Annotated in this window: 430 protein-coding genes, 9 tRNA genes and 1 riboswitch (2 of these 440 only partly in view); of the genes, 169 read left to right on the forward strand and 270 right to left on the reverse strand. The window is 53.0% G+C overall.

The window, feature by feature from the left end:
* Nucleotides 1-292 carry the start of a LutB/LldF family L-lactate oxidation iron-sulfur protein gene (locus tag MT343_RS10665; RefSeq protein ID WP_243989385.1) on the reverse strand. It extends 1,316 nt beyond the left edge of the window, so 292 of the gene's 1,608 nt are visible here — the first part of the coding sequence; the start codon lies at nucleotides 290-292; its stop codon lies off the left edge, out of view.
* On the reverse strand, nucleotides 289-1,170 hold the full coding sequence (locus MT343_RS10670; protein WP_145468333.1) for a (Fe-S)-binding protein: 882 nt from the start codon (nucleotides 1,168-1,170) through the stop codon (nucleotides 289-291). Before MT343_RS10670 ends, MT343_RS10665 begins: the two co-directional genes overlap by 4 nt.
* Before the next feature lie 277 nt (nucleotides 1,171-1,447).
* On the opposite strand from MT343_RS10670, the gene MT343_RS10675 reads away from it, so the two are divergent.
* Nucleotides 1,448-2,212, forward strand: coding sequence for a GntR family transcriptional regulator (locus tag MT343_RS10675; RefSeq protein ID WP_145468331.1), 765 nt, complete (start codon nucleotides 1,448-1,450; stop codon nucleotides 2,210-2,212).
* Here the strand turns inward: MT343_RS10675 and MT343_RS10680 are convergent.
* Nucleotides 2,209-3,087: a LysR family transcriptional regulator gene (locus tag MT343_RS10680; RefSeq protein ID WP_145468330.1), complete on the reverse strand. Its 879-nt coding sequence runs from the start codon at nucleotides 3,085-3,087 to the stop codon at nucleotides 2,209-2,211. The genes MT343_RS10675 and MT343_RS10680 overlap by 4 nt on opposite strands.
* A 171-nt stretch (nucleotides 3,088-3,258) precedes the next feature.
* On the opposite strand from MT343_RS10680, the gene MT343_RS10685 reads away from it, so the two are divergent.
* Genes MT343_RS10685 through MT343_RS10695 form a run of 3 tightly spaced genes read left to right on the forward strand, consistent with a single transcriptional unit; the run spans nucleotide 3,259 to nucleotide 4,524 of the window.
* Nucleotides 3,259-3,885 carry a glutathione S-transferase family protein gene (locus tag MT343_RS10685; RefSeq protein WP_145468328.1) on the forward strand — a complete coding sequence of 209 codons (627 nt, stop codon included), beginning with the start codon at nucleotides 3,259-3,261 and terminating at the stop codon, nucleotides 3,883-3,885.
* A gap of 45 nt (nucleotides 3,886-3,930) precedes the next feature.
* Nucleotides 3,931-4,302: a nuclear transport factor 2 family protein gene (locus MT343_RS10690; RefSeq protein WP_222428535.1), complete on the forward strand. Its 372-nt coding sequence runs from the start codon at nucleotides 3,931-3,933 to the stop codon at nucleotides 4,300-4,302.
* 12 nt (nucleotides 4,303-4,314) lie between these two features.
* Nucleotides 4,315-4,524, forward strand: a complete 210-nt coding sequence (locus MT343_RS10695; RefSeq protein ID WP_145468326.1) for a tautomerase family protein — start codon at nucleotides 4,315-4,317, stop codon at nucleotides 4,522-4,524.
* 51 nt (nucleotides 4,525-4,575) lie between these two features.
* Here the strand turns inward: MT343_RS10695 and rlmF are convergent, their stop codons facing one another.
* Nucleotides 4,576-5,925 carry a 23S rRNA (adenine(1618)-N(6))-methyltransferase RlmF gene (rlmF, locus tag MT343_RS19625; protein WP_368666036.1) on the reverse strand — a complete coding sequence of 450 codons (1,350 nt, stop codon included), beginning with the start codon at nucleotides 5,923-5,925 and terminating at the stop codon, nucleotides 4,576-4,578.
* 176 nt (nucleotides 5,926-6,101) lie between these two features.
* Here rlmF and MT343_RS10705 point away from each other — a divergent pair, with 176 nt between their 5' ends.
* Nucleotides 6,102-6,710, forward strand: a complete 609-nt coding sequence (locus MT343_RS10705; protein WP_145468324.1) for a MarC family protein — start codon at nucleotides 6,102-6,104, stop codon at nucleotides 6,708-6,710.
* Between the two features lie 146 nt (nucleotides 6,711-6,856).
* The gene (locus MT343_RS10710; protein ID WP_186435856.1) at nucleotides 6,857-7,726 is read left to right on the forward strand and encodes a CPBP family intramembrane glutamic endopeptidase; all 870 of its coding nucleotides are present in this window, start codon (nucleotides 6,857-6,859) and stop codon (nucleotides 7,724-7,726) included.
* A 122-nt stretch (nucleotides 7,727-7,848) separates the two neighbouring features.
* Here MT343_RS10710 and aceF read toward each other — a convergent pair whose 3' ends face one another.
* From aceF to MT343_RS10730, 4 genes are all read right to left on the reverse strand, one after another.
* Nucleotides 7,849-9,519 carry a dihydrolipoyllysine-residue acetyltransferase gene (gene aceF / locus MT343_RS10715; RefSeq protein WP_145468322.1) on the reverse strand — a complete coding sequence of 557 codons (1,671 nt, stop codon included), beginning with the start codon at nucleotides 9,517-9,519 and terminating at the stop codon, nucleotides 7,849-7,851.
* A 13-nt stretch (nucleotides 9,520-9,532) separates the two neighbouring features.
* Nucleotides 9,533-12,211, reverse strand: coding sequence for a pyruvate dehydrogenase (acetyl-transferring), homodimeric type (gene aceE / locus MT343_RS10720; RefSeq protein ID WP_145468320.1), 2,679 nt, complete (start codon nucleotides 12,209-12,211; stop codon nucleotides 9,533-9,535).
* A 372-nt stretch (nucleotides 12,212-12,583) separates the two neighbouring features.
* A complete protein-coding gene (locus tag MT343_RS10725) occupies nucleotides 12,584-13,621 on the reverse strand; it encodes an outer membrane beta-barrel protein (RefSeq protein WP_145468318.1) in 1,038 nt (345 codons plus the stop codon).
* A gap of 98 nt (nucleotides 13,622-13,719) precedes the next feature.
* Nucleotides 13,720-14,706, reverse strand: a complete 987-nt coding sequence (locus MT343_RS10730) for a GlxA family transcriptional regulator (protein ID WP_222428534.1) — start codon at nucleotides 14,704-14,706, stop codon at nucleotides 13,720-13,722.
* A 225-nt stretch (nucleotides 14,707-14,931) separates the two neighbouring features.
* Here MT343_RS10730 and MT343_RS10735 point away from each other — a divergent pair, with 225 nt between their 5' ends.
* A complete protein-coding gene (locus tag MT343_RS10735) occupies nucleotides 14,932-16,647 on the forward strand; it encodes a beta-ketoacyl synthase (RefSeq protein WP_145468316.1) in 1,716 nt (571 codons plus the stop codon).
* A 56-nt stretch (nucleotides 16,648-16,703) separates the two neighbouring features.
* On the opposite strand, the gene MT343_RS10740 is transcribed toward MT343_RS10735, so the two are convergent.
* Nucleotides 16,704-17,681: an NAD(P)/FAD-dependent oxidoreductase gene (locus MT343_RS10740; protein WP_186435855.1), complete on the reverse strand. Its 978-nt coding sequence runs from the start codon at nucleotides 17,679-17,681 to the stop codon at nucleotides 16,704-16,706.
* A gap of 144 nt (nucleotides 17,682-17,825) precedes the next feature.
* Here MT343_RS10740 and MT343_RS10745 point away from each other — a divergent pair, with 144 nt between their 5' ends.
* Nucleotides 17,826-18,308 carry an RrF2 family transcriptional regulator gene (locus MT343_RS10745; RefSeq protein ID WP_145468314.1) on the forward strand — a complete coding sequence of 161 codons (483 nt, stop codon included), beginning with the start codon at nucleotides 17,826-17,828 and terminating at the stop codon, nucleotides 18,306-18,308.
* 15 nt (nucleotides 18,309-18,323) lie between these two features.
* Here MT343_RS10745 and MT343_RS10750 read toward each other — a convergent pair whose 3' ends face one another.
* The 12 genes from MT343_RS10750 to MT343_RS10805 form a co-directional block, all read right to left on the reverse strand.
* Nucleotides 18,324-19,160, reverse strand: coding sequence for a glutathione S-transferase N-terminal domain-containing protein (locus MT343_RS10750; protein ID WP_145468312.1), 837 nt, complete (start codon nucleotides 19,158-19,160; stop codon nucleotides 18,324-18,326).
* Nucleotides 19,161-19,380: 220 nt separating this feature from the next.
* Nucleotides 19,381-19,770: a DUF3127 domain-containing protein gene (locus MT343_RS10755; RefSeq protein ID WP_145468309.1), complete on the reverse strand. Its 390-nt coding sequence runs from the start codon at nucleotides 19,768-19,770 to the stop codon at nucleotides 19,381-19,383.
* A gap of 319 nt (nucleotides 19,771-20,089) precedes the next feature.
* Nucleotides 20,090-23,350: a type I restriction endonuclease subunit R gene (locus MT343_RS10760; RefSeq protein WP_145468307.1), complete on the reverse strand. Its 3,261-nt coding sequence runs from the start codon at nucleotides 23,348-23,350 to the stop codon at nucleotides 20,090-20,092.
* Nucleotides 23,347-25,839 (reverse strand): glycosyltransferase family 2 protein, encoded by a 2,493-nt coding sequence (locus tag MT343_RS10765; protein WP_145468305.1) that lies wholly within the window; start codon nucleotides 25,837-25,839, stop codon nucleotides 23,347-23,349. The genes MT343_RS10760 and MT343_RS10765 overlap by 4 nt, the downstream gene beginning before the upstream one ends.
* Complete coding sequence (locus tag MT343_RS10770; protein WP_145468304.1) at nucleotides 25,836-26,567, reverse strand: arylamine N-acetyltransferase; 732 nt, start codon at nucleotides 26,565-26,567, stop codon at nucleotides 25,836-25,838. The genes MT343_RS10765 and MT343_RS10770 overlap by 4 nt, the downstream gene beginning before the upstream one ends.
* Nucleotides 26,564-28,057 carry an asparagine synthetase B family protein gene (locus tag MT343_RS10775; RefSeq protein ID WP_145468302.1) on the reverse strand — a complete coding sequence of 498 codons (1,494 nt, stop codon included), beginning with the start codon at nucleotides 28,055-28,057 and terminating at the stop codon, nucleotides 26,564-26,566. Before MT343_RS10775 ends, MT343_RS10770 begins: the two co-directional genes overlap by 4 nt.
* Entirely contained in the window at nucleotides 28,045-28,959 is a 915-nt protein-coding gene (locus MT343_RS10780) for a M20/M25/M40 family metallo-hydrolase (RefSeq protein ID WP_145468299.1), read from the reverse strand. Before MT343_RS10780 ends, MT343_RS10775 begins: the two co-directional genes overlap by 13 nt.
* Nucleotides 28,946-30,202 carry a TIGR00725 family protein gene (locus tag MT343_RS10785; RefSeq protein WP_145468297.1) on the reverse strand — a complete coding sequence of 419 codons (1,257 nt, stop codon included), beginning with the start codon at nucleotides 30,200-30,202 and terminating at the stop codon, nucleotides 28,946-28,948. Before MT343_RS10785 ends, MT343_RS10780 begins: the two co-directional genes overlap by 14 nt.
* Nucleotides 30,203-30,234: 32 nt before the next feature.
* Nucleotides 30,235-31,701: a restriction endonuclease subunit S gene (locus MT343_RS10790; protein ID WP_145468295.1), complete on the reverse strand. Its 1,467-nt coding sequence runs from the start codon at nucleotides 31,699-31,701 to the stop codon at nucleotides 30,235-30,237.
* Nucleotides 31,691-33,340, reverse strand: coding sequence for a type I restriction-modification system subunit M (locus tag MT343_RS10795; RefSeq protein ID WP_145468293.1), 1,650 nt, complete (start codon nucleotides 33,338-33,340; stop codon nucleotides 31,691-31,693). The genes MT343_RS10790 and MT343_RS10795 overlap by 11 nt, the downstream gene beginning before the upstream one ends.
* 131 nt (nucleotides 33,341-33,471) lie before the next feature.
* Nucleotides 33,472-34,392, reverse strand: coding sequence for a restriction endonuclease (locus MT343_RS10800; protein WP_145468291.1), 921 nt, complete (start codon nucleotides 34,390-34,392; stop codon nucleotides 33,472-33,474).
* 83 nt (nucleotides 34,393-34,475) lie between these two features.
* Entirely contained in the window at nucleotides 34,476-35,201 is a 726-nt protein-coding gene (locus MT343_RS10805) for an SDR family NAD(P)-dependent oxidoreductase (protein ID WP_145468289.1), read from the reverse strand.
* Nucleotides 35,202-35,313: 112 nt separating this feature from the next.
* Here MT343_RS10805 and MT343_RS10810 point away from each other — a divergent pair, with 112 nt between their 5' ends.
* Together MT343_RS10810 and MT343_RS10815 are read left to right on the forward strand one after the other, a co-directional pair.
* Entirely contained in the window at nucleotides 35,314-35,595 is a 282-nt protein-coding gene (locus MT343_RS10810; RefSeq protein ID WP_145468287.1) for an antibiotic biosynthesis monooxygenase family protein, read from the forward strand.
* Nucleotides 35,596-36,263: 668 nt separating this feature from the next.
* Nucleotides 36,264-36,731 (forward strand): REP-associated tyrosine transposase, encoded by a 468-nt coding sequence (locus tag MT343_RS10815; RefSeq protein ID WP_145468285.1) that lies wholly within the window; start codon nucleotides 36,264-36,266, stop codon nucleotides 36,729-36,731.
* Between the two features lie 184 nt (nucleotides 36,732-36,915).
* On the opposite strand, the gene MT343_RS10820 is transcribed toward MT343_RS10815, so the two are convergent.
* From MT343_RS10820 to MT343_RS10845, 6 genes are all read right to left on the reverse strand, one after another.
* Nucleotides 36,916-38,298, reverse strand: coding sequence for a sulfite reductase subunit alpha (locus tag MT343_RS10820; protein ID WP_145468283.1), 1,383 nt, complete (start codon nucleotides 38,296-38,298; stop codon nucleotides 36,916-36,918).
* A 2-nt stretch (nucleotides 38,299-38,300) separates the two neighbouring features.
* Nucleotides 38,301-39,128 carry a DUF4198 domain-containing protein gene (locus MT343_RS10825; protein WP_145468281.1) on the reverse strand — a complete coding sequence of 276 codons (828 nt, stop codon included), beginning with the start codon at nucleotides 39,126-39,128 and terminating at the stop codon, nucleotides 38,301-38,303.
* A 13-nt stretch (nucleotides 39,129-39,141) separates the two neighbouring features.
* Complete coding sequence (locus MT343_RS10830) at nucleotides 39,142-39,681, reverse strand: DUF2271 domain-containing protein (RefSeq protein ID WP_145468279.1); 540 nt, start codon at nucleotides 39,679-39,681, stop codon at nucleotides 39,142-39,144.
* A gap of 10 nt (nucleotides 39,682-39,691) precedes the next feature.
* Nucleotides 39,692-40,315, reverse strand: coding sequence for a PepSY-associated TM helix domain-containing protein (locus MT343_RS10835; protein ID WP_145468277.1), 624 nt, complete (start codon nucleotides 40,313-40,315; stop codon nucleotides 39,692-39,694).
* 233 nt (nucleotides 40,316-40,548) lie between these two features.
* A complete protein-coding gene (locus MT343_RS10840; RefSeq protein ID WP_222428532.1) occupies nucleotides 40,549-42,912 on the reverse strand; it encodes a TonB-dependent receptor domain-containing protein in 2,364 nt (787 codons plus the stop codon).
* Nucleotides 42,913-43,063: 151 nt separating this feature from the next.
* Entirely contained in the window at nucleotides 43,064-43,699 is a 636-nt protein-coding gene (locus MT343_RS10845) for an alpha/beta fold hydrolase (protein WP_145468275.1), read from the reverse strand.
* Between the two features lie 371 nt (nucleotides 43,700-44,070).
* Here MT343_RS10845 and ccoN point away from each other — a divergent pair, with 371 nt between their 5' ends.
* From ccoN to ttcA, 12 genes are all read left to right on the forward strand, one after another.
* The gene (ccoN, locus tag MT343_RS10850; RefSeq protein WP_145468273.1) at nucleotides 44,071-45,504 is read left to right on the forward strand and encodes a cytochrome-c oxidase, cbb3-type subunit I; all 1,434 of its coding nucleotides are present in this window, start codon (nucleotides 44,071-44,073) and stop codon (nucleotides 45,502-45,504) included.
* A gap of 16 nt (nucleotides 45,505-45,520) precedes the next feature.
* Entirely contained in the window at nucleotides 45,521-46,126 is a 606-nt protein-coding gene (gene ccoO, locus MT343_RS10855) for a cytochrome-c oxidase, cbb3-type subunit II (protein WP_222428554.1), read from the forward strand.
* A 5-nt stretch (nucleotides 46,127-46,131) separates the two neighbouring features.
* A complete protein-coding gene (locus tag MT343_RS10860; protein ID WP_145468270.1) occupies nucleotides 46,132-46,308 on the forward strand; it encodes a cbb3-type cytochrome oxidase subunit 3 in 177 nt (58 codons plus the stop codon).
* Between the two features lie 2 nt (nucleotides 46,309-46,310).
* Nucleotides 46,311-47,234 carry a cytochrome-c oxidase, cbb3-type subunit III gene (ccoP, locus tag MT343_RS10865; RefSeq protein WP_145468268.1) on the forward strand — a complete coding sequence of 308 codons (924 nt, stop codon included), beginning with the start codon at nucleotides 46,311-46,313 and terminating at the stop codon, nucleotides 47,232-47,234.
* 209 nt (nucleotides 47,235-47,443) lie between these two features.
* A complete protein-coding gene (gene ccoG, locus MT343_RS10870) occupies nucleotides 47,444-48,850 on the forward strand; it encodes a cytochrome c oxidase accessory protein CcoG (RefSeq protein WP_145468266.1) in 1,407 nt (468 codons plus the stop codon).
* A 136-nt stretch (nucleotides 48,851-48,986) separates the two neighbouring features.
* Nucleotides 48,987-49,487, forward strand: a complete 501-nt coding sequence (locus tag MT343_RS10875; protein WP_186435854.1) for a FixH family protein — start codon at nucleotides 48,987-48,989, stop codon at nucleotides 49,485-49,487.
* Entirely contained in the window at nucleotides 49,484-51,928 is a 2,445-nt protein-coding gene (locus tag MT343_RS10880; RefSeq protein ID WP_145468262.1) for a heavy metal translocating P-type ATPase, read from the forward strand. The genes MT343_RS10875 and MT343_RS10880 overlap by 4 nt, the downstream gene beginning before the upstream one ends.
* A gap of 3 nt (nucleotides 51,929-51,931) precedes the next feature.
* Nucleotides 51,932-52,126, forward strand: coding sequence for a cbb3-type cytochrome oxidase assembly protein CcoS (ccoS, locus tag MT343_RS10885; RefSeq protein WP_145468260.1), 195 nt, complete (start codon nucleotides 51,932-51,934; stop codon nucleotides 52,124-52,126).
* Entirely contained in the window at nucleotides 52,123-52,785 is a 663-nt protein-coding gene (locus MT343_RS10890; RefSeq protein WP_145468258.1) for a sulfite exporter TauE/SafE family protein, read from the forward strand. The genes ccoS and MT343_RS10890 overlap by 4 nt, the downstream gene beginning before the upstream one ends.
* An 85-nt stretch (nucleotides 52,786-52,870) precedes the next feature.
* Nucleotides 52,871-53,638, forward strand: a complete 768-nt coding sequence (gene fnr / locus MT343_RS10895) for a fumarate/nitrate reduction transcriptional regulator Fnr (protein ID WP_145468256.1) — start codon at nucleotides 52,871-52,873, stop codon at nucleotides 53,636-53,638.
* 272 nt (nucleotides 53,639-53,910) lie between these two features.
* Nucleotides 53,911-54,405, forward strand: a complete 495-nt coding sequence (locus MT343_RS10900) for a hypothetical protein (RefSeq protein WP_145468254.1) — start codon at nucleotides 53,911-53,913, stop codon at nucleotides 54,403-54,405.
* Nucleotides 54,406-54,528: 123 nt separating this feature from the next.
* Nucleotides 54,529-55,380: a tRNA 2-thiocytidine(32) synthetase TtcA gene (gene ttcA / locus MT343_RS10905; RefSeq protein ID WP_145468252.1), complete on the forward strand. Its 852-nt coding sequence runs from the start codon at nucleotides 54,529-54,531 to the stop codon at nucleotides 55,378-55,380.
* 37 nt (nucleotides 55,381-55,417) lie between these two features.
* Here ttcA and MT343_RS10910 read toward each other — a convergent pair whose 3' ends face one another.
* Both MT343_RS10910 and greB read right to left on the reverse strand, forming a co-directional pair.
* A complete protein-coding gene (locus MT343_RS10910; RefSeq protein ID WP_145468250.1) occupies nucleotides 55,418-55,912 on the reverse strand; it encodes a hypothetical protein in 495 nt (164 codons plus the stop codon).
* Nucleotides 55,913-55,977: 65 nt separating this feature from the next.
* A complete protein-coding gene (greB, locus tag MT343_RS10915; RefSeq protein WP_145468248.1) occupies nucleotides 55,978-56,526 on the reverse strand; it encodes a transcription elongation factor GreB in 549 nt (182 codons plus the stop codon).
* Between the two features lie 142 nt (nucleotides 56,527-56,668).
* Here greB and MT343_RS10920 point away from each other — a divergent pair, with 142 nt between their 5' ends.
* From MT343_RS10920 to MT343_RS10930, 3 genes are read left to right on the forward strand one after another with little or no spacing between them, the layout of a single operon-like run.
* On the forward strand, nucleotides 56,669-56,935 hold the full coding sequence (locus tag MT343_RS10920; protein WP_145468247.1) for a PGPGW domain-containing protein: 267 nt from the start codon (nucleotides 56,669-56,671) through the stop codon (nucleotides 56,933-56,935).
* Nucleotides 56,936-56,973: 38 nt separating this feature from the next.
* Entirely contained in the window at nucleotides 56,974-57,594 is a 621-nt protein-coding gene (locus MT343_RS10925; RefSeq protein ID WP_145468245.1) for a DNA-J related domain-containing protein, read from the forward strand.
* Complete coding sequence (locus tag MT343_RS10930; RefSeq protein ID WP_145468243.1) at nucleotides 57,591-58,634, forward strand: polysaccharide deacetylase family protein; 1,044 nt, start codon at nucleotides 57,591-57,593, stop codon at nucleotides 58,632-58,634. Before MT343_RS10925 ends, MT343_RS10930 begins: the two co-directional genes overlap by 4 nt.
* Nucleotides 58,635-58,644: 10 nt before the next feature.
* Here the strand turns inward: MT343_RS10930 and MT343_RS10935 are convergent, their stop codons facing one another.
* Nucleotides 58,645-59,343, reverse strand: coding sequence for a M48 family metallopeptidase (locus MT343_RS10935; protein ID WP_145468241.1), 699 nt, complete (start codon nucleotides 59,341-59,343; stop codon nucleotides 58,645-58,647).
* A gap of 44 nt (nucleotides 59,344-59,387) precedes the next feature.
* Between MT343_RS10935 and MT343_RS10940 the strand changes: the two genes are divergently transcribed.
* Nucleotides 59,388-59,963, forward strand: a complete 576-nt coding sequence (locus tag MT343_RS10940; protein ID WP_145468239.1) for a YecA/YgfB family protein — start codon at nucleotides 59,388-59,390, stop codon at nucleotides 59,961-59,963.
* Nucleotides 59,964-60,037: 74 nt separating this feature from the next.
* On the opposite strand, the gene MT343_RS10945 is transcribed toward MT343_RS10940, so the two are convergent.
* The 3 genes from MT343_RS10945 to MT343_RS10955 form a co-directional block, all read right to left on the reverse strand.
* Nucleotides 60,038-61,402 (reverse strand): substrate-binding domain-containing protein, encoded by a 1,365-nt coding sequence (locus MT343_RS10945; protein ID WP_145468237.1) that lies wholly within the window; start codon nucleotides 61,400-61,402, stop codon nucleotides 60,038-60,040.
* A 118-nt stretch (nucleotides 61,403-61,520) separates the two neighbouring features.
* On the reverse strand, nucleotides 61,521-62,180 hold the full coding sequence (locus MT343_RS10950; RefSeq protein ID WP_145468235.1) for an START domain-containing protein: 660 nt from the start codon (nucleotides 62,178-62,180) through the stop codon (nucleotides 61,521-61,523).
* Nucleotides 62,181-62,343: 163 nt separating this feature from the next.
* A complete protein-coding gene (locus MT343_RS10955) occupies nucleotides 62,344-62,640 on the reverse strand; it encodes a BolA family protein (protein WP_145468233.1) in 297 nt (98 codons plus the stop codon).
* Nucleotides 62,641-62,762: 122 nt separating this feature from the next.
* Between MT343_RS10955 and MT343_RS10960 the strand changes: the two genes are divergently transcribed.
* Nucleotides 62,763-63,395 (forward strand): hypothetical protein, encoded by a 633-nt coding sequence (locus MT343_RS10960; protein WP_145468231.1) that lies wholly within the window; start codon nucleotides 62,763-62,765, stop codon nucleotides 63,393-63,395.
* Between the two features lie 92 nt (nucleotides 63,396-63,487).
* Here MT343_RS10960 and MT343_RS10965 read toward each other — a convergent pair whose 3' ends face one another.
* Nucleotides 63,488-63,736 carry a hypothetical protein gene (locus tag MT343_RS10965; RefSeq protein ID WP_145468229.1) on the reverse strand — a complete coding sequence of 83 codons (249 nt, stop codon included), beginning with the start codon at nucleotides 63,734-63,736 and terminating at the stop codon, nucleotides 63,488-63,490.
* Nucleotides 63,737-63,885: 149 nt separating this feature from the next.
* Between MT343_RS10965 and ylqF the strand changes: the two genes are divergently transcribed.
* Nucleotides 63,886-64,797: a ribosome biogenesis GTPase YlqF gene (ylqF, locus tag MT343_RS10970; RefSeq protein ID WP_145468227.1), complete on the forward strand. Its 912-nt coding sequence runs from the start codon at nucleotides 63,886-63,888 to the stop codon at nucleotides 64,795-64,797.
* Here ylqF and MT343_RS10975 read toward each other — a convergent pair.
* Nucleotides 64,760-65,197, reverse strand: coding sequence for a DUF695 domain-containing protein (locus MT343_RS10975; protein WP_145468226.1), 438 nt, complete (start codon nucleotides 65,195-65,197; stop codon nucleotides 64,760-64,762). The two genes, ylqF and MT343_RS10975, sit on opposite strands and share 38 nt — an antisense overlap.
* Nucleotides 65,198-65,279: 82 nt before the next feature.
* Complete coding sequence (locus MT343_RS10980) at nucleotides 65,280-66,167, reverse strand: MBL fold metallo-hydrolase (RefSeq protein ID WP_145468224.1); 888 nt, start codon at nucleotides 66,165-66,167, stop codon at nucleotides 65,280-65,282.
* Between the two features lie 100 nt (nucleotides 66,168-66,267).
* Here MT343_RS10980 and MT343_RS10985 point away from each other — a divergent pair, with 100 nt between their 5' ends.
* The 5 genes from MT343_RS10985 to MT343_RS11005 all read left to right on the forward strand — a co-directional run bounded on the left by MT343_RS10985 (nucleotide 66,268) and on the right by MT343_RS11005 (nucleotide 69,697).
* Nucleotides 66,268-66,624 carry an ArsR/SmtB family transcription factor gene (locus tag MT343_RS10985; RefSeq protein ID WP_145468222.1) on the forward strand — a complete coding sequence of 119 codons (357 nt, stop codon included), beginning with the start codon at nucleotides 66,268-66,270 and terminating at the stop codon, nucleotides 66,622-66,624.
* A complete protein-coding gene (locus MT343_RS10990; protein WP_145468221.1) occupies nucleotides 66,611-68,317 on the forward strand; it encodes a SulP family inorganic anion transporter in 1,707 nt (568 codons plus the stop codon). The genes MT343_RS10985 and MT343_RS10990 overlap by 14 nt, the downstream gene beginning before the upstream one ends.
* A gap of 17 nt (nucleotides 68,318-68,334) precedes the next feature.
* Nucleotides 68,335-68,520: a hypothetical protein gene (locus MT343_RS10995; protein ID WP_145468220.1), complete on the forward strand. Its 186-nt coding sequence runs from the start codon at nucleotides 68,335-68,337 to the stop codon at nucleotides 68,518-68,520.
* A 76-nt stretch (nucleotides 68,521-68,596) separates the two neighbouring features.
* Nucleotides 68,597-69,079 carry a DUF2489 domain-containing protein gene (locus MT343_RS11000; RefSeq protein WP_145468218.1) on the forward strand — a complete coding sequence of 161 codons (483 nt, stop codon included), beginning with the start codon at nucleotides 68,597-68,599 and terminating at the stop codon, nucleotides 69,077-69,079.
* A gap of 45 nt (nucleotides 69,080-69,124) precedes the next feature.
* A complete protein-coding gene (locus MT343_RS11005; RefSeq protein ID WP_145468216.1) occupies nucleotides 69,125-69,697 on the forward strand; it encodes a YceI family protein in 573 nt (190 codons plus the stop codon).
* Nucleotides 69,698-69,736: 39 nt separating this feature from the next.
* Here the strand turns inward: MT343_RS11005 and MT343_RS11010 are convergent, their stop codons facing one another.
* The 3 genes from MT343_RS11010 to MT343_RS11020 all read right to left on the reverse strand — a co-directional run bounded on the left by MT343_RS11010 (nucleotide 69,737) and on the right by MT343_RS11020 (nucleotide 72,218).
* Nucleotides 69,737-69,958 (reverse strand): phosphatase, encoded by a 222-nt coding sequence (locus MT343_RS11010; protein ID WP_145468215.1) that lies wholly within the window; start codon nucleotides 69,956-69,958, stop codon nucleotides 69,737-69,739.
* Between the two features lie 340 nt (nucleotides 69,959-70,298).
* The gene (gene ppk2 / locus MT343_RS11015) at nucleotides 70,299-71,159 is read right to left on the reverse strand and encodes a polyphosphate kinase 2 (protein WP_145468213.1); all 861 of its coding nucleotides are present in this window, start codon (nucleotides 71,157-71,159) and stop codon (nucleotides 70,299-70,301) included.
* A 63-nt stretch (nucleotides 71,160-71,222) separates the two neighbouring features.
* Complete coding sequence (locus tag MT343_RS11020; protein ID WP_145468212.1) at nucleotides 71,223-72,218, reverse strand: GGDEF domain-containing protein; 996 nt, start codon at nucleotides 72,216-72,218, stop codon at nucleotides 71,223-71,225.
* A gap of 129 nt (nucleotides 72,219-72,347) precedes the next feature.
* Between MT343_RS11020 and murI the strand changes: the two genes are divergently transcribed.
* The 4 genes from murI to MT343_RS11040 all read left to right on the forward strand — a co-directional run bounded on the left by murI (nucleotide 72,348) and on the right by MT343_RS11040 (nucleotide 75,999).
* Entirely contained in the window at nucleotides 72,348-73,202 is an 855-nt protein-coding gene (murI, locus tag MT343_RS11025; RefSeq protein ID WP_145468211.1) for a glutamate racemase, read from the forward strand.
* A 54-nt stretch (nucleotides 73,203-73,256) separates the two neighbouring features.
* Nucleotides 73,257-73,808, forward strand: a complete 552-nt coding sequence (gene folE / locus MT343_RS11030) for a GTP cyclohydrolase I FolE (RefSeq protein ID WP_145468209.1) — start codon at nucleotides 73,257-73,259, stop codon at nucleotides 73,806-73,808.
* A gap of 41 nt (nucleotides 73,809-73,849) precedes the next feature.
* Nucleotides 73,850-75,247 (forward strand): cardiolipin synthase, encoded by a 1,398-nt coding sequence (cls, locus tag MT343_RS11035; RefSeq protein ID WP_145468208.1) that lies wholly within the window; start codon nucleotides 73,850-73,852, stop codon nucleotides 75,245-75,247.
* Between the two features lie 101 nt (nucleotides 75,248-75,348).
* Entirely contained in the window at nucleotides 75,349-75,999 is a 651-nt protein-coding gene (locus MT343_RS11040; protein ID WP_145468206.1) for a chalcone isomerase family protein, read from the forward strand.
* A 90-nt stretch (nucleotides 76,000-76,089) separates the two neighbouring features.
* Here the strand turns inward: MT343_RS11040 and MT343_RS11045 are convergent, their stop codons facing one another.
* A complete protein-coding gene (locus MT343_RS11045; protein ID WP_145468205.1) occupies nucleotides 76,090-76,662 on the reverse strand; it encodes an OmpW/AlkL family protein in 573 nt (190 codons plus the stop codon).
* 328 nt (nucleotides 76,663-76,990) lie between these two features.
* On the opposite strand from MT343_RS11045, the gene MT343_RS11050 reads away from it, so the two are divergent.
* Nucleotides 76,991-78,769 (forward strand): HAMP domain-containing protein, encoded by a 1,779-nt coding sequence (locus tag MT343_RS11050; RefSeq protein ID WP_145468204.1) that lies wholly within the window; start codon nucleotides 76,991-76,993, stop codon nucleotides 78,767-78,769.
* A gap of 72 nt (nucleotides 78,770-78,841) precedes the next feature.
* On the opposite strand, the gene MT343_RS11055 is transcribed toward MT343_RS11050, so the two are convergent.
* Nucleotides 78,842-80,647: an acyl-CoA dehydrogenase C-terminal domain-containing protein gene (locus MT343_RS11055; RefSeq protein ID WP_145468202.1), complete on the reverse strand. Its 1,806-nt coding sequence runs from the start codon at nucleotides 80,645-80,647 to the stop codon at nucleotides 78,842-78,844.
* Between the two features lie 226 nt (nucleotides 80,648-80,873).
* Entirely contained in the window at nucleotides 80,874-82,595 is a 1,722-nt protein-coding gene (locus MT343_RS11060; RefSeq protein WP_145468201.1) for an AMP-binding protein, read from the reverse strand.
* Between the two features lie 132 nt (nucleotides 82,596-82,727).
* On the opposite strand from MT343_RS11060, the gene MT343_RS11065 reads away from it, so the two are divergent.
* The 7 genes from MT343_RS11065 (at nucleotide 82,728) to MT343_RS11095 (ending at nucleotide 89,495) form a co-directional block, all read left to right on the forward strand.
* Nucleotides 82,728-83,777, forward strand: a complete 1,050-nt coding sequence (locus MT343_RS11065) for an AraC family transcriptional regulator (RefSeq protein WP_145468200.1) — start codon at nucleotides 82,728-82,730, stop codon at nucleotides 83,775-83,777.
* Between the two features lie 93 nt (nucleotides 83,778-83,870).
* Nucleotides 83,871-84,938, forward strand: a complete 1,068-nt coding sequence (locus tag MT343_RS11070) for a fatty acid desaturase family protein (protein ID WP_145468198.1) — start codon at nucleotides 83,871-83,873, stop codon at nucleotides 84,936-84,938.
* Between the two features lie 111 nt (nucleotides 84,939-85,049).
* A complete protein-coding gene (locus MT343_RS11075) occupies nucleotides 85,050-85,304 on the forward strand; it encodes a DUF2789 family protein (protein WP_145468197.1) in 255 nt (84 codons plus the stop codon).
* A 7-nt stretch (nucleotides 85,305-85,311) separates the two neighbouring features.
* Nucleotides 85,312-86,454 (forward strand): FIST signal transduction protein, encoded by a 1,143-nt coding sequence (locus MT343_RS11080; RefSeq protein ID WP_145468196.1) that lies wholly within the window; start codon nucleotides 85,312-85,314, stop codon nucleotides 86,452-86,454.
* Nucleotides 86,439-88,388, forward strand: a complete 1,950-nt coding sequence (locus MT343_RS11085; protein WP_145468194.1) for a putative bifunctional diguanylate cyclase/phosphodiesterase — start codon at nucleotides 86,439-86,441, stop codon at nucleotides 88,386-88,388. The genes MT343_RS11080 and MT343_RS11085 overlap by 16 nt, the downstream gene beginning before the upstream one ends.
* Before the next feature lie 33 nt (nucleotides 88,389-88,421).
* Complete coding sequence (locus MT343_RS11090; RefSeq protein WP_145468192.1) at nucleotides 88,422-88,886, forward strand: hypothetical protein; 465 nt, start codon at nucleotides 88,422-88,424, stop codon at nucleotides 88,884-88,886.
* Between the two features lie 120 nt (nucleotides 88,887-89,006).
* Nucleotides 89,007-89,495, forward strand: a complete 489-nt coding sequence (locus tag MT343_RS11095) for an AAA family ATPase (RefSeq protein WP_145468190.1) — start codon at nucleotides 89,007-89,009, stop codon at nucleotides 89,493-89,495.
* A 7-nt stretch (nucleotides 89,496-89,502) separates the two neighbouring features.
* Here the strand turns inward: MT343_RS11095 and MT343_RS11100 are convergent, their stop codons facing one another.
* The 3 genes from MT343_RS11100 to pdhA are packed head-to-tail and all read right to left on the reverse strand — an operon-like array spanning nucleotide 89,503 to nucleotide 92,821.
* Nucleotides 89,503-90,660: a dihydrolipoamide acetyltransferase family protein gene (locus MT343_RS11100; RefSeq protein ID WP_145468188.1), complete on the reverse strand. Its 1,158-nt coding sequence runs from the start codon at nucleotides 90,658-90,660 to the stop codon at nucleotides 89,503-89,505.
* 42 nt (nucleotides 90,661-90,702) lie between these two features.
* Nucleotides 90,703-91,740 (reverse strand): alpha-ketoacid dehydrogenase subunit beta, encoded by a 1,038-nt coding sequence (locus tag MT343_RS11105; RefSeq protein WP_145468186.1) that lies wholly within the window; start codon nucleotides 91,738-91,740, stop codon nucleotides 90,703-90,705.
* Nucleotide 91,741: 1 nt separating this feature from the next.
* Nucleotides 91,742-92,821: a pyruvate dehydrogenase (acetyl-transferring) E1 component subunit alpha gene (gene pdhA / locus MT343_RS11110; protein WP_230330891.1), complete on the reverse strand. Its 1,080-nt coding sequence runs from the start codon at nucleotides 92,819-92,821 to the stop codon at nucleotides 91,742-91,744.
* 484 nt (nucleotides 92,822-93,305) lie between these two features.
* On the opposite strand from pdhA, the gene MT343_RS11115 reads away from it, so the two are divergent.
* The gene (locus MT343_RS11115; protein ID WP_145468184.1) at nucleotides 93,306-93,854 is read left to right on the forward strand and encodes a YaeQ family protein; all 549 of its coding nucleotides are present in this window, start codon (nucleotides 93,306-93,308) and stop codon (nucleotides 93,852-93,854) included.
* On the opposite strand, the gene MT343_RS11120 is transcribed toward MT343_RS11115, so the two are convergent.
* The 5 genes from MT343_RS11120 to MT343_RS11140 are packed head-to-tail and all read right to left on the reverse strand — an operon-like array spanning nucleotide 93,855 to nucleotide 97,370.
* Complete coding sequence (locus MT343_RS11120) at nucleotides 93,855-94,574, reverse strand: substrate-binding periplasmic protein (RefSeq protein WP_145468182.1); 720 nt, start codon at nucleotides 94,572-94,574, stop codon at nucleotides 93,855-93,857.
* 15 nt (nucleotides 94,575-94,589) lie between these two features.
* Nucleotides 94,590-95,330: a substrate-binding periplasmic protein gene (locus MT343_RS11125; protein WP_145468180.1), complete on the reverse strand. Its 741-nt coding sequence runs from the start codon at nucleotides 95,328-95,330 to the stop codon at nucleotides 94,590-94,592.
* Between the two features lie 55 nt (nucleotides 95,331-95,385).
* Nucleotides 95,386-96,228 (reverse strand): M90 family metallopeptidase, encoded by an 843-nt coding sequence (locus MT343_RS11130; protein ID WP_145468178.1) that lies wholly within the window; start codon nucleotides 96,226-96,228, stop codon nucleotides 95,386-95,388.
* 20 nt (nucleotides 96,229-96,248) lie between these two features.
* A complete protein-coding gene (locus MT343_RS11135) occupies nucleotides 96,249-96,884 on the reverse strand; it encodes a hypothetical protein (protein ID WP_145468176.1) in 636 nt (211 codons plus the stop codon).
* A 6-nt stretch (nucleotides 96,885-96,890) separates the two neighbouring features.
* A complete protein-coding gene (locus tag MT343_RS11140; protein ID WP_145468174.1) occupies nucleotides 96,891-97,370 on the reverse strand; it encodes an FKBP-type peptidyl-prolyl cis-trans isomerase in 480 nt (159 codons plus the stop codon).
* A gap of 101 nt (nucleotides 97,371-97,471) precedes the next feature.
* Here MT343_RS11140 and MT343_RS11145 point away from each other — a divergent pair, with 101 nt between their 5' ends.
* A complete protein-coding gene (locus tag MT343_RS11145) occupies nucleotides 97,472-98,269 on the forward strand; it encodes an alpha/beta hydrolase (protein ID WP_186435853.1) in 798 nt (265 codons plus the stop codon).
* A 40-nt stretch (nucleotides 98,270-98,309) separates the two neighbouring features.
* Here the strand turns inward: MT343_RS11145 and MT343_RS11150 are convergent, their stop codons facing one another.
* Nucleotides 98,310-99,095: a DUF599 domain-containing protein gene (locus MT343_RS11150; protein ID WP_222428527.1), complete on the reverse strand. Its 786-nt coding sequence runs from the start codon at nucleotides 99,093-99,095 to the stop codon at nucleotides 98,310-98,312.
* A gap of 560 nt (nucleotides 99,096-99,655) precedes the next feature.
* On the opposite strand from MT343_RS11150, the gene MT343_RS11155 reads away from it, so the two are divergent.
* Nucleotides 99,656-99,859, forward strand: coding sequence for a hypothetical protein (locus MT343_RS11155; RefSeq protein WP_145468170.1), 204 nt, complete (start codon nucleotides 99,656-99,658; stop codon nucleotides 99,857-99,859).
* A gap of 72 nt (nucleotides 99,860-99,931) precedes the next feature.
* Here MT343_RS11155 and MT343_RS11160 read toward each other — a convergent pair whose 3' ends face one another.
* From MT343_RS11160 to MT343_RS11180, 5 genes are read right to left on the reverse strand one after another with little or no spacing between them, the layout of a single operon-like run.
* A complete protein-coding gene (locus MT343_RS11160) occupies nucleotides 99,932-100,471 on the reverse strand; it encodes a DUF6942 family protein (RefSeq protein ID WP_145468168.1) in 540 nt (179 codons plus the stop codon).
* Nucleotides 100,468-101,178 (reverse strand): arsenical resistance protein ArsH, encoded by a 711-nt coding sequence (gene arsH, locus MT343_RS11165; RefSeq protein ID WP_145468165.1) that lies wholly within the window; start codon nucleotides 101,176-101,178, stop codon nucleotides 100,468-100,470. Before arsH ends, MT343_RS11160 begins: the two co-directional genes overlap by 4 nt.
* A 25-nt stretch (nucleotides 101,179-101,203) precedes the next feature.
* Nucleotides 101,204-102,235: an ACR3 family arsenite efflux transporter gene (arsB, locus tag MT343_RS11170; protein ID WP_145468163.1), complete on the reverse strand. Its 1,032-nt coding sequence runs from the start codon at nucleotides 102,233-102,235 to the stop codon at nucleotides 101,204-101,206.
* A 3-nt stretch (nucleotides 102,236-102,238) separates the two neighbouring features.
* Nucleotides 102,239-102,703: an arsenate reductase ArsC gene (locus MT343_RS11175; RefSeq protein ID WP_145468161.1), complete on the reverse strand. Its 465-nt coding sequence runs from the start codon at nucleotides 102,701-102,703 to the stop codon at nucleotides 102,239-102,241.
* 18 nt (nucleotides 102,704-102,721) lie between these two features.
* Nucleotides 102,722-103,060 (reverse strand): metalloregulator ArsR/SmtB family transcription factor, encoded by a 339-nt coding sequence (locus MT343_RS11180; protein WP_444875576.1) that lies wholly within the window; start codon nucleotides 103,058-103,060, stop codon nucleotides 102,722-102,724.
* A 227-nt stretch (nucleotides 103,061-103,287) separates the two neighbouring features.
* Here MT343_RS11180 and MT343_RS11185 point away from each other — a divergent pair, with 227 nt between their 5' ends.
* Nucleotides 103,288-104,568 (forward strand): saccharopine dehydrogenase family protein, encoded by a 1,281-nt coding sequence (locus tag MT343_RS11185; RefSeq protein ID WP_145468159.1) that lies wholly within the window; start codon nucleotides 103,288-103,290, stop codon nucleotides 104,566-104,568.
* Nucleotides 104,569-104,665: 97 nt separating this feature from the next.
* The gene (locus tag MT343_RS11190; protein ID WP_145468157.1) at nucleotides 104,666-105,526 is read left to right on the forward strand and encodes a PA4780 family RIO1-like protein kinase; all 861 of its coding nucleotides are present in this window, start codon (nucleotides 104,666-104,668) and stop codon (nucleotides 105,524-105,526) included.
* Between the two features lie 117 nt (nucleotides 105,527-105,643).
* Here MT343_RS11190 and MT343_RS11195 read toward each other — a convergent pair whose 3' ends face one another.
* The 3 genes from MT343_RS11195 to MT343_RS11205 form a co-directional block, all read right to left on the reverse strand.
* Nucleotides 105,644-105,853, reverse strand: coding sequence for a cold-shock protein (locus MT343_RS11195; protein ID WP_145468155.1), 210 nt, complete (start codon nucleotides 105,851-105,853; stop codon nucleotides 105,644-105,646).
* Between the two features lie 231 nt (nucleotides 105,854-106,084).
* A complete protein-coding gene (locus MT343_RS11200; protein WP_145468153.1) occupies nucleotides 106,085-107,038 on the reverse strand; it encodes a glutathione S-transferase family protein in 954 nt (317 codons plus the stop codon).
* Between the two features lie 702 nt (nucleotides 107,039-107,740).
* On the reverse strand, nucleotides 107,741-108,187 hold the full coding sequence (locus tag MT343_RS11205; protein WP_145470538.1) for a DoxX family protein: 447 nt from the start codon (nucleotides 108,185-108,187) through the stop codon (nucleotides 107,741-107,743).
* Nucleotides 108,188-108,316: 129 nt separating this feature from the next.
* On the opposite strand from MT343_RS11205, the gene MT343_RS11210 reads away from it, so the two are divergent.
* On the forward strand, nucleotides 108,317-109,216 hold the full coding sequence (locus MT343_RS11210) for a LysR family transcriptional regulator (RefSeq protein ID WP_145470536.1): 900 nt from the start codon (nucleotides 108,317-108,319) through the stop codon (nucleotides 109,214-109,216).
* 64 nt (nucleotides 109,217-109,280) lie between these two features.
* On the opposite strand, the gene MT343_RS11215 is transcribed toward MT343_RS11210, so the two are convergent.
* The 3 genes from MT343_RS11215 to MT343_RS11225 all read right to left on the reverse strand — a co-directional run bounded on the left by MT343_RS11215 (nucleotide 109,281) and on the right by MT343_RS11225 (nucleotide 113,397).
* Entirely contained in the window at nucleotides 109,281-111,314 is a 2,034-nt protein-coding gene (locus MT343_RS11215; protein ID WP_145470534.1) for a bifunctional 2',3'-cyclic-nucleotide 2'-phosphodiesterase/3'-nucleotidase, read from the reverse strand.
* 271 nt (nucleotides 111,315-111,585) lie between these two features.
* Entirely contained in the window at nucleotides 111,586-112,533 is a 948-nt protein-coding gene (locus tag MT343_RS11220) for an MBL fold metallo-hydrolase (RefSeq protein WP_145470532.1), read from the reverse strand.
* Nucleotides 112,534-112,800: 267 nt separating this feature from the next.
* On the reverse strand, nucleotides 112,801-113,397 hold the full coding sequence (locus tag MT343_RS11225; protein ID WP_145470530.1) for a TetR/AcrR family transcriptional regulator: 597 nt from the start codon (nucleotides 113,395-113,397) through the stop codon (nucleotides 112,801-112,803).
* 85 nt (nucleotides 113,398-113,482) lie between these two features.
* Between MT343_RS11225 and MT343_RS11230 the strand changes: the two genes are divergently transcribed.
* The 3 genes from MT343_RS11230 to MT343_RS11240 all read left to right on the forward strand — a co-directional run bounded on the left by MT343_RS11230 (nucleotide 113,483) and on the right by MT343_RS11240 (nucleotide 115,910).
* The gene (locus MT343_RS11230) at nucleotides 113,483-114,274 is read left to right on the forward strand and encodes a crotonase/enoyl-CoA hydratase family protein (RefSeq protein WP_145470528.1); all 792 of its coding nucleotides are present in this window, start codon (nucleotides 113,483-113,485) and stop codon (nucleotides 114,272-114,274) included.
* Between the two features lie 699 nt (nucleotides 114,275-114,973).
* Nucleotides 114,974-115,258 carry a hypothetical protein gene (locus MT343_RS11235; RefSeq protein WP_186436019.1) on the forward strand — a complete coding sequence of 95 codons (285 nt, stop codon included), beginning with the start codon at nucleotides 114,974-114,976 and terminating at the stop codon, nucleotides 115,256-115,258.
* Entirely contained in the window at nucleotides 115,242-115,910 is a 669-nt protein-coding gene (locus MT343_RS11240) for a DUF4334 domain-containing protein (RefSeq protein ID WP_186436018.1), read from the forward strand. The genes MT343_RS11235 and MT343_RS11240 overlap by 17 nt, the downstream gene beginning before the upstream one ends.
* Before the next feature lie 109 nt (nucleotides 115,911-116,019).
* On the opposite strand, the gene MT343_RS11245 is transcribed toward MT343_RS11240, so the two are convergent.
* The 8 genes from MT343_RS11245 to MT343_RS11280 form a co-directional block, all read right to left on the reverse strand.
* Entirely contained in the window at nucleotides 116,020-116,274 is a 255-nt protein-coding gene (locus MT343_RS11245) for a DUF5676 family membrane protein (RefSeq protein ID WP_145470524.1), read from the reverse strand.
* Nucleotides 116,275-116,373: 99 nt separating this feature from the next.
* Nucleotides 116,374-116,742, reverse strand: a complete 369-nt coding sequence (locus MT343_RS11250; protein ID WP_145470522.1) for a cation transporter — start codon at nucleotides 116,740-116,742, stop codon at nucleotides 116,374-116,376.
* A gap of 189 nt (nucleotides 116,743-116,931) precedes the next feature.
* On the reverse strand, nucleotides 116,932-117,288 hold the full coding sequence (locus MT343_RS11255; protein ID WP_243989387.1) for a cupredoxin domain-containing protein: 357 nt from the start codon (nucleotides 117,286-117,288) through the stop codon (nucleotides 116,932-116,934).
* Nucleotides 117,289-117,299: 11 nt separating this feature from the next.
* Nucleotides 117,300-119,531 (reverse strand): heavy metal translocating P-type ATPase, encoded by a 2,232-nt coding sequence (locus tag MT343_RS11260; RefSeq protein WP_145470587.1) that lies wholly within the window; start codon nucleotides 119,529-119,531, stop codon nucleotides 117,300-117,302.
* A 167-nt stretch (nucleotides 119,532-119,698) separates the two neighbouring features.
* Nucleotides 119,699-120,253, reverse strand: a complete 555-nt coding sequence (locus MT343_RS11265; protein WP_145470520.1) for a c-type cytochrome — start codon at nucleotides 120,251-120,253, stop codon at nucleotides 119,699-119,701.
* Nucleotides 120,254-120,313: 60 nt separating this feature from the next.
* The gene (locus MT343_RS11270; protein WP_145470518.1) at nucleotides 120,314-120,631 is read right to left on the reverse strand and encodes a hypothetical protein; all 318 of its coding nucleotides are present in this window, start codon (nucleotides 120,629-120,631) and stop codon (nucleotides 120,314-120,316) included.
* 36 nt (nucleotides 120,632-120,667) lie between these two features.
* On the reverse strand, nucleotides 120,668-121,579 hold the full coding sequence (locus MT343_RS11275) for a copper resistance protein B (protein WP_243989388.1): 912 nt from the start codon (nucleotides 121,577-121,579) through the stop codon (nucleotides 120,668-120,670).
* Nucleotides 121,576-123,522: a copper resistance system multicopper oxidase gene (locus tag MT343_RS11280; RefSeq protein ID WP_243989389.1), complete on the reverse strand. Its 1,947-nt coding sequence runs from the start codon at nucleotides 123,520-123,522 to the stop codon at nucleotides 121,576-121,578. Before MT343_RS11280 ends, MT343_RS11275 begins: the two co-directional genes overlap by 4 nt.
* A gap of 166 nt (nucleotides 123,523-123,688) precedes the next feature.
* On the opposite strand from MT343_RS11280, the gene MT343_RS11285 reads away from it, so the two are divergent.
* From MT343_RS11285 to MT343_RS11295, 3 genes are all read left to right on the forward strand, one after another.
* Nucleotides 123,689-124,372: a heavy metal response regulator transcription factor gene (locus MT343_RS11285; RefSeq protein ID WP_145470515.1), complete on the forward strand. Its 684-nt coding sequence runs from the start codon at nucleotides 123,689-123,691 to the stop codon at nucleotides 124,370-124,372.
* Nucleotides 124,362-125,777 carry a heavy metal sensor histidine kinase gene (locus tag MT343_RS11290; protein WP_145470513.1) on the forward strand — a complete coding sequence of 472 codons (1,416 nt, stop codon included), beginning with the start codon at nucleotides 124,362-124,364 and terminating at the stop codon, nucleotides 125,775-125,777. Before MT343_RS11285 ends, MT343_RS11290 begins: the two co-directional genes overlap by 11 nt.
* Nucleotides 125,778-125,903: 126 nt before the next feature.
* Nucleotides 125,904-126,212, forward strand: a complete 309-nt coding sequence (locus MT343_RS11295; RefSeq protein WP_145470511.1) for a hypothetical protein — start codon at nucleotides 125,904-125,906, stop codon at nucleotides 126,210-126,212.
* On the opposite strand, the gene MT343_RS11300 is transcribed toward MT343_RS11295, so the two are convergent.
* Nucleotides 126,209-126,757: a PadR family transcriptional regulator gene (locus tag MT343_RS11300; protein ID WP_145470509.1), complete on the reverse strand. Its 549-nt coding sequence runs from the start codon at nucleotides 126,755-126,757 to the stop codon at nucleotides 126,209-126,211. The genes MT343_RS11295 and MT343_RS11300 overlap by 4 nt on opposite strands.
* A 113-nt stretch (nucleotides 126,758-126,870) precedes the next feature.
* Between MT343_RS11300 and MT343_RS11305 the strand changes: the two genes are divergently transcribed.
* Nucleotides 126,871-128,895, forward strand: a complete 2,025-nt coding sequence (locus tag MT343_RS11305; RefSeq protein WP_145470508.1) for an NADPH-dependent 2,4-dienoyl-CoA reductase — start codon at nucleotides 126,871-126,873, stop codon at nucleotides 128,893-128,895.
* 564 nt (nucleotides 128,896-129,459) lie between these two features.
* The gene (locus MT343_RS11310; RefSeq protein ID WP_145470506.1) at nucleotides 129,460-129,837 is read left to right on the forward strand and encodes a hypothetical protein; all 378 of its coding nucleotides are present in this window, start codon (nucleotides 129,460-129,462) and stop codon (nucleotides 129,835-129,837) included.
* A 718-nt stretch (nucleotides 129,838-130,555) separates the two neighbouring features.
* On the opposite strand, the gene guaA is transcribed toward MT343_RS11310, so the two are convergent.
* The 5 genes from guaA to MT343_RS11335 form a co-directional block, all read right to left on the reverse strand.
* Nucleotides 130,556-132,136 carry a glutamine-hydrolyzing GMP synthase gene (gene guaA, locus MT343_RS11315; protein WP_145470504.1) on the reverse strand — a complete coding sequence of 527 codons (1,581 nt, stop codon included), beginning with the start codon at nucleotides 132,134-132,136 and terminating at the stop codon, nucleotides 130,556-130,558.
* A gap of 66 nt (nucleotides 132,137-132,202) precedes the next feature.
* Nucleotides 132,203-133,687, reverse strand: coding sequence for an IMP dehydrogenase (gene guaB, locus MT343_RS11320; RefSeq protein ID WP_145470502.1), 1,485 nt, complete (start codon nucleotides 133,685-133,687; stop codon nucleotides 132,203-132,205).
* Nucleotides 133,688-133,740: 53 nt separating this feature from the next.
* On the reverse strand, nucleotides 133,741-134,649 hold the full coding sequence (locus MT343_RS11325; protein WP_145470500.1) for an alpha/beta hydrolase: 909 nt from the start codon (nucleotides 134,647-134,649) through the stop codon (nucleotides 133,741-133,743).
* Complete coding sequence (locus MT343_RS11330) at nucleotides 134,649-136,502, reverse strand: Lnb N-terminal periplasmic domain-containing protein (RefSeq protein WP_186436016.1); 1,854 nt, start codon at nucleotides 136,500-136,502, stop codon at nucleotides 134,649-134,651. Before MT343_RS11330 ends, MT343_RS11325 begins: the two co-directional genes overlap by 1 nt.
* A gap of 155 nt (nucleotides 136,503-136,657) precedes the next feature.
* On the reverse strand, nucleotides 136,658-137,131 hold the full coding sequence (locus tag MT343_RS11335) for a DUF3015 family protein (RefSeq protein WP_145470496.1): 474 nt from the start codon (nucleotides 137,129-137,131) through the stop codon (nucleotides 136,658-136,660).
* A gap of 205 nt (nucleotides 137,132-137,336) precedes the next feature.
* Between MT343_RS11335 and xseA the strand changes: the two genes are divergently transcribed.
* From xseA to MT343_RS11355, 4 genes are all read left to right on the forward strand, one after another.
* A complete protein-coding gene (gene xseA / locus MT343_RS11340; RefSeq protein WP_371736696.1) occupies nucleotides 137,337-138,746 on the forward strand; it encodes an exodeoxyribonuclease VII large subunit in 1,410 nt (469 codons plus the stop codon).
* A gap of 276 nt (nucleotides 138,747-139,022) precedes the next feature.
* On the forward strand, nucleotides 139,023-139,913 hold the full coding sequence (locus tag MT343_RS11345) for a M23 family metallopeptidase (RefSeq protein ID WP_222428605.1): 891 nt from the start codon (nucleotides 139,023-139,025) through the stop codon (nucleotides 139,911-139,913).
* The gene (locus MT343_RS11350; protein WP_145470493.1) at nucleotides 139,906-140,115 is read left to right on the forward strand and encodes a hypothetical protein; all 210 of its coding nucleotides are present in this window, start codon (nucleotides 139,906-139,908) and stop codon (nucleotides 140,113-140,115) included. The genes MT343_RS11345 and MT343_RS11350 overlap by 8 nt, the downstream gene beginning before the upstream one ends.
* 82 nt (nucleotides 140,116-140,197) lie before the next feature.
* Nucleotides 140,198-141,409, forward strand: a complete 1,212-nt coding sequence (locus MT343_RS11355) for an HD-GYP domain-containing protein (protein WP_145470491.1) — start codon at nucleotides 140,198-140,200, stop codon at nucleotides 141,407-141,409.
* A gap of 18 nt (nucleotides 141,410-141,427) precedes the next feature.
* Here MT343_RS11355 and MT343_RS11360 read toward each other — a convergent pair whose 3' ends face one another.
* Together MT343_RS11360 and MT343_RS11365 are read right to left on the reverse strand one after the other, a co-directional pair.
* Entirely contained in the window at nucleotides 141,428-141,988 is a 561-nt protein-coding gene (locus MT343_RS11360) for an acyl-CoA thioesterase (protein WP_145470489.1), read from the reverse strand.
* Nucleotides 141,985-142,878 carry an acyl-CoA thioesterase gene (locus MT343_RS11365; protein ID WP_145470487.1) on the reverse strand — a complete coding sequence of 298 codons (894 nt, stop codon included), beginning with the start codon at nucleotides 142,876-142,878 and terminating at the stop codon, nucleotides 141,985-141,987. Before MT343_RS11365 ends, MT343_RS11360 begins: the two co-directional genes overlap by 4 nt.
* Before the next feature lie 552 nt (nucleotides 142,879-143,430).
* Here MT343_RS11365 and trmA point away from each other — a divergent pair.
* From trmA to MT343_RS11380, 3 genes are all read left to right on the forward strand, one after another.
* A complete protein-coding gene (gene trmA, locus MT343_RS11370; RefSeq protein ID WP_145470485.1) occupies nucleotides 143,431-144,570 on the forward strand; it encodes a tRNA (uridine(54)-C5)-methyltransferase TrmA in 1,140 nt (379 codons plus the stop codon).
* A complete protein-coding gene (dbpA, locus tag MT343_RS11375; RefSeq protein ID WP_145470483.1) occupies nucleotides 144,567-145,955 on the forward strand; it encodes an ATP-dependent RNA helicase DbpA in 1,389 nt (462 codons plus the stop codon). The genes trmA and dbpA overlap by 4 nt, the downstream gene beginning before the upstream one ends.
* A 371-nt stretch (nucleotides 145,956-146,326) precedes the next feature.
* On the forward strand, nucleotides 146,327-146,941 hold the full coding sequence (locus tag MT343_RS11380; protein ID WP_145470481.1) for a GNAT family N-acetyltransferase: 615 nt from the start codon (nucleotides 146,327-146,329) through the stop codon (nucleotides 146,939-146,941).
* A 30-nt stretch (nucleotides 146,942-146,971) separates the two neighbouring features.
* Here the strand turns inward: MT343_RS11380 and MT343_RS11385 are convergent, their stop codons facing one another.
* From MT343_RS11385 to MT343_RS11400, 4 genes are all read right to left on the reverse strand, one after another.
* Nucleotides 146,972-148,801, reverse strand: a complete 1,830-nt coding sequence (locus MT343_RS11385; RefSeq protein ID WP_186436015.1) for a sensor histidine kinase — start codon at nucleotides 148,799-148,801, stop codon at nucleotides 146,972-146,974.
* 101 nt (nucleotides 148,802-148,902) lie between these two features.
* Nucleotides 148,903-151,113: an EAL domain-containing protein gene (locus tag MT343_RS11390; RefSeq protein ID WP_145470478.1), complete on the reverse strand. Its 2,211-nt coding sequence runs from the start codon at nucleotides 151,111-151,113 to the stop codon at nucleotides 148,903-148,905.
* A gap of 385 nt (nucleotides 151,114-151,498) precedes the next feature.
* Nucleotides 151,499-152,977 (reverse strand): hypothetical protein, encoded by a 1,479-nt coding sequence (locus MT343_RS11395; protein WP_145470476.1) that lies wholly within the window; start codon nucleotides 152,975-152,977, stop codon nucleotides 151,499-151,501.
* A gap of 162 nt (nucleotides 152,978-153,139) precedes the next feature.
* Nucleotides 153,140-153,898 carry a TSUP family transporter gene (locus MT343_RS11400; protein WP_145470474.1) on the reverse strand — a complete coding sequence of 253 codons (759 nt, stop codon included), beginning with the start codon at nucleotides 153,896-153,898 and terminating at the stop codon, nucleotides 153,140-153,142.
* 103 nt (nucleotides 153,899-154,001) lie between these two features.
* Between MT343_RS11400 and MT343_RS11405 the strand changes: the two genes are divergently transcribed.
* Nucleotides 154,002-154,583: a hypothetical protein gene (locus tag MT343_RS11405; protein ID WP_145470472.1), complete on the forward strand. Its 582-nt coding sequence runs from the start codon at nucleotides 154,002-154,004 to the stop codon at nucleotides 154,581-154,583.
* Between the two features lie 110 nt (nucleotides 154,584-154,693).
* Here MT343_RS11405 and MT343_RS11410 read toward each other — a convergent pair whose 3' ends face one another.
* The 3 genes from MT343_RS11410 to MT343_RS11420 form a co-directional block, all read right to left on the reverse strand.
* Nucleotides 154,694-156,091, reverse strand: a complete 1,398-nt coding sequence (locus MT343_RS11410) for a solute carrier family 23 protein (RefSeq protein WP_145470470.1) — start codon at nucleotides 156,089-156,091, stop codon at nucleotides 154,694-154,696.
* Between the two features lie 310 nt (nucleotides 156,092-156,401).
* Complete coding sequence (sbcB, locus tag MT343_RS11415; RefSeq protein ID WP_145470468.1) at nucleotides 156,402-157,844, reverse strand: exodeoxyribonuclease I; 1,443 nt, start codon at nucleotides 157,842-157,844, stop codon at nucleotides 156,402-156,404.
* A gap of 356 nt (nucleotides 157,845-158,200) precedes the next feature.
* Nucleotides 158,201-159,172: an alpha/beta fold hydrolase gene (locus MT343_RS11420; RefSeq protein ID WP_145470467.1), complete on the reverse strand. Its 972-nt coding sequence runs from the start codon at nucleotides 159,170-159,172 to the stop codon at nucleotides 158,201-158,203.
* 254 nt (nucleotides 159,173-159,426) lie between these two features.
* On the opposite strand from MT343_RS11420, the gene MT343_RS11425 reads away from it, so the two are divergent.
* Complete coding sequence (locus MT343_RS11425; RefSeq protein WP_186436014.1) at nucleotides 159,427-162,153, forward strand: DUF349 domain-containing protein; 2,727 nt, start codon at nucleotides 159,427-159,429, stop codon at nucleotides 162,151-162,153.
* Between the two features lie 217 nt (nucleotides 162,154-162,370).
* The gene (locus tag MT343_RS11430) at nucleotides 162,371-163,033 is read left to right on the forward strand and encodes a nitroreductase family protein (protein ID WP_145470463.1); all 663 of its coding nucleotides are present in this window, start codon (nucleotides 162,371-162,373) and stop codon (nucleotides 163,031-163,033) included.
* A gap of 41 nt (nucleotides 163,034-163,074) precedes the next feature.
* On the opposite strand, the gene MT343_RS11435 is transcribed toward MT343_RS11430, so the two are convergent.
* The 14 genes from MT343_RS11435 to MT343_RS11500 form a co-directional block, all read right to left on the reverse strand.
* The gene (locus MT343_RS11435; protein WP_186436013.1) at nucleotides 163,075-163,665 is read right to left on the reverse strand and encodes a DUF4349 domain-containing protein; all 591 of its coding nucleotides are present in this window, start codon (nucleotides 163,663-163,665) and stop codon (nucleotides 163,075-163,077) included.
* A 106-nt stretch (nucleotides 163,666-163,771) separates the two neighbouring features.
* Nucleotides 163,772-164,455, reverse strand: a complete 684-nt coding sequence (locus MT343_RS11440; protein WP_145470460.1) for a hypothetical protein — start codon at nucleotides 164,453-164,455, stop codon at nucleotides 163,772-163,774.
* Nucleotides 164,456-164,473: 18 nt separating this feature from the next.
* A complete protein-coding gene (locus tag MT343_RS11445; protein WP_145470459.1) occupies nucleotides 164,474-164,836 on the reverse strand; it encodes a hypothetical protein in 363 nt (120 codons plus the stop codon).
* A 69-nt stretch (nucleotides 164,837-164,905) separates the two neighbouring features.
* Complete coding sequence (locus MT343_RS11450) at nucleotides 164,906-165,577, reverse strand: SDR family oxidoreductase (protein WP_145470457.1); 672 nt, start codon at nucleotides 165,575-165,577, stop codon at nucleotides 164,906-164,908.
* Nucleotides 165,578-165,761: 184 nt separating this feature from the next.
* A complete protein-coding gene (locus MT343_RS11455; protein WP_145470455.1) occupies nucleotides 165,762-167,015 on the reverse strand; it encodes an oxygenase MpaB family protein in 1,254 nt (417 codons plus the stop codon).
* A gap of 110 nt (nucleotides 167,016-167,125) precedes the next feature.
* Nucleotides 167,126-167,851 carry a hypothetical protein gene (locus tag MT343_RS11460; RefSeq protein ID WP_145470454.1) on the reverse strand — a complete coding sequence of 242 codons (726 nt, stop codon included), beginning with the start codon at nucleotides 167,849-167,851 and terminating at the stop codon, nucleotides 167,126-167,128.
* 147 nt (nucleotides 167,852-167,998) lie between these two features.
* Entirely contained in the window at nucleotides 167,999-169,138 is a 1,140-nt protein-coding gene (locus MT343_RS11465) for an acyl-CoA desaturase (RefSeq protein WP_145470452.1), read from the reverse strand.
* A gap of 332 nt (nucleotides 169,139-169,470) precedes the next feature.
* A complete protein-coding gene (nqrF, locus tag MT343_RS11470) occupies nucleotides 169,471-170,694 on the reverse strand; it encodes an NADH:ubiquinone reductase (Na(+)-transporting) subunit F (RefSeq protein WP_145470451.1) in 1,224 nt (407 codons plus the stop codon).
* A 12-nt stretch (nucleotides 170,695-170,706) separates the two neighbouring features.
* Nucleotides 170,707-171,321 (reverse strand): NADH:ubiquinone reductase (Na(+)-transporting) subunit E, encoded by a 615-nt coding sequence (gene nqrE / locus MT343_RS11475; RefSeq protein WP_145470449.1) that lies wholly within the window; start codon nucleotides 171,319-171,321, stop codon nucleotides 170,707-170,709.
* Complete coding sequence (locus MT343_RS11480) at nucleotides 171,321-171,983, reverse strand: NADH:ubiquinone reductase (Na(+)-transporting) subunit D (RefSeq protein ID WP_145470448.1); 663 nt, start codon at nucleotides 171,981-171,983, stop codon at nucleotides 171,321-171,323. The genes nqrE and MT343_RS11480 overlap by 1 nt, the downstream gene beginning before the upstream one ends.
* Nucleotide 171,984: 1 nt before the next feature.
* Complete coding sequence (locus tag MT343_RS11485; RefSeq protein ID WP_145470446.1) at nucleotides 171,985-172,782, reverse strand: Na(+)-translocating NADH-quinone reductase subunit C; 798 nt, start codon at nucleotides 172,780-172,782, stop codon at nucleotides 171,985-171,987.
* Entirely contained in the window at nucleotides 172,769-173,983 is a 1,215-nt protein-coding gene (locus tag MT343_RS11490; protein ID WP_145470445.1) for an NADH:ubiquinone reductase (Na(+)-transporting) subunit B, read from the reverse strand. The genes MT343_RS11485 and MT343_RS11490 overlap by 14 nt, the downstream gene beginning before the upstream one ends.
* 2 nt (nucleotides 173,984-173,985) lie before the next feature.
* Nucleotides 173,986-175,320, reverse strand: a complete 1,335-nt coding sequence (locus MT343_RS11495) for a Na(+)-translocating NADH-quinone reductase subunit A (protein ID WP_145470443.1) — start codon at nucleotides 175,318-175,320, stop codon at nucleotides 173,986-173,988.
* Nucleotides 175,321-175,654: 334 nt separating this feature from the next.
* The gene (locus MT343_RS11500; RefSeq protein WP_222428604.1) at nucleotides 175,655-177,103 is read right to left on the reverse strand and encodes a glyceraldehyde-3-phosphate dehydrogenase; all 1,449 of its coding nucleotides are present in this window, start codon (nucleotides 177,101-177,103) and stop codon (nucleotides 175,655-175,657) included.
* Nucleotides 177,104-177,283: 180 nt separating this feature from the next.
* On the opposite strand from MT343_RS11500, the gene mfd reads away from it, so the two are divergent.
* Genes mfd through MT343_RS11515 form a run of 3 tightly spaced genes read left to right on the forward strand, consistent with a single transcriptional unit; the run spans nucleotide 177,284 to nucleotide 182,098 of the window.
* Nucleotides 177,284-180,748, forward strand: coding sequence for a transcription-repair coupling factor (gene mfd / locus MT343_RS11505; RefSeq protein WP_145470442.1), 3,465 nt, complete (start codon nucleotides 177,284-177,286; stop codon nucleotides 180,746-180,748).
* Nucleotides 180,745-181,557, forward strand: a complete 813-nt coding sequence (locus tag MT343_RS11510) for a CsiV family protein (protein ID WP_145470440.1) — start codon at nucleotides 180,745-180,747, stop codon at nucleotides 181,555-181,557. The genes mfd and MT343_RS11510 overlap by 4 nt, the downstream gene beginning before the upstream one ends.
* A gap of 7 nt (nucleotides 181,558-181,564) precedes the next feature.
* Nucleotides 181,565-182,098, forward strand: coding sequence for a dihydrofolate reductase family protein (locus MT343_RS11515; protein ID WP_145470439.1), 534 nt, complete (start codon nucleotides 181,565-181,567; stop codon nucleotides 182,096-182,098).
* Nucleotides 182,099-182,181: 83 nt separating this feature from the next.
* Here the strand turns inward: MT343_RS11515 and MT343_RS11520 are convergent, their stop codons facing one another.
* The 4 genes from MT343_RS11520 to MT343_RS11535 are packed head-to-tail and all read right to left on the reverse strand — an operon-like array spanning nucleotide 182,182 to nucleotide 185,270.
* Nucleotides 182,182-182,928 (reverse strand): S-methyl-5'-thioinosine phosphorylase, encoded by a 747-nt coding sequence (locus MT343_RS11520; protein WP_222428603.1) that lies wholly within the window; start codon nucleotides 182,926-182,928, stop codon nucleotides 182,182-182,184.
* A 51-nt stretch (nucleotides 182,929-182,979) separates the two neighbouring features.
* Entirely contained in the window at nucleotides 182,980-184,050 is a 1,071-nt protein-coding gene (gene nagZ, locus MT343_RS11525; RefSeq protein ID WP_145470438.1) for a beta-N-acetylhexosaminidase, read from the reverse strand.
* Nucleotides 184,035-184,577: a L,D-transpeptidase gene (locus MT343_RS11530; protein ID WP_145470436.1), complete on the reverse strand. Its 543-nt coding sequence runs from the start codon at nucleotides 184,575-184,577 to the stop codon at nucleotides 184,035-184,037. The genes nagZ and MT343_RS11530 overlap by 16 nt, the downstream gene beginning before the upstream one ends.
* 48 nt (nucleotides 184,578-184,625) lie before the next feature.
* The gene (locus MT343_RS11535; protein WP_145470433.1) at nucleotides 184,626-185,270 is read right to left on the reverse strand and encodes a TetR/AcrR family transcriptional regulator; all 645 of its coding nucleotides are present in this window, start codon (nucleotides 185,268-185,270) and stop codon (nucleotides 184,626-184,628) included.
* 266 nt (nucleotides 185,271-185,536) lie between these two features.
* Here MT343_RS11535 and lexA point away from each other — a divergent pair, with 266 nt between their 5' ends.
* Nucleotides 185,537-186,136, forward strand: coding sequence for a transcriptional repressor LexA (lexA, locus tag MT343_RS11540; protein ID WP_145470431.1), 600 nt, complete (start codon nucleotides 185,537-185,539; stop codon nucleotides 186,134-186,136).
* 32 nt (nucleotides 186,137-186,168) lie between these two features.
* Nucleotides 186,169-186,615 carry a cell division inhibitor SulA gene (locus MT343_RS11545; RefSeq protein ID WP_145470429.1) on the forward strand — a complete coding sequence of 149 codons (447 nt, stop codon included), beginning with the start codon at nucleotides 186,169-186,171 and terminating at the stop codon, nucleotides 186,613-186,615.
* Between the two features lie 113 nt (nucleotides 186,616-186,728).
* Here the strand turns inward: MT343_RS11545 and MT343_RS11550 are convergent, their stop codons facing one another.
* The 11 genes from MT343_RS11550 to MT343_RS11600 form a co-directional block, all read right to left on the reverse strand.
* Nucleotides 186,729-186,980 carry a hypothetical protein gene (locus MT343_RS11550; RefSeq protein ID WP_145470427.1) on the reverse strand — a complete coding sequence of 84 codons (252 nt, stop codon included), beginning with the start codon at nucleotides 186,978-186,980 and terminating at the stop codon, nucleotides 186,729-186,731.
* Between the two features lie 121 nt (nucleotides 186,981-187,101).
* Nucleotides 187,102-187,581, reverse strand: a complete 480-nt coding sequence (locus tag MT343_RS11555; protein ID WP_145470425.1) for a DUF6586 family protein — start codon at nucleotides 187,579-187,581, stop codon at nucleotides 187,102-187,104.
* 25 nt (nucleotides 187,582-187,606) lie between these two features.
* Complete coding sequence (locus tag MT343_RS11560) at nucleotides 187,607-188,179, reverse strand: YfaZ family outer membrane protein (RefSeq protein ID WP_145470423.1); 573 nt, start codon at nucleotides 188,177-188,179, stop codon at nucleotides 187,607-187,609.
* 203 nt (nucleotides 188,180-188,382) lie between these two features.
* Entirely contained in the window at nucleotides 188,383-190,284 is a 1,902-nt protein-coding gene (gene htpG / locus MT343_RS11565) for a molecular chaperone HtpG (protein WP_145470421.1), read from the reverse strand.
* A gap of 40 nt (nucleotides 190,285-190,324) precedes the next feature.
* Nucleotides 190,325-191,947, reverse strand: a complete 1,623-nt coding sequence (locus tag MT343_RS11570) for a bifunctional hydroxymethylpyrimidine kinase/phosphomethylpyrimidine kinase (protein ID WP_145470419.1) — start codon at nucleotides 191,945-191,947, stop codon at nucleotides 190,325-190,327.
* Nucleotides 191,944-192,801 (reverse strand): thiazole synthase, encoded by an 858-nt coding sequence (locus MT343_RS11575; protein WP_145470417.1) that lies wholly within the window; start codon nucleotides 192,799-192,801, stop codon nucleotides 191,944-191,946. Before MT343_RS11575 ends, MT343_RS11570 begins: the two co-directional genes overlap by 4 nt.
* 20 nt (nucleotides 192,802-192,821) lie before the next feature.
* Complete coding sequence (gene thiS / locus MT343_RS11580; RefSeq protein WP_145470415.1) at nucleotides 192,822-193,055, reverse strand: sulfur carrier protein ThiS; 234 nt, start codon at nucleotides 193,053-193,055, stop codon at nucleotides 192,822-192,824.
* A complete protein-coding gene (locus tag MT343_RS11585) occupies nucleotides 193,046-194,188 on the reverse strand; it encodes an FAD-dependent oxidoreductase (RefSeq protein WP_145470413.1) in 1,143 nt (380 codons plus the stop codon). The genes thiS and MT343_RS11585 overlap by 10 nt, the downstream gene beginning before the upstream one ends.
* Nucleotides 194,185-196,107 carry a phosphomethylpyrimidine synthase ThiC gene (thiC, locus tag MT343_RS11590; protein WP_304650347.1) on the reverse strand — a complete coding sequence of 641 codons (1,923 nt, stop codon included), beginning with the start codon at nucleotides 196,105-196,107 and terminating at the stop codon, nucleotides 194,185-194,187. Before thiC ends, MT343_RS11585 begins: the two co-directional genes overlap by 4 nt.
* 155 nt (nucleotides 196,108-196,262) lie before the next feature.
* Nucleotides 196,263-196,394, reverse strand: a riboswitch (TPP riboswitch).
* A 125-nt stretch (nucleotides 196,395-196,519) separates the two neighbouring features.
* The gene (locus MT343_RS11595; RefSeq protein WP_145470412.1) at nucleotides 196,520-196,954 is read right to left on the reverse strand and encodes a PaaI family thioesterase; all 435 of its coding nucleotides are present in this window, start codon (nucleotides 196,952-196,954) and stop codon (nucleotides 196,520-196,522) included.
* Nucleotides 196,951-197,445, reverse strand: a complete 495-nt coding sequence (locus MT343_RS11600) for a PaaI family thioesterase (RefSeq protein WP_145470410.1) — start codon at nucleotides 197,443-197,445, stop codon at nucleotides 196,951-196,953. Before MT343_RS11600 ends, MT343_RS11595 begins: the two co-directional genes overlap by 4 nt.
* Before the next feature lie 305 nt (nucleotides 197,446-197,750).
* Here MT343_RS11600 and MT343_RS11605 point away from each other — a divergent pair, with 305 nt between their 5' ends.
* The 7 genes from MT343_RS11605 (at nucleotide 197,751) to MT343_RS11635 (ending at nucleotide 206,273) form a co-directional block, all read left to right on the forward strand.
* Complete coding sequence (locus MT343_RS11605) at nucleotides 197,751-198,554, forward strand: acyl-CoA thioesterase (RefSeq protein WP_145470408.1); 804 nt, start codon at nucleotides 197,751-197,753, stop codon at nucleotides 198,552-198,554.
* 142 nt (nucleotides 198,555-198,696) lie between these two features.
* On the forward strand, nucleotides 198,697-199,071 hold the full coding sequence (locus MT343_RS11610) for a response regulator (protein WP_186436012.1): 375 nt from the start codon (nucleotides 198,697-198,699) through the stop codon (nucleotides 199,069-199,071).
* A 1-nt stretch (nucleotide 199,072) separates the two neighbouring features.
* Complete coding sequence (locus MT343_RS11615; protein ID WP_186436011.1) at nucleotides 199,073-199,693, forward strand: histidine kinase; 621 nt, start codon at nucleotides 199,073-199,075, stop codon at nucleotides 199,691-199,693.
* Between the two features lie 3 nt (nucleotides 199,694-199,696).
* Nucleotides 199,697-200,665: a GGDEF domain-containing protein gene (locus tag MT343_RS11620; protein WP_145470405.1), complete on the forward strand. Its 969-nt coding sequence runs from the start codon at nucleotides 199,697-199,699 to the stop codon at nucleotides 200,663-200,665.
* Between the two features lie 111 nt (nucleotides 200,666-200,776).
* On the forward strand, nucleotides 200,777-201,790 hold the full coding sequence (locus MT343_RS11625; protein ID WP_145470403.1) for an AraC family transcriptional regulator: 1,014 nt from the start codon (nucleotides 200,777-200,779) through the stop codon (nucleotides 201,788-201,790).
* Nucleotides 201,753-204,524, forward strand: a complete 2,772-nt coding sequence (locus MT343_RS11630; protein ID WP_145470401.1) for a hybrid sensor histidine kinase/response regulator — start codon at nucleotides 201,753-201,755, stop codon at nucleotides 204,522-204,524. Before MT343_RS11625 ends, MT343_RS11630 begins: the two co-directional genes overlap by 38 nt.
* A 93-nt stretch (nucleotides 204,525-204,617) precedes the next feature.
* Nucleotides 204,618-206,273 (forward strand): alpha-amylase family glycosyl hydrolase, encoded by a 1,656-nt coding sequence (locus tag MT343_RS11635; RefSeq protein ID WP_145470399.1) that lies wholly within the window; start codon nucleotides 204,618-204,620, stop codon nucleotides 206,271-206,273.
* 9 nt (nucleotides 206,274-206,282) lie between these two features.
* Here the strand turns inward: MT343_RS11635 and MT343_RS11640 are convergent, their stop codons facing one another.
* Nucleotides 206,283-207,119, reverse strand: coding sequence for a prephenate dehydratase (locus MT343_RS11640; RefSeq protein WP_145470397.1), 837 nt, complete (start codon nucleotides 207,117-207,119; stop codon nucleotides 206,283-206,285).
* A gap of 15 nt (nucleotides 207,120-207,134) precedes the next feature.
* Entirely contained in the window at nucleotides 207,135-207,284 is a 150-nt protein-coding gene (locus MT343_RS11645) for a hypothetical protein (protein ID WP_186436010.1), read from the reverse strand.
* A 222-nt stretch (nucleotides 207,285-207,506) separates the two neighbouring features.
* On the opposite strand from MT343_RS11645, the gene MT343_RS11650 reads away from it, so the two are divergent.
* From MT343_RS11650 to MT343_RS11660, 3 genes are read left to right on the forward strand one after another with little or no spacing between them, the layout of a single operon-like run.
* Nucleotides 207,507-208,502 (forward strand): hypothetical protein, encoded by a 996-nt coding sequence (locus MT343_RS11650; RefSeq protein ID WP_222428602.1) that lies wholly within the window; start codon nucleotides 207,507-207,509, stop codon nucleotides 208,500-208,502.
* A complete protein-coding gene (locus MT343_RS11655) occupies nucleotides 208,499-209,332 on the forward strand; it encodes an HAD-IIB family hydrolase (RefSeq protein ID WP_145470395.1) in 834 nt (277 codons plus the stop codon). Before MT343_RS11650 ends, MT343_RS11655 begins: the two co-directional genes overlap by 4 nt.
* Nucleotides 209,325-210,536: a glycosyl transferase gene (locus MT343_RS11660; protein WP_145470393.1), complete on the forward strand. Its 1,212-nt coding sequence runs from the start codon at nucleotides 209,325-209,327 to the stop codon at nucleotides 210,534-210,536. The genes MT343_RS11655 and MT343_RS11660 overlap by 8 nt, the downstream gene beginning before the upstream one ends.
* A gap of 37 nt (nucleotides 210,537-210,573) precedes the next feature.
* Here MT343_RS11660 and MT343_RS11665 read toward each other — a convergent pair whose 3' ends face one another.
* Nucleotides 210,574-210,861 carry a DUF6482 family protein gene (locus MT343_RS11665; RefSeq protein ID WP_145470392.1) on the reverse strand — a complete coding sequence of 96 codons (288 nt, stop codon included), beginning with the start codon at nucleotides 210,859-210,861 and terminating at the stop codon, nucleotides 210,574-210,576.
* A gap of 206 nt (nucleotides 210,862-211,067) precedes the next feature.
* Here MT343_RS11665 and MT343_RS11670 point away from each other — a divergent pair, with 206 nt between their 5' ends.
* A complete protein-coding gene (locus tag MT343_RS11670; RefSeq protein WP_186436009.1) occupies nucleotides 211,068-211,679 on the forward strand; it encodes a TetR/AcrR family transcriptional regulator in 612 nt (203 codons plus the stop codon).
* A 10-nt stretch (nucleotides 211,680-211,689) separates the two neighbouring features.
* On the opposite strand, the gene MT343_RS11675 is transcribed toward MT343_RS11670, so the two are convergent.
* From MT343_RS11675 to zwf, 5 genes are read right to left on the reverse strand one after another with little or no spacing between them, the layout of a single operon-like run.
* Nucleotides 211,690-213,429, reverse strand: coding sequence for a sugar phosphorylase (locus tag MT343_RS11675; protein ID WP_145470388.1), 1,740 nt, complete (start codon nucleotides 213,427-213,429; stop codon nucleotides 211,690-211,692).
* 10 nt (nucleotides 213,430-213,439) lie between these two features.
* Entirely contained in the window at nucleotides 213,440-214,048 is a 609-nt protein-coding gene (gene eda, locus MT343_RS11680) for a bifunctional 4-hydroxy-2-oxoglutarate aldolase/2-dehydro-3-deoxy-phosphogluconate aldolase (RefSeq protein ID WP_145470386.1), read from the reverse strand.
* Nucleotides 214,049-214,096: 48 nt separating this feature from the next.
* On the reverse strand, nucleotides 214,097-215,908 hold the full coding sequence (edd, locus tag MT343_RS11685) for a phosphogluconate dehydratase (RefSeq protein WP_145470384.1): 1,812 nt from the start codon (nucleotides 215,906-215,908) through the stop codon (nucleotides 214,097-214,099).
* Nucleotides 215,889-216,638, reverse strand: a complete 750-nt coding sequence (pgl, locus tag MT343_RS11690; protein WP_186436008.1) for a 6-phosphogluconolactonase — start codon at nucleotides 216,636-216,638, stop codon at nucleotides 215,889-215,891. The genes edd and pgl overlap by 20 nt, the downstream gene beginning before the upstream one ends.
* A gap of 9 nt (nucleotides 216,639-216,647) precedes the next feature.
* Nucleotides 216,648-218,105, reverse strand: a complete 1,458-nt coding sequence (zwf, locus tag MT343_RS11695; RefSeq protein ID WP_145470380.1) for a glucose-6-phosphate dehydrogenase — start codon at nucleotides 218,103-218,105, stop codon at nucleotides 216,648-216,650.
* Between the two features lie 353 nt (nucleotides 218,106-218,458).
* Between zwf and MT343_RS11700 the strand changes: the two genes are divergently transcribed.
* Nucleotides 218,459-218,534 (forward strand) — tRNA-Asn (locus tag MT343_RS11700).
* Nucleotides 218,535-218,543: 9 nt separating this feature from the next.
* Nucleotides 218,544-218,620: transfer RNA gene (locus tag MT343_RS11705), tRNA-Pro, on the forward strand.
* Between the two features lie 421 nt (nucleotides 218,621-219,041).
* Here MT343_RS11705 and MT343_RS11710 read toward each other — a convergent pair.
* Nucleotides 219,042-219,734, reverse strand: coding sequence for an FKBP-type peptidyl-prolyl cis-trans isomerase (locus MT343_RS11710; RefSeq protein WP_145470378.1), 693 nt, complete (start codon nucleotides 219,732-219,734; stop codon nucleotides 219,042-219,044).
* A 484-nt stretch (nucleotides 219,735-220,218) separates the two neighbouring features.
* On the opposite strand from MT343_RS11710, the gene MT343_RS11715 reads away from it, so the two are divergent.
* Nucleotides 220,219-221,061 carry a hypothetical protein gene (locus MT343_RS11715; protein ID WP_145470376.1) on the forward strand — a complete coding sequence of 281 codons (843 nt, stop codon included), beginning with the start codon at nucleotides 220,219-220,221 and terminating at the stop codon, nucleotides 221,059-221,061.
* Between the two features lie 80 nt (nucleotides 221,062-221,141).
* On the opposite strand, the gene MT343_RS11720 is transcribed toward MT343_RS11715, so the two are convergent.
* The 7 genes from MT343_RS11720 to MT343_RS11750 all read right to left on the reverse strand — a co-directional run bounded on the left by MT343_RS11720 (nucleotide 221,142) and on the right by MT343_RS11750 (nucleotide 226,596).
* Nucleotides 221,142-221,894: a TIGR04219 family outer membrane beta-barrel protein gene (locus MT343_RS11720; protein WP_145470374.1), complete on the reverse strand. Its 753-nt coding sequence runs from the start codon at nucleotides 221,892-221,894 to the stop codon at nucleotides 221,142-221,144.
* A gap of 243 nt (nucleotides 221,895-222,137) precedes the next feature.
* A complete protein-coding gene (gene purC, locus MT343_RS11725) occupies nucleotides 222,138-222,848 on the reverse strand; it encodes a phosphoribosylaminoimidazolesuccinocarboxamide synthase (protein ID WP_145470372.1) in 711 nt (236 codons plus the stop codon).
* A gap of 48 nt (nucleotides 222,849-222,896) precedes the next feature.
* A complete protein-coding gene (locus MT343_RS11730; protein ID WP_145470370.1) occupies nucleotides 222,897-223,658 on the reverse strand; it encodes an MBL fold metallo-hydrolase in 762 nt (253 codons plus the stop codon).
* Nucleotides 223,655-224,305: an outer membrane protein assembly factor BamC gene (gene bamC / locus MT343_RS11735; RefSeq protein WP_186436007.1), complete on the reverse strand. Its 651-nt coding sequence runs from the start codon at nucleotides 224,303-224,305 to the stop codon at nucleotides 223,655-223,657. The genes MT343_RS11730 and bamC overlap by 4 nt, the downstream gene beginning before the upstream one ends.
* Nucleotides 224,306-224,318: 13 nt before the next feature.
* Nucleotides 224,319-225,194: a 4-hydroxy-tetrahydrodipicolinate synthase gene (dapA, locus tag MT343_RS11740; RefSeq protein ID WP_145470366.1), complete on the reverse strand. Its 876-nt coding sequence runs from the start codon at nucleotides 225,192-225,194 to the stop codon at nucleotides 224,319-224,321.
* A gap of 84 nt (nucleotides 225,195-225,278) precedes the next feature.
* Entirely contained in the window at nucleotides 225,279-226,349 is a 1,071-nt protein-coding gene (locus MT343_RS11745) for an AI-2E family transporter (RefSeq protein ID WP_145470364.1), read from the reverse strand.
* A 4-nt stretch (nucleotides 226,350-226,353) separates the two neighbouring features.
* Nucleotides 226,354-226,596 (reverse strand): sulfurtransferase TusA family protein, encoded by a 243-nt coding sequence (locus tag MT343_RS11750; RefSeq protein WP_145470362.1) that lies wholly within the window; start codon nucleotides 226,594-226,596, stop codon nucleotides 226,354-226,356.
* 157 nt (nucleotides 226,597-226,753) lie between these two features.
* Here MT343_RS11750 and MT343_RS11755 point away from each other — a divergent pair, with 157 nt between their 5' ends.
* Nucleotides 226,754-228,214: a M48 family metalloprotease gene (locus MT343_RS11755; RefSeq protein ID WP_186436006.1), complete on the forward strand. Its 1,461-nt coding sequence runs from the start codon at nucleotides 226,754-226,756 to the stop codon at nucleotides 228,212-228,214.
* Between the two features lie 101 nt (nucleotides 228,215-228,315).
* Here the strand turns inward: MT343_RS11755 and nadA are convergent, their stop codons facing one another.
* From nadA to clpB, 15 genes are all read right to left on the reverse strand, one after another.
* Complete coding sequence (gene nadA / locus MT343_RS11760; protein WP_145470358.1) at nucleotides 228,316-229,350, reverse strand: quinolinate synthase NadA; 1,035 nt, start codon at nucleotides 229,348-229,350, stop codon at nucleotides 228,316-228,318.
* Nucleotides 229,351-229,512: 162 nt separating this feature from the next.
* A tRNA-Lys gene (locus tag MT343_RS11765) sits at nucleotides 229,513-229,588 on the reverse strand.
* Between the two features lie 73 nt (nucleotides 229,589-229,661).
* Nucleotides 229,662-229,737, reverse strand: a tRNA-Lys gene (locus MT343_RS11770).
* A gap of 185 nt (nucleotides 229,738-229,922) precedes the next feature.
* Nucleotides 229,923-230,699 (reverse strand): tol-pal system protein YbgF, encoded by a 777-nt coding sequence (gene ybgF / locus MT343_RS11775; protein ID WP_145470356.1) that lies wholly within the window; start codon nucleotides 230,697-230,699, stop codon nucleotides 229,923-229,925.
* Complete coding sequence (pal, locus tag MT343_RS11780; RefSeq protein WP_145470354.1) at nucleotides 230,699-231,250, reverse strand: peptidoglycan-associated lipoprotein Pal; 552 nt, start codon at nucleotides 231,248-231,250, stop codon at nucleotides 230,699-230,701. Before pal ends, ybgF begins: the two co-directional genes overlap by 1 nt.
* A 31-nt stretch (nucleotides 231,251-231,281) precedes the next feature.
* Complete coding sequence (tolB, locus tag MT343_RS11785; RefSeq protein WP_145470352.1) at nucleotides 231,282-232,562, reverse strand: Tol-Pal system beta propeller repeat protein TolB; 1,281 nt, start codon at nucleotides 232,560-232,562, stop codon at nucleotides 231,282-231,284.
* Nucleotides 232,556-233,377: a cell envelope integrity protein TolA gene (gene tolA / locus MT343_RS11790; RefSeq protein WP_145470350.1), complete on the reverse strand. Its 822-nt coding sequence runs from the start codon at nucleotides 233,375-233,377 to the stop codon at nucleotides 232,556-232,558. The genes tolB and tolA overlap by 7 nt, the downstream gene beginning before the upstream one ends.
* A 1-nt stretch (nucleotide 233,378) precedes the next feature.
* Complete coding sequence (tolR, locus tag MT343_RS11795) at nucleotides 233,379-233,828, reverse strand: protein TolR (protein WP_145470348.1); 450 nt, start codon at nucleotides 233,826-233,828, stop codon at nucleotides 233,379-233,381.
* A complete protein-coding gene (tolQ, locus tag MT343_RS11800; RefSeq protein ID WP_222428601.1) occupies nucleotides 233,828-234,547 on the reverse strand; it encodes a protein TolQ in 720 nt (239 codons plus the stop codon). Before tolQ ends, tolR begins: the two co-directional genes overlap by 1 nt.
* The gene (gene ybgC, locus MT343_RS11805) at nucleotides 234,544-235,014 is read right to left on the reverse strand and encodes a tol-pal system-associated acyl-CoA thioesterase (RefSeq protein WP_222428600.1); all 471 of its coding nucleotides are present in this window, start codon (nucleotides 235,012-235,014) and stop codon (nucleotides 234,544-234,546) included. The genes tolQ and ybgC overlap by 4 nt, the downstream gene beginning before the upstream one ends.
* A gap of 1 nt (nucleotide 235,015) precedes the next feature.
* A complete protein-coding gene (gene ruvB / locus MT343_RS11810; RefSeq protein WP_145470342.1) occupies nucleotides 235,016-236,041 on the reverse strand; it encodes a Holliday junction branch migration DNA helicase RuvB in 1,026 nt (341 codons plus the stop codon).
* Between the two features lie 8 nt (nucleotides 236,042-236,049).
* Entirely contained in the window at nucleotides 236,050-236,661 is a 612-nt protein-coding gene (gene ruvA, locus MT343_RS11815; protein WP_145470340.1) for a Holliday junction branch migration protein RuvA, read from the reverse strand.
* 85 nt (nucleotides 236,662-236,746) lie between these two features.
* Complete coding sequence (gene ruvC, locus MT343_RS11820; protein WP_145470338.1) at nucleotides 236,747-237,262, reverse strand: crossover junction endodeoxyribonuclease RuvC; 516 nt, start codon at nucleotides 237,260-237,262, stop codon at nucleotides 236,747-236,749.
* A complete protein-coding gene (locus tag MT343_RS11825) occupies nucleotides 237,259-237,696 on the reverse strand; it encodes a protease complex subunit PrcB family protein (protein ID WP_145470336.1) in 438 nt (145 codons plus the stop codon). The genes ruvC and MT343_RS11825 overlap by 4 nt, the downstream gene beginning before the upstream one ends.
* 123 nt (nucleotides 237,697-237,819) lie before the next feature.
* A complete protein-coding gene (clpB, locus tag MT343_RS11830; protein ID WP_145470334.1) occupies nucleotides 237,820-240,405 on the reverse strand; it encodes an ATP-dependent chaperone ClpB in 2,586 nt (861 codons plus the stop codon).
* A 271-nt stretch (nucleotides 240,406-240,676) separates the two neighbouring features.
* On the opposite strand from clpB, the gene MT343_RS11835 reads away from it, so the two are divergent.
* Together MT343_RS11835 and MT343_RS11840 are read left to right on the forward strand one after the other, a co-directional pair.
* Nucleotides 240,677-241,579 carry a DMT family transporter gene (locus MT343_RS11835; protein ID WP_243989390.1) on the forward strand — a complete coding sequence of 301 codons (903 nt, stop codon included), beginning with the start codon at nucleotides 240,677-240,679 and terminating at the stop codon, nucleotides 241,577-241,579.
* 216 nt (nucleotides 241,580-241,795) lie between these two features.
* Nucleotides 241,796-242,704, forward strand: coding sequence for a LysR family transcriptional regulator (locus MT343_RS11840; protein ID WP_145470332.1), 909 nt, complete (start codon nucleotides 241,796-241,798; stop codon nucleotides 242,702-242,704).
* Between the two features lie 70 nt (nucleotides 242,705-242,774).
* On the opposite strand, the gene MT343_RS11845 is transcribed toward MT343_RS11840, so the two are convergent.
* Nucleotides 242,775-243,218 carry an acyl-CoA thioesterase gene (locus MT343_RS11845; protein WP_145470330.1) on the reverse strand — a complete coding sequence of 148 codons (444 nt, stop codon included), beginning with the start codon at nucleotides 243,216-243,218 and terminating at the stop codon, nucleotides 242,775-242,777.
* 319 nt (nucleotides 243,219-243,537) lie between these two features.
* Here MT343_RS11845 and MT343_RS11850 point away from each other — a divergent pair, with 319 nt between their 5' ends.
* Nucleotides 243,538-245,655 carry a carboxy terminal-processing peptidase gene (locus MT343_RS11850; RefSeq protein WP_145470328.1) on the forward strand — a complete coding sequence of 706 codons (2,118 nt, stop codon included), beginning with the start codon at nucleotides 243,538-243,540 and terminating at the stop codon, nucleotides 245,653-245,655.
* A 78-nt stretch (nucleotides 245,656-245,733) separates the two neighbouring features.
* On the opposite strand, the gene MT343_RS11855 is transcribed toward MT343_RS11850, so the two are convergent.
* Nucleotides 245,734-246,330: a YajG family lipoprotein gene (locus MT343_RS11855; RefSeq protein WP_186436005.1), complete on the reverse strand. Its 597-nt coding sequence runs from the start codon at nucleotides 246,328-246,330 to the stop codon at nucleotides 245,734-245,736.
* A complete protein-coding gene (yaaA, locus tag MT343_RS11860; RefSeq protein ID WP_145470324.1) occupies nucleotides 246,323-247,111 on the reverse strand; it encodes a peroxide stress protein YaaA in 789 nt (262 codons plus the stop codon). Before yaaA ends, MT343_RS11855 begins: the two co-directional genes overlap by 8 nt.
* Nucleotides 247,112-247,183: 72 nt before the next feature.
* Between yaaA and MT343_RS11865 the strand changes: the two genes are divergently transcribed.
* From MT343_RS11865 to MT343_RS11880, 4 genes are all read left to right on the forward strand, one after another.
* Nucleotides 247,184-247,879: an adenosylcobinamide amidohydrolase gene (locus MT343_RS11865; protein WP_145470322.1), complete on the forward strand. Its 696-nt coding sequence runs from the start codon at nucleotides 247,184-247,186 to the stop codon at nucleotides 247,877-247,879.
* A 254-nt stretch (nucleotides 247,880-248,133) separates the two neighbouring features.
* A complete protein-coding gene (locus MT343_RS11870; protein WP_145470320.1) occupies nucleotides 248,134-249,444 on the forward strand; it encodes an acyl-CoA dehydrogenase family protein in 1,311 nt (436 codons plus the stop codon).
* 15 nt (nucleotides 249,445-249,459) lie between these two features.
* The gene (locus tag MT343_RS11875) at nucleotides 249,460-250,665 is read left to right on the forward strand and encodes an acyl-CoA dehydrogenase family protein (RefSeq protein WP_145470572.1); all 1,206 of its coding nucleotides are present in this window, start codon (nucleotides 249,460-249,462) and stop codon (nucleotides 250,663-250,665) included.
* A gap of 117 nt (nucleotides 250,666-250,782) precedes the next feature.
* Nucleotides 250,783-252,657 (forward strand): long-chain-acyl-CoA synthetase, encoded by a 1,875-nt coding sequence (locus MT343_RS11880; RefSeq protein WP_145470318.1) that lies wholly within the window; start codon nucleotides 250,783-250,785, stop codon nucleotides 252,655-252,657.
* A gap of 28 nt (nucleotides 252,658-252,685) precedes the next feature.
* Here MT343_RS11880 and MT343_RS11885 read toward each other — a convergent pair whose 3' ends face one another.
* Nucleotides 252,686-255,037 (reverse strand): PAS domain S-box protein, encoded by a 2,352-nt coding sequence (locus MT343_RS11885; protein WP_145470316.1) that lies wholly within the window; start codon nucleotides 255,035-255,037, stop codon nucleotides 252,686-252,688.
* A 613-nt stretch (nucleotides 255,038-255,650) separates the two neighbouring features.
* Between MT343_RS11885 and purE the strand changes: the two genes are divergently transcribed.
* The 3 genes from purE to MT343_RS11900 all read left to right on the forward strand — a co-directional run bounded on the left by purE (nucleotide 255,651) and on the right by MT343_RS11900 (nucleotide 257,841).
* A complete protein-coding gene (gene purE / locus MT343_RS11890) occupies nucleotides 255,651-256,145 on the forward strand; it encodes a 5-(carboxyamino)imidazole ribonucleotide mutase (protein ID WP_145470314.1) in 495 nt (164 codons plus the stop codon).
* A 61-nt stretch (nucleotides 256,146-256,206) separates the two neighbouring features.
* Complete coding sequence (locus MT343_RS11895) at nucleotides 256,207-257,277, forward strand: 5-(carboxyamino)imidazole ribonucleotide synthase (RefSeq protein ID WP_145470312.1); 1,071 nt, start codon at nucleotides 256,207-256,209, stop codon at nucleotides 257,275-257,277.
* Nucleotides 257,278-257,286: 9 nt separating this feature from the next.
* The gene (locus tag MT343_RS11900; protein ID WP_145470310.1) at nucleotides 257,287-257,841 is read left to right on the forward strand and encodes a DUF2058 domain-containing protein; all 555 of its coding nucleotides are present in this window, start codon (nucleotides 257,287-257,289) and stop codon (nucleotides 257,839-257,841) included.
* A 456-nt stretch (nucleotides 257,842-258,297) separates the two neighbouring features.
* On the opposite strand, the gene MT343_RS11905 is transcribed toward MT343_RS11900, so the two are convergent.
* The 5 genes from MT343_RS11905 to MT343_RS11925 form a co-directional block, all read right to left on the reverse strand.
* Entirely contained in the window at nucleotides 258,298-258,819 is a 522-nt protein-coding gene (locus MT343_RS11905; protein WP_145470308.1) for a hypothetical protein, read from the reverse strand.
* Between the two features lie 53 nt (nucleotides 258,820-258,872).
* Entirely contained in the window at nucleotides 258,873-259,337 is a 465-nt protein-coding gene (locus MT343_RS11910) for a hypothetical protein (protein WP_145470306.1), read from the reverse strand.
* 17 nt (nucleotides 259,338-259,354) lie between these two features.
* Nucleotides 259,355-259,654: a hypothetical protein gene (locus tag MT343_RS11915; protein WP_145470304.1), complete on the reverse strand. Its 300-nt coding sequence runs from the start codon at nucleotides 259,652-259,654 to the stop codon at nucleotides 259,355-259,357.
* Nucleotides 259,655-259,767: 113 nt separating this feature from the next.
* Nucleotides 259,768-260,274 carry a hypothetical protein gene (locus MT343_RS11920; RefSeq protein ID WP_145470302.1) on the reverse strand — a complete coding sequence of 169 codons (507 nt, stop codon included), beginning with the start codon at nucleotides 260,272-260,274 and terminating at the stop codon, nucleotides 259,768-259,770.
* The gene (locus MT343_RS11925; RefSeq protein ID WP_145470300.1) at nucleotides 260,271-261,647 is read right to left on the reverse strand and encodes an APC family permease; all 1,377 of its coding nucleotides are present in this window, start codon (nucleotides 261,645-261,647) and stop codon (nucleotides 260,271-260,273) included. The genes MT343_RS11920 and MT343_RS11925 overlap by 4 nt, the downstream gene beginning before the upstream one ends.
* 204 nt (nucleotides 261,648-261,851) lie before the next feature.
* Between MT343_RS11925 and MT343_RS11930 the strand changes: the two genes are divergently transcribed.
* Genes MT343_RS11930 through MT343_RS11945 form a run of 4 tightly spaced genes read left to right on the forward strand, consistent with a single transcriptional unit; the run spans nucleotide 261,852 to nucleotide 266,207 of the window.
* Nucleotides 261,852-263,021, forward strand: a complete 1,170-nt coding sequence (locus tag MT343_RS11930) for an efflux RND transporter periplasmic adaptor subunit (RefSeq protein ID WP_145470298.1) — start codon at nucleotides 261,852-261,854, stop codon at nucleotides 263,019-263,021.
* On the forward strand, nucleotides 263,018-263,788 hold the full coding sequence (locus MT343_RS11935) for an ABC transporter ATP-binding protein (RefSeq protein ID WP_230331457.1): 771 nt from the start codon (nucleotides 263,018-263,020) through the stop codon (nucleotides 263,786-263,788). The genes MT343_RS11930 and MT343_RS11935 overlap by 4 nt, the downstream gene beginning before the upstream one ends.
* On the forward strand, nucleotides 263,785-265,002 hold the full coding sequence (locus MT343_RS11940) for an ABC transporter permease (protein WP_222428599.1): 1,218 nt from the start codon (nucleotides 263,785-263,787) through the stop codon (nucleotides 265,000-265,002). Before MT343_RS11935 ends, MT343_RS11940 begins: the two co-directional genes overlap by 4 nt.
* Nucleotides 265,003-265,010: 8 nt before the next feature.
* Nucleotides 265,011-266,207 carry an ABC transporter permease gene (locus tag MT343_RS11945; RefSeq protein ID WP_145470296.1) on the forward strand — a complete coding sequence of 399 codons (1,197 nt, stop codon included), beginning with the start codon at nucleotides 265,011-265,013 and terminating at the stop codon, nucleotides 266,205-266,207.
* 101 nt (nucleotides 266,208-266,308) lie between these two features.
* Here the strand turns inward: MT343_RS11945 and MT343_RS11950 are convergent.
* The 10 genes from MT343_RS11950 to MT343_RS11995 form a co-directional block, all read right to left on the reverse strand.
* Nucleotides 266,309-266,385, reverse strand: a tRNA-Pro gene (locus MT343_RS11950).
* 107 nt (nucleotides 266,386-266,492) lie between these two features.
* A complete protein-coding gene (locus MT343_RS11955) occupies nucleotides 266,493-266,861 on the reverse strand; it encodes a MerR family transcriptional regulator (RefSeq protein ID WP_145470294.1) in 369 nt (122 codons plus the stop codon).
* Nucleotides 266,839-267,144 carry an integration host factor subunit alpha gene (gene ihfA / locus MT343_RS11960; protein WP_015487305.1) on the reverse strand — a complete coding sequence of 102 codons (306 nt, stop codon included), beginning with the start codon at nucleotides 267,142-267,144 and terminating at the stop codon, nucleotides 266,839-266,841. Before ihfA ends, MT343_RS11955 begins: the two co-directional genes overlap by 23 nt.
* 1 nt (nucleotide 267,145) lies before the next feature.
* Nucleotides 267,146-269,554 carry a phenylalanine--tRNA ligase subunit beta gene (gene pheT / locus MT343_RS11965; RefSeq protein ID WP_145470292.1) on the reverse strand — a complete coding sequence of 803 codons (2,409 nt, stop codon included), beginning with the start codon at nucleotides 269,552-269,554 and terminating at the stop codon, nucleotides 267,146-267,148.
* Nucleotides 269,555-269,580: 26 nt separating this feature from the next.
* Entirely contained in the window at nucleotides 269,581-270,585 is a 1,005-nt protein-coding gene (gene pheS, locus MT343_RS11970) for a phenylalanine--tRNA ligase subunit alpha (protein ID WP_145470290.1), read from the reverse strand.
* Between the two features lie 139 nt (nucleotides 270,586-270,724).
* On the reverse strand, nucleotides 270,725-271,078 hold the full coding sequence (rplT, locus tag MT343_RS11975) for a 50S ribosomal protein L20 (protein WP_145470288.1): 354 nt from the start codon (nucleotides 271,076-271,078) through the stop codon (nucleotides 270,725-270,727).
* Between the two features lie 21 nt (nucleotides 271,079-271,099).
* Nucleotides 271,100-271,294, reverse strand: a complete 195-nt coding sequence (gene rpmI, locus MT343_RS11980; RefSeq protein WP_145470287.1) for a 50S ribosomal protein L35 — start codon at nucleotides 271,292-271,294, stop codon at nucleotides 271,100-271,102.
* A gap of 130 nt (nucleotides 271,295-271,424) precedes the next feature.
* Nucleotides 271,425-271,973 carry a translation initiation factor IF-3 gene (gene infC, locus MT343_RS11985; RefSeq protein WP_145470286.1) on the reverse strand — a complete coding sequence of 183 codons (549 nt, stop codon included), beginning with the start codon at nucleotides 271,971-271,973 and terminating at the stop codon, nucleotides 271,425-271,427.
* On the reverse strand, nucleotides 271,970-273,901 hold the full coding sequence (thrS, locus tag MT343_RS11990) for a threonine--tRNA ligase (RefSeq protein ID WP_145470285.1): 1,932 nt from the start codon (nucleotides 273,899-273,901) through the stop codon (nucleotides 271,970-271,972). The genes infC and thrS overlap by 4 nt, the downstream gene beginning before the upstream one ends.
* Nucleotides 273,902-274,016: 115 nt before the next feature.
* A complete protein-coding gene (locus MT343_RS11995; protein WP_145470284.1) occupies nucleotides 274,017-275,012 on the reverse strand; it encodes an AraC family transcriptional regulator in 996 nt (331 codons plus the stop codon).
* A 175-nt stretch (nucleotides 275,013-275,187) separates the two neighbouring features.
* On the opposite strand from MT343_RS11995, the gene MT343_RS12000 reads away from it, so the two are divergent.
* The 3 genes from MT343_RS12000 to MT343_RS12010 all read left to right on the forward strand — a co-directional run bounded on the left by MT343_RS12000 (nucleotide 275,188) and on the right by MT343_RS12010 (nucleotide 277,481).
* Nucleotides 275,188-276,057 (forward strand): sterol desaturase family protein, encoded by an 870-nt coding sequence (locus tag MT343_RS12000; RefSeq protein WP_145470283.1) that lies wholly within the window; start codon nucleotides 275,188-275,190, stop codon nucleotides 276,055-276,057.
* A 232-nt stretch (nucleotides 276,058-276,289) separates the two neighbouring features.
* Entirely contained in the window at nucleotides 276,290-277,252 is a 963-nt protein-coding gene (locus tag MT343_RS12005; RefSeq protein ID WP_145470282.1) for a GGDEF domain-containing protein, read from the forward strand.
* A gap of 152 nt (nucleotides 277,253-277,404) precedes the next feature.
* Nucleotides 277,405-277,481 (forward strand) — tRNA-Val (locus MT343_RS12010).
* Nucleotides 277,482-277,584: 103 nt separating this feature from the next.
* Here MT343_RS12010 and uvrB read toward each other — a convergent pair.
* On the reverse strand, nucleotides 277,585-279,615 hold the full coding sequence (gene uvrB, locus MT343_RS12015) for an excinuclease ABC subunit UvrB (protein WP_145470281.1): 2,031 nt from the start codon (nucleotides 279,613-279,615) through the stop codon (nucleotides 277,585-277,587).
* Nucleotides 279,616-279,728: 113 nt separating this feature from the next.
* On the opposite strand from uvrB, the gene MT343_RS12020 reads away from it, so the two are divergent.
* On the forward strand, nucleotides 279,729-280,913 hold the full coding sequence (locus tag MT343_RS12020; RefSeq protein ID WP_304650350.1) for a pyridoxal phosphate-dependent aminotransferase: 1,185 nt from the start codon (nucleotides 279,729-279,731) through the stop codon (nucleotides 280,911-280,913).
* Between the two features lie 150 nt (nucleotides 280,914-281,063).
* Here the strand turns inward: MT343_RS12020 and hda are convergent, their stop codons facing one another.
* Complete coding sequence (gene hda, locus MT343_RS12025; protein WP_145470279.1) at nucleotides 281,064-281,771, reverse strand: DnaA regulatory inactivator Hda; 708 nt, start codon at nucleotides 281,769-281,771, stop codon at nucleotides 281,064-281,066.
* Complete coding sequence (locus MT343_RS12030) at nucleotides 281,772-282,782, reverse strand: DUF2066 domain-containing protein (protein WP_186436003.1); 1,011 nt, start codon at nucleotides 282,780-282,782, stop codon at nucleotides 281,772-281,774.
* A gap of 264 nt (nucleotides 282,783-283,046) precedes the next feature.
* On the opposite strand from MT343_RS12030, the gene purM reads away from it, so the two are divergent.
* The 4 genes from purM (at nucleotide 283,047) to dcd (ending at nucleotide 286,267) form a co-directional block, all read left to right on the forward strand.
* Nucleotides 283,047-284,099 carry a phosphoribosylformylglycinamidine cyclo-ligase gene (gene purM, locus MT343_RS12035; protein ID WP_145470276.1) on the forward strand — a complete coding sequence of 351 codons (1,053 nt, stop codon included), beginning with the start codon at nucleotides 283,047-283,049 and terminating at the stop codon, nucleotides 284,097-284,099.
* Nucleotides 284,096-284,770 carry a phosphoribosylglycinamide formyltransferase gene (purN, locus tag MT343_RS12040; RefSeq protein ID WP_145470274.1) on the forward strand — a complete coding sequence of 225 codons (675 nt, stop codon included), beginning with the start codon at nucleotides 284,096-284,098 and terminating at the stop codon, nucleotides 284,768-284,770. Before purM ends, purN begins: the two co-directional genes overlap by 4 nt.
* Before the next feature lie 18 nt (nucleotides 284,771-284,788).
* On the forward strand, nucleotides 284,789-285,610 hold the full coding sequence (locus tag MT343_RS12045) for a DUF3108 domain-containing protein (protein WP_145470273.1): 822 nt from the start codon (nucleotides 284,789-284,791) through the stop codon (nucleotides 285,608-285,610).
* A gap of 75 nt (nucleotides 285,611-285,685) precedes the next feature.
* A complete protein-coding gene (dcd, locus tag MT343_RS12050) occupies nucleotides 285,686-286,267 on the forward strand; it encodes a dCTP deaminase (protein ID WP_145470271.1) in 582 nt (193 codons plus the stop codon).
* A gap of 77 nt (nucleotides 286,268-286,344) precedes the next feature.
* Here the strand turns inward: dcd and MT343_RS12055 are convergent, their stop codons facing one another.
* A complete protein-coding gene (locus MT343_RS12055; RefSeq protein WP_145470270.1) occupies nucleotides 286,345-287,838 on the reverse strand; it encodes a hypothetical protein in 1,494 nt (497 codons plus the stop codon).
* Between the two features lie 199 nt (nucleotides 287,839-288,037).
* On the opposite strand from MT343_RS12055, the gene MT343_RS12060 reads away from it, so the two are divergent.
* Together MT343_RS12060 and MT343_RS12065 are read left to right on the forward strand one after the other, a co-directional pair.
* A tRNA-Asn gene (locus MT343_RS12060) sits at nucleotides 288,038-288,113 on the forward strand.
* Between the two features lie 32 nt (nucleotides 288,114-288,145).
* Entirely contained in the window at nucleotides 288,146-289,432 is a 1,287-nt protein-coding gene (locus tag MT343_RS12065) for a sugar transferase (RefSeq protein WP_145470268.1), read from the forward strand.
* A 122-nt stretch (nucleotides 289,433-289,554) separates the two neighbouring features.
* Here MT343_RS12065 and pgm read toward each other — a convergent pair whose 3' ends face one another.
* From pgm to MT343_RS12145, 16 genes are all read right to left on the reverse strand, one after another.
* Nucleotides 289,555-291,150 (reverse strand): phosphoglucomutase (alpha-D-glucose-1,6-bisphosphate-dependent), encoded by a 1,596-nt coding sequence (gene pgm / locus MT343_RS12070; protein WP_255449059.1) that lies wholly within the window; start codon nucleotides 291,148-291,150, stop codon nucleotides 289,555-289,557.
* Nucleotides 291,151-291,354: 204 nt separating this feature from the next.
* Nucleotides 291,355-291,855 (reverse strand): RNA methyltransferase, encoded by a 501-nt coding sequence (locus MT343_RS12075; RefSeq protein WP_145470266.1) that lies wholly within the window; start codon nucleotides 291,853-291,855, stop codon nucleotides 291,355-291,357.
* A gap of 319 nt (nucleotides 291,856-292,174) precedes the next feature.
* Complete coding sequence (gene galE / locus MT343_RS12080; RefSeq protein WP_145470264.1) at nucleotides 292,175-293,209, reverse strand: UDP-glucose 4-epimerase GalE; 1,035 nt, start codon at nucleotides 293,207-293,209, stop codon at nucleotides 292,175-292,177.
* Nucleotide 293,210: 1 nt separating this feature from the next.
* Complete coding sequence (locus tag MT343_RS12085) at nucleotides 293,211-293,987, reverse strand: glycosyltransferase family 2 protein (protein WP_145470263.1); 777 nt, start codon at nucleotides 293,985-293,987, stop codon at nucleotides 293,211-293,213.
* Entirely contained in the window at nucleotides 293,984-294,490 is a 507-nt protein-coding gene (locus MT343_RS12090) for an acyltransferase (protein ID WP_222428598.1), read from the reverse strand. The genes MT343_RS12085 and MT343_RS12090 overlap by 4 nt, the downstream gene beginning before the upstream one ends.
* Nucleotides 294,480-295,652 carry a glycosyltransferase family 4 protein gene (locus MT343_RS12095; RefSeq protein ID WP_145470260.1) on the reverse strand — a complete coding sequence of 391 codons (1,173 nt, stop codon included), beginning with the start codon at nucleotides 295,650-295,652 and terminating at the stop codon, nucleotides 294,480-294,482. The genes MT343_RS12090 and MT343_RS12095 overlap by 11 nt, the downstream gene beginning before the upstream one ends.
* 1 nt (nucleotide 295,653) lies before the next feature.
* Nucleotides 295,654-296,775, reverse strand: a complete 1,122-nt coding sequence (locus tag MT343_RS12100) for a hypothetical protein (protein WP_145470259.1) — start codon at nucleotides 296,773-296,775, stop codon at nucleotides 295,654-295,656.
* Nucleotides 296,772-297,710, reverse strand: coding sequence for a glycosyltransferase family 2 protein (locus MT343_RS12105; RefSeq protein WP_145470257.1), 939 nt, complete (start codon nucleotides 297,708-297,710; stop codon nucleotides 296,772-296,774). The genes MT343_RS12100 and MT343_RS12105 overlap by 4 nt, the downstream gene beginning before the upstream one ends.
* Nucleotides 297,707-299,212 (reverse strand): oligosaccharide flippase family protein, encoded by a 1,506-nt coding sequence (locus MT343_RS12110; protein WP_145470256.1) that lies wholly within the window; start codon nucleotides 299,210-299,212, stop codon nucleotides 297,707-297,709. The genes MT343_RS12105 and MT343_RS12110 overlap by 4 nt, the downstream gene beginning before the upstream one ends.
* Nucleotides 299,205-299,741, reverse strand: coding sequence for a GNAT family N-acetyltransferase (locus MT343_RS12115; protein ID WP_222428597.1), 537 nt, complete (start codon nucleotides 299,739-299,741; stop codon nucleotides 299,205-299,207). Before MT343_RS12115 ends, MT343_RS12110 begins: the two co-directional genes overlap by 8 nt.
* Nucleotides 299,734-300,705 (reverse strand): hypothetical protein, encoded by a 972-nt coding sequence (locus MT343_RS12120; RefSeq protein WP_145470254.1) that lies wholly within the window; start codon nucleotides 300,703-300,705, stop codon nucleotides 299,734-299,736. Before MT343_RS12120 ends, MT343_RS12115 begins: the two co-directional genes overlap by 8 nt.
* Nucleotides 300,702-301,376 carry a WbqC family protein gene (locus MT343_RS12125; RefSeq protein WP_145470564.1) on the reverse strand — a complete coding sequence of 225 codons (675 nt, stop codon included), beginning with the start codon at nucleotides 301,374-301,376 and terminating at the stop codon, nucleotides 300,702-300,704. The genes MT343_RS12120 and MT343_RS12125 overlap by 4 nt, the downstream gene beginning before the upstream one ends.
* Nucleotides 301,377-301,384: 8 nt before the next feature.
* A complete protein-coding gene (locus MT343_RS12130) occupies nucleotides 301,385-302,500 on the reverse strand; it encodes a DegT/DnrJ/EryC1/StrS family aminotransferase (RefSeq protein WP_145470253.1) in 1,116 nt (371 codons plus the stop codon).
* Nucleotides 302,497-303,378 carry a glucose-1-phosphate thymidylyltransferase RfbA gene (gene rfbA / locus MT343_RS12135; RefSeq protein WP_145470251.1) on the reverse strand — a complete coding sequence of 294 codons (882 nt, stop codon included), beginning with the start codon at nucleotides 303,376-303,378 and terminating at the stop codon, nucleotides 302,497-302,499. Before rfbA ends, MT343_RS12130 begins: the two co-directional genes overlap by 4 nt.
* On the reverse strand, nucleotides 303,378-304,496 hold the full coding sequence (gene rfbB, locus MT343_RS12140; protein WP_145470250.1) for a dTDP-glucose 4,6-dehydratase: 1,119 nt from the start codon (nucleotides 304,494-304,496) through the stop codon (nucleotides 303,378-303,380). The genes rfbA and rfbB (MT343_RS12140) overlap by 1 nt, the downstream gene beginning before the upstream one ends.
* A gap of 172 nt (nucleotides 304,497-304,668) precedes the next feature.
* Nucleotides 304,669-305,835, reverse strand: coding sequence for a nucleotide sugar dehydrogenase (locus MT343_RS12145; RefSeq protein ID WP_145470248.1), 1,167 nt, complete (start codon nucleotides 305,833-305,835; stop codon nucleotides 304,669-304,671).
* Between the two features lie 11 nt (nucleotides 305,836-305,846).
* Here MT343_RS12145 and MT343_RS12150 point away from each other — a divergent pair, with 11 nt between their 5' ends.
* Nucleotides 305,847-306,263, forward strand: a complete 417-nt coding sequence (locus MT343_RS12150) for a hypothetical protein (protein WP_243989392.1) — start codon at nucleotides 305,847-305,849, stop codon at nucleotides 306,261-306,263.
* Here the strand turns inward: MT343_RS12150 and galU are convergent.
* The 14 genes from galU to gyrA form a co-directional block, all read right to left on the reverse strand.
* The gene (gene galU, locus MT343_RS12155; protein WP_145470243.1) at nucleotides 306,250-307,137 is read right to left on the reverse strand and encodes a UTP--glucose-1-phosphate uridylyltransferase GalU; all 888 of its coding nucleotides are present in this window, start codon (nucleotides 307,135-307,137) and stop codon (nucleotides 306,250-306,252) included. The two genes, MT343_RS12150 and galU, sit on opposite strands and share 14 nt — an antisense overlap.
* Nucleotides 307,138-307,312: 175 nt before the next feature.
* Nucleotides 307,313-307,807, reverse strand: coding sequence for a transcription/translation regulatory transformer protein RfaH (gene rfaH, locus MT343_RS12160; RefSeq protein ID WP_145470241.1), 495 nt, complete (start codon nucleotides 307,805-307,807; stop codon nucleotides 307,313-307,315).
* Between the two features lie 15 nt (nucleotides 307,808-307,822).
* Nucleotides 307,823-308,560, reverse strand: coding sequence for an orotidine-5'-phosphate decarboxylase (gene pyrF, locus MT343_RS12165; RefSeq protein WP_145470239.1), 738 nt, complete (start codon nucleotides 308,558-308,560; stop codon nucleotides 307,823-307,825).
* Nucleotides 308,557-309,735, reverse strand: coding sequence for a hypothetical protein (locus MT343_RS12170; protein WP_145470237.1), 1,179 nt, complete (start codon nucleotides 309,733-309,735; stop codon nucleotides 308,557-308,559). Before MT343_RS12170 ends, pyrF begins: the two co-directional genes overlap by 4 nt.
* 6 nt (nucleotides 309,736-309,741) lie before the next feature.
* Nucleotides 309,742-310,023 (reverse strand): lipopolysaccharide assembly protein LapA domain-containing protein, encoded by a 282-nt coding sequence (locus MT343_RS12175; protein WP_145470235.1) that lies wholly within the window; start codon nucleotides 310,021-310,023, stop codon nucleotides 309,742-309,744.
* 26 nt (nucleotides 310,024-310,049) lie between these two features.
* Nucleotides 310,050-310,343: an integration host factor subunit beta gene (gene ihfB / locus MT343_RS12180; RefSeq protein ID WP_145470233.1), complete on the reverse strand. Its 294-nt coding sequence runs from the start codon at nucleotides 310,341-310,343 to the stop codon at nucleotides 310,050-310,052.
* Between the two features lie 342 nt (nucleotides 310,344-310,685).
* Nucleotides 310,686-312,368, reverse strand: a complete 1,683-nt coding sequence (gene rpsA / locus MT343_RS12185; RefSeq protein WP_145470562.1) for a 30S ribosomal protein S1 — start codon at nucleotides 312,366-312,368, stop codon at nucleotides 310,686-310,688.
* Nucleotides 312,369-312,536: 168 nt separating this feature from the next.
* Nucleotides 312,537-313,220, reverse strand: coding sequence for a (d)CMP kinase (gene cmk / locus MT343_RS12190; protein ID WP_145470231.1), 684 nt, complete (start codon nucleotides 313,218-313,220; stop codon nucleotides 312,537-312,539).
* Between the two features lie 10 nt (nucleotides 313,221-313,230).
* On the reverse strand, nucleotides 313,231-315,480 hold the full coding sequence (locus MT343_RS12195) for a bifunctional prephenate dehydrogenase/3-phosphoshikimate 1-carboxyvinyltransferase (RefSeq protein WP_145470229.1): 2,250 nt from the start codon (nucleotides 315,478-315,480) through the stop codon (nucleotides 313,231-313,233).
* The gene (gene hisC, locus MT343_RS12200) at nucleotides 315,477-316,604 is read right to left on the reverse strand and encodes a histidinol-phosphate transaminase (RefSeq protein ID WP_145470227.1); all 1,128 of its coding nucleotides are present in this window, start codon (nucleotides 316,602-316,604) and stop codon (nucleotides 315,477-315,479) included. The genes MT343_RS12195 and hisC overlap by 4 nt, the downstream gene beginning before the upstream one ends.
* Before the next feature lie 42 nt (nucleotides 316,605-316,646).
* Nucleotides 316,647-317,738: a prephenate dehydratase gene (gene pheA, locus MT343_RS12205; RefSeq protein ID WP_145470225.1), complete on the reverse strand. Its 1,092-nt coding sequence runs from the start codon at nucleotides 317,736-317,738 to the stop codon at nucleotides 316,647-316,649.
* 52 nt (nucleotides 317,739-317,790) lie between these two features.
* Nucleotides 317,791-318,873 (reverse strand): 3-phosphoserine/phosphohydroxythreonine transaminase, encoded by a 1,083-nt coding sequence (serC, locus tag MT343_RS12210; RefSeq protein WP_145470223.1) that lies wholly within the window; start codon nucleotides 318,871-318,873, stop codon nucleotides 317,791-317,793.
* Nucleotides 318,874-318,974: 101 nt separating this feature from the next.
* Nucleotides 318,975-320,063 carry a Wzz/FepE/Etk N-terminal domain-containing protein gene (locus MT343_RS12215; RefSeq protein ID WP_186436002.1) on the reverse strand — a complete coding sequence of 363 codons (1,089 nt, stop codon included), beginning with the start codon at nucleotides 320,061-320,063 and terminating at the stop codon, nucleotides 318,975-318,977.
* A gap of 11 nt (nucleotides 320,064-320,074) precedes the next feature.
* Nucleotides 320,075-322,717, reverse strand: coding sequence for a DNA gyrase subunit A (gene gyrA / locus MT343_RS12220; protein ID WP_145470219.1), 2,643 nt, complete (start codon nucleotides 322,715-322,717; stop codon nucleotides 320,075-320,077).
* 255 nt (nucleotides 322,718-322,972) lie between these two features.
* Here gyrA and MT343_RS12225 point away from each other — a divergent pair, with 255 nt between their 5' ends.
* The 6 genes from MT343_RS12225 to MT343_RS12250 all read left to right on the forward strand — a co-directional run bounded on the left by MT343_RS12225 (nucleotide 322,973) and on the right by MT343_RS12250 (nucleotide 329,185).
* A complete protein-coding gene (locus MT343_RS12225) occupies nucleotides 322,973-324,307 on the forward strand; it encodes a TRZ/ATZ family hydrolase (RefSeq protein WP_145470217.1) in 1,335 nt (444 codons plus the stop codon).
* 31 nt (nucleotides 324,308-324,338) lie between these two features.
* Complete coding sequence (gene ubiG / locus MT343_RS12230; protein WP_145470215.1) at nucleotides 324,339-325,058, forward strand: bifunctional 2-polyprenyl-6-hydroxyphenol methylase/3-demethylubiquinol 3-O-methyltransferase UbiG; 720 nt, start codon at nucleotides 324,339-324,341, stop codon at nucleotides 325,056-325,058.
* Complete coding sequence (locus tag MT343_RS12235) at nucleotides 325,055-325,747, forward strand: HAD-IA family hydrolase (protein ID WP_145470213.1); 693 nt, start codon at nucleotides 325,055-325,057, stop codon at nucleotides 325,745-325,747. Before ubiG ends, MT343_RS12235 begins: the two co-directional genes overlap by 4 nt.
* Before the next feature lie 64 nt (nucleotides 325,748-325,811).
* The gene (locus MT343_RS12240) at nucleotides 325,812-326,555 is read left to right on the forward strand and encodes a YciK family oxidoreductase (RefSeq protein WP_145470211.1); all 744 of its coding nucleotides are present in this window, start codon (nucleotides 325,812-325,814) and stop codon (nucleotides 326,553-326,555) included.
* Between the two features lie 191 nt (nucleotides 326,556-326,746).
* Complete coding sequence (locus MT343_RS12245; protein WP_145470209.1) at nucleotides 326,747-327,877, forward strand: aminotransferase class V-fold PLP-dependent enzyme; 1,131 nt, start codon at nucleotides 326,747-326,749, stop codon at nucleotides 327,875-327,877.
* A gap of 351 nt (nucleotides 327,878-328,228) precedes the next feature.
* Nucleotides 328,229-329,185, forward strand: a complete 957-nt coding sequence (locus MT343_RS12250; RefSeq protein WP_145470207.1) for a GGDEF domain-containing protein — start codon at nucleotides 328,229-328,231, stop codon at nucleotides 329,183-329,185.
* A 72-nt stretch (nucleotides 329,186-329,257) separates the two neighbouring features.
* Here the strand turns inward: MT343_RS12250 and rluB are convergent, their stop codons facing one another.
* From rluB to MT343_RS12285, 7 genes are all read right to left on the reverse strand, one after another.
* Nucleotides 329,258-330,127, reverse strand: a complete 870-nt coding sequence (gene rluB / locus MT343_RS12255; protein ID WP_186436001.1) for a 23S rRNA pseudouridine(2605) synthase RluB — start codon at nucleotides 330,125-330,127, stop codon at nucleotides 329,258-329,260.
* A 3-nt stretch (nucleotides 330,128-330,130) separates the two neighbouring features.
* Nucleotides 330,131-331,351, reverse strand: a complete 1,221-nt coding sequence (gene scpB, locus MT343_RS19665) for an SMC-Scp complex subunit ScpB (RefSeq protein ID WP_444875577.1) — start codon at nucleotides 331,349-331,351, stop codon at nucleotides 330,131-330,133.
* The gene (locus MT343_RS12265; protein ID WP_145470201.1) at nucleotides 331,348-332,283 is read right to left on the reverse strand and encodes a segregation and condensation protein A; all 936 of its coding nucleotides are present in this window, start codon (nucleotides 332,281-332,283) and stop codon (nucleotides 331,348-331,350) included. The genes scpB and MT343_RS12265 overlap by 4 nt, the downstream gene beginning before the upstream one ends.
* Nucleotides 332,280-333,494 carry a tryptophan--tRNA ligase gene (locus MT343_RS12270; protein WP_145470199.1) on the reverse strand — a complete coding sequence of 405 codons (1,215 nt, stop codon included), beginning with the start codon at nucleotides 333,492-333,494 and terminating at the stop codon, nucleotides 332,280-332,282. Before MT343_RS12270 ends, MT343_RS12265 begins: the two co-directional genes overlap by 4 nt.
* 34 nt (nucleotides 333,495-333,528) lie before the next feature.
* Nucleotides 333,529-334,545 carry a tryptophan--tRNA ligase gene (gene trpS / locus MT343_RS12275; RefSeq protein WP_145470197.1) on the reverse strand — a complete coding sequence of 339 codons (1,017 nt, stop codon included), beginning with the start codon at nucleotides 334,543-334,545 and terminating at the stop codon, nucleotides 333,529-333,531.
* Nucleotides 334,546-334,653: 108 nt separating this feature from the next.
* Nucleotides 334,654-335,274, reverse strand: coding sequence for an L-threonylcarbamoyladenylate synthase (locus MT343_RS12280; protein ID WP_145470195.1), 621 nt, complete (start codon nucleotides 335,272-335,274; stop codon nucleotides 334,654-334,656).
* Nucleotides 335,275-335,332: 58 nt separating this feature from the next.
* Nucleotides 335,333-336,169 carry a PHP domain-containing protein gene (locus MT343_RS12285; protein WP_243989393.1) on the reverse strand — a complete coding sequence of 279 codons (837 nt, stop codon included), beginning with the start codon at nucleotides 336,167-336,169 and terminating at the stop codon, nucleotides 335,333-335,335.
* A 65-nt stretch (nucleotides 336,170-336,234) separates the two neighbouring features.
* Here MT343_RS12285 and MT343_RS12290 point away from each other — a divergent pair, with 65 nt between their 5' ends.
* Genes MT343_RS12290 through MT343_RS12300 form a run of 3 tightly spaced genes read left to right on the forward strand, consistent with a single transcriptional unit; the run spans nucleotide 336,235 to nucleotide 337,828 of the window.
* The gene (locus MT343_RS12290) at nucleotides 336,235-336,837 is read left to right on the forward strand and encodes a septation protein A (RefSeq protein ID WP_145470193.1); all 603 of its coding nucleotides are present in this window, start codon (nucleotides 336,235-336,237) and stop codon (nucleotides 336,835-336,837) included.
* 2 nt (nucleotides 336,838-336,839) lie between these two features.
* On the forward strand, nucleotides 336,840-337,139 hold the full coding sequence (locus MT343_RS12295; RefSeq protein ID WP_145470192.1) for a YciI family protein: 300 nt from the start codon (nucleotides 336,840-336,842) through the stop codon (nucleotides 337,137-337,139).
* 26 nt (nucleotides 337,140-337,165) lie between these two features.
* Nucleotides 337,166-337,828, forward strand: a complete 663-nt coding sequence (locus MT343_RS12300) for a TIGR04211 family SH3 domain-containing protein (RefSeq protein WP_186436000.1) — start codon at nucleotides 337,166-337,168, stop codon at nucleotides 337,826-337,828.
* Between the two features lie 88 nt (nucleotides 337,829-337,916).
* Here MT343_RS12300 and MT343_RS12305 read toward each other — a convergent pair whose 3' ends face one another.
* Nucleotides 337,917-338,207, reverse strand: a complete 291-nt coding sequence (locus tag MT343_RS12305; RefSeq protein WP_145470188.1) for a SelT/SelW/SelH family protein — start codon at nucleotides 338,205-338,207, stop codon at nucleotides 337,917-337,919.
* A gap of 72 nt (nucleotides 338,208-338,279) precedes the next feature.
* Between MT343_RS12305 and MT343_RS12310 the strand changes: the two genes are divergently transcribed.
* Entirely contained in the window at nucleotides 338,280-338,888 is a 609-nt protein-coding gene (locus MT343_RS12310) for a peptidylprolyl isomerase (RefSeq protein ID WP_145470186.1), read from the forward strand.
* 7 nt (nucleotides 338,889-338,895) lie between these two features.
* Here MT343_RS12310 and MT343_RS12315 read toward each other — a convergent pair whose 3' ends face one another.
* Entirely contained in the window at nucleotides 338,896-339,777 is an 882-nt protein-coding gene (locus MT343_RS12315; RefSeq protein ID WP_145470185.1) for an AEC family transporter, read from the reverse strand.
* Between the two features lie 91 nt (nucleotides 339,778-339,868).
* Between MT343_RS12315 and mnmC the strand changes: the two genes are divergently transcribed.
* Nucleotides 339,869-341,971, forward strand: coding sequence for a bifunctional tRNA (5-methylaminomethyl-2-thiouridine)(34)-methyltransferase MnmD/FAD-dependent 5-carboxymethylaminomethyl-2-thiouridine(34) oxidoreductase MnmC (gene mnmC, locus MT343_RS12320; RefSeq protein ID WP_186435999.1), 2,103 nt, complete (start codon nucleotides 339,869-339,871; stop codon nucleotides 341,969-341,971).
* 10 nt (nucleotides 341,972-341,981) lie between these two features.
* Here mnmC and MT343_RS12325 read toward each other — a convergent pair whose 3' ends face one another.
* From MT343_RS12325 to MT343_RS12375, 11 genes are all read right to left on the reverse strand, one after another.
* Nucleotides 341,982-342,179, reverse strand: a complete 198-nt coding sequence (locus MT343_RS12325) for a hypothetical protein (RefSeq protein ID WP_145470181.1) — start codon at nucleotides 342,177-342,179, stop codon at nucleotides 341,982-341,984.
* Nucleotides 342,172-342,516, reverse strand: coding sequence for a YheU family protein (locus tag MT343_RS12330; protein WP_243989394.1), 345 nt, complete (start codon nucleotides 342,514-342,516; stop codon nucleotides 342,172-342,174). Before MT343_RS12330 ends, MT343_RS12325 begins: the two co-directional genes overlap by 8 nt.
* Nucleotides 342,506-342,949, reverse strand: a complete 444-nt coding sequence (locus MT343_RS12335; protein ID WP_145470179.1) for a hypothetical protein — start codon at nucleotides 342,947-342,949, stop codon at nucleotides 342,506-342,508. The genes MT343_RS12330 and MT343_RS12335 overlap by 11 nt, the downstream gene beginning before the upstream one ends.
* A gap of 102 nt (nucleotides 342,950-343,051) precedes the next feature.
* On the reverse strand, nucleotides 343,052-344,863 hold the full coding sequence (gene phaC / locus MT343_RS12340) for a class I poly(R)-hydroxyalkanoic acid synthase (RefSeq protein WP_145470177.1): 1,812 nt from the start codon (nucleotides 344,861-344,863) through the stop codon (nucleotides 343,052-343,054).
* Nucleotides 344,864-344,933: 70 nt separating this feature from the next.
* Nucleotides 344,934-345,326: a phasin family protein gene (locus MT343_RS12345; protein ID WP_145470175.1), complete on the reverse strand. Its 393-nt coding sequence runs from the start codon at nucleotides 345,324-345,326 to the stop codon at nucleotides 344,934-344,936.
* Between the two features lie 198 nt (nucleotides 345,327-345,524).
* Nucleotides 345,525-345,779 carry a DUF6489 family protein gene (locus MT343_RS12350; RefSeq protein ID WP_145470173.1) on the reverse strand — a complete coding sequence of 85 codons (255 nt, stop codon included), beginning with the start codon at nucleotides 345,777-345,779 and terminating at the stop codon, nucleotides 345,525-345,527.
* A gap of 60 nt (nucleotides 345,780-345,839) precedes the next feature.
* Nucleotides 345,840-346,994 carry an MFS transporter gene (locus MT343_RS12355; protein WP_145470171.1) on the reverse strand — a complete coding sequence of 385 codons (1,155 nt, stop codon included), beginning with the start codon at nucleotides 346,992-346,994 and terminating at the stop codon, nucleotides 345,840-345,842.
* Between the two features lie 71 nt (nucleotides 346,995-347,065).
* Entirely contained in the window at nucleotides 347,066-348,166 is a 1,101-nt protein-coding gene (gene aroC, locus MT343_RS12360) for a chorismate synthase (RefSeq protein WP_145470169.1), read from the reverse strand.
* A gap of 54 nt (nucleotides 348,167-348,220) precedes the next feature.
* A complete protein-coding gene (gene prmB, locus MT343_RS12365; RefSeq protein WP_145470168.1) occupies nucleotides 348,221-349,150 on the reverse strand; it encodes a 50S ribosomal protein L3 N(5)-glutamine methyltransferase in 930 nt (309 codons plus the stop codon).
* A 108-nt stretch (nucleotides 349,151-349,258) separates the two neighbouring features.
* Nucleotides 349,259-350,179 (reverse strand): patatin-like phospholipase family protein, encoded by a 921-nt coding sequence (locus MT343_RS12370; protein ID WP_145470166.1) that lies wholly within the window; start codon nucleotides 350,177-350,179, stop codon nucleotides 349,259-349,261.
* A gap of 2 nt (nucleotides 350,180-350,181) precedes the next feature.
* Nucleotides 350,182-351,042, reverse strand: a complete 861-nt coding sequence (locus tag MT343_RS12375; protein ID WP_145470165.1) for a DUF4892 domain-containing protein — start codon at nucleotides 351,040-351,042, stop codon at nucleotides 350,182-350,184.
* A 232-nt stretch (nucleotides 351,043-351,274) separates the two neighbouring features.
* Here MT343_RS12375 and MT343_RS12380 point away from each other — a divergent pair, with 232 nt between their 5' ends.
* Nucleotides 351,275-353,146, forward strand: a complete 1,872-nt coding sequence (locus tag MT343_RS12380; RefSeq protein WP_145470163.1) for a DUF885 domain-containing protein — start codon at nucleotides 351,275-351,277, stop codon at nucleotides 353,144-353,146.
* Between the two features lie 239 nt (nucleotides 353,147-353,385).
* Nucleotides 353,386-353,817, forward strand: a complete 432-nt coding sequence (locus MT343_RS12385) for a hypothetical protein (protein WP_145470161.1) — start codon at nucleotides 353,386-353,388, stop codon at nucleotides 353,815-353,817.
* Nucleotides 353,818-353,887: 70 nt separating this feature from the next.
* On the opposite strand, the gene MT343_RS12390 is transcribed toward MT343_RS12385, so the two are convergent.
* The 5 genes from MT343_RS12390 to MT343_RS12410 form a co-directional block, all read right to left on the reverse strand.
* Nucleotides 353,888-354,634, reverse strand: a complete 747-nt coding sequence (locus tag MT343_RS12390; protein ID WP_145470159.1) for a hypothetical protein — start codon at nucleotides 354,632-354,634, stop codon at nucleotides 353,888-353,890.
* Nucleotides 354,635-354,888: 254 nt separating this feature from the next.
* Nucleotides 354,889-355,746 carry a hypothetical protein gene (locus MT343_RS12395; protein WP_145470157.1) on the reverse strand — a complete coding sequence of 286 codons (858 nt, stop codon included), beginning with the start codon at nucleotides 355,744-355,746 and terminating at the stop codon, nucleotides 354,889-354,891.
* Complete coding sequence (locus tag MT343_RS12400; RefSeq protein ID WP_145470155.1) at nucleotides 355,721-356,431, reverse strand: hypothetical protein; 711 nt, start codon at nucleotides 356,429-356,431, stop codon at nucleotides 355,721-355,723. The genes MT343_RS12395 and MT343_RS12400 overlap by 26 nt, the downstream gene beginning before the upstream one ends.
* A gap of 128 nt (nucleotides 356,432-356,559) precedes the next feature.
* Nucleotides 356,560-357,936: a DUF3422 family protein gene (locus MT343_RS12405; protein WP_145470154.1), complete on the reverse strand. Its 1,377-nt coding sequence runs from the start codon at nucleotides 357,934-357,936 to the stop codon at nucleotides 356,560-356,562.
* A gap of 68 nt (nucleotides 357,937-358,004) precedes the next feature.
* Nucleotides 358,005-359,300: a YihY family inner membrane protein gene (locus MT343_RS12410; protein ID WP_145470152.1), complete on the reverse strand. Its 1,296-nt coding sequence runs from the start codon at nucleotides 359,298-359,300 to the stop codon at nucleotides 358,005-358,007.
* A 199-nt stretch (nucleotides 359,301-359,499) separates the two neighbouring features.
* Between MT343_RS12410 and arsC the strand changes: the two genes are divergently transcribed.
* The 4 genes from arsC to MT343_RS12430 are packed head-to-tail and all read left to right on the forward strand — an operon-like array spanning nucleotide 359,500 to nucleotide 361,290.
* Entirely contained in the window at nucleotides 359,500-359,850 is a 351-nt protein-coding gene (gene arsC, locus MT343_RS12415) for an arsenate reductase (glutaredoxin) (RefSeq protein ID WP_145470150.1), read from the forward strand.
* Nucleotides 359,850-360,455 carry an NAD(P)H:quinone oxidoreductase gene (wrbA, locus tag MT343_RS12420; RefSeq protein ID WP_145470148.1) on the forward strand — a complete coding sequence of 202 codons (606 nt, stop codon included), beginning with the start codon at nucleotides 359,850-359,852 and terminating at the stop codon, nucleotides 360,453-360,455. The genes arsC and wrbA overlap by 1 nt, the downstream gene beginning before the upstream one ends.
* The gene (locus tag MT343_RS12425) at nucleotides 360,455-360,829 is read left to right on the forward strand and encodes a DUF2069 domain-containing protein (RefSeq protein WP_145470146.1); all 375 of its coding nucleotides are present in this window, start codon (nucleotides 360,455-360,457) and stop codon (nucleotides 360,827-360,829) included. Before wrbA ends, MT343_RS12425 begins: the two co-directional genes overlap by 1 nt.
* Nucleotides 360,830-360,843: 14 nt before the next feature.
* On the forward strand, nucleotides 360,844-361,290 hold the full coding sequence (locus tag MT343_RS12430; RefSeq protein WP_145470144.1) for a YtoQ family protein: 447 nt from the start codon (nucleotides 360,844-360,846) through the stop codon (nucleotides 361,288-361,290).
* A 74-nt stretch (nucleotides 361,291-361,364) separates the two neighbouring features.
* Here MT343_RS12430 and MT343_RS12435 read toward each other — a convergent pair whose 3' ends face one another.
* The gene (locus MT343_RS12435) at nucleotides 361,365-361,595 is read right to left on the reverse strand and encodes a hypothetical protein (protein ID WP_145470142.1); all 231 of its coding nucleotides are present in this window, start codon (nucleotides 361,593-361,595) and stop codon (nucleotides 361,365-361,367) included.
* Nucleotides 361,596-361,717: 122 nt separating this feature from the next.
* Here MT343_RS12435 and MT343_RS12440 point away from each other — a divergent pair, with 122 nt between their 5' ends.
* From MT343_RS12440 to MT343_RS12450, 3 genes are all read left to right on the forward strand, one after another.
* Nucleotides 361,718-364,033, forward strand: a complete 2,316-nt coding sequence (locus MT343_RS12440) for a methyl-accepting chemotaxis protein (protein ID WP_145470140.1) — start codon at nucleotides 361,718-361,720, stop codon at nucleotides 364,031-364,033.
* Between the two features lie 444 nt (nucleotides 364,034-364,477).
* Nucleotides 364,478-365,146 (forward strand): glutathione S-transferase, encoded by a 669-nt coding sequence (locus MT343_RS12445; RefSeq protein WP_145470138.1) that lies wholly within the window; start codon nucleotides 364,478-364,480, stop codon nucleotides 365,144-365,146.
* 102 nt (nucleotides 365,147-365,248) lie between these two features.
* Nucleotides 365,249-367,708, forward strand: coding sequence for a fatty acid cis/trans isomerase (locus tag MT343_RS12450; protein WP_145470136.1), 2,460 nt, complete (start codon nucleotides 365,249-365,251; stop codon nucleotides 367,706-367,708).
* A 19-nt stretch (nucleotides 367,709-367,727) separates the two neighbouring features.
* Here MT343_RS12450 and MT343_RS12455 read toward each other — a convergent pair whose 3' ends face one another.
* Together MT343_RS12455 and MT343_RS12460 are read right to left on the reverse strand one after the other, a co-directional pair.
* Nucleotides 367,728-368,768, reverse strand: coding sequence for an AraC family transcriptional regulator (locus tag MT343_RS12455; protein WP_145470134.1), 1,041 nt, complete (start codon nucleotides 368,766-368,768; stop codon nucleotides 367,728-367,730).
* On the reverse strand, nucleotides 368,765-369,676 hold the full coding sequence (locus MT343_RS12460) for a GGDEF domain-containing protein (protein WP_145470132.1): 912 nt from the start codon (nucleotides 369,674-369,676) through the stop codon (nucleotides 368,765-368,767). Before MT343_RS12460 ends, MT343_RS12455 begins: the two co-directional genes overlap by 4 nt.
* A 487-nt stretch (nucleotides 369,677-370,163) precedes the next feature.
* On the opposite strand from MT343_RS12460, the gene MT343_RS12465 reads away from it, so the two are divergent.
* Nucleotides 370,164-372,905, forward strand: coding sequence for a TonB-dependent receptor (locus tag MT343_RS12465; protein WP_145470130.1), 2,742 nt, complete (start codon nucleotides 370,164-370,166; stop codon nucleotides 372,903-372,905).
* Nucleotides 372,906-373,015: 110 nt separating this feature from the next.
* Nucleotides 373,016-374,980, forward strand: a complete 1,965-nt coding sequence (locus tag MT343_RS12470; RefSeq protein ID WP_145470128.1) for a phytase — start codon at nucleotides 373,016-373,018, stop codon at nucleotides 374,978-374,980.
* A gap of 45 nt (nucleotides 374,981-375,025) precedes the next feature.
* On the opposite strand, the gene MT343_RS12475 is transcribed toward MT343_RS12470, so the two are convergent.
* The 3 genes from MT343_RS12475 to MT343_RS12485 all read right to left on the reverse strand — a co-directional run bounded on the left by MT343_RS12475 (nucleotide 375,026) and on the right by MT343_RS12485 (nucleotide 380,283).
* On the reverse strand, nucleotides 375,026-378,097 hold the full coding sequence (locus MT343_RS12475; protein ID WP_222428595.1) for an InlB B-repeat-containing protein: 3,072 nt from the start codon (nucleotides 378,095-378,097) through the stop codon (nucleotides 375,026-375,028).
* 227 nt (nucleotides 378,098-378,324) lie between these two features.
* Nucleotides 378,325-379,704 carry a molecular chaperone gene (gene yegD / locus MT343_RS12480; RefSeq protein ID WP_145470124.1) on the reverse strand — a complete coding sequence of 460 codons (1,380 nt, stop codon included), beginning with the start codon at nucleotides 379,702-379,704 and terminating at the stop codon, nucleotides 378,325-378,327.
* Between the two features lie 99 nt (nucleotides 379,705-379,803).
* Nucleotides 379,804-380,283, reverse strand: coding sequence for an MgtC/SapB family protein (locus MT343_RS12485; protein ID WP_145470122.1), 480 nt, complete (start codon nucleotides 380,281-380,283; stop codon nucleotides 379,804-379,806).
* A gap of 165 nt (nucleotides 380,284-380,448) precedes the next feature.
* Here MT343_RS12485 and MT343_RS12490 point away from each other — a divergent pair, with 165 nt between their 5' ends.
* Nucleotides 380,449-381,045 carry a VF530 family protein gene (locus MT343_RS12490; protein WP_145470120.1) on the forward strand — a complete coding sequence of 199 codons (597 nt, stop codon included), beginning with the start codon at nucleotides 380,449-380,451 and terminating at the stop codon, nucleotides 381,043-381,045.
* On the opposite strand, the gene MT343_RS12495 is transcribed toward MT343_RS12490, so the two are convergent.
* The gene (locus MT343_RS12495) at nucleotides 381,034-381,507 is read right to left on the reverse strand and encodes a hypothetical protein (protein ID WP_145470118.1); all 474 of its coding nucleotides are present in this window, start codon (nucleotides 381,505-381,507) and stop codon (nucleotides 381,034-381,036) included. The two genes, MT343_RS12490 and MT343_RS12495, sit on opposite strands and share 12 nt — an antisense overlap.
* Before the next feature lie 31 nt (nucleotides 381,508-381,538).
* Nucleotides 381,539-382,495 carry a carbon-nitrogen hydrolase family protein gene (locus MT343_RS12500; RefSeq protein ID WP_222428594.1) on the reverse strand — a complete coding sequence of 319 codons (957 nt, stop codon included), beginning with the start codon at nucleotides 382,493-382,495 and terminating at the stop codon, nucleotides 381,539-381,541.
* Nucleotides 382,496-382,608: 113 nt separating this feature from the next.
* Between MT343_RS12500 and MT343_RS12505 the strand changes: the two genes are divergently transcribed.
* Complete coding sequence (locus MT343_RS12505) at nucleotides 382,609-383,343, forward strand: helix-turn-helix transcriptional regulator (protein WP_145470116.1); 735 nt, start codon at nucleotides 382,609-382,611, stop codon at nucleotides 383,341-383,343.
* A 355-nt stretch (nucleotides 383,344-383,698) separates the two neighbouring features.
* Here the strand turns inward: MT343_RS12505 and MT343_RS12510 are convergent, their stop codons facing one another.
* The 3 genes from MT343_RS12510 to MT343_RS12520 form a co-directional block, all read right to left on the reverse strand.
* Nucleotides 383,699-384,286: a glutathione peroxidase gene (locus MT343_RS12510; protein WP_145470114.1), complete on the reverse strand. Its 588-nt coding sequence runs from the start codon at nucleotides 384,284-384,286 to the stop codon at nucleotides 383,699-383,701.
* An 89-nt stretch (nucleotides 384,287-384,375) separates the two neighbouring features.
* On the reverse strand, nucleotides 384,376-384,759 hold the full coding sequence (locus tag MT343_RS12515; RefSeq protein ID WP_145470112.1) for a DUF2750 domain-containing protein: 384 nt from the start codon (nucleotides 384,757-384,759) through the stop codon (nucleotides 384,376-384,378).
* Between the two features lie 61 nt (nucleotides 384,760-384,820).
* On the reverse strand, nucleotides 384,821-385,732 hold the full coding sequence (locus MT343_RS12520) for a LysR substrate-binding domain-containing protein (RefSeq protein WP_304650346.1): 912 nt from the start codon (nucleotides 385,730-385,732) through the stop codon (nucleotides 384,821-384,823).
* A 129-nt stretch (nucleotides 385,733-385,861) separates the two neighbouring features.
* Here MT343_RS12520 and MT343_RS12525 point away from each other — a divergent pair, with 129 nt between their 5' ends.
* Together MT343_RS12525 and fghA are read left to right on the forward strand one after the other, a co-directional pair.
* Nucleotides 385,862-386,992 carry an S-(hydroxymethyl)glutathione dehydrogenase/class III alcohol dehydrogenase gene (locus MT343_RS12525; RefSeq protein WP_145470110.1) on the forward strand — a complete coding sequence of 377 codons (1,131 nt, stop codon included), beginning with the start codon at nucleotides 385,862-385,864 and terminating at the stop codon, nucleotides 386,990-386,992.
* 9 nt (nucleotides 386,993-387,001) lie between these two features.
* Complete coding sequence (gene fghA / locus MT343_RS12530) at nucleotides 387,002-387,868, forward strand: S-formylglutathione hydrolase (protein WP_145470108.1); 867 nt, start codon at nucleotides 387,002-387,004, stop codon at nucleotides 387,866-387,868.
* A 91-nt stretch (nucleotides 387,869-387,959) separates the two neighbouring features.
* Here fghA and MT343_RS12535 read toward each other — a convergent pair whose 3' ends face one another.
* Complete coding sequence (locus MT343_RS12535; protein ID WP_145470107.1) at nucleotides 387,960-389,252, reverse strand: NCS2 family permease; 1,293 nt, start codon at nucleotides 389,250-389,252, stop codon at nucleotides 387,960-387,962.
* Nucleotides 389,253-389,515: 263 nt separating this feature from the next.
* Here MT343_RS12535 and MT343_RS12540 point away from each other — a divergent pair, with 263 nt between their 5' ends.
* Together MT343_RS12540 and MT343_RS12545 are read left to right on the forward strand one after the other, a co-directional pair.
* On the forward strand, nucleotides 389,516-390,058 hold the full coding sequence (locus tag MT343_RS12540; RefSeq protein ID WP_145470106.1) for an adenine phosphoribosyltransferase: 543 nt from the start codon (nucleotides 389,516-389,518) through the stop codon (nucleotides 390,056-390,058).
* A 290-nt stretch (nucleotides 390,059-390,348) separates the two neighbouring features.
* Nucleotides 390,349-391,449 (forward strand): nucleoid-associated protein, encoded by a 1,101-nt coding sequence (locus MT343_RS12545; RefSeq protein ID WP_145470105.1) that lies wholly within the window; start codon nucleotides 390,349-390,351, stop codon nucleotides 391,447-391,449.
* Between the two features lie 73 nt (nucleotides 391,450-391,522).
* On the opposite strand, the gene MT343_RS12550 is transcribed toward MT343_RS12545, so the two are convergent.
* Nucleotides 391,523-392,290: a hypothetical protein gene (locus MT343_RS12550; protein ID WP_145470104.1), complete on the reverse strand. Its 768-nt coding sequence runs from the start codon at nucleotides 392,288-392,290 to the stop codon at nucleotides 391,523-391,525.
* 272 nt (nucleotides 392,291-392,562) lie between these two features.
* Between MT343_RS12550 and dmeF the strand changes: the two genes are divergently transcribed.
* The 3 genes from dmeF to MT343_RS12565 all read left to right on the forward strand — a co-directional run bounded on the left by dmeF (nucleotide 392,563) and on the right by MT343_RS12565 (nucleotide 394,889).
* Nucleotides 392,563-393,537, forward strand: a complete 975-nt coding sequence (dmeF, locus tag MT343_RS12555) for a CDF family Co(II)/Ni(II) efflux transporter DmeF (protein WP_145470103.1) — start codon at nucleotides 392,563-392,565, stop codon at nucleotides 393,535-393,537.
* A gap of 294 nt (nucleotides 393,538-393,831) precedes the next feature.
* The gene (locus MT343_RS12560; protein ID WP_145470102.1) at nucleotides 393,832-394,539 is read left to right on the forward strand and encodes a DUF4336 domain-containing protein; all 708 of its coding nucleotides are present in this window, start codon (nucleotides 393,832-393,834) and stop codon (nucleotides 394,537-394,539) included.
* A complete protein-coding gene (locus tag MT343_RS12565; RefSeq protein WP_145470101.1) occupies nucleotides 394,536-394,889 on the forward strand; it encodes a GFA family protein in 354 nt (117 codons plus the stop codon). The genes MT343_RS12560 and MT343_RS12565 overlap by 4 nt, the downstream gene beginning before the upstream one ends.
* Nucleotides 394,890-394,916: 27 nt before the next feature.
* Here the strand turns inward: MT343_RS12565 and tcdA are convergent, their stop codons facing one another.
* The 4 genes from tcdA to MT343_RS12585 form a co-directional block, all read right to left on the reverse strand.
* Nucleotides 394,917-395,711: a tRNA cyclic N6-threonylcarbamoyladenosine(37) synthase TcdA gene (gene tcdA, locus MT343_RS12570; protein WP_145470100.1), complete on the reverse strand. Its 795-nt coding sequence runs from the start codon at nucleotides 395,709-395,711 to the stop codon at nucleotides 394,917-394,919.
* Nucleotides 395,712-395,800: 89 nt separating this feature from the next.
* Nucleotides 395,801-396,475: a hypothetical protein gene (locus tag MT343_RS12575; protein WP_145470099.1), complete on the reverse strand. Its 675-nt coding sequence runs from the start codon at nucleotides 396,473-396,475 to the stop codon at nucleotides 395,801-395,803.
* Nucleotides 396,476-396,632: 157 nt separating this feature from the next.
* The gene (locus tag MT343_RS12580; RefSeq protein ID WP_145470098.1) at nucleotides 396,633-397,808 is read right to left on the reverse strand and encodes a TonB family protein; all 1,176 of its coding nucleotides are present in this window, start codon (nucleotides 397,806-397,808) and stop codon (nucleotides 396,633-396,635) included.
* Between the two features lie 76 nt (nucleotides 397,809-397,884).
* Nucleotides 397,885-398,355, reverse strand: a complete 471-nt coding sequence (locus MT343_RS12585) for an SUF system Fe-S cluster assembly regulator (protein WP_145470097.1) — start codon at nucleotides 398,353-398,355, stop codon at nucleotides 397,885-397,887.
* A gap of 324 nt (nucleotides 398,356-398,679) precedes the next feature.
* On the opposite strand from MT343_RS12585, the gene sufB reads away from it, so the two are divergent.
* From sufB to sufT, 6 genes are all read left to right on the forward strand, one after another.
* Entirely contained in the window at nucleotides 398,680-400,122 is a 1,443-nt protein-coding gene (sufB, locus tag MT343_RS12590; protein WP_145470096.1) for a Fe-S cluster assembly protein SufB, read from the forward strand.
* Nucleotides 400,123-400,207: 85 nt separating this feature from the next.
* Nucleotides 400,208-400,966, forward strand: coding sequence for a Fe-S cluster assembly ATPase SufC (sufC, locus tag MT343_RS12595; RefSeq protein ID WP_145470095.1), 759 nt, complete (start codon nucleotides 400,208-400,210; stop codon nucleotides 400,964-400,966).
* A 1-nt stretch (nucleotide 400,967) separates the two neighbouring features.
* Entirely contained in the window at nucleotides 400,968-402,338 is a 1,371-nt protein-coding gene (sufD, locus tag MT343_RS12600; RefSeq protein WP_145470094.1) for a Fe-S cluster assembly protein SufD, read from the forward strand.
* On the forward strand, nucleotides 402,335-403,567 hold the full coding sequence (locus MT343_RS12605) for an aminotransferase class V-fold PLP-dependent enzyme (protein WP_145470093.1): 1,233 nt from the start codon (nucleotides 402,335-402,337) through the stop codon (nucleotides 403,565-403,567). Before sufD ends, MT343_RS12605 begins: the two co-directional genes overlap by 4 nt.
* Before the next feature lie 13 nt (nucleotides 403,568-403,580).
* Entirely contained in the window at nucleotides 403,581-403,967 is a 387-nt protein-coding gene (locus tag MT343_RS12610) for a HesB/IscA family protein (RefSeq protein WP_145470092.1), read from the forward strand.
* Nucleotides 403,968-404,057: 90 nt separating this feature from the next.
* The gene (gene sufT, locus MT343_RS12615; protein WP_225690884.1) at nucleotides 404,058-404,585 is read left to right on the forward strand and encodes a putative Fe-S cluster assembly protein SufT; all 528 of its coding nucleotides are present in this window, start codon (nucleotides 404,058-404,060) and stop codon (nucleotides 404,583-404,585) included.
* Between the two features lie 46 nt (nucleotides 404,586-404,631).
* Here the strand turns inward: sufT and MT343_RS12620 are convergent, their stop codons facing one another.
* The 4 genes from MT343_RS12620 to MT343_RS12635 form a co-directional block, all read right to left on the reverse strand.
* Nucleotides 404,632-404,949, reverse strand: a complete 318-nt coding sequence (locus MT343_RS12620; RefSeq protein ID WP_145470091.1) for a hypothetical protein — start codon at nucleotides 404,947-404,949, stop codon at nucleotides 404,632-404,634.
* 12 nt (nucleotides 404,950-404,961) lie between these two features.
* Nucleotides 404,962-406,845 carry a TIGR03545 family protein gene (locus MT343_RS12625; RefSeq protein WP_145470090.1) on the reverse strand — a complete coding sequence of 628 codons (1,884 nt, stop codon included), beginning with the start codon at nucleotides 406,843-406,845 and terminating at the stop codon, nucleotides 404,962-404,964.
* Between the two features lie 4 nt (nucleotides 406,846-406,849).
* Entirely contained in the window at nucleotides 406,850-407,356 is a 507-nt protein-coding gene (locus tag MT343_RS12630; RefSeq protein ID WP_145470089.1) for a TIGR03546 family protein, read from the reverse strand.
* A gap of 132 nt (nucleotides 407,357-407,488) precedes the next feature.
* The gene (locus tag MT343_RS12635) at nucleotides 407,489-408,343 is read right to left on the reverse strand and encodes a DMT family transporter (RefSeq protein WP_145470088.1); all 855 of its coding nucleotides are present in this window, start codon (nucleotides 408,341-408,343) and stop codon (nucleotides 407,489-407,491) included.
* A 596-nt stretch (nucleotides 408,344-408,939) separates the two neighbouring features.
* On the opposite strand from MT343_RS12635, the gene MT343_RS12640 reads away from it, so the two are divergent.
* The 3 genes from MT343_RS12640 (at nucleotide 408,940) to MT343_RS12650 (ending at nucleotide 413,951) form a co-directional block, all read left to right on the forward strand.
* Nucleotides 408,940-410,085: an efflux RND transporter periplasmic adaptor subunit gene (locus MT343_RS12640; protein ID WP_145470087.1), complete on the forward strand. Its 1,146-nt coding sequence runs from the start codon at nucleotides 408,940-408,942 to the stop codon at nucleotides 410,083-410,085.
* Nucleotides 410,086-410,100: 15 nt separating this feature from the next.
* Nucleotides 410,101-413,214, forward strand: coding sequence for an efflux RND transporter permease subunit (locus MT343_RS12645; protein WP_145470086.1), 3,114 nt, complete (start codon nucleotides 410,101-410,103; stop codon nucleotides 413,212-413,214).
* A gap of 155 nt (nucleotides 413,215-413,369) precedes the next feature.
* Nucleotides 413,370-413,951 carry a chalcone isomerase family protein gene (locus MT343_RS12650; RefSeq protein WP_145470085.1) on the forward strand — a complete coding sequence of 194 codons (582 nt, stop codon included), beginning with the start codon at nucleotides 413,370-413,372 and terminating at the stop codon, nucleotides 413,949-413,951.
* 7 nt (nucleotides 413,952-413,958) lie between these two features.
* Here the strand turns inward: MT343_RS12650 and MT343_RS12655 are convergent, their stop codons facing one another.
* The 3 genes from MT343_RS12655 to MT343_RS12665 form a co-directional block, all read right to left on the reverse strand.
* The gene (locus MT343_RS12655) at nucleotides 413,959-414,399 is read right to left on the reverse strand and encodes a DUF4124 domain-containing protein (protein WP_186435998.1); all 441 of its coding nucleotides are present in this window, start codon (nucleotides 414,397-414,399) and stop codon (nucleotides 413,959-413,961) included.
* A gap of 22 nt (nucleotides 414,400-414,421) precedes the next feature.
* Nucleotides 414,422-416,134 (reverse strand): single-stranded-DNA-specific exonuclease RecJ, encoded by a 1,713-nt coding sequence (gene recJ, locus MT343_RS12660; RefSeq protein ID WP_145470083.1) that lies wholly within the window; start codon nucleotides 416,132-416,134, stop codon nucleotides 414,422-414,424.
* Between the two features lie 118 nt (nucleotides 416,135-416,252).
* Complete coding sequence (locus tag MT343_RS12665) at nucleotides 416,253-417,101, reverse strand: DNA ligase (protein ID WP_145470082.1); 849 nt, start codon at nucleotides 417,099-417,101, stop codon at nucleotides 416,253-416,255.
* A gap of 201 nt (nucleotides 417,102-417,302) precedes the next feature.
* Here MT343_RS12665 and folK point away from each other — a divergent pair, with 201 nt between their 5' ends.
* A complete protein-coding gene (gene folK / locus MT343_RS12670; RefSeq protein WP_186435997.1) occupies nucleotides 417,303-417,698 on the forward strand; it encodes a 2-amino-4-hydroxy-6-hydroxymethyldihydropteridine diphosphokinase in 396 nt (131 codons plus the stop codon).
* Here the strand turns inward: folK and MT343_RS12675 are convergent.
* The 4 genes from MT343_RS12675 to MT343_RS12690 form a co-directional block, all read right to left on the reverse strand.
* Entirely contained in the window at nucleotides 417,680-418,393 is a 714-nt protein-coding gene (locus MT343_RS12675; RefSeq protein ID WP_145470080.1) for an SDR family oxidoreductase, read from the reverse strand. The genes folK and MT343_RS12675 overlap by 19 nt on opposite strands.
* Before the next feature lie 74 nt (nucleotides 418,394-418,467).
* Nucleotides 418,468-421,053: a penicillin acylase family protein gene (locus tag MT343_RS12680; protein ID WP_186435996.1), complete on the reverse strand. Its 2,586-nt coding sequence runs from the start codon at nucleotides 421,051-421,053 to the stop codon at nucleotides 418,468-418,470.
* A 162-nt stretch (nucleotides 421,054-421,215) separates the two neighbouring features.
* Nucleotides 421,216-421,292 (reverse strand) — tRNA-Met (locus MT343_RS12685).
* Between the two features lie 45 nt (nucleotides 421,293-421,337).
* Nucleotides 421,338-421,414: transfer RNA gene (locus MT343_RS12690), tRNA-Met, on the reverse strand.
* Between the two features lie 179 nt (nucleotides 421,415-421,593).
* Here MT343_RS12690 and MT343_RS12695 point away from each other — a divergent pair.
* Nucleotides 421,594-422,646, forward strand: coding sequence for an AraC family transcriptional regulator (locus MT343_RS12695; protein WP_186435995.1), 1,053 nt, complete (start codon nucleotides 421,594-421,596; stop codon nucleotides 422,644-422,646).
* 58 nt (nucleotides 422,647-422,704) lie between these two features.
* Here the strand turns inward: MT343_RS12695 and MT343_RS12700 are convergent, their stop codons facing one another.
* The 7 genes from MT343_RS12700 to MT343_RS12730 form a co-directional block, all read right to left on the reverse strand.
* Nucleotides 422,705-423,160, reverse strand: a complete 456-nt coding sequence (locus MT343_RS12700; protein WP_145470077.1) for a hypothetical protein — start codon at nucleotides 423,158-423,160, stop codon at nucleotides 422,705-422,707.
* 169 nt (nucleotides 423,161-423,329) lie between these two features.
* Nucleotides 423,330-423,887, reverse strand: a complete 558-nt coding sequence (locus tag MT343_RS12705) for a hypothetical protein (RefSeq protein WP_145470076.1) — start codon at nucleotides 423,885-423,887, stop codon at nucleotides 423,330-423,332.
* A 49-nt stretch (nucleotides 423,888-423,936) separates the two neighbouring features.
* Nucleotides 423,937-424,602, reverse strand: a complete 666-nt coding sequence (locus MT343_RS12710; protein WP_145470075.1) for a class I SAM-dependent methyltransferase — start codon at nucleotides 424,600-424,602, stop codon at nucleotides 423,937-423,939.
* Nucleotides 424,578-425,657, reverse strand: coding sequence for a murein transglycosylase domain-containing protein (locus MT343_RS12715; RefSeq protein ID WP_186435994.1), 1,080 nt, complete (start codon nucleotides 425,655-425,657; stop codon nucleotides 424,578-424,580). Before MT343_RS12715 ends, MT343_RS12710 begins: the two co-directional genes overlap by 25 nt.
* Nucleotides 425,658-425,832: 175 nt before the next feature.
* The gene (locus tag MT343_RS12720) at nucleotides 425,833-427,176 is read right to left on the reverse strand and encodes a DUF1329 domain-containing protein (protein ID WP_243989395.1); all 1,344 of its coding nucleotides are present in this window, start codon (nucleotides 427,174-427,176) and stop codon (nucleotides 425,833-425,835) included.
* A gap of 150 nt (nucleotides 427,177-427,326) precedes the next feature.
* The gene (locus tag MT343_RS12725) at nucleotides 427,327-427,929 is read right to left on the reverse strand and encodes a Yip1 family protein (protein WP_145470073.1); all 603 of its coding nucleotides are present in this window, start codon (nucleotides 427,927-427,929) and stop codon (nucleotides 427,327-427,329) included.
* A 151-nt stretch (nucleotides 427,930-428,080) separates the two neighbouring features.
* A complete protein-coding gene (locus MT343_RS12730; protein WP_186435993.1) occupies nucleotides 428,081-428,890 on the reverse strand; it encodes a TatD family hydrolase in 810 nt (269 codons plus the stop codon).
* 109 nt (nucleotides 428,891-428,999) lie between these two features.
* On the opposite strand from MT343_RS12730, the gene MT343_RS12735 reads away from it, so the two are divergent.
* Nucleotides 429,000-429,437, forward strand: a complete 438-nt coding sequence (locus MT343_RS12735; protein WP_145470071.1) for a hypothetical protein — start codon at nucleotides 429,000-429,002, stop codon at nucleotides 429,435-429,437.
* Here MT343_RS12735 and MT343_RS12740 read toward each other — a convergent pair.
* Nucleotides 429,424-430,161, reverse strand: a complete 738-nt coding sequence (locus MT343_RS12740) for a ParA family protein (protein ID WP_145470070.1) — start codon at nucleotides 430,159-430,161, stop codon at nucleotides 429,424-429,426. The genes MT343_RS12735 and MT343_RS12740 overlap by 14 nt on opposite strands.
* Nucleotides 430,162-430,199: 38 nt before the next feature.
* Nucleotides 430,200-430,814 carry a peptide-methionine (S)-S-oxide reductase MsrA gene (gene msrA / locus MT343_RS12745; protein ID WP_243989396.1) on the reverse strand — a complete coding sequence of 205 codons (615 nt, stop codon included), beginning with the start codon at nucleotides 430,812-430,814 and terminating at the stop codon, nucleotides 430,200-430,202.
* A gap of 54 nt (nucleotides 430,815-430,868) precedes the next feature.
* Here msrA and MT343_RS12750 point away from each other — a divergent pair, with 54 nt between their 5' ends.
* Entirely contained in the window at nucleotides 430,869-431,621 is a 753-nt protein-coding gene (locus MT343_RS12750) for an MBL fold metallo-hydrolase (RefSeq protein ID WP_186435992.1), read from the forward strand.
* On the forward strand, nucleotides 431,618-432,298 hold the full coding sequence (locus MT343_RS12755) for a class I SAM-dependent methyltransferase (RefSeq protein ID WP_145470067.1): 681 nt from the start codon (nucleotides 431,618-431,620) through the stop codon (nucleotides 432,296-432,298). The genes MT343_RS12750 and MT343_RS12755 overlap by 4 nt, the downstream gene beginning before the upstream one ends.
* Before the next feature lie 49 nt (nucleotides 432,299-432,347).
* Here MT343_RS12755 and MT343_RS12760 read toward each other — a convergent pair whose 3' ends face one another.
* Nucleotides 432,348-434,162 carry an alkaline phosphatase D family protein gene (locus tag MT343_RS12760; RefSeq protein WP_145470066.1) on the reverse strand — a complete coding sequence of 605 codons (1,815 nt, stop codon included), beginning with the start codon at nucleotides 434,160-434,162 and terminating at the stop codon, nucleotides 432,348-432,350.
* Between the two features lie 270 nt (nucleotides 434,163-434,432).
* Here MT343_RS12760 and MT343_RS12765 point away from each other — a divergent pair, with 270 nt between their 5' ends.
* Nucleotides 434,433-436,361, forward strand: a complete 1,929-nt coding sequence (locus tag MT343_RS12765) for a VacB/RNase II family 3'-5' exoribonuclease (protein ID WP_145470065.1) — start codon at nucleotides 434,433-434,435, stop codon at nucleotides 436,359-436,361.
* 67 nt (nucleotides 436,362-436,428) lie between these two features.
* Here the strand turns inward: MT343_RS12765 and MT343_RS12770 are convergent, their stop codons facing one another.
* Nucleotides 436,429-436,896 (reverse strand): hypothetical protein, encoded by a 468-nt coding sequence (locus tag MT343_RS12770; RefSeq protein ID WP_145470064.1) that lies wholly within the window; start codon nucleotides 436,894-436,896, stop codon nucleotides 436,429-436,431.
* A gap of 368 nt (nucleotides 436,897-437,264) precedes the next feature.
* On the opposite strand from MT343_RS12770, the gene MT343_RS12775 reads away from it, so the two are divergent.
* The 7 genes from MT343_RS12775 (at nucleotide 437,265) to MT343_RS12805 (ending at nucleotide 445,527) form a co-directional block, all read left to right on the forward strand.
* Nucleotides 437,265-437,504, forward strand: coding sequence for a FeoA family protein (locus tag MT343_RS12775; protein ID WP_145470063.1), 240 nt, complete (start codon nucleotides 437,265-437,267; stop codon nucleotides 437,502-437,504).
* The gene (feoB, locus tag MT343_RS12780) at nucleotides 437,501-439,795 is read left to right on the forward strand and encodes a Fe(2+) transporter permease subunit FeoB (RefSeq protein WP_145470062.1); all 2,295 of its coding nucleotides are present in this window, start codon (nucleotides 437,501-437,503) and stop codon (nucleotides 439,793-439,795) included. The genes MT343_RS12775 and feoB overlap by 4 nt, the downstream gene beginning before the upstream one ends.
* Before the next feature lie 143 nt (nucleotides 439,796-439,938).
* A complete protein-coding gene (locus MT343_RS12785; protein WP_145470061.1) occupies nucleotides 439,939-441,204 on the forward strand; it encodes an inorganic phosphate transporter in 1,266 nt (421 codons plus the stop codon).
* Nucleotides 441,205-441,460: 256 nt separating this feature from the next.
* Nucleotides 441,461-442,723, forward strand: coding sequence for a DSD1 family PLP-dependent enzyme (locus MT343_RS12790; protein WP_145470060.1), 1,263 nt, complete (start codon nucleotides 441,461-441,463; stop codon nucleotides 442,721-442,723).
* A 40-nt stretch (nucleotides 442,724-442,763) separates the two neighbouring features.
* Nucleotides 442,764-443,954, forward strand: coding sequence for a DUF819 family protein (locus MT343_RS12795; protein ID WP_186435990.1), 1,191 nt, complete (start codon nucleotides 442,764-442,766; stop codon nucleotides 443,952-443,954).
* A 1-nt stretch (nucleotide 443,955) separates the two neighbouring features.
* Complete coding sequence (locus MT343_RS12800; protein ID WP_145470058.1) at nucleotides 443,956-444,753, forward strand: SDR family NAD(P)-dependent oxidoreductase; 798 nt, start codon at nucleotides 443,956-443,958, stop codon at nucleotides 444,751-444,753.
* A gap of 75 nt (nucleotides 444,754-444,828) precedes the next feature.
* Nucleotides 444,829-445,527, forward strand: a complete 699-nt coding sequence (locus tag MT343_RS12805) for an alpha/beta hydrolase (protein ID WP_145470057.1) — start codon at nucleotides 444,829-444,831, stop codon at nucleotides 445,525-445,527.
* Between the two features lie 17 nt (nucleotides 445,528-445,544).
* Here the strand turns inward: MT343_RS12805 and MT343_RS12810 are convergent, their stop codons facing one another.
* The 3 genes from MT343_RS12810 to MT343_RS12820 all read right to left on the reverse strand — a co-directional run bounded on the left by MT343_RS12810 (nucleotide 445,545) and on the right by MT343_RS12820 (nucleotide 453,529).
* Nucleotides 445,545-447,539 carry a methyl-accepting chemotaxis protein gene (locus MT343_RS12810; RefSeq protein WP_186435988.1) on the reverse strand — a complete coding sequence of 665 codons (1,995 nt, stop codon included), beginning with the start codon at nucleotides 447,537-447,539 and terminating at the stop codon, nucleotides 445,545-445,547.
* A 159-nt stretch (nucleotides 447,540-447,698) separates the two neighbouring features.
* Nucleotides 447,699-448,649 (reverse strand): diguanylate cyclase domain-containing protein, encoded by a 951-nt coding sequence (locus MT343_RS12815; protein ID WP_145470055.1) that lies wholly within the window; start codon nucleotides 448,647-448,649, stop codon nucleotides 447,699-447,701.
* A complete protein-coding gene (locus tag MT343_RS12820; RefSeq protein WP_145470054.1) occupies nucleotides 448,646-453,529 on the reverse strand; it encodes a PAS domain S-box protein in 4,884 nt (1,627 codons plus the stop codon). The genes MT343_RS12815 and MT343_RS12820 overlap by 4 nt, the downstream gene beginning before the upstream one ends.
* A 202-nt stretch (nucleotides 453,530-453,731) precedes the next feature.
* Here MT343_RS12820 and MT343_RS12825 point away from each other — a divergent pair, with 202 nt between their 5' ends.
* Both MT343_RS12825 and dapD read left to right on the forward strand, forming a co-directional pair.
* Nucleotides 453,732-454,067 (forward strand): ArsC family reductase, encoded by a 336-nt coding sequence (locus tag MT343_RS12825; RefSeq protein WP_255605610.1) that lies wholly within the window; start codon nucleotides 453,732-453,734, stop codon nucleotides 454,065-454,067.
* Nucleotides 454,068-454,118: 51 nt separating this feature from the next.
* Nucleotides 454,119-455,150 carry a 2,3,4,5-tetrahydropyridine-2,6-dicarboxylate N-succinyltransferase gene (dapD, locus tag MT343_RS12830; protein ID WP_145470052.1) on the forward strand — a complete coding sequence of 344 codons (1,032 nt, stop codon included), beginning with the start codon at nucleotides 454,119-454,121 and terminating at the stop codon, nucleotides 455,148-455,150.
* 41 nt (nucleotides 455,151-455,191) lie between these two features.
* On the opposite strand, the gene rfbB (MT343_RS12835) is transcribed toward dapD, so the two are convergent.
* The 5 genes from rfbB (MT343_RS12835) to MT343_RS12855 all read right to left on the reverse strand — a co-directional run.
* Complete coding sequence (gene rfbB, locus MT343_RS12835) at nucleotides 455,192-456,262, reverse strand: dTDP-glucose 4,6-dehydratase (protein WP_145470051.1); 1,071 nt, start codon at nucleotides 456,260-456,262, stop codon at nucleotides 455,192-455,194.
* Nucleotides 456,262-457,149, reverse strand: a complete 888-nt coding sequence (gene rfbD / locus MT343_RS12840; protein WP_145470050.1) for a dTDP-4-dehydrorhamnose reductase — start codon at nucleotides 457,147-457,149, stop codon at nucleotides 456,262-456,264. The genes rfbB (MT343_RS12835) and rfbD overlap by 1 nt, the downstream gene beginning before the upstream one ends.
* On the reverse strand, nucleotides 457,146-457,688 hold the full coding sequence (gene rfbC / locus MT343_RS12845; RefSeq protein WP_145470049.1) for a dTDP-4-dehydrorhamnose 3,5-epimerase: 543 nt from the start codon (nucleotides 457,686-457,688) through the stop codon (nucleotides 457,146-457,148). The genes rfbD and rfbC overlap by 4 nt, the downstream gene beginning before the upstream one ends.
* Nucleotides 457,689-457,803: 115 nt before the next feature.
* On the reverse strand, nucleotides 457,804-460,221 hold the full coding sequence (gene pbpC / locus MT343_RS12850; RefSeq protein ID WP_145470048.1) for a penicillin-binding protein 1C: 2,418 nt from the start codon (nucleotides 460,219-460,221) through the stop codon (nucleotides 457,804-457,806).
* Between the two features lie 39 nt (nucleotides 460,222-460,260).
* Nucleotides 460,261-461,373 carry the 3' end of an alpha-2-macroglobulin family protein gene (locus MT343_RS12855; RefSeq protein ID WP_186435987.1) on the reverse strand. 3,918 nt of this gene lie beyond the right edge of the window, so 1,113 of the gene's 5,031 nt are visible here — the last part of the coding sequence; its start codon lies off the right edge, out of view — the gene reads right to left on this strand; its stop codon occupies nucleotides 460,261-460,263.

Here is a 461,373-nt window from a genome sequence, read left to right on the forward strand (position 1 = left end):
GCTCCAGCAATTCCGGCAAATTGGCCAGACTGTGCTGACGAATGGCTTCGCCACGGTCACGTAACGCAGACAACGCACTCTCATCGGGAAACACGGCTTTGCGTTTGCCCATTAAAAAATCGGAAGCACCACGAAAGCTTTTACGTAAGGCTTCGTTTTCCAGTGCCATTTTGGCACGCACTTTAAAATGACGTTGCTGCAGCTCGTTAAATTCGCGCTGCTCGACGTTCAGCTCCTGCTGTAACTGTTCGATATTGATATGCATGCTGTCGGAGGCAATTTTCTGGCTCATGCTTTATCTCCGCTTTTCTTGTTGTATTGCTGGCTGCGCTTCTGACTGATCTGGGAGCCATCACCACCGTTAAGACGCGTATACAACAGCGAGGCCAGATGCTGAACCGGAATTGCAGGCCCCTGCTTCTCCCCCTGCAGTTTGTTTAAGGTGCCACCAATATTCATCAGGCAGCCACAGTCACCACTGACCAGCCGCTGACAACCGGTGGCGGCAATCGCACTGGCTTTATCCGCCGCCATCGCCGCAGAAATATCCCCCTGCTTCACCGCAAAGGTGCCACCGAAGCCGCAACATTCGGCAACCCGTTCAGGCTCAACGACCTGTACTCCGGGCAGGTTTTCCACCAGCGCTTTATGCTCCGCCGCCACCCCCATGCCACGACGGGCCGAACAGGAGGTATGCAGCGCCACGGTTAGCGGCGACTGATCTTCTGCCTGCGCCAGCTGTTGCTCCAGCTGCAGTACGTTCACCATAAATTCACTGAACTCATAACTGCGTGCCGCCAGCGCAATGGCAGCCGCCTCTTCCGGCTGACCAGCAAACAGCTTCGGATATTCTTTGTGCACCATGCCAGCACAGGAGCCCATCATCACCACTACCGGTATGTCGGCGGCAAAGGCCTGCAGCTGAGTGCGCGCTACGGCACGCGCCTGCTCGTCATAGCCGGAGTTATACGCCGGCTGACCACAGCAGCTCTGGTTTTGCGGAAAAATCACCTCGATACCTGCATGCTGCAGCAGCGCGATCGCATCCATTCCGGCTTCGGGATAAAAGCTGTCAACCAGGCAGGTGCCCAGCAAATAAACCGCTTCTGGTTTGGGCGGATAAACCCGCGGCTGGCGGCTGGCTGCCGCTGTTGTGTTCTGTTCTGTCATTGCGCTATCACCGCTGTCGGCTGTGAGGTGGGCTGACGGGCATTATCAATTTTGTAAATTGGTATTACCAATTACCCACTCTTGATTTGTTGCAATAAATTACCGCCGCCTCCCTTCAGGGTCAAACCCTTTATGCCTTATATAGCGCTTTGTAATATCGACATTGGTCGCATAAAAAAACAGACCAATCGCTCTTTTAAGGCCTGACAAGTAACGCAACGTTCAGATAGAATTGGCTTTACCTTTTAACAAGACATAAAGCCGCAGCAGGAACCCCATGAGTGACGATCCGATCCGTGCCAGCAAGATTTCCGACATCATCGCCAAACGACTGGAAGCCATGATTCTGGAAGGCAGCCTTGCACCCGGCCAGAAAATGCCACCGGAGCGCGAGCTGGCACAGCAGTTTGAAGTGTCACGGCCATCACTGCGCGAAGCACTGCATAAGCTCGAAGCGAAGGGTCTGGTTACCCGTAAACAGGGCGGCGGCACCTTTGTCTCGGCCGAAATCGGCTTGTCCTTTGTTGATCCGCTGATGCAGTTATTTCAGACCCACAGCGAATTTAATTACGACCTGCTGGAATTCCGCCACGCGCTGGAAGAAGTGGCGGCCCACTACGCCGCCCTGCGCGCCACGGAGACTGACCGGGAAATTATTGAACGGCGCTATAACGAATGGCTCGACGGCCATGTGCAGCGCATTGGCCACAAAGAAGAGGCAGAGCTCGACTGGCGTTTTCACCTTGCCATTGCCGAAGCATCACATAACGCAGTACTGCTGCACTCCATGCGCGCCCTGTTCAACTTATTCAAGATGACCATCGCCACTAACCTGGAATACCTGTACACCAAAGAAGACCGGCGTGATGAAATCCTGCGCCAGCACAGCGCGATTAAAGACGCGGTATTAAGCCGTGATCCGAAAGCCGCGCAACAGGCGGTGAATGATCATCTGGCCTTTGTTGAAGAAACCCTGCAGCAAAGCAGCCGCTTTGAAAGCCACTCCAAGCGCTCCCTGCGCAGAATAGGCCTGATGCGCTAACGCTGGCGCAGAAACCAGGCCTCCAGAAAGTCGATACATTGCAGCACTCTGGCCGGCACAAAGTGCCTGGCCGGGTACAGCGCATACAGCGTCAGCTCTGGCTTGCGCGCATCCGGTAAAACCTCGACCAGCTCACCACTGGCAAGCGCCTCGCGGCATAAAAACTCAGGCACCAGCCCAAGCCCCAGACCGGATTTAATCGCCGTCAGCATAAAGATCACACTGTTGACCCTTAGCGTACCGCCAATGCGTACACCGTCATCCAGCGGCCAGACATTCTTACCCTTGAAATAACTGTATTCAAAGCAGTTATGGCTGCGCAGATCATCAACCGACACAATCGGTTCATGCTGCTGCAGGTACTGCGGCGCAGCGCAGACGTGATACCCAAAGCGTGTCAGTGGCCGGCCGACATAGGCCAGATCCAGCGGCTGACTGGAGGCACGAAACCCCAGATCGAAGCCCTGCGCCACCAGATCCACATCTTCATCACCCAGATGAATATCCAGCTCAATATCCGGATAGGCGCGCATAAAATCGGCAAACATGCGCGACAACTCGGTAATCCCCAACGCCATCGGCGCATTGATTTTCAGCCGGCCACGCGGCGCCTGCTGCAGATCCTGCACAAAGCTGTCGGCTGCCTCCAGCTGCGCCAGAATCTCCCGCGCCCGCTGCAGATAGCCTTCCCCGGCATGGGTTAACTGCACATTGCGCGTAGTGCGGTGCAACAGCCGGACTCCCAGATCCTCTTCCAGGCGGCTGACTTCCTTACTGATAACCGATTTCGATGTGTTCAGCTGCTCCGCCACCCGGGTAAAGCTGCCCAGCTCTGCCAGCCTGACAAACAGCTGTATTGCCCGAAGTTTATTCACTGCTCCCCCGCCCAAAACTGTTTCCAATTTGAAAACAACTGGTTCGCATTGTAGCTATATATCCAACAACGCCAACCCCCTAATCTGCCCATAAGGCTGTGAAGCACAGTGCTCACGGCCCACACCAAGACTCCCAAACAACACTCAAACCCGAATACACCGGAGAAGACTATGTACACACTGTATTTTCTGCCTGACGCCTGCTCACTCGCCACCCAGGTGGTACTGCGCGAACTGGGCCAGGAAGTGAGCCTGATTCACAAACAACAGGTCAGCGACTTCAGCAGCATCAACCCGGTCGGCACCGTCCCTGTTCTGCTCGATCCGGATAACGGCCAGACTCTGCGTGAAGGTGCTGCCATCATGATCCACCTGCTGGAAAAGCACCCTAACCCGATGCTCCCGCACAATGATGCCAACGCGCGCCTGCAGGCCATCCGCAACATCATGTTCGCCAACGCCACCATGCACCCGGCATACAGCCGCTTATTTTTTGCCAGCTCAGCCATTCATGATGCCGACGCCCGCCAGGCCTTCTTTGCGACCGCCGCCGACGCCATCAGTGCCTTGTGGCAAGTGGTGGAGAATCAGCTGCAGGAGCAGCCATTTCTGGGCGGTGAACAACCTTCTGCCGCCGACATTATGCTCAGCGTCTATTCACGCTGGGGCGCGGCATTTCCGGTCAATATTCAGATTGGTGAAAAAACCAGCGCCATGATCGACCGCGTCTTGGCAATGGACAGCTTTAAGCAGGCATTAAAAGCTGAACAACAAACAGCCGATGCCCTGCGCCAATAAAAACGGATAAGAGCAGCGGATAACAGAAGCGCAAGATGGAGACCTATGATGAATACGGATGCAATAACCACTCAGGATTTCGATCAGATCTGTGCCCTGGTACAGGACTATTTCGACGGCCTGCATCAGGGCGATACACAAAAACTACGGCATATTTTTCATGCCGATGCGGTGCTCAAAGCGCCGGGTCTACGCTGCAATCTGGAAGATTGGCTGAGCCTTGTAACTCAGCGCGAAGTGCCGGCCCGGCGTGGTGACGCCTTCGGCTACCGGCTTCTGGCAGTTGATCTGCTCGGTGAGCAGGCCATGGTCAAAGTGTTGTGTCCATTACTGGGGCACACCTATATCGATTTTCTCGGACTGTTAAAAGAAAACAATCAATGGCTCATCGTTAACAAAATGTACGCCGATGCCTGAGCGGAGATAACTATGCCTTACATTAATATCCGGATTACCGACGAGAACGTCAGTAACGAACAGAAACAGGCACTGATACGCGGTGCCACACAACTGATGGCCGATGTTCTGAATAAGCCACCGCATGTCACCTTTGTGGTGATTGATGAAGTCCCGACGGATAACTGGGGGATTGGTTTTGATCAGGTAACGGAGATCAGAAAAGCGCAGTCTCAACAGTAAACACAGCGGCTGGTAAATCATGATTTACCAGCCGCTGTTGCAGCACAGAATTTATGCCTGAAACGTCCAGGCAATAAAGCGGCTGACCTTCTGCCCCTGCGCCATCGGCACGGTTTTAATATCCGTCGCGCCCAGTTTACGCAGCAACTGCTTCAGTGCCGGAAGATGGTCATGGGCTGACACCAGACTGCTGAACCAGCCAACCTGAGCTGAAAACTCCACACTTTCATGGATCATGCGTTTAATAAACGCCAGCTCCCCACCTTCGCACCAGAGCTCATTTCCCTGCCCGCCAAAGTTGCGTTTTACCGAGGCTTTATCGCCTTTTAAATTGCGCCACTTGCGTCGTGCCTGCGCTTCGGCTTCTTTTTGTGAGGCAAAAAACGGCGGATTGCACAGGGTTAAATCAAAATAATCATCTGGGCGGATCATACCGCCAAATAATTTCTCACTGTTTCGCTGCATCAGAATATTAATACTCTGCAGCGCCGGATTAGCAGAAATAATCGCATGGGCATTGCGGATCGCAGTGGCATCCACATCGGTCGCGGTAAATTGCCAGCCATAGACGCTACTGCCAATAATCGGATAAATCAGATTCGCGCCGGTACCGATATCCAGCACCCGTGGTGTTGCATTAACGGAAGGTTTAGCCGACTCCGTCAGCAGATCCGCCAGATAGTGAATATAATCGGCGCGCCCCGGAATCGGCGGGCATAAAAACCCGGCCGGAATACTCCACTGCTGCACGCCATAATGGTGTTTCAGCAAGGCTTTATTCAGACAGACAACGGCATTGTTATCGCTGAAGTCGATGGTCTGCTCACCGCGCGGATTCGCCTGCAGAAAATATTCAAGCTCCGGCACCGCTGCCACCAGCGCTGCCATATCGTAACGGCCCTGATGCACATTACGCGGATGCAGCCCCTCGGGCTTTACTTCGCCATAGAGCGCTGAGGTTGTTTTTTCATCATCGCGGCGGGCGGCCGGTTTTTTGCTCTTCTGACCATAGGGCGCCTTAGCTGCAGCGTCTTTTCCTGAGGAAGGCTTGCGACTGCCGGATCTGTCAGAAGCGGACGCGCCGGATTCAGCATTACGGCCTTTATAGGGCGCTTTTTCCGGTTTACGGCCCTGATCACGCGCTTGCTTGCCTCCCTCCGGCTTATCGTCCGTGCGTGCACGGCTCGCGGCGGGACGATCATCGCGTTCACGCTTTGGTGCTGAGGATGTGCCCGGGCGGCTTTTGCCCGTTCCATCAGCGGTGGAGGCATCCGGACGGGTTTTCCCCGTTCCATTAGCGGAGGATGCATCCGGGCGGGCTTTGCCCGTACCATAAAGAGAAGCGCCGGATACTTTTTTCGGCGCAGAGTCAGATGCAGCAGAATCAACAGGTTTGGTCACAGGAATCATCACAGAAATAGCAACAGATAGCCGTGCATATTAGCACGGAGCGCTGCATTCAGCGGCAAACTCCATTATCCTGCTACCTTCTGTGCCATATCACCACATCAGCAACCGGCCTGCCTCTTCTGACCGGAACCGGTCCGGCAGCCAGGCCCATACAGTTCCGGAGCCTTATGAGCGAACTGATCGCCACTTTTATCTTCTTTTTTGCTGTGATCGACCCTATCGGTACCATTCCGGTGTTTATTGCGGTCACCGCTCTGCATAACGAAGCGACACGGCGAAAAATTGCCCTGCAGGCGACGTTATTCTCCGGCGCAATTCTGCTGTTTTTTGTGGTGGCCGGCGAAATCATTCTGACCGCCATCAATATTCCGCTGTCGGCGTTTCAGATTGCCGGCGGTATCGTGCTGTTCCTATTTGCCCTGACCATGATCTTTGGCGAAGGCAAACCGGCTGAAGAAAAACGCATCGCCCGCGACGGCAGAGAAACCGCTATTTTTCCGCTGGCAGTGCCGTCTATTGCCAGCCCCGGCGCCATGCTTGGCGCGGTACTGATGACCGAGAACAACCGTTACAGCCTGCTCGAACAATCGCAGACCACGCTGGTTATGCTGTCGGTTCTGGCGGTGGTTTTTGTCCTGTTACTGCTGGCCAGCCGGGTTCACCGGCTTATCGGTGATGGTGGCGCCAGTATTATCAGCCGGGTGATGGGGCTGATTCTGGCATCGGTGGCGGTGAATAATATTCTGTCCGGCATCAAGACTTACTTTTTGCTTTAACATGGCGCTGGCAGCATAGGCATTTATAAAATGCTGCCGACTCCTGCATTAACCAAGTGCCAGCGGCACCTGCATTAACCAAGCGCCGGCGGCACCTGCATTGACCAAGCGCCGCAGGGCGCTCTGAATTAACAAACAGGATGTTTATGTCGTCTCAATCCAGAACCCTGCATAACCCGCTGTACTGGCTGCACCCGAAACAGATCTGGTCCCACGTCAGCGCTATTGATGAGCAGGCCGAAAAAGAGCGGCAGAATGTCAGCCCGGCAACCTTAAAAAACCGCGCCTGGATTGTGATTGCCGTTGCCTGTGTCTGTCTGCTCATGCTGCATTACCTGAAATACTCGAGCAACCTGCGTACTGCAATCCCGCTACTGGAAAATCTGCTTGCCATTGACAACCACCAATGGCTGATCAGCTATCAGCGCAGCCAGTACCGCGAATTACTGGGTTATGTCTGGTGGGGAGGCTGGCACTTGCTGACCTTTATTATTATTCCGATGCTCACCATCCGATACGTGCTGAAGCAATCCGTCCGCGATTACGGCTGGCAATGGGGCGAGGTGCATAAGCACTGGTTAGGTTATTGCCTGCTGGCTACACCGATTGTGTTCTTTGCCATTCTGGCCAGCTTCCGCGACGACTTCGCCAACCACTACCCCTTTTATAATCTGGCCCATAAAAGCTGGCTTGGCCTGTTGCTCTGGGAGTGTATTTACATCACCCAGTTTATTGCCGTGGAGTTTTTCTTCCGCGGATTTATTGTGAATGGCCTGCGGCCTCAGTTTGGCAGTTTATCGGTCGCGGTGATGTGCCTGCCCTATCTGATGCTGCATTTCCCAAAGCTGTGGCTGGAGTCGACCGGCGCAATTTTATTCGGCTTTTTTCTTGGCATTCTGGCGTTAAAGTCACGCTCAATCTGGGGTGGTGTTGCCGTGCATGTGGCAATTGCGCTGGCCATGGATTTTGCCGCGATGATTCAGACCAAAGGTCTGCCAGAGCAGTGGCTGCGCTGAGAGGAATATATCCTTAAGACTACAGGTATTCGCGGGCATGGCCCGCCCCTACGAAAAATCGGCGTCTTTAAAAAGGAGCAGATTTGGGTAGGAGCGGGCCATGCCCGCGATAACACGCTTGGTTATAAAATCAGACGGCGCACATCCGACAACAACGCCACCAGCGTGGTGAAGAAGCGGCCACAGTCAGCACCGTTAATCGCCCGGTGGTCGTAAGATACCGCCAGCGGCAGCATATTACGCGGCACAAACTCTTTGCCGTTCCACTGTGGTTTTATCTGCGCCCTGGATACCCCCATAATCGCCACTTCCGGTGCATTCACAATCGGCGTAAAACCGGTACCGCCCATCGCGCCCAGACTGGAAATGGTAAAGCAGCCGCCCTGCATTTCGTTAGGTTTGAGCTTACCATTACGGGCTTTTTCAATCAGCTCGCTGGCTTCACGGGCGATCTGGTAAATGCCTTTTTTATCGGCATCACGCAACACCGGCACCATCAGGCCGTTCGGTGTATCGCAGGCAATACCGATGTGCACATAGTGTTTCTGCACCATATGTTCGCCATCGTGGTGCAGCGATACATTAAAGCTGGGCTCCAGTGTCAGGGCACTGGCTGCTGCCTTAATTAAAAACGGCAGCGGAGTCAGTTTAACGCCCTGTTTTTCTGCTTCCGCTTTCATCGAAGCGCGGAAAGCATCCAGGTCGGTAATATCGGCTTCATCAAACTGCGTGACGTGCGGCACATTCAGCCAGTTACGGCTCATATTAGCCGCCGTGATCTTTTTAATTTTGCTCATCGGCTGCAGTTCAATCTCACCGAATTGTGCAAAATCAACTGCCGGAACCGCAGGAATACCACTGCCAGAAGTCACCGCAGCAACGCCACTTTCAGCCTGTTTTACCAGCGCTTTAACGTAGTCGCGGATATCGTCTTTGGTAATACGGCTGCGGTCACCCGTGCCTTTTACTTTGGTTAAATCGACACCCAGCTGTCGCGCCAGGCGACGGGAAGACGGACCGGCGTAGACATTATGAATATCAGTTTTTTCTGCACTGCTCGTCGTTTCAGACACGGCAGCTACAGGCACCGCAGAAACAGCCGCCGCTGTTGGCGCTGGTGCATTCTCCACCGCTTTATTTGACGCTGGCTGAGCCGATGTCTGTTGAGCTGATGCTGCAGAGCCCGGCTGCGCCTGTGTCAGCAGCCTGCCATACACCTGGCCCTCTTTCACTTTGTCGCCAATATTAATCAGCAACTCTTTTAAGGTGCCGCCCTGTGGTGCCGGTATATCCATACTGGCTTTATCGCTTTCCAGTACGATCAGCGAATCGTCAGCACTGAGGGTATCGCCGGGCTGCGCACAGAGTTCAATCACGGTGACTTCACTGGCACCGCCCAGATCAGGCACCACCAGATCAATCAGACTTTCCACACTATCTGCTGCTGAACCGGCGTTTATTTCTGCCGCAGGAGCCGCCGGAGCAGGCTCTTGCGCAGCGGCCGCTGGTTCTGCACTGATCTGCTCTGCATTGTTCTGCTCAGTGTCAGCAGAATCTGCTGATTCCAGCTCCAGAATGGCCGAGCCTTCAGAGACTTTATCGCCAACCTTAACCAGCAACGCCAGAACTTTACCGGCCTGCGGGCACGGAATTTCCATCGTTGCTTTATCGGTTTCCAGTACCAGTAAATCCTGATCGGCGTTTACGCTGTCGCCCACCGCGACATTAATTTCAATAATTTCCACATTCTCTGCACCACCGATATCGGGCACAGTCACAGTCAGTTTACTCATGATGGCCTCCTTCTCAGCACAGGGTCGGGTCGTTTTTGTCAGCCGCAATGCCTAAGGCTTTGCGCGCTTTCAACAGATCATCTTTCGTGAAGTGTTTACCTTCTTCGGCCAGGCTGCTGAGTGCAGCCAGTACGATAAACTCACGGCTGACTTCAAAGAAATGACGTAACTTTTTACGTGTATCACTGCGGCCAAAACCATCGGTTCCCAGCACCTTAAAGCCTGCGGCACCACCACAGTTTTGCGGAATAAAGGCACGCAACTGCTCGCCATACGACTTGATATAATCGGTCGCCAGCACCGCCGGGCCTTTTTTATCGGCCAGTACCTGAGTGAGATACGGCACCTGCGTTTCAGCATCCGGTTTAAGCAGATTTTCACGCTGACAACGCTGACCATCACGCGCCAGTTCGTTCACCGAGGTTACGCTCCAGATATCCGACTCAACGCCGTAATCGTTGCGCAGAATATCCGCCGCAGCTTCCACTTCACGCAAAATAGAACCAGCCCCCATCAGCTGTACCCGGGGTTCGGTCGCCTTGGTTTTCTTACCACCTTTCAGCAGATAAATACCTTTGATAATGCCTTCTTCGGCACCCTGTGGCATATCCGGATGGGCGTAGTTTTCATTCATGGTGGTGATGTAGTAGAAGCAGTTTTCCTGCTGCTCGTACATGCGCTTTAAACCATCCTGAATAATGACCGCCAGCTCAAAACCGTAGGTCGGGTCGTAGGATTTACAGTTAGGAATTGTGTGTGCCATTAAATGACTGTGGCCATCCTGATGCTGCAAACCTTCACCATTTAAGGTGGTACGGCCGGAAGTCGCGCCGATTAAAAAGCCACGCGCCTGAATATCACCAGCGGCCCAGGCCAGATCACCGATACGCTGAAAACCGAACATGGAATAAAACACATAAAACGGAATCATCGGGCAATGGCTGTTGCTGTACGCCGTCGCCGCCGCAATCCAGGCCGACATCGCACCGGCTTCGTTGATGCCTTCTTCCAGTATCTGGCCTTTTTTATCTTCCTTGTAATACATGATCTGATTGGAATCATGCGGGGTATATTTCTGCCCGGCAGAGGAATAAATACCCAACTGGCGGAACATACCTTCCATACCAAAGGTACGGGCTTCATCCGGCACAATAGGCACGACCCGCTGACCAATGTTTTTATCTTTAACCAGTTGCGATAACACCCGCACAAAACTCATGGTCGACGATAATTCACGTTCGCCACTGCCGCTGAGCTGACTCTGGAAGGCCTCCAGTGCCGGGACATTTAAAGGCTCAAAATCCGGACGGCGTGACGGTACAAAACCGTGCAGCTGTTCGCGGCGTTCGCGCATGTATTTCATTTCCGGGCTGTCCGGCGCCGGACGGTAATACGGCACGTCATCCAGTTGGTCATCGGTCAGCGGAATGGCAAAGCGGTCACGGAATTGCTTCAGCGCTTCTTTATCGAGTTTTTTCACCGAGTGGGTAATATTGGCCGATTCGCCGGCATCACCCAGACCATAGCCTTTTACTGTCTGCGCCAGCACCACAGTTGGCTGGCCTTTATGGGCAACGGCTTCCGCATAGGCGGCATAGACTTTAAACGGATCATGACCACCGCGGTTCAGTTTGCGGATATCGTCATCGGTCAGTTCGTCAGCCAGTTCTTTTAATTCCGGATAAGCGCCAAAGAAATGTTCACGGGTATAGGCCGGACCATTGGCTTTGTAGTTCTGCAGATCACCGTCACAGACTTCGTCCATGCGTTTCTGCAGCATGCCGGATTTATCTTTTTCCAGCAGAATATCCCAGTGCCGTCCCCACACCACTTTAATCACATTCCAGCCGGCGCCACGGAATACGCCTTCGAGTTCCTGCATGATTTTGCCGTTACCCCGTACCGGCCCATCCAGACGCTGCAGGTTGCAGTTAACGACAAAAATCAGGTTTTCCAGTTGCTCGCGTCCGGCCAGAGAAATAGCGCCCAGAGTTTCCGGCTCGTCACATTCACCGTCACCCAGAAAGGCCCAGACTTTACGGTCGCCACGGGCAACCAGATCACGGGCGGATAAATAACGCATCACGTGCGCCTGATAAATTGCCTGAATTGGCCCCAGCCCCATGGATACCGTCGGGAACTGCCAGTAATCGGGCATCAGCCATGGGTGCGGATAAGACGACAGACCATTGCCATCGACTTCGCGGCGGAAACTGTCGAGCTGTTGCTCGTCAAAGCGCCCTTCGAGATAAGAGCGCGCATAAATACCCGGTGCCGAATGGCCCTGAAAATAAATCAGGTCACCCAGGTGACCATCATCGTTGCCACGGAAAAAATAATTAAAAGCAACGTCATATAAGGTCGCGGCCGACGAGAAAGAAGCAATATGGCCACCCAGACCTTCGTCGTTATCGTTGGCGCGCATCACCATCGCCAGCGCGTTCCAGCGGATTAACGAGCGGATACGGCGCTCCATAAATAAATCGCCGGGCATGCGCTTTTCTTTTTCCGGGGCAATGGTATTGCGGTATGGCGTGGTAATGGCGGGCGGCAAAGCAACGCCTTTGGCCATGGCATGGTCGAAGAGTTTTTTCAGTAAGAAGGCAGCCCGCTCAGGGCCAGCGTGACGAATGGTGGCATGCAGTGAATCCAGCCATTCCTGGGTTTCGTAAACATCGACATCGTGTGTCATCTGAACTCCGGTCTCCTGATTGTACGTGCCGCAACCGATAAGTCCGGCACTGAGTCCGTTACAGCCTTATGAGCTGCAACCCCATCTAAATTGGTCTTACCTATTATCCTTTTCTTTAAAAATGATCATAGATAAGACCCTTTAGGTAGTTTTACCAAGGTATTTTCGTAGTACTTTTACAGAACAAAAGCCCATAAAACCTTGACAAAACCCAGTCTGCACTGAACAAACGGCGTTGACAATGGATTCCTGTAGTTTTTTTACAGAATGACCAATTTTTACCACCAAGGTCGTAGAGAGGAATTCAGGAGGCGCAAAAACGGAGAGCGACGCCCGACCAGTAACACTGCCCAGGCGTCCCGCTGATAGTGGTTAATTGAAGTGATAAACGAGCGCCAGCGACAAACTGCTACCAGACACCGAGACGCCCGACTGGGTTTCCAGCTCCAGCAAGGTTGCTGACAATTCAGAGCTCCAGGAACGGCCGAGGTGATAACCCGCTCCCAGGCGCAAGCCATAACTGGTGTCATACTTCACCGCTGCATTGCCCTGATAATCAATCCAGGGAGCAATCTGGCTGCGGTTAAACTCCGCCCGCAGTCCGGCACTGATATTCCAGTTTTGTGTTGGCCGGTAACCGGCGCCGAGATACAGCATCTGACCTTTTTGCTGCTGATCGTTGACCGTGGTAAAGCGCGCGCCCAGGGTGGCGCGGAGAAAGGACGTAGGATTTAAAGGCACATCAGCGCCGAGATGAAAGTTCACGCTGGGTGGGGTTTTAAAGTCCGGATTGTCGCTGCTGCGCAAAAAATCCTTACCATTACTTTCCAGCTCAGAAGACCAGAAAAAGCGCGTTCGTTCATTCCATACCTTGTCTATTTCCAGACTGGACTTCCCTTCCGGCTCATATGCGGAATAAACCGAAGAGGGATAGAAGATTGGCAAAGGTAATATAGGCAGCAACTGCCACGCGAAACAAATATCCCATTCTTTTCTGTTTCCCCGATGCCCTGGTTTTATCACCAGATAACGGGCTTCGCTATTGAGTACAACATAATGATCCAGATCGTCATCGCAGGCATCAATATCCACATAGGAGCTGGTTAATTGAATAACGCGAAAATGTTCATCCAGCACAACAATATCCGGCGCATAAAGTTTTCCGGCTACGGCTTCCACCCTGAAACTGATCTCTTTTTGATAGGGAGTGTCATCAAGGCTGATAGCCACAACCAGATCGTCATCACCCAACCCGGTGAGCGACTGATAAGCAGCGTCCGGAAAGGTATTATTGCTGCTCAGCGAATAATAGGTCAGATCTGAATAGTCTTTATTTTTACCTGCCTGCGCAGGAGTAATAATTAACGCCAGCTGAACAAAAAGCAGTATTTTTAATAAGTTTCCGTACATTTTTTATCCATAAAGTAATTTCCCTGACGGGCTCAAGATTACAATAAAAATGGAAAGGATGACCGTATTATTAAAGTCGTTATCCCAAACAGCCTGTTTCAGCTGCTGAACAACTTGGCCCGCACTTTTTTGCGGTATTCTGCCGGCGTCTGCCCGGCCAGCCGGCGGAAAATCCGGGTAAAATAACCACCGTCGTTATACCCCACGGCGGCGGCGATATCGGCCACACTCAGATTGGAGTTCTGCAATAAATCGCGGGCATTGTCACAGCGTAATTTCTGCAGATATTGCGTCGGTGTGGTACCGGTAACTGCACGAAAGCGCCGGTCAAACTGGCGCTCACTTAAACCGGCATCAGCCGCCAGCTGACTTAACAATAAGGGTTTCTGCACATTTTGCTGCAGCCAGGTTTGCGCTAAGGCGATGACTTCATCGGGGTGCTGATGCACCTGATCGGCGTAAAAGACTTTTTTCTCAAACGGGTTACGCACCTCCGGTGAGAACTGCTGCTCCACCTGTAAGGCCAGCTCCCGGCCATATTGCAGACCAATAAAATGCACCATTAAATCGGCACCGGAATTCACACTGGCCGCGCAATACAGCCGGCCATCCTGTGTCAGCAGATGCTGGCGCTGCAATTTTACTTTGGGGTAATCGCGCGCGAACTGATCCAGATAATGCCAGTGTGTGGTGGCCGGCTTGCCATCCAGCAGTCCGGCCTCTGCCAGCAAACAAACGCCGGTACCAATGGCAATAATGCTGGCACCGGCGCGGTACTGACGCGCCAGCCAGGCAATGGTATCGGCCTGCTGCGCCAGTTGCGGTTTTGGGTTACGCCACAGTGCCGGCACCACAATTAAATCGGTATGTTCAACTTCATCCAGAATTTTGCTCGGGCGGATCTGAAAGCCACCCAGCATGGTCAGCGGCTGTAATTGCTGTGCCACCACGTCTACCTGAAACACCGCACGCGGATCGCGCGCCAGACGTAATCTCGCCCGTGTGGCCTCAAGCATTTCCAGCGGAATAGCGACACTGGAACTGAGCATCTGGCCCATGGCCAGCAGGGTGACATGGCGGATCATTCCGGCTCCTTAAACGGCTCCTTAAACAGCAACAGCAACGTTCACTTAACAGGCTGCGCAACACAGCTGTGAACCCGCCTCTGTAATGGCGTCTTTTTTGTCACCATATTTGTCCAGAGTATCCTAATAGCTAAGCAGAATGCACTCCTACAATGGCCTTATTCCCCATTTGTCCGCCCGGCAGACGTTTTACCCTGCCGGGCCTGCGTTATCAGGAGAGCAATCATGAGAAAACTGGCCGTTATTACCGCCTTTGGTGGCATTAACGCTGCGGGCCGCAGTTCAGCACATCATGCTTACCAGCGTCTGGTTCTGGATGAGCTGGGCAGCCAGCAGCAACAGGCCACCCTGAATGCTCTGGCACAAAGCATGAACCTGCCACTGAACGGCGATGCTGTTTGGCGTGAACAGATCATCAACGGCACTCTGGTACGCGGCTGGGACAATATGGACTGGGATGCCAGTGCCGTACCTTTTCACCAGCCATTTACCGACAGCGATGGCACTCCCTGCTGGCGTTTAAGCCATAAGCGTCTGGCGGTACAGAGTGCAGGACAAACACCCAAAGGCTTTGACCCGGCCGCGCTGTACCCATCACACCATCATCCCCGCGGACTGCAGATGGCGGTGTATGCCGCCTCCGACGCTCTGGGCCAGCTGGGTATGAACTGGGATGCTATCCGCCAGCGTTTACAGCCTGACGAAATCGCCGTTTATGCCGGCTCTGCCATGGGTCAGCTCGACGGCAATGGCCACGGTGGCATGCTGCAATCTTCCCTGCTGGGCAAGCGCACCAGTTCCAAACAATGTGCGCTGGGCCTGAGCGAAATGCCCGCTGATTTTATTAATGCCTATGTACTGGGTAATGTCGGCGCCACCGGCAGTATGGTCGGTGCCTGCGCTACCTTTTTATACAATTTAAAAGTCGCACTGGATGATATTCAGAGTGGCCGCCGCCGGCTGGTGATTGTCGGTAACAGCGAAGCGCCACTCACGCCGGAAATTGTCGAAGGTTACAGCGCCATGACGGCGTTAATTACCGAACAGAAATTACGCGACCTAGACGGTTTAAATACCGGACAAACTCCTGATTTCCGCCGGGCGAGCCGGCCGTTTGGCCATAACGGTGGTTTTACCATCGCCGAATCTGCGCAGTTTTTTGTGCTCTGTGATGATGAATTAGCACTGGAATTAGGCCTGACCATTCATGCCGCGGTAGGTGATGTATTTGTAAATGCCGACGGTTATAAAAAATCCATATCCAACCCCGGTGTCGGCAACTACCTGACCATGGGCAAAGCCATGGCCGAAGCCCGCCGCTGGCTGGGTGAAGATGCCCTTCGTCATGGCTCTTTTGTTCAGGCCCACGGCAGCAGTACGCCAGCGAACCGTACAACAGAGTCGCATATTTTCAGCGAACTGGCCGGCGCCTTTAATATCCAGAACTGGCCGGTAACCGCCGTTAAAGCACACCTCGGCCACTCCATTGCCGCCGCCTCCGCCGACCAGTTATTGATGAGCCTCGGCAGCTGGGCTAACCATATGATTCCCGGTATTACCACGACCACCGAAATTGCCGACGATGTACACCAGAAGGGGCTGAATATTCTGCTGCAGCACCAGCCGATTAATGCCGAAAAAATGCCGTTAGCCTTTATTAATGCCAAAGGTTTTGGCGGTAATAACGCCTCCGGATTTTTTGTCAGCCCGCAGCAAACGCATAAATTACTGGCACATAAATACGGCCCGCAGCGCTGGAAAGACTATCTGTCACGCAATGAATTTATTCAGCAGCAGGCGCAGGATTACGATCAGAATATGACCGCCGGGAAGATTAAACCGCGCTACTGCTTTGGTGAAAATGTACTGGAACCGCAAGATCTTCAGATTTCCGACAGCGAAATCCGTATTAAAGGTTGGGAGCAGGCCGTCAGTCTCTGACGGCTGCTCTGTTTTTGATCGTGCGGTATAAACTTTATTTAAATAACGGTGCGCCGTTACTGGTTAAAAATTAAGTAACGATGCGCCGCTACTCCGGCCATCACACCGGATGCCGACGCCAGCGTGGCATTATGCATTGGCATTGCCGTATCACCGGCGGCAAACACACCCGGCACGCTGGTCTGGCGCATGGCATCGGCGCTGATCATCAGCCCGGTGGGTGCCTCTTCGGTAGCGAGCCCCAATTGCTCAACCAGTGCCTGCGCAATCTGAGTTTGCGGAGCAACATAAACGGCGCCGACCGCAATACGGCGACCATCGGCCAGACGTACGGCTGACACCGCATCGCCCTCGCCCTCGCCTTCCCCTTCACCCTCAACCGCAACAATCGGTGTGCGCTCAATGGTTACGCCACGCCGTGTCAGAACCGGCAGAAGGTCGTCGTCCGGCTCGAAATCGCCCTGCGTGAAATACGTAGTCGGCCCCCAGTCCGGCAACATCGCGGCCTGCATCGCCGAATGCGCTGAACCGGCCAGAACGGCTATCGGCTGACCACGCAGTTCATAACCGTGGCAGTAGGGGCAGTGAATTACGCTTTTACCCCAGCGCTCTTTCAGGCCGGGAATATCCGGCAGCTGATCGGCCACACCCGTCGCCAGAATTAAGGTTCGCCCTTTTACCTCCTGGCCATCGTCACTTTGCAGCACAAAGCCCTCTTCGCTCTTGCGTGCCGCCGTGACGCGGGTCTGACGCAGGCTGACCGTTGGGTAGGCCAGCAAGGGTTCAAGCGCGCGCTGACGTACCTCGGCCGGAGAGACACCATCGAGGGTGAAAAAGCCGTGGGATGCTTCGGCAAAACGGTTGCGTGTTTCCCCGGCATCAAGAATCAGCACCTGACGCTGGCCGCGGGCCAGTTGCAGCGCCGCCGATAAACCGGCAAAGCTGCCGCCGATGATCAGGCAGTCGTAGATGTCCGGCGTACGGGTCTGAATGTTAAAGGTATGGCTGTTTTGTGGGTGAGTTGCGTGCGTCATGACATTTCCTCCGTCTCATTCACTCACGAAACAATATAAGTTACTTAAGATGAGAAAATCAACTCATGATACTTTTAATGTGTCATGATAAAACCGCGTAGAATATGCGCCATCAGCCATCGCCACCCACATCACGGATACATCATGAGAAAAGACAGCCGCCTGTCACGCATGCTGCACGTACTGGTTCATATGCATTACCAGACCGCTCCGCTGACATCGGATCAGATTGCGCAGATGCTGCACACCAACCCGGTGGTGGTAAGGCGCACCATGGCGATTCTGAAAGCCGAAGGCTATGTAAGCTCGGGCAAAGGCCACGGTGGTGGCTGGCAACTGGCCACACCGCTGGCCGACATTACGCTGCAGGATATTCACCGCGCACTGAAAGAAAGCTCGTTATTTACCATCGGTCTGACCGATGAACACACCGCCTGCCCGATAGAACAGGCGGTAAACGGCGCTATTACCGATGTATTGCAGGAAGCCGAAGCGCTGGTGCTGGAGCGCTTCAGCCAGGTGACACTGGATCAGCTGGCCGTGGGTTACTCACCCGACGGCCGCTTGCCCGCAGCTACTGACAAAGCCACAGACAAAACGGCCGGCAAAGCAGCCAACCCAGAGTGACAGAAACAGTAAAACTTAAGCAGCCTTAGCCGGCAATTTTGCCCAGACCTTACCGCGGTGTTCTGCATAGATATCACGCACCCACTGCAGCGCCGGACTGTCAGCCCATTGCTGCGCCGGCCCGGCCATTTTGGCGCGGAATTCTGCTTCACCGTAAATAGGATGTTCGCGCGGACACGCCAGCGGTGCCAGAATGGAGGCTGCGGCAATATCGGCAAACGAAAACGCATCGCCCACCAGATAACGGCACTTCTTGCTCTGCCTTCCCTGCTTTTCCTTTTGCCCTTTTTCCTGTTCCCCTTGCTCCAGCTGCTGCAGCCGCTGCTCCAGCCAGCGGATTTCAGCATCAATCAACTGCTCTGCCTGCGTCACCGCACGCGGATAAATACGCAATTTAATTCTGAATGCCGGTTTAATCAGTGGGTACGCCAGCGTAATAAAACGCCGTTCCCAGGGTTTTGCAAACTGCGTCCAGATGGTGCGGATTAAGGCATCATGGGCAAAACCCGGCAGATATAAATAACGCGCAATGGGCTTACCAATGGCATCAAAACGCTGCTGGATGGCCAGTATTTCCTGATGTTTTTCGCTGGGCATACTGTCCAGAGGGCTGTGATGCCCGGCCAGCCAGTTCACAATGCGCGGGCTGTCCTGAATGCAGGTTTTACCGCTTTGCAGTAACGGCACCGTGGTTTGCGCGCGCCGCCCTTTCAGCCACATCGGCAGGGTATGCAGCGCCGGCGTCAGCGCAATTTCCTGATAGGGAATCTCTTCATAGTCGAGCAGCCAGCGGATTTTCTCGCTGTAATGCGACATATTAATGGTGAATAACGTCAGCGCCCTGTTTGCCATACAACCACTCCGGCAGAAAAGCGGCTATTGTGCGCACACCCGTACACCGGGGTAAGGTTCAAACCGGAGAGAATAAAGGCCGGAAAACCCCTGCCGGTGGCGTAGTTGGCAAAAAACTGAAGGCTGACAGGCAATACACTGCCAACAGCAAGAGGTTAAAAAAAGCGCAGCCAAATGGCTGCGCTTTTTCAGATTCGTTTATTCAGCGGGAAGCCGATACTCAGAACGGCACATCATCATCGTAGTTCGGCATGGTCTGCGCGAACTGATCATAATCTGCCCCAGCCGACGGAGCAGAACCTTCCGCACCGGCACGCTCAATACGCCAGGCCTGCAGGCTGGTAAAGCATTTTTCCGGGTTACCCGGCTTGGCCCACAGACGACCGGACAGATTAAAATGCACCACCACCTCTTCGCCAACGCGGTAAGCATCCATCAGCGCACACTTATCTTTCAGAAGCTCCAGCGCGACGTAATTAGGGTACTCCGGCTTCTCGCCATCGCCGGTCAGCTTGATCACAAACTCACGCTTGGTAAAACCATTGGCACCGTAAGAACGGGTTTCGTCGATGGAATGGATGATTCCCTGAGCTTCGAAGTTTTTGGACATGTTACCTTCCTTAATCAATTTGACGCCCATTGTAGGGATGCCGGCAAGCGGTAACAACCTGTCTTAATCCAGACTTTCCAACAGCTTCAGCATCGCCCGATCCGGCCAGAGCATGCCCTTGCCTTTGATATTACGCGGCGTATCCGACAGCCAGGCACCAGCGCTGTAGCCCGCGAACTCGGCAAATTAGGCTTCATATGGGGTTACCACTCCATAAACATAAAATCGTTCAGTGGGAGGAAATATTGTTGAAAACTCAAACTTCACCCCTTCACTGTCTTGTCTGGTCACATCAGTTCGGGCATCGGAGTAACAAATCTTATGCCCTGAACTTCTTAAAATTCTCTGCCTGTTCAAAAATCTCTTTATACACTTCGTCTTTATCCACCGGCGGGTAGCCGTGTTTGGCTAACAGCAGGATCAGCCCGACTTTCAGCTCTGCTTTGATGTCTTCGCGCTGGTCCCAGTCGGTAAACTGAGCTTTGTCGTCTACCAGTTCTTTTACTGCTTTGGCGAGGGTCAGCAGCTTGTCTTCGGGGTAGGTGAAGTCATATTTTCGGGCAAGCTTGAGCAAGATGTCATAGAAAGCTTTTTCTTCCAGGTCGATGCCAAGATCGGCGAAAGATTCTTTCTCTTTCTTCAGCGCTTGCAGCAGGTCGACCAGCTCTTCAGAGAAATCTTCCAGTACATTGCTGACCAATATGCTGTCTTCGTTACGCTCGTTGTAATTTTCCACCAGTTTGCGGAATTTCTCGCTGAAGTTCATGCCCTGGGTTTTGTTGACCTTTTTAAAGTCTTCAATGGCACGTGCGAGCAACTGCTGCAGCAGTTTGATGCGGGTATTGGGCAGTTTGATTTTCTCGATCTTGGCAAGATAGTCATCATCGAAAATATCGACTTCCTTTCCCTGATCCTCGCCCAGCTTGAATATCTCTTCTACGCCGTCGGCTTTCAGTGCTTCTGCGATCATCTCGCGCACCCGGGCATTCATCTGGGCAGTATCCGGCGCATGACCTTTGGTGAGTTTAAATACGATGGAACGCACAGCCAGATAGAAGTGAATCCGATCGCGTTCATCCTGAGTAATGGATTCGGAGCCACTGCAGATATCGAAAGCGGCTTTTAAACGTTTTACCAGCGCCATAAAACGCTTTTCGATCTTGTCGGTAATCTGCACAAACTCCGCCGCCATATTCAGGCAATTAAGCTGCTCCAGCGGAGTTCCGTTAAAGTAGGGTTTGGTATCGAATTTGTGGAAGATTTTACCCAGTAAATCGAGGTGATCTTTCACCACAATCACCGACTGAGCAATTTCTTCAAAATTCTGCTGGTCGGCTTTGTTGTAGTGTGCCAGCGCCATATTCATCTGTTTTTTGATGCCGATGTAATCCACTACCAGACCTTTTTCTTTGCCTTCAAACTTGCGGTTTACCCTCGAGATGGTCTGGATCAGGTTATGGCGCTGAATCGGTTTATCGACATAAATGGTATCGAGGAAGGGTACATCAAAGCCGGTGAGCCACATATCCACCACAATGGCGATTTTAAAGTTGGATTTGGCATTCTTAAACTGACGGTCCAGTTCTTTACGGTATTCTTTGGTGCCGAGCATCTCATAGAGCTCTTTTGGGTCATCTTTACCGCGGGTCATGATCATCTTGATCCGTTCCATCGGCTTGATCTCTTTGCGTTCCTGCTCACTCAGTTCGCTGCCTTCTTCAGCAATCAGAACCTCATTCCACTGCGGGCGCAGCGCGATTACTTCCTGCCAGAAGCGGTAAGCAATCTCGCGACTGCTGCACACAAACATGGCTTTGCCCTTCAGGGTTGCCGCTTCTTCGATACGTATTTCATAATGCTCTACAAAATCCTTCGCCAGAGCTTTAATGCGATCCGGGTCACCCAGAATCGCGTTCATATTGGCCGTGGCTTTTTTACTCTCTTCAATCTGGTAATCGCTACTGCCCTGCTCGGCGCATTCGCTGTAGTAGTTTTCAATTTCCTGCAGTTTGTCATTATCCAGCACCACTTTAGCTGCGCGACCTTCGTACACAATACGCACGGTAATGTCGTCTTTTACCGATTCGGTCATGGTATAGCTGTCGACAACTTCACCGAATACATCCAGCGTGGCGTCAATCGGCGTGCCGGTGAAGCCCACAAAGGTGGCGTTGGGCAGCGAATCGTGCAGGTATTTAGCAAAGCCATAAGTGCGTTTTACGCCCTTTTCCGTTACCCGTACTTTCTGCTCCAGATTGATCTGACTGCGGTGGGCTTCGTCAGAAATACAGATCACGTTACTGCGGTCGGTCAGCAACTCGGTATCTTCGGTGAACTTATGAATCGTGGTCAGGAAGACACCGCCACTGTTGCGGCCTTTTAACAGCTCGCGCAAGTGCATACGGCTTTCGACACTGATGACATGCTGATCGCCGATATAACCCTTAGCACCAGTAAACTGGCCCGAAAGCTGATCATCCAGATCGGTACGGTCAGTAATCAGCACAATGGTCGGGCTTTCAAACTCGACGCTTTTCATCAGCAGCCGGGTTAAAAACATCATGGTGTAGCTTTTACCGCAACCGGTAGCCCCAAAGTAGGTGCCTCCTTTACCGTCACCCTCGGGTTTACGGTGGCGCAGAATATTCTGGTACAGCTTATTGGCCGCATAAAACTGCGGATAACGGCAGACGATTTTTTCCTGCCGTTTTGAAGTGTCCGGGAAGTAAATAAAGTGGCGGATCACCTCGCGCAGGCGGGTGTGATCAAACAGTCCCTCTATCATGGTATGCAGGGCGTTAATGCCATCCTGACCAATGGTTTCGTTACCATTGACCTTGCGCCAGGTGTAGAAAAACTCATAAGGCGCAAACAGCGACCCCATACGCGAATTCACACCGTCGCTGATCACACACAGAGCGTTGTACTTCATCAGTTCGGGAATATCGCGGGCATAACGGGTGGTTAACTGCAGGTATGCATCATGAATGGTGGCTTGCTGGCGAATAGCACTTTTAAATTCGAAAACAACCAGCGGCAGGCCGTTGATATACAGAATGGCATCGGGAATGCGCTTTTCTTTACCTTCAATCTCAAGCTGATTTACCACTTTGTAGATATTACCGTCACCATAACCGGCAGCAGAATCTGCGACAGCTGCCAGTTCATAATCACGTTCGCCTGTCTGCAGGATGCGCTGCCCCGGTAAGCCGGCGGAGCCTTCAGCCGGCGACGTGTCGCCAGTAGGTGGAGGGTCAATCAACTGCACATAGAGGTCTTTCTTGCTGCGGTCTTCGCGCTTCAGTAAAAAGCCATCAGCCACCAGCTTATGAATGCTGCGGTTCGAGTCGTACAGGTCAGCAGAAGGCAGGCGATCAAGGCGGTTGATCACAGAAACGATTTCCGCCTCGGTAATGCCGTCGGCCTGATAGCGTTTGTTCAGGTAGGCACGCAGATCCTCTTTGATCAGCACCTCATGCGGGGCGCGGTCGAGGGTATTTCCAGCAACGTGCGAATACCCCTGCTGCCCTAATAACTCGATGATGGCTTGTTCTAATGCGGCTTCGTTGAAGTTGCTCAAGTTCCAGTCCCTGTAAAGCTTTTATCCTGCAATCTCATCAAGTCATCGTTTACGCACAGCTGCGACAAAGCCCCAGCCTGGTTACACAGGCGCCACATCTGTGGTGACTGATGGTTGAAAACCCCATAGATTCTGACAACTTGCTCAAAAACGTCAAATGATTCGATGAACTTCCTGATTTCGCCTACCTGACTGGAGAATTTCTCGGTCAGATGTTCGCTTCTGAATTGTGCCATATCCAACCGAGCGCGCCTGATCTGGCCAGCAACCACCGGATCTGAACCCTCATGCGATAAATGTGCGCAAACAAGCAAATCTTCAATCAGCATAACCAACTGCTCAGCCCGCAAATTATTCACACGCATCGACACGAGATATTGCTCCACAAGCCCAGAGAAACTGGCTCTCAAACCATCCTCAGCAATATCAGGGTTACGACAGAACTCCCTGAACACCCGGTAGAAGCACAAACCGATAATATCGTTTGCCAGCTTCATTGCACTCAGGTCACAAGGCTTGTTCTGCTGACGCCGGTGATGACGCAAAGGCAGCGATACCAGCTCAACAGATTTGCCTGCTATTTCTGTCATATAAATCGCAGATATAAAATCACTGCGCCGGGAGTGACCTCCACTGCCCGTTATCGACATAAGTGGCGCAAGATTCGGCACCTCTACCAACAGACCAAGATTCCGGTACAGAGCGATGCCGCCTCTGCGGAACGATGGTTGACCATTTAGCTCTGCCCACTGCTGATGAGTTGCCAGCAGCGGTCGCGTGATATTGGCTTCGTTGTTCAGGTGCGCAATATCTGCCAGAAGATCACCAAGGGAAACAGCATGCCCAGGTGTATTGGCGTTCTGCCAGAGCACCGGAGATTCAAGATGATCACTGCGGGAGGAAGACAGGTCGTAGTAATAATCATCACGGGTGCTCAGCACAGAAAGCTGATAACAATGACTATTTCCCGTCGAGACAGCAGCATTGCAACCGAGAAACTCATGCAATGAATAATAGGTGTCGAGTAGCTGCGTACGTATGGAGCTATAAAAAGGCAATGCAGGTGCATCAGAGTAAGCAGACACCAGCATGTCAGCCGTTGATTCGCGGCCTAACTTCGCAATCTTGCCAAGAAAATCCAGTTTTTGGGTAATCAGCTGACCATCCTGCAAGGCCAGCGTCTCAAACAGAAGGTCATCATCCAGAATTAAAACGTATTCGGGGCCATCTTCACGCTGAGTCATTTCCCAGCAGAAAAACTGAAGCAGTGTTCTGGAGTGTGCTATCGACTTTTTATGCAGTTCTTCACTGGCATAGATATCCCGGTAAGGAAAACGGAAACGACTATGCCCCTGCTCCTGCAAGGTAATAACTCGAGTACAAAACAAATCACAAGTAAGCTCACTCACAGCCTGCTGGATTTCGTCCTCATTAACGCCATTAGTAAGCACCACATAATGACAATAACCAGAAAACTGAGGCTCAGCATTAATCTGCGCCGTCAGAGATAACATCTGCTCCCGAACGTTACGCGCACAGGATGATGTCACACCGATCAGCAGTCGGACCGGAGCCTCATTACGAAAAGAGCGCCACTGAATATCCATACAAGGCTCTCTGCTTACTGGCTCGTATAGATAGCCAAACAACCGCGACGCCCGCTCCAGCGACTGTTCGAATACCTGAGAGCTCATACGCGCTGAATACTTACGATAAAACTGATCCAACCCCTGCCGCTTACTCGCAGAACACAAGGTAACGCGATCACGACCATCCGTATGATGGCACCAGAGAGGCTGCTGATTAACCACAACCGCCAGATCGCGTAACTCACAGCACTCCAATACCCGTACAGCCAGATCTCTGTCCAGAGTACTGCGCATGGATTCATCAAACCCACCCGCCTGCCAGAACACCGTTATATCAATAAAGGTATTGCTTCCCTGCCAACCCGGATTACCGATAAGAAAGCTATCAATCGTTAAATCATCTGCGCTCACACGGGCCAGCTCAGCTTTATCAACCGTTTTACGGTGAAAACTGGTCACGACAGCCGCAGCTGGCTTTTTACCTTGCTGGCTCAGCCGATAACAGGCCGACAGGTACGATGGATACCACTCATCATCGTCATCCAGAATTGCCAGATACTTCGCAGAAGATCCATTATGCGCCCGGAAGGCCGCCTCAGCCCCTGTATTCCAGGCACCCGAGCCTGAGTGCCCCTGTGTACGGTGATTACGGATCACCCGAACACGAAACCAGTCATCCGGAATCCCCTGCGGAAACATTTCCGCGAAACAAACCTCACGTACCTTCTCAGCACCGCGTACGATCGCTTCATATTCACGCTCGCAGTTATTGTCATCAACGATGTAAATGCATTCAGGATTTACCGCCTGCTGTCTGAACACTGACGGCAGCGCGCGTTCCAGCAGCAGACGCGTGCGTCGCTTAGAGGTCGCAATGATGACAACCACCGGAATGTTCATAACTGACACCCCTGCACAAGACTCTCAGCAAAGGCTGGTTCCGCAACATTCACATCCGATAAGGTGATCCCGAAGCGGGTCTCAAGAGCCGTAATCTGATCGCGCCAATCCGGTAAAGCGACTGTCTCTACGACCCTGTCCGCCCGGAAAATCCTGAGCCTGTCCCGTTTCAGAAAAACAAAGGTATCGCCAAGCACCTGCGCACAACGGATACCATCTTTAAAGGGATATGCTGTCGAACCATCAAAGCGATTCTGAACCTGCTGCTCAACCTGCGTTTCATCCATCAGCGCCAGCGGAATACGGACAGACAAACTGCAACGCCCTTCTTTTCGCTGATAGATATCCAACCAGTCGCCGTTACGGTAAGACAAAAACTCAATGCCATAAGCCAAATAAGACGAATCGCGCTCAGCAGGAAATAAGCGCACACTCGGCCAGCCATTACCGACGTCCGCAAAATAGCGCTCCCCATCCAGATCAAGCACCAGCACCCGATGGCAGTTCTGCCCACTGATAAACGCACTGTGTAGCCGGGCCTTAATTCTCTGCGCAGTCAAACGATCACGGAAAGCCAGCACCTTATCGGAACAGGTGCCACCAGTTGGGGAATCAGCCCCACCGGCATTGCACAAGCCAAGATAAAACAGATTGTGGAAAGGCACCGTTCTGAACTCATCCAGCATAAGTTGATGTACCTTATCTACCAGAGACGAATAGCCACTCATCGGTGTGCAGCCCCTCGCCGGTCAATCAGATCATCAAATACCGGATAGGCCGAAAAATACGGATGCGCCTCCTGCAATGGATAGCGGCCAGCAAACTGCTCCTGCCAGATAGCCTTCAACGCCGCCCGCTCAGAGTCGTACTCTTTACGCAGGTGACCGACCACCCGCTGGCGCATACCGCTGCCCACATCACACGAGACTTTGTTGCGCCATACAATTTCGTCGGGCAGACAGGCTTCCATCGCCTCGCGCAGAATCAGCTTATTCCGTTTTTCAGTCGCAGAGCGTCGATACAGATCGCCATACGAAAGCCCCATCGCCCAGGTCACAAGATCACGATCCATAAATGGGCAGCGGGTTTCTATGCCATGGGCCATGGAGGTTAAATCGACACGGCGCAGTTCTGTATTACGCAGATCAGCGAGCAGTTGCGCACGGGTTTCACACCAGGGGTCGTCCGCTGAAAAATAGTGATACCCACCAAACAGCTCGTCAGCCCCCTCGCCGGAGAGTACGACCTTAAGGCCATCCCTTTCCGCAGCCTGAGCCAACAGATAAGTACACAACCCATTACTGATGACCGATGGGTTAAAGCTTTCCGTGGTGTAAACGAGAGAGCGGATAAGCGCATCCAACTCATCCGCTGCCGGCAGAGGAACAACGCGCAACGCAGGTAAGCCCAGCTTGTTGGCCAATAACCGAACGTAATATTCATCCGCAGCATCGCCCGATGACAGGGTGTAATACACCACATTCTGGCGCTGCGCGTGCACCAGCGCCGCCACAACCGAACTGTCCAGCCCGCCACTGAGAAACACACCAAACGGCTCCTGCGCCACAGGCAAGCGCTTATTCACCGCATTCGTTAACAAGTGGCGCAAGTGACTCAGCTTCTCTGCTGGCGGCATTGTTATTCCAGCCTGAGCAGCCAGCGTATTCATCACCACAGGGGTTAACTCCCCGGTAAGCAGGTTAAATTGGCAAACGCCAGAGGGCACTTGCTGAAACTCATCAACCCGATCCAGCGCTTTCAGCTCACTGCTGATAAATAGTTCACTGCCCGAGCGCCCGACAAACAGGGGCTTTTTCCCCAGCGGGTCACGCAGGCAATACACTTGTTGGTTTTTCTGGTCATAAATTACACCGGCAAAAAAACCATCCAATTCAGTAACGGCGTTAAGACCCTGTTGCAGCAACAGCGCCGGAATCACATGGCAATCACTATCTGACGACAATTCCAGTGTGTAGCGGCTGCGCAACGGCACCGAATTAAATATTTCGCCATTCACGGCGCCGACAAAATCGCCATAAATAAACGGCTGCCCACCCGCCGGGGATGGATCATTGATCGCTAACCGGGCAAAGCCCATCGCCAGCTCACCGTTATGCCATGTGTCACACGCATCCGGCCCGCGATGCCTCAGGCGCTGCAGGCACCCAGGCAAACGCTCAGCAGCGGCAGGCCCAGCCAGCAGAATTACGCCACACATTCGTTGCCAGTGCCGGAGCTGATTCCAGTGTGAGTAATTGTGTTGATCGTCCAGTCCAGAAAAACGTCGAACACAGAAAAGTACTGCTGCAATAACGCCTGGCTCATTGACTCGTTATCACGGTGAATGCGGGCCTGATAATCATTAGGGCCAAACCCCAGATAGAACGCCCCCGCTGGCAGATTGCTGACCATGGGGCATGGCCCGAATTTGCTCAGGGTGCGGTTTTCATAGCGCCCGGCACCGGCATACAGTGCGGAATTTAACGACGAGAGCAACTCATCAGCGGCCAGGCCAGATCCGGCCGCGTTTGTTGGTGCGCGATAAAAAATCAGCGGTACGCCGTCGCGCACATAGCCCGTTTCTTCAAGACAGATAAACGCATTCAGCGACCCCAGAATATCGGGCATTAATTCATGAGCGACAGGCGAACCGACTTCTTCTTCACCCTGAATCAGCCACACCAGATCCGGTAGCGGCTCGCCCTGCTGAATACGTGCCTCAAGCACCGCTAACCGCGCCAGCAGCACCGCCTTATTATCGGCAATGCCACGCGCCCATAAACGCTCCTCGCGCGCGGTCAGGGTAAAAGGCTCTGACAACCACTGCTCAGACTCAGCAATGGCTTCAACATCGTAGTGGTTATACATCACCAGCACCGGGCCTGAGTCTTTCACTCTTTTGGCGATCATCAGCGGCTGGTCTGTCTGTGCTGCGCCATGTATTTCTACCTCAAACCCGATGGCCGCCAATCGCTGCTGTAAAAATGCCACCACGTCAGCGTTGCCTTGTGCGTGTCCGCTGACCGACTCCATAGCAATCAAAGCGGCAAGGTCCTTCAGGTAAGCACTGAAATCCAACGGATCAATGCCATGACTAATGCCAGACTCATTCACAACCACGACGTACCTCCTGATAAAACCCGCCGAATAAATTCATAACCTGCTCTGCGCTCAGATCATTGCCATCATGATCAGTCACTGGCATAAAACCCTCGTGATCATTGGTGTAACTGCACATAGTTTTAAACGCAGGGTGCTGACTGAAATGCACGGTCAGAAAAGCCCGCTTACACATACTCAGAAACATCACATCGCTGAACGGCATAAGATCGCGGCCAATATCAATAAACACCAGGTTGCCGTTGGCATCGGTGCGGAAATTATCGGCTTTCACATTACTCAGGCAGACACCGGCCCGATGCATAGCGCGCAAAAAATTAACCATGCACGGCTGCTCACCACCGAGATAAGACACAGACTCAAAACGCGGATAGCTCACAACCAGATACTCGCCTTTATGCACATCGAAACACGGCACCGGCGAATAATCATCGACACCTGCCGAATGCAGACGCTGCGAAATTTGGCTCAGATGGGTAAACAGCAACATGGTGAAATCGCTGCGATAAAAGACTTTGAAAATCGTCGGGCCGCAAGCAAACACCGCCCCCTCAGAGCCCTGCCCCAGCAACTCAAACGTATGACGCCGATCCCAGCCTTGCTCAGAAAAGGTCTGCTCAGAAAAACTCTGCTGAAGATAGTGCTCCAGTGCGCGCAGCGATTCAGCTGGCTTACGGCCAGCACCGCTGAGCTGTATACCCTGATAGGACGTGCTTTCGCCATCGTACAACTGCAAAAGAAATTGCTGTAAATCAGCCAATGAATCGAGCACAGAGATCGTATCGTCCCGGCGCTGATCCAGCGTCAGCGAATTAAGCCGCTGATGCCAGCCATGATCACCAATGCAGGCAATCGGCTTCTGCATCTGCCAGGCCAAAGCAATCTCAGACAAGGTGCCAGAGCCACCATCCAGTGCGATTACCGCATCACAGGCCGCCATCAGCACCGCATTACGGGCCACACCCAACCCGGTGGGCAGGGCAATATCAATGAAAGGGTTCGCCTCGGTTTTTTGGTATGACGGCAACACACCAATCACATCGCCGGGGCAATAATAAGCCGACCGATGCGCGCCCTGAGCGGCATACATCATCACACCGCCCATACCACCGCAAATCAGCCGGCAGCCGGTATCAATCACCTGCTGGCCAACCTCAAGCGCCAGCTCTTTCTGGCGTTCAGGCAGTGAATTGCTGGCCGAGCCAACAACGGCAATCAATAAACGTTGAGAAGGTACGGTCATGCGAACATCTCGTCCCTGAGATTCATCATGGCTTACAACACCTCAGCCAGTTGCTGCTCGGCGTCCGGAATAGTGATCTGGCCGGACAGGAGTTTGGGGAGAAGGGAGTCGCGGAGTTGAACGAGGGAGTTAATATTCTCCGTACTCAATTCAATCTTTCGATCTAATTTAGACGCATACATCTCGAAGTATTCAAGCAAACTCTCCGGGACTTTTAATGAAGGTAAAGCTTTAAAATCCTTCTGGTTAATACTACCAAACACAGTCCCTTCACCTTCATACACTTTAAAGTGCTCGCGGAGTTGCAGCATTGCGTAATAAGTATACGAACTTGCTCCTGAACTATGGCGTACAGCAGCTACCCCCCGACCTATACAACAATCTACTGAAGCCATGTTTATATCACCAACAGGCGCTCGGACGCTTACCAAGGTATCTGCCGGTTTTGCAAATCTCTTTGGGGAAGTACAGTAAACACGATTAGTAGGATATCTGAATCCAAAATCCGCTCGCCCCTGAAAGAAAGGCATACCGATCCCGTCTTCGTTATAGGTATCCCCAGGTGGAGACTGCCCCATGGTCACATCAAACCCAGCCCCCACAGAACCAACCTCCCACCCCTCCGGCACCCAGCCCATCTCTTCGGTCAATACAAACCGGTCCGGGAAGAGTTGTTGTATCTCGGTCGGCAGGTGCTGGTCTGATAAACCAGTTTCAGGCAGGGCCTGTTCTGAGCTGGCGGCATCGGTGGCCTCTGTGGTTTTGTTGGTCTGCTGGCGCAGCGCTTCGCGTCTGGCTACGCGGGCGACGGCTCTTTTTTGCAAGGCGTCCGGGATTTCGTTACCGGCGGCTAGGGCGTTGTCGATCACCGGGTCAAAATCCACAAACCAGCTTTTAAATAGCGCCTGCGCCATGGATTCGAGGGTGGTATTGATCTGGCGGTTAAGGGCGATTTTGTTGTCGAGGGTGCCAAGAACATCAGCAATAAATAGCTGTGTACGCATATCAGGCAAAGCTACAGGAAATTTGAGCTGGCCAGTTATGCCTAAGTAAGCTCTAGTTGACCCACCTCCAGCCCACTGATTAAACAGGTTCTGAAACTCTAATGAATCAAAATAATAACGGAGATATTTGTTGTTTAATCGCTCAGGGTCTTTGATTCGGTAGTAGGTTACCTGTGGTGTCAACATGATGAACTCGCTTTCGATTTCACCAACTATTGCCGTTCTCCCAATGGTAGCCTTATGCGAAAGAAGAACATCTCCAGTCTTGGAGAATCCTTTCTTCAGGCAAGCGGCTTGCTCAGCTGAAATGAATTTACACCCTCTTGTATCAACTTCTCCATTCACCAAATCTGAAGCCATTACAAAGGGAATGCCAACCGGTACATAATCGCTGCTTTTAGGGTGGATACCACCGTGATTTCCATCCATCGGCCGCTCTAGAATACCGGCTTTGACCAGCTCTTCTACGGTAAAAATGGTAGATTCACTCCCCATAGCCCAGCCCCTTTAGGTTCTGTTTAATTACGGCATCCAGCTCCTGTGCTTCCGCCATCTGCTGAAACAGTGTTTGGGTGAGTTGCTGCATTTTTTCTTCGAACAGTTCGCCGTCGTCTTCGATTTCGGCAGCGCCAACGTAGCGACCCGGCGTTAATACATAATCGTTGGCTTTGATGTCGTTTAATGAGGCACTGCGGCAAAAGCCGGGTACATCCTCATAACCTTGCTCCCCATCGTCTGCAACAACAGGCTCACCCCGCCACGCATGGTAGGTATTGGCGATTTCATCAATATCGTCAGCGGTCAGTTCTTTATGAATACGGCTGATCATGCTGCCCATATTGCGGGCGTCGATAAACAGGGTTTCGCCTTCACGGTTACGGTGCTGTTTGCGCCCGTCGCTGAAGGTCTGCGCCTTTTTATTTTTGGTTAAAAACCACAGGCACACAGGAATCTGGGTGGTGTAGAACAGCTGCCCCGGCAGGGCGATCATGCAATCGACGAGGTCGTTTTCGATGATCTGTTTGCGGATTTCCCCCTCGCCTTTGGTGTTGGTGCTCATGGAGCCATTGGCCAGTACAAAGCCCGCGACGCCGTTGTCGCTGAGCTTGCTGATCATGTGCAGTATCCAGCCGTAGTTCGCGTTGCCGGTAGGCGGAGTTTCATAGCCGGCCCAGCGTGGGTCGTTGGTGAGTTCATCCGGGCCGCGCCATTCTTTTAAGTTGAACGGTGGGTTGGCGATGATGAAGTCGGCTTTTAAGTCCGGGTGCTGGTCTTTAAAAAAGGTGTCGGCGGGCACGTCGCCGAGATTGGCGCTGATGCCGCGAATCGCCAGGTTCATCTTGGCCAGCTTGTAGGTGGTGCTGGTCTGTTCCTGACCGTAGATGGAGATGTCTTTTTTGTTGCCCTGATGATTTTCAACAAATTTGACCGACTGCACGAACATACCGCCGGAGCCGCAACACGGATCGTAGATTTTGCCATGATAGGGTTCGATCATTTCGGCCAGCAGGTTGACCACGCACTTGGGCGTGTAGAACTCGCCACCGCCTTTGCCTTCGGTGGCGGCAAAGTTGCCGAGGAAGTATTCGTATACACGCCCGACGATATCGGTCTCACTCTCTGAACCCTCACTCTCAACAATGGTGTCGATGTTGTTGATGGCGTCGATCAGGGCGGCTAGCTTGCTGGCATCCAGCCCTAAGCGAGAGAAGTAGTTATCTGGCAGTGCACCGCGCAGGGCTTTGTTGTTTTTCTCGACGGTGTGCAGGGCGGTGTCGATTTTAACGGCGATGTCGCCCTGCTTGGCGTTTTTGGCGATGAAATCCCAACGGGCATCTTCGGGCAGGTAGAAGGTGTTGGTCATAGTGTAAAACTCGACCATATCAACGTAATCGCCCTGCCCTTCGCCGATCATCTGCTGTTTGCGCTGTTCGAATTTATCGCTGATAAATTTCAGGAAGATCAGCGACAGCACCACGTGCTTGTATTCGGACGACTCCACCGAGCCGCGCAGTTTGTCGGCGGTGGCCCACAGAGTTTGCTCGAAGCTTTGTTTTTTGGCGTCTTTTTTTGCTGCTGGTTTGCGGCTGGCTTTCTGTTTGACGTCGTTCTGGTCCGCAGGCGTGCGTGCCATGAGTGATTCCTTAGTGATTGCAGGGGCACTGCGAAAACAGCGGTTGCTTAAACGGATGTTTCAGTAACGCTGGCTAATGCCCATATGTTTTATATTTGGTTGCGTCAGGGGGGCTGATTAATTCCCAGCGCTCAATCCTCGGCAAAGTAATCCGAGTCTATCGCTTTCACCTGATACGTTTCTTTTACGCTGACGCCCAGGTTGTGTTTGATCATCAGTTCGGCGAGTTGCTTGCCGTCAATCAGTACCACCTTTTTCTCGATCAGTGATACGTAATCCAGTGCATCGCGGCTGAAGCGACTGGTGGTAATAAACACGCCTTTACGCGCGCGTTTCATTTCCAGTGCGCCAACAAAAGCCTGTATATCCGGGCGGCCTACCGCAGCATCGGTGTAGCGTTTGGCCTGCAGGTAGATGGTTTCCAGCCCGAGCGGATCTTCGTTGATAATGCCGTCGATACCGCCGTCGCCAGTATACTGGGTTGCACTACCGGAGTCCTTACTCCAGCCGCCATAGCCCATGGCCTGCATCATCTGCACGACCAGCACTTCAAAGAATTGCGGGGTTTGCTTTTTGACCAGTTCGATCAGGTCTTCAGCCAGAGCGCTGTTAAGGGTTTGCCAGGCGGATTTGATCTGTTCATCCGGCGTGGTGTCATCTTCATGCGTTGTTTTGGCTGTATCCGCTGATGCATCGGTTGCATCTTTTACCGGGCGGATAAATTCCAGAAACTCCGGAAACTGCTTCAGGTAGGCATTATTGATGTGCTGACCAGACTGCAGTGCCTGCAGACCACGCTCGGTTATCTGCACAAACCCAGGCTTGGGAATACTGAGTAAACCGGCTTTATGCAGATACGTTCTGGCCCAGCCCAGCCTATTAGAAACTACCGTGCGATTGCCTGAACTGGCGATGGTTTCTGCCCGTTGTTCTTCATCTATCTGCAATGCATTGCAGAGCGGGGTTTTTAACTCTGCCAGTGAGTGCACCCGGCCATCGGCAATCTGGGAGACTAATGGCTGCATAAAGGCTTGGTAGTTCGGGATCGGCATTCCGTGTCCTTACAGGCGTTACTGCTTTTGGGCTGTGATTATACTGAGTGTTTCGTCAATGCCTATCCCTGATTTGAGGCGGGTTAGTACGGCAGCGCACTGCCATCCCAGTGCAGCAGGTGGCCGTGTTGCTCTGGTTGTAAATTGAGCAATACGTCGCTGATGCGCTGCGCGGTTTGTTGCGGGGTGTAGAGTTTGCCGGCGGCGATATTCTGCTGAAACGGTGCCGACAGGCTGGTGTTGGTGGTGCCGGGGTGTACGGCGGCAACCAGGCAGTTCGGCGCTTTGCGCTGCCATTCTATGCTGAGGTTTTTTATAAACATATTGAGCGCGGCTTTGCTCATGCGGTAGCTGTACCAGCCGCCCAGCTGGTTGTCGCTGATGCTGCCGACCATGGCCGATAACGATAACCAGCGCAGCTGGCTGTCGCGTTTAATAAAGGGAGCCAGTGCCTGAGCGGTGTGAATATGGCTTATCACGTTGCTTTGCAGACTGTGCTGCAGCCAGTCGGCACTGAGATCACGCAGGGATTTTTCCGGGCCGTTTTGCGGATTATGGAGTATGCCGTTGCAGACGATCACAGCATCGGGGGTGCCTTCACGGCGGATAAAGGCCTGCAGCTCGGCCACGCTGTGCGGTTCGCGTGTGTCAGTCTGGCAGTGGGCGCTGGCGGCGGAGTCTGGCCCGCGGCCACTGCTGATTACGCGCACGGTCTGCCCTTGCACCTGTCCCTGATTCTGGCTCTGGCAGTGCTCAATTAAGGCTTTGGCAATTTCGCTGCCGCTACCGGCAATCCACAATGTGCGCATGTTATGTCCTTTTTTATTTCTTTTTGCGGTTTAAAGCGGGCTGCTGCATTGCATTCAACCGGCAGCGACTCTACCTTATTGGAAACAGACACACAGAGTAAGGAACATCCGCATGATTAAGGTGATTATCGAGCGCAATATTGCCGAGGGTATGGAATCCACCTATGAGCAGATTATGAAAACCATGCTGCGCACGATGGTTGAAGCACCGGGCTATACCTCCGGTGTTAACTATATCGATATGAAAAACAGTGCCCACCGGGTGATTATTACCACCTGGCAGAGCGAACAGGCGTGGGATATGTGGAAGCATACCGAGCAGCGCGCGGCTTTGCTGGCGGCAATTAAACCGATTCTGGTGGATGAAGAGAAAATTACCCTGCTGACGGTGTGATGAACGATCTGTTTTTGTTCTGACGTGCCCGGCCTGACAGCCAGCAGTGACACAGAGAGTAACCAGCAATGCCCGCCCTGTTTTCAGGGCGGGCATTGTTGTTTTAGGCGTTGTTGTTTTAAAAGCCGCACTCTGCGAAAGCGAGAATTTTTGAGGAATGAAGCGAGTGAGATGACGCGGCGAATGACCTTTGTGGAATAACACCTGTGGGAACGACTTTCAGTCGTGATGTTAGTTATCACGGCAAAAATGCCGTTCCCGCTGCAGTAATTTCGCGGGCAAGGCCCGCTCCTGCGGGAATGGCGACATTTTCAGATATGAGCGGTGTTTCATTTCGCGGGCATGGCCCGCTCCTACGGAATATTTACACCGTTGCGGATCATGGTCGTGGCCGCTCCTGCGGGATATTTACACCATTGCGGATCATGGGCGTGGCCGCTCCTGTGGGATATTTACACCATTGCGAATCATGGGCGTGGCCGCTCCTGCGGGATATTTACACCGTTGCGGATCGCAGGCATGGCCCGCTCCTGCGGGGTATATCGGTATATGCGTAGATTATTCTTTGGTTAATCGGAGCATATTCGTAGGAGCGGGCCATGCCCGCGAATTACGCCGGAGGTTATGTTATAGGTAGGTTGTTTAAGCTCAGCCACAAGGAGTGTGGTATGCCGCAATTCCATCCATTCACAGGCCATAAACAACTGCGTATCGGACGTTTTTCCGAGACAGGTCGTGTGTATCTGATCACCACCAGTACGTTTGATCGGGAACGTATTTTTTCTGAATGGCGTTATGCAAGAGCTGCTATTCAGGCATTTCTGCAGCCATCATTGTTGAAAACATCCCGGGTAATGACCTGGGTATTAATGCCGGATCATGTTCATTGGTTACTACAGCCAGGTGATGATGCCGAGCTGTCCCGACTGGTAGGAGCGATGAAATCATCTTCGGCACGGGCAGTAAGGCAAGCCGGTTGTAAGCGGCGTGTCTGGGCACCGGCATTTCATGACCATGCTGTGCGCAGTGAAGACGATATTCTGCCACTGGCTCGATACGTTGTGGCAAATCCTCTGCGTGCAGGATTGGTACGCAGAGTTGGGGAGTATCCATTCTGGGATGCAATCTGGATGTGAATCACAGGCCGGGATTTTATTGCGGATTTTGCCCGAATCGCGGCATATGCATGATCGCGGGCATGGCCCGTTCCTACGGGAATGGCGACATTTTCAGATATGTGCGGCGTTTCATTTCGCGGGCATGGCCCGCTCCTACGAATATTTATCCGACCGCACCTGCATTTGCTGGTTTTAGTCTTTATCAATAGACGTCTTTACGGTAACGCCCCTGCTGTTGCAGGCGCTCTATTGCGCGTTTACCGAGCCATTGTTGCAGCAGCTGGTCGATATCGCTGGCCATGCCATCGCGACTGCCGCAGATATAAATCGCTGCGCCTTGTTTCAGCCATTGTCGCAGGCGTTTTTGTTCACGCTGCAGCGCATGTTGCACATAGCCGCGGTGGCTTCGTCCGCACAGCGCGGGCAGTTCTGCAGCGCCGGATGCGCGTGAGTAACAGCGGTCGAGCTCAGTAAGTACGCCGCTCTGATACCAGTGGTCGAGTTCCTGCTGCCAGATGCGGTCATGTTCCGGGCTGCGTTCACCAAACAGCAACCAGCAAGGCGCTTGTAAGTTTTGCAGGCTGCGCTGTTTGAGGTGGGCACGCAGTCCGGCCTGGCCGGTGCCATTGCCGATCAGTATCAGTGGCACAGCCGTTGGCGGCGCATGAAAAGCAGGGTTACTGCGCAGGCTGAACCGGCTTGTGCTGCCGGGCTGCCATTGCTGGCACAACCAGCCGGAGCCCAGTCCGGGTTCGCCGTTATCGTGGTGCTGCTCACGCACCAGCAGACGCAGATGGTTCTCTTCCGGCAGGCTGGCAATGCTGTAGTCGCGGTAACGGCCGGCCAGCCATAAGCGGGCGATATCTCCGGCCTGCCAGTGGCTGTGTTGCGGCTTGCTCAGATGCAGTTCATACAAAGCAGCTCCCGGACTGCCGGGGTTTAACCACAGCCGTTGCTCCAGCGTCAGTTCTTCTTTGGCGCTATCACAGCCTTGCGCAGTATCAGCCACCGAGAATCCCTGCTCTGCCAGTTGCTGCTGCCATTGCTCAATAGACCGGCGCTCAAGACGGTTAACGCACAGTGGCGCAAACATGGGTTGCGCACCGGCCTGTTGCAGCTGTTTGTGCAGCTGCAGACCAAAGGCGCAGAACTGCGGGTAGTCATCGTCGCCCAGAGCCAGCACCGCGTAGCGTACGTCCTGCACAACATGCTGGCCCTGCCGCTGACTGTGCTGCAGACGGCGGAGAAAATGCTGGCCGTTGGCCGGCGCTTCACCATCGCCACAGGTGCTGGCAATGATCAGTAAGCGACGGCTGACGGCCAGTTGCTGCCGGCTCAGCTGGTTAAGAGGCAGCAGGCTAACTGCCTCACCACCCTGCTCTAACTGCTGCGCTAAATCCCCGGCCAGTGCGGCAGCCGTGCCGCCTTCGCTGGCGTAGGCAACCAGGGTTACAGGCAAATCAGAATGAGCAGCGCGGCGGCTATGCCAACGCTGCCGCAGGGAAGCACGAAAACACCAGAGGGTGAGCAGGCACCAGCCAAGTACCAGCAGGCTGGCCTGCCCCCAGGGTTGCAGAGAGATCATGATCAGTCCGGCAGAACCTCAAGCACGGCCACATAGCTACCGCTGCGTTCGGTGGCCGGTTTTTGCGCTTTGTTGTCTTTGTATTCGGCTTCCAGAAAGTAACGTCCGGCGCCGTTCCAGCGCACGGTGATTTCACCCTTGCTGTTGGTTTTGAGGGTGATTGCTTCCTGCGCATTGCGGTAGCGGGTGCCTTCGCGGATCAGGGTAACGTCGGCGCCCTGCGCGGCTTCGCCGTCGATCAGAAAACGGAAGCTGGCCTCTTCACCGGCAAACAGATCGTTCGGATGCGTGACGGCCAACAGCTCCAGTCCCTGCCCGCTGACTGCCAGTGCGTTGCGGGATGGCGCACCCAGGGTGACAAAGGTTTCCATGCGGCGGGACGCCTGTGATACCACTAATTTTTCGGCGTTTTCCGGTACGGCTTTGGCAAAACCTTCGGCGCTGTATTGTTCGCCACGGCCCGGATACATGCGGCGCTGCCCGTCTTCTTCCCATAAGGCACGCAGACCGGATGAGGCGATAAACAGGCGATAGGTGCCTTCCTGCTTTAATGCCAGATCAAACACGCTGCGGTATTTGCCGGTGTGCAGATTTTCAACCTGACCGGCGCTGCCGTCGGGGTTGAGCACCTGTACGTCGCTGAAGCGGCCGGGGTTGTAGTTGGCGAGAAAAATATCGTTGGAAACCGCGGCATCAAAGCTGACCCAGCGGTTTTCGCCGGACAGTACGGTTTCCTGCGGTACGATCCAGGCGCGGTGTGCCTGTACGGCCACACTGCCCAGCACCAACGCGGCGACAAAGAATGGTTTGAATGGGGTTTTATTCAACATGTTGGTGTCCTGTTCAGGGTTTAATGCTTACAGCCACAGCACCCAGCTCGGTGCTGCCGCTGGCGGTGAAAGTAGCGGTTTGGGTTAGCGGCCAGCTGAACGGAATATCGACCACTTCGCGCCCGCCCACTTCACGCGCGGCTTCTACCCGCAGGGTGTAATCACCTCCGGCCAGTTCATTCAGAGGCGCGGTGCCGAAGTGGAATTGCAGATGATGCTGACCCGGCCCCTTGGTCGCGCCGGTAACACCATCCACCGGCATCTGCAGTGTGCGGCCGCTGCGACGCCACCACTGGCGCATATCTTTCAGCCATTTTTCGCCTTCGTTATTGCGCATTTCTGCGTCGTACCAAACGGCCAGATTAGTGACGGCTCTGGTGCTGTTGTTTTCAATCCAGATGGCAACATAGGGTTTGTGATATTCAGCGACGTTCAGTTGCGGTATTTCGACCGCGAGGCTCAGCTCGGCGGCGCTTGCCGATTGCACACTCACGCATTGTGTTGCGGCCAGCAGCAACGCCGGCAGCAGCGAACGCGGTATCGGGTTCTTCATATTCATTCCTTTAATGCACGCTCAAAATAATGATCAGCAGCGGGATAACCACGCCCAGTGCCACCAACGGCCAGGTGGATGGGCGCTGGCGGGCGTAACGCACCAGCAGCCATAAACCGCTGAGTGAGAAAATCAGACACAGCAGCGAAAAAATATCGATAAACCATGACCACAGAGGGCCGGTATTGCGGCCTTTATGCAGGTCGTTCAGGTACGAAATCCAGCCGCGTTCGGTGCGCTCGTAAAGCAGCACTCCGCTGTCGGTTTCAATGCTCAGCCAGGCATCGCCGCCGGGTCTGGGCATGCCCAGATACACTTCATTGCCCTGCCATTCGGCGTCCGCCGCAGGCACGCTGATGCCGTGTTCCTGCAGCAGCCATTGGCGCAGCGCCAGCGGTAACGGCCCGGCACTGCGCCCGGACAGGGTTTTTAACAAGGTGGCAGACAACTCGGTTTCCAGCGTTACCGTCACCGGTTCCGCCTTGATGTCCGCCGCGTGGTTTAACGTGATGCCGGTAAAGGCAAACAGAATCATGCCCACCAGACAGAGGGCGGAGCTGATCCAGTGCCACTGGCGCAGGCTGCCAAAAACGATGCCCGATACAGACAGGCGGGCAGAGAAAGATCGGATCATCCGGGATACATCACAGGCAGGGCTCAGACGGCGTTAGATGGGCAGCATTCTAGCAGGAAAGTCGCAAATACGAACAATTAGCATTAGCGAATTTACATTTCTATTCACTTATCAATCAATAAGATTTCTTACCTCCCGGCAGCAGCAGCCAGAAGCCAGCGAAACTAACAACGACACAAGCATACGGCCCTAAATGGGGCCGTATGCTTACGCAGGCGATGACAGCAACAGCATCAGAAGCGGTAGTTCACGCCCAGCCACAGGTTGCGGCGTTTGTCTTTGTTATTGTAATCGTCGATGTAGGTGATTTCACCGTCGTCATCGTAATCACCGTCGGCGGCATCACCCTCAACCCCATCCTGAAAACGGGTCTGATAAGTAGTGAAGTCTTCGTCCAGCAGGTTGTTGATACGGCCGTTAACGCTCAGGTTGGCGCTGATTTCATACGACGCACCGAGGTGCAGTACGTTGTAGTTTTTGAAGTACAGCGCGTTGCCGTCTTCATCCACATCACGGAAGCGTGACGAGCGGGTTTCGCTGGTCAGATAAACGTTGGCTTTGTCGCTGATGTCCCAGCCCAGCGTCAGGTTCGACATGTGCTTGGCACTGTTGGTCAGTGGCTGGCCTTGTTCATTACCGGACAGCTGTTTGCTGTCGGTGTAGGTGTAGTTGGCACGCAATGACAGCGCTTCACTCATTTGCCAGCGGGCCGCTACTTCAGCGCCGCGCACCAGCGCTTCGTCGATATTGATTTTCTGGCTGTAGGTGGTGTAGTTCAGCGTTTCATACTCACCCAGGTTCACACACGGCTTGGCGCCGTTGGTGCTGGCACAGGTTGGTACCCGGTCGCCGCTGGCGATCTTATCTTTGAACTTGTTATGGAAGGCGGTGATATTGAAGTTATGGCCACCTTCGGTCGCTTCCCAGTAGAGCGCCAGCTCGCTGTTAACGCTTTTCTCCGGTTCCAGATCCGGGTTACCGGCAAACGGACTGGTGCCCTGCCCGCCAAAACCGGTGATGCCGTTAAACAAGTCGGTGGTTTTCGGGGTTTTATAACCGGTCGATACGCCACCTTTGACGGTCCAGCTCAGATCAAGGTTGTATACACCGTACAGGCGCGGGCTGACATTACTGCCGAAGACATCGTGGTTGTCATAACGCACACCGGTGGTCAGGGTAAAATCATTCAGCATCGACCAGTTATCTTCAGCAAACAGCGAGTACATGGTGAAGTCGGAGGTTTCGCTGCCGGCATCGCCCCCTTCCAGACCAAACACACCGTCTTTCAGTTCTGCGACAATCACCTGACCACCCACCACGACCTGGTGATGACCATAGAAATCGTTGACCGGCATATCCACCTTGGCATCCAGGGTGTACTGGCTGCTTTCCATGGTGCGTTTCGGACGCGGCAGGAAAGTCTCCGCCGCGATGACTTTGCGCTCATCGACGCTCAGGCCGGTATAAGCGCCAGTGCCGTCGTAGATCTGTTGCAGCAGTTCACGCTCAGCCACCGAGAAAGGTACCGTGCGCCCTTCATTAGAGGTGGCGATATGCTGCAGCGACACCCAGCTGCTGCCGAATGACCATTCACCTTCATGGGCAATGGCCCACTGATCACGGGTAAATTCCTGATCTTTGGCATAACCGACCCGTGGCTGCACCTGACCACCGCGCGCACGCCAGATGGTATCAATGCTGTCGACCGTGCCCAGCGGGAAGGTGCCATCCGCCAGCGGTTTGTTGTCGTAGGTCTGTTTTGACTGATCAATATCCAGCGTCAGGGTCTGATTGGCGGCCGGTTTCCAGTTCACGCCAAAGCCCAGATTGGTGTTGGTGTTATCGGTGGTTTTGCCGCCGGAACCAAAGCCCAGGGTACGCTTACGGCTGACGCCGGCAGGATCGGTGACATCCTCATATTCAGGTTCGGAAGCATCACGCTGATACAGACTGCCGCGCAGCTCAATACCCAGTACATCTTTGATCACCGGACCCATCAGGCTGAAATCGGCGGTAGTGTCATTACCGTATTCGTCCTGCTCCTGAAATGAGCGTCCGATCGTGACAGAACCCGCCCACTCGTCGGTGACTTTTTTGGTGATGATGTTAATCACGCCACCCAGCGCATCGGCACCGTAGAGGGTTGAAGCCGGGCCACGGATAACTTCGATACGCTCAATCGCATCCAGTGGCGGAACATGGTTGAACTGATTACCGCCGAAATTATTCGGGTAAATATCGCCGTGGTTGTTCTGGCGACGACCATCGATCAGCAACAGGGTGTAATCCGCTCCCATGCCACGGATACTGACGGAACCCTGGCCGGTTTTATCGCGGGTTTCACCAATATCCACACCTTCCAGTTCGCGCACGGCATCCAGCAGAGTCATATAAGGACGGGAGCGCAGATCTTCCTGAGTAATCACAGAAATACTGGCCGGTGCTTCAACGACCTTCTGCTCAAAACCAGCGGCTGATACCACCATTTTGCTGAGGTCTACCGGATTTTTTTCTGCCTGTTCCGCTTGCGCAGAAAAACTGGCCAAGGCAATCGCGGCTGGCAAAACGGCCTGGCGCCAGAGAGTCGGTCTGATCATTGTGCTATCCCCTGTTAAAACATGCTGGTCATAAATCAGGCTTTTCTGACAAGCCCATCAAAAACGCCGGCATGCTAACAAGAACAAGACACATTTACGAATAGTTTTTATTTAGATAAGAAATTAAATCTCATTTGTGTTGTCTGGCCGGTTATTGCACCCGCGAACGAACAAAGGCCGCCACCACTGTCGCAGCGTGCTGCATATGCTGTTCATGGCTATAGCCGGATTTTTTACGCGGTTTTAAGTCATGGTCGCCGTCTTCCAGCCACAACAACTGCAGTGCAGCATCAAGGGCATAGCCGTCCACTTCTTCTTTATCGCCCAATGCGTCACGCGTGCCCTGCACAATCAGCAGAGGTTGCTGCAACTGTTGCAGATGATCTGTGCGCAGCGACTCAGGTTTACCCGGCGGATGAAACGGATACCCCAGACAGGCGCAACCGCGGATATCGGTGCCGACATTTTTCTCTGCTTCCTGCATTAATAAAGAAGCAACCCGCCCGCCCATGGATTTTCCGCCAATGATACAAGGACGATCCAACTGGCGGATTAATGCGCGGTAATCGTCCAGCAGTGCCGGCATACGCTGTGGCGGGCGGCGTTTACCGTCGATGGCACGCTGTTCCATATAAGGAAAATCAAAACGCACGACATATATTTCCTGCGCGGCAATCAATTCTGCCATCCGTTGCATAAATTCGCTGTCACTGCCGGCACCGGCGCCATGGGCGAAAATAAATAACGGATCACGCGAATTACCATTTTCTGTGTATTTTTTGTTCATTTAAATTCCGTTCAGACATGGCCTTCAGGGAAAATTGTCGCATGACTTGCAATTGTATTTCCCGTCCCCAGTGCTTCTTGCGCTATATCAAGATTCACGGTTGCCACTTCCTTATGATTTGCTCAACCGTTATCAGGATAACTTACAGCTATTCTGTAGCGGCAGAGAGTGTGGGCTGTTTGCTGGAGCAAACCATCAGAACGATGGTGAGAGACGTTCTCAGTTAGCTGTTCATAAGCTCCATAAAAGCAGGATAACCTGCTGTAAAATCTGGTGTTTTTCCGGTGTTTGATTGCAAATAACAGCATCAAACACCATAATTGCGCCGATTTTTTTAACCCTCAATCCTCGCTGTTAAATGGAATCTGATCATGAGCACAGCATTTGACCATCCCGAGTACAACTACAAGGTGGTAAGACAATTTGCCATCATGACCGTAGTTTGGGGCATTGTTGGCATGGCGGTCGGTGTACTTATCGCTGCCCAGCTGGCTTGGCCTGCACTGAACTTTGATACGCCTTGGCTGTCTTTCGGTCGTTTACGTCCGCTGCACACCAATGCGGTTATTTTTGCTTTCGGTGGTTCTGCACTGTTTGCAACTTCTTACTACATTGTGCAGCGCACCTGCCGTACGCGTCTGTTCTCAGACACCCTGGCAAGCTTCACCTTCTGGGGCTGGAATGCCGTGATCGTTGCAGCGGCTATTACTCTGCCAATGGGTCTGACCTCTACCAAGGAATACGCTGAGCTGGAATGGCCAATCGATATTCTGGTAACTCTGGTATGGGTTTCTTATGTTGTGAACTTCCTCGGCACGCTGGCTATCCGTAAAGAAAGCCACATCTATGTTGCCAACTGGTTCTTCGCAGCCTTCATGATCATGATTGCGATCCTGTACGTGGGTAACAACCTGGCCGTACCGGTATCCCTGACCAAATCTTACTCCATCTGGGCCGGTACTATTGATGCCATGATCCAGTGGTGGTGGGGCCATAACGCGGTAGGTTTCTTCCTGACTGCAGGCTTCTTGGGGATTATGTACTACTTCGTGCCTAAGCAGGCTGGCCGTCCGGTTTACTCTTACCGTCTGTCCATCGTGCACTTCTGGGCCCTGATCTCTATCTACGTATGGGCCGGTGCTCACCACCTGCACTACTCTGCTCTGCCTGACTGGGCTCAGACTTCCGGTATGGTTATGTCTCTGATCCTGCTGGCACCAAGCTGGGGCGGTATGATCAACGGTATGATGACGCTGTCTGGTGCATGGCACAAACTGCGTAACGACCCTATCCTGCGCTTCCTGGTTGTATCTCTGTCTTTCTACGGTATGTCTACCTTCGAAGGCCCGATGATGTCGATCAAGACCGTAAACGCGCTGTCTCACAACACTGACTGGACCATTGGTCACGTTCACTCCGGTGCTCTGGGCTGGGTTGCCATGGTATCTATCGGTGCTCTGTACCACCTGATCCCAATCATGTTCGGCCGCAAAGCCGGTGACATGCACTCCATCAAGCTGATCAACGTTCACTTCTGGCTGTCCACCATTGGTACCGTACTGTACATCGCTGCGATGTGGGTAAACGGCATCATGCAGGGTCTGATGTGGCGTGCAGTTAACGCTGACGGCACCCTGACCTACAGCTTCGTTGAATCCGTAGAAGCCTCTCATGGCGGCTATGTGGTTCGTGTACTGGGTGGCGCACTGTTCCTGACCGGTATGCTGATCATGGCTTACAACGTGTTCATGACTGTTCGCGCGGCCAAGAAAGAAGCTGGCAACGCAGTCGCAGCACAGGCTTAAGGAGTACTGAAACATGATTAAGCACGACAATATTGAGAAAAGCCTGCCGTTGATGGTGGTGATGATTGTCATCGCACTGAGCTGGGGCGGGATGGCGGAAATTGTTCCACTGTTCTGGCACAACGACACCAACAAGCCGGTTGAAGGCCTGGAACCTTACACTGCTCTGCAGCTGGAAGGTCGTGACATCTACATCCGTGAAGGTTGCCATGTATGTCACACCCAGATGGTTCGTCCGTTCCGTGCAGAAACCGAGCGTTACGGCCCATACTCCACTGCTGGTGAATCGGTATACGAGCACCCGTTCCTGTGGGGTTCCAAGCGTACTGGTCCTGACCTGGCACGTGTTGGTGGCCGTTACTCTGATGAGTGGCACCGTGCACACATGTACAACCCACGTGACGTTGTACCTGAGTCCATCATGCCGTCTTATCCATGGTTGTTTGAAGATAAGGTCGATGGCCGCCTGACTCCGAAGAAAATGGAAGCTCTGCGTATGGTCGGCGTACCGTACACCGATGCTGACATCGAAGGTGCCAAAGAGGCCGTTGATGGCAAACGTGAAATCGAAGCTCTGGTTGCTTATCTGCAGCACCTGGGCACTGTAGTCACTAAACGGTAAATCCCATGGATATTAACGACGTGCGCGGTTTGGGCAGCGTTTTCGCCCTGATAGCTTTTCTCGGCATACTCTGGTGGGCCTATGGCTCCAGCCGTAAAAAGCGTTTTGATAACGATGCTCAGATTCCATTTCTCGAAAACGAAGAAATGCCAGCGCACGACGATAAAGATCGGAGTAAATAAATATGTTAAGCACTTTCTGGCAAGTGTGGGTCGCGGTCATCGTACTGGGATCCATGATTGGTTGCGGCGTACTGATCATGTACACCAGCCGCGGCCAGCGTAAAGATGAAACTGACCAGACTACTGGTCATGATTACGACGGTATTCAGGAACTGGACAACCCGCTGCCACGCTGGTGGGTATTTATGTTCTGGGCAACCATCGTGTTTGGTTTTGGCTATCTGGGCGTGTACGGCCTGGGCAACGTTAACGGCCTGCTGACTGTTGAAGTCGACGGCGAACAGGTTGCCTGGTCTTCTACCAACCAGTGGAAAGCTGAAGTACAGAAGTTCGATGCTGACATCGCACCACTGTACTCCAAGTACACCGCTACTCCGGTTGAAGAACTGGCCAAAGACGCAGATGCTCTGCAAACCGGCCAGCGCCTGTTCAAGAGCAACTGTGCTGTGTGCCACGGCTCTACCGCTAAAGGTGCTCAGGGCTTCCCTAACCTGACCGATAACGATTGGTTGTACGGTGGCGCTCCTGAGAACATCAAGCACACTCTGACTTACGGTCGTCAGGGCGCGATGCCTGCATGGGGCGCAGTACTGGGTGAAGAAGGTACCGCTGACATGGTGAACTACGTTCGCAGCCTGTCTGGCCTGAAGCACGATGCAGAAGCCGCTGAAAAAGCAGCGCCTAAATATCAGCAACTGTGTATGGCTTGTCACGGTGCAGATGGTAAAGGCAGCCAGCTGGTTGGCGCACCAAACCTGACTGACGATATCTGGTTATATGGCGGTTCTTCCAAGCAGATTGAGTTCACTCTGAAGCATGGTCGTAACGGTAAAATGCCAGCGCATCTGGAAATTCTTGGCAACAACGCTGAAGCCAAGATCCACCTGCTGACCACTTACGTTTACTCGCTGTCTCATCAGCAGTAAGCGCAGCAAGACCCCGGTCAGGCAAAACCAACCGGGGTTGAGCTAAGGCAATAAAAACAGAAAAAAGCGGCTTAAAGCCGCTTTTTTCGTTATAGCGACAGGCAACAAGCTATATAATTGCCGCGTTATATAGAGCGCTGTGGGGCCCTGCTCCGTCTCTGGTTTCGCAAAGCGCCGTCATGCACATCCAACCAAGGTGATTTGCCGTTATGAGTAATATTCCGGTCAAAGATGTCACACCAAAAACCCAAAGCATGTATGAAAAACGTAAGAAAATTTACGTTCGTGAAATTGAGGGTTTTTTCCAGAAATTACGTACATGGTCGCTGTGGGCGTTAATGCTCGGCTATTTCGGCAGTGCCTGGCTTAACTGGGAAGGCCGACAGGCCATTCTGTTTGATCTGCCGGCGCGCCAGTTTCATATTTTTGGTATTACCTTCTGGCCGCAGGATTTTATGCTGCTGTCGTGGCTGTTAATTATCTGCGCTTTTGGCCTGTTCACCATTACTAACCTTGCCGGTCGTATCTGGTGTGGTTACACCTGCCCGCAGTCGGCCTGGTCATTTATTTTTATGTGGATTGAAGAGCGTACCGAAGGTACCCGCAACGCCCGCATGAAACTCGACAAAGAACCGATGAGCGCGAGCAAATTCCGCAAAAAAGCCCTGAAGCATACTTTGTGGATGATTATCGCCATCTGGACCGGCATCACCTTCGTCGGTTACTTCACCCCGATCCGCGAACTGGTACCGGATTTCTTCACCCTGAACATCGGTGGCTGGGGTTTATTCTGGATTGCGTTTTTTACCGCGGCCACCTACATCAATGCCGGCTGGATGCGTGAGCAGGTCTGTATTTATATGTGCCCTTATGCGCGTTTCCAGTCGGTTATGTACGATCCGGATACCCTGGCCGTTTCCTACGATGTTAACCGTGGTGAACCACGTGGCAAACGCAGCAAAAAAGCCAAGGAAGAAAGCGACACAACCCAGCTTGGTGACTGTGTTGACTGCTCCCTGTGCGTGCAGGTATGTCCGACCGGTATCGATATCCGTGATGGTCTGCAATACCAGTGTATCGGCTGCGCTCTGTGCATCGATGCCTGTGACTCCATTATGGAAAAACTGGATAAGCCGAAGGGTCTGATCCGTTACACCACCGAAAATGAGCTGGAAGGTAAAAAGACTCACTTCTTCCGTCCGCGTCTGGTCGGTTATGCCGCACTGCTGCTGATTATGATGGGCGCATTCATGTACGCCATCGGCACCCGCACACCGTTCAAGCTGGATATTGAACGTGACCGCAGCGCGCTCTATCAGATGACCGCCAACGACACCGTAACCAATGCGTATACGCTGAAGCTGATCAACATGTCGCAAAGCCCAAAAACCTACACTCTGAGCCTGGATGGTCTGGAAGGTATGAAGATGGATGCGCCAACCACTCAGTTTCTGCGTGTGAACGAGCTGAAAGAAGTGCTTCTGACCATCGAAATTGATCCGGAAGAAGTGCATATGCCAGCCAGTAAAGTGGATATTGAATTCGTCATCACCGATGCCGATACCGGTGAAGAAGTGGCACGCGAAGAAAGCCGCTTTATTGCCCCACGCAATTAATCTGAGGAAAAGATTCGCCTCCGCGAAACCATGACCCGTGTCAGCGAATCTGACAAATCCAAACTGGAGACTGACCGCCCAAGTGGTTAAACTTGGGCGGTTTTTTTTATCCCGCCTGATGCCGATTGAGAAGTCTATGAACACCGAATCCAAAGAACACGCTCCCTGGTACAAAGAACCCATGGTGTGGCTGGTTGCGGGCCTTCCGCTATTGGCTATCTGCTGGGGTTTTGTGATGCTGACACTGGCCCTTGAATCCAAAGATTCCCTGGTCAGCGACAGCTACTACAAAGACGGCGTCAGCTACACCGAAAACGTCGAAGCCGATGCCCATGCTGCCCGCCTGCAGATCAAGGCCGATCTGACGTTCAGCGAAAACGAAATCCACCTGGCCCTGAACGGCTATCTGGATGAAGAACCTGCAACCCTGCAACTGCAGCTGATTCACCCTACCCTGCAGGAACGTGACCTGACCGTGCTGCTGCAACGCCTGGGCGATGGCCACTATGCCGGTGTCAATGAACTGGTATTGCCGGAACGCCGCCATATCTGGCTGCTCAGCCACGAACAGCAGTGGCGTATCCGTGGTACCGAACTGATTGAAGCTGACAAGGTTATTAACTTACACGCCAAATGAATGCCCATTCAGCCCAAGAGCGCTGTTTTCACTGTGGTGAAGCCACCACCGAAGGTGAGCGCTGGTCAACCCTGATTGATGGCCAACGGCAGCCGATGTGCTGCCCGGGCTGCAAAGCCATTGCCGAAACCATCGTCGCCAGTGGCCTGAAAGACTATTACCGCCACCGCACCGAACTGCCGGAACTGTCGCCGGCTGAACTGGAAGACAGCGATCTTTCGGCGCGCGAATCCCTCACCCTGTATGACAGCGAAGCCCTGCAGCGGCGCTTTGTCGCCCATCTGAGCGGCAACCAGCAAGGCGAAGCGGAAGCCACGTTTATCATCGACGGCATCAGCTGTGCCGCCTGTGCCTGGCTGATTGAGCACCGTATCAGCCAGTTGCCGGGCGTAAAAAACGCTGTACTTAACCTGTCCAACCACCGCCTGGTGGTACGCTGGCAGTACGACCAGATTGCCGTATCCAGTATTGCCGAGGCGATTTACCGCCTGGGCTACAAAGCCTCGCCGTTTTCTGCCACTGAACAGGAAGAGCAGCGCCATCGCGAGGGTAAACTGGCGATCCGCCGTCTCGCGGTTGCCGGTATCGGCACCATGCAGGTGATGATGCTCGCGGTGCCCCTGTATGTAGGCATGGCTGAGCAATACGAATTTTTTATGCGCCTGGCCTCAATGGTCATGACCCTGCCGGTGGTGCTGTTCAGCGCCCGGCCGTTCTTTACCGCTGCCCTGCGTGATCTGCGCACCCGTCATCTGACCATGGATGTGCCCGTATCGCTGGCCATTGTGCTGGCATTCTGTTCGAGCATCTGGAGCACCATGAATCAGGGCGTCGAGGTGTATTTTGACTCGGTCTGTATGTTTACCTTCTTCCTGCTGCTTGGCCGTTTTCTCGAAATGCGCGCCCGTCACCGGATGGGGAAAGCCGGTAATAATCTGCTGACGCTGCTGCCCAATATTGCGTTAAAGGTTGGTGACGACGGTGTTGAGCAGGTTATTGCCAGTGAAGACATCCGTATTGGTGACGTGCTGCGTCTGAAACCCGGCCATGCCATTCCCGCTGACGGAGTGGTGATCGAAGGCCGCAGCTCGGTTGATGAAGCCGCACTGACCGGCGAATACCTGCCCATCAGCAAGAAAGCCGGTGATCGCCTGATCGGCGGTACGTTTAACGTTGAAAGCCCGCTGCTGATGAAGGTCACCGCGACCGGCGCCGAAGCGCAGTTATCGACCATCATGCGCCTGATGGACCGTGCCCAGCAGGAGAAGCCGCGCGCTGCGCTGCTGGCCGACAAAATTGCCAGCCACTTTGTTGCGGCGGTGCTGATCATCTCCAGCTCGGTCTTCACTTTCTGGTGGCTGCAAGGCGATGAACACGCCTTTTTCATCGCCCTCAGCGTGCTGGTTGTAACCTGCCCCTGCGCCCTGTCGCTGGCTACGCCAACGGCTCTGACAGCCGCCACGGCCGCACTGCGCGAACGCGGATTGTTAATCAGCAAAGGCCATGTGCTGGAAGTTCTGCCACAGATAAACCGGGTGGTATTCGATAAAACCGGCACCCTGACCCAGGGCAAACTAACCCTGGAGCAGGTCGAACCTCTGGCGGATCTGGATGAAACTCAGCTGCTGGCCCTGATCGCCGGCCTTGAGAAACACTCAACCCATCCGATTGCCCGTGCCTTCCGCACCATAAAAGCGGCTGCCGTAGAGAACACCGAACAAACCGCCGGCCAGGGCATCAGCGGCCAGTGGAACGGGCACACTCTGCGCTTTGGCCGCGCCGATTATGCCTGGCCAGCAGCCCCCCTGACGGAGCCCGACAACAAGGCCGCTGGCCAGTGGCTGCTGCTCGCCAGTGATCAGCAACCGCTGGCCTGGGTGCGCCTGAATGACAGCCTGCGCCGCAACGCTGCGTCAATTGTCAGCGGTCTTCAACAACGCGGTATCGCCGTGTCTCTGCTGACCGGCGACCCCGGCGCATCCGGTCAGGTGGTGGCGGATGCACTGGGCATTACCGACCTGCAGACCGGCGTCTCGCCGGAACAGAAACTGGCCGCAGTGCGCGCCTGGCAGCAGGCCGGTGAGCGGGTCATGATGGTCGGCGACGGTATTAACGATGTGCCGGTACTGGCCGGTGCTGATATTGCTCTGGCCGTTAACGAAGCCACCGATCTGGCTAAGACCAACGCCGATGCCATGCTTACCAACGGTCGTCTGGAAACCTTACTGACCGCTCTGGATGGTGCCACCAAGACGCGCCGTATTATTGCTCAGAACATCGGCTGGGCTTTGCTGTACAATCTCATCGCATTACCGGTGGCAGCGGCAGGTTTTGTTCCGCCCTGGGCCGCTGCGATTGGCATGTCATTCAGTTCGTTACTGGTGGTCACCAACGCCCTGCGCCTGAATCGCCTGCCGGCTCCTGACTCCTCTGAGGTTTGATCGATGGATATCATTTACATCCTGGTACCGCTGTCTTTACTGCTGATCGGCATTGCCGTGCTGATCTTTTTCTGGGCGGTGAAGAGCGGCCAGTTTGAAGACATGGAGTCCCCCGCCCACCGCATTCTGTTTGATGACGATGAGCCGATAAATCGCCGTCAGGACGACAGCGATCAAACCCCATCTGACAAGCCATGATTGAACCCCTGTCGCTGCTGACCGCCTTTCTGCTCGGCCTGTTTGGCTCCAGCCACTGTCTGGTGATGTGCGGGGGTATTGCTGCGGCTATTGGCAGCAGCGCTGGAACTCAGCGTGTCCGGGTGACGCTGCTGTTTAACACCGGGCGCATACTGAGCTACAGCATCGCCGGGCTGATAGTCGCCAGCGCAGGTCTGTGGCTGCAGAGCCAGCACCAGTGGCTGATGCTGATCTTGCGGACACTGGCCGCGCTGATGCTGATACTGATGGGGCTCTATATTGCCCGCTGGTCACTGATGCTGACCCGTATTGAGCAACTGGGCCAGGGAATCTGGAAACACCTGCAGCCTCTGACCCGCCGTTTTATGCAATCTCCGCGTGCGATTGATCGTCTGTGGCTGGGCATGCTCTGGGGCTGGTTGCCCTGCGGCCTGATTTACAGCACGCTGAGCTGGGTTGCCGCAAATGGCCAGCCTTTGCTGGGAGCCGCTGCGATGTTCGCCTTTGGTCTGGGTACCCTGCCAGCCCTGTTTGCCAGCACACTGGCGGCCAATGTACTGACGCCGTTTCTGAGCAACAACCGCGTGCGTCAGGTTGCCGGGGGATTACTGATCGGATTTGGTTTGTGGACGGCAGCATCGGTCTGGTTACTTTCTTGACAGATCGCGCGCTAATGCCGAACATAGCCGCAACTGCTGCACTTGTTACTTACTCCGACACCGGGGTTTCACTCAGGAATCAGTCATGAAAACGACACATGTTGCGCCTGCTCCACTGCGGGGCACTCAACCACACTGCCAGACCTGCTCACTGAATGCGTTGTGTCTGCCATTGTCCCTGAACGATTCCGATATGGAGCGCCTCGACGATATCATCCGCCGTGGCCGTCCGATCCAGAAAGGTCAGCTGCTGTTCCAGCAGGGCGAAGCGTTTCAATCCGTATTTGCCGTTCGCACCGGAGCCCTGAAAACCTACACTCTGGCGAGTAACGGTGAAGAACAGATTACCGGTTTTCACCTGGCCTCTGAGCTGGTTGGCCTGGCCGGTTATGATAACGGCAACTATCCGTTAACCGCCAAAGCGCTGGAAACCACCACCGTCTGTGAAATTCCGCTGCAGCAACTCGACAGTCTGGCCGATGACCTGCCGGATCTGCGTAAGCAGCTGATGCGTACCATGGGCACCGAAATCCGTCATGATCAGAACATGATGTTGCTGCTCAGCAAGAAAAACGCCGAAGAACGCGTAGCCTCTTTCCTGATTGATATTTCCCAGCGTTATTCCCGTCGTGGTTTTTCGGCCAGTCATTTCCGCCTGCCGATGTCGCGGGTGGATATCAGTAACTATCTGGGCCTCGCGGTAGAAACCATCAGCCGCGTGTTTACCCGCTTCCAGAAGAACGGCCTGATCGAAACCCAGGGTAAAGAAGTGATTCTGCAGGACCCCGATATGCTGTATGAACTGGCCGGCCTGAATACTGAAAAAGAGTGTGCCGCTCACCCGCAAGAGTAAGCCGCTCACCCGTAAGCAAAAAAACCGGCCAGAGGCCGGTTTTTTTATGCCTGCCCTCTTATGCCTGTTTTCTGCTTATGAACACTTATGCAACGCCCTCTGGTACGGGAAATGCTTTTACCAGAATAAAGGCTGAACAGACGTTATTTTTCTGGCGCCGGTATCCAGGCTATCTATTGGCAATTGGTATAAAACCGCAGCAGATAAAATAATCTGATCTAAGATTGCAGAAACAGCGTCATTCAGCCGATATGACGTATAAGGAGGTGACCATGGGCATCTGCGCAAATGAACTGACCCGCTGGGTAATCCAGCCAACCCTGCAACGCATCGGGGTTAGTAACCCGATGGCCAGCACCCTGCTGCTGGCAACTGCGGCTCAAGAATCGGCTCTTGGATCGCATCTCAAAGCCGCCGGTCAACGGGCTCTCGGCATTTACCGCATTCACAGCCTGACCCACCGCCATGTATGGGACGCTTATCTGGCACAACAGCCTGAACTGGCCAGCACCGTGCGCGGCCTTGCCAGCCAGCATGATTTTCTCAGTCACCCTCATGCCGAGCTGACCACCAATCTGTCTTATGCCACCGCCATTGCCTGGTTTATCTATGCCCGCAATGATGATTTTGTTCTGCCCGCCGATGCAACCGCAGAACAGCTCGCACGTCTGTGGAAACGTTTTTACCATCCCCGCAGTGGTGTCAGCATTGAAGAGTTCTGTGCCAGTCTCGGTGCCGCCACCGCCCTGCTCGACCGTGCAGCCTGAGCAGGCGTACCTTTTCTCAAAGTCCCCGAACAACATTCCTTTTTAACTGCCTGACCTGCGCAGGCGGTTCCTTCACCCGATGCATTCTGCTATAAAGCGGGCGCAATTATTCAGGGTGTTTTTATGATCGAATCCGCTGCCGAGCGCAAAGAGCAACTCGAGTTCAACAAACTGCAGAAGCGCCTGCGCCGCAATGTCGGCAAGGCCATCGAAGACTACCGCATGATCGAAGACGGCGATAAGGTCATGGTTTGCCTGTCCGGCGGTAAAGATTCGTACACCATGCTCGATATTCTGCTGAGTCTGCAGAAAAGCGCACCGATTCACTTTGATATCGTGGCGGTGAATATGGATCAGAAGCAGCCCGGATTTCCTGAACATGTGCTGCCGGAGTATCTGAGCCAGCTGGGTATTGAGTATCACATCGTCGAGAAAGATACCTACAGCGTAGTGAAAGAAATTATTCCGGAAGGTAAAACCACCTGCAGCCTGTGCTCCCGTCTGCGTCGTGGCACCCTGTATGGCTTTGCCGAGAGTATTGGCGCCAATAAAATCGCTCTTGGTCACCATCGTGACGACATCATCGAAACCCTGTTCCTCAATATGTTCCATGGTGGCAAGCTCAAGGCCATGCCGCCGAAACTGCTGAGTGACGACCAGAAACACGTACTGATCCGTCCGCTGGCTTATTGCAAAGAAAAAGACATCGAGAAATTTTCCCAGGCACGGGGCTTCCCGATCATTCCGTGCAACCTGTGTGGCTCACAGGAAAACCTGCAACGTCAGAATATTAAGATGATGCTGGAACAGTGGGACAAGGAGCAGCCGGGACGCAGTGAAAATATCTTTGCCGCTATCTGTAATGTGGCGCCGTCACAATTGGGCGATACGCAGCTGTTTGATTTTGTCACCCTGCAGGATAAGCAGGACAAAGGTCATCTGTTTACCCGTCTGGATGTGGTTCAGATCGACTGATCTGACTGCTCTTTTTGGCTGGCAAAAGAAAAGGCGGTCATAAACCGCCTTGCAACATGCTGGTGACCAGCAGCTGATAATCCCCCGGCCCTTTCACAATAAACTCCATCTTATAACGCCGGTCGGTAATGATGGATTCGGCCATTGCCGTCAGGTGACAAGCATCAGGACTCAGTTGCGGCTGTGGCATCTGCAGATGAACCTGATACTGTCCTTCCAGCTCTTCTACCCGCACCGTTGAGATCGCCTGAGTTTCACTGCCGGCAATGCCTTTACGGATCCACTGCAGATAAATGCCATGCGGGCCTTTCACACTAGTACGGACAACGCGGATGTACCCCTCTCCGGCGTCAGACTTCCACGGGCAGACCCGCTGTACCTGATCAATCCAGACCGGCATTTTATAGACGCCGGCAAAGGGCCAGGTTTCGCCTTCGGCGGCTGCTTCGTTCTGCATCCCGGCGTCGGTGGCCAAGGCTGTCAACGTCAGAAAAGCCAACAGCAAAGCCATGATCGTGCGTACTGATATCATAATGATCCTCCTGCCATTAAGCCTAGCAGAGGTCAGCTTTCATGCTGTTGCAGAAGGCAGATACATCAGGCGGAGAAAACGGCCTGATTACTGCCGCCGGCATCCCATTCAGGGCGCTGGTAAGATACGCTGAGGATGTAAAAGGTTTCTTCTCCTTTCGGCAGGCGTACGGTCACTTCATCATCGACACGTTTTCCCAGTAATCCCCGCGCCAACGGCGCATCAACGCTGATATAGCCGCGTTTGAGATCAATTTCATCCTCGCCCACCAGACGGTAGCGATGAACCTCGCCATCATCGTCTTCAAGTTCCAGCCAGGCGCCAAAAAAAACTTTCTGCGGATCAGCCGGCAGACGATCGACCACCGTCAGAATCTCCAGACGCTTCAGCAGGAAACGGACGCGACTGTCGATCTGGCGTAATCGGCGTTTACCATAGATGTATTCCGCATTTTCCGAGCGATCCCCCAGCTTGGCGGCATCTGAAACTTCCTGCGTCACTTTTGGACGCTCAGTGCGCCACAGGTAATCATATTCCCGGCGTAAGGCCTGCTCCCCCTCCGGGGTAATCAGATGGCTGCGTTTCGGCAGCGGCTTTTTTTCCTTCTCACTCATAAACAACGGCCTGTACCAAAAGATTTCATGGTTTCGCAACACAGTCATGTCAGGGTGTCAGCATGGGCATGCCTGAACAACAACGTACAGCATTCCTCCAGAACCGGGAAAACCGGCAAAAACATCCGGGTGATGATGCAGAATGATCAAACGCAGTTTTAAAATGGTGACCGGTATTCTGCTGTTGCTGCTGGGAATTATTATTACGCCAATGCCGATTCCGCTTGGCATTATCCTGATCATTCTGGGCCTGTCTATGCTGGTATCGACTATCCCCAGAGTGCGCACATTTCTGCAGTTTCTGCGCCGTCGTTATCACGTGTTTTCGCACAAGCTGAACAGCATTAAACATCGCCTGCCGGCATTTGCGCGCCAGCTGATTGAAGATACCGACCCGGACCAGCCCTGAGGCCTCCCCGGTAAACCACCCTGTGCTAGCATAAGAGCATGAACTCAGATGCCCTTTCTCCTCTGGCGGCCAGCAACAGCGCCATCGACGATTTCGCTCCCCTGCTTGAACTGCTGAGCCTGTATCTGGCCGACGGCCAGAGCCACAGCGAATACGACGTGCTGTGCTGGCTGCAGGCACCCGAACAGGGAATTTTCCGCCCCGACGCTCTGCGCGATTCACTCACCATGTTCCGCAGCCATTTTATTCTGATGCATTGCCTCTACCGCCTGCAGCAGCAATGGGCTGATGAGCAATCTGCCCTGCTGGAAATCAGCGCACTCAGTATCCGCCGCTCGCCCTGGCCCGATAACGCCCGCAACACCGAGCTGGCCGAACATCAGCCGCTGGCACAGTATTACCTCGATCTCAGCCAGCTGAATACCGCTCAGGAAGAGGTGGATGAACTGCTGCGCTGCTTCTGGCAAAAGATGTTACAGCCCGAACAGGAAGATCGGGACATTGCTGAACTGGAACTCAGTAAGCCCGTGACAGGGGCAGAGATTCGATTACAATATCGCCGCCTGGCGATGCAGCATCATCCTGACCGTGGCGGTGATGAAACCCGTTTCCGCACCATTCAGGCGGCCTTTCAACGACTCAAGCACCGGTATTCATGATTAAGTTTTCTCTCCCGTTTGTTCTCTTCGCACTGTTTTTCTCTGCATCGGTACGCGCCCAGCTGGTGATTCTGCAATATCACCATGTGTCGGCCAACACACCCGCATCGACCAGTATCAGTCCGGAAGGTTTTGCCGCTCATCTGCAGTTGCTGGAGCAGGAAAACATGCATGTGATTGACCTTGGTCAGGCGCTGGCCAAGATCCGCGCAGGCGAATCCTTACCGGAAAAATCCGTCGCCATTACCTTCGACGATGCCTACCGCTCGGTGTATGACAACGCCTACCCGCTGCTGAAACAACGCAACTGGCCCTTTACCGTATTTGTGAATACCAATGCGGTGGATGAGCAACACGGCGTGGTAATGGACTGGAAGCAACTGAAAGAACTACAGGATAACGGTGCTCTGATTGCCAACCACAGTGCGGATCATCCTTATCTGATTGAGCGCCCGGAGGGCATGACACTGGATGCCTGGCTGACTCAGGAAGTGGCGGAGCCGGAAGCGCGTCTGCAGAAAGAACTGGGCACCAGCCATAAGCTGCTGGCCTACCCTTATGGGGAATTTGATCTGGAGATTATCGATTGGCTGGCAGCGAACGGTTACCTTGCTTTTGGTCAGCAGTCCGGACCGGTAGGCCCTATGTCTCATCCGCAGGCACTGCCGCGCTTCCCGGCCTCCGGTATTTATGCCAACGTCAAAACCCTGAAAACCAAGCTGTACACCCTTGCCCTGCCGGTGCCGCCAACCCAGCTGATCGAGCCGGTACTGGCGGCAGAGAATCCGCCAACCCTGGCCATTCATTTCCCGGAAGTGGATTTGCGTCCGCGCCAGATTCAGTGTTTTGCCAGTGGTGAAGGTGCAATCAGCACGCAGACAGAAGCCGATAACGGCGTGGTCAACCTGACCGCCCGTGCAGAAAAACCCATTCGTGGCGGCCGCAGCCGTTATAACTGTACCGCTCCCAGCGTGCGCCATCCGGGCTGGTATTACTGGTATTCGCAATTGTGGATTAACAGCGCAGTGAAATCGCGCTGACAGGCAGACCTCAGAGCAAACGGCGCGACAGCTGATTTAACAGTTGCTCGCGTTGTTTCCAGTCCGGCAGACACTGGGTCATCAACGCTTTAAAGCCCGCGCCATGATCAAAGTGGCGCAGATGACACAACTCATGCACTACCACCAGTTCCATCAGCTCCGCTGGCAGCTGCATTAACGCCAGATTCAGGTTGATATAACCGCGCTGCGACAGGCTGCCCCAGCGGGTACGCATCTTTTTAATACGCAGCTGCGGGCGGCGCACATCAAACTGGCTGAAGAACGGCCACCAGCGTTCAATCATCTGCGGATATTCATGCCGCGCCTGCCCGCGCAGCCAGTTATCCAGCGCCTGCTGCGTTTGCGCAGGCGTCCAGCCCTCAGGCACCCAGACCGCCTGTTCAGCGACCATAAACTCGCCCAGAGCACTGCTTTTAAACGGTAATTCGCGTCCGCGGATCAGTACACTTTGCCGGGCTTCCTGTTGTCGTGCCAGCACCTCGCTGCGGCGCTTCAGCAGCCAGTCATGATTGGCATTCACAAACGCCAGCACCTCCGCCTTGGGATACCCCAGCGGGATGCGCAGATCCACCTCACCCTCGGCATTCACCAGCATACGCATGCTCTTACGCCGCATCGCTGAGAGATGCACAGCGACCTGCTCGCCGCCGACAGTCAGCCAGAATTGTTGTTTGTAAGATTTCCGCACGGTCTCAAGCCTGTTAGGATTAGCGCCAAATTCAGGAGTAGCGTATGTCCGACCTCAATAGTATCCCATCCCTTAATGAAGACGAACTGGAAACCCTGGGCGTACTGCTCGAAGACGAAGCCGAACGTCAGGACAGTTTCGATTTTTTCGCCGTACACGGCCTGATCACCGCGTTAATCGCGGGCCCGGTAGAGTTCAGTGTTCAGCAGGTGTGGGACTGCGCCTTTGATGAACAACTGGGTTTCAGCAAAGCGGAGAAAGAACAGGTAAATGCCCTGTTCCTGAAACTCGCCAAAGAGATTCAGGCATGGCTCGACTCCGGTCAGGATTTCCCGGTTCCGGCCGACCTGACACTGGTCGACGAAGAAGAAGAGCCACCATTGGAAAGCTGGGCCATGGGTTTTATGACCGGTGTGCTGCTGCAGGAAGAACAGTGGTACGCGCGTGACGAAGAAACCGTTGCCCAGCACCTGTTCCCGATCATGTATGCCTCTGGTCTGTTTATGGACGAGCCGGAAATGGAAGACATCGACGATGACATCGACCTGTCCAATCAGATGTGCAGTAATATTCCTGCTGCCGTTGTTGAGCTGTATCTGCTGCTGCACGCCGAAGATTAATCCGGCGCTCAAAAGCAAACATAAAAAAGCCCGGATTTAACCGGGCTTTTTTATGCGTCTGAATAACCAGGGCATCAGGCCCCGGCTTTACGCACCCAGACTTCCACCCGGCGGTTTTTATTGCGACCTTCCATACCATTCACGGAAGCAACCGGCAGGTTTTCACCGTAACCAACAGAATTTTTCGGATAGATACCGTAACGTACCAGCTCGCGGCGCACTGCCATGGCGCGCAATTTAGATAATAACTGCGAACGTTTTTCGGTTTTCTTTTTATCACCAAAACCAATCAGCACAACTTCAGCTGAACCGTTAGCGTGCAGAAAATCGGCCAGACGCTCCAGATCCTTCAGAGCTTTGTTATCCAGCTTGGCACTGCCTTCCTGAAAGCGGAAGTTAATGGTCAGACGCTTGGCATCGGAAGTCAGCTGACGGAAATCTTCTGGCAGCTCGTCGTAAAACTCAGGAATAACAGCTTTCAGCTCCTGCGAAATAAAGCCGGTATCGGCCACAATTTTCTGGCCTGCATCCTGTAATGAAAAATCAATAAATTCTTTAACATAATCATTGGCAGGTTCGTCGTCGGTGTACATAAAGAGACGACGTGCCAGAGCATAATCTTCGGTTGCTACCGTCAGTTTATTAGGCAGTAAAGATTTGGCGCTGCCATCCGAAACCGACAATAACCGGGCAGAACGCACTGAAGAAAGCCCGACAAAACCAATACCGGCCGAGTCTGCTGCAACCCGGTCTGATAATTCCGCATTGGATTCAAAACGTTCGGCACCGGCAATTAAGTTACGCTCACCTAAAACCATACCGCTGAAACTGTCCCAGGTACCCGATTTATCGTCACGGGCATACACATGAATCGGGCCGGGTTTACCACCCACCTCTGACCAGTCGCTGTAACCGCCGGAAAAAATTTCGGCAATTTCTTCCACACTCAGATCACTGACCGGATTATCCGGATGTACGATGATCGCCAGACCATCAATCCCGATAATATGTTCACTGCCCGGACTGCGCATATTCGCCAGCGGCTGCAACAGGTTGAACTCTTTATCTTTAATCGGCCGGGAGGCCGCAGCAATATCAGCACTGCCTGCTGCCAGGCCTTTAAAACCGGTACCGGAGCCGTGTGCTGCAATTTTTACCGTTACACGGGTACGGGTCGCCGGGTAAAAACCGCTGACTTCGACCTCGTTATCAATGCCGGAGTTTTGCACCTCAATTTTCTCAGCACCCTTTTCCTGCAACCAGGCTTTTACCAGATTCGGGGCTAATTCGGCACCAATGGTGTTCGATCCCTGTACAGAAAAAAGGTTAATTTCACCATCAACAGGCAACCCGTCAAAACGAGCGATCTGCCCGGCATGAACCGTTACAGCAAAAATAAAAGTCAGTACTGAAGAAAAGAAATTGCGCCAGAAATTCATAGGACTTACTTCTGAGTTTAAATTTGGGCGCGATTGTATGACGCTTTTATGACAATGCAATGACAAATATCAGGAGTTGCGGAACAGCCAGCAATTGCACAGGCGCAATAAAAACCTGTTACTCCCCGCTGGCAATATCACGAATGTGTGGCAGGCGGCTGCTGACATAGGGTTCTTTGGCCACCATTTTGCGCATATTTTTCAAGGTGTAGTATGGCGAATCCACCACCATACTGTTCGCCAGCCAGGCCGGAATGCCACCCGCCGGATCGGCGTGAACCTGATAAATCACGGTAACCCAGCCATCGCCTTCCGGGCGGAATTCCCAAAAGCCTTTCATATTGGTTATGCGGATAAAATCATCGTTGGCCGGAAACACATCGTTACGCACCTGCATATCAACGTGCACCGAATAATCATCAGCCTGAGTGAGAACACTGTAGATAACGCTGTCACGGTCTTTTACTGGCCAGGGTGCTTCCGTCACCATATAAAAAAGACGCTCGTGCTCAGAAACCTGTTCGATCACTTCCAGAGCCCGGCAGTGGTATATCCATTCAGGGCCGGCTTTATTATCTTCGATTAATGCCACCAGCGCCGACAGGGTTGTCTGCAAACGCATTTCACCACGGAACTCGCGCATATCAGACTGCTCAGCCGCACGGGTATACACAATAATCTGCCGCTTGCTGTCTTCTTTTGCCAGTTCCCAGTCAGCCATACAGGCCTGACTTACCATTAAAGACGCTATCACCAGCAGACGAGTAACCAACCACATAAATAGATCCCGCTATGCTTTATTGCAGGTGGAGCATGCCTGCACTTTGATTATCACTGTAGGTGCACATCAGCCAAAATCGTACTGGCAATAACCGCAGATTCACAGCGAAGGCCGGCCCGGAAGCCAGCCCGCCACTATCATGCCCCCGGGACAGCTCCGGTCAATGACCGCCCTGACACTGAGGCGACGGCGGCACGGTCGCATCCTGCCACTCCTGCGGAGAATAAAGATGCAAAGCCAGAGCATGTACCGGCCCGGTCAGCTCTTCAGCCAGCAGCTGATACACACGCTGATGACGGGCAACAGGCCGTTTGCCATCAAATTCCGCACTGACCACAACCAATTTGAAATGTGATTCAGTAGCAGGCCCGGCATGCATGTGGCTTTCGTTAAGGATATCGAGGTGCAGAGGGGATAAAACGGCAAGTTTAGCGGCGATGGAGTCAGCGGTGTTCATAATCAGTCCATAAGAAAAATGACAATAATGGCTACTATAAAACAACCACGGACGGTTGCACAAAACCTATGTAAACATATACAGTACCGGACTGAATTTGAACCACCAGACGGAAGCCAATCATGCAGGATATCGATACCACCAGCACCCAATCTCTTGTTGACCGTTACTACGAAGAAGAGAAAGCAAAACGTGAACGCGAACAGACCCTGGCCGCTTTTACCATGCGCATGGACGCTAATGATCTGGCCATGCTTAACGTTATTGCCCGCCGCTTCCGCAAGAACCGCGATGAAATTGCTCAGGAAGTGCTGTCCAACGCCCTGATCGATCTGTTTGCCCGTTTGGATGCCGGCGAACGCAAGCTGCTGGCCCGCGATGCCGATGAAGCTGCCCGCTCACTGGCCGATGAAATCGCCGAAGAAAACGGCATTCACAGCGTTGAGATCAAGACCGGTGTCTGGGCCAACCACGACCGTCAGATCACCAAAATTGAGCGCAAAAAAGCCAAAATGCAGGAATCCGGCAACCGTCCGCAAAGCAACAGTGCCGATAACGATGATGCAGATGCAGATGCTGATGATGAAGCAGCAGCACAGACTGGTAACCAGGCGGATAATCAGCCAATGACTGCACAGAACGACAGTGCTCCGGCTGTAACGATGACAACAGAGCCGGAAAACACAGACCAGAGCACCGAAGAAACAACTGAACACAAAGAAGAAAGCCAGCCAATGTCGATGTTTGGCAGCTGATCAGTACAGAAGCCAGAGCTGCCCAGCAGCTCTGGTGTACTTTATATAACCCGCACGCTTAGCGCCGGGGCTGAACCGTCGATCATAGACAGCTATTTACGCCACAGACGCAGTTCCCGGAACTCCCCCGGCCCCGCCTCTACCCAGACCACCTCGGCCTGATCTGAAAAAACAAATTTATTGCCGAGCAGAAAGCCTGCCCGCCGCCGACCGGACACCGTTGCTGAGGCCTGCCGCCCCTGCTTCTTGGCACTCCGGGCAAAATCTTCTGGTAAGACATCCATAGTTGTCTCCAATCCGATCAATTTCACCTTGCCGCATGAGGTTAAAATAACCCGCAATTATGACAGTCCAGTGTCGGAGATTTTCACCGGTAACGCAGTAATCAGTCATACTCAGGCCACTGCGTACAAGTGAGCGGTTGCTCTCCACTGGCCTTGCTTTACAATGTGCCGCCCTTTTAATCACTCGTCAATTGGAAAGCGTCACTATGGCAATTCAATGGTTCCCAGGGCACATGAACAAAGCCCGCAAGAAAATCAGCGAAGCGATGCCAGACATCGATATCGTGGTCGAAGTGCTTGACGCCCGCCTGCCCTACTCCAGCACCAACCCTCTGGTTGACGAGCTGCGTCGTGATAAAACCTGCATCAAAGTGCTGAACAAGGCCGACCTTGCGGACCCTAAGGTTACCCAGCAATGGGTCGACTATTTCGGCAAGCAGCACAATACCCAGGCCATTCCACTGGTTGCTGAAGACCGCAATCAGGTTAAAAAGCTGATCGCACTGTGTAAAAAACTGGGAGCGGCACGGCTGGAGAAAAAGCTCTCCATCCGGGTGATGATTATGGGTATTCCCAATGTCGGTAAATCCACCCTGATCAACGCACTGGCCGGGCGCTATATCGCCAAAACCGGTAATGAGCCGGCGGTGACCAAAGCCAACCAGATGATCGACCTGAAAAACGGCATCGTGCTGTCCGACACACCGGGGATTCTCTGGCCCAAGTTTGAGAACGAACACAGCGGCTATCGTCTGGCGGCCAGTGGCGCCGTCAAAGACACCGCCATGGAATACACCGACGTTGCCACCTATGCCCTGGGTTATCTGCTTGATCAGTACGCCACCGAGTTGTCAGCCCGTTTCCGCTTTAAGGAATTACCGGCCAGCGCATCCGACGCACTGAACACCATTGCCGCCAAACGCGGTTGTCTGAAGCCCGGCGGTATTGCCGATCTGCATAAAGCGGCGGAGTTATGTCTGCATGAATTGCGGGCGGGAAAGATAGGCCGGATCACGCTGGAAAACCCGGCCATTGTCGAAGCGGAGCTGGCGGAAATTGAAGAACGCCGGCTGGAGGCGCTCAGGCTTCTGGACGAATCGCCTGATACACCTGCGTAAAGGTCTGCCACTGAGGGTCTTCATCGGCCACCACCTCAATCGGGTACAAGCCCTCGCCGGTGGGAATGCGGTCAAGACCTTCTTTTAACAGCTCAATATCTTTGCAGTAGATAATCCACTGGCACACTCCGTCATGGGTAATCACCATAGTTACCAGTGCATTTTCTGCCGGTTCAAGCTGTTGCTGCAGGTGCTCACCGAAGGTCAGGATTTTGCTTTGTTCGGCCAGACCGGGAAAGCCGGTGCTGTCATCGACGCTGCCGGCGTTCCAGGCAATCTGCACGCACAACGGATAGCTTTCCGATTGGCGGGCAAGCTCCCAGTCTTCGCGGTACTGAATACTGATGGGCTTGTCATTCAGACTACCGGTAGCCCTGACCCAACGGTTGTTCGCCAGCATGGCTTATTCCTTTTTGTTTGGTTGCATTCAGACTAATAGAAATCGGTGCAAATGCCAAAAAGTCATTGCCATACACGCCCCGTCAGAGCAGGTTTAACGGCAGTTTCAGGTAAGACACACCATTATCTTCCGCCTGCGGAAACGCCCCGGCGCGGATATTCACCTGCAGCGATGGCAGAATCAGCCGCGGCATATCCAGCCCGGCATCACGTTCCGTGCGCATTGTGATAAAGGAAGCTTCACTGACACCGGCTTTTACATGGATATTTGCCGCCCGCTGCTCCGCAACGGTTACGGCCGAGCAAACCGGCCGCTCAGACGGCGGATAGTCATGGCATAAATGCAGCACAGTCTCTTCCGGTAAGGCCAGTAAACGCTGTACCGACTGATATAAAGTCGCAGCATCACCACCGGGGAAATCACAACGGGCCGTACCGACATCCGGCATAAACAGGGTATCGCCGACAAACACATCGCGCTGATTCACCTGATAGCTGACACAGGCCGGGGTGTGACCCGGAGTGGCCATTACATCAATGCGGCTGTCGCCAAGCTGCAGGCTATCCCCCTCACTGACCAGCAGGTCAAACTGATGGCCATCGGCGATAAAGCCTTCCCCCTCATTGAAGATCTTCTTAAAGGTGCCCTGCACCTGACAAATCGCGGCACCGATAACGATGCGCGCACCGCTTTGGCTGCGGATGTAATCCGCCGCGGTCAGGTGGTCGGCATGGGCATGGGTTTCCAGTACATAATCCAGCGTCAGAGACTGCTCCCTGACCCCGGCGAGAATGGCGTCAATAAAAGCCGTACTGGTACGTCCGGATTTCTGATCAAAGTCCAGTACCGGGTCGATAATGGCCGCACGGGCAGTACTTTTATCGACCAGCAGATGGGTAAAGGTGAAAGTATCTTCGTGGAAAAATGTCTCGATGCTGATCACTGCTGCATCAGTTGGCTGGTGGGTCATTACGGCCTCCGGCGATAAAATTCAAAGTGATTATATTAGCATATTCTTATTTAGCAATATTTGATATACACTTTAAAGAGCGCTGTCCGGAACACACATCATGATTAATCACGACGCCCTTGATCACCACCGCCAGGATGCTGTCCGCCTGCTGAAGGCTCTGGCCAACGAACACCGTCTGACCATTCTCTGTTGCCTGCGCCATGGTGAAATTTCGGTCAGCGAACTGATCAGCCGTCTGCCGCTGAGTCAATCGGCCCTGTCCCAGCATCTGGCCTGGCTGCGCAGTGAGCATCTGGTGCATACCCGCCGCAGCGCCCAGAATGTCTATTATCAGCTCAGTGACGACAAAGCCGAACGCATCATCAATGTCCTGAACAGCCTCTATTGCGATATCCAGCCAGAAACAACAGCGCCAATGCCACACCGGGAGATCAATCCGCATGCACCTGACTAACACCTTCTCCGGATATCAGCGGCGCTGGCTGATGCCGGATATTACCGCCGGACTGGTTGTCGCTGCACTGATCACACCGCAAGCCATGGCCTACGCCCTGTTGGCCGGCATGCCGCCACAGGCCGGGCTTTATGCCGCGCTGCTGCCGGTACTGGCTTATGCCCTGCTGGGCAGCAGCCCGGTGCTAGCCGTTGGTCCGGTGGCTGTTATTTCTCTGATGACCTTTGAAGCCTTACATACGCTGGCAACTCCGGGCAGTGCGGATTATCTGCATATGGCCAGTGCTCTGGCATTGCTGACCGGGCTCTGGCTGCTGCTGTTTTACCTGATTGATCTGGGGCGCTGGACAACCTTTATCAGCCACTCGGTGATCTCCGCCTTTACCAGCGCAACCGCCATTCTGATTGTAATCAGCCAGCTGAAATACATAACCGGTATTCCCCTTCCCGGTGGCGGCTCGCTGTGGCAAACACTGACACACCTCAGCCATGATTATCCGCAGGCACAGGCCGGTGCGTTACTGATGGCGCTGGCCGCGGTCACCCTGCTGTATGGCTGGCAGTGGCTGATGCCCAAAGCGACCCGCCGCCTGCCAGCCTGGCTCAGCAGTCTGCTGAATAAAGCTGGCCCACTGGCGGCTGTTGCCCTGGGGATTGCCACAGTACAAACGGCGGGGCTTACGATCGCCACCATCGGTGAGCTTCCTGCCGGACTACCCGCACCTGCGCTGCCATCACTGTCTGCGGAACAGTGGCAGGCATTATTACCAGCCGCTGCCATCATCGCGCTGATTGGTTATCTGTCCAGCCTGTCGGTGGCCGAGGCTCTGGCACCGCGCCAACTAGTAGACTCCGGCCACACACCCGCTCCGCGTCTGCGCACTAATCAGGAGTTACTGGCTCTTGGTATCGCTAACCTCAGCGCGGCTGTCAGCCAGGCATTTCCTGTGGCAGGCGGTTTCGGCCGCAGTGTGGTTAACCGCGCAGCCGGTGCCCGCACGCAGCTGGCTTCCGTGGTGACCGTCATACTGGTGGCACTCGTCTGTCTGTTTGCCAGCCGCTTATTTGTCGATCTGCCCTATGCCGTACTGGCCGTGATTATTGTCAGTGCAGTCTTGCCGCTGATCAGTTTCAGTGACGCCCGCCGTGCCTGGCGCTTCCAGAGAAGTGATGGTCTGGTATGGCTGATAACATTCATCGCCGTACTGGCTGCCGGCGCGGTGGATGGCATTCTGCTCGGCATGGTGCTCTCTCTGGCACTGTATCTGCGCCGCTCCAGCGAACCACACATTGCCGAAATCGGCCGGGTCGGAGACAGCGATCATTTCCGTAACGTCAAACGCCATCAGGTTATTACCTGTCCGCAGGTGCTGATGATCCGCGTTGATGAGAACCTGTATTTTGCCAACAGTCAGTATCTGGAGGATGTCATCTGCCAGCGCCTGCAGAGCAGTCAGGATATCCGCCACGTAGTGCTGGTCGGCAGCGCCATTAACCATATCGACTTCAGCGGTTTTGAAACCCTGCAGCATTTGCTGAACACGTTACGTGCTCAGAATATTCAGCTGCATCTGGCCGAAGTCAAAGGTCCAGTGATGGATCAGCTGGGTAAAACCAGCCTGCTGGACGACCTGTCTCCCGGAAAGATTTTTTTCACCGCCAGTGAAGCGTTACGCACCCTTGGCCACTGCTGACCCTGTCGGAGCAAACGATGATTAACAAAACAGATAGCAGTGCAGATCCTGCGGCAACGAAAGATTGCAGTGCTGATGATACGAACAAACAGCGCAGCGACGGCCGTTTCTATCAGGTTCAGCCACAACGGGGAGCGGCACGTTTGCGTGTGCGCTACCGTGAAGGCACGACCCGCGACTCCGGTTGCCGTCTGTGTCGCTAATCCCCCAGTAACTGCAGGTTAATTTCTCCACCACGACAGGCTATGATGCCCGGCCTGCTATGTGACGGAGCCTTTCATGATTCTGACTTACAGCCTGATTATTCTGGGTCTGTTAATTATCGCCCTGCTGGCCGGTTACGCCTGGCGCCTGACCCGTCAGGTTAAGGTTGTTGAACAACGTCAGCAGGAAGAAGAAGCTCAGGCGGCCATGCAGTTGCGTAACCGCCAGCTGGAATTGCTGCAGGATATCCGTTTTATCGCCCGTGCAGTCCTCGACGAACAGTGCGAAATTACCGAAGGCGTGTTACGCATCCAATACCTGATGTCTGCGCTGGACCCCGCAGTATGGGAACAGGATGAACTGTGCACCGTACGCAGCCATTATCAGTCAACATCATCAATGCCGATTCTGGATGCTTACAAACAGCTGTCCCGTAAAGAGCAGTTCAAACTGGATCAGCAACGCTGGACACTGGAAAACGAAAACAAAACCGGTATTGAACGCGAACTGCGCTGGCTGGTCAGTTATTCTTTCCCGGCGGTTACTCTTATTCAGTAAGCGCCAGTCCGCTAACCCGTCGATAACAAAGACAAGGAAAACATCATGCGCCCTATACTATTTGCTTCTGCCCTGCTGTTCAGCGCTTTTACTCAGGCTGAGTGGACATTGCAGTCCCCCTCGACCCTCGCCTTTCTGACCACCAAAAATACTCATCTGACCGAAGTACACCACTTCCGCAAAATCAGCGGCAAAGTGACCGATCAGGGGATGGCTGAGCTGAATATCGATCTGACCAGCATTGATTCCGGCATTCCGATCCGCGATGAACGCATGCAGGAATTCCTGTTTGAAACCAGCAGCTTCAGCAGCGCAACCTTCAGCGCTGCCATCCCGGCCGATGCCATGAAAAAAGCGCGCGACGGTATCAGTCAGACACTGGATCTGAAAGGTAAACTGATGCTGCATGGCAGCGAAGAAGAAATCAGCGTGCCGGTAATGATTGTTCCGGCACAGGACAAACAAGTGGTGATCACCAGCCTGCAGCCAGTACTGGTGCAGGCTGACAGCTTCGCCCTGACCGCCGGTATTCAGAAACTGCGTGACATTGCTAAGCTGGAACGCATTGCCGAAGTGGTACCCGTCAGCTTCACCCTGACCTTCAGCCCGGCTCAATAAATCAGACCGGACTGCAGGCAACAACACCTGCAGTCCGTTTCAGCCTTTGGCGCGCTTCTGTGCCAGCTTCAGTAACTGCTCAATATCGGTGACGGTGTCGTTCATTGCGCTCATCACCACAGTATTCAGCGCCGACTCGATCAGCACCTCAAGGCTGCCAAAATGGTAGTCACCAATCTTGTCGGACAGATCCTGTCCCAGTTCGTTACGGAAATTCTGCACAATTCTCTGCGCGTGCTTACGATGAGGTCTGTCCTGCATGTTATGTCCTAGGGCCTGTTAACACTAATTAAACAGGCCTGTTATTGGCTAAAAATTTCTCAAACAAGGCGCTGAGAGTGTGGGATGTTCAGCACATCCCTGTGCTTCCCCCCTTCGGGGTTGGCACGCCAATCTGTTCCAGACAGATTGGTAACGAGTTAAGCGAGCGAACAGCAACGCAGGATGAGGGATTTTTAGCCATAACCCTTCGGGCTGAGGCCAGTTTTCCCCATTAACTTCGTCGTTCGTTATTCATTTAGCCCGCTAATATCACTTCTCTCTCCTTGCTCTGAGAAAAACTGGCGCTCAGCAGGCCGGATTCACTGAGTATTAACAGGCCCTAGCAGTCCATAGACTGAGTGGCAGGCTGAATAATCAGCGGATCGGGCGTCAGATCAAGCGAGGTCGATTTATTGGTGTAATCCAGCTGATTCAGCACATGGCGCATGGTATTCAGCCGCGCACGCTTTTTGTCGTCCGAGCGCACCACCGTCCAGGGCGCATCCAGATGATTGGTGTAATAAAACATGGCTTCTTTGGCTTCGGTGTAATCATCCCATTTATCCAGTGATGCCAGATCAATCGGGCTGAGTTTCCATTGCTTTAACGGGTCAACCTGACGACTCTGGAAGCGCCGCAGCTGCTCCTGACGACTGACGGAAAACCAGAATTTGATCAGATGAATTCCCGAGCGTACAAACATGCGCTCAAGCTCGGGCACCTCGCGCATAAACTCCATATATTCGGTATTACTGCAAAAGCCCATCACCCGTTCCACACCTGCACGGTTATACCAGGAGCGGTCGAACATCACGATTTCCCCCGCCGCCGGCAGATGCTGCACATAGCGCTGGAAATACCACTGGGTACGTTCGCTGTCGCTGGGTTTTTCCAGCGCCACAACATGGGCACCACGCGGATTCATATGCTCCATAAAGCGCTTGATGGTGCCACCTTTGCCGGCCGCATCGCGCCCTTCAAACAACACGACGACTTTTTGCCCGGTTTCCTTTACCCAGCTCTGCATTTTTAACAGTTCAATCTGCAGGCTTTGCTTTTCCTGCTCGTAGCGTTCGCGGGTCATGCGCTCGCCGTACGGTAAATGCAGGGTTTTTTCCGGTTCTGCCGGAGGGGCTTTATCGGCAGGTGTTTTATCCACGGGAAGTATCAGAGGATATGGGTGAGAAGCGGAATCGGACATGACACCTCCGGTCGGTTTAAAACAAGACTTTAACCGAAGCAGTGAACCGGTATTTGATACCCGTCACTGTTCGGCACTGACAAAGCAATCGCGGCCATTACGTTTGGCCTGGTAGAGATAGCTGTCGAGATGATCAATGATCTGCCCCAGCTCCAGATTCTGATGCGGACGCGGGGTAACAGAAACAAAGCTGCCCGAAGCCGTCATCGGCACCGGTTGTTGCAGATCATTGTGTACGCTCATCGAACGAATGGCCTGCTGCACCCGCTCAACCACGGCGCGCAACTGGTCAGGCTGGCAACCTGGCAACAGTACGGCAAACTCTTCGCCGCCCAAACGGCCGATATGATCGGTCGGACGCATCACACTCTTCAGTGTCCGGCACAGCATTTTCAGCGCCCGGTCGCCGGTGCCATGACCATGCACATCATTCACCCGCTTAAAGTGATCAAGATCGAGCAATATCATGGCAAACACATGGTACTGACGCTGACCCCGCGCCCATTCACGCTGATAAGCCCGCTCAAAACCACGACGGTTTTCAGCACCGGTTAAAGGGTCGGTCAGAGCCAGCCGAGCCTGCTCTTCCGACTGCTTAACCATCATCAGGCAGGCGGCAATCACCGCCGCCAGATGCTGCATAAAATCGGTGGCCATACCGCCCTGAAAGCGTGCCGGACTGGTCGAGTACAGGCGTAACTGCCCCAGATACACATCGTTGCGCAACAAAGGTAAGGCCAGACCACTCTGCCAGGGAGGCGGTGGCGCAATCGGGGCAGCATCAATAATAGGAACACGGCTCTGAAATTCGAGCTGATTCAGCAGCACCCCCTGCTCCAGATCGAGAGACTGCAGCATTGCAGCTTTTAACTCACCGTCGGGATCACACACTTTGAGGGTTGCAGCATCCAGGTCGAACTGCGCAGGCAGACCATCAAGCAACAGGGTAAGAAAATCAAACCAGGTCTGGCAGGACAGTAACTGCAGCTCAAACGCCTGCAGGCGGCGCAACAGCGCTTCATTGCGCCGGGCGTTATCCAGTAATTCCTGTAAATCCACTCAGTTACAGCTCCTTTTCCGTCCAGAGCAGTATAGTTGCTTCCTGTCATTTCGCGCTCGCTGCGCCGCGCTGCAGATATAAACAGAAACATTTGCTAAACTGCCGCGCTTTCCATAACCAGTACCGCCATGAAGCCATCGGTTTTGATCTTCGACTCCGGCGTCGGAGGACTCAGCATTCTCAGTGAAGTGCGACAGCTGTTACCGCACCTGTCACTGCATTATCTGATGGATAACGAAGCATTTCCTTACGGTCTGAAAACCGATGAAGAACTGATCCCCCGTGTGCTTCAGGTCTGTACAAGCGCGGTACGGGAGTTAAAGCCCGATCTGCTGATCATCGCCTGTAACACGGCCAGTACGCTGACTCTGCCTCAGCTGCGACAGCAGCTGGATATTCCAGTCGTTGGGGTTGTACCGGCCATTAAAGTGGCCGCGGCTCTTGCAGCAGAACAGGCCGCGGAGCAGACAGACAACACCGCAGCCGGTTGCCATATTGGCCTGCTGGCTACTCCGGCAACCGTGAACCGGACGTACACCGATGATCTGATCCGTGATTTCGCCGGACACTGCAACGTGCGCCGCTTCGGCAGCAAAGAACTGGTGCAGTGGGCCGAAGACTGGATCACTCACCAGCAACCGCCGCAGGATCTGTTCACTCACCTGGATCAATGGCTCAGACAACCCGAACCGCTGTCCCATGTGGTTCTTGGTTGCACGCATTTTCCGTTACTGAAAGCACAGCTGCAGCAGCTGTGGCCCAACGTCTGCTGGGTTGACTCTGGTGCAGCCATCGCCCGCCGTGTGGCCGACCTGTTGCCGGCCGGCACAGCAGCGGACGGTAATGGTTTTCTGCAGTGTTTCTGGACGGATGTAGCCAAAGAACCGGGCGGCGCGATCCGTTATCTCGAAGCGCTCGGCCAGTTAAGTCGCTGCGCTGTGTTACCGGCAGATAATTTCTTATACAAAAACCAGTTTGTATAAGTTTTATGAAATTGAGTAAAATGCTCAGGTATTTAAATTAACAACGGTATAGACATGTCAAATCTCGAATCCCTGTACCAACAGGTACTGGCGGAACTGGGCGAAAACGTTGAGCGTGAAGGCCTTCTGGATACGCCAAAGCGCGCCGCCAAGGCAATGCAATTCCTCACCAGCGGTTACACCACCGACCTGCACGAAGTAGTCAACAAAGCTGTTTTCACCAGCGACAACGATGAGATGGTGGTGGTTCAGGGCATCGAGTTTTATTCCCTGTGTGAACACCACATGCTGCCGTTTATCGGCCGCTGCCATATTGGCTACCTGCCTTCTGGCAAAGTCCTGGGCTTGTCAAAGTTTGCCCGTATTGTCGACATGTTCGGCCGTCGTCTGCAGATTCAGGAAAACATGACCAAGCAAATTGCGGAAGCCGTGGAAGAAGTGACCGGTTGCCGCGGCGTTGGTGTGATCGTCGAAGCGCAGCACATGTGCATGATGATGCGCGGTGTGCAGAAACAGAATTCGATGATGCGTACTTCAGTGATGAAGGGCGACTTCCGTTCAAACGCAGCAACCCGTGACGAATTTATGCGCTTGATTGGCCTCTGATAATCCCGTTTACTCAGGCCATGATGAATTAAGGGGAAATCATGCCGGAGCAAGCGTGGTGGATATGGCCGCTGCTGCTGTACACCTTTGGGGTACTGGCAGCCATTGATGCCCTGTGGCAGGGAAGAACGTCTCAGGGCACCATTGCCTGGGTGCTGGGCTTATTGCTGATGCCTCTGGTTACCCTGCCCCTTTACGCGTTCTTTGGCAGCCGCCGCTTTCATGGCTATCTGCGCGCCCGCCGCCATGGTGACCACAGTCTGAGTTTTATTGCTGATCAGGTGCAGGCGGGACTTGAACACTTTGCCCTGCCCCCTGGTCACCTTACACGCCCTCTTTATCCTCTTTTCCGCCTGCCACAAATTGCCGGCAATCAGTGCCGGTTATTAACGGATGGAGAAACCACCTTCAGCACCATGTTCCGGCGTATTGCTGAAGCCAGGCGTTATATTTGCGTACAGTTTTATATTCTGCGCAACGACGATACCGGTCAGGAACTGGCCCGCCTGTTATGCCAACAGGCCCGTTCCGGTGTTGCGACCTATCTTCTGTACGATGAAATTGGCAGTCGCAGCCTGGGCCGGCATTTTCTGAAACCTCTGGAAGATGCCGGGGTACGGGTATCACGCTTTAATCCGCTGCAACTGCGCAACCGGACTCAACTGAATTTCCGTAATCACCGTAAACTGGTGATCTGCGACGGCGAATATGCCTACGTTGGTGGCTATAACGTCGGTAATGAGTACCGTGGCAACAGTCAGAAAGACGGCTTCTGGCGCGACACCCATGTCGAAATCCATGGTCCGGCGGCACTCAGTTTTCAGTTATCTTTTACCGAAGACTGGCACTGGGCCACTCAATATATCCCAACCATTGAATGGAACAGCAGCCCGGCGACCGGTGATAACAATGTGATGTGCATTGCCTCTGGCCCCGCCGATGAAACCGAAAGTGCCAGCCTGTATTTCACTCACCTGATTCACAGCGCACAGGAACGCTGCTGGCTGGTCAGCCCCTATTTTGTGCCGGACCAGAGTCTGGTCAGCGCCCTGCAGCTGGCTGGTCTGCGCGGTATTGATATCCGCATTCTGGTGCCGGAAAAAAGCGACAGCTGGCTGGTACAACAGGCTATGCGCGGTTATATCCAATCCCTCAGCCGCTGCAACGTGCGCTTTTTTACCTATAAAAAAGGCTTCCTGCATCAGAAAGTACTGCTGATCGACAATGAATGGAGCAGTATCGGCAGTGCCAACCTCGACAACCGTTCCCTGCGGATTAATTTTGAAATCGGCGCGCTGATCCAGAGCCGGAGTTTTGCCAGCGATGTTGAAAGCATGCTGCAAATTGATTTCGACCATTCCGAACCAACGCAAATAAGCCAACACTGGTGGCCCGTGCTGCTGGCCAAAACAAGCCGCTTACTCGCACCTTTGCTTTAACCGCCAACCACAGTTTGATGAATTAATTATGACAATCATTGCCCCGGCATGCTCAGGGGCATAGAGTGAAGACATAACAATAAGAAACCAGAGGGATCGCCATGGTTAATCTGTTATTCCGCAAAGCACTCAAACATCCGCTCGTATCGGCTCTGCAACCCGCTCTGCTGATCTCTTTGCTCGCACTGAGCGCAACCAGCCACGCACGCACAATAGAAGGTTTTGAATTTCCGGAAATTCTGCCGCAATCCACCGATCATCCGGAGTTGCAGCTGAACGGCGCCTCAGTACGCACGTTGTACTATCTGGTCGATACCTACGTTGGTCTGTTGTATGTCGAATCCCCATCCGCCGATGCCAGTCAGCTCATCGAACAGGAAAGCTACAAACGCATCGTTTACCACATTCTGGTGAATCGCGTCAGCGGACGCCGTATCGCCACGGCGATGTATGATGCCCTGCAACTGAACATTAGCAGCGACGAGGCCGAACAGATGGATGAACGGCTGGATATGCTGGTAAAAATGTTTGACGGAAAACTGGAGCGCGGTGATGCAGGTTATGTCGACTATGTGCCCGGTGTTGGTTCACGGGTAGTCATCAACGACGAGGTGAAAGGTGTTTTGCCCGGTAAAGATCTGTATGACGCCTTACTGAAAATCTGGATCGGCGAATATCCGGTATCCCATCGTTTTAAAAATGAAATTCTGGGCCTGACTGACCAGCAGCATGCCAACATTGCTGCAGATTAAATTCTTAACAAATAACTTCTCAATCAATAAAAACAGATAAAACAAAAAAGCCACGCAATGCGTGGCTTTTTATTTGCTTCCGTTCTGTTATCAGAACTTCATGCCAGCGCCGACCATAAATACCAGCGGGTCGATTTCAACATCAGTACCGGAACCATTCAGCTCAGAATCAATGTCGATTTTCCAGACAGCCACGTTAGCCAGCAGATTATCACCCAGGTCATAGTTCAGACCTGCAGAGTAAGACAGACCCCAGCTTTTGCCCAGATGGTCAACACCATCTTCATCGAAGAAGAAGGTATGGTTAACACCCAGACCTACATAAGGCTGCAGCTTGGAAGCCGGATCCATCAGGTAATACTGGGCAGAGACAGTTGGTGGCAGATGTTTGGTCGTAGCAACACGATCCCCACCGGCATATACACCATGCTTAAACGGTGTTGCCGCCAGCACTTCCACGCCCACCTGAGGAGCCACCATATAGGTCAGGGTCAGACCCAGCTGTGTATCATCCCCTACAGTAACACCATCGATACCACTGTCTTTTTTCGGATTCACGTTAACAACACCAGCCTTAACAATAATATCACCGGCTTCATAAGCCAGAGCTGGCATTGCAGAAACCGCGACTGCGCTTGCTAACAAAGTTTTCAACAGTTTCATTCTGTGTTCCTCATCTATGCTTAAAAGATGAGCTCAGGTTAACGGTTAATCCGGGGTGCCATTTGATGCAAATCAAGAAATAAAAATGGTTAGGCTTATACCCCCAAAGAAGTTGTGACAAATCAACTTCGGACGACATTAACCGCCATTTTCAGCGCTTCTGGCATGAGTATTTCATTGTTTTATCGCAATAAGGCCGCCAGAATGAATAACACTGGCCTGAAATTGCCAGCACAGAGCAGCCCAGACCGTAACGATAGCCATCATTACAGTCATGCTGTAAACCAGGTTAAGCCACAGACCAGACAACTGACTGCGAAGCATTAATTTGAACAATCCAGCCAGCAACAAGAACTACGTATCCATCGGCCGCAAGCTGCTCTCCTACCTGCTTGCCTTCAGTTTCGTGACCACCCTCGCCGCTTTTCTGTACATCCTCATGTCCGATTATCAGCGCGGCATGAGCAGTTATGATAAAAACCTGCACCAGATTCAGACCAGTTACCAGCAGAGCATCAGTTACAGCCTCTGGAATTTTGATTCACGCCAGATTGAGTCTCAGCTCAACGGTATTCTTAACTTCCCCGGCGTGGTCTACGTCTACATCGAAAACCGTGGCAACGTGCTGCACAGTGCAGGCGATGTCTACGGCCAGTCTGACCAACGCTATTCTTTCGCCCTTGATTATCAGAGCGCCGGCCAGTCCTACCATCTGGGAAATCTGCACCTGAACCTGGATTACGCCGGGCTGTACAACGAACTCAAACACAAAACCGTAAATATCCTGCTGACGCAGTTTATTAAAACTTTTTCCGTTTCGATCTTTGTGCTGTTTATTGTCCATCAGGTGATTACCCGGCGCCTTGGCCGGATGGCGGAATGGGCCAGCCAGTTCAGTCTGAACAAACTGGATCATCCTCTGGTGCTGAACGATCCGCCGCATAAACGGGACGAGCTGAATATGGTGGCCGATGCCATTAACCGTATGCGTGACACTCTGCAGCAGGATGTTGATGAGCGCGAACGCGCGCGGATGCAGCTGGAAAACACCAAAGAACAGCTCAGCATGGCCATTAATAATGCCGCAATTGGTTTTTGCCGCTATCAGCCGGACAACGACAGCTTCGAATGCAACAACCACTTTGCCAACCAGCTGGCCAGTACCGAACTGGAGCTGGAAAGCATGAAGCATCCAATGGACCGGCTGATGGATATGATCAGCGGCCCGCATGGGGTGGAGCAAAGAGAACGGATTAACAAACTGCTGCAGGGGCGCATCGCACGTATTCATGATGAGTTCTGCCTGTACAACTTCCGCCAGGAAGAATGCTACTTCGATATCACTCTGCAGATCACCCGTTATGATGAAAACCGCCCGCAACAGATATTAATCTGCGTAGTTGACCGGACCAAAGAACAGATTGCCCGGCGCCATGCGCAGGAACTGACCATCTCACTGGAGAATAAAGTCACGCAACGCACAGAAGAACTATATAACGAGCAGTTGCGCACTAAAGCCACGGTACAAAAGCTGGAATCCGAGCTGGAGCAGATGAATGCCAGTGAGCGTCAGCAGCAACAGAAAAAAATCAACCACCTGCTGCTTAATCAACTTGAGCATCTGGCTAAACATATCCATCAGCCGGAAATGTTGCCCGGCATTCAGGTGTTTCTGCAGTATCTGCGCATTACCACCCAGGATACACGCACCAGCATCAACCTGACTCACTGCATTGAAGGCTGGCTGAATCAGGCACAGGAACTGCAATCAATAGAAGTTAACCGGCTGTTGCCCTTCTCGCTGATTATTGAAGAAAACCCGAATCTTATTCACTTTCTGTTTGATTACCTGTTGCTGAAAGATCCTGCATTGCAGTATTGCCGCAAGCTGGATCTGCAACTCCGCCTGGTCGACGATATGGTTCTGACCAGTATCGATTTTCACCTGAACGCTCCATTTGAAGCCGGACAGATTACTCCTGACAGCGAATTTTACGCGCTGTGTGATCATATAATTTCACTGCGTTTTGATGGCGCACTGCAGCGCCAGCTTAAAACGCCCACGCAACTGCATCTGGAATTCAGTCTGGATATGGCACGGCTGTAAATTCACCGTAATTTCAGTAATAACAGAAACAAAAAAGCCCGGCCATGCCGGGCTTTTTTGTTTTCTTCAGAATCAGAAAGCGAAATGCTCTTCTTTCATCTGCATCAGGGTTTTCGGATCCTTCAGCATCATTTTGGCATGGCCTTTTGCCCGTGGCAGCAGACGGTCAAAATAAAACTCAGCGGTATGAATTTTAGCCTGATAAAAATCACGGTCACCTTTAGCGGATTTAATACCACTGTAAGCTTTATCAGCCATCTGTGCCCAGAAATATGCCATCACCACATAACCGGAGAACATCAGATAATCCACCGATGCCGCACCCACCATATCGCGGTTTTTCGATGCTTTGTAAGCAACACGGAAGGTATTGATACGCCATTGCAGCATATAGCGCTTCAGTTGTTTGATCAGCGGCTTCATTTCTGCACGGTTCTCATGAGTTTTAATAAAAGCCGTGACTTCTGCACGGAATTCATTAAAGGACTTCAGTTTACCCAACAGAATTTTACGGCCCAAAAGATCCAGCGCCTGCACACCGGTTGTACCTTCATACAGCTTGGCAATCTGGGTATCACGAACAATCTGCTCCATGCCCCACTCTTTAATAAAGCCATGGCCACCGTAAACCTGCACACCGTGGTTAGCCGCTTCATAACCCAGTTCGGTCAGGAAAGCTTTCAGAATCGGAGTCAGAAAACCCAGCTTGTCGTCAAACTGTTCGTAGCCTTTATTGTCACCACGATCGTGTGCAGCCATCATAAAGTCGGCCAGACGGGCGGCGTGATACAGCATCGCACGACCACCTTCAGCGATGGCCTTCTGGGTCAGCAGCATACGGCGCACATCCGGGTGCACAATCAGCGAATCAGCCACTTTATCCGGATGCTTGGTACCGCTCAGCGAGCGCATGGAGCGACGGTCTTTGGCGTAAGGCAGAGCGCCCTGGAAAGACAATTCAGCCGCACCAACGCCCTGAATCGAAGTACCGATACGGGCTGTGTTCATAAAGGTAAACATACACATCAGACCTTTGTTTTCCGGTCCGATCAGAAAACCTTTGGCACCGTCAAAGTTCATTACACAGGTGGATGAACCATGAATGCCCATTTTTTCTTCAATGGAACCACAAGCCACCGGGTTGCGGTCACCCAGTGAGCCATCAGCGTTCACATGGAATTTCGGCACAATAAACAGCGAAATACCTTTCGTGCCTTCCGGCGCACCCGGCAGGCGGGCCAGTACGATATGCACAATCTGCTCAGTCAGATCATGTTCTCCGGATGAGATAAAAATCTTGGTGCCGGTCAGGCTATAGCTGCCATCACCATTAGGCTCGGCTTTGGTTTTTACCTGACCCAGGTCGGTACCGCACTGCGGCTCAGTCAGACACATAGTGCCGGTCCAGCGACCTTCGGTCATAGGCACCAGATAAGTCTGCTTTTGCTCTTCGGTACCGTGCATGTAAATGGTGTTCATCGCCCCCAGCGACAGGCCCGGATACATACCCCATACCCAGTTGGCCGTACCAATCATCTCGGATTTGATCACGCCGAGAGACAGAGGTAAGCCCTGACCGCCATAAGCAACCGGTGCCGACATCCCCTGCCAGCCCCCCTCAACATACTGACCGTAAGCTTCTTTAAAGCCTTTTGGTGTGGTGACTTCACCGTCATTCCACACACAGCCTTCATCACCAACCTGATACAGCGGAGACACCACTTCCTCACTGAAGCGCGCGGCTTCGGTCAGAATGGCATCAACCATTTCCGGCGTTGCTTCATCGCCACCCGGAATGTTTTTGTAATGGGACTGAAAATCGAATACATCGTTAATCAGAAACTGAATATCTTTAAGTGGAGCCTTGTACTGAATCATTTGCACATCCTCAGAATAACGCGGAACTCAGGGCAACAATGGACTGCCCGCTATCGGGTAAAAATGTGCGGCGATTTTGGCAACAGCCGGCCCCAGCGCCATTGGCTACGCGGCCGATGCTGCGCGTCACTTGGGTAACCTGTCGGAGGTTGGCGGTCAGATGCCGGAGGCTGAAATAAAAAAACCCGCGTCAGGCGCGGGCTTTTTTACTCAGGGCTGGAGCCAATCAGGCTGGCTCAGCCTGCTTTTTTGCTTCTTCATCCTTCAGTTCACGACGCAGAATCTTACCAACCGGAGTCATTGGCAGCTCGCTGCGGAACTCTACATGACGCGGCACTTTATAAGCGGTCATGTTTTCACGGCAGTGTTTCTTGATTTCTTCCACGGTCAGGTTCGGGTCGGTTGCAACCACGAACAATTTCACCGCTTCACCGGTTTTGTCATCCGGTACACCGATAGCGGCACAGTTTTCAACCGCCGGGTGCATCGCGACCACGTCTTCAATTTCGTTCGGATAAACGTTAAAACCGGATACCAGAATCATATCTTTGATACGGTCAACGATCTTCACAAAGCCGTCTTCATCAATCACCGCAACGTCACCGGTACGCAGCCATTCACCATCCGCAGTAAAGCTGTCGGCGGTTGCTTCCGGACGGTTCCAGTAGCCTTTCATTACCTGCGGGCCTTTAACACACAGCTCGCCACGCTCACCGACGGCCACTTCATTACCTTCCGGATCGATACACTTCAGCGCAGTACCGGGAACGGCCTGACCAACAGTACCCATCTGCTCCAGACCACCGGCCGGGTTCATACACACCGCAGGCGAGCATTCAGTTAAACCATAGGCTTCAGAGATGCCACAGCCGGTTGCTTCTTTCCAGCGACGGGCCGTGTCTTCCACCAGCGCAGTACCGCCTGACAGCGTCAGCTTCAGCTGGCTGAAATCGCAGTTCTTGAATTCAGGGTGGTTCAGCAGTGATACAAACAGCGTGTTCAGGCCAATAAATCCGGTCAGCTGATGTGGCTTGATCATACGCACGAACATATTGGTGTCGCGCGGATTGGCAATCAGGATGCTGTGATCACCCAGTTCAAACAGCGCCATCAGATGCACGGTGAAAGAATAAATGTGGTACAGCGGCAGCGGCGCCACCACTTTCACACCGGTATCCGGCTTGATTTGCTGACCATTGCTGTCGGTCTGGCTGAGCATGGCGCGGGCCTGCATCATGTTGGCGACCAGATTGCGGTTGGTCAGCTCAGCGCCTTTGGCCACACCGGTTGTACCACCGGTGTACTGCAGAATAATGGTGTCATTCGGGTTCTTGATGTAGTTGGCGACAAAACCGCCAAACTTAGCGCCCTGTGCCAGTGCCTTACGGAACGGAATGGCATCCGGCAGGTTGTAAGCCGGAACCATTTTCTTCACGTATTTGGCTGCGGCGTTGATCAGTGTACGTTTCGGGAATGGCAGCATATCGGCCAGACTGGTCACGATAATATGCTTCAGACCGGTTTCCGCGCGGATGTTCTGTACCGATTTGGCAAAGACATCCATACACACCAGCGCCTTGGCACCGGAGTCATTAAACTGGTGCAGCATTTCCCGTTCGGTATACAGCGGGTTGGTGTTAACCACCACCATACCGGCACGCAGGGCACCGTACATGGCAATCGGGAATTGCAGGATATTCGGCATCTGAATGGCGATACGGTCGCCGGGCTTCAGAGTGGTGTGATTTTGCAGGTAAGCAGCAAAGGCTGCGCTGTATTCGTCAATCTGACGATATGTCAGGGTGTAGCCAATGCTGGTAAAGGCGGCACGGTCGGCATAACGCTGAAATGCGCTTTCCACCACTTCCACTACTGCATTGTATTTATTCAGATCGATTTGATCACTGACACCAGGTGCGCGCTTGCCGTCCCAGAAAGATGCTTCCACAGGGTTCCCCTTCAGAATTCAGGTTTTTGTTTTTTTAATGGCCAAAACTATGACCGAAAGCCGCGTTGAGTTAAAGAGGAAAACGTGACATGCTTCCGGTCATAACACGCCAACTGAAACATTCCGACCACTATGTCACAGTCCTCCGCTGCCAGCCGGGCATTTATCGGCACTGAATATCTGTCACAACTGATTGACCTGCTCGCCCAGCAGGGGATCAGCACCGCACAGTTAGCTCAGGGCACCGGTCTGAGTGGTAAGACGCTGGCTTCTGCACAGGAATTTATCTCCCCCCTGCAGTATCACAAGGTGGTGGAGAATGCTTTGGCGCTGAGCGGCGATCCGCTGCTCGGGCTGGAGCATGGAAAACGGATGAATATTTCCAGCCATGGCTTTCTCGGCTTTGCCATTATGGCCAGCGATACGCTGGGGCAGGCACTGTCTCTGGCCATCCGTTATGCCCGCACCCGCACCCTGCTGGCCGATATCCGTTTTCTGCATGATCACGACACCGCCATCATTCAGATCAACCGTCTGGCCGCCATGCCAAGCACCTTCAGTTTTGTCGTGCAGAATATTATTTCAACGCTGGTCACCATTGCCCGCTTTCTGACCCAGAACAGTGAAGAACTGACAGCCGTAGCCAAATTTACCGATGCCCCGGTGCGCCCGGGTTCCTGTTACGAAGGCGTTCTCGGCATTCCGGTGATGTTCAACCAACCACACAATCAGCTCTGTATACCAGCCTGGCTGCTGGATACTCCGGTATCTACCGCCAACACCACCGCGCGGCGTATGGCAGAAGCCGAATGTGAAAAGCAGCTGGCCGAACTTGATCGTGGCCAGGATCTGGTAACCCAGATCCGCCGCCGCCTCGACCGTATGGATGCGTTTCCGACGCTTACCGTTATGGCTAAAACGCTGAACTCCAGCCCGCGCACCATTAACCGCCAGCTGGCCCAGCTGAACACTACCTATCAGAATATTATTGATGAGGCACGGCGCGAACAGGCCCTGCATCTGCTGCTGGAAACCAATACCTCGGTGGAAGATATTGCCCACCAGCTGGGTTACAACGACCCTTCAAACTTCGGCCGTGCCTTCCGTCGCTGGCTGGGGGAATCACCACGGGCTTTCCGTAAAAGAGCACGGGAGCAATATCCTGCTCAGCCCGACGAATAAAGTGCTGGTACGCAGCAGCAATCCTGAGACGGGCGTTTTACAAAATCTCAAACTCAGGTAGCATGGCGGCAACGATAACAATCATAATAAATCATGAATCAGGTTCATTTTCCTGCCGGCCAGCGCCCGGTATATCAGCAGCTTTCCGCTCAGGTTAATCAGTACTTCCAGCAGCAGGGCATTGCCAAAAGCGGTGACCAGCGTCTGTACCGTAAAGCCATTCTTATTTTGCTGCTGTTTAGCGCCAGCTATGCCGCCCTGCTGTTACTGCCTGCACCCTGGAGTCTGGCCGCCTGGTTTATACATGGTATAGCCACCGCCCTTGTGGGTTTTAACGTGATGCACGATGGCGCTCACGAATCTTTCAGCCGCTCACGGCGTCTCAACCGGCTGGCCGCTCTTACCTTTAATCTGATCGGCAGTAACCGTTTTTACTGGGCACAGAAACACAACCGCAATCATCACAGCTTTACCAATGTGGACGAGGTTGATGAAGACATTGATGCGCTGGGGCTGTTCCGAATGAGCCCGCACCAGCGTCGTTTCTGGTTTCACCGTTATCAGCATATTTATGTCTGGCTGCTGTATCCGCTGACCAGTCTGTTCTGGTTTTTTGCTCTCGACTACAAAGCATATTTTCGCCAGAAAATCGCACAGCGGCCGTTCAGCCATCGCTTATCCGCCGCAGATCATCTGGAATTCTGGGCCAGCAAGTTGCTGTATCTGCTGATTTATATCGCGCTGCCGCTGAGCCTTGCCGACGGCACCACCGTTATTACCGGCTTTTTACTGATGCATGCCATCTTAGGCTTTTTATTTGCTGTGGTATTTCAGCTCGCTCACATAGTCGAACAGGCGGAATTTCCGCAGCCCACGGCCGATGGCAGCATGGAAGACGAATGGGCGGCACACCAGTTACGCACCACCGTCGACTTTGCCACCGACAGCCGTTTCCTGACCTGGGCTCTGGGAGGGCTGAACTTTCAGGTCGAACACCACCTGTTTCCCCGGGTCAGTCATATTCACTACCCAGCACTGCACCGTTTACTGCAGGAGTCCTGCAACCGTCAGGGTCATTCTATCCGCAGTTATCCCAGCCTCGGCGCGGCACTGAAAGGTCATTACCATCATCTGCGCCAGCTTGGCCGCAGCGACGGATAGGCAACACTCTTCCAGCAAGCTGCTAAACTGAACATTGAGAGTTTTAACCGCTGATTTCTGAACTAAATCAGAGGATTACCAAAAATACACTCATGTTTCAGGAGTATGCTCATGGAATCGCCAGTACACAGCCTTAACGGCCTGTTTGCACAACTCGGCCTGCCAAACTCCGACCAGAATATCGCCGATTTTATCGAGCAGCATAAACCCGTTGCAGACAATAAAAAGCTGGCCGAACTCGACTTTTTCAATAATTCACAGCAGGCATTTCTGCGTGAATCGCTGGCTCAGGATGCTGACTGGGCCGAGGTTATCGATACCCTCGACAGCCTCCTGCGCCATGCCGCTGACATCCGTCCCTGCTGATTACTGAATGCAGGTCAGCCAGCATATCTGGGACACCACCAGCGTCCCGCCACAGTGGTCCCCGGCCCTGACTGAAGGTCAGGCTGATCTGTTGCTGCTGTTTGCCTCTGTTGATCCGGCCGCAGCGATCAGCACGTTGCAGCAACACTTTCCGGAAACACCTTTATGCGGCTGCTCAGCCAGCGGCGAAATTCATCAGCAGCGGGTGATCGACAACAGCATCACTCTTACGGTTATCCGCTTTGCCCATACCCGGATCAGACTCGTGACCGAATGCGTTGACGGTATTGAAGGCAGCCGCCAGGCCGGCATTCGTGTAGCGCAGCAACTGCAGCAGGACGATTTAATTCACATACTGGTGTTTGCTAATGGCCTCAGTGTGAATGGCAGCCAGCTGGTAGCCGGACTTAACCAACAGCTAGCCCCCTTCAACCATATATCCGGTGGTATTGCCGCCGATGGGGAACGCTTTAAACAAACCTGGCTGTACACCAGCGATGGCCGGTTCAGCCACCACGTCTGCGGTATCGGATTTTACGGCCAACATCTCAGTGTGAGCTGTGGCAGCTATGGCGGCTGGGACCCGTTCGGCCCAAAACGCCGCATTACCCGCGCCCGGGGTAATCGCTTGTATGAACTTGATGATATCTGCGCCCTTGATCTGTATGAAAAATACCTGGGTCATTATGCCGACCAGCTGCCGGCATCCGGCCTGCGCTTTCCATTGCTGATCTCCGCGGCAGACAACGATCCTGTCGTCTGCTCGGTGCTCGGCATTGACTGGCAGGAACGCTGCCTGCTGTTTGGCGCCGACATCCCTGAGCAACATTTCGCGCAACTGATGCGTGCGAATGTTGACCGTCTGATCGACGGTGCCCATACCGCCTGCCAGCAGGTCAGCCAACAAAACCAGGCAACACCGGATTTTGCCCTGCTGGTCAGCTGCGTCGGCAGACGGGTGGTGATGCAACAATTAATTGATGAAGAACTGGAAGCCTTCAGCGAGACACTGGGGGCCGATATCCCGGTCTGCGGTTTCTACTCCTACGGAGAAATTGCACCCAACCGCGGAGTCGGTAAGTGCAATCTGCACAACCAAACGCTGACCATTACTACATTTACTGAGCGAACAGCATGCACCGACTGCTGAAACGACAGCTAAAACGACATTTTCAGGAAACTGTCCCGGAAACATTCCAGCCACTGTTGCAGGCTATCAGCAGCGCTTACGAGCAGGCAGATCTTGACCGCGAAATGCTCGAACGTTCACTGGCATTGACAGCAGAAGAGCTGCTGGAGCGCAATCAGCGTCTGAGCCAGAACCTGCAGACGCAGCAACAGGCACAAGCCGATCTTAAAGCCTCCTATGAAATTCTTGATGCAACCCTGAATGCCTCAAAAGAAGGGATTCTGGTCGTCAGTGCCGATACCGACCGGCCGATTGCCGTCAATAAACACTATTTACTGCTGATGGGGCTGAGCGAAGAACGTATTAATCATATGACCGGCGCAGATCTGTTCCGTAATTCTTTTCTGCAATTATTTGAAGGTCAGCAACTGTATGATCAGCTGAAAGAAATGCGCAATCATGAGCATGGCAGTCACCGTATTTACCCGATGCGTAAAGGCGGCTGGCTTGAAGTCTATGCGGTCAAACACCCGGTCGCCGGTTATATCTGGATGCTGCGTGATATCAGCGAAATCCGTGAAAAAGAAGAAACCATCACCTATCAGGCACAACACGACAGCCTGACCGGTCTGCCTAACCGGGTACTGCTGCAGGACCGGCTGGAACTGAGTATTAACCGCGCACAGGCGCAGCATTCGCGCATTGCCCTGTGTTATATCGATCTTGATGGCTTTAAAACCATCAACGACAGCCTTGGCCATGCCAGCGGTGACAAACTGCTGATCGAAGTAGCCCTGCGCCTGAAACAGGGAATCAAACCCCAGGATACGTTAGCCCGTGTCGGCGGTGATGAATTTGTGGTCATCATGGATGACATCAGCAGTCAGGACGAAGTACTGCAGCGAGCCGATAATATGCTGGCCACTCTGATGCCACCGGTCGAACTGGATCAGCGCAGCTTTTTTATCGGCGCCTCTATCGGTATTGCCATGTACCCTAATGATGGAGAAAGCACCGGCCTGCTGATGCGTAATGCCGACATTGCCATGTACCGCGCCAAAGCCAACGGTAAAAACTGCTTCCACTTTTTTACCCCCTCACTGGAACGTATCGCCCAGCATCGCCTGCAGATGGAAACCGAACTGCGTAAAGCCATTGAGCAGGATCAGCTCGAGCTTTATTACCAGCCCAAAGTATTTTTACAGAGTGATCCGCGCGGCGCCCGTACCGGCCAGCTGCACAGTTTTGAAGCCCTGCTGCGCTGGCAGCGGCCGGACGGCAGTTTCGTATCACCGGAAAGTTTTATTCATATCGCCGAAGAAGCCGGCATGATTTCCCAGATCGGCCAGATGGTGGTTGAAAAAGCCTGTAATCAGGCCCGCCAGTGGCTGAATGAAGGCTATGAAAGCAATATCAGCATCAATTTATCACCGCGCCAGTTTCTGATTCCCGGCTTTCATGAAGATATTGTCGATACCATCCGCTCTTACGGTATTCCATCGGCGATGATTTCGGTTGAAATTACGGAAAGCCTGCTGATGCAGGATCTGGTCAGTGCCAGAGGCGTGCTGGAGTATTTCCGCGCACACGATGTCTTTGTTTATCTGGATGATTTTGGCAGTGGATTTTCCTCACTGAATTATCTGAAGACGCTGCCGGTCGATGCGATCAAAATTGACCGCACTTTTGTCCGCGATTTAAGCACCAGCCGCGCCGACCGTGCCATCGCCAACACCATCATCACCCTCGGTAAACAGTTAAATAAACTGATCGTGGCCGAAGGTATCGAAACCGTTGAGCAGGCCAACTTTCTGATCGACAGCGGCTGCGATCTGGCACAGGGTTATTTTTATGGCCGCCCGGTCAACGGCGAAGCTGCCCGGCATTATTTTCAGTTAAGTCCGACGCTGCCTACCGCCACCTCCCCCCTTGCCAAACCCGGTGCATCTGAGTAGATTCGCCGCATTCCTGAATCCTGAGAGGCCACTGTGAAATATCCGCAATTTATTGCCATCGACGGCAGTTCGTTTGAAGAACACGCCCATCCGGTTGCCATTGCCTGGTCGCAGTCTGACGGCCAGATCAAAACCACTCTGATTCAGCCGGAAGATGACTGGGACGACTGGGATATCAGCCTGCAGGATCTGCACGGCATCAACCCCGACACCCTGTATCAGCGTGGTGAAACCGCCTGGTCGGTGATGCGTGAACTGGAACACGATCTGGAACAGCCTTATCTGTTTGCCGACGATCCCGTGCGGGTAACTGAGCTGCTGGAAAAACTCTATGACGCCTGCAGCCGCGATCTGAGCATTGAAATCAGTGACTGCCGCGACGAATGGCAGGATGCTAACGCGCTGGATGAAAGTGAACTGCACCACCTGCCCTGCGACGAGCGGGTTCACCGTATGCTGCTGGCCTGGGCACAGGAACACGCCGCTGCTCGCGAATAACAAGCCGCGAATAACACAAGCCGGAAATAACACAAGCCGGAAATAACAAACAGAGTACATTGCCAGCGCCGTGCTCTCCTGATAAAACCTGATAACAATCAACATTATCAGGAGAGTGTCATGGCGAGCGGAATGCTGGTCTTTTTCTGCGGCAAAATGGGAGCGGGAAAATCCACTCTCGCCCGGCAATTGTCACAAAAAAATAACACCATTCTTATTTCAGAAGATCAGTGGCTGGCGGCCCTTTACCCACAACAGATCCATACCATAAAGGATTATCTGCGCTGCTCGGCTCAGTTAAAAAATATCCTGAACGAACATATCAGCCTGCTGCTAAACAATGACCTGACACTGATTCTCGATTTTCCCGGCAACACCATTGAGCAACGCCGCTGGTTTAAACATCTTATTGATAACAGTCAGTGCCGGCACCGGTTAATTTGCCTGGATCACAGCGATGAGCGCTGCCTGAAGCAGCTTGCTCAACGCCGCAAAGAACAACCGCAACGCGCGACATTTGATAACGAGGAAACCTTCTATCATCTGAGTCAGTATTTTCAGTTACCGACAGAAGATGAAGGTTTTACGGTTGAGTGGCCGGAGGATTAAAACCGGATCAGCGGTCAATCAAGTCCGGCTCTTTCTGCAAATCGGTAATAACAGCCGCTAAGAAACGACTGGCTTCCCCGCCAGTGACCGCCCGGTGATCAAAGGTCAGTGACAAGGGCAGCACCTTACCGGCAAAGAGTTCCCCCATGGCACACAGCGGTTTCTCCAGCACCCGCCCAGCCCCCAGAATCGCCATAGTGGGAGGTACCACCACCGGAGTGCCATAACGTCCGGCGATGGCGCCATAGTTCGACAGGGTAATGGTTGCGCCCTGCATTTCCCGCGGCGGAATGGTACGGGCGCGAACATCGGCTTTCAGCCGGTCGAGGCCGGCACGCAGGTCATCTGCGTTGCGGTTGGCAACGTCACGCAATACAGGTACAAACAAGCCCTGCTCGGTATCGACCGCAATCCCCAGGTCAATCTGACTGATCAGTCGCCGGGTCATCTGCTGATGCTGTTCATCACCGTGAAACCAGCCATTTAAATCCGGTACCGCCGCACAGCCTGCAGCAATGGCCTGCACCAGCCGGACACTGACATCCTCAGTGGTTTCCCAGTGCGACACATCAGCTTCATCAAACAGCGTAACGGGCACTACCTGAGCATGAGCCAGCGCCATGGTACGGGCCATGCTTTTGCGCACACCGGTCAGGCGTTCCCCCTGCCCCAGTTGCTGATCCAAACGCCCGGCTTTTTCCACATCATCGGCCGTAATTCGGCCATTCGGCCCACTGCCACTGATCTGCTGAATATCCACATTCAGACGCCGTGCCAGCGCCCGCACACTGGGCGTGACCCGCACCCGTGCGCCGGCATTCAGGCTGTTGCCCTGGCCAATCACAAAATGATCTTCGCTGCGTTCGCGCGCAACCGGCATTTCGCCGACCACCGAGCCGTTATCTTCACGCCCTGCAGTCTCAGAGCCTTCATCCTGCACAAACTCAACCAGTGGCTCACCGGTATTGACGGTATCACCGGGTTCACCAAAGCAGTGGCTGACCACCCCGGCACAGGGAGATGGCAGTTCAACAATGGCTTTTGCGGTTTCAACCGATAACAACAGCTGGTCAACCGCCACCGTATCACCGGCTTTTACATGCCACTCCACGATATCGGCATCGGCCAGCCCTTCACCCAGATCGGGCAAGCGGAAATAACGCATAAACACTCCTGATGTATCAGGCTTTTGATTTTTATGTCTGTTTTAACGGTAGCTCATGCATTGGTTAACGGCGGCCACAATGTCGGCCACCTGTGGCAGATACAGCTGCTCCTGGCGGAAATACGGCATTGGTGTATCAAAGCCTGTCACCCGGATCACCGGAGCCTGCAGTAAATCGAGGCTCTGCTCGCTCAGGCGGGCGGAAATATCCGCGCCGATACCGCCACTGCGCGCGGCCTCATGCACAATCACACAACGGCCGGTCTTTTCGACCGAGGCGCGGATGCTGTCCATATCCAGCGGACTGACCGTCGCCACATCCACAACTTCGGCGCTGATGCCCTGCTGTTCCAGCGCCTGCGCCGCTTCCAGGGTTTCCTGAATGCAGGCCCCCCAGCTGACCAGTGTGATATCACTGCCCTCACGCAGAATAAAAACCTTGTCCAGTGGCAGACGCGCGCCGTCATCCACCAGCGGTTGTTTCAGCGCGCGGTACAGGCGCTTGGGCTCAAGAAAGAGCACCGGGTCCGGGTCATCAATCGCACTCAGCAACAAACCATAGGCACGCCGTGGCGAAGATGGAATCACCACCCGGATACCGGGGATATGGGCAAATAATGCCTCTGTACTTTCGGAATGATGCTCGGGTGCATGAATGCCGCCGCCAAAAGGAGCACGCACCACCAGCGGGCAATGCAGCCGTCCGCGGGTGCGGTTACGCAGCCGCGCGGCATGGGTCACCAGCTGCTCCATGGCCGGGAAGATAAAGCCCATAAACTGAATTTCGGCGACCGGTTTCAGTCCCTGGCTGGCCATACCGATCGCCGTACCGGCAATCAGCGTCTCTGCCAATGGCGTATCCATTACCCGCTCACGGCTAAAGCGATCCTGCAGCCCTTGTGTGGCGCGGAACACACCGCCATTGCGGCCGATATCTTCGCCCAGAAGGACGACGTTCGGATCTTCGGTCATCGCCCGTGCCAGCGCCAGGTTCACCGCTTCGACCAGAGTCAGATCGCCCTGAGTCAGATCACGGGATGCAGATGCGCTGCTGAAGGAGTCTGTTATTTGATTGCCCATATCACACCTCCCGTGCCGTCATTCGTGCCGCAAACAGATCAAGCTGCTCATCCAGTGCAGGTGGCCATTCGGCGTACAGATGGTCGAACATGGCCTCTGCTGCCTGCGCTGGTGTTGCCAGATACTGCTCAACGGCCTTGCTGACAACCGTATGGCAGTGATCCTGCCAGCGCGCATCCATGGCTTCGTTCCAGGCGCCCTGAGTTGTCAGGAACTGACATAAACGCCGAACCGGCTCCCGCTCCCAGGCGGCTTTAACTTCATCATCGGTCCGGTAACGGCTGGCATCATCGGCAGTGGTGTGATCCCCCAGGCGGTAGCTTACCGCTTCAATCAGCGTCGGCCCTTTACGGTGCCGTGCCCGCTCCAGTGCATCGCCGACCACATCCAGCATGGCGATAATATCGTTACCATCCACCTGCACGCTGTGTATACCCGCACCCCAACCTTTTTGGGCCAGCGTGGGGGCTCCGCACTGTGCAGCACGCGGCACCGAAATTGCCCACTGATTATTGTTGATAACAAACACCACCGGCAGATGCCAGGTACCGGCCAGGTTCAGTGCTTCGAGGAAGTCACCTTTAGAGGTTGCACCATCGCCCAGGGTGCAGAGTACGGCCTGTGGCTGTTTACGGAACTTCAGTGCAGCCGCAGCCCCGACAGCATGGCCACACTGACTGGCAATCGGCACACAAACCGGTAAATCCTGTGCCGGGCCAGCATGACTGCCACGCTCATCTCCTCCCCAGTACAGCAACAGATCGTGCATGGCTGCACCACGGATAAGCTGAGTGGCATGATCACGGTAATAAGGAACAAAAATATCCTGTTCTTCCAGCGCCAGGCCACAGGCAACGCCAATGGCTTCCTGCCCGACCGAAGACGGAAAAGTGCCAAGCTGACCCGTGCGCTGCAGAGCAACCGCCTTCTGATCGAACATCCGCGTCAGCATCATCCACTCATAGGCACGCAGCAAAGGCTCAGGCTCATGGGCCCAGAGCGGAACCTCCCGCACCGGTACGCCATCTTCACCAAGATACTGCACCATGGCTGCAGCATGAACACCAGGAACATTACCCATAACACAACCCTCCCTCAGCGCCGGTAGCGCAGGCACACTTGTCAGTGGTACAGATAAGTGTGCGAGCCCGGTTGTCCGGCCAGCCACTCAGATACAGACAGGAAAGAAAACAGAACAGAAGCCGCACGCCATCCGCAGCGACGCGATACGTCATACAACTGACAAAGATCTGTCTGGCGACAGACTGACAAAGCAAATGAAAACGCATCCTGCACCTCCGGCTTTTGGCCTGAGTCCGCCTGACGGGCGGCTAATTGAACAGGTGCATCCGCCCTGCTTTTGGCAGAACAGACACAGTTAATGTGTAGCCGAAAAAAGACCAGCCAGAAAGGTGAAAGACCACTTTGAGCTAAACAATACGATGGCAAATAGTGTGATCGAATATAAGACGATCTGCTCTGCGGCGTATTCCGTGCTTACAGCCATAGCCGTCAGCCCATGAAACCATTAGAGTACGCGCTTATTTTTTCTGGCAATTACACCCATGGCGCTGAAAGCAACCATTTATAAAGCCGAACTGAATGTGTCCGACATGGACCGCAATCATTACCAGACTTACAACCTGACCATTGCTCAGCATCCGTCAGAAACCACCGAGCGGATGATGGTACGTCTTGCCGCTTTTGCCCTGAACGCCGGTGAGCAGCTGGAATTTACCAAAGGCCTCAGCACCGATGATGAACCCGATTTATGGGCGCACTCACTGAGCGATGAAATAGATCTGTGGATTGAACTCGGCCAGCCCGATGAGAAACGCATCCGCAAAGCCTGTAACCGTGCAAAACGGGTCATTATTTACGGCTACCACGGACGTGCCGCGCAATTATGGTGGCAACAGATCGAAAACAGCTGCCGGCGTTTCAATAATCTTCAGGTGGTGGATTTTGATGCGGCCGCCATAGAGCAGCTGCAACAATTAACAAGCCGCACCATGCGTCTACAGGCCAGTATTCAGGATGGCATGTTGTGGTTGGGTGACAGCAGCCAGACCATAGAAATCGGTATGACTGTGTTACAGGAAAGCAGCCGCTGATCAGCGCGTCTGACTCAGAATAGTCTCCAGCCGACCATCCGCAGCCATTCTGCCGAGCGCCTCATTAAAACGACGACGTAACTCGGTACCTCGTGTTGTTGGCTGGAAGGCAAAAAACACCGAATGAGTGCTGAGTGGGCTGGCCGCATCGTAATGCACCAGGTGGCCGGCATTCTCCTCACTGACCGCACGCAAAGCTGACTTTTCATCGCCAACAAATACATCAATGCGGCCAGCCAGTAGTTTTTTGATGCTCTGCGGGTCGGTAATAGTGCTTTGATAATTGGCGCCTGGCACCGATAAAACATCGCTGGAATAACTGAAACCAGAGGTATAGCCGATACGTTTACCAGTCATATCTTCAACTCTGGTTACCAATGGTTCGGTAACGCGGGTGAAAGCAAAAACACGCTTGCTGTACACCGCCGTTGTTGCCAGATATGGCGAGTTCATCGACAGATCAATGGCCGGAAAAATAACATCCAGATTCTGCTCAGCAAAAACCTCGCGCACCCTTCGGGTCGGGAAAAGGCTGATCACCAGCTCCTCGCCGGCTTCAGCCGCAACCGCTTCTGCGAGGCGGATAAAAACACCCCGGGTTGCCGACTCAACCATCAGCGGGATTGTAAAAGTCCCCATGCGCACAGACTCTGCCTGTAGCGGCATGCATACCGCCAGTGCCAATAGCGCTGTCAGGGTCAGACGATAATATTTGATCATGTCCTCAACATGCCCTCAATCATGATCCTGCGCTCCCGCATGAGGTCTTCTGGCCATGATATTGGCCAGAGTGCCACTGTCTTGCAGACGTTGCAGAGCCGCATTAATCTGCCCGGCGAGAATACGGCCTTCCTGATCCGCCCGGAAGGCATAAAACGTATCCTGCCTGCTCAGTGGCCGTGCCGGATCATACTGCACCCGGCTGACAGCCCCCGCCTGCTCCAGCGCGCGCAGACCGGAATGTTCCTCCACCACAAACACGTCAATACGCCCGGCCAGCAGCATCTGTACATTCTGAATATCGGTATTGGCACTCATAAACTGAATACCCGGCTGCCCGGTCAATAAAGGCGAATAAGGATAACCTGCGGTAATACCTACCCGCTTGTGCTGCAGCTGCTCCGGAGTGCTCAACACCGGTTGCCCCTTCAGAGTGAAGGCAAAGTCATCTTTGCTGTAAATACTGAGACTGCGCTCATAAGCCACTGGCATGGTGACGCTGAGCGCCGGAAACAGGCCATCCAGATTGCCCTGCTCAAATTCAGACAAGGCACGCTTGGCGGGAAAGACAGTAATGTGGATATCCAGCCCGGCTTCGGCAGCCAGAGCACGGGTCAGATCGATGAAAATTCCCTGCTGTTCAGACTCCACCATCAGCGGAATCGGAAATGTGCCAAACACCAGGGGACGCGCGGCCGACACGGCAGAAAGCGCCTGCAATACACAGAAAACAATCAGTAATTGGCCTGTGCGCATAACCTGTCCACAACCGAAATGAAGAGGTCATGCTACATCAGAATCCGCGGGGTTACTAACGCCCTGCCGGCATACAGCAGCGCTTATATTTTTTACCACTGCCACAGGGACACGGACTGTTTTTATGTGGCGCGGCATCACGCCTCAGATCCGCCAGATTCTGCTGATAAAAATCACTCAGATACCCATAAAGCTGCGGATGCTTTTTTTTCAGCAGCTGGGGGCGTTCAAAGAAGTATTCCGACGCCACAGCAAAAAATTCGGCCTGATTGGTTGCACCGTATTCAGGAATACCGGTTTTGTTCTGCTCCATTTCGCCAATTTTTTGCTGAACCAGACTGAACCAGGCATCACTGGTACGATAATTTTCCAGCCGCTCCGGAAAACCATCCAGCGCACCATCAGCCATATCCACCAGGTGGACAAATTCATGAATGCCAACATTGTGCTTATCTTTCTGATTGGCAAAACCGGCATGCAGATCGGGCTTACTCAGCGCCACTTTGCCAGCCATAGGACCGGTTCCGACCATGCCGGTAATTCGCGAATCCGGAGCGCCACACTGAAACTCTGGATTAAACGCTGCCGGCAGTAAAAAAACCGCCCGCACATTAAAATAATGCCAGCCCGGAAAGCCCCAAACCGGAATCACCGCACTCGCGGCAACCAGCAGGCGATCTTCATCGGTAACCTCAACATCGACACCACCTTCAACCGCAGTGGTCGCCAGAAACAGCTGACAACGGTGCTCAAATTCATGCCGCTGCGACTCATCCAGACGCTGATAAAACGCCACGTGCGACAACAGAAAATCAGACCATTCCGGCTGCCACACAGGTAATACCTTAACCTCGGGTTTCGCCCAGATTGCCAGTTTATTTAACAGCCACTGCCACATTGTGTATTTATCCCTGTTACTCAGAACATATATCCGAGACGCAACGTTGATACCGCCATATTCGGATACCAGGTCAGAACGTCTTCGGCCTGACGTACATCATCACGCTTGTCTTCATCAGCCAGATCAGCAGAAGAACGGGTAACCTCACCGGACACCGGCACCACCAGAGTCAGCCAGTCGACCGCCAGCGTCCATGGCCCCTGCTGCCAGTGATTGGCAATACTGAACTGCGCCATATGGGTATAAGCTTCGGTGCGGATTCCCTGATCTGTCAGCGGAAAACCATACACTTCAGGATCAAGATACACTTCATTGGTGCGATAAACATAACCACCGCTGAGATTAAAACTGTTGCCGAAAAAGCGACGCACCAACAGGCCTGCATGACGTTCTTTAAATCCGGCGAGTTTTAACTTAGAAAAATTCACCTCAAAACCACTGTTCATATAGGACAGTCCCAGCTGCCACTGGTCGCTGAGATTGACATTCAGCGCCACGCCCTTAGCTGCAGGAAAAGGCAGCGACACCAGCGAAAATGCTCCGTCAATGCCAACATGATGACTCGCCCGGAATTCCCGTGAGGTTTCGGCATGTAAGCCGGAAGCACAAACCATCAGCATACCGGCCAGGGTGATACGAATTCCCTTTCTCATTATTTTTCAACTCTCAATTTTTAATAATTCAACATCAAAGATCAGCAATGAGCCGGCCGGAATGGTTCCGGCACGCTGATTGCCATAGGCCAGATCGGCCGGAATAAATAAACGTGTTTTTTCACCTTCCACCATCAGCTGCAAACCTTCAGTCCAGCCGCGGATAACCTGATTCAGGCCAAAGGCAATGGGTTCGTTACGCACCACAGAGCTGTCAAATACCGAGCCATCCAGCAAGGTGCCGTGATAATGCACCAGCACCCGGTCGCGCGGGCCCGGGGGTTTCTCACCAGTACCCGGTTCCAATACCAGATATTGCAGACCGGATGCGGTTTCTTTTACGCCATCCTGCTTTTTATTTTCCGCCAGAAATTCAGCACCCGCTGCAACATTGTCAACCGCACTTTTGCCACTGCCCATACCGGCACGACGTAATGCATAGAACAACAGACCTGCAATGATCACTACCAGCAAAATATTCAGCATACGAACTCCCGGAGCAATAAAATAATCAGGCATTCTAGCGACTGGACGGCATCAGTACCATGCCGTTTAATGACCTTCAGCCGAATAACAGGAATATCACTATGCCAACCGTTCACAGCGCAGCAGAACCGCGCCCAGCCATCGTTTTTATTCACGGCATGTGGTGCGGGCCAGAGGTATTTGAGCCCTACCGGCAATTTTTTACTGAGCACGGTTACCAGTGCCATACCCCGGCGCTACGTCAGCACGATATTCAGGACAACGAAAGCACAGCGCTTGGCCAACTCAGTCTGCGCGACTATGCCGCCGATCTGGAGGCTTTTATTCGCACCTTGCCACAACGGCCGGTGCTGATTGGTCACTCGATGGGAGGATTGCTGGCGCAAATGCTGTGTGCACGCCAATTAGCAACAGCTGCGGTGTTAATTTGCCCGGCATCACCGGCCGGCGTACACGCTCTGACAGCATCCGTTGTGCGCAGCTTTTTTACAGTGATGACGCGCTGGGGTTTCTGGAAAAAGCCCAACAAACTCTCTCCGGCAGCAGCGCGCTACGCCCTCTTTAATCGTCTGCCAGATGACGCAGCGCAGGATGCTTATCAGCAAATGCGCCATGAAAGTGGCCGCGCCGCCTTCGAAATTGGTTTCTGGTTGCTTGACCGGAATAAGGCCAGCCGGGTTGATGAGCGCAAAGTTACCCAGCCGTTACTGGTCATCTCCGGCGCCGACGATCACATCACCCCCGCAGCCATCAATAAAAAAGTCGCAGCGCGCTATACCAACGCCGAGTATCGCTGCTACACCAACCATGCCCACTGGCTGATTGCAGAACCCGGCTGGCAAAGCATTGCCGGAGATATCGCCGACTGGCTTAAGCAGAAGCACGGGCAGAACGCATAAAAAACGCCGCAGATGCGGCGTTTTTTTACTGAATCGTGCTTCAGTAACGCGACAGTTCTTTATCGTCTTTAAATAACTTATCTCCGACGTTCTCAACCTTTTTCAGAGCTTCCAGCGAGTTTGACAAAAACTCCCGCTCATACAGCACCACCACCACCAGTGCTGCTGCGGCAATAAACGCCCAGGGATGGATAAACCAGGTCAGGATGGCGAGTGAAAAATAAAAAGAGCGCAACCCGTAGTTATAACTGCGGCTGGCCTGATCAATGATTTTGGCACCATAAATCGCAAAGCTGCGGCGTTCGGCCGCGGTTACCGAATCATCGCCCGGTAACGGAGCTGCACCCACCAGAACGGAGGCAAAGCCAAACTGACGCATCGACCAGGTAAAGGTGAAGAAGGCATAAATAAACACGCCGATTAAGGTCAGGATTTTCAGTTCCAGCGCCAGTAAGGTATCGACCACCGCAAACGAGACTCCGGACAACATGCCCTCAACTTTATCGACGGCGGTCAGCGCCGTCAGCAAACCCGCAAGAATCAGCACACAGGAAGAGGCGAAGAAATTAACGTTACGCTCAAGATTGGCCAGCAGAGCGGCATCCCCCACCCGCACTTCGCGCTGCAGCAGGCGCCTCATCCAGTTGATGCGATGCACATGCAAAACAGACGACAGAGAGGCAGAGGTTTTCGCTTTGTACTTGGCAAACTGGGTATAGGCTACCCAGCAACCGATAAACCAGGCCAGGCTGAGCCAGTTAATTAAACCAATTTCCGACATGCAGCCATTCTCCAGATAAATCACAGTACAAAGATACGTCAGCATAACCGGATTAAAGCCCGGTATGAATACACCCGTACCGCAAGCCTGACTAAGTAGTTTTACCAGTCAGGCAGAACAACTAGGGCCTGTTAACACTAATTAAACAGGCCTGTTATTGGATAAAAATTTCTCAGGCAAGGCGCTGAGAGTGTGGGATGTTCAGCACATCCCTGTGCTTCACCCCTTCGGGGTTGGCACGCCAACCTGTTCCAGACAGGTTGGTAACGGGTTAAGCGAACGAACAGCAACGCAGGATGAGGGGTTTTTAGCCATAACCCTTCGGGCTGAGGCCAGTTTTCCCCATTAACATCGTCGCTCGTTATTCATTTAGCCCGCTAATATCACTCCTCTCTCCTTGTTCTGAGAAAAGCTGGCTCTCAGCAGGCCCGATTCACTTAGTGTTAACAGGCCCTAGCAGGAAAGTTCTGTGTTTATAAAGATAACGATTGAACTGCTGCCGCTTTCTGCAATCATAGCGCTGCGGCAGCAACTGCCGTCTAAAGACCTGAGCAGGAAAGGCCTGCACAGTAATGATCAGAGCGATCACAATAACGGAGAGCAATATGAGCAAGAAAACCAAGGCACTGGCTGGCCAGCCGGTACGGCGTAACCTGCATGCCTGTGCGGCCATTATGCGCAAAGGTGGCGTACACGAAACCACGACCAAGGCCAAACGTAATCAGGCCAAACGGCAGCTGAACAAAGCAATGCGTGAGGGGGGCAACAGCTCCCCTTTTTATTGCCTGTTATTTGGCATCATTGCCTGAACGGCTTACCTCCCTACCCGACTCCCTACCCGATCCTATCCCCGAACGGCTTATCGCTCCGTTCTGACCTTTTCACCGCTCCGCTCTCTGTTTTAACCACTCAACCAAGCGCTGAATTTTAATATCCGACAACTGGCGGTAATCAAAATACGGGCACAGCACCAGCCCCGACGCTTTATGCAGGGCGAAGTCGTTATCCAGCCAGATCAGCTCGGTACTTAAACCCAGAGTCTGGGCATAGCCTTTAGCCAGTAATAAACGGATTTTGGTGCTATCAGGGCTCAGCGATGGCGGCGAAAATAACAATGCCTGCCCACTGCCCGCCTGCAATAACTGCTGATCGCGCAGATCCTGCCAGCGTGTATAGCCAGACACGTCCTGATTGTTATCTCCGTTAATACCGGCCTGCTGCAATGCAAAGATCAGCTTGGCATACACATTAAAAATCTTGCGCCAATGATTGCCGGTTTCGCTGGCAATACGGGCAATATCTCCGCGCTGCAGCGGCTGCATTATCTGCAGTTGCTGGTATTCCGCCAGCGGCGGACGGTTGGCGATAAATACCTGAATCCGCGCATGTTCATCGCCCAATCCGATCAGTGGCTGATTCATATTGAGCGCTGATTAACCCGCTTCATTAATTCTTCCGCGCTTTCTTTGCGCTCGGAGTAACGGTCGAGCAGATAATCATTACGGTCGCGGGTTAACAGCGTAAATTTCAGCAGCTCTTCCAGCACATCGACAATACGGTCGTAATACGGTGACGGTTTCATACGGTCGTTAGCGTCAAATTCAGCCCAGGCTTTGGCTACCGACGACTGATTCGGAATGGTCAGCATCCGCATCCAGCGGCCTAAAATGCGCATTTGGTTCACCGCATTAAAGGACTGTGAACCGCCGCATACCTGCATCACCGCCAGCGTTTTACCCTGCGTAGGCCGCACTGCACCCATATTCAGCGGAATCCAGTCAATCTGTGCTTTCATAATGCCAGTCATGGCACCGTGGCGCTCCGGCGAGCACCACACCATGCCCTCACTCCAGTTCACCAGTTCGCGTAATTCCTGCACTTTCGGGTGGCTGTCGTCACTGTCGTCCGGAAGCGGTAAACCGCTGGGATTAAATACCCGGGTTTCGGCCCCCATGGCCTCTAATAAGCGCACACTTTCTTCCACCACCAGCCGGCTGAACGAACGGCTGCGCAGCGAGCCGTAGAGCAACAGAATCCGCGGCTTATGACTCGCCGCCTGGCGGCAGAATAATTCGTCAGCGGCCGGAACTTTAAATAACTCCGGTATCAGGTTCGGTAAATCGCTCATGGCTTATCCTCATGCACCTTTGTTTTTATTTACCAAGTGCCGCTGGAAACCAGTGACGGGTTTTATTGGCAAAGGCCACCAGCGATAACATCACCGGTACTTCTACCAGCACGCCCACCACCGTCGCCAGCGCCGCACCGGAATGCAGTCCAAACAACGAGATGGCCACCGCAACCGCCAGTTCAAAGAAATTACTGGTGCCGATCATGCACGCAGGCGCGGCAATGTTATGCGCCAGACGCATTCTGCGGGCGATAAAATAGGCAATAAAAAAGATGCCATAGGTCTGCAGCATCAGCGGAATGGCAATCAGCAGAATATCAAACGGTTTGGCGACAATGGTCTGCGCCTGCAGGGCAAACAAAATCACCACGGTACTGATCAGACCAAGAATGGAGAAGGGTTTTATCGCCGCCATAAAGTGCGTCAGGCGCTCGGTATGACGATCGGCCGATAACCACTTGCGGGTCAGTACCCCGGCCACCAATGGCAGCACCACATACAACAGTACCGAGATCAGCAGGGTCTGCCACGGCACCTGAATATCGGATACGCCGAGCAGGAAAGCAGCAATAGGGGCAAAGGCAAAAATCATAATCAGATCGTTAACCGACACCTGCACCAGAGTGTAATTGGCATCGCCTTTGGTTAACTGACTCCAGACAAACACCATCGCCGTGCACGGTGCGACGCCGAGCAGAATCATCCCGGCAATGTATTCACTGGCGGTCTGGGCATCGACCAGCCCGGCGAAAAAGACTTTAAAAAATAACCAGCCCAGCAAGGCCATGCTGAACGGTTTAATCAGCCAGTTAATCACCAGCGTCAGCAGCAATCCCTGTGGCTTTTTACCGACATTTTTAAGAGCCGAAAAATCAATCTGAATCATCATCGGATAAATCATCAGCCAGATTAATACCGCCACCACCAGATTTACCCGCGCCACTTCCAGCGCCGCAATACTGGCAAACAGATCAGGCAATAACAGCCCAAGCACCACACCCAATACCATGCCGGCGCCTACCCACAGGGTTAAAAAACGCTCAAAAATACCCATAATTCAGACTCCGCTCTGCTGCTGAAATAAATGCTGAATATCGGCCGCTGTTTTATCCGACCAGTCGATGACGCTGAGAGCACGGATACGCTCACGTAAAACAGCCGCAACCTGATTAAACGCCGCGCTCTGTTCGGCCTCCGGCAATTTTGACGGATCGGGTAATCCCCAGTGCACTTTGATGCTGTTGCCCATCCACAGTGGGCAGGCCTCTCCGGCGGCACTGTCGCAGACGGTAATCACCACATCCGGGGCGAAATCTGCAAATTCATCCCAGCTCTGACTGCGCAGATCATCGCTGCGGATTCCCTCCTGCTGCAGAAAATTCAGCGTACCCGGATACACCACACCCGCCGGCTGACTGCCGGCGCTGCGCACCTCGAAAACGCCGCTACTTTCTGCGCGGCAAATGGCTTCCGCCAGAATGCTGCGGCAGCGGTTATGGGTACAAACAAATAACAGTTTCATAAAAATATCCGGATAGGCTCAGCAACAGGAAGACGAATTGGCAGCAGTCAGGGCACTGCAGCGATTGGCGTAAGGGGCAATAAAATCATGATTAGCCGCCAGCGTGGTGGCGATCACCTCCCCGGCCCATAGCGGCAATTGCGGATGCAGACGGTAATACACCCATTGGCCGCGTTTTTCACTGCTGAGTAATTGCGCCGTGCGTAATTGCGCCAGATGGCGGGAAATTTTCGGCTGGCTTTCTTCCAGCGCCGCCATTAAATCGCACACACACAGCTCGCCATGCTGTTGCAGCAACAGCACCATCACCAGCCGGGTTTCATCATTAAGACACTTGAACAGGGTTAACGGGCTCACGGCACTTACCAGCAGAAATATCTGGAAAATCATATATATGTTTTTTCATATATACAATTACCAAATGCATTCTGACCCGGATGCCACCTTCAGCGGTCTTCCCAGCCCTTACATTCCCCCGCTTTTAGAGGTAACTTGCCTGCTTCTGATAATAAAAAGCGTTGCCGTTAGCAGGGTTTGTCGACCCTAACGCAGCAGCCCAAAAGAAAATAACAAGGAGCCCAGCTATGACAGCCACCAGCCCTGATACGGCCACACCTCATTTCGATCTGATTGTATTTGGCGCCACCAGTTTTGTCGGCCAGATTCTGACCCGCTATCTGGCGGAAACCTACGGCCTTAATGGCGAACTGAAATGGGCCATTGCCGGCCGTTCAGAAAGCAAACTGCAATCGGTGCGCGGCAGCCTGGTGCCGGTACTGGGAGACGAGGCCAAACACCTGCCGATTCTGCTGGCCGATGCTGCACGCGATGAGCAGGTACGCGCCCTGTGCGAACAGACCAATGTCATTGTCTCCACCGTTGGCCCTTACGCCCTGTATGGCGAACCGCTGGTCAAAGCCTGCGCTGAAAGCGGCACCGACTACTGCGATTTAACCGGCGAGCCACAGTGGATCAAACGCATGCTGGAAAAATACGAAGCCAGCGCCAAAGCCTCCGGCGCACGCATTGTGCATTGCTGTGGCTTCGACTCAGTGCCTTCCGATATGGGCGTCTACTTTCTGCAGGCCGAAGCGCAAAAGGCCTGGAACGGCAAAACCGCCAGCCGCATTAAAATGCGCGTAAAAGCCGCCAAAGGCGGTATGTCCGGTGGTACCGTGGCCAGTATTATCCAGCTCACCAAAGAAGTGATGGCTGATCCGGCACTGCGTAAAGAACTGGCGAACCCCTATTCCCTTTGTCCGCCGGAGCACGGTTTCCGCGCCCGTCAGATCAACCAGAAAGGTGTTGAAAAAGACACCGACCTGCTCAGCTGGTCTGTGCCTTTTATTATGGCCGCCATTAATACCCGCGTGGTGCACCGCTCCAACGCCCTGCGCAACAAACTCTATGGCGACAACTTTATGTACGACGAAGCCATGCTTACCGGCGGCGGCGCCAAAGGCTATGCACTGGCGGCGGCACTGGTTGGTGGTATGGGCACCTTTATGATCGGTGCGGCGTTAAAGCCCAGCCGCTGGCTGCTGGAAAAATACGTACTGCCCAAGCCCGGTGAAGGCCCGACACCAAAACAGCAGCAGGAAGGCTATTTTGATATCCGCTTTATCGGCCGCAGCGACGATGGTCAGACCATCATTACCCGCGTAAAAGGCAAAGGTGACCCGGGTTACGGCTCCACCGCCAAAGTACTGGGTCAGGCGGCCAGTGGGCTGGCGCTTGATTTTTACCGCGACGGGAAAAAATGCGATCGCGAAGGCGGCTTCTGGACTCCGGCCTCCATGTTTGACGAGCGTTTTATCCAGCGTTTGCAGGAAAAAGCCGACCTGACCTTCGAAGTTCTGGCCTGAAACTCCAGCAGCATCAACCGCTTAGCATCCTGCTGAGCGGTTGATGCTGCGGCTCCCACCGATTCCATCTGCCCCTTATCTGGGGTATAACACGCCGATGAAAATACCAAAACGATTACAACCCCTGGTGGATGATGGTCTGATCGACGAAGTCATCCGCCCGCTGATGAGTGGCAAGGAAGCTTCTGTTTACGTAGTACGCTGTGGCGACGAAATCCGCTGCGCCAAAGTGTATAAAGAAGCTGATAAACGCAGCTTCAAACAGGCTGTGCAGTATCAGGAAGGCCGTAAAGTCCGTAATTCAAGGCGTCAGCGCGCCATGGAGAAAGGCTCAAAATTTGGTCGCAAACAGCAGGAAGATGCCTGGCACAACGCCGAAGTAGAAGCGCTGTATCGTCTGGCCCGCGCCGGCGTACGGGTTCCTGCGCCCTATGGCTGTTTCGACGGCGTACTGTTAATGGAACTGGTCACGGATGAGGCCGGTAACGTAGCACCACGCCTGAACGACGTCGCCATGAGCGAAGAGCAGGCGTTGGAAGATCATTACGAAGTCATGCATTACGTTAAATTAATGCTGGTCGAAGGTCTGGTACACGGTGATTTATCCGAATTTAACGTTCTGGTCGACGATTACGGTCCGGTGATTATCGACCTGCCGCAGGCCGTGGATGCCGCCGCCAATAACCATGCCCGCAGCATGCTGCAGCGCGACGTCGACAATATGACCAATTACTACGCACAGTATGCGCCGCAATTAAGCGGTACACGTTATGCGCAGGAAATGTGGGCATTATACGAAGAAGGCGAATTACTGCCCGACACCGAACTCAGCGGCGAATTTGCCGACAGTGAAGAAAGTGCCGATGTGGCTACCGTACTGGATGAAATCAAAGCCGTACTGGCTGAAGAAGAAGCACGCCGCGCACGCCTGAAAGAAGCAGAAGAAGGCGACGACTGATAAACAACGTTATTTTTTAAAAATATTCAGGCACAAAAAAAGCGAACCTAAGGTTCGCTTTTTTTCTCTCAGATATTTAATTCTTTATCGTCCCGTCGGACAGATAAAGACAAATACTTACAGAGGGATAATGTCTTCTGCCTGAGGACCTTTCTGGCCCTGAGTAACAGTAAACTTAACTTTCTGGCCTTCAGCCAGAGTTTTGAAACCAGTACCAGTGATCGCTTTGAAGTGAGCGAAAACGTCTGGACCGTTTTCCTGTTCGATGAAACCAAAACCTTTAGCTTCGTTAAACCATTTTACAGTGCCGGTGATTTGATTAGACATAATCAATATTCCTGTTTTTTCAAAAGTTGGATGGCCAGATGGCCGGTATGCTGGAAGATGTACAAATAACTTATGAAAAACAAAACAGGATGAAGAGCTTCTGCAGATTGCTCAGAGACTGAGACAACATTGCGGGGCGGACATCAAGCGGTGACCATAAATATAAGGACGAACTAACAAGCTGGGGGCAGTCTATACCTATCCCCCACCCTGTCAACGTTTATTTTTCGATCAGTTCAGAATACTGTCCGGCCCCAGCGGCACAATACCCGATGGGTTAAGTGCTTTAACCGAATAGTAACCCGCCTTGATATGCTCAATATTCACCGTTGCCGCCACGGCCGGTAAGGCAGCAATACGCTGCATATAGCTTTGTAAAGCCTCCATACTGCGCAGCGTATTACGGTTGCACTTAAACAGACCGTGATAGGCCGCATCAAAGCGCACCAGTGTCACAAAAGTGCGGATATCGGTTTCTGTTAAAACATCACCCAATAAATACGCCCTGCCATCAGACAACTGACTTTCCAGCTCATCGAGCATCGCGAACACACGCAGATACGCTTCTTCATAAGCTGCCTGCGATGAGGCAAAACCGGCCTGGTAGACACCATTATTCAGCTCCGTGTAAATGCGCGCATTCAGTTCATCGATTGTCCCCGCCAGCGCCTGCGGATACAGATTCAGTGTATTACCGGTCAGATGATCAAAAGCACTGTTCAGCATGCGCAAAATATCAGCCGACTCATTATTCACAATGGTGCCGGTCTTTTTATCCCACAGCACCGGCACCGTCGCCCGCCCGGTAAACCGACTGTCAGCACGGCTGTACAGTTCATGCATATACTGCGCGCCGTTAAGCTCATCGGTATCGGCCCCCGGATAACCACCAAAGGCCCAGCCCTGCTCCGTCAATACCGGATTCACCACACTGACGCTGATCAGCGCCTGCAGTTGTTTTAACTCACGCACCATCAGCGTACGTGACGCCCAGGGGCAGATATAAGCCACGTACAGATGATAACGCCCGGCTTCGGCCTTAAAGCCGCCATCACCCGTTGGCCCGGCACTGCCATCGGCGGTGATCCAGTGGCGGAATGACGATGTCTGACGGATAAAACGCCCGTCTTCATCTTTTGCCTGCACCGGCTGCCAGTCGGCAGTCCACACACCATTCACTAACATAACGACCTCCCATACCTAAGCGATAAAAATACACCATCGTGAAAAACGACTAACTGTAGATAAAAAACAGCGCTAAAAAATGTCTTCACAAAAACTTTAAAACGACAACACTATTCGCTGATACTCTTCCAATCAATTTGATACCCCGTATGCCTCCCAGGGGAACTTATCCCCTTGCCGGCGGGCCGACCCCAGCTTCGCGCTGTGCAGGCCTTTTTCCTCCATTCAGACCACCTCGGTCACGATAACGCGGATAATGGGCCATCCATGGCCCTATCCGCTCGCTCTGCATCCATGCAGAGACGTACCGGCTCAGTGCTCTTCATTCCGGCGTCCTGCAGGCGCATTGATTACTCCGCCAAGCGGCTTTTCAGAACGGACATTATTGTTCGATAAAAACGACGTTGCGGCCGGGATAAACCGCGCCTCTGGGCCCGCCGCCATGAGCGATGATTTTTACGATCTGTCTGGCATGGATGCCAGACAAGCGTATCCGGCCATGGATGGCCGATATACGCGTGGTCAGTAAAAACCGAGTGAATAAGGACCACGGGCCAGAAAGCGCAAAGCAGGGGTTTGGGGATAAGATCCCCAAGTTGGGGCGCAGGGGCTTGCCCCGCAAAGGCTGTTCACATTCAACCGACTCTTAATGATTAGCTGAGTGAACAACGTTTCCGTTAAGCGGGCCTCAAACTCTGCAGTTCAGCGCAGACGCTCCGCCAGCACACGGTCAACCGACAGTGCACCACCGCCCTGAATCGCCAGCGCAACGGTTACTGCAAACAGCGTCAGCGCGTATTCGTAGCCGTTATTGCTCATAAACAGACCATTGCTGATATGCACACTGAAGATTGCAATCAGCATGGTAAAGGCGCTGACCAGAGCCGCCGGACGGGTAAGCAGACCGAAGACCAGCGCCAGACCACCGAAGAACTCGGCACTGCCGGCCAGCAAGGCCATCAGATAACCCGGTTCCAGACCGATGCTGGCCATCCATTGTCCGGTGCCTTCCAGACCGTAACCACCAAACCAGGCGAAGAGTTTCTGCGATCCGTGGGCCGCCAGAATCAGGCCAACCGGAATACGCAGGGCCAGTGCGGCCAGACCTGCATTGGTGTTCAGTACGCGTTGAATAAGTTGAGTGTTCATAATGTGCTCCCGACGTAATGTGTTTGGGCTGAGGGGAATTCCTCACTGCTTGAATCCACTGTAGTTGTTTTCATTTTGGCGATAAATATCGCTATCATTGTTTAATTATCAACAAAATGAAGATAAACAATGGATCGCATCGACAGCCTGAAAGCCTTTGTTGCCGTAGTCAGCGAGGGTTCCTTTGCCCGCGCCGCCGAACGGCTTGATCTGAGCCCGCAGCTGGTCAGCAAATACGTGTCGCAACTGGAAGCGCATCTGAATACCCGCCTGCTTAACCGCACCACCCGTCAGGTCAGCATTACCGAGGCCGGCAGCGCCTGTTTTCAGCGCGCGCAGCAGATACTGGCCGATATGGATGATCTGGAAAATCAGCTCGGCGAGCTGCAGAACACAGCGCGCGGCGTATTACGCATCAGCGCGCCGGTATCCTTTGCCATCAGCCATCTGGCAAAACCGCTCACCGAATTTCAGGCGCAATGGCCGGATGTGCGCATCGATCTGCAACTGAACGACCGCAAGGTGGATATTATTGAAGAAGGTTTCGATATTGCCCTGCGCATCGGCCGCCTGCAAAGCTCGTCACTCATTGCCCGACGCATCGCACCAATAAGACTGGTGACCTGCGCCTCGCCGGAATATTTAAAACAGTACGGAACCCCACAAAGCCGCGCAGAGCTGAAAGACCATCGTTATCTGCATTACAGCTACGCCACAGAAGATACTATTCTGGTGCCCGGAGCCGGTTTAAGCGGCCAGCTTAACAGCGCCTTTCAGGCGAATAACGGTAATGTATTAACCCAGGCCGCCATTAACGGCGCAGGCATTGTGGTACAGCCCACCTTTATTGCCGGGCCGGCGATACGGGAAGGAAAACTGCAGGTGATTTTACAAGGCTCAGAACCAGAACCCATCGGCCTGTATGCGGTGTATGCGCACCGCCAGTTATTATCCGGCAAGGTGCGCAGTTTTCTCGACTTTATCAGCGATTATTACGGCGACACGCCCTACTGGGATAATTTTTCCTGACGACCGCACGCCCGCAATAAAAAACGGGAGCCGCTGGCTCCCGTTTTTAATTCGCCGATAAAGCTTATTGCAGATTAATACTGTAAACACCAAAACCATCGGCATCAGTGCTGTTATAGGTAACAGCGGCGTTACCGGCAGCAAAGGCTTTTGCCGAGTCTTTTGCCGAACTTCTGAACACCACGCTGGTATTGCTCAGCGAGGTAAACGACCAGTTATTATCAGCTGATGGATCAAAACCCGTTACCGGATTCTGTTCGGTCATGGCGATCAGATAATCGGCAACGGTCTGACGGTTTTCGTTCGGTGCATCAATTACAATTTTATCGCTGCTGACACCAGGGAAATGACCACCGCCACCGGCACGGTAATTGTTGGTGACCACCAGAAATTCATCGGCATCGATAATAGCGGCATTGTTATAACGGACGTTTTTAATACGGTTATGCGCCGCGTCAATCAGATTACCGGACACGTCGTAACGCGCTTCCTGACTGACATCAATCTCGTAGGTAATGCCGTCAATCACATCAAAGTTATAACTTGGGAAACTGGCATTAATCAGTTCAGAACCTGAGCTGCCAGGCACGATGGTATTAAACTGACCGGCTGACATTTCCAGCCATTCTTTAACGTCCGCACCGGTGAGCTTCATCACCTTCAGCGTGTTCGGATAAATATACAGGTCGGCCACATTACCGTATGACACATTACCCGCACTCAGATCGGTAAAATCATCGGCGCCACCACGTCCGGCACGGAACGGCGCACCGACCGAAAGAATTGGCAGGCTGGCATATTCCGTACCCGCAACAATCGATTCCACGTACCAGGTCTGGGCATCGGTGACGACCTGAATAGACGGATCATCCTGCACCAGCGCAAAAAAGCTGTTTACCGGTGCCGAGATTTTGGCAAAAGGCTCACTCACCCACTGACGTACATCGGCATGATCCGCCGCGACCGCCGCTTCAATGCCGGCATGATTCGCCACCAACGAGGTAACAGAGCGGTCCGGATTGCTCTGTGAAATGGGTTTAAGAGTCGACTGGCTGTCGCTTACCTGCCATTGGCCATCCGTATTCAGCGCCAGCGTCATGTCGATATAACCCAGATATTTCCCCCAGTAACCAGGCATAACCGCCGGAATACCGTTTAATGTTCCTTTAACATTATCGATACCGGCAACGTTATCGTAACCACTGTCACCGGGGAAATTACGATGCGCATGGCCGAACATAATGGCGTCAATACCTTCAACCTGCGACAAATAAAGGCTGGCATTTTCTTCGCCGCCGCTACGGGTCTCGGTGGTAATACCGGAGTGCGCGATGGCAATAATAATATCGGCACCTTCCTGCTTCATTTGCGGAACATAGTGCCTGGCCATATCGACGATGTCTTTGGCAATGACCCGCGTTTCCAGATTGTTTTTATCCCACTGCAGAATCTGTGGCGGCACAAAACCGATATAGCCAATGGTCAGGGTGTGGGCCAGACCTTCGCTGTCCAGCACCTGCTTATCCTGCAGCACATAAGGCTTAAAGTAAGGAATATCGTTCGTGCTGTCGTTGTCGGCATCATCAAAGAAAACGTTGGCGGAGATATAAGGAAAACCGGCATCGTCCAGTGCTTCTTTCAGGAAAGGCAAACCATAGTTAAACTCATGGTTACCGATGTTCGCCACGTCATAATCGAGCAGGTTCATCGCTTTATAAATCGGGTGAACCTCATTGGTATTCAGCCCCTTAACCTTGGCAACATAATCACCCAGCGGGCTGCCCTGCAGTAAATCACCGTTATCCACCAGTACGCTGTTTTTCACTTCTGCACGGGCGGCATTGATCAGCGACGCCGTTTTCACCAGACCGACCGTGTCGTCCTGCGCGTTCTGGTAGTAGTTGAAATTCATGATATTGGCGTGCAGGTCGGTGGTTTCCATTACCCGCAGGATAACGGTAGCAGCCTTGCCAGCAGCATCTGTATTGCCGCTGTTGCTATTGTCGCTGTTGTCATCGTCAGAACCACAGGCCGAGAGCCCCAGAGCAACGGCAGAATACAGGGCCAGACGGAGAAAAGGTGTACGGGTCGGTTTCATGGATCGGGCTGTCCTTAGTAGCAGAAAGCCCATGACACTAAAAGAGTTTAATGACAGTAAAGTTAATAGAAAATAACAGAATTAAGTCTGCGCCATGGCAGCACAGCCAGTGGAATTTAGCTGTCAGAAACAGCGACACAGACAAACCAGACTGCAAGTGACACCAGTCACCTGCAGTCGCGTTTATACCGCGTCAGACTCATAGCAGAAGGTTAATGCCTGAGAGTTGATGACTAAGGGTTAATGACGGAAAGTTGAGGCAGAAAGCTGATCACGATAAGGCTTCCTGACGGCTGAGCCAGACTTCAAGCCCCTGCGCATTAAGCCGGGCATCAGTCGCCAGCCAGCGCCGGCGGAGGGCGTCATCCAGCGCCGGATTCAGCTCTCGCGCACGGGCCATCAGCCAGTCAAGAATGGCAGCGGCCATACGTTCAACCCGCCCTTCTTTGTGCTCTTTTTCGGCGCTGGCAATAGCCACAAAGGCATCCAGCGACGCCAGCAGTTGCGTCACATTGGTGTTATCGGCAGCAACCGGGCCGTAATGGGTGAGATACACCGCCGCAGGTTCCAGCGCAGCAATCCGCTCAATACTGGCACGCATCGCCTGCGGATCAAAATGCACCGGCGTGGTGGTCACAAACAACAGCACATCACCCTCTGCGGTATCAAAAATACGATATGACACACCAAAGGTGTCGCCACTGAACAGCGCATTGCTCAGCGAATCGTGAATGCACACATGGTGCAGCGCGTGTCCCGGCGTATCGAAAAAGGTAAAGGTACGGCCATTAAAATTCAGCGTAAAACCCTCGGCCGCCTCAACCACCCGCTCTGCGCTCACCGGAATTAACGCACCGTATAATTTGCGGTAATTTTCTTCGCCGTACACCGCCATGGTGCCGGCTTCGAGTTTTGCCGGGTTAATAATATGTGCCGCACCGCGCGGATGAACCACCAGTTTGGCGTTCGGGCATTGTGCCATTAACGCCCCGGCACCAGCAGCATGATCGAGATGAATATGGGTAAGAATAATCCAGTCGAGATGCTCAGGCGTTAACCCCAGTTCGGCAATCGCTGCCAGCACATGCGGCACCGTATGGGCAGTGCCGGTTTCAATTAACGCCAGACGATCCCCCTGACGGATTAAATAGACACTGGCCAGACCGTGCGCGACGTAATCGGCGTCGATCTGCATAATGCCCGCCGGATGCTGAATCATAATACTCTCCTCTGTTTGACTGACAGACTAAACAGCCCTGACGCTGTATACCATGACACATTAGTCGGCTGTCAAAAGTCGGCTATCAACAGTTCGCTTTAACGGTCGGCTTTATTTGAGTACCGAACCAGCAATCTCAGGCTTTCCGTAAAAATGGGACAAATCCCATATCGGTATAAGACATGTAAAGAAAAGTATCGCTTTGCAAGATAGCACCTGGAAATAATTTAAATTCCGCCAGCTTTGCATATATCTGTCTGAAAAGACTCAACTATCCGTGGCGTCCTTAACGCGCATCCCCTGAGCAATTAGTAATATCGCTGCGTTAGCGGATTCATGGATATAAGCCGGGTCATGGTGAACTAACATCGATGATAATGCTCCCTCAAGTAAAAGAAAAACATAACGCGCTGTAGCCTCTGAATTTATCAGGCCATAGCGGCGAAATTCTTCAGCGAACCATTCTTCGACATTTTTCTTGTGTAAAGATGCTGTTTTTATCGCCGGGTGGCCTGGCTTATTAGCTAATTCACCCACTGTTCTCTGAAACCCGCACCCTCTCCACTTCGGATGACTTGTCGTTTCTGAAACTCCGTTAAAAACCGCCCGAACTTTATCAGTAATCTCACCTTCTTCGTCATCAAACCATTTTTTATACGCCTGCAGGTTTAACTGATCTCTGGACCTCAGATACTCAGTAATCAGTTCATCCTTACTCTGAAAGTGATAATACAGTGTTCGCTTCGTAATACCGGCTTTTTCTGCAATGGCATCGACGCTTGTTGCTCTGATTCCTGTCATATAGAACAGCGTTTTGGCAGCATTCAGAATGCGTGTTTTCGTATCCTTCTTCGCATCAGCCATTTATGTATACCGTATAGTGAGTGTAAAAAATCCTAATCTACGAATATTATCTTTTCAACCACTAAATGCTTATAAGGATTACATAATGAAGCCGCTGATTATTATCGAAAAAAAGAGTGATATAGCATTCCTGACGTTAAATCGACCAGAAAAATTAAACGCCCTTAACTATGCAACAAATGATCTCTTGCTAGAACTTCTGGATGAAATTGAAAACGACACATCGATTCGCGCCATAATTTTGACAGGCGCAGGAGAAAGCGCTTTCTCTGCGGGTGGCGACATTCACGAATTTACCCAAAGTATCAAACAGGGAGGCGATGTCGCTGTGAGGGAATTTGTTCGTCGCGGACAGAAAATGACATCAAGAATAGAGTCTTTTCCAAAACCCATTATCGTTGCGGTGAATGGCATTGCATTTGGCGGCGGTTGTGAAATTACAGAGGCAGCACATCTGGCCGTCGCCAGCGAAAAAGCTATCTTCGCCAAGCCTGAAATAAACATCGGAATCCCCCCTACTTTTGGTGGAACCCAGCGCTTGCCCCGGTTGGCCGGGCGAAAGCGCGCTCTGGAATTGCTCCTGACAGGCGATAGATTCTCACCAGAACGGGCATATGAAATGGGTCTGGTCAATCAGGTTGTCCCTCATGAAGACTTGATACCGACAGCCATTCAGCTGGCTAACCGTATATTGCAACACTCCCCTTTAGCCACAGCCCGAATCATTTCAGCAGTAACCCGAGGCTTAAACACAACCATTGGTGAAGGGCTTGAAATAGAAAAAGAACAGTTCGCCCGCATGCTTCATACGGACGATATTATTACCGGACTGGACGCCTGGATTGAGCGTCGCAAGCCTGTCTACAGCGGTCGATAAAATTAAGGAAAATACAATTATCAGATTCACTTCAGAAATCAGTTATCCCCGTGCATATTCAAATATTTTACTGTTTGAATATGCACCTAATAAAAACCACATGAGTGGTTTAGCCTGACAAGTTGCTTCTATAAATGATCCTATACAGCATGATCTTTACTTTGTTGTGGTTCCTGATAAACCGGACGCTGATATTTCGCCGAAACCTCTCTGCTCAGATAAAATTCAGAACAGAGAAAGCAACGAATACAAAACGATATCAGCCAACCAAGGCTGAGCAACGGATCAGGCTACAGAAATCACCTCTATGAAAATGGGGTTCCTTACCGGCAATCACATCCGCCTTCACATTTACGAAGGTAGTATCAGGCTTATGCTTTATGCCCTCATAAAATGTTTGAATACTATCCTCCTTAAAATCAGGACTGCGAGGAAAAGCCTTAACGACAGATACCACCTGCCCCAGAACAAGCAGCACGCGTGTGGCTTTCCTGATGCCGATACTCTCAGACGCGCTTTTGTTCGCCTTGTGGGGATTACACCTGCGGAGTATCGGAAACGTTTCGCATCGATAAGAATTGATAAATAACCAGCTGCAGAAGTTCTGCACAACCCGGGTAGCCCACTCACCGACCCGAATGGCCTTCAACCGCGCTGTGCAATCAACCTGTTGTCAGCAGCAGACCTGACTTTTCCGGAATGTTTAATGCTGAAACAGCGCCGCTATTCTCTCGGGCGGCATCTCCCCTGACGTTATTCAGCTTATTTGCAGCGCCGTACTGCCCACCTCCATACGACCGACTTTGGGAAGAGGAACGACTGAACGGCTCTGGTGGTGCAAATATTTATGGCTTGACCCTCCCTCCTGTTTATGAAACCCTGAAAATCAAGAGTGACACGCCATTCAGCTTTAAAAACCATGGCACACCACTGGCCCAACAGAACAACAACAAAGGCAAAAATCCCTATGAATACCAAAGGTAAATTAGTCATCAACCTGCCAGGCATCCTGTATGACGTGGCGCAATGGGTAATGTTTCCGCTGAATATGCTGATCAGCGGCATGTGCCACCTTCAGCCTAAGTCATCGGTCTGGAATGAAGGCAAGTGGCAGAATCGGAGACTCGAAGGCTCTGGCAAACCGCTGGATCAAATCAAAACAGAGATCCTTGAACAGCAAGACATCGCTTATAACGAAGAAGATCTGGTTCGCCTGTACGACTCACTGCCCAATGTAAGCGCCAAAGAAGATCTGGTGGGTCGCTACTGGAAAGGAAAAATTTTAAGAACCAATGGTTCTGTATTGGATCTTGCCGAATGGGTAATCGTTCGCCCACTCAGCCTTCTGGGTATTAAGTGGGGTAAACGCTACCGTACACAACATCAGGGAGACCCACTGTTATTCCGCTGGGCTGACAAGCTGTACTTTCCGATCCCGATCTGGGGCAATGTTGGCATGACAGATATCCGCTGGCGTGAAGAAGCCACGGCAACAATGAATTATGATCATCAGCCCTGGAAAGATTATTTCAAACTGATCAGTAATGAAAATGGAAGCGTTGTACTTTTGGGTGTCTGGACCCATAAGCATATTGCCGGAGGATGGTTTACCCTGACGCTGGAAGATTCTGAATAAATCAGACCCGATCCCACTGGTCGCGCTCAGAGTACAGGACGCGACTGGTGGCCATTATGCTGTTCAGAACAACCTGCGCTTATGGCGTAAGCCGATATTGAACGGTAATTTAAAGCAATCGATTATAGATTGCGCTCAGCAGTGCCCCGGTAGCGCCCGCAATCACTGACCAGGCAACCAAACCACCAATAAAGCTAACTACCGTCAGGTGCCAGCCCATATTTTCCAGCTGCATATGCACCATATGCCCGGACATAGATAACATAAGGCCCGGCAACAGACTCACCAAAACGCTGCAGGCAAGCCACAAAACGGCTGCTGTCAGAGCACAAGCCAAAGCAAATTTTTGAGTGTTCAGTTTCATACTTCACCATCCTTTTGGAAATCCAAAATAGCAAAACAAACATCAGCCATCGTATTCAGCACAGCGATACAATATCTGCACATCCCTGAGCATTATCTATCAGCGTTTTCGTCCACTTCCCGGTGGGGATTTATGGCAGCTCCAGGGCTCACGAATCGCGTTTTCTTTAACATTATCATCAACAAACTTGTAATAGCCTTCTTTAAAGTGCGTCCACCAGTCATGACTGACGGCAACATCATGGGCACTCAAAATGTCTTCTATATTGTCCAGATTAACTCTGGAGGCGTCATACGCAAGATTCAGCACCCGGCTTTTTTCGTCAAAGGATATGCAATCGAGACCATAAAGCTGATCAATCTCAGCAATAGCTGCTTGCCGTTTGTTCTCGTCAACAGGCTCCAGTTGCAGATGACGCACCACCAGGTTCACTTCTGATACGCCTAATCGGTGTTTTTTATCGCTCATATTTATTTCCTTCTCATCAGACGGAATTTTGTTAAAAAGAGTGCCCGATATTTGGCATGATCTTTAATATTTTTACCCATCCGCCGTTGTCAGCCGAGTTCTACCGCGGTCAGTCAATTTCAGCGTTCTCTGTACGGTATTCGGCAACCACAACGGCTCCCGGACAAGCCAAAGAGCAGATAGCATCCTCTATTCCACCGTAAGCTGGCCGCGATACATCTGCATCTGGCAGTGAAAGGCATAATCACCTTTAGACATCGGTGGTAAATCAATACGTTTGCGCTTGTTTAACGGCAAGGTATCGCTGATATGTAAATCCGGTATCAGCAGTACCTCCGAACAGGGCGATGCGTCTTTACGCAAAAAATTAAGACTAACAGGCTGGTTGGCAGGAAGCCTGATACGCGCCGGCTGATAGGTGCCGTTTTCAACAATGATCAGCAGTTCATCGTTAGCCAACGTGGTTTGCGGCGGCTGATACAGCCAGAACCACCAGACAATCAGTGCAATGAACGCTAAGCCGGCCAGATTAATTAAGATCATCATGCCATTTCCCCTTAATGTTCCTGCGCTTTAAATAAGCGCAGACGGTTGGCATTGGTAACCACCGTCAGTGATGAGAATGCCATTGCTGCACCGGCAATTACCGGACTTAATAATAATCCGAAAAACGGATACAGCACCCCGGCCGCAAAAGGCACACCGGCAACGTTATAAAAAAAGGCACCCAACAGGTTTTGTTTAATATTACGCAGCGTCGCCTTACTGATCGCAATGGCATCGGCCAGTCCATGCAGCGAACCACGCATCAGGGTTATGTCGGCGCTTTCGATAGCGACATCAGTACCCGTGCCAATGGCAAAACCAACATCGGCAATGGCCAATGCCGGCGCATCATTAATGCCATCACCGGTCATTCCCACGACCTCGCCCAGCATCTGCAGCTCCTGTACTTTTTTGGATTTATCTTCCGGCAAGACCTCGGCGAAGAACTCTGTAATACCCGCTTTTTCTGCGACCGCTTTGGCGGTAGCACGATTATCCCCGGTCAACATCACCACACGAATGCCACTCCGTTGCAGGCGTTTGATAGCAGCGATGGAGTCCTCTTTAATCGGGTCAGCCACAGCGATAATGCCCGCCAGGGTGCCGTTGACGGCAAGGTACATCGGCGTTTTGGCATCGGCGGCCAGATGCTGAGCCTTATCAATAAAAGATCCCAGCGTAATGCTGCGCTCTTGCATCAGCTTTTCATTACCAAACAGCAGCTGCTGCCCATCAACGATTGCCTCAACGCCATGACCGGCGATGGCGTTAAACTGACTCATCGCTAACAGGTCGATGCCCCGCTCGTTGGCAGATTCAACAATGGCCTGCGCCAACGGATGTTCAGAGCCAGATTCCAGGCTGGCCGCTAATTGCAGGGTACGTGTTTCATCCATCGCTGCGGCCGTGACAATATCGGTCACCTTAGGTGAACCCAGAGTAATAGTGCCGGTTTTATCCAGAATCATGGCCGTGATTCTGGATGAGGTTTGTAAGGCTTCGCCGTTGCGGATCAGAACCCCCGCCTCTGCGGCCTTACCAACGCCGACCATCACCGACATCGGCGTGGCCAGCCCCAGTGCGCAGGGACAGGCAATAATCAGAACCGTCGTTGCCGACACCATCGCAAAAGCCACCACCGGTTCCGGCCCGAAATTCAGCCAGGCCAGAGCACTGACAATCGCAATGATCATAATAATGGGAACAAAATAGGCTGAAATAACATCGGCCAGCCGGCCGATGGGCGGTTTTGAATTCTGCGCACGTTTTACCATATCGATAATCTGCGCCAGTGCCGTGTCTTTCCCCACCCGTGTTGCTTTGAACACTATGGAGCCGGTTTTGTTGATGGTGCCGGCCACCACTTCATCACCCTCACCTTTTTCAACCGGCATGGGTTCACCGGTCAGCATCGATTCATCGATGCTGGTATGGCCGTCAGTCACTTCACCATCGACCGGGACTTTCTCACCAGGACGCACGCGCACCAGATCGTGCAGTTCAACCTGTGAAATCGGAATATCTGTTTCATAACCATCGCGGATAATCCGCGCCGTTTTAGGTTGCAGTCCGATCAGACGTTTGACGGCTTCTGAGGTTTTGCCACGGGCTTTGAGTTCCAGCGCGAGGCCCAGATTAATTAAACCGATGATCATCGCAGTTGCTTCAAAATAGACGTGGCGTGCCATACCCGGCATCACATCAGGAGCCAACACCACCACCATCGAATAGATCCAGGCCGTACCTGTCCCCAGAGCAATCAGGGTATCCATATTTGCCGAATGATTTTTAAACGACTGCCAGGCTCCCACATAAAAATGCCGGCCGGAAAATACCATCACGGCCAGTGTCAGCAGCCCGACAATCAACCAGACTATGCGTTCACTGGTGGTGGTAACGGTCATTTCGCCAACGACCAGGCTATAGATCATCAGCGGTATCCCAAGGCCGAGTGCGATGGTCATTTCCCGCATCAGGCGTTTGTAATAGGCCCAGTCGGCTTGCTCTTTTTCCGCCAGGGCGTCGCTTTCACTTTCCGCCTGCTGAACTTTGGCACCGTAACCGGCCTGCTCGACCGCCTGAATCAGTGCACCGGCATCGGCGCTGCCCTCAATGCTGACCGTGCGTTGCGCTAAGTTCATTTCGGCCTTAGTTACACCGGGTACATGTTGCAGTGCAGTCTCAATTTTTTTCACACAACTGGCGCAACTGGCACCTTCAACCAACAGTTCCTGCCGCGGCAGATGTCTGTCGGGTGACCGCGTTGATGCAGCACTATCCGTAGTCTCTGTAGCCACTTTGTTATCCTCTTGTCCGCAATATTCCACTTAAATAACAGGTCATATTCCCCCGTTTTCAGGCCGGGCCTGATCAGCGCAGCACTGCCGGAGCCAGTAGTTTTCCGCTCAGGCTAGTGATGTCCGGAGCTGGCCTTATCCCTCGCCGTCAGAATCTGATATTGCTCCTCAGTCAGCTCCGGCAGACGTTGCAGGAAAGCCACCATAGCCCAGATACGCTGATCGTCGTGGGTCTTACCCCAGGCAGGCATGCCAGAGGCTTTAATACCGTGTTTAATAATCCAGAACTGACGACGGGCAAGGCTTTGTTTATCGTCGCCCGCATGTTCATGCTCATCCAGACCGGCGGTTAAATTGGGAGGCACGGGATATAAGCCAAGGCTCATATCACTATAGGTTTTTCCCGGCCGTAAATGACAACCGGCGCACATCTCGTTGTAATCCGGACCACCGGCCAGCAGCCAATCAGCTGAGTTGAGATCCGGCACATCAAGCGGCCGGGAGGCTCTGTCAATTGATCGCTCCCGTAACGTCTCCAGCAGCCAATAGGTCAAAGGGTTATGCGGCGTGTCGGCAGCCACGGAATACACGCCGGAATAAATAAAGCCAAAGCCCGCCAGCAGCAGAATAACGCCTGCCAGAATCATGCCCCTGATGATATTCAACATGATATCTCCTGCCCGGTCCTGATAGCCCCTTCAGGGGTTATGCATCCTGTGCCGTCAGGATTAATGCCCATGTTGATCACCGTCATCATGCCCGCCGGATGTCTGATGATGCCCGCTGTCATCTTTATGGGCGGAACCATGTTTCTGATCCTGCTTCTGATCCTCTGCATTACCGTGCATGGCCTCTGCGCATTTTTTCATCATCGCCTGCATCACCGGATCGGATGCGTTCATTGACGCCTGATGCATGTCCGGCATCGCACTGCAGTCAGGGCTTTCACCTTTCGCCGCATGTTCAGAAGGATCATGGGCATTGGCCAGCGCCGAAAATGCAATGCCGGAAACCAGTACCCAAACAGCTGTTGATATTGTTTTCATGTCACACACCTTATGGTTGAAAAATGGTTATTACCGTTAAAACCAGAACCTTAACCCGGCCACCCAGTCGGCAGCGCGGGGACTATCACCACCGGCCCGGACCGCATCGGCGGTGTCGCCAAACCGGCCCTGCCATTCCACGCCCACATAGGGAGCGAACTGGCGGCTGAACTCATAACGCAGGCGCACGCCGGCATCGATGGCCGAAAGGCCACGGCCGATACCATTATCCGAATCAGACTTGCCGTAGAGGGTCATTTCCGCGCGCGGCTGCACAATCCAGCGCTGCGTTAACAGCAGCTCGTATTCCGCCTCAACCTGCAACAGCGAACGTCCCTGTTCACCGGCATAAAGCGTGGCATCAACCTCGAACCAGTAAGGCGCAAGCCCCTGAATTCCCACTCCGAGCCAGTTACGATCCGGGCCTGAACCACTGTCGTGGCGCACCCCGGCCTGCACATTCCAATAAGCGGTTACAGCATGGCTGTAGAGCAGCTCGGTCTGGCTTTCTTCCAGCGTGCCGGCTACCACCTCGCCCTCAGCCTTGATTACGGCGCGATCGTAGCTGCCACCAAACCAGGCCTGGGCATCGTAGAGTCCGTAATCGCCGTCATCTGCTCTCACCGCCTCAAAACGGTTAAAGGCCACAGCCCAGAAATTGTGCTCATCGGCCAGACGTAAACGGGGTACCGCCGGCAGCACATAAGCACCGCTGTCCAGCGTCATGCCATTGGCATAGCTGTGCGGATCGCGGGCGTCGGCCGGTGCCTTGCCACCCTGCATACGCATCGTGCCCATCGTCATGGGTGCTGATTCTGCGTCCGCCGCTGACGAGGCTGGCATATCATCATGTGACATACCGGCCATGCTCTCAGCCGGGGCTGACAGGCTGTAACTGCTGATAACGATGGCGGCCGCCAGAACGGAGAGCTCTTTGTATATGCTCATGACACCACCACCTCGCGGAACATGCCCGCATCCATATGAAACAGCAGATGGCAGTGCCAGGCCCAACGTCCGAGCGCATCCGCCGTAACCTGAAAACTGATGCGCTGCGCTGGTTGCACCGGAATGGTGTGGCGGCGGGCAACAAACTCGCCGCGTTCGTTTTCCAGCTCACTCCACATGCCGTGCATATGCATAGGATGGGTCATCATGGTGTCGTTCTGCAGAATCACCCGCAGCCGCTCGCCGTGACGGAAATGCACCGGCGTAGACTGGCCGAATTCCAGCCCGTCAAAAGACCAGGCGTAGCGTTCCATATTGCCGGTAAGGTGCAGTTCGACTTCCCGTTCCGGCACCCGCTTATCCAGCGAACCGCCGATGGTATGCAGCATATCCAGAGTCAGCACCCGGTGACCCGGCGGCCGTAATCCACTCTGGCTCAGGTCACGCAATCCGACACCCGGATCATCAAGATTTGTGCGTGGACTATCGACGCGCATATCGGTACCCGGTCCGTATTCGGTGCGGGCATGACGTACGGTTTGAGAAGGCTTCGCCAGTGCCCGGCTATCGTGGTTCATGGTCATGCCATCGTGATTCATGCTCATGCCATCGTGATTCATGGTCATGCCGTCGTGATTCATGCTCATGCCGTCGTGGTTCATGCTCATGCCGTCGTGGTTCATGCTCATGCCATCGTGGTTCATGCCATCCATCGGCATACTGTCGTGGCTCATCCCCTTCATCTGCCCCATCGGCATACTGCCGTGGCCACTGTGGTTCATGCCGTTCATCTGGCCCATCATATCGGCCATGGTCAGCGGCTGCGGAGGGTCCAGCGCCGGCACAATCGCGGTCAGCCCGCTGCGCACTGACAAGGTACCGCTGGCATAGCCGCTGCGATCCATAGATTGCGCAAAAATGGTGTACGCATCCTCCTCAGGCGAAACCACAACATCGTAGGTTTCGCCCGGGCCAAAGCGGAATTCATCTACCGTTACCGGCTCCACATCCTGGCCGTCAGTCTGCACAACCGTCAGCGGCAGACCTGGAATACGCACATCGTAAAAAGTATTGCTGGCGCCGTTAACAAAGCGCAGACGTACTTTCTCACCCTGTTTAAACAGCCCGGTCCAGTTACCGGCAGGGGTTGTGCCGTTCATCAGGTAGGTAAAGGTTTCTGCCGAAACATCGGCCAGATCACCCGGACTCATGCGCATCTGATTCCACATGCGCCGCTGGGAAAGTGCCTGCTGAACCCCGACAGCGGAAACATCATGGGCAAAATCAACAGCCGTTGGCTGGTTAAAATTGTAGTAATCACTCTGGTGCTTGAGCTTGGCGAACACCGCCATCGGATCTTCATCGGTCCAGTCTGAGAGCTGCACAACATAGTCCCGGTCTGCCGGAAAACGCTCACCCGCAGCCGGCAACACGATGATGCTGCCGTACATGCCGGTCATTTCCTGAAAGCCGCTGTGGGAGTGATACCAATAAGTGCCACTCTGTTGCACTTTAAAGCGGTAGGTAAAGGTTTCGCCGGGGGCAATGCCGCGGAAACTGATACCTGGCACACCGTCCATCTGAAACGGCAAAATAATCCCATGCCAGTGAATCGAGGTAGGTACCGACAGACGGTTGGTCACGCGTATGGTGACCGTTTCGCCTTCACGCCAGATCAGCGTCGGTGCCGGAACAGAGCCATTAATCGTCGTCGCTGTCCGTACAACACCGGTAAAATTAACCCGTTGCTCGGCCACTTCTAGGTCGAAACTGGTGCCCTTCAGCAGCGGTACAGACGCACTACCCTCTGCGCCGGCCGCAAACGCGCGGGTTCCCATCAAACCAGACAGTGATAAAGCAACTCCGGCAGTCCCCAGCCCCTGAACAAAGCGCCGTCTCGACAGCGGAGCCTGGCCTTGTGTTAAAGAATATTTTTTATTCATAGACTCAGTCTTAATGTAAAAAATGAATTCAACGGATAGCCTGTAGAATAAGAGCCGGTAACTGACCTCAAAGTGACGCATTGATTACATTGATGTAATGTAACTGTCATCTTATCGTCAGCCACCGATAACTAGACTGCGCCACCTCTGACCTGGGAGTCTGCTGATGAAATTACTCATCATTGAGGACGAAGCTAAAACGGGCGAGTACTTACGCAAAGGGCTCACCGAAGCGGGGTTCTCGGTCTCACTGGCTAATAACGGACTGGACGGCCACCACCTTGCAGTCACCGAAACCTTCGAACTGATTATTCTTGATGTCATGTTGCCGGACATTGATGGCTGGCAGATATTGCGTTCGCTGCGTGAGCGTCATTGCGATACTGCTACGCTGTTTCTCACCGCCCGGGATTCGGTAGATGATCGCGTTAAAGGGCTGGAACTTGGCGCCGATGATTATCTGGTTAAACCCTTTGCCTTTGCTGAATTACTGGCACGCGTAAGAACCCTGCTACGACGGGGGCAGCCCAAATCCGAACTGGATGAAATGCACATCGCCGATTTAACCCTGGATCTCAAACGCCGGGTTGCTCACCGCAATAAACAACGTATTAATCTGACCAACAAAGAATTTGCCTTACTGGAATTAATGTTAAGACGCCAGGGCGAAGTTTTGCCACGCTCCTTAATTGCTTCTCAGGTCTGGGATATGAATTTTGACAGCGACACCAATGTTATTGATGTTGCCATACGGCGCTTACGATCAAAAATTGATGACGATTTTGAAACCAAATTAATTCATACCGTGCGCGGCATGGGCTACGTTCTGGACGCTCAGCGTGAAATCTGACCGCCGTCCCCTGTCATTAGCGCTGCATATGGCACTGCTGGTCGGTTTGGCCATCGTGCTTTGCTTTATCATTCTGGGTTTGCTGGTGCAACGATCAGTGTTGCACCATTTTAATCAGCAGGATGCCGATGAGCTCCGCGTGGTTGCCCTTTCAGTTGAAAAAGCGATTCTGGGGCTGGATAAATTTACCGGGCAGACACTGGAGTCCCGGTTGCAAAATGCTGTTTCCGGTCATCACGGTATTTACTTTGCGGTGTTCGATAAGCAGGGATTACCCATCTATACAGGTACCGAGCCGGACTTTTCGCCACTGCTCAACAATGCATCCGTAATCAAATCAATTCGGGCAGACAATTTATATAAATGGCAGACCGGAGATCACCAATATCAGGGAGCAATACTCACACCAGAGTCACTGAATCGTTTTATTGATGGCGCTAAAATTGCGGTCGCGGTGACCACCGATTTTCACCACGATTTTATGCAGAATTTCCGTAAAACCCTGTGGGGCCTGATGCTGCTCGCCGGCATCCTGACAATTGTTGCGGCCTGGGTAGCTATTCGTATCGGCCACCGGCCACTCCACCGGCTGAGCAAAGAAATTCAGAATATTGATGTACACAACCTCAGCCATCGCCTGAATTCCGACCACGCCCCCGAAGAATTAAGCGAACTGATTCAGGCCTTTAATGAAATGATCAGCCACGTTGAAGAGAGCTTTCAGAAGCTTTCCCAGTTTTCAGCGGATATTGCCCATGAATTGCGAACACCAATTACCAACCTCAGCACCCAAACTCAGGTAGCGCTCAATAAAGACAGAAGCACAGAAGAATACCGCGACATACTTTATTCCAGCCTTGAAGAGTACGACAGACTCAGCGTTATGATCCGCGATATGCTGTGGCTGGCAAAAACTGACAATAAACAATTAACGCTGGAAAAAATCTCACTGAACCTGGCAGAAGAAATCAAAGCGCTTACCGACTACTTTGAACCGCTGGCGGAAGAAAAACAGGTGCCGCTTAAAGTATCGGGTGACGCCGTAATGGCTGAGGTAGACCGCACCATGTTCCGGCGGGCTCTGAACAACCTGATATCCAACGCCATCAACCACAGCCCAGCGGGAGCAGACGTCGGTATCTGCGTAACACAGCAGGAAAATCAGGCGCTGATCACGATTGAAAATGGCGGGAAAAAGATCGATGAGAAACACCTGAGCCGGCTGTTTGACCGCTTTTACCAGACAGACCCCTCCAGAGGGAACAGCCAGCGTGAAGGTGTGGGGCTTGGTCTGGCAATCGTCAAATCCATTGCAGAACTTCATCATGGCTCTATCGAAGTGACATCGGTTCCGGACAAAACCCGGTTTATGCTCAGGCTGCCCATTAACAGCCCGAATCAGTAAATACTAACTCTTCAATAAACAGCCGATAAATGCTGTATGGCGCAAACTATACGGTTGTGATTCTGAATAGACGCAGCTCTGCACCTCTGAAACTCAGCACCTCTGCAACTATTTCCCCGGTAAAAAATGCTGCTCAATACCGCAGCTATTATTCTGCTGCTGAGTGCCATTGCGTTAATCATTAAAACTTTTCTTAATTTTAATCAGGCAAAACTGAACGATCTGAACCGGATAGCCCCATCCGCTGACCTTACTGGTTTTTACCTGCTCTGTGCAATCAACCCGCTGGCGCTTTCTGCTGTCATCAGGAAGGTGAGACGACGGAACAGCCGCGAAATCAGTTACTCCGGGATAAGGTGCGCGCAGGATTATAAGGCAGGGCAACTGGCCACCATGCCACATTGGTTGACGGCAAAAGAGATTACCCGCGCTTAACTCTCTGCGGGTTCCAGCGCCTCCAGCAGCGCCAGCGCTTTTTCGCAAAAGCGGATATGCTCGCGCTCCGTAGCCAGACCGGACTGCAGAATCAGATACTGCAATTGCTCAGCCGCCGATAATTCCCGGCCGGTGAAATCACGCTGTTCAATGTCTTCATACAAAGCCAGCTGCGTGCGGTGCCGGGCCAGCCTGTGCAGCAGATCATTCTCAACCCCGGCGCCTGTGCCCAGTGCAGCTTCCGCCCTTAAGCGCACCATCATGGCATCGCGCAAAGGTGGCGGGTCATCCGCCTCCGCCACCCAGCGTTTAAGTTCCTGCTCACCCGCAGGCAAGACCTCGTAGCACCGCTTCCGGCCACGCGCACCCTCTTCTGCAGTTGAGCGAACCCAGCCAGCGGCCTCCAGCTTGCCCAGCTCTTTGTATATCTGCTGATGCGTCGCCGGCCAGAAGAAGCCGATGGAACGCCCGAAGCGCCGGGCCAGATCCATACCCGAGCAGGGTTGCTCCAGCAACGAGGTCAGTAACGCATGAGGCAATGACATAGGTAACTCATTTAAGGATTTCCGACGCAGGATAATGCTTTTATGCAACAAGTTGCAATTAAAGACTCCAGTGAGTATAAAGATGCAACTAATTGCATAAAAGGATCACCGTGATGACCTCGACGCTTTACCCTCACCTGCTTGCGCCACTGGATCTGGGCTTTACCACCCTTCGTAACCGCGTGCTTATGGGCTCCATGCACCTGGGCCTGGAAGAAGTTGAACACGGCTTCGAGCGCATGGCCGCCTTCTACGCCGAACGGGCCCGTGGTGGCGTTGGTCTGATCGTAACCGGTGGTATTTCACCGGATGAATACGGTGTTGTTTTTCAGGGTTCAGCCAAACTGACGACCGAGGAAGAAGCCGAACATCACCGCGTGGTCACAGACGCCGTGCACGCCAATGGCGGCAAAATTGCCATGCAGATTCTGCACACCGGCCGCTACAGCTACCAGCCGAACCAGATTGCACCCAGCGCCTTAAAAGCGCCGATCAACCCTTTCGTACCGCGTGAACTGAGCCACGACCAGATTCTGGAAACCATCGAGAGCTTCGCCCGTTGTGCAGGTCTGGCACAGAGAGCAGGCTACGATGGCGTCGAAGTGATGGGCTCCGAAGGCTACCTGATCAACCAGTTTATTGCTGCGCGCACCAACCATCGTGACGATGAATGGGGCGGCAGTTACGAAAACCGCATCCGCTTCGCGATCGAAATTGTGCGCAAAGTGCGTGAACGTGTCGGACCGGAATTTATCATCCTGTACCGTCTGTCTATGCTCGATCTGGTCGAAGGTGGTTCAACCCTCGACGAAGTGATCCAGCTGGCCAAAGCCATTGAAGCCGCCGGCGCCACCATCATCACCACCGGCATCGGCTGGCACGAAGCACGCGTACCGACCATTGCCACCAAGGTGCCACGTGCGGCGTTCGCCTGGGTCACCAAACAACTGATGAGCGCCGTGAAGATTCCACTGGTCACCACCAACCGCATCAACACGCCGGAAGTGGGCGAACAGATACTGGCGGACGGCTGTGCCGACATGGTGTCGATGGCACGTCCGTTCCTGGCCGATGCCTTCTTTGTTGAAAAAGCCGCTCAGGGCCGCGCCGACGAAATCAACACCTGCATCGGCTGTAACCAGGCCTGTCTCGACCAGACCTTCGCCATGAAAATCACCTCCTGTCTGGTCAACCCACGCGCCTGCCACGAGACTGAAATTCCACTGCAGGACACCACCGCCGCCAAACGCATTGCGGTGGTCGGTGCCGGCCCGGCAGGATTGGGCTTCGCCGTTACCGCCGCCCAGCGTGGACACCATGTTGAGCTGTTTGATGCCGGCAGCCAGATCGGCGGCCAGTTCAACATTGCCAAAACCGTACCGGGCAAAGAAGAGTTCTACGAAACCCTGCGCTACTTCGGTAAACAGATCGAACTGACCGGGGTAAAACTCAACCTCAATACCCGCGTTACCGCCGAAGAACTGAAAGCCGCAGGCTTCGACGAAGTCGTACTGGCAACCGGTATTGTGCCGCGCACACCACCCGTGCCGGGCATCGACCATCCGAAAGTAATGAGCTATCTCGACGTATTGCGTGACCGTAAGCCCGTCGGCAAAAAAGTCGCGATTATCGGTGCCGGTGGTATTGGTTTTGATGTGGCCGAATTCCTGACCCATGAAGGCGAAAGCGCCAGCCTCAACACCGCTAAGTTCAATCAGGAATGGGGCATTGATACCAGCTATGCCACCGCCGGTGGTCTGAAAGCACCCGAAGTGGAAATGCCGCAACGTGAGATTTTCCTGCTGCAACGTAAGCAGAAAAAACTGACCGGGCCGGGCAAAACCACCGGCTGGATTCACCGTGCAGGGCTTGAAGCTCGCGACGTAAAACTGATGCCGGGTGTTAGCTACGACCTCATTGATGATCAGGGCCTGCACATCACTATTAACGGTGAAGCCAAGGTGCTGGACGTCGATAACATCGTCATCTGTGCCGGTCAGGAATCTGAGCGCGGTTTATTTAACGAACTGCAGGACAGCGGCCTCAGCGTTCACCTTATTGGTGGTGCCGACGTTGCCGCCGAACTGGATGCACGCCGTGCGATTGATCAGGGTGTGCGCCTCGCAGCAAAACTCTGATGCTGCCCTGCCCCCTTATCTTTTTTAAAAGATAAGGGGGCGATTCATAAAGTGCATTTATTCCGGATGTTCTTCACTTCATTACACCCGCCTGATCTTCTCTAGGGCCTGTTAACACTAATTAAACAGGCCTGTTATTGGCTAAAAATTTCTCAGGCAAGACGCTGAGAGTGTGGGATGTTCAGCACATCCCTGTGCTTCACCCCTTCGGGGTTGGCACGCCAACCTGTTCCAGACAGGTTGGTAACGGGTTAAGCGAGCGAACAGCAACGCAGGATGAGGGGTTTTTAGCCATAACCCTTCGGGCTGAGGCCAGTTTTCCCCATTAACATCGTCGTTCGTCATTCATTTAGCCCGCTAATATCACTCCTCTCTCCTTGTTCTGAGAAAAACTGGCTCTCAGCAGGCCCGATTCACTTAGTGTTAACAGGTCCTAGGAAAACAGGCGCCACTTCAGACCGGCTTGGCCATACCAGAATAATAAAACGTATAATCTGCGGTAATATTCGTCACCGTAACCGCCCTTATAACGGCCTCCGACAATAATAAAACGATGACTCCACCATGACTCTGAATATAAATAACGCGCCAGCACTGCAACTCTCGCCGCGGCAGAAAATGCTGCTCAACATCGGAGCCTTTATTCTGCTGCTGACCGCTATTGCCTTAACCATTATGGCTTTTGTTGGTTTTAATCAGGCAAAGCTTAACTACCTGAGCTGGGTAGCCCCATCCGTTGATCTGACCGGTTTTTATCTGCTCTGGACAATCAACCTGCTGTCGGCATTAAGCATAGCGATTTCAGGATTTTTGCTGCTGAAACAGCGCCGTTACTCACTCTGGTTGCTGATCCCACTGGCCATTTGCGGGCTATGGACAAGCATGATCAGTCTCACAGCGCTGCTTCCGCTGGTGTTTTCTGGTGGGAGTCAGGAAGGTTAGGTAGAAAAATAGCTACGGGGTCGCTGGATATTGGATATTCAAGCAGCAGGCACTACCACGCGGAGCGTGGGAGCGAGTCGGAGCGTTGTAGCGAGCACGAGCCTTCGCGGCTAAAAGCCACTCACACAGGGCAGCGCCTGCTTTGAAATGCGGCTTCGCGTTACGATTAATGCGCCTGCAGGACGCCGGTTTGAATAAGTCTGCGCCGGTACGTCCCGGCATGGATGCCGGACGAGCGAATAGGCCCAGGGACGGGCCATTATTCGCGTTATCGAGATCGCAGAGTTATTCAGATCGGATTAAGTCCTGCACAGCGCGAAGCGGGCCGATTGTGTGCTCCTGCACAATCTGCATTTCCGCCATCCATGGCGGTCAGGAGTAAGCGCCCAACCGACGTGAGGGGTAAGACCCCTCAAAGAGGTCATAAAACCCGGCGGCAGCCAAATACGCCAGTCCGCGCAGCGGCTACAACTCAGAGCACCACCACTCCCACCACTCCCACCACTCCCACCACCAAGCCACAGGCACTACCACGCAGAACGTGGGAGCGAGTCGTTCAAAGCACCACCGCCAAGCAGCAGGCACTACCACGCGGAGCGTGGGAGCGAGTCACTCCCGCCACCAATAAAAACGGCAGCCGAAGCTGCCGTTTTTATTATCCCGTCATGCGACAAGCACTACCACACAGAGCGTGGTAGCAAGCCGTAAACCTGTCGGTTTACTCCCACTCAATCGTCGCTGGCGGCTTGCTCGACACATCGTAGGTCACGCGGGAAACATGCTCGATTTCGTTAATAATACGGTTCGATACTTTTTCCAGCAGCTCGTACGGCAGGTGCGCCCAACGGGCCGTCATAAAGTCGATGGTTTCTACCGCACGCAGGGCAATCACCCACTCGTAACGGCGGGCATCACCCACTACGCCCACGGATTTCTGCGGAATAAATACCGCGAAAGCCTGGGAGGTTTTGTGGTACCAGTCGAAGTTATGCAGCTCTTCAATAAAGATGGCATCGGCTTCGCGCAGGATGTCGGCGTATTCTTTTTTCACTTCACCCAGAATACGTACACCCAGACCCGGACCCGGGAACGGATGACGGTAAACCATATCGTATGGCAGACCCAGTTCCAGACCGATTTTACGCACTTCGTCTTTAAACAGTTCGCGTAGTGGTTCAACCAGTTCCATCTTCATATCGTCCGGCAGACCGCCAACGTTATGGTGGGATTTAATCACGTGGGCTTTACCGGTTTTGGAAGCCGCTGATTCAATCACGTCCGGATAAATCGTACCCTGGGCGAGGAAGTTTACGTCGGTCAGTTTGGTGGCTTCGGCATCGAATACTTCGATGAATTTACCGCCAATGATCTTACGCTTGGCTTCAGGCTCAGATACGCCGGCCAGTGCATCGAGGAACAGTTTCTCGGCATCGGCACGGATAACACGTACGCCCATGTTTTTGGCGAACATATCCATAACGGCATCGCCTTCGTTCTTACGCAGCAGGCCGTTATCAACGAACACACAGGTCAGCTGGTCGCCGATGGCTTTGTGCAGCAGCGCGGCAACCACAGAAGAATCGACACCACCAGACAGGCCCAGCAGAACTTTCTGCGTGCCCACCTGAGCGCGGACTTTTTCGATCTGGTCTTCGATGATTTTTGCTGGTGTCCACAGCGCTTCACAGCCACAGATTTCCAGTACGAAATGTTCGAGCAGACGCTTGCCCTGCAGGGTGTGGGTTACTTCCGGGTGGAACTGTACGCCGAAGAAGTTTTTCTCAGCGTGGAACATACCGGCAATCGGGCAGCTTGGCGTTGAGGCCATCAGCTCGAAGCCTTCCGGCATGCGCACCACTTTGTCACCGTGGCTCATCCATACGTCAAGCAGGGCTTTACCGCTGGCAGCGTCGACATGGTCTTTGATGTCGTGCAGCAGACGGCTGTTACCTTCTACCGCAATCTGGGCGTAACCAAATTCGCGGATGGTGGAGCTTTCTACCTTGCCGCCCATCTGTTCGGCCATGGTCTGCATGCCGTAGCAGATACCCAGTACCGGCAGCCCCATGTTGAACACGACTTCCGGCGCACGTGGCGAACCTTCTTCGGTAACCGACTCAGGGCCACCGGCCAGGATAATACCGGTTGGGTTGTATTCGCGGATTTCCGCTTCGTCCATATCCCAGGCACGGATTTCAGAGAAAACACCAATTTCGCGCACACGACGGGCGATCAGCTGGGTGTACTGTGAACCGAAATCCAGAATCAGGATACGTTGAGCATGAATGTCTTGAGACATAACTAATTCCCGTAAAACGAAAGCGGGGATGCAGTGCATCCCCAGAAAAATCAAAGCCCGCTGGTGTTAACCCAGACGGTAGTTTGGCGCTTCTTTGGTAATCTGCACATCGTGCACGTGGGACTCTTTCATCCCTGCGGCCGTAATGCGCACAAACTGTGGTTTGGTACGCATTTCGTCGATGGTGGCACAACCGGTATAGCCCATGGAGGCACGTACGCCGCCCATCAGCTGATGCACGATATTGGTCAGCGGACCTTTAACGGCGATACGGCCTTCGATACCTTCAGGTACCAGTTTATCGGCACCGGCTTTTTTGTCCTGGAAGTAACGGTCAGAAGAACCCTGCGACTGATCCATGGCGCCCAGCGAGCCCATACCACGGTAAGACTTATAAGCACGGCCCTGGAACAGTTCCACTTCACCCGGTGCCTCGTCGGTACCGGCCAGCATGGAGCCAACCATAATCACGCTGGCACCGGCGGCAATGGCTTTGGCGATATCGCCGGAGAAACGGATACCACCGTCGGCAATCACCGGAATACCGTATTTTTCCATCGCGGCGGCAACGTTAGCCACGGCGGAGATCTGTGGTACACCCACACCGGCAACGATACGGGTAGTACAGATAGAACCCGGGCCGATACCCACTTTCACGCCGTCAACACCGACCTCAGCCAGCGCAATCGCCGCTTCGGCGGTGGCGATGTTACCGCCAATTACCTGCACCTGCGGGTAGTTTTCTTTTACCCAGCGCACACGGTCAATAACACCGGTACCAAAGGCATTGGAGGTGTGGCCGTGGGCAGTGTCCACCACGATCACGTCAACACCGGCTTTTACCAGCGCAGCAACGCGCTCGTCGGTACCAGCACCGGTACCCACCGCAGCACCGACCAGCAGACGACCCTGGTCATCTTTGGCAGCGTTCGGGTAAGCACGGGCTTTATCGATGTCTTTTACCGTCATCAGACCGGCCAGTTTGCCTGCGGCATTCAGCACCAGAATTTTTTCGATACGGTTAATATGCAGCAGGTCCTGTACGTCCTGGGCACTGGTGCCTTCCTGAACGGTAACCAGCTGATCTTTAGGGGTCATCACGCTGGCGACGGTGGCGTCGAGGTTTTTCTCAAAACGCACGTCACGGCTGGTCACAATACCCACCAGCTCATCGCCATCCACAACCGGCATACCGGAGATGTTGTGCAGCTGAGTCAGCTCCAGCAATTCACGGATGGTGGTGGTGCTTGGTACGGTGATAGGGTCTTTAACCACACCGCTTTCGAATTTTTTAACCTTACGGACTTCCGCGGCCTGTTCTTCGATGGTGAGGTTCTTATGTACGATACCCAGACCGCCTTCCTGTGCAATGGCAATGGCCAGACGGGCTTCGGTTACGGTATCCATGGCGGCAGAGATCAGCGGGATGTTGAGCTGAATGCCACGGGTCAGGCGGGTTTTCAGGGTAACCTGATTGGGCAGAACTTCGGAATAACCGGGAACCAGCAGCACGTCATCAAAGGTGAGTGCATCCTGAGCGATTCGCAACATAAAGTGCCTTCCAGAACGAGGGTATGGGAAAGGCGCAGCATTATAACGAAAGCTCAGGGAGCGGTAAACGCCGGACAGCGTTGAGTTTGCAGGAAACTGAAGGTCGCCTCGCGCAGATCGGCAAAGGCAAAGGAGGCAATGTGGCCGCCGCGGCTGTCGAGCCAGCACAGCGCACTGTTGTCTGCACTGCCGCCCTGCTGCCCACGCTGCGCGCTCATACGGGTAAAAATTTCGCGCCCCTGCTGATAGGGAATCACCCGGTCATCCGCGCTGTGCATGATCAGCGTCGGGATGGTAATGGCGGCGGCGTGATCTTCCGGGTCCCAGTCGGTGGGTACCAGAACGGTAAAGGGCCAGATCAGCCAGCCGATCAGGTTGCTGCTCATTGCATGGCGGGCAACCGCTGCGAAACCACTGAAAGGCGCATCGAGAACCAGCGCCTGAATCTGATACTCATCCTGCGCACGGGCAACAAAGTTGATGGCCAGCGCCGCGCCAATACTCTGCCCTAACACCACCAGCTGTTTATCCGGATGCTGCCTACGCAGCCATTGTGCAGCGGCTTCGATATCCTGCAGCACATCGGGCATCAGTGCCTGCCCTTCCGAGGCGCCAAAACCGCGGTAATCCAATGCCAGCACGCTGACGCCCTGCTGCGGCAACCAGTAAATACTGCGGCTGTGGCTGCTGATATTTTCGGCATTGCCGTGCAGATACAGCACCATAATGCCACTGTCTTCGCCCTGCGCCGGCAGCCACCAGCTGTGCAGCCGGGTGCCGTCATGGGCGCGGAGGCTAATGTCTTCGTAAGGCAGTGGCACATCGGCAGGGGTCGAGATCCAGACGGTCTGCGGATAGAAAAACAGGCCGGTGGTGGCGGTACAACCGCCCAGCATCAGCACAATAAGCAGCGCCGGTGCCAGACTAATTGGTCTGCGTAATACCCGCACCACCCGTCTCATCAGAAATACCACTGCATACCGGCGGAGACTTCACTGACACCTGCGGTGCCGGCATCGGTGGCAAACAACTGACGTTCAGCTTTTAAGCGTAACTGCAGATTCTGCCCCAGCGCATAACCACCCTCGGCACGCAGGCTGCGACGTACGGTGTCATCACCGGTATTCAGCGGCTGCCAGTTGGCTTCGACCTGCGCCTGCACCTGCTCATGTTGCAACAGCCAGCCAACACGCGGGCCGAAGCTGAGCTGGTAGCCATCTTCAAACTGGTTATCCGCCAGCAACTGGGTTTCTGCCAGACCATACCAGCGACCGAGCGCGGTCTGATACGCCCGGCCAAAGGCCACTTTTAAATAGCCATGCAGCTCAGCTTCAGCCCCCAGAAAACGCTCGGCACCGGCGGTTACCGCCCAGGCTACCGGACGCTGAAAATAGGTTTGATGACTGAGCGACAGCACATCCACCACTTTAAAGCGTTGCAGCTTAACGCCTTCATCTTCCCAGACACGCAGATCCCACTGCCCCATCTGAATCTGTGAGCCAGGCACAAAACCGGACGGCAGATCGAGGACGTCGTGGTAAGCAATACGCCAGCTCAGATCGCTGTAGGCCTGAGTCTCACCAGATGCACTCACCTGCCCGCCCCAGAGGCCGGCACGGGAAGTGAGATGGCCCTGATCATCACGCACAGCAGGCATTGGCACATCGGTAAAATCCGCCGTCGCCGGACGTTTGGCCCGGGCTGACAGTAAGGCCAGGGTGCGTTTACGCAACACCGGATTGGCCTGCTTTTTCTTGATTGCCAGATAACGGGCATAAGCGTGGCTGAGTTCCAGTGCACGCACCTGATCCTGTGCATTTAAGCCGGCGATCAGGCTTTCGATATCCTCGTCGCTGTCGACCAGAGCCTGCGCCGCAGCCAGCACGTCGTCATTCACCTGAGTGCTTTTAAATTCCATATCACTGGCGGCTGAAGGACGGTATTCGGTATTTTCCACCAGGTCGTTTTGCCATAACGCGCGGATGGTATCGACCGGCACGGCTTTATAGGTAAAAGCCTCGGCTAAATCGGCGCGTTCTGAACTGGCATCGAGTAATGCCAGCAGACGATAAGAACAGTTTTCGTCAAAGAAAAAATAATCGTAATAAGTGTCTTTGGTTTCCCAGATGTGGCGCACAAACTGCGCGACTTCGGCTTCGGTAAAATTCAGCCGGTATTCCCACACATCGCGGTATTCCATGTGCTGATATTCATTGGTTTTTACGTAGTACGGCATCACCGATACCACGCCGGGGTAACCACCACTTAAACCTTTATAACTGAATACCAGTTCGTTATCGGTTGGGTCGGCATTGGCGGCAAAATTAACGCTGTAAGCCAGCAATTTGCTGCGCGAATCGTCGGCGCGGTCCATACGCACCAGCGTGTGGCCATACATCGACGACGGAGAATTAATATGGGAAGCCGGAAAAATAAGCGTTAAGGCATGGGCGTCGAGTTCGTCGCGCCATTCTTCAAATGCCGGGCAGCGCTGATCGGTAAATGCCACGTCCGGTAATTGTTGTTTTAACCAATGATAACGTGCAGGAAACTGACACTGCGCCGATTTATCATCCGCCTGATTAGTTTGTAAAAAAGCATTCAGGTCGGCTTTTAATTCTGCCGCCGGATCTTCTTTGCCATCGGCAGCCAGAAAAAATTCCGGGCTGTCATTCTGACTCAGATGACGTCCTTTAAGCGGGTGAAGACGATAATGCAGTAAATGCGCCCATTGTGGTTTTTCAGCCAATGATTGCAATGCGTCATCGTCTGGCAGAGATGTTGCTCCAGCACGCGCTGCGAACGATGCAGCCATTAAAAATCCACAAAGCCCCAGTATCCCTGACCAGCGCATAGCGTTATCTCTCCTTCTTTTTTAATACATAAAATTCAGACAATAAAAAAGCGCGCCGGGGCGCGCTTTTTTATCAGGGCCTGTTTACTCAGAGTGAACAGTCCCCAATACCGGAATTAACCCAGGTATTTCTGCAGAGCAGCGTCTTGTGCCATTGCAGAAGTCATAGCTTCATAAGCAGTAGCAGAAGTAGCGTCAGCGTTGAACATGCTGTCGAAGTTAGACTGCATGGTGCGGTTGAAAGCAGCAGCGTCCTGAGCTTCAACACCGATTACTTCAGCCAGAGCAGCCAGAGTTTCGCCCTGACCTTTAGCAGCGTCCAGAGCCAGCTGGTCCATGTTGTCTTCCATGAACGCCTGAGCCAGTTTCAGAGGGCCGTTAGCGCCTTCACAACCCAGAGTACCGGAAGTCATACCGAAAGTCTGGTTACCGGAAGTACCGTTGGTGGTAGCAGCCAGTACGTGCTCGTGCCATTCGTTAGCATCTGGGAATACAACAGCTGAGCCCAGACCACAACCAGCGTATGGGTTAGCGGCAAACGCCAGAGTGGAAGAAGAAACCAGAATTGCACCTGCGATAAACTTTTTCATGGGCTATATCCTTGTGTCAGCCTATTTAAAATTTGATTCAGCTTGCGCTGAAGGCGTTAACACTAGCGCGTTATAACCATTCTGTCTATGCCATCAATAAGGATAAAAGTTTAATAGTGAACCCGCGCACATCCTTGATACACAAAAGAAAATCTCTGGCCAATACGGTCTGAGCATGGCAACCTCTGAACACATCTTACAACCGATATCTTTCACTTTTGTGCAAGCCACCAATATTTTCACCGTCAGCCAGCTGAACCAGCGTGCCAAACAATTACTGGAAGTTTCTTTCGCCAATGTCCGTGTTGAAGGAGAAATTTCGAATTTGTCACGTCCGTCTTCCGGCCACTGGTACTTCACCTTAAAAGACAGTGGCGCTCAGGTGCGTTGTGCCATGTTCCGCTCGCGCACCGCCCTGCTGAAATTTATGCCAAAAGAAGGCGATAAAGTTGAGCTGCGCGCAAAAGTCAGCCTGTATGAGAACCGTGGCGACTACCAGCTGATCGTGGATGCGATGAAACCCGCTGGCGAAGGTGCTCTGCTGCTGGCGTTTCAGCAGTTAAAAGATCGTCTGGCCATGGCCGGACTGTTTGATGACAAATACAAACAGCCCATGCCCTCAGTACGCCGGGTTGGCATTATCACCTCCCCGACCGGTGCTGCCATTCATGACATGCTGACGGTCTTCCGCCGTCGCTGCCCGACGATTGAGATTGATATTTACCCGACCCCGGTACAGGGACGTGACGCCACGGCACACATTGTTGCCGCCATTGAGCGTGCCAACCGCGACAATAATGTCGATGTGTTAATCGTTGGCCGCGGTGGTGGTTCTCTCGAAGATCTGTGGTGTTTTAACGAAGAAGCCGTGGCCTGGGCCATTCACCATTCGCGCCTGCCCATTGTCAGCGCCGTTGGCCATGAAGTGGACTTTACCATTGCCGACTTTGTCGCCGATGTCAGAGCACCAACTCCGTCAGCCGCCGCCGAATTACTTAGTCCGGATCAGAGCCAGCAGATTCGTCAGATACAGCTGATCCACCAGCGCCTGCAGCGTGGAATGCAACGACAGTTGCAGCAGCAACAGCAACGTTTGCTGCGTATTCAGCAACGTCTGCGCGCACCGGGCCGCCTGTTGCAAAACCGTGCGCAACATCTCGACCAGCTGGAGATCCGTCTGCAACGGGCACAGCAACAGGATCTGCAGCAGCGTTATCACCGCCTGCAGAAGCTGCAGCAGGCACTGGTGCATCAGCACCCGCAACGCCTGTTGCGTGAACGCCAGCAACAGGTCGCATTACTGGAAAAACAATTTACCCGCCTGATTCAGCAACGGCTGACCCAGCGCCAGCAGCAACTGGCCGCTCAGGCGCATTTGCTGAACAGCCTGAGTCCGTTGAACGTTCTTGGCCGTGGTTACTCTATTACCCAGCAAACCGATGGCCGTGTGGTGCAGCAGGCCAGTGAGATTGCTGCAGGCCAGCGCATCCATAGTCGCTTACACAGCGGCTGGCTGGAGTCGGAGGTGATCGCCGTGCATACCGACAGTGCCGTGCCACAGCCAGAAGGCGCGAAAAAACCGCGCACGCGGAAATCCACTCCTAGGGCCTGTTAACACTAAGTGAATCGGGCCTGCTGAGAGCCAGTTTTTCTCAGAACAAGGAGAGAGGAGTGATATTAGCGGGCTAAATGAATGACGAGCGACGACGTTAATGGGGAAAACTGGCCTCAGCCCGAAGGGTTATGGCTAAAAATTCCTCATTCTGCGTTGCTGTTCGTTCGCTTAACCCGTTAGGCCACACTCTCAGCGCCTTGTTTGAGAATTTTTTAGCCGATAACAGGCCTGTTTAATTAGTGTTAACAGGCCCTAGAAAAACCAGCGAGGATTAACATGGCCGATCTCTTTCACAGCATGATGCAGTTTATCGTCTCGCTGTTCGCCGCCGGTTCGATCCAGAGCGCCACCCCGGTTCCTGCCGAAGGGCCCCTGCCGTTACAACAGAGTATTCCCGGCGGCCTGACGGTTATTCCTGTCGGCTATGGTATTCAGCCACCGCAGGTAAGCTTCAATCAACAGAATGTGATGGTCATCCGCCCGGACGAGCAAAAACCCTGGCTGGCCATGGTTGGTATTCCACTCAGTCAGCAGCCCGGCGAAGCCAGCATCAAAGCCGGCAATAAAAACATCCGTTTTACCGTTAATGACCACGCCTACCCTGAGCAGCATCTGACGGTTAAAAAGAAGCATGTAAACCCCAGCGCCGCAGAGCTGGCGCGTATCCGCAAAGAACAGGCACAGATGGCGGCGGTTTATACCAGCTTCAGCCCGGCACGCCCGTGGCAGCCTATGGCCTGGCCCATTCGTGGCGATATGAGCAGCGCCTTTGGCCTGAAACGCTTTTTTAACGGTGAACAGCGCAACCCACACAGTGGGCTGGATATTGCCGCAACAACCGGCACGCCCATTCTGGCGCCAGCCGATGGCAAAGTAGTGCTGACCGGTGACTTCTTTTTTAACGGTAACAGCGTCTTTATCGACCATGGTCAGGGGCTGATCAGCATGTTCTGCCATATGAGCGTTATTGAGGTTAAAGAAGGCGAAGAGATTATTGCCGGTGAACGCCTTGGTCAGGTCGGAGCAACCGGCCGCGCCACCGGCCCTCATCTGCACTGGACAGTCAGCCTGAACAACGCCCGTATTAATCCGTTGCTGCTGATTTCTCCTCTGCAGGGTGGCAAAATTCTGTCAGCCACCGGACAAACAGGAGCTGCACATGAGTGATAAAAAACACCCCGGCACCGCTGGTTTACTGCCGGTTAAAGGCAGCGGCTGTGGCATCCGTCCCGACCCCGATGCACTGAATGACGATACCGGCTTTGATTTCAGTGCCGCCCGCAAATTACTGCAGCAACAGGATGAGCGCACCACGACCACTCCCGCTGAAGAAAGCAGCAATCCAGACACATCATCGCCGGTAAAATAGGCCGGCAATTACACCTTCCGATAAGACCGCCGACGGACGATCAGTGTCTATACTCAGAAAAGCCCTTTTCTGAAAGTCCGTTATGATCAAAAAAATCTCCGTCGACCAGCTCAAGCCAGACATGTATGTCTCAGACCTGAACTGCGACTGGATTCCTCACCATAACTACCAGAAAGAAGGTCGCATTCCCGACCAGAGCATTGTCGACGAAATCCGTCGCCGTGGTATCCGCGAAGTGTATATCGACACCAGTCGCGGTCTGGATGTCGGCGATAATGCTCTGACCGCCGCCGAAGTGGAGCGCGCCAACCAGCAGGCACTGGACAAAGCCGCCACCCTGAAACCCGATCAGAAAGCCCGCAGCGGTGTGCAGGAAGAGCTGCTGAAAGCGAATAAAATCCACACCCAGGCCAAAGGTCTGGTCAGCAATGTACTGAAAGATGTGAAGCTTGGCCGCGCCATCGATGTAGAAGCCTTCGACCGTCTGGCTGATGGTATGGTCGATTCGGTGCTGCGTAATCACAACGCCCTCGCCTGCCTTGGCCGTATCCGCGAAAAAGACAATTACCTGCTTGAACACTCCATCAATCTCGCCGTTCTGATGGGCATCTTTGCCAAAAGCCTGAAGATTGACCGCGAGACCATGCACCAGGCGGTGGTTGGCGCCATGCTGCATGATATCGGCAAAGTGATGATCCCCGATGAGGTGCTGCATAAACCCGGCAAACTGAACGACGATGAATTCGCTATTATGCGCAACCACGTGGTGTTCAGCCGCGAGCTGCTGAAAAAGACACCGGGGGTGAGCGAGCTGACCATTAAAGTCGCCGCCCAGCACCACGAGCGTATTGATGGCAGCGGCTACCCGGAAGGCCTGCACGACTGCGATATCTGCCGCGAAGGAAAGATGTGCGCCATTGCCGATGTCTACGATGCCATCACCGCCGACCGCGTGTATCACAAAGGTTTGCCACCAACGATGGCACTGAAAAAACTGCTCGAATGGAGCGGCACCCATCTTGATCAGACACTGGTGCACCGTTTTATCCGCTCAATGGGCATTTATCCGGTGGGCTCGCTGGTGAAGCTGAAAAGTCAGCGGCTGGCGGTGGTGATTGAAGCATCCGAAACCGATCAGCGCCTGCCGCTGGTAAAGGTTATTTATAACACCAGCAGTCAGCGTTATCTGCCGGTTGAGATCATCGACCTGAGCAAACCGACCACTCAGGACGAAATACTGCAGGCCGTAGACCCGGCCCGCTTTGGTATCCGCCTGAACGACTTTATCGCCTGAAACAGAACCCACACAGCATCAGCTGCTGCGTTCTTCTTCCGCCTGCCGTTTGGCTCCCAGCAATTCGATTTTGGCCAGCACCTCAAGCGGTGCCGGTGGCGCTTCCTGCAACTCATCCGGCTCATTTTTCAGACGCGCGACGGCCTGCAGCATGCTCGCCAGCGAGCGCACCCGGCCGCCCTTCAGCACCGCAATGCGCGCCAGCGCTTTAGCATGTAAACGGCCATCGACCAGAAAACGATGCTCCATATAGAAATACTTACGGTCCCAGTGCAGCACCCGGCTTTCCACATCCACCAGCGCCAGCGGTTTGATCTCACGCACAAAGGTTAAAGTCTGGCTGGCCAATACCGAGCGCCAGCCCTTGCGCACAAATAATGGGCCGGTGCCCAGGCGCAGAAAAAACTCGGTGCGCGCCAGATCCAGCCAGGCCGGATAACGGGTATTGGTTAAATGCAGATTCAGGTCACAATCCCAGGGCAAGACGCGGAAACGGGTATGAAATACATCCAGCGCCGTTGCCGGCTTGGCCCAGGGACGGCGGGCAAACATCAGGGCCGAGCGCAACATCTGGCTCATGCTTTGCTTTCACCGGATTTGGCGTTCAGATCAATCTTGCGCATCAGACCTTCCTGCGCCACCGAAGCCACCAGCTCGCCCTGCTGATTAAACAATTGGCCGCGGCAGAAGCCACGCGCACCACCGGCATTGGGGCTGTCGATGGCATACAACAGCCATTCATCCATACGCAGCGGACGGTGGAACCAGACGCTGTGGTCCAGGCTGGCCACCTGCATGTCTTTCTGCGATACCGATACCGCATGCGGGTGCAGCGCGGTGGTAATCAGGTTGAAGTCGGAGGCATAAGCCAGCATGGTGGCGTGCACATTGGGGTTATCGCCCATGGGCGCATCGGCCTTCATCCAGGCGTATTTCACCGGTTCTTTTTTCTGTGGCGCAAAAATATTCACCGGGTCGAGCACGCGGATTTCAATCGGCTGGTCGGCGGTGTAAATATCGCGAACCCGCTCCGGGAAGTAATCGCGGAACATGCGCGCCAGTTCCAGCTGCGACGGAATGCCTTCCGGGCCTTTGATATCGGGCATCGGATTCTGATGCTCAAAGCCCGCTTCCGGATGCTGGAACGAGCACATCATGGTCAGAATCGCCTTGCCGTTCTGGCTGGCTTTTACCTGCCGGGTGGCAAAACTGCGGCCATCGCGCAGTACATCCACTTCAAATTCAACGCTGTCGGTCACTGTACCGGGACGCAGAAAATAAGCATGCAGTGAGTGTGGGGCCCAATCGCCCTCAGTCAGCGTCTGAATGGCTGCCGATAAACTCTGCCCCAGCACCTGACCGCCGAACAAATTACGGAAGCCCAGATCCTGGCTCTGACCACGGAAACGGTTTACGCCAATGGCTTCCAGCTTTAACAGCTCAATCAATTCTGCCAATACATTGCTCATACTAAACCCTGCCTTAACGGGCGGACGCGGGCGGACGTTACTGCCCTGACGCCACATTTTCTTATTAAAATCATCGCTGGCGGGCACTGTTGACCGGCCTGACCAGCTTCTTTCTGTTTGTTAATGTTTCACACAATACGGATTCAATACGGCGACACATTGGCCGCCGTGACATCCTCTGAATGAAGCCCTGATTGGATAAACCAATCATCCATCTGCGTCTTTATCTCACAACATGGCAGTCTGGCCCAGTGCCGCATCTGACAACCAGACCTGCTAAAAGGCTGAAATTGCCATTCCCGGGGCATTTGGGGGAGATTATCCGTGCCTGAGCGGCGACAAAGCGGCATCCTGAGGTTAAAACCGGCATCCTGAGGTTAAAAGATGCACAATAGCGTGCAATCCGTATAATACGCGGCCTTTTTGCAATGGGATTTTGCCTCCGCCCGCATCCGCAGATGCAACGCGATCCGGGGCCAAACCCACGTAAACAACGATACACAGGCACAATGCACCCGACTTCCGCACAACCCGATTTCACACAGGCGACCTATGCAACAGCGTGACCCCTACCAGCACCATGTAAACCCCGAGCATTATGCCGAGCTGCTGGAGGTAAAAGCACAGCGTCTGCGCGATCTGTTTGCCGACTTTAATCCGCCGTCATTACAGGTGCATGCCAGTGCCCCGAGCCACTTCCGCCTGCGCGCGGAATTCCGTCTGTGGCACGATGGCGACCGCTGTTTTTACGCCATGTTTGAGCCGGGCGATAAAAGCAAAGTCTATGAAGTGCGTGAATTTCCCATCGCCTCACATCTGATTAACAAATTAATGGTCCGCCTGCTGGAAGACATCCAGCCGAACGAGCTGCTGCGCCGCAAACTGTTTCAGGTCGAGTTTTTAACCACCCTAAGCGGTGATGCCCTGATCACGCTGATTTATCACAAGCCATTAGGCGATGAATGGCGCGCCGAAGCCGAAGCACTGCAGGCCCGTCTGGGCTTCCCAATTGTTGGCCGCTCGCGCAAACAAAAGCTGGTGCTGGAACGCGATTATGTTAACGAAGCCCTGCAGGTGGACGGCAAGACCCTGCACTACCGCCAGATTGAAGGGGGGTTTACCCAACCCAATGGCGAGATGAATCAGCAGATGCTGAGCTGGGCACGTTCTGCCGCCGCTGAGATTAACCATAGTGATAACAACGGCAAGCCGTCATCCGACCTGCTGGAGCTGTATTGCGGCAACGGTAATTTCTCCATGGCACTGGCCGATACCTTCCGCCGCGTACTGGCGACCGAAATTTCCAAAACCTCGGTCGCGGCCGCCCAGGTCAATATCGCCGATAACCAGCTTGATAACGTAGTGATTGCCCGTTTATCCAGCGAAGAATTTGTGCAGGCCCTGCGCGGCGAGCGCACCTTTGAGCGGCTGTCTGGTGTCGATTTAAGCAGCTACGATTTCCGTACCGTGCTGGTCGATCCGCCACGCGCCGGGCTGGATGATGAATCGGTGAAACAGGTGCAGGGCTACGACAATATTATTTATATCTCCTGTAACCCCAATACCCTGCACGACAACCTGCAGGTGCTGTGCAACACCCACGAGATCAGACGCTTTGCGCTGTTTGATCAGTTCCCCTATACCGACCATATCGAAACCGGTGTGGTCCTGACCCGGAAAAACCCTTCATGAACAGCACCGCATCTTCATCCTTCAGTCAGCTCGATCTGCCTGCCAGCCAGTTGCAGAATCTTGAGCGCATGGGCTACACCCAGATGACGCCGGTACAGCAGCAGACTCTGCCAGCGGCACTGGCCGGTCAGGATATTCTTGCTCAGGCCAAAACCGGCAGCGGTAAAACCGCCGCCTTTGGTCTGCCGTTATTAAGCAAAATTAATCCGCGCTTTTTTGGTGTGCAGGCGCTGGTCCTGTGTCCAACCCGCGAACTCAGCACTCAGGTGGCGGAAGAAATCCGCAAGCTGGCACGCTTTCAGGCCAATATTAAAGTGGTGGTGCTGTGTGGCGGTGTGTCTATTGGCCCACAAATCGGCTCGCTGGAACACGGCGCGCACATCGTGGTCGGTACACCGGGACGAATAAAAGATCACCTGCGCAAAGAAACTCTGAAAATTGATCAGGTGCAGACTCTGGTGCTGGACGAAGCCGACCGCATGCTCGATATGGGCTTTACCGACGATATTCATCATATTGTGGCGCACACCCCGGCTAACCGTCAGACCCTGCTGTTTTCTGCCACTTATCCGGAAAACATCAGCCAGTTAAGTGCCGAATTTCAGCACAACCCGCTGAATGTCAAAGTCGAAGCCGTGCATCAGAGCAACAGCATCGAGCAGCATCTGGTCATCTGCGAACGCAATGAAAAAGAACAGGCACTGGCACGGGTATTAAGCCACTTTGGTATTCAGCAGGCCGTGGTGTTCTGCAATACCAAACAAGCAACCGAAGAAGTCACCCAGATATTGCGCGACATGGGGTTTATCGCCCTCGCCCTGCACGGCGACCTGGATCAGCGTGACCGTGATCAGGTATATGTGCAGTTCAAACAGAACAGCACCAACTTTCTGGTTGCAACCGATGTCGCCGCCCGTGGTCTGGATGTTGATGATCTGCCAGCGGTGATTAACTACGAATTACCGCGCGACCCGGAAGTCTATGTACACCGTATCGGCCGTACCGGCCGTGCTGGTAAAGAAGGTCTGGCAATCTCTATTGCTACCGAACGCGAAGACTACAAACGCGCTGCCATTGCCGAACAACAGGGCCGCGATATTCCACTGATGCCAATCAGTGAACTCAGCGATGTTATGCTGCAGGCCGAAAAGCCAGCCAACGTCAGCCTGTGTCTGGCGGCGGGTCGTAAAGATAAACTGCGCCCCGGCGATATTCTCGGCGCCCTGACCTCACCCGGCGGTATTGCCGGCAGTGCCGTCGGTAAAATTGAAGTGCTGGATTACGCCGCTTATGTTGCAGTCCAGCGCGATCAGGCCAGAGTCGCCCTGAATCATCTGCAGAAAACCCGCATTAAAGGCCGTGCTATTAAAGTGCGCCGGGTTTAAACAGCAGGTAATGAGCGTAAAAACGGCTGCCGATGCAGCCGTTTTTTTTATTTACGTCACAGACATTACGAGAAGTGCCAGAAGCAGCAGCGCAGCGAGAAAAAGAAAAATATTCCCCAGTCCGCGACTTTCAGCCAGCTCCTGCTGATAACACTGAATAAAGGCTTCCAGCTCAGCGCCATCAGTAATATCCCGGCAATGCGGACAAGCTCTGGCCAGGTGTGGGAAAGATCGCATGCAACGTTGGCATTTTTTGGTAAACCGGATTTTAACCGGCAGTGGCATCCCTTTCATATGTCCTTCTGTTTAATATTTTAGAAGTCATATCGTGACCGGTTATAATACGGCCAACTTTTGTCCAGCAGCAGAGTATGAATGATACTATGAATTACACCGTCATGCCTGATTCTTCCTTTTTACATCCTCTGCTGCTCCAGCCTGCGGCAGACGCCGATGTACCGGCACTCTGTGCATTGATGAATCTGTGTTATCGCGGCAGCGAAAACGGCACTGAAGCGCAATTACAGGGCTGGACTTCAGAAGTCGGTCTGGTCGCTGGCCAGCGTATTCAGCCCGACGACTTACTCGCCTTTATTCATCGTGCGGATGTGAATTTTTTCTGCATTAAAAATAATGCCGACATTATCGCCTGCTTTTCTCTGATACAAAAAAAATTACAACCACTGGAAAGCAAACAGGTAGCGGCATGTGAGTTCGGCAGCTTTGCCGTACATCCGCACTATCAGGCACAGGGACTGGGTAAGCAGTTACTATCCTGGGGCGAAGCCTTCGCCTCTGATCTGAATTGCACAACCATGCAGATGCAGGTACTGGCACCACGGGAAGATTTAATTGCCTATTATCAGAGACGCGGATATCAGCTGACGCCCTCACGGGCTCCTTTCCCCAAACAACTGGCGGTCGGTACACCATTGCAGGATGCATTGAGTCTGGTGCTGATGGAGAAAACCCTGCCGGCATCATAGCAGAGCGGCAAACAACAAAAACGAGGCCGATTAATCGGCGCTGATATGGCGCGGGAAAACGATCAAAAAGGACAGCCCGCCCTCTGCTGGTTCTTCGGCACGAATACTGCCATGCAGCAGACGCGTTACCCACTGATGGACAAGGTGCAGACCCAGTCCGCTTGAACCCTGCCCCCGGGCACTGGTCACAAACGGATCAAACATCCGGCCGGCAATATCCGAGCGCACCCCGCTGCCATTATCTGATACGCGCAATATCACCTGATCCTGCTCATTAGTCTCAGCACAGAGTTCGATCTGGCCGCCCGTCATATCAGCAAAACCATGCACCACGGCGTTAACAATAAGGTTTTGCAGTATCTGCGAAACAATACCCGGATAACCGACAAGACGGAGGTCTTCGGCAATATGTGTGACGACTTTTACACCAGAGTGAGTGAGCATAACCTGTAAAGAGCGCAATAAATCGTCGCATACCTGGCGCAGACGAAATTCAACGATATCGTCACTGGCACGGTCGATTGCCAGACGTTTAAAACTCTCAACGCGGATTTTTGCCCGTTTCAGATTCTCATCCAGTAATTTCAGTCCTTCCTGGCTGTGGAGAATATAATCGGCCAGCGCCTGACGGCTTAATCCCGTATCAACAGCCTTAGTCAGCTGGGTCAGATGAGTTTCCAATGTTGATGTAAGCATCAGTGCTCCACCTACCGGAGTATTAAGCTCATGAGCAACGCCTGCGACCATCATCCCAAGCGCAGATAATTTACGCGTTTCAACCAATTCATCCTGCAGAATACTTTGCTCGTACAAGCTGATATCCAACTTTGCATTTGTAACTTCCAGTGCTTCTTTTTCCTGCTGGAGTTGTCGGTTAAGCAGGTAACGCTGGTACTGTTGCAGTAAATCATGGTGCAGTAAACGGCCACCAACCAGAATGATAACTGCGGCAAGTAATAATCCTGGCCATATCGACCGCCAGTTAACAGCCGACATAAATTCTGCCGTTGTCTGTACAATCAAATAGACCGGTGTGGCACTCTCCTGACTGGTGGATTGCCCAAGATTTATTTTCATGGCACTGATTAACTGACCAGCAAGAACCTCCCCTGAAATAACAGAAATTTTCCGCAGGCGTTTCCACAAAGCCTGATTCTGCACGCTTAGGTTATACTTATTCTGACCGAGATCATGCCCCCACTCCTGCTCGGCTTGAGGGTGCAGAACCCAGTAACCACCCGCATCGGCAATCAATAAAGCTGACTGTTTCTCTGATAAATTACGCAGGGATTCCAGCAAGCGGCGAAAATCGTAATTAATCAATAGCAGCCCGGGTTGTTTTCCATCATCAACCCCAGTACGGATACCGGCACGGAGTGTTGGTTGATATGGCTGGACAATGGCTCCGTTTTCAACATTCAGATCCAGTCCGGAAAAATACACTGATGGTGGTTCTACCTGCATTGCATCACGAAAATAATAGCGACTGGCTTTATTCTGCAGCTCTGAATCTGGTAACTGACGCACGGAATCTTTATCAACGTCGATACGCACCCGCTCATTGCCCTGAATATCAAGCCAGCGGATCTGCAGAACATTGTCCAGAGATTGAGCAAACCCTGAGAATCGTTGCGCCAGAATCGCGGTGTTGATTGGCCCTTCAGCGCTCAGCCCCTGATGAATATCACGATCATGGTAAAGCAGTGAGACAATATTACGCACATCGCCCAGTTCCCGGCTCAGGTGCACCGAGGCCGAAGCGATAATATGATCGTGCTTTTCGTTAATATCGTGGATATATGACTGGCGTAATAAATAGTTGACGGTAAATGCCGATACAAAAGCAATCAGTAACAGCAATAAGAGAAGCCGGATGCCCTGCTTTCGCTGTGCGGGAACAGAATAGTATGGAAAAACAGAAAGAGCCTCGGCGGCAAAACCAGAGGCCGGCTCCGTATGTTTCAGCGGTTCGTGTGAAGCCATGCAATCGCATCATCCACTGTCATTGGCCGGGAAAACAGATAGCCTTGCCCGACAGAACAACCAACCTGTTGTAACCACTCGCTCTGAGCTTTGGTTTCTACGCCTTCAGCAACAATATGATAGCCAAAACGCTGACCTATTCTTACAACCATTTCAACCGCATGCCGGTCTTCTTCTGACTCTTCGATTCCCTGAACAAAAGACCGGTCTATTTTTAATGTGGTTGCAGGTAGTCTGGTGATATGTGAAAGCGAGGAATAACCCGTTCCAAAATCATCGATACTGACAGACATTCCCAATGACATAAACCGGCGCAGCAATGTATCAAAACCACGGTAGTCGGTCATAGCCTGTGATTCCGTTACTTCAATATCCAATAAAGCAGGGTTGATGCTCTTCTCTTCAATAGCCTGAAAAATACTCTGGATATAATCGCGGTTATTTAAATCTGATACGCTGGCATTAAACGATACCGGTAGTTCAAAACCAGCATCAGCCAGCTGTTTTATGGCAGCAAAGGTCAGCTGAAGCACATGAAGATCAAGACTGCGGATTAACCCGGAGGCCTCTGCGAGGGGAATAAAAACATCCGGTGGAATATAGTCACCATTGCTGTTCCGCCAGCGTACTAAGGCTTCAAAACCCAGTACCTTATTGCTCACCAATGCCACTTTAGGCTGCAGCATAATGAAGAGATCGCGATTCTGTAATGCCTGCTGTAACTCAAGTAATTGCAGATGACTGGCGGTTATTTTTTCGCGATAGCCCGGCGTATAGCCAATTAAGTTCAGGTTGTAACTTTCTCCTACTGACAACGTAACCTCAGCCAGATGTAAGGTTTCCTGAGGAGAAGCATCCTGAAGTAAATTCAGTTCGATTTTACAGAAGATTAACTGAATATGATGCTGCACGCCGGATAGCATCAGCGGCTGATCAAAAATCTGCAGTAACAACTCATCATCGGGCTGGCTGTCATGATTAAAAACCAGAGCAAATGAGCCTGTGCTTATCGTTGAAAAACAGCTGAACCCCGGCAGTTTCTGCCGCAAAGCTTCGCAGGTTGCTTTAAGCAGATTGTCACAATAGCGCTCACCAAAGGTGATCATCGCATCCTGAAAGCTTTTGATCTTCACCAGCAGCAGCACATTGTCGCGCCGGTCATCGTCGTTCAGAGAATCCAGCTCACGCAGTAAACCGTTACGGTTACGAATATTCAGCAGATCATCAAAATAGGCCAAACGACTGACCCGATTAAGCAGGGCAACGTTAGAAAAGCCACTGCGCACATTTTCGCTGAAAACCCGCAGCAAATTAATATGGGCAGGAGTCAGTTCTGCAATGCCATCAACCAGAACCAGATATTCGGCCCCATCAATAGCATGGGTTTCAAAATAAAGAACTGTATGATCTGCATGAAACTGGTGGCATTGCGCAGTAATGGCCGACCTTAAGGTCGCCATCCGCTCATCAGCCGGAAAATCCGTAAGGTTTTTCTCAAGCATGCCATGATAATCGACAGTCGTTGCGATCACCCTGGCATCACTTAACTGCATATTGCGGAAATTCCCCATACAAACAATACCGCTGACTCCCGCACCAATAATACGGCCAATATTAGTCAGCACTGCCTGGGTCAGTGAACCCAGTTCCTGTTTGCTGTGCAGATTACGGGAAGCATCTAATATCAGCTGCAAGCCCCGCTGCGCGCGATTCAGCTCCATCATGTAGTGCCAGGTACGCAGATGACTGCCCACCACAGAATGCAGCTTTTCGCAGTTCAGGTCCGCTTTGTTCCAGTATTCATCAATGTCGTACTGACGCATGACGTCAGCCTCAGGAGCCACACCGGGTTGTCCGGTCAGCAGCACGATACGGATTGCCGAGTTGCCCAGAACCTCGCGAACAGAGCTGACCAGTCGCAGGCCGGCGTCATCCTGCTCCATCACCACATCCAGCAGCATTACGGCGATATCGTCATGCTCCCCGAGCAAATCGGCTGCCTGCGCAGCAGAGGCCGCGGTCAGAACCTCAACATCCTCACCTTTGAATTGCAGACCGCTTAAACCATGCAGCAATGAAGCCTGATAGACAGGATCATCTTCAACACTGAGAATCTTCCAGCTGGCATGAGCCTGTAGCGGGAATGTTTTACATTCATCGTCACTGAAAACGAAGGCATCATTAGACATGTGTGTGCTGTCCTTGTCTTACCGGATCAGCGGAAGCTGAACCGATGAACACTGAATATTGAGCTTTATATAGTTATAGGAGATAGCATCGGATGCTGCCATTGATAACAGCTATCAAAAACAGCTTTCTGACTGTTTTGATGATAAATCCAGTAAGAAGCGCAGATTAACATGTCAATTCCCGCCACTGAGCGTGATATTGAGGTTTTCCGCTAAACACTGAATCGGAAATAAAACTGATTTTTCAGTAGCAGGCTGATAATCATGCACATGGACAGCCTTATCTCTACTGCGCTCTACTGGGCGCAGGCGGTGGCGGTCAGGCGCCCCAACCGCCTGCTTTTAGCTCACTGAGCAACAGAGAAACCGGCTGTCAGCCAGGACTTCAGAACTCATCGAGTATCGCTGTAGGATTGGCTTTCAGACCATATAAATAAATATCTGAGCTGAAATTAATGCCTTTTTTCTTCTTAATTCTGAACGTTGTCTCAGAGCAACGGTGAGACAGCTGAACATGGCTATGCCGGTAATTCTTATGATTTGACGTTCTGTGGTATCCGGAATCACTGCGACTGATATCAAATACAGCGTCCTCAGGTAAACACAAGGTAACTTTACGGACATGGGTTTTTCCCGACCGGAACCGTTTAGCGTAACGCTTATGAACAGTTACCGGCATCCACTCAGGAATCAGCGATCCATCCATAATCTCAGAACACGCCATTCCCTGATACGTGCAGGCCTGAGATACCGGCGCGTCACATAAAGCAAATTTATCGGCATCTGAACACTGGGCAGTTTTTTCTTTAGCAAGATCAAAAGCCGCACGGCATGAATCTTCGATTGCTGTACCATTGTCCAGAAGATTATTCGCCAGTTGGCGGTGCAGCCACCAGTCATTCCCCATCCCCCAGAAGCGACTGCAACGCTTCTCAAGAGAAGATTGCACCTGCAGCCAGCGTGTGTAATTACGACGCTCACTTTCAACAGATAATGTTTCAAATGGGTAATCACTGACAAAAGTATAAACCGGAATAGGAGAATAATAGCTGTCATTATACAATCCGTTAACAAAGTCTATAAATTCACCAAGGCTCAGCACAATTACGCTGAAGTCAGGACCTGGGTTTAACCCACTGGTACTAATAGAAAATCCCAATTGATATTTTTTATGCTTTGAAAGCATATCCTGCTTTTCGATATCAGTGATATTGCCATCCATTATCTCAGACAGACTTTCAGATAACCGGACAACGTCGGCTTTACTGACAACAGATGATCCTTCAACCGATAACACTTTTATCCGAAAACCAGCCTGTATTCCCATCTGTATCCTGGAAATGTAACCATCCCCGCAACGATCACGGAAAGGAGCAAGCCCATTGGAATACACTGCCAAAGAGGAATCATTTAAATCAGACAATGCATTAATTGGCTTTGATATTAATTCATATACAGGTTTTAAGAACCTTCCAACGATAATACCTGGATAGTCCTCACCGTCAGCCGCCACTTCTGTAGTATCGAAATAGAGCGGGCCATCATTTAGCAGATAGCCACTCGGATCATCCCCGTTAAAATCCCAGGAAATAAACTGAAATAATTCATCGGCGTTCTCAACAACAGCAATATCTTTCCGCATTTCACGATTTAACTCGATATTCGCAGATACCATATCATCTGGATTCTGGGTCAGGCAGCGCTGAACTATGGGGGTATTTTTTATACGATCGAAAGATGCACCAAGAGCAACCAGATAAGAGGGAACCAGTGAATGATCAAAGCGCTTATTTTCACTCAAAGCCGTTGTCGCATAACATAAAGACAGCAGCATTGTTACGGCAAGAAATGGTAAGTTTTTCATCGACATCCCTGATCTCATTACGCCACGTCATTGTTGGCGCCGGCCACATTAATAGTTACATCTGTTAATTTCAAGAGAATTTCCAGTACAGGTCAGTGCAGTGTGACCATCCACAACGCCTCCACTTCCCTCTTGATTTCAGGGCCTGGCTAATCACAGGCCCTAGCCATTCTTAAGCAACAGGCTGATGCTCATGGCAATGCATACAGCAACGGTCATCAGACGGACAAACACCACGCCGCGCCGTACCGCCGTTGCCGCCCCCAGACGAGCGCCCAGCGCCTGCCCCAGCGCCATGCTTAAACCGACTATCCATGCGATCTGACCCGATAAAATAAAAATCAACAGTGAAACAACATTAGTGGTGAAATTCAGGAGTTTGGCATGTGCAGTGGCCTGCAGCATATTCATGCCACGCAGCTGACAATAACCCAGGGTGAAAAAGGTGCCGGTACCCGGCCCGAAAAAACCATCATAAAAGCCAACGGCCGGAACCGCACTGGCGTTAAATTGCCCGGCGCTCAGCCTTGCGTCTGTTTCCTGTTCTCCTGCTTTACGTGCCAGCAGTAAATAAAGAGCAATCATGATTAAGGCATAGGGCATAACCGCAACCAGCAAGGCGCTGTCGAACCACTGCACAGCCACAGCACCCGCCGCCGCCCCTGCTGCGGTCAGGGCAATACTCCAGCGCTGCCTGCCGGGATTTACCAACCCTTCACGGATAAAAAACCGGGTTGCGGTAAAGCTGCCAAAGCACGCCTGCAGCTTATTGGTGGCAATCGCCTGCACCGGATTCAGCCCGGCAACCAGCAGGGCCGGGATGGTCAGCAGCCCGCCTCCTCCGGCAATGGCATCAATAAAACCCGCCGCACCGGCCACCAGCGCTAACAAAAGCAACACATCAACAGATAACTCAGGCATAGTATTCTTTGCGGAAGATAAACATTGATTATCATACGCGAAGGCCGGGGGTGCAGACAGGGGCGCTTTCCGGCCTGCTGCGATGGCGTCAGACGGAGCCTTTATGACCTCAGATATTCACCACACCCAGGACGGTAAACCGTTAAGTCACTCCGATACGGAGAAGCGCCGGCTGGAACGTGATGCGGCCAAGCTCTTTATGCGGGCCTATGAGCGGGAATTTCATCAGCCAATCCGTCATATCTGGCATAACGAACCGGCCAAGCCGGATATTTCCTGTTATTTACAGGGCGAAGCGCTGGATCTGGAAATCGCACATTTATATGCCAGCGAGAATGAAGCCCGCATTGCCTCTGGCGACCACCCGCGGGAAACCGATCATAATCACTACCATGGCGATGACCATCTGTGGAGTTATCTCGCCGACCTCGCCAGTCTGGAAAGCGGCCGTAAACTGCACACTGCACTTAACCGTATTCTGGTGAATAAAGCGCGCAAGCGTTATCACTCCAAACGCGTCTGGCTGGTCATCCGCAATGCCAGTCCGCTGTGGAACCGCGATGATTTTTTACCCATCGTCCGCCATCTGAAACTGCCCCACCATTGTTTTGAAAAAATCTGGTTAATACCGGATTTTCCTGGCGAGCAGGAGCTGATTGAAATCAGCCGTTCTGCGGCAAAATAATCAGCCGTTCTGCGGCAAAATAATCAGCCGCCTTTATCAGTCAGAACAGTAGCGCGAAAATAAAAAGCCCCACTCCAATGAGCGGGGCTTTTCGGCACATCAATAAATACTTATTTACTTTCGGTGCTTTCCTGCGGGTCGGCGAACATAAATTCGTCTTCCGTTTTATGCTTGCCCATCAGTCTTGGGCGCTCAATCAGGAAGTACAGCAGCAGACCGATAATGACCGCATACACGGTGGATTTAGGATCCGGCATCGCCAGAGTTACCGCCACAATACCGGCCACACCGCGCTCGGTTGGATTACGCAGTTGCTCCATACCCACCATGATGCAGATATAAGCGGTCAGGATCAGCGTCAGTGACAGGGCAATCGGCAGTACCGGTTTAAACATGGTCACCAGTGGCAGACAGAACAGCGCGAGTAAACCGGTCAGCCAGAAGGTACCACCACCACTGTAGATAGAATCCATCGCTTTACGGCCCATGGCATAACGCTCGGCTACGGTTGCGTGTGCAGCCGTCCACAGCGGACCAGCCAGACCCGGCCACGGAGCGAAGAAGGCATGAATACCATTACGGATCGCGGTAACAACGTGCACGCGGTCAACGTTGGTTTCAATTTTTTCGTCAGTACGGACCTTGTCGATACGCTCAACCAGAGTAAAACCAACAATGATGTCACCAAAGGCAATCACGTACGCAATTAACGCAGTTGGAATGGCCAGCAGGAAAACATCCCAGCCCGGGAAGCCAACAGCAAAGGTCAGGTAATTAGCCATCAGAGCGAAGTCTGGCTGAGTGATACCCCACTGGATATCCGGCAGCGGATATTCACCCACAATCCAGCCGACAATCATGGCGATAATCATGCCCGGCACCATACCGAAGTTAGCAATACGACGGGCAATGGCTGACTGTTCAACGACGTTTTTAAACGACAGGGAAAACAGCACATAGGCTGAAACAACGGAACCGATAATCAGCGAAATCGGTGTCGCATCCACACGGCCACCGGTTTTTAATTCGCCCATTAAGGCGGCAATACCGGCACCGATAATAATGCCCGACTTCAGGGAGTTAGGAATCACCTGAACCAGTTTTGAACCCCAGCCGGTCAGACCGAGAATCAGGAAGATCAGCGTCACTTCAATCTGCAAAGCAAATAACGCTTTAATAGCATCCGGGCCTGGTTCAAAGCCGTTCAGAAACAGAATAACCACCGGAATCGCCGGCGTAATCCAGCCCGGAACCAGAGGTACACCCAGCAAAGCCGGCAGAATATAGCCAAGGCCCGCAATAAAGGTAAAAGCCAGAGCCGCTTCATACGGCATGCCCAGATATTTTTCCAGCAATGGAATCATGGCCAGACCAACCACAAACATTACCAGCCCCTGAATGGTTTCAGCCATTTCCCAGCGATAATGAACAAAAGGCAGTCGGATCTTAAACGGTCCGGCAGGCCAGTACGGTTGTTCGCCTCCCGGCGTACGTTGCTGCATTTGCATAAGTGCTCTCTTCCTCGTTTATTGTTGTTTGCGTCTGTTATGAGTTATCAGAGCGCGGACATTAAAGAATGAAGAAAGCATTAGCGATAGCAGTGCACACCACCTTAGTCTTAAAATTAAACCAAGGTCGTACGTATTTTTTGTCTGCGGAAAAATACTGATTTTATCCAGTGATTTTTAAGCAATAGTGCTATGCCGGAAGCAGTAACAAAAGGCAATAATTGCCAATAGATACCCATTAAAAGGTTAAAAAAAACGCCGTACCAAAAATCAGCACAGCGTTTTTTTATTGGCTGAAAGCACAGCTCAGTCAGTACGCATCGTAAGGATAAATCGACTCGGCATACACCTGCAGATCCTGAATCCACTGCAGTTTAACCGGGTCATCGGCTACCTGTTGTGCCGCCAGCTGCAGTTCACGGGCAAAGCGCTCGTAATTCATCACCGGTGAGGCCGGGTCAGTGTGCATCAGACGCGCCATACGATGCTGCTCCCAGCGCTCACGTTCGGCCTCGTTGAGAGTATCGGGAAAATTACGCGCACGGTAACGGAACAGCATTTCCTCGCCACGGCGATCCTTAAATGGTGCCGGCCAGTCGGCAAGATCCCAGGGCGATAATTCATGCACGGTCTGCATTGCCTGCTTATCGGCGGATGGGAAAAACGCATCGTACAGCTGGCTGTCGACATCGGTCGCCGGCGCAAATTCACGGCCGCTGAAGACCTGATGCAGCTTGGCAGTTAAATCGGCACCGTTTTTAATCTGCGCCAGATGACGGCGCAGGGTTTCACCGCTCAGGTTCCAGCGCGCTGCCTGATCCGGTGTCAGGGTATTGGCCGGCGCCAGCACCGGCGCTTTATTGATATGAATTTCTTTCAGCGGCAGGCGGCTCATACCCTCAGGCATATCGGCGGTGCGGGTAAACACCCGCTGCTGTATTTCTTCGGCACTTAATTCAAACAGTGGCGTTGGGTCCTGATGCAGGTCGAAGGCAATAAAGGAGTTTTTATTGCTCGGGTGCCAGCACAGCGGTACAACCACCGCCATACAACCCTGCTCAACCGGAAACATACCGGAAATATGCACCAGCGGTTTATGGTTAAGCACATCCACCAGCGCGCCGACCTGGGCTTTCTGCCGCAGACCATAGAGGTAGCGATACAGTTTAGGCTGCTTATCTTTAATCAAACACGCCAGCGCAATGGTGGCACGCACATCGGAGACCGCATCGTGCGCCTTACCATGATCCAGGCCGTTGGCCGCGGTCAGGTGCTCGAGCTTAAAGCTTTTACGGCCGTCGTCATGCTCCGGCCAGACAATACCCTCGGGGCGCAAGGCATAGGCGCAACGCACCACATCGAGTAAGTCCCAGCGCGAATTACCGCCCTGCCACTCACGGGCGTAAGGGTCATAAAAATTACGGTACAGGCCGTAACGGGTAAATTCATCGTCAAAACGAATGCTGTTATAGCCGGCGCTGCAGGTACCAGGCCGGCTGAATACGTCGTTAATGCGACCGATAAAATCGGTTTCGCTCAGACCTTTGCTCTGACAATCCTGCGGTACGATGCCGGTAATCAGCACCGCCTGCGGATGCGGCAGGTAATCGTCGCTCTGCTTACAGAACAGCTCGATGGGTTCTTCAATTTCATTCAGGTCTTCATCCGTACGGATCGCGGCAAACTGTGCCGGGCGATCCCAGGCCGGACTGGCGCCAAAGGTTTCGTAGTCGTACCAGACAATCGTATTCACACTCTTTGTTCCTAGGGCCTGTCAATACTCATTAAACAGGCCTGTTATTGGCTAAAAATTTCTCAAACAAGGCGCTGAGAGTGTGGCCTAACGGGTTAAGCAAACGAACAGCAACGCTGGATGAGGAATTTTTAGCCGTAACCCTTCGGGCTGAGGCCAGTTTTCCCCATAAACGTCGTCGCTCGTCATTCATTTAGCCCGCTACCCATCAGCCCGGAGCAGATGGGCGCGAAGCCCGCAGGGTCAGGAACATGGATGTTCCTGACAATATCACTCCTCTCTCCTTGCTCTGAGAAAAACTGGCTCTCAGCAGGTCCGGTTTACTGAGTGTCGACAGGCCCGAGGCGCCTGAAACCTCAGTCGCCGCTTGCGGTTGCTGCCGGCAGGGTAAAGATTTTGCCGGTCTGCAGGAAGCTGCGTGCATCGCGGGCGCTCTGCACCGGCAGCTCTTCCATCGGCATATGGCCGACGCCTTCGTAGGTAATCACACTGACATTGGCCAGATCACGGCGGAAACGCTCCATAATATCCAGCGGTACCCACTCGTCTTCTTCGCCCCAGATCAGCAGGGTTGGTACACGGATCTCTGCCACCCGATCACCCAGATGCGGGTTATCGCTCTGCTCTTTCATGGTACGGAATACATTCACCAGCCCTTTACGGTTACCCGGACGCAGGGTCAGGTCGTGATAACGGTGAACCAGTTTGTCGTCGACCTTGCTGTCATCGCCGTAAGCCGCACGTACATTCATACCCACCATAAAGCGTGGCATCATCAGGGTGCTCATCTCGCCGATCAGCGGCCAGGAAGCAAAATCCATAATAAACGGCATGTCCTGCGGATAACCGGCGGAATCCAGCAGAATCAGTTTTTCCACCCGGTCAGGACGGTGCAGCGCATAATTCCAGCTGATATAACCACCCAGCGAGTTACCGGCGAGAGACATCTTGTTCACGCCCAGTTTGTTCAGGAATTTATCCAGCTTGTCGACCATATAGCCGATGTTATAGCGCTCCATCTTCGGGTCCGGGCCGGTCAGACCATGAGCCGGCAGATCCAGGCGGATAATGCGGTAGCTGCCTTTCAGTTCATCCACCCAGCCATCCCAGGTGTGCAGTGATGACGCCACGCCGTGCAGCAATACCAGCACCGGGCCCTGGCCTTCATCGCGGTAATGGATCACCAGATCATCGACCGCTAAAAATTTGGATTGTTCGTTGGTGTAGTTCTGGGTCAGCTCCGACAGCGGACGCGAGCCAACGCCCATAGATGCACAGCCAGTTAAAGCCAGCAGGCTGATCATCAGCAACAGTTGGATGGATTTCATGCGATACCCCGAGGTGATTTTCTTATTGTTTTAACCAGCGATGCCTGCGCGGTGCACGTCCTTTAATGCCGACAACGCCTTGTGCCACAGCCGTGCCAACCATAAGGCAACCGACCGGGCTGAACTTTATCACAGCTGTTTTCAATCGTCTTGCGCCACTGAGCGCGCTTTCTGCGAATAACAGCCCTTCCCTATTCAGGTGCGAAGGGTACAATGACCGCGCTTTTTTTTGTGACAGTTTGGACGGAATCCCGATGGCGTTATTCAAGAAGTTTTTCAGACCCAAAGTACGGATTGAGAAGTGGCAGGATGCAAACCCCGAAGTACGCCGACAGGCGCTGCAGGATCTTAAATCACCCGACCAACTGATCACCTTCGTTAACAACGAATCCCAGGCTGAGCTGCGTCAGCTGGCCATTGCCCGCATTGATCAGCACAGCGCCCTTGAGCAACTGCTGCACAGCGCCCGTGACGATGTGCGCCAGGCCGCCCGCAGCCGTCTGCTGACCCAGCTGCTGCCAGCCAACAACGACCTGAGCCAGATTCAGGATTCGCGTTTGTTAGTGCAGATTGCCGGCCTGACCGACGACAACGAACTGCGTCTGCAAGCCATTGCCCGCATCAGCGACGAACAGGAACGCCTGCAACTGGCGCGTACCCACGCCGTTGCCAAAGTGCGTCTGGCCGCCGCTGAAGGCATCGACAGCCCGGAACTGCTGCAGCAATTACTGGATCACGCTCAGGGCAAAGACAAAGCGATTTACCGTCTGTGCAAAGACCGCCTGGCCGCTCACAAAGCCGTACAACAGGAACGTCAGGCGCAGACCGATGCCATCGATAACCTGCTGGCGCAGGCGAAATATCTGAACAAGGTCGGCTATCACCCGGAATTTAACGGCAAGCTGCAACTGCTGAACAAACAATGGCAGGAACTGCAGGCTCAGGCTGACACCACAACTGCCGCCAGCATCAATGCCGAACTGGCTCAGGCCAATGCCCTGCTCAGCGCCCACGCCGAAGAAGAACAGCGTCAGGCGGCCGCCCGTGCTGCTGCCAGCGAAGCCGCAAGCCAGCAGGAACAACTGCTGCAGCGCCTGAGTCAGCTGGCTGAAGATGCCGCCGCTGAGCCACAAACAGATATCAGCGCCGCCTTACAGCAGCTGCAGCAGGACTGGGATCAGGCCTTTCATCAGCACAAACCCGCCGCAGAACAGGCACGCCGCTTTGAAAATCAGCTGCAACAGTTACTGGCGCTGCAATCGGCCAATCAGCATTACAGCGCGCAGCAGGAAAGACTGCAGAAGTGGCTGGATACAGCCTTAGCCGATGATATGAACGGCCTGAAAAATACCGCCAAGCAGGCCCAGCAATGGCTGAAGCAACTGGCCTGGCCACAAGCCTTACCGGCCCCGGCCTGGCTGAATGCCATTCACAACAAACAGCAGCAGGCCGAAGCGGCACTGGCGCAGCTGCAACAGCAGCAACAGGCGCGGCTGAATACCCTCGACCAGCAGCTGAGTGCACTGGAACAGGCGCTGAACGATGGTCAGCTGAAAGACGCCGGTCGCCTCAGTCAGCAGGTACAGCAGAATCTGCGTCAGGTAGACAGCCAGGCTGCGCAAAGCGCTCAGCGTCAGTACCGCAGCCTCAGCGCCCGTCTGCAGGAAATGCGCGACTGGCAGGGCTTTGCCACCACACCGAAAAAAGAAGCGCTGGTCAGTGCCATGGAAGCCCTGATCAATGCCGATATTGATGCCGGTATTCTGGCCGACAAAATTCACGCCCTGCAGGAAGAGTGGAAAACCCTCGGCCACGCACCGGCCGATCAGGCACTGTGGGAGCGTTTTCAGGCCGCCGGCGATCAGGCTTTCGAGCCCTGCCGTGCCCATTTTGCCGCCATTGCCGAACAGCGTAATCGTAACGTTGAGCTGCGCCAGCAACTGACTGCGGAGCTGCTCAGCTACGAAGCGGCGATGGACTGGAGCAACGCCGACTGGAAAACCGTGCAGAAAACACTGGATGCCGCGCGTGAAACCTTCCGCCAGTATTCACCGGTAGAACGTAATGCCCACAAGAGCACTCAGGAAGCTTTCCAGCAGGCCTGTGATGCCATTTATGGTCACCTGAAAGCCGAATATGACCGCAATCTGCAGGCCAAACAGGCACTGGTAGATAATGCCGCAGCACTGATTGAGCAGGACGATCTGAGCGGCGCCATTGATCAGGTCAAACAGCTACAACAGCAATGGAAAGCGATTGGCGTAACGCCCCGTAATCCGGATCAGAAACTGTGGAAGCAGTTCCGCAGCCACTGCGATGCGGTGTTTGCCCGTCTGGACGAAAGCAAAGCCGAACGTAAGGCACAGCTCGAACAGGTTATCAGCAACGCTGAGGCACTGGTGCAACAGGCCGCTGAACTGCTGAACGGTGCCAGCGAAGCGCAATTACCACAACTGCGTGAAGCCCTGGCCGACATCAAACAACAGTTCTCAGCACTGGAGCTGCCGCGCAGCGCCCATCAGCGCCTGAGCAAACAGCTGCAGGACCACGAGCAGCAACTGCAGGACCTGCGCCAGCAGCAGCAGAAACAGGCTGAACAGGCACGCTGGGCCGGCCTGATCAGCCGTCTGCAGAACCTCGGCGCCGACGATGCACAATGGGCAGAAGCCAGCAGTGCTGCCCTGCCACAGGGCTACGACGAAGCACTGTTCAGTCAGGCCCGTGAAAACAGCAGCAAAGCCGATGAGAGCGCGCAGGATTTATGCATCCTGATGGAAATTCTGGCCGACAGCGACAGTGCCGACGCCGATAAAGCACGCCGTATGGCACTGCAGGTTCAGCGTCTGGCCGAAGGCTTAGGTAAAGGTCTGACCCCGGCGCAGGAACGTCAACAACTGGTTGAACGCTGGCTGAATGCCAGTGGCAACCGCGATGCAGCCCTGCAGCAGCGTTTTATTCAGGCACTGCAGGCCAGTCTCTGAGCCGCTGCCCTGAAGCATAAAAAATAAGGCCTGCGGCGGCACTGCGCCGCCGTAGGCTTTTCCGTTATCATCCCCCCCTGCTCTCCGCCTTACCCTGCAGCTCCCTCTCAGTTACTGTCTTTATCTGACTCCTTTTCTGGCACATCTGCCCTGCCCGGAAAACGCGTTCACTGCTAACATCGGGTTCATCTGTTTACTGATAATAAGAGACTGAACGATGTCCCTGAGCGAAATCCTTAATTCCCGCTACTCTGTCCGTGCTTTTAAAAAAGATTCGGTCGAGCAAAGCATCCTCGAAGAAGTATTTACCGCCGCTCAGCGCGCGCCATCCAACTGTAATGTTCAGCCCTGGCAGACCTATGTGGTATCCGGTGCGAAAAAAGATCAGCTGAAAAACCTGTTAATCGGTACGGTCATGAAGCAACAGCAACCGGAGCCGGACTTTAACTGGAAGGTCGCTTATGAAGGCATTCACCGCGAGCGCCAGTTCGGTTCAGCCAATGCTCTGTACAGCTCGATGGGTATTGCCCGTGAAGACAAGATGAAACGCAACATGGCGATGCTGCGTAACTGGGCATTTTTTGATGCACCGCACGTGGCTTTTTTCACCATGGATACCTATCTCGATATTATGGGTGCGGTTGATGTGGGGATTTATGCGCAGACGTTAACACTGCTGCTGAAAGAACGCGGTATCGACAGCTGTATGCAGGGTGCGCTGGGACAATTCCCGCAGCCGGTGCGTGAATTCCTTGAATTACCGCAAGGCCGTGGTGTGCTGTTCGGTATGTCGTTCGGTTATGCCGATGAAAATGCCGACGCCAATAAAACCCGCACCGACCGTGCTGCACTGCAGGATGCAGTGACTTTTGTCAGCTGAATAAAAAAACCGCTGCGGCAAGCCGCAGCGGTTTATCTTTTTTATTCAATCACAAATAATTTACCGACAGCCCAATACAAACCCCAGCCGATATAACCCAGCGGCCCCAGAGTCACTTTCTTTTCCAGCGTTACGCGGATTTCCGACAGCGCGACCTGCTGGCGCAGGACTTTGCGGCGGCCTTCATAGGTATCAATTTCAGTCTGCAGGCGGCTGATTTCTTTTTCAATCACCAGAATATCTTCGATCTTTTCTGCCCGGTTGAGCAGCACTTTCATGCGTTCACGCAGGGCAATCAGGTTGGCCAGTCTGGCTTCATAATCAACAATTTCGCTGGTGACATCCTGAGTGCGGATATTCTGATCGCTGACCTCTCCCAGAGTACCCAGACGCTGAACGGTTTTATCAAACTGAACCTCAGGTACACGCAGCGACAGACGACGGGTTTTATCGCCTTCATCGTAAGACGAATCGACATACCCTTCAGCCTCGTTCAGTACCGCCTTAACACCCCCAGATGCAGCGGCAATATCGTCAACTACCAAGGTCATCGATGCGGATTTGATGATCAGGCGACCATCCACCGGCGCTTGCGCCTGCTCAGCTGCGTCATAGCTAATATGCTGATTCATCGGAGCAGCACAGGCCGACAACAGAAATACGAAAACAAGCAGAGGGAGTTTAAAAAACAGATCCGGATATTTCATAGAGTCCTTTACGAATAACGGAGAAAGAATATTAAGGGGCCGGGCTGCTGACCACCGGATAGGCTAACTCGCCCCAGTCCTGATGCTGGGCTTCCAGCATTATATCGACAAACACCGGCACCAGCGTCTGCAGAAGATTGGCGCCGTCGATTACCTGCTCGCGGTTAACCCGGCTTTTATAAGTCGCACCGCCACGCACCACCTGATTATGCAGAACGAATAATCGGTCGAGTACGATGGTGAGTAATTCGGGGACTTTTTTGCGGCTTAAGCAATTCAGCGCGGCAACTGAGGATTCATCAAAGGCTTTACGCCAGTCATCATTACCGGCGCGCTGGCTGACCCAGAACGGCGCAAACACAAAAGGGTTTTTCAGCAGGGCTTTAACCGGCCCGGAATACTGATGCCAGAGGCAATGGTAGATTTTGTTGTGCTGATCAAAACTGACCAGCTGCTGCACAAAACGCTGTACGGCGTGCTGATCTTCCAGCGGCTGACCGCCAACATCCACCGAACAACAGGCACTGAAGGCGATCCAGCCACTGATAAAACGGAGATCATCATCGTCCTGTTGTGCCTGTGCCGCCTGCAACCAGCTTAATGCCCGGTGCAGACGGGTCGAATGCAGCTCATTCAACAGATCACGCTGCGCACGCAGACGTTCTTTTAAAACGTCTGCGTTAATGGCGCCCGGCTCTGTGACTGAAACAGTCATCGCTCTGTTAAACCCTGCTCAGCCGCAGCAGTTCTCATGACCATCCGGAAAATCGATGGCCATATAGATGGAGCTTTGCGGGAATTCGGCCGGATAAGCCATATAAAAATGCGTGTTCTCATCGGTTGGCCACCAGCAGGAAGCTGCACGGGGTACATCGGCCAGGGTAATACGCTCAATACAGTACTGCAGGTTCAGACCCTGAGTTTCCGGGAAAATCTCAGCAAAGTCTGCCGGAAAACCTGCTTCAACGGTGTTCAGCTTGTCTTCGATTTTCAGTTCACGCAGTTTCTTTTCCCATTCCGGGTCCTGGCTGCATTCAACAAAAAAATCGGCCAGATAACGACTGTGGAATTTCTTGGTGATACGACGGTTAGACATGTTCTGTTCCTGTTATTTGTGTGTGCTTTCTGCCATATCGGCAGAAAGCAGAATCAATATGCGCTGTTGTTACCAGGGAAGGGGCTGGCCATTGGAATGCCAGAAACCACCCGTGTTGGACAGATTCAGCTCATCAATACGGGCTGCCAGACCTTCTGCCGCCTGCGCCGGAGTAATATCACCATTAAAGCCAACCATACGGGTCTGAACAAACCCCGGATGCAGCTGCGCTACAGCGATGCCGCGCGGCTCCAGATCAACGGCCAGCGATTTACCAAAAGCATTAAGAGCTGCTTTGGAGGCGCGGTAACCGTAATAACTGCCGGAGGTGTTATCGGCAATAGAGCCCATACGACTGGTAATATTGGCGATTTTGCTGCCTTCGCCCATAAATGGCAGTAAAGCGCAGGTCAGTTTCAGCGGCACAATAGCATTAATATCCAGCTGCTGCTGAATGGTATCGAAATTCATTTCTTCCAGAGTTTCGTTACAGAACAGACCAGCATTATTGATCAGAATATCCAGCTCGCCTTCCAGTAATTGTTCAAGAATACTGGTGACCGCAAAAATGCTTTCATCGTTGGTCAGATCAATACCACTGATGACCTGATCGGCAATATCTTCCAGCTCATCGCTGGTTTCACGGCAAACACCGGTCACGGAATCCCCGCGGGCGGCATACAGCTTCGCCAGCTCCAGACCAATTCCCCGGTTTGCACCGGTAATTACTACATTTGCCATCAGGGCCTCCTGGTATTGGGTGTTCGTTGGCGTTTATACGCGATTAACCGGCGGCAATACTACCCTGTTTTGCCGCTTCTTCACACCAACACCACCAATACGGAGTGTCCCATCAGCCCCCTGAACGGGCGACTGAATACACACCAGCTGAAAACATCAGGCACATATGGATAACGGTATAAAATCAGCGGGTGAGTGTTTTCTTATCCGCAAAACTGACAGCCCGCCCCTGCAACCTGCTGTTCACAATATAAGCCTGCCCCTTACGGCCATACTGCTGCAGCCAGCGGTCAAAGCGTGGTGAAACCCGCGCCATGATGTCGGCCAGACGCAAGAACGGAAACTGCAGTAATGGCAACAGACCCAGCAAAGGTGTACGCGGTAAATCCAGTGCGCGACGAATGTCTGCGGGAATAAAAAATGTCGCGTAACTGCGGTGAAACCAGTAAACAAAGTACTGATAAAAACGGCTGCCCGGCACCTGGCGGAAACTTTCCAGATAAGACGCCGCCAGCTGGCGACTGTCAGCATCCGGGTTTACCCGGCTGCCGGTGGCAATGATGTACAGCCAGTCGATGCCCTGCTGACGGTTTTGCGGCAACAGTTCAATATCATCGCCCATCAGATACGCCACATAACGCCACAGATGCAGTACGGCTTCCAGATCGCGGTTACTGAAACGCCAGCCAAGCATGCTCAGGCCGGTCATCATCATCATGGAAAACGCCACGTTGGTGGCCAGTGCATCGCCCTGATTAATCGGTAGGCCCCACTCTTCGCTGTTCCAATCCGGGTGTTGCAGTAAACGCCGGCGTACCAGTGCATGCATGACGCGCACATGCACGGCAGCGCTGTAACCAGGCGCACCCCGCTCCAGCCCTCCCGGTGTGGTGACATCAAACCAGAACGAGGTGGTTTCCGACACTCGGTCAAACGAGCTGTTGCCGCTCAGGGCGCCGGTAAAAGCCAGTGGCTTGGAGATATCGCTGTTGGCATAACCGCCCAGTAAGGAGAAATCCCCCAGCGCGTACATAGCAAATCGGCCGCAGCGGTGAATGACGGCACAGGCATGGCTCAGCTTGTCAGCGTCCAGCCAGTCGGGTGTTTGCTCGGCCTGCTGCAGCAGCGCTTTCAGCGCGGGGGTACGGTCATCGAGAATATGACTGCCATCGTGAATGGCTTTCTTCAGCAACTGCTGCGGATGAATGCCTGCAGCACGCAACTCGGGATTGGCAAAAAGCTCAGCGGCGACCGCATCACCCAACTCATCACTGCGGTAATAGCTGGCAGCAACGGCGTCGGTCAGCTCTGCCGGAGGATTTGGTTTCTTCCCCATCAGCAGCTTCAGCCCCCAGGCAATTTTGCGGGATCGTCCCCGGCCCTGCTCTGCCAGATAAACAAAGCGCGGGGGATGTTGCGGGTGCGGTTGCTCGGACATAACAGTCTCTCTGCTGCGGTGATTGAATGATCACCGCAGTATTTCAGAAAGCCGGAAAACTGAACAATGACAGATCGGCCGATCTGTCAGGGAAGCAGCTGCGCCCGGTGTCAGGGAGCAGTTGCCGATGCGCAGTTAGTGCCCGCTGCGGTTTCACAGTATTTCAGCAGGACGCTTTCACCATTACTATCCCAGGTCATGATGGTGTACGGATGGTCGCCATCTACTGGAAGACTGACAGCTACCGTGCGGCCACTGCGGTCCGCGCTGATTTGCGTTTCGATCAGGCTATCCTGCACACCTGCGGTATAGCCCTTCAGCGTCCATTCGTATTTCGAAGATTCGAGTGCGCGCACAAGGTGGCCATCTTCATACTGGTATTCGTTGTAACCACAATTTGCAGATTGCTCCATGCGGATACTTAGCTCGTTTTCAGCATCGTAGCCATCTTGTGTGAAAAGCCAGATTTCACCTTCAGCATTATGGCTGTAGTCCAGATATTTAGTTGGCTGATCTTGCTCGTTAGTCCAGCGCGGGCCAGGGTGCATTATTCCTTCATTGCTGCCCGACACCATCAGCAAAATACCCAACTGAGCCATGCCCACAAGATTCTCAGGGTCAAGTCCACCACCAACAGGAAAACCGGAATAACCACCCTGGTAGGCAGAAAAGCTGCCGGCATATTCAGGCACCGGAATGCTTAAGTTCTGACTTTTATCGGCACTGCAATCAATTGCCTGAGTTCCGTTACCCAGGTCACCACCCTGATCACCGCCATCAGAAGAGTCACCAGCACCACCGCCACACGCCGTTAACGCAAAAACAAACAGATACAAACCAAAGTGTTTCATTTTCTATTGACCATTCAAATTACTGACAAATATATTTTCAGTGATTAAGGGGCAATAAAAAACCCTGCAAGTTTAAACCTGCAGGGTTCGTCACAATACAGCCTTTAATCCGCTACGGATTGCGTCAAAAAATTAACCGGTGGTAAATTGTGCCGTCAATAACTTCAGACGCTTCTGCTGCATTTTCAGCGAGTATTCCAGCTCTTTGTAACGCGTATGCAGAGCTGCCTTTTCCCATTTCTCCTGCAAATGGCGACGGGTTTCCTGATACTTTTCTGACTGCAGTTCAGTCCATTCGGCCAGCATTACTTTAAATTCTTCGTATTCTTTTTCCAGCAGGTGCGACCACTTGTCGGAATTTTTCGATTTCGCCAGACGCTCCTGAGCACGCTTAAACTGCATTTTCAGTTTGGCACGCTGAATTTTAAAATCCGGAACTACACGCAGATTTTTCGCCAGCCCAAGCATAGAGCAGCTTTTGATCAGCCATTTTGTCGGATCCCACTGCCACCATTTGATACCATTACGGTAATCGGTCTGAAAGATATGGTGATAGTTATGGTAACCCTCACCAAAGGTCAGAAAGGCAAAGAAATGATTATCGCGGGCAGTGTTTTCATCGGTATATGGCTGTGAGCCCCACTTATGCGCGATGGAATTAATAAAGAAGGTAAAGTGGTGTGTGGTCACAATGCGCAGTACACCGGCCAGCAGGATCATGCCCCAGAGATCATCAAAAATCAGACCCAGAGCAACCGGAATACCAATATTCATGCCCAGAGCGATCGGGATGTAGTACTTGTATTGCCACATCACAATCGGATCTTTCATCAGGTTTTTAACGTTGTCGAAATTCACTACACCGCTTTTATACTGACGAACCATCCAGCCCATATGAGAAAACCACAGACCACGTCTGGCGGAATACGGATCCAGCTCGACATCATCAACGTGACGATGGTGAACCCGGTGGCCGGAACTCCAGTGCAGAATCGTATTCTGCAGCGCCATGGCTCCGAACAGCGCGTACCAGAGACGCAGGCTCCAATGGGCTTCATAAGCATTGTGTGACCACAAACGGTGATAACCCGCAGTAATGGCAAGCTCAGTTGCCGAAGTCAGCAGGATATAAAACACCAGCGCTGCCAGCGTGTAGCCATAGGTGATCCCGTACCAGGGCACCAGTGTCAGTGCGGCCAGTCCCGTTACGGAGAACATAATGGCAGGAACCCAGTTTATGGGGGCAACTTCTTTATTATTGGTATCGCTCATAAGGCTCTTTCTTTATGGATATACAGACAACACGGAATACAGACCGGCTGTTAAATCTGTGTGACATGATACCTGATTGTAGCTATTCCGGCACCGCAGCGAACGTAAAGGCTTGCGCTAAATCATCCCGTCTGTCTGTTTTCTGTACAGAATTCCCGGCAAACGGAGCATAAGCACAGAGGGACTGGCGTCCCATAAAAATCAAGCCTCAGATTATTTACCATCAGGAACAAGTGAAAGTAAAAATACTTATAAGAACCACTGTCTATACGCCCTGCTTCCCTGAGGCATAAAAAAACCGCGCTGTGCGCGGTTTTTCAGGGTTCCGGTGATCAGCCACCGAAATCATCGAGCATGATATTTTCCGGTTCAACACCCAGACTCAGCAGCATGTTGATCACGGACTGGTTCATGATTGGAGGCCCACACATGTAGAACTCACAGTCTTCCGGTGCCGGATGGTCACGCAGATACTGTTCGTACAGCACGTTATGGATAAAGCCGGTCAGGCCTGTCCAGTTATCTTCAGGCTGCGGGTCAGACATAGCCACATGCCATTCGAAGTTATCGTTCTCGGCCGCCAGCTGATCGTATTCATCCTGATAGAACAGTTCACGCAATGAACGCGCACCGTACCAGAAGCTGATCTTACGCTTGGAACCCAGACGCTTCAGCTGATCGAAGATGTGTGAACGCATCGGCGCCATACCAGCACCACCACCGATAAACACCATTTCGGCATCGGTGTCTTTGGCAAAGAACTCACCAAACGGACCGTATACGGTTACTTTGTCACCTGGTTTCAGGTTGAAGACATAAGAAGACATGATGCCCGGATTAATACCCTTGCTGCCCGGAGGTGGGGTCGCAATACGGATATTAAATTTCACCAGACCACGCTCTTCCGGGTAGTTAGCCATGGAGTAAGCACGGATGGTGTCTTCTTTATTGACCGCTTTCAGATCAAAGAAGCCAAAGCGTTCCCAGTCACCACGGTATTCTTCCTGTATGTCGAAATCAGAGAAATTGATTTCATACGGAGGACATTCCAGCTGAACGTAACCACCGGCACGGAAGTCTACGCTTTCGCCTTCCGGCAGCTTCAGGGTCAGTTCTTTAATAAAGGTTGCCACGTTAGGGTTGGAAACCACGGTGGTTTCCCATTTCTTAACGCCGAACACTTCTTCCGGAACTTCAATCACCATGTCCTGCTTAACCGGTGCCTGACAAGACAGACGCCAGCCTTCGCGGGCCTCACCTTTGGTGAAGTGGGACTCTTCCGTTGGCAGCATTTCACCACCACCGCTTTTAATCACACACTTACACTGGGCACAGGTACCACCGCCACCACAGGCAGAGGACAGGAAAATATTGTTGGCAGCCAGGGTTTGCAGCAGCTTACCACCGGCTTCCGTTTCAATGGTTTTCTCGCCATTGATTAGAATTTTTACGTTACCAGAGCTGACCAGCTTGGCACGGGCGCCGAGAATGATGAATACCAGTGACAATACAATCACGGTAAACATCACAACGCCGAGGATGATTTCAATATCCAAAATACCGACTCCTTACAGTGACACGCCAGAGAATGACATGAAACCCAGCGACATCAGACCAACGGTCATAAAGGTGATGCCCAGTCCCTGCAGACCTGCAGGAACGTCACTGTATTTCAGTTTTTCACGAATACCGGCCAGTGCAGTAATCGCCAGGGCCCAGCCCAGACCTGCACCAACACCGTATACCGCACTCTCACCAAAGGTGTAGTCACGCTCAACCATGAACAGCACCGCACCCATAATGGCGCAGTTAACGGTGATCAGTGGCAGGAACACACCCAGCGCGTTGTACAGCGACGGAACGTACTTATCGAGTACCATTTCCAGAATCTGTACCATCGCCGCAATCACACCGATATAGGTCAGCAGGCCTAAGAAGCTCAGATCCACAGTAGCGAAATCCGGGCTGATCCAGGTCAGTGCACCTTCTTTCAGCAGCAGACCGTAAATCAGGTTATTAACCGGTACAGTGATCGCCAGTACCACAATAACCGCAACACCCAGACCAATAGCCGTCTGAATTTTTTTCGAAATCGCCAGGAAGGTACACATGCCGAGGAAGAAGGCTAATGCCATGTTCTCAACAAAGACCGCCTTAACGAACAGACTGATATAGTGTTCCATTAATGGCCTCCGGAATGCTCAGTGTTAGGCAGAATTTTGAACTCTGCAGTTTCCACCTGATCTTTCTTCCAGGTACGCAGTACCCAGATAAACAGACCGATAATGAAAAACGCTGACGGTGGCAGCAGCAGCAGACCGTTAGACTGATACCAGCCGCCATCCTGAATCAGCGGCAGAATTTCGAAGCCCAGCAGTTTACCGGCGCCAAACAGTTCACGAATGGTACCAACAGTGATCAGTACGACGGAGTAGCCCAGACCGTTACCGATACCATCAAAGAAGCTCAGCACCGGACCATTTTTCATGGCAAAGGCTTCAGCGCGACCCATTACGATACAGTTGGTAATAATCAGACCAACGAATACCGACAGCTGCTTACTGATGTCATAGGCATACGCCTTCAGAATCTGGTCCACCACAATAACCAGCGAGGCAATAATGATCATCTGCACGATGATACGGATATTGTTCGGAATATGGTTACGGATCAGGGCGATACCAAAGTTCGAAAATGCAGTTACCGAGGTCAGTGCAATACACATCACCAGCGTAACCTGCAGACTGGTAGTTACTGCCAGCGCAGAACACACACCCAGAATCTGCACAGCAATCGGGTTTTTATTAAACAACGGGTCCAGCAGGACATTTTTCATATCAGACATATTAAGCCCCCTGTCCTTTCAGTTGAGTCAGCAGTTTGCCGAACGCCATATCGCCAACCCAGAATTTCACCAGATTATCGACACCGCGACTGGTCAGAGTCGCACCGGACAGACCATCGACCTGGTTCAGGTTGCCTTCGGCCGCACTACCTTTCACAACAGTGATAGCAAGCTCGCCTTTGGCGTTATGCAGTTTTTTACCAATCCACATACCTTTCCACTTCGGATTGTCGACTTCACCACCCAGGCCCGGAGTTTCTGCGTGAGCGTAGAAACCGAGACCAGCGATGGTTTCCATATCGCCCTCAAGAGCGATAAAGCCATACAGGGTCGACCACAGACCGTAGCCATGGACCGGCAGAACCAGAGTGTCGATCGTGCCGTTTTTCTCAACCATGTAAACCGCAGCGTATTTCTCCAGACGCTTGATACTTGGCTTGTCTTCAGCCCCAGACAGCTTGCGTGACAGCGCAGGCAGTTTGGAAGACTTACGCTGATCGAAGTTATCCGGATTCAGGTTAGCGGCACGGATTTCATCCAGCTCAGACTCGGTCGCAAAACGACCGGCTTCCAGATTCACAATACGGGTTGTGACCTGTTTGAACTGCTCAGCAACGGGCACGTCAGCCTGATACAGGCCAGCCGCCTGCAGTACTGCGGCTTTCTTGTCATTGGCTTTGTTTTCGTTCTGCTTCTGACGCAGTCCGACCGCAGCCCCGGCTACGATAACGGAACACACCAGACACAGCAGAATGGCGACCACCAGGGTCTTCTGAATGCTGTCATTATTGGCTGACACGGGCAGTCCTCCGCTTAATATTTGCCTGAACCACGAAGTGGTCAATCAAAGGTGCAAACAGGTTGGCAAACAGAATCGCCAGCATCATGCCTTCAGGGAATGCCGGGTTAACCACACGGATCATCACCACCATAAAGCCGATCAGAGCACCAAAGAACCACTTACCTTTATTGGTCATGGAAGCCGATACCGGGTCGGTCGCCATAAAGATCATACCGAAGGCAAAACCACCCAGAACCAGATGCCAGTACCATGGCAGCGCAAACATCGGGTTAGTATCAGAACCAACAGCGTTCAGCAGCAGCGTGGTGGCAACCATACCGATCATGACACCGGCAACGATACGCGCAGAGGCAATACCCATCACCAGCAGAACAGCACCACCAATGAAAATCGCCAGTGTGCTGGTTTCACCCATAGAGCCCTGAATCGTACCGATAAAGGCATCCATCCAGCTGACGCCATTGTCGATGATGCTCTGCACACCACCTTCTGCAGCGTTACTCAGAGCGGTCGCACCGCTGAAACCATCGGCTGCAGTCCATACCGCATTACCGGACATATTGGCCGGGTAAGCAAAGAACAGGAATGCACGGCCGGTCAGCGCCGGGTTAAGGAAGTTTTTACCGGTACCACCGAAAATTTCCTTACCGATCACCACACCAAAACTGATGCCAAGAGCCACCTGCCACAGCGGAATGCTTGGCGGCAGAGTCAGGGCAAAGAGCACAGAAGTAACGAAGAAACCTTCGTTCACTTCATGGCGGCGGATGGTCGCGAACAGTACTTCCCAGAAGCCACCAACAATAAAGGTAACGGCATACACAGGAAGGAAGTAGGCAGCACCAAAGACAAAGTTGTCCCAGATGCTGGCGGCGTTATGAGCGCTGCCGCCCAGCAGAGCGATCAGCATTTCACGCCAGCCTTCAATCGCAGTACCGGCACCGGCAGCCAGTGCTTCGTTAGCCTGCAGACCGATGTTGTACATACCAAAGAACATGGCCGGGAAGGTACACAACCACACAGTGATCATGATGCGCTTCAGGTCGATACCATCACGTACGTGAGCCGTGTTGTTGGTCACGTTTGGTGGTGAGTAAAGACCGGTGTCTACCGCTTCATACAGCGGATACATTTTTTCAAACTTGCCACCCTTTTCAAACTTGGGTGCCAGGCTGTCGAGCATACTACGCAAGCCCATGATTAACCCTCCGCCTGAATTCGGGTGAGATTTTTCCGCAGAATCGGACCGTATTCATATTTGCCCGGGCAAACAAAGCTGCACAGGGCCAGGTCTTCTTCATCCAGTTCCAGAGCGCCCAGATTGATGGCGGTATCCATATCTTCAACGATCAGCGCACGCAGCAGCTGAGTTGGCAGGATATCCAGCGGCATGATTTTCTCATACGCGCCCACCGGTACCATTGCACGTTCAGAACCATTGGTCGTGGTGGTGAAGGCAAAGGTTTTCTTCAGCAACTTGGACAGGTAGATAGGCATTACGGAGAAGCGGTTAGCACCCGGTGTCAGGTAATGCAGCATCGGACGTTCACGCCCTTCACGCAGCACGGAAACCTGATTGTGGTAACGACCCAGGAACTGACTTTCGCCAGTGGCGGTACGGCCACCAAATACAGAACCGGAAATAATGCGGTTCTCGCCATCGGCCAGCTCACCCTCAGTCAGCTGTGCCAGGCTGGCACCGACCTGAGTACGGACCAGACGCGGTTGCTTAACCTGAGGACCCGCCAGAGAGATCACACGGTCAGTGAACAGTTTACCGGTGGTAAACAGCTGCCCCACTGCAATCACATCCTGATAACCAATGCTCCACACCACACGCTCTGCACTCACGGCAAACAGGGTATGAATATGGGTACCAGTCAGACCTGCCGGGTGCGGACCGGCAAATTCTTCAGTGGTTTCAACACCAGCCGTCGGGATATTGGCTCCCGGCGCTTTACAGACAAACAACGGACCTTCAGTCAGTTGTTTCAGCACGGTCAGACCGTTCTTGAACGCTTCAGCCTGCTCATTAATCACAAGCTCCGGGTTCGCCGCCAGTGGATTGGTATCCATGGCATTGACGAAAACCGCCTGCGGACGTGAACCCGGCGCAGGAACGCGGGAAAACGGACGGGTACGCAGTGCTGTCCACAATCCGGAATTCACCAGATTCGCCTGAACATCATCAGCAGACAGCGATGACAACTGCTGCGGCGCATAACTCTGGAAGGTTTCTTCATCCGCGCCATCCACATCGATAACAACGGACTGGAATACCCGACGCTCGCCACGGTTAATGGCTTTTACCACGCCGGCAGCAGGAGCTGTGTACTGAACACCTTCGGTTTTTTTATCGGTGAATAACACCTGGCCTTTCTTGACTCGATCACCTTCCTGTACCGCCATTGTTGGCTTCATACCAACGTAATCTGCTCCGAGTACAGCTACTTGCGTAACGGCACGCCCTGCAGAAATGACTTGTTCAGGAGTTCCGGTGATTGGTAAGTCGAGACCCTTCCTGATATTGATCATACGCCTCGCCTAATCACTGTTGCTTCCAAGGTCGTTGCTCCCGGCGTGCAAAAAAAGACGCACAACACCCCCTCTCTCACCAAGGTTGCGGTACGTTCGATCACTTTTTACACAGGAAACAAGTACTTGGACTCATTTTCCAAGTTAAAAATCGCGCTAAGTATAATGACCGCTAACGGATTAATCCACCGGTCATCCCGGCAATTGACTACCCCTTTTGGCTTATCCGTACGGCCACAGCAAAACTGGTTAAAGCTTAGCCAATAAAAAAGCCGCTGCGATTGCAGCGGCTTCTTTTATTGAGCATTTAATGCACAATCCGGCTAAAACTAGCTTACACCACTTTAGGGAAAGTCGGATACTCAACGCCACACACCTGCTGAGCAATACGCACAACCTGACGGCTGTAGCCGTACTCGTTGTCGTACCACACATACAGGTTAACGTGGTTACCGTTAACGATGGTGGCTTTGGCATCCACGATACCGGCATGGCTGTTACCCACGAAGTCGGTAGATACCACTTCAGGAGAGTTCACCCAGTCGATCTGCTTCTGCACTGCAGAATGCAGAGACTGTTCACGCAGGTAGTTGTTCAGCTCTTCAACCGTGGTTTCTTTTTTCAGGTTCAGAGACAGAATCGCCATAGAAACGTTTGGCGTCGGAACACGGATAGCATTACCGGTCAGTTTGCCTTTCAGAGCAGGCAGCGCCTTGGCAACGGCTTTCGCAGCGCCGGTTTCGGTAATAACCATGTTCAGCGGTGCAGAACGGCCACGACGGTCACCGCTATGGTAGTTGTCGATCAGGTTCTGATCATTGGTGTAGGAGTGAACGGTTTCAACGTGACCGCTGTTGATGCCATAAGCATCGTCCATCACTTTCAGTACCGGAGTAATGGCATTGGTGGTACAGGAAGCAGCAGACAGAATTTTGTCAGACTCTTCGATATCACCGTGGTTAATACCATATACGATGTTTTTCAGATCGCCTTTACCTGGTGCAGTCAGCAGTACACGGGCAGTACCTTTAGCCTGCAGGTGCTGAGCCAGGCCAGCTTCGTCACGCCATACACCAGTGTTATCGATAACCAGCGCGTTTTTGATGCCGTACTGGGTGTAATCGATTTCTGCCGGGTTGCCAGCGTAAATGATCTTGATGAAGTTACCGTTGGCGATCAGCGCTTCGTTTTCTGCATCCACGGTCAGGGTGCCACGGAAAGTACCGTGTACAGAATCACGACGCAGCAGGGAAGCACGCTTCACCAGGTCATCGCCTTTACCGCGACGAACAACGATAGCGCGCAGACGCAGACCACGGCCACCACCGGATTTTTCAATCAGGATACGGGCCAGCAGACGACCGATACGGCCAAAACCGTACAGAACCACATCACGGTTCTCGCCATCCGGCAGATCTTTGCCGATCACGTCAGCCAGTTCATCCTGCAGGAAGGCACTCAGATCACGGCCATTGCCTTCAGCGCGGAATTTAACCGCCAGCTTACCGATATCCACATGGGCACGGCCCACATCCAGCTCGCTCAGAGCGGCCAGAACCGGGAAAGTGTCGTGTACAGACAGTTCCTGCTTTTCCATATGACGCACAAAACGGTGCGCTTTCAGCAGATCGATAACAGAACGGTTGATAACAGGACGACCATAGATGGAAGTCACAACGTTCTTCTTGCGGTACATAGTACCAACCAGAGGAATCATAGATTCGGCGATGGCTTCACGGTCCATCCAGTCCTGCAAACAGGCTTCGCGCATGTCTTGGCTCACGGGTTCACCTTCCGTAAAAATCAGTGGGCAAATTCGGGGCGCATATTATGCCTGTATGTCAGACAATGCACAAACCTGAGCGCATTTCCCGGCGGCGGCCATTATGCAGAGGTTCCTTAACAGCCCCCTGCCCTTTGGTTACACTAGCGCGCTTATTTTTTGACTGCCTGAGGAGCCTGAATGGTCAGCCCATTCCATCCGGAACTACCTTCCAAAGCCGCCGAGCGGCGCTTCTGGGGGAATCTGCATGGCGCCAGCCAGGCTCTGGCCATCGCCAGTGCGGCCAGCCAGCAACAGGGGCTGACGCTGGTTATCAGTGCCGATCCGGCCAGTGCATTACGACTGGAAGAAGAAATCCGCTTTTTTGCCAGCGACCTGACCGTACTGCACTTCCCCGACTGGGAAATTCTGCCGTACGATGTGTTCTCGCCACATCAGGACATCGTCTCCCAGCGGATTGCCACCTTAAGCCGCCTGCACGACCTGAAACAGGGTGTGCTGATTCTGCCGGTCACTACCCTGCTGCACCGTCTGCCACCGGCCAGCTTTTATCAGGGCCAGAGCTTTGCCCTCGATATCGGCCAGCGCTTTGACGTTGACAATACCCGCCTGCAGCTTGAGTCGGCGGGTTACCATTGTGTCGATACTGTCTATGAGCATGGTGAATTTGCCGTACGCGGTTCGATCATTGATATTTTTCCGATGGGTCAGGACACCCCCTTCCGTATCGAGTTATTCGATGACGAAATCGAAACCCTGCGTACCTTCGACCCGGAAAACCAGCGCACCCTGGATAAAGTCGAGTCCATCCGCATTCTGCCGGCGCGTGAATTTCCGCTGAATACCGGTGCCATCCGCACCTTTAAAACGCGCTGGTTTGATTTCTTCGAGCACGATCCGAAAGCCTGCCCGGTGTACACCGACGTTTCTCAGGGCATTGCGCCGGCCGGTATCGAATATTATCTGCCACTGTTTTTCAGTGAAGACCTGGCCAGCTTTCTCGACTATTTGCCACGCAAAACCCTGGTGATTCACGACGCCCGGCTGGAGCAGGCCGCCAACCAGTTCCGCAAAGATGCCGAGCAGCGCTACGAAAGCCGCCGCTACGACCGCCTGCGTCCGGTACTGGCTCCGGCACAGTTGTTTTTATCCGCCGAGCAGTTATTTTCCGGCCTGAACGAATTTCCGCGTATTCAGTGGCAGGCCGATGCACCTCCGGAGCGCGCCGGCAGCCAGCGCTTCGATACTCAGGTGCTGAGTGATATCAGCGTTGATTCGCGCCTTGAGCAACCGCTGCAGCGCCTGCAGACCTGGCTGACAGATAACAAAGATCAGCGCGTGCTGTTCTGCGCCGAATCCGCCGGTCGCCGTGAAGCGTTAAAAGAATTACTCGGTCGCATTCAGCTGCGGCCGAAAGATCAGGACGGCTGGGCTGATTTCATCACCGGCAGCGAGCCACTGGGGTTAATTGTTGGCCCGCTTGATGATGGCGTCACCGTCAGCGACGGCCAGCAAACGCTGAGCATCATTACCGAAAATCAGTTATTCGGTCAGCGCATCCGCCAGACCCGTCGCCGCAGCAAACAGAAAACCGATTCTGAACTGGTCATCCGTGATCTGTCAGAGCTGCAACCCGGCGCGCCGGTGGTGCACCTTGATCATGGCGTTGGTCGTTATCAGGGCCTGCAGACGCTGGAAGCCGGTGGTCAGGTGAATGAATTTCTGGTGCTGGAATACGCCGGTAACGCCAAACTGTACGTGCCGGTTTCTGCCCTGCATTTAATTGCCCGCTACGGTGGCGCCGAACAGGGTGCGGCACCACTGAATAAACTCGGCACCGATAAATGGGCGCAGGCGAAACGTAAAGCCGCCGAAAAAATCCGCGATACTGCCGCCGAACTGCTGGATATTTATGCCCGCCGTGAAGCGCGTAAAGGCTTCGCTTTCAGCGGCCCGGATGAAGAGTACGAGCGTTTTGCCGCCGGTTTCCCGTTTGAGGAAACCCCGGATCAGCAGGCCGCCATCGATGCCGTCATTAACGATATGTGCTCACCACGCCCCATGGACCGTCTGGTCTGTGGTGACGTTGGTTTCGGTAAAACCGAAGTCGCCATGCGCGCAGCCTTTATGGCAGTGCAGAGCGGCAAACAGGTGGCCGTGTTAGTGCCCACCACCCTGCTGGCGCAGCAGCATTATCAGAATTTTGCCGACCGCTTTGCCGAGTGGCCGGTGAAGGTCGATGTGCTGTCGCGCTTTAATTCTGCCAAAGAAACCCAGGCCGCCCTCGACCGTATGCTCGAAGGCAAAACCGATATTGTTGTCGGCACCCATAAACTGCTGCAGAAAGATGTGAAATTCGATCACCTCGGTCTGCTGATTATCGACGAAGAACACCGCTTTGGTGTGCAGCAGAAAGAGCGCATTAAGGCTCTGCGTGCCGAAGTGGATATTCTGACCCTCACCGCCACGCCGATTCCGCGTACGTTAAATATGGCCATGGCCAGCATCCGCGATTTGTCCATTATCGCCACACCGCCGGCCAAGCGCTTAAGCGTCAAAACCTTTGTGCGCCAGCATGACGAACCGACCATTAAAGAAGCGGTTCTGCGTGAAATACTGCGCGGCGGTCAGGTTTATTACCTGCACAATGAAGTTAAAAGCATTGAAAAAACCGCCCGCGAATTAAGCGAAGCCATTCCCGAAGCGCGCGTTGTGGTCGCACACGGTCAGATGTCAGAGCGTGAGCTGGAACGGGTGATGGGCGATTTTTATCACAAACGGTTTAACGTGCTGGTGTGTACCACCATTATCGAAACCGGTATCGACGTGCCGTCGGCCAACACCATTATTATTGAGCGTGCCGATAAATTCGGTCTTGCCCAGCTGCACCAGCTGCGTGGCCGCGTCGGTCGCTCACACCATCAGGCCTACGCTTACCTGCTGACTCCGCCGCCGAAAACCCTGACCAAAGACGCCGAAAAACGCCTCGAAGCCATTTCGGCCGCGCAGGATCTGGGTGCCGGCTTTATGCTCGCCACCCACGATCTGGAAATCCGCGGCGCCGGCGAGTTGCTCGGTGAAGAACAGAGCGGCCAGATCGAAACCATCGGCTTTACCCTGTATATGGAAATGCTGGAACAGGCCGTTAAAGCCATGAAATCCGGTAAAACCCCATCCGCTGATCTGTCACTAAATCAGGGTGCCGAAGTGAATCTGCATATTCCGGCGCTGATTCCGCAGGATTATCTGCCCGACGTTAACAGCCGCCTGACACTGTACAAGCGCATTGCCAGCGCGCGCGACGACAACGAGCTGAAAGAACTGCAGGTAGAAATGATCGACCGTTTCGGCCTGTTGCCGGATGCCGTCAAAAACCTGTTCCGTCAGACCTCATTAAAACTGAAACTGACACCCCTCGGTATTGCCAAGCTGGATGCCGGCGAGCAAAGTGGCCGCATTGAATTTGCCGCCGAAACCAATATCAACCCTTTCGTACTGGTAAAACTGGTGCAAAGCAAATCCGGCACCTTCAAACTCGAAGGTGGTCATACCTTGCGTTTCAACCTCAATATGACCAGTATCGATCAGCGCTTTAACCAGATCGATCAGGTATTAACCGAATTACAAAAGGACCCTAATCTGTGAGCCAGCTGTTTTGCCGTGCCTTTCTGCTTCTGTGCTCTGTTGCCCTGCCATTATCGGCCAGTGCCGCGCCCTGGTATCGGGTGGAAATGATCCTGGTCGCGTACGAAGACGAAAGCCTGATTGATCAGGAACTCTGGCCTGAAGTGCTGGAAACCAGCGCCAGCGAGGACAATGAATCCGGCAGTTTGCAGACCGAAGCGGATACCACACCCGACTACACCTGGTGGCTGAGTCCGGCCCGCTATCAGCAACTGCATAATGCGTTATTTGCAGGCTTTGGTTTTGCCCGCATCCCGAAAGCGGAATGGCCTGCCCCTTTGCAGCCATTGGCAGAACTGAAAATGGCCAATGAAGCCGAACGCATTAATAAGCGCAGTGATATGAAAGTGATCTGGCATCAGGCCTGGGTGGAACCCATTCAGGAAGAAGGCCAGGCAATCCGCCACAACCTGAATGTGCGCCTGCAGGACAAACTGGATATTCAGCTGACCGGCAACTTTGAACTGCACCGCAGCCGTTATCTGCATATCAATACCGACTTACAGGTACAGCAATACGAAATCCACGAACCGGCCGAACTGAGTGCGCTGACCTTACCCGCCAGCGACAACCGCGCCGATTACCGCAACGACCTGCTGGCCCAGACGGATATGGAAGCGTCCATGGCGGTTGATTTACCAGCCCCAATCCGCGCCGCGCGGGTACAACAGAGCCGCCGTATGCGCAGTAACGAGCTGCACTACATTGATCACCCGATGCTCGGCATTGTGCTGAAAATTATTCCCGTTGAACGTGCCGAAGACCTTTAAGCCGACCATGAAAATCCGCTCCTTTATCGCCTGCAGCCTGGATGGTTTTATTGCCCGGCCGGATGGTGCACTCGACTGGCTGGAAAATCCGGCCTTTACCATCGCAGAAGAAGATTTCGGCTATGCGCAATTTATGGCCGGCACCAGCTGCCTGGTGATGGGTCGCAATACGTTCGAAAAAGTCCTCACCTTTGGTGAATGGCCCTATGAGGGCACACGCGTGATTGTGCTCAGCCAATCGCTTAAAGCCCTGCCGGAAACACACCGGGATAAAGCAGAATTAAGTGCTGAATCGCCACTGACCTTAACCGAACGCCTGCAGCGCGAAGGCGAAGACTCACTTTATATTGATGGCGGCCGCCTGATTCAGTCGTTTCTGCGCACCGGATTGCTCAACGAGCTGATCGTGACCCGCATTCCGCTGCTGCTGGGCCGTGGAATTCCGTTATTCGGCGAACTGAACTGCGATACCCTACTGACCCTGCTTGCCAATAAAAGCTACGCCAATGGTTTTGTGCAGAGTCATTACCGTATCGGTTGAGGCCCACTGATATAAGAAATACCAAATAAAAAGCCCGGAAATTCCGGGCTTTTTATTTGTCAGTTTCAGCAAAAAATGACGTCTTAAATCCGCTTCAGCGTCGCCGCCAGCAAATCACGCACCTGCTGCATACCACCACTTAATACTGCGCGGATTTCATCCATGGTAATTTCGCCTTCGCTTTTACCGGCCGCGGGGTTAACCACCAGACAGATACTCGCATAAGGAATACCCAGTTCACGCGCCAGAGCGGCTTCCGGCATACCGGTCATACCCACCAGATCACAGCCGTCTTTTTCCAGACGGTTAATTTCGGCGATGGTTTCCAGACGCGGGCCCTGAGTCGCGGCGTACACGCCAAAATCACACACCGGCAAGGCAATATCGGCGGCGGCAGAAATTAAAGCCTGACGCAGATTTTCATCGTAGGGATGCGTCAGGTCGATATGATCCAGCGGGCGGAATTCACCATCAAAAAAGGTACCCTCGCGCCCCCAGGTGTAATCAACCACCTGATGCGGAACCGAAATCACACCGGATTGCATGGCCGGATGAATACCACCTACGGCATTCACCGCAATAATGGCCTCTGCCCCCTGCTCCTGCAGCGCCAGTAAATTTGCACGGTAATTAATTTTATGCGGCGGCACTGCATGCGGGTGTCCGTGGCGCGCTAAAAACAGCACGGTTTTATCATTCCAGCGACCTTCCTGAACCGCCGATGAAGGCTGACCCAGTGCGGTATTGACATCATGGCTGACGGTAATTTCCGGACCTTCGAGTTGGGTTAAACCGGTGCCACCAATAATGGCTATTTTATTAATGCTCATATCATTCCAACGTATTCAGACGGCGTCTTTAAAGGCACCGTTATTCATTATTCAGCGCAGATTTTCCAGCTGCGGTAAGATCGCAGAGCGGCGTTCGGCCAGCATGTTTTCCGACATATCGTCTGCTGTTCCCTGTAACCCGCCTGCGGTGCCTTGCAACCCGGCAAGACTCAGCGTCTGCCAGCCCGGCTGTTGCAATTGCTCACGTACAGCAAGGATGACTTGCTGCGCGGCCGAACGGTCATTACACACCAACAGCGCATTGGCACCGGCACGCATGGCACAGCCGGCACGTTCGGCGTAACTGCCAACACTGGCCGCACCGGCCATGGATAAATCATCACTGAAAATCACACCATTAAACTGCAGCTCGGAACGCAGAATATTCTGCAGCCAGTGCGCAGAAAAACCGGCGGTATTGTCACTGTCGACCGCCGGATAAATCACGTGGGCGGGCATAATACCGCTTAACAGCCCCATCGACATCAGCGCATGAAAAGGCCCGATATCGTTATTCAGTTCAATGCGCGAACGAGTGTCCACCGGCAGCGCCAGATGCGAGTCTGCGGCAATGGCACCGTGACCGGGAAAATGCTTGCCTACCGCCAGCATGCCGGCCTCATTCATACCACGTACAAAAGCAGAAGCCAGCGCAATAACGGTATCTGCATCATGACCAAAGGCACGGTCGCCAATCACCTGAGACACATCGGTTTCAATATCCAGCACTGGCGCAAAGCTCAGATGCACTCCCTGCTGACGCAGCTCGGCGGCCATCAGCCAGCCCAGTTCATGGGCCAGGGTCAGCGCTTCGGTGCTGTTGTGCTGATATTCTTTTTCCAGCGCCAGCATCGGCGGCAGACGGGTAAAGCCTTCGCGGAAACGCTGTACGCGACCGCCTTCCTGATCCACGCACAGTAATAAATCCGGGCGCAGGCTGAGAATATCGCTGGTCAGCGCCTTTAACTGCTGCGGCGACTGATAATTACGCGCGAAAAAAATTAACCCGCAGATTTCCGGCTGTAATAAAAATTCCCGGTCGGCAGCGGTTAATTCTGTACCGTCAATATCGGCAACCACACCGATACACTGGTTTAAATTCTGTGTTACAGATTGCGGCATGGAATCCTCGAAAAACTGTGCGGCTGAATCCACACCGGCGTACCGGCACTGACCAGTTCAAATAATTCAGTAATGTCGCTGTTACGCATACGGATACAGCCATGAGACAGTGGCTGGCCCATAGGTTCAGAGTCCGGTGTGCCATGGATATAAATATAACGGCGCATGGAATCGACATTGCCCATACGGTTGACGCCGACTTCCAGTCCCTGCAGCCACAGAATGCGGGTTAAAATCCAGTCGCGTTGTGGTTGCTGTAGCGCCAGTTCAGGCGAATAAATTTCACCGGTCGGACGCCGGCCAACAAATACGGTGTTCAGTGGCAAACCGGCACCAATAGCCGCACGGACACGATGCCAGCCACGGGGGGTACAACCGGAATTTTCCTGTTCACCGGCACCATTAAGCGCCGTGGAAACCGGATACAGGTGGCAGATACCGGCGCTCGACACGCGCAGTACCTGATCGGCAATGGAAACTTCTATTAATGTTTGCGGTAACGCAGATTGCGCAGCCGTGGGCGCCATAGCAAAGGCCTGTTGGTAAAAAGCGAAAAACGGAAAGCCCGGCTCCGCTCAACCAGCCTGATGCGGAGCGTTAAGACCGGATGCGAGGAAAGGTATCAATTTATCAACAACCTGCGCAATATCCGAACCCTTGCCCAGATCGTGTTCCGCCATCGCCGTCAGTGAATCGGCCCCCGACAATGTAAACACCGTCGCCCCCAGCATAAAGTGGATACGCCAGAAACGGTCTTCATCGGAAAGTTCAGGAGTCGCAGCTGTCACCAGACGCATAAAGGCTTTAAACACCGGGCCATATTCTTTCTGCAGAAAACGGCGTAAATGCCCCTGCCCCTGGGTATAAGCCAGCCCCAGCAAACGCATAAAGATACCCAGGCGGCGCGGGCTGTCATGTCCGGCACGCAGCGCCGTCTGCGACAGCAGCATTAAGATGCCCGGTAATTCCGGTACCTTGCCATCCAGACGTGCCTGTACGGCATCCAGCTCACGTTCCAGATCTTCGCAGAATGGCGTCAGGAAACGGGCAAATACCGCCTGAATCAACGCCTTCTTAGAGCCAAAATGATAATTCACCGCCGCCAGATTCACTCCGGCCTTCGTGGTGATATTCCGCAATGAGGTCTCGGCAAAGCCACGCTCCGAAAACAACTCCTCTGCCGCATTCAGGATACTTTTTACCGTATCTTTCTGTGCCATAACCCTGCATCTGCCTTATCACGCTGTCGCGGCTTTATTGCCATCGCCGACAGTACAAAACAACTGTTTCAAACATACGTTTAAAACGAGATTTAGGCAACCCCATATACGGCCAAAGGCTAAAAGCCTCATTCCATTATCCGGGTCAGTACAACGGCGGTGAATACACCGTAATCCACAGACCACTGACAACAGGGGTTTACACTGGATAAAATACTGTATACATTTACACCATACTGTATGGATCAACAGACTGGATAAGCATCATGATCAAGCTCACGGCACGACAACAGCAGGTTCTGGATTTCATCCGCTCCTCACTGGAAGAAACAGGGTTTCCGCCCACCCGCGCCGAAATCGCTGCCGAGCTGGGCTTTAAATCGCCTAACGCCGCAGAGGAACACTTGAAGGCGCTGGCACGTAAAGGTGCGATTGAAATTATGCCCGGCGCTTCCCGCGGCCTGCGCATTGTTGAAGAGCAGAATCCGGGTCTGCCGATCGTTGGCCGTGTAGCCGCCGGTGAGCCCATTCTGGCCCAGGAACACATCGCCGATTACTGCGAGATTCCACCCAGCTTCTTCCGCCCTTCTGCCGACTTCCTGCTGGAAGTTCATGGCGACAGTATGAAGAACATCGGTATTCTCGACGGCGACTACATTGCCGTGCACAAAGCCGAAACCGCCCGTAATGGCGAAATCATCGTTGCCCGCGTCGATAACGAAGTAACGGTCAAGCGCTACGAGAAGAAGCGTAATCAGGTGATTCTGCACCCGGAAAATGACGACTTTAAGCCCATTGAAGTTGATCTGCGGGAAACGGAATTTGCCGTTGAAGGTTTATACGTCGGCGTTGTACGCCGCAGCTAACAGCAACTGTTCACAGGTTCGGGGTGATTGTTATGCGTCAGTTATTACTCGGAATGGAAGAAGCCGGCTTATCTCTCAGCAGCCAGCAACCAGGCAGAATGACCAGAGTCAGCGCCAGTGCGCTGCGCGGCAGTCTGACCGAAGTCATCGTCAGTGAAGGCGGTGCGATTCAGCCCATGCATTTGCTGCCGATGCTGGCACAGTGCAATGCGCATAAGCGCTGGCTGATGTGGCTGAGTCCACACCGTCCGATGAATAAAAGCTGGCTGGAAAGCATGGGCCTGCAGCATTCGCCGGTGATTCATCTCGACCTGTGTAATGACACCCAGCTGGCCCTGTGCAGCAAAGTTCTCGCCGCCGGCAACAGCCATATGATTGTTGAATGGCAAGGCGAGCTGAGCAACCACGAACGGCAGATCATCCGCCAGCAGGCCGACCAGAGCGGCAGCCATGTGGTGCTGATTCAGCGCCGTCCCTGAAGCGCAGAAAACGACGAACACAAAAAAGCCCTGATCTTATCAGGGCTTTTTTATGCTTTAAGCACAGCTTCACACGTACAGACTGTAGGCAATTCAATACAGCCCGGTACAGCTCAGTGCAGTCGTTGCTGATACTCAGGGGTGTCGAAGTCTTCGCGCTCAACTTCCATACCTGAAAGCTCGCCGACTTTACGTACACCGGCTTCCAGCATTACCCGCGCAACATCCATATGATGCGCCTGCAGGCTGGCCTTGGCATCTTCGGAAAAATGAATACACACCAGTGCATCGCTGTCCTGATCGTCGGCACGACGCAGGGCGATATCACCATTGGAAAGTTCTACGATTTCAAAAAAGCGCGCCATAACCGCCTCTCAAAACTGGGCGCGGGAGTGTATCACAGGATGTTTTCAATAGCTTGAACGACACACAGAACCGTTAGTAATAAAAAGTAAACGGTTCTGCATAAATATGCTCATCGAGGAGTCAGCTTTCCTGACGATTGGCGCGCTGATCTTCAATCAGGCGGGTCAGATCCTGCAGCCAACCGGCAACCGGTGAGTGCGGGGTGGCAACCAACGCAATCCGGCCCTGAGCCTCAACCGTCTGTACGGCCGCTGCAGGCTGATTCATTCCGGACGGACGTCCCTGAGCATCTGCCGCTGCCAGCATCTGTGCCAGCCAGGAAAATCCATTCTCAGCCAGATGCTGCAGCTCGCGCATTTCGCCGGTGGTCAGCGGCGCATTCTGCAGCAGTGATTCCAGAGAGCGGACAGGCTGACGATAGGCAACCATATCACCCAGTTCAGCCAGGTAAGACAGCCAGGCATCGCGCAGCTGATACAGCGCACTCTCTTCCAGCGCCTGCTTCAAGGCTGGAGCAGCCGACTGCTGAGCAGCCAGCTGTTCCAGCAACAACCGGCACTGATAGAGTTTCTGATTGGTGAAGCCAATCCACTGCGACATAGCCTGCTCCGGCGGAAAATTGAGATTAAAAGTCGATGGTCAGACCGAAGTGAGCACCATCGCCCAGCTTGTAACGGTCATTAATATCTTCAATACGGATGCTGTTGTAACGATAGCCGCCATAGATTCGTGCCGTAGGCAGCAGACTGAACTGCAGACGGATATCGCTGTTGATCATGTTTTCAGCATCACCGAATGATACAACCGGCGGCGCGTAATAGGCATAACCCGCCAGACCAACATCCGGAGCTGCCGGGAAGCTGTAGCGGAAAAAGCCACCAACACCCATAGCCGCGCCATCAAAATCATCGGTGGTAAAGGCAATCACTTTTGCACCCACACCGATATACAGGTGACTGGTTGATGGGCGCACATCCACTACGTGCAATCCCGCAGAAACCATATCACCGTCATCTTCATGATGCAGCGCAGCCAGATTAATGTGCAGCCCGGAACCCATCTGGGTGGCATCGTAAGCAACACGGGCGACATCATCGGCCAGACTGATATCCAGTGAACCACCTGCCTGTACCAGAGTCGGTAAAACCAGTGCACCGGCCGTCAGAATTCCCTGAGCGGTCATACGCAACATTTTCATAGTATTCCCCAATAATCAGATCACAGTACCGGCTGCTGCGCGGATAACCCGTCACTGTTCTCCCACAAAGAGAGCAACAGACAGCAGCTGATTTTTATTTGCCGGCATAATAGCAGTGCGGCGGCAGTGGTTAAACCACGGCCGCCGCAAGCAAGGCCTGTTTGATTAATATCAACAGGCCCTTAGACCAGTAAACGCTGTAATTAACGCATTAAATCGAGCAACAGTTTGTTCAGGCGCGCGACATATTCCGCCGGCTGCTTTAACTGGCTGCCTTCCGCCAGTTGTGCCTGGGCATGAATCACCTGCGCTAACTCGGCAAAGCGGCTTTCATCCTGCTCACTGTCGAGACGTTCGATCAGCGGATGCGACGGATTAATTTCCAGGGCCGTTTCAGGCTCCGGAACCGCCTGCCCCGCTGCTTCCATCAGCCGGCGCATATGACCACCCATATCGTACTGGCCAACCACCAGACAAGCCGGAGAATCAGTCAGACGCGAGCTGACACGGACGGTTTTCACTTCACCTTCGAGCGCTTTCTGCACGCGCTCAACCAGATCTTTATGGGTTTCTTCCAGCGCTTTTTGCTGCTCTTTTTCCGCAGCATCCGCCAGTTCATCCAGATCCAGTTCGCCTTTGGTTACATCCTGGAAGACCTTGCCGTCGAAATCGGTCAGGTGGCCAACCATCCACTCGTCAACACGGTCTGTGAGCAGCAGCACTTCAACACCCTTAGTACGGAAATATTCCAGATGCGGGCTGCTGGACACCGCGGCATAGTTGTCGCCGGTGATGTAGTAAATCTTTTTCTGACCTTCACGCATGCGCGCAATGTAGTCTTCCAGACCGACATTCTGTACGGCACTGTCACTCTTGGTGGTGGCAAAGCGGAACAGCTTGGCAATTTTTTCACGGTTAGCGAAATCTTCTGCCGGGCCTTCTTTCAGCACATCACCGAATTCATCCCAGAAGCTCTGGTATTTTTCCGGCTCATTTTTCGCCAGTTTTTCCAGTGAATCGAGTACCCGTTTAACCAGCGCGCTGCGCAGGCTGTCGACCTGTTTGTCTTTCTGCAAAATTTCGCGGGAAACGTTCAGCGACAGGTCGTTGGAATCCAGCACACCTTTCACAAAGCGCAGGTACAGCGGCAGGAACTGCTCAGCGTCATCCATAATAAAGACACGCTGCACGTACAGTTTCAGACCACGAGTCACTTCGCGGTTCCAGATATCGAACGGCGCCTTGGCCGGAATATACAGCAGACTGGTGTAATCCAGTTTGCCTTCCACACGGTTGTGCAACCACAGCAGCGGGTCGTTCCAGTCGTGGGAAACGTGCTTGTAAAACTCTTTATATTCGTCGTCGCTCAGATCGGACTTACTGCGGGTCCACAGCGCCTTGGCCTGGTTAACCGCTTCCGGAATCTGTTTTTTCTCGCCGTCAGCGTCATCTTCACTGACTTCCTGCGGCAGATACACAGGCACCGCGATATGATCTGAATATTTTTTAATCAGTGAACGCAGGCGGAAGCTGTCGGCAAATTCTGCATCGTCTTCTTTCAGGTGCAGGGTAATGCGGGTGCCGCGTTCCGCTTTGTCGATGCTTTCCAGGGTAAATTCACCCTCACCGGCCGATTCCCAGCACACGCCTTCAGACGCATCATCACCGGCACGACGGGTTTCAACCGTGACTTTATCGGCGACAATAAAGGCCGAATAAAAGCCAACACCAAACTGGCCAATCAGTTGCGAATCTTTTTTCTGATCGCCGCTCAGTTTGCTGAGGAATTCGGCCGTACCGGATTTAGCGATGGTGCCGAGGTGATTAATCACCTCTTCACGGTTCATACCGATACCATTGTCTTCAATGGTCAGGGTACGGGCTTCGCTGTCAAAATCGATATGTACGCCCAGATCTGCATTACCTTCAAACAGAGCATCGTTCTGCAGGGCTTCAAAACGCAGCTTGTCGCAGGCGTCTGAAGCGTTGGAAATCAACTCACGCAGAAAAATCTCTTTGTTGGAATACAAAGAGTGAATCATCAGATGCAGCAGTTGTTTAACTTCGGTTTTAAAACCCAAGGTTTCTTTGCTGGCTGCGGTCATGTTCGTCTCCTTTACAACGCGCCATAAAAAACAGTGTTGTTTAAATGGGGACATCGCAACGCTTTTCAAGCGCAGGAATACACTTACGCAAATCGGCCAGCCGCTGCGGCAGCGCTTCATCGTCGGTAAGCTCAGTTACAATAGCGACCGAATCAATGCCACTGGCCACGACCTGAGCAATGTTGGCCGTTGTAATCCCGCCGATACAGGTCAGCCGATGATCGGTAAAACGTTCAACCCACAGGGCTAACGTTTCCGTGCCCAAAGGCTGGTAACGCAGCACTTTCGATAGCGGCGTAAACACCGGGCCAAAGGCGATATAAGACGGATTCACCCCGCGCGCACGGGCAATCTCCCAATCGCTGTGGGTGCTGATGCCCAGTGCGATACCCGCTTCTGCCAGCGCCTGCAGATCCGCCGTGAGCAGATCTTCCTGCCCCAGATGCACACCAAAAGCCCCCAGCTCCAGCGCAAGCGCCCAGTCATCGTTGACAAACAAAGGTACTCCGGATTCTGCAGCATAATAAATGGCCTCAGCGGTCTGAGCTTTATGCTCTGCCCCCGGCGATTTAACCCGCCATTGCAGGCTGTCGATACCCAGCGCCAGCAGACGCTTAAGATGCGGCAGATTATCCACCAGCCCATAAAGCCCCAGAGGCTGCGGCAAGCGCGGAAAATGCACAGCCGATGCCCGCTGTTGCATAGGAACGATCTGCGGCCAATCTTCGGCCACCGATTCACTCAGCGGCCGCGCCCAGGCATTGTGGTAACCATTGGCGCGCTCACTGGCTGAACGGATCGCCAGACGCACCGCCGCCACGGCTCCGGTCAGGGCATCGTACAGCGTATAGCCCTGCGCCAGACCGCAGGCAATGGCACTGGCCAGATGACAGCCGGTACCGTGGGCCTTGAGCGGTAAGCGCCGGTGGCGGAAAACAAACGCCCGCAATAAATCCGGGCCCGGCAGCTGATCACCGAAAGCAGATCCTGATGCCGACGAGGGAGCCGCAAAGAACGCATCCTGAATCCATTCGTCAGATTCAGCACTGCCAGCCCGAGCGCTGTCGCCGCCGGTAATCAGCAGATGATTAACGCCCAGTGCCTGCAGTGCGGCGGAGATGTCTGCGCAATGGCCTGGCTCGTAATCGCTTGGCTCGTAATCGTTTTGTACAGCGCCGCCATCATCCTGCGGCTGCAATAACGCCAGCAGCGCCTGTGCTTCTGCCAGATTCGGCGTCAGTACATAAACCCGCTGCAGCAGGGCCTGCAATGCGTCTTTCGGCCAGTTGGCCCGGGGGAAACCGCCCTGCGAGGCTGACAGCACCGGGTCCCAGATTACTGGCCCGGAATATTCCTGCAGTTTTTCCAGCAACCAGGGCAGCAGCAGATTGCCCGGTGGCAGCCAGCCGATTTTAATTGCCTGCGGCCAGCCATCGGCTTTCAGACTCTGCCATTGCTGTTCCAGCATCGCCCGCGACAGCACCTCAACGGCCTGCACGCCCTGACTGTTCTGCGCGGTAATGGCACAGATCAGCGTGGCACAATCGGTATCCAGCGCACGCGCCATGGTTAGATCCGCCTGACTGCCGGCACCGGCACTGCAGTCGGAGGCGGCAATGCTCCAGATTTTTGCCCGGCTCACCGGGCCTGAAATACGGCTCATGCAGTACCTCCGCTCTGATGCCAGAACGGCAGCCCCAGCGTCGGCGTGGAAGGCGATGCCTGATCACGCTCACACATCAGGCCAGCGCAATAGGCAGCCCGGCCGCCATCCACCGCCTGCCTAAACGCCGCTGCCATCGCCGCCGGATCATGGGCACGCGCCACCGCCGTGTTGAGCAGTACCGCATCAAAGCCCATTTCCAGCGCCGCCATCGCCTGAGAGGGTTTGCCCAATCCGGCATCCACTACCAAGACCGCCTGTGGCAGACGTTCGCGCAGGGTTTTCAGCTGATACGGATTCATCAGCCCTTTGCCGGTGCCAATAGGAGCACCCCAGGGCATCACCGCCGCACAGCCCAACTCCAGCAGGGTCTGACACAGCACCAGATCGTCGGTGCAGTACGGCAGCACCTTAAACCCCTGCGCCACCAGCTCGCGCGCGGCTTCCACCAGCTGCAGCGGATGCGGCTGCAGGCTGTAGTCATCGCCGATAACTTCGAGCTTGATCCAGTCGGTGGCAAACAGCTCGCGCGCCATCTGCGCCAGCAGAATCGCTTCACGGGCACTGTGACAACCGGCGGTATTGGGCAGCAGTTTTGCCCCGGTACTGGCCAGTTGCTGATGCAGCAGATGCCAGTGACCATGTTCACTCACCTGCTCCTGTACCTGAGCAGCACTCTGCCGGCGCAGCGATACGGTAACAAATCCGGGGGTTGCCGCGGCAATGGCATCCCCCATCACCTGTGGTGACGGGTACAGGGAGGAGCCCAGCCACAAACGGCTGCTGATGGTCTCACCGGCAATCTGCAGCACGTCGGCACCAGCGTCAGGTGCAACATTATTTTCTGTATTCATATCCTTCTCCAGAACCCTGCTCAGCCACCGGTAATGGCACCGAGAATATCGATGCAGTCATCTTCGTTAAGGTATGTACCCGCATAGAGCGCTGCACTGACGATCTGCTGGTTCACGGCAACAATAAAATTGCCACTCACAGCCGCATCCTCCGGCCGTATTTGCAGATAGCCAAGCTGTTGCAGCAATTGCTGCAGGCTAAGCCCTGTGCTGACCTGCAGATCACAAGAATCGCCATTAATAATCAGGCGCATGCTTCACCTCCGAAGGCGATGGCTTGTGAGGGGATAGACTTTGAAGGGGCGGACTGCCCGGTTGGCGCAGGCTCCAGTCCAAGAGCTAAGCCATGCTGTTGTTGCAGGCGCTGCAGCAGCGCCGGCGCCAGCAGATAACCGTGACGGAACAGACCATTAATACTGAGCACCCCATCATCCTGAGCAAGGATCTGCGGACGATGGTCGGCCAGTGCCGGGCGTAAATTGACGTCGAAGTTCAGAATCCGCGCTTCGGCAAGCGCCGGACTCAGGCAATAGAGTGCACTGAGCATTTCCAGCGCGGAGCGCACACTGACCGGCGAGCGGTCTTCGCTTTCGATTTCGGTAGCACCCAGCACATAACGATGGCGCCCTTTCGGCACCAGATAGAGGTGATAACGCGGATGCAGCAACCGTATCGGCCGCGAAATCTGCACCTCCTGGCTTTCAATCCACAACACCTCACCACGTACGCCACGCAGCTGTGGTAAGGCGGGTTTGGCGCCCAGTCCGCGACAATCGAGCTTAATATCGGCGTAAGGCGGGAAATCGTTCAGCGCTGTTGAAAAATAAAAGCGCGTGCCAAAGCTGCGGGCGGCCTGATGCAGAGCCGGTAATAACGCACGGTTATCGACCCAGGCTTCGTGGCGCAGCCAGAAACCTTCGGCCAGTTGCGGATTCAGCGCTGGCTCAAGATCCTGCAACCGTGCCTGATTGAGACGCTGAATGGCGGCTTCGTTTTCACGCCCGTCATCGGCGGGATTCCATAAACCGCCCTGACGCAGATCCTGAGCAAACTGCGCAAGCTCGGCCTGATCCGCCGGATGGGCCACCACCAGACTGCCGCTCTGGCCATAATGCACGGCAATGCCACTGTCGGCGTGCAGCTCCGGTAATAACTGCGGCCACAGTTGTAACGACTGCAGGCCCAGCGCAAAGACATCCGGATGCGCCAGTGAGCGCTCGCTGTAAGGCGCGACCATTGCCGCGGCGGTGTGCGCCGCACTGGCGGGCTGATCTTCGGCGGCAGCTTCGTACACCTCCACCTGAAAGCCCTGACGGGCCAGACGCCACGCCAGCAAGCTGCCCATCAGGCCCGCGCCGGCAATACAAACCCGACGCTGCTCGCTCATGATTCAGCCTCCTGATACAGCGCACTGCCGCTGGCGCGGAATTCTGCGGCTTTTTCAGCCATACCCTGCTGCGCTTCTTCGCTCTGCAGCACGCCTTCGCTTTGCTGTGCATCTTCCGCCTCCTGGGCCGAAGCAAAATCGCGCACTTCCTGCGAGATTTTCATCGAGCAGAATTTTGGCCCGCACATAGAACAGAAATGCGCCAGCTTATGGCCTTCTTTCGGCAGGGTTTCGTCGTGGTAACTGCGCGCCGTATCAGGATCAAGGGCAAGGTTGAACTGATCCTGCCAGCGGAATTCAAAACGCGCCTTCGACATCGCATCATCGTGCAGCTGTGCGCCCGGATGGCCCTTGGCTAAGTCAGCCGCATGAGCAGCAATTTTGTAGGTAATTAAGCCCTGTTTAACATCCTCTTTATTGGGCAGGCCCAGATGCTCTTTCGGCGTGACGTAACACAGCATGGCACAGCCATACCAGCCAATTAATGCCGCGCCGATGCCAGAGGTTATATGGTCGTAGCCCGGTGCAATATCGGTGGTCAGCGGCCCTAAGGTATAAAACGGCGCTTCGTCACAATGCTCGAGCTGCATCTCCATATTTTCTTTAATTAAATGCATTGGCACATGGCCAGGACCTTCAATAAAGGTCTGCACATCGTGCTTCCAGGCGATTTTTGTTAATTCACCCAGGGTTTTTAATTCGGCAAACTGCGCTTCGTCATTGGCATCGGCAATGGAGCCGGGGCGCAGACCATCGCCGAGGGAGAAGCAGACATCGTAGGCTTTCATAATGTCGCAGATGTCTTCGAAATGGGTATAGAGGAAACTCTCTTTATGATGCGCCAGACACCATTTCGCCATAATCGAACCACCACGGCTGACAATACCCGTCACCCGTTTGGCGGTCAGCGGCACATGCGCCAGACGCACACCGGCATGAATGGTGAAATAATCCACGCCCTGCTCGGCCTGCTCAATTAAGGTATCGCGGAATAATTCCCAGGTCAGGTCTTCGGCCACGCCGTTGCATTTTTCCAGCGCCTGATACAAAGGCACGGTACCAATAGGCACCGGTGAATTACGGATAATCCATTCGCGGGTTTCGTGAATATGGTCGCCGGTGGATAAATCCATCACGGTATCGGCACCCCAGCGGGTGGCCCAGACCATTTTTTCCACTTCCTCCTCAATGGAAGACGTCACCGCCGAATTACCGATATTGGCATTGACCTTGGTGCGGAAATTACGGCCGATAATCATCGGCTCGGTTTCCGGGTGGTTAATATTATTGGGAATAACCGCCCGGCCACGGGCAATTTCTGAGCGGACAAATTCCGGGGTAATTTCCGCCGGAATCGACGCGCCGAAACTCATGCCCGGATGCTGGCTTTTTTGTGCCTCATCCAGCTGTGCCCGGCTTAATGCCAGATTTTCGCGGATGGCCACGTATTCCATTTCCGGGGTAATAATGCCCTGACGCGCATAATGCAGCTGGGTGACATTTTTGCCCGCTAATGCCCGGCGCGGACGACGCTTAAGTTCAAAACGCAGTTTTTCCAGCGTCAGGTTCATATCGCGGATACGCGCATATTCGGAGCTGAAACCGGTAAGCTCCTCAGTATCGGCCCGTTCATTAATCCAGTTCTGACGCAGCGGTTGCAGCCCCTTGCGCACATCAATACTCACGGCCGGGTCGGTGTAAGGGCCGGAGGTATCGTATACCCGCACCGGCGCATTGGCTTCGGTTTTACCGTTAGCCAGCTGTGTATCGGACAGCGCAATTTCGCGCAGCGCGACCTGTAAATCGGCACGACTGCCCTGCACATAGAATTTGCTGGACGCAGGAAATGGCTGCAGAGAGAGTTCGTCAACACGCATCTGTTCGCTTAACGATGTATGCGCTGAATTGTTTTTGCCCATGCTCAATACCTTTTTAGCCGTCGCAGACGACGGAAGAAAAATAACGGCAGGCAGCGAAGAAAAGAAAAAGATGATCACAGGCAGCAGCAAAATACTGACAACCCGCACCGTAAACGGTGACTGACCGGGGTTTAAGAAATCGGCGACAGCCGCGAAAAACCCGCTTTTCTGTTCCCTACGCTGGCACTAACCAGATCAGGTTCAACGGGATCCGCAAACACATTGCGATCTCAACCTCTTTGATGTTTCAGCACGCTGAACATCCTGAGGCACCCCGACAGAATCGGCACAGAGTGTACGGCAGAGAAGACTACGCGGACAAGACACCCGGCGGGTTATTTATGCAAAACATCCACGCCGGGCAGTCATCAACGGCGGTCAGAAATGCCACCGTAAGAGAAACAGCCGGACATTAACGCGCCAGCAGAAAATGTGCGCGGGCCGTGGCAATCGGACTGGTGCGCTCGGTCTGCCAGGCGGTAATGGCGACGTTGGCGACGCGCGAGCCCTGACGCCAGACCTGACATTCAGCAAAGGTATCCTGATGACGCCCGGCACGCAGATAATCGAGGGAGAAATCGATCATTTTCGGTAAGGCGGCGGTATCCATGGTCATCATCAGATGCAGTGACGCCGCCAGCTCCATAAAGCCGCCGATTACGCCGCCATGAATGGCCGGTAAAATCGGATTGCCGATATTGTCTTCGTTGGCCGGCAGATGAAACAGCACATCCTGACCAAAACGCTGAAATTTCAGGCCAATTAAATTGGCATAGGGAATACCATCCACCAGCGGCTGGAAATTACCGCTCTGCTGCGCCTGTTGCAGCACGGTTTCAAAACTCATTGTCCAGCTCCTGCAGCCGTTACATCATCGCCCTGCTCGATACGGGCACGGAATTCCGGTGGGGTCATATTTTCGCCGATACGCATAAAGGTGGCAGCACATTTGGCCACCAGATCGCGTTCCTCGCCCTGAAACACTTCGCACTCGGTAAACACCACTGAGCTGGCCACGCGCGTTACCCGTGCTTCGGCAAACAGATCGCGGTTTGGTGTTGCCGCTTTCATATAATCCATGCGCAGATCCAGCGTTGGGCACAGCTCAAAGCCCGGCAGGGAGGAAAACACCGCCGTACCACAGGCGGTATCCATCAGCGTGGTCAGGCTGCCGCCATGCACAGTGCCGGTGACCGGGTTGCCTACAATCTGTTCGCTGTATGGCAGGCGCATAACCAGTACATTGTCCTGCGCGCTTTCAACCGTCAGCCCCAAAACCTGACAGTGACGCAGGGTGGCAACGAAACGCTCGGCCCGTGTTTTAACCGATAAGCTCATAAGATCTCCGCTGAGGGTGATTGTGACAGCCAGACAGGCACAGCACGACTGTGTGAATTCTATCAGGAAATGGCCTGACCGGCGCAAAGGGCGCCCGTTATACCGGAAAGCTGAATTTTGGCAATGATCGCTTCGCCCGGTGTCGTTAACAGAATTGCTCACAACAAACATAAGAACTGAACGTTTTTCTCACCACTCTATAAGACAAACAAGCACCCTGTGCTATGGTTTGACGCCTGAGAAATATCCCCGACACACACCCGGATCAGCCCTTAAAAGGGATCTGCCCCTTAAAGAGAAATGCTATGAATTTTGACGATTACCTGCAGCAGGTTAATCAGCAGGATACGCTGGAAATCCATCCCAGCTGGGGTCAGGGCCGCACCACCTTTGGCGGCCTGTCAGCAGCATTAATCCTGCACCGCATAGAACAGGGTCTGGACGACGGCCAGATGCTGCGTTCACTGAATGTCAGTTTTTGCGGCCCGCTCAATACCGCTGAACCTTTCACCCTCAGCAGCCAAAGCATCCGCGTTGGTAAATCCGTTGCTCACTATCAGGGCCAGACCGTGCAGCAGGATCAGGTTACTACGCTGGTTAATGCCTGTTTCGGCCGTGAGCGGGAATCGGATATCGAGGTTAAGCTGCCACCTGTCAGCTGTGGCACGCCGGGATCAGGTCAGGCCATGCCCTTTATCAAAGGCATAACTCCGGAGTTTACCCAGCATATTAACTTCACCTACGTGGAAGGCGGCCTGCCCTTCACCAACAGCAAACACAATGTTATCCGTGGCTGGATGCGCTTTAACGATGGCGAACGCGCGCTGAGCAATGCCCATCTGGTCGCCCTGATCGATGCCTGGCCGCCAACGCTGCTGCAAAAACTGAAAAGCCCCGCTCCCTGTGCCAGCGTGACCTGGAGCATCGAGATGGTGACGCCGTTAAGCCAGCTGCCACAGTTACCGGACGGCAGCGACTGGCTCTGGTACGAGGCGGATATCCGCCAGGCTCACGATGGTTATGGCCATACTGAGGCCCGGATTTACACTGCCGATGGTGTATTGCTGGCACTCAGCCGTCAGCTGGTGGTGGTTTACGATAAACGCTGAGGCCGTTCTTACTGTAGCCTGATACCTTCGTCTGACTATCAGGCTGCAACAGCAGTTTCTTCCCTCTATTCCTTCCGATTAGTTGCTCAATAAGCAGCGGGCAACTATTACTTAGTCATCAATTTCTCTGCCGATGACAGCTATGGCTACCAACGTTCTGATCTGCGATGACTCAAGTTTTGCCCGTAAACAAATGGCACGGGCGATCCCCAAAGAATGGGAAGTGGACATTCATTTTGCCGGTGATGGCGTGGAAGGCGTACAGGCCATCCGCGAAGGAAAAGGTGAAGTGGTTTTTCTCGACCTGACCATGCCCAATATGGATGGCTACGGCGTACTGGAAACCATCCGCAAAGAAGATCTGCCCGCCATGGTGATTGTGGTATCCGGCGATATTCAGCCCGATGCTCAGGACAGAGTCAAAAAACTCGGCGCAATGGCTTTTATCAAGAAGCCGATTGATGCCGATAAAGCCCGCGAAGTGCTGACCGAATATGGCATTCTGACAGGGGCCTGATATGAGCGTCACATCTACCGCAGTATCTCTGAACGAAGACCAGCGCGACTGTTATCAGGAGTTGACTAACGTCGCCATGGGCCAGGCCGCCGACCGTTTGGCACGACTGCTGGATGTCTATGTGGTGCTGCCGATTCCCAAAGTAAACCTGATTGAATCCAGTGATCTGCATATGGCGATTCAGGATGCCGAAACCGATTCGGCTATGTCGGCGGTATGCCAGGGATTTATTGGTTCAGGTATTGCCGGTGAAGCACTGCTGTTATTTAACGACACCAGCTTCTCAGATCTGGCCGCACTGATGAATTATGGTGGCGAACTCGACCGCTATGGCGAGCTGGAATTATTAATGGACGTCAGCTCACTGTTAATCGGTGCCTGTATTCAGGGTATTGGTGAGCAGCTGGAGATTCACTTTAATCAGGGCCACCCGGTGGTGCTTGGCCAGCATTGTAAAGTCGACGATATTTTAAAAAGTGGCAATCATCAGTGGACCAAAACCCTGGCGATTGAAATCCACTACACCATCGAACATGTGAATATCGATTGCGACCTGCTGCTGCTGTTTACCGAAGACTCGGTCGCGAAACTGAACAACAAAATTAATTATCTGCTGGATTAACGTATGACGGATTCAAACATTGAATTTGGTGACATCCACTGGCTGATGGATATTCTGCAGAATATCGACGTCGGTCTGGTGGTACTCGACCGCCAGTACAATATCCAGCTGTGGAATGGCTTTATGGAAAGCCACAGTGGCATAAGCCCGCAAAAAGCCAAGGGCGAAAACCTGTTCGAGCTTTTTAACGAAATTCCCAAAGACTGGTTTATGAAAAAAGCGGAGCCGGTTTATCAGCTGAAAACCCGCACCTTTACCATCTGGGAGCAACGTCCGTATTTATTCCGCTTTAAAAATTACCGACCCATTACCGGCCGTGCGTCGGTGATGTATCAGAACACCAGCATTATTCCGCTGGAGTCGATTAACCGCAGCGTTGATCATATCTGCGTGATTATTTATGACGTGACCGACATTGCCGTGAGCCGCGAAGACGTACAGTCTGCGCATCAGACCCTGAATGAACTGAACCGCACAGACCAGCTGACCGAGCTGTCCAGTCGCGGTTACTGGCTGAAAGATATAGAGCGTGAATTTCTGCGCTGCCAGCGTTCGGTATTACCAAGCACCCTGGTCATGTTTGATCTGGACGATTTCCGTACCATTAATGGCCGCTATGGTCACCAGGCCGGTGACGAGGTACTGCGCTCGGTATCAGAGGGCATACGTCAGACACTGCGTCAGACCGATCACGTCTGCCGTTTCGGCGGTGAAGTATTCGCTGCTCTGCTGGTCGATACCGATGAAGAAGAGGCCGTGGTCTTTGCCGAGCGTATCCGCAAAATGATCGAACGCATGGAAGTCAGGCATGATCAGCAAAGCATCCATGCCACCGCCAGCCTGGGTATTGCCCGTTATCAGAAAGGCTTCGCCAGTGCTCAGGACTGGCTGCAGGCCGCCGACAAAGCGCTGTATCACGCCAAAGAAAGTGGTCGTAACAAAACCACGGTCTATCAGCCCAAAGCACACTAAGCCGGCAGCCTGAACCTGCATGACATATATGCTCAACAAACCTTGCCATTCCTGATCAATAACAACAAAATCACATCCGGCCACTCCGGCCGGATACTGTGAGTTACAGGCATGTCGAGTCACTGGATACCCCGCCCTTTTATTGATGCGCCACTGCGCGGCGCTGCCGGTCTCGGTCTGGACCCCGAACAATTGTGGGCCGCTGCCGGGCTGGACGCTGCCATTCTGGCCGATCCTGAGGGGCAGATTAATGCCAATGACTATGCCAGCCTGATGGCAACCCTGTGGGCCCACAGTGATGATGAATTTATGGGGCTGGCGAAAGTACGCAGCCATTCCGGCACCTTTGCCATGATGTGCAAGGCCATCATCAGCTGTTCATCGCTGGAACATGCCCTGCATCGTGCCAGGCGCTTTTACGCATTGTTTGACGGTGCCCCCAATATCCGTGTTATTCGCGGTCCGCAGCTATCGCGGCTGCAAATTGAACACGACCCGGCTGCAGACCCCGATCACTTTCTCAGCGAATCCCTGCTGGCTATCTGGCACCGGCTGAGCAGCTGGCTGGTTGGCCAGGGTATTCCCCTGTTATCGGTGGGCTGCTGTTATCCGCCACCGGTGCATGCTGCGCTGTATCAGAACCTGTTTGCCACACCGGTTAAATTCAACGAAGACAGCACCTATCTGCTGATTCCCAGCCGGGTACTCAGCCTGCCGGTCAGTCAGACCGCGGCCTCCCTGCGCGCCTTTTTAAATCACTCTCCGGCCGATTTCCTCGCCCGGCCGAATCCGCATGAAAGCATGACGGGTAAACTGCGTCAGCTGTTCCGCCGTTACGATATCGACAGCCTTCCGGATCTGGCCGAAAGCGCCACTCAGCTCGGTGTATCCAGTGCTACACTGAGGAGGCGCCTGCATGATGAGCAGACCTCCTTTCAGAAACTGAAAGATGAATGCCGGCTGGAGGAAGCCAGCCTGCGTCTGGCGCAGCAGGATACCAGTATCCGTGAAATTGCCGAGTATCTGGGCTACACCGAAACCAGCACATTCCACCGCGCTTTCAAAAAATGGATGGGACTGACACCGGGTGATTATCGCAGCCAACAACAAGGCATCCGCCGCTGATTCCGGTTATCTGTCGGTTATCCGGTTTGCTGCCTCCCTGATATTTCTGCTCTGCCTTTTTGGCCAGTCGGCGACTGCCCTTGCCGTAACACCGGCCAGCTGGACACTCAGCGAACAGGACTCTGGCCGCCTTCTCGGGCGCGAACTTGAGTACTGGCGGGAAGATAGCCGGCAAGCTCTTACTCTGGACGAATTAAAGGCTTTAAAACCCAAGTGGCGACGCCACCCGGATACCACTCCGAATTTCGGTTTATCGCCAGACGCTTATTGGTTCCGGCTGCGTGTAACATTGCCAGAAGCCAGCGACCAGTGGCGGTTGAGTATTGAATTCCCGTTGCTCGACAGGGTTGATCTGTATCTGCAGTTTGACCAGCGAACCATTCAGCAGGAACAGTTTGGTGATCGCTTGCCGTTCAGCCAGCGCCCCCTGCGACACCGTAATTTTCATATTCCCCTGCGGCTGAATTACGCCGGTGAGTACGAGATTTATCTCAGGGTACAAAGCGCAGGCTCTCTGCAACTGCCTGTTACCTTCTGGTTAAGGGACGAACAGGAAGCGGAAGCGGCCAGTGATTATCTGAGCGCCGGTCTGTATATCGGTTTTATTGCAGCCATTCTGCTGTTTAATTTTTTTATTGCTGCAACAACCCGTGAAATGTACATCCTGTATTTCACCTGCTTTCTGCTGGCTTATCTGCTTTTCTACATTTCACTGAGTGGTTATGGTTTTGAATATCTGTGGCCCGACAACTTATGGCTGGAAGAACGCCTGACCATTCTGGCTGTTGCCGCTGCCTGTATCTTTGCTACGTTATTTGCACGACGTTTTCTGCGCTTAAAACATAATCATCCACGCCTGCACCGGATTAATCAGGGCTGTTTATATCTGGCGTTGCTGGTGTTTATCCTTAATCCGTTTATTGATTATCAGCCCGCAGTAAAAATAACCATGGCGGCTACGTTTATCATCAGCCTGCTCAGTCTGATTGTCGGTATCAGCGCAGCCCTGCAGCGGACCTTATCCGGTTTATTGTATGCCGGCGGCTGGCTGACCCTGCTGCTGGGGGTCATCGTGCACAGTCTGAGTAAAGAAGGCTTGTTGCCCATCACGCCATTAATTGAATACTCTTCACACATTGGCTCCATTTTATTGGTCTGTACTCACAGCATGGCCATTGCCCTGCGTTTTTATGAAGAACGCCAGCAACATAAACTAACGCTGGAGCAGATGACGGAAGCACAGAGAGAAAGCCTGCGCTCGCGCTATCGCATGCAGGAAGCAGAACTGCAGCGTAAACAGACCGAACTGGAAAATCAGGCTAAATCGGTATTTCTGGCCATGATGAGCCACGAAATCCGCACACCACTGAATGGCGTACTGGGGATGGTGCAGTTACTGGGGCAAACTCCCCTCGACCCGCAACAGCAACGCTATCTGGAAACCATCAGTACGTCCGGAGAATCCCTGCTCACCATTCTTAATGACATTCTGGATCTGTCAAAAATGAATTCCGGCAAACTGCAGCTGGAGATGCAGGAAGTACCTTTACATGAACTGATCAGTGACTGCCTGACGCTGTATTCCCAGCAGGCAAAAGAAAAAGGTCTGGTTCTGCTTGCCCATCTGCACCTGCCGCTGTATCAGACCATTCATACCGACCCAACCCGTCTGCGCCAGATCGTCAACAACCTGCTCAGTAATGCCGTTAAATTTACCAATAGCGGCAGTATTGTTCTGACCCTGCGTTTCAGTGAGCAGAAAATGCTGCTCAGTATCAAAGACACCGGTATCGGTATCAGCAAGGAATATCAAACGCGTTTATTTGAACATTTCAGCCAGGCCGATGCCTCTACCTCACGCAATTACGGCGGCACCGGGCTGGGCCTGAGCATCTGCAAACAGTTAAGCGAATTACTCGGTGGCGATATCAACGTTCACAGCCGCAGCGGCGAGGGCACAGAATTTATTTTTACCCTGCCCGACTGCCAGCCAGATAATCCGGTGAATATTGAAGTCATTGATACTGGTACTGTACATATTCAGCTGTCTAAGGCAGAAGAGCGGGAACTGGTTACCCGGTTTATGCGCGAGCTTGGTTTTCAGGTAACGGAACAGGCTCCGGCCGATCTTTTATTCAGTGACCAGCCCCCGGAGGAAAGCAACACTCAGCATTACCGGCGCCTGTTGTATTTATGCGATGAAAACAGCCCTGCACTCAATCCTTTGCAACAGATTGTGCGGCCGTTAAAAACGTCCAGCATCGTGCACCGTCTCAATGGCGTCGGTACGCAATACGGAAATAAACACATAGTACCGGCACAATTATTCAAAGATTGCCTGGTCTGGGTGGCTGAAGATAATCCGGTCAACCAAAAAGTGGTTGTCGGCATGCTGCGCAACCTTGGTCTTAAATATGAAATTTTTTCCGATGGCAGCAGCCTTATTAAGGCCTGGCAGGAAAAGCAACAGGCTCATCCGGATATGATTTTAATGGACTGTGAAATGCCGGTTATGGATGGATTTACCGCCACCCAGCGGCTGCGGGAGCATGAGCAGGAAGCCTCGGACTATAAGCACATTCCGGTGGTTGCTCTCACCGCCCATGCCCTGCCTGAATACAAGGAAAAAGCCCTGAACAGCGGCTTTGATGATTTCCTCAGCAAACCCATCCGTCAGGAACAGCTGCGCCAGCTATGCCTGCGCTGGCTGCTGCCACCACCCGACGGAACCTGATGGCTGTAAGAGCGGTGGTAATTACTCTGGGCTTCATACCTCTGTCACAAAGCGCCGTCCATAATCGCCTTATTACTGACAGCAGAGGCCTTTATGAACTGGTGGCAACAGGGAGTGTTTTATCAGATCTATCCGCGCAGTTTCCAGGACAGCAATGGCGATGGTGTCGGTGACCTGCAGGGCCTGATTCAGCGGCTTGATTATTTAAATGATGGCACTGAACAATCACTCGGCATTGATGCCATCTGGCTGTCACCGTTTTTTCCATCCCCCATGCGCGACTTTGGTTACGACATCAGCAACTATTGCGCTATCGATCCGCAGTTCGGCAGCATGGATGATTTCGAGGAATTACTGCAGCAGGCGCATCAGCGCCAGATCCGGATAATTCTCGATCTGGTGGTCAATCACACCTCCGACCAGCATCCCTGGTTCCAGCAAAGCTGCGATCCGGATTCTGATAAAGCCGACTGGTATATCTGGCATAAGGGTAAACAGCCGCCCAATAACTGGCTTGGCTGTTTTGGCGGGCGCGGCTGGAGCTTTAACGCTCAGCGTCAGGCCTGGTATTACCACTCTTTTCTGCCACAGCAACCCGACCTTAACTGGCGCAATCCTGCGGTTAAACAGGCCGTTAAACAGGTTATGGAGTTCTGGCTGGCGAAAGGCGTCGATGGCTTCCGTCAGGATGTGGTGAATCTGTATTACAAAGATGCGCAACTGCGTAATAACCCGACCGACTGGTTCAGACTGGCACGGCCTTATGATCGTCAGCGTCATATCTATGATCGTGATCAGCCGGAGATGCACAGTCTGCTGCATGAAATGCGGCACTGGATCGATGCCTGGCCAGAGCGGATGATGGTCGGTGAAGTGATGCTTGCCGATGCCGGCAACAGTGATTTACCGGCCAGTTATTATGGTCAGAATGACGAGCTGCATCTGGCCTTTAATTTTGAATTTCTGCGTGCATCCTTTAAAGCCAGTGCCTTTCACGCCATCATCAGAAAATGGACGGAATTATTGGGCAGTGAAAACTGGCCTAATTACACATTAAGTAATCACGATTTTTGCCGTCATGCCAGCCGTTACCGTGCAGGTAAACTCACCCAGGCCCGCCTTGAAATACTCGCCGCCCTGCTGCTGACCTTACGCGGTACGCCGTTTTTATATTACGGTGAAGAAACCGGAATGCCGGAACAAAACGTTAAGCGCCGCGACCTGCAGGACCCGGTGGGTATCCGTTACTGGCCACTGCATCCCGGACGTGATGGCTGCCGCCGGCCGATGATGTGGGATGCTCCGCTTAACACTTTTACTCAGGGGCAGAGCTGGTTGCCGGACGAACCTGTCCCTGCGCACAGCGTTACCCAACAACAGCAAGACCCGCACAGCCTGCTGAGCTGGTATAAAAAACTGATCTGGCTGCGCAAAAAAACACCGGCCCTGCATCAGGGAAAACTGCGCCTTTTGCAGGCGTCAGCGGATGTCCTCGCCTATGAGCGCAGTGGTATAAATGCCGGCCGTACGGAACGGCTGCTGATACTGCTGAATTTTTCCAACCGCACGCAATCCACCAGCCTGCACCCACAGGCGCTGGCCGCCTGCCTGCTGAATAATAAAAATAAGGATGAAAGAGAAACCTCAGCGGAGAGTCTGGATTTCCACCATGGCCGTCTGCAACTGCAGCCTCTGCAGGCTCTGGTGCTGCAATTACAGGATGATTATCCGCTGAAGGTTTATGTCTGACGATCTGCGTTAAACGCGGTAATCGTGCGCCGGATAACTGCCTAATATGCGCACTTCGCGGGCAAAGTATTCCAGCTCTTCCAGTGCCAGAATCATATTGTGCTGCTGCGGGTGACCCTGAATATCAACATGAAAATGGCTGGCCTCCATGGTGCCGCCATCCATATAGCTTTCTAACTTCAGCAGGTTCACACCATTAGTGGCGAAGCCGCCCAGGGCTTTATACAGCGCTGCCGGAATATTGCGCACCGAAAACAGAATACTGGTGATGTAATCCATACCGGGCTCAGCCTGCTGATGCTCCTGCTCACGGCTGAACACCAGAAAACGGGTGGTATTACCGATCACATCCTGAAAATTATCGTGCACCACGTTCAGGCCATACAGTTCGGCCGCCAGCGCCGAGGCAATGGCGCCACGCTTGCGGTTTTTACCCTGACTCAGGTTACGCGCTTCCATCGCCGTATCGACCGCAGCCACCGCTTTCATGCCCAGATTAACAATGCGCTGATGGCACTGCGCCAACGCCTGCGGATGGGAAGCCACCTCCTCAATATCGCTGAGGTTTACCCCCGGTAATGCCAGCAAACAGTGATTGACCGGTTCAAAATGCTCGGCAATAACAAACAGCGAGGTTTTCGGAATCAACCGGTAAATTTCTTCAACCCGCCCGGCCGTTGAGTTTTCCAGAGGAATCATCGCCCGGTCGGCAAAACCGGAAGCCACCAGCTCCAGCGCCGATAAAAAATCATCGCAGGCAACCGCCTCCCAGTGTGGGAACACCTTACAACAAGCCAGATGCGAATAAGCGCCGGCAGTGCCCTGATAGGCAACCCGTGGCTGCATGAAAATCTCCCCAAATTAATCGAACAGAACAATGCGCCAATGCATTGCCAGGCCAGACAATGCATTATCGCACCACCGCATTATTGCACCACCATGGGGCGCATGAAAAACACCAGCATAAAATGCACCAAAATAAGGCACTAACATAAATTTCAGGATATCCATCGACGTCCCGGCATCAACGCCTGCCCGTGCAGACCGCCTGCCGTGCACTTCTGAGCTTATACAGCCCATTCTACCTCTGTTCAGGTTCACCAGAGCACATAAAAGCAGTGCTCTGGGTCAGTAAAATCAGGCGAAAAATCTTATCTGGCACAGTGCCTGCTCTGTCTCATTCAGGTATCTGCTCTACCATTAATTTAACCGGGACAGATAACAGGTATCGATATGAATTTTCAACCAACACTCTGGCCACAATCACTCAGCAGCGATCCACAACTGCTGGAACAATTACGCAGCGCTGGCGAAACAGAGCTGCAGGACTTTCCTGCCGCCTGGCTGAGCCAGTGGCCGGATGTCTGGGCGCCGCTTGCCGCCTGGCTGGCCAGCGAAAAAGGTCGTCTGCCAACAGAAGTGCCGGTTATTGGTATTCATGGTGGTCAGGGATCGGGGAAATCCACCCTGTGTAAAGCTCTGGCACTGGTATACCGCAAAGCTCTGGGCTGGAACACCGTTGTGCTGTCCATTGATGATCTCTACCTGACGCACTCCGAACGCAGCCAGCTGGCACTGAATATTCACCCGCTGCTGACCACCCGTGGCGTGCCCGGCACCCATGATGTGGCACTGGGCATGTTACTGACCCGTCAGCTGCGCAAGCTGAACGAAGGTGAACGTTTAATGATTCCGGTCTTCGATAAAATTCAGGATGACCGCCTGCCGGATAATTATTGGCATAAAGTGACGGGCCCGGTCGATCTGATCCTGTTTGAAGGTTGGTGTGTAGGCTGTCTGCCGGTTGCAGAAGAAGACCTGCAGGAGCCGGTCAACGGCCTTGAAGCCAGCGACGACAGCGACGGCCAATGGCGGCGCTGGGTCAATCAGCAACTGGCCGGCAGCTATGCCGAATGGTTCGCCCAGATCGACCGCCTGCTGATGCTGAAAGTCCCCGACATGAAAGCCGTACACCAGTGGCGCCGCGAACAGGAAGAAAGTAACCGCAAACAATCAGCAGCTCTGTCGCAAAACAAAATCAGTCTGAGCAAAACCACCGACCGCAGCCTCAGCGAGGCCGGGCTGATACGCTTTATTCAGCACTATCAGCGTCTTACCGAGAACGCATTGCGCGAACTACCCGAGCATGCCGATCTGGTTCTGGAGCTGGACACGCAGCATCAGGTTGCCGCCATTCACAGCAAAACCCCGGAGGTGGATAAGCCATGAATACATCCACACATCCGCACAAGACTCCGCCGGAACTGCCTTTGGTTGTGGTCACCGATCTTGATGGCTGTTTACTCGACCATCACAGCTACAGCGCACAGGCGGCGGAAAAAGCCTTAAAAAAACTGCACAGCCTGAATATTCCCTGCGTATTTAACAGCAGTAAAACCTTTGCCGAAATGCTGCTTCTGAGAGAAACGCTGGACAACCACGATCCCTTTGTCTGCGAAAACGGCGGTGCGATTTTTATTCCGAAAAGTAACGGTAATGGCTACAACAGCGAGATTCTGCACAGCAGTTATCTGGCCATACTGAAAGTGCTGCACAGTCTGCGTCAGCAGGGTTTTCAGTTCCGTGGTTTTAACGATATGACCGCCACCGAAGTAGCGGCATTAACCGGTTTATCGGTAGAAGACGCTCATCTGGCGAAACAGCGCAGCGCGTCCGAACCTCTGGTATGGACCGGCAGCGATGAGCAGCTCGCAGAATTTCGCCAGGCTCTGAGCAGCCACAATTTGCGTTTGCTCAGTGGTGGCCGTTTTCATCATGTGATGGGGCCTAACGATAAGGCCCACGGCCTGGAATTCTGCCGTCATCATTACGAAGCGTTATGGCAACAGCCGGTGAAAGTTATCGCCCTGGGTGATGGCGAAAATGACCGCGCCATGCTCAGCGCCGCCGACTATGCCATTGTGATTCCCGGTATAAAAAACACCCTCGAACTGCAGCACCCACAGCTGCGGATTGCCAGTAAAGCCGGACCGGCGGGCTGGAATGAAACCTTACTTTCCCTGTTAGATGACCTGTTCAAGGAGGCTCATAGTGGCTGATTTTTATCAGAACGGCATTATTACCACTCTACATAATCTGGTTGACCGTCCGCTGGACGAATTAGAAAAAGAACTCATCAGTTTTTCACGTATCAGGCCCATGTCGCTGGTGCTGCCCTCTCTCTACTCCGAACTCAGCGGCCCGGCACTGGACAACATCATTAACGACGTTGCCAAAGTCCCCTACCTTAACGAAATCGTGATTGGCCTTGATCGCGCCGATGAAAAAGAATATGCCCATGCCCGGGAGTTTTTCTCGCGCCTGCCGCAGCATCACCGCATTTTATGGAACGATGGCCCGCGCCTGCGCAAAATTGATGAGTTGCTGCAAAATGAAGGTCTGGCGCCGAAAGAAATGGGTAAAGGCCGTAATGTCTGGTACTGCTATGGCTACGTACTGGCTTCCGGGCGCGCCGAAGCCGTAGCCCTGCACGATTGCGATATTGTGACTTACGAGCGCAGTATGCTGGCCCGTCTGATTTATCCGGTGGCCAATCCGGCATTTAACTATGAATTTGCCAAAGGTTTTTATGCCCGCGTGGCTGCACAGAAACTCAACGGCCGGGTCAGCCGCTTACTGGTAACGCCGTTAATCCGCGCACTGAAAAAAGTCTATGGTTCTCTCGATTATCTGGAATATCTCGACAGTTTCCGCTATCCGCTGTCGGGTGAATTTTCCATGCGTACCGATGTGCTGAACGATATCCGCATTCCCTCCGACTGGGGGCTGGAAATCGGCGTGCTGTCAGAAATGAAGCGGAACTATTCAACCAATCGCATCTGCCAGGTCGATATTGCCGATGTGTATGACCATAAACACCAGCCTCTGTCGGAAGAAGACGCTAGTCGGGGACTATCGAAAATGAGCACCGACATCTGCAAAGCCATTTTCCGTAAGCTGGCCACTCAGGGAGAAATTTTTACCACCGAAACCTTCCGCTCAATTAAAGCCACCTACTTCCGCATTGCGCTGGATTTTGTTGAAACCTATTACAACGATGCGCGGATGAATGGTTTAACACTCGACCGCCATGCCGAAGAAAAAGCCGTGGAACTGTTTGCCGAAAATATTATGGCTGCCGGTGAGCATTTCCTCGCCAATCCGATGGAAACGCCCTTTATTCCCAGCTGGAACCGGGTAATCTCAGCCGTACCCGATATTCTCGACCGCATCTATGAAGCTGTCGAAGAAGACAATCACTGACGGGGTCAGTGATTGTCTACCGGCTGTTAGCGATGTATCAGTGAAAATACATCGGCAGGCGGTCAGCCTGGGGGCGCTCTGCGTTATTGATCATCTCGTCGTAGGGTAACTGCTGCACCATAAAACCTTTGCGTACACCCAGACTGGCCAGCTTTCCGGAACACTCCGATAAGCCGCGGAAACGTACCGGCATGCCATCTTCCGTCAGCAGGCTAAGACGCCCCATATAGTCCACCTGTACCAGATAGAGATCGCCCTCATTGGTGAGGATATTGACATCCACTCCCCCCTGACGCAGTGCTTTTTTAAGTTCTGACGTAGTCATATCACTTCTCCTGTGTCCGCAGACAGAAACCTATACAATACATATACAACAATATACACAGACAGCCCCATAAGGGTTAAGAATTCTTTGCTATCAAAAAAAACACCGACCTCTGTATTTGACAATATGCGATGATGCCCTCAAAAATGACGTCCCTTTCCGTTTTTACACCGCAGTCACCGCCTGTGGTAAACCGTTGGATAGTTATGGCTAATATCGCGTCACCTGAAAAAATTGCCCGCCGCCGCCAGGATATTCTGGATGCAGCAATCGATATTTTTGCTGAAAAAGGCTTCCATGCCAGTGGCATTGCCGATATCGCCACCCGCCTGGGTATTGGTCATGGCACGGTATACCGCTACTACAAAAACAAACGGGATATTTTTAACGAAATTCTGAATCTGCTGCTGAGTGAGATGTCGACCGTCGTGCAGCAGGACCCGCCCAACACCAACTCGCTGGCTGAATATCAGCAGCAACTGGAGCGTATTGCTGACCGGTTAATTGCTATTTTCCGCGAACGGCCGCAACTGGCACGCATCGCTTTTTATGAATCCTATGGGGTGGATGCCGACATCAGTGATGCGGTAAACCGCATTCAGGAATTATTCGCTGAATTTACCGCCTACTATCTGCAAAACGGTATCAGCAAAGCCTTTCTGCGCAGCGAAATGAATACCGCCATCGCCGCACAACTGGTCACCGCTATGCTGATGGAAACGGTTAAACATGTCGCGCTTAATGACTTCAGCGATGAGCAGATAGAGCCCTGGCGGCACGAGATTATCCGCCTGATGATCGGCGGCCTCAGCCGCTGATGCATTCCCCTTACAGACTCTGCGTCAGCCATACCGTCTGATACGGCGCCAGGGTTAATATCTCCGTTGCGGCAATATCCGCCTCATGATGACTCAGCAGATCGGTCAGTCCACCGGGTAAAAAGCCCAGACTGGCCAATGGCAGCTGAAGAATACGCTCCGTCACATTTGACAGCGCATACAGTGTCTGACTGCTATCCACGCTGGTGCGCTTAACAATAAATAAATCGGAATTAATCCGTACAATGTCCTGCCTGGCATCCGGGTGAAAAGCCTTCTGCTCACGGCGTATCCTGATCATACGGCGTAATTCCGTAAAGACTTCCGCCTGGGGTGTCACCGGATTATTCAGCAGGCATTCCAGTTCATGTTTATCCCAGATTTTACGGTTAATAGAACGTGTGCGGCCGGTTTGTTCAACATGATCCAGGTCGTTCGGAGTGGCGACCAGGCTGTGAATGTACAACGCCGGAATTCCCCTCAGGGCCAGCATAATGGCCTGCGAACACAGGAAACGCTGCACCTGAAAATGATCGCTGCCGCGCCGTGTGCCCATGCAGGCATCGAACAAGCTGATATTGATTTCATAAGGGCTCTGACTGCCATCGGGGTTAGCTTTCATACTGACAAAGCCACCAAAACGGTGCATGGAATCAATCAGGTCCTGCACTTCACGCTCCGGTAAAATCCCTTCCACCGGGCGCACTCCGATCCCATCATGGGAAGCGGTAAAATTCAGATAAGTACAGCCCGGCGGCAGTGGCGGTATTTTATCCGCCCAGTCAGTCAGAAAGCTGGCATTACCACGGTTCAGGGCATGCAGAACCAGCGGTGGCAGGCCGAACTGATAAACCACATGCGCTTCATCGGACTGACCGAAATAACTCAGATTTTCAGCGACCGGCACATTGGTTTCGGTGATTAAAACCACTTCCGGCGCGGCATAATCGAGCACATCACGCAGCAGTTTTACCACCTCATGGGTCTGCGGCAGATGCACACAGCGGGTGCCGATTTTTTTCCATAAAAAAGCAATGGCATCCAGACGAATAAAGCGCGCACCACGCTCCACATACAACAGTAATATCTGAATAAATTCGAGTAAAACGGCGGGATTTTCAAAATTCAGATCGATCTGATCTTCACTGAAAGTAGCCCAGACATGACGTACGCCACGGTGGGTATGAACCGGGGTTAATAATGGTGTATTACGCGGACGGGTGACCGCCGAAACATCGGTTGCGGGATCTGTTTCAATAAAATAATCACTGTAGGGCTCGCGGTTGGCGATGTAATCTACAAACCATAAATTCTCACGCGAACAATGATTGATCACCAGATCCATCATCAGATCAAAATCTCTGGCGATGGCACTGATATCCTCCCAGCTGCCCCAGTCGGGATTGACCTGACGGTAATCAATTACCGAAAAACCATCGTCCGAACTGTAGGGAAAAAACGGCAGGATATGCACATTATTAACCGTGTCCTGCAAATGAGCGCGTAAAAAATCGCCCAGTGTCTGCAGCGGAATCTCACCACTGTGCTGAATACTGTGGCCGTAGGTGATCAGAATAACGTCCTGCTCCGACCAGCGTTCCGCTCTGGCTGTGCTTTCCTGCCGGGCTGTATTGTCAGAAAACTGCTGGCACAGACGCAGAATATTCTGCGCCAGCTCCTGCAGGTCATTCCGCTCAGAATAAATACGTTCCAGGCGTTGTTTAAAACCGCTCAGTATTGGGTCATTCATAGGTTCTCAGTTATCCGGCAATGGCCATGGTAGTAATGGCTTGCCAGTTTCGTGCCGAGACGGCCTCTGCCGGTGTCAGCCAGCTGCCGCCCACCGCAAAGACATTATTCAGTGCCAGATAATCCTGATAATTTTTCTGACCAATACCGCCGGTCGGGCAGAATTTCACATCGGCAAAGGGGCCTGAAAAGGCTTTCAGCATCTCGATGCCTCCGGCAGCGGCGGCCGGAAAAAACTTCTGATATTTAAAGCCCGCAGCCCGCGCCTGCAACACTTCGCTCGGGGTTGCCACACCGGGCAGATAAGGGCCTCCCCAACGACGGGCACATTCCAGCAACTCCGGCGAAATGCCCGGACTGACGACAAACTCGGCGCCCCGGTTCAGTGCATCTTCCATTTGCTGTGCACTGGTTACGGTGCCCACGCCGACAATAGCTCCGGGAACTTCATGCTTTATCCGCGTGATGGCTTCCAGTCCATGGCGGGTACGCAGGGTAATTTCCAGCAGACGCACACCGCCCTGCACCAGCGCCTGCGCCATCGGCACCGCGTCTTCCGGGTCTTCAATCACCATAACAGGCACCAGAGGCTTGGCGCGGTCCAACCATAAATCCCACATCACGATTCTCCTTAAACGTACCCTGAATACTCGGACGAGTGTCCTGCTTTAATCCCAGCCGACAGACAACGCGCCCTGATCGGCCGGAGTGACTAATTTGCGCAAGCCGGCGAATAACTCGCGGCCAACCCCGGTCGCCGACAGTACGGGCGGCTCATGGGCCGGACGCTGAGCAAAACCTTCGGCCAGCACCGTCAGTTCACCATGATGGCCGTCGAGGCGAATCACATCACCATCCTGAACCCTATCCAGCCAGCCGCCGGCATAAGCTTCCGGGCAGACATGAATGGCCGCCGGGACCTTGCCGGAAGCACCGGATAAGCGCCCATCGGTCACCAGCGCCACACGGTAGCCAGCCTCCTGCAGATTGGTCAGCGCCGGTGTAAGCTGATGCAGCTCCGGCATGCCATTGGCTTTTGGCCCCTGATATTTCAGTACCACCACCACATCGCAGTTGAGTTCACCATTGCGGTATGCGTTAAGTACCGCGTCCTGGGTCGTAAATACCCGCACCGGAGCTTCGACCTGCCAGCGGTCATCCGGCACCGCCGACACTTTCATGATCGCCCGGCCCAGATTGCCCTGCAGTAATTTCATGCCGCCCTCGCGCATAAAAGGCGCATGGACAGGTGCCAGCACCGATAAATCGAGGCTCTCGGCCACCGCCGGGCGCCAGCTCAGCGTGCCCTCTGAATTCAGATACGGCTCCTTGAAATATGGCTCCAGGCCATCGCCCATAATGGTTTTAACATCGGTATGCAGCAGCCCGGCGGAAGCCAGTTCGCGCATTAAATAGGCCATACCACCACTTTGCTGAAAGGCGTTGATATCGGCCTTGCCATTGGGATAAACCCGCGTCAGCAGCGGTACAACATCCGACAGATCGGCCATATCCTGCCAGTCGATCAGAATACCGGCCATACGTCCGATCGCCGGTAAGTGAATGCTGTGATTGGTCGAACCACCGGTCGCCAGCAGCCCCACCATGGCATTCACCAGCGTGCGCTCATCCACCATCTGCCCCAGTGGCATAAAGTCTGGCGCCAGAGCAGTAAGCTCGCTGACACGCTGGGCCGCGGCGGCGGTTAATGGCGCGCGCAACGGATCATTCGGATTAATAAACGAAGACCCCGGTAACTGCAGGCCCATGATTTCCATCAGCATCTGATTGGAATTGGCGGTGCCATAAAAGGTGCAGGTGCCGGCACTGTGATACGAGGCCATCTCGCTGTGCAGCAGCTCATCGCGGCCAATTTCTCCGGCGGCATAGGCCTGCCGGACTTTGGCTTTATCGTTGTTACTGATACCGCTGGGCATGGGGCCTGCCGGTACAAATACCGCCGGCAGATGGCCAAAGCGCAGAGCAGCCATCAATAACCCCGGTACAATTTTGTCGCAGATGCCGAGCAGCAGCATGCCGTCGAACACCTGATGTGACATCGCCACCGCCGTACTCAGCGCAATCACATCACGGCTGAATAACGACAATTCCATCCCTGTTTGCCCCTGAGTGACACCATCACACATCGCCGGCACGCCACCGGCCATCTGTCCGACATGACCACAGGCCGCCAGTGCTTTTTTCAGTTGCTGCGGGTAATCGCGATATGGCGCATGGGCCGACAGCACATCGTTATACGCACTGATGATGGCAATATTGGCGGCACGGTGATTCTGCTTCAGGATCAGTTTTTCAGTATCTGAGGATGCCGCATAATCATGGGCCAGATTGGTACAGCTCAGCTGTTCGCGCACAGGCCCCCGGGCAACGGCCAGTTCTGTTTGTGCCAGATAAGCAGCGCGGGTGGCTTTGCTGCGCTGGCGGATGCGTTCGGTAACATCAAGCAGTAAGGGGTGCATCAGGCTCTCCGTGTAAATTTTCCCGGCGATAAACACTCAGGCCGACCTGTGACTGAAACAAAACCCGGCGCACCGGCATGGCCGCGGTGTTACCTGCTTCAGCAGCGTCGCAGGCAAGACTGAACACGCGGTTTTTATCGTCACCGTCAAATAACAAAAACAGATGGCGGCAGTTCGCCAGCAAACTCCAGGTCAGGGTCATACGTGGCGGCGTGACCTGTTCGTCGCTCACCGGGCAACACCAGGCGCCGGAGTTGCCATCCAGACAGCGCGGCAGTGCCTGGCTGTGTGGAAACCAGCTCGCCGTATGACCATCGCTGCCCATACCCAGTACGGCATAATCGAGCTGATCAATCTGCTCGTGCAGGGTATTTTCACAGTCCATAAAGCCCTGCTGCGGTGAGGCTGCCTTGTTTTTTAATGGCAGAAAGTAAGCCTGTGCCGCCTGATGTTGCAGCAGATGCTCACGCACCAGCGCGGCATTGCTCTGCGGAGCATGCTCGTCCACCCAGCGTTCATCCACCAGCGTAATCAGAACTTTCTGCCAGTCGATCTGCTGCTGTGCCAGCTGCTGAAAAAAACCGACCGGCGTTTTGCCACCGCTGACCGCCAGGCAAACCCGGCCACGGCGTTCAATGCAGCGCTGCAGACGCGTTGCCAGATCACCCGCCAGCTGTCTGGCCAGCGTGTCACTGCTGTTAAAGCGCAGATCCTGCATTCCGTTCAACATAGGCATTCCTCAGCTGTTTTCATCCCACAGACGGCCATCTTTGGCCAGCAGTAAGGTTGCCGCTGCCGGCCCCCAGGAACCCGAAGTATAGGGTTCAGGCCGCTGCTCAGAATCGTTCCACGCCTGCAGAATCGGATCGACCCAGCGCCATGCCTCAAGTAATTCATCGTCGCGTAAAAACAGCGTGGCATTACCGCTCAGCACATCAAACAGCAGGCGCTCGTAGGCTTCCGGCACCCGTGTCTGCTTATGGTTGGCCGGGTTCAGACTGAGGTTCATCGGCCGAACATTCATGCCCGGCCCTACCCGTTTTTCGCACAGCATCAGGCGGATACCTTCATCCGGCTGCAGGCGGAAGATCAGTTTGTTCGCCATGGTATTTTTATGCTGCATCGGGAAAATGGAGTGCGGAATGGCTTTAAAATGCACCACGATTTCACAGGCCCGGTCCGCCAGACGCTTACCGGTACGTAAATAAAACGGCACCCCCGCCCAGCGCCAGTTATCAATCTCGACTTTTACCGCGACAAAGGTTTCGGTCATGCTTTTTGCCTGCACACCGGGTTCATCGCGGTAGCGCGGTACCGGCTGACCGGCTGACACACCGGCATCATACTGGCCACGAACCACCTTATCACTGACCGCCTCTGCCGTAATGGCCTTCAGGGATTTGAGCACTTTTACCTTTTCGTCACGCACCGCATCCGGCTCCAGCCGGGCCGGTGGTTCCATCGCGGTAATACACAGCAGTTGCAGCAGATGATTCTGAAACATATCGCGCATGGCGCCGACCTGATCATAAAAACCTGCACGTTTTTCTACGCCCAGAGATTCAGAAATGGTGATCTGAATATGATCGATGTACTTCTGATTCCACTGGGATTCAAACAGGGAGTTGGCAAAACGCAGCACCATCAGATTCTGTACCGTTTCTTTACCCAGGTAATGATCGATACGGTAAATCTGAGACTCCGCAAAGTATTCAGCAACGGCGTTATTAATCGCCTGAGCGGAAGCAAAGTCATGGCCGATGGGCTTTTCCAGCACGATCTTGCTCTGACTGAGAATCAGGCCACTGTTATGCAGACCACGGGCTATACCGGTGTAGAGATCGGAACCGGTGGCCAAATAAAAAATACGGTTAATATCACCGGGCATCAGCGCACCGGCCAGCTGGCTGTACTGGGCTTCATCACTGAGGTCGACGGTCAGACAGTGCAGACGCTCGCTGAAACTCTGCCAGCTGCTTTCTTCCAGATATTCAGTCGCGACATGCCGCTTAAGTGCAGCGCGAACCATCTCGGCAAAATCGGTGGCGCCGATGTCCCGCCGGGTGGTCGAGTAAATACGCCCGGCCGGCAGACGCCCGTCACGATGCAGCAAATACAATGCTGGCAGCAGCTTGCGTTGCGCCAGATCCCCCAGGCCACCAAACAGAATCAGCTCGAATGGAGCATTGATATGCATCCGCTATCTCCTTTGCAAAGAAATCAGGGCTTTCCTGTCACTCGTTAACATCTCATCAAGTGCAACCGAACACCAGCCTAAGGCACAATCCGGACTTCCGTCTGCCAAAACCATGGCAATGACTAATGATCCGGATAAAGTGTGACATGAATTACTCTGCCAGCGCCGCATCTTCGGCCGCTTTGTCCGCTGACGACCATACACCGCTGAACGTCCCCTGAATCCACTTTAGCCGAGCCACACAGACAGAATGCCGCTGATGGTAAAATCTTCGCTAGTTTTTTGTTTTTATTGAAAAAAGGTATTGACGAACAACAGCCCCCTCCGTAATATACGCCTCGCTGTTACGAAGTTCCCCGATAGCTCAGTCGGTAGAGCAGTAGACTGTTAATCTATTGGTCGTTGGTTCAAGTCCAACTCGGGGAGCCAAACAGCATTCGGGGTATAGCGCAGTCTGGTAGCGCGCCTGCTTTGGGAGCAGGATGTCGGGAGTTCGAATCTCTCTACCCCGACCAACTTTACACTCTTAACATTCCATTCTTTCATTCTTCATACTTTTCCACTAGCTTGTGACATCAATTATGTTAACTTGCGGGAACTGCTGTGAATTCCGTTGCTCAATCAGCTCAATATCCTGTTACCTGCCCTGCCTGCAATACTATCAATGCCAAACGTGCTGCCGAGTTGCTTCAGCATAAAATGCTCGACTGCCGGAAATGCGCATCCACCATCGCCATAAACGAAAATCAGCTAAACAGTTTGCGCCGTACACTCGCCGATATGGGCAATTATCTGAGACAGGGCCAACCGGCCACTAAGCACACCGACTAGTTAGTACGACAGACAATAAAGAATCAAGAAGATAAGAAAAGAGACAAACAGAAGAAAGCAGAAAGAGCAGGTGCGGCATACACCGCACCTTGCAACTGGCGTTAATTATTTAACGATATCCAGCAGCTCAACCTCAAACACCAGAGCGGAGTTTGCAGGAATACGCGGGCTTGGGCTACGCGCACCGTAAGCCAGCTCAGCAGGAATAAACAGCTTCCACTTGTCACCGACTTTCATCATCTGCAGCGCTTCAACCCAACCACGGATAACACCGGTAACCGGGAACTGTGCAGGCTCGCCACGCTCAACAGAACTGTCAAATACAGTGCCATCAATCAGAGTACCGTGATAGTGCACACGAACAGTATCAGAAGCTTCAGGCATTGGCTGACCATCGGCCGCAGCAACCATAACTTCGTACTGCAGACCGGATTCAGTTACAGTCACACCTTCACGCTTGGCGTTTTCAGCCAGGAAATCCTGACCCGCTTTTGCAGCGGCGTCATTCAGCGCTTCCTGCTTCATGGTTTGTTCTTCACGGATTTTATCAAAAGCCGCTTTAATCACATCTTCACCGATACGTGGCTCAGCATTTGCCAGGGCATCTTTGATACCTGCAGCAATCGCATCGGCATTCATGTCGACTTCTTCACGAGACAGCTGACGACCAATATTCAGACCAACGCCATAGCTCGCCTGATCAACATGATTTTCTAACTTCACAGAGTCCTCCTGACCGCAACCGGCCAACAACAAAGCACCCAGAATGACCGCAGGTGCTGATTTAATCAGATTCATGAAAATTCCTTGCATGAGTTATCCAAGAGGCCAGTACACTACTACAAGCCTGTAGTAATTCCTATGACAGCAAAAGCAATACGAAGTTTTTCCGTGCAAACAGAGAATCACACCACATTCAGCAGGCAAAATTACCGTTTTTAGCCCGCAGCTCGCATTCCCGTTTGATGTTTTTGCAGACCTGAATTTCAGCCTGTGACAGACCCGTCGCCATCTGGCAACGATAATGACGCTGGCGTAGTTCAGCATCCGGTATATTTCCCAAACCTTCACCGCAGCCCAACAAGCTCAGAAACAACAGACAGAACAGAACCTTCACAGCATTATCCAAATGCATATTTTCGCCAAGATTCGCACAGCACCGCAGCAGTGTCCAGCGCACCGGCTGCAACCTGTCGGCAAAGGAATATCCTTTCCGTCACACAAAGGGGATAAAAGCAGGATATAATCCGCCGCAAATGAGAAAAATAAAGGAGATACCACCATGCGGATGCTGATTATTCTGGCCTGCATACTGACACTACAAGCCTGCTCCGGCCCATCCAAAGAAGAACTACGCCGTATGCAGCTGCTTGAAGCGCAGCGCGCGGAACAGGCCGCCCTCGCCGCACAAAAAGAAGCACAGGAGCGCGAAATCCGCACCCGCGAACGTCTCTCTGATGCGCGTACGGCCTGGAGCAAAAAAAATCAGCTCAGCCAGCAGCAGATCAACACTCTATTCAGCAACAGCCCGGAAGACGGCCTGTCGTCTGATAAAATCTATTACGTACAATTCGATCTGCAGCCGGCCAAATACAACTACGGTCAGAACAAACAGAGCTTTACCATTGTTGGTATGCGCAATTTACCGAACAGCGCCGTTTATGGCCCGTTATTCCCGGATGAAAAAGCCCAGTATCAGCCAGGGCAGCTGGCCAAATCCGTACTGGAATTTGCATTAAAAGAAGAAACTGAAATTAACCGCATTGGTCAGGAAGTTCTGCGCGACCGCGGACAACGCTGGGTTGCCGCCGTTCTGAATTTTAAAAATTATGATTCACTGGTTAACCAGAACAACAGGCAAAGTGCTCTCTGGCGCTGGGAACCGGGTTTATTTGATGACCTGTCCTGGGATGTAACGCCGGAAGTTGCCTACCCCTACACCTCGGAGCGTACCCTGAGCCTGCAATTAGGCCTGCGTTTCTGCCTGCTGAAAGACCGTTGCTACCTCGACTCGAATTACCGCAAACATCCGACTCATGCCGTACGCGCAGAGGTTATCAGCGTTCTGGTGGCCAGCCATAAGAAAGGCGAAATTCTGGCGGAGTTTATCCGCGAAAAAGAATAGCCTGACGGCAAGCCATAAAAAAAGCGGCCATAATGGCCGCTTTTTTATGCTGACATATCAGCTCTTATCAGAAGCACTTATCAGAAACCCAGTGCCAGAGACGCACCGAAGTAAGCACCGGACACATCGAAATCGGTATCGATGTCAGCCAGGTCTTTGTCGGCTTTCAGATTAATGCTGCGGTAACCGGCTTCCAGACCGATATCGACAACAGGAATCGGCAGATCGTAACCGATGCCATAACTGATATCGCTCAGCTTATTACCACCCATACCGATGTAGTTGATATCGGCAGAAGCGTACAGACCGAACGGGCTGTCGATTTTCACTTCACCGTATACCAGCGGCATTACGAAATCGAGATCAACACTTTCGTTCACACTGCTGGTTTTTCCACTGACTTCCGCAACGCCATCAAACTGACGGGCGGTCAGACCAAAATTAATATCAACAAAAGGCACCGGTAATGGCAGACCCCAGTACAGAGTCAGATCAGAGTGGCTCAGATCCAGCGTACTGGTGACATTCTCGTTGAAGGTCTGATCAGCAAACTGGGCGTTAATATTACCGTCGCCTTCCAATTCCAGTGAGGTCTGCTTCAGCTTCAGATTAGGAATAAACGGCAGCGGGTGCTCAAAAAATACGGTCAGCTGCTGGCCATTGTCAGAATCGATATTCAGGCCATCTTTTTCAACAGAAACGCCCTCATCAATCTGGCCACCGGCTTCGGCATTCCAGACGCTGGCTTTGGCACCGACGGTAAAAAGTAAATCAGCTTGTGCGGCTACTGGTGTCATAGCCAGCAGAAACGCAGCGATTGCAGTCTTTTTCATGGAGATATTCCCGTTCTTATGATTTATCCAGTCAACCGTCAGTGCGGCCGAGTGCAGCTAGTTTGCCCGCAAATGGCACGAATGCCAATTCTTTGCGCAGCCAGCAAGAAATACTTCACAAATAAGGGAGGAGATGCAACAGGGAAAGAAACACAGAGAGGAAAATAAAACGAAAAGAAAATGCGCTCTCCACCGCCAGAAGACGGTGAAGAACGGACAGCCGGAAATCAATCCGGCCGGTAATCAGAAGGTCACGCCGATACGACGACCCACTTCTTCGTAGGCTTCAACCACACCGCCCAATCCCTGACGGAAACGGTCTTTATCCAGTTTCTCACGGGAATCTTTATCCCACAGGCGGCAGCCGTCTGGTGAGAATTCGTCACCCAGAACAACTTCACCTTTAAACAGACCGAATTCCAGCTTGGAATCAACCAGCAGCAGACCACCTTCAAGGAAAATCTGCTTCAGTACATCGTTCACTTTGAAGGTCAGTTCTTTCATACGCGCCAGATGCTGGTCTTCCACCCAACCAAAAGAACGTGCGTGGTATTCATTGACCATAGGGTCGCCCAGCGCATCATTCTTCAGGAACAGTTCGAAGGTTGGCGGAACCAGATCAATACCCTCTTCCACCCCCAGACGACGGCACAGAGAACCTGCGGCGATATTACGCACCACACACTCCAGCGGAATCATATCCAGACGCTTAACCAGCGCATCGGTATCCGACAGCAGGCGTTCAAAATGTGTCGGAATGCCGGCTTCAGCCAGCTTAGTCATTATGTAGGCGTTGAACTTGTTGTTCACCATACCTTTGCGGTCCAGCTGCTCGACTTTCTTGCCATCGAAAGCGGAAGTATCGTTGCGGAACTCCAGCACCATGTAGTCCGGATCGTCAGTGGTATACACAGACTTCGCCTTACCTGAGTAGAGTAATTCACGCTTTTCCATGGGGTTCTCCGAGGATGATCTTAAATGGTGGATCTTAAAAACCGGTTGTTACAGCTGCCGCCAGTCGGATACCTGATCCTGTTGCAGCAAAGATACTTCATGCGGCGCACATTGCAGCGCCTGAGACAGTGTCTGGCTGACCAGAGCACGGTCGTTATTCTTTTCACTGATATGACCTGCCGTGACATGCTGCAGGCCGTCCCACTGCACGCGACTGATCAGCTCAGCACACTGCTGATTACTCAGATGACCGAAATTGCCGGCCACTCTGGCACGCAGGCTGGGCGGATAAGGACCATTCTGCAACATCAGCGGATCGTGGTTGGCTTCAACCTGTAAGGCATGGCAGCGCTGATAAACATTCACAATATGCGGCGTTAACGAACCAAGATCCGACAAAACACCGAGGCGTTTTTCCGCGCTGTTTTCCAGTACAAACTGCAGAGGCTCTTCCGCATCGTGAGGCACCACGACCGGCAACACCGCCAGACCACCCACGCTGGTTACCTGATCAGAGCTGATACAACGCCAGAGCGGATGTTCCGTCCATTCCATTTTGCGTGCCGTGCCGAAGGAGGCATAAAACGGAATGCTCAGAGCTTCACATAACGCTGCCACCCCTTTGGCATGATCACCATGCTCGTGAGTAACAAACACACCATCCAGCTGGCGCGGGTCAACACCGGACTCCTGCAGCCGCAGCAGAATATTTTTGCGGTTAAAACCGCAGTCAATCAGCACTCCGCGGTCATTCTGTAAAACAATGGTGGCATTTCCGCGACTGCCACTGCCCAAAGATGCGTATCTCACTTTTCCAGCTGGGCTTTAATCTCGTTCAGCACATCAGCCGTTAAGGCTTCGCCGGCCAGATTGTCGGCATCGGTCAGCAGAGATAAATACACTCCCTGGCGGGCGCGGTTCATCTTCAGCAGATAGGTTTCTGTCACGACATTGTCGCCCCCCCAGAAACGATCCCACCAGCTCAGCTGCTCGGCATCGTTGCGGGTCGTCATTTCCAGATAATAGGTACCGGTGCTGCGGTTGAGGTCGGTCAGTTTCAGATCAGAGGCACTCAAAGCCTCCGTAACCGAGGCCCAAGCGCTGGCAAAACCACCATCAAGACGCAGGATCAGCGTACCGGCGCCATCTTTTTCCAGACGCGGATTCAGCGCTTCAGAACGGTATTCACTCAGAGAGGCAACGTTATCAGCCTCTTCGTCTTCCGCAATATAACGCTGCGGCTGTGGTGTCTCGAACGAGGATGGTTTTTCCGGAGTAACAGGCAAGGCCGGGATTGCATAGGCATCAGATGTTACCAGGCGGATGTCCTGCTCCGTCCGGGTTGGCGCCTGCTCTTCTGCATCCAGATAATCCATCGCACGGTCGCGAAAGGTATCACCGAACATCCAGCTGCAACCGGACAGCATAACAACGGCTGGCAACAATAAAATACGCATGCAATCGCCTGCTTTAAATGAGTTCAAGAGCAGCCAGAGACAGCTCAACTTTTGGCTTGTAACGCTCATCCAGCTCGACCAGCGGCAGACGGATACCACGTCCCATCAGCCCCATTTTATGCAAGGCCCATTTCACCGGAATCGGGTTGGCTTCGCAGAACATGGCATTGTGCAGGTTCATCAGACGCTCATTCAGTGCTTTCGCTTCCGCCGCCTGACCATCCAGCGCCAGCATACACAGCTGATGCATTAAAGCTGGTGCCACGTTGGCCGTTACCGAAATATTGCCTTTACCACCCAGCAGGATCAGCTCATAAGCCGTAGCATCATCACCGGAATAGACCGCCATACGGTCACCCACCAGTTCAATGACTTTACGCGCACGTTCCAGATCGCCGGTCGCTTCTTTAACGGCCACAATCTGCTCAACATCCGCCAGGGCTGCGATGGTTTCCGGTAGCATGTCACAAGCAGTACGGCCTGGTACGTTGTACAGAATCTGCGGAATATCCACGGCAGCAGCAATGGCCTCGTGGTGCTTGATCAGGCCACGCTGCGGAGGCTTGTTGTAATACGGAGTAACCAGCAGACAGGCATCGGCCCCCAGATTTTTTGCTTCCTGGGTCAGCTCAATCGCTTCTGAGGTTGAGTTAGCGCCGGTTCCGGCAATGATCGGACGACGACCGGCGGTGACCTTAACCACACGCTCAATCACCGCACAGTGCTCTTCTGTGCTCAGGGTTGCCGATTCACCGGTGGTGCCCACGGCAACAATAGCATCGGTGCCCTGTTTGATGTGGAACTCCACCAGTCCGTCCAGACTTTCCCAATCCACACTGCCATCAGCGTGCATAGGGGTTACCAAAGCCACAATACTGCCGGTAATCATTGAGCTCTACTCCAAAATATCCGCCCGGAACGGGCGCAGAAAAACAAAGGCGCAAGTCTACTGATGCAAGGGATTGGTGACAAGTCAGACGCAGTCACTATCGCTTACTCTGTTATCGGGCCAGGCCTGTAACACCGCTTTAAACAGGGTTGCCAGCGGAATCGCAAAGAACACGCCCCAGAACCCCCAAAGCCCGCCAAACACCAGCACCGCAACAATAATGGCCACCGGATGCAGATTCACCACTTCAGAAAACAGCAACGGCACCAGTACATTGCCATCCAATGCCTGAATGATGCCGTACACCACCATCAGCCAGATGAAATCGTTGGTCCAACCCCACTGCACATAACCCACTAGGGCAATCGGAATGGTGACCACCGCCGCACCGATATAAGGCACCAGCACCGACAACCCCACCGCAATGGCCAGCAGCGCCGCATAGTTCACGCCAAGAATCAGAAAGGCCACATAGGTCACGCCGCCGACGATAACAATTTCCAGCACCTTACCGCGGATGTAGTTGGCAATCTGCACGTCCATTTCAGACCAGATACGGTTCAGCAGTTGCCGGCGCTGCGGCAAAAATGCCGTACACCAGGCCAGAATCTGATCGGAGTCTTTCAACAGGAAGAACACCAGAATCGGCACCAGCACACAATAAATCAGCACCGCCATAACACCGGTAATCCCGGTAATGGAAAAACTCACGGCAAACTGCCCGACCGACGCCAGCTCATCACCTATCTGTTTGGTCCAGACTTTCACCTGATCGACCGACACCAGATCCGGATACTGCTGTGGAAGCAGCATCAGAAGTTCCTGACCCTTACTGGCCATACGCGGCAATTCATAGAAAAACTGTGTCAGCTGCTGCCAGGTGGCGGGCAGAATAATCAGCAATAACAGCATCAGTACGCTGACAAACAGCATAAAAACCAGCACGGTTGCGCCCAGATGACCAAGCCCCCGGCGCTTGCAGTAATTCATTGTCCCCTGCAACAGATACGCCAACACAATGGCGGTCAGGAACGGTGCCAGTACCTTGCCTAACGTGATAATAACCAGCAACACCGCCGTAATAAGCAACAACAAGAGCAGCGCTTCTTCATCGGAAAAATAGCGGTCAATCCAGCGCCGGAATACCTTAATCATGCCCTCAGGCTCCTTTTTTAATCCAGAACTGATAGCAACCATCGACATCGGAAGCGGCCACCAGTTCATTATTGGTCATTGCAATATATTTGCGGATATCACGCCACGAGCCGGCATCGGTTGCCCTCACCCACAACACTTCACCGATCGCCAGCGCTTTAAGCGCCAGCTTGGTTTTTAACAATGGCAATGGGCATTCCAGTCCGGAAGCATCAAGAGCCTGATGATATTGGTTTGAATTAGACACAGCGCACGCCTTTTGCCAAACTGAAGCCTCATTATATACGGATGTCTGCTGATAACGCCTGCACAGGGAATTGCAGTTCAGCGACAATGATCCATAAGACCTGCTGAACTCCTGCACCCTGGCGGGTCTAACGCAAATCAACTTCAGGAATCCGGGCTTGAATTTCCGCCTAACACGTCTGGCGCTGTTGCTGCTGAGCAGTTATGCCGCCCTTAGTATCCCAACCACCCAGGCTGCGACCGCCGATCTGCCGGATCTTGGCGACAGCGCCTCCAGCTATGTATCCCTGCAGGAAGAACATGATCTCGGACGAGTCTGGCTGCGCCAGCTGCGGGCACAGGCAAAAACCCTAGATGACCCGCTGATAACCGAATTTCTGGAAAACCTGATTTTCCGCCTGGTCCCCCACAGCGAAGTAAAACAATCCGAATTTGAATTTGTTGTTGTTGATCGCGCGGAATTAAATGCTTTTGCCGTACCCGGCGGCATTATTGGCATCAACTTCGGCATTTTGTTACACACCCGCGACGAAGACGAGCTGTCAGCCGTTCTGGCACATGAACTGGCTCACCTGAGTCAGCGTCACTTTGCCCGCCAGATCGAAGCCGCAGAAAAACAGGAACCCATCGCCATCGCCACCCTGCTGGCAAGCATTCTGCTGATTGCCACCAACAACCCCGATGCCGGTTTCGCCGGACTGCTCACCAGCCAAGCCGCCAGCATTCAGAGCCGCCTGGCCTATTCTCGCGAATGGGAACAGGAAGCAGACCGTATCGGTATGCGTACGCTGTCCACGGCAGGGCTCGATCCTTACGCCATGCCATCCATGTTTCAGCAGATGCTGCTGGCCAATCGTTACAACGAACGTCCACCGGAATTCTTACTCACCCACCCGGTAACCGAATCACGGGTCGCCGATGCCGCTGACCGTGCGCAAAAATACCCACGCAAACCCCGTTTGGCGAGCTTTGAATTCCGGGTACTGCAGAACGAAGCCATGATCCGCTACCAACTTAATGCTGACAAGCGCGTGGATTACTTCACCCACCAGTTACAGGTCACACCGCGCAGCAGCGCCGAACAGGCCGCTGCGCTGTACAGCCTGGCCAGACTGGCACTGGAAAATAACGACAACAGCGCCAGCCGTGCTTATCTGAAAAAAATCATCAGCCCGTGGCGCGATCACTCTGCCGTAGTCGCCCTGAATGCCAGCAGCCTGGCGGCGGAAGATAAATACGCCGAAGCCATCGACGCCATTAACGATGCTCTGCCTTTCGATCCCCAGGATTATCTGCTGCTGAGCACCAAAGCCTCCCTGCTGCGCCAGTCTGGCCAGAAAAATGAGGCAGTAGCCATTCTCAAACAACTGAGCGAATTGCGCAGTACCAATCCGGCAGTCTGGCGCATGCTGGGTGAAGCCGCAGGTGATGCCAATATGATTTTATTGGGCCATCGTGCCAATGCTGAATATCTGTTTTATTCGGGCTACCACGCCAAAGCGCTGCGACAGATGGAACTGGCCTTACAGCTGGCAAAAAAGAGCCATGATTTTCAGCAGGAAGCCGCACTGGGGCAGCGGCTGCGGGTAATGGCCAATACCGCCGCAGTTCTTCCCTGATCGCACTCATAACACCTGAAAAACAGACATAAAAAATGGGCCAGAAGGCCCATTTTTATTTGCTGTGCTCAGGCTTCATTCTATAAAGGCTTTATTAAATTTCAGCCTTTATTGAAATTCAGCATGCGCTGCAGGCTGACCACCGCCTGCTGACGCAGACCTTCTTCAATCAGAATTTCCTGATCGGCATTGACCAGCACATCACGGATGCTCTGCAGACCATTCATCGCCATCCACGGGCAATGCGCACAGCTGCGACAGGTTGCACCGTTACCTGCAGTTGGCGCTTCTATAAGAAGCTTATCCGGCGCCGCCTGCTGCATTTTATAAAAGATGGCTTTATCGGTAGCCACAATCAGCACAGGGTTCGGTAAGTTTTTGGCTGCCGCAATCAGCTGACTGGTCGAGCCCACGGCATCAGCCATTTTCACCACCGACTCCGGCGATTCCGGATGCACCAGCACCGCCGCATCCGGATGAACCTTCTTCAGATCTTCCAGCGCTTTGGCTTTAAATTCATCGTGAACAATACAGGCACTGTCCCACAGAATCATGTCAGCCCCGGTTTCACGCTGCACATAATTGCCCAGGTGCTTATCCGGTGCCCAGATCAGCTTCTGCCCCTGCTGTTTAAGATGATTGACCACATCAAGAGCAATACTCGAGGTAACCACCCAATCCGCACGCGCTTTTACCGCCGCCGAGGTATTGGCATACACCACCACGGTGCGATCCGGATGCTGATCACAAAAAGCCGAAAACTCTTCCACCGGACAGCCGATATCCAGCGAGCAGGTCGCCTCCAGCGTCGGCATCAGAATGCGTTTTTCCGGACTGAGGATCTTGGCGGTTTCACCCATAAAACGCACACCGGCCACAATCAGCGTGCTGGCTTTGTGGTCACGGCCAAAACGGGCCATTTCCAGAGAATCGGCCACACAACCGCCGGTTTCTTCCGCCAGAGCCTGGATTTCCGGGTCGGTGTAATAGTGGGCAACCAGAGCCGCATCTTCCTGAATCAGTAATTCACGGATCTCCTGCTTAAGTGCAGCGCTTTGCTCGGCCGTCAGCGGTGCCGCTGGTGCAGACCAGAAATCACGGACAATCTGTTGTGCGGCAGGTATGGTTTCGTTCATACATCTCTCTGTCAGACATGGATATAACGTGGCAATTTTATCACAGACAGAACACTGTCCGCTGCGTCACTCTGCGGACCAGAACCCTGCACAGAACAGATGGGGTTCCGGGAGGCAAATAAAAAGGGGAGAAAGCTTTTCGCTTTCTCCCCTTTTAGATGTTGGTGGGTCGTGCAGGATTCGAACCTGCGACCAATTGGTTAAAAGCCAACTGCTCTACCAACTGAGCTAACGACCCTTAAGTGCTGTGTATGTTACCGGGTTCTAAAAAAAAGTCAACCTTTTCAGTAACTTACCTCTTCCGTAAAAATTGGTGGGTCGTGCAGGATTCGAACCTGCGACCAATTGGTTAAAAGCCAACTGCTCTACCAACTGAGCTAACGACCCGGAAGAGGCGCATATAATACTTAATTTTCCGGAGCTGACAACCCTTTTTTCGAAAAAAGTTTCACTATCAGGGACTTAGCGTCATCCGGTGGCTACAAAAGACAGGTTATGAGCCCAGAATTCATGGGCTTTCAGGCGCGATAACAAAGAATATTCAGAAAGAAAAACAGGCCTTAAAAGGCCTGTCAGGAAAGCTTTGCAAGATAGGACTTGGCCAGTCTGACCGTACCGTCGGCCTTGCCGGTGTACAGATCAATAACCTTCTGCAGCCAGACCTTTGCCTGCGCCACATCACCCTTCTTATGCAGTGTGATTCCCATTTTATAGGTCGCATCGGCTGCTTTGTCATGATCAGGATATTGGGTAACCACCTTACGGAAGCTCTCCAGGGCTTTATCCAGATCGCTCTGAACCAGATAAACCTCACCAGACCAATACAGCGCATTACCGACTAACGGATCCTGCGGGTAATTTTTCACAAAATCGTTAAAGGCTACGTTGGCTTCAGCGAATTTTTTCTCACGCACCAGCGTCATCGCATTTTTATAAGCTTCTGCAGGAGATTCTTTCACTACCGCCACCGGAGCAGCCGCAGGTGAACCACCAGCCAGTAAAGCAGCTATCCGGCGATCAAGATCCAGGTAACGTTCCTGTTGCTCCTGAGTCAGACGTCGGATCAGATTATCCTGCTCTTCTACACGACCACGCAGCTCAGCAATTTCCTGTTGCATCTGTTCCATTTGCATGGACATTTCAGATAACAAACCAGAAGAAGCAGCGGGAATAACAGCAGGAGCATTGTTTGCCGGGGTTGTTACAGCAGCCCGGACAGAGGAGTCGGTCGGAGTGTTCTGGGTTGCCGGTGCGACCGGACGGGCCGCACCAACAGATACCCACTGATCATCCGCATTGGCGCTGGCAGTTACTGCAACCAGCGCAAAGGTCAGGACGACAGATTTCATTAACGGCTCTGGTATTTCACTTCAACGCGACGGTTCTTGGCGTAAGAGCCTTCGTCGTGACCCATCATTACCGGACGCTCTTCACCAAAGCTCACCACTTTCAGCTGAGAACCGTTGGCACCGTTAGCCATCAGGAAACGACGTACGGTCATAGAACGACGCTCGCCCAGAGCCAGGTTGTATTCAACAGTACCGCGCTCATCAGCGTGACCTTCCAGAACAACAGAGGCTGCTGGGTTAGCCGCCAGGAAAGCCGCATGAGCCATCAGAGCCGCTTTGCCTTCGCTCTTCAGAGTGCTCTGATCGAAGTCAAAGTAAAATACAGTTTGTTCACGCAGTGCAGCCTGAGCTTCGTTTGCTTCTGCTTCCAGAGCTTCACCATTTACACCAGCGCTTTCAACAGCATTGGTATCTTCGGCCTGTTGTTCAGTAGCTGTTGGTGCAACAGTAGAACCTGCACCCTCATTTACGTCTCCCTTGCTTGCACAAGCAGAAATCAACATAGCCCCAAAGGCCAAACCTAAGGTTTTATACAGTGCAGTAGTTTGCATAACAGTCTTCCAGTCCGAAAGTGAGTTTGAATTATTGGAAAATCGGCGACCAAGCAGGCTCCCTGACGTCACCATATTTTGATGGTAAGCGGAACTTAACATCGCCATCGACCGATACGGCCGCCAGAATGCTTCGGTTCGCTTCACTCGCAGCATAAATTACCATACTTCCATTGGGTGCAACACTAGGAGACTCATCCAATTCCGTCTCACTGGTAAGAATGTGCACTAATCCACTTTTCACGTCCTGAGATGCGATATGAAAGCGGTCATTAGCCTTATGGACATACACCAGTTTACGACCATCTGCGGTAATCCGAGCACGGGCATTGTAGCCACCCTCAAAGGTTACACGCACTACCTCTTTGTTGGCAGTGTCCAGCTTATATACCTGTGGACCACCTGCCCGACTCGAGGTGAAAAACAGATGACGGCCGTCAACATCCCACTGAGGTTCAGTATCAATGGCATAGTGATTGGTCATACGCTCGATTTTCCGGGTTGCAAGATCCATCACATAAATGTCTGGATTGCCGAGCTTTGACAACACAAACGCCAGCTGGGTTCCATCCGGAGAAAAAGCCGGCGCACTGTTGGAGCCATCAAAAGCCACTACCCGCTCACGCTTACCGGTAGCCAGCTCCTGGAAGAAAATCTCACTGCGACCATTTTCAAAAGACACATAGGCCACTTTCTTCGCATCCGGTGACCAGGCCGGAGAAATAATCGGATGCTTTGAGCTGTAGATCAGCTGTTCCCGCGCACCATCCGCGTCGGCATAGTTCAGGTTAAACCGGCTGCGTTCGCGGTTGGTGGTTACATAAATCAGTTTGGTGGAAAACACACCCGGTACACCCGTCAGCTTTTTAAAGATGTAATCGCTGATGTAATGCGCCAGGTCACGTAACTGGGATGCTTTACCTTTTACCCGGTGACGCAGAATTTCCACCTGCTGATGTACATCCATCACATGGAACTGCACCGCATAACCATCAGCCTGCAACTCCACGCTGCCGATGACGACAAAATCCTGTTTCAGGCGTGACCAGTCAGCGTAGATGACCTCACTTAACTGATGCGGCTGAGTAATCATATTGCTGGTAGCCAGCGTGCGGAAATAACCACTGCTGGCCAGATCGTTGGTCACAATAGCACTGACATCTTCCGGCAGAGCACTGCTGCCGTTCCAGCTGAAAGGCACTACGGCAACCGGAATCGCGCTCTGCTTCCCCTGAGTGACTTCAATTAATAACTCGGCCTGACTCAGGCTGGCAAACAGCCACATCAGGACAATCAAACTGTGCTTTACCACGTTGCATTCTCCGGTCTGAATTTCATTAAAAAGCTGCGGAAGTTTTCTTCAAATACCCGCACATCTTTTGGTACCGGCAGTGGCGAGGCTTTATAAACGGCCTGCTCAACGGAACGGTCAAGCGCCGCATTACCACTACCTTTGGTAATCTGAACCTGAATCACCTGCCCGGTTGGTACCAGAGTAATCCGTACTTCCACTTCCTGACTGGCCGTCACCGCCGGAGGGTATCGCCATACCGATTCCACCCGGGCTTTAATCTGATCGGTAAACTCCAGTGTCAGAGCAGCAGCGCGTTCAGCCTGAATCTTGGCTTCCTGCTGTTCTTTCAATTCTGCGGCAGCTTCTTCCTGTGCCATCTGCTCCAGCAATGCCTGCTCCTGAGCGGCTTTCTGTTTTGCCTGCTCGGCGGCTTTTTCTTTACTGGCCTTTTCTTTTGCTGCTTTGTCTTTTGCCTGCTTTTCTGCCAGTGCTTTTTCTTTTAACGCTTTTTCCTGTTCGCGTTTTTTCGCAGCAGCCTGTTTTTTCTTTTGTTCAGCTTCGCGCTTTTTCTGTTCAGCCAGTTTTTTCTTACGCTCCGCTTCCCGTTTGGCCGCCAGCTCCTGACGCTTTTTCTGTTTCTCTGCCTGTTGTTTACGCTGCTTTTCAGCCGCACTTTCCACCTGCACGACCGTGGCCACCACATGCGGTGGTACAGGTTCAGGCACGCGGTGCTCTGTTGGCCATTCAAGCAGAAACAGTGAGGCCACCAGAATATGCAGCCCCACAGACAATACGACCGGCAGCGAGTACCGTTCCGGATTCAGCCAGCTCATATCAGCGGCGAGCCTCCGGGTCCGGCGCTTCAGTAATCAGGCCAACATTATTAATACCAACACTCTGCAGCCCGCCCATCAGCGCAACCACTTTGCCGTAGGGTACGGCTTCATCACCGCGGATCATCAGACGGGTTTCAGGTACAGCGCCAATAATTTTCTGCGCATAGTCCTGAATTTCGCCCAGCGTCATGGCGGTGGGCTGACCTTCATCACGCTCGATAAAATAAATACCGCGTTCGTTAACCGACACAATAATAGTGCTGTCATCCGGCTCAATTTCGGTCGGTGTCGCGTCCACATCCGGCAGGTTAACCGGTACGCTCTGCACCAGCATCGGTGCTGTCACCATAAAAATAATCAGCAGCACCAGCATCACATCGATGTAGGGCACCACATTAATTTCGGCCATCGGCCGGCGCTTGGCCGCAGGAGGAGCCATAGGTTCCATTATTTTTTCTCCGCCGCCTTTTTCTCTTCGGCTTTGACTGCCTGCTGAATTTTATGTGCCTGACGGTACAGCAATGACGAGAACTCATCGGCAAAGGTATGCATGCCGGTTACTGTCTGATCGACGCGGCTGGCGAAGCGGTTGTAAAAAATCACCGCCGGAATGGCCGCAAGAAGACCCATCGCCGTGGCTACCAGCGCTTCAGAAATACCAGGAGCAACGGTGGCAATAGTCGCCTGCTTAACACTGGCCAGCCCCTGGAAGGAATGCATGATGCCCCACACGGTACCGAACAGACCGATATACGGGCTGGTAGAGCCCACAGTTGCCAGAAATGGCAGATGGGTATCCAGCAATTCAGATTCGCGGGTAATGGCAATACGCATCGCACGCTGTACACCGGCCATTACCGCATCCGGGTCATTGGTGTTTTGCTGGCGCATTTTTCCGAATTCTTTCAGGCCCGCCATAAAGACGTTTTCAACTGCACTTGGCACCGCCTTCTGCTGACATTCGCGGTACAGATCGTTGAGATCCACACCCGACCAGAAACGTTCTTCAAAATCGTGCAGCTGCTCACGGCTGGCGGATAACAAACGGGTACGCTGTACGATTACAACCCAGCTCATTACCGAAGCCGCCAGCAACATCAGCATCACCAGCTGCACAACAAAACTGGCGTTGATAATCAACGAAAAAATAGAAACAGACTCGTTCACAACGTCTCCTGACATTCATCATTATGTTCGGACGGATAAGCGGCCCCTGCCGTCATCCGTTTAAGAATGTCCGCGGGTACCGCCTGCGGACGTCCGGTATCGCTGATACAGGCGATGGTTATTTGCGCCTCTACCAGATATTCATGCGGATCAACCGCTTCCGCGCTTTCTGCTGCCGGTTTGCGCCAGACCTTCTGACTCAGCACCAGACTGGCTTTGCGGCTGTGTTCGACGGCCACCGACACCAGAAGTTCATCATCCAGTCGTGCCGGACTCAGGTATTTGGCCTGTACCTCACGCACCACAAATAACACATTCTGATGACGTAATTGTTCCTGACCGTAGCCCAGTGCGCGTAACCACTCGCTGCGCGCGCGTTCCAGAAAGCGGAAATAATTGGCGTAATACACAATGCCACCGGCATCGGTGTCTTCGATATACACCCGCAGCGGCCAGGTAAATGCCATGTTATTGCGCATCCTGATTAAAACGAACCGGCAAATCCAGACCAAAATGCAGATAGGCCAGTTTGGTCGCCATACGTCCGCGTGGTGTACGGGTAATGTACCCCTGCTGCATTAAGTAAGGCTCCAGCACGTCTTCAATGGTGTCACGTTCTTCACCAATGGAAGCCGCCAGACTGTCAACGCCCACCGGGCCACCGTCGTATTTTTCCAGCAGGGTCAGAAGCAGGCGGCGGTCCATATGATCGAAACCCTGCACATCGACATTGAGCATATTCAGCGCCGCATCGGCACAGGCATGGTTAACCGTGCCATCGCCTTTCACCTGAGCGTAATCACGTACACGGCGCAACAGACGGTTGGCAATACGCGGCGTGCCGCGTGCACGGCGGGCAATTTCTTTGGCGCCACTGTCATCCACTTCCAGCTGCATCAGACGCCCGGAGCGCGACACAATATGGGTCAGATCGGCGATATTATAAAACTCCAGCCGCTGCACAATGCCGAAGCGATCGCGCAGTGGCGAGGTCAGCAGACCCGCGCGGGTGGTCGCGCCGACCAGTGTAAAAGGTGGCAGATCGATTTTAATCGAACGGGCCGCAGGCCCTTCGCCCACCATAATATCCAGCTGATAATCTTCCATGGCCGGATACAGCACTTCTTCCACCGCCGGACTCAGACGGTGAATTTCATCAATAAAGAGAACGTCGCCTTCTTCCAGATTGGTCAGCAATGCTGCCAGATCGCCGGCTTTTTCCAGCACCGGGCCGGAGGTCGACTTAATCGCCACGCCCATTTCTTCGGCAATAATATTCGCCAGCGTGGTTTTACCCAGACCCGGCGGACCGAATACCAGCGTGTGATCCAGCGCTTCGTTACGGGCCCGTGCCGCGCCGATAAAAATTTCCATCTGCTCACGCACATGGGGCTGACCGATGTATTCGTTCAGCGATTTGGGACGGATAGCCCGGTCCTGATGTTCTTCGGCCGGTTGCGGTTGAGGGCTGATAAAGCGGTCAGTTTCGATCATGGATCACCTTATTTAGAACCCAGAGTGCTGCGCAGTGCCAGGCGGATCATTTCTTCCGCGCTGTCGACACCGGCACTGACTTTATTCAGCATTTTCGCCGCGTCCTGTGGCTTATAGCCCAGCGCGACCAGTGCACTTTCCGCTTCGCGCAGCAGATTATCCTGTGAGGCTTTTTCAGCATTATCTGCGGCCGCCCACAATGGCGCCGGCGCCTGCCATTCGGTCAGACGATCGCGCATTTCAACAATTAAACGTTCGGCGGTTTTCTTGCCAACACCGGGAAGTTTGGTCAGCGCCGTGACATCTTCGTTATGCACACAGACGGCAAAGGCGTTGACATCCATACCGGATAAAATCGCCAGAGCCAGTTTAGGCCCGACACCGCTGACTTTAATCAGGGTGCGGAACAGCGTGCGCTGACTCTTATCACTGAAGCCATATAACTGGTGCGCATCTTCGCGGATGGCAAGGTGGGTATAGAGCACCGCCTGGGTGCCGGTTTTGCCAAGCATGGCAAAGGTGGAAATCGGCGCCTGAATCTCATAGCCCACGCCGTTGACGTCAAGAAGCAGCTCCGGAGCCTGCTTCTCAAGAATAACGCCCTGTAATCGTCCGATCATGATTGCGTTCTGACTGCATAACTGGAAAGCGGCCTAGCCTACCAGTATGGCCGGGGCGGCTCAATGGAAGGTAGTGGCTGAGACGTTAACGCATCCGTCCGCGGGTCACGCCTTTCACTCCGGCCTGAGCCATCAGGCTGGCGCTGGTATGGGCATGGCAGATGGCAATGGCCAGCGCATCGGCGGCATCCGCCTGCGGAATACCCGGCAGCTTTAACAGGTACTGCACCATATGCTGAACCTGCTCTTTCGCCGCGCCACCTTTACCGACAACCGCCTGTTTAATGGTGCGCGGGGCATATTCTGCTACCGGCAAGCCCTGCTGTACCGCCGCCACAATGGCCACCCCACGGGCCTGACCCAGTTTTAATGCGGAGTCGGCATTCTTGCCCATAAACACCTGCTCGATGGCAAATTGCTCTGGCTGGTAGGTACTGATTAATTCGCTGACACCGTCGTAAATTTTTTTCAGACGCCCGGGTAATTCGCCCTCGCCGGTGCGGATACAACCACTGACGACGTATTCAATTTTCTGGCCCGTACGGCGGATCACACCAAAACCGGTAATGCGTGATCCCGGGTCAATGCCAAGAATAATCATGGGACTTTCACGGGCGCCTGTTTTTTCAGCGGAGTCGGACTTTGAAGAGCGTCTTGCGGAGTAAATGTCCATTCACGGCCACTGACCTGATCGGTCACCGTCAGATGCTGCCAGCCCGCCGGCAGAATAACCTGCAGACAAGGTGAGGTAATCACCTGAGCGTATTTCCTGTCCGGGTCGGGATAGCGCTCACGGAAGATCAGCTGGTAATCGCCGTCATCCTGCTGCTGCCCCACCAGATCGATACCATAACCGGCGTGCGGACGCTCACCCAGAGCAATGGTCAGGGCATTAAAACGCAGGCTGACACCTTCAGGGGCAGCACACTGATCCATGGTACTGAGTGGCAGACTGAGCGGCATCACCGTGGTGCAGGCACTCAGCACCATCGTCAGGCCAGCCACAAACAGGGAGGGTTTTAATAAACGACGCATCACAATCCGTCCTCCGTAACGATCACAGATAGATAAAGACGCCAGTATACACAAAACCCCCGCCACAGAGACTGCAACGGGGGTTTTGTCAGTGGCACTCAGCCGGTTTAAACGGCGCGGAGCTTACCCCGCACGGAAAACCAGCTGATCGTTGTCAACATCGGCAACGATGGTGGTACCCGGCAGGAATTTACCCGCCAGAATATCCTGCGCCAGCGGGTTTTCGATCCAGCGCTGAATCGCACGCTTTAAAGGCCGTGCGCCAAACACCGGGTCGTAACCCACATCCACCAGCTTGCTGATGGCCGCGTCGCTCATCTCAAACGCCAGATCGCGTTCTTTCAGACGGCCGCGCAACAGATCCAGCTGAATATCCGCAATGCCGCGGATCTGATCTTTCAGCAGCGGATGGAATACCACCGCCTCGTCAATCCGGTTAATAAATTCCGGACGGAAGTGGCTGCCGACAATATCCATCACCGCATCGCGCATTTCCTCGTACGGCTTATCGGCAAACATGGTCTGGATCACATCCGAGCCCAGGTTCGAGGTCATCACCAGTACGGTGTTTTTAAAGTCGACCCGGCGTCCCTGACCGTCGGTCAGCTGACCATCATCCAGCACCTGCAGCAGAATGTTGAACACATCCGGATGCGCCTTTTCCACTTCATCGAGCAAAATCACCGAATAAGGTTTACGCCGCACGGCTTCAGTCAGCAGGCCACCTTCTTCGTAACCAACATAACCCGGAGGCGCACCGATTAAGCGGGCCACGGAGTGTTTCTCCATATATTCCGACATATCGATGCGCACCATGGCGTCTCTGCTGTCGAACAGGAAGGTCGCCAGCGCCTTACAGAGTTCGGTTTTACCGACACCGGTTGGCCCTAAGAACAGGAATGAACCATTCGGCCGGTTCGGATCAGACAACCCGGCACGGGAACGGCGCACCGCGTTCGATACTGCAGCAATGGCCTGATCCTGCCCGACTACCGAATCGTGCAGTACCTCTTCCATGCGCAGCAGTTTTTCACGTTCGCCTTCCAGCATCTTGGTCACCGGCACACCGGTCCACTTCGACACCACTTCGGCAATTTCATCTTCGGTTACTTTATTGCGCAGCAGAGTAAATTCCTGCTTACCGGAGGTTTCTGCCTCGGCGGCTGTTGCCAGCTGCTTTTCCAGCTCCGGAATACGGCCGTACTGCAGTTCTGACATACGCTGCAGATCGCCGGCACGACGCGCCGCTTCCATCTCGATTCTGGCCTGTTCCAGCTGCTCTTTCGATTTGCTGGCACCTTCAAGCAGGGCTTTTTCTTTCTTCCACACCTCTTCCAGCTCGACGTAAGCGCGTCCGGCTTTATTGATCTCTTCGTTGAGATCGCTCAGGCGTTTTTTCGCCGCTTCGTCTTTTTCTTTACGCAGTGCTTCACGCTCAATTTTCAGCTGAATCAGGCGTCGTTCAAGCTTGTCCATTTCCTGTGGCTTGGAGTCGATTTCCATACGGATAACCGATGCTGCCTCATCCACCAGGTCGATGGCTTTATCCGGCAGACGACGATCCGGAATATAACGCTGCGACAGCTTGGCCGCGGCAATAATCGCACTGTCGGTAATCTGCACACCGTGGTGCACTTCGTAACGCTCTTTTAAACCGCGCAGAATCGCAATGGAGTCTTCCACGCTCGGCTCATCAACAATCACTTTTTGGAAACGACGCTCCAGTGCCGCGTCTTTTTCAATAAATTCGCGGTATTCATCTAACGTGGTCGCACCCACACAGTGCAGCTCACCACGGGCCAGCGCCGGTTTCAGCATATTGCCGGCATCCATTGCGCCATCGCCCTTACCGGCGCCGACCATGGTATGCAATTCATCGACAAACAGAATGATGCTGCCTTCGGCCTTGGTGACGTCTTTTAAAACGGCTTTTAAGCGCTCTTCAAATTCACCACGGTATTTGGCACCGGCCACCAGCGAACCCATATCCAGCGACAGAATGCGCTTATGCTTCAGGTTTTCCGGCACTTCACCATTGACGATACGCTGCGCCAGACCTTCCACCACCGCGGTTTTACCCACGCCCGGAGGTCCAATCAATACCGGATTGTTTTTGGTACGGCGCTGCAGCACCTGAATGGTACGGCGGATTTCATCATCACGGCCGATCACCGGATCCAGTTTGCCCGCTTCGGCACGCTCGGTCAGGTCGATGCAGTATTTATCCAGCGACTGACGGTTATCTTCGGCATTGGCATCCTGCACACTTTCACCGCCACGCAGTTCGTTAATGGCTTTATTAACGCTGTCTTTATTCAGACCCGCCGCGGCCAGTGCCTTACCTGTGCTGTTTTTATCGTCCAGCGCCACCAGCAGAAAGACTTCGCTCGACACATACTGGTCACCGCGTTTCTGCGCTTCTTTATCCGCCAGGTTGAGCAGACGGCCCAGCTCCGGCGCCAGCTGAATATTGCCGTCCGGACTGCTGACTTTGGGCTGCTCGTCCAGCAACGCACGCAGGGTACGGCCAAGCTCAACGACATTGGCACCACAACGGCGCACCACATCTTTAACCGAGCTGCTTGGCTGTTCGAGCAATGCCAGCAGTAAGTGGACGGTATCAATCTGATTATGATCCTGCCCCAGCGCCAGACTCTGGCTCTCGGCCAGAGCGTTCTGCAGACTGGTGGTCAACCGATCCATACGCATATTCCAATCTCCTAAATAGACGCTCAGGGCAGCCCCGAGCAGAGTTGATTCATTACCGCTTAGATGCGACCAGATTAATTTTTTTCAACACCTTCAAGATTAAATTTAGTAAAACTAATAGAAATTCATCTTGATACAGCGCATGCAAGCGGCCGATCGCACACAAATCCCACCGCCTGCCGTACGATTGCGTATAATCGCCGCCTTAGCCGTCACCTTCATCTATATAGTGACGCAGCGCTTCTTTTAAAGTCCGGGATACACACTTGCCATGACAGCCCCTGCAATGACCGACGCCCTGCGCCGCGGTGCGTTATTCCTGCTGCTGGGTGAAGCCCTGCTGGCATTAATGGGCGCGCTGGTCAAAGACCTGTCGGACGTGCTGTCGACCGAGCAGATTGTGTTCTTCCGTAATATCGCCGGTCTGATCGTACTCGCCCCTTTATTGCTGCGCACCGGCCTAAGTGAACTGAAAACCCGGGTCTGGCACTGGCATTTGCTGCGCGGTCTGGTCGGTGTCAGCGCCATGTACTGTTACTTCTGGGCACTGGCCCATCTGCCGCTCACCGAAGCCTTTCTGGTGAAGCTTTCGGCGCCGCTGTTTATGCCATTACTGGCACTCTGGTGGCTGAAAGAACCCGCCGGGCGCCACAGTTGGCTGGCGCTGCTGATCGGCTTTGCCGGGGTCAGTGTCATCCTGCAGCCCGGCGCTGAACACCCGGCCATGCTGAGTAATGGCGACAGCTACAACACAGCGCTGCTGGTCGGTCTGCTCGGCGCCTTTCTGGCCGCACTGGCCAAGGTCACCATCCGCCGTATGTCGGCTACCGAATCCAGCCAGCGTATTGTGTTTTATTTTGGCCTGACCGCCGCACTGGTTTCAGCCCCCGGCGCTCTGCTCAACTGGCAGCCGGTCCCTGACAGTACCTGGCTGTGGCTGCTGGCGCTTGGCGTGGTCGCTACCAGCGGCCAGCTGGCACTGACCCGCGCCTACCGCATCGCGCCAACCGGCAAGGTCGGTGTTTATGTTTACAGTGCGGTTATTTATGGCGCCCTGATGGGCTGGTGGTTCTGGGGAGAGATTCCGCCGTGGACGACCTGGGCCGGGGCCATTCTGATCGTACTGGCAGGCTTACTGAACCTGCATGCGCCGAAAAGCGACGCTAAAAGCTGACGAAGTTCAGGGCCGGTATCGCCTGACTATGCGCCAAAGCAGCACTGAAACCTGATTTCTGCAGCGTTGTGATGGTAAGCGGAGAATTCCCGGCACAGGTATAAGGCGTCATTCTCTTAGATATAAGTCTAATTTATGATCAAAACAGGCTTATTATTTCCTCAGAATTAAATATACTGGCTGTTCTAATGGATTACTCAGAATGAATCATTAATTATGTCCCGTATCGACTCATTGCAAACCTTTGTCTCTGTTGTGCGCTCGCGCAACTTTACCTCGGCGGCCGATTCACTGGGAGTGACCCCATCTGCCGTCAGTAAGCAGATCAGCGGTCTGGAAGAGCGCCTTGGCGTACGTCTGCTGAACCGCACCACCCGCTCCGTCAGCCCGACCGAAGCCGGACAGATGTTCTACCAGCACTGCGAGAATATTCTTGAGTCGATCACGGAAGCCGAAAAGCTGGTTACCGACTTTGACGTCACGCCACGCGGCCGTCTGCGTATCACCGCGATGTCGAACTTCGGCCGCCGTGAACTGGCGCGCATGTTCACTGATTTCTCCCAGAAGTACCCGGACATCAGCTTCGATCTGCATATTTCCGACCGCCCGCTCGACATTGTGAAAGAAGGCTATGACTTCGCCCTGCGTCTGGGTTCACTGGAAGATTCCCGCCTGATTGCCAAACCGGTGGCCGAGCAAAATATTGTGATCTGCGCATCAAAAGAGTATCTGGAGCGCTGGGGCACACCGGAAAAACTGGAAGACCTCAACAACCATCGCATTCTGATTGTCGCCAACGCCGAATACGCCCGTATCAACTGGCTGCGTCAGTTCGAGAAAGATCATGGTTTCAGTCTGTCCAGTGTTGAACGCAAGCTGGCTGTGAATGATATCGATCTGGTATACGAAGCCTGCCTGGCGGGTATGGGCATCACCGCCCTGCCAACCTATATTGCCGAGCGGCACCTGGAGGTCGGTGAACTGGTGCGCCTGTTTCCGGAAGTGGATATTCCGGTACGCAGCATCAAAGTGGTTTTCCCGCAGAACCGCTATCTGGCGAACAAGAGCCGTGCTTTCCTCGACTTTATTACCGCCTACTTTGACGATCCGAGTCAGAGTAACTGAACACTGCTGTAGCGCATAAAAAACGGGCCTGATCAGAGGCCCGTTTTTTTATGTGCTGAATGCCGCCAGATTATTCCTGAGGCAGCAGCTGGGGTGCGCAGCGCTCGTAAAAAACCCGCGGTACCTGAGCAATTTTACGCTCGTCATAATCAAAAAAGACGATACCGGTTTTGGCTTTCACCACCTGTTTGTCCTGAGCCTGATTTTCGACCCGGTAAATAAAGTCGCAACCGTATTTATTGAAGTCGGTCACGCCGACATGGAAGGTCAGAATATCGCCAACAAAGGATTCTGCGGTAAAGCACACCACCAGATCCGACACCATTAACCCCAGGCCGCCAATATTAAATTCACCAAAACCATGTTCGCGTAAAAAGCGCAGCCGGGCTTCGTGTAACAAAGACACCATGCGGTCATTACCTACATGATTGCCGTAATTAATTTCCGTTACCCGCACATCCAGCGTTGTACTGAAGGTAAATTCATCGGGTAATTCGAGTTGTACTCTGGCCAAAACAGCCTCCTGATCGTCTGTTTTGCTGCCAATGCAGCAAAATCCGGGGAATTATTCTGGCAACTGCGATTCCAATGCGGTCTACTATACCGCAGCAGCCGGGGTGTTCAGATGAGCCATGCGTCTTACGCCAGCTCTCTGTGCTTTACACCAATGGCACCCAAACGGATGTTCGGCCCGCCTGAGAAACAGGCAAAAACAAAGGCCAGACACCGTAACGGTACGTGCGTACAGGCTTTACCCTGACAAAGCGCCGGCATGATAACGGCGCCCGGCGCACAGTACAAACAGATAACAACAAGGAAATCTGGCAACGACTATGCTTTCCATTTGCTTCCGCACATTAAAAATCGCGCTGACCTTTACAGCGCTGCTCACGGCTCAGCTGAGCCAGGCCACCATCCCGGAAATTGCCCCCGGCACCGCCTTCAAACCCCTTGAGCCGACCCGTGATCACGCCATGATCACCCAGCAGATTATGAATAACCTGCTGCGCGGCCATTACGAGCATCAGCGTCTGGATGACAAACTGTCATCACGGGTGCTCGATATCCTGCTCGACGATATCGACAGCACCCGCAGCTATCTGCTGGCTGCCGACGTCAAAGAATTTGAGCAATACCGTTACAGTCTGGACGAAGCCCTGAACCGCGGTGATATGCGCCCGGCCTTCATCATCTTTAACCGCTTTCAGCAGCGTGTGTCTGAGCGCCTGTCGTTTCTGCTCAACGAACTGCACAGCAAAGCCGCCGACTACCACTTCGATACTGACGAGCGGCTCGATCTCGACCGCGAAAGAGCGCCGTGGGCGACCACCAGCGCCGAACTCGACGACCTGTGGCGCAAGCGTCTGAAAAACTCCATCCTCAATCTGAAAATGGCCGGCAAAGAAAAAGACGCCATTATTGAGTTGTTGAGCAAGCGCTACCAGAACCAGCTGAACCGTGTCCATCAGTCACAATCTGAAGACGCCTATCAGACCTTTATGAATGCCGTTACCCGCGCCTTCGATCCGCACACCCAGTACTTCTCGCCGCGCAACACCGAGAACTTCAATATCAATATGAGCCTGTCCTTACAGGGCATTGGCGCCGTGCTGCAAACTGAAGACGAGCACACCAAGGTGGTACGTCTGGTGCCGGCCGGCCCGGCCGCCAAAGCCGGCAACCTGCAGCCTGCCGATAAGATCATCGGCGTTGGTCAGGCCGAAGGCGATATCGTTGATGTGATCGGCTGGCGTCTGGATGAAGTGGTCGAGCTGATCCGTGGTCCGAAAAGCACCACCGTGCGGCTGGAAATTCTGCCAGCCAACTCATCCGGCACCGACAGCAAAATCATTTCCATCGTGCGTGATGAGGTCAAACTGGAAGAGCAATCCGCCCAGAAAGACGTTATCGAGGTTAAAGATGGCGACGTAACCCATAAAATCGGTGTGATCGATATTCCGACCTTCTATATCGACTTTCAGGGTCGCATGGAAAACAAGCCGGACTATAAGAGCACGACCCGTGACGTCACCGTGCTGATCAACGAACTGAAAGAAGAAGGCATCGATGGCCTGATCATTGACCTGCGCAATAACGGCGGCGGTTCGCTGGAAGAAGCCATTACCCTGACCGGCCTGTTTATTCCGCAGGGCCCGGTAGTACAGGTACGCAGCACCCACGGCCGGGTTGAAGTGTTACCTGACCAGGACCCTTCCGTGCTGTACGACGGGCCGATTACCGTTCTGGTTAACCGCCTCAGTGCGTCGGCCTCAGAAATTTTTGCCGGTGCTATTCAGGATTATGGCCGCGGTTTAATTGTCGGTGGCCAGACCTTCGGTAAAGGGACGGTTCAGAGCCTGCGTCCGCTGCGCTCCGGCCAGCTGAAAATTACCCAGGCCAAGTTCTACCGGGTATCCGGTGACAGCACCCAGCACCAGGGCGTTATCCCGGATATTCTGTTCCCGTCGCTGTTCGATAAAGAAAAAATCGGCGAAAGCGCGCTGGAAGAAGCCCTGCCGTGGGACACCATCCGTCCGGCAGAGTACAACAGCAATAAAGGCATCGCGGCGACCCTGCCGGCGTTACGCCAGCTGCACCAGACCCGCATCGAACACAATCCGGATTTCCGTTTCCTGCGCGAGCAAAAAGCACTGATTACCGAACTGCGTCAGCAGACTCAGGTATCACTGAACGAAAAAGTGCGCGAGCAGGAACGCAAAGCCAACGATGACAAACGCCTGAAGCTGGAAAACGAACGCCGCAAAGCCAAAGGCATGCCGCAGTTAACCAGCATCGACGATGAAGAAAGCGATAATGCTGCTGACGCGGAGAAAAAAGACGATAAAAAACCGGAAGAAGACGATGCCCTGCTGATCGAAGCCGGACATATTCTGGTGGATTATATGAATATCCAGACAGCCAGCCTGACCGCCCAGCGCGAAGCGAAATAACCGTCTGACGTTATTTTCAGCCATAAAAAAGCCCGGAATATTCCGGGCTTTTTTATGCATCAGTCATGCTGTAAAAAATCAGCCCTGCACCGTCACATTCAGTGCCTGCTGCAGTTCTTTATCGTTAAACATGTGCTGCCACAGTTTATCCAGAACCTCGTTCACCCATTTCTGGTTATATTCCACCGCTGGTGACGCCGCCAGAGAGCGGGTTTCGTTGGCGCTGTATGGCTTGGTAAAGGTTTTTCCGTTATCCATAACGGTAATCATAAAGCGCATTTTCATGCCGCATTCGTTTACGATCGCGCCTTCATTACACTGATAAGAAAACTCTTCAACCGTCAGCTGTACACGCACCGGATCAACCGGGCTGGCAGAGCCAAAACCCAAAGATTTCAGCGACTCCTGCATGCGTGCCGTTAACACATCGCTTAATGGTTTTTCTGACAACAGCGGAGAATTTTCCGGTGCCCGGCCACCGCGGTGTCCCAGCACATCGGCGCCTTGTCCGCGCTCATCCACTACCCTCACCAGGGCATCACGCTGAATAGCCGGCATGCCGCCGGGTACACTGACGCTTTCATTCAGGGCAATGGTTTGTGGTGCCAGTACACAACCACTCAGACCCGCCGCCATAGTGCCAGTTAACAGGCTGGCGATTACTAACTTACGCATTCGGAATATCCTTCTCTGCTCGTTTAAATACCCAGGTATCGCCACGCGAATCTTCGGCGCTGAAACGATAACCCGCCACATCAAAATCCTGCAGGGCTTCAGCCTTTTGCAGCTGCCTGCGGATAATATAAGCCGTCATCAGACCGCGGGCTTTTTTCGCGTAAAAACTGATGATTTTATACTGGCCGTTTTTTTCGTCTTTAAAGACCGGTGTAATCAGGCGGGCGTTCAGTTTTTTCGGCTGCACCGATTTAAAATATTCATTCGACGCCAGATTAACGACCACATCTTTACCCTGTTGTTCCAGCTCACGGTTAAGTGCTTCAGTAATGGTGTTACCCCAGAAGCTGTACAGGTCTTTACCACGGGCATTATTCAGTTTGGTGCCCATCTCCAGCCGGTAAGGCTGAATTAAATCTAGCGGTCGCAGCAAACCATACAGACCACTTAAAATACGTACATGATTCTGGGCAAAATCCAGCTGCTGCTCATCCAGTGTGTCGGCCTGCAGACCGGTATAGACGTCACCTTTAAAGGCCAGAATAGCCGCCTTGGCATTGTCGGCATTAAACGGCAGACGCCAGTCGTGGTAGCGTTGCACGTTCAGTTCCGACAGCGCCGGGCTGAGTTTCATCAGCGCGCTGACATCATCCGGAGAATACTGTTTAAGCACATCCACCAATTCGGCAGAATGTTGCAGAAAATCGGCCTGGGTTGCTTTTGCCGTGGTCGGCGGCGTGTCAAAATCCAGCGTTTTCGCCGGTGACAGTAACGTCAGCATGCGGGCATCCTGTAAATGAAAATTGTGCCTATCATAACGAGTCCCATCCCATGACCCAAATAGAGTCCGCCTATGTCCCTGCTTAAACAGGATAATCAGGGCGGAATCCGCTTTGCACACAACACCACTCATATCGCTCTGACGCTACCTGAGCCCTGGCCGGTGCTGAGTTCTGCGGTACTCAACGGCGGCTTTACCAGCACCCACAGCCTGCTGAACCTGCGTGTCGATCAGCATGCGGCGCCCCCCTGGCCGCCGGCAGAACAAAGCCTGCAGCAACAGGCTGAACAGCTTATACTGCCTGCCCCCTGCTGCGGCATGATGACCGCCGCCTCCATGCAATCACTGGGCTACAGCAGCCTGAGCCTGCAACAACTGCGCGCCGAATGCTGGGTAACCGCCGGACTTTCCAATTTGCGCCGCAGCGGCGATCCGGCCGATGCTTTTAACGGTGCCGGAACCATTAACATCTGGCTGCTGCTGCATTTTGCCCTGACCCCGGCTGCCATGGCCGAAGCCCTGATCCAGCTGACCGAAGCCAAGGTTACCGCCATCCGCGATGCCGGTTTACTCAGCCCGTTATCCAGCCTGCCCGCCAGCGGTACCGGCACCGACAGTCACGCCGTCATCTGCCCGCCGCACTCCGGCGCAGAAGGTCCCCTTGCCTTTTGCGGTAAACATACAACCGCCGGCGAGTTGATTGGCCGTGTGGTACTGGATGCCTGTGAGCAGAGCATCGGCCACTGCTTACGCGCGGCAAACGGCTGACACAACCGCCTCCCACCGGCTGAACTGCCGCAATATGACCACTTTGCCCGGCAGCAACTGACACCTCTGCCAATGCGCCACCGGCGCCAAACTGCGAACCTGCCAACGCTGCCTGTGTTTTATCCTGCCAGGCAGAGGGCCGGTCGCGCTGCATCTCCCCCGCAACACCCCATCGCAACACCCCGTCGCGATACCGCCACCGCAGCGTCCGGCCCAAACAATAATTACAACGATCCACACTGAGGGCAGATTGTATGGCTAAAGATATTCAGGGACTGGGCCTTGGCCTGGCCAGTCGCTTTGCCGGCAGCCGTTGGGCAGAAAAATACGGGCTGCGTAAACCCGCTGAGCGCATCGCTTACCTTTCCACCCGTGCCGGTTTTAAGTTTGCCGGCGAGATGATGCAGAAGCGTGCACAAAAGCAGGACAGCACCCGTGGCGAACGTCTGCCGGAACGCAAGCCCCAGGCACTGTTTGATCTGAGCTTAAGTGAAGAGCAACAGATGATCCGCGACAGCGTGCGCTCCTACGCGGAAGAGGTTGTGCGTGGTCTGGCCCACGACGCCGACGAAAACCTGCAACTGCCCGACAGTTATCTGCAGGACGCCATGGCCCTGGGTCTGAATCTGTTCTCGGTGCCCGAATCCCTGGGCGGTGCGGCACAAAGCTACAGCCCGACCACCAGCGCCATCATTGCCGAAGAACTGGCCTGGGGAGATTTCACCCTGGCCTATGCCGCCCTCGCCCCCGTAGGTGTGGCCAACGCACTGGTTCGCTGGGGCACACAGCAACAACAGCAACGCTGGTTGCCACTGTGGCTGGCCGAGCAACCGGTAACCGCCGCCATTGCCCTGCAGGAACCGCATCCACTGTTCGCCCCCGATAAGCTGACCTGCAGCGCAAAAAGCAATAAGCAGGGCTATGTGCTGAATGGCGTAAAAACCCTGGTGCCTTTTGCCGGTAACGCCGATCTGTATCTGGTTGCAGCGCTGCTGAATGGCAAACCACAACTCTTTATTGTGCCCGGCGACAGCCATGGCCTGAACTTTACCCGCAGCCCGGCGATGGGGCTGCGCGCCGCCGCCACCGGCACCCTGACACTGGATAAAGTGCAGGTAAACGTCGATGCCCTGCTGGGTGGTGAAGACAGTGATTTCGATTACCGCGCCTTTGTCGATCTTGGCCAGTTGCACTGGTGCGCCCTGGCCATTGGCACCTGTCAGGCGGCACTGGATTACCTGATTCCTTACTGCAACGAGCGTGAAGCCTTCGGCGAGCCCATCAGTCACCGCCAGTCAGTGGCCTTTATGATCGCCAATATCGCCATCGAACTGGAATCCATGCGCCTGCTCACCTGGCGTGCGGCCGCACTGGCCGAACAGGGTCAGCCATTCCACCGCGAAGCCTATCTGGCCCACGTTCTGTGTGCCGACAAAGCCATGGAAATCGGCACCAATGCCGTGCAACTGCTCGGCGGCCACGGTTTTACCAAAGAACATCCGGCTGAGCGCTGGTACCGCGACCTGCGCATTCTGGGTTGTGTTAACAGCGGTCTGCACCTGTAAGGAGAACAGCACATGATGAATCTCGAAATCCCGAAGAAATTCCGCCCGCTGGTCAATCAGGCCCGTCAGGTTGCCGAAAATGTCTTCCGCCCGATCTCGCGTAAATATGACCGTGCCGAACACGCTTATCCGGTCGAGCTGGATATGCTGGCCGCTATTATGGATGGCATGAACGACGGCACCCTGGGCGAAGGCGCCGGTGCCGGAAAACTCAAACAGGATAAGAAAAAAGCCGACGGCATCGTTAACAGCACCAATATGACCACGGTACTGGGGCTGCAGGAACTGTGCTGGGGTGATGTTGGCCTGTCATTAACGCTGCCACGCCAGGGATTGGGTAACGCCGCGATTGCCGCAGTGGCCAATGACGAACAGCTGGCCCGTTTCGGCAAAAAATGGGCCGCCATGGCGATTACCGAACCGGGCTGCGGTTCTGATTCGGCTGCCATCCGCACCACCGCCATCAAAGACGGCGATCATTATGTGCTGAACGGCGAAAAGATTTACGTCACCTCCGGTGAGCGTGCCGAAGCCGTGGTGGTCTGGGCCAGCCTCGACCGTAATATCGGCCGCGCGGCCATTAAATCCTTTGTGGTGGAAAAAGGCACCCCGGGCATGGAAGTGGTGCGCCTGGAAAAGAAACTCGGTATTAAAGCCTCTGACACCGCCGCCATTACCTTTACCGATTGCCGTGTGCCTGCGGCCAACCTGCTGGGTTCACCGGAAATTAATGTCGATCAGGGCTTTGCCGGTGTCATGCAAACCTTCGACAACACCCGCCCGGTGGTTGCCGCTATGGCCGTCGGCGTGGCTAAAGCCGCCCTCGACCGCACCCGCGAGCTGCTGAAAGAGTACGGCATCAGCGCCGGCTACCGCACCAGCATTAAAAACAGCAGCCAGATCGAAGCGCAGCTGTACCGCTACGAAGCCGACTGGGAAGCCGCACGTCTGCTGACCTTAAAAGCCGCGTGGATGGCCGATAACGGCATGCCCAATTCGAAAGAAGCGTCGATGTCAAAAGCCAAAGCCGGACGCAGTGCCAACGCCATTACCTTAGGCTGTGTCGAGCTGCTCGGTTCTCTTGGTTACAGCGAAGATGAATTACTGGAGAAATGGGCGCGGGATTCAAAAATTCTCGATATTTTTGAAGGCACGCAGCAAATTCAGCAACTGATTATTGCCCGCCGTTTATTGGGTAAAAGCTCAGCCGAATTGCGCTGATTTGCACTGTTTAACTCATTATCTAGATAAAACCTGACATAAATCCTGTGGCCCGGCCAACAGGATTTATGTCATTCTCAATTTCATAACTATAAATACATCACCAAGGTCAGATTCATGAATCGTTCAGCGACTACCCGCCTGCCCGCCGAAGGCATGAGCCAGCCGCCACTGAAGCCGCGCACTGTCAGTCTGGTTAATATTATCCGCAGCGCCATCAGCGGATTGCCGGATATCGGCGTTACCCTGAAAGGCGTACTCGCCCTGGTAACCACCAAGCCGGAAAAAAACAAATCCATTGGTTTATTGCTGGAACAACACGCCGCCCGCCAGCCGGATCATATCGCCATCCGCTATCAGCAGCAGCGCATCAGCTACCGTCAGCTGAACGAAAAAGTGAATCAGCTGGCCCACTATTTTGCCAGTCAGGGCATCAGCCATGGTGATACCGTCGGCGTTATGCTGGAAAACCGCCCGGAAACCCTGCTGGCCGTACTGGCTACGGTAAAACTCGGTGCCATTGCCAGTATGTTTAATACCTCCCAGCGCGGCGAAGTACTGGAACACAGCATTAATCTGGTAAAACCCAAATTGCTGGTTGTTGGTGAAGAAATGCTGGGCAATATGGCAACGGTAGAACATGCCCTGCCTGCCGCATTAAAAATGCAATTATATTTCTGGCAGGATGGTGCTGACAGTCAGCACGAATGTCCGGGGCATTATCAGAACCTGGAGCAGGTCATCGCCTCGCAGGAGCAAAATAATCCGGCCAGTACACAACAGGTAAAAATGCATCAGCCCTGCTATTACATTTTTACCTCCGGCACCACCGGCCTGCCAAAAGCCTCGGTGATGAGTCATTACCGCTGGTTTAAATCGATGGCGGGCATGGGCCTGGCATCGATGAAATTACGCAAAGACGATGTACTCTATGTCAGCCTGCCGCTTTACCATAATAATGCGCTTACCGTATCCATGGCTGCGGTATTGGGCGCTGGTGCCTGCATTGCGATTTCACGCAAATTTAGTGTCTCGCGTTTCTGGGATGAAATCCGCGAATATGGAGCCACCGGCTTTTGCTATATCGGCGAATTATGCCGTTACCTGCTGAATACAGCGCCCTCAGACAAAGACCAGCAGCATAATATCCGCGTGATTATTGGCAACGGTCTGCGCCCGGATATCTGGATGGAATTCAAACAGCGTTTCAATATTAAACACATCAACGAATTTTACGGCGCCAGCGAATGCAATCTGGTATTTACCAATGCATTAAATCTGGATCAGACCGCCGGTATCTGCCCGTTGTCTTACAACATCGTGGCCTACGATATTGAGAATGACGAACCCCTGCGTGATAAAAAAGGCTTTATGCTGCCGGTTAAAAAAGGCGGCACCGGCCTGTTAATTACCGAGGTCAACGATAAGCAGCCGTTTGAAGGTTATACCGACGCCGAAGCGAGCCAGAAAAAGCTGTTCCGTGATGTCTTTAAAAAAGGCGACTGCTGGTTTAACAGTGGCGATCTGGTGCTGAACCAGGGTTTTAAACACGTCGCGTTTGCTGACCGTCTGGGGGATACCTTCCGCTGGAAAGGCGAGAACGTGGCCACCACGGAGGTGGAATCTATTCTGATGGAATTTGCCGATATTGAGCATGCGGTGGTGTATGGCGTGGAAGTGCCACACACCGATGGCCGTGCCGGTATGGCCGCTCTGACCTTACGTGCCGGGGCCGATATCAACTGGAATGCTCTGACCCTGCACCTGCGGGAAAAATTACCGGCCTACGCCATCCCGCTATTTTTACGCCTGCGTCCGCAGGAAGAAGTTACCGGCACCTTTAAGTACCGCAAAGTGGAATTAAAAGACGAGGCTTTCCATCTGGCCAAAGTCAGCGATCCGCTGCTGGTGCTGAGCAATAAAAATGATCCTTATCAGCCATTAACACCGGCATTAGAGCAGGCCATTAATAACGGCCAGCTCAGTCTGTAAAGCGTGTGCCTCTGGCAACCCACAGCAATTATTGCTGTGGGCTGTCAATCATATCGCCCAGCGCCTGCAGGTCGAAGGGCTTGGTCATATAACCATCGACACCGGCATCCTGTGCCTGACGGATCTGATCCGGCAAAGCATCAGCACTGACCCCATAAATACGCACATGACGTAACTCCGGCATAGCGCGTAATTTTTTCAGCACATCCAGACCATGAATATCCGGCAGACGCATATCCAGCAGAATAACGTCCGGTGCATGCTGCTGCGCCATATCCATTCCTTCGCGGCCGGTACGGGCAATCGCAACGTGGACGTTATCACGGCGCTTCAGCCCCAACTCAACAAAGCGGGCATTAATCGGGTTATCTTCGATATAAAGCACACGCCGCTGATTATCGCTCTCCCCATGCTTTTTCGCTGAGGTCACAGCGCTGAAAGCAGGCTGAATAGCATTAAACGAGTACATCGGTGCCGCCTGCGGCAGCTCCAGCCAGAAACAACTGCCCTCACCTTCTTCGCTGCTGAATGCCAGCACACCGTTCATACGCTGTGCCAATACCCGGCTGATTGCCAGACCCAGACCACTGCCCTCAACCCCGCTTTGCTGGGCGCCCAGACGCTGAAACGGCATAAACATATCGGCCTGATGTTCCGCCGCAATGCCACAGCCGGTATCACGTACACTGATCCGTACACGCTCGCTTTCCGCCGGCTCAATGCGGATATCCACACTGCCACCCTCGCAGTTATATTTGATCGCATTGCTGAGCAGGTTCAGCACAATCTGCTTGCAGCGTACCCGGTCGGCGCAGACCCAGGGCTCAGCAACCGCGCTGTGCATGCGGATACGGATACCGCGGGCAAACGCATCTGCACGTACCAGCTCCTGACACTCCTCCAGCAATGCCAGCAAGCCGACCGCTTCGTTCTGCGGTTCGAGGATATGTCCTTCCAGCTTCACCAGATCCAACACCTGATCCACCAGCGCCACCAGATGTTTACCGGCACGCTCAATCAGATCGATGGCTTCATTCTGCTCAGGAGTCTGCAGTTCCGGCTTCAGCAGCTGACTGAAACCAATCACCGCATTTAACGGCGTGCGCAACTCATGGCTGAGCCCGGCGATAAAACGCGCGTTATCGGTCAGTGTCTGGAAATGTTCACCTGCGGCCGCAGAGCGGTTACCGGCAATTGCGGATACCGGTGCAGAAACCGTGGCACTGTGCGGACTGGCGGTCAGTAATATCAGTTTCTGCCCATCTTGCTGATGGGTCTGTAATTGCAGCTGCCAGGGTTCTTCGATATGGCGCGACGCTGCTAATTCTTCCTGCAACTGAAAACGGCGGAACCAGCCAACAAAGCGCTCCGACTCCAGTAACTGCACATTACAGCCTTTCACCGAGCGCGCACTCAGGCCAAAACGGCGGGCGTAGGCATCGTTGGCCTGCAACACTTCACCATCGGCGGTTAATAATGCCAGCGGCTGTGGTAACACGTTCAGCAGATGCACATCAGCCTCTGCTGCCGGGTGACTGAGCACCGGCAGCGCCGAAATATCCAGGCGGATGGCAACAATGCCCATGGCTTCACCGGACGCATCACGCAGAACATTCTTACTGGTCAGAAAACTGATGGTACTGCTGCCGTGGTTATTATCATGTTTACCGGTAACGCCTTCCTGACGGGTACCGATAAAGGGCTCGATAAATACCCGTGCACCATCGGCGTGGCTCACTTCCTCATCACTGCGCTGTTGTAATACCGCCCATTGTGGCGAAAACAATTCGGCATCGCTGCGCCCGACGGCATCACGGGAACGGATACCCAGCAGACTTTCGGCGCGATGATTGAGCAACAGATAACGGCCCTGCATATCCTTAACCGTTACCGCAGCGGGGGTGTGATCCAGCACACTGCCAAGCCAGACCTGATCACGCGCTTGCTCATGGCTGTGGCCGCTCAGCGAGGCTGTCAGGTCGTGCACAATCGCAGTAAAGCTCGGTGAACCATCCAGATTCATTTCGCTTACCGACAGATGCAGCAAAAACTCTTCACCGTTTTTACGCAGCCCCGGTAACTCGCGGCCACGCCCCATTACGGTGGCGTGGCCTTCGCGCAGATACTGCTCGATATATCCCTGATGACGCTGGCCATGACGGGCCGGCATCAGCATCGCGATGTTCTGGCCCAGTAATTCCTCTGCTTCATAACCGAAAATACGGCAAAGCGCCGGATTACAGGCCTGAATATCTCCTTCACTGTTAATACTGACAATCCCTGCGGCAGCCGTATCAAACAACACCTGATACAGCTCGCTGTCGTTTTTCATATTAAGGCGGGTCACCATCTGTCTGACCCGGCCATAAAGACCTGGCATCCGTTTCAACTCCTCAGGCTATGCCAACAACAATCTGGCCCCACATTCCGCTTCATCCGGAATTTGATTATAATTTACTCAACTGTAGACCACTAATCCACACAAAGTAAATGGTTTTAGTCCTTACAGGAAGAGCCAGTCAGGCCAGAAGCAGAAGATTTTTTTGCCTGCTGCAAAAGCATGACTAATGCCGACAAGGCATAAATACTGGTTTTCCAGACCTGACAACCACATATCTGCCCCAGCCCCCTGTTCACCCTGATCCAGAAACTGAATCTGCTGTAAAGCTTGTGGTAGCGCTGACCCCCGCTTTCCTGCCCTTATGACTCAGAATCCAGAGACTGAACCTGCTGGAAAGCTTGTGGTAGCGCTGACCCCGCTTTCCTGCCCCCGTATCCGCTTAATCATGCTGTAAACCTTGTGATAGCGCTGACCCCGCTTTCCTGCCCCCGTATCCGCTTAATCATGCTGTAAACCTTGTGGTAGCAACGCCCCCGCTTTCCTGCCCCCGTATCCGCTTAATCATGCTGTAAACCTTGTGATAGAATGCGCCGCTTTCCTGCACCGGCCGCCACTTTGGCAGCCCCTGACTGAATTCAACGAGGATGACCCGATGACCGTAGCGGTTGGTATCATCATGGGCTCTAAGAGCGACTGGCCCACCATGCAACACGCAGCAGATATGCTGGATAAACTGGGCGTGGCCTACGAAGTAAAAGTGGTGTCTGCCCACCGCACCCCGGATCTGCTGTTTGATTACGCCAAAACCGCTCAGGGCCGCGGCATTAAAGTCATCATCGCCGGTGCCGGTGGCGCTGCTCACCTGCCGGGTATGTGTGCCTCCCAGACCTCGTTGCCGGTACTCGGCGTGCCGGTTAAATCCCGCGCCCTGAGCGGCCTGGACTCGCTGCTGTCCATCGTGCAGATGCCTGGTGGTGTTGCCGTTGGAACTCTGGCCATCGGTGATGCCGGTGCGAAAAACGCCGGTCTGCTGGCCGCCCAGATTCTGGCCACCAGCGACAACGACCTGCTGGCCAAAATCGACGCCTTCCGCGCCGAACAGACCGACAGCGTGCTGGCCGAACCCGATCCGCGCACCGCACTGTAAGCGTTAACGACCTATCCGGGCCCGGTACTGCCGGGCCCGACTTTTCTGAGAGTGAAGAAGCATGAAAATCGGTATTTTAGGTAACGGCCAGCTGGGCCAGATGCTGTCTGACAGTGTGCAGGACATCAGCGATATTGACGTATCGCTGTACGATCTGCGTGCCCACAGCGACGAAGCTCTGGATGCGTTTCTGGCCGGCGTTGAGCGCGTATCGTTCGAAACCGAAAATATCCCGGCACACATCGTTGCCCGTCTGGAAAGCGTTGCCGACAAGCTGTATCCCAGCCTGAAAGCACTGAAAACCTTCCAGAACCGTCTGCTGGAAAAAACTGCCCTGCGTGCCGCCGGCATCGACACCGCCGATTTCTGTGCCGTTAATTCACTCGACGACCTGCACGCCGCGGTAGAACAACTGGGCCTGCCTATCGTGCTGAAAACCACCACCGAAGGTTACGACGGTAAAGGTCAGTACGTACTGCGCAGCCCGGCCGACGCCGAACCGGCCTGGGCTGCCATTGGCGGACGTGAACTGATCGCCGAAGCCTTTGTCAGCTTTGAGCGTGAAACCTCCGTCATCGCCAGCCGCGACGTTAACGGCAATATGGTGATCTGGCCGATGACCGAAAACGTACACCACGAAGGCATTCTGCGTTACTCGCTGTTCCCGGCCGCCGACCTCAGTGCCGAAAAAGCCGAACAGGCCGAGCGCTATATCCGCCAGCTGGCCGACAGCCTCGACTATGTAGGCACCATCACGCTGGAACTGTTCGACACCGCAAGCGGCCTGGTCGCCAACGAAGTGGCACCGCGCGTACACAACTCCGGCCACTGGTCGATTGAAGGCGCCGCCACCAGCCAGTTCCGCAACCATATGCTGGCCATTGCCGGCCGCGCCCTGGGCGATACCACCGCCAAATACCCGGCCGTTGCCATGCTAAACGTGATCAGCGATGAAACTCCGGCCGAAAAAGCCGCCACCATCGGCAACGCCTTCCGCCACTCCTATGGCAAAGAAGCGCGCCCGGCGCGTAAGCTCGGCCACGTTACCGTGGTTGCCGCCGACGTTAACGAACGCGACAACACCATCGACCAGCTGGCAGATTTAATTCCTGCCGGTGTATGGCAACGCTGAGGAATTATTATGGCCAAGTCATTACAGGAACAGCTGCTCGCCGCCGGTCTGATCGACAAGCAAAAAGCGAAAAAAGCCGCTAAAGAACTGAAAAAGCAGGATCACCTGCAGCGTACCGGACAAGACAACCAGATCGACGAAGCCAAGGCCAAAGCCGACGCTGCGCGTAAAGAAAAAGCCGACCGCGACCGCGAACTGAACCAGAAAAAGGAACAGGAAGCACAGCAAAAAGCCATTGCTGCTCAGGTGCGTCAGCTGGTTACCACCAACGCCATTAAAAGCGAATATGCCGATATTAAATATCAGTTTGTTGATGGCAAAAAAGTAAAATCCATTTACGTTGACCAGGCCATCTGGGACCGCTTAAGCCGCGGCCAGCTGGCGGTTATCGCACTGGATTTACCGGGCGAGAAAAAATACGAAGTACTGCCACTGCAGATTGCTGAGAAAATCCGCCAGCGCAAAGATAATCACTTTATTTATATTGCAGAAAGCACCGCCGATGCGATGGATGAAGATGATCCGTATGCAGCGTATCAGATTCCGGATGATCTGATGTGGTGATAAACGGTTAACAGAAAGTCCGCTGATGCGGGCTTTTTTGTGGCTGCTGGTTTGGGTTGTTGGTAATTGGCTGGCGTTGATCAAAATTGAGAGGCCGAAGCGGGGCAAGCCCCTGCCCCCCATGCAAGGAGAGGTATCTCCTTACGATCCTCTCTTTTCGGCGCGTCCGGCTTCATCCAGCCAACTGCAATGATTATGCGGCACGCAAAACAATTCGCCCCGGAACGACGCTTTAAAACACCAAGCATTTGTATCGTTCCGGGGCAGGGTTTTGCTCTGAAGGCCGCAGAATCATCTGGTTAACTGGCGCCGCACGATCGCCGGTTTGAGTAATTCGCTCAGCTGAATTTCAAAACAACTTACTTTCAGACATGAAATTTCGGACTAAAAACGGCAGTTCAGTAGTGATGTAGCGTGTCGCAAAAATAAGAGAATCCAACGTTTGTCCGATATTCATTAAAAAGATATCAGCCCAGAAAATTGGCCATAATCATCACCAAACCGCATGCCCAATCCAAACGTAGAATTGATGCTGTAATTAGCAACAAAATAAGGAATCAAAGAGCCGCCATATTTCTCGCCACCCAAAAGCCTAACGCCCAAACCCGCAGATGTATGTGAGCCTCTGAAATCGAAGGCATAACTAAGGTCTGCCGCTGTTCCTACATCAAGATCCATAGAATTACATTTTTCATCATCAGCAAACTGCCCATTTGACTCATTCCGGCACACTGTATTGCCATTTGAAAGCTTCTCCTCCCGATAGCCTTCTGCTTCTTTCGAAAACAGACCTACATCTAAAATCGTCCATCGCAATAGCCACTGACTTCTTTCTACCTCGTAGTAACCGCTTACATTACCACCAGAAGCTCCATTGGCAGTTACATACCCAACAGAAGCACCCCAATTCTCAGCTTCCGAAGGTAAAACCATCAACACTGCAATACCCAAAAAACATATGGTGAAAACATTTTTCATAATAATCCCTATTCTAATTTTTTATTAATGGAAGCACGCATGAGAGCTGAAGACTATTTATTTTTAACAAAATGCTTTTCTGCCAGCAGTTTGATCACATTTAAACCATAAGTATATCGGTGATCATATTTGTCATAATCAGAGAATGGTAACTTTCCTAGATTCTCAAAGCCATCGATCAAGAATCCAGCCTCAAATTGTAACTTCGGCCTTAAACCATCTTCATTCAGTGGTTTTTGACCGACAACTTCGCCACCAACATGACCAATTGAGTTGATGTGAATAACGCCCTGTTCGATGATCCCACAGCCATGAATATCCTCTTTTCTTGGATAATCACAACCTGACCAATCATGAAGACCAACCAGAACTCTTTTGGTTTTCCTACCGCCCTTTTTTTCAATTTCAAGAAGACGACCACAAGCAAAGTACCCATTACTCAGGGGAATATAGTAAAAATCCCCTTCATTAATTTCAGATGCCTTTGTTGGTATAAATGGATACACAATTTTGCTCATAACAATTGGTCCGGCAGTTATCTTTGCAGGGCACCTTCAAGCCACACCTGATACCGTTCTTTTGCCCTGTCAGTAACCCGAATGGTTTTACCGGCAACCCATGCCGGGCTGTATCTGCGGTTCAGTATGGCAATATTGATTGTCTCGCCCTGATCCGAGGTACAGCCATCGCCGCCCATACAGCGCAGATTCCGCAGCCAGCGCTTGTCCTGAAAGTAATATGAATGCCCGTTACGGGTGAGCTTCACAAGATCAATCAGCACTTCGCCGTTTCCCGGTTCAATATAGGCTAACAGCTCGCGGGTTTTATGCCTCATTTTATTTCCAGAGTAACAATTCGATAAAACATCGAGATTCCCCGATTTCGTTACGTCTCACTCATTCCATAACACTCAGTCCATAACAAGAAAGACCGGTAAGTATTTACTTACTACAGGCGTCGAAACTGAACAATCAATAATCCCAGCGACATAACAACAATAAGCAGTACCGCATAAGGAGCCAGAGCAGAATCCGCTTTCCATGCAGCTTCGACCTCTTCATAGGAACGAATCATTTGATCTCCTGCCCTGAATTCATAGCAGCGCCGGTTAGATTCATAGTCGGCGCTCATAAAATTTGACGCACGCTCGCACAGTGCGGTGATGGTCTGCCCTCTGAGTTTCAGCAACTCAGCATAAACCTTGCCGCTGTTACCGGCCTTATCCGGGTAGAGGTAGCTGTTGTTATCGCCTGAGAAAGAAAGGATAAGCTCGTGGCTTCCTTTTACATACTTTGAATTATTGATAACACTAAGCGCACCTTCTTTTTCTTCCAGCTCGAATTTATCCGGTAAGCCGCTATTAGGATGATCAGGCGAGGCAAAATAAATCCACAAAACACTGATCATAAATGTCAATGGAAAGAACATAGCCAGTATGCGCTGGTTAACTCTCATTCTGCTTTACCTCCGGCCTGCCTGTCCGCCGTATAACCTCGCACCGCATTAACCCGCGCAAATACCAGCGCGCCCAGAGTCAGGATGGCGTACAGCACCAGCATAAAGATCAGTTGTTCAGGGTTTTCGGTGTATTCAAAATGCAGAATCAGGCCGCCACCGATAGCCAGACCAATAATGGATAACAGGGTAATAAACAGCGATGAGTCGGTCAGCTTACGGATACGGAAGTTGGCGATGGCCATTAACAATGACACCAGTAAAAAGGTAACGCTGCCGAATTCGAGTATTACTTTTAAGCCACCGGCCAGAATCAGCGCCATCGCCAATACCGCCATCATGGCGATGGCCGCCACCGGTATATTATTGCTGCGTTTTTCCAGATTTTTAGGGAAAAAGCAATCACCGGCAATTACCGCCACCTGGCGTGAGGCTCCGAATAAGGTGCCGTTAATGGCACTGCTGGTTGCCAGTACCGCCCCCAGTACCACAATATCGGCGCCGATATGGCCGAGTATTTTTCCTGCTCCGGCGGCCAGTGCGTATTCTTCGTTGGCGATAATATCGGCGGCGGGAATGGCGAGAATGGCGGCCACAGCGATTACCACGTACAAAATGATGGCAATGGCGATGGCGCTGTAAATCGCACGCGGAATATTTTTATCGGGGTTTTCCATGTCTTTTACCGCATTAATCACCAGCTGAAAGCCTTCGTAAGCCACAAAGGTAACGGCCGCAACGGTAAGAATATTGAGCCAGGAGAATTCAATCTCCGGATGCACAAGCAGTTCAGTCAGACTGCTTTCGCGGTGCAGCAGTAAAATCACGGCAATCAGCAGCAATAAAGCCAGTTTGCTGTACACCATAATGTCTTCGATTTTACCCATGCCGCGCACACTCCAGACATTAACCAGAGTAAAGAGCGCAATCACCCCACAAGCCACGGCTTTACGCAGATCGTCATTACCAGCAAAGCCGGTGCCGCTTAAGGCATAGGAAGAAAAGGTGTAGGCATAGGAAGAAAAGGTGTAGGCATAGAGGGCAATGGTGCTGATATAACCGAAAATCACATACCAGCCAATCAGAGCGGCGGCCAGTGGCGAGTTGGGAAAGGTACGTTTAAAAAAGCCATAGGTCGCGCCTTCATCGCGGTAGTACACGCCCAGTTTTACGTAAGAATAAGCGGCCAGCGCGGCGATTATACCGCCGGCCATAATCGCCAGAGGCGTATAGGGGCCGATCAGGGCAACGGAAATACCGAGAATAGTAAAAATGCCACCCCCCACCATGCCGCCCAGAGCAATGGCGATCAGCTCAGGGAGCCCCAGCGCTTTGCCTTGGCTGCGTACGCTGAACCAGTGGGGTAATTTCATAGGGGCTCCGGGCGGAATATCGGTGATAAATAATAACGGTAACAATGAGCATGACAGGGCGTGAACCCAAGCTGAACTGACGGTGCCCGATAAAAAAGGAATTGTGTTGCAGCAGCACGAATAATCCTATGACTTATATCACTGGGCAAGCATATGAAAAAGCTCTAAGGTAACTCCTCAGCTGCCGCAACAGGACGTTATACCGTGAAAAAACTGCTGATATCCGCTGGCGTTCTTGCCGCTTTAATTGCTGCTTTTATGCTGCGCCCGGCCAAACCCATTGAAGTACGCATGAGCCAGGCCGCTCCGGGGCTGGTCGAAGCACTGGTGTCCAATACCCGCTCCGGCACGATTAAGGCCTGTCAGCGCTCGCGCCTGTCTCTGGCGCTGGGCGGCCAGGTGAATCATTTATACGTTGATCAGGGCGATAAAGTCGAAGCCGGTGCGTTATTGCTGGAATTATGGAACGACGATTTAAAAGCCGCGCTGGAGCAAAGTAAGGCGCAGGTGCGCATGGCGGAATTAAATAAAGCCTCCGCCTGTCGCCAGGCTCAGGCCGATGAGCGCGAAGTAAAACGCCAGCGTGAATTATTCAAAAAGCAGCTGGCCTCGGCCGAACAGCTCGACCGGGTAGAAACCAGTGCCGAAATTACCCGTTTAAGCTGCCAGCAGAATGAAGCCCAGGTGCAGAATGCCAAAGCCAGCGTGGCGGTGCAGCAGGCACGTTTGGCGCAGACACAATTGCGCGCGCCGTTCGCCGGTATTGTTGCCGAAGTGAATGGCGAAGTCGGCGAATACGCCACCCCTTCTCCGCCAGGTGTTGCCACACCACCCGCCATTGATCTGATCGACGAGCGCTGCCTGTATGTGCGCGCACCGATCGACGAGGTGGACGCCTCAGTCATCCGCGTCGGTATGGATGCACGGGTTACGCTCGATGCCTTCCGCGATCAGGCCTTTACCGGCAAGGTCAGCCGCATTGCCCCTTACGTGGAAGATAAAGAAAAGCAGGCACGCACCGTGAATGTGGATGTCACCTTAAATGCCCTGCCCGACGATGTGCAGCTGCTGGTTGGTTACAGCGCCGATATTGAAGTGATTACCGCCGCCAGTGAACAGACCCTGCGTATTCCCAGCGAAGCGTTGCTGGAAGGTAATCATGTGCTGACCCTGGCCGCTGACGGTAAAACCCTGCAGAAAAAAGCGCTGACCCTGGGCCTGAGTAACTGGACCTGGACCGAAGTAAAAGAAGGCCTGGAAGCTGACCAGCCGGTATTGTTATCGCTCGATAATCCGGCGGCGGTCGATGGTGCCGAAGTGCGTGTATTAAATGAGATGGATGCGCTGCACACTGACAAGGCTGCCAAGCCATGAAAGAGGCTGCCATGAAAGCGGCTGGCATAAATCCCGCAGCCGATGCCCTGATCCGCGTGCAGGGGGTGAATAAAACCTTCCTGCTTGGTGATGAGCCGGTACACGCGCTGAATAATATTGGCCTGAGCATTCAGGCCGGTGAGTATTTATCGGTGATGGGGCCATCCGGTTCCGGTAAATCCACCCTGCTGAATATGCTCGGCCTGCTGGATGTACCGGATAACGGTCAGTACTGGCTGAACGGTGCCGATACCGTGCCCATGAGTGAAGAACAGCGCGCAGTTTATCGCCGCAGTCATATCGGCTTTGTTTTTCAGTCGTACCATTTAATTCCGCGTTTAAGTGCCAGCGAAAATATCGAGCTGCCGTTAATTCTGGCCGGTATTGCTCCGGCAGAACGCAAACGCCGGCTGGCACCGGTGATTGAACGTCTGGGCCTTGGCAGCCGCGCCGGACATTTACCCAATCAGTTATCCGGCGGCCAGCGTCAGCGGGTGGCCATTGGCCGCGCCATTATTATGAAACCGCGCCTGCTGCTCGCCGATGAGCCAACCGGTAACCTCGACAGCCAGTCCGGTGCCGAAGTCGTGCAACTGCTGGAAGAGCTGAATGCCGACGGCATTACCTTAATTGTGGTTACCCATGACGCCGATCTGGGCCGCCGCGCCAGCCGCCGTATCCGCATGGTGGATGGCGTGATCGTAAGCGATGACCGCACGTCTTCTTCAGACGCTCAAAGCCGTACAGATCAGAGCGACGCGCCATGATCCGCACCCGCGACCAGCTTAATTTCAGCATCCGCGCCCTGCTGCGCCAGCGTTTCCGCACGCTGATGCAGCTGATTGCGATGTCGATTGGTGTGCTCGCGGTAGTGCTGTTAACCGGCCTCGGTGAAGGCGCGCGCCAGTATGTGCTGGGCGAGTTTTCGGTACTGGGAAAAGATATTCTGATTATGCTGCCGGGGCGCAAAGAAACCTCCGGCGGCATGCCCCCCATGACCGGCGAAGGCACCCGCGATATTACCCTGCAGGATGCCCAGAGCCTGCTGCGCCTGCCCGAAGTAGAGCGCATTGCGCCCCTGGTGGTCGGTAATGCCGAAATCTCACGCGGCGCACGCAGCCGTGAAACTCTGGTGCTGGGCACCAACAATGCTTTCTTTGATATCCGCCATATTCAGCTGGCGCGCGGCCAGATTCTGCCCGACCTGCCCCTCGATCAGCCGAGCCCGGTCTGTGTTATCGGCACCACATTAAAACAGGAACTGTTTGCTGCCGAACCGGCACTTGGCCAGTGGGTTGGCATCGACACTTACCGCTGCCGGGTGATTGGTATTCTGGCCGATACCGGCACCGGCCTCGGCATGAACATGAGCGAAGCGCTGATCATGCCCGTGGCCAGCAGCATGCAGCTGTTTAATACCGAAGGCGTGTTCCGGGTGATGATTGATGTGCGCTCGGCGATGGGCATGGGCGTGTTAAGCCGCCAGATCGAAGACATTATGCGCGAGCGCCATGACGGCCAGCTCGACGTCACCCTGATTACTCCCGACTCCCTGCTTAAAGCCTTCGACAGTATTCTCTCGGTGCTGACCTTTGCCATTGCCGGTATCGGCGCCATCAGCCTGTTTGTCGCCGGCGTACTGATTATGAATATGACGTTAATTACCGTATCGCAGCGCACCGCCGAAATCGGTTTACTGAAAGCACTGGGGGCGTCCAGCCGCGAAGTACGCCAGCTGTTCGTGACCGAAGCGGTGATGCTGTCGCTGTTTGGCGCCCTGCTTGGCACCCTGCTGGCAGAAATTCTGTTATGGCTGGTACGCATGCAGTATCCGGAGATTCCCTTTGCCGCACCGCTCTGGGCAACGGCCGCCGCGGGCGCTATTGCCGTAGGCTGCGGCTTTCTGTTTTCCTGGATTCCCGCCAGCCGCGCCGCTCATATGGCACCGGTAACCGCCCTGCAACATCAGAACGGCAAATAGGAGGCCCAATGCACAGTGCTGACTGGTTACATCTGGTGTTTTCCTCAGTGCGTTACAACCCGCTGAAAAGCCTGCTCACCGCGTTGGGCATCGCCATCGGTATTGCCGCCGTGACCCTGCTGACCTCGCTGGGCGAAGGCGTACGCATGTATGTGATGGATAACTTCTCGCAGTTCGGCACCCGCATTATTGCCGTCAGCCCGGGTAAGAACGACACCTCGGGTATGGGCGGAGTACTCAACTCGGTACGCCTGCTGACCATGGAAGATTACCGCAGCCTGATTAACCTGCCCTACGCCGAGCACGTGGTCGCCAGCGTGCAGGGCACCGGCCCGATTGAGTTTGGCGAGCGGGTACGCAACACCGATATTTATGGCACCACACCCAGCATGGTGCAGGCCTGGGATTTTCCGCTGGCCAGTGGGCGTTTTCTGCCCGAAGCTCAGGGCGGTAATTCGCGCGCCTTTGTCGTGCTTGGCCATAAGGTCTGGCAGGAATTGTTTAAAGGCAGCAATGCGCTGGGGCAGTTTATCCGCGTTGGTGGTCAGCGCTTCCGCGTGATTGGTGTGATGAAACCCAAAGGCAGCATGCTCGGCTTCGACCTCGACGATATGGTCTACATTCCCGCCGACCGCGCGCTCACGCTGTTTAACCGCGAAGGATTAATGGAAGTGGACGTGGTGTTCTCCGCCGCCACCACCTCAGAAAATATGCGCGAAATTGTGCGCAAACGGCTGATTGAGCGCCACGGCCAGGAAGACTTTACCATCGTCACCCAGGACGAAATGCTGGAAAGCCTGAACAGCATTCTGTCGGTGCTGACCATGGGCGTTGCCGCGCTCGGCTCCATCTCATTACTGGTCGGCGGTGTCGGCATTTTCACCATCATGACCACCAACGTACGCGAGCGCACGCCCGAAATTGGCCTGCTGCGCGCCATTGGCATTTCCCGCCGGCAACTGCTCAGCCTGTTTCTTGGCGAAGCCGTTTTATTATCGGTTATCGGTGCCCTCGCCGGCATGTTTGGCGCCCTCGCCCTGCTCGCCATTACCGGCCTGCTGATGCCGGACTTCCCGATACAACCCAGCCCGCTGTACCTGATGATTTCCCTGATTTTTTCCGCCCTGATTGGCTTAATGGCCGGCATGGGCCCGGCGTGGCAGGCAGCTAAATTAAGTCCGATTGAGGCGCTGAGGGATGAATAAAAGCGGGATAAAAAAGATTTATTATTAAGCGCTGTTCAGTGCAATAAAAACAAAAAAGGCCAATCATCGCTGACTGGCCTTTTTACAGGAATTCTGAAAATTGGTCGGGACGGCGGGATTCGAACTCGCGACCCCTTGCACCCCATGCAAGTGCGCTACCAGGCTGCGCTACGCCCCGACACATGTTCAGAAACGAGCTTAAAAGCCGCTTACGAACGCGCTCAAGTATACTTAAGCCACTGAAAAGTTAAAGATTTTTTTAGAATGCAAGCCGGTACGGGAGGCTCAGGAATGGCTGTCCGGGGTAAGTAAATCGGCCAGTTCTTTAAGCTCGGCAATCATGTTTTTGATGAGCGCCTGATCCATCGCCACGGCATTGGATTCACCCTCTTCGCTCAAACGCTGGCGGGCACCACCGATGGTGTAGCCTTCGTGATAGAGCAAAGCGCGGATTTCACGTACAAGAATCACATCCTGACGCTGGTAATAACGGCGGTTGCCACGGCGTTTCACCGGGCTGAGTTGCGGAAATTCCTGTTCCCAGTAACGCAGAACATGAGGCTTCACGTCGCACAATTCGCTCACTTCACCGATGGTGAAATAGCGTTTGGCGGGAATGGGGGGGAGTTCGTTATTGTGGCTGGGTTCCAGCATATGCCTCTACCCGAACCTTAAGTTTTTGCCCCGGTTTAAAGGTCACAACACGACGGGCGGAGATAGGGATTTCTTCGCCTGTTTTTGGATTGCGACCCGGCCGTTGACGCTTATCACGCAGGTCGAAGTTGCCGAAACCCGACAACTTCACCTGCTCATTACGGCTTAAGCTATCGCGGATCTCATCAAAAAAGAGATCCACCATATCTTTCGCCTCGCGCTTGTTGAGACCAAGATCTTCGAACAGTTTTTCTGCCAGTTCTGCTTTGGTCAAAGCGGTCATGCTAACCCCTTAGCGTTGCTCCCAGACTCTCTTCAAGATGAGCCAGTACTGATGAAACAGAATCGTTCACTTCTTCATCAGTTAATGTGCGCGAAGGATGCTGCCAGGTCAACCCCAAAGCCAGACTTTTTCTATCTGGATCAATGCCTTTGCCGACATACACATCAAACAGGTTGAGCTTTGTCAGGTAATCCCCTGCTTTCGCACGGATTGCCTGTAAAACCTGATCAACCTGTACATCCTGAGCAACCACCAGAGCCAGATCGCGGCGCATTTCCGGGAACTTCGACAGTTCGGAGAAATCCGGAATCGCAATCTCACGCACAGCTGCCAGATCCAGCTGCACCAGATACAGCGCCTGCTTAACGCCCAAAGGCTTCTTCAGGCTCGGATGCAGCGCACCCATTACGCCAACTTCCTGCCACTGACCGTCCGCGTCGAGCTTTTCGATGCGTGCAGTCTGGCCCGGATGCAGTGCCGGATGGTTTGCCGCAACAAAACGGTAGCGGCTCAGCTGACCGGTACGTGCCAGCAGGGATTCGACATCGCCTTTGGCATCAAAGAAATCGACGCCGGCATCGGTATCAGCCCAGGACTGCGGCAGACGGTTACCAGTCAGCGCAAAGGCCAGTGTCGGAATCTGATCCAGCTGGCCATCGGCCTGTGGCACAAAGCGCAGACCGGTTTCGAACAGACGTACACGCGGCTGCTGACGCTTGAGGTTGTAGCTGACCGCCTGTACCAGACCGGCGAGCAGATCGGTACGCATTACTGACATTTCTGCCGAAATCGGGTTCAGCAGTGCAATCGGTGCATGTTCAGGATCCATGGACTTCTGCAGCTGAGGTTCAACAAAGCTGTAGGTAATGGCTTCCTGATAACCGCGCGCCACCAGATGACGACGCAGATCACCCATACTCAGGCGGTTTTCAGCCACGCGCGCCAGCGGCGAGGCCGCACTTGGCAGACGCACCGGCAGACGCTCGTAACCATAGATACGGGCCAGTTCTTCGATCAGGTCAGATTCAATCGCCATATCGAAGCGGTAGCTTGGCGCAACCACATCCCAGCCATCGTCGGTTGCGGTCAACTGCATACCCAGACGGGTGAGGATATCTTCAATCTCGCTATCGGCCAGTTTCAGGCCAAGAATCAGCTCGGCACGGGCACGACGCAGATGAATGGTCGGCGCTTTTGGCAGATGCGCTTCACTCGCCACTTCCACCACAGGGCCTGGCTGACCACCGCAGATCTCCTGCAGCAGTGCTGTCGCACGCTCCATGGCTTTGGCCGCCAGGTTGTAATCGACACCACGCTCAAAGCGGTGGGAAGAATCGGTATGCAGGCCATAGTTACGGGCGCGGCCGGCAATCGCCAGCGGCGCGAAGAAGGCCGCTTCGAGCAGCAGATCCTGCGTATCGTCCGCCACACCAGAATGCTCACCACCCATAATGCCGGCAATGGCCAGCGGTTTGGCGTGGTCGGCAATCACCAGGGTATCGGCGTTCAGTTCAACGTCCTGACCATCGAGCAGCGTCAGTTTTTCGCCCTGCTCTGCCATACGCACACGAATACCACCTTCAATCTGCTTCAGATCAAAAGCGTGCATCGGCTGACCCAGCTCCAGCATCACGTAGTTGGTAACATCAACCACCGGATCAATGGAGCGGATACCGCCACGACGCAGTTTTTCCACCATCCACAAAGGGGTAACGGCTTTTACGTTGACGCCTTTGACGATACGGCCCAGATAACGCGGGCACTGCTCGGCTGCCGAGACTTCGATGGCAGGTTTGTCATCGATAGCAGGCGCGACAGCGTTAACGACCAGCTCGGTCAGATCGGCTTTGTTCAGTACGCCCACTTCACGCGCCAGACCGGCCATGCTCAGACAGTCAGCGCGGTTCGGGGTCAGATCCACTTCGATGATGGCATCATCGAGGTTCATGTATTCGCGGAAATCGGCGCCAACCGGCGCGTCTTCCGGTAATTCCATCAGACCATCGGAGCTTTCGGCCATACCCAGCTCGGCTTCGGCACACAACATGCCGAAAGATTCGACACCGCGCAGTTTGGCTTTTTTGATTTTAAAGTCGCCGGGACCATCTTTTAAGGGCAAGAGGGCGCCGATTTTTGCCAGCGGGATCTTCAGGCCGGTACGGACGTTCGCCGCACCACACACAATCTGGAAGGTTTCATTGCCATCGGTCACCTGACACAGGCTGAGCTTGTCGGCATCCGGGTGTTGTTCACGGCTGACCACCTGGCCCACCACAACGCCGGAGAACATACCGGCAACGGCTTCTACGCCGTCAACTTCGAGGCCTGCCATCGTTACCTGGGCGGCCAGTTCTTCAGTGCTGACAGCCGGCTGCACCCACTCGCGTAACCATTGTTCGCTGAATTTCATGTTGTACTAAATCCTGTAATAAGCGATTAACGGAACTGCTGCAGGAAGCGCAGATCATTTTCGAAGAACAGACGCAGGTCGTTAACGCCGTAACGCAGCATCGCCATACGCTCCATTCCCATACCAAAGGCAAAGCCGGTGTACTCTTCCGGATCGATGCCTACATGGCGGAACACCTCCGGGTGCACCATGCCGCAGCCGCCAATTTCCAGCCAGCGTGTTTTGGTGCCTTCCGGGGTTTCAATCACCCATTCAATGTCGATTTCCGCAGAGGGTTCGGTAAACGGGAAATACGACGGACGCAGGCGCACCTTGATGTCTTTTTCAAAGAAGGCGGCCATAAATTCCTGCAGAATGCCTTTCAGGTCGGCGAAGCTGACGCCCTTATCAACCAATAACCCTTCCATCTGGTGGAACATCGGGGAGTGGGTCTGATCGTAATCGCAGCGGTAAACACGGCCCGGGCAGATAATACGCAGCGGTGGTTGCTGGGCTTCCATGGTGCGCACCTGTACCGGCGAGGTGTGGGTACGCAGCAGACGTCCGGCGTCAAAATAAAAGGTGTCGTGCATAGCACGCGCCGGATGGTGCGACGGAATATTCAGCGCTTCGAAGTTATGGAATTCGTCTTCGATTTCCGGACCTTCCATCACCTGGAAGCCGGCACCGGCAAAAAAGGATTCGATACGTTCGATGGTGCGGGTAACAGGATGCAGACTGCCTTCCTGCATTGCTCTGCCCGGCAGAGTAATGTCGATGGTTTCAGCGGCCAGCTTGGCATCCAGAGCGGCACTTTCCAGCAGTTGTTTACGCTGGCTGATTGCATTCTCAACCTGGTCTTTGGCTTCGTTGATGATCGCACCCATTTTCGGACGATCTTCCGGCGCCACGCTGCCAAGGTTTTTCATCAGGGAAGTGATTTCCCCTTTTTTGCCCAGAAATTGAACCCGTACCTGATCCAGCGCCGCTACATCTTGCGCTTCACTTACGGCGGCCAGGGCTTGCTGTGTCAGGGCCTCAAGGTTTTCCATCGTTGCTATCCATCAATTGACGTCAGATTGACAAAAAAATAGGGGAATCACCTAGATTACCTAAGCTCATCCCCTATTTCGCAGGCGTTGGTCAGAGCTTACACACTGACCATTACCGTTTTCCGGCTAAGCGGTGAAATTACAGGCTGGACTTGGCTTTTTCAACCAGAGCCGCAAACGCTGCTTTTTCGTTAACCGCCAGATCAGCCAGTACTTTACGGTCAATTTCAACAGCGGCTTTTTTCAGGCCGTTGATGAACTTGCTGTAAGACAGACCGTTAGTACGTGCACCGGCGTTGATACGCGCGATCCACAGCTGACGGAACTGACGCTTACGCTGACGACGGTCGCGGTAAGCATACTGACCAGCTTTGATCACAGCTTGTTTAGCTACACGGAATACACGGCTACGCGCACCGTAATAACCTTTAGCCTGCTTCAGAATTTTCTTGTGACGACGACGAGCGATCACACCACGTTTTACACGAGCCATAGTTTATCTCCTGAATACCGATTAAAGATTAGGCAGCATGCGTGCTACCAGCTTAACGTCAGAGGCGTGAACCTGAGACATACCGCGCAGATGACGCTTACGCTTGGTGCTCTTTTTGGTCAGGATGTGACTACGGAACGCACAACGGTGTTTGAAGCCGTTCGCGGTCTTCTTGAAGCGCTTGGCTGCGCCGCTCTTAGTTTTGATTTTAGGCATTGTGTTACTCCAAAAGGTTATGGTGCATACAGAAACTAAGACCCTGTATAACACCTGCCATAATGAGCAGTCGGTAGAACGCATAAACCCGGCACTGAGCCGGGGTTATGTGATTCATTTAGGAACCAGACTACTTCTTCTTACCCGGGGCGATGACCATCACCATTTGACGGCCTTCCATTTTCGGGTGTTGTTCCACAGTGCCGAGTTCCTTCAGGTCCTCTTCAATGCGTTTCATCAACTCCATCCCGATATGCTGGTGAGCCATCTCACGACCGCGGAAGCGCAGAGACACTTTCGCTTTATCACCACCCTCAAGGAAACGTGTCAGATTACGTAATTTAATCTGATAATCACCTTCTTCAGTGCCCGGACGGAACTTCATTTCCTTAATCTGGACCTGATGCTGGCGTTTTTTGGCTTCGGCTTTTTGCTTCTTCTCTTCGTAAAGCTTCTTACCGAAGTCCATCACCTTACATACGATCGGATCGCCATCTGAAATCTGTACCAGATCCAGGGCTGCTTCTTCCGCCATACGCAAAGCGTCTTCAATACTGACGATACCAACCTGGCTTCCATCGGCGCCGATCAAACGTACCTCGGTTGCACGAATTTGATCGTTAATGGCAGCTCGATTGTCTTGACGGCCGCCCTTTCTGTTATCGCGTCTGATGATCAGTTCTCCATTCCAAACCGTCCGCGCTGTGCAATGCTGCCTTCTAAGAGTTCTATAAAGGCATCGATGCTCATTACACCCAGGTCTTCACCTTTACGGGTACGCACAGCGACGGTGTTTGCTTCTACTTCTTTATCCCCTACAACCAACAGGTAGGGTACCTTGTGCAAAGTGTGCTCGCGGATTTTAAAGCCGATCTTCTCGTTTCTCAAGTCCGCAACGGCCCGGAAGCCTTTTGATTTCAGGTTTTGGGCCAGATTCTGACAATATTCACCCTGATTGTCGGTGATATTGAGAACCGATACCTGCTGCGGTGCCAGCCATGGCGGCATCGCACCCGCATAGTGCTCGATCAGAATTCCGATAAAGCGTTCGAAAGAGCCCAGAATCGCCCGGTGCAGCATCACTGGTGTTTTACGCTCGCCGTCTTCATCGACGTACTGAGCACCAAGACGCTCCGGCAGCATGAAATCGAGCTGCACAGTACCACACTGCCAGACGCGGTTTAAGCAATCACGCAGTGAGAATTCAATTTTGGGGCCATAGAAGGCACCTTCACCCGGCTGCAGCTCCCATTCCAGACCCGCATCGTTGAGCGCGTCTTCCAGTGCCGCTTCGGCCTGATCCCACAGTGCATCATCACCGATACGGCCTTCCGGACGGGTGGACAGCTTCATCTCAACCGCATCGAAGCCGAAGTCTTTGTACACGGCCAGAGTCAGCTTGATGAAGTCAGAGGCTTCCTGACGGATCTGCTTTTCTGACACAAAGATGTGCGCATCGTCCTGGGTAAAGCCGCGCACGCGCATAATGCCATGCAGTGCACCGGACGGCTCGTTACGGTGACAGGAACCGAATTCCGCCAGACGCAGCGGCAGATCGCGGTAGCTCTTCAGCCCCTGATTGAACACCTGAATATGACACGGGCAGTTCATCGGCTTAACCGCGTAAGTACGCTTCTCGGACTCAGTGGTGAACATGGCATCGCCATAGTGTTCCCAGTGGCCGGATTTTTCCCACAGCGAACGGTCAACGACCTGCGGTGTTTTGATTTCCTGATAGCCGGCATCCTGCTGCACTTTGCGCATGTACTGTTCCAGTACCTGCCACATAGTCCAGCCATTCGGGTGCCAGAACACCATACCCGGCGCTTCTTCCTGCAGGTGGAACAGGTCCAGCTGCTTGGCCAGCTTACGGTGATCGCGTTTTTCCGCTTCTTCGATACGGGTGATGTAGGCCTTCAGATCTTTTTTGTCGTTCCAGGCAGTACCGTAAATACGCTGCAGCTGTTTGTTCTGCGAGTCACCACGCCAGTAAGCACCGGAAACACGCATCAGCTTAAATACACGCATAACACGGGTATTCGGCACGTGCGGGCCACGACACATGTCGATGTATTCTTCGTGATGATACAGACCAACGGCCTCTTCACCTTTCTGAATCAGGTCGTCAATCAGCTCAACTTTGTAGTCTTCGCCACGGTCAACGAAAACACGACGCGCTTCTTTAATCGGCGTCATTTTCTTGATGACTTCGTAGTCTTTCTTGATCAGCTCACCAACACGTTTTTCGATGGCGGTTACGTCTTCCGGAGTAAAAGGACGTTCAAACTCGATGTCGTAATAAAAGCCGTTATCGATAACAGGACCGATTGCCATTTTTGCTGTTGGGTACAGCTGCTTTACCGCATGTCCGACCAGGTGCGCAAAGGAGTGACGGATAACTTCCAGACCTTCTTCATCGCGACCGGTGATCAGCGTGATATTCGCGTCTTCGGTGATCAGTTCACAGGCGTCCACCAGCTGGCCATTAATACGGCCACACACCGTTGCTTTTGCCAGGCCAGGGCCAATGTCTTCGGCCACCTGCAGCAGTGTTACCGGCTGGGCAAATTCGCGTTTGGAACCATCAGGAAGGGTAATAACAGGCATATCAGATCCTTGTCAGTGGTGGCCCCCACGACAGGCCACATGAATAAAAAAAGAGGACGTACTCTACAGACCACGCCGCGCGCTGTAAACCGCGGGTTTTATTACGCCGGTAACCTCAGCTCCGGTGCAGCCACTGGCGCGGCGATAATCCGCTTTCACGCTTAAACGCCCGGCTGAAGGCACTCTGTTCGGAATAGCCCAGCAGTAATGCAATTTCGCTGTGGGTCAGGCGGCCTTCACTCAGATATTCTTTCGCCAGCTGCATGCGCGTTTGCGCCAGCACCTCTTTAAAGGTCAGCTGATGCTCTTCCAGACGACGGAATAATGTGCGCTCGGAAAGATGCAGTAAACGGGCAACTGTACGCGAGGTTGGTTCGCCACTCTGTAAGGCTTTCAGCAGCACCGTACGCAGACTCTGCACAAAGCTTTCGCTCTGCGGCAGCACATCCATTAATGCCTGGGCCTGCTGCTCCAGCAATTGCTTTAAGCCGGCATTGTGGTTATTGACCGGCAGCGCCAGATATTCCGGCCGGATCAGAATGGCGGTTTGCGCCTGCTGAAACAGCACCTCACAGCCCAGCGTCTGGCGATAAGGTTTGGTATCGGCCGGCTCGGCAAACGAAAAATGCACCGCCTGCGGGCTTAAATTGGCTCGCGCTGTCATCTGACGGATAAAGGTGAGCATACCCACCACCAGCACCTCATCCGACAAGCGCGACGACGGGCCGTAGTCGGTACTCCAGCTCAGACGCAGACAACCATCCTGCAGGCTGGCCGTTGCCCGGTCGCCATCGTGCAGCAGCCGCTGATAACGCTGAAACCCCTGCAGAGCGTCAGCCACCGTTTCACTCGACAGCAACAGATAACCCAGCACGCCGACAAACTCCGGCCGCACCAGCAAACCCAGCTCCAGGCCGATATGACGCTGCGGATAACGCTGCTGCAAACGCTCAAGCAGCTCCCACCACTGGCTGAAGCTGATGCGACTGTCGGCGGTAAAGCCCTGCAGATAGGCATACAGGTCGCAGCGGGTATCGCCCCCCTGCTCAAGAAAACAGCGCGCCAGACCTGCCAGATCACCACTGACCTGCAGCTGCGCCAGCATTGTCATACCTGTTTCTCCATCGGCTCAATTTCTCCATCAGCTCAGCGATTCATACGCACAACAGACGCCGCATCGCCCCCGCAAGATGGCAGGGATTGTCAAAATAAAGACAGTAAATGTCAATTCAGTATTCCAGCCAAGCCCTAAAGTAGAGGCCTAAAACAATAATAAGGAGTCACGCATGCAAGATGTTCTGCACGCCCTGTTTTTCGTCGTTGCCTTTGGCGGTCTGTTTCTTGGCGTTATGCTGGCGGAATACTGGTATGCCCGCCGTCAGGGTAAAACCGGCATTTACCATGCGCGCGAAACCCTCGCCAACCTGACCACCGGTTTTTCCTACAAGCTGGTCGACGGCATCGCCATTGCTTTGTTTATTCAGGCGTTCTATCTGTGGGTGTACGACTATGGCCTGCAATGGAACCCGGAGTTGTCATTTTTCAGTGTGTTGGCGCTGATTGTGTTTATCGACTTCTGCTTCTACGTCAACCATGTGCTGATGCACAAAGTGCGCTGGTTCTGGAATGTGCACGTTACCCATCATTCGTCTGAACATATGAATTTCTCCACTGCGCTGCGCCAGAACTTTACCTTTGCGCTGTCCGGTTCCTGGTTGTTCTGGTGGATTCCGGCGGCGCTGATTGGCTTTGATAAAAATTGGGTTCTGCTCGCGATTGAAGGCAATCTTGTTTATCAGTTTTTTCTACACACCGAGCAGGTGCGCAAGCTGGGCTGGCTGGAAAAATTTATGAATACTCCGTCACACCACCGCGTACATCACGGCAGCAACCCGAAGCAGATTGATACCAACTTCGGCGGTATTTTTATCTTCTGGGACAAAATATTCGGTACTTTCCGGGCAGAAGATGACGCCGGCGAAATTAAGTACGGCGTGACCCGTATGCCGGAAAAGCCTTACAACCCGTTTTACCTGCAGGTGCACGACTGGGTGGATATGTTCCGCGATGTCTGGCGCTATAAAGACCTGCGGATTCTGTATAAGCATCCCGACTGGGCGCAGCAGCAATACGGCAGCCGCAACGGGTTAAAATAATTATATTTAAGGACGCCTGCGGGCGTCCTTAACTGCACCAGCAACTACACCAGAAAATACACCAACAACAACGAAAACCGCACCAGCACAAACACTGATAAAATCATCAAAAAAATTCATAACCTCCTCCCGCCATTGCTGCAAATCAAGACAGAGCGAAATTCCGCAGCAGTCATTGCCGCACCCAGCAGAGCAGTCTAAGCTCACCGATATACTGGCCAACATTTCCGACATGACTAAGCCCCCTGACGCAACCACAAATACTCCACCGGACGCAGTACAACAAGCGGCCCAGGACTCTGCCGTTGTCACCGTTCTGAACAGCCTTGATGCGCTGATTTATGTCGCCGACATGTCGACCCATGAGCTGCTGTTTATCAACGATTATGCCCGCCAGAAATGGGGCGAACCCGGTAACAAACGCTGCTGGGAATATCTGCAGAAAGATCAGCAAGGCCCCTGTGCGTTCTGCACCAATCACAAACTGGTGGATGAGCATCAACAGCCAACGGGGGTATACGTCTGGGAATTCCAGAACACTCAGAACAAGCACTGGTATCAGTGTCGCGATGAAGCCATCCGCTGGGTCGACGGCCGCTTGGTGCGTATTGAAATTGCGACCGATATTTCCGACCGCAAACGTATGGAGCAGGAACTGGAAGCAGCCCGCCGCGAAGCTGAATATCTGGCCGGCACCGATGCTTTGACCCGGCTGAATAACCGCCGTGCCTTTTTTAAACTGGGCGAACAGGTTCTTAAAGAAGCCCTGCGTTTCAACCGCCCTACCTCAATCATTATGTTCGATCTGGATCACTTTAAGCAGATCAATGATACCTGGGGACACAGTGCCGGTGATGCCGTTTTGCAGCGGGTTGCGACGCTGGCTGAAGCCACCGTGAGAAATGCGGATATTCTGGCCCGCATTGGTGGCGAAGAATTTGCCATCCTGCTGCCACAGACCGATATGCCGCAGGCACGTATCCTGGCAGAGCGCATCCGGCAAGCACTGACCGATGACGTATTACCCATCAACGGCATGGACATTAATGTTCAGGCAAGCTTTGGTATAAGCAGCTGTGAGCATTGCGACGATATGACGCTGGCTGACCTGCTGAACACTGCTGATGAGCAGCTTTACCTTTCCAAAAAACTTGGCCGTAACCGCATATCATCACATCAGATCAGCAAACCTTAACACCATCACCGGCAATGCCACCCATCCTTTGCAAACGCAGAACCACTGCGCAGGTGATTGTTTTTCAAGCACTTATCAGACAGAAATTCATTAACCGATGGCGAAAAGCACTTGCACCCATGAAAAGGCATCGTTAATATACGCCCCACTTCAGGACTATAGCTCAGTTGGTTAGAGCGCTACCTTGACATGGTAGAGGTCGCCAGTTCGAATCTGGCTAGTCCTACCAGAATTAAAAAAACCGGCCTCTGGCCGGTTTTTTCGTTTCTGCACTTTGCTTCAGTTCTGTACGTGGCTTTTTATCAGACTGCGCCAGTGAAACAAGAACAGCCTCAGCTGTTCTCGATCACCTTATTTTTCATCTGATGCAATAAGTCACGCAGACGCGCCGCTTCTTCAAAATTAAGATCCTTCGCGGCCTTAAACATCTGATCTTCGACTTTAGCCACGCGCTTAACCAGCTCAGCGGCAGACAATGCCTGCCAGTCATCCGCCGCATAACCGGCCTGATCTTCAGCCACTTTACGCCCACGGGTTTTGCCTTTGCCTTTTTTACCCGGCGGTGGCGCCGCTTCGAGAATGTCTTCCACCGACTTGGTCACCCCAACCGGAGTAATGCCATGCTCGGTATTGAAAGCCACCTGTTTTTCACGGCGGCGGTCGGTTTCATCGATGGCTTTCTGCATCGAATCGGTCATGCGGTCAGCGTAGAGAATCGCTTTACCATTGAGGTTACGCGCAGCCCGGCCGATGGTCTGAATCAGCGAGCGTTCAGAACGCAGGAAGCCTTCTTTATCGGCGTCGAAAATCGCCACCAGCGACACTTCCGGAATATCCAGACCTTCACGCAATAAGTTAATACCCACCAACACGTCAAACTCGCCCAGACGCAGGTCGCGGATAATTTCCACCCGCTCAACCGTATCAATATCAGAGTGCAGATAACGCACCCGGATACCCTGCTCCAGCAAAAACTCGGTCAGGTCTTCGGCCATGCGTTTGGTCAGCACGGTAATCAGAATCCGCTCGCCGTTGGCGACGCGCTCGCGCAATTCATGCAGCACATCGTCCACCTGGCCGGTGGCCGGACGCACTTCAATTTCAGGGTCAATCAGACCGGTCGGACGCACCACCTGCTCAACCACGGCATCCTGATGTTCTTTTTCATAATTACCCGGCGTCGCCGAAACAAAAATGCACTGCGGCACAATGGCTTCCCATTCTTCAAAGCGCATCGGCCGGTTATCCAGCGCCGACGGCAGACGGAAACCAAACTGCACCAGGGTTTCTTTACGCGAGCGGTCACCGCGGTACATACCGCCGATCTGCGGAATCGTCACATGGGATTCGTCGACAAACACCAGCGCATCATCGGGAATATAATCAAACAGCGTTGGCGGTGGCGCGCCCTCTTCACGTCCGGATAAATAGCGCGAGTAGTTTTCGATACCGGAGCAATAACCCAGCTCCTGCATCATCTCGATATCATAACGGGTACGCTGTTCCAGCCGCTGCGCTTCCACCAGCAGATTATTATCGCGGTAATACTGCAGGCGTTCTTCCAGCTCGACCTTAATACCTTCAACCGCATCAAGGATGCGCTGGCGGGGGGTCACATAGTGGGTTTTCGGATAAATAGTTACCCGCGCCAGACGGTTCAGCACCTCACCGGTCAGCGGGTCAAAACTGCTGATCTGCTCAACTTCATCGTCGAACAGTTCAACACGTACCGCTTCGTCGTCGCTTTCCGCCGGGAAGATATCAATCACATCACCACGCACCCGGTAAGTACCGCGATGAAAATCCATATCGTTACGGGTGTATTGCAGCTCAGCCAGACGACGCAGCACGGTGCGCTGATCAATGCGGTCACCACGCACAATGTGCAGCATCATTTTCAGATAGGAGTCCGGATCACCCAGACCATAAATCGCCGATACGGTGGCCACAATCACCGCATCACGGCGCTCCATCAGCGCTTTGGTTGCTGACAGCCGCATCTGCTCAATGTGCTCGTTAACCGAAGCATCCTTATCGATAAAGGTGTCGGACGATGGCACATAGGCTTCCGGCTGGTAGTAGTCGTAGTAAGAAACGAAATACTCAACCGCGTTATTGGGGAAAAACTCTTTAAACTCACCGTACAGCTGAGCCGCCAGGGTCTTATTATGCGCCATGATAATGGCCGGGCGCTGACACTGAGCGATTACATTGGCCATGGTGTAGGTCTTGCCTGAACCGGTCACACCCAGCAGGGTTTGCTTCAGCAGACCGGCATTTACACCACCGACCAGCTGGCGGATGGCTTCCGGCTGATCACCGGCGGGAGAATATTTGGCAGAAAGCTCAAATGCCTTGCTCATCAGGATTCCAGTTATAGGTTAAATCAAGTAGCATTATACGGTTTTTTTTACCGGCAGGACTTGGCGCTTTACGCCCGTTTCTGCCGCCGACCATCGCGTTATTGAGGATACACATTTTGGATCTGCAATTGTCTGATCGCGTTCAACAGATCAAGCCCTCCCCAACACTGGCCGTGACTAACCGTGCTGCCGAACTCAAGGCTGCAGGCAAAGACATTATTGGCCTGGGTGCCGGTGAGCCGGATTTCGATACCCCCGAGCATATCAAGCAGGCGGCGGTTGAGGCTATTAACAACGGTTTTACCAAATACACCGCGGTGGACGGTACTCCGGGTCTGAAGAAAGCGATTATTAACAAGCTGCAGAACGATAATGGCCTGAGCTACGAAGCCAACCAGATCTTGGTGTCCTGCGGCGGCAAACAGAGCTTCTTTAACCTAGCTCTGGCCTACATCAATCCGGGCGATGAAGTTGTGATTCCGGCGCCATACTGGGTTTCTTACCCGGATATGGTCGTGATTGCCGGTGGCGTGCCGGTGGTTATCGAAACCGATGAAAGCACCCGCTTTAAAATCACCGCCGAGCAGCTGGAAGCGTCCATCACCGATAAAACCAAACTGGTGGTGCTGAACAGCCCGTCCAACCCGTCTGGTGTGGCTTATACCGCCGACGAACTGAAGGCCCTGGGCGCCGTTCTGAAAAAGCATCCGCAGATCATGATCGCTACCGATGATATGTACGAGTACATCTGGTGGGCGGATTTTGCCTTCGAAAACATTCTCACCGTCTGCCCGGAACTGTATGACCGCACCATCGTACTGAACGGTGTATCCAAGGCGTACAGCATGACCGGCTGGCGTATCGGCTATGCCGCTGGTCCGGCCAAGCTGATTGGCGCGATGAAGAAGGTACAGTCGCAGAGCACCTCTAACCCGACTTCTATTTCCCAGGTAGCGGCAGAAGCGGCACTGAATGGCGGCCGCGATTGCGTTCTGCCAATGGTTGAAGCGTTTAAAGAGCGTCACGACTACGTGGTGAAAACCCTGAACGAGATTCCGGGCTTCAGCTGCATCCCGGCCGACGGCGCTTTCTACGCCTTCCCGAATGTCAAAGGCGCGATGGATAAAGCCGGTATCGATAACGATGTCGACTTTGCCGAAAAACTGTTGCTGGAAGCCGGTGTCGCGCTGGTTCCGGGTTCTGCCTTCGGCTCACCGGGTTATATGCGCCTGTCATTCGCGACCAGCATGAAAACTCTGGAAGATGCCCTGAGCCGCATCAAAAAAGCACTCAGCTGAGTGCTTTTACGGCACGGTTCACGCACATAAAAAAACCGCCAGCAGGCGGTTTTTTTATGCCTGCTGCTCACCTGGCTCCCACGTTCTGCGTAGGAGCCCTTACTGGCACAGTTGCATTCCCACGCGGAGCGTAGGAACGAGAAAAAAAGCTTACCAGCCCATTTCCGCCTTAATAAAAGGAATGGTCAGCTTACGCTGGGCCGACAAAGAGGCCTGATCGAGGGTTTCCAGCAAATCAAACAGGCCCTGCATATCACGCGGACCACGGGTCAGAATAAAGCGCGCCACTTCATCACTCATATTCAGACCACGGCGCTTGGCACGCAGCAACAGCGCCAGTACTTTATCGTTATCTTCCAGCGGCTCGACCTGATACACCATGCCCCAGCTGAGACGGGATGACAGATCGGGCAGCTGCACACCGATATGACCCGGCGCCTGACTGGCGGCAATCAGTAAGTGCCCCTGACGGTCGCGGATTCGGTTAAACAAATGAAACAGCCCCTCTTCCCAATCCGGGCGACCGGCAACGGCCTGAATATTATCCAGCGCAACCAGCGGTAACTGCTCCATCGCATCCAGAACCGCCGGACTGTATTCCACCAGTTCGTCCAGCGGCAGATAGACGCTTTGATGTCCCAGCCCTTCAGCATAATGACAGGAAGCCTGCAGCAGATGACTGCAGCCAACGCCCGGTGCGCCCCACAAATACAGGTAAGGCTCGCCATGTACCGTCCACTGCTGCTGCAGCGATTGCACGATCTGCTCGTTCGGGCCGGCGTAATAGTTAGCAAAGCGCGCATCATCGCGCACCGCGACCGACAGGGTCAGTTGTTGATGATGATCCATGATCTGCATTTACGGCTGCCAGCTAAAAACCTGCTCCTGCTCCGTGGCGAGCAGGCGCTTATCCAGGGCCAGAGTGCTCCAGACCTGCGCCCAATCAGCCGCCAGATCCAGCTCCAGTGTTAAATCCTGCTGATTAACCGCCAGCACACGTACCGAATTCACCGCCACATTGGCGTTCAGATAACTGATCACATCGTGATACTGGCGGAAATTCTGCACGCCCTGAATCATCAGCTGATGACCACTGGCAATACCATCACTACGCAGGGCATAACGTGCGGACAGAAAACCGGCCACCTGATCGGCCACCTGCAGCAACACCGCATTCACATCCTCACCTTCGGCCTGCAGGTCGAGCCAGTCACCCTTATGCTGAATAAAGCCCTGATAAAGCCAGCCATTATCGAGCCCCGGAGACAAACGCCCGGCCATAAACGCATCGGCGGCATAACGGGCGGAGGCTTTCTGCACGTCATCTTTAAACAGGCCCCACAGGCGCTCCACCGGCAACACCAGTTCGTCTTCCAGATCCTGCGCTGGCCATAACAGCGGAATTCCGCGCTCACTCATGGCGCGCTCAAGCCGTGCACGCCAGGCGCCGCTGTTCTGATTCAGCGCCTTGCGCTGTAATTCATCTTCAACCCCCTGCCACAGCAATACCAGCGGACGGCTTTTACCCCACACCGGCTGCTGCGCGTCTTTTAACAGGGAATCAATCAGGTTCTGGGCAAATAAAACTTCAAGCAGCAGACTGTCGTCGGCTTCGTCACGGCTGTAGCGAAAACTTTTTACGTAACGGTCAGCATTGGCCGCCGCAGCCTGTACTGTCTCATTCTGCACACTGGCCGTCTGGCCGGAGACCTTCACCAGCACCTGCTGCAGTGCATCCTGAATACCGCTCTGGCGGCTGTCCTGCGACTGATCGGCAACCGGCACACGTACCTGATACAGGTCAGAGACGGTCACCGCATGACTGCCAAGGCTTAGAAACAACAATAAAATCAGACTGGCTGCACGCACAGACAGGTTCCTTACAGCTAAAGATTTAAATCGGGCGGTATTGTGCCACGAATGTTCAACATAACCACTATCATGACCGAAATTGTGCCGCAGGCCGCAAAATAAGAATGCGCCTCCCGCCGTCTTTACTCACAACATCTGCGCAAAAATCTGACCATGCAGACAGCTTTCGACCACTCTCAGATTTGCTCATTTCCATGATGCAGGACGGCGCACAAATCGTTAGAATACGCGCCTTTCTATGGGCCACCCAGTGACGACGGCATGAGTGAACAACAATCCCTGAGCTACAAAGACGCTGGTGTCGATATCGACGCCGGAAATGCATTGGTCGAACGCATCAAAGGCGTTGCCAAACGTACCCGCCGCCCGGAAGTGATGGCCGGATTGGGTGGTTTCGGCGCCCTGTTCGAACTGCCACAGGGCTACCGCCAACCGGTTCTGGTATCCGGCACTGACGGTGTAGGCACCAAGCTGCGCCTGGCAATGGATCTGAAAAAGCACGACACCATCGGTATCGATCTGGTGGCCATGTGTGTGAACGATCTGGTGGTTGCCGGCGCTGAGCCGCTGTTTTTCCTCGACTACTACGCCACCGGCAAACTGAACGTGGACGTAGCCGCCGCAGTTGTCAGCGGTATCGGTGATGGCTGTGAGCAGGCCGGTGCCTCTCTGGTCGGTGGCGAAACCGCCGAAATGCCGGGCATGTACGAAGGCGAAGACTACGATCTGGCCGGTTTCTGCGTAGGTATCGTTGAGAAAGACGACATCATCGACGGCTCCAAAGTAAAAGCCGGCGACAAGCTGATCGCTATGGCGTCCAGCGGCCCGCACTCCAATGGTTACTCGCTGATCCGTAAGATTATCGAAGTATCCGGTGCAGACCTGAGTGCCGATCTGGATGGCCAGCCGGTTGCTGATGCGCTGATGGCGCCAACCCGTATTTATGTAAAATCCGCACTGAAGCTGATTAACGCCTCTGACGTACACGCTATGTGCCACGTCACCGGCGGCGGTTTCCAGGAAAACATTCCGCGCGTACTGCCTGACGACTGCAAAGCCGTTATCGATACCAACAGCTGGAAATGGCCTGCGGTTTTTGAATGGCTGCAGAGCAACGGCAAAGTGGCAACCGCAGAAATGTTTCGCACCTTTAACTGTGGTGTCGGCATGATTGTCGCGCTGCCGGAAGAAAAAGCCGATGCCGCTATCGCCCTGCTCAACGCCGAAGGCGAACAGGCATGGCTGATTGGTGAAGTTCAGGCCAAAGGTGAGGCTGACGAACAGGTTGAATTTACCGGTAACCGCAGTCTATGAACGACAGCAGCACCCACGATAAGCCTGCCGTACCGCGTATCGTGATTCTGATCTCCGGCAGTGGCAGCAATATGGTTGCCATTGCCGATGCCATTAAAAGTGGCAGTATGGAAGCCGAAATCGCTGCGGTTATCTGTAACCGTCCGGAAGCCGCGGGCCTGCAGAAAGCCCGCGACCGCGATCTGCCGACCTCCGTACTGGATCACAAAGAATTCAGCAGCCGTGAAGACTTCGACCGTGCACTGATGGCAGAAATCGACGAGCACGCTCCCGATCTGGTGGTGCTGGCCGGATTTATGCGCATTCTGACGCCGGATTTTGTCGCTCATTATCATGGCCGCATGCTGAATATTCACCCGTCATTACTGCCGAAATATCAGGGCCTGCATACCCATCAGCGCGCCCTTGATGATGGCGAGAGTGAGCATGGTGTGACGGTGCATTTTGTGACCGAAGAACTGGATGGCGGACCTAACGTGATTCAGGCCGTGGTGCCGGTATACGACGGCGACGATGCCGCCAGCCTGCAGAAACGCGTACAAATTCAGGAACACGTGATTTATCCGATTGCGGTTAAATGGTTTGTTGAAGGCCGCCTGACCATGGTCGGCAACAATGCCCGTCTGGATGGAAATGTGATTCCCGCCACCGGATTGCAACTGACGTCCTGATTTTGCTCCGATATACTGTTGGCCAAATGGACTTGGCTGACCTTTATGACTTCCTTTTTGCTTTCCCGCCTGCTGGCCTTCGCCCTGATCACCTGCCCCACTTTTTCCTTTGCAACAGCCGCAGAAGAGACTGCTGACAAAGAAAAATCTGCTGCCAGCCATCGTGAAGTCACAACCCTTAAGCCTTTTTCTGCACGCTATAAAACAGAGTGGAAACTCGGCTGGTTCAGCATTGATGTAGAAGCCGAACGCAACTTACGCCAACTCCCCAGTGGCCACTGGCTGTTAACGTTTGAAGCAGAAACCAGCGCCGCCGCACTGAAAGAAACATCCGAATTCAGCTTTGATGACGGCCAGATAAAACCGCTGGAATATCGCTACCGTGCCACCGGCTTGTTTAACGAGGCTGACCGCACGCTGTTATTTTCCCCACAACTGAAGCTGATCAAAGACCTGGAAAACAACAAAGACTATCCGAAGGCATGGAAAAACGAGGTTCATGACAACCTAACCTATATGCTGCAGGCCAGTCTCGATCTTTCTACCCTCAGAAAAGACACAGGCAGCCCTGAGAACCGAGCCAACAATCATGAGCTGAGCTACCCCGTATTTGAGAAAAAACGAGTTAAAGATTTCCAGTTCAGAATTATCGGCGAAGAGCAGCTGAGTACCCGGATAGGTAAGCTGAAAACCATCAAGGTTGAACAGATACGTCAGAAAAAAGGCCGCGAAGTCTTTGCCTGGTTTGCCATCGATCGCGGCTATCAGCTGGTACGCCTGGTCGATAAAGAAAAAGGTAAAACCCGCTATCAGATTGATATTACCGACCTCAAGGGCTGAACATTTCGCCCGCTTCGCGCTGCTGCGCTTTTCAGGTAAACTGCGCCCTCTTTTTCACTCAACAGGAAGCACAGCATGCGACTCAGCGACGGCGATATTGAACAGCGCATTGCCGATGGCAGCATTGTTATCAATCCACAGCCAGCCTGCGATGCCATTGCCGGCATCAGCGTAGATCTGCGCCTCGACCACCGCTTCCGCGTATTCAACAACAACTCAGTGACCCACCTCGATCTGTCCGGTGACCGCATTCAGCTTGAACGCGATATCAACCGCATTATGAGTAAAGAGATCGAGATTGAAGCCGATGACGCTTTGTTTATTCACCCGGGCGAACTGGTGCTGGGCGCGACACTGGAATCGGTCTGCGTACCCGAAGATCTGGTCGGCTGGCTGGATGGCCGCAGCTCCCTCGCCCGCCTGGGCCTGATGGTGCATGTGACTGCCGGGCGTATTGATCCGGGCTGGCAGGGGCAGATCGTGCTGGAGTTCTACAACAACGGCAAGCTGCCACTGGCACTACGTCCGGGTATGGTGATCTGCGCCATGTCGTTTGAGATGCTTTCAAGCCCGGCGCTGCGCCCTTATAACAAGCGTGAAAATGCCAAGTATCGCGATCAGAAAGGGGCAACCTTCAGCCGGATTGCGAAGGACTGACCTTCAGATAACAGGCACAAAAAAGCCCGGCAAGATTGCCGGGCTTTTTTGTATCCATCACCTGAGGATGTGCAGCCTTAACCCTTTACGCGTGAAGACAGCATAGCCGCCCGGATCAATGCCAGCATAACCCCAAGCATTCCGCCCAGAATAATTCCCAGCGCCAGATGCAGCCCCATTTTCCGCCCCATCTGAAAACTTCCACCACGCACAACCGGCGCAGCATCTGCCACAAACAATTGTCCGCCACTTTGCAATGTCTGCTCGCGATAAGCTCCGATAAAATGATCGAGCTGCTGCTGAATCGTGTTCAGATTGGTCTCAACGCCTTCCAAAGCAGCCTTTAAAATTGACTGTGAATCCAGGTTGCCATAGGTCTTGTCATCAGATCCCGCCAGAATCGCAATCTCTTTCTCAAGCTCCAGCAACTCTTCGGTCGCAGCTGTACGGCGCTTGAATAAATCCTGACGCATCTCTACACCACCCAGCTTATTACCCAACACCAGCAGGGAGTCTAAAAATGACTGGTCAAACTGCGCCCCGGAAGATTCATTACTGCCAGCGGTTTTATTCAGGTCCTGAGTGCTGGTGCTCGACAGCTGATTCAGTGCGGAATCGTAGGAAGCAACTAACTTCGTTAATCGCTCATGCTCCAGACGCAACAAACGCTGACGGGAAAACAGACGTACCATGATTGCCGGATCTTTCGCAGCCAATTCAGAAGAATTTGAATAGGCAAACTCACGCAAAGGGCCGATATCACTACCCTCCAGCATCACCAACTGGCGGCGTACATCATCCAGAGTGCGCCCATCGACAACCATGCTGCCGGAACCAGGCATTTTGGACAACTTACCTACTGCGGAACGCAGCGCCTCCAGATAGGTGGTAGCACCATCGTAGACGTCGATCAGATTCATGCCTTCAGCCGTACTGAAAGCAACCAAAGGCCGGTCAATGTCGACATTCGTTAGGCCGCGTTCAATCGACAGCTGTGCCCAGGTATCCACCACATCAGCCAGCACCTCTGCACCTTGCGTCGCAGTAAGCCCTGACCTCTGAAGATTCAGACTGAGGGTAAGGAACCCATGGGACTTATCGTGCAGTTCAGTCAAAGCCGTATCGGCAGCAGCACGTATTTCCTGCGGTGTTTTGGCGTTAGCCAATAACGCATTCAGCTTGTCTTCGCTTGCCTGATAAAGTGAATTTGAATAAGAAACATTAAGAGCATTCACTAATGTATCAGCCGATGCTGAAATCTTACCCTGCGCAGCAAGTGCGTTGATCACTGCCGGGGCGATAACATCACGGGGGCTGAATACCGTTCCGTTCGGATATTTACCGTCACTCAGGAAAGTCAGTGCAATGGGGTATTCAACCTGCTGCGATACAGAAAAAGACGCCTTGGAAAAATGGAATGCCACAACAGCCAATCCCACGAACAAGGCAACTCCGATCACCAGTCCCCGCTGACGCCAGATATTACGGAACAGGTCCGTCAAATTAATTTCATCGTCCGGGCCGACGACAGGGGTCGTAACCGCAGAATTAGCGGGGTATTGCTGGTTCATACGAGCTCCATTGCACTAAAGCGAAATCTGATCGCCAAGAATACCTTAAATTTATGACAGATAAAGCATCTCCTAGGTTGTTAATCGCCCTGCAATCAGCCTTCTCACAATTCACCGCTAAAAATTAAAAGCCAACAAAATCAAACAGATGCTTGACAGAGAAAATCTGCATAAGCATAATGCGCGCACTTGCTGATGTTCCCCGATAGCTCAGTCGGTAGAGCAGTAGACTGTTAATCTATTGGTCGTTGGTTCAAGTCCAACTCGGGGAGCCAATTTCAAGATAAGCTGTCAAATAGAGGATATAATGGTAAAAGGACACTCCATTGACAGCTCACTGAATACACCCTCCAAGAAAAGCGTAAGCATTTTTAAGTCTGTTATGTCTTTAACAGCAAGCTTGCTAGTATTGTCTCTTACTGCCTATATAATTCTTCTGATCAATGGCGTTGATATGATGTCAAATAAGGCATCTTTGAATACACTGATCGCATGCCTTATAGCTTATATTCTTTCAGATATTTTTCTTCATAATCTGGGACGATTCCCTGGCAACAGGCCACTTTCCTATTTATTCCCGATAGTAGCGTCAACATTGCTGATAGTAATTACCGTTATCATCTTTTTGCGTTTGGACTATTCCCGCAGTGCATTATTAATAATGTGCATACTGGTACCTGCGGTAACATACATTAAATTCAGACTTCTTCAACATACACACCAAGGACGATACGCAGTTATCCCATTCGGATTCTATGAAAAGCTGACCAATTGCAACCCTACAAAGTTCGTTATTTTATCTGAGCCAGTCATGCCATACGATGATATAAATGGCATTATTGCAGACAGCAATGAACAACTGCCCGCTGAGTGGCAACACTTTATCGCCGAGCAGCTATCACGCGATATGCCCGTTACAGATTCTGTCACGGCCTATGAAGCAATTACCGGAAAAAGCCCACTGGACCACTATGGGGAACTGGCCACCCACGATATTTTACCATCACAGCTCCATTTAGGTATGAAAAGACTGCTGGAATCTATCCTTATTCTGGTCAGTACTCCATTCATTCTTCCTCTGATTTTCCTCGTTGCTGCAATGGTAAAACTGGAATCCCCCGGACCCGCTTTTTTTATTCAAAGGCGAATCGGAAAAGGCGGTCGCGAGTTTAATATGTATAAAATTCGCAGTATGCGTTTGGATTCCGAAGCAGATGGGGCAAAGTTTGCCGGTGAGAACGATCCCCGTATCACACGAATCGGACGCTTTATCCGAAAGATGAGAATTGACGAATTACCTCAATTCCTCAACATAATTAAGGGAGACATGTCCCTTATTGGACCAAGACCCGAGCAAGCAGCATTCGTTAAACAATTTGAACAAGTTATACCTCTATATAATTTCCGACACATAGTTCGTCCCGGGATTACAGGCTGGGCTCAGGTGACACATGGCTATGCCGCTGATGAAGATGAAACAAGAGAAAAATTAGCTCACGACTTTTACTACGTGAAAAATCTAAGCATATGGCTGGATATCGATATTATTTTTAAAACTATAAAAACTATGCTGACAGGCTTTGGGGCTCGCTGAGTTATACCACTCGCTTATGCTTTACCTGATTTTAAAAATATCGATATAGATAATCGTCCCTGAAAGTCCATCATACCAAATAATCAACAAATGAGTGAAAGTCCTCGCTACACTGAACACACTTAAAGCACACGACTCAGCAAGCTTTGTGCTTCATCGATAAGCTGTTGCAGATGTTTACCATCGACAAAACTCTCAGCATAAATTTTGTAAATATCTTCAGTGCCACTTGGACGCGCAGCAAACCATCCCTGCGCTGTACTCACTTTAATACCACCAATAGAAGCACCATTGCCTGGTGCTTCGGTATGTACTGCAATAATATCGTAACCTGCTAACTGTGAAGCAGTAATACTAGCCGCCGTCAGCTTCTTAAAGGCTGCTTTTTGATCCGGTGTTGCTGGTGCGTCAATACGGCGGTAAACAGGGTTGCCATGTTGCTGCACCAGTTTTGCGTAATATTCCGATGGCTTTAAACCCGTAACCGCCATAATTTCAACGGCAAGCAGACAGAGTAAAATACCGTCCTTATCGGTAGACCAGGGCTTGCCATCCAGCGTTAAAAAACTGGCACCTGCACTCTCCTCACCACCAAAAGCCAGCTCACCATTAAACAGTCCCGATACAAACCATTTAAATCCTACCGGTACCTCGTACAAGTCACGGCCATTAGCCTGAACGATACGGTCCATCATCGAACTGGTAACGAGGGTTTTACCGATTTTCAAAGTTGCTGACCATTGCGGACGGTGAGTTAATAAATAATCAACACACACACATAAAAAATGGTTCGGATTCATCAGACCGGCTGAATCTACAATACCATGACGATCAGCATCCGGATCATTTCCAAAGGCAATATCAAACCGATCACGGATTGTCAGTAGGTTTGCCATTGCAGCTGTACTGGAGCAATCCATACGGATACGACCGTCATGATCGGGTGGCATAAAAGCAAAAGCCGGATCCAGAATTTCGTTAACTACTTTAATGTTCAGGCCATTTCCCTTTGCCAGGGCTTGCCATACCGGCAAGGCCGTTCCCCCCATAGGATCGGCACCCAATTTCAAGCCCGATGTACGAATAGCCTCAAGATTAATAACCTGCTCAAGCCCGGCAATATAACGTCCTACATAATCATATTCCTGCGCCTGCCGCAAAGCGTCATCAAGCGGAATACGTTTCACATCAACACAAGCATTCTGCAAGTACTCATTCGCCCGACATTCAATCCAGCCCGTAACATCGCTCTCTGCAGGGCCTCCGTTCGGGGTGTTGTACTTAATTCCACCGTCTTCCGGCGGATTATGCGATGGCGTAATAATAATGCCATCAGCGAATCCTGCCGGCTCAGAGGCATTAAAACGGAGAATGGCACGGCTAACCAGGGGCGTTGCTGTAACCTCACTGCCTGCAGCAATACGTACATCAATATTATTCGCGGCCAGTACCTGCAAAGCCGTTTCCCAGGCAGGCTGCGACAGAACATGCGTATCCTGACCCAGGAACAGTGGCCCGCTGATATTGGCCTGCGTACGATAATCGGCCACGGCCTGAGCAATGCTAAGGATATGCCACTCGTTAAAGGTGCTTTTCAGTGCAGAACCACGGTGCCCGGATGTGCCAAAAGCAACCCGCTGCGCCGCGATAGAGGCGTCTGGTTTAACTGTATAAAAAGCATCCAGTAAATTCTGAATCACACCTGTATCCTCATAAATTTCGTTCCGGTATGCCGCAATATTAACACGCCTGCAGACGTTCGCGGCACAGAGCAGGCTGGCATAAACGACATACCGGATGCCCGGAACAACAGAGGCGCCTCCGTTGCTATTAACGGCAGGAGCGTTCTATGACCGAGATTACCTGCCAACAGCGGGTCTGTTACCATTATGCGCCCCCCCTGACGCGGCTATAAGCTACTGCTACAGCCGCAACCTGTTGCGGTTGTCCCGACTGCTTTTTATCAGCTCATCCCCAGATTTAATTCCCTTAACAGGCCCAAGCTTTGCCAGACGGTCATACAGCACAACATTTACCGTTGCCGCCAGATTCATACAACCCACCGTAGGGATATAAACCACCTCATCGGCAGCTCTGACAATATCCTGCGAAATACTGCCATCTTCGGGACCAAACACATAAAGGGCATGTTCGGGATGCTTAAAATCAGGCAGTGATGTTGCCCCGATAACCAGCTCAACACAAATCAGGCTGGTATGCTCAGGCAGCCTGTCTTTAGCCATGAGCAGACTATCTACATGCGCAATCTGCGCCACATTGCGGGTATCGGGGCTGTGCTTTACTGCGCGGTCATAACGACTGCCAGTGTAGAAGATACCATCGGCCTGATAGCATCCCAGCGCCCGTAAAACCGAGCCAACATTACCGGCATCTTTGGGGTTTTCTAAACCAAGATAAACCATAAATTTTTTGTCAAAATCCTGTATTTATTAAGGTGCTGAAAATACAAAACCCGCCAAAGCGGGTTTAAATGCCTGCAGCCTAATTTCTACTTTTGAGTCTCGTTAAAAATGCGGGATACCCTATCCCCCTCAGTACCCACGCCCCAATAGTAAAACCCCCCAGCCTATGGCCGGCAACACCTTGCGGGGCAAGCCCCTCAGCCAAACTCAATATAAGTAGAAGCACCCGATTATACGACTGCCAAGTTCCGTCTTAACAAATAATAATATCCTTCATAAACCTCCCGCTCCATGAAGTGGCCATTCAACATTACCGCGCTCAACGAGCATTGCCCCCCCCCCCCTTATACCCGTCCGGATTATTTTTCTGCCAAAGCCACGCATCAGCCATCATTCGCTCTAAACCCAACTGTGCCTGCCAGCCTAATTCGGCCAACGCCTTAGACGGGTTGGCATAACACACCGCAATATCACCGGTACGACGATCAACCAGTTTATATGGCACAGATACTCCACTTGCGGCTTCAAAAGCCTTAACCATATCCAGCACGGAATAACCCTGCCCGGTTCCTAAATTCCATGTATGCACACCGCTATGTTTCTGCAAATACCGTAATGCAGCGACATGCCCTAGGGCTAAATCAACAACATGAATATAGTCCCGAATGCCCGTACCATCGTGCGTGGGATAATCACCGCCAAATACAGACAACTGCGGCAACTTACCAACCGCCACCTGGGTAATAAACGGCAACAGGTTATTCGGAATACCGTTCGGGTCTTCCCCTATGGTGCCACTTTCATGCGCGCCCACCGGGTTAAAATAACGCAAGATCGCCACACGCCAGCGGGGGTCTGACAACGCCAAATCTCGCAGAATATCTTCCACCATCAACTTCGACCGACCATAGGGATTCGTTGGACGGTCAACCGGGCACTGCTCTGAAATTGGCATTTCAGCCGGGTCGCCATACACCGTAGCCGACGAGCTGAACACAATGCTAAACACACCCGCATCCGCCATTGCCTGCAACAACACCTGGCTACCGTGCACGTTGTTATCGTAATAGCGCAACGGCTGCGCCACACTTTCGCCTACGGCTTTTAACCCGGCAAAATGCACCACCGCAGTTATTGGATAACGAGCAAGCACCTGCTGTAACAGGTCGGCATCACGAATATCGCCTTGCACAAACTCAACCGGCTTACCGGTAATGGCCTGCACACGCTGCAACGACACAGAAGATGAGTTGCATAAGTTGTCCAACACAACAAAATCAAACCCGGCAGAGGCAAGCTCAACCAAGGTGTGAGAACCGATGTAACCGGCTCCGCCGGTGACGAGAATAGTCATATTATTGAAGAACCCCAAGAAAGCGGGCTAATCGTGGAAACTTCGTACGCAAAACACCACGAACAGCGTAATGAGTAAAATAATAACTGGCTTTTATGAAGTTTACCTTTTCAACTTCTCTGTACAAGCGCCAGGTAAATTTAGCAGCATTACTTTTGTTAGAAGAAATAGAACCAGAACGAACACGATAATGTGCTAAGGGCTGTTGAATTCCGTAAGCATAATCGACTTTTTTCAATAACCTTAACCAAAGACCAAGATCTTGTCTTTTTCGAATCAGTGGCATATAAACCTTACCTAGCTTATGTGTATCGTAGATTGCAGTTAAGCAACCGATAACACAGCACTTCAACAGCTGATTGTAATTGACCATTTCAGGCACACCAATCAAACCCAAAGGCTGCCCCTGCTCATCAATTTTTTCATAGGCTGAGTAAGAAAAAGCGATATTTTTTTCCTGCATAAACTGCAGCTGAGTTTCCAATTTGTTAGGAAGCCATAAGTCATCACTATCTAGAAACGCAATGTAGCGACCACTGGCTAACTCAATGCCCTTATTTCTAGCAACAGCTGCACCTGAATTTTCAGGTAATCTGATTAGTCTAATTCGGGAGTCAACACTCACGTAACTTCCTATCAACTCGACCGAGTTATCCTCTGAACAATCATCAATTAAAATCAGTTCCCAATCAGTAAATGTTTGTGAAATAACAGAGTCAATAGCCGAACACAAATATTCAGACGAATTGTATATGGGTGTCACAATAGAAAAAATCATGAATCACCTAATTTTTTTGGAATCAATGAAACATATACTGAATCATCAGAAAAATTACCTTTTACAAAAGAATTAGCACCTATAACAACTCCAGAACCAATTGATGCACCCGCAACAACGGTGCTGTTTGCAGCAACCCATGAGCCAAAACCTATATAAATCGGTGCAGACCTTGATTTGCCAAATCTGTAAGAGCCATTAGATTTAGAATGATTTCCTGAGACCAGCACTGAATTAAACCCAATCATAACTTGACAATCTAGTTCAACATATTGAATTGCATTCACAACAACACCAGGAGCAAGATAACAATCATCTCCAACCAAGAAATTCTCCAAACCCTTAATAACAACATTAGCAGAAACCTGAAAATTACTACCGCAACGATTCATACCTAAACCATACATCCAACCTCTAAATTTCATTATTGATGGCTGATCAGGTAGAAAAAACAACAACGTTCTTACAAACCAAGAATAGAGCAGAAAAAATTTATGCTTCATCAGCATAACCTTTAAATTTTCGAAAGAAATTAGCAAGGGTTTTATCCTTAACATAATCAAATGAATTATACCTAAGTTTATCTCGGAGCAACCTATCTGGTATCAGATTTAAAATTGCATTTAATAATTCATCTACATTTGCAGGCTGAACACAAATACCCCGTTCTCCCTCAAGAAGATATTTAGTATTACCTACATCAGTCGCAATGACAGGTAAGCCAAATGCCATTGCTTCCAAAACAACACGTGGGCTCCCTTCTGAAAGAGACGGAAAAACGAAAACATCTGACGATCTATATACATCAAATAATCGCTCACCAAAAGGAATATTTCCAAGAAAAACAACACTTTCAGACAAACAAAGCTGGTCAACTTTATAATTTAAAGAGCTCCTATAATCGCCCTCCCCGACAAGAACCAACTTACAATTAGGATAATGAATCAAGACTTTGCTGAACGCCTCAAGCAAATAGTCAATTCCTTTTGCAGCACGCAAATAACCGACATACAGCAATCTAATGCTAGCATCCTTATCTAAATCTGGTGCTGATTTCAACATCAAATCAGTCGACATAAAGTCCTCCTCAAGAGTTGACTCATCCAGCACACGGCACCTAGATCCGAAAAAAAACTTCAGATTTTGATACAAACCAATACCATTGCAGCTCAGTTTATTTATACGGCCTGCAATAATATTAAGAAAAAACTCAGGAAGATACAAAAAGAACTTGGTGTACCTTAAAATAATCATATCTGATTTATTATTTAAGATTGCCTCAACAGGATTAGACATAAAATGGTAGACCAACGTATTATTATTTCGCCTAAACAAGGCAAAAAGCCATGAGAAAGGCTCTGGTGATCTTATATAAAAATGCGAATCATAATGGCTTACAGAGACACTCCTGATAACCTTAGCGATATCTTTAAATTTTCTTATAGCAGATAGATAACTACCGAATTTTGGCAACATCAATACATTAACAGAGCTTGGAAGTTCAATAAGATCAGCTCCAGTATCACTTCCCTTCTTCGATATAAGAATTACACTGCAATAACCCTCCATTGCCGCAAGAATATATCGATAATGAATAGATGAAATAAAAAATCTACCCCCTTTTTCCACCACGCCCCAATTACAATAAAACACCAATGAACTCATATTATGAAACCTTGCATTTAAAGTTCCCCAACCCTAAACATATACCCGCAACCAAAAAAATGGTTTCCAGAAATGGGTGTAAGTATGACAAGCCAACAACCAACATAGTAACAATCAGAAAAAACAGTCTTCCCTCGGCCATTTTATTTAAAAAATAAAAGAAAAAAGCATATAACAAAACACCAACAACTCCAAACTGCCCCATAATCATTGGTATTAGTAAATGACTATATTTACCTTCCTCGTAAGAATAAACATAGTTCCCCTCATTTATTCCAAACCCCAACAAAACCCCTCTAATATCAATATGCCTCATTAATTCTGGAATATTATATAAAACGCCAAGTTTTGTAGTGCCACTTCCATCAGAAAAGATAAAAGCTAAAAGAAGATAAGATATATATACAAAAGCGACAATACCGACAATACCAACAATATACCTAGCAACTCTAGGTAACAATTTCCAGCAGTATAGAAATAAAATAAGCACGCTTGTAAAAATTGCAGCACGACTTAAAGTGAGAAGAATGAAAGCTGAAAAACCTATTAAAAAGACAAGTCTAGTCAAATATCCATGAGAGAGAACGTTCTGAGCAGATATATAGGCAACGAGATAAAATAATGCAAAAAGCCCAACTGCGTTCGAGTCAACCATAAAAGGACTGTTAATTTTGGCAAGATAGAAATTTTGTTTGACAACAGAGAGATCCGACAGCAATGGCAATAGCCGGCCATAAGATTCTAGAAATAAAAATAAGAATACAAATAGGAACATACCATTCAATGCCACCTTCACATCACCAACATCAGACATTGATATATAATAAAATGCAAAAAATGACAGCGAAAAAGCCAAGGCTAGCTTAACTAAATCAAAACCAAATTCCTCGACTGTCGAATGCCCCAAAAAACTCAGCAATACAAACAAGAAATAAAAAGCAAGGTGCAAAATCATAACCTGATTTTGATACATTGACATACGTGCACAGCCAATTAAAAACACCAGTGCGGCAAAAACAACTCCAATCATTGGTGCAAAGTAACGAGATATTAGAATATCACCATACTGAAAAGTAGAACTCACAGTAAGTATAAACAAAGTAAAGCCGAGCATTTTTCTCATTTTATAATTTTCATAAGCATAGTCAAAAGGTACAACAGACGGTACTTCAAAGAGATTGCATTATTCATTGCAATGGATTTCTTCAATAACATTTTAGCCAAGCTCCAGTCGCCAGACTTACAAGAAAGAGTAGCACTCCCAGCCAGCACGCCTGAAAAGGCCAAATCCAATGAATGATGATTACCAACCTCATTTTTCAAAGAATCAAATACGTATTCGTAATCACAAATCTCTTTTTTTATTTGATCAGACAAAATACTTTTCCGACGCATAGTCCATGAATTGGCTGAACACACTGTATAAACACAAGTGACTTCATTTAAATAAAAAGCGCCACTTCTTCTAGCACCAATAATTTGTATAAAGTAATCTCCTACCGGGGCGCGCACAAACCAGTCAGGGAGATTCCTGAGTAATTCTGCCTTCATTATAATGCTCGCAGTTGGCATTCCGCCGCCACCAGATTTAATAACCTCTCTCAATGACATATGCTTACTACTTTCTCGCCGCGTAAAATATTCCTTCCTACGCCCACCAGAATACTCCATATATGCATTAGTAAAGCAGATATCAACATCATTCTCTCTAATCGCATCATATTGTTTTTGAAGTTTCAAAGGGTCGATCCAATAGTCATCACCCTCACACAATGCGATATATTGCCCCTTCGCAGCACTCCAACATTCAATAAATGGCAAATGTCCATTAATTGAAAAAAGATTACACTCTTTGAATATATAGCGTATCAATCCCGGATATTCAAAAGAGTAACGCTGAATAATAGAACGTGTACCATCAGTCGAAAAATCATCAAAAATTACAACCTCGAAACTAAAATCAGTTTTTTGACCAACTATACTTTCTATTGTTTTACCAATAGTATTTTGATGATTAAATGCGTTTATACAAACTGATACTTTAACATCTGAACTCATAATTTAACGCCAAACATCTTTTGGTTAAGCACTTTGCGGGCTACTGAAGATGAAGCTGTGGCAACGAAAATGGCAAAAAATGAAAACGCAACCACGGCAAAGAATGCTTCTTGCCGTGTTTGATAACTTATATAAGCACTCGCCAGAAATAGAAGCAGTATGACTGGTGCATAAATACCTGCAATATCTTTCACCAACCAGCCTACATGCACTCCAGGCTGTAATTTATGATGCACATACCCAACCCAAAGTATTAAGTACAAACTATTAATACCCAACCACGCCCAGCCTGCACCTACACCACCATATTCTGATGCAGCCCAGATGATAGCCGGGATAAGTGTGATGACGGTTACCAGATTTCCTATCAGGTGGTAGCGTAAGTTCCCTAAGGCATATTGCAGGTAATATGGAAATGCGGATACAGCCAATACGCCATTACCGAGTGCATAAAGCGTGAGGATTGGCGCGGCATTGCTGGCTATTTGTTTATCGCCCGTCCATGCGTAGAGCAATGGATCAGCAAAAAATGCGATGGTAAGCGATGCGGACCCCGCAACCACACTCACTAACTGTGTCGCATTGCGGTAGACCTGAATCATCTCATCATGCTTCCCTTCGGCATGGAGCCTGGCCATACGGGGCATAATGACGGTGCTTACCGGTGCGCTCAGAATCATAATCCCACTAGCAACCAGCACAGCCAGGGTAAAGAAGCCGTATTCTGCCAACGGTAAAATGCCGGAAAGAATCAGCTTGTCGGTTTGTGTTACCAAAACCCATATCGATGACGTAAAGGCTATGGTTAATGCAAAATTCAGCACGGGTTTAACCGGCTGTATACTCCAACCGATAATTTCACCCTTGGTGATTACAGGCTTAAGTTTGTTACTCATCAGATACAACCCGAGCACTTCCACAATGGCCACGGCGAGTTGATGCCAGAAAAATACCGTTGGTGTAAAACCATACTGCCACATGGTAATAAATACTGCCGGAAAGCGCAGTGTTGCAATGATCGCATTGAAGCCGCTCAACCACACCAAGCGTTCGGAACCGGTAATAACACCTCGGTACAAGCCACCCAACCAACGTAAAGCAACACTAACGGCCATAATCTGAACGGCCACTACAACCGCATTCATGCTAAGGGTTTCAACCTGGAGCCATTTGTAAGCAATGGGTTCTGCCAATAGCCACAAAACCGTACCACCAATGACTGCTATGCCAACAAAAATAGTACTGAGTGCACGAAAGAGCTGTCGGTAGTGCAATGCCGACATGGAACCACCGTGATAGCGAGCCGTTTCACGTGCAATGGTCGGGGTTAAGCCTAAATCGAGCAGCGCAAACCATGCCTGTAGCATGGTAAAAAAACCAACCAAACCATAGGCTTCTGCACCCATGTACTTTATGTAAAGGGGCAGAATTAAAATGCCAATGCCAGCAGAGTAAAGCTGGCTGGCGTAGTTGGCGATGATGTTTTTGCGTAGCTTACTCAACGCAGAACTCTTCTGAAATCACAGACATTTGAATTAAATTCAAATACTGACCATTTTTAAATACAGCATGGCGCAGCAAGCCTTCTTTCTTAAAACCGACCTTTGTATATAACTTAAAAGCACGCGTGTTTTCTTCCAGAAGGGTAAGATAAACACGGTGCAAATTTAGATCATTAAAAGCATGTTGGATTGCTAACCTGGTTGCATATTCTCCAACACCACGACCCTGATGTTTTATATCACCAATCATTATTGCAAATTCACAATTACGAGCAATCCAATCTATATTCAGGAGATAGACTACACCAACTGCCGTATCTGTGTGTTTATCACATATTGAAAGCCGAACCGCACCGGATCTATTTGAATAGTAATTATCCAACCATCGCTCATCGATAGAGATATCGATATACCTGAAAGGCGCACCTAAAGAGGAAACAACAGATCGTTCATTACGCCACCCATTAATAACAGAAACATCCTTTTTGGACATTTCACGCAGGCAATACAAATCTGACAACTCAGCCATTACTCACAACCTTTAACATCTCATCCATTTCTTTAACCGAATATCGTTGATCACAAGGTAATGCATTAAGACCAGCCAGAAGCTTGTGCTCAAACATACCTGAATTACTGCGCTGCCCAACTTCAGGCCAATATGTGGGAATGAATATCCTTTTTTGGATAAGCTCAGATTTCAGAGAAGCATTATCCGTAAGAAATGGATACACCATTGGTCCATCTACATACGTTTTATTTATCTGAACTTTATTCACTGACGCCAACGCTTCATGCAGGTACCAGAAATTATTATTACGCTGATCTTTTACAGTCGTGTAGTCAATGGTTTTTAACAAATGATCGGTAAAAACGGACATACCCTTTGGCTGACAATTCTGCAGGGTCGATTCAGCCACTTGATAATCAGCATAACCTTTTTCAGCCGTAAAGCATGCACGTTTCAGAAGGTGTTTAGTTCTGTCATAGCTTGATTCATCCCGAACAAAATCATTCCGTATTTTCAGCTGTGTTGAAAGCATCCCCCCATCTGGTACACCAAAAAATTTTCGGGGGGAAAAAATAGTCGCTAAACAATCCAAAGGCTTTTGAAAAAACGCCTGAGAGTGGTCAAATACAAGCTGTTCTTTAGGGTACTTACTCAATAGTCGATTTTGCTCTGCACCACATATGCCAAAGTAATTGACATAAAGGATCCACTCATCATCCAATAATTCCATGTCATCCTTTATTGAAAAGTCTGAATTCAGTGAGTAAAAGCTTACTGGTACGCCTATCTCATGCAGAGGCGACAGCATGGAATCACAAATATAATATGGCATCCATACCTTTCTGGGCGAGCCAGCTTCCAGCAATGCATAGAAAGCCGCGCGGGCAGACTGGAAATGCAGCAACTCAGGATGGTAATGTTCTTTAGGTTTTGGCAGTTCTAAAGAAAAATAACCGCCAATTGCACCTATAAGATCATTCATACCAATTCATACTCACTCAAAAGATTTTTAATAAAATATTTATCACACCACATCAGTACATCAATCATTGATAGATTTGGGATGAACTCATCTTTTTCTTGCGAGTATTGAACCGACTTCATCTTCAAAAATTTCAGTTCCACACCACGCGCATCAAAATATTCCTTATCGTACAAGACTTGACCACCAATGCTATTTACATACACAGAGTCATCAAATGACTTGGTAATTTCTATGAGCCTATCAGCTGGACTAGCCCCTCTATCATAAGCAAGATCGGTTGACTTAATAATTTTCTTCTCAATACCCAAGTAATCAAAAACACTTTTGATGCCCAACTGGCAAACTGATGTAATACTGCGATCCTCAGCTTGCAAAACCATTTCTATCAGTGGATACACATCACTATAGAATGGTGCTTTTGAATATGCCTGAGTTATAGTTTTTAAAATTTTCTTAGTATCCGGCGAGAAACTTAATTCACAAATTTTCTTATTGGATGATGCCCCCGGAACTGGTAACGTAAATCGCTGCGCAACCCCATTAATAAGAATATTATTCCGATTAATATAGCCACCTTTTATGAAGTTAACATCATCATATAGCACAAAGGCATCAGCCACATTCACTAGCTGATAATAACCCAAATATGGGAATATATATGGCTGCATTACTGCTATCACAAGATATCACTCATAATATTAGAGACCACCTTTTTTACATCATCTTCTGACATACCTGGAAAAATTGGTAAGCACAGAATTTGATTGCTAGCGTATTCTGCCACACTCAGGTTTTTCGCATTAGCCGAACTTAAACCGGAGTACATTGGAAAGTGACTGATTAGCGGATAAAAATAACGACGAGCAAAAACATTGTTTTTCTTAAGCTTTTCGTATAATTCGTCACGGCTCAGTGGGTATTCTTCCGTCACCAATACCGGAAAGTACGAATAGTTGCGTACGGTTTCTGCGGTGCTGGTCAGAATGTTGATACCAGGAACATTGTTTAAATGTTCTCTGTAAAACTCATCAACAGCCCGTCGAGCTGATAACGCTGTTTGAATATGCTTGAGTTGCAGTAAACCAAACGCAGCGTTTACTTCGCTCATTTTTCCGTTAATGCCAGCATCATTAATGGTTACTTCATCGACGATGCCGAAATTTTTAAGCTGGTTAATGCGTTGTTTGGTTGCTTCATCGTGGCAGATGATGGCACCACCTTCAAAGGTATTAAACACCTTGGTGGCATGAAAGCTTAGAACGCTTAAATCGCCATAGCGAAGAATACTACCGCCTTCGTCTTGCACACCAAACGCATGGGCCGCATCGTACAATACCTTTAAGCCGTGTTTGTCGGCTATCGTCTGAATGGCCTGCACATCACATCGGTTGCCGTAGCAATGCACTGGCATAATGGCGGTGGTTTTGTCGGTTATGGCAGCTTCGATTTTGGCTGGATCAAGATTCAGGGTTACCGGGTCTATATCGACGAAAACCGGTGTTAAGTTGTTCCACACCAAGGAGTTAGTGGTAGCAACAAACGAGTACGGGGTGGTAATCACCTCGCCGCTTAAGTCTAACGCTTGCAGTGCGGTTAACAGTGCATTGGTGCCGTTATTGAACAGCACCACCTCGTTTACACCCAGGTATTCTGCCAGCTCTTTTTCTAATTGCTGGTGCATCGGGCCGCCATTCGTCAACACTTTGTTTTGCCAGATCTGCTCCAGATACGGCACAAACTCTTCCAAGGGTGGCAAATAAGGTTGTGTTACATAAATGGGCTTATTGCTCATACTTCACCGTTGGCAACGGCCAGCAGATATTGGCCATAGCTATTTTTGCTCATTAACTTACCAGCTTGTTGCAACTGTTCTTTGCTCATCCAGCCATTGTTGAAGGCGATTTCTTCCAGACAAGCGACTTTGTAGCCCTGGCGCTTTTCAATGGTTTCTACAAACTGCGCGGCTTCCAGCAAGCTTTCGTGGGTGCCGGTGTCTAACCATGCAAAGCCACGACCCAGCAGTTCTACGTTCAGTTCGTTTAAATCCAGATAGGAGTTGTTAACGCAGGTAATTTCTAATTCGCCACGGTCGCTGGGTTTTACGTTTTTGGCAATTTCTATAACGCGATTGTCGTAAAAATACAGACCGGTTACTGCATAGTGAGATTTAGGATTCTTGGGCTTTTCTTCGATGGAAATGGCTTTCATGTTGGCGTCGAATTCCACTACACCAAAGCGTTCGGGGTCTTTTACCTGATAACCAAATACTGTTGCACCTTTACCGTCTTTGGCTTTTTTAACCGCTTCTTTCAGTTTTGGGGTAAAACCCTGGCCATAGTAGATGTTGTCACCCAGTACCAGGCACACATCGTCAGTGCCGATAAACTCTTCGCCAATAATAAAGGCTTGGGCTAAACCATCCGGGCTTGGTTGTATCGCGTAGCTCAGATTAACACCAAACTGACTACCGTCCTGCAGCAGGCGTTGAAAGGCGGGTTGATCTTCCGCTGTGGTAATAATGAGGATGTCGCGGATACCAGCCAGCATCAGCACCGACAGCGGGTAGTAAATCATGGGTTTGTCGTAGATCGGCAACAGTTGTTTGGATACCCCCATGGTGATGGGATACAAACGAGTGCCGGAGCCACCTGCGAGGATGATGCCTTTCATTATTTATTTCCTAAACGTGCTAATTGGTAGTCGCCGTTTAATACACGTTGCCACCATTGTTCGTTATTCAGATACCATTCCACGGTTTTGCGTAAACCACTTTCGAAAGTTTCTTCTGGCTGCCATTCAAGTTCTTTTGCAATTTTGCTGGCATCAATGGCATAGCGACGATCATGCCCCGGACGGTCTTTTACATAGGTAATTAACGTTTCATACCCACCGTCTGGCGCTTTATCTGCTGCTAAATCATCCAGAATGGTGCAGATAGTCTGAACCACTTCAATGTTACGTTTTTCATTGTGGCCACCAATGTTGTAGGTTTCGCCCACCTCACCCTTGGCAATTACCCGGTACAAGGCGCTGGCGTGGTCTTCTACATACAGCCAATCGCGAATCTGATCTCCCTTGCCGTAAATGGGCAGTGGTTTACCGTGTAAGGCATTCAGAATAACATGCGGTATCAGTTTTTCGGGGAAGTGGTATGGGCCGTAATTATTAGAACAGTTGGTTACCAGTGTTGGCAGCCCATAGGTACGTTGCCAGGCACGTACAAGGTGATCGGAACCGGCCTTGCTGGCGCTGTAAGGCGAGCTTGGCGCATACGCTGTTCTTTCAGTGAATAACGGTAAATCAGTGTTATTGTCGCGGGCATGGCCCGCTCCTACAGATTCGGTATTCGCCACATCATCCGGGTGTGGCAGGTCGCCATAGACTTCATCGGTACTGATATGATGGAAGCGGAATGCCCGCTTGCGATCTTCGTCCAGCTCTTGCCAGTAGCTGCGAGCCACTTCCAGTAACCTCAAGGTACCAACGACATTAGTTTCAATAAACGCAGCGGGGCCATCTATCGAGCGATCCACATGGCTTTCGGCTGCCAGATGCATCACAGCATCGGGCTGATGCTGAGAAAATACCCGCTCCAGTTCAACTCGGTCGCAGATGTCTACCTGTTCGAAAGAGTAACGTTCAGAAATGCTAACAGTAGACAGATTTTCCAGGTTTCCGGCATACGTCAGCTTATCAAGGTTTACGACCGAGTCATTCGTGTCGTTAATAATGTGGCGAACAACGGCAGAGCCAATAAAACCTGCACCGCCGGTAACCAGAATTTTCATTAATGTTTTATCCGTTTTGTAAATTACTCTATCTTTGACAGAGATCGCGGGCATGGCCCGCTTCTACATAATCATTATGATTATTCGTTTTTTATATTTACACGAAATTGGCAGGGAGTCTCGGCCAACACCGCTCTACAATTTATCGCAACACAACCTGACTCCTACCCCGTCAATCACTACCAAATAAATCACGGGTATAAACTTTAACCGCCACATCTTCCAGCTCAGCAGATGGCCGGTTTGCTACAATCACATCAGAAATTTTCTTAAACTCTTCCAGATCATTAATCACCCGGGAGTGGAAGAATTCTTTTTCTTCCAGTACCGGCTCATATACCACGACTTCGATACCTTTTGCCTTAATGCGCTTCATCACTCCCTGAATGGCCGAGGCACGGAAGTTGTCTGAGCCGGTTTTCATGACCAGACGATAAATGCCAACCACTTTCGGATTACGGCGCAGAATCGAGTCGGCAACAAAGTCTTTACGGGTGGTATTGGAGTCTACAATGGCGCGGATAATGTTATTGGGTACGTCATCAAAATTGGCCAGCAGCTGTTTGGTATCTTTCGGCAGGCAGTAGCCGCCGTAACCAAAAGAAGGGTTGTTGTAGTGGTTACCAATACGCGGGTCGAGGCCAACACCCTGAATAATCTGTTTGGCATCTAAGCCATGGGTTTCGGCATAGGTGTCGAGCTCGTTGAAGTAAGCAACCCGTAATGCCAGGTAAGTATTAGAGAACAGTTTGACCGCTTCAGCTTCAGTGCTGTCGGTAAAAAGAACGGGAATATCCTGCTTAACCGCTCCTTGCTTCAGCAAGCCTGCAAAGGTTTCTGCGCGCTTGCTTTGCTCACCAACAATAATCCGTGATGGGTACAGGTTATCGTACAGAGCTTTACCTTCACGCAGGAATTCCGGCGAGAAAATCAGGTTGTCACAGCCAAACTCTTCTTTCAGTCGCTTGGTATAACCTACAGGAATGGTCGATTTAATCACCATTACCGCAGCAGGGTTAATCGCCATAACATCTTTAATAACCGATTCAACGCTTTTGGTGTTGAAGTAGTTGGTTCGCGGGTCGTAATCGGTTGGCGTAGCAATAATTACGAACTCAGCACCGGCGTAGGCTTCTTCTTTGTTCAGAGTCGCCCGGAAGTTAAGTTGTTTGTTCTGCAGAAAATCTTCGATCTCGGCATCGACTATGGGAGATTGCTTATTGTTAAGCATCTCAACTTTTTCGGCAATAATATCAACCGCAACCACTTCGTTGTGTTGTGCCAGTAACATGGCATTGGAAAGACCGACGTAACCAGTACCGGCGATGGCGATTTTCATGTTGATTCCTCATGGTCGCAGCAAAGATGCTGCTCCGGCAATTTATCGCGGCAAAATGCCGCTCCTACGATTTGTTTCAGCAGGCATGGTCCGCTCCTGCGATCTATTACGGCAGGCATGGTCCGCTTCTGCGATTTATCGCGGCAAAATGCCGCTCCTACGGTTTATTACAGCGGTTCGCGGGCATGGCCCGCTCCTACGATTTGTTTCAGCAGGCATGGTCCGCTTTTGCGATTTATCGCGGCAAAATGCCGCTCCTACGATTTATTACAGCGGTTCGCGGGCATAGCCCGCTCCTACGATTTGTTTCAGCAGGCATGGGCCGCATGCGATTTATCGCGGCAAAATGCCGCTCCTACGGTTTATTACAGCGGTTCGCGGGCATGGCCCGCTCCTACGATTTATCACGCCTGATTACAGGGTTTTAATCCACTCACTGAAGGCTTTACCCTCTTTTTCATGGCGCATGCTGTATTCAACAAAGGCTTTCATGTAGCCCAGCTTGCCACCGCAATCATGGGATTTACCGGTCATGTAGAACGCATTCACGGCGTCCTGTTTCATCAGGGTAAAGATGGCATCGGTCAGCTGAATTTCGTCTCCGGCACCAGGGGCGGTATGTTCAAGAATTTCCCATATACTAGCTGGTAACACATAACGGCCAACAACCGCCAGATTGGATGGCGCCTCTTTAACCGCTGGTTTTTCAACAATGGCTGAAATCGGAGCGCTTTCGCCGGGTTTAAGTTCAGCCCCTGAAATATCTACGATGCCGTATTTGTCCACGTCCTGCTGAGCAACCGCTTCTACCAAAATCTGGCTGGCGCCTGTTGTTTCATATTCACGGATCATTGCCGCGAGATTTTCCTTTTCCAGATCAGCACTGGCATCATCAATCAGCACGTCCGGTAGCACCACGACAAAAGGCGCGTCACCCACCAGTGGTTTGGCGCAGAGCACCGCATGGCCGAGCCCTTTAGCCTGTCCCTGGCGAATATGCATAATGGTTACCCCTTTCGGAGTAATAGAACGCACTTCGTCCAGCAGCTGGCGCTTAACACGGGCTTCCAGTGTCGACTCCAGTTCAAAGGAGGTATCAAAGTGGTTTTCAATCGCATTCTTTGAAGAGTGAGTTACCAGAATAATTTCGGAAATGCCCGCAGCAGCGCATTCATTAACGACATATTGAATCAGCGGCTTATCAGCCAGTGTCAGCATTTCTTTGGGAATGGCTTTGCTGGCAGGGAGCATACGGGTTCCAAGGCCGGCAACGGGGATTACAGCTTTAGTGACCTTTGTCATAATAAATCGGGATTACCCGCTCCTGGTTTAAATAAATAGTGCCAGACGATTCAGCATGCCGGATCAGCAGGAAAAGCTTATCCCGCCAGCATTCAGACACGCTGCCGCCCGAGGGTTATTCGCGAATAGTCCCTGATATCGCATCATTGCTCTTAATTTTCATTCGGCCAATTTTTCAGGCCTGCAGCAGTTCGCTCAATTCCACAATCAATTCGCTCTGCTGCCCCAGCAGAGAAAGTAAAATAACGGCTCTTTCTGCACCATCATATTCCTGAAAGATGGCTTCATAATGTTTAAAAGGGCCACTGTGCAGCGTGACTTTCTGGCCCTTTTTATACAGGGCGTCATTTTCGTTGCAAAGACTGCGTCGCTGCAAGTCATTAACCAGTAAAGTGCTGACAACTGCTGGCTGTGTGCCGAAATACAATAAGCCCCGCGCGCCAAGCGTGGAGCGGATCTTACTCAACAACGGATCAGCAGGGCCAGATTGTAAAAAGAGATACCCGGGAAACAAAGGCTCAGCGCGAAGTGTGCGTTTACCCTTGGTAATATGCTCACGCTGGAAAAGAGGCAGAAAAGCACAGGCACCTTGCTGCTCAAGATGCTCCAGTGCACGCTGTTCCTGGCGGGGCTTGGTCAGAACAACATACCATTGTGTTGATACATCCATGTTGTTCAAGAAGCCTCAGTCAAGACCTGCCAGTATCTGCTCACAAGCCAGAGCAGGGTCCACAGCCTGAGTAATTGGCCGACCGATAACCATATAGTTAACCCCGGCAAGTTGCGCCTGACGCGGCGTCAGCACCCGGCGCTGATCGCCCTGCTCTGCCCCCTCTGGACGAATGCCTGGCGTGACCGTCAGAAACTCCGGACCACAGGCTGCGCGGATAAGAGCAACCTCCTGCGCAGAACAGACAACACCATCGAGTCCGGATTGCTCCGTTAATTTTGCCAGTCGTTCGACCTGAACCTGGGGATCGATATCCAGCCCGATATCAGCCAGGTCTGCACGCTCCATCGATGTCAGCACGGTAACGCCAATCAGCAGAGGCTTATGCGATTTTTTTTCGATCTCATTGCGGGCGGCTTCCATCATACGCCGGCCACCGGAAGCATGAACATTCACCATCCATACACCGAGTTCCGCAGCAGCACCGACCGCTTTTGCGCAGGTATTGGGAATGTCGTGAAATTTGAGATCAAGAAATACGTCAAAACCGAGGCTGTGAAGCGATTCGACAACCGCCGGGCCCGCTGCCGTAAAGAGTTCCTTGCCAACCTTAACCCGGCACTGGGCAGGATCCAGCAGACCTGCCATAGCCAAAGCCTGCTTCTGATCTGGATAATCCAGCGCAACCACAACAGGAGAACTGACACTACAGGAAGAGCCTGTGTTTTCAGCAGAAAAAGATTGCTTATTCATAAATCGAGCTTCGCTTTTGGCAACTGCGGCACAAAGGAATTAATGGTCGACCAATCCTTACAACTAGGACAGCGCCAGTGAAATTCCTTGGCCTTAAAACCACAATTTTTACAAACGAACTTAGGCTCGTTTTCAACAATGCGGCGCAGAATATCATACACAACCAGCAACTGCGACTTGTCGAGCTGCTGCCTGTGACGCACAACCAGTTCAACCAGGGCAAAAAAGCCCAGATTCGATGGTTGCTCCGCAAGCTCCGAGAGCAATGTCGTCATTGCCCGGCTGATGCCCTGCACTTCTACATCACACTCAGCCCGGGCGACCAAAGCTGGTACATACTGTGTCGCCTGCCACTGCCTTGCCAGATGAGCAACCAAACCAGAACTATCATCAACCTGGCGGAAAGACTCAACCATTCTTCCCAGCACAGTAACAATTGCCTGACTATCTACATCAACAGCCTTTAAATAACAGCGAATGGCTTCCCGCGGTTCTTTCTGGCCATAAGCCATGTCGCCCTGAACCACAAATGCACGCGCACAGCGGCTGTCTATTTTAAGCGCCTGACGACACAACTGCTGGGTTTCGAGAAAATCGCCACGGGCAGACGCATCTTCTGCCAGCTCGCACACAGCATGGGCAATACGTTTATCCAGCGAGGCGTTGCCTGCCAGTTTTTTGTCCCGATAAAGATCAAAAATCCGCTGCCATTCACCTTCTTCTTCGTACAGCTCAACCAGATAACGCGACGCCTGCTCCTGAACACGGCCACGCGCACCCAGCAATTCAACAAACAACCGCTCAGCCCGATCCAGCAAGCCGGCATAGGAGTAATCAATAGCCAGCTCCAGTTCGAGCAACATCTGCGTATTACGCGCAAGATCGGTACGGGCGAAGAGCGCCTGATGCAGATGAATTGACCGATCAACCTCTCCTTTCTCACGTAACGAGCGGCCGAGTTTAAGAAACAGGTCGATAGCATCATCATCAAGCTGAGGAATATTTAAAAGCCGCTCAAGCGAAGCATCATTGGCTTCTGCAAGCAAAAACTCGACACTGGGAATCCAGTCAGGGGGAGAATCTTTTTTAACCTGGCGGGCAAATCGATAACCCAGGGTCCAGCCGATGGCAACACCCAGCAGCAGCAGCACATAAACCAGTGCAGAATCCATCATAGGTGCCTACGGCAGTTTGTTCAGGCGTTGTTTGGTGTCAGCAAGCTCTTTTCGTAACTGTCGTAACTGCAGCTTCTGACGGGCATTAATCACCACGCCACTGATAAGTCCTGCAATTGTTCCTAATAACAGCACAAGCCCCAACCACAGGGATACCGGTAAAGTAACGGGCGCTCCCAGCAGAAAATTTAACTCAACCAGCAGGCTGTTTTGTGCAGCAAACGCCAGCGTATAGGCCAGTACAACAACAAAAAGTACAACACTCAGGCCTACTTTCAGCGTTTTCATAGCATCGACTCCATATACCGGGACATTTACTCGTCTTCCGGGCTGTCATTCACCTGGTCACGCAGCTCTTTGCCGGGCTTGAAGTGAGGAACAAACTTACCTTTGAGATCGACAGTCTCACCGGTTTTGGGATTACGCCCCATACGCGGCGCACGGTAATGCAGCGAAAAACTGCCGAAACCACGAATCTCAATGCGCTCACCTGATGACAGCGTTTGCGACATATGATCCAGCAAGGTCTTAACCGCAAGCTCGACATCTTTCGATGACAACTGTGGCTGACGGCTGACGATTTTTTCTATCAGTTCAGATTTTGTCATGTCTTTTCCCTCCTTGAGAACGAAGCATGGCAATAAACCTAGCCAAATCATGCAGTTAGCTCAACCCTTTTGCAAGTGTTGATTGTTTGTACAACAACTTTCCGCTAATCCTGACCAAAATCTGTAACAAACAACGTCAAAGCAGCTAGGCTGCAGGCCCCGATTGATCGGGAACAACGCTTAACGTACGCAGTACGGCCCGTAAGGTGACAGCCATGGATGGCAGCGCCGGGAGCGTTGATCAACATTGCGTAGCGATGGCCCGGGGTGGCGGCCATGGATGGCAGGCATAAAAAAACCCGCCGCAGCGGGTTTTTTCAGATCAGCTTAATTCAGCAAGACTTAGTCTTTCTGGTTCAGCTGCTCTTTGATCAGGTCACCGATAGTGGTAGGACCAGTCATTTCGGCATCAGCCTTAGCACGCTGTTCTTTCAGAGCCGCTTTGTCTTCTGCGCTGTCTTTTGCTTTAACAGACAGGCTGATAGCACGGTTCTTACGGTCAACGGCAGTGATCACAGCTTCAACCGCGTCACCTTCGTTCAGCACGTTACGGGCATCTTCTACCTTGTCGCGGCTGATATCAGAGGCTTTCAGAGTGCCTTCAACGCCAGGAGCGATTTCAACGATAGCGGCTTTAGCGTCTACAGAGATCACTTTACCGGTGATCAGAGTGCCTTTGTCGTTTTCAGCAACGTACTCGGAGAACGGATCGCTTTCCAGCTGCTTAACGCCCAGAGAGATACGCTCACGCTCAGGATCAATAGACAGGATAACAGTTTCCAGTTCGTCGCCTTTCTTGTAGTTACGAACGGCTTCTTCGCCGCTGTCGTTCCAGGAAATGTCAGACAGGTGAACCAGACCGTCGATGCCGCCATCCAGACCGATAAAGATACCGAAGTCAGTGATGGACTTGATCTTACCGGAGATCTTGTCGCCTTTGTTGAACTTGGTACCGAACTCTTCCCATGGGTTCATGGTGCACTGCTTGATACCCAGGGAGATACGACGACGCTCTTCGTCGATGTCCAGAACCATAACTTCGATTTCGTCGCCAACCTGAACCACTTTGCTTGGGTGGATGTTTTTGTTGGTCCAATCCATTTCGGATACGTGAACCAGGCCTTCAACACCCTCTTCCAGCTCGGCGAAACAGCCGTAGTCAGTCAGGTTAGTTACGCGTGCTTTAACACGGGCGTGCTCTGGGTAACGCTCGTTGATGTTCACCCATGGATCATCACCCAGCTGCTTCAGACCCAGAGAAACGCGGTTGCGCTCACGGTCGAACTTCAGCACTTTAACGTCGATTTCATCGCCAACAGCAACGATTTCGCTTGGGTGCTTGATGCGCTTCCACGCCATGTCAGTAATATGCAGCAGGCCATCAACACCGCCCAGATCTACGAAAGCACCGTAGTCGGTCAGATTCTTAACGATACCTTTAACAGACTGACCTTCCTGCAGGTTAGCCAGCAGTTCTTCGCGTTCCTGGCTGTTAGCAGCTTCCAGAACGGCACGACGGGATACAACTACGTTGTTACGCTTGGCATCCAGCTTGATAACTTTGAATTCCAGCTCTTTGCCTTCCAGGTGCAGAGTGTCGCGTACCGGACGTACGTCAACCAGAGAACCTGGCAGGAAGGCACGGATGTTCTTCAGATCAACAGTGAAGCCACCTTTGACTTTACCATTGATGATACCCATAACCATTTCGTCAGCTTCGAAGGCTTTTTCCAGCTCAATCCAGCTTTCTGCGCGTTTCGCTTTTTCACGAGACAGGCGGGTTTCACCGAAACCATCTTCAACGGCTTCCAGGGATACCTGAGTGGTGTCGCCGATAGCAACTTCCAGCTCGCCTTTTTCATTCAGGAACTGGCTGCGTGGGATAACAGCTTCAGATTTCAGGCCAGAGTTAACGGTAACCCAATCGCTGTCGATATCGACAACAGTACCGGTAACGATGGAACCTGGCTGCATGTCCAGTTCTTTAAGGGATTCTTCAAATAATTCTGCAAAGCTTTCGCTCATGCTCATGAGTATGTACCTATCTCGTTAAGGCGCGCTTCCGTGGGGTAATTAATGGAAGACAACGCGTACCAAATGGCCAGACATTCGGGGTTAGTCAAACATAAAAACCTGTGCGTTTTCTCATTTTCCCGCCGCGGGGACAGAGCCGGCTAACGCACCGGTTTCATCTCAGATCAGTCCAGTAGTACGGACAAGATTCATTACCTGATCGCATACTTCCTCAATGCTCATTGAGGTGCTGTCGATCAGTACAGCATCTTGCGCGGGCTTCAATGGGGCGACAGAACGGTTGCTGTCACGCTCATCGCGAGCTCGGATGTCTTCGATAAGGGCGGGTAAACTAGCACTAAATCCCTTCTCAAGCAACTGCTTGTAACGGCGCTGGCCACGTTCTTCGGCACTGGCGGTGAGGAATACCTTGACCGGTGCATCCGGAAAAACCACCGTGCCCATATCGCGGCCATCGGCAATGACACCCGGTGCTGTGCGGAAATCACGCTGGCGCTGCAGTAATGCATCCCGCACCGCCGGTAATGCCGCCACCTGGGAAGCCAGACTGCCGACTTCTTCAGTACGGATCGAATCGGTCACGTCATCCCCTTCCAGGATAACCCGCACGCCGACAGGGGTCGGTTCAAAACGCACATCCAGACTAGCGGCGACCGCAGCAACCGCCGCTTCATCATCCAGTTCCAGACCTTTGCGGCTCGCGGCCAGACCGGTAATACGGTACAGCGCACCGCTGTCGAGCAGCTGCCAGTTCAGTACCTGCGCCAGACGGGCACACACAGTGCCTTTACCGGCACCGGACGGGCCATCGATTGTAATTACAGGGGCGGCGGACAGGTTCATCAAAACTCCTTTATTCAGCAGCAGGCTTGCTGATCATATCCAGTTGCAGACCGGCATTATTGGCCAGGCCGACAAAATCCGGGAATGAGGTTGCTACGTTGGCGCAGTCAAGAACGATGATCGGCTCGGCGGCACGCAAGGAAGCAATGGCAAAACTCATGGCGATACGGTGATCGTGATGAGTAACAATTTCGCCACCACCAAAACGGCCAGTTGCTCCCATTCCTTGGATGACAGCCCCGTCTTCGGTGCCTTTGGCATCCACACCCAGAGTGATCAGACCATCGACCATGGCCTGAATACGGTCACTTTCTTTTACCCGCAATTCTTCTGCACCGGTCAGAACGGTTTCGCCTTCAGCACAGGCCGCGGCAATAAACAGCGCCGGGAATTCATCGATGGCCAGCGGCACCTGATCTTCCGGAATATGAATACCTTTTAACTGTGCGCTGCGGATACGGATATCCGCCACCGGCTCACCACCCACTTCGCGCTCGTTCAGCACCTCAATATTGCCGCCCATGGCGCGCAGGATATTGATCACACCGATACGGGTCGGATTGATGCCCACGTGCTCAAGCGTGATATCGGAACCTTCGGCAATGCTCGCCGCAACCATAAAGAAGGCTGCCGATGAAATATCCGCCGGCACATCAATGCTGGTTGCGGTCAGTTTGCCGCCGGACTGCAGCGTTACCGTGCTGCCATCAACCTTTACGTCATAGCCAAAGCCTTTCAGCATACGCTCGGTATGATCTCGGGTTGGCGCAGGTTCAGTCACCGAGGTTTCGCCTTCGGCGTACAGGCCGGCCAGCAGCACACAGCTTTTTACCTGGGCACTGGCCATCGGCAGATCGTAGTGAATGCCTTTCAGTTTACCGGCACCATGCACTTTGATTGGCGGACGACCGGCTTCGGCGGTTTCCACCACTGCACCCATCAGCTTCAGTGGATCGGCCACACGACCCATCGGACGCTTGGACAGCGACTCATCGCCGCTCATTTCCACATCAAAATTCTGACCGGCCATTAAGCCCGCCAGCAGACGCATAGAGGTACCTGAGTTACCCAGATACAGCGCATTCGGTGGTGGCTGCAGACCGTGCAGACCAACACCATGAATGGTTACCCGGCCACGGTGCGGACCTTCGATCACCACGCCCATATCACGAAATGCCTGCAGCGTTGCCAGGCTGTCTTCCCCTTCAAGGAAGCCACTGACTTCGGTCGTGCCTTCCGCCAGCGAGCCCAGCATGATGGAACGGTGGGAAATGGATTTATCTCCGGGAACACGGAAACTGCCGCTCAGCGAACCGGCAGGTGATGCGATATAGGTAACAGATGCGGTTTTCATAGGTTCAACGTAGGCCCTGCGGGCGAGTATTTTAGAAAAATGGTCGCGCGCCACTTTAGCACGGGTCAGCACCCCCATCACCGTGGTGGTGTCTTCCTGCTCGATCGCGCTGCGTAAAAAATTCAGATCGTGCTGAAACAGGTCCAGCGTTTTCAGAATCTGCTCTTTATTGGCGGAAAAAATATCACGCCACATCACCGGGCTGCTGGCAGCGATGCGGGTAAAATCGCGGAAGCCGCCGGCGGCATAGTTAAAGATTTCTTTGTTTTCGTGACTGTTGGCCAGGGTATCGACCAGCGAATAGGCCAGCAGATGCGGCAGATGACTGGTCGCCGCCAGCACTTCATCGTGATGACTGACCGCCATATCCTCAACATCCGCGCCCACCGCCTGCCAGGCGGCACGCACCAGACGCAAAGCCGCCTGATCGGTATGCGGTTGCGGAGTGATAATGACTTTATGGCGAACATACAGATGTTCATCGGCGGCGCTCACCCCGCTGCGCTCGGAGCCGGCAATCGGATGGCCCAGCACAAAGCGACCGAAATCAGCGCCAAACACGGCATCAACATCACCAGCCACCGAGCCTTTCACCGAGCCAACATCGGTCAGCACCGTAGCGTCACCAATGGCTGCGGCAATATCCTGCAGCACCTGACGCACGGCCAGAATCGGCACCGAAATAATCACCAGATCCGCGGCGCGCACCACCTCGGTGATATCACTGCTGAATTCATCAATCAGGCCAACGTCCAGCGCCTGCTGCATCGAATCCAGATTGCGATCGAAACCGGCAACCTGACCCACACAGCCGCGCACGCGCAAGCCCTTCACCCAGGAACAGCCGATCAGACCGAGGCCAATAACGGCAACCCGGGGAATAAACAACGTCGCTTTTCTGCTCAAGACAACACCGCGGTCAAAGCATTGATAAAGGTGGCATTTTCGGCCTGGGTTCCAATGGAAACGCGCAGATATTGCGGCATCTCGTAGTTAGCCACCGGGCGCACAATCACCCCTTTTGCCAGCAGCTGCTTGTACACATCCATCGCACCCATAGCCTCCGGCACACGGAAGGCAATAAAGTTACCGACCGATGGAATATAACTCAGACCCAGCGCCTCAAACGCTGCGGTCAGCTGCTGCATACCGGCCTTATTGGCCGCCACACTCTGTGCCACATAATCGTCATCAGACAACGCCGCCGCTGCGGCCGCCAGCGCAAAGGAATCAACGTTAAACGGCGGACGTACACGGTTGAGCAAGTCGGCAATCTGCGGGCTGGAAATACCATAACCCACGCGCAACGACGCCAGACCATAGGCTTTGGAGAAGGTACGGGTAATAACCAGATTCGGATAACGGCTCAGCAGCTGAATACCATTGGGATACTCGGCTTCATCGACGTATTCAAAATAGGCTTCGTCGAGCAGCACCAGCACGCGCTCCGGCACCTTATCGAGGAACGCCGTCAGTTCGTCTTTTGTCAGCCAGGTGCCGGTCGGGTTATTCGGATTGGTAATAAATACGATGCGGGTTTTATCACCGATCAGTGCCAGCATGGCGTCGAGGTCGTGGCCGAAATCTTTCGCCGGCGCCGCCAGGGTACGGGCGCCAACCATGCGCGCGACCAGTTCATAAATGGCAAAGGCGTGCTGTGACACCACGATCTCATCGCCGTCATTAACAAACACACGGGTAATAAAATCGAGAATATCGCTGGAGCCGTTACCCAGAGTAATCTGCTCTGGCGCAACCTGATAAGCATCGCTGCTCAGTGTATTGCACAGGGCTTTTTTCAGCTCAAAACCGGCACCATCCGGGTAGCGGGTAAGATCCGCCAGTTCCGCCTGAATCGCCGCCAGCGCTTTCGGGCTTGGGCCCATTGGGTTTTCGTTACTGGCGAGCTTAACAATGTCGGCTTCTTTCAGGCCGAGCTCGCGCGCCAGTTCATCAATAGGTTTACCCGGCTGATAGGGCATCAGGCCACGAACGCCTTCCACTGCCAGCTGCTGAAAATCGACTGCCATAGTGCCTGCCTTACAATGCGTTAATAGGGAAGAAAAGCCGGCTTAAAGCACGGCTTTCGGGTAGGAGCCCAGCCATTTGAAATCCAGCGCTACGTGGCGCAGATCATCAATTAACGGCGCGATGCTTGCGTCGTGGCGGTGACCTTCAAAATCGATAAAAAATACGTAATTCCAGGTACCGCTGCGTGCCGGACGGGTTTCAATCCGGGTCAGGCTGATACCGGCCTTATGAAACGGCTCCAGTACCTGATACAACGCACCGGGCTGGTTGCGGCTGGATACCAGCACCGAGGTTTTATCATCACCACTCGGCGTGGTTGCCTGACGGCCAATAATCAGGAAGCGCGTGGTGTTATCCGGACGGTCTTCAATATTGGCCGCCTGAATCCGCAGCTGATACAACTCCGCCGCCGCTTCACTGGCGATGGCTGCTGCATTGGCTTCTTTGCTGGCGCGACGTGCCGCTTCGGCATTAGAGCTGACGGCAATGCGCTCAACATTAGGGTAATTCTGATCCAGCCAGCGGCGGCACTGCCCCAGCGACTGGGCATGGGAATAAATGCGTTCTACCGGCTCAGCATCGGCTTTCACCAGCAGATGATGATGAATGCGCAGCGTTACTTCGCCACAGATCTGCAGATTGGAATCGAAAAAGCTGTCCAGCGTATGCGTGACCACACCTTCGGTAGAGTTCTCCACCGGCACCACACCGTAATTGGCGGCACCGCTTTCCACTTCGCGGAATACATCGGCAATCGACACCTGACCGCGGCACTGCACCGCATGACCAAAATGTTTCACCGCCGCCTGCTGGGTGAAGGTACCTTCCGGCCCTAAATAGGCCACCTGCAGCGGCTCTTCCAGCGCCAGACACTGCGACATAATTTCGCGAAACAGTCGCGCCATAGCCTCATCCGGCAACGGCCCCTGATTACGCTCCATCACTTTACGCAGCACCTGAGCTTCACGCTCAGGCCGGTAAAACACCACAAGCTCGCCGGGCGATGCGTATTTCTGCTTAACCTCTGCCACCTGCTGAGCGCAGTGGGCGCGCTGGTTAATCAGGTCCTGAATCTGCTGATCCAGTGAATCAATCTGCTGACGCAGCTGATCCAGCTCTTGTGCTTCGCTCATAGTGTTCTGCCGTTTTCTGTCTGTTTAGCCATGATCTGCAAGCCAGCGTCGCTTAACCGTGACGCTTGGCGAAATCACCCATAAAGCCGATCAGGGCATCAACCGCCTGCTCCGATACCGCGTTATAAATCGATGCGCGCATACCGCCGACACTGCGGTGACCGGCCAGATTCAGCAGACCAGCCGCTTCACTTTCCGCCAGGAAGGTTTTATCCAGCGCAGCATCACGCAGAGTGAATGGCACGTTCATGATGGAGCGGTTATTTTTGACCACAGGGTTGGCGTAGAAGCCGCTGTTATCGATGTAATCATACAGCTTGGCTGCTTTGCGGTTATTCACCACACTAATAGCCTCAACACCGCCCTGAGCTTTCAGCCACTGGAACACCAGACCGGCCAGATACCAGCTGTAAGTCGGAGGGGTGTTGTACATAGAATCGTTATCGGCACAGACCTTGTAGTCGAACATAGTCGGCGTGCCCGGCAGAGTGTCACCCAGCAGATCTTCACGTACGATCACCACACACAGACCGGCAGGGCCAATGTTTTTTTGGGCACCGGCGTAAATCAGACCGAATTTCGATACATCAATCGGCTCGGACAAAATAGCAGACGAGTAATCCGCTACCAGTACTTTGTCACCGACGTCCGGAATGTAATCGAATTTAACGCCACCAATGGTTTCGTTCGGGCAGTAATGAACGTAAGCTGCATCAGGGCTCAGATTCAGTTCGTGCTGAGCCGGAACGGAGGTGAAATTATTGCCTTCGGTGGTCGCGGCAATGTGTACATCAGCGTAGCGTTTGGCTTCGCCAACGGCTTTTTTCGACCACTGACCGGTAACAATATAGTCAGCCTTTTTACCACCACGCAGCAGGTTCATCGGCACCATGCTGAACTGACTGTGCGCCCCGCCCTGCATAAACAAAACTTTGTAATTCGCCGGAATGGCCATCAGATCACGCAAATCCTGCTCGGCCTGTGCTGCCACACCAACAAACTCTTTGCTGCGGTGGCTCATTTCCATGATCGACAGGCCCTTGCCATGCCAGTCCGCAATTTCCTCACGGGCACGTTCCAGAACCGCCATTGGCAATGCCGCAGGCCCCGCACAGAAGTTATATGCTCGACTCATTTTGCTTTGAACTCACTGATAACAAAAAGGCGCGGCTTTGTTAAAGCCGCACCGGAAAAAGAACACTCAGAGTTTTCGTTACCCTACCATCAGCAGGAAGATCAGCATCCCTGTAAGGCGGCGCAACGACCTCTCTCAGAATTTCTGCGGCGAGCCTGAGCCGCCGCTAATAAAGCAAACACAACGCCTGCCATACCACCCGCAACACCCGCCAAGGCAACAATCATTACCTTACGTGGTTTAACCGGTTTTAACGGCAATACAGCCGACTGATCCAGCTGCACAAAGCGGACTTTATCCCAGCTGACCTCTGCCTTTTTCAGATTCTGAATTTTCCAGTTCAACTCTGGCAATCCGCTGATATAGGCATCCTCACCCTGTTCAGCACGGCTGCGGATCTGCGACAGTTCGGAATTAATAACCGTTTGCCCCATCATAAACAATGGCGGCTGAGAGCCCAGCAAAGCGTTATTATTACCTGAATAAAACGGCATTTTTTGCTTAATAGAAGCGGAAATAGAAGACGCCTCCTCCAGCATAAGCATGCGCTGATTTTTCTGAGCCAGATACTTTGTGCGTAAGCCATCCGCCTCAAGTTCCAGGGCTTCAAGCCTGGCATCTCTGGTCAGTTCAAGCGTATTGCGTACCTCGTCAAGATAACGCTGCAGAATAAAATCACTGTAACGATTCAACAGCTGCGTCGCCCACTGAGGATCGCTTAATTCAAACTGAATCCGCAGCAACACATCCGTCTCTTTTGCGCCCGGATCAGCATAGGTAAAACGCTCAGAAAACAATACAAAGTTTTGCTCTTCTGTCAGCTTTTCCGCATAAATTAATGCTGATAACTCAGCATTATTTTCAGCAAGCAGCTGATTATAAAAGACTCGTTTACTATTACCGGAGCGCGCAAGCGCCCTTACTTCTTTAAAAGCCTTTTCGCGACTTAAAGAAAAAATCCCCTGTAGTCGTGGCTGATTAAGTGGCAGCAGATCAACATCAGACACCTCTTTGTACACTACCTCGGTCTGATAAACCGGTGTGGTTGTATACGCATAAACCAACGCCAGGCAAAGAGACAGTACGACGGTGCCAACCAGCCAATACCATTTCTCTTTAATGTCATCGATCAGGTCAAACAGATCTATTTCGTCACTGCTAACACTATTAACACTATATGCGGAATCCATGCCCATTGAACTTATTCTTCCTCAGCACCCACATCAGAGTCACCTGACTGAGCATCATCAGCCACAACAGCAGAATCCTGCTCAGCAACGACTTCACCATCCAGTACTGACTCTTCATCTTCTTCGGCATCACAGATGCGCTCAACGCCCACCAGTTTTTCTTTCTCAGATACTTTAATCAGGGTCACACCCTGAGTATTACGACCCAGTACCGAGACCTCATTCACCCTGGTACGGACCAGTGTGCCCTGATCGCTGATCAGCATGACTTCATCACCGTCAAACACCTGCACCGCGCCTACCAGTGGGCCGTTACGGTCGCTGGTGACCATGGCGATAACACCCTGGGTGCCGCGGCCTTTGGTCGGAAATTCAGTCACGTCGGTGCGCTTACCGTAACCACGCTGGGAAGCGGTCAGGATAGTGCCGCCCTCTTCCGGAATAATCAGCGAGATAACGCGCTGACCATCGCCCAGTTTGATACCGCGTACACCACGGGCAGTACGGCCCATGGCACGTACATCGGATTCTTTAAAGCGTACCGCTTTACCGGCATCGGATAGCATCAGAATGTCTTTGCTGCCGTCAGTAATAGCGACCCCCACCAGGTGATCGCCTTCGTCCAGTTCGCAGGCAATCAGACCGGAAGAACGCGGACGGCTGAACTGATCCAGCGTGGTTTTCTTCACGGTACCGCGTGCCGTCACCATAAATACATAACGGTCTTCACTGTATTCGGTGACCGGCAGAATAGCGGTAATGCGCTCGCCTTCTTCCGACATATTCAGCACGTTCACAATCGGACGGCCTTTGGCATTACGGCTGGCCTGCGGAATATCGTATACGGTCAGCCAGTACACCTTACCGGCATCGGTAAAGCACAACACGGTGTCGTGGCTGTTGACCACCAGCAGGCGCTCAATAAAGTCTTCATCTTTAACAGAGGTTGCCGACTTACCTTTGCCACCACGCTTCTGCGCCTGATAAGCATCCATCGGCTGAGTCTTGGCATAACCACCGTGCGACAGGGTCAGTACCAGCGTTTCTTCCGGAATCAGGTCGGCCATGGTCAGGTCGCGCTTAACCGCCATAATTTCGGTCTTACGGGCATCGCCGTATTCTTCTCGCACCGCTTCCAGCTCTTCGCGGATTACCTGCATCAGGCGATCGGCGCTGCCCAGAATTTCCAGATATTCGGCAATTTCGGTCAGTTTCAGCTGATATTCTTCAATCAGTTTTTCGTGCTCAAGGCCGGTCAGTTTCTGCAGGCGCAGATCCAGAATCGCCTGTGCCTGAGCCGGTGACAGATAGTAGTTACCATCACGGAAACCGTACTCTTCCGGCAGATCATCCGGACGACAGGCATCCGGGCCGGCACGTTCCAGCATATCCAGCACATCACCCGGCGCCCACGGAGTGGCAATCAGATTTTCTTTCGCTTCTGCCGCCGTCGGAGACTTTTTGATCAGCTCAATCACCGGATCAATATTCGCCAGTGCCAGCGCCAGACCTTCCAGCAGGTGACCACGTTCACGCGCCTTGCGCAGATCGTAGATAGTACGGCGGGTCACCACTTCACGGCGGTGTTTAACGAAGGCTTCGAGCAGTTGCTTCAGGTTCAGGATTTTTGGCTGACCATCAACCAGCGCCACGGTATTAATACCAAACACGCCCTGCAGCTGGGTCTGGGCAAACAGGTTGTTAAGCACCACTTCCGGCATTTCGCCACGACGCAGTTCAACCACAATACGCATACCGTCTTTATCCGACTCGTCGCGCAGCTCGGTGATACCTTCCAGCTTCTTCTCTTTAACCAGCTCGGCGATCTTTTCGATCAGACGGGCTTTGTTCACCTGATACGGAATCTCGGTGAAAATAATCGACACCTTGCCGTTGCGCTCATCTTCTTCAAAATGATGACGTGCACGCAGATAAATACGGCCACGGCCGGTGCGGTAAGCTTCAACAATGCCATCACGGCCATTAATAAAAGCACCGGTCGGGAAATCCGGTCCCGGGATATATTCCATCAGCGCATCGACATCCAGTTCCGGATTATCAATCAGCGCCAGACAGCCGTTCAGAACTTCGGTGAGGTTGTGTGGCGGAATATTGGTCGCCATACCCACCGCAATACCGGACGAACCGTTGACCAGCAGGTTCGGGATACGGGTCGGCATCACCGCCGGAATCTGTTCAGTGCCGTCGTAGTTAGGCACCCAATCAACGGTTTCCTTGTCGATATCAGCCAGAATGTCATGGCTGATCTTTTTCATCCGCACTTCGGTATAACGCATCGCCGCCGCAGAGTCGCCGTCAACCGAACCGAAGTTACCCTGACCATCGACCAGCGTGTAACGCATGGAGAAGTCCTGCGCCATCCGCACGATGGTGTCATACACCGCCGAATCGCCGTGCGGGTGGTATTTACCGATCACGTCACCCACCACACGGGCAGATTTTTTATAGGGCTTATTCCAATCGTTACCCAGCACGTTCATGGCGTGCAGAACGCGGCGGTGTACCGGCTTAAGACCGTCACGCACATCCGGCAACGCCCGGCCCACAATCACGCTCATGGCGTAATCGAGATAAGACTGCTGCAGCTCGTCTTCAATGTTAATCGGAAGAACTTCTCTGGCTAACTCACCCATAGATACTCGGCCCGTGTTCTGCGGATCACCCTTTTATGGTCATTTTCAGGTGATTCTGTCCTTGTTGTTGACCACCTCCCCGGATGCACAAGGCTCTGTGCTGACACCGTCCGGACAAGGCTGCCAATAAAGTGCCGAATCATACCATAAATCAACAAGATACCTAGCGAGTCCGGTAACAGCCTGAACGCGAGACGGGAGAAGCCTGCGCGTTTATAATGCTGGCCTTTATGCGTACGGAAAGAGAGCCGAGACATGCAGGCCGACCTGAGAATTAACGCCCGCTGGGTAATCCCGATGAGTAATCACCAGAGCGGCAGCCAGACCAGCAACGCTGCCAGCCTGCTGCATCATCAGGCGGTGTTTATCAAAGATGGACGGATTCTCGCCGTGCAGGATCAGGCAGCCGTGAGCCACGAGGCCGCCGAAACCCTCGACCTGCCTGACCACGTGTTACTTCCCGGGTATGTAAACGCTCACGGCCATGCGGCGATGTCACTGTTTCGCGGTATGGCCGATGACCTGGCCTTGATGACCTGGCTGCAGGAACATATCTGGCCGGCCGAAGGACGCTGGGTCGATGACGCCTTCGTGCGTGACGGTACCCGTCTGGCCATCGCCGAGATGCTGAAGTGCGGCACCACGACCTATGCCGATATGTATTTTTATCCGGGCTCGGGGGTGGAAAGCGCCCTCGAAGCCGGTATCCGTAACGTCAGCTTTACCCCGGTACTGGATTTTCCCACCAATTTTGCCCAGAACGCCGACGAGTACATCAAAAAAGCCCTCGCCGTGCGCGACACTTACAAACATCAGTCATTGCTGACTCTGGGTCTGGGCCCACACGCGCCTTACACCGTTTCCAACGGCCCACTGCAGGAAATCACCACACTGGCCGACCAGCTGGATATGCCGATCCAGATCCATCTGCAGGAAACCGCCTTTGAAGTGGCACAGAGCATGGAGCAGTTTGGCTGCCGGCCAACCCAGCGTCTGGCCGAACTGGGCTTTATGACCGAGCGCGTAAGCTGTGTACACATGACCCAGATCAGCGCTGAAGACATCAGCGTCCTGCAACATAGCGGCGCCTCGGTTGTGCACTGCCCGGAATCCAACCTGAAACTGGCCTCCGGTTTCTGCCCATCGGCACAGCTGCTGAGCAGCCGGATTAATGTCGCCCTCGGTACCGACGGTGCCGCCAGCAACAACGATCTGAATATTCAGGGCGAAATGAAAACCGCGGCCATGCTGGCCAAAGCCGTCGCCGGCGACGCTGCCGCCGTCCCTGCCGCACAGGCGCTGTATATGGCGACCCTGGGTGGCGCCAAAGCACTGGGACTGGATGATCAGACCGGCTCGCTGACCCCCGGCAAATGGGCCGATCTGCAGGCGGTGGATCTGTCACAGCTGGCGCAGCAGCCACTGTACGACCCGATTTCCCAGCTGGTTTATACCGACAGCAGCCGCGCCACCAGCCATGTCTGGGTTGCCGGTAAACTGCTGCTGAACAAAGGCGAGCTGACCACCCTGGACGAACAACAGATACAGCACAACGCCCGCCAGTGGGCTGACCGTATCCGTCAGTCCTGAACCAACGAATTACTTTTTGCAGGAGCCGAGCATGGAACAGACACAGAACGTTGATCGCGCCGAAATCGCCAAATTCGAAGCCCTCGCCTCGCGCTGGTGGGATCTGGAAAGCGAATTTAAACCGCTGCACGACATCAACCCGCTGCGCACCAACTACATCGACCGCTATGCGCCACTGGCCGGCAAAACCGTACTCGACGTCGGCTGTGGCGGCGGCATTCTGAGTGAAGGCATGGCCAGTCGCGGCGCCGTGGTGACCGGTATTGATATGGGCGAAGCCAACCTCAACACCGCCAAACTGCACGCGCTGGAATCCGGCGTAAAGGTCAGTTATCAGTGCATTCCGGTGGAAGAGCTGGCGGCACAGCAACCGGAAAGCTTTGACGTGGTTACCTGCCTGGAAATGCTGGAACACGTACCGGACCCGGAATCCATTATCCGCGCCTGCTATCAGCTGGTAAAACCGGGCGGTCAGGTGTTTTTCTCCACCATTAACCGCAATCCTAAAGCCTATGCCTTTGCCATTCTCGGCGCCGAATATCTGATGCGTCTGCTGCCGGCCGGCACCCACGATTACCACAAGTTCATCAAGCCCAGCGAGCTGACCCGCTGGTGCCGTAACGTGGGGCTGGAAGTGCAGCATATGACCGGCATGGTCTATAACCCGCTGACCAAAATCTACAAACTGAAAGACAACGACGTCAGCGTGAATTACCTGATGGCAACGCGCAAACCGGACAGCGCCGTATGAACCTGAGCCGCCCCAAAGCCATCCTGTTTGATCTGGATGGCACGTTGGTCGACACCGCTCCGGATTTTTATGACGTAGTAAACAGCCTGCGCAAAGAGCTGGGCAAACCGCTGCTGGCCGATGAAACCATCCGCGAGCAGGTATCCAACGGTGGCGCCGCACTGACCCGTCTGACCTTTGATCACCCGGACCATGCCGGACGTGATCTGGCCAACGCAGCGCAGGAATTTCTCGACCAGCGGCAACAGATTCTCGACCGTTATTTGCAGAACATCGGCCTGTTAAGTGGTTATTTTCCCGGCTTCGCGGAAGTGATTGCCAGCCTTGAGCAGCAGGATATCCGCTGGGGAATTGTGACCAATAAGCCACGGCTGTATACCGAAGCCCTGCTGGCAAAACTCGCTATTACAGGTGATGTGGTGGTGTGCCCGGATGATGTCACAAAATCCAAACCCCACCCCGAGCCATTATTAAAAGCCGCCGCCGATCTTGGATTGCAAGCCACTGATTGCTGGTATGTCGGCGACCATATCCGCGATATCGACGCCGCCCGCGCCGCCGGCATGCTCAGTGTTGCCGCCACCTTCGGTTATATCGAAGCCGGTGATCATCCTGACAACTGGCAGGCCGACCTGCTGATTCATCAGCCGCTGGATCTGCTGAGCTTATTGCAGGCCAGCCACGGATAAAGTGGAACCGGATACGGCCACGCGCCATTAACAACAACCCTATATACAGAAAAAAGGTAGACCGATGGAAACCGCCCCGAACTCACTGACAGGCCGCACTATTCTGGTAACCGGCGCCGGCTACGGCATCGGCCGGACGGCCGCCCTCACCTATGCCCGGGCCGGAGCCACCGTTTTACTGCTGGGCCGCACCCAGGAAGCGCTGAACGATACCTACGACCTGATCGAGGCCGAAAACCTGCCACAGGCCGCCGTGCTGCCCTTCGATCTGGAACAGCATGACGAAGAGCCTTTCCGCCAGCTGGCCGAACTGATTGACGAAAACTTCGGCCATCTCGATGGTGTACTGCTCAATGCCGGCGTTCTCGGCCAGCGCACCAGTCTGGAAAACTACGACTGGAATACCTGGCAGAAGGTGATGCAGATTAACGTTAACGGTCAGTTCGCGCTGATGAAGCACCTGCTGCCTCTGCTGCGTAAGGCGCCAGCGGATGCTTCGGTTATTTTCACCACCAGCAGTGTTGGCCGCGAAGGCCGTGCTTATTGGGGAGCCTATTCGGTCTCCAAGTTTGCCACCGAAGGCTTAATGCAGGTGCTGGCGCAGGAGCTGGAAAATACCAGCAATATCCGCGTTAACTGTATTAATCCCGGCGGCACCCGCACCAGCATGCGCGCTGCTGCTTACCCGGCCGAACATCCGAGCAAAGTGCCGGAAGCCGATACCATCATGCCGCTCTACCTGCACCTGATGAGTCCGGAATCCATCGGCATCCACGGCCAGAGCCTGGACGCGCAACCGAAAAAATAATCCATAAAGCCCGCCTCCCGCGCAGCACTGTGGTTACTTTTTAGTACCACTGTTGCTGCAGCGGCTACGGTTTTTCCCGCTCTCCCCTGCGGTTTTTGACCATCCTGCTCTTTACCCCACCGTGCTTTTCCTGTCCAATCCGTCAGATATTACCGATTGATCAGAGCGCAGATGCGCAGGAGGCACACCGTATGGCTGGCTTACTTCCCACCCCCGATCCCGAAGGCCTGCTCGAATATTCCGTGGTATTTACCGACCGCTCTCTGAACCATATGTCCAAACGTTTTCAGGGCGTTATGAACGATATTTCCGCGACCCTGAAAGCGGTTTATAACGCCGATGCGGTGGCCATCGTTCCCGGTGGTGGTACCTATGGCATGGAAGCCGTGGCGCGCCAGTTCGCTCAGGATAAAAAGACGCTGGTCATCCGCAATGGCTGGTTCAGTTACCGCTGGACCCAGATTTTTGACATGGGCAATATTCCGGCCTCCAGCACGGTATTAAAAGCACGCCGCACCGACAGCTCTCAGACTCCTGCGCCCTTTGCGCCAGCGCCCATCGACGAAGTCGTCGCCACTATTAAAGAAGAAAAGCCGGATGTCGTCTTCGCGCCCCACGTCGAAACCGCGTCCGGCATGATTCTGCCGGACGATTACCTCAAAGCCGTCGCCGATGCCGTGCATTCGGTGGGCGGTTTACTGGTACTCGACTGCGTAGCCTCCGGCACCTTGTGGGTCGATATGAAAGCCGTGGGCGTCGATATTTTGATCAGCGCTCCGCAGAAAGGCTGGAGTTCCTCCCCCTGCGCCGCATTGATCATGATGAATCAGGCTGCGCTGGATGTTATGGCAACCACCACCAGCACCAGCTTTGCCGCCAACCTGAAACAATGGCATATGATCATGCAGGCCTACGAAAACGGTGGTCATGCCTACCACGCCACCATGCCGACCGATGCCCTGGCCAAATTCCGCGACACCATGCTGGAAACCCAGGCCTACGGTTTTGACAAAGTGCGGGACGAGCAGCTGGCTCTGGGCAAACGCGTACGCCAGATGCTGGAAAGCAAAGGCATACACAGTGTCGCGGCCGAAGGTTTTAAAGCACCGGGCGTGGTAGTTAATTACACCAGCGATGCCGAACTGCAGAACGGTAAAAAGTTTGCAGCACTGGGCTTACAGGCCGCCGCCGGGGTGCCGCTGATGTGCGATGAAGGTGACGATTACCGCTCGTTCCGCATTGGTTTATTCGGGCTCGATAAGCTGCACGATATCGACGGTGCCGTTGCGCGCCTGGAAAAAGTGGTCGACCAGCTTGTTTAACCCCTGATCGGCGACTGCAGTCAGCGGCAAGTGTCAGCGGCATACCTCTGCCGCTGACCCGGTAAACTTCCTACCTTCTTCCTAAATCTGATCACTTTATTACCTATTTCTGCCGATAACAGATCAGACCTGCACAGTTTTTGTCCGGTTTTTGTCATTATTCTCTGACCAAGCAGTCATTTTATTGGCAAAAAATCAGTATGACCTTTTGTCAAATTGCCAACATCCTGCCACTCACCCACAGAGATCGAACCTAATTCATTGTTTTTTAAGGGAAAATAATCTCTTGAAATACTGGCACAGAAATAGCTTTCCACTGATCAGGAATCATTTACCTGTACGAGGTAACTCATGGTCAGTCCGTTACACAGCAACGGCCGGGCAGAACTCCAGGACGACAAGATCGTTTCCAGTATCGGAGATCTGGCACCGAAGCCCGATATACGCCCGGAAGTGCTGCTGAAGCTGTCAGGCAAACTGCAGACAACATTAGAACTGTCGCAACTGCTGGAAATTTTCTTTGAGGAAATCCAGCAGGCGGTACTGGTCGACGGTATCAGCTTCAGCCATAACGCCCACAACCTGCTGCTGAGCTATGGCCGCAACAGTGTGCACAGCGCCAGCTATCGGCTGCAGACGCAGCAGGATTATATGGGCGATCTGGTGTTTCACCGTTCGACCCGCTTTCGTGAGCATGAACTGGCCAATCTCGAAGGTTTGCTGACCACACTGGTTTATCCGATGCGTAACGCGCTGCGCTACCACGAAGCTCTGGCCGCCGCTTTCCGCGACCCGCTGACCGGCGCCGGCAACCGCGTAGCACTGGATAAAACCCTGCAGCGGGAAATCGAGCTGACCAAACGCCACGGCCAGCAACTTTCAATACTGATGCTGGATCTGGACCACTTTAAACTGGTCAACGATGAATTTGGTCACAGTATGGGTGACAAGGTACTGAAGGAAGCCGTCGGCTGCATTACCGGTTGTATCCGCCAGACCGATATGTGCTTCCGCTATGGCGGCGAAGAGTTTCTGATCATGCTCAGCAATGCCGAACACGCCGGTGCACTGCGCATTGCCGAACGCATCCGTATGAGTATCAGTGCTCTGGATTTCAGCAACGATAAAGGACGGTTGCAGGTCACCACCAGCATCGGCTGTGCCACGCTGATGATAGAAGACAGCATGGACTCGCTGGTACAACGCGCCGACAAAGCGCTGTACCAGGCGAAACACAGCGGTCGTAACCGGGTGGTATGTGATACCGATGACGAGCTGGATACACCGGCATCAAAGAGCCTGTTGTAAATTCGTAAAGCATAAAAAAGCCGCTCATTGAGCGGCTTTTTTATGGCTGAGCAATACAGCGAATACAGAGGTTCAGTCGATCTTTTTCTTCTGGCGCGGTTTCGGCGCTGACGTTTTACGCGCGGTCGCCTGCTGGCGGATTTTCTGGCGTTTGGCCACTCGCTGGAACTGCTCTTTCTCACGGCCAACCATGCGTTTGGTCTGCTTACGTTCGATGCCAACCAGATCCGCCAGGTCGTTTACTTCACGCTGCCCAAGTTCAACCCAGGTACCAACCGGTACATTAGACGGCATAAAAATGCAGCCGTAGCGCACACGCTTAAGGCGGCTCACGGCAATGCCCTGGCTCTCCCACAGGCGGCGGACTTCGCGGTTTTTACCTTCCATCAGCACTACGTGAAACCACTTATTCTGGCCTTCACCATCAAAGAACTTCACGTCGGTAAAACGCGCGATACCATCATCCAGCATCACCCCTTCTTTCAGGCGTTCGATCATGGCTTCATCAACGTCACCGCGCACACGCACCGCGTATTCACGGTCAACACCGGAGGACGGATGCATCAGCTTGTTGGCCAGTTCACCATCGGTAGTGAACAGCAACAGACCACTGGTATTGATGTCCAGACGACCGATATTTACCCAGCGCTCGCCTTTGGTTTTCGGCAGGTGGTCAAACACCGTTGGCCGGCCTTCCGGGTCTTTCAGAGTACAGACTTCACCCACCGGCTTGTTATAGGCCAGCACACGGCGCGAGCGACCGGCGTCTTCCAGTTTGATCTGGCGGCCATCGACACGCACATCGTCGTAGCGGCTTGCACGGTCACCGAGCTTGGCGGTTACGCCGTTAACACTGACACGGCCTTCACCGATCCAGCGTTCAACTTCACGACGGGAAGCCACACCAGCCAGTGCCAGCAATTTTTGGATACGTTCATTCATAATTTATCGATCTTCTTCATCCGCAGCTGCGTCAGGGGCATCCGGCCGCATCGTGTCAGGGGTTTGGTTAAATAAACTCGGAACATCCTGAGTCCGTTGAACGGCAATATCGTCAGCGTCATCGCCGTACTCTTCGCCATCAGTTTGTGTATGTTCTGTTGCTTCGCGCACGCCAGTATCTTCGTCCACGCTCTCTTCTGCAGCCTGCTCAGGCTCTCCGGAATCAGGCTCTCCGGAATCAGACTCTCCGGAATCAGACTCTCCGGAATCAGACTCTCCGGAATCAGACTCTCCGGAATCAGACTCTCCGGAATCAGACTCTCCGGAATCAGGCTCTTCTGAATCAGGCTCTCCGGAATCAGGCTCTTCGGAGTCAGCCTCTGCCGTTGCTGATTCTGCAGCCGCCTGCTCTTCTTCAACGGCTTTCTGTTCCAGCCGCTGCAGCAGATCGCCAATGCTGCGTTTTTTCGGTTCGCCGTCATTATCCGCTTCGTCGCCGTCGTCGTCATCCCGTGCGAACAGATTACTTTCTACCCGCGCGACAATGTCAGCCGCTTTTGCCAGATCTTCTTCGGTGGCAGCCAGTACATCAGCACCACGCTGGGCCACTTCTTCATCGCTACGGAATTCAAAATCTTTCGCCGGTTCTTTGCGTGCTTCGGCATCATCGCCCAGCTCCAGCTTGCGATTGGCGTCATCAAGCTCGCGGATTTCGCCCAGACTGGGCAGGTCTTCGAGACTTTTTAAACCAAAGTAATCAAGAAACTCGCGCGTGGTGGCGTACATCGACGGCCGCCCCGGCACATCACGATAGCCTACAACCCGCACCCACTCACGCTCCAGCAGGGTTTTCATAATGCTGGAGCTGACCACCACACCACGCACATCTTCGATGTCGCCACGGGTAATGGGCTGGCGATAGGCAATCAACGCCAGGGTTTCCAGCAACGCGCGCGAATAACGCTGTGGCCGTTCATCCCACAGACGTGCCACCCAGGGCGCAACTTCGGTGCGTACCTGCAAACGATAGCCGGAGGCCACTTCGACCAGTTCAATACCGCGCCCGAGCAGATCCTGCTTCAGTTCAGTCAATGCGGCTTTCAATTCAGACGGTAACGGAATACGGTCTTCGTCAAACAGGCTTTGCATACGCTCCAGCGATAACGGGCCGCCAGCCGCCATCAGCGCTGCTTCGAGAATGTTTTTTAACGGCGGTTGCGTCATTGCGGCTCTCCGTCCTGCTGATACGAGGGCGCCCCTGCGGCGCTGTGCTCCCGGGCACGTAAATGAATCGGGCCGAAAGTATCCTGCTGCACAATGTCGATCAAGGATTCTTTCACCAGCTCAAGAATCGCCAGAAAGGTCACCACCACACCCAGCTTGCCTTCACTCGGATCAAACAAGGCGCGGAACGACATAAAGTGTCCGCTTTGCAACCGTGCCAATACATCGCTCATGCGCTCACGGGTGGACAGCTGCTCACGCTGAATTTCGTGATGCTCAAAACGCTCAGCCCGGCGCAATACTGCGGCAAAGGCCAGCATCAGTTCACGCATTTCCACTTCCGGATGCACCCGCTCCTGAATGCGGTCGGGCGCATCCACTTCCGGCAGGAAGATATCGCGTTCCAGCCGTGGTAATTCGTCGAGGTTTTCTGCAGCCGTTTTAAAGCGTTCATATTCCTGCAAACGGCGCAGCAGTTCCGCCCGCGGATCGTCTTCTTCCTCGTCACTGCCGTCTTCGCGGTTACGTGGCAACAGCACGCGGCTTTTAATTTCCGCCAGCATCGCCGCCATCACCAGATATTCACCCGCCAGCTCCAGCTGCATGGCCTGCATCATGTCGATGTATTCGATGTACTGGTCAACAATCTCAGAGACATTTACTTCGAGAATGTCGAGGTTCTGCTTGCGGATCAGATACAGCAGTAAATCCAGCGGCCCTTCGAACTGCTCAAGGATGACTTCCAGTGCATCCGGCGGAATATACAGATCCAGTGGCAGCTGGGTCATCGGCTGCCCCTGCACCAGAGCAAATGGCATTTCCTGCTGGCCGGTCTTTACCCGTATGCTGGCTTTCGCCAGGTCGGGCAGCGGCGTAGCAGTCACTTCTGCGGCCGGTTCTGAGGAATGTCCGGTGACGTCCTGTGTGCTCATCGATAACCCAGCCCCATTACTTCACGCACATCGCTCATAGTACTGCGTACGGCATCCCGCGCACGCTCGCTGCCTTCGGCCAGAATACGCGCCAGCAGTTCCGGGTTTTCCTCAAACTGCTGTGCACGCTCACGGATCGGAGCCTGTTCCGCAATAATGGCATCGGTCACCGGCTGTTTGCATTCAAGACAACCCCAGGCTGCGCTGCGGCAGTTGGTTTGCACCCGCTCGCAGGTCGCCTCATCGGAATACACCGTGTGGAAATGCCATACCGGACATTTTTCCGGATCTCCGGCATCACTCAGGCGGATGCGCGCCGGGTCGGTCTGCATGGTACGGATTTTTTTCGCCACGTCGTCGGGCTCGGCCCGCAGCGGGATCATATTGCTGTACGACTTGGACATTTTCTGGCCATCAAGGCCCGGCATGCGCGCTTCACTGGTCAGCAGCGCCCGCGGTTCGGCCAGAATGCTTTTACCAATACCTTCGAGGTAACCCAACAGCCGCTCTTTATCGGCCAGTGTCAGATTGCTTTGTTCTTTCACCAGCGCCTGCGCCGTTTGCAGGGCTTCAACATCACCATGGCTGATATAAGCGGTGCGCATCTGCTGATACAGCGCCGAGGCTTTTTTACCCAGCTTTTTCACCGCAGCCACAGCGTTGGCTTCAAAGCCCGGTTCACGGCCATAAAGATGATTAAAGCGGCGGGCAATTTCACGCGCGATTTCAATATGCGCTTCCTGATCACCACCGACCGGCACCAGACCGGCGCGGTAAGCCAGAATATCGGCACTCTGCAGCAGCGGATAACCGAGAAAACCGTAGGTGCTGAGATTTTTGTCCTGCAGCTTTTCCTGCTGGTCTTTGTAGCCGGGCACCCGTTCCAGCCAGGACGTTGGCGTAATCATCGACAACAGCAGATGCAGTTCCGCCAGCTCCGGCACCTGACTCTGTACGAACAGGGTGGCCGAACCGGGATTCACCCCGGCAGCCAGCCAGTCGATCAGCAGATTACGGCTTGAGCGGCGGATACCGGCGGCGGTTTCGTAATCGGTGCTCAGCGCATGCCAGTCAGCAATAAAAAAGAAGCACTCAAACTCATGCTGCAGTTTTACCCAGTTTTTCAGCACACCATGATAATGCCCAAGATGTAACTGACCGGTCGGGCGCATGCCCGATACCACCCGCCTCTGCGGATCGACGCTGCTCACAGGGAATGCCTCTCAGTGCTGTCGTTCACAGATATCAGGCCAGCTTAAAGATGCCAACGGCTTCACGTACCTGCTCCAGCAGCGGCTGGCTGATGGCACGGGCTTTGGCAGCACCTTTCTGCAGTTCGGCTTCGATGTCTGCCGGACGTGCCAGCAGGTCGTTGTAGCGTTCACGCGCTTCGCCGATTTCAGCGTTGATCAGAGTAAACAGCTGCTTCTTGGCATCGCCCCAGCCAATACCCTCGGCAAATGCCTGACGCATTTCAGCAGTCTGCTCTGGTGTGGCAAATGCCTGCCAGATCTGGAATACGGTCGAGGAATCCGGATCTTTTGGCTCACCCGGTTCCAGCAGGTTGGTTTTGATTTTGTTGATGTGCTTCTGCAGCTGCTTCTCGGTTAAAAACAGCGGAATGGTGTTGCCGTAACTTTTGCTCATTTTACGGCCGTCCAGCCCCTGCAGTACCGACACCTGATCATCAACCTGATAATCCGGCAGACTCAGTAACGGCTCTTTTTTGCAGTAAATATGGTTAAAACGGCCGGCGATATCGCGCGCCATTTCGACGTGCTGAATCTGATCTTTGCCGACCGGTACTTTGTTGGCGTTAAACATCAGAATATCGGCAGCCATTAATACCGGGTAGCTGAACAGACCCATGGTGATGGCTTTGTCGGCGTCTTCGTTTTCGGCCAGATTAGCATCCACTGCAGCTTTATAAGCATGGGCGCGGTTCATCAGACCTTTGGCGCAGACACAGTTCAGAATCCAGCTCAGTTCCGGAATTTCGCGGATATCGGACTGGCGATAGAACACTGAATTATCGGTATCCAGACCCAGAGCCAGCCAGGTGGCGGCAATTTCCATGGTCGACTGGTGCACAGCCGCCGGGTCCTGACACTTGATCAGGGCATGATAATCGGCGAGGAAATAAAACGTATCGTTAGCCTGATCCTGGCTGGCGGCAATGGCCGGACGGATAGCGCCAACATAGTTACCCAGATGCGGGGTGCCTGTGGTTGTAATACCGGTTAATACACGCTGCTTGCTCATACTGCCCTGCTTGGTGAAATTCTGAATCTGAAAACGCGCCATCATACCGGTTTTAGCGGCGCGTTTCAGTCTCCTTAAACACGAATAGCGGTGGGTCAGAGGCGCAGGTCAGAGAAAATCGCTGGCGTCGCCGACGCCCTGACGCAGCACGACCGGTATTTCATCGGTCATATCGATCACGGTGGTGGCCTCGAAGCCACAGTGACCGCCGTCAATTACCAGCTCCAGCTCATGTTCCAGCGACTGACGGATATCGTAAGGGTCCGACAGCGGCAGCTCATCACCAGGCATAATCAGCGAGGTGGTCATCAGCGGTTCGTTCATTTCTTCCAGCAGCGCCATGGCGATCGGGTTATTGGGTACACGGATGCCGATAGTGCGCTTTTTCGGATGCATCAGAAGGCGCGGCACTTCGCGCGTGGCTTCCAGAATAAAGGTAAAAGCACCGGGCGTATGCGCCTTGAGCATGCGGTATTTGGTGTTATCCACCTTGGCAAACAGTGACAACTCGGACAGATCGCGGCACAGCAGGGTGAAATTATGCTTCGGCGGCAATTGCCGTAAACGCTGTACCCGGTCGGTGGTTTTTTTATCGCCGATACGACAGGCCAGCGCATAGGCACAATCGGTCGGAATCACAGCCAGGCCGCCATTACGGATAATTTCTGCGGCCTGCTTGATCAGCCGCGCCTGAGGATTATCAGGGTGAATCTGGAAAAATTGGCTCACTAAAGCTCCTTAACCCACGCACAACATTCGCTATGTCAGGGAATTATGCTGTGCCCGATCAGGCCCAGCTCTGCCATACAGGGGTAACATCCGCCGGAAAGGCCGGCATCACGCCCAGATCAAGTCCGAAGCGGTTCGGACCATGGAAATCGCTGCCGCAGGAACCCAGCAACTCAAATTCACGCGCCAACACCGCCATCTGACCGCGCTGGTTGTTATCCATCTGACCATACGCCACTTCCAGACCACGACCACCAGCCTCGACAAAGTCGGCCAGACAGGCACGCAGCTTGGTGCGGGTCATATTATAAAGATGCGCGTGGGCCATTACCGGGATACCACCGGCCGCAATAATCCACTGCACCACGGTGACCATTTCCGGCCAGCTGGCTTTGACATCACCGGGTTTACCGGCACCGAGGTATTTATTAAAGGCAACGGCCATTGACGGCACCAGCCCTTTATCGATCAGATACTGGGCAAAATGCGGACGCCCCACCGATTCTCCACCGGCATAGGCCTGCACTTCCTGCAGATTAATATCGTGTTTAAGACGTTTGCCGACCCGTTCGGCAATCAGCTGGGAACGACTGCTGCGCGCTTCGGTCTGAGACTGCTCAGCGGCACGCATAGCCGCCGACTCCGGATCAAAATTAAGGCCGACAATATGAATCGTGACACCGCCCCAGATACAGGACAGCTCAATACCGGGAATCAACCGCACGCCCAGTTCCTGCGCTGCAGCCTGCCCCTGACGATAGCCTTCGGCGGTATCGTGATCGGTGATCGCCAGGGTTTTTACGCCGCGCTCCGCCGCCCGCGCAACCAGTTCAGCCGCCGGTAATTTGCCGTCGGAAGCGGTGCTGTGGCAATGAAGATCGATTTCTGAGTTCACGTGGACGCTCACTCCTGGTTACGCCATAATCGCCCCATTGTAATGACACTGAAGCCACTAAGCGAATGAAGTTACTTCTCGACTACCTGCCCATCGTCCTTTTCTTTCTGGTTTATAAGTGGGCTCCCGAGCTGACCGGGCAATTGGCGCCTTATCTGTCTGACGAATACATCACCCTGTTTAATGAAATGCCGATGCTGCTGGCCACCGCCGTTTTAATTCCGGCCACGATTCTGCAGGTTCTGTATATCCGCGCCACCACCGGTAAGGTGGAAAATATGCACCTGGTCACCCTCGCCTTAGTCGTCATTCTTGGCGGTGCGACCCTGTTGCTGCGCGATCAGGCCTTTATTATGTGGAAGCCAACCATCGTTAACTGGCTGTTTGCTGCAGCCTTTCTCGGCAGTCAGTGGTTTATGAAAAAATCCCTGCTGCAGCGCATGATGGAACAGGCCGTTACCCTGCCTGCCGATATCTGGGCGCGACTGAATTACGCCTGGGTGGCTTTTTTTGTCTTAAGTGGTATCGCCAATTTATACGTCGCCTACACCTTCTCTGAAGATATCTGGGTTGACTTCAAACTCTTCGGTTTGCTGGGGCTGACCGTCCTGTTTATTATCGGTCAGTCGCTGTTTTTATACCGCTACATGAATAAAGAGGAGCAGTAAGCATGTGGTACGCCATTATCAGTCAGGATGTGCCTGACAGTCTGGAAAAACGCCTGTCAGTACGCCCGGCTCACCTGCAGCGCCTGCAGGATTTAACCGCCGCCGGCCGTCTGCTGATTGCTGGCCCGCACCCCGCCATCGACAGCGAAGATCCTGGCAGTGCCGGCTTCACTGGCAGCCTGGTAGTGGCCGAGTTTGCGTCTCTTGCAGATGCTCAGGCCTGGGCCGATGCCGATCCTTATGTCAGCGCTGGTGTTTACCAGCAGGTAACGGTTAAACCGTTCCGTAAAGTCCTTCCCTGAACGGAAAAAATAAAAAGGTATATGCTGTGAAAAAATTTCTGATTGCCCTCTCCCTGCTGGCCACTGCTGCCACGGCTGCTGCCGTTGAAAAACGCTACGTTACCGACACTCTGTGGCTGCAACTGCGCTCCGGCCCCAGCCAGGAATTCCGCATTCTGAAAGCGTTACCAAGCGGTGAACATCTGATATTTATCGAAGAAGATGCAGAAACCGGTTACACCAAAGTACAGACCGACAAAGGGGTTGAAGGTTACGTACTGACCCGTTTTCTCGAAATGGAACCCATTGCCAAAGAAAAATTAATCCTGGCCAACCGTGAACTGGAAAAAGTAAAAGCTGAACTGGAAACCACCAAAACCCAGCGCGCTGAATTCCAGAGCGAAGTTGAGAAGCTGAAAAGCGACCGTTCCGGCCTTGGCCGTGAGAACAGCGATCTGGAAAAAGAACTGGAACGCATTAAAAGTATCTCAGCCAATGCCCTGGCACTGGATGAAAAATCGAAGAAGCTGACCATGCGCAATCAGGAGCTGGAAATTCAGGTAGAAGCACTGACTGCGGAAAATGCCCAGCTGCAGGATAACCGTCAGCAGACCTTTATTCTATACGGCGGTGGCCTGGTCATTATCGGTATTCTGGCGGGTCTGATTCTGCCGTCTATCCGTGGCAAACGCAGCAGCGGCTGGTCATAAAAACCACCGTCATAAAAGAGGGAGCACTTTGCTCCCTTTTTTATTGCTTTCCGTTTCATTGTTTCCCGTTTTATTGCTGTCTGGGCTTTTAATCTCCACCACTGTCCAGATCGCAATGCCCCAGCGACGCCTCCGGGGCAATGCAGTCGCGCAGCAGGCGCTTCAATTCGGCAATTTCCGGGAAACCGCCCTGCTCTTTACGGTCCCACAGGCACTGATCATTTGCCCAGACCTGAAATTGCCCGGAGTCGCCAACCACCAGTTCGATGGCTGCAAGCTTGCCGTGAAAGGTCGAAAACAGTTCCTGCGCATACCAGCCAGAACGCAAAGCCCATTTACAGCCTTCACAAAATACGATTCTTACTTTAGCTTTAGCCACAAGCCTGACCCTATATGAACCATTTAACGAATTCCGGTACTAAACCGGATACTTTTCTTGCGGAGATCATTAATGCAACGTCTGATAAAAACAACCCTGCAAAGTGCTGCCCTGAGCCTGTCGGTGCTGCTCGCACCTCTGAGTCTGCAGGCCGAAGAAAGCGCCGATAATGTTCATGTTCTGATGAAAACCAGCGCCGGCGATATCGAGCTGGAACTGGACCGCAGCAAAGCACCCCTCAGCGTTGATAATTTTTTAACCTATGTTGAAAGCAAGCACTACGACGGCACCATTTTTCACCGCGTGATCCGTGACTTTATGATCCAGGGCGGTGGTTTCAGTGCCGATATGCGCCAGAAAGCCACACTGCCACCGATTAAAAATGAAGCAGAAAACGGCCTGAAAAATACCCGCGGCAGTATCGCCATGGCACGTACCAGCGTTATCGACAGCGCCACCAGCCAGTTTTTTATTAATGTAAAAGACAACAGCTTCCTCGATCACGGTGCGCGGGATTTCGGTTATGCCGTGTTCGGTAAGGTCGTGAAAGGCATGGATGTGGTCGACAGCATCGCCACCAGCCCAACCGGCGCCCGCGATATTCCGCGCGAGAGCATCCTGATTGAATCCGTCAGCGTGATCAGCGACGACAATAAAGCGGAAGCAGCAGAAGCTCAGTAAGGCCTGATTAAAGCAGCCACCAGAGCAGTGCCGGAATCGTGATGAATGAGAGCAGTGTCGACATCACCACCATTCCGGCCACCGCTTCCGGAGCACGCTGGTAGCGCTCCGCAAATAAATAATTGAACACCGCAACCGGCATGGATGCCTGCAACAGCACAACGCCTTTTTCCGTTCCGGAAAGATCCAGCACACTCACTACCAGCAACCCCACTGCCAGACCACCGAATATCCGTAACAGGCTGTAAAGCAGGGCCTGACGCCACTGCCGGACCTGCAGGCGCTGCAACGAAACACCCAGGGTAATCAGCATTAACGGAATCGTCATACCACCGATTAAACGCACCGAATTCTGCACCGCAGCCGGTAACGTCCAATCCGCCCATAACAACAGCAATGCAATCACAATGGCATATAAAATTGGCATTTTAGCCAGCCCGGCAAGACCACCGGCCTGACGTCCGCCTGCCAGCAAAATCCCGGCCGGAAAATGCGCAACAGACAGCACCATAAAAAATGCCAGCGCCAGTGCCAGACCTTCCTGTCCGAAAGCCAGCAGACATACCGGCAACCCCATGTTGCCGACATTAGGAAAGACAAAAGATGGCAGATAAGCGCGTACATCATCGCCCAGAAGGCGCGTAACCAGGATGCCCAGAACCGCCATCAACGCGGCCACCAGCACACAGGCCAGCGCGGTGCGCTGAAAAGCCATAATATCGATTTCAACAGAGCCCAGTACCGACAGCATCAGACAGGGCGCTGCAACATTCAGCACCAGGCGGGAAATAAATTCCGGATCAAACGCATAGCCCTGGCGCGCCCAGAAAAAGCCGATGGCGGCACAGACCAGTACAGGCGCCATAATGGCGAAAATTTCGGTTATCATGGGCGGATCATACGTGAGCGCTGTGCTTTTTGTCTGCAGTGTACTGACGGTAAAATAGCGGCGTTTATACTCACCCATTCTGAGAATATCTGTGTCTTCCATCTCTTCCGACCAGCCGGCCAGCCATCAGCCAGCGCCTGACACTCCCAGCAGCAATCAGGCCCCCTCTGCACCCGACCTGCTGTGGAATGACGACGGCCTGCCACTCTCGCGTGAATTTGATGATCCGTATTTTTCCGTGGATAACGGTCTGGAAGAAAGCCGCTATGTTTTTTTACAGCACAACGGTTTGCCACCGCGCTGGTCTGGCTGGCAAGGCGATTTCAGCATTGTTGAAACCGGATTCGGCACCGGACTGAATTTCCTGATGACCTGGGAAAGCTGGCGCCAGAGCAGCAAACACGACAGCGCCTGGCTGCATTTCACCAGCATTGAAAAATTCCCGCTGACGCTCAGCCAACTGCAACAGGCACTGGCATTGTGGCCGCAACTCAATGAACTGAGCGCCCAGCTGTTTGCCCAGTATCCGTTGCCGGTTGCCGGTTTCCATCGTCTGGTCTGGCCGGAAGAACGTATATCCCTGACGCTGATTTTTGCCGATGTCAAAGAGGCTCTGCCGCAATTAAGCGGCCCGGTGCATGCCTGGTATCTGGATGGCTTTGCACCCTCAAAAAATCCACAAATGTGGTCAGAAGAATTATTCAGCGGTATGCGCCGCTTAAGCCAGCGCCAGCCAGACCAATATCAGGGAGAACAGCCCGCCACGGTCGCCACCTTCACCTCGGCAGGCATTGTCCGCCGTGGCCTGCTGGGTGCAGGCTTTAACGTGAAGCGGGTGCCCGGTTACGGCCGTAAACGCGAGATGCTGGCCGGCAGCTTTAACCGCCGTCAGGGACCAGAGCTGGCGCCCTGCTTTCTGCACAAACCCTGGTTGCTGCAACAGAACACACAAGCCGATGACGCAGAGATTGTTGTCATCGGCGCCGGACTGGCCGGAGCCACCACCGCCAGAGCGCTGGCCGAACGTGGTCTGAAGGTACATGTCATAGATGCTGCAGGTATTGCCCAGCAGGCCTCCGGCAACCCTCAGGGCGGGCTCTATGTAAAACTCGCGGCCGGCGACAACGCCATTCATACCGATTTTTATCTGGCCGCCTTTCAGTATGCTCTGCCCTATATGCGCCGCTATTTAGGCGCCGCTGACGCGGATAACCCCTACTGGTCACAATGCGGCGTACTGCAGCTGGCTTACGATGATAAAGAGGCCCAGCGCCAGCTGAAATTCAGCCAGACCCGCAGCCTGCCCGAGGCTCTGGTACAGCCGCTGGACCAGACCCAGGCGGGGAAAATTGCCGGAGCCCCGCAACAGAGCGGCGGTCTGTTTTTCCCACAGGCAGGCTGGGTCAGCCCGGCAGATTTATGCCGGACTCTGCTGCAACACACGAATATCCGCTTCACACAACGTCAGGTCAGCACGCTGCAACAAATCCCACAGGGCTGGCAGATTCAGTGCAGCAACGGCACCATCCTGCAAAGCAGCCAGCTGGTACTGGCCTGCGCCAATGCGGCCACAAACCTGCTGCCTGAGGCGTATCTGCCACTGAAGCGCATCCGCGGCCAGCTCAGTTATTTAAACCCAGCACAGACTCCTGCACTGCATACCGTACTCTGCGGCCGCAGCTATATCGCGCCAGCTCGTAATGGCCGGCTGTGTCTGGGAGCCACCTATAACCTGCGGGATGATGACACTCAGCTGCGTGACAGTGACCATCAGACCAACCTTGATCATCTGCCGGATTTCGGCCCGCAATGGCAGGATCTGAATAAGCAGCAGGGCATGAAGCTGATTCTCGGCGGCCGGGTTGGCTTCCGCTGCACCACTCCCGATTATTTGCCCATGGTCGGAGCGGTGCCAGAGAGCCGCGGGTTTGTGCATCGCTTCAGCGGGCTGGTGCGTAACGCCAAGCGCATTCCGGCCAAAGCAGCACCGCAGTATCCGGGGCTATGGCTGAATATCGGTCATGGTTCACGTGGGCTGGCTTCGGCTCCGCTCTGTGCCGAGCTGCTGGTGCAACAAATGCTGGGGGCTCCGCTGCCTGTGGCACTGGATGTGGCCGAAGCCTTATGGCCGGGACGGTTTTTACTGCGGGATATGGTGCGGCGCAAATTGCCGCCGGAACTGGCTCAGGGCTGAGCCGGAAAGATCAGACAACGCGTTTGATACGCTTACGCCGCTCAGCTTCCAGTTTTGCCTGTTCAGCATCTTCGCGGATCTGGCGCATAGCGGCGGCCAGCTCAGCACAGCAGCGGCGGACTTCAGCCAACTGGGCTTTCATCTCATCAATCTCGCCAATCGCCGTGCGCAGGCGTCGTTTCAGTTGTTGCTGTTTAAGGTCATCCATAGTCACCACCAGACCAGCCATGACTGCGTAATACGCGGGTCATTTCAATGTGGCAGGTCTGTTGGACGGGGTCAAACAAAAGCATAGCACTGCCATCAGCTAACTGGGCTTTAACCTGAGCTTTTTTATCTTCCAGGCTGACGTCGTAATCGCCGTAATCTGTGCCTTCACGGCAGACAAAGTCTTCCAGAATGCCGTCCAGCGCCTCAGCACTCAGCTGTTGGTAAGGAATTACCAGAACGCCTTCCTGCGGCGCATCTTCACCGTAAGGAGCCTCTTCGCTATCAGAAGTACGGGCGTAGTTGTGATCATCGGGCGGGAGGGAATCAGATGGCAAAACCTGCCTCCCTCTCCCACTCACAGCTCATGCGCAGATCGGCATCTGAAGGCACATGGCCCTGGTCGGCGTTCCAGTTAAAAGTGTGCTTACCGGACAGCTCGGTTTCCAGGTGCACGGTGGCCGACACCCAGTACATGCTTTTCAGCAAAGCCTCGAACTGACGCAGCCACTGTTCCCACTCATACTCCACCGCCTTATAGGAAGCAGCAAAGTGAATCAGCTGAGTGTGGTAAGTGCCACTGAACACATCATCACCGGGCATGGAGAACATCTCCCGGCACAACAGTGACCAGTCATCATCAACACCTAAGGGCAATGACTGAATGGCACTCCAGTTGGCGCGGCGGTGAAGACGGGCACTGAACTCATCGGTAGCCGGTATATGGCGGATCACGCCGTAGACGATGGATTCCTGATCGAATTGTGACACGCAAAATCCTTACAACTGAATGCTGCGGCCATCATAGCGGAATTATGGAAAAACAAAAACGGCGCCGAAGCGCCGTTTTTGTGAGCCAGTAATCAGGGCTGATTACTTAGTCAGCACATCAATGATGCGTTGTTTAACATAACGCCCCGGAGCATCTTCGATAATACCGAGCTTACCGCTTCCAGGCTCACGTGCGTCGGTCTGCTCAGAGCCGCCCTGAGCGGTTGCCCACTGCTGCCAGTCAAGCCACCACGAACCTTCATGCTGCTCTGCATTGCGGTACCACTCTTCCGGATCCTGAGGCAGAGCTTCGTTCGTCCAGTAGCCATATTTATTGGCTGAAGGAGGATTAACAACCCCGGCGATATGGCCTGAGCCACCCAGCACAAAGCGGTTTTTACCACCCATCAGCAGCGGACCTTTATAGGTTCCCTGCCACAGAGCAATATGATCCTGAGCGGTAGAAAGGAAATAGGTCGGAATGCTGATCGCACTCAGATCGATTTTCTCGCCATCCAGTTCCAGTGCATTTTTCTGCACCAGTTTATTTTCCAGGTACATATTACGCAGGTAGAAAGAATGCATCGCCGCCGGCAGGTTGGTGCTGTCGGTATTCCAGTACAACAGATCAAAAGCCGCCGGGCGCTCACCTTTCAGATAGTTGTTAATAAAGAACGACCAGAACAGATCATTTTCCCGCAGAGTATTAAAACTGAAAGCCATTTGCCGGCCGTCGTAATACCCGAGTAAATTCATCTGTTTTTCCAGCGCCGAAATTGCCGTCTCATTGATAAAGACGCCAATCTCTCCCGGTTGGGAAAAATCGGTCAGGGTCGCCAGAAAGGTTGCAGACTTAATCGGCTCCTGTTTCTTTTTCTTCAGGTAAGCCAGCGTGGCTGCCAGCAAAGTACCGCCCAGACAATAACCGATGGCGTTAACTTCTTTCTCACCGGTAGCCTGCTCAATGGCGTCCAGTGCCGCGATAGGGCCTTCGAGCATATAGTTGTCGAAACCTTTATCGCGCAGCGACGGCCCCGGATTAATCCAGGAAATACAGAACACCGTATGTCCCTGATCAACCAGCCATTTCAGGTACGAATTACTCTCGCGCAGATCAAGAATGTAATACTTGTTAATAAATGGCGGAATAACCAGCAGCGGACGCTTATACGTTTTTTCCGTTGTTGGTGTGTACTGGATCAGTTGAATCAGGTCATTCTGATACACCACTTTGCCCGGAGTGGTCGCCAAATTGCGGCCAACCTGAAACGCACTGGTGTCAGTCATGGCAACGTTCAGCGCCCCTTTTACACTGGCCTCCAGATCTTCACCCAGCTGTTCCATACCGGCATAAAGATTGGCACCACCACTTTCCAGTGTTTTACGGATGACCTCAGGGTTCAGTGCGGCAAAATTGGTAGGCGCCAGGGCATTGACGTACTGGCGAACAAAATACTCAACTTTCTGGTGCGCATGCTCGCTCAGTCCGTCGGTATCTTTGACCATCTGCATCAGGGTATTGCCCTGTAACAGATAGAGTTGTTTGATGTAATCGAACAGCGGATTCTCGCTCCACTGTGCATCTTTGAAGCGCTTATCGCTTTTATCCGGTGTGACTACCGGATCAGCGTCTTTCCCTAAAAAGCGCAAAGCCGTGTGCTGATACAGTTCCTGCTGTTTTTTCAGCAGATCCATCTGGTAACTCATCAGCTTGCCCGGGTTCTCCAGCATGTGCTCGCCCAGCTCACGGAAGGCTTCGCTGAAATCGGTCAGCACAGATGCTGCCGGATCATCAGCCGTGGTTGGCTGGTTAACCGCCTTTTCCAGCAGACGTCCGTACTGCTCGGCTGCCCGGCTGGCCATATCATAAAAATCACTAACGGCTGTTTCTATGCTTTCCATTGGCATATTCATGTATCACCTGCATTCAGAAACGATTGAGCAAAAAAGGCCACCCGAAGGTGGCCTCTGACATCAGACGAGATCAGGCAGCTGATTTAGGTTTAGCAGCAGCTGGCTTAGCGGTGGTGGTGGTAGCCGCTGCAGTTGAGCGGGCTTCTTCCATGATGGATTCGATCTGAGTTTTGAATTCCATCGCCATGTCAGAAAATGCCTTGGCATCTTCCATCACTTTTTTGTTCAGTGCCGAAGCAGTTTCCGCCTGGTTAGCAGTAAAAGAACGCATGCTTTCTGCATCTTTCACTTCAGCAGCTTTTTTCATCTGCTCCAGACCCAGGTCTGCATATGATTTGATGGCGTTCAGTTGGAACTCCGTCATTTTTTCCATGTTGTCGACAAACAGACTGTTAAATTTCGCCATGGGTGCGTACATGGTTTTAGCCTGCTCAGCGAATGCATTAAGAATATTCTCTTGCATAGTCTTGCTCCTTCAAAAGTCTAATAGCAGTTGGGGTGAATCCATACTAGGGCATTTTATCTTACACTTAAATGACAGCAGCGCATTCAACGATAAATTTCTTGATTAATATCAGCCTTTATCATGATCGATTTTTAAAGCACTTAACAATGAGGCCAAAGGCTGGCGCCAATTGCCCTAGAGCATTCACTTTAAATTCTAACTGTTCTCTTTATCAGAAGAAGATGCACCCGACATCATGCTCAGCATCATTTTCTGAAACTGTCCCATTGCATTCATGCCTTCGTTAAACATTGGCTGATACAAACTCATGGCATCGTAGCCGTCTTCGCCGGATTTCATTTTTTCCAGCATGCTGGCAAAAAGTTCTTTCTGGAACTCCTGTACATCCGGCAGTCCCATTACCCGACGAAATTCTTCCGGCGTAAGATCAAAAGTGACATTAATTTTCATTATTTATTCCCTGTCGTTCTATGATTTATTTTTATAGCGTACTGTTAAAAAATATTGCCGTCAGCATTCCTTCTCATCAAGTCCTTTCCAGGCGACAAAAGCCCCCAGTAACGCTGCCAGTGTAGCCAGAAAAAAGACCTGACTGCCACCCAAAGACAACCACAGGCTGCCGCTTAACCAGGCGCCAAGCGCACCGCCGATGCCAAAGCCGACACTGGAATACATCGCCTGTGCCCGCCCCTGCAGTGGCCGCGGAAATAAATGCTGAATATAACGCATGGAAACAGCATGCATAGCCGCGAAGCTGAACGCATGTCCCAGCTGTGCCAGCAACAGCCAGCCCCAGAAATCCACCAGACTGCCAATCAGTGTCCAGCGTACCGCTGTAATTAATAAACTTAATACGACCCAGGTCCGCCAGCTGAAAAAGCTGACCAATCGGTGAAATTTCCAGAATAAAAAAACCTCAGCAATAACCCCAAGTGACCACAGCAAACCGATCTCAGCTGGTTTATATCCATGATTTTCAAGGTAAATACTGAAAAATGTGTAATAAGGACCATGACTGATCTGCAGCAGAATATTCATCAGAATAAACACCTGCACCGGACGTGATTTTAATAAATTTAAAAATTGTCCTGACGGCGCCGGCTGCGGATGCCCTTCAGCAGGTTCCGGCAAGGTCAGACTGTTAATACCGATCAGTGCCATCAGACTCAGCATCAGCAGCGGCAACCAGCCAACGGAAATCCACTCGAATAAATAACCAGCGCCCAAAACCACCAGCACAAAACCGATAGAGCCCCACATACGGATACGGCCATAGATATCAGCCTGCGTGCCACAGTGCTGTAATGTCATGGCTTCGTACTGTGGCAGCATGGCAGCCCAGAAAAAACCGTACAGAATCATAACCGCCGCCATGCTGACAAAGCTGTCAGCCCACCAGATCAGCGAGAAGCACAGCATGGTCAGCATCCCGGCCCAGCGCACCATCTGCATTGGCGTACGGAAATAACGGCTCCAGTAAGCCCAGAGATTCGGTGCAAGAATTCGTACCAGCCCGAAGCAGGCCATCAGCTGACCGATCTGCTCCGGATTAAAACTGCGGTTCTGCAGGAATAACCCCCAATAAGGAGCGATACAACCCAACAGGGCGAAATACAGGGCGTAAAAGAAAGAGAGCCGTTTAAACGGCAAAGCGGAAGACATCATGGCGTTGAACGCTCAGCCTCATGCCTGAAGTGCGGTTATACAAAAAAGGCCGGCAGAGCCGGCCCTTCATTTTACTGTTTTGCCTCAGCGGCAATCACCGGTGTTGTGCAGTGCACATCGGCGTTCTGGCCACGATGACGCAACAGATGATCACACAGCACCATCGCCATCATCGCTTCGGCAATCGGCGTGGCACGGATGCCCACACAAGGGTCGTGACGACCTTTGGTGATCACTTCAATCGGGTTGCCATCGGAATCAATGGAACGGCCCGGAATGATCAGGCTGGAGGTCGGCTTCAGCGCGATATGTGCAATGATGTCCTGACCGGTGGAAATACCACCCAGCACACCACCGGCATGGTTGCTTAAGAAGCCTTCCGGCGTCATTTCATCACGGTGCTCGGTGCCTTTCTGCTCAACACAGGCAAAGCCATCGCCAATTTCAACGCCTTTTACCGCATTAATGCTCATCAGCGCATGGGCCAGCTCGGCATCCAGGCGATCAAAAATCGGCTCACCCAGGCCCGGGAACAGACCGGTCGCCACCACAGATATTTTCGCACCAACGGAATTACCTTCTTTACGCAGCGCGTTCATGTAGGTTTCCATTTCGGCCACTTTAGAGGCATCCGGGCTGAAGAACGGGTTCTGCTCCACCTGATCCCAATCGAACTGTTCGATTTTGATCGGCCCCAGCTGGCTTAAGTAACCACGCACCTGAATGCCTTTCGCTGCCAGCACTTTCTTGGCAATAGCACCCGCCGCCACACGCATTGCGGTTTCGCGGGCTGACGAACGGCCACCGCCACGGTAATCACGGAAACCGTATTTCTGCGTGTAGGCGTAATCGGCGTGGGCCGGACGGAAGGTCTTGGCGATGTCGGCGTAATCTTTCGAACGCTGGTCAGTGTTCTCGATCAGCAGGCCAATCGGTGTGCCCGTGGTTTTGCCTTCAAACACGCCGGACAGGATTTTCACCACATCGTCTTCACGACGCTGGGTGGTATAGCGTGAGGTGCCGGGCTTACGGCGATCAAGATCAAGCTGAAGATCGGCCTCACTCAGTTCAATACCCGGAGGGCAGCCATCAACGACAGCCACCAGCGCCAGGCCATGACTTTCACCGGCGGTGGTCACGGTGAAACTTTTGCCAAAGGTATTTCCGGACATAATCAGTCTCTTATTTCAGGGCCGGTCAGGCGGCCGTCTATTAATTCAATAAATCTAATTCAGTAGATCTAAGTCGCGCGCCTGCAGCACAAACACGCCGTGTCCGCCATGTTCAAACTCCGGCCAGACAAAAGGTAACTGCGGATATGCCGCGGCCAGAGCCGGCCAGCTGTTACCGACTTCCACCACCAGCAGACCATCATCGGTCAGATACTGGCGGGCTTCTTTTAACATGATGCGCACCAGATCGAGGCCATCTTCCCCGGCTGCCAGCGCCAGTTCCGGCTCGTGGTGATATTCCTCCGGCAGGCAGCTCATATCATCGGCATCGACATAAGGCGGATTGGACACAATCAGGTCGTATTTGCCGCTGGCGGCAGCAAACAGATCCGACTGCAGTGCCATCACCCGGTCTTCCAGCTGGTGACGCTGAATATTTTCATCGGCAACTTCCAGCGCCTCGAACGACAGATCGAGCAGCTCAACCTCGGCCTGCGGGAATTTTTTCGCCATAGCGATACCGATACAACCACTGCCGGTGCACAGATCCATAATACGCTGTGGCTGCGGCTGACCGTCCAGCGTATGGCCCTGCCACCAGGGCGCAAAGCCCTGATCAATCATCTGACCGATCGGCGAACGTGGAATAAGCACCCGCTCATCCACCACAAAAGGCAGATTACAGAACCAGGCCACGCCGGTTAAGTAAGGGGCCGGTACGCGCTGTTCAATACGGGTAAGAATCAGCTCAATCGCCGCCTGACGCTCTGTCCGGGTCAGCTGCGCGTTGCGCCATTCGTTGGCCAGATTCCACGGCAGATGCAGGGCGTGGGTAACCAGTAACAAAGCTTCATCCCAGGGATTATCAGTGCCGTGACCATAGTAAATACCAGCCTCTGACATACGGCTGACCGACCAGCGGATCACATCCTGCAGGGTGTTAAGTTCATCAACGGCACATTCGGCGTGATGCTGTAAATCCATAAAAGAAAAGCTCTGTGAGATGAATCGGGCAGAAAGTGCGCTAGTTTACCTATTTTGCCGGCTTAGGGCATCTTTCCACCGTACGATTCGCTGCCTGACCCAGGGCCTTCAGCCCATACGCTGGCCATACAGGCTGCTGTTACCGGCCTCGAACGCATCCAGCGCCTGATCGGCAATATGACGACCCAGCGCGATCATTTCTTCGGCACGGTAAAACTCGTAGACCTCACAGCAGTTCAGCGGGATTTTGATCAGCAGATCCGGCGGGTAACCGGCAATTTTGTACTGAGTCAGCGATGCTGACATCACCTCAAACACCTGGTTCAGAATATCCAGTTTGCCGAGGCTGTCATTCGCTTCTTTGCGCGCATTGCTTTTGTTTTCAAACCACTGACTGGCCTTATCCACCAGCGTGTTGAACCAGTCCTGCTTTTCTTTGCGCTCGCTTTCCGGATCGTGTACCAGCTCCTGCGGTACCGGCACTTCAGCGTTCAGATCCACGGCAATAATAAAATCAGCATGGGCGGACACACAGGGTGTAATCGGCAGCGGATTCAGCACCGCGCCATCCACCAGCATACGGCCATTGTTCGCCACCGGGGTCAGCAGACTGGGAATAGCCGCCGATGCCCGCACCGCATCCTGCAGCGAACCACGCTGAAACCAGATTTCTTTTTTATTGGTCAGATCGGTGGCAACCGCCGTAAAGGGAATCGGCAGGTCTTCAATGTTACGGCCGTTGAGCATTTCACTGATGATGTTAAACACCCGGTCGCCACGGATAACGCCACCGGATAACAGACTCAGATCCACCAGCTTCAGCACATCCAGATATTTCAGACCGCACACCCAGTTACGGTAAACATCCAGCTGACCGGCGCAATAAAAACCACCGACCACCGCCCCCATCGAACAACCGGACACCATGACGATGTCATAACCCCGCGCTTCCAGCGCATCAATCACACCGATATGGGTGTAACCACGGGCCGCACCACTGCCAAGTGCCAGCGCTACTGTTTTTTTCATGCTTATCTCCCTGGCCAGAATATAAAACGTAAAGCCGGCTGCAGGCTGTTGTCCGGCGCTGGCGTCAGTGCGCCATGACCATCAATATTCAGTTCATACTGACCGTCAAAAGTCGCCTGTTGCAGCTGCTCGGCCAGACGCTCAGAACACTGAATATTGTCATTCATATGACTGGCGTCGTAGCAATGGACCAGCAGATATAAACGGCGTTTCATCCCCGGGGTAAGATTTTTCAGATACGCAATCAGCGCACTGCTCTGCTGTTCATTAATCTGGCCATTTTCGACCACCAGCCCCGGCAGCCAGCCATGACTGCTGACCAGTGCCTGCTGAATCAGCACATTCATATCCGCTCTTTCCTGCACAGCATCGCGGGTGGTCAGCACATCCAGATTCACCATCACCTGCTTTGAGCCACGCTCGATAACATAGAGAACGTAGAGTTTTTTCTCCTTACTCCCTTCCTGCTCTTTCAGCGCCACCATATAAAACTGATTCTGTTCACGTCCGCCCAGACGGGCGTTATGAAATATTTCATTGGCCCAGAATGGGTTGCTGCCGCAATCAAGGGCACGGCATTGATAAATCACCCGACTGTCGTTCAGCTGCTGCGCGTAATGATTAATCACTGTATCCAGCGGCACCCGGTCTTCCACCGCCCAGACCCGGCGCCAGAGCGTACCTTTCAGACGGCGTTCATGCTCACCATAGGTGGTGGCCTGATTGCGCTTCAGTTCTGAAATAACCAGACGGTAATTACTGACATCCTGTGTTTTGTCTTCCAGCAGACCCGCCTGTGGAAAAGCATCCAGCGCCCAAAGCGGCGACACCAGCAAACCTGTTAACAATACCAACCAGCGCATGGGTTACTCCTTTCTGAAATACGGCGTTAGAGTAACACGGCGCACACGGCACACCCTATGCTGTGAATAAAGCGGCCCTTTAAGGCTCCCCTTCCGCCCTCCTCTTTAACCCCTGCCCTTGTGGCTGTTACACTCGGCCGCGCCATTTTTCAGAGTCAAAACCGTGTTGAAACATTCGTTACTCCGCCCCGTCACTCTTTCCTGTCTGCTCGTTCTCGCTGGCTGTCAGGCCATGCTGCCAAAGCCAGATACTGATACTCAGGCAACGGTTTACAGTCAGGAACAACAACAACAGGCAAACGCCGCTGCCGATGAGTTGTTTAATGAGTATTACCAATTTGCGGTGGAACAGAGCCCGGTACTGCGCAGCCAGCTGGGCATCAGCGGCCAGTTTGACTGGGACGATATTTCTCCTGAGGCACGGGAGCAGCAGGTCGCGTTTTATCAGGACCTGCGCAGCCGCCTGCACGCCATCGATGAAGAAGCGCTGTCAGCCGACCATCAGGCCAGCTACCGCACCCTGTTGTCAGATCTGGAATTCAGCCTGTTAATGGTGCCGTTTGAACATCACCAGTACGCCTTCAGCCAGATGGGCGGCTGGCATACACTGGTGGTGGATGTATTAATCAATAACCACCCGATCAGCAGCGTGCCCGAAGCCCGCGATTACATCAGCCGGCTGGAAGCGGTGCCGGCATTATTCAAGCGCTGGGGCGAGAATATCCGCGCTGCGGAAGAAGACGGCATTATTCCGCCGGCCTTTGTTTACCCGGCCGTCGAGAGCAGTATGGAAGCCATTATCAAAGGCATTCCTTTTGATAACGGCCCGGACGCCTCACCACTGTGGGCCGACTTCAACAGCAAGCTCGACCAGCTGAATCTGTACCCATCCAGCCGCAAGTTACTGGAGCGCAAAGCCCGTTCAGCACTGCTGCAGGATGTATTACCGGCCTACCGCAATATGCTGGCACTGGTACGCGAGCAGAAGCAACGCGCACCGCAGCATCAGGCAGCGCTTAACCTGACCGATGGCCTGCGTTACTACCAGCTGCTGCTGGCGCATTACACCAACAGCCAGTTTGATGCCGACCGTATTCACCAGCTGGGGCTGACCGAAGTTACCCGCATTCAGCAGGAAATCATTGCCCTGATGCCGGCCCTCGGCTATCAGCCAGCCGAAGGCAGTAACAGTCAGCAGCAGTTACGCGACTTTTTTCAGTGGATGGAAGAACGCAGCTACCGTTTCCCCGATGACCAGCAGGGACGGGATGAATTTATTGGCTATCAGAAAAATAAAGTGCGGCAGATGGCCGAACGCCTGCCCTACTTTTTTACCCGCCTGCCGGTCAGCCCGATCGTGGTTAAAGCGGTGGAAGACTATCGCCAGAGCAATGCCCCTATCGCTTTCTATGAGTCACCGTCGATGGACGGCACCCGTCCCGGTATTTATTACGTCAATCCGGCGCGTATGAACGACCTGCCACGCTACCGTCTGGCGGCGCTTGCCTTCCATGAAGCCCTGCCGGGTCACCATATGCAGATTGCCCTGACCCAGGAAAATGAACAGCTGCCGGATTTCCGCCGTAATCTCAGTTACAGCGCCTTCAGCGAAGGCTGGGCTTTGTATGCCGAAAAACTGGCCGCCGAAATGGGCGCTTACGAATCGGCAGAAGAAGAATACGGACGCCTGATTATGGAACTGTGGCGCGCCATGCGTCTGGTACTGGATACCGGCCTGCACGCCAAAGGCTGGAGCCGTGAACAGGCGATTAATTTCCGCCTGGAAAATACACCGTTTTCGCGTGCCGACAGCCAAGCGGCCGTTAACCGCTATCTGGTGATGCCGGGGCAGGCCACCTCTTACAAGATGGGTGAATTACGTATTCTGTCGATTCGCCAGCAGGTAAAAGACATTCTTGGCAGCCGCTTTGATCTTGCCGGTTTCCATTCCGCCCTTCTCAGCCAGGGAGCACTGCCGCTGGATGTGTTGCAGGAGTGGATGATCCGCTGGGCAAAGCAACAGAAAAACAAACAGCCGAAAGCGACAACAGCAGAAATGAATAACGCTCCTGACGTCGCAGACAAAACCACCGATAAGGAATAAACCTGCCGGTACCCCGAAAGGACACCAAATTTCTGTCCTTTCGGGCCAGATACTTCCGGCGTCCAATACTGACGATTGTGCCTGAAGCCTACCTGCATTAGCCTCCGTCAGGCAAAGGAATGCAGCAACCCCTCCGGATCGCTGACCTCATGTAGCCGTTCTGTCGCTTCGTTCTGACGATTTCCTCTGCAGCGCTTCCCGGCGTATTTCCGGGCCAATACTCCAGCAGAGACCTCCTCATGATAAGAATCCTGTTTTTCCTTTCCGCACTGCTGCCACTGCAGGCTTTCGCTGAAGCCAGATCGCTGGCATCAATAGAAAAAACCAAAGAACTGGCTGAGGCGGTCATGACCGATGTCGGTAATAACGCCATGCTCAAAGGCCTGGCCCTGTTAAAACCTTATGTCATGTTTTCAGAAGCGGAATTTAACGCGCAGATGAATAATGTCAGCTCGCAACTGCCGGTAATGGATCAACATTATGGCAAATCCTTAGGCTACGATTTTGTATCCAAAGAGCTGATCGGCGACACTCTGGTTAAATATATATTCTTGCAAAAATTTGAACGCCACCTGATGACCTGGCATTTTATTTTTTACAAGCCAAAAGATAAGTGGCTGCTGAATACCTTTTATTTTAACGACGATTCAGCAGCACTGTTTCTGCGCTGATAGCTGCAACAATTTTTCTACACTGACAGCTGTGGCACTGGCATTCATAGGCACATAAAAAAGAGCGGCGTTATAGCCGCTCTTTATCTTTCACGCTGTAGCGTTTAAACAATGCATAGTCGTAGGGGATATTCATCGTCAGATCCCTTGCCTGCCATAACGCCCCCTCTGAAGGCCGGCAAAAATCGTAAGCAGGCTTCATAAAGTTAATACCTTCCGGCGCCTCCTGGTAGCGGTTAACCATATCGTCGTATAACAGCACCATACAGCTGATGCAGCGGTAGTTACCATCGGTCCGTGGATTGTTGTAACAGGTTCCCAACCGGATGGTTAAGCCCTGTTCACGGATGACATCCAGCAGTAAACCCTCAGTCAGACGAATCAGTCCACTCTGGGCATTTTCATCAATCGGGTAATCATCAGCAATTTCAAGTCGTTCAAAATGTTCCGCCTGTATTGCCTTAATTTCTTCAGCTTTACGCTCCGGATCGATGATTTTATTGATGTCGAATGGATAACGGACCTCAGGAGCATCAACAGCGACGGTAAAATCCTGTGCTGATGCCGAATTTTCAGCCCAGGCAGAGTCGGCATTATCGTTTTCATTGCGGGCTTCCGGTACATTATCCAGATCTGAAAACTCTTCTCCGCCCAGATGCAGCACATTAATCCGGAAGCTTTCCCAGTGCGTTGGAATATGATGAAAGCCCACGACAAAATGCAGAAATAACAGCATCAGGATGAACACCACCAGTAGTGAACGCCCATGTTTATGCAGCCAGGACGCCGTTCCGTTTTTTTGCACATTATTATCCATATTTTTTCCTGAGCAGATGCAACGTCATGATTAAAAGATCTGACAACGCACGACGATGACAGAAACGCGACAATAACAGAGCCGCGACAATAACAGACACACGACGATAAACCAGTGGCCAGCATGCGGCAGAAAAACAGAGTGCGCCCCTCTGTAAACAGTCCTGGCAGATCAATTTTCCCTGCTGCCACCTTCTGGCAGATACAAAAAAGCCCGGGAATCCGGGCTTCTTCACTATCCGTTGATCGCCAGCATCAGTAACGTAATTCGATACCGGCCTGCCAGTAGCGGTCATCGGCTGGTGTGGCTTTTACCTGCACGCCGGTGGTATCGGTTGCCACAATACGGCGATGACGCATCTGGCCCAGCTCTGCTGTCAGCCATAAAGCACCGCGCCAGTGAAATTCACCACCCAGTCCAAGCTTCCAGTTAGTGTAATTTGCCTTAAACGTACCGGTCTGATCTTTCACTTCTTCAACCCAGACACCACCGGCCGGACGCAAATGCACATAGGACGATAAATCGTTGCTCCAGCGTGTCTGGATTCTGGTTTGCGGAAAACCCAGTAACACTTCGGTGTCGCGTGTTGCTTTAGTTGCCATACCGATTACCGGACGCGGGTTAAAGTCACCGAACTCACGATTAACAGTAAGACCGAACTGCCAGAACGCACCGCTGCGACGGTAAATGCGACCAATCAGATCGGCATTCATCGCCAGGCTCTCGCTGTCAAGGACATTAAAATCGGTCATAAAGCCCGGCTCTGCACGTAATAAAAACTCGGCATTTTTGCCACGCTTCTGACGATACTCCAATGGTAAAGAAATCCAGAAATAATCGTTTTGTAAGGCGGTGGTGCCGCTCCAGCGGAATTTACTCATATCCAGATGAAATGATGATGAAACCTGCTCTGCTCCGCGTTTTTTGTACTCCAGTGGCAGTGTCAGGCTCAGCTCGCTGCGGCCAAATTCTGTTCCGGCACCGTTTTCCGGTGCCGCCGGCCCTTCATTGGCCCAGTACAGGCCATTAGCTGCAGCAGCCCAGCTGCACAGGCAGCCTGCCACTACAGTGCCGATATTACGTACATCAATTCTCATCGGAATAAAGGTCATTGTATGCTTCCTGAACGCTGGCATAACTGGCCAGTGCACCTGTCGATTGCTCATTTTTGCGGACGGTATCGAGTGCGGTCAGAACATCGAGAACATTCTCGAAACCGGCCACTATATCGTCCGGTGCTCCCGCCTCTTTCAGCAGATCAGTGTAGTTGGCAACGTAGTCAAATGCTTCGGTTTCGGCGCGGCGCTGAGCTGGTGTGGCACGTTCATCCATACGGCCAATCACATCCACAACATTCAGTAATGATTTGGCGGCTTCGCTGTCACCATCCACGGCTTCGTTCAGAATAAAACTGTTAAGAAAATTGGAAGCCTCGGCAATGGCTGATACCTGCTGTGTTTGCCCACCCAGCGCCTGAAAATCACTGTTGGATAAAAAGCCATCTTCATACAAGCGCTGGGTCAGCGCCGGAATCTGGCTGGAATTAATAGTGCCGGAAAAAAACTCTGCACTGATGCGGCTGAGTTTTTCTGCGCGATAGGAAAAAGAGACTTTATCACTGCTGTCGGTATTGATCTGGCCTGCAGCCGCAGACCTGGCCTGACCGGCCGCAGCTGCCTCACTACTTTCAGCTGTCTGGCTGCTGTCGCCATTCAGCGCACCGGTTGTTGAAGCAACGTTTTTACCCAACATCGCCAGCAGGTTCTGATAACCGGACGAGGAATTATTGATATCCACCTGACATCCTCCCAAAGAGACTGAAAAGAGAGGAGCAATTACCAGGCCAGACGAACAATCCTGTTAATAATCAATAATTTATAAATAAAAGCGGCAAGCACTCGCCGCTTTGCGTCAGCTTTTTGCCGCTACTTTCCCTTTTGGCCATCCGTATCCTGAGCCGCGCCGGGCTCACGGGCACGACGGGTAATATGCTGACGCAGACTGTGTACGCCCCAGTACACGGCCCCCAGCACAACGGGTAAGGCAATGCCTTTCAAAAGATCGCTGTTGATATTCAGACCCGCCGCTTTCAGGGCGGTAAAAGCAATGCCAAGCAAAGCCAGAATGTAGTAACCGATGGCCACTACCGACAAGCCTTCCACGGTTTGCTGCAGCCGTAGCTGCAGCTGGCTGCGGCGGTTCATGGAAGACAGTAAATGCTGATTCTGCTCCTGAATCGACAGGTCGACGCGGGTGCGTAACAGACTGGTGGTGCGGTTGATGCGGCGTGATAAATCTTCCAGCCGGTCACGCACCGAGTTACAGGTTTTAATGCCCGGAGTCAGGCGCCGTTCAAGAAACTCACGCAGACTCTGCATGCCTTCAATCGGGCTTTCTTTCAGCTGGCGCAGACGGTCACGCACCAGATCGTGGTAGGCCACGGCCGCCGAAAAACGGAAGTTGGTGTTGGAGCGGTGACGTTCCACTTCGGCCGCCAGCTGCGACAATTCCTGCAGCAGTACACGTTCGTCTTTACCGGCATCAATATCGGAAATGCTCTGATTCAGCGTCGCCAGGTTATCTTCGATACGGCTTAATTCGCCGCCCATCTGACGGGCAATCGGCAGCGCCATCAGCGACATCAAGCGGTAGGTTTCCAGCTCGAATAAGCGCTGTACCAGGCGGCCGGTCTGATACGGTGTCAGTTGTTGAGTCGTGGTTGCGGCGCCTTTATTGCACACCACGATGCGGCCAAAACCATCAGAGTGCAGCTTAAAAGCTGTCCACACCTGGGCTTTATCATCGGCCACCCAGGCGCCGGAAACCCGCTGCCCCTCAAACCAGCGCTGAATCTGTTTCTCATCCGGCTGCTCGCCGACCAAGGCCAGATTCACCGCCACCACCAGCTCACCGGGCATCGCCGCCAGCCAGTCTTTCGGTACAAAGCTCAGCGCATCGGCAGAAAAAGGCTCAACATCGGGACAGATAAAGGTGAAGTTGGCAAACTCCAGGTGACGCTCCCAGCGCAGCTCAAAACCACCGAAATCCTGATACAGGCAGGACGATTCCGGTGCTGGGGCAGGAACGCTGAAACGACGGCAAAGATCGACCACATGGGCATGCAGATCTTCGCGGTTATCGTTCAGCAAAACCGTGAAGTGGGCAACGTGACAGCTGCCTTCAATGATCGGTGAAGGACGGTTGTGCAGCTCTTCATACAGAGCCGAACGCCATGGATGCACCTTCAGGGCGACCGAAGGTGCGGCGATGTCCGGTGCCTGATCCGTTAGGGCGTTTTTCATAATTCCATCCCGCTGCCTGCTATAAAAGTGCGCGGATTCTACCCAAGCAGACGCACAGATGCGACTTTTCAGGCCGGTTCGCGCTCTTCCTCAGCAGTAATGGCCCCTGCCGGCAACAATTCGCTTAATGGTATATCGAGCAGACTACTCCGCTGTTCAAGCCACTGTTGCTGCCAGTTCTGCAGAGCGCGGAACGCCGCTCCACTGATATTATCGGGTAACGGCTGCTGCAATTGCTGCAGTGTCAGTGTGCGGAAAAAAGACGCCAGACTGAGACCATTCAGATCGGCAATCCATACCCATTGTTGATCCTGCGTCTGGGTCGCCCAACCCTGCTGCTGAAACTCCTGCAGCAGGCGTCCGACATCGGCCGCCGGCAGATCACGGGCCAGCCGGCACAGGCGTGCTTCATCCGGCAGCTGACCGGATTGCTGTGCCTGCCACAGCGTCTGCAACAGCAACAGGCGCTGCCATAACAACGGCAATCGGCGCTTCTGGCTGCGTACATGGCTCAGGCTGTAGCTCAGCTCGGCGCCCAGCAATAACAGCATCCAGGCCAGATAAATCCACAGCAGAAACAGCGGAACCGCGGCAAAGGCACCGTAAATTAACTGGTACGACGGAAATAACCCGACCATTTTGGCAAACAGAAACTTACCGGCTTCAAATACCGTAGCCACCAGTACCGCCGCCAGTAAGGCATTACGCCACGGCACGCGGCAATTGGGTACCAGCATATACAGCGCACAGATAGCGCCACTGCTTAAAAGCCAGGGCAACAGCCTGACGGGTAAGGCAATCTGGCCGGTTAAGGCACCGGCATCCTGCCACAAAGGCATCGCCGCCAGCAGCGAGCTGGCGGCGAAGGCAGCCCCGAACAACAGCGGGCCAAGACTGAGTACCGCCCAGTAACGGAAAAAGGTTTGCAGGCCGGAACGCGGCTTATCGACATTCCAGATGCGGTTGAACTGCATCTCAATGGTACGCAACAACATAAAAGCCGTTACAAACAGAAAAACGACCCCAACCCAGGTCAGCTTGCGCGCCTGTTGGCTGAACTGCACCAGATAAGCCGAAATCGTTTCACTGCCCTCCGGCATAACATAAGCCAGAAGCTCACCGTGGGCCTGATCGCCCCAGCTTTGCAGCTCAGGAATGGCACTGAGAATGGCATAGGTCACGGTGATCACCGGCACCAGCGCAAACAGTGTGGTGTAAGTTAACGCAGCAGCATCACGACGCCGCTCTTCCCCTTCGAAGCGTTTCAGTGTCTGCCATAAAATCTGGCCTGTCAGGCGTAAACGCCGCCAGAAGCGCCGCACCGGGGTAAGAATCGCTGCCGCTTCCTGTCCACTGACTGTCATATTCAATTTCCCGTTCGTCTGAGTGCTGCCGGAAACAAAAATACCGGCTTTTTACGCAAGCTTTTCCTCAGCGCAGGCATCCTTTGTTAAGATACCGGCCATTCAGTCCGTGAGACAAAATTGCCCGACAGGCTGTTCACGGCCGCCAGACATCATCCGCTGCCGGTAATACCGGACAACGACACAGGACACGCAAAGCATGAGCGAAATACAGATCTACCACAATCCACGCTGTTCCAAATCCCGCGAAACCCTGGCCCTGCTGCAGGAACAAGGCATTGAACCCGAGGTAATCGAATATCTGAAGGATGTGCCCTCTGCCGCCGAACTGAAAAGCGTGCTGAGCAAACTGGGCATCGGCGCCCGTGATCTGCTGCGCACAAAAGAAGCCGAATACAAAGAAGCCGGCCTCGACAATCTGCAGCTGAGCGATGATGACATTATTGCCGCCATGTGCGCGCACCCAAAACTGATTGAACGCCCGATCGTGATCAAAGGATCACAGGCGCGTATCGGCCGGCCGCCACAACAGGTTCTGGAGATTCTGTAATGGCCCAGCCCTACGTTCTGGTGCTGTATTACAGCCGTCATGGCAAAACGGAGCGCATGGCACAGCAGATGGCGCGCGGCATCGAAAAAGTCAGCGGTATGGAAGCCAGGCTGCGTACCGTGCCGGAAGTTTCGGCCGATACCGATGCCAGCCTGCCAGCGGTTCCGGACAGCGGCGCCGTATACTGCAGCGCCGATGATCTGAAACACTGCGCCGGCTTACTGCTTGGCAGCCCGACGCGCTTTGGCAATATGGCCGCACCACTGAAGTTCTTCCTCGATGGCACCAGCCCGTTGTGGCTGACCGGCGCGTTAATCAACAAACCGGCCGGGGTGTTTACCTCCAGCTCGTCACTGCACGGCGGCCAGGAAAGCACCCTGCTGAGTATGGCGCTGCCACTGCTGCACCACGGCATGGTATTCGCCGGTATTCCCTACAGCGAAGCCGCCCTGCTCAATACCCAGAGCGGCGGTACACCTTACGGCGCCAGCCACTGGGCCGGAGCCGATAACAATAACGAACTGAGTCAGGCCGAAAGCCAGCTCTGTCAGGCGCAGGGGCAACGTATTGCCACCCTGGCCAAAGCACTGGCGGAGGCCAACTGATGAAAACCCTGAATGCATACCGCATCATGCTGGCCAGCTATCTGGCGGTTCTGCTGGTGTTACTGTACGGCACGCTGAGCAACGCTCCGGCGGGCAGTGAAGGCACTGCCAATTACGCCGTTGGCGTACTCTGGTGGCTGATTAAAGTGCTGCCTTTCCTGCTGTTTATTCCCGGCCTGATCAAGCGCTCACACAAAGCCGCGGCCTGGCTGTCGTATATGGCGATTCTGAGCTTTGCCGTACTGGTTGGCCTTGGCTCATTCACGGCCGCCAGCCTGTGCATCGTACTGTTTCTCAGCAGCATGCTGTACACCCGCTGGGCCAAGGCCGATGCTGCAGCTGTCAATCAAACGGCTGCGACCACTCACGAATAACAGGAATTCATACCATGAAATTGACCGTGTATTTATCCGGCGAAATTCATACGGACTGGCGCGACGATATTGCCCGTGGCGTTGCTGATGCCGGGCTGGACGTTGAACTGACCGGGCCAAATACCAATCATGGCGCCAGCGACGACTGCGGCGACCAGATTCTGGGCGCCGAAGAGAAAGCTTTCTGGAAAGATCATAAGGCCGCCAAGATCAATGCACTGCGTACCCGCAAGCTGATTGCCGATGCCGATATTGTGGTGGTGCGTTTTGGTGATCAGTACAAGCAGTGGAATGCGGCCTTTGATGCAGGCTACGCTGCGGCGCTGGGGAAATCGCTGATCGTGCAACACGATCCGGCTCTGACTCACCCGCTGAAAGAAGTGGATGCTGCGGCAATGGCGGTCTGTGAAACGCCGCTGCAGGTGGTGGAGATTTTACGTTATATCAACCGCGACAGCTGAACTGTTCAAACCGCTGTTCAGCGCGCCAGCAGTCATGCCCGGGAGCCTGCTTCAGGCTCCCACAGTCAGAACGATTACTCGTCGTCCCAGTCACCATCGGTACTGTCATCGGCAATCTCGGTGGTTACCGGCTCGCCACATTTGGCGCACTTACCTTCGATAAAGATCACACCTTCCTGCTCAAATTCTACCGGCTCAACCATGCCCAGATCGGCTTCCATACAGTTGTTGCACCAGGTCTGGCTCAGGAAAGCATCCTGATCTTCTTTATCACGTGCGAAAAAGTCGCGTTCAGTTCGTTCCATTGTGTTACTCCGGTTTTAATACTAAATCACCACAGAATGGCGTGAGATTATCACGATATTCCCCGATAAATACGGAGGTTTATTCTACGCTTTATCGTAAAGCCTGAATATGGACCCTGTTAATGAATATAAAACACCAATTGGTACTGACGATTGTTGCCAGTACTCTCTGCGCCGTTGTTCTGACAGCCCTCGTCGGCAGCCAGACCTCCATAACCACCGCCAGGGAAGGTGCTGATCAACAGGTCGTTCAGGCATTGGTCAGCCGCCGGGACCTGAACAAGGCAAGCATCGAACGCTACCTGGCCACACTGGAATCTCAGCTGATTACCTTAAGCAGCAGCCCACTGATTCAGCAGGCCAGTGTGCTGATGAAAACTGCATTCTTTGATTATCCACTGCAATACGGTGAGTCACTGAATGAACAGCCGCTGAAAAACTATTACGCCAACGAGTTCAACAGCACCTTTGCCAAGCTGAACGATGGTAACGACTCACCGCAGCAACAGATTTACGCCGGCCTGAGCGATAACGCCCGTTACCTGCAAAGCGCCTATATTTCCGGCAACAGCAACCCTCTGGGGGCCAAGTCCGAGCTGAACGCCCTGAATAACGGCACCGAATACGACGAGTTACACCGCACCATTCATCCTTATCTGCGTCAGTTTCAGCAACGCTTTGGCTATTACGATGTATTTATCGCCGATGCTGACAGCGGGCATATTATTTACTCGGTCTTTAAAGAGCTGGATTTTGCCACCTCTCTGCGCACCGGCCCCTATAAAGACAGTGGCATCGCCGACGTATTCAACAAAGCCATGAGCCTGCCAGAAGGCCAGGTCGCATTCAGTGATTTTGCCGTTTACATGCCCTCTTACAATGCCCCGGCCTCTTTTATCGCCACGCCCATTTTTACCGATGGTAAACGCAGCGGAGTCCTGATCTTTCAGATGCCGGTCGATAAAATTAACGGCATTATGACCAACGACAGCCGCTGGGCTGAAGTCGGCTTTGGCCAATCCGGCGAAAGCTATCTGGTCGGCCAGGATATGACACCGCGCAGTCAGAGCCGTTTTTTAATCGAAGACAAACCCGCCTATCTTAAGGCTCTGCAGCAGGCTGGCTTATCCAAAACGCTGTTGAATGAAATTGATCAGCGCAATTCCTCCATTGGCCTGCAGCCGCTGGATACGCCATCGGTCAAAAAAGCATTACAGGGCGAAAGTGGTATACAAACCATCAACGACTACCGTGATGTTCCCGTACTGTCGGCCTATACCTATATCGATTTTGTCGGCACCCGCTGGGCACTGATCAGCGAGATTGACCGCGATGAAGCCTATGCAACCGTCAGCCAGATGACAGATACGCTCATAATGGAAAGCATCATTCTGATCCTTGTAATGGCCGGTCTGATGACGGCAATTGGTATCTGGAGCGGTAACCGCGTCACCCGCCCGATTGTCAATGTGATTGACCGGATTCGTCAGGTCGCTGAACGGCGTGAACTGAACGCAACCTTCAGCGAAAAAGGTGCTGCCGAATTTGTTCAGCTGGGCCAGGCACTGAATCAGTTATTCCGTCAGCTACAATCATTTTTTGGTGAAATGCAGCAGACCGCAGATACCCTGACCCGCCATTCGGAACAACTGAAAAAATCGAGCAGCGCCACTGCTGATCAGGTAACACGACAGAATGAAGAAGTGAATTCTGCAGCAACCGCCACCACCGAAGTCAGTGCGTCAGTGAGTGAAGTGGCAAGCCACGCCGAGCTGGCCGCCGAAAATATGCGTAACACCCGTAACCGGGTAAAAGAAAGCCACGACATGTCCAACACCGCACGCACCACCATCAACCAGCTGCAGCAAAATATGAGCGTATCTATTGCTGGCATGGAACAACTGGCCAAAGAAAGCGAAGGTATCGGTGCGGTGCTGGATGTGATTCAGACCATCGCAGAACAGACCAACCTGCTGGCACTGAACGCAGCCATTGAGGCTGCCCGCGCCGGTGAACAGGGTCGTGGTTTTGCCGTGGTTGCCGATGAAGTCCGGACACTCGCCTCCCGCACAGCACAGAGCACCGAAGAAATCCGCAGCAAAATTCAGTCACTGCAACAATGCGTCAGCAGTGCACAACAGGCCATGAGCACATCACAGGAAGGCACTGACGACAGTCTGGAAAAAGTGGAAGGAACCGCTCGCCTGATGGACGAAGTGTCTGCCCTGATCGATCAGATGGAAGAAATGAGTGCCCAGATCGCGACGGCAGCGGAAGAGCAAAGCTGTGTAACCACTGAAATCAGCCGCAATATTACCCATGTAAAAGACCTGTCTGATGGCATTCTTGATGCGACGGCCATGATTCAGAATTCCAGTGCGGATCTGGATAACATCACCACCACCATCCGCAGTCAGATCAGCGCGTTTAAATTCTGATACCCCTGACCGGTGTGCGGATAACAATCTGAACGCACACCGGGCCTTCCAAACGCCACAGGGCAGCGATTTCCTTCCCGGGTAAAAATAATCCACTGGCACAAATGACTCTGCGCAATGAATGATTTTACCTGCATTCTTAGGGCCTGTTGACACTAAGTGAATCGGGCCTGCTGAGAGCCAGTTTTTCTCAGAACAAGGAGAGAGGAGTGATATTAGCGGGCTAAATGAATCACGAGCGACGAAGTTAGTGGGGAAAACTGGTCTCAGCCCGAAGGGTTATGGCTAAAAATCCCTCATCCAGCGTTGCTGTTCGCTCGCTTAACCCGTTAGGCCACACTCTCAGCGCCTTGTCTGAAGAATTTTTATCCGATAACAGGCCTGTTTAATTAGTGTCAACAGGCCCTAGGCACTGATTTCATCTTGCAACCCAGAGAATGATTTATGATCACACTGCATCACCTGAACAACTCACGTTCACAGCGTATTATCTGGTTACTGGAAGAGCTGGGCGTTGACTACACCATCAAGCATTACGAACGTGATGCCAAAACATCACTGGCGCCCGCCAGCCTGAAAGCCATCCATCCACTGGGTAAATCACCGGTTATTACCGACGGTGACCAGACCATTGCTGAATCCGGGCTGATTATCGAATATTTAATCCGCACTTATGGCAAAGAACGCTTTCTGCCTGAAGAAGGCTCCGCCACCTACTGGCAATATCTTTACTGGCTGCACTATGCCGAAGGATCATTAATGCCACTGATGGTGATGTCATTGATTTTTAATAAAATCAAAACGGCTCCAATGCCATTTTTTATCAAACCCATTGCCCGCGGTATCGCCGACAAAGTCATGCAAAGCTATGTTGGTCCTAATGTGCAGAATAACCTGCGTTATATTGAGCAACATCTGGGCAGTAACTCCTGGTTCGCAGGAGAGCAGATGACCGGTGCCGATTTCCAGCTGATATTCCCTCTGGAAGCCGCTCTTAATCGTGGCAGCCAGGCATCTGAATATCCGAACATTGCCGCCTGGGTAAAGCGCGTTCACGCTTTACCAACCTACCAGACAGCACTGGAAAAAGGTGGCCCTTACGATTACGCCTGATAGCTGCAGCAAAACCTGACAGCCGCGGAGGCTCCGCCTTCCGGCTGTCATGCTTATCCGGGCGCCGCTATAATAAGCAGAGTTTTTTGCCCTGGAGTCTTTATGTCTGCTCTGCTGCGACAGCGTTTTCCCCGTCTTTACCGTCTTTTCAAACCTGGCCTTCTGACACTTCTGATTGCCGGTTGCGCAACCGTCGGCGTTGGCCTGAGCGCTGATGAACTTTTTGGTAAAACCGTTATTACCGATCGCAGAGCCGAAGCCAACAGCAGCCAGGCACGCCATTATCGCCAGGATATACGTCCGATTCTGGAAAACCGCTGCGTGGTTTGTCATGGCTGTTACGATGCGCCCTGCCAGCTTAAATTGTCATCCCCGGAAGGGATTATGCGCGGTGCCAATAAGACTCTGGTGTACGATGGTACCCGAATTCTCGCCAGTGAACCCACCCGCCTCGGCATTGATGCACGAACCACCGAAGAATGGCGTAAGAAAGATTTTTTCCCGGTTCTCAACGAGCGTTCACAAACGGCTGAAATTAATCTGCAGAACAGCGTTCTTTATCAGATGCTGACATTAAAAGCGAACAACCCACTGCCTGCAGAAAAACTCCTCGACGACGATGATTTTGAGCTGGGTCTGAACCGCAGCCAGCAGTGTCCGACCCAGGAAGAATTTGCTGAATATGCTGATAAGCATCCACTGTGGGGAATGCCCTACGCATTACCGGCACTCAGCAATGATGAATATTCCAAACTTACCCAATGGCTGAAAGATGGCGCTGCTCTGGCAGCGGATCTTCCCCTGCCCGATGCGATACAGGCCGAAGTTGAACACTGGGAAGCTTTCCTGAATCAGGACAATTTAAAGCAACAACTGACCAGTCGCTATATTTACGAACATTTGTTTCTGGCCAGCCTGTATTTTTCTCCCGAGCCATTATTCCGCAATCAACAACCCATTAACCGGCCGGAATACTTTTTCAAGCTGGTGCGTTCGTCCACGCCACCAGGGCTGCCCATCAATCCGGTAGCAACACGCCGGCCTTACGATGACCCGCAGGTTAAGCGTGTTTATTACCGGCTACTGCGCGACAGCAGCAGCGTTGTTGCAAAAACCCATATGCCTTACCGCCTGAATAACGAACGTATGGACTGGATTAAGGCTCTGTTTATCGAGCCTGAATACAAGGTGGATTATCTGCCCGATTATAAACCGGAAACCGCAGCCAATCCGTTCATTGCCTTTTCTCAGCTACCGGTCAATGCCCGTTACCGTTTTATGCTGGAAGAATCCGAATACATCATCACCGGATTTATTAAAGGCCCGGTGTGCCGCGGACAGGTTGCCCTGAACGTCATCGACGACCATTTCTGGGTGTTTTTTGTTGACCCGGAAATGCATAAAGACCCTGACTACAGTCAGTTTCTGATAGATCAAAGTGATCATCTGCGTTTACCCGGAGAGGCAGAAAGTAATTCCGGAATTATCACCAACTGGCTGCGTTACTCCAGCCTGCACAATGAATATCTGGATGCCAAGAATGCTGCTCTGGCAGAAAAATTTCCCGATGGTAATGCCGTTGATCTGAACCTGATCTGGCCTGGCAATAACAGCGTTTCCACCCGGAAAAAACAATCCTCATCCGGTGCTATACAGAATGCCAATGCAGCCTTAACAATTTTCCGTCATTTTGACAGCTCGACTGTCGTAAAAGGCATGGTAGGCCAGCACCCGAAAACGGCCTGGGTTATTAACTACTCATTACTGGAGCGAATCCATTATCTGCTGGTTGCTGAGTTTGATGTCTACGGCAACATCGGTCATCAGCTGATGACCCGTCTGTATATGGATTTTCTGCGTATGGAAGGAGAATCTAATTTCCTTGCTCTGCTGCCACAGGAAGAACGCGTACGCCTGGCAAACTACTGGTATCGCGATGCATCCGATAGTGTAAAACAACATCTGGTCAGTTATGAGAAACACATCCTCAACGATCCGGCGATTAGCTATCACAGCCAGAACCCACAGGCCGAGTTGTATGAAAAACTGCGCCAGCATCTGCAACCGGTACTGGAAGATAAGTACAATCTTGCACGCCGGATTACCCCACAGGAGCTGAATATTCTCAGCCGTGTTAACCGGGTACAGGGGCAGGCCGCAACACTGATGCCGGAAATATCGTTATTGCTGGTTGAAAACATGCAGGGAGACAGTCAGGTATTTACACTGATTCGCAACAGCGGTCACAGCAACCTGACCGGACTGCTCTACGAAGAAGAAAACCGCCTGCCACAAGAGGATTATCTGACCCTGGTACCCGGAATTATCGGCTCCTATCCATCGGCGTATTATCGTGTTTCATCGTTCCGCCTGAATGATTTTGTCAGTGCAGTAAGCGGGCTGACAGATGAAGATGATTACGAAAAACTGGCCGACCGTTTTTCCGTACGCCGAACGGACCCGCAGTTCTGGACGCACAGCGATCAGATACATCAGTGGTACTTACGCAATGATCCGCTGAATGCCGGGCTGCTGGATTATAACCGTCTGGAAAATCGCTAAGGTCTCTGCCACACCAGCCCTAGGCAAACAATAATCGTTGTTTGCTGTCGCTCGGTGTCAGACCCGACCAGCGCTTAAAAGCGCGGCGGAAATTGGTGGTGTCATTAAAATTCAGATAATGCGCCACCTGTTCGTTGGTCCAGCCATTAATGTGAAATAAATACAGGCACACATGCAGCCGTGCCTGATCCTGCAATTGCTGAAAATGGCAGTGGTGCTTTTGCAGTTTCCGTTTAAAAGTCGCCGGACTCATGGCAAAAGCCCGGGCAACCTCCGGCAAACTCTGCGGTGTACGCAACTGCCGGATTAAATAATGATACACCGCTTCATTAAATCCATTCGTGGCCTCTTCCCCGCCAATCAGTGGCTGCGCTTCACGCAAAGCAACCTGATAAGCCGTTGCCGAACCTCGCGGCCAGGCTTTTTCCAGCCAGTGTTTTTCAATCATCATCACATCCACACCGACCGAGAAATGCAGATCCGGCCCCAGATATACCTGATACTGCTCGTCCTGTGCCGGGCGCGCATAGCTGAAACCATAGCGCCAGGGTAAAGTTTCCTGTGCCAGCCAGCGACTCATGGCGGTTAATCCGGTCATTGCTGTTTCAACCATAAAACGCCGCTCATCCTGCAGGCCGCAGGCATCCAGCCACTGCACGTAACAATAACGTTCGTCCTGATAAATACGGGGAGACAGCAGCGGTGATAAAAAATGCCGGAAATCCACCAGCGCCTGCAGTGCTCTTGCCAGATCCGGGGCATTGGCCAGCAACTGACTGAATACGCCATAATGTCCGGGCCATAAACTGTCACCCCAGCGAAAACTTAAATCCTCTTCAGGCAGTAATTTCCGCCCGTTTATAATGAGCTGCTGTAATTGTGCGGGGGAAAGGTAATGATTGCCGGTCAGAATATCATCATAAAAAAGACCACTGCCGCGCAGTATTTTATGGCTGGAAATATCGCGCGCCAGTAGCAGGTCAATCAGCAGAGCCGGCTGATGATGAGCGGCGATAAACCGCTCGTCACGCTCATACCAGCGACCGCAATGCATCGTCATGCAGCCAGAAAACAGCCATGCTGACGCTGCGCCGTCAGCAAGGCCTGATTAACCCGCTCAATACTCTGAGCAGGCTGATCGCCAGGGCGGCATTCGGTCAGGCCTATGCTGATGCGTTGATAGAGTGTTTCTCCCGTCTGGCTGTGTTTAAACGCAAAATGCTGTACTGCCAGCTCCAGCTCCTGCGCCAGCTGCAAGGCGGCTTCACCTTGCGTTCCGGGTAACAGCAGAGCAAAGCGGTCGCCGGCATAACGGCAAATAAGATCGCTCTGACGCAGATTCAGCAACAGCAGTTCAGAAATCTCGCGCACCAGACGATCCCCTTCACGATGACCAAAACGACGGTTCACACTGCTGAAATCGTTAATATCAACCATCATCAGCGTCATCGGCCGGGTGCTGTTTAAATGCTGTTGTAATTGTTCTTTTAAATAATCGGCGCGCCCAAGCTGAGTCAGACCATCGATAAAACGATGTTCACGGAATAACCGCTCACGTTTGGCCAGTTGCCGGTTAATCGACAGCTGCTCACTGTGCCAGTGAAATAAACCATACGTCAGCAACGCAATACCAACAGGCATGGCAACCGATTCCAGCCAGGCGTCCCACCACTGCTCTGCAGGAATACGGATAAATTCATCCAGGTTATCCTGCCACATCGCCAGAAAAATAAACCCCAGCCCCAGCGTCAACAGATCCGTTACCCTGCCCGCCGGGCGGCTACCCAGAATCAACAGCATCCAGATGGCAACTGCCACTGCACTGCCACCCTCACCCAAAACATCCAGCCAATCAATTTCACGCCAGTGTTTGGCATCACCGACCAATACCGACGCCACAACCGATGCCAACGCTAAACCAAAAACCAACAGTAATTTGCGCCGATGTAAAAACAACGTGCTGAACATAAAAAAATACCGGCCAATCAATAATGGCTGGCATAACTAGCAGGGCTTTATGACAACCGCATGACAATCCGGCATAAGGACGTTAATGCGGCACAAATCACCCCGGGGGTTAATTCAGCTCAGCACGGTGCAGCATTATTTGCGTTTTTACCGGCCGTTTCTGCCTGTCACAACCTGCGATTATTCCAGCGGCGCCCGCTCTGACCGGGGCTCAGCCATCCTGTAAACATCAATGCAAACCTTAACCCTGATCGGCTTTTACCCGGAGCTGACACCGTCTGCCGTTATCAGCCACAAGGGTTAAATCGGATCATTATCAGGCTGAAAGCCGCTGAAAACCGTCGTTTTATGCCACATCACCGATTGGCTGTCACAGAACCGTCATACGCTCTTTCTACCGTCGCGCCACCTGCTGCCCGCCAGGATCTGTCGACAGGCCCTGGGGCAGATATAAAAACGATCGATAAAGAACGACATGGAGACGAGCATGAATTTTTGCATTAAGCCACTGGCGGCGGTCATTGCCCTCAGCTGCGCGGCACTGGCCCAGGCCGATGGCAACCTCGAAGGCCGGGTCAGCGACACCCGCAATCAAACCGTATACAGCGGCGCCGTTATCCGTCTGGAAATGCCGGGTGATGCCAGCATGAACCGTGAAGTACTGGCCGCCAAAGGCGGACGCTTCCGGTTACCGCAGGTTCCGGCCGGCGATTACCTGTTAAGTACCGTGGTCGGTGGCAAGACCGTCGACAGCCGCACCATCACCATCCGCGATGGCGAAACCCTGACGGCCAATATTGTGCTGAATAACGCACAACAAGAGGTAGAAGAAATTCTGGTGATTGGCCAGGCAGCACAAATGCAGCGCGCCCTTGATCGCCAGCGTTACGCCGACAATATGATCAGCGTTATTAATGCCGATGCCATTGGTCAATTACCGGATGCCAACGCCGCTGAAGCCTTACAGCGTGTGCCGGGTTTATCCATCGAACGTGATCAGGGCGAAGGCCGTTTTGTCCGTATCCGTGGCATCAGCTCCGATTTAAACAGCGTAACCGTTAACGGCACACAAATTCCGGCGCCGGAAGCCGGCAGTCGCTCGGTTGCCCTCGATGTAATTCCATCGAATCTGCTCAGTTCACTGGTGGTCACCAAAACCCTGACTCCGGATATGGATGCCAATGCCATTGGTGGCGCCGTTGAAATTAACAGTATTTCAGCACTCGACCGTGAAGGGGCATTTTATTCCGCCGCCACGCAGCTGAGCTATGACGAGCAAAGCGAACAAACCAACCCGGCTTATTCTGTTGCCGGTGGCAATACCTTTGATTTCGGTAACGACCGTCGTTTGGGGGTTGCTGCAGCACTGAGTTTTGATAACCGGAAATTCGGCTCAGATAACGTTGAAACCGGTGGTGCCTGGGATTTTGATAGCGGTGCAAAACTCGAAGAACTGGAACAGCGCGAATACAGCATCGAGCGTGAACGCTTAGGTGCCGCACTGAACCTGGATTACGAACATGGCGTTAATCACAGCTTTTATATGCACAACCTGTACAGCAAGTTCAGTGATAATGAACAGCGGGTTGCCAACGAAATTGAATTTGCCGATGCCATCGGTCTGGGCGAAAGCAGTGATGCTGAAGTCGTCCGCTCGCTGAAAGATCGTGAAGAAACGCAAAAAATTGTTTCCTCAACCCTGGGCGCCAATCATTTTATCGGTGACTGGACCGTGGAATACAAAGTCGGCATCAGCAAAGCCTCAGAAGATGAACCCGACACCATCGCCGGCGCCGATTTTGTCAGCACCTCGGATATTACCGGGCTCAGCTTCAGCAACAGCCGTAAGCCACGTATTAATGCTCCTTCCGCTTTTTACGATCCGGCACAATATGAGCTGGATAAAATCGAGCGTACACGCAGCTATACCGAAGATAAACAAACCATGGCGCAGCTGGATATTACCCGCGATTTCGATCTGGCGGATAATCCTGCACTGGTAAAATTTGGAGCCAAAACCAAAATGCGTGAAAAATCTCAGGATGCCGATACCTGGAAATATAAAGACCTGTCAGAAGACAGTTCTGTTTCTATGAGCGGTTTCGCCAGTGGCGAACGTGATTACAGCCTGGGACGTTTTGGGCCGGGAATATCCAGCGCGAAAGTGCGCAGCTATATGGCAACCCTGGATCGTGCCGACGCATTCGATGATGAAGACTCCGTACTGGAAGATTACGACATCGACGAAGATATCAATGCCGGCTACCTGATGGGCCGTATAGATGCTGACGAGCTGCGGGTAATTGCCGGTGTACGTTATGAACAAACCAAAATCAGCGCACGCGGCAATGCCCTGAACCAGAGCGATGAACTGATCACCGTTAAAAAAGACAACGACTACAGCCATGTTCTGCCGTCGGTACAGGCTCGCTGGCAGTTGGCCGACAGTACTCAGGTGCGGGCTGCCTGGACCAATGCCGTCGTTCGTCCAACCTTTGAACAGATGCGTCCGAACTTTACCGATGACGGCAGCGAAGCCGAGCTGGGCAACCCGGATCTGAAAGCGCTGGAAGCAGCCAACTTTGACCTTGGCATCGAACATTTTATGGGCAGCGCCGGTACTCTGTCGGCCTTTGTATTCCGTAAAAAAATCGACAACTTTATTTATGAAACCGATCTGGCAGGCTCTGCCGGCTACGCTGCGTATGACGAGGTAATTACCTTCCGCAACGGTGATCAGGCCACGCTGAACGGTCTGGAACTGGCATTTTCCCACAAACTGGAAATGCTGCCGGCACCCTTTAATGGCTTATTGCTCGCCGCCAACACGACCTTTACCCGCTCAGATGCAACCGTATCGGCCTATGACAGCGGCACCCTGCTGAAACGTGATATCAGCCTGCCGAATCAATCAGACCTGACCGGTAACTTTATTATCGGTTACGAAAATGAGCGCCTGAGCATGCGTCTGGCAACCAACTATAAATCGGAATATCTGGCCGAAGTCGGCAATCTGGAAAACAGCAAAGGTGATGTTTACCAAAGCGCCCAGACCCAGCTCGATTTTAATGCCTCTTACAAAATGACCGAACAACTGAAACTCAGTTTTGAAGTCGCCAATATTACCGATGAACCGTATTACGCCTACGTCAACAAAGAACGCTACAACGCACAGTATGAAGACTACGGTCCGACCTACCGTGTAGGTATCAGCTACACCAGTTTCTGATTGTCAGAACCCAGCCGGGCCTGTTATGGGTCCGGTTTTTTAATCTGCTGATTCATACCAACCTGCCGTTCACACCGATGCACAACGATATAAAGAGAAAGACTTAATTTATGACTATCCGTAACCTTAACCGCGCCCTGAGCACTGCCACCCTGTCGTTGCTGCTCGCCGCCTGTGCCAGTAACGACCTGTCTGAAAACACAGGTCATCAGCCCCGCCTGCCTTCTGCAACGCTGGCGGCAAGCCTTCTGCCGGTAAGCGCCGAGCAGGCTATTCTGATCAGCAGCGCAGGGGATACCACACAAAAATTCTGGCTCAGTACCGGAGCGGATAACGGTATCCAATTACAGGACAGCCACTTTACCCTATTGGATAAAAAAGACATTCAGGCTGAATTTATTGATCAGCGCCGTGATCAGCAAGGCATGCTGTTTGTCAGTATCGACAAAGAAAATAACCGCCCGGTCAGCTATCGCATTAACAACCAGCGTATTACCGATCTGGCCTTCGGCCAGGCGCTGACCTACCCGGTTGAAGGTATCTGCCTGTATCAACCGGCCGGATCGCCACTGCAGTTATTTGTACTCGACGAGCAACAGATGGCGCACCAGCTGTTAATTAAAAGCGACGGTAAGGTGTTAATTCAGCAGGAAATCCGTCGCTTCCCGCTGCCTCCCAACAGTGAATATTGTGTAGCCGATGATGTCAGCGGTCAGCTGTTTGTCAGCGAAGAAAATGTTGGCGTCTGGGCCTATAACGCCCGCGCCGAAAGTGAAGTCAGCCGTCAGGCCGTTGATCTGGTGCAGCCGTGGGGCCAGCTGCACAGCAACAGCGGTCCGTTAGCCATCAGCCAGGGACAACTGTTTATCGCCGAGCTGGGTCACAATATTCTGCACCACTATCCTTTACCACAGGCAGGCAGCACGCAGGCAACGGACGCAGGCCGCGCAGTTATTCTTGACCAGCCACTGGCCGCTGACAGCCTGCGTACCGCCATTAACAGCGATGGTACAACCCGTCTGATTATTCTGGATGATAACAGCAGCCAGTTATTCAGCAGCAATATTCACCTGCCACAACAGGCACGTAATCAGGAAAATATCCCGGAAATTGCTGCCCATACAGAAACAACACCGGTACGGAAAACCGGCGATGCTGCCGACGATCCGGCTATCTGGGTAAATACTCACACACCGGAAAACAGCCGCATTTTAGGCACCAATAAAAAATTCGGTCTTTATGTTTATGATCTTAATGGTCAGGAGCTGCAGGAACTGCAGGCCGGGCGGGTTAATAATGTCGATGTGCGCCAGGGCTTTACCTTTAAAAACCAGCCTGCGGATATTGCCGCAGCCAGCCAGCGTGACCGCCAGGCCATTGCGTTATTTCATATTGATCCGTTAAGCGGACATGTCAGTGCCACCACAGAAATTACCACCACTCTGGATAATGTCTACGGCCTGTGCATGTACAAAAACCTTAAAGAACAGTTTTTTGTTTTTATTAACGACGAAGACGGACGCTTTGAACAATATGAAATTACCGACTCGGCCAATGGCTGGAGTGGCAACAAAGTGCGTGAATTCCGCGTCAATTCCCAACCGGAAGGCTGTGCCGCTGATGATACAAAGCAGCAGTTATTCCTGGGTGAAGAAGATGTTGCTATCTGGACTATTGGCGCGGAAGCCAACGCCGGAGACAGGCTCACTCAGGTTGCAGCAGCCTCCGACATTCTGGTCGCCGATATTGAAGGTATGGATATTTACCGTACCGAAAAAGAAGCCTATCTGGTAGTTTCCAGCCAGGGCAACGACAGCTATGTACTTTATCAGGCCGAAGCACCCTATGAATATATTGGCCGCTTCCGCGTGGGTATTAACGCTGAAAAAGGCATTGATGGTGCCTCAGAAACCGATGGTTTAACAGTTACCGCAGCCAATCTGGGCGCCGAATATCCGCAGGGCATGTTAGTTGTGCAGGATGGCCGTAACTTTCTGCCGGAAGAAAATCAGAATTTTAAATATGTGAACTGGCAGGATATTCAGACGCTGATTCAGCCTGTACTCAAACCATAACCGCACACTGTAAAAATCGCGGGCCTGATTACAGGCCCGCTTTTTTTATACCAGCCTGCGCCGGTCGGTCAGCGTCACAAGCAGTGCCAGAGACAACAGCCAGAAGAGACTCAACGCCCCACCACTGTTCTTGCCTGATGAGTTATTGCCGGCAGCCGCACTGTTCTTTTCAATACGATACGTTGCCTGTAACAGCTCCGAAGTATTGCCCTCAACATCAACGGCAATTGCTTTAAGCTGTGCGGATTCAGTCAACAGCACTGTACCACCATTATTCAGCACACTGCCGGTATTAATATCCGGGCTGCTGCCGTCCAGCGTATAACGGATACTGACATCCTCGCTGGCACTGTGGATGGTGATCGTTTGGGCAGCAGAGTAAGTTCCTGCCGGAATATTAAACACCGGCGTGGCGACAAAAATAACCGCCGGTTCCACCGCGCTGAAATGTACCGCAACCGAACAATCTGCCTGCAGTGTGCTGATCGTATAGCTGTTACCGGATAATTCCCCGTCACAGCCGCTGACCGTCGTTAACTGATATCCGTCATCCGCATTGATACTGAGGCTGACATCCGCTCCCCCGGCGACGGTTATCAGCGCAGGGCTTACCGTACCGCCTCCGGTCACGATACTGGTAACGGTATACATAACCGCTTCAAAGACAGCCGTTACCGAACAGTCTGCCGTTACCGCTGCAATACGGTATACGCTGCCGGTTAATTCTCCGCCACAGCCTTCAATGCGGCTTAGCTGGAAACCTGCATCAGGGATCGTGGTAAGCTCCAGCGCCCCACCTTCAATCACCCGCGGATTGGCCGGCGTAATACTGCCGTTACCGCTGATCAGTGTGCTGACCTGATAAGTAATAGGTTCAAAGACAGCTGTTACCGAACAGTCTGCCGTTAGTGCAGCAATATTATAGTTATTGCCGGTTAACTCTCCGCCACAGCCTTCAATACGGCTTAAATGAAAACCCGCTCCAGCAGTAACCGTCAGTTCAGCGGCCTCACCTTCGACAACGGTTACACTTTCTGGTGTGATAAATCCGTCACCCGTCACAACAGCGGTTACAGTGAACATGATCGGTTCAAATACCGCCGTTACCGAACAATCTGCCGTTACCGCTGCAATACGGTAATTATTACCGGTTAATTCTCCGCCACAGCCTTCAATGCGGCTTAGCCGGAAACCTGCGTCAGGGGTTACGGTAAGCTCAAGCGCCTCACCTTCAATCACCCGCGGATCAACCGGCGTAATACTGCCGTTAGCACTGACCATAGTGCTGACCTGATAGGTAATGCGTTCAAATACAGCATTGACTGTACAGTCAGCAGACAGATTATTAATACGATAAATATCCCCATACAAAGAGCCATCACAACCACCGATACTGGCAACCCGGTAGCCAGGCTCCGCCGTCACTGTTAATTGCAGATTACTGCCTTCCTGTGCAATTTTCTGCGCCGGAGTGAGCGCCCCCTGACCTTCTGACCGGGTATTAACCGTATAAAGAATCGCCGCCATCTGAGCGATGACAATGCAATCAGAGGCAATATTATTAATCTGATAAAGATTGCCGGTTAATTCCCCATCGCAGCCCATCACATTCTGAATACGATAATGAGCATCCGGTACAACGGTCAGCGTAGTATTGCCCCCCTGCACCAGTGAGGTGGTAGCCGGAGATACTTTTCCGCTTCTGATTGCCGGAGCCGTAATATCATAAAAGGTCGGAGATAATATCAGCTGTCGCTGGTAAGCCTGCGCCCAGTTAACGCCGTCGTCGGATACCCAGATATCTTTTTCCGGACCATTGGTTGGTGTTCTGCCAGCAATTTTCCACATCCTTTTCTGACCGGTCAGAGGGTCCGTAAAGACTTCCAGCCCATAACGGCTGGCAAATACAAATGCTCCCCGCTCAAGCCGCTTCTGCCAGTTTTCGCCATCCACAGACGACCAGATATCGCCCAGAGTAGTCCCCATAAAGAAACCACCCATCAGCCAGATTTTTTCAATACCATCCACCGGATCGGTAAAAATGGCGGTCTGGTGATGAGTTCTGCGTGAAAACGGGCTGGTCTCTCTTACCTGAACCCAGTTAACACCATCCGTTGATGACCAGATATCATGCCTGTAGTCGTCAATTCTGTCGGCCCCACCCGTACCACCACCAATCAACCAGAGTTTCTTTTCATGAGTGACCGGATCAGGAAAAACAACCACCTGATGGGATAATCGTGGCGGGAATGCAGCACTGCTGGTTTCTTCGACCCAGTTTCTGCCATCGACAGACGACCAGACATCGTTAAGGACACCGAAAAAATGCACACCAACCTGCAAATAATTAAAACCACCGCCAATCAGCCACAGTTTATCTTTGCCCGTTACCGGGTCAGGAAAAACAACCAGCTGGGTCTGATCACGGCGCTGGAAACGTTCCGAAGCCGGGTCTGTAGGATAAGCCTGAGTCCAGTTAACACCATCCACTGACGACCAGATATCATTAAAAGGAATTCCGTCCCAGGTCATACCGGCTGTCAGCCACAATGTTTCCTCGCCGGTTGCAGGATCGGGAAAAGAGACAACCGAATGTCCGGCGCGCCCTCTGAAGGCAGCATGGGCGGTTTCCAGCACCCAGGACACACCATCGCTGGATGACCAGACATCATTGTCAAAAGTACTGCGGGTACGGCCACCAATAACCCATATTTTATTTTTAAACTTCACCGTTGCATGGCCAAAGCGCACCGGCATTGCGGTCAGATTTTCTCCGGCCGTCACACCGATCTGATCACTGAAAAAACTGCCTTGCTGGAAACGGTAATAACCGGTCTGATTTAACTGCGCAGCGGTGTCGGTAATAATATTACTGTTGCTACCGTTACGGCTGAAAATATCCATCTGCCCGGAACTGCAGGCAGCATAATTTTCACTGTCACAATCGTTGTTACTGCTGCGGTAAAACTTCAGCCCATCAATAATATCTGCACCCGCCGAATTATCACTGAGGCGGACAGCGGTTGAATCGGCACCAATAAATGCTGTCAGTGTCAGATTTTTTTCCACCACTTTTTCAGCATAAACAGGGAAAGACGCAAGCAGAAACGTGGTCAAACACATAACTGCAGCAAGAAATAAAGAAGTGGGCCTGTGCTCAGGCAAACAAAAGGCGCTCATATCACAGGTCTCATCAGAATAATTCCTGACAATAAGCGAATACTGACACAAGCTATACTGGCCAAAAGATTGAAAGATGTAACCAGAATGGATGAAACACCGGGCAAGCCTCTTACACTGACCGCCGCGATACCCTACCGGCGGTCAGCCGGCAGGCTGAAAAATCAGCGGTAAATTTTCTCCGCCCACTCCGTCAGGCCCGATGCCACGCTGCCGAAATGATCACCGTCCAGTAATGCAATATTGCCAAACACCCGGGCAACGGCCTCACGGATAACCGGCGAACGGGCACTGCCGCCTGTCACAAAAATAAGATCCGGCTGTACGCCGGCCTGAGCAACCGCTTCCTGCATTAGCGCCATAATACGCTGCAGCGGACGTTCGATGGCTTGTTCAAGCTCTGTGCGCTGAATATGGGTGTTCAGCCCGGTTTCAATATAATCCAGTGCCACACAGGTGTTATCGCTGTCGGATAAGGCAATTTTTGCATTTTCTGCGCTGCGCACCAGTTGCTGATTCTGCTTGTTATCACGCAGGCGGATTAACCGGGCAATTAATTCCGGCTGTAAACAATCACGCTGCAATTGCTCAAGGTAGAGTCCGGTTTCGAGGCTGCTGAAACGGCCAAGAGCGCCGACATCGTTGGTGCATACGGCATCGAGAAAGGTTTTGGTGGGCATGGGCTTGCCGCTTTTTAATGGCGCGGTCATGCCGAACAGTGGCATCAGCTGTTTACCCGCCAGCTGAATATCCAGATCGTTACCGCCGACCCGCTCACCACTGTGACCGAGAAAATCCGCTTTGCGCTCGCTGCGCCCGCGGTGATCCGGCCCCATGCGCACCATGGCACAATCGGACGTACCACCACCGATATCAACCACCAGCACGGTTTTATTATCAGCAAGATTGCGTTCAAAGCTTAAGCCTGCAGCGATCGGTTCGTATAAAAATTCAACCTGCTGAAAACCACTGCGTTTGGCTGCGGCGGTTAAAATAGCCAGTGCCTGCTGATTGCTTTGTTCTGCGCTGTTATCGCTGATGCGTGAGCCCTGAAAATTAACCGGCCGGCCAATTACGGTATGGGTCAGTGTTTTTCCAGAAGCCTGCTCAGCACGCTGTTTTACCGTCTGCATCATAGCGGTGACGATATCTTCAAAAACATGCACAAATTCCGGCCGTAAGCCGCTGGCTCCTAAAAAGGATTTCGGCGACTTAACAAAGTAGCCCTCTTCCGGATCGGCAAAATAATGAGCAAAGGCCTGATGTCCAACAAACATAACCTGTTCATCGTTGCTTAACTCCAGCTCACGGCGGGCCCGCAGTGCCTGCTGTAACGGCACTTTACGGCTGAGCAGGAAATCATCACGCAGCGTACCGGCAGACAGCCCCAGACCAACCTGCTCGCAGATTAATTCGCGTGCCAGTGCATAGAGCGCCGATGGCATAAAGGTTTTCTCGCCGTCGACCGGCAGCAGATTGACACGATCATCTGTCATCACACCGATAGCACAATTGGACGTGCCATAGTCAAAACCACAGATCATAAAAAACCCCGCTGCAAAAAAGCGGCGCAAGGTAGCACAGGGCGGAGAGGAAAAGGAAGGACGTCGGAGAATGGCTGCCGCTAAAGACAGCCACAAAAATCAGCGGCGCTGACGCCAGGCACTGTAGCGGGCATGCACACCGCGGGTCAGCATGCTGGAATAGCTTTCCAGAATATCGACGCCGACCAGAATCGCGACCACCAGCAACGCCAGCTTAATACCCACCAGCGGGCTGGCCACCGCCACGCAGATACCGATGGAAGCCAGCGCCCAGATGGTCGCCGCCGAGGTCACGCCCAGCACCATACCGTCTTTGGCCAGCATGACTCCGGCACCGAGAAAACCAACACCGGTTACCACCTGGCCGATAATACGCGAGGCATCGGTAGCATCGGTGGTGACCGCCTGAGATAAGGCAATAAACACATAGGTGCCAAGTACAATCAGCGATGAGGTGCGGATGCCCACCGGCTTGCCCCGCAGCTGGCGTTCAAGGCCAACAATGGAGCCACACAGTAAACAGGCGGCAATTGCCGGCCAGCTCAGCGGATCAACACTCAGAAATTCAGTCAGCGTCATCGATAACCTCCGTTATTAACCACGAGTTTAGCAGCGCTGATTGTGAAGAGAAAAGCGGGAGACAGGTTGTTTCTGCAAGCATTACTCCCGGCTACAAAACCGCTATAGGATCGCCCGCCTGAAATCCGTACAATAGAGCGTTCATTCTTCCTACCGGATACCGCCATGAACGATCAGGTCAATTACCAGAACAACCCGCTGCACGGGGTCAGTTTAAAAAATCTGCTGATTGAACTTGTTGATCATTATGGCTTTGAAATCCTGCATGCGTATCTGAATATCAACTGCTTTAAAACCAAACCCAGCATTGAATCCAGCGTAAAATTCCTGAAAAAAACCGACTGGGCGCGGGAAAAAGTAGAAGCCTTTTATCTGTATCAGTTTAAAAGCCTGCCGCGGGCAATGGGTAAGCAGTTTTTTCTGCCACCCCGTGACCGCATTATTCCGGCCGACCAGACTCCGGGCGAACCTGCCGTACTGAGCCTGGAAGACGCCGAGCGCATGCGGGCCAAGCAGGCAAAAAAAACCGCGGCCTTTGGCCGTGGCGGACGTCCGCAGCGTTCAGGTCAACGCCCGGGTCAGCGTTCCGGGCAACAAACCTCAGGGCGCCCTGCCGCCCGCTCTGAACAGCGCCCTGCTGCACACGCCGGCCAGCGCCCGTCCAAACACAACCAAAGCACTGAAGCCGCAGAAAAACGTGATAAGCCAGAGGCCGGCACCAAGGTTGATCCCTGGGCCAAAGCGCGGAATTCAACCGATTGATCCGCCCGGTAGTCTGAGCAGAATCATAATCATGACATAGCCAAAGCCGATACTGGCTGGCAGAAAACCGATGCATACACCCAGTTTTCCCCAGAACGTATCGCTGTGGCCCGCATTCGGCCAGATTGCTTTCACCAGAAATCCAAACGGGTTGTACAGAACCCCGATACAAAGCAGCACAATAATCGTATCCGGCAAATCAATAGCCAGCTGTATTACCGCAAAATAGCTGAACCCCAGCAGCGCCGTCATAATCGTATAATCCACATGAGAACGGATCAGGTTATGCGGTGCCGGAAACAGACGCTTCAACGGTTTTACTTTGACATACACAATCAGCGTTGCGATCCAGGCTTCAACCAGTGATATCAGCAACGCAAGTGCGGCCGTTACCAATAGCCAGGAAACAGACACCGTACTCAGGTCAACAGCCTGAGCACGGCCTATCATCAGTTCAGACATTGTATTTTCCACCCAAATTAAACAGATAGCGTCAGCAGCACCCGCTCAGCGCGCGCAGAATATTGTGCCGATACCAGCGACGTCCCAACATGCCATGCAAATGCCAGGACAACGCCGGAACCACTCCCCGCGAGCGTAACCAGATATGTTCAGGAAGCGGATCAGGCGGGGTCAGAGCCTGTAAACAGACATCGGCAACCACCACTCCCGGCCCCTGCTGATAGCTGCGACTGGCAATAACATTGCCCTGAGCATCAATAACGGCGGCCTGCCCTTCCAGATGGCCGTGATAAGAGAGCGGCAACCCGGGCATACGGCAACGGAAGGTATTACAGTGTGACGCGTGAATAACCGGCGCTCCCACCAAACGCGCCGTATCCTGTACAGCTTGCAAAGCATTCTTGCGGTTGCCGGACTCAAGCCAGGCATACAATAACGGCCAGTTTTGCGGAATACTCCACCAGTGCGAGCCGCCCATAATAACGTCTACTCTGGTGCGTAAACGCCGTGCAGTTGCTGTGCGCATAAATTCCCAACACACAGCAGCGCCAACACGGACGCCGTTGATTTGGCCCAGCTCACCGCTGTCCGTTTCTGCGCCGCCTTCATAGAAGGCGTTTTCCCACATCGTGGGATAATCCTTGTCGTGGTAACCAAGCCGCTCTCCCCGGTTAAAACACAGGTAACGGTTACGCACATGACCATCCGCCAGACGACAAAGAAATGATCCACCCAGTACAACACCGTGCTGAGCTGACAGGCGTTGTAAAAAATGTGCAGCCGGGCCATTTTCATCTTCAATCGCGGCGGCCAGAGCAGGGTCCCAGGCAATGCCGGTATTAAAAAATTCCGGCAACGCAATCCATTCGGCTCCGTCCCTGCAGGCTTCCGCAACCAGCTCTTCACAATGCGCCAGATTGCGCTGGGTATCACCGATACGGGTATCGGTCTGCAAAGCAGCAACACGTATTTTGGGGGCAATGTTCACGATCAAGACTCCCGGTTCCTGTTATTATTTTTTGTGTTACTTTATGCAGCACAATGCGTTGAAGCTTAACAGCGCCCGGCGTTTATAACTTGTAAGTTTAGGCTACGCTAACGATGAACAGCATTCTGCACATACGCCCGCAACAGGCGGTGTATCTCGGTAATTTCGGTTTAACAACAGAGCACCGGCATGGCGCTCTGGTATTACTGCTGGGACTGTCAGGACATTTTAATGTTCAGCTCCGTGGCCAGACGATGGTTCGCTGCCGCAGCGCTTTAATCGATGCAGGTACTGCTCATATTGTTGACTGCCAGAGTGAGGATATGGCCACGCTGTATTTTGAGGTCAATTCACTGCAGGGAAGAACATTACGCGCAAATTTTTTACGTAATGATGCCGCTGTTTTTGATATTGCCAACCTGGATCAGTGTCACAAAGGGTTTGAACAACGGGCATTAAATGCTGATTTATCGGCACTTATCCGCTATTCCCTGAAGGCCGACATTAACAGCTACGACCGCAGAGTGGCGTCATGTATTCAACTGATGCAACAAAAAGATGAATACCCCTGGCGACAGGATGAATTATCCGCCCGGATTGGCTTATCGAATTCGCGTCTGAACCATTTATTTAAACAACATACCGGTATTTCGTTCCGGCATTTCAGCCTGTGGTCAAGGCTGGCTATTTTTATGCGCGATGTGCATAACACCCGCAACATTACCCACTCAGCACTGAACAGCGGTTTCAGTGACAGCGCTCACCTGAGTAATTCTTATAAAAAAATATTTGGCATCCGCCCTTCTGCCATTCTTTCGGGGCTGAAAGAATTTCATCTTTATTCCTAGGGCCTGTCGACACTAATTAAACAGACCTGTTATCGGCTAAAAATTTCTCAGGCAAGGCGCTGAGAGTGTGGCCTAACGGGTTAAGCGAGCGAACAGCAACGCTGGATGAGGAATTTTTAGCCATAACCCTCCGGGCTGAGGCCAGTTTTCCCCATTAACATCGTCGTTCGTCATTCATTTAGCCCGCTAATATCACTCCTCTCTCCTTGTTCTGAGAAAAACTGGCTCTCAGCAGGCTGGATTTACTTAGTGTCGACAGGCCCTAGCAAGAAGATCGTTCTGTTATAAAAACGCATAAAAAAACCGGGTAAAAACCCGGTTTTGCATTTTAAGGTGACGTTAAATAACGCGGACGTTAACGCAACAGCGCTTCAATATCGTCATCACCGGGAATGGTAAAACTGGAGTTGGAGCTGATGATCTGACCGTCGCGGTTAATCAGGTATTTGTAAAAATTCCACTTCGGTGCTGTGTCCTGGCGGGCTACTTCTTTAAACAGGGGATGAGCGTTATCGCCTTTTACCGGCACGGTCGCCAGCATGGTAAAGCTGACACCAAAATTCTCGAAGCAGATGGTCGCCGCTTCTTCTTCCGATTTGGCTTCCTGATCAAACGAGTCCGACGATACACCAATCACCACCAGGCCACGGTCTTTGTATTTTTCGTGAATGGCTTCCAGATCGCCAAACTGCTTGGTGAAGCCACAATGACTGGCGGTGTTGATTAACAGTACCGGTCTGCCCTGCACCACTTCACACAGATCCAGCGTTTTGGAACTGTGCAGCTTTTTCATTTTATGCTGAAAAATCGGTGCACAGGCATTGCCCTCAGCAGTGGTGGTAAAAGCACTGCGATCGATGGCAACCGCCTGGGTTGAACAGGCGCTGACACTGAGCAGCAAAGCGCTCATGGCGAGTCGTTTAAGCAGGGGAATAACAGTCATGGTGTTCTCCGCAGGAAAGGGTTGATGTCACAGAACATCAACACTATACAAAACCTATACAACAAGCAATGAGCGCCATGCAGGCTGGCTTATTCCATCGCCTCACGCAGGGCTTCATCGAGCTCATTCGGCTCGACCAGCAGCGCTTCTTCTTTCAGGTTGGGGAACACCACCAGATAGGTTTCATCGGCGGTCAGGCCCGCTGTCCAGCGCTCCAGCCAGACGTCCAGTGGCACGACTTTGGGGGCACAGTCTTCCCACTCACCGGTCGCCCATTCAGCGGCATAGTCCGCATGGGGCCAGACAGGCAGGCAATTATCGCCTTCGGAGGTCAGGGTGACCCAGCCTTCGTCGTTGGCCAGACTCCAGATTTCGCCGTGCGCCACGACCTTGTCGATAAAATACTGATAGCGCTGATGGTTCGACAGTTTCAGGCTGGCCTGATGTTCTTTCTGACTGAGGGTATAGCTCATGATGCGTGCCTTAATGCGGGCGTTAAAAAGCGCACTATAAGGACTCGTAGCGGTTAAGTCATTACAGATATTCAGCGTCCGGATCGCTGCCCGCTCCGTTCAGCTGCTGCTCCAGATAATCAATCAGCAGGCGCACCTTGGGCGATAAATTGCGGCTTGGCGGATACAGCGCCCAGATACCTTCATGCGAGGGGCGGATGGCCGGCAGCAGGCTGATCAGCTCGCCGCGCTCAATATAGGGTTGCACGTAATAATCCGGCAGCTGCACGATACCGATGCCTTTCAGCGCAGCATCCAGCAGCGCCGGGCCACTATTAGCACTGAGACTGCCGCTGATGTGCACCACCCGCTCGCGTCCCTGTTCCTGAAAACGCCAGTAATCGAGGGTACCGGCCAGGCAATTATGCTGCTTCAGTTCCGCCAGCGAGTGCGGCTCACCATGGGCCGCCAGATAGCCCGGCGAAGCGCAGGTGTACTGCTCACGCGATGCCAGACGCCGCGCGACCAGCCGATCGTCATCGAGTTTGCCAAGTCGCACGGCCATATCGTAACCGCCGCCGACCAGGTCGAGCTTTTCATTGGTGAGCAGATAATGCAGCTGAATCTGCGGATAACGCAGAGCAAAGTCATTTAACAAGGGCGCAATATGGCGCTCGCCGTAACTCATCGGCGCAGTGATGCGCAGCTTACCCTGCGGCGTAGCCTGCAGATTGCCCAGCGCCAGCTCCGCCTCGGCCAGACCATCCAGCAGCAGGCGGCAGTGCTGGTAATAGAGTTGCCCCGGTTCGGTTAACGCCACCCGTCGCGTGGTGCGAAACAGCAACTCACTGCCGAGACGCTGCTCCAGTGCCCGCACCTGACGGCTCACCTGCGCGGTAGACAACCCAAGCTGCACCGCCGCCGCGGTAAAACTGCCGGATTCCGCCACCGCCACAAACTCACGGATGCCCTCCCACTGGGGTATTGATTGCATCTTTTCCGCCCGATTATTACCAATATGTAAAAGTGATTTTATAACCAGCAGGATTATCTCACCAAAAGAAATGATTACACTGCCTGTTCAGAATTTTTTACCCATCACCTTTGCTGTTGGAGATACACCATGACCGCAGAAACCATTACCTGCCGCGCCGCCATTGCCTGGGGCCCGGGCCAGCCGTTATCCGTCGAAGAAGTTCAGGTAGCGCCACCCAAGGCTGGTGAAGTGCGTGTGCGCATCGTTGCCACCGGCGTCTGCCATACCGATGCCTTCACCCTGTCTGGTGAAGACCCTGAAGGTATTTTTCCGGCCATTCTCGGCCACGAAGGCGGCGGTATTGTGGAATCCATTGGTGAAGGCGTAACCAGTGTTGCCGTTGGCGACCATGTGATTCCGCTGTACACCCCGGAATGTGGCGAATGTAAGTTCTGCCTGTCGGGTAAAACCAACCTGTGTCAGAAAATCCGTGCCACTCAGGGCAAAGGCCTGATGCCGGACGGCACCAGCCGCTTCTCGCAAAACGGCAAAACCATTTATCACTATATGGGTTGCTCAACCTTTTCTGAGTACACCGTGCTGCCGGAAATCTCTCTGGCCAAGGTCAACCCGACGGCGCCACTGGAAGAAGTCTGTCTGCTGGGCTGTGGCGTCACCACCGGTATGGGCGCAGTAATGAACACCGCCAAAGTAAAAGAAGGCGATACCGTGGCTATTTTCGGTCTGGGTGGTATTGGTCTATCGGCGGTGATTGGTGCGGCCATGGCCAAGGCCTCGCGCATCATCGCCATCGACATTAACGAAAGTAAATTCGAACTGGCCAAACAGCTGGGTGCGACCGACTGCGTCAATCCGAAAAACTTCGATAAGCCGATTCAGGATGTGATCGTCGAGATGACCGACGGCGGCGTGGACTTCTCGTTCGAATGCATCGGTAACGTTAACGTGATGCGTTCAGCACTCGAATGCTGCCACAAAGGCTGGGGCGAATCGGTGATTATCGGTGTTGCCGGTGCCGGTCAGGAAATTTCCACCCGTCCGTTCCAGCTGGTCACCGGCCGCGTCTGGCGCGGTACCGCCTTTGGTGGTGTGAAAGGCCGCAGCGAACTGCCGGATTACGTTGAGCGTTATTTAAAAGGCGAATTCAAACTGAGTGATTTTATTACTCACACCATGGGTCTGGATGCCATTAACGACGCCTTCGATTTAATGCACGAAGGCAAAAGCATCCGCAGCGTTATTCATTACAACCAGTAAGGGGCTGCTATGACGGACGTGAATACCGATGTTGAGCGCCTCAGCCAGAACAAAAGTTTTGGCGGCTGGCATAAGCAATACCGGCATCAGTCGGCGGTGCTTAACTGCAGCATGCGCTTTGCGATTTTTCTGCCACCACAGGCCAGTAATGGCAACCCGGTGCCAGTGCTCTACTGGCTGTCCGGCCTGACCTGTAGCGATGAAAACTTTATGCAGAAGGCCGGCGCCCAGCGCCTGGCCGCTGAGCTGGGCATTGCCATCGTCGCCCCGGACACCAGTCCGCGTGGCGAAGGCGTGGCCGACGATCCGCAGGGCGCTTACGATCTGGGCTTAGGAGCCGGTTTTTACCTGAACGCGACTCAGCCGCCATGGGCTGCGCACTACCGCATGGAAGATTATGTACTGCAGGAATTACCGGCCTTAATCGAAGCGCTGTTTCCGGTAAGCGACAAGCGCGCCATCAGTGGTCACTCTATGGGTGGGCACGGTGCTCTGACGCTGGCTCTGAAAAATCCGCAGCGTTTTACCTCGGTGTCGGCGTTCAGCCCGATCAGCAACCCGAGCCGCTGCCCCTGGGGCATCAAAGCGTTCAGCGCGTATCTGGGCAACGACCGTGAGCAGTGGCTGGCTTATGACAGCAGCGAGTTAATGCGCAACAGTCCTGCGTCAGCGCATTTACCCGCGCTGGTCGACCAGGGTCTGGCCGATGATTTCTTAAGCAACCAGCTGCACCCGGAAACACTGGAAGACGCCGCCAAAGCCAGCGGCTACCCGCTGACCCTGCGCCGTCATGAAGGCTACGATCACAGCTACTATTTCATCAGCAGTTTTATTGATGATCATCTGCGTTTTCATGCGCAGTATTTGGCTGGCTGATCAGCCAGAACGGTAAAACAAAAAAGGCAGTGGATTGCTCCACTGCCTTTTTTATTGCCCGTTGATAACCGGGCGTTTTGCGCACTCTCTATCAGTGCACAAAAATTACTTTCAGCAATAACAGCGCCGACAGCACCCAGACACCGGCAGACAGTTCACGCGCTTTATCACCCAGCACTTTCGCCAGCGCATAGGTGATAAAGCCCAGCGTGATGCCATGGGCAATGGAGAAGGTCAGCGGCGTCATCAGCAGTACCACAGCCACCGGCGCGGCTTCGGTCAGGTCTTCCCAGTCCACTTCTTTCAGCGTGAACAGCATCAGAATCGAAACATAAAAAATCGCACCGGCGGTGGCATAAGCCGGAATCATTCCGGCCAGTGGTGCGAAGAAAATGCTCAGCAGAAACAAAACGCCGACCACAACCGCCGTTAAGCCGGTACGGCCACCGGCGGAAACACCGGCCGCACTTTCGATATAACTGGTGGTGGTTGAGGTGCCCAGCATCGCGCCGGTCACGGTCGCGGTACTGTCAGCCAGCAAGGCCTGCTTTAAGCGTGGCACCTGACCATCACTTTTGGTCAGACCGGCACGCTGGGTCACGGCAATCAGGGTGCCGGAGGTATCGAACAGATCAACAAAGAGGAACGCGAAAATCACGCTCAGCATCGCCACATCAAAGGCTTCCGCCAGATTCATCTGCATAAAGGTCGGCGCGATGGATGGTGGCGCAGAAACAATGCCCGTGTATTCCACATGGCCGCTAGCGACTGCAATCACGCTTACCAGCAACACCGCCAGCAACACAGCACCGTGGATATTACGCTGGGTGAAGGCAATGATCAGGAAGAAACCCAGAATGGCCATGGCCGGGCCGAAATCACCTAAATTACCGAGACTGACCAGTGTCGCCGGATGCGCCACAATAATGCCGGCATTCTTCAGAGCGATCAGTGCCAGAAAGGCGCCGATTCCGGCAGCAATGGCTTTTTTCAGCGTGACCGGAATGGCATTGATCGCCCATTCACGGATTCTGAACAGACTGAGCAGAATAAAAATACAGCCTGACAGGAATACCGCCCCCAGAGCGGTCTGCCAGCTGTAACCCATACCCAGCACGACACCGTAGGTGAAGAAAGCATTCAGGCCCATGCCCGGCGCCAGCGCCACCGGCAGGTTAGCCCAGAAACCCATAATAAAGCAGCCAACAGCCGCCGCCAGACAGGTCGCCACAAACACCGCACCGTGGTCCATACCGGCATCGGCCAGCATCGACGGGTTAACGAAAATAATGTACGCCATGGTCAGGTAGGTGGTGACACCAGCCAGCAGCTCGGTGCGTGCATTGCTGCCGAAGCGCGACAGCTGAAACAGCTTTTCCAGCATGGGAAGAACCTTTGTTGGTTAGCGAAACAAGCCCGGCAGCCAGCATTCATGCGGCCTCAACTCAGGCAGACTGCTGCCATAAGTGATCCGCATCCGGCGGAGGGAGACTTTTTGTGGCCGCGGATTATAATGCCCTGCTGGCCAAAGCCCAAGAAAACCTGACTGAATGGTCGGTTCTTTTGCCGGCCAGCACCGCAGGCCATACGCCGCACACGCTCTTATACCCACGTACATTGCCGTACCCGAACCGACAGAGACAGACCATGAGTGCCTACAGCCAGGAAATTAAAGACGCCATCCGTACCGTAGCCAACTGGCCGGAAGATGGAGTGATGTTCCGCGACATCATGCCGCTGCTGCAGAACCGTGCCGTATTCCGTAAGCTGATCGACAGCTTTGTACACCGCTATCAGGACCAGCAGCTGGATGCCATCGCCGCCATCGACGCCCGCGGCTTTATCCTCGGCGCGCCGCTGGCCTACGAGCTGGGTCTGAGCCTGGTGCCGGTACGCAAGAAAGGTAAGCTGCCATTTAAAACCGTGACCCAGAGCTATGATCTGGAATACGGCAGTGCCACCATCGAACTGCATACCGATGCCTTTAAAGCCGGCGACCGCGTGCTGGTGATGGACGATCTGATCGCCACCGGCGGCACCATGCTGGCCGCCTGTGAGCTGGTGCGACAGCTGCAGGCCGAGGTGGTGGAAGTAGCCGCCATCATTGACCTGCCAGACCTGAAAGGCAGCGAAAAACTGCGTAACGCCGGTTTCGACGTTTATGCCATCTGCGAATTTGACGGACACTAGGGCCTGTCGACACTAAGTAAATCCGGCCTGCTGAGAGCCAGTTTTTCTCAGAACAAGGAGTGAGGAGGGATATTAGCGGGCTAAATGAATGACGAACGACGACGTTAATGGGGAAAACTGGCCTCAGCCCGAAGGGTTATGGCTAAAAATTCCTCATCCAGCGTTGCTGTTCGTTCGCTTAACCCGTTAGGCCACACTCTCAGCGCCTTGTCTGAGAAATTTTTAGCCAATAACAGTCCTGTTTAATTAGTATCGACAGGCCCTAAAAGCCCGCTAAGAGATAAAAAATCATGAGCCTGCGCCATTTTGTAACCCATCAGATCAGCAAAGACATCAAAGACCCGGCGGCAACGCTGGTATGCAGTGAACAGGAAGCCGATCTCGACAGCGAACTGGTCGCCCACTTCTACGCCCAGACTGCGGCGCAGCTAAAAGCCGTGCTGACCCAGCGCGCGGGTAAGCGTTACGGTATTTTTCATCCGGAAATTACCCAGGCGCGGGCGCAGATTCAGGACTGGCAGGGCGAGCGCCAGAGCTTTGTTGCCCTTACCCGCCGCCTGAGCAAACAGTTCGCCAACGCCCTCGACAATACCGAGCTGGCACTGGAAGGCTACCTCGCCTTCTTTTACGAGCAGCTGGCCGACAGCGACCGCCTGTACATGTTCCACCTGCGGCGCAAAAGCAGCGTATCGATTAATACCGATATGACGCTGAGCGAAACCCATTATCTGGATTTTTCCAATACCGGTTTTGGTGTCATGCTCAACATCACCGACTGGCTGGCCGATGACGACAGCAAATACCTGACGTTCAGTTTTGGCCGCGGCGATAAACCGCTGCAGAACCAGTTTGCCGAATGCATTGGTTTTACCGATACCTTAAATACCGCTGCCGAAACCGAAGAGTTTCTGGAAATTGTTGACGAGTTCAGCCAGACCCTGAGCCCGGAAGACAGCTTCGAATACAAAACCAAGGTGGTGGATTACTGTATTGAGCAGGATCTGCGCGGTGAACCGGTCGTGTTCGATGAGCTGGCCAGCTATATGGAAACCCAGGTCAAAGCCGAACCGGCCAAAGCCTTTGCTCACTATATTGTCGACAAACAAAAAGAACGCCAGCAAAGCCAGCGACAAAACAGCGGGTTAACGCCGGAGCAGCTGGCAGCTCAGGGAGCCTCTCAACAGGTAGTGGCGGAAGCCATTAAAACCGAGCTGATTCCCGACCGTAAAAAGCTGCGCGGATTTATCCGCTACAGCGGTAAAAATAAAGACCTGAGCCTGAGTTTCTCTGCCAGCCTGCTGGATAAGGATATTATCTTTGATAAAAGCAGTAACGAGCTGCGCATCACCAAGGTGCCGGAGTCGCTGCTGAAACAATTAAAAGAATCCTGATTAGCGGCAACGCGGAAGAATAAAAACCCGGACATAAAAAAGCCGCAACTGCGGCTTTTTTTATGCTGTTAACTCAGGATTCAGCACTGTCTTCGGGCTGCAGTTTCTTCAGTAATAACTCACGAATGGAGTCACAGGTGCGGGTCACAATAAAGACGGCTGAGCGTTCGTTATAGGCCAGCAAAGTACTTTCCAAAAAGCCCCACTTGCGCTCAACCTGGGTACGTAATTCCGCATCATCCAGTTCGGCAGTTAACGCCTTAAAGAGTTTATTCTGTTGTTCGATACCGGTATCCGTCACCGCCAGACCACCGAAAATATTGATATTAAAAAACAGATAAGCTGAAACCATATGTTCAAGACTATCGAGCATATTCAATATGCGCCGGGTTTCATTATCCAGTACCGAGGTATCAGGAATGCTGCCATCAAGCACCGCATACAGTTTGCTGTAGTTTTCATTCAGGCGGATGGAAAAACTAACGTCTTCCGCTTTTGCTGCAATGGCACGGTTGCTGTCAACGAACTGAGTCATGTCTTGCCAGGCAGGCGCCAGCTCTGGCCAGGTTGCTTTAAGAGCGTTCGCCATAGCCTGCCCTTCAGCCAATACGGCATCCAGACGCTGAGCGGATTTACGATCACCATGCTGTAAAGAATAAAGGCTGAATTCAGCACTGCTGCGATAGGCCAGAGTCTGCAAGAACAAGCGCTGGCGCACTGTATCGGCGCTCAGGTTTACCTGAGGCTGGCTTGTATTTACCGGGTTTTCATCAGCACTCACCTGAGCAGGATTCATCAATACTGACCCAAGGGCCACCATCAGCAACAACAGACGTTTCACTCGCTTATACTCCTTATTTTATGGTGCGCGCTTAAATACTGAGAGAGGACAGTTAATCTGTCGCTTGTTTTTTTCATTGGCTGAACCTTCTCTTTAACCGGGCCATGGTGTCAATAGTGGTTTGTCATAAAGGCGGACACTAACCCCCGGATTTTTGTGGTACGTCCTTTTTGCCGCTAAGTGCGATAAGATTGTCGCGATACATCATGAAATCTGGGCATAGCGTTCCAATTTAGCGGAAGCCGTATGCTAAATGTATGACAGGGGTTTTAATGACCGAGCACAATATCAGCCACTGGCAGCACCCACACCACTTCAGCGGCAGCAATCCGGATGGCGAGCGCAATACCTTTTATGTACTGATTCTGACCGCCGTCACTATGGTGGCAGAAATTATCGCCGGCGCCTGGTACGGCTCCATGGCACTGCTGGCCGATGGCTGGCATATGGGCACCCATGTGGCCGCTTTTCTTATTACTTTATTTGCTTACCGCTATGCACGCCGCCATGCCGATAATCCGGCCTATAGTTTTGGCACCGGTAAAGTGAATGTTCTGGGTGGCTTTGCCAGTGCAGTGGCGCTTGCCGTCGTGGCTTTGGTGATGCTGGTCGAATCGGTGGTACGGGTATTTGAGCCGCACGCCATTCAGTTTGATCAGGCAATTCTGGTGGCTCTGCTGGGCTTAGCGGTTAATCTGGTCAGTGCGTTGTTGCTGAAAGACCATCATCATCACGGCCATGCGCACCACGATCACGATCACGATCATCATGATGATCACAGCCATACTGGCCATGACCATAATTTACGCGCCGCTTACCTGCACGTACTGGCGGACGCCATGACCTCGGTGCTGGCCATTGCCGCGCTGCTGGGCGGAAAATTCTTCGGCCTGAACTGGCTTGATCCGTTAATGGGTATTGTCGGTGCACTGATTATTTCACGCTGGGCGATCGGTCTGGTTAAACAAAGCGCACCGGTATTACTCGACGCCAGTATCAGCGATCAACAGCGTGCCGCTATCCGTCAGACCATTGAACAGGATGGCGATAATCAGGTGGCCGATATTCATATCTGGAAAGTGAGTGGTAATGATTACGCGGCGATTATTTCGCTGGTTACCCACCAGCCACGCCATACCGATCACTACAAAGCATTGCTGAGTGATTTCCGCCAACTGGCACATATCACCATCGAGGTGAATGAATGCCGGATGCCGGAGTGCCCGGTTAACCGTCCGCAACATTAGGGCCTGTCGACACTAAGTAAATCCGGCCTGCTGAGAGCCAGTTTTTCTCAGAACAAGGAGAGAGGAGTGATATTAGCGGGCTAAATGAATGACGAACGACGAAGTTGATGGGAAAAACTAGCCTCAGCCCGGAGGGTTATGGATAAAAATCCCTCATCCTGCGTTGCTGTTCGTTCGCTTAACCCGTTAGGCCACACTCTCAGCGCCTTGTCTGAGGAATTTTTAGCCGATAACAGGCCTGTTTAATTAGTGTCGACAGGCCCTAAACAGAACAAACATAAAGCAGGGAGTGCGATGAATAATCTTGCAGATAATATCTGGTCTTTTGACGGGGAAGCGGTACCTTTTTTCACCCTTCCCTATACCACCCGCATGACAGTGATTCGCCTGTCATGTGGCTCGCTCTGGATACACAGTCCAATCCGTCTGGATGAGACGCTGAAGCAGCAGATTGATCAGCTCGGCCCCGTTCGCTATCTGATCGCACCCAACCAGTTGCATCATCTTTTTCTGCCCCAGTGGCAGCAACAATACCCTCAGGCGCAGCTGTTCGGAACTCAGGGTGTGCAACAAAAACGTACCGATATCCGCTTTGACGGTGTTTTCACTCCCGACTTTACCGCCCCCTGGCAGGAGGATATAGAACAACTGCTGTTTACCGGCTCTGCGGTGATGGAAGAAGCCGTATTCTTTCACAAAGCATCAAAAATACTGATCGTGACAGACCTGATCGAAAACTTTGCCCCGGATTCTTTTACCCCGCTGAAACGTCTGCTGGCCAAAGCCGCGGGGATTCTCGCCCCCAACGGTAAAATGCCGGCCGACTGGCGTTTAAGCTTTTTGTTTCACAAAGCTGAAGCCCGCGCTCATATGCTACGGATTATCAACTGGCAGCCGGAGAAAATTAGCATGGCACACGGCCTGATGGTTGACAGCAATGCCGTCACTTTTTTGCGCCGTTCATTCAACTGGCTGAATCTTAAACAAGAGGATGTGCAATGAGAGCGTATACAGGTTCCTGCCACTGCGGCGCTGTAAAATTTTCTTTTAGCCATGAAGAAATAAGCGAAGGCCTGCGTTGCAATTGCTCCATGTGCATCCGTAAAGGCGCCTTAATGACCAGCTTTGTACTGGCTGCGGATGAGATAACCATCGACGTACAGAATGACGCCCTGGCCACCTATGAATTTGCCAGCGGCATCGCCAAGCATCACTTCTGCCGCCATTGCGGTATTTATACGTTTCACCAGACCTTGCGCAAGCCTGGCCATTACCGTGTGAATATCGGCTGCATTGAAGGTATCGACCCGTTCAGCCTGCGTACTGAAGTGTTTGATGGTGCGGCGCTGTAAGGCGCCGCCTGCAGCGGTTAAAACGCCTCAGCTCTTTTTGCCGGACTCGTCGGCAATACGTTTCACCACCCGGGCGGCGGCAACAAAGCCAAAGGTACCGGTCACCATGGTGGCCGAACCAAAACCCGATGAACAATCCAGCCGCGTGCTGTCGCCGTCAAAGGATTTGGTCTGACAGACACTGCCATCCGGCTGCGGGTATTGCAGCTGTTCGCTGGAAAATACACAGGGAATAGAATAATTACGCGCGGCATTACGCGAAAAATTATATTCACGCCGTAGTAAAGAACGCACCTTGCGCGCCAGCGGGTCATTAAAGGTTTTATTTAAATCCGCGACCTGAATCTGCGTCGGGTCAGTCTGACCACCAGCAGCGCCAGTGGTAACGATACGGATTTTATTACGTTTACAGTGCGCAATCAGCGCGGCTTTATTCTTCACGCTGTCGATGCAGTCGATCACGTAATCCATGCCGGTATGGATTAATTCACGCTGATTATTGACGGTCACAAACTCCATCAGCGCATGCACTTTGCACTCTGGGTTAATACGACGGATACGATCAGCTACAGCTTCCACTTTCAACTTACCGATATCACCGCCCAGCGCATGAATCTGACGATTGGTGTTGGTGACGCAGATATCATCCATATCGATCAGGGTGATTTCCCCAACGCCGGAGCGCGCCAGTGCTTCCGCCGCCCAGGAACCCACTCCGCCAATGCCGACCACACAGACATGGGATGCGTGCAGACGCTGAAGACCGGCAACGCCGTACAAACGGCCAATACCACCAAAACGATCAAGATAGTCGGGAGTCATGCACACCTTTTGAGCAATAGCAGATCAATACCAGAGCAATATCAGGCGAACACAAAGAAGCGCCGCCGTTAATAACGGCGCGCAGTATATCAGAGGGTAGAGACGCGGGCTGCCTGCAGATTGGCAGATGTGGATGCCTGAGCATTGACCATTGGCTCTTTACGGCGCAACCAGCGGGCCGTTTCGGCAATACGGCGCAGTGAAGGCTCACCACGGTCATATTGCAGTAACAGAGTCTTGGCTTCGGATGCCGGTAACTCGCCCAGCAGACCGGCTTTCAGTTCCGGAATCGGAGCAATACGTGCGGTCAGGGTACTGACCAGTAACGGCAGGAACGCAGACGATAACCGTGCATGTTCACGATAATTAAGGGTTACAACAGCAGCGTCGCCTTCCTGCTCGATAACCAGATGGTCATTGGTCTTCAGCGGCCCTTTCACCAGCTCAAAAAAAGCATTGAGGTCGGCGGCATAGGTGTTCCAGACATCATCACCGTGAACCACCGCAAAAGCTTCCTGCCACAGCTGGCGGAAACGGTAGGCGCTGATTTTGTCTTCCAGCACTTTAAATTCGAGGCGTTCCGGCTCTGCAACGGCGGACTCGGTGGCGGCAGTCTTATCAGCCGCACTGACCTCAGCGGTATACAGTGCAGTCAGAAACCAGGGTTTATTGAGCGTCTGAAAAATACCAACGCCCTGTAACTCAGCCGCCTGACTCTGGACGGACCAGATCAGGGCAACAATAACGGTTAACAGATTACGCATGGTGAAGCCTCCACTCCTGCTTTCAAACAACTCAATAAACACCCGTATAATGTTCCCTCAATCAACAGGCCTCAACGACCCTTTGCGCCACCAGAGAAAGGTTTTGCAACCTCTTAAAATGTGAACTAATTCCTTGTTTTTAATCACAAAAATAAAGTCAGTTGCGGGCAAGTACAAAGCGGAAAGGGATATCAAATTCGAAGTTTTCTCCCTGCAGAAGCTCCGGCACCGGAGGGTATGGCGCGGCTTTTTTCGCAGCCCGTAATGCTGCCCGGTCGAGCAGACTGACCGCCGAACTTTCACTGGTATCGGCAAGCAGTAACTCCCCCTCGCGATTCAGCTGCAAACTCACACGTACCGTGCCTTCCAGCCGTTTTCTCAGTGCCTGATCCGGGTACTGAACCTGGCTATTGGCCTGCCGTAACAAGGCACGGTAATACTGCATCTCAGCCTGCTGCCGGGCGATCAGCTGCGCTCGCGCGTGCGCCTGTTCGGCTGCTGCCAAAACACGCTCTTTTTCGCGTTTTTCTGCCATTCTGGCCGCCAGATCCGATGCCGTTTCCGGCTGTTTTTTCCGCTCCGACACCTCCGGCAGCGACACCTGTTCTGTAACCGCTGGCGGCGTTTTTACTGCAGGTTGTGACAATTTTGGTACATTTGATTCCACTTTTTGCGCCACCACCGTTACATTTTCGGCTGCGACAGGTCGCGCCGCTGTGACCGGTTGTGCCCGGGCGGTGTGATCCGCATCACGTTTCAGCCAACCAGCAATAACCTCTGCCCGTCCCGGTTTCATTTGTCTGGCATCCCAACTGGCTTTCAGCTCGCTGCGCTCCGCTGCTTTCATCCGCAGCAGGTCTTCACGAAATCCGGGAGACTGCGGGAATTTGCCAATCCAGGCAGCCAGCAACAGACGCACAAAACTACCATCCTCAATCAACAGCACTTCCACATCATTGATCAGCACACGGCAGGGACCGCTTTCATTACTGATCAGCATCCGGTCTCCCTCACGTAAATCATCTTGCAGCAGATTGGTAAAGCGGCTGATATCTTCCAAACGCGCATTCATTTCCGCTTCACTCAGATTGATGGCCAGCCCTTCATTCCACAGCCGGTAAAAACGGCGCGGCGATATACGCTCCGCCAACACACGGATTTCCAGGGCCAATGGCTGCTCTGCGCTCAGCCACTGCTGGCTGTCGTTCAGATCGCTGTAAACAGCCGCCAGATACACATCGTTATTCAGACGGCGATAAGTTCCCATCGCCTGTAACTCAAGCGCCTGGGCAGGAGCCAGCCAAAAAGTCAGAAAGAAGAGTAAGAAGCGCATCGTCGGTCATCCTGAAAGATTTCCGGCGATTCTAATAAGAAAAGATGACAGAAAATTGTCGGCAGCAAGACCTGTATCAGGACAGATTCACCAACTCAATAAAGGAAGTCAGCGGTAAGGCATCGCGCACTAGCTGCTCCTGACGTTCCGGATTACGGATGTCCTGTAAAGTTACCCGTGCCAGTACCTGGGTAATCAGCTGATTAATACCGCCCCAGTTAGCCGATAACGAGCAACTGGCCGTGATATCGCACTGGTGATCATCAGCAGCACATTCGGTCAGGGCAACCGGCCCTTCAAAAGCCTGTACCACATCCAGCATACGGATCTGCCCCGGAGCCCTGGCCAGGCGGTAGCCGCCACGGGCACCACGCTGTGCAATCACCAGCCCACTGTCGACCAGGGCTTTCATCACTTTACGTACCGTGGGCAGCGCCAGCCCGGTCAGACCGGTAATGTCATCGGTCGACAGCTTAACCGCACCGGCCTGCGCCAGCTCATTTAATACCACCACACCGTAATCGGTAAGCTTGCCTATTTTCAGCATAAACCTGTCCTGCCTGATTCCTGAGTCAGAAGACCATCCAAACGAGAATATGTCGCGATTGGTCAGAATTCATCCGCTTTGCTAGAATGCGCACATCCATTAAAGCATACCAATACGGTATTGATTAATATACCCGACTAAATTACTCTGTTATTACCCTGATCTGCGTTAGAATACGCGCTGAAAGCGCACTACACATCAGGCATCCCCCGGGACGGAGCGGATGAACATCAGGGTAAACGCCAGACGCGGGTCCGGCGCACAGCGGTTTCACTGAGCGGAACTGCAGGCAGATCGGGCCGCATCCATATGAGAGAGTTCACTATGAGCAGCAACGCTGAAATCGAACGCCGCATTGGTAATGACTACCAGGCAGGCTTTGTTACCGACATCGAATCAGACACCATTGCACCGGGCCTGAGCGAAGATGTGGTGCGTTTTATTTCCGCCAAAAAAGGTGAACCCGAGTGGATGACCGAATGGCGTTTAAAAGCCTTCCGTGCCTGGCAGGAAATGGCTGAGCCAACCTGGGCGCATGTGCACTACCCGGAAGTCGATTTCCAGGCGCTGTCTTATTATTCCGCGCCGAAAAGCATGGCTGACAAGCCGAAAAGCCTCGACGAAGTCGACCCTGAACTGCTGCGTACCTACGAAAAGCTCGGTATACCACTTCATGAGCAGATGGCACTGGCCGGCATCGCCGTTGACGCCGTATTCGACTCGGTATCCGTTGCCACCACCTTCCGCGCAAAACTGGCCGAAGCCGGTGTTATTTTTATGCCGATTTCCGAAGCCGTGCACGAGCATCCGGAACTGGTTAAAAAATACCTCGGCACCGTAGTGCCACAGCGTGACAATTTTTACGCAGCGCTGAACTCAGCCGTATTTTCTGACGGCTCCTTCGTGTACATCCCTAAAGGTGTACGCTGCCCGATGGAGCTGTCCACTTACTTCCGTATTAATGAAGCCAAAACCGGTCAGTTTGAACGTACCTTAATTATTGCCGACGAAGGTTCCCACGTGAGCTACCTCGAAGGCTGTACCGCACCAATGCGCGATGAAAATCAGCTGCATGCAGCGGTGGTTGAACTGATCGCGCTGGACAACTCCGAAATTAAATACAGCACTGTGCAAAACTGGTATCCCGGCGATAAAGAAGGCAAAGGCGGTATTTACAACTTCGTAACCAAGCGTGCCGTTGCCCATACCAATGCTAAAGTGAGCTGGACTCAGGTAGAGACCGGTTCTGCCGTGACCTGGAAATACCCAAGCTGTGTATTAAAAGGCGATAACTCAGTCGGCGAATTTTATTCCGTGGCGTTAACCAATAATTACCAGCAGGCCGATACCGGCACTAAGATGATTCATCTGGGTAAAAACACCCGCTCGACCATTATTTCCAAAGGTATTTCTGCCGGTAAAAGTCAGAATGCCTACCGTGGTCTGGTGCGTATGAATCCGACCGCCGCCGGTGCGCGTAACTACACCCAGTGTGACTCGCTGTTAATCGGTGATCAGTGCGGCGCCCATACTTTCCCTTATATCGAAAGCAAACATCCTTCTGCGGTCGTGGAGCACGAAGCCACCACCTCAACCGTCAGCGACGACCAGTTATTCCTCTGCCGTCAGCGTGGCATTGATACCGAGAAAGCCGTTTCCATGATCGTTAACGGTTTCTGTAAAGAGGTATTCAAAGAGCTGCCGATGGAATTTGCGGTGGAAGCCGGCAAGTTACTGGAAGTGTCACTGGAAGGTTCTGTCGGCTGATTAAGGCCAGACTCAACCGCGACTAAAAAATTGAAATTTATCTGCCACTGCGCGGATGACAGACTGAAAAAAGGTACTGCTAACCATGATCAGCATTAAAAACCTGCACGCCAACGTTGAAGACAAAAACATTCTCAAAGGTCTGAACCTGGAGATTAAACCCGGTGAAGTGCACGCCATCATGGGTCCGAACGGTGCCGGTAAAAGTACTCTGGGCAACGTTCTGGCAGGTCGTGATGGTTATGAAGTGACCGACGGCAGCGTCACCCTGAACGGTAAAGATATTCTTGAGATGGAGCCGGAAGAACGTGCCCGTGAAGGTTTGTTTCTGGCGTTCCAGTATCCGGTAGAAATTCCCGGTGTCTCCAACCTCGAATTTTTAAAAGCCTCTGTTGATGCCGTACGCGCTCATCAGGGCAAGCCAGCACTGGATTCCGTTCAGTTTTTAAAACTGGCGCGGGAAAAATGCAAAGCCGTTAACCTCGACCAGAGCTTCCTTAAGCGTGGTGTGAACGAAGGCTTCTCCGGCGGCGAGAAAAAACGTAACGAACTGATGCAGATGATGCTGCTCGAACCCTCCCTGTGCATTCTTGATGAAACCGACTCCGGTCTGGATATCGACGCTCTGCAGGTGGTGGCCGAAGGTGTTAACGCCATGCGCGATGCCAACCGCAGCTTTATTGTGGTAACCCACTATCAGCGTCTGCTCGACTACATCGTACCGGATTACGTTCACGTACTGGCCAACGGCCGTATCGTTAAATCCGGCGGTAAAGAGCTGGCACTGGAGCTGGAAGAAAAAGGCTACGGCTGGCTGGAAAGCGCAGACAACGGAGCAGCGTAACATGGCAGAACAGTTTCACGCACAACAGCTGGCGCTGGCCACAGAGCAGGCCCGCAACCCGCTGCTGGCTGCCCTGAATGCAGCCGGTCAACAGGCCTTTGCCGCAGCGTCTGTGCCCAACCGTAAAACCGAAGCCTGGAAATACACCTCGCTGCATAACCTGCTGACCGGTGATTTTCAGCGTACTGCCAGCCAGTCGGAATTAACCACCGGGCTGCGTGAAGTGGCAACTCTGGGCAATTTAAAAGCAGCACGACTGGTATTTATTAATGGCCAGTTAAGCAGCGAATTATCCGATGCCCTGGCTCTGCAACAGATTACCCTGTTCAGCCAGGCAGATGCAGAGCAACAGGCATTAATCAGCCAGCATCTGGGCACTGTACTGGCGCAGGCCAGCAGCAATAACAGCGGCAGCGCGCATTTATTTAATGACCTGAATAATGCCGCCCTGAACGATGGCGTACTGATTCACGTCGGCAAAAACCAGCGCCTCGAACAGCCGCTGCAGATCAGCTGGCTGAGCAGCAATAATCCGCAGCCTTTCAGCATCACCAGCCGTCTGTTAATGGTACTGGAGAGCGGTGCCGAAGCAACGCTGGTTGAGCATTATGCTTCCGATGAACAGCCGCAGAACAGTTTTACCAACGCCCTGACCGAGCTGGTGATTGGCGATAACGCCCGCCTGCAACATTACCGTCTGCAATTAATGCAGGAAGATGCCCTGCACATCGGCAGCACTCATGTTGATCTAGCACGTGACAGCCAGTACAACGCTTTTCATCTGGGCCTGGGCACCCGCCTGACCCGTAACGATATTGTGGTTAATCACAATGTTGGTGGCTCGCACTGCGAACTGAACGGCGTGTATATTCCGCAGAACCAGCAATTGCTGGATTTCCACACCTGTATTGAACACAAAGTGCCGCACTGCACCAGCAACGAAGTATTCCGCGGCATTATGAATGATAAGGCCCGTGCCGTATTTAATGGCCGTATTCATATTCATCCGCAGGCGCAGAAAACACTGGCCGAGTTAAGCAATAAAAACCTGTTGCTGACCAACACCGCCGAGATTTACACCAAGCCGGAACTGGAAATCTACGCCGACGACGTAAAATGCGCCCACGGTGCAACCGTTGCTCAGCTGGAAGAAAAAGCCATGTTCTATATGCAGAGCCGCGGCATCAGCAAAAAAGAAGCTGAAGTCATGCTCAGCTTTGGTTTTATTAACGAATTACTGGAAGCGTTACCGCACGAAGACATCGCGCTGGTATTGCGTCCGTTACTGGCGCACCGTTTTGGCCGCGATCAGTCGTTAAGCCGTCATCTGCTGGAAAATGAAACCGCCGGTCTCAGCGGAGAAAACGCATGAGCACAATCAGCCCGGAACAATTAAACAGTATCCGCGAACAGTTCCCTGCCCTGCATCAGGAAGTGAACTGCAAGCCACTGATTTATCTGGATAACGGTGCCACCACGCAAAAACCGAAAGCGGTTATCAATGCGCTGAGCCGTTATTACGAGCACGATAACTCCAATGTTCACCGTGGTGCTCATACCCTGAGTGACCGCGCGACTGAATATTTTGAAAATGCACGTAAAACCGTACAGCGCTTTTTAAATGCGGCCAAAGCGGAAGAAATTGTCTGGACCCGCGGCACCACCGAAGCCATTAATCTGGTGGCAGCCACCTGGGGCAGAAGCAATATTAAAGCCGGCGACCGTATTCTGGTCTCCGGTATGGAACACCACTCCAATATCGTGCCCTGGCAGATGCTGTGCGAGCAAAGTGGCGCCGAATTACTGCCGATTCCGGTACTGGAAAACGGCGAGCTGGATATGGCCGCCTTTAAAACCCTGCTGACTCCCGCAGTAAAACTGGTTTCGGTTGTACACGTATCCAATGCCCTCGGAACCATTAATCCGGTAGCAGACATTATTGCTCTGTCCCATGCCAACGGCAGTAAAGTGCTGATCGATGGTGCGCAGGCCGTTGCTCACTGGGATATCGATGTGCAGGCGCTGGATGCCGATTTTTACGCCTTCTCCGGCCATAAACTCTTTGGCCCGACCGGCATCGGCGTACTCTATGGCAAAGAAGTTCTGCTCAATGCCATGCCACCTTATCAGGGCGGTGGTGAAATGATTGAGCACGTCAGTTTCAGCAAAACCACCTATAACGTTCTGCCGTATAAATTCGAAGCGGGTACGCCAAATATTGCCGGCGCCATTGGTATGGCAGCCGCCATTGATTATTTAAATACCCTCGACCGCAAAGCTCTGGCAGCACATGAAGATGCGCTGCTGGCGCGCGCCAACGAGCTGGCCGCAGAAATGGGTGGCATCCGCATTATCGGTAATGCCGCCAACAAGGCCTCGGTATTCAGCTTTATTCTTGAAGGTGCGCATCCTGCCGACGTCGGCACCCTGCTCGACCAGCAGGGTATTGCGGTACGTACCGGCCATCACTGTGCCATGCCGGTGATGGAGCAATTTAAAGTTCCCGGCACCGTACGGGCGTCTTTCACCTTCTACAATACGCTGGAAGAAGTGGACGCACTGTTTAAAGGCCTGGAAAAAGCCAAACTGTTTTTACTCTGAGGATGGAAGGACAATGAGCACCGAAACCTTTGATCCAAATGCACAGCCGGCCACCTACGATCCGAATGCCATTGCCAGCGCCAGCATGACAGAGGCTGCTATCAGCCATATCCGCAAACAACTGGCAAAAAATCCGGCAATGAAAGGCATCCGTCTGGGTGTGAAAAAAAGCGGTTGTTCCGGTTTTAAATACGATATCGAATTTGTCGAACAGGCTCATGACGGCGATCAGACCATTCAAGTGGCCGACGATATTCTGCTGTTTATTGCCGCCGATGCTGCACCTTATGTACGCGGCACTGAAATTGATTTCAGCAAAGAAGGATTGAACAGCACCATTAAGTTCAACAACCCGAATGCCAAAGATCTCTGCGGCTGCGGTGAATCATTTTCGGTTTAACCGAAGCTGCTGAGGTTTGTTGAAAAACGTCACGGCAATAGCAACATTCATGAAGCGTCACAAGCGCAGTAGCTTCATACAGGAGTCAACGTGGAAAGAAGAATGGTCGTGGCGCACGCCACCTGCCCCGCCCGTATGGTGCCATCCGGTACGCCAACCACCATTCCGGCCGGCAGCTTTGTCACCATCAATCAGGCTCTGGGTGGCAATTACACCGTGACACTGAACGGCAATATGCTGCGCGTTGACGGTACCGATGCCGCGGCCCTGGGTCTTGAAGCCGAAGAAATTGAATTTGAACAGCGCAGCGACGGTCTGGTGCATGAAGATCAGATCCGTCAGGCGCTGCGCACCATTTATGATCCGGAAATTCCGATCAACCTGCTCGATCTGGGTTTGATTTACGGTATCGATATCGACAATAAAGCGGTAAAAATCCGTATGACCTTAACCGCGCCAACCTGCGGTATGGGCCCGGTACTGATTTCCGATGTTAAATACCGTGTCGCCAAGGTACCGAATGTGGAACGTGTTGAAGTTGAACTGGTGTTCGACCCGCCATGGAGCCGTGACATGATGACCGAAGAAGCCCAGTTAGAAGCGGGTTTATTCTTCTGATAAAAAAACGGGGCATCAGCCCCGTTTTTTTATTTCCGCTTTAACCTCAGGCTTCCGGCTCTTTGGTTCCAGCCGGATTCAGATCCAGCAGCATGTGTCCATAAATGGACTGGCTCTGCAGGTCCACCACAATCACCATCGCCACCCCCTGATACTGGCTGTTGATCAGCACGTGTTCGTACTTATCTTCCATACGGTACACATGGGTAACGTTACCGGCCCGGCAATCTGCAAAGGCAAAATCTTCGGGTGGAATTGCGGCAACGTATTCCCAGAAATCAAGCACCGGCTCACCGGCCTCAACCCGCTGCGGGTTGATACGGGTTTCATGAAATTCCAGCGGGTTCAGCTTACGGGTCTGCATCGTTATCTCTCGTTAAAACAGGTTCTTCAGTTTGTCTTTAGCTTTTTCTGCAGCTTCTTTTTTCTTGCGCTCAGCTTCCGCTTTAGCGGCTGCTTTTTCCGCATCCAGCTTGGCTTTAGCTTCGGCTTTTTCCCGCTCTGATTTTTCGCGGGCTTCACGCTCTTTCTGCGCCTGATAATCTTCAAGGTTCTGACCAGCCAGCTCCGACACTTTGTTCAGGCGCTGATCCAGCGTGCCATCCAGCTGGTTAAACTCACCCAGTTTTCCGCCGTAGTCACCGATATAACTCTGCAGTTTCTGCTCCAGTCTGGCCTGCAGCTTCGCTTCAAGCTCCGCCTGTTTATCTTTGAGGCGGGCACCAAAAGCGGCATTTAATTGCTTATCCAGATCTGAACCTAAACTGAAATCCGGCGAGGTGATTTTACCACTGGCTTTGGCATTCACATCAAACTGCTGCACTTTCGCCAGTGCCAGTCCCAGTTCTTTGGCAAAGGTTGTTTTACCCTTACTGCTGAATTGAGTACGGCCAAACTGCGCATCACTCTGGGCATTCAGTTTCCCCTGACTGACAACGGCCAGACCCTGTACCTGTACCAGTGACGAAGCCAGTTTGGCGCCGGCAACGCCCAGATTCATATCATGCAGTTGCCAGTCTTTAATATTCAGCGTCAGTGTATCGGTACCCGGCGTTTTACGGTGGTCGAGTACAATATCCACGCTCATATCTTCAACCTGCTTTAAGCCTGAGCCATTGATCAGAACCCGCGTCGGACGACCTAACACCCGAGGCTCACTGGTAATATCCTGCGCACTGATCAGCAGATTTCCGGAAGCGGTGCTTGCTGTCAGCTGTGCATTACGCAGTAAAAAGCCCGGCCATGGATTATCCGACGGAAAATGCACAAAGCGGCCATCCCGCGGAGCTTTTGGGCTTTCTTCCTCTGCCGCACTGTCTGCTTCATCTTTAGCCAGATACGGCTTTACTTTTTCATACCAGTACAGGGCTTTTTCCGCCCATTCGCCAGCCTGCTCGCCGAAGAGTAAGGCACTCATATTGGCAGCACCACCGGCACTGAGCTGATATTTTCCACGAATACTGTCGAGGTCTTCACCCGGGGCTGCTTTTAATGCTTTGAGTTTGTCACTGATATCGCTACGGGCCTCAGCCACTGCTTTTTTGGCCGTTGCAATTGCGGCTTTGTCATTTTTGAAACGGGCTTTCAGTTCATCCAGTTTTTTCTTACGCGCTTTAAAATCATCCAATGATTTAAAGCTGCCGGAGGTCAGCGCTTTGATTTCCTGCTCGTACTGACTCAGGGCTTTATCATCGGGGACATTGCTCAGTGCATTATCGACAGCATTTTTATTGCTGGAGTAACTTTGCTGGAATTCGGTACCGGCCTGCTCGGTGCGCAGGGATTCTCGTGCCAGTATTTCTTCGGCACTGGGAAGGTCCACACTGCTGAAAGACGAAGCTGCCTCCTCTTGAGCTGCAACCTGCTCTGCTTCGTCTTCTTTAACCGCCTTTTTCTCCAGTGCACCGGAGGTCGTACGTGCAGTACCGAACTGCAGATTATCCACGGCCAGATCACTGATAATGGCTTTACCAAGAAACAGCGGCGCCAGTTCCAGTTCTGCGGTCGCTTTATCCAGCTGCAGCACATTGGTCATTGGCTTACGGCTGTCAGCAACCGTCAGACCATGAATAACAAAGCCCAGCGGATTTAAGCTAAGCGACACACTGTCCACTTCCACTTTGGCATCGGCGGCATCAGAGCCAAACGATTCAATGCCTTTTTCGATTAACGGGCCGGCAACAAACCAGAACAGGGCAACCAGAACCAGGGAAATAACGATAAATGCGGCCAGGCCTGACCAGCGAATCCATTGCTTCATAGCCTTACTCCGCGATTGACTTGTACAGGTTGTAGAATTTCGAGGCTTTTAATACCTGAGCAATTTTCAGTTTATTAAACCAGGCCAGTAAGCGGTGACGGTACAGATTGATCAGTACTTTGCTGAGCACAAAAACCGGAACCGCGGCCAGCAGGCTGATGACCAACCCACCCAGTACCAGAGAATGATTAAACGCGGTCATACGCCAGAAATCGCTCTGATACATATCGCGCCAGGTGTCCACTAACGCCGGATTTGCCAGCAAACTCTCACCCAGACGTGCGGCATAAGGATCGATAAACCAGGCCAGTGCAGAGAAGGCTGCGACCGCAAGGAAAAATGCACTCAGATTGATGCGCAGAATAAATGCCAGCAACATAATGAGGGCATTGTGCGGTGTAAACATGGGGGTCAGTGCGACGATCAGGGCTAATGAAAAGGCCAGCGCAATCTGGCCCGGTGCTGATTCAGAATTCAGCGCTTTCAGCAGTTTTGCCAACATACTCAACATAATGCATTCCCGGCATCCTATTTAATGCCGCACACTATAGCATGTGACCTGTGACGAAACAGTGGGCGTCACGGATCAGATAAAATGAGCCAGGGCCTGTTAACACTAATTAAACAGGCCCTAGGAATGCACTCAGCCGGCACGGAAACGCAGTGCGATAAATACGCCGCCAATAATCAGTGCCATCGCCAGAATACTGAGCAGATCCGGCAACTCCGCCAGAATCAGGCTGCCCATTAATGTTGCCAGAACCGGAACCAGCAACTGCAACTGTGCGGCCCGCTGTAACCCCAGCGCCGGCAACAGGCGATACCAACCCCAGTAACCTAAACCCGATGCCAGAACGCCCGAGGTCAGAGCCAGCAGAATTCCCTGCCACGGCAGCGCATTTTGCAGCCCGCTTGTTACCGGATCAGCAAACCAGAATAACCAGACCATCAGCAACGGCAGCAGTAACAGAGAAGCGCTGACAAAAGCTCCCTGCACATCACGCAGCGGTTGTGACGAGCCCTGCCCCAGCACCACAAACGCCGCCCAGCCCAGACCGGATAACAGCATTAATAAGGAAGGCCCAGGGTCCGGCAGTTCATTGCCCGGCAGCAACAACATAACCAGCCCGACAAAAGAAAGCATAACCCCCGCCAGCGCCATCCCCTGCAAACGCTGACCTCGCAGATGAGCTACCAGTAATAAGCTGAGCTGCACGGTGGCAAATAAAATAAAGGCACCAACTCCGGTATCCAGTGCCAGATAGGCGTAAGCAAAAGCTAGGGCGTAGGTCAGCAGCGCAGCACCGGTATAAGCATCACGCCACTGCAGAGCCGGACGGCCGCCAAATGTCAGTAACAACGTCAGCGTCAGCGCCCCGCTGCCAAGGCGCAGCGCACTGAACAACAGAGGATCCAGCTCATAAACCGCGAGCGCCCAGCGGCACAGCAGGGAGTTGGCGGCAAAAGCCAGCAGGACAAAAGTAATCAGTAACGGCACAGGCCCTCCGCGGGTGACAGATTAAGCCGATGAATGGGAATCATATTTTTTTGTCTTCTTTATCAATTAACATTTGTACTGCTCAGCAAGATCGTTGAATATTTGCAACTGTTGCACAAAAGACAGTAATTCGCCGCATCTGTATCTTCTGTTTTCCCGATGACGATCACCCTGCCACCGATTGTCCTCATTGGAGCAAAAGAGCAAATTCTGCTTGCACCTGCCAGCGGTATTGTGAGCAATTTGGTTCACTATCAGCGCAAAGAGAACCTGTCTGACCAGCAAAACTGGCCCGCCAGATAAATCAGGTTCATAGTAAAAGCCACGCTCCGGGCCACTCAGGATGAAGCCTGGAGCGAATCAGAGCGGCGGGCAATGAGTAGTAAATCAGTAAAACAACGGATTGTGATTATTCCATACAAGTAAACAATCCATTCCGTATGGCTCACCTAGTCACCGCCGGGGTGAGCCGTTATAAATCTGCCATCAGATTAACAGCAGTATTCTGTGGGCCTGTTGGGAAATATCCCGGCCTATTCCACCACACCAGATCAACAAGACTGCTCAACGACGCACCGTCACTTTACGAGGACATTATGGGAAAATTTGAACCACGTATCCGCTACAGGCTCCTTCTCGCAGCAGCCAGCGCAGCATTGCTGACTCTGGCCGGATGCAGTGAGCAGCAAGCGGCTGCACCACAAGCCATGCAGATGCCACCACCAGCGGTCGATGTCGTCACCTTACAGAGCCAGCCTCTGGAGCTGAAAGACACACTGGCCGGACGTGTATCGGCATTCCGTACTGCGGAAATCCGCCCTCAGGTTAACGGCATTATTCTCAAGCGCTTTTTTGAAGAAGGCGCGACGGTAAAAGCCGGAGACAAACTGTATCAGATTGACCCGACGCTCTATCAGGCTGCTCTGGCCAGTGCAGAAGCTCAGCTGACCGTGGCTGAAGCCAACGCTTACGCTGCCAGCCTGAAGGCCAAGCGCTACAAAGAGCTGTCGAAAAAATCGGCGATCAGTGCCCAGGAAGTTGATGACTCAGAAGCCGCTGCCAAACAGGCTGATGCTCAGGTAAAAGCAGCCCAGGCCGCAGTGCGCAGTGCCAGAATCAATCTGGGATATACCGAGATTACTGCGCCGATTCCCGGTGTTATCAGCCGCTCAACCATTACTGAGGGTGCGCTGGTTTCTGCTCAGCAGGCAACCGCTCTGACCACCATCCGCCAGCTGTCACCTGTGTATGTTGATATTCAGCGTCCGGCCGCGTCTCTGGTGAAGATGAAAAATCCATCACTGTCGCGCGTTGTTACTGTTGAGCTGGATGACGGCACCCCTTACAGCGAATCCGGTGAACTGCAGTTTGCCGATGTCAGCGTTGATCCGGGTACCGGCACCGTTAACGTCCGTGCCCAGTTTGAGAATAAAGAAGCACTGTTACTGCCTGGCATGTTTGTCCGCGCCAACGTACCAAGCCAGCGTATTGAAAACGCCATTCTGGTACCGCAAATCGCCATCATCCGTCAGGCCAACGCAGTTACCACTGCCATGGTTGTTAATGAAAGCAATACCGTCGAAATGCGGGTTGTTGAAGTCAGCCGCGCAATTGATGACCAGTGGCTGGTTAAAAGCGGCCTGCACAACGGTGATCGCGTGATTGTCAGCGGACTGCAAAAGGTAAAACCGGGCATCGTTGTGGCCCCGGAAGAAGCCAAGACGACCAGCGCCAAGCCTTAAGGAGAATCCTGAAACATGGCTAAGTATTTTATCGACAGGCCGATTTTTGCCTGGGTGATCGCCATCATCATTATGCTTGCGGGCGTGATGTCGGTGATCACACTGCCGGTGCAGCAGTATCCGACCATCGCCCCGCCATCTGTGCGTATCAGTGCGGTGTATCCGGGTGCCTCGGCACAAACACTGGAAGACAGTGTGACTCAGGTTATCGAACAGAACATGACGGGTCTGGATAACCTGCTGTACATGTCCTCTCAAAGCAGCAGTGCCGGTAGTGCCACTGTAACTCTGACCTTTGCCGCCGGTACCGATCCGGATATCGCGCAGGTACAGGTACAGAATAAACTGGCGCTGGCCGAAGCCCTGCTGCCACAGGAAGTTCAGCAACAAGGCGTCAGCGTTACCAAGGCTTCCACATCATTCCTGATGGTGGTCGGTCTGGTTTCAGAAAACGCCGGTATGAGCCGTGCTGACCTGGCCGACTTTGCCTACAGCCAGCTGAAAGATCCGCTGTCCCGTACCTCTGGTGTCGGTGAGATCCGTGTCTTTGGTTCGCAGTACGCCATGCGCTTATGGCTGCAACCGGAAAAACTGAACGCCTATGGTCTGACACCACTGGAAGTTAAAGCGGCCGTCGGTGAACAGAACACGCAGTTTGCTGCCGGCCAGCTGGGTGGCCTGCCTTCGGTGCAGAACCAGCAGCTGAACGCGACCATCATTGCTCAGACCCGTCTGGAAGCCGTGGATCAGTTTGAAAATATTCTGCTGAAAGTGAACACCGATGGTTCTCAGGTACGTCTGAAAGACGTTGCCCGTGTTGAACTGGGTGCAGAAGACTACTCAGTATCCAGCTTTTATAACGGCAACCCGGCAGCCGGTATCGCTATTCAGCTGGCTTCCGGTGCGAACGCTCTGGACACCGCCAAGGCCGTACGCGAGCGCATCAGCGAGCTGTCAGCCTTCTTCCCGGAAGGGGTTAAAGCGGTGTACCCGTACGACACTACGCCGTTTGTACAGATTTCTATCGAAGAAGTGGTTCAGACCCTGATCGAAGCCGTTGTACTGGTATTCCTGGTGATGTACCTGTTCCTTGGTAATTTCCGCGCAACCCTGATTCCAACCATTGCCGTTCCGGTGGTTCTGCTGGGTACTTTTGGGGTTATGGCCGCCTTTGGTTACAGCATCAACACGCTGACTATGTTCGGTATGGTTCTGGCCATTGGTCTGCTGGTGGATGACGCCATTGTTGTGGTGGAAAACGTTGAGCGGGTAATGGATGAAGACGGCCTGCCGCCAAAAGAAGCAACACGTAAATCCATGGGACAGATCACCGCCGCACTGGTCGGTATTGCTCTGGTTCTGTCAGCGGTATTTGTACCTATGGCCTTTATGAGTGGTTCTACCGGCGCTATTTACCGTCAGTTCTCACTCACCATCGTATCGGCTATGTTGCTGTCGGTGATGGTCGCCCTGATTCTGACCCCGGCGCTCTGTGCCACACTGCTGAAGCCTGCTCACAAAGGTGAACTGGAACATCAGAAAGGTTTCTTCGGCTGGTTTAACCGTACCTTTGCCAAAGCGACCGATAAATACATGGGCGGCGTCAGCGCTACCCTGAGCCGTCCGGTTCGTCTGGTGGTTATTTACATCATCATGCTGTTAATCATGGCGTTCCTGTATGTGCGTCTGCCAACCTCCTTCCTGCCGGAAGAAGATCAGGGCGTACTGATCAACCTGGTGCAGCTGCCACAGGGTGCAACCCTGGAACGTACCAACAAGGTCATGAAAAAGCTGGAAAACCACTTCCTCAGTGAAGAAAGCGTTGAATCTATTTTCACCGTTGCCGGTTTCAGCTTTGCCGGTCAGGGTCAGAACATGGGTCTGGCATTCGTTAAACTGAAAGACTGGGATGAGCGTAAAGACCCGTCACAATCCGCTAATGCGATTATTGGCCGTGCCTGGGGCGCTGTCAGTCAGTTTAAAGATGCAACCGTCTATCCGATTAACCTGCCACCGATTCCCGAACTGGGCGTTGCTTCAGGCTTTGATGTAATGCTGCAGGATCGCAATAACCTGGGTCATGACAAGCTGGTCGGCATCCGTAATCAGCTGCTGGGGATGGCGGCACAGGACTCTCGTCTTGCCGGTGTGCGTCCGAACGGCATGCAGGATGTACCGATCTTCCGTATCGATATCGACTACGAAAAAGTGAAGTCTCTGGGTCTGAATATCAGCGACGTTAACTCTACGCTGAGCACCGCCTGGGGTGGCTCATACGTGAACGACTTCCTTGATCGCGGCCGGGTAAAACGCGTCTACCTGCAGGCCGATGCACCGTACCGCATGCTGCCGGAAGATCTGGAGCAATGGTATGTGCGTAACCGCGACGGTGAAATGGTGCCTTTCAGTGCCTTTATCACCACCCGCTGGGACTTTGGCTCTCCGCGTCTGGAACGCTATAACGGTGTGCCTGCGCTGAATATTCAGGGTCAGGCGGCGCCGGGACTGAGTACCGGTGATGCGATGCAGGCGATCGAAGAGATTGTGGCCAAGCTTCCGCCTGGTGTCGGCATTGAGTGGACAGGTATGTCCTATCAGGAACGTGTTGCCGGCTCACAGGCTCCGCTGCTGTATGCCATCTCGCTGCTGGTGGTATTCCTTTGTCTGGCGGCATTGTATGAGAGCTGGTCGGTACCCTTCTCCGTCATTCTGGTGGTACCACTGGGGATTCTGGGTGCACTGATTGCGGCCAACAGCCGTGAACTGGCGAATGACGTTTACTTCCAGGTAGGCCTGCTGACAACCATTGGTTTGTCAGCCAAGAACGCCATCCTGATTGTAGAATTCGCCAAATCGCTGGTTGATCAGGGTAAAGGTATTGTGGAAGCGACTCTGGAAGCAGCCCGTATGCGTTTGCGCCCGATTCTGATGACCTCCATGGCCTTCATTCTCGGTGTACTGCCGCTGGCCATCAGCACCGGCGCTGGCGCCATGAGCCGTCAGGCCATTGGTACCGGTGTGATTGGTGGTATGTTGGCAGCAACCTTCCTGGCCATTTTCTTTGTGCCACTGTTCTATGTGCTGGTGATGAAACTCACCCACAAACTGCGCGGCCAGAACGCACAGTAAGAACCAGCGCCCGGCATCGCCGGGCGCTTTTTTCTCCCCTCACTATTGATACCTGACAGGTCATAAAGAGACAGCTGCATCTTTCGCTTGCACTTTTTGTCCTCATCGCACTACCCTCTGCACCAATACGATAAATAACAATAAGAAGGTCCCCTATGTTACGCACTCTGATGATGACACTGCTGTTGACGGCGACTGGCCCGTTATGGGCAATCACCGTAGAGAATGTTGATGTTCCTGACGTTGTTCCGGCAACTGCCGACTCGCCGGAAATGACACTGCGTGGCGCTTCTGTACGCCGGGTATATGGCTTTGTTGAAGTCTATGTTGGTGCTTTATATCTGAAGAACAGCGCCCTCGAAGATAAAGAAATTATCCGGGTCGATGATCCCCGCCGCATGGTGTTCTACGTTACCTCCGAGCGTGTCAGTGCACGACGCTTCACCAACGCGATTCAGGAAGGTCTGGCCATTAATATCACCACCGGTGAAATGGCAGCCATGAGCGAACGTGTAAACCAGCTGGTCAGCCTGTTTGATCACAAGTTTGTTGAAGGTACTGTGGGTTATATCGAGTGGGTTCCGGACCTGCAGGAATCCCGCATCGTCATTGACGATACCGTGCGCGGCAGCGTTCCGGGTAAAGACCTGAATGATGCCTTGCTGAAGATCTGGATCGGCGATCATCCGGTCAGTGAGCGGTTTAAAGAAGAAGTGCTGGGTCACCGTGACAGCTGAGTAAACTCTAACGGCAGTATTTTTTTATCCTGTCGTTCAGAGCATCACGTCGTTGACGCTTTTTCTGCATTGCTTCAAGGCTGGTTGAACCATAAGGTTTGGCACTGAACAGGCGCAGATCGTAGCGCGCTTTTTCACATTTAGCCGCACGTTGCTGCGCCTGCTTCTGTTCTTTTTCCTGTGCCAGACGCTGAGCTTTGCGTCTGGCTTTATCCGCCTTTTCTTCTGCCCGGTAATCCCGCCCTTCTGTCAGCGGACGTCCCTCCCGCCCGGCCTCATCCGGTTCATACCGATTCAGCGGTTCAAGCTCTACGGTTTCGGCATGTTGCCGTGATGGCGGACGGTCAGAAAACTGCACCTGCCCCTGCTCATCCACCCAGCGATAAATATCAGCCTGTGCAGACAGACTGTTTAACAGCAATAAAGCGATCAGATAGTGAAAACTCATCCTTGAGTCCTCCGTCAGAAAATTACATCTGCGCCACCAGATTACGCACCAGCAGCTGCACGCTCTGGCGTCCGCGGAATTCATTAACATCCAGCTGAAACACGCAATGCGCCCACTCCGCCTGTGGTTGCGGCCAGACTTTGGGGTCGATATTGAACCAGATGGCATCCAGCGCCAGGTCCGAGCCTTTGGGCTGCAACACCAGCTTCAGATGACGTTCGCCAACGATACGCTGCTGCACTAAACGGAAATCGCCACTGAACAACGGCTCAGGAAATGCCTGCCCCCAGGGCCCGCCCCAGCGCAGCAGCTGCGCCAGTTCAAGGCTGAATTCCGCCGGGCTCAGCTCACCATCGGTTTCAATCCGCTGCTGTAACTGCGCTTCGCTCAGATGGCGACGACAGACTTCATCAAATAAACGCGAGAATTCTGCCAGTCCTTCGGCATGTAAGGTCAGACCCGCCGCCATCGCATGACCACCGAATTTTTTCATCAGATGTGGCGCGCGTTTATCAACCTCATCCAGTGCATCACGCATATGCAAACCGGGGATAGAACGCGCCGAGCCTTTCAGCATGCCCTGCTCATCCGCTGCCAGGGCAATGACCGGGCGATGTACTTTTTCTTTGATGCGCGACGCCAAAATACCAATCACACCCTGATGCCAGTCCGGCTGAAACAGACACAATCCGGTAGGCAGGTTGTCGTCCGCCTCAAAACGGCTTAAATACTGTAAGGCTTCCGCCTGCATGCCCTGCTCGATTTCACGCCGGTCACGGTTCATCTCATCCAGCGTCTGTGCCAGCTGCGACGCCCGTCCGGCATCATCACTCAGCAGGCATTCAATCCCCAACGACATATCGTCCAACCGGCCGGCGGCATTCAGGCGCGGGCCTATAGCAAAACCAAAGTCGGCAGCAATAATGCGCGACGGCTCACGCCCGGCAACCTGTAACAGCGCCAGAATGCCTGCACTGGCATGCCCGGCACGGATACGGCGTAAGCCCTGTTCCACCAGAATGCGGTTGTTGTAATCGAGCGGGACAACGTCGGCGACGGTTGCCAGTGCCACCAGATCCAGCAGCTGCGCCATATTCGGCGCCGGCTGTGGCAATTGCCCCAGCTCAGCCAGACGCGCGCGCAGCGCCAGCATCAGATAAAACACCACCGTACAGCCACAGGCCGCTTTGCTGGGAAACTCACAGCCCGGCTGATTTGGGTTAACAATGGCCGCCGCCTCCGGCAAAGTTGCTCCCGCCAGATGGTGATCCGTCACCAACACCGGAACTCCGGCCGCCTGTGCAACCTGAATTCCCTCATGGGAGGCAATACCATTATCCACCGTCATGATCAGATCCGGTTTCATCGGCAAGGCCACCTGCACCAGTTCCGGTGACAGGCCATAGCCAAAATCGAAACGGTTAGGCACCAGATAATCCAGATGGCGCGCTCCCAGCAAGCGCAAAGCACGAATCGCCAACGCCGTGCTGCTGGCACCATCGACATCAAAGTCTCCGACCACCAGCAAACGCTTCTGCTGCGTCACTACCGGCAATAACAGCTCCACCGCAGCGGTGATGCCTTTCAGCAAAGAAAATGGCAGCAGCCCCTGCAGGTTGAGCTCAAGCTGTGAAGCTTCGGCTATACCACGGGCAGAATAAACGCGCTGCAAAACAGGGTGCACTCCGGGTAACTGCAACCCGGCAGAGAAAGGACGCTGACTGATCTGAACCATGAATTATCGTCTGAGAAAAGAGGTGAACCTGCGTGCATAAGCACGGATACCGAACTGAGACCGGCAGTTTAACAGCCCCGGCTTTTCCTGTCCGGCTGGCAGCGGGATAAAGGAGCCGCTACTCCTGCGGTCTTACCCGTACAAAACGGGCAAAACGAGGTAAACCATGCTCCGTCAGACCGTTATAAGAGAACGTTACCTGCGCACCGAGCGGTGGTGGCGAAAAACGTTCATCATCACTGAAGCCGGTTCCCAGGCGGAATTCGCGGCCATCGGCGGTACGTACAATCAATGCTCCCAGCGCCCCACGGTATTTACCTTCACCGGCAACATAGCCAACAACTTCGGCTTCATCGTCCTGGCTCAGCTTCATTTTTAATAAGTCATCACTGCGCGCTACCTGATACAACGACTGACTGCGGCGCAGCATTAAGCCTTCTCCACCGGCAGCAGTAATGATCTGCAGTTTTTTTTCCAGTTCCTGCTCGCTGCTGACTTTACTCTGGTCGAGCACTTTAAGCTGCGGGTTGGACTGTTGTGCTACCAGTGTGCGCAGCACCCACAGCCGCTCAGTAAAAGGCGCTGCCATTTGTGGCAGATCGAAGACCATGTATTTTACTTTCATCCAGTCATCGTCATTTGCATGATGACGTCTGACCAGACCACTGACAAAAGAGAACTGCCCGCGACCAGCCCATAATTCGCCGTCCAACGGATTTTTAGGTAACGCGGAAAGGAACCAGGCGGGCGCATTAATCGGCCGGCCACTGCGGGTTAATAATTGCTGACCATTCCAGTATGCACGGACACCATCAAGCTTTTCACTGACATAATACTGGCTGACGTCGATGCCTTTGCTGTACACCTTGGCCAGCATCAACGGTGGAGGGATCAGTTCCGAAGCCATCAGCAGCTGTGGCCAAAACCCGACCAGCAGCAACATCAGCAGTGCAATTACATTATCCATGGCCAGTCCTCCCTGAACACACCATTGGTCTTTGCCGACAATCCAGTCAATCAAGCAATTGCTTCAGCCAAATACCAGCATTTACTGTAATTTTCACACTTTCAGACGAGTCTGCCCTGCTTTCATCTGTCTGCGGGCTGCGCGCTTGACAGAATAACGCTGAACGCTAATCCTTGAGCCTCCTTAATGTACATCAATATTATGCAATTTTATTTACTTGGCCTTGGCAGCAATATCGACCCGGAACAGCATCTGTTAAAAGCACGTGAAGCACTCTCGTCTCTTGGCGTGATTTGTGCGGAATCAACGATACTGAGAAGTGCTCCGGTCGGCGATACTTTTCATTTTGAATTTAAAAATCAATTGCTGATTCTGTCGTCAGAATTATTACCCGGACCGCTGAAGCAACGACTGCAGAAAATTGAAGTGGATCTTGGCCGTGAGCCTAAAAATCCATCGCGCAAAGTCAAAGACCGCACAATAGATATTGATATTTTATGCACCGCAGCGACAGAAACCGACTGCCGCCACGCAATTCTGGAAGAGAGCTACTACCGCGAATTACAGCAATTGTGGAATCAGGAAGAAAACGTCTGATCGTAGCGGTTGGCAACAAAGCGCCCACCATCGACGCGCATCACCGTACCGGTTACCGCCTCAGCCTGCAGTAAATAATCGCAGGCACGGACAATTGCACCATAACCCAACTCTTCACCGATCAGCGATTGCGACAGCACTTTTTTCCGGTACGCCTCATCATGCTCAGGTAAAAACTGAATCGGCCCAGGCTGAATAACATTCACCCGCACCCTGCCCGCCAGACGCTGCGCCATGCTCAGGGCAAAATTCTGTAATCCGGCTTTTGCGGCGCAATAAGCGGAAAAACGCTGGTTGGGAATATCGGCATAAATATCACTGAGACACACCATTGATGCGCCCGGATTCCATGCGCTGCTCAGCGCTTCGGTAATCAGCGCCGGTGCCAGTACATGAACGCGCTGGTGCATTTCATGATGGGCAATCAGATCACTTGCGGCGGCATCGGGGACAAAGCAGGAAGCATTATGAATAACCGCATCAAAATTACCCAGCGCCGGTAATTTCAGAGCCAGCTGACGGATATCCTCACGGTCTGCCAGATTCGCCCGTACACTGGTCAGTGCCGCATGATCGGCTAATTCATTTGCGCTGTTGTAGTGCGCAACAACCTGCCAGCCCTGTGCCAGATAATGTTCGGCCAGTACCTTTCCCAGCCGCCGCCCGGCACCGGTAATCAGAATACGTTTGCTCATGACTTTTCCACGCGCAGAAACAATAAAGCCGGTACGTTAACCGGCTTTATTGCAGCTGTCACGGATGACGGAAATTACTCTGCGTGCAGTACACGTTCATGACTGAAGTGCGCCCTGACTTTTTCCGCATCGTTAAAAGGTAAATTGCGGTTTTTACGTGACAGCCACAGCTGAATACCGTCGTCATAATGTGACGATGCCGGATTACCGGACTGCCCACCGGCGACAATCAGATTCAGCGGCTCCGGCTGACTGAAATCGACGATCATACGCATCGCCGGAATATTCCAGACGGCATAATCAGAGCCCAAATCGTAGCCTGCCACATTCAGCGTATTACGGTTACCACCAGCCGGATACGGTCCGCGGTCGGTGTAATCTGCCAGACTTTCCACCGCCGCAGCTTTCAGACCGGAGAGAAATGGCAGCATGTGCGTGGTTTCGGTTTGCCAGTGATAAAACGCCAGATCACCCCAGCGCCACTGGCTGTCATCCTCACCTAACTGTTGCTGCAGATAAGGCCAGGTCGCCGCCAGTGCGCGGGCAATAATCTGCCCCGGCAATTCGGTATCAGCGGTATTAATATCATCCCAGAACGGTGCCCAATTGCTGCCCTGTGTGCGCCCAAGTAAATGATCCTGATAACCGGAATAGGCACGGCCATTCATCGCCAGAAATGCCTGCCAGAGCTGGCCGTCTTCAGGCCCCAGTTCATCCATAAAAATCGCGCGGATCAGATTATGCTCAAAGCCGCCCCATACCGCCGCGCTGCGCGAGCCTTCCGCCATATCGCCGTCAAATGCACGGATAATCTGCAGCGCATTTTCAGCATCAGCCTGCTTTGCCTGCGGTAAAGCCGCAATGCCATCACGGATCATATTTTGCCAGGGTTCAGAACCCCAGAGCTGCTGCACCTTGGCAACCAGAATATCGCGCCGGTCAGCCTGCATGGCTTCCATGCTGGCATAGTCGTGGCCACCTTTGTGCTGCGTCAGCATTTGCATAATGCGCTCAGAACGTTCCGGGTAATACCAGGAACTGGTCAGGCGCGGGCTGTAATCAGCCGCCACCGTGCGGTTATTACCTGTGCCTAAATAACCGCCTTGCGGGTTACGTGAACGCGGTGTCTCGGCACCGCCCCAGTAGCCCTGCCAGTCGTATTCGCCGGTCCAGCCGGGGCTTGGAAAATGACCGCTGCCGGCTTTGCGTTTGGGATAATTACCCGTGACCTGCCAGGCCACATTGTCTTTGTCGCCATAAATGACGTTCAGGTGAATAAAGCCGACGCCATTTAATGCCTGCTCGGCCTCATCCATGGTTTTGGCTTTACCCAGATTAAAAAAGGAGTCGATGGTGTTATCCGGAAATTGCGCCGTCCAGCTTAATGCCAGACCAAATTCCGAGCTGGCCGGAATAGCGATCATCTCATGTTTCGGTTTGCCCTTAATCGCCGCATTCAGCAACGGGCCATGGCGTGTGGACTGCACTTCAATGATCACCGGCTCTGCACCTTTAACCTGAATGGTTTCGCTGCGGCTGCTGACCGGATACCACTGCCCCTGATACAGATATTCGGTTTTGCCATCGCGCTCGCGTAATTTCTCCAGAAACACATCCTGGGTATCCGCCATCACCATGGTTTCACCCCAGCCGATATGGCCGTTGTAACCGGCGACCAGCGCCGGAATTCCCGGCAAGGTAATGCCCACGCCGCTGTATTCCGGGCTTTTCACGCCCATCAGAATCCAGGTCGACGGATGCGATAACAACAGGTGGGTATCGTTGGCGACCAGTGTCGCGCCGGCGGCGGTTTTATCTTTATGTACGCCCCAGTTATTGGAGGCGGCAATGCCCTGACCGTTAATCCGCTTCAGCTTCTGCTCAACCGCAGCCAGATAGCTGAGCTGCTCTTTAAGGGCAGCCACAGAGCTTTCCGTGCCGGATAAATCCACACCGGCAAGTTTATTGGCTTCTGCCACATCAATGGGTTCATCCGGATAAATAGGCGCCAGATACGCCGCTTTTTCCACGCCCAGTTTTTCTGCCAGCTGCAGAAAGCCCAGCTCTTCGTGCAGATTAAAACCCACCCCCAGATTGAGCATCACAAACAAGCCCAGCGTATTAGCGGGCTGCCAGGCTTCCGGCTGATAATCGTTGATGGTCAGCTCAAGCGGCAGACGATCACGGTGGCTGTTAATGTAAGCGTTAACTCCGGCGGCAAAGCCTGTGAGGTGCTGTTTCAGCTCCGGGCTTAATGCGGCATAGCGTTCTTCAATAATCTGCGGAATACCCAAGGTACGCATATAGATATCCATATCCAGCGCGATATCACCGGTCATCTCCGCTAAGCGGCCACGCGCCAGCAGATTCATAGATACCATCTGCGCCAGACGGTCTTCTGCCATGGCATAGCCGATGCCGAAGGTCAGATCCTGCAGGCTTTGCGCTTCAATAAAGGGCACGCCGTATTCATCGCGACGGATACTGACATCTTCCTGCAGACCACGAACCTGAACCACACCCACAGAAGGATCAAGATTGCGTTCGCTGATCCAATCAAATACCTGGCCGCAACCCGCTAATAAAGTGGAAGCTGCCAGAAGCGGCAGAAACAAGGCCTGACGCAGACCCATGTGCTGTTTGTACTTTTTATTATTCACAGAGATACCCGTGCCGCAGTTGCGACTCATAAGAAAAGGTGAGAACGCAGCGGATTATGGCGGGCAGGCCAACAGGCGAACAGGGACTTTTGTGCCAAACGGACACGGAATGACAGGCAATAAAAAAGCCCGTATGCGAACATACAGGCTTTTTATCAATTTTGGTTGCGGGAGCAGGATTCGAACCTACGACCTTCGGGTTATGAGCCCGACGAGCTACCAGACTGCTCCATCCCGCGACAATTGCTTCACTACTTTCTGACGTTACAACCAACAGAAGCGGTTGGTTGCGGGAGCAGGATTCGAACCTACGACCTTCGGGTTATGAGCCCGACGAGCTACCAGACTGCTCCATCCCGCGTCAGAGGCTGCGAATAATACGGATGACCCCTTATGCTGTCAAGCCTAACATTTTGTTTTTTAGGTATTTTTCCCGCAACGACCAGGAATTTACAGAAAAGTTGCATCATCGTCTGGCGTGTATGGAATACAGGTGGTACGTTATCTGAACAAAAAATAACAACAATAAAAATCGAGCATATGAGTTCGCATCCGACCAATACTTTGACGACGGCGGCTTTGCAGCCATTGTTGCGTTTGTTGGAAAGCAAAGGTTTCTCCGGCATGGATTTGCTGTCACCAGGCCAGGAGGCCAGAACCGAGCATGTTTCCAGTCAGCGCATGTCCATCAGCCAGTTCGACCGGCTATTGGAACAGGCCAGCAAACTGCTTAACGAACCTGCCATCGGCCTTGCTGCCGGACAGCACCTCGACCTGCCCAGCTTTTACCTGCTGGGATTCCTGCTGAGCAGTTGCCAGACCGGCCGGGAAGCTCTGACCATTCTGCGCCGCTATTATTCGCTGATCAGTGATACCCGCTCACCCGATCTCTTTGTCGGTCATGAAAGCATTAAGGTGTTGTACTACGTTGCCGATGGCAGCGCCTTTGGCAGCCATGCCCGCAGCGAGTTTATTGCGGCCAGCATTCATACCGCAGGGAAAGCCTTCGGTGGCAGCTATTATCAGGTTCAGGGCGTTGGCTTCCGCTTTCCGGCACCTTCCTACCGTGACCGGCTGGAACAGTTCTTTGGTATACCGATTCAGTACAATCAGCCGCACAACTGGATCTCGTTTTCCGGCAAACTGCTGGATAAACCTCTGGCTCAGGCCAACCCTGAACTGTTCAATGCCCTTCGCCGCCAGGCAGAGCTATCGACGACCCGCTTCAGCCAACTACAGGCTTTCAGCCGCAAGGTGATGCATATCCTGTATCAGTGGCCGGACTCCATTCCGATCACCAAAGAGGCGGTCGCCGATCTGTTGAGTACCAGCAGCCGTACCCTGACCCGTCGCCTGCAGGAAGAAAACTGCCAGTTCTCTTCCCTGCTGCGTGATGTAAGGCTTGAGAAGGCCAAGCAGGCTCTGGAACGCGGTCATACCGATGTGCAGCAACTGGCCATTGAGCTGGGATTTTCTGACCGTAGGGGGTTTGAGCGGGCGTTCAAACAATGGACAGGCGAAACTCCGGCCGCCTACCGGCGTAATTGCCGTTCACGTCAGGAAACAGTGGAAGATATGGCTGAGGCAGACTGACTCAGACAATAAAAAAGCGGCCAGTAGCCGCTTTTTTATTGCTAGGTGCTGTGCTGTTCTACCAATCACTGGCAGACAGGGCAGCACGGACGGTACGCATTTTTTCAGACTCTTCCAGTGCAATCAGATTTTCAAACAATTGCCGGGAGTCGTTATTAGTTGCCTCACTGAGCATCTGCCGGTACAGGCCGATCAGATAATCATCGATTTTCAATGCAACCCTGGTTAACTCATCCACCGAAATATCCGGATGCAGATCGCGGCAGCCTTTCAGAGCATCGCTGATTGAACCTGGTTCAAACTGGTGCCACTCCGTCAGAACTTTCTGGCTGACATGTTCCTGCATACTGACCATCGATTTGGCCAGAGTATCCTCATGAGCAGCCAGCAGCTGCAGCATCATATCGACCCTCTCGCGCTGCGTCTGATCCCGCAATTGCTGGTACAGGTTACGCGCGTGCTCGTGTAAGCGACGGCCGTATTCAAGTACATCTTTGACCGTGGAGTAACTCATATCTCTGCTTCCTGTTCAAAGGCTCTGGCTCAACGTTCAAGCTTCAAAAACCCCTGTGGCCCTCCGGCACTATCGCCTGAAGGGATAAAACACAGTGGATAGTTAAAGCATAGCGTCCGCAGCGGCATACGCCATTGCGCAGGATCAAGCAGAGCAGCCAGCGCAGGCTTTATTCGTCGTCATCACCGGATTCTGCAAACTGATCAGCCAGCTGCTGACGGAAAGGACGCACAGCGGATTTATCCTGCTCGCTGACATTTTCCACCGCACGCATCATCATCAGCGAAGCGCCCATCATTTGCTCCATCATCATTTTCTGTTCAGCAGGCATACCTTCAGACTGACGGATCTGTTCGAGCTGGGCTTCCAGTTGCGACAGGCTGACTTGCTCGTTTTCCATTTCCAGCGCCATATAGCCCATGGTTACACGACGCGAAATTTCAGCCCAGTGTTCGATATTCTTATAACCGCCAGCCTTTACCTGCTTGCTGAAGTCGTCGTACAAACCAGCGGCTTTCAGTTGCTCTATCCCTTTATTGAACATCGCATCAATGCTGGATTCACCGGCACTAAAGTCTTCTTCCGGCAGCTGATCTTCATGCTGGTCCAGCCAGTTTTCGAGTGCCGGCATGGCTTCCATCCAATGTTTTACATCTTTTTCTGTCAGATCAGCGGCCATTGCCAGTGGTGCCAATAAGCTGAACAACAGCGTCATAACGATGCGCATGAGTATCTCCCTGAGAGTGTTTATTAAAACGTTATTAATGATAAGTCGGTTACGTTAGTCGAGATTGACCTGCGCGGCAATAAATCTCAACCTCCACCGCTTCATCAAAATCACCAATGGCGGGAAGTGTCGAACTGACCATGGAATGCAGGCAATCCAGCTCAACAAAGTCCGGCGCAACAAAACGACTTTCGGCCAGAATCCAGTCGGGAATACTCAGCATCAGCTGTTTAAGATCGGCACTGGAGCTGATGTCATACAGCACATCGCTGGCCAGCAGCAGATCGACCTGCGGCCACTCCCCTTTTACCGGCCAAACCTTTACCCCATTCAGCGCGGCATTTTCGGCTGCGGCCTGCAGTGCATGATCATCCAGATCGGCAACCCAGACCTCAGCAGCTCCGGCCTTTGCTGCAGCAATCCCCACCAGCGCTGAGCCACAGCCAAAATCCAGCACCTTCTTTCCGGCAACAGCATCAGGGTTAGCAACAATCCATTGTGCCAGTGCACGCCCGCCTGCCCAGGCAAAGGCCCAGTATGGCAGACGCTGCCAGAAAGCTCCGATGGCCTGCGTATCCAGAGTCAATTCACTGTCCGGCAGGCTGAGCAGCCACAGCGTTAACTGCTCCTGTGTGAGTTTTTCCGTAACAAGCTGCGCCCCAGGCAGTATCAATGCCTGCTGCAGCTGTTTTAGCGGTGCATGGTTGATTGACATAAAGAACTCAGAACTCGCCGGTTTAAATTATTAATATGCACAAAAGCAGAGCAGAGAACGCTTACAGCCAGTGTTTTTTTAAAAGCTATCACTTTTTCCAGATAACGCCGGGATTCGGCTTTCGGGTGTTTGTACACAATCGTGCGGTACACCTCCTCGGCCGACATTGAATTAATGCGCTGAACAGCTTTTTTACGGTCCGGATGAAATGCTTTAAGCAGGTTCCCTGCACCGCCGTTATAAGCAGCAATGATGCAATATTCCCGCTTTTGCCACCCCTGAATATCACGCAGATAAACATCCCGCAGAATCGATAAATACGCACTGCCAGCGTCAATATTATTCGCCGGATTTAACAGATAGCTGCGTGTCGGCCGGTCATCACGGCCATAAATACGCTGATAGACATCACGCCCCGCAGTGTTCTGCATCACCTGCATCAGGCCATAGGCGCCGGAATGTGAAACGGCAAAAGGGTTAAAGCTGCTTTCCGTTTCAATCACCGCCAGAATTAATGCCGGCGACAATTTATAGCGAGTTGCAGCCCGCTCCACCTGTGGTCGGTAGCCTTCAGCACTACGCTGCTTATGGCTGCGCACCATGGCGACGTCCACCCAATAGCGTGCGCCTTTATGTTGTACTTTATGCTCGGTCAGGTACTGCGCGAAACGCTCTGCCCGCCAGGGGTATTCAATACTTTTGCCGTCCTGATCAAGCACCTGCCCGGCCAGAAAAGGTTTGCCGGTAATACCCATATCGGCAGCCGTGTACAGATCCACGGCAGAAGGATCCGCCGGAGTCAGCAGCGTAGCCACCAATGCCTGACGGATTGCCGTTAACGGCGTTTTACTGCGCTCACTTTCTACACGGATACGCCCGGCTGCAAAGTCGATATGAACCCGGGTGTGGTAATCATCCAGATATTTCACCATCGCATGGGCCGATGCTTCTTCGAAGTCCTGTCCCCAGACCTGATTGGCTTTTTCCGAAAAGAAGGCGTACTCAAGAATCACCGCCTGCACATCATCAGAGAGTTCAGCAAAGTTATCCGGCAATCGTCCGTCGTCTGCCACCGTCGGCAGACAAAAAGAACACAGCGGCAAACAAAGACAAAACAGCGACAGTCTTAACAGGCGGGAATAAGAAGAGAAAAACGGGAAGAGATTTAAAGTCACAAAATACACGGGCAGCAAAGATTGCTGCCCAGTGTAATCGCCATACCGCTGAATGTCAGCGCACAGCCTCGCGGCGGATAGCATTCGGCGAAAAGTCGTCGGCATCCAGCTCCTGGCTGAAATCGATAGTGGCGCCACGTTCGTTATCCAGCCCCTCAGCGTAGTAACGGCCGCTATCAAGATCGTAGGTTACTTCCAGAGTCGGATAAACCAGCTGAACATCATAGTAGTTAATGGTGTGTGCTTCGGTAACCTGCCACAACTTGCCTTCTTCATCGTACTCTTCGGCGTAGATAATCGACCATGAGTCTTCATCCACGTAGTAACGACGGGTTGAGTAACGATGGCTGTAACCAAGACGCAACTTTGCTTCAACCACCCACACGCGATGCGCTTCGTAACGCAACAGTGACGGGTTAATGTGATGATTCTGCAAAATATCATCAATTTTCAGCGTGCCCTGATGAACCTTGTAAGCGTTGTACGGAATATAGATTTCACGCTTACCTTTCAGCTCCCAGTCATAGTAATCCGGTGCGCCGTTAAACATATCAACCTGGTCGACGGTACGGATGGAGTTGGTGTTGGAGTCAGCGGTGTCATACGCCAGATCAGGAGTGCGGCGCAGACGACGCTGGCCCGGCACATAAATCCAGGATTTACGTGGTGAACGAACCTGATCCAGCGTTTCATGCACCAGCGTAATACCACCGGCAAGCTGTGCCGGTGCCAGTGTTTTACGCTTCAGGAAGAAAATTTTGTTATCCAGATCGGTAGGTTCTGCACCCGGAATGCTGTACTGAATAAAGTATTCGTATTCGCGTAATGCATCAATACGCTGCCCGCCCTGAGTTACCGATGATGCAACAGCGGTATAGGCCATAGAGTGACCGCGGAAGCGCAAGGTATGGTTCCACAACACTTCCAGCCCATTCTCGGGCACCGGGAACGGGGAAGACATCGTCGCACCGGTAACACCAGCGCCGTATTTCATCAGTTCAGCACGACTGGCGTTGGCCTTAATCGCCTGGTAAACGTAGTCAGGATAAGACGCGGAGCGATGAGTCGGATAAACCTCAAAGTAGAGATCAGGAAAACGCTGCAGCAGTGCGACCTGGCCATCAGTCAGACGCGAACGGTGCTCTGCGATATTAGCGGAAGTGATACGGAAGCGTGGTTTGTCGGCAGCAAAAGGATCGGCATGAAATGCGCCGGGTTTATGCGTTTTATCGAGAGGAAGACCACCTTTCCAGGCAGGAATATCTTTACCATTACCCAGTTTGTCGGCACCAACCGGCGTCAGGTCTTTCCCAAGGCGGGCAATATCTTCCGGCGCAACGGCAGCAATGGCCGGTAAAACAGAGCACATCAATGCAGCAAACAAAAACCGTCGTTTCATCACATCACCATTGAGCCATATTCAGGGGGCGTGCAGGCTACTGATTGGTGATTCTATGATCAACCACGTGTTACAAAATCACTACAAAACTCTGTCTGCCGCGGTAGGGGCGCAAAAAGTCCCTCCGCGGCCGATGAGCACTACATGCAGTCAAACAAATGCTGGCGCCATTCCCATACCCCATAGGATAACGGTTACCGCCATACATCCGACCAGCGCACAAAGCCCTACAGTGAGCATCGAGCTGGCAAAAATGAATCCGCGCTCTTCCGGGATATCCATAAAAATGGGAACCCCCGAATACAGCAGGTAAACGCTGTAACAAACCGCAGCCAGCACGACCATGACATCCAGCCAGAGAATCGGTAACAGACCAATAAAACCAGACAAGAACATAGGTGTGGAGGTAAAGATGGTAAAAATCAGACAGCGCTCATAGCTGGCACTGACACCAAAGGTCCGCTCCATCCAGAACATTGCGTAAGCCACCATCGCCACGCCGAACAGCAGAGCAAAATAGAAAGCAACAGCCATAGGAAGAGCGCTTTCAGCACTGAGTTTTACCACATCACCGCCGGCGATACTCCAGCCATATTGTGTGGTACCGATATACAGCGATACTGGCGGAATCAGTGCCAGAAATATCAGGTTACGGACAAACACTTCCAGAATGGAACCGGCCCGCTCCCGACGAATTTCATCCCACTCACGACGTGGATGGTACAGCAATCCGAACATATGATTTGCAAACATAGTGCTCACCTCTTTGTGTGACTACGTTACAAGGATTATGCGCTCTGAACAGACAAAGCAAGCTGGCACCGTTTTATGCAATAAGCTTGTCTAAAAACCCGCGCCTTCAGCATCAGCAGCAATAAAGGAACGCAAAATGGCTCATTCGGCCTTATCCCACCGCCATCATACGTGGGAACGTTTGTCGCAAATTTTGCTCCAGCTGCACTGCCAATACCGGCAGGCTCAGGTGATGCTGACTGGCCAGAATTGCTGCCAGCAGTGGAATACTGGCCGGACTGTTGTTATCAGGCCCCCAGAACGCCGGCTTCATATCCGGACTATCGGTTTCCAGCAACCAGCAATCCAACGGCAGAGAAGCCACTGTACGCCGTAACTTATGCGCCCGCGGATGACTCATTGCCCCGCCAATCCCCAGACGAAAACCCAGCTTACGCCAGGCTCTGCCCTGCTGTTCACTGCCACTGAAGGCGTGCACCATACCACCACAGGGGAACTGTTGCTGACGCAGATAAGATACTGCTTCATCATGGGCGCCACGAATATGCAGAACCAATGGCAGCTGATATTTTTGTGCCAGTGCCACCTGAGCCCGGAACCAGAACCACTGCTCTTCGCGCTGTGTCGCATCCGTCGCCAGCACCCAGTCGAGTCCGGTTTCTCCTAATGCCACAAGTTTCTGACCAGGAAGCTGATCCTGCAGGGTTTGCTCAAGCCAGTTCAGGTCATCCTGCTGATGCTGAGCGATAAAGTACGGATGCAATCCAAGAGCATAATAGAATGGCCGCTGACGACAGAACACCGCCAGCTGTTCACACTGAGAACGCTGTACGCCGGGAACCAATAAACCACGAACCCCCAGACGCTGAGCCAGCGCCCATTGTTCATCACGCTCGTCATCCAGACAGGCGAAATCAAAGTGGCAATGGCTGTCAAACCAGCACGGTACTGTGTCATGCATTAATGTCATTTATTGGAATGCCACATTAAAAGCAAAAATTTCATTCCACTCATGGAGTATCTGCCGCTAGTCTGCTATCAATAATCGAGGTTTAGTTGCGGAACTGCCCATGGAACTGGCTTCACAAGAACTGCGTGAGCGCATTGTTCGCCCAACCCTGCACTATCTCGGCAAGCATTGCCATGCCTCCGAGAATATTCTGGTCGCCATTGCTCAGTGGCAGCAACAACATCCTCAGGGACGCACCGAAGGTATCTACCCGATTGACGCCGGACTGCACCAGAAGGTATGGAACCAGCACCTTGCGTTTGATCCTGAGCTGGCCAGTAAAATCCGCGGCCTGGCCTCGCAGCGTGAATTCCTCAATAACCCGCACATTGAGCTGATTACCAATCTGGCCTATGCCACGGCTATTGCCTGGGCAGTGTATCTGGCCTTTCCACAGGTAAAGCACGCGACAACAGCCTGCACATCAGGCAATTCCAAACCGTCCCCTTGCCCACTGACTGAAAGCACGGCACCGCTGTCCGGAGTCAGCGCAGGTTAAGCTTAGGCTTCAGCGCCTTCCACAACGCCTGATAATTACGTGCCAGCGGCACCGCTGGCTGCTGCTCTACAATCGGGCTGCGCAACTCCAGCATACGTTCAGCACTGGCAGAAAAGGCCACAAAAGTGCGCAACACTTCCGGATAATTCTGCAGCTCGGTATTCACCCAGCGCAGATGTGCCGGCTTACGCCGGTCAATCATGGTAACAAAGGGCAGCCACTGGGATTTTTTCGCCCAGTCAAACTGGGATTTGATCTGGTCGTAGGCACGAATCGATAACACCGAAGGCTCAACCGGAATCAGGATGCGGTCCACTGCCCGCAAGACGCCCTCCATCTGCGGCGTAATCATCGGCGGGCAATCGATAATAATCAGGCCATAGTCTTCGGCCAGACGACCGAGCGCTTCTGCCATCCGTTGCCGGGCTTCTTTCTTACCACTCAGACTCTGATGAAATTTACGCAGCGAACTGTCGGCCGACAGTACATCCAGGCGCGGTACCGTACTGGGCTGAATGTAGCGGCTGATGGGTTCATCACTGCTCCATAAAGCATCCTGTTTATGGCCCTTATCGATGCCCAGAATCCAGCTTGCAGCCCCCTGCGGATCGAGATCCCACAACAGGGTTGGAATCTTGTCCCGCGCTGCCAGCGCCGCCAGATTCACTGCAGTAGTCGTTTTACCAACCCCGCCCTTCAGCTGATAAACAGCCATTGCCCGCATGATTAACTCCTTGTTAAAAATCCTGCCGCCCTGAGCGGTCAGTCAAAACTGACGTTACAGCCGCCCAGTCCACAATAGCCATTGGGATTTTTGGCCAGATACTGCTGGTGATAGCCTTCGGCCAGATAAAATGGCACATCAACCAGAATTTCGCTGGTGATATCCCCCATGCCGGAGGCATATAAGCGCTGCTGATAGTGCTCCCGGCTGGCCTCAGCCCGTGCCAGATCTGCGGCTTGCGACAGATAAATGCCGGAGCGGTACTGGGTGCCGATATCGTTGCCCTGACGCATCCCCTGAGTCGGATCATGACTTTCCCAGAACACCACCAGCAGTTGCTCCAGCGTCAGCTGCTGCTCATCAAACCAGACCCGCACCAGTTCATTGTGGCCGGTCATACCACTGCAGACTTCCTCATAGGTCGGATGCTGCGTATGCCCGGCGCCATATCCCACCGCCGTTGAATAAACACCGGGCAGAGACCAGAATTTGCGCTCAGCCCCCCAGAAACACCCCATGCCCAGCAGAATCTCACTGACTCCGGCCGGACGTTCACCGGCGATAAGGTTACCGTTCACATAATGCTGCTGCGGCACCTGATACAGAGGTTCAGCCCTGCCCGGCAGTGCCTGATCGGCTGTGGGGATAGACATCAGTTTTGGACGCCACATAATGCACCTCATTTCTCTGCGCTGATATGGCCTATTATGACCCGAAACGCATCCGATTATTCGCTCAAATTTCTGGGTACCGGCAGCGGCGGCCAACCCGACATGGGCTGCTCCGCCGCGGTACTGGAACTTAACCAGCAACCGATACTGCTGATTGACTGTGGTTACGGCACTTTAAGTGCTTACCAGAAACACTATAAACGCCTGCCGCAAGCGATCTTTATCACCCACGGCCATCTTGATCATATCGCCGATCTGGAGATTCTGACGGTTCAGGCACGCCTGCAGGAGCACCCTCCCATTCGTTTATATGTGCCGCTCAATCTGATTACCTTACTGCATCAGCGACTGGCAACCTACCCGGGCGCCATGGCCGAAGGCGGGCACAACTTCTGGCAGTCCTTTCAGCTGCTGCCGGTGACCGATGCTTTTATTCATCAGGATCTGACCTTCCGGCTGCACGCCACACGCCATCACCAGCCCGGTTTCAGCTACGCCCTGCATTTGCCCGGCGTATTGTTTTACAGTGGCGACACCCGCCCAATACCGGAAATACTTTGCCATGAGCTGAGCGGTCAGGAGCGTATCTTCCATGACTGCGGCCTTCAGCCCAATCCTTCCCATACCGGTCTGGACGATCTGGCGCGCGAATATCCGCCCGCACTGCATCAGCGCTTCGTGCTTTATCACTATGCCAATGAACAGGCCGCCACGGCGCTGGAACAGGCCGGCTACGAGGTCGCCCGCCCCGGCGACAGCATCAGCCTTGGTACGGGAAGCAACACATGAACACCAGCTCACAGCCACACCACAAAGAGCAGGATGAGCAGCAGCTGAATCAGGCCATCAGCAGTATGCTCGACGATGCCCGCGTCAGCGCACAGCCGCTGCCACAATGCCCGCAAATCAGCCTCTGGCTGGTTGAACCTGAGAGCATGCGCCGGGCCTTCAGTCAGGAAGAAATCCTGCGAATTCAGACCTACCCCGCTTACTGGGCCTTCTGCTGGGCCAGCGGTCAGGTGCTGGCGCGGGAGATTCTTGCCAACCCGCACTGGGTCGCCGGTAAAAAGGTCATGGACTTCGGTGCCGGTTCCGGTGTGGTCGCCATCGCCTGTGTACTGGCAGGCGCGCGCGAAGTCATCGCCTGCGATATCGACCCTGATGCACTGTTATCCTGCGCCGCCAATGCACGGCTGAATAACGTCGGTTATCGCCTGCATCCGGACTTATTCGCCTTTGACGAGGACCTCGACCTGCTGATTGCCGCCGACGTGCTGTACGACCGCGCCAACCTGCCGTTACTGGAAGTGTTTCGCCAGAAGGCGCAACAAGTCATCGTCGCCGACTCACGCGTTAAGCATTTTCATTTTCCGCCTTATGTGGCCACCGGTCGCAGTGAATCCTGCACCGTACCTGACCTCGACGAGCTGGATGAATTCCGCTGGGTGAATCTGTACCGGGCATAAAAAGAAAAAGGCCGCGATTGCGGCCTTTTCTGTACCTCAGTATGCCGAATCAGGAAACCAGAGGAACGTTAGTCAGGGTACGTTTACCTTGACCAGGTTTAACTTCCATCTTCTTCTGTACCGACGCGGTATAGGTCTCGCTGGTGATGGTATCAACATAAACCCACTCACAGCTGGATTTCGCCGGAGTAAATTCCACTAGCATATAACCGCGCTGGGCGGAGTTGAGGTATTTAAGGTCATCGACCAGGGTTGTTACCGCCTGTTCGAAACCAGTCTGCATAGCCGTATCAGCGCCAAAACCGACATAGGTTTCAAAGCCCGGCGAGGTGACCGAAGAGGTCGCAAATTCCACCCCAACGGAACCCGCAGCACGCTGCACCTCTCCGCTGTCATTGGCGGTATACAGATCACTGGCCCAGGCGTTATGGGTATCCCCCGCCAGCACCACCAGATTCTTATTAAAGTACTGGGCACGACGCAGAATTTGTTCACGGGCCGGGAAATAGCCATCCCAGGCATCCAGATTGTACGGAGCCGTCGCCTCAACCCTTAAACGCTCGTCTGCAGTGACAGATGGATCGCCAGCCAGAATACGTCCTTTGATCGTCGCCAGCTCGACAAGCAGTGCGGCAACCTGCGCTTGGGCTGCCGAGGCATCACCACCTGCTGAAATGGTTGCTTCAATCTGGCCAAGACCGACCAGCAGTTCCTGCGGAATAAAGATACGCCCCATCAGCACCTGCTGCCCCAGCACCTGCCAGGTGGCGTTATTATTAAATATTGAGCCAATGGCAAACTGCTGTTGTTCACTGCCCAGCAAGCCGCGCCCCTGATCGGCCAACGCTGCTTGAAAGGCTGCCGCATCAATAACGGGCTTACCATCCACAATCGTCGTGTAATCAGAGTAGGACAGCACTTTATCGCGGGCATACATACGCGTATCCAGCATGGTCAGGTTGACCAGATTGCCGAACTCAAAGGCGCGCCAGATTTTGGCGGTATCGCTGCCGCTGCGGATCGGCAGCCACTCGTGGTACGCCTGAATGGCTGCGGCACGACGTTCTTCAAAAGAGCCTTCGTCTTCATCGTGGTTTTCAGCGCCACCTTTCCAGGTATCGTTGGCCAGTTCATGGTCATCCCAGACACAGATAAACGGCTTTTTCTGATGTGCCAGCTGCAGCGCGGTATCGGTACGATATTTGGCGTAACGGGCGCGGTAATGGGTCAGGGTCAGGGTTTCAACCAGCGGGTCAGGGTCACGGACCTGAGCAGCAGCAGGCGGATACTCATTAGCACCGTACTCATAGATATAGTCACCCAGATGCACCACAACATCGGCATCGCTGTTAGCAATTTCGTTGTAGACGTTGAAGTAACCGGCGGGCAGGTTGGCGCAGGAGCACACCGCCAGTTTCACACTATCCACACTGCCGACTGGCAGAGTGCGGGTCTGACCAACCGGAGTGACAGCGCCGTCTTTACCGGCGAACTGGTAGTAGTACAGCGTATCGGCATTCAGGCCGGTAACATCGACTTTCACGGTGAAGTCGCGGCGGCTGTCGGTGTAAACGGAACCACTGGCCACCACGTTGCTCATAGCTTCGTCGGTTGCCACGACCCAACCTACCTGAGCTTCAGCACCAGTGTCGGATGGGGTTACACGGGTCCAGATGATCACGGCATCAGCCAGAGGATCACCAGAGGCCACGCCATGACCAAATACAAACACGGTCAGGTCACGTTTATCGTCGTCATCATCACCAAAACAGCCGGTTAATGCGGCAGGAACGGAAACTGCGCCGGCACCGGCGGCAACAGACTTTAAAAAACTACGGCGGCTCAGATCAGCTCGGTTAGACATTAGGGCACCTTGTATTGTCGTATTTTATTGTGGGCATAGGACTACATTTCTGAGTCAGAAGTATTACAAGGGCAATGTCTTTTCCAGCGCAAAATACGGTTTGGCTCAATAAAGCACTGCGCTGTCCGCTTAGGTGAATACATTTGGTACATATGAACCACTTAAAGCGGAACAGATTCACAATCCGATGTTCCCCTGCTCTGCGGTAGCTCTGAACGGCCCGATCCAGTAAACTCCTGCTCCTTTATTTTCAGTCATGGTCCAGTGCGGATGCTCGATAAAAACGCCCTCTCGCAATTACAGTCGTTGAAGCAGGAAATCCAGTTGAGCACGCCCCACTTTGAGGGCCGGGTACGCTCTACCGGTGGCCGCTTTGGTTTCGTCAATACCGACGATGGCCAGCAGTTTTTTCTCGCCCCGGATGAAATGGATAAAGTCCTGCCCGGCGACCGTATTGAATTCCGGGTTGAACCCGCAGGCGAAGGCAAAGAACAGGCAATTATTGAAAAACTGCTGAGCACCGAGCTGAACGAATTTTTCGGCAAATACATTGTGCGGGGTAAAGGTCACTTCGTGGAGGCTGATCACCCTACTCTTAATCGCTGGATTTTTGTGCCGCCGGCCAAGCGCATGAATGCAAGTGATGGTGATCTGGTAAAGGCTCATATCAGCCAGCATCCATTCCCGAAAGGTAAAGCTCAGGCAGATATCGATACCATTATAGGTAAGCCAACCGACGCCCATATTGAGCAAACCTTTATCAAGGCCAAGTGGCAGTTGCCTACTGAGTTTGACGATGCCGTCAGCACTCAGGTCGCCGAGCTGACCGCTAAAGGGCTGGACGATATTCTGAGCGAGCGCACAGACCTGACTCATCTGCCCTTTGTTACTATCGACTCGGCAGGCACCCGCGATATTGATGATGCACTCTATGCCGAAGCCCGCAGTCAGGGCTGGGCTCTGTGGATTGCCATTGCCGATCCGGCGGCGTTAATTCAGCCCGGTACAGCGCTCGATCATGCGGCCCTGCAGCGCGCAACCTCGGTGTATTTCCCCGATCAGGTTGTACCTATGCTGCCAGCGGAATTATCTGAACAGCTCTGTTCTCTGCAGGCTGACCAGTTGCGTCCGGCCATGGCGGTTGAACTGCGCATCGGTGAAGCCGGTGAGATCGAACAGATTCATATCTATAACGCCACCATACGCAGCCGCGCCAAACTCAGTTACAACCAGGTTGCACAATTAATTGATGGCGAAAGCAGTGATATTCCGGCCGAACTGCATGGTCATCTGGTGCACCTGGATAACTGCGCCCGCGCACTGGCCGCCTTCCGTAAGAACCACTGTCTGGTGATGGAAGACCGCCCGGACTTTAAACTCATCACCGATGAGCAAGGCAAGGTTAAAGACATTGTGCGTATCGAGCGCAATCAGGCCCATCGTCTGGTAGAAGAATGCATGCTGGCCTGTAACCGTGCGGTTGCCGGTTGGCTGGCAGAAAAAGGCAGTGGCTTCTTTATTGAACACGCCGGTGTCCGTACCGAACGCCAGGGTGAAGTGGCAGCGTTATTAAAAGAACATCTGCCACTGGAGAAAAAACCCAGCCTCAACAGGCTGGAAGACTATGTCAGCCTGATGCAACAGGCGGATGCCAGCAACAGCGACTTACCATTGCGTATGATTATCAGCCGCCAGCTGGAGCGCAGTAATTTATCGCTGGATGCCAAGCCGCATATGGGTCTGGGCTTTGCGTACTACACCACCTTTACTTCGCCGTTGCGCAAGTACAACGACCTGCTGATTCACCGCATTGTAAAAGCCTTGCTGACAGACAGCAGCGTGCAACTGCCGGATGAAAGCATTCTGCTGAATATCCAGAATGCGCAAAGCAATGCCCGTATGGCTGCCAATCAGGCAGAAACCTGGCTGAAACTGCTTTGGCTCGCACAACAGGATAAAGAACAGCTGTACGACGCCAGCATTGTGCATATGAACTCAACCGGTTTCACCGTACGCCTGGATAATACCGGTATCGAAGGAACAATCGACCGTCGTAAGGCTGGTAACGGCTGGACATTCGAAACCAAAACCCTGACACACCGCAACGAAGAACAACGCTTTATCCTTGGCCAGTCGGTACGGGTAAAACTGACGGACGTACAACCTCAGGCTCGTGTCGCCCGTTTTGTATTGGCATAAAAGCAGTTAGATAATAAAAAAGGGAGCTAAGCTCCCTTTTTTATTAATCGCTAATCACTGTAATGGATTAATCGATTTTCCAGGTACGAACAACGGCAAAACCGTGCAGCTCAATCCATTCGTCCAATTGACGTGGATTACGCTTAATTTTTTCGACTTTTTCCTGGGTAGCCGGATTACGGTAAGTACCTACCGGCAGCTTTGGTTTTGGCAGAGAAGATTCTTTCTCAGTTTTAACGGCTTTTGGTCCGCGTGGTGCAGTACGGGCAAAATGCTTTTTCAGATTATTATAAATTGACGAAGGGTTGTCCTGCTTGGCCATACCAACCAGCCAGGCTTCAATCTGCTCTGAGCGGGAAACGTACAGTTCTTCTTCCGTCAGACGATTCTGATTACACAGACGTTTAATGGTAACGTCGAACTCTTTCAGGCCTTCCAGCTTATGTTCCTGATCTTTACGCAGTTGCTCCAGCTCCTGAATTTTTTGCTGGTGCTGTTTAATCTGCTTATCAATATCAATGTCAAATACGCTCACTGCTTAACCTCTGTGTGTTAACGGCATAGTAATACGACTGATATCTGTAAATAGGATATCAATACTAAGAATAGGGTATTCACGCGGACTATTACGGCAAACGCCGTACAGTTCGGAGATATTACGTTCCGCCGTGATTATAGCGGTGCCGCCATATATTAAACAATCAATAAAACTCAACATATAAATGACAACAGACTGTTTTATAAACACATACGAATAACGCAGGAACTTATCGGTTAAAGCACCAATAAATTGCACGACCTTGTCATGAGACAATGGAATCTATGAATAAGCGCAGGGCCTCTTGTGCAATCAAATGATAAACATTATCATCTTTTCTGTTTACTCCTTCCCGCCGGATCAGCATGACATCGCAAACTCTTGATCAGCTCAGCGTTGGTACCCAGGCCCGTATCATCGGATTTACCGCCACCGAAGCCAACTTCCGCCGTAAACTGCTGGCCCTCGGGTTGATGCCGGGTGCTCAGATTGAAGTACGGCGCTTCGCTCCGTTAGGTGATCCGATGCAGATTCAGCTGCGCGGCGCCTCTGTCAGCCTGCGCAAGCAGGAAGCCTCCATTATTCAGGTAGAAGTCATCGTATGAACCGAGCTGTTATTGGTGTCATCGGCAATCCGAACTGCGGTAAAACCACCCTGTTCAACGCCCTGACCGGTGCCAAACAAAAAGTGGGCAACTGGCCTGGCGTAACCGTTGAGCGTAAAGAAGGCAATCTGGTATTGCGCGGTGTCAGCCATAAACTGGTCGACCTGCCCGGCACCTACGCCCTCGACAGTCACGACGATGAACTGTCGACCGATGAAAAAATTGCCCGCGAATTTGCCTTAAGCGGCGAAGCCCAGCTGATCATTAATATCCTTGATGCCAGTAATCTTGAGCGTAATCTGTTCTTAACCTCACAACTGCTGGATATGGGCGTACCGGTTATCTGTGCCGTTAATATGCTCGATGTTGCCGAGCGCGAAGGTATTCATGTTGACACTCAGCTGCTGTCACAGCAGCTCGGTGTGCCGGTGGTGCCTATTGTTGCCTCTACCGGGCGCGGTATCGAAGAGTTGTGCCGCATCCTGGCCCATCATCTGGAACATGCCACCGTTGCCACGCCACTGCTGCGTCTGGATAGCGACTTTGAGCAGGCCGTTAACCAGCTGAAAGAACAACTGCAGGAAGCCGTGGCCAATCCGTTCTGGAGCGCTACCCGCGTACTGGAAAACGACATCTACGCCAGCGAAGTGCTGCCGGTCGAACGCCGCACTGCCGTTCTGGCATTAGCCCAGCAACTGCGTCAGTCGCTGGAAAAACAGCATGGTCAGCCGATTGACGTATTAATGGCCAACAGCCGTTACCGCTCGATTCAGCATATTCTGCAGCAGTCACTGACGGTCAATACCAAAGGCCGGACACTGAGTGAACGCATCGACGACTGGGTACTGAACCGCTGGCTGGGTATACCGTTCTTTTTTGGCGTGATGTACCTGATGTTCACCTTCGCCATTAACATTGGCGGTGCCTTTATTGATTTCTTTGATATCGCCTTTGCCACGGTGTTTGTTGACGGCACACATTATCTGCTGGATGGCATCGGTGCCCCGCAATGGCTGGCAACCCTGCTGGCCGATGGTCTCGGTGGTGGTATTCAGCTGGTTGCTACCTTTATCCCGGTAATCGGCGGTCTGTACCTGTTTTTATCGGTGATCGAAGATTCCGGCTATATGGCCCGCGCGGCCTTTGTGATGGATCGCCTGATGCGCGCCGTCGGCCTGCCGGGTAAATCTTTTGTGCCGCTGATTGTCGGTTTCGGCTGTAACGTACCGGCGGTGATGGCCGCACGCACCATGGATACCCATAAAGACCGTCTGCTCACCATTGCCATGGCGCCTTTTATGTCCTGTGGTGCGCGCTTGTCGGTGTACGCCCTGTTTGCCGCCGCGTTCTTTACTGAAAACGGTGCCTTTATGGTGTTCAGCCTTTACGTGCTGGGCATTGTGATGGCCCTGCTGACCGGTATTGCGCTGAAAAACACGCTGTTCAAACCGGATCTGACGCCCTTCGTTATGGAGCTGCCGGCTTACCATATTCCAACGGTGAAAGGCATTCTGATCAAAACCTGGGAGCGGCTGAAATCCTTTTGCCTGCGCGCCGGTAAAACCATTATTACCGTGGTAGTGGTACTGAGCTTCCTTAACTCATTGGGCAGTGACGGTTCCTTCGGCAACCAGAATAAAGAAAACTCAGTGCTGTCGAAAATTGCTCATGTGATTACCCCGGTCTTTAAACCGCTGGGCGTACAGGAAGATAACTGGGCTGCCACCGTCGGTATTATCACTGGCATCTTCGCCAAAGAGGCTGTCGTAGGCACGCTGGATGCGCTGTACAGCCCGGAGACCAGCGCCGACAGTGAATACTCGCTCAGCGCCGGTTTGCTCGAAGCACTGCAGACCATCCCGGATAATATTGCCGGCCTCGCCGATAACCTGCTTGATCCGCTCGGCCTGAGCCTGATCAGCGCCGACCAGGGTGAAGAACAAGGGGTACATACCACCACCTTCTCGACCATGGATGTGCTGTTTGGCAGCCAGCTGGCCGCTTTCTCCTATCTGGTATTTGTACTGCTCTATACCCCTTGTGTTGCGACCCTTGGCGCGATGGTCCGGGAAGCCGGTTTACGCTGGATGCTGTTTGTCGCCGGCTGGAGCACCGGGCTGGCCTATACCACCGCAGTGATTGTGTATCAGCTTGGCAGCCTTCCTCAGCACCCGCTCAGCTCGGTGCTGTGGGTAGGTGGCAGTATTGCCTTTATCGCTCTGAGTCTGTGGCAGATGCGCCGCTACGGCCAGCAGCACAGCGCCCGTCTGATACCTCTTACCCCCGTCTGATTTACAGATCATGTGCTGCGGTGACTGAGCTCACCGCAGACAGACCTTTTTTGACAAAAGTTCCCCTTCAACTAAGAAACAAGTTCTAGGCACTTCGCCATGCCTGCGTTAGAATGCGCGCGCTTTTTTTCGAGGAGTTCACAATGGAACTTATAGCCGACCAGGGACATTTATTTATCATCCTGGCCTGCATTTTCGGTGTATTTATGGCCTGGGGAATTGGTGCAAATGATGTTGCCAATGCCATGGGAACGTCAGTTGGTTCCAAAGCCATCACCATCAAGCAAGCTGTCTTTATTGCCATTGTCTTCGAATTTGCCGGTGCGTTTTTTGCCGGAGGCGAAGTCACCGCAACCATCCGTAAAGGGATCATTGATCCGGCGGTCATGTCGGGGCACCCCGAGCTGCTGGTATTCGGCATGCTGGCTTCTCTGCTCGCGGCAGGAACCTGGCTGTTAATCGCCTCTTATGCAGGCTGGCCGGTATCCACCACGCATTCTATCGTCGGTGCCATTGTTGGTTTTGCCGCCGTCGGTATCTCCATGGAAGCCGTTGAATGGGGCAAGGTTGGCAACATCGCCGCCAGCTGGGTTGTATCCCCTGTGATTGCCGGCTCGATTTCTTACGTCCTCTACAAAAGCGTCAAACATTTTATTCACGACACCAAAGACCCTTTTGCTCAGTCCAAGCGTCTGGTGCCGTTCTACATTATGCTGGTCGGCTTTGTTATCTCCATGGTAACCCTGTTGAAAGGCCTCAAACATCTGGGTCTGAAGCTGGATTTTACCGATGCTATCTGGATCTCCCTGCTGATCGGTGTTGGCGTTATGGCGATTGGCCGTTTCTTTGTCAGCCGCATCCATGCCGATCCGGAAGTATCTGAAGAGATCCATCTGGCTAACGTCGAAAAAGTATTCGCTGTTCTGATGATCTTTACCGCCTGCGCCATGGCTTTTGCTCACGGCTCCAACGATGTGGCGAATGCCATTGGTCCGGTTGCCGCGGTATACAGCGTGGTCAGCCACAGTGGTGAAATTGCTGCCAAAGCAGCGGTCCCTATGTGGATTCTGCTGGTCGGCGCGGTGGGCATTGTGATTGGTCTGGTGACCTTTGGTCATCGTGTGATCGCCACCGTCGGTTCCGGCATTACCGAACTGACCCCTAGCCGTGGCTTTGCCGCCACCCTGGCTGCCGCAACCACCGTGGTTGTTGCTTCCGGCACCGGCCTGCCAATCTCCACGACTCATGTTCTGGTTGGCGCAATCCTGGGTGTTGGTCTGGCCATGGGTACCGATGCCCTGAACTACCGCAAAATCGGCTCTATCTTCGTTTCCTGGCTGGTAACCCTGCCTGCTGGTGCCTTACTGTCGATTATCTTCTTCTTTATCTTCCGCGCGATCTGGCTGTAACCAACCTGCGGTTGATAATAAAGCGCCTGTATGGCGCTTTTTTTATGCCTGTAATCTGTCAGGCAGCGAACTCATCACGTCTCCTCACAACCCCCTTAAGACCGGCCAGTGCAGGTCACCTGCGGCCAGCTTCTGGGTTGAATAAAGCGGCTGTGGCATAACTGGATCATGACGCTCTCAAAAAAATATGGTACATATGTACCACCAATAAAAAGAAACATCAGTGATCAGCCCCATGCTTATAGCGGAACAGTCCATGACTCAAATGTATTTTCAGAATCTGACACGGGGTTTACAGCAGGCTGGTATCTGCACCCCCACACTGGTTATCGATAAAGAACGCCTGGATCGCAACATTGATCATTTGATCGATGTGCTTAACCGCGGCTTCGATTACCGCATTGTGGCTAAGTCGCTGCCTTCCATTCCAATGCTGCAATACGTGATGCGCCGTACCGGCACTCAGCGCTTAATGAGTTTTCATCTGCCGTTTCTGATGCATCTGGTTGAACATATTCCGGCTGCAGATGTATTGATGGGTAAGCCAATGCCGATTGCTGCCGTACGCCATTTTTATCAATGGCACAGCCAGCAAACCAGCAGCATGTGCTTTGCTCCGGAACTGCAGCTGCAGTGGCTGATCGACAGTAACGAGCGCCTGCAGCAATACGCGGCTCTGGCTCAGGAGCTTAACCTGCGCTTGCGTATCAATCTGGAAATTGATGTTGGGCTGCACCGTGGTGGATTTCAGCCTGATGAGTTGTTTGTCCGCGCGCTGAAAACCATTGCCGCCTCTCCCCTGCTGACACTGTCAGGTCTGATGGGCTACGAAGCTCATATCAGTAAAATTCCGGCCTTTCTCGGCGGTAGCGAAAGAGCGCTCGAACAGGCAAAGAACAGCTATCGCCAGTTCACCACACTGATTACAGACACCCTTGGCAGTGACGCTCTGGAAGGGCTTTGTCTGAATACCGGCGGCAGTTCAACCTATCCCCTTTACGAGCAGGACAGCATTGGTCTGGTTAACGAAATTGCCACGGCCTCAGCACTGGTTAAGCCGACCGATTTTGATGTATTCACACTGGAGCATCACCAGCCGGCGGTCTTTATTGCCGCACCGGTATTGAAGGTGGTTAAAGATCCGGAAATCCCGATGGCCAGTGGTTTATCCCGTCTGCTGCGGGTATTTGGCCGCCTGCCTCATCAGGCCTGTTTTATTTACGGCGGCAATTGGCTGGCACAACCCTGCTATCCCGCTCCGTGCCAGCGCGCCAGTATTTTTGGCCATTCCAGTAACCAGGAACTGTACGAGTTACCGGACGACCATGACATTAAACCTGACGATTATCTGTTTTTCCGTCCGACCCAGAGCGAATCCGTATTCCTGCAATTCGGCAATATTGCTTTGTATGAGCAGGGCCGGATCAGCGAATGGTGGCCGGTATTCAGTTATCCGGACAAGTTCCTGCCCACCAGCCAGCTGCAGAGCCTGCCGGGCACAGAAACCCTGAATGCCTGACCAGCCATTATCCCTACAATAAAAATACCGAGGAATCATCGTGTCTGCTGTTATTACCCTGATTGCCTACCTGTTAGTACCGGCGCTGTTGGTTGTTCTTTGCCAGCGTGTCAGCTGGCTGGATAAAGCCGGCGTGGTTGTGCTGTCATTTGCCAGTGGTATTGCTCTGGCCGCCACCGGAATGTTGCCGGATCTGGCGGGTGCCGAAGCCCTGAAAACCGTACAAACCAATCTGTCAGAAATTGCCATCGCACTGGCCTTGCCGCTGCTGGTGTTTTCCATTGATGTGAAAGCCTCATTCGGTATGGCCGGCGACACGATGAAAAGCATGGGTGTGGCCTTAATTGCAGTCATTATTGCCAGTGCCGCCGGGGCTTTTATTTATGCGGATTCGCTGGCCAACGTCTGGCAGATTGCCGGCATGTCGGTCGGCGCTTACACCGGTGGTGGGCCGAATATGGCCGCCATCAAGACCGCTATCGAAGCCGATGAAAATACCTTCACCACCATGATCACCTACGACATTCTGTTGTCGGCACTGTATCTGATGTTTGTGATGACACTGGCCAAGCCGATTTTCAGCCGTTTCCTGCGCCCTTACCGCAGTCAGGGCGAGCACGCTTATCACACTGAAGAAGAAAAGTTTGGTCATATGGCCGATGAAACCGCCAACGCCTACAAAGTGCTGGCCAATGTAAAAGCGCTGCCAAAGACCGCTCTGGCTCTGCTGCTGTCCGCCGTCAGCGTCGGTATCGCGGTGGGCGTGGCTTCACTGGTGCCGGGCAGTATGAGTTCTGCGGTGACCATCATTACCATCACCACGCTGGGCGTGCTGGCGTCTTTTGTGCCGGCCATCCGCAATCTGCCCAACAGCTTCCAGCTGGGGATGTACCTGATTCTGGTGTTCTGTTTCACCACCGGCACCATGACCGATACCAGTATTGTTACCAACCTGAACGTCGACCTGTTTGCCTATATCAGCATTATTCTGGTCGGTTCACTGATTCTGCAGGCCATCATTTGCCGCCTGCTGAATATTGATACTGACACCTTTTTAATCACCTCATCGGCTGCCATTATGTCGGTGCCTTTTATTCCGGTGATTGCCGGGGCGCTGAAAAACCGCGAGATCATTCTGCCGGGCTTTGCCGCGGCCATCATCGGCTATATCGTCGGTAATTATCTCGGTGTCGGCGTCGCCTTCTTTACCCGCTGGCTGCTTGGCGCCTGAGATGTTATTCCGGCGCAGCACCAGGCTCCCGCAAAATCAAACCATCCTCCTTGCCGGTGCATCCGCCGGCATGGCCCGCCAGCTCGCGCTGTTGCTGGCACAGAGGCCTAACCGCTTTATTCTGTTTGCCCGCCGCCAGCACGAACTGCAGGAGCTGGCAGATCAGTTACGCGCACAACAGTGTGAGGTACTGACGGTCTGCGGTGATGCCTGCCGGGAAGAAGACACTAACAATGCCGTATCTCTGGCAATGGCTCAGTTCGGGCGTATTGATCTGGCGTTACTGAATGTCGGTGCTGGTCCTGAGCAGCGTATGGCAGAAACCTCCGTTGCCGATATCCGCCAGTGTATGGAACTGAATTACCTGAGTCTGGCGAATTTTCTGCCGCCGCTGATCACTGCCATGTGCAGCCAGCAGGCGGATAAACGCGGATTACGTGGCACCATCGCTCATACCAATTCTCTGGCCGGATTCATTGGCTTACCCATGCAGGGGCCGTACAGCGCCGCCAAAGCCGCCGCCCGCTTGCTGATGGACAGCTGCCGGGTTGAGCTGGAACCTGAAGGGCTGAAATTTATTTCGCTGTATCCGGGCTTTGTGCAGACCGCGCGGGTTAACCAGTACGATATGCCCGCCCCTTTTGCCATCAGCGAAAGCAAAGGCGCAGAACGGATGCTGCAGGGCCTTCTGAGTGGCCGTGACGACTATCTGTTTCCCGGCCCGTTAAGCTGGCTTATCCGTCTGGCACGTGTCCTGCCCAAATGCGTCAGTAAGCGGCTGTTGCGGCGCGTACTCTGAAAATGCACCGTGTGCTCTGAAAAACGCACAGACAAACAAAGCGTTATACTGGCCACCTTATTCGTGGAGCCATTTATGACCAGTCCAACCTATCAGCGCCAGAATTTTCCCGACCGCATCGTACTGGAACCTTCAACACCAGCTGACAGCTGTATTATCTGGCTGCATGGTCTGGGCGCCAGCGGTGATGATTTTGTCCCGGTGCTGCCGCATTTGTTACAGGCTTTCAATACCACTCAGCCACCCGTGCTGCGCGCCATTTATCCGCATGCACCACAGCAGCCGGTAACCATTAATGGCGGCATGGTGATGCCCAGCTGGTACGATTTACTGGCCACCAGCCCCAGACGTCAGACTGATGGCCAGCAACTGAGCGACTCCGTACAGCGCATCCACACCCTGATCGATCAGCAAATTGCCGCGGGTATCGACAGCCGCCGGATTCTGCTGGCCGGTTTCTCTCAGGGCGGAGCCGTTGCTTATGAAACCGCCTTCAGCTATCCGCAACCACTGGCCGGATTGATGGCGTTATCAACCTATATTGCCCGCCCGCTGCAGATAAACGCCGCCAATCAGCATCTGCCGGTGCTGATTGCTCATGGTGATTATGATGCTGTGGTCAGCCCGGAGCTGGGCGAAGAAGCCAGCTTATTGCTGGCACAGTCTGGTATCAATGCAGAAAGCCACCGTTACCCGATGGCGCATGAAGTGTGTCTGCAGGAAATTCAGGATTGCGGCCGCTTTGGCGACCGCTGTTTAAGCACAAGGGTTTAAGCACAAGGCCTTAGGTGCTATTTCGGGCTGAGCACAAACTCAGCCGCCAGGCTGGTCAGTTTGCCGGCCAGCTCCCGCTGCTCTTTCGCCGTTTTTCTCATAAAGTTAGACGTCGCGACGGTGTGCTCGGCAATTTTATAAATACTGCGCACACTGCCTGCGACTTCCTGATTGGTGGCCACCTGCTCTTCGGCCGCTGCGGCTACCTGATCGCTCATATCACGGATGGTTCGCACCGCACTGCGGATATGGCCCAGTTCCTCGTCCAGCGATGAGGCCAGTTTTACCGTGTGCTGTACCGCTTCCTGTGATGATTCTACCGCCACAAAGGCCTGTTTCGATTCCTGCTGAAAACGGCCGATAATGCTTTCAATTTCCGATGTTGAATCCTGCGTACGCTGCGCCAGTGTGCGCACTTCATCGGCGACCACGGCAAAACCACGACCCTGCTCACCGGCACGCGCAGCTTCAATAGCGGCATTCAGTGCCAGCAGATTGGTTTGCTCGGCAATGGATTTGATCACATTCAGCACACCACCAATGGCACCGCTGCTGTCGTGCAGGCTGCGGATCACCGTCGATACCTGATTCATCTTTTCATCCAGCTGACCGATGTAATTCAGACTGCTCTGCACCGCTTCGCCACTTTTGTCAGCCGTGTGGTTAGCCGCATCCGACTGATCAGCGACCCGCTGGATATTGCCGGCAATTTCTTTGGTGGCAACCTCCAGCTGACCGATTGCGGTAACGACCTTCGCGGTTTCATTCTGCTGCAGATCCATTCCCTTGGTACTGAGTGAAATGGTGACGTGGTTCTGCATGGAAATCAGCGTCAGCTGCTCAGAGATCGCGGTGATGTGTTCTACCATCGATGCCATCCGCGCCATCATCTGATTACAGGCGCGTGCGGCTTCGCCCAATTCATCATCCAGCAATACCGGCACCCGCTGGTAAAGGCACAGATCATTTCCTGCGGCGGTCAGGCCGATATGCAGTTGTCGTATCTGCTGGTACAGCAGATACGACAACCAGAAGGCCAGCAATGCGGTAACACTGACGGTGATAACAGCAATCAGTATTCCCAGCCAGAATTCCTGCCGGGTGTCCTGCAGAATCCCGCTGGCATTATCCAGCAGCGCTTGCTGCTGCCCGTCTTCCAGAATTTTTAATGCCTCAATTCTCTCTGTCGCTGCCGCAAACCAGTCGGTGGGAGATACCCCGAAGCCGCTGTCGCCCTGCAGCGCTTTTTCGCGCAAACGTGAGACGTTCTGCACCGCAGCTGACTGCTGGAATTGACGGTACGCTGCCAGAGCCTGAGCATCCGCAATGCGTTCAAAGCTCTGCAGAAATGCATCCTGCTCCGATACCAGACGAACAAAGCGGGCGAACAGTTGTGGAGTAAAAGCATCTCTGGCAAATACATTACTTAAAACCGCCCGCTCAATACCTGCCCGCTCTTTGCCCTGCAGAAAACTGTAATACGCCTGCAGCTGGCGCACGGTTTCACCATGGCCGGTAAATTCGCTGGCCAGTGCCGGCACAATCAGCAGCCGGTCTATGGTTTGGGTATAAAACGCCAGAACATCAGGCAACGCCGCGGTCTGCGACAGTACACTCTGGCGCAATGTATTGAGCGTTTTCAGATTAGCCTGTGCATCATTGATGGCCTGATTCAGCTTGGGGTAAGTATTGAAACTCTGCTGTTGCAGAAAGTCGCTCCAGCCACGGATGCGCTCATCGGCTATGCGCTGTTGCTGCGGCAACGCCTGAGCAAACGTCTGCCCTTTACTGCCCAGAAAACCTGCGGACATACCACGCTCTTTCTGCAGTTCGTGCGCCAGCGCACTGTTCAGTGCTGAAATCTGCACCAGTGCCTGAATATCGGACAGCTCCTGCATGTGATTCAGATTGCTGAGCAACCAGCGCCCCTGCAACGACAGCAATGCCAGTAAAGGCACAGCAATTAACAGCAGTAATTTGCCTTTTACGCTTAATGATTTCAGCAGTCCCATGCTGAGTCCCCCTGTGAATCCGGTGTCTGGCATTCAGAATAGACAGATTGACAAAACTCACAGGTAGGGTGATTGACAGATACGACAAAAGCCTCAGATATCTGTACGAACTGGCGGGTATATATCCAGAAATAAGGCTGATATGGCTAGCGGAGAGTATTAATCTGACAAACCGGCTGAACGGGCGCAGTTACGGCCATCATGTTTGGCACGATAAAGCTGTTCATCGGCCATATTGAGCAGGTTTTCAATACCGGAAGTGGAATCCGGCAGCAGTGTCGCAACACCGGCGCTGATGGTCAGGTGCTCACCAGCAGACGACATGGCATGGGGAATCTTCAGCGCCCGGACGGAATCCAGCAGACGCTGTGCCAGTAACGTGGCTCCGCCATTATCAGTATCGGGCAACAAACAGGCGAACTCTTCCCCGCCGTAACGGGAGAGGCTGTCATGCGGACGCTGTAATGCAGAACGCAGAGCATGGGCAACATCGCGCAATGCTTTATCACCGGCCAAATGCCCGTAGTGATCGTTATATTGTTTAAAATGATCAATATCGATAAGAATCAGCGACAACGGCTTCTTATCCCTCCGTCCCTGACGCCAGTGCAACTGCGCCTGCTCATCAAAACGACGACGGTTTGCCACCCCGGTTAAGCCATCCTGCATTGCAATTGAATGCAGAATATCACGCTGCAATTTCACCACCACGTGAGTCCTCACCCGGACAGAAACGAGCGCAGGGTTGATTGGCTTGGTTATAAAATCAACAGCGCCCACATCAAATGCCCGTACTTCGTCGACTACATCCTGCTGTGCGGTAACAAATATCACCGGGAAGTTTTCCAGCGTCTGGTCGGCCTTTAATGCTGTGCAAACCTCATAGCCATCCATATCCGGCATCATAATATCAAGCAGCATAATATCGGGTGGGTTCTCGCTGCACATATCCAGCGCCTGACGGCCACTGGTGGCCATAAAGACGTCAAATTCTTCTTTCAGGATTTCATGCAGCGTGCGGATAACCAGTGGCTGATCATCAACAATCAGCAAACGTGGTTTATGCGCCAGACCAGGGATTAACTCCGCCAGTGTCTTTCCTGAATTCATTCCCACTCCTGCACATCGGTTAATGTGTGCTGTGCTGCCCTGAAATCCAGCTGCTCAATCTGCTCCAGCAACTTACTGAATTTTAGTGTATTTCCGGGAAAACGCGCCCGCGGCCATTGTTCAATCAAGGCCAGTGCCGCCATATTGTTTTCCCGCAGCAGGATACCGAGCTGAGTTAACGCTGCGCGCCAGCGTTCGGCCGGCCAGTTATCACTCGTTTGCTGTTGTGGTTGTTGTTCTTTCTGCTGCTGAGCATCAGCAGAAGAAATCATCTCCACCAGCGCCTGATGTGAAACCTGCAGCAACTGCTCAAGCTCAGCGAGCAGAGCTTCACCATCGGAATCCTCGGCTGCAACATTATCTGCAGCACTTATTTCTTTAAATTGCTCTTCCAGCTCGCTGCTGCGCCGCGCCAGGGCAACAGCCCCCATGGTTGCGGCAGTACCCTTAAGGGTATGCAGAGTCACGCAGCTGTCCTGCCAGAGCCGCTGCTGCCATTGCTGTCTCAGTGTCTGCAGCAGTGCGCTCATATCCGTCAGGAAGCGTTCGGTCATACTGGCCAGCAAACGGCGGTTATGGCCAAAGCGCCGTAACAGGGTGTCCATATCCTCAACTATAGTCATTGCCACAGGCTCCGGCGCTGAAGGGACCCCAACCAACTGCCGCAGAACATGTACCAGATCATCCAGATTGACTGGTTTACCTACGTGGGCATTCATTCCTGCAGCAACACAAGCCAGCCGGTCAGCTTCTGAAACATTAGCCGTCATCGCCACAATTGGCAGCCCGGCAAAGCGGCTGTCAGCACGGATACGCCGTGTGGCTTCCAGACCATCGATATCCGGCATCTGCATATCCATAATCACGGCGTCATAGCCCCTGTTCTGGCTGACAACCTTATTAACACCCGTTAAACCGCCTTCAGCCAGATCCACAACAGCCCCCTCTGCCTGCAGGAGTTCAAAGGCAATTTCACGGTTAATTTCATTATCTTCCACCACCAGAATTTGCAGGCCCGCAAGGCGCTTCTCGCTTTCTGAAGGGAGTACAGAGGATGGTTCAGGCAGGCGCAGTGCACGGGCGACGGCCTCTGACAGCTGCACCGGAGTCAAAGGCTTGCTGAGAAATTCGCGGAATGGTGGATTGTCACTGCAGAGAACCTCACCCAGAAACTCCCGTCCATAGGCGCTGATCAGTATTACCGCCGGTGCCTGCTCAGCCAAAGCATCGCTGATGGCCTGAGCCACTTCCACTCCGTCAGCATCCGGCAGACGCCAGTCCAGCAGCACGGCCTGATAAGGTTGTCCCTGACGATGAGCGGCAACAACCGCAGCCACTGCTGCGTTACCATCCGGTTCCAGATCAACCTGCCAGCCCAGTGAACGGCCATCGCGCTGCAGAAGTTCTGCACTCAGAGGGTGATCTTCCACCAGCAGAATCCGCGGTTCCGCTAGTGCCGGAGCGAAAACCGGCGGCTTATAAGGTTCGGCCAGCACAACAGGTAATTCCAGATCAAACCAGAAGCAGCTGCCTTTGCCCAATTCGCTGCGCAGATTCAGTTCAGAGCCCATCATCGCAGCCAGACGTTTGCAAATCACCAGGCCCAGGCCGGTACCGCCAAAGCGGCGACTGGTTGAAACTTCTGCCTGGGTGAAACCTTCAAAAATACGCTGTTGATTCTCCGCAGAAATACCAATACCTGTGTCTTCAACTTCTATACGGAAGCAAACATCTGCAGCCACCATTTTCAGCTGTCGCACACGGACTCTGACGTATCCGTTCTGGGTGAATTTCAGCGCGTTACCAGCCAGGTTAATTAATATCTGTTGCAGACGATTACTGTCTCCCAACAGGGTTTGTGGCAGCGACAGATCCAGATCAAATACCACCTCGACCGGCTTACTGCCCAGATTGCCGGAAATCACCACGGCCAGATTGCGCATGATTTCATCAAGGTTAAACGGGTGAATATCGAGCTGCAGTTTGCCCGCTTCTATCTTTGAGTAATCAAGAATGTCATTCAGCAGGCTGAGCAGCGAACCTGCTGCACTTTGTGACTTAGTGACATAGTCCCGCTGCCGTGCGCTGAGGCTGGTCTGTGCCACCAGTTTCAGCATGCCCAGTACAGCATTCATCGGAGTACGGATTTCATGACTCATATTGGCCAGAAACGCTGATTTTGCCGCACTGGCAGCATCCGCAGCATCTTTGGCTTCACGCAGGCGGGTTTCGTACTGCAACTGCTCGGTGATATCGCGGTTAATCCCGGTTACCCGCAATAAGGTGCCATTTTCCAAGCGCTCAACCGCTGCTCCGGCCTGAATACTGCGTTCACTACCATCCGGCAGCACAATGCGGAAAACCGGATCATAAACACCGCGGCCTTCGACTGCAGCCTGCAATGCTTCCTCTGTGCGGGCCAGATCATCCGGATGAAGGCGCATCCGCCAGTGTTCATAATTCAGACCATTGCTGCGCAGGCTGAGCGGTTGCTGGTACAGCTCAAACATACGGTCGTTCCATTGCAGCTCATTATTTTCCGGCGTCCAGGACCAGACCCCTAATTCGGCAATCTCAGTTGCCATTGCCAGCTGAGCGGAGGTTGCCGCCAGAACCTTCTGCTGCGCCCGTTCTTCACTGATATCGGTCATAATTCCGACAACAATGCGCTCCCCTCCCAGGTTCATGGCACCAAGGCTGATCTGTACCGGAAAGACGCTGCCATCTTTACGCCGGGCCTGAATTTCGCGGTTAATACCAATCACCCGGTTGCCGGTCATTTCACGGAAACGCTGCATATAAAGGTCGTGACGTGAGGCAAAAGGTTCTGGCATTAACAGGCTGACATTCTGGCCAATTACCTCCTCAGCCAGATAGCCGAACGTTTGTTCACCGGCCGGATTGAACGAGCGGATGGTGCCAAAACTATCGATGGTAATAATCGGATTAACTGCGGTATCAAGAATAGCCTGAGTAGTCACCAGACTTTTTTCCAGTGCTGCTTCACTGGCTTTACGCGCGCTGATATCGACCGCAATGCCCAGATAACCAACGATCTCACCTGCAGTATCGCGCATCGTCGTTACCGACAGGCTGACCAGCAAGCGCTGACCGTTTTTGCGTATGTACGTCCATTCGCGGGTTTCGGCACCCGTCCGTTCCGATTGATGAACAAAGACGCGAAAGCCGCGGATTTCTCTGCCATATTCGCGCTCCAGTTCAACCGAACGGGCTTCAATCTCTTCTGCGGCGTGCAACACCGCCGGCGACTGAACACCGACAAATTCTTCCGCGCGATAGCCCAGCATACATTCAGCCCCCTGATTAAACAGAGTGACGATACCGTCTTTGTCGGTGGCAATAATTGAAACTTCAGAAGCGGAATCAAGCACGCTTTGCAGCAGCTGACTGAGGCGTTGTGCCTCACCGGCACGCTCTTCCACCTGACGTTCCAGATTGGTGTTCAGCTCGAGGATTTTCGCCTGCGCGGCTTTTTGTCCGGAGATATCGCGGACGCTTTCCGACACCCCTACCACTTTACCTTCCGTGTTGCGGATTACGGCATAGGAAACCGACACATCCAACAATGAACCGTCGGCACGGCAGCGCTGTCCCTCCTTCGGCAGCAAGTGTTCCCCCTTTGAGGCAGCAACGCATACCTGATGCTCTTCTTCCTGTAATTCAGGTGGAATAATCAGCTCCATTAACGGGCGTCCCAGGGCATCCGCTTCAGCAATACCAAACATTCTGGCCGCTGCCGGATTCCAGCTTTGTACAAGACCATGGCAGTCCTGACTGATGATGCCATCGGCCGAGCTTTCAACGATGGAAGCCAACCTTCTCTGCTGCGCCAGAAACTCTCTGCGCCGCACGCGGCTGTTGATCTGCATCGCCAGCAGCGCACTGATAAGCACACTGATAAGAGAACCCAGGGCAAAAACAATCGCTGGTGAAGGCAGATTCAGTTCACGGATAAAAGAGGGATAAACCCTGAAGCGGAATTGCCAGTGGCGACCGTAAATGGTGCGCTCAATCTGATAGCCGCCAATATTTGCAACCGCAGCGGGGGTTTGGTTATTAAAAAAACTGACCGGTTGCTGTGCATCGGTAATATCGACAATTTCCAGCGCCAGCTTATGCTCGTGCAAGCGCAGATCTTCCATCACTTCTGCCATTAACAACGGCGCATAACTCCAGCCATAGCCAAACTGTTCACGCCCGGCCTGGGTCTGCGGCGTTTTACCGCCCTGATAGACTGGCATAAGAATCAGAAATGACTGTTGTGGGCTGCCGGTTGCCTGCACCAGCGTAATCGGTCCGGTTAGGCGTACCTCACCACTGAGCAGGGATGACCAGGCCGCTTCGCGGCGATTATGTTCTGACGCAATATCCAACCCGACCGCCGCGTCATTACGCTCTACCGGCTCAATATACTGAATAACAAAGCGTTCACCGCCATGAGGGGTGAGCTGGCGGATACGGAAATCTGGCCAGCCATCAGCCTGAGCTGTCTGTATAAAACGTGCTTCATCAGCTTCCGCCACCCGGCGAATAAAGCCAAAGCCACGGGCGCCGGGGAATTCTTCATCAACATCGCGGGTGGCACTGTAACGCTTTACCAGATCGCGGCTCAGGTCATCACCCGCGGTAAGAATGGCGCCGCGCATACCTCTGAGGCCGTATTGATAAAGCTCAATGCGACGCTCTACCTGAGTGGTCAGGCCATGCGCCTGCCTGTTCAGCGAGTCGTGCAGACGCTCTGCATTTAACTGCCTGATTTTGACCGACAGAAACAGGCTGATCAGCAGCCCCAGCGTCAACGCCAGCAATACCCAGCGCCAGAGCTGGCGATGCTTCCCTTTGGTTATAACGTTCGGCACGCAGACGTCTCCTTATTGTCCCCAAAAAAGCGCCTTCGCGCGCTATCGCCAAGCCTTTTAAGACTAGCTACCCCTGCAGGGATCACCAGCGGCTGAACCCTTTCCCACCTTCTGGTATCCTTGCGCCTCTTTTTTGCCAGAACGCCAATGCCAGCGTTCAGCCGCAATGTTCATCCGCAAACAGGAGCGTACCGTGATCACCATGTACGGCATTAAAAACTGCGACACCATCAAGAAAGCCCGTAAGTGGCTGGAAGACGCCGGTGTTGAATACCAGTTTCATGACTACAAAAAAGACGGCTTAAGCCCTGAATTACTCGATGGCTGGATCAGCGAACTGGGCTATGAAGCCCTGCTGAACAAGCGCGGCACAACCTGGCGCAAACTGGCAGACGACATCAAAGACAATATTGATGAAAGCAGCGCCCGTGCAGTGATGCTGGATAATCCGTCCATTATCAAACGCCCGCTGCTGGATACCGGCAGCCGCAAAGTACTTGGCTTCAGTGTTACCGAATACACCGACCTGAACTTCTGAACTGACTTAATTAAATAGAACGCGCATCAGCGCCCGATCTGAGGAATGACTATGACAAACGCATTTGCCCTGGCCATTGGTGTCGGCACCAAAAACAGCAAAGGTGACTGGCTCGAAGTATTTTACCCGCAGCCACTGCTGAACCCGGCCGCCGCCCTGATTGACGCCGCCAAAAGCGCTCTGGGCTATGAAGAAGGCAACGTTGCCCTGGATGTTGACGGTGGCGAACTGGAAGCCTTTGCTGCAGCACTCGACAGCGCCGATCCGCTGCAGGCTGCCCTGGCCCGCGCCTGTACCGAAAGCGAAAAGCCGGTTGTGGTGACTATTCTGGCCGCCGATGAACAGGCCTCTTCTACCCCAGAGGTTTACCTCAAGCTGCACCTGCTGTCTCACCGTCTGGTAAAACCACACGGTCTGAATCTGGCCGGTATCTTCGGCCTGCTGCCCAACGTTGCCTGGACCAATAAAGGCGCAGTCGATCTGGATGAGCTGCCAGCTGCACAACTGGAAGCCCGCCTGAACGGCGACCTGCTGAGCGTCAACAGCGTGGATAAATTCCCGCGCATGACCGATTACGTGGTACCGAAAGGCGTGCGTATTGCACACACCGCACGCGTGCGTCTGGGCGCTTACATCGGCGAAGGCACCACCATCATGCACGAAGGCTTTGTTAACTTTAACGCCGGTACTATGGGCGTTTCTATGGTTGAAGGCCGCATCTCTGCCGGTGTTGTCGTCGGTGACGGTTCTGATCTGGGCGGTGGCTGCTCCACCATGGGCACCCTGTCTGGCGGCGGTAACATCATTATTTCTGTCGGTGAAAAATGCCTGCTCGGCGCCAACGCCGGTATCGGTATCCCGCTGGGTGAACGCTGCACCGTTGAAGCCGGTCTGTACGTCACCGCCGGTACCAAAATTCAGGTACTGGACGATCAGAAAAACGTGGTTGAAGTGGTTAAAGGCCGTGATCTGGCCGGTAAATCCGACCTGCTGTTCCGTCGTGATTCCATCACCGGTGCCGTTCAGTGCGTTACCAATAAGAGCGCGATTCAGCTCAACGAAGAACTGCACGCCAACAACTGAGGCTGCAGTATTTAACGCGGCTGAGCGTTCTGCTCAGCCCGTTAATGAGCCGCAAACCAGTGCGGATGCTGCAGATACCAGCGCACGGTATCCAGCATCGCAGCGGCAAAATCATGCTGCGGCATAAATCCTAATTCCCTGCTGATTTTTCCGGCATTAATCGCGTAACGCACGTCATGCCCCGGCCTGTCCTGCACATGGGTAATCAGCTGTTGCGAACGTCCGGCGATGGCACTCAGGGCCTGCGGATAACGTTCTGCCAATGAAGCATCGCGGGCAAACTCATCATTGAGAAGGCCACACAACAACTGAATAAACTGCAGATTGGTCTGTTCATTATGGCCGCCGATATTGTAATTGCAGCCTGTTTTTCCGGCGCCAAGAATACGATCGATACCTGCCGCATGATCTTTTACATATAACCAGTCGCGTACCTGCTGACCATTACCGAATACCGTTAAAGGCCGCTCAAACAGAATATTGGTAATCATCCGTGGCATCAGTTTTTCCGGATACTGATAACGGCCAAAATTGTTGGAACAATTCGATAAACTCACATTCAGCCCGTAGGTTCTCGCCCAGGCATTTAACAAATGATCAGACGCCGCTTTGGTGGCGGCATAAGGATTACTCGGCTGATAACGGCTGTGCTCGCAGAAAGGTTCGCCCTCTTCACCCAGATCACCGAACACTTCATCGGTTGAAACATGATGAAAACGATGCGGCAGCACTGGTTTACCAGCGTTAAGCGGTTCTTCAATCCAGACCTGGCGGGCCGCCTGTAATAAATTCAGCATGCCGACAATATTGGTTTCGACAAATTGTTCCGGTGCACTGATCGAGCGGTCGACGTGGGACTCTGCGGCAAAATTAACGATCGTATCCAGACGATAAAAAGCCAGTAAATATTCAACCAGATTGCGGTCGTTAATACTGCCCTGCACAAATACGGTATTCGGCCGTTTTAACGCCTCAGCTAAATTGGCTTTATTACCGGCGTAACTGAGGATATCAAGCACCACAATAAAATCCTGCGGATGCTCTTCCTGCCAGTATTCAATAAAATTGGCTCCGATAAATCCCGCACCGCCGGTTACCAGTAAACGTTTCATCAGAGAGATTCCAGAGTACGCTGCAGGCTTTCGCGCCAGCAGACAGGTTGACGTTGCAGCCGGGCATTTAATGCCGCCGAATCAAGCGCGCTAAACGCCGGACGCTGAGCGAGAATCGCCGGATTATTTGCAGCATAGGCAACACTGCTGAGCGGAGTAATTCTGACCGCTTGTGTTAACAGCCCAAGGCTAAGCGCCAGCCGCTGTATTTCACAGGCAAATTCATACCAGCTGGCCACACCGCTGCCCGCCCAGTGATAAATACCCTGTAATTGCCCGTTATAAAGCAGCCACGCAGACTGCCAGATAACTTCAGCCAGCTCTGTTGCGGAAGTCGGTGACCCGTACTGGTCATCCACCACCTGTAGATCACGACCGGTCTGCATCAGGCCAAGCATGGTACGTAAAAAATTATGGCCATAATGGCTGTACAGCCAGGCGCTGCGGATAACCAGCAGATCGTCTTTTAAAATACCTACCGCCTGTTGTTCACCCGCTAATTTAGACTGACCGTAAATATTCAGCGGGCCGGTTTCAGCCTCTGGCGTCAGCGGTGTATTGCCGCCTGCGGAAAACACATAATCGGTGGAAAGATGCAGTAAACGCGCGCCCTGCTGACGACAGATTTCGGCCAGTAGCGCAACGGCCTGGGCATTTATGCGATACGCTTTTTCTGGCTGAATTTCTGCCTGATCGACGGCGGTAAACGCGGCGCAGTTAATCACCAGCTGTTGTCCGTCACAGGCCTGGCGCAACGCGTTGTCGTCGCAGATATCCAGTGCCTGATGATCGCAGGTGCGCAGTCTGACCCAGTCCGGGCAGCTTGCCTGCAGACTCCGGCCCAGCTGACCACCGGCACCGGTCAGTAATACGTTAACCGGCGTCATACGAAATAATCAGCCTGTTTAAACGAGCTACCCCGGGCGTCTTTTTCAGACAATTTTGGCTCGCCCTGTAACGGCCAGCGGATAGCAAGATCCGCGTCGTCCCAGCGCAGAATGCGTTCGCTTTGTGCGTGATAATATCCGCTACAGCGATACAGACATTCGGCCCGTTCACTCAGGGTATAAAAGCCGTGGGCGAAACCCGGCGGCACCCATAACTGGTGGCGGTTGTCAGCGGATAATTCGAAGCCCTGCCAACGGCCAAAGGTAGGCGAAGAGCGGCGCATATCGACAATCACATCAAATACCGAGCCTGCCACCACGCGCACTAATTTGCCCTGCGGTTGTTCCAGCTGATAGTGCAGTCCGCGCAAAACCCCCTGATGGGAAGCCGAATGATTATCCTGCACAAAAGCCGCACCCCCGGTCAGATCGTCCAGCCATTCCTGACGGAAGGTTTCCATAAAGAAGCCGCGCTCATCTTCATAGAGCCTGGGTTCAATAATGTACACATCGTTAAAGACGGAAGACGGCGTCAGCATGGTGGTATCCACAAAAGAAAGCAGCAGCGGAGTAAATAAATACGAAGCGCGCGCGTTATAGCACGCGTCCGCTTAAACCAACAGTGTGACGCGGCGGGAAAGCACAAGGGTCAGGTTATTCTACCTGCAGTGTTCGCCGGTCAAGCTCGCCCTGGGCATCCATCACCACCACTTCCTGTTCACCGGTCACGCTGAAGCGGTAACTGAGGGTTTCGGCCTCGCCACTGCTGCCAACGTGCAGGCCATTCACATACCAGTCGCGCTGTCCCAGCCCGCCCTGAGCGTGCAGCGAGATTTCCGGTAAGGCAGCGCTGCCGCCGGCACGGGTACGGCTGGAGCGCAGAATCAGGCCATCCTGAATACCGGTAATCTGCAGTGGCTCCAGCGCCAGCGCCGGTGGCTCGCTGCAGCGCGGATCAACGGCGGGTAAACGGTTACGCAGGCGCTGACTGGCCGGCAGCCAGTGTTCCAGCGGCCGTGGCCAGAGTGCCAGCTGGTGCGCTGTGCGTGCGGGCACATCACAACTGCCATCAACCAGCAGGCCGCGCTCGCTGGTCCAGTAGGTTAACGGGTTGCGCCATAAACCATCGCTGCGTTCATCGCGCAAGGTCGGAGGCAGCTGACGCCGTACCAGCCAGGCTTTATGAGTCTGGAAGCACTGATCGGCCGGTGTTTCCGCGGCACTCTTACCCAACGGCCAGCAAATGGTTTCCTGACTGACCTGCTCTGGCTGCGGCAACAGCTCAGGTTTATGTTCGATGCGGTCAAATAGCTGGAACAACACCGGCAGCGCACTGAGCGCGCCGTAATGGCCAGGCGATGGCGTACCGTCCGGACGGCCAAACCACACACCAATGGTATAAGCCGGTGTTACCCCAACCGCCCAGGCATCTCGGAAGCCATAACTGGTGCCGGTTTTCCAGGCGATGCTGCGGTCGTTATCCTGCAGGGCATAACTGCGCGCACGATCCGGACGCGGACTGCGCAACATATCATTCAGCACCCAGGCGGTTTCTGCCGAAAATAACCAGCGTGAGCCGGCAGCCGATGGTGACTCTTCCGTCAGGTAACGCAGCGGCCACACCTGCCCCTGATTAGCGATGGAGGAATACAGCTGCACCAGCTGCGCCAGCGATAATCCACCACCACCCAGCGCCATACTCAGGTTGGCTTTACCGTCACCGGGAATACGGTAGCGTGCTCCGGCATTGGCAAGAGCGGCGGCAAAGCGCTCCGGAGTAACGGCTTCCAGCACCTGCACGACCGGTAAATTAAGCGACTGCCGTAAAGCTTCGGTGGCCGATACCGGGCCGGAAAAGTGGCGGGTAAAATTTTCCGGCTGATAATCGGTAAAATAGCGTGGTACATCGCGCAATAAACTGGCGGAGTGAATCAGCCCGTCTTCTATCGCCAGACCATAAATAAAAGGTTTTAAGGTTGAGCCCGGCGAGCGCTGCGCCTGCACCATATCGACATGGCCAAAGCGTGAATCGTCGGCAAAATCGGCCGACCCGGCATACGCCCGGACTTCGTGGCTGGCATTATCCAGCACCAAAATGGCGGCAGAATGACTGGGCGGAAAACGCTGAATTTCCTGCGCCAGATAATCTTCTATCTCGTACTGTAAATCGGCATCCAGCGTGGTTTTAATCAGGCTTTTATCGGCATTTTGCCGGCGTAATTCCCGCGCCAGTAACGGTGCCAGCTGCGGCGTATGCGGCTGATAGGCCAGCACAGGTTCCAGCAGCGCCTGCTGATAATCCGTCGCTGTAATCACGCCAAATTCCAGCATCCGCTGCAGCACTTTATTACGTGCATTTAACGCCCGCTGCGGATAGCGGTCGGGGCGCAGGCGTGACGGCGCCTGCGGTAATACCGCCATTAATGCCGACTCGGCCAGCGATAAGTCCAGTGCCGGTTTATCCAGATATAAACGGCTGGCCGCCCCTACCCCTTCAATCACACCGCCCATGGGCGCGTAATTTAAATACAGAGTGAATATTTCATCTTTGCTGTAATGCCACTCCAGCTGCAATGCCCGCAGTGCCTGTTCCAGCTTGCCGCCGACGGAACGGGAATGCGGGTGAAAACGCCGCGCCACCTGCATGGAGATGGTCGAACCACCGGATACCACACAACCGCAGCGCCAGTTTTGCCAGGCGGCACGCAGCAGCGCGAAAGGATTTATTCCGGGGTGATAATAAAACCAGCGGTCTTCATAATTCAGTAATGCGTCTTTATAAAAAGGCGATACTTCGTTCAGTTCTACCGGATAGCGCCAGACACCATTGCTGTCGGCAAAGGCACGCAACGGCCGTTCATGGCGATCAACCACCAGCTGGGCAAAATCATTCTGCGCGCCTTCTGTCTGGCGTTGCGGATCGGGTACGGCCAGTGGCCATAACCAATCGGCACTTTTTAACAGCAAACAAAAAAATACCAGCCACAGCAAAAAGCGGGCTGCCCTGTTCTGTGGCAGGCGGAAAAAACGTGCCGCGTTAAACGCGGCACGATTGGCAGGAGGATTACTCACTCAGAGGACTCTTCTGACTGACACTTCAACATCAGAGAATCAGGGCTGAGTAACAAACAGAATATCCGGCGTGGTACCCAGCGCACGGGTTTCCGGGTCGTACATATCTTCGACCAGCGGTACCGGCACCTGATAATTACCCGGTGTTACCGCCCGTACCAGATAAAATACCCGGGTGGTGCTGTAAGAATCGGCATCAATAGCGGCGACATAACGGTCGTCACGGTATTCCTGATGAGAAATACGTGAACGGCGCTGCCATTCGGCCACCGGCTGAGTATCGATATTGATTTCATCCAGCTTGATCGATGCGCTTAAGTTCTGATTTTCCAGCTCCAGACCGGCCGGTAATAAATCCACCAGCAATAAATCCGGACGGCGTTTATCGGCTTTTACTTCCAGCTGCACCAGCATCAGCTCACCGACTTTCATGCGCAGTGCACCGTCATCCGGAATAATCGCCTGACCATCGGTAGTGAAATAACGGCGCTGAATACTCACACCATTACTTTCTGCCGGCGGTGCCAGTTTGCTGTGGCCCTGATACATCAGAGTGGCGAATAACGGATCGCTGCTGGTATTGCTCAGGGTTACGCCATCACGCAGGCTGCTACCACTTTCCAGCAGGTTAAATTCACCGGCCTGCTGCAGGGTTTTTAATACGCTGCCCATGCTCAGTTCACCACTCCACTCATCACCCGGCACACGATCCAGCTGTACCGCCGCCATAAAGACCGCATTACGTTCCTGAGTGCTCAGATAGGTACGGCGCTCCAGCATACGCGCCAGCGCTTCAGCACGGCTGAGCGCAAAACTCTGCTGCTGGCGGTACTGCAGTAACAGGCGTACGACCTGTGCAGTATCACGCACGCGTGAGCCGTAATCACCGAGGTAATAATTTTCTTCACGCTGTACGGTTTTCAGCTTTTCCATTAACTGATCAGACAGCTGCTGGTCGCCCTGTAATTTCGCCGCCAGTGCCAGATGCAGTAATGGCAGTGCCGGTAAATCCAGACGCGCCTCACCCGCCAGGCGACGGATATCACTCAGCGATGCTTTTTTATGCCGCGCCAGAACATAGGCCGCGTAACTCTGATAAATCTGACGGTAGAGTTCCGGACGATCATTCCAGCGTTCGCTGAAATTACCGCG

It is taken from the genome of Venatorbacter sp. C2-1, assembly GCF_022832715.1.
GTDB classification, from domain to species: domain Bacteria; phylum Pseudomonadota; class Gammaproteobacteria; order Pseudomonadales; family Oceanobacteraceae; genus Venatoribacter; species Venatoribacter alkanivorans.

Coding starts and splice junctions, on each gene's coding strand:
- MT343_RS12650 (WP_145470085.1), top strand. CDS start 413,370: ATGTTACGCACTCTGATGATGACACTGCTGTTGACGGCGACTGGCCCG.
- purM (WP_145470276.1), top strand. CDS start 283,047: ATGAGTGAACAACAATCCCTGAGCTACAAAGACGCTGGTGTCGATATC.
- MT343_RS11835 (WP_243989390.1), top strand. CDS start 240,677: ATGACAGCCCCTGCAATGACCGACGCCCTGCGCCGCGGTGCGTTATTC.
- MT343_RS12455 (WP_145470134.1), bottom strand. CDS start 368,768: ATGACGATGCATTGCGGTCGCTGGTATGAGCGTGACGAGCGGTTTATC.
- MT343_RS12440 (WP_145470140.1), top strand. CDS start 361,718: ATGAATATAAAACACCAATTGGTACTGACGATTGTTGCCAGTACTCTC.
- MT343_RS11900 (WP_145470310.1), top strand. CDS start 257,287: ATGGCCAAGTCATTACAGGAACAGCTGCTCGCCGCCGGTCTGATCGAC.
- MT343_RS10685 (WP_145468328.1), top strand. CDS start 3,259: ATGTACACACTGTATTTTCTGCCTGACGCCTGCTCACTCGCCACCCAG.
- MT343_RS10830 (WP_145468279.1), bottom strand. CDS start 39,681: ATGAAGAACCCGATACCGCGTTCGCTGCTGCCGGCGTTGCTGCTGGCC.
- wrbA (WP_145470148.1), top strand. CDS start 359,850: ATGGCCCAGCCCTACGTTCTGGTGCTGTATTACAGCCGTCATGGCAAA.
- MT343_RS12380 (WP_145470163.1), top strand. CDS start 351,275: ATGCTGCCAAAGCCAGATACTGATACTCAGGCAACGGTTTACAGTCAG.
- MT343_RS11850 (WP_145470328.1), top strand. CDS start 243,538: ATGCTTTCCATTTGCTTCCGCACATTAAAAATCGCGCTGACCTTTACA.
- MT343_RS10920 (WP_145468247.1), top strand. CDS start 56,669: ATGATCAAACGCAGTTTTAAAATGGTGACCGGTATTCTGCTGTTGCTG.
- MT343_RS10710 (WP_186435856.1), top strand. CDS start 6,857: ATGTCGTCTCAATCCAGAACCCTGCATAACCCGCTGTACTGGCTGCAC.
- MT343_RS12545 (WP_145470105.1), top strand. CDS start 390,349: ATGAGCCTGCGCCATTTTGTAACCCATCAGATCAGCAAAGACATCAAA.
- hda (WP_145470279.1), bottom strand. CDS start 281,771: ATGCAGATCATGGATCATCATCAACAACTGACCCTGTCGGTCGCGGTG.
- MT343_RS11265 (WP_145470520.1), bottom strand. CDS start 120,253: ATGTTGAATATCATCAGGGGCATGATTCTGGCAGGCGTTATTCTGCTG.
- MT343_RS11920 (WP_145470302.1), bottom strand. CDS start 260,274: ATGAGAGTTAACCAGCGCATACTGGCTATGTTCTTTCCATTGACATTT.
- ppk2 (WP_145468213.1), bottom strand. CDS start 71,159: ATGTCCGATTCCGCTTCTCACCCATATCCTCTGATACTTCCCGTGGAT.
- pheA (WP_145470225.1), bottom strand. CDS start 317,738: ATGAGCGAAGCACAAGAGCTGGATCAGCTGCGTCAGCAGATTGATTCA.
- MT343_RS11220 (WP_145470532.1), bottom strand. CDS start 112,533: ATGATTCAGCATCCGGCGGGCATTATGCAGATCGACGCCGATTACGTC.
- fnr (WP_145468256.1), top strand. CDS start 52,871: ATGAAAACGACACATGTTGCGCCTGCTCCACTGCGGGGCACTCAACCA.
- MT343_RS12790 (WP_145470060.1), top strand. CDS start 441,461: ATGACTCAAATGTATTTTCAGAATCTGACACGGGGTTTACAGCAGGCT.
- MT343_RS11455 (WP_145470455.1), bottom strand. CDS start 167,015: ATGTCCGAGCAACCGCACCCGCAACATCCCCCGCGCTTTGTTTATCTG.
- MT343_RS12540 (WP_145470106.1), top strand. CDS start 389,516: ATGAGTGCCTACAGCCAGGAAATTAAAGACGCCATCCGTACCGTAGCC.
- MT343_RS12350 (WP_145470173.1), bottom strand. CDS start 345,779: ATGAAAATTAATGTCACTTTTGATCTTACGCCGGAAGAATTTCGTCGG.
- MT343_RS11190 (WP_145468157.1), top strand. CDS start 104,666: ATGAAAATACCAAAACGATTACAACCCCTGGTGGATGATGGTCTGATC.
- MT343_RS10860 (WP_145468270.1), top strand. CDS start 46,132: ATGGATATTAACGACGTGCGCGGTTTGGGCAGCGTTTTCGCCCTGATA.
- rfbB (WP_145470051.1), bottom strand. CDS start 456,262: ATGAAACGTTTACTGGTAACCGGCGGTGCGGGATTTATCGGAGCCAAT.
- MT343_RS12315 (WP_145470185.1), bottom strand. CDS start 339,777: ATGATAACCGAAATTTTCGCCATTATGGCGCCTGTACTGGTCTGTGCC.
- MT343_RS10805 (WP_145468289.1), bottom strand. CDS start 35,201: ATGCGCACATTGTGGATTGCCGGTAGCGGCAGCGAAATTGCCAAAGCC.
- aceE (WP_145468320.1), bottom strand. CDS start 12,211: ATGACACACGATGTCGATGTTTACGAAACCCAGGAATGGCTGGATTCA.
- MT343_RS11550 (WP_145470427.1), bottom strand. CDS start 186,980: ATGGCGCGCTTTTTTGAAATCGTAGAACTTTCCAATGGTGATATCGCC.
- MT343_RS11185 (WP_145468159.1), top strand. CDS start 103,288: ATGACAGCCACCAGCCCTGATACGGCCACACCTCATTTCGATCTGATT.
- feoB (WP_145470062.1), top strand. CDS start 437,501: ATGAACCGAGCTGTTATTGGTGTCATCGGCAATCCGAACTGCGGTAAA.
- MT343_RS12775 (WP_145470063.1), top strand. CDS start 437,265: ATGACATCGCAAACTCTTGATCAGCTCAGCGTTGGTACCCAGGCCCGT.
- MT343_RS12470 (WP_145470128.1), top strand. CDS start 373,016: ATGACTATCCGTAACCTTAACCGCGCCCTGAGCACTGCCACCCTGTCG.
- MT343_RS12290 (WP_145470193.1), top strand. CDS start 336,235: ATGAAGTTACTTCTCGACTACCTGCCCATCGTCCTTTTCTTTCTGGTT.
- MT343_RS11430 (WP_145470463.1), top strand. CDS start 162,371: ATGTCCCTGAGCGAAATCCTTAATTCCCGCTACTCTGTCCGTGCTTTT.
- MT343_RS11010 (WP_145468215.1), bottom strand. CDS start 69,958: ATGCAGGACAGACCTCATCGTAAGCACGCGCAGAGAATTGTGCAGAAT.
- MT343_RS12435 (WP_145470142.1), bottom strand. CDS start 361,595: ATGGAACGAACTGAACGCGACTTTTTCGCACGTGATAAAGAAGATCAG.
- MT343_RS12055 (WP_145470270.1), bottom strand. CDS start 287,838: ATGAACCAGCAATACCCCGCTAATTCTGCGGTTACGACCCCTGTCGTC.
- ruvA (WP_145470340.1), bottom strand. CDS start 236,661: ATGATCGGACGATTACAGGGCGTTATTCTTGAGAAGCAGGCTCCGGAG.
- MT343_RS10755 (WP_145468309.1), bottom strand. CDS start 19,770: ATGTCCAAAAACTTCGAAGCTCAGGGAATCATCCATTCCATCGACGAA.
- eda (WP_145470386.1), bottom strand. CDS start 214,048: ATGTGGGATTTATGGTTGGACCGCGCCAAGCCTCTGGTGCCTGTTATG.
- MT343_RS12410 (WP_145470152.1), bottom strand. CDS start 359,300: ATGACAGTCAGTGGACAGGAAGCGGCAGCGATTCTTACCCCGGTGCGG.
- murI (WP_145468211.1), top strand. CDS start 72,348: ATGAAGCCATCGGTTTTGATCTTCGACTCCGGCGTCGGAGGACTCAGC.
- rfbC (WP_145470049.1), bottom strand. CDS start 457,688: ATGCTGACGCCGTCTTCCGTCTTTAACGATGTGTACATTATTGAACCC.
- MT343_RS11285 (WP_145470515.1), top strand. CDS start 123,689: ATGAAATTACTCATCATTGAGGACGAAGCTAAAACGGGCGAGTACTTA.
- purE (WP_145470314.1), top strand. CDS start 255,651: ATGACCGTAGCGGTTGGTATCATCATGGGCTCTAAGAGCGACTGGCCC.
- MT343_RS11065 (WP_145468200.1), top strand. CDS start 82,728: ATGTCACAGTCCTCCGCTGCCAGCCGGGCATTTATCGGCACTGAATAT.
- MT343_RS11955 (WP_145470294.1), bottom strand. CDS start 266,861: ATGCTGGAACCCAGCCACAATAACGAACTCCCCCCCATTCCCGCCAAA.
- MT343_RS11530 (WP_145470436.1), bottom strand. CDS start 184,577: ATGGCGCCCACGGCTGCGCAATCTGCGTTACCGCAAACATTAATAGAA.
- MT343_RS11175 (WP_145468161.1), bottom strand. CDS start 102,703: ATGAAACTGTTATTTGTTTGTACCCATAACCGCTGCCGCAGCATTCTG.
- rfbA (WP_145470251.1), bottom strand. CDS start 303,378: ATGAAAGGCATCATCCTCGCAGGTGGCTCCGGCACTCGTTTGTATCCC.
- MT343_RS10790 (WP_145468295.1), bottom strand. CDS start 31,701: ATGGGGAGTGAATCTACCATTTTTACCGTAGAAGAGCTGGTCAAAGCC.
- MT343_RS11670 (WP_186436009.1), top strand. CDS start 211,068: ATGGCTAATATCGCGTCACCTGAAAAAATTGCCCGCCGCCGCCAGGAT.
- MT343_RS11940 (WP_222428599.1), top strand. CDS start 263,785: ATGATCCGCACCCGCGACCAGCTTAATTTCAGCATCCGCGCCCTGCTG.
- MT343_RS11515 (WP_145470439.1), top strand. CDS start 181,565: ATGAAAATCCGCTCCTTTATCGCCTGCAGCCTGGATGGTTTTATTGCC.
- MT343_RS11150 (WP_222428527.1), bottom strand. CDS start 99,095: ATGCTGACGTATCTTTGTACTGTGATTTATCTGGAGAATGGCTGCATG.
- MT343_RS11085 (WP_145468194.1), top strand. CDS start 86,439: ATGCACCGACTGCTGAAACGACAGCTAAAACGACATTTTCAGGAAACT.
- MT343_RS12460 (WP_145470132.1), bottom strand. CDS start 369,676: ATGTTCAGCACGTTGTTTTTACATCGGCGCAAATTACTGTTGGTTTTT.
- MT343_RS11225 (WP_145470530.1), bottom strand. CDS start 113,397: ATGGCTGATGCGAAGAAGGATACGAAAACACGCATTCTGAATGCTGCC.
- MT343_RS10670 (WP_145468333.1), bottom strand. CDS start 1,170: ATGACAGAACAGAACACAACAGCGGCAGCCAGCCGCCAGCCGCGGGTT.
- MT343_RS10960 (WP_145468231.1), top strand. CDS start 62,763: ATGCAGGATATCGATACCACCAGCACCCAATCTCTTGTTGACCGTTAC.
- MT343_RS11040 (WP_145468206.1), top strand. CDS start 75,349: ATGGTTAATCTGTTATTCCGCAAAGCACTCAAACATCCGCTCGTATCG.
- MT343_RS12390 (WP_145470159.1), bottom strand. CDS start 354,634: ATGGATAATAATGTGCAAAAAAACGGAACGGCGTCCTGGCTGCATAAA.
- prmB (WP_145470168.1), bottom strand. CDS start 349,150: ATGGATTTACAGCATCACGCCGAATGTGCCGTTGATGAACTTAACACC.
- MT343_RS11395 (WP_145470476.1), bottom strand. CDS start 152,977: ATGAAAAACTTACCATTTCTTGCCGTAACAATGCTGCTGTCTTTATGT.
- MT343_RS11410 (WP_145470470.1), bottom strand. CDS start 156,091: ATGCAAATGCAGCAACGTACGCCGGGAGGCGAACAACCGTACTGGCCT.
- MT343_RS12620 (WP_145470091.1), bottom strand. CDS start 404,949: ATGCAGACCCGTAAGCTGAACCCGCTGGAATTTCATGAAACCCGTATC.
- MT343_RS12520 (WP_304650346.1), bottom strand. CDS start 385,732: ATGCAATCAATACCCCAGTGGGAGGGCATCCGTGAGTTTGTGGCGGTG.
- MT343_RS12105 (WP_145470257.1), bottom strand. CDS start 297,710: ATGAGTTCAGATGTTAAAGTATCAGTTTGTATAAACGCATTTAATCAT.
- MT343_RS11645 (WP_186436010.1), bottom strand. CDS start 207,284: ATGGATATCCTGAAATTTATGTTAGTGCCTTATTTTGGTGCATTTTAT.
- MT343_RS11620 (WP_145470405.1), top strand. CDS start 199,697: ATGACGGATTCAAACATTGAATTTGGTGACATCCACTGGCTGATGGAT.
- MT343_RS10890 (WP_145468258.1), top strand. CDS start 52,123: ATGATTGAACCCCTGTCGCTGCTGACCGCCTTTCTGCTCGGCCTGTTT.
- MT343_RS11995 (WP_145470284.1), bottom strand. CDS start 275,012: ATGACAATGCTGGCGCAGCTGCAGGTCAGTGGTGATCTGGCAGGTCTG.
- MT343_RS12425 (WP_145470146.1), top strand. CDS start 360,455: ATGAAAACCCTGAATGCATACCGCATCATGCTGGCCAGCTATCTGGCG.
- MT343_RS11715 (WP_145470376.1), top strand. CDS start 220,219: ATGCGGATGCTGATTATTCTGGCCTGCATACTGACACTACAAGCCTGC.
- MT343_RS11140 (WP_145468174.1), bottom strand. CDS start 97,370: ATGCTGAATATTTTGCTGGTAGTGATCATTGCAGGTCTGTTGTTCTAT.
- MT343_RS12710 (WP_145470075.1), bottom strand. CDS start 424,602: ATGTCAATCAACCATGCACCGCTAAAACAGCTGCAGCAGGCATTGATA.
- MT343_RS12605 (WP_145470093.1), top strand. CDS start 402,335: ATGAGCACAATCAGCCCGGAACAATTAAACAGTATCCGCGAACAGTTC.
- MT343_RS10725 (WP_145468318.1), bottom strand. CDS start 13,621: ATGTACGGAAACTTATTAAAAATACTGCTTTTTGTTCAGCTGGCGTTA.
- MT343_RS12125 (WP_145470564.1), bottom strand. CDS start 301,376: ATGCAGCCATATATATTCCCATATTTGGGTTATTATCAGCTAGTGAAT.
- MT343_RS12575 (WP_145470099.1), bottom strand. CDS start 396,475: ATGCGTAATCTGTTAACCGTTATTGTTGCCCTGATCTGGTCCGTCCAG.
- MT343_RS12645 (WP_145470086.1), top strand. CDS start 410,101: ATGGCTAAGTATTTTATCGACAGGCCGATTTTTGCCTGGGTGATCGCC.
- MT343_RS12000 (WP_145470283.1), top strand. CDS start 275,188: ATGCAAGATGTTCTGCACGCCCTGTTTTTCGTCGTTGCCTTTGGCGGT.
- folE (WP_145468209.1), top strand. CDS start 73,257: ATGTCAAATCTCGAATCCCTGTACCAACAGGTACTGGCGGAACTGGGC.
- MT343_RS12095 (WP_145470260.1), bottom strand. CDS start 295,652: ATGAGTTCATTGGTGTTTTATTGTAATTGGGGCGTGGTGGAAAAAGGG.
- MT343_RS12170 (WP_145470237.1), bottom strand. CDS start 309,735: ATGATGGATTCTGCACTGGTTTATGTGCTGCTGCTGCTGGGTGTTGCC.
- MT343_RS12705 (WP_145470076.1), bottom strand. CDS start 423,887: ATGCGCATCGTTATGACGCTGTTGTTCAGCTTATTGGCACCACTGGCA.
- MT343_RS11910 (WP_145470306.1), bottom strand. CDS start 259,337: ATGAGCAAAATTGTGTATCCATTTATACCAACAAAGGCATCTGAAATT.
- MT343_RS12395 (WP_145470157.1), bottom strand. CDS start 355,746: ATGACCTTTATTCCGATGAGAATTGATGTACGTAATATCGGCACTGTA.
- MT343_RS11400 (WP_145470474.1), bottom strand. CDS start 153,898: ATGCCTGAGTTATCTGTTGATGTGTTGCTTTTGTTAGCGCTGGTGGCC.
- MT343_RS11625 (WP_145470403.1), top strand. CDS start 200,777: ATGTCGAGTCACTGGATACCCCGCCCTTTTATTGATGCGCCACTGCGC.
- MT343_RS11380 (WP_145470481.1), top strand. CDS start 146,327: ATGAATGATACTATGAATTACACCGTCATGCCTGATTCTTCCTTTTTA.
- MT343_RS12760 (WP_145470066.1), bottom strand. CDS start 434,162: ATGTCTAACCGAGCTGATCTGAGCCGCCGTAGTTTTTTAAAGTCTGTT.
- scpB (WP_444875577.1), bottom strand. CDS start 331,351: ATGACGCAACCGCCGTTAAAAAACATTCTCGAAGCAGCGCTGATGGCG.
- rluB (WP_186436001.1), bottom strand. CDS start 330,127: ATGAATGAACGTATCCAAAAATTGCTGGCACTGGCTGGTGTGGCTTCC.
- MT343_RS12090 (WP_222428598.1), bottom strand. CDS start 294,490: ATGAAGCATAAATTTTTTCTGCTCTATTCTTGGTTTGTAAGAACGTTG.
- recJ (WP_145470083.1), bottom strand. CDS start 416,134: ATGGTTCAGATCAGTCAGCGTCCTTTCTCTGCCGGGTTGCAGTTACCC.
- MT343_RS12725 (WP_145470073.1), bottom strand. CDS start 427,929: ATGTTTGCAAATCATATGTTCGGATTGCTGTACCATCCACGTCGTGAG.
- MT343_RS11080 (WP_145468196.1), top strand. CDS start 85,312: ATGCAGGTCAGCCAGCATATCTGGGACACCACCAGCGTCCCGCCACAG.
- MT343_RS12150 (WP_243989392.1), top strand. CDS start 305,847: ATGGTCGCAGCAAAGATGCTGCTCCGGCAATTTATCGCGGCAAAATGC.
- MT343_RS12085 (WP_145470263.1), bottom strand. CDS start 293,987: ATGATTTTTTCTATTGTGACACCCATATACAATTCGTCTGAATATTTG.
- MT343_RS10730 (WP_222428534.1), bottom strand. CDS start 14,706: ATGATCCGCCATGTCACCCTGCTGGCCATGGGCCAGATGCTCAGTTCC.
- MT343_RS12430 (WP_145470144.1), top strand. CDS start 360,844: ATGAAATTGACCGTGTATTTATCCGGCGAAATTCATACGGACTGGCGC.
- ccoG (WP_145468266.1), top strand. CDS start 47,444: ATGAGTAATATTCCGGTCAAAGATGTCACACCAAAAACCCAAAGCATG.
- MT343_RS12505 (WP_145470116.1), top strand. CDS start 382,609: ATGAACAGCATTCTGCACATACGCCCGCAACAGGCGGTGTATCTCGGT.
- MT343_RS12405 (WP_145470154.1), bottom strand. CDS start 357,936: ATGAAAAACGCCCTAACGGATCAGGCACCGGACATCGCCGCACCTTCG.
- MT343_RS11155 (WP_145468170.1), top strand. CDS start 99,656: ATGAGCAAGAAAACCAAGGCACTGGCTGGCCAGCCGGTACGGCGTAAC.
- MT343_RS12345 (WP_145470175.1), bottom strand. CDS start 345,326: ATGCAAGAGAATATTCTTAATGCATTCGCTGAGCAGGCTAAAACCATG.
- MT343_RS11270 (WP_145470518.1), bottom strand. CDS start 120,631: ATGAAAACAATATCAACAGCTGTTTGGGTACTGGTTTCCGGCATTGCA.
- pyrF (WP_145470239.1), bottom strand. CDS start 308,560: ATGAATAAGCAATCTTTTTCTGCTGAAAACACAGGCTCTTCCTGTAGT.
- nqrE (WP_145470449.1), bottom strand. CDS start 171,321: ATGGAACACTATATCAGTCTGTTCGTTAAGGCGGTCTTTGTTGAGAAC.
- dapD (WP_145470052.1), top strand. CDS start 454,119: ATGACAAACGCATTTGCCCTGGCCATTGGTGTCGGCACCAAAAACAGC.
- MT343_RS11405 (WP_145470472.1), top strand. CDS start 154,002: ATGACCTCAGATATTCACCACACCCAGGACGGTAAACCGTTAAGTCAC.
- MT343_RS10980 (WP_145468224.1), bottom strand. CDS start 66,167: ATGACCCACCAGCCAACTGATGCAGCAGTGATCAGCATCGAGACATTT.
- MT343_RS11635 (WP_145470399.1), top strand. CDS start 204,618: ATGAACTGGTGGCAACAGGGAGTGTTTTATCAGATCTATCCGCGCAGT.
- MT343_RS12560 (WP_145470102.1), top strand. CDS start 393,832: ATGAATAATCTTGCAGATAATATCTGGTCTTTTGACGGGGAAGCGGTA.
- MT343_RS12490 (WP_145470120.1), top strand. CDS start 380,449: ATGAACGATCAGGTCAATTACCAGAACAACCCGCTGCACGGGGTCAGT.
- MT343_RS12535 (WP_145470107.1), bottom strand. CDS start 389,252: ATGCTGGAAAAGCTGTTTCAGCTGTCGCGCTTCGGCAGCAATGCACGC.
- MT343_RS11555 (WP_145470425.1), bottom strand. CDS start 187,581: ATGTCGCAGTGGATTGGCTTCACCAATCAGAAACTCTATCAGTGCCGG.
- pheS (WP_145470290.1), bottom strand. CDS start 270,585: ATGGAAAACCTTGAGGCCCTGACACAGCAAGCCCTGGCCGCCGTAAGT.
- guaA (WP_145470504.1), bottom strand. CDS start 132,136: ATGTCTCAAGACATTCATGCTCAACGTATCCTGATTCTGGATTTCGGT.
- hisC (WP_145470227.1), bottom strand. CDS start 316,604: ATGGCAGTCGATTTTCAGCAGCTGGCAGTGGAAGGCGTTCGTGGCCTG.
- MT343_RS12610 (WP_145470092.1), top strand. CDS start 403,581: ATGAGCACCGAAACCTTTGATCCAAATGCACAGCCGGCCACCTACGAT.
- MT343_RS11935 (WP_230331457.1), top strand. CDS start 263,018: ATGAAAGAGGCTGCCATGAAAGCGGCTGGCATAAATCCCGCAGCCGAT.
- MT343_RS12120 (WP_145470254.1), bottom strand. CDS start 300,705: ATGAATGATCTTATAGGTGCAATTGGCGGTTATTTTTCTTTAGAACTG.
- MT343_RS12375 (WP_145470165.1), bottom strand. CDS start 351,042: ATGCGCTGGTTGGTATTGTTAACAGGTTTGCTGGTGTCGCCGCTTTGG.
- sufC (WP_145470095.1), top strand. CDS start 400,208: ATGATCAGCATTAAAAACCTGCACGCCAACGTTGAAGACAAAAACATT.
- ruvC (WP_145470338.1), bottom strand. CDS start 237,262: ATGATTATTCTTGGCATTGACCCGGGATCACGCATTACCGGTTTTGGT.
- MT343_RS10835 (WP_145468277.1), bottom strand. CDS start 40,315: ATGATCCGATCTTTCTCTGCCCGCCTGTCTGTATCGGGCATCGTTTTT.
- MT343_RS11305 (WP_145470508.1), top strand. CDS start 126,871: ATGACCTCGACGCTTTACCCTCACCTGCTTGCGCCACTGGATCTGGGC.
- folK (WP_186435997.1), top strand. CDS start 417,303: ATGCAATTTTATTTACTTGGCCTTGGCAGCAATATCGACCCGGAACAG.
- pal (WP_145470354.1), bottom strand. CDS start 231,250: ATGCAAACTACTGCACTGTATAAAACCTTAGGTTTGGCCTTTGGGGCT.
- MT343_RS12800 (WP_145470058.1), top strand. CDS start 443,956: ATGTTATTCCGGCGCAGCACCAGGCTCCCGCAAAATCAAACCATCCTC.
- MT343_RS10765 (WP_145468305.1), bottom strand. CDS start 25,839: ATGAACATTCCGGTGGTTGTCATCATTGCGACCTCTAAGCGACGCACG.
- tolR (WP_145470348.1), bottom strand. CDS start 233,828: ATGGAACCTATGGCTCCTCCTGCGGCCAAGCGCCGGCCGATGGCCGAA.
- MT343_RS12445 (WP_145470138.1), top strand. CDS start 364,478: ATGATCACACTGCATCACCTGAACAACTCACGTTCACAGCGTATTATC.
- bamC (WP_186436007.1), bottom strand. CDS start 224,305: ATGCGTATTTTATTGTTGCCAGCCGTTGTTATGCTGTCCGGTTGCAGC.
- MT343_RS12655 (WP_186435998.1), bottom strand. CDS start 414,399: ATGAGTTTTCACTATCTGATCGCTTTATTGCTGTTAAACAGTCTGTCT.
- MT343_RS11435 (WP_186436013.1), bottom strand. CDS start 163,665: ATGAATCAGCATATTAGCTATGACGCAGCTGAGCAGGCGCAAGCGCCG.
- MT343_RS11855 (WP_186436005.1), bottom strand. CDS start 246,330: ATGCGTAAGTTAGTAATCGCCAGCCTGTTAACTGGCACTATGGCGGCG.
- MT343_RS11865 (WP_145470322.1), top strand. CDS start 247,184: ATGTCCCTGCTTAAACAGGATAATCAGGGCGGAATCCGCTTTGCACAC.
- MT343_RS11345 (WP_222428605.1), top strand. CDS start 139,023: ATGGCCGATCTCTTTCACAGCATGATGCAGTTTATCGTCTCGCTGTTC.
- MT343_RS10880 (WP_145468262.1), top strand. CDS start 49,484: ATGAATGCCCATTCAGCCCAAGAGCGCTGTTTTCACTGTGGTGAAGCC.
- MT343_RS12225 (WP_145470217.1), top strand. CDS start 322,973: ATGCAGGCCGACCTGAGAATTAACGCCCGCTGGGTAATCCCGATGAGT.
- MT343_RS11295 (WP_145470511.1), top strand. CDS start 125,904: ATGCTGCTCAATACCGCAGCTATTATTCTGCTGCTGAGTGCCATTGCG.
- MT343_RS11360 (WP_145470489.1), bottom strand. CDS start 141,988: ATGAGCCAGATGTTGCGCTCGGCCCTGATGTTTGCCCGCCGTCCCTGG.
- MT343_RS12370 (WP_145470166.1), bottom strand. CDS start 350,179: ATGAAAAAAACAGTAGCGCTGGCACTTGGCAGTGGTGCGGCCCGTGGT.
- MT343_RS12765 (WP_145470065.1), top strand. CDS start 434,433: ATGCTCGATAAAAACGCCCTCTCGCAATTACAGTCGTTGAAGCAGGAA.
- pdhA (WP_230330891.1), bottom strand. CDS start 92,821: ATGGGTAATGTTCCTGGTGTTCATGCTGCAGCCATGGTGCAGTATCTT.
- MT343_RS11825 (WP_145470336.1), bottom strand. CDS start 237,696: ATGCGTCGTTTATTAAAACCCTCCCTGTTTGTGGCTGGCCTGACGATG.
- MT343_RS11310 (WP_145470506.1), top strand. CDS start 129,460: ATGACTCTGAATATAAATAACGCGCCAGCACTGCAACTCTCGCCGCGG.
- MT343_RS10690 (WP_222428535.1), top strand. CDS start 3,931: ATGATGAATACGGATGCAATAACCACTCAGGATTTCGATCAGATCTGT.
- ubiG (WP_145470215.1), top strand. CDS start 324,339: ATGGAACAGACACAGAACGTTGATCGCGCCGAAATCGCCAAATTCGAA.
- MT343_RS10705 (WP_145468324.1), top strand. CDS start 6,102: ATGAGCGAACTGATCGCCACTTTTATCTTCTTTTTTGCTGTGATCGAC.
- MT343_RS11230 (WP_145470528.1), top strand. CDS start 113,483: ATGAAGCCGCTGATTATTATCGAAAAAAAGAGTGATATAGCATTCCTG.
- msrA (WP_243989396.1), bottom strand. CDS start 430,814: ATGTCTATCCCCACAGCCGATCAGGCACTGCCGGGCAGGGCTGAACCT.
- MT343_RS10940 (WP_145468239.1), top strand. CDS start 59,388: ATGTCCGACCTCAATAGTATCCCATCCCTTAATGAAGACGAACTGGAA.
- MT343_RS11575 (WP_145470417.1), bottom strand. CDS start 192,801: ATGAATACAGAAAATAATGTTGCACCTGACGCTGGTGCCGACGTGCTG.
- MT343_RS11205 (WP_145470538.1), bottom strand. CDS start 108,187: ATGAACACTCAACTTATTCAACGCGTACTGAACACCAATGCAGGTCTG.
- clpB (WP_145470334.1), bottom strand. CDS start 240,405: ATGCGTATGGATCGGTTGACCACCAGTCTGCAGAACGCTCTGGCCGAG.
- MT343_RS10930 (WP_145468243.1), top strand. CDS start 57,591: ATGATTAAGTTTTCTCTCCCGTTTGTTCTCTTCGCACTGTTTTTCTCT.
- tcdA (WP_145470100.1), bottom strand. CDS start 395,711: ATGACTCCCGACTATCTTGATCGTTTTGGTGGTATTGGCCGTTTGTAC.
- aceF (WP_145468322.1), bottom strand. CDS start 9,519: ATGAGTAAACTGACTGTGACTGTGCCCGATATCGGTGGTGCAGAGAAT.
- MT343_RS11720 (WP_145470374.1), bottom strand. CDS start 221,894: ATGAAAAAGACTGCAATCGCTGCGTTTCTGCTGGCTATGACACCAGTA.
- MT343_RS11655 (WP_145470395.1), top strand. CDS start 208,499: ATGAATACATCCACACATCCGCACAAGACTCCGCCGGAACTGCCTTTG.
- MT343_RS11115 (WP_145468184.1), top strand. CDS start 93,306: ATGGCGCTGAAAGCAACCATTTATAAAGCCGAACTGAATGTGTCCGAC.
- MT343_RS12580 (WP_145470098.1), bottom strand. CDS start 397,808: ATGCGCTTCTTACTCTTCTTTCTGACTTTTTGGCTGGCTCCTGCCCAG.
- zwf (WP_145470380.1), bottom strand. CDS start 218,105: ATGCATATCAATGCTCCATTCGAGCTGATTCTGTTTGGTGGCCTGGGG.
- MT343_RS11440 (WP_145470460.1), bottom strand. CDS start 164,455: ATGACTGTTTCAGTCACAGAGCCGGGCGCCATTAACGCAGACGTTTTA.
- ccoN (WP_145468273.1), top strand. CDS start 44,071: ATGAGCACAGCATTTGACCATCCCGAGTACAACTACAAGGTGGTAAGA.
- MT343_RS11545 (WP_145470429.1), top strand. CDS start 186,169: ATGCGTCAGTTATTACTCGGAATGGAAGAAGCCGGCTTATCTCTCAGC.
- MT343_RS12585 (WP_145470097.1), bottom strand. CDS start 398,355: ATGCTGAAAATAGGCAAGCTTACCGATTACGGTGTGGTGGTATTAAAT.
- ccoP (WP_145468268.1), top strand. CDS start 46,311: ATGTTAAGCACTTTCTGGCAAGTGTGGGTCGCGGTCATCGTACTGGGA.
- sufB (WP_145470096.1), top strand. CDS start 398,680: ATGAGCAGCAACGCTGAAATCGAACGCCGCATTGGTAATGACTACCAG.
- MT343_RS12385 (WP_145470161.1), top strand. CDS start 353,386: ATGATAAGAATCCTGTTTTTCCTTTCCGCACTGCTGCCACTGCAGGCT.
- MT343_RS12485 (WP_145470122.1), bottom strand. CDS start 380,283: ATGACGCTGACTGAATTTCTGAGTGTTGATCCGCTGAGCTGGCCGGCA.
- MT343_RS12515 (WP_145470112.1), bottom strand. CDS start 384,759: ATGAGCTATACCCTCAGTCAGAAAGAACATCAGGCCAGCCTGAAACTG.
- MT343_RS11535 (WP_145470433.1), bottom strand. CDS start 185,270: ATGGCACAGAAAGATACGGTAAAAAGTATCCTGAATGCGGCAGAGGAG.
- MT343_RS10695 (WP_145468326.1), top strand. CDS start 4,315: ATGCCTTACATTAATATCCGGATTACCGACGAGAACGTCAGTAACGAA.
- MT343_RS12510 (WP_145470114.1), bottom strand. CDS start 384,286: ATGACTGTTATTCCCCTGCTTAAACGACTCGCCATGAGCGCTTTGCTG.
- MT343_RS10825 (WP_145468281.1), bottom strand. CDS start 39,128: ATGTTGAATAAAACCCCATTCAAACCATTCTTTGTCGCCGCGTTGGTG.
- MT343_RS11675 (WP_145470388.1), bottom strand. CDS start 213,429: ATGAATGACCCAATACTGAGCGGTTTTAAACAACGCCTGGAACGTATT.
- MT343_RS12525 (WP_145470110.1), top strand. CDS start 385,862: ATGACCGCAGAAACCATTACCTGCCGCGCCGCCATTGCCTGGGGCCCG.
- MT343_RS11615 (WP_186436011.1), top strand. CDS start 199,073: ATGAGCGTCACATCTACCGCAGTATCTCTGAACGAAGACCAGCGCGAC.
- nagZ (WP_145470438.1), bottom strand. CDS start 184,050: ATGCCGCAATCTGTAACACAGAATTTAAACCAGTGTATCGGTGTGGTT.
- arsH (WP_145468165.1), bottom strand. CDS start 101,178: ATGAGCGATTTACCGAACCTGATACCGGAGTTATTTAAAGTTCCGGCC.
- MT343_RS11450 (WP_145470457.1), bottom strand. CDS start 165,577: ATGGCAAATGTAGTAATTACCGGTGCAAACCGGGGAATTGGTCTGGAG.
- MT343_RS11390 (WP_145470478.1), bottom strand. CDS start 151,113: ATGTCTAATGATGCCTTCGTTTTCAGTGACGATGAATGTAAAACATTC.
- yegD (WP_145470124.1), bottom strand. CDS start 379,704: ATGATCTGTGGTTTTGACTATGGCACGTCCAATTGTGCTATCGGTGTG.
- arsB (WP_145468163.1), bottom strand. CDS start 102,235: ATGGGTATTTTTGAGCGTTTTTTAACCCTGTGGGTAGGCGCCGGCATG.
- MT343_RS12700 (WP_145470077.1), bottom strand. CDS start 423,160: ATGAGTTACTCCACGGTCAAAGATGTACTTGAATACGGCCGTCGCTTA.
- MT343_RS12495 (WP_145470118.1), bottom strand. CDS start 381,507: ATGTCTGAACTGATGATAGGCCGTGCTCAGGCTGTTGACCTGAGTACG.
- MT343_RS11330 (WP_186436016.1), bottom strand. CDS start 136,502: ATGGCTGCATCGTTCGCAGCGCGTGCTGGAGCAACATCTCTGCCAGAC.
- MT343_RS11605 (WP_145470408.1), top strand. CDS start 197,751: ATGAATTTTGACGATTACCTGCAGCAGGTTAATCAGCAGGATACGCTG.
- MT343_RS12805 (WP_145470057.1), top strand. CDS start 444,829: ATGACCAGTCCAACCTATCAGCGCCAGAATTTTCCCGACCGCATCGTA.
- MT343_RS12625 (WP_145470090.1), bottom strand. CDS start 406,845: ATGAAGCAATGGATTCGCTGGTCAGGCCTGGCCGCATTTATCGTTATT.
- MT343_RS10840 (WP_222428532.1), bottom strand. CDS start 42,912: ATGATCAGACCGACTCTCTGGCGCCAGGCCGTTTTGCCAGCCGCGATT.
- MT343_RS10820 (WP_145468283.1), bottom strand. CDS start 38,298: ATGATCTCTCTGCAACCCTGGGGGCAGGCCAGCCTGCTGGTACTTGGC.
- MT343_RS12075 (WP_145470266.1), bottom strand. CDS start 291,855: ATGGTTTATCTTGGTTTAGAAAACCCCAAAGATGCCGGTAATGTTGGC.
- MT343_RS11105 (WP_145468186.1), bottom strand. CDS start 91,740: ATGGGCAATCAAATAACAGACTCCTTCAGCAGCGCATCTGCATCCCGT.
- MT343_RS11640 (WP_145470397.1), bottom strand. CDS start 207,119: ATGCAGCCACGGGTTGCCTATCAGGGCACTGCCGGCGCTTATTCGCAT.
- MT343_RS11895 (WP_145470312.1), top strand. CDS start 256,207: ATGAAAATCGGTATTTTAGGTAACGGCCAGCTGGGCCAGATGCTGTCT.
- MT343_RS11075 (WP_145468197.1), top strand. CDS start 85,050: ATGGAATCGCCAGTACACAGCCTTAACGGCCTGTTTGCACAACTCGGC.
- MT343_RS11560 (WP_145470423.1), bottom strand. CDS start 188,179: ATGAAAATGTTGCGTATGACCGCTCAGGGAATTCTGACGGCCGGTGCA.
- MT343_RS11420 (WP_145470467.1), bottom strand. CDS start 159,172: ATGAAATCCATCCAACTGTTGCTGATGATCAGCCTGCTGGCTTTAACT.
- MT343_RS11335 (WP_145470496.1), bottom strand. CDS start 137,131: ATGAAAAAGTTTATCGCAGGTGCAATTCTGGTTTCTTCTTCCACTCTG.
- MT343_RS11745 (WP_145470364.1), bottom strand. CDS start 226,349: ATGATTAAGGTATTCCGGCGCTGGATTGACCGCTATTTTTCCGATGAA.
- MT343_RS11280 (WP_243989389.1), bottom strand. CDS start 123,522: ATGAATAAAAAATATTCTTTAACACAAGGCCAGGCTCCGCTGTCGAGA.
- MT343_RS11095 (WP_145468190.1), top strand. CDS start 89,007: ATGGCGAGCGGAATGCTGGTCTTTTTCTGCGGCAAAATGGGAGCGGGA.
- MT343_RS10810 (WP_145468287.1), top strand. CDS start 35,314: ATGATTAAGGTGATTATCGAGCGCAATATTGCCGAGGGTATGGAATCC.
- MT343_RS11195 (WP_145468155.1), bottom strand. CDS start 105,853: ATGTCTAATCAAATCACCGGCACTGTAAAATGGTTTAACGAAGCTAAA.
- ihfB (WP_145470233.1), bottom strand. CDS start 310,343: ATGACAAAATCTGAACTGATAGAAAAAATCGTCAGCCGTCAGCCACAG.
- MT343_RS12565 (WP_145470101.1), top strand. CDS start 394,536: ATGAGAGCGTATACAGGTTCCTGCCACTGCGGCGCTGTAAAATTTTCT.
- MT343_RS11120 (WP_145468182.1), bottom strand. CDS start 94,574: ATGATCAAATATTATCGTCTGACCCTGACAGCGCTATTGGCACTGGCG.
- MT343_RS12720 (WP_243989395.1), bottom strand. CDS start 427,176: ATGAAACGACGGTTTTTGTTTGCTGCATTGATGTGCTCTGTTTTACCG.
- MT343_RS12815 (WP_145470055.1), bottom strand. CDS start 448,649: ATGAATTCAGGAAAGACACTGGCGGAGTTAATCCCTGGTCTGGCGCAT.
- MT343_RS10955 (WP_145468233.1), bottom strand. CDS start 62,640: ATGAACACCGCTGACTCCATCGCCGCTAAACTTGCCGTTTTATCCCCT.
- MT343_RS11445 (WP_145470459.1), bottom strand. CDS start 164,836: ATGTCTAACCGTCGTATCACCAAGAAATTCCACAGTCGTTATCTGGCC.
- MT343_RS11465 (WP_145470452.1), bottom strand. CDS start 169,138: ATGAGCGATACCAATAATAAAGAAGTTGCCCCCATAAACTGGGTTCCT.
- MT343_RS10740 (WP_186435855.1), bottom strand. CDS start 17,681: ATGACGCACGCAACTCACCCACAAAACAGCCATACCTTTAACATTCAG.
- MT343_RS12175 (WP_145470235.1), bottom strand. CDS start 310,023: ATGAAAACGCTGAAAGTAGGCCTGAGTGTTGTACTTTTTGTTGTTGTA.
- ybgC (WP_222428600.1), bottom strand. CDS start 235,014: ATGGCATTTACCTGGCCGCTGCGGGTGTATATCGAAGACACCGATGCC.
- dapA (WP_145470366.1), bottom strand. CDS start 225,194: ATGATTACCGGCAGTATTGTGGCTTTGGTAACCCCTATGCACGCTGAT.
- MT343_RS10745 (WP_145468314.1), top strand. CDS start 17,826: ATGAGAAAAGACAGCCGCCTGTCACGCATGCTGCACGTACTGGTTCAT.
- purC (WP_145470372.1), bottom strand. CDS start 222,848: ATGGAAAAGCGTGAATTACTCTACTCAGGTAAGGCGAAGTCTGTGTAT.
- MT343_RS10975 (WP_145468226.1), bottom strand. CDS start 65,197: ATGCTGGCGAACAACCGTTGGGTCAGGGCTACCGGTAGTCTGAATGAC.
- MT343_RS11610 (WP_186436012.1), top strand. CDS start 198,697: ATGGCTACCAACGTTCTGATCTGCGATGACTCAAGTTTTGCCCGTAAA.
- MT343_RS11240 (WP_186436018.1), top strand. CDS start 115,242: ATGAATACCAAAGGTAAATTAGTCATCAACCTGCCAGGCATCCTGTAT.
- trpS (WP_145470197.1), bottom strand. CDS start 334,545: ATGAGCAAGCAGCGTGTATTAACCGGTATTACAACCACAGGCACCCCG.
- MT343_RS10795 (WP_145468293.1), bottom strand. CDS start 33,340: ATGGCACGCACGCCTGCGGACCAGAACGACGTCAAACAGAAAGCCAGC.
- MT343_RS11135 (WP_145468176.1), bottom strand. CDS start 96,884: ATGAGAAAGGGAATTCGTATCACCCTGGCCGGTATGCTGATGGTTTGT.
- MT343_RS11600 (WP_145470410.1), bottom strand. CDS start 197,445: ATGAGCTTATCGGTTAAAACACGGGCCGAGCGTTTCGTTGCCACCCTG.
- MT343_RS11045 (WP_145468205.1), bottom strand. CDS start 76,662: ATGAAACTGTTGAAAACTTTGTTAGCAAGCGCAGTCGCGGTTTCTGCA.
- MT343_RS11235 (WP_186436019.1), top strand. CDS start 114,974: ATGTTTAATGCTGAAACAGCGCCGCTATTCTCTCGGGCGGCATCTCCC.
- MT343_RS11215 (WP_145470534.1), bottom strand. CDS start 111,314: ATGAAACCGACCCGTACACCTTTTCTCCGTCTGGCCCTGTATTCTGCC.
- MT343_RS12755 (WP_145470067.1), top strand. CDS start 431,618: ATGAACACCAGCTCACAGCCACACCACAAAGAGCAGGATGAGCAGCAG.
- rfbB (WP_145470250.1), bottom strand. CDS start 304,496: ATGAAAATTCTGGTTACCGGCGGTGCAGGTTTTATTGGCTCTGCCGTT.
- tolA (WP_145470350.1), bottom strand. CDS start 233,377: ATGAGCTGGCTGAATCCGGAACGGTACTCGCTGCCGGTCGTATTGTCT.
- MT343_RS11245 (WP_145470524.1), bottom strand. CDS start 116,274: ATGAAACTGAACACTCAAAAATTTGCTTTGGCTTGTGCTCTGACAGCA.
- sufD (WP_145470094.1), top strand. CDS start 400,968: ATGGCAGAACAGTTTCACGCACAACAGCTGGCGCTGGCCACAGAGCAG.
- arsC (WP_145470150.1), top strand. CDS start 359,500: ATGAGCGAAATACAGATCTACCACAATCCACGCTGTTCCAAATCCCGC.
- MT343_RS12450 (WP_145470136.1), top strand. CDS start 365,249: ATGTCTGCTCTGCTGCGACAGCGTTTTCCCCGTCTTTACCGTCTTTTC.
- phaC (WP_145470177.1), bottom strand. CDS start 344,863: ATGAATATGCCAATGGAAAGCATAGAAACAGCCGTTAGTGATTTTTAT.
- dmeF (WP_145470103.1), top strand. CDS start 392,563: ATGACCGAGCACAATATCAGCCACTGGCAGCACCCACACCACTTCAGC.
- MT343_RS12465 (WP_145470130.1), top strand. CDS start 370,164: ATGAATTTTTGCATTAAGCCACTGGCGGCGGTCATTGCCCTCAGCTGC.
- dcd (WP_145470271.1), top strand. CDS start 285,686: ATGCGACTCAGCGACGGCGATATTGAACAGCGCATTGCCGATGGCAGC.
- edd (WP_145470384.1), bottom strand. CDS start 215,908: ATGCACCCCTTACTGCTTGATGTTACCGAACGCATCCGCCAGCGCAGC.
- galE (WP_145470264.1), bottom strand. CDS start 293,209: ATGACTATTCTCGTCACCGGCGGAGCCGGTTACATCGGTTCTCACACC.
- MT343_RS11425 (WP_186436014.1), top strand. CDS start 159,427: ATGGCGTTATTCAAGAAGTTTTTCAGACCCAAAGTACGGATTGAGAAG.
- thrS (WP_145470285.1), bottom strand. CDS start 273,901: ATGCCTGTTATTACCCTTCCTGATGGTTCCAAACGCGAATTTGCCCAG.
- MT343_RS12750 (WP_186435992.1), top strand. CDS start 430,869: ATGACCCGAAACGCATCCGATTATTCGCTCAAATTTCTGGGTACCGGC.
- MT343_RS12325 (WP_145470181.1), bottom strand. CDS start 342,179: ATGGATGACCTTAAACAGCAACAACTGAAACGACGCCTGCGCACGGCG.
- MT343_RS11495 (WP_145470443.1), bottom strand. CDS start 175,320: ATGATCAATATCAGGAAGGGTCTCGACTTACCAATCACCGGAACTCCT.
- MT343_RS12245 (WP_145470209.1), top strand. CDS start 326,747: ATGGCTGGCTTACTTCCCACCCCCGATCCCGAAGGCCTGCTCGAATAT.
- MT343_RS11100 (WP_145468188.1), bottom strand. CDS start 90,660: ATGCGTTATTTCCGCTTGCCCGATCTGGGTGAAGGGCTGGCCGATGCC.
- MT343_RS11520 (WP_222428603.1), bottom strand. CDS start 182,928: ATGAGCATTAATAAAATAGCCATTATTGGTGGCACCGGTTTAACCCAA.
- pheT (WP_145470292.1), bottom strand. CDS start 269,554: ATGAAATTCAGCGAACAATGGTTACGCGAGTGGGTGCAGCCGGCTGTC.
- MT343_RS11915 (WP_145470304.1), bottom strand. CDS start 259,654: ATGAGGCATAAAACCCGCGAGCTGTTAGCCTATATTGAACCGGGAAAC.
- MT343_RS10910 (WP_145468250.1), bottom strand. CDS start 55,912: ATGATATCAGTACGCACGATCATGGCTTTGCTGTTGGCTTTTCTGACG.
- MT343_RS12310 (WP_145470186.1), top strand. CDS start 338,280: ATGCAACGTCTGATAAAAACAACCCTGCAAAGTGCTGCCCTGAGCCTG.
- nadA (WP_145470358.1), bottom strand. CDS start 229,350: ATGAACGAAACCATACCTGCCGCACAACAGATTGTCCGTGATTTCTGG.
- guaB (WP_145470502.1), bottom strand. CDS start 133,687: ATGTTGCGAATCGCTCAGGATGCACTCACCTTTGATGACGTGCTGCTG.
- MT343_RS11350 (WP_145470493.1), top strand. CDS start 139,906: ATGAGTGATAAAAAACACCCCGGCACCGCTGGTTTACTGCCGGTTAAA.
- MT343_RS11650 (WP_222428602.1), top strand. CDS start 207,507: ATGAATTTTCAACCAACACTCTGGCCACAATCACTCAGCAGCGATCCA.
- MT343_RS10800 (WP_145468291.1), bottom strand. CDS start 34,392: ATGCCGATCCCGAACTACCAAGCCTTTATGCAGCCATTAGTCTCCCAG.
- MT343_RS11210 (WP_145470536.1), top strand. CDS start 108,317: ATGGATCGCATCGACAGCCTGAAAGCCTTTGTTGCCGTAGTCAGCGAG.
- MT343_RS10945 (WP_145468237.1), bottom strand. CDS start 61,402: ATGAATTTCTGGCGCAATTTCTTTTCTTCAGTACTGACTTTTATTTTT.
- ttcA (WP_145468252.1), top strand. CDS start 54,529: ATGATCGAATCCGCTGCCGAGCGCAAAGAGCAACTCGAGTTCAACAAA.
- MT343_RS10675 (WP_145468331.1), top strand. CDS start 1,448: ATGAGTGACGATCCGATCCGTGCCAGCAAGATTTCCGACATCATCGCC.
- MT343_RS11300 (WP_145470509.1), bottom strand. CDS start 126,757: ATGTCATTGCCTCATGCGTTACTGACCTCGTTGCTGGAGCAACCCTGC.
- gyrA (WP_145470219.1), bottom strand. CDS start 322,717: ATGGGTGAGTTAGCCAGAGAAGTTCTTCCGATTAACATTGAAGACGAG.
- MT343_RS10950 (WP_145468235.1), bottom strand. CDS start 62,180: ATGTGGTTGGTTACTCGTCTGCTGGTGATAGCGTCTTTAATGGTAAGT.
- rpsA (WP_145470562.1), bottom strand. CDS start 312,368: ATGAGCGAAAGCTTTGCAGAATTATTTGAAGAATCCCTTAAAGAACTG.
- MT343_RS12130 (WP_145470253.1), bottom strand. CDS start 302,500: ATGAGCAATAAGCCCATTTATGTAACACAACCTTATTTGCCACCCTTG.
- MT343_RS11255 (WP_243989387.1), bottom strand. CDS start 117,288: ATGATGATCTTAATTAATCTGGCCGGCTTAGCGTTCATTGCACTGATT.
- MT343_RS11870 (WP_145470320.1), top strand. CDS start 248,134: ATGGCTAAAGATATTCAGGGACTGGGCCTTGGCCTGGCCAGTCGCTTT.
- MT343_RS11925 (WP_145470300.1), bottom strand. CDS start 261,647: ATGAAATTACCCCACTGGTTCAGCGTACGCAGCCAAGGCAAAGCGCTG.
- MT343_RS11885 (WP_145470316.1), bottom strand. CDS start 255,037: ATGCCAGGTCTTTATGGCCGGGTCAGACAGATGGTGACCCGCCTTAAT.
- MT343_RS12695 (WP_186435995.1), top strand. CDS start 421,594: ATGAGTTCGCATCCGACCAATACTTTGACGACGGCGGCTTTGCAGCCA.
- ylqF (WP_145468227.1), top strand. CDS start 63,886: ATGGCAATTCAATGGTTCCCAGGGCACATGAACAAAGCCCGCAAGAAA.
- thiC (WP_304650347.1), bottom strand. CDS start 196,107: ATGGGCAAAAACAATTCAGCGCATACATCGTTAAGCGAACAGATGCGT.
- MT343_RS12240 (WP_145470211.1), top strand. CDS start 325,812: ATGGAAACCGCCCCGAACTCACTGACAGGCCGCACTATTCTGGTAACC.
- MT343_RS11840 (WP_145470332.1), top strand. CDS start 241,796: ATGTCCCGTATCGACTCATTGCAAACCTTTGTCTCTGTTGTGCGCTCG.
- lexA (WP_145470431.1), top strand. CDS start 185,537: ATGATCAAGCTCACGGCACGACAACAGCAGGTTCTGGATTTCATCCGC.
- rpmI (WP_145470287.1), bottom strand. CDS start 271,294: ATGCCTAAAATCAAAACTAAGAGCGGCGCAGCCAAGCGCTTCAAGAAG.
- MT343_RS11490 (WP_145470445.1), bottom strand. CDS start 173,983: ATGGGCTTGCGTAGTATGCTCGACAGCCTGGCACCCAAGTTTGAAAAG.
- yaaA (WP_145470324.1), bottom strand. CDS start 247,111: ATGCTGACGTTACTGTCACCGGCGAAAACGCTGGATTTTGACACGCCG.
- MT343_RS11200 (WP_145468153.1), bottom strand. CDS start 107,038: ATGTTAGTGAATGGTGTGTGGACTGCCGACTGGCAGCCGGTGCAGGCA.
- trmA (WP_145470485.1), top strand. CDS start 143,431: ATGCAACAGCGTGACCCCTACCAGCACCATGTAAACCCCGAGCATTAT.
- MT343_RS11275 (WP_243989388.1), bottom strand. CDS start 121,579: ATGAGCATATACAAAGAGCTCTCCGTTCTGGCGGCCGCCATCGTTATC.
- MT343_RS10735 (WP_145468316.1), top strand. CDS start 14,932: ATGAGAAAACTGGCCGTTATTACCGCCTTTGGTGGCATTAACGCTGCG.
- purN (WP_145470274.1), top strand. CDS start 284,096: ATGAACGACAGCAGCACCCACGATAAGCCTGCCGTACCGCGTATCGTG.
- MT343_RS10925 (WP_145468245.1), top strand. CDS start 56,974: ATGAACTCAGATGCCCTTTCTCCTCTGGCGGCCAGCAACAGCGCCATC.
- galU (WP_145470243.1), bottom strand. CDS start 307,137: ATGACAAAGGTCACTAAAGCTGTAATCCCCGTTGCCGGCCTTGGAACC.
- MT343_RS11585 (WP_145470413.1), bottom strand. CDS start 194,188: ATGAGCGAGCAGCGTCGGGTTTGTATTGCCGGCGCGGGCCTGATGGGC.
- MT343_RS10785 (WP_145468297.1), bottom strand. CDS start 30,202: ATGACCGTACCTTCTCAACGTTTATTGATTGCCGTTGTTGGCTCGGCC.
- rplT (WP_145470288.1), bottom strand. CDS start 271,078: ATGGCTCGTGTAAAACGTGGTGTGATCGCTCGTCGTCGTCACAAGAAA.
- rfbD (WP_145470050.1), bottom strand. CDS start 457,149: ATGACGCCGGTTAACGTATTACTGACCGGTGCCGGTGGTCAGCTGGGC.
- MT343_RS12065 (WP_145470268.1), top strand. CDS start 288,146: ATGGTAAAAGGACACTCCATTGACAGCTCACTGAATACACCCTCCAAG.
- MT343_RS12005 (WP_145470282.1), top strand. CDS start 276,290: ATGACTAAGCCCCCTGACGCAACCACAAATACTCCACCGGACGCAGTA.
- MT343_RS11880 (WP_145470318.1), top strand. CDS start 250,783: ATGAATCGTTCAGCGACTACCCGCCTGCCCGCCGAAGGCATGAGCCAG.
- MT343_RS10770 (WP_145468304.1), bottom strand. CDS start 26,567: ATGAGTGGCTATTCGTCTCTGGTAGATAAGGTACATCAACTTATGCTG.
- MT343_RS10995 (WP_145468220.1), top strand. CDS start 68,335: ATGATTAACAAAACAGATAGCAGTGCAGATCCTGCGGCAACGAAAGAT.
- MT343_RS11055 (WP_145468202.1), bottom strand. CDS start 80,647: ATGATTCAGTACAAGGCTCCACTTAAAGATATTCAGTTTCTGATTAAC.
- MT343_RS12675 (WP_145470080.1), bottom strand. CDS start 418,393: ATGAGCAAACGTATTCTGATTACCGGTGCCGGGCGGCGGCTGGGAAAG.
- MT343_RS12810 (WP_186435988.1), bottom strand. CDS start 447,539: ATGGGACTGCTGAAATCATTAAGCGTAAAAGGCAAATTACTGCTGTTA.
- mfd (WP_145470442.1), top strand. CDS start 177,284: ATGGTCAGCCCATTCCATCCGGAACTACCTTCCAAAGCCGCCGAGCGG.
- fghA (WP_145470108.1), top strand. CDS start 387,002: ATGACGGACGTGAATACCGATGTTGAGCGCCTCAGCCAGAACAAAAGT.
- MT343_RS12215 (WP_186436002.1), bottom strand. CDS start 320,063: ATGGATTCCGCATATAGTGTTAATAGTGTTAGCAGTGACGAAATAGAT.
- MT343_RS12640 (WP_145470087.1), top strand. CDS start 408,940: ATGGGAAAATTTGAACCACGTATCCGCTACAGGCTCCTTCTCGCAGCA.
- serC (WP_145470223.1), bottom strand. CDS start 318,873: ATGAGTCGAGCATATAACTTCTGTGCGGGGCCTGCGGCATTGCCAATG.
- MT343_RS11355 (WP_145470491.1), top strand. CDS start 140,198: ATGATCAAAAAAATCTCCGTCGACCAGCTCAAGCCAGACATGTATGTC.
- ihfA (WP_015487305.1), bottom strand. CDS start 267,144: ATGACCGCTTTGACCAAAGCAGAACTGGCAGAAAAACTGTTCGAAGAT.
- MT343_RS11250 (WP_145470522.1), bottom strand. CDS start 116,742: ATGAGCGATAAAAAACACCGATTAGGCGTATCAGAAGTGAACCTGGTG.
- MT343_RS12235 (WP_145470213.1), top strand. CDS start 325,055: ATGAACCTGAGCCGCCCCAAAGCCATCCTGTTTGATCTGGATGGCACG.
- MT343_RS10775 (WP_145468302.1), bottom strand. CDS start 28,057: ATGTGTGGCGTAATTCTGCTGGCTGGGCCTGCCGCTGCTGAGCGTTTG.
- MT343_RS12295 (WP_145470192.1), top strand. CDS start 336,840: ATGTGGTACGCCATTATCAGTCAGGATGTGCCTGACAGTCTGGAAAAA.
- MT343_RS11665 (WP_145470392.1), bottom strand. CDS start 210,861: ATGACTACGTCAGAACTTAAAAAAGCACTGCGTCAGGGGGGAGTGGAT.
- MT343_RS11325 (WP_145470500.1), bottom strand. CDS start 134,649: ATGAGACGGGTGGTGCGGGTATTACGCAGACCAATTAGTCTGGCACCG.
- MT343_RS12250 (WP_145470207.1), top strand. CDS start 328,229: ATGGTCAGTCCGTTACACAGCAACGGCCGGGCAGAACTCCAGGACGAC.
- MT343_RS12735 (WP_145470071.1), top strand. CDS start 429,000: ATGGAACTGGCTTCACAAGAACTGCGTGAGCGCATTGTTCGCCCAACC.
- MT343_RS12355 (WP_145470171.1), bottom strand. CDS start 346,994: ATGATGTCTTCCGCTTTGCCGTTTAAACGGCTCTCTTTCTTTTACGCC.
- MT343_RS12630 (WP_145470089.1), bottom strand. CDS start 407,356: ATGTTGAGTATGTTGGCAAAACTGCTGAAAGCGCTGAATTCTGAATCA.
- cmk (WP_145470231.1), bottom strand. CDS start 313,220: ATGAACCTGTCCGCCGCCCCTGTAATTACAATCGATGGCCCGTCCGGT.
- aroC (WP_145470169.1), bottom strand. CDS start 348,166: ATGTCCGGAAATACCTTTGGCAAAAGTTTCACCGTGACCACCGCCGGT.
- dbpA (WP_145470483.1), top strand. CDS start 144,567: ATGAACAGCACCGCATCTTCATCCTTCAGTCAGCTCGATCTGCCTGCC.
- uvrB (WP_145470281.1), bottom strand. CDS start 279,615: ATGAGCAAGGCATTTGAGCTTTCTGCCAAATATTCTCCCGCCGGTGAT.
- cls (WP_145468208.1), top strand. CDS start 73,850: ATGCCGGAGCAAGCGTGGTGGATATGGCCGCTGCTGCTGTACACCTTT.
- MT343_RS10845 (WP_145468275.1), bottom strand. CDS start 43,699: ATGAACAAAAAATACACAGAAAATGGTAATTCGCGTGATCCGTTATTT.
- MT343_RS12265 (WP_145470201.1), bottom strand. CDS start 332,283: ATGAGCACACAGGACGTCACCGGACATTCCTCAGAACCGGCCGCAGAA.
- MT343_RS12740 (WP_145470070.1), bottom strand. CDS start 430,161: ATGCGGGCAATGGCTGTTTATCAGCTGAAGGGCGGGGTTGGTAAAACG.
- MT343_RS12730 (WP_186435993.1), bottom strand. CDS start 428,890: ATGCATGACACAGTACCGTGCTGGTTTGACAGCCATTGCCACTTTGAT.
- MT343_RS11945 (WP_145470296.1), top strand. CDS start 265,011: ATGCACAGTGCTGACTGGTTACATCTGGTGTTTTCCTCAGTGCGTTAC.
- MT343_RS11480 (WP_145470448.1), bottom strand. CDS start 171,983: ATGTCTGATATGAAAAATGTCCTGCTGGACCCGTTGTTTAATAAAAAC.
- ruvB (WP_145470342.1), bottom strand. CDS start 236,041: ATGATCGAAACTGACCGCTTTATCAGCCCTCAACCGCAACCGGCCGAA.
- MT343_RS12785 (WP_145470061.1), top strand. CDS start 439,939: ATGGAACTTATAGCCGACCAGGGACATTTATTTATCATCCTGGCCTGC.
- MT343_RS11160 (WP_145468168.1), bottom strand. CDS start 100,471: ATGAATCAGCCACTGATCGGATTGGGCGATGAACATGCGCGGATTCAG.
- MT343_RS11000 (WP_145468218.1), top strand. CDS start 68,597: ATGATTCTGACTTACAGCCTGATTATTCTGGGTCTGTTAATTATCGCC.
- MT343_RS11710 (WP_145470378.1), bottom strand. CDS start 219,734: ATGAATCTGATTAAATCAGCACCTGCGGTCATTCTGGGTGCTTTGTTG.
- rfaH (WP_145470241.1), bottom strand. CDS start 307,807: ATGGATGTATCAACACAATGGTATGTTGTTCTGACCAAGCCCCGCCAG.
- MT343_RS10900 (WP_145468254.1), top strand. CDS start 53,911: ATGGGCATCTGCGCAAATGAACTGACCCGCTGGGTAATCCAGCCAACC.
- MT343_RS11130 (WP_145468178.1), bottom strand. CDS start 96,228: ATGTGGCAGTGGCTGTTAAATAAACTGGCAATCTGGGCGAAACCCGAG.
- ccoS (WP_145468260.1), top strand. CDS start 51,932: ATGGATATCATTTACATCCTGGTACCGCTGTCTTTACTGCTGATCGGC.
- MT343_RS11570 (WP_145470419.1), bottom strand. CDS start 191,947: ATGAGCCGTATTTCAGGCCCGGTGAGCCGGGCAAAAATCTGGAGCATT.
- MT343_RS11365 (WP_145470487.1), bottom strand. CDS start 142,878: ATGAGCAATGTATTGGCAGAATTGATTGAGCTGTTAAAGCTGGAAGCC.
- MT343_RS10875 (WP_186435854.1), top strand. CDS start 48,987: ATGAACACCGAATCCAAAGAACACGCTCCCTGGTACAAAGAACCCATG.
- MT343_RS12665 (WP_145470082.1), bottom strand. CDS start 417,101: ATGGATAATGTAATTGCACTGCTGATGTTGCTGCTGGTCGGGTTTTGG.
- MT343_RS10990 (WP_145468221.1), top strand. CDS start 66,611: ATGCACCTGACTAACACCTTCTCCGGATATCAGCGGCGCTGGCTGATG.
- MT343_RS12825 (WP_255605610.1), top strand. CDS start 453,732: ATGTACGGCATTAAAAACTGCGACACCATCAAGAAAGCCCGTAAGTGG.
- ybgF (WP_145470356.1), bottom strand. CDS start 230,699: ATGAAATCTGTCGTCCTGACCTTTGCGCTGGTTGCAGTAACTGCCAGC.
- pgl (WP_186436008.1), bottom strand. CDS start 216,638: ATGTTGAACGGAATGCAGGATCTGCGCTTTAACAGCAGTGACACGCTG.
- MT343_RS11145 (WP_186435853.1), top strand. CDS start 97,472: ATGCCAACCGTTCACAGCGCAGCAGAACCGCGCCCAGCCATCGTTTTT.
- MT343_RS10815 (WP_145468285.1), top strand. CDS start 36,264: ATGCCGCAATTCCATCCATTCACAGGCCATAAACAACTGCGTATCGGA.
- MT343_RS10985 (WP_145468222.1), top strand. CDS start 66,268: ATGATTAATCACGACGCCCTTGATCACCACCGCCAGGATGCTGTCCGC.
- MT343_RS11005 (WP_145468216.1), top strand. CDS start 69,125: ATGCGCCCTATACTATTTGCTTCTGCCCTGCTGTTCAGCGCTTTTACT.
- MT343_RS11125 (WP_145468180.1), bottom strand. CDS start 95,330: ATGCGCACAGGCCAATTACTGATTGTTTTCTGTGTATTGCAGGCGCTT.
- MT343_RS11070 (WP_145468198.1), top strand. CDS start 83,871: ATGAATCAGGTTCATTTTCCTGCCGGCCAGCGCCCGGTATATCAGCAG.
- MT343_RS12145 (WP_145470248.1), bottom strand. CDS start 305,835: ATGAAAATCGCCATCGCCGGTACTGGTTACGTCGGTCTTTCCAATGCC.
- MT343_RS10750 (WP_145468312.1), bottom strand. CDS start 19,160: ATGGCAAACAGGGCGCTGACGTTATTCACCATTAATATGTCGCATTAC.
- thiS (WP_145470415.1), bottom strand. CDS start 193,055: ATGCGCCTGATTATTAATGGCGATTCTTGTGATCTGCAGGTCAGCACA.
- MT343_RS11875 (WP_145470572.1), top strand. CDS start 249,460: ATGAATCTCGAAATCCCGAAGAAATTCCGCCCGCTGGTCAATCAGGCC.
- MT343_RS11905 (WP_145470308.1), bottom strand. CDS start 258,819: ATGAAAAATGTTTTCACCATATGTTTTTTGGGTATTGCAGTGTTGATG.
- greB (WP_145468248.1), bottom strand. CDS start 56,526: ATGAGTGAGAAGGAAAAAAAGCCGCTGCCGAAACGCAGCCATCTGATT.
- MT343_RS12115 (WP_222428597.1), bottom strand. CDS start 299,741: ATGGCTGAGTTGTCAGATTTGTATTGCCTGCGTGAAATGTCCAAAAAG.
- MT343_RS12100 (WP_145470259.1), bottom strand. CDS start 296,775: ATGAGAAAAATGCTCGGCTTTACTTTGTTTATACTTACTGTGAGTTCT.
- MT343_RS11595 (WP_145470412.1), bottom strand. CDS start 196,954: ATGAGTTTTGAAACCGTGCTGCAACAGGCGCAGCAGAGCGGTAATTTC.
- htpG (WP_145470421.1), bottom strand. CDS start 190,284: ATGACCGCAGCCAGCAAAGAAACCTTGGGTTTTAAAACCGAAGTTAAA.